Origin of the sequence: Paenarthrobacter sp. AT5 (genome assembly GCF_032764245.1) — a bacterium.
In the GTDB taxonomy this organism is placed as follows: Bacteria; Actinomycetota; Actinomycetes; order Actinomycetales; family Micrococcaceae; genus Arthrobacter; species Arthrobacter ureafaciens.
Window position 1 is genome coordinate 1,261,209 of record NZ_CP136441.1, and the last position, 461,373, is coordinate 1,722,581.

394 protein-coding genes, 5 tRNA genes, 3 rRNA genes, 2 pseudogenes and 1 riboswitch (2 of these 405 running past the window's edge) are annotated in these 461,373 nt (G+C 64.2%); of the genes and pseudogenes, 271 read left to right on the forward strand and 133 right to left on the reverse strand.

What is annotated here, in order from left to right; genetic code table 11:
- Window positions 1–51 carry the end of a thioredoxin domain-containing protein gene (locus RI444_RS05890; protein ID WP_207604973.1) on the forward strand. 2,103 nt of this gene lie to the left of the window's left edge, so only the last 51 of its 2,154 coding nucleotides appear in the window; its start codon lies beyond the left edge, outside the window; it ends in the stop codon at window positions 49–51.
- On the opposite strand, the gene trhA is transcribed toward RI444_RS05890, so the two are convergent.
- Window positions 44–733, reverse strand: a complete 690-nt coding sequence (trhA, locus tag RI444_RS05895; protein ID WP_242703125.1) for a PAQR family membrane homeostasis protein TrhA — start codon at window positions 731–733, stop codon at window positions 44–46. The two genes, RI444_RS05890 and trhA, sit on opposite strands and share 8 nt — an antisense overlap.
- Before the next feature lie 143 nt (window positions 734–876).
- On the opposite strand from trhA, the gene RI444_RS05900 reads away from it, so the two are divergent.
- Window positions 877–1,638: an isoprenyl transferase gene (locus tag RI444_RS05900; RefSeq protein WP_021471501.1), complete on the forward strand. Its 762-nt coding sequence runs from the start codon at window positions 877–879 to the stop codon at window positions 1,636–1,638.
- Window positions 1,639–1,712: 74 nt separating this feature from the next.
- Complete coding sequence (locus tag RI444_RS05905) at window positions 1,713–3,302, forward strand: PhoH family protein (RefSeq protein ID WP_373325312.1); 1,590 nt, start codon at window positions 1,713–1,715, stop codon at window positions 3,300–3,302.
- Between the two features lie 109 nt (window positions 3,303–3,411).
- On the opposite strand, the gene RI444_RS05910 is transcribed toward RI444_RS05905, so the two are convergent.
- On the reverse strand, window positions 3,412–4,056 hold the full coding sequence (locus RI444_RS05910; protein WP_069694730.1) for a GNAT family N-acetyltransferase: 645 nt from the start codon (window positions 4,054–4,056) through the stop codon (window positions 3,412–3,414).
- A gap of 35 nt (window positions 4,057–4,091) precedes the next feature.
- On the reverse strand, window positions 4,092–4,811 hold the full coding sequence (locus tag RI444_RS05915) for a hypothetical protein (RefSeq protein WP_069694731.1): 720 nt from the start codon (window positions 4,809–4,811) through the stop codon (window positions 4,092–4,094).
- 61 nt (window positions 4,812–4,872) lie between these two features.
- Here RI444_RS05915 and RI444_RS05920 point away from each other — a divergent pair, with 61 nt between their 5' ends.
- Entirely contained in the window at window positions 4,873–5,418 is a 546-nt protein-coding gene (locus RI444_RS05920) for a prepilin peptidase (protein ID WP_062099069.1), read from the forward strand.
- 90 nt (window positions 5,419–5,508) lie between these two features.
- Here the strand turns inward: RI444_RS05920 and RI444_RS05925 are convergent, their stop codons facing one another.
- The 3 genes from RI444_RS05925 to RI444_RS05935 all read right to left on the reverse strand — a co-directional run bounded on the left by RI444_RS05925 (window position 5,509) and on the right by RI444_RS05935 (window position 8,377).
- Window positions 5,509–6,936 carry a class II fumarate hydratase gene (locus RI444_RS05925; protein ID WP_062095713.1) on the reverse strand — a complete coding sequence of 476 codons (1,428 nt, stop codon included), beginning with the start codon at window positions 6,934–6,936 and terminating at the stop codon, window positions 5,509–5,511.
- Window positions 6,937–7,023: 87 nt separating this feature from the next.
- Entirely contained in the window at window positions 7,024–7,638 is a 615-nt protein-coding gene (locus RI444_RS05930) for a carbonic anhydrase (RefSeq protein ID WP_031216233.1), read from the reverse strand.
- Window positions 7,639–7,690: 52 nt separating this feature from the next.
- Entirely contained in the window at window positions 7,691–8,377 is a 687-nt protein-coding gene (locus tag RI444_RS05935; RefSeq protein ID WP_228145583.1) for a DUF4245 domain-containing protein, read from the reverse strand.
- A gap of 200 nt (window positions 8,378–8,577) precedes the next feature.
- Here RI444_RS05935 and glpX point away from each other — a divergent pair, with 200 nt between their 5' ends.
- Complete coding sequence (glpX, locus tag RI444_RS05940) at window positions 8,578–9,600, forward strand: class II fructose-bisphosphatase (RefSeq protein WP_021471493.1); 1,023 nt, start codon at window positions 8,578–8,580, stop codon at window positions 9,598–9,600.
- A 159-nt stretch (window positions 9,601–9,759) separates the two neighbouring features.
- On the opposite strand, the gene RI444_RS05945 is transcribed toward glpX, so the two are convergent.
- Genes RI444_RS05945 through RI444_RS05965 form a run of 5 tightly spaced genes read right to left on the reverse strand, consistent with a single transcriptional unit; the run spans window position 9,760 to window position 15,447 of the window.
- Window positions 9,760–10,722, reverse strand: coding sequence for a lipid II:glycine glycyltransferase FemX (locus RI444_RS05945; RefSeq protein ID WP_069694732.1), 963 nt, complete (start codon window positions 10,720–10,722; stop codon window positions 9,760–9,762).
- A gap of 2 nt (window positions 10,723–10,724) precedes the next feature.
- The gene (gene manA, locus RI444_RS05950; protein WP_207604972.1) at window positions 10,725–11,975 is read right to left on the reverse strand and encodes a mannose-6-phosphate isomerase, class I; all 1,251 of its coding nucleotides are present in this window, start codon (window positions 11,973–11,975) and stop codon (window positions 10,725–10,727) included.
- A 45-nt stretch (window positions 11,976–12,020) separates the two neighbouring features.
- Entirely contained in the window at window positions 12,021–13,691 is a 1,671-nt protein-coding gene (locus RI444_RS05955) for an LCP family protein (protein WP_410510799.1), read from the reverse strand.
- Window positions 13,692–13,702: 11 nt separating this feature from the next.
- Window positions 13,703–14,266 carry a 5-(carboxyamino)imidazole ribonucleotide mutase gene (purE, locus tag RI444_RS05960; protein WP_021471489.1) on the reverse strand — a complete coding sequence of 188 codons (564 nt, stop codon included), beginning with the start codon at window positions 14,264–14,266 and terminating at the stop codon, window positions 13,703–13,705.
- Window positions 14,263–15,447: a 5-(carboxyamino)imidazole ribonucleotide synthase gene (locus RI444_RS05965; protein WP_079941360.1), complete on the reverse strand. Its 1,185-nt coding sequence runs from the start codon at window positions 15,445–15,447 to the stop codon at window positions 14,263–14,265. The genes purE and RI444_RS05965 overlap by 4 nt, the downstream gene beginning before the upstream one ends.
- Before the next feature lie 237 nt (window positions 15,448–15,684).
- On the opposite strand from RI444_RS05965, the gene RI444_RS05970 reads away from it, so the two are divergent.
- Window positions 15,685–16,257 (forward strand): GtrA family protein, encoded by a 573-nt coding sequence (locus RI444_RS05970; RefSeq protein ID WP_062095725.1) that lies wholly within the window; start codon window positions 15,685–15,687, stop codon window positions 16,255–16,257.
- Between the two features lie 5 nt (window positions 16,258–16,262).
- Here the strand turns inward: RI444_RS05970 and RI444_RS05975 are convergent, their stop codons facing one another.
- Complete coding sequence (locus RI444_RS05975) at window positions 16,263–16,958, reverse strand: TIGR03089 family protein (RefSeq protein ID WP_062095727.1); 696 nt, start codon at window positions 16,956–16,958, stop codon at window positions 16,263–16,265.
- 368 nt (window positions 16,959–17,326) lie between these two features.
- Here RI444_RS05975 and RI444_RS05980 point away from each other — a divergent pair, with 368 nt between their 5' ends.
- The 3 genes from RI444_RS05980 to RI444_RS05990 are packed head-to-tail and all read left to right on the forward strand — an operon-like array spanning window position 17,327 to window position 22,843.
- On the forward strand, window positions 17,327–17,872 hold the full coding sequence (locus RI444_RS05980; protein ID WP_021471485.1) for a WhiB family transcriptional regulator: 546 nt from the start codon (window positions 17,327–17,329) through the stop codon (window positions 17,870–17,872).
- 11 nt (window positions 17,873–17,883) lie between these two features.
- Entirely contained in the window at window positions 17,884–21,219 is a 3,336-nt protein-coding gene (locus tag RI444_RS05985) for a glycosyltransferase family 2 protein (RefSeq protein ID WP_079941359.1), read from the forward strand.
- Window positions 21,212–22,843: a DUF5719 family protein gene (locus RI444_RS05990; RefSeq protein WP_316963875.1), complete on the forward strand. Its 1,632-nt coding sequence runs from the start codon at window positions 21,212–21,214 to the stop codon at window positions 22,841–22,843. Before RI444_RS05985 ends, RI444_RS05990 begins: the two co-directional genes overlap by 8 nt.
- A gap of 60 nt (window positions 22,844–22,903) precedes the next feature.
- Here RI444_RS05990 and RI444_RS05995 read toward each other — a convergent pair whose 3' ends face one another.
- A complete protein-coding gene (locus RI444_RS05995) occupies window positions 22,904–23,422 on the reverse strand; it encodes a metallopeptidase family protein (RefSeq protein ID WP_021471482.1) in 519 nt (172 codons plus the stop codon).
- Window positions 23,423–23,565: 143 nt separating this feature from the next.
- Here RI444_RS05995 and RI444_RS06000 point away from each other — a divergent pair, with 143 nt between their 5' ends.
- The 4 genes from RI444_RS06000 (at window position 23,566) to RI444_RS06015 (ending at window position 27,111) form a co-directional block, all read left to right on the forward strand.
- Complete coding sequence (locus RI444_RS06000) at window positions 23,566–23,943, forward strand: DUF3499 domain-containing protein (protein ID WP_228145582.1); 378 nt, start codon at window positions 23,566–23,568, stop codon at window positions 23,941–23,943.
- Between the two features lie 131 nt (window positions 23,944–24,074).
- Window positions 24,075–24,263: a hypothetical protein gene (locus tag RI444_RS06005; RefSeq protein WP_062099075.1), complete on the forward strand. Its 189-nt coding sequence runs from the start codon at window positions 24,075–24,077 to the stop codon at window positions 24,261–24,263.
- A 44-nt stretch (window positions 24,264–24,307) separates the two neighbouring features.
- A complete protein-coding gene (ahcY, locus tag RI444_RS06010; RefSeq protein WP_021471479.1) occupies window positions 24,308–25,786 on the forward strand; it encodes an adenosylhomocysteinase in 1,479 nt (492 codons plus the stop codon).
- Window positions 25,787–25,893: 107 nt separating this feature from the next.
- Window positions 25,894–27,111 carry an Ig-like domain-containing protein gene (locus RI444_RS06015; RefSeq protein WP_021471478.1) on the forward strand — a complete coding sequence of 406 codons (1,218 nt, stop codon included), beginning with the start codon at window positions 25,894–25,896 and terminating at the stop codon, window positions 27,109–27,111.
- Between the two features lie 12 nt (window positions 27,112–27,123).
- On the opposite strand, the gene RI444_RS06020 is transcribed toward RI444_RS06015, so the two are convergent.
- Window positions 27,124–27,927, reverse strand: coding sequence for an RDD family protein (locus RI444_RS06020; protein ID WP_021471477.1), 804 nt, complete (start codon window positions 27,925–27,927; stop codon window positions 27,124–27,126).
- Window positions 27,928–28,043: 116 nt separating this feature from the next.
- Here RI444_RS06020 and RI444_RS06025 point away from each other — a divergent pair, with 116 nt between their 5' ends.
- Both RI444_RS06025 and RI444_RS06030 read left to right on the forward strand, forming a co-directional pair.
- Complete coding sequence (locus RI444_RS06025) at window positions 28,044–29,039, forward strand: stage II sporulation protein M (protein WP_170828525.1); 996 nt, start codon at window positions 28,044–28,046, stop codon at window positions 29,037–29,039.
- Between the two features lie 139 nt (window positions 29,040–29,178).
- A complete protein-coding gene (locus tag RI444_RS06030; protein ID WP_242703124.1) occupies window positions 29,179–30,369 on the forward strand; it encodes a TIGR01906 family membrane protein in 1,191 nt (396 codons plus the stop codon).
- A 23-nt stretch (window positions 30,370–30,392) separates the two neighbouring features.
- On the opposite strand, the gene RI444_RS06035 is transcribed toward RI444_RS06030, so the two are convergent.
- Both RI444_RS06035 and RI444_RS06040 read right to left on the reverse strand, forming a co-directional pair.
- Entirely contained in the window at window positions 30,393–32,225 is a 1,833-nt protein-coding gene (locus tag RI444_RS06035) for an AMP-dependent synthetase/ligase (protein ID WP_207604971.1), read from the reverse strand.
- 64 nt (window positions 32,226–32,289) lie between these two features.
- Window positions 32,290–34,086 carry a dolichyl-phosphate-mannose--protein mannosyltransferase gene (locus tag RI444_RS06040; protein ID WP_316963876.1) on the reverse strand — a complete coding sequence of 599 codons (1,797 nt, stop codon included), beginning with the start codon at window positions 34,084–34,086 and terminating at the stop codon, window positions 32,290–32,292.
- A gap of 175 nt (window positions 34,087–34,261) precedes the next feature.
- Here RI444_RS06040 and rsmI point away from each other — a divergent pair, with 175 nt between their 5' ends.
- On the forward strand, window positions 34,262–35,092 hold the full coding sequence (gene rsmI, locus RI444_RS06045) for a 16S rRNA (cytidine(1402)-2'-O)-methyltransferase (protein WP_062099081.1): 831 nt from the start codon (window positions 34,262–34,264) through the stop codon (window positions 35,090–35,092).
- A 160-nt stretch (window positions 35,093–35,252) separates the two neighbouring features.
- Window positions 35,253–36,734 (forward strand): NAD-dependent succinate-semialdehyde dehydrogenase, encoded by a 1,482-nt coding sequence (locus RI444_RS06050; RefSeq protein ID WP_021471471.1) that lies wholly within the window; start codon window positions 35,253–35,255, stop codon window positions 36,732–36,734.
- Between the two features lie 137 nt (window positions 36,735–36,871).
- On the opposite strand, the gene RI444_RS06055 is transcribed toward RI444_RS06050, so the two are convergent.
- The 3 genes from RI444_RS06055 to RI444_RS06065 are packed head-to-tail and all read right to left on the reverse strand — an operon-like array spanning window position 36,872 to window position 41,970.
- Window positions 36,872–39,346, reverse strand: coding sequence for a DUF3488 and DUF4129 domain-containing transglutaminase family protein (locus tag RI444_RS06055; RefSeq protein WP_410510800.1), 2,475 nt, complete (start codon window positions 39,344–39,346; stop codon window positions 36,872–36,874).
- Window positions 39,343–40,839 (reverse strand): DUF58 domain-containing protein, encoded by a 1,497-nt coding sequence (locus RI444_RS06060; RefSeq protein ID WP_207604969.1) that lies wholly within the window; start codon window positions 40,837–40,839, stop codon window positions 39,343–39,345. The genes RI444_RS06055 and RI444_RS06060 overlap by 4 nt, the downstream gene beginning before the upstream one ends.
- 9 nt (window positions 40,840–40,848) lie before the next feature.
- Complete coding sequence (locus RI444_RS06065; RefSeq protein ID WP_031216222.1) at window positions 40,849–41,970, reverse strand: AAA family ATPase; 1,122 nt, start codon at window positions 41,968–41,970, stop codon at window positions 40,849–40,851.
- Between the two features lie 184 nt (window positions 41,971–42,154).
- On the opposite strand from RI444_RS06065, the gene RI444_RS06070 reads away from it, so the two are divergent.
- The 5 genes from RI444_RS06070 to RI444_RS06090 all read left to right on the forward strand — a co-directional run bounded on the left by RI444_RS06070 (window position 42,155) and on the right by RI444_RS06090 (window position 48,269).
- A complete protein-coding gene (locus RI444_RS06070; RefSeq protein WP_207604968.1) occupies window positions 42,155–43,051 on the forward strand; it encodes a TatD family hydrolase in 897 nt (298 codons plus the stop codon).
- A 285-nt stretch (window positions 43,052–43,336) separates the two neighbouring features.
- The gene (locus RI444_RS06075; RefSeq protein ID WP_021471466.1) at window positions 43,337–44,488 is read left to right on the forward strand and encodes a resuscitation-promoting factor; all 1,152 of its coding nucleotides are present in this window, start codon (window positions 43,337–43,339) and stop codon (window positions 44,486–44,488) included.
- Window positions 44,489–44,514: 26 nt separating this feature from the next.
- Window positions 44,515–45,396, forward strand: a complete 882-nt coding sequence (gene rsmA / locus RI444_RS06080; RefSeq protein ID WP_021471465.1) for a 16S rRNA (adenine(1518)-N(6)/adenine(1519)-N(6))-dimethyltransferase RsmA — start codon at window positions 44,515–44,517, stop codon at window positions 45,394–45,396.
- On the forward strand, window positions 45,393–46,385 hold the full coding sequence (locus RI444_RS06085) for a 4-(cytidine 5'-diphospho)-2-C-methyl-D-erythritol kinase (protein WP_021471464.1): 993 nt from the start codon (window positions 45,393–45,395) through the stop codon (window positions 46,383–46,385). Before rsmA ends, RI444_RS06085 begins: the two co-directional genes overlap by 4 nt.
- Window positions 46,386–46,439: 54 nt before the next feature.
- Window positions 46,440–48,269, forward strand: a complete 1,830-nt coding sequence (locus RI444_RS06090; protein WP_021471463.1) for an ABC-F family ATP-binding cassette domain-containing protein — start codon at window positions 46,440–46,442, stop codon at window positions 48,267–48,269.
- A gap of 53 nt (window positions 48,270–48,322) precedes the next feature.
- Here the strand turns inward: RI444_RS06090 and RI444_RS06095 are convergent, their stop codons facing one another.
- Window positions 48,323–48,739 carry a VOC family protein gene (locus RI444_RS06095; protein ID WP_069694745.1) on the reverse strand — a complete coding sequence of 139 codons (417 nt, stop codon included), beginning with the start codon at window positions 48,737–48,739 and terminating at the stop codon, window positions 48,323–48,325.
- A 157-nt stretch (window positions 48,740–48,896) separates the two neighbouring features.
- A complete protein-coding gene (locus RI444_RS06100) occupies window positions 48,897–49,496 on the reverse strand; it encodes a TetR/AcrR family transcriptional regulator (protein WP_207605941.1) in 600 nt (199 codons plus the stop codon).
- Between the two features lie 287 nt (window positions 49,497–49,783).
- Here RI444_RS06100 and RI444_RS06105 point away from each other — a divergent pair.
- The 10 genes from RI444_RS06105 to sufU all read left to right on the forward strand — a co-directional run bounded on the left by RI444_RS06105 (window position 49,784) and on the right by sufU (window position 64,415).
- Window positions 49,784–49,855: transfer RNA gene (locus RI444_RS06105), tRNA-Gln, on the forward strand.
- Window positions 49,856–49,976: 121 nt separating this feature from the next.
- Window positions 49,977–51,476, forward strand: coding sequence for a bifunctional UDP-N-acetylglucosamine diphosphorylase/glucosamine-1-phosphate N-acetyltransferase GlmU (gene glmU, locus RI444_RS06110; protein ID WP_062099085.1), 1,500 nt, complete (start codon window positions 49,977–49,979; stop codon window positions 51,474–51,476).
- Window positions 51,477–51,478: 2 nt separating this feature from the next.
- The gene (locus RI444_RS06115) at window positions 51,479–52,459 is read left to right on the forward strand and encodes a ribose-phosphate diphosphokinase (RefSeq protein ID WP_021471459.1); all 981 of its coding nucleotides are present in this window, start codon (window positions 51,479–51,481) and stop codon (window positions 52,457–52,459) included.
- A gap of 294 nt (window positions 52,460–52,753) precedes the next feature.
- The gene (locus tag RI444_RS06120) at window positions 52,754–53,356 is read left to right on the forward strand and encodes a 50S ribosomal protein L25/general stress protein Ctc (RefSeq protein WP_021471458.1); all 603 of its coding nucleotides are present in this window, start codon (window positions 52,754–52,756) and stop codon (window positions 53,354–53,356) included.
- A 115-nt stretch (window positions 53,357–53,471) separates the two neighbouring features.
- Window positions 53,472–54,056: an aminoacyl-tRNA hydrolase gene (pth, locus tag RI444_RS06125; RefSeq protein WP_021471457.1), complete on the forward strand. Its 585-nt coding sequence runs from the start codon at window positions 53,472–53,474 to the stop codon at window positions 54,054–54,056.
- Window positions 54,057–54,183: 127 nt separating this feature from the next.
- Complete coding sequence (locus RI444_RS06130) at window positions 54,184–56,922, forward strand: helix-turn-helix domain-containing protein (protein ID WP_031216216.1); 2,739 nt, start codon at window positions 54,184–54,186, stop codon at window positions 56,920–56,922.
- A gap of 41 nt (window positions 56,923–56,963) precedes the next feature.
- Window positions 56,964–59,624, forward strand: coding sequence for an AAA family ATPase (locus tag RI444_RS06135; RefSeq protein ID WP_207604967.1), 2,661 nt, complete (start codon window positions 56,964–56,966; stop codon window positions 59,622–59,624).
- A 469-nt stretch (window positions 59,625–60,093) separates the two neighbouring features.
- Window positions 60,094–62,517, forward strand: a complete 2,424-nt coding sequence (locus RI444_RS06140; RefSeq protein WP_207604966.1) for an ATP-binding protein — start codon at window positions 60,094–60,096, stop codon at window positions 62,515–62,517.
- A 79-nt stretch (window positions 62,518–62,596) separates the two neighbouring features.
- Window positions 62,597–63,922 carry a cysteine desulfurase gene (locus tag RI444_RS06145; protein ID WP_207604965.1) on the forward strand — a complete coding sequence of 442 codons (1,326 nt, stop codon included), beginning with the start codon at window positions 62,597–62,599 and terminating at the stop codon, window positions 63,920–63,922.
- A 37-nt stretch (window positions 63,923–63,959) separates the two neighbouring features.
- Window positions 63,960–64,415 carry a Fe-S cluster assembly sulfur transfer protein SufU gene (sufU, locus tag RI444_RS06150; RefSeq protein ID WP_021471452.1) on the forward strand — a complete coding sequence of 152 codons (456 nt, stop codon included), beginning with the start codon at window positions 63,960–63,962 and terminating at the stop codon, window positions 64,413–64,415.
- On the opposite strand, the gene nhaA is transcribed toward sufU, so the two are convergent.
- The 4 genes from nhaA to RI444_RS06170 all read right to left on the reverse strand — a co-directional run bounded on the left by nhaA (window position 64,412) and on the right by RI444_RS06170 (window position 68,269).
- Window positions 64,412–65,704 (reverse strand): Na+/H+ antiporter NhaA, encoded by a 1,293-nt coding sequence (gene nhaA, locus RI444_RS06155; RefSeq protein ID WP_242703122.1) that lies wholly within the window; start codon window positions 65,702–65,704, stop codon window positions 64,412–64,414. The two genes, sufU and nhaA, sit on opposite strands and share 4 nt — an antisense overlap.
- 156 nt (window positions 65,705–65,860) lie before the next feature.
- Window positions 65,861–66,082, reverse strand: a complete 222-nt coding sequence (locus tag RI444_RS06160) for an SCO4848 family membrane protein (RefSeq protein WP_021471450.1) — start codon at window positions 66,080–66,082, stop codon at window positions 65,861–65,863.
- Between the two features lies 1 nt (window position 66,083).
- Window positions 66,084–66,581 carry a DUF2505 domain-containing protein gene (locus tag RI444_RS06165; RefSeq protein WP_021471449.1) on the reverse strand — a complete coding sequence of 166 codons (498 nt, stop codon included), beginning with the start codon at window positions 66,579–66,581 and terminating at the stop codon, window positions 66,084–66,086.
- A 50-nt stretch (window positions 66,582–66,631) separates the two neighbouring features.
- A complete protein-coding gene (locus tag RI444_RS06170) occupies window positions 66,632–68,269 on the reverse strand; it encodes an SDR family oxidoreductase (protein WP_207604964.1) in 1,638 nt (545 codons plus the stop codon).
- A gap of 41 nt (window positions 68,270–68,310) precedes the next feature.
- On the opposite strand from RI444_RS06170, the gene mfd reads away from it, so the two are divergent.
- From mfd to RI444_RS06205, 7 genes are all read left to right on the forward strand, one after another.
- Window positions 68,311–71,934, forward strand: coding sequence for a transcription-repair coupling factor (gene mfd / locus RI444_RS06175; protein ID WP_021471447.1), 3,624 nt, complete (start codon window positions 68,311–68,313; stop codon window positions 71,932–71,934).
- Between the two features lie 5 nt (window positions 71,935–71,939).
- Window positions 71,940–72,749, forward strand: a complete 810-nt coding sequence (locus RI444_RS06180) for a metal-dependent hydrolase (RefSeq protein WP_082694444.1) — start codon at window positions 71,940–71,942, stop codon at window positions 72,747–72,749.
- Window positions 72,750–72,874: 125 nt separating this feature from the next.
- Entirely contained in the window at window positions 72,875–73,669 is a 795-nt protein-coding gene (locus tag RI444_RS06185) for a glycosyltransferase (RefSeq protein ID WP_021471445.1), read from the forward strand.
- A complete protein-coding gene (locus RI444_RS06190; protein WP_242703120.1) occupies window positions 73,666–75,111 on the forward strand; it encodes a glycosyltransferase family 4 protein in 1,446 nt (481 codons plus the stop codon). Before RI444_RS06185 ends, RI444_RS06190 begins: the two co-directional genes overlap by 4 nt.
- Complete coding sequence (locus RI444_RS06195; RefSeq protein ID WP_207604963.1) at window positions 75,101–78,184, forward strand: oligosaccharide flippase family protein; 3,084 nt, start codon at window positions 75,101–75,103, stop codon at window positions 78,182–78,184. Before RI444_RS06190 ends, RI444_RS06195 begins: the two co-directional genes overlap by 11 nt.
- 2 nt (window positions 78,185–78,186) lie before the next feature.
- Entirely contained in the window at window positions 78,187–79,326 is a 1,140-nt protein-coding gene (locus tag RI444_RS06200; RefSeq protein WP_242703119.1) for a glycosyltransferase family 4 protein, read from the forward strand.
- Entirely contained in the window at window positions 79,327–80,142 is an 816-nt protein-coding gene (locus RI444_RS06205) for a PIG-L deacetylase family protein (RefSeq protein WP_242703118.1), read from the forward strand.
- 98 nt (window positions 80,143–80,240) lie between these two features.
- Here the strand turns inward: RI444_RS06205 and RI444_RS06210 are convergent, their stop codons facing one another.
- The 10 genes from RI444_RS06210 to RI444_RS06255 form a co-directional block, all read right to left on the reverse strand.
- A complete protein-coding gene (locus RI444_RS06210; RefSeq protein ID WP_021471440.1) occupies window positions 80,241–80,462 on the reverse strand; it encodes a hypothetical protein in 222 nt (73 codons plus the stop codon).
- A 53-nt stretch (window positions 80,463–80,515) separates the two neighbouring features.
- Window positions 80,516–81,196, reverse strand: coding sequence for a deoxyribose-phosphate aldolase (gene deoC / locus RI444_RS06215; RefSeq protein ID WP_207604962.1), 681 nt, complete (start codon window positions 81,194–81,196; stop codon window positions 80,516–80,518).
- Between the two features lie 125 nt (window positions 81,197–81,321).
- Entirely contained in the window at window positions 81,322–82,197 is an 876-nt protein-coding gene (locus tag RI444_RS06220; RefSeq protein WP_021471438.1) for an FAD-dependent oxidoreductase, read from the reverse strand.
- A 179-nt stretch (window positions 82,198–82,376) separates the two neighbouring features.
- Window positions 82,377–83,723, reverse strand: coding sequence for a patatin-like phospholipase family protein (locus RI444_RS06225; protein WP_207604961.1), 1,347 nt, complete (start codon window positions 83,721–83,723; stop codon window positions 82,377–82,379).
- The gene (locus RI444_RS06230; protein WP_242703117.1) at window positions 83,720–84,175 is read right to left on the reverse strand and encodes a hypothetical protein; all 456 of its coding nucleotides are present in this window, start codon (window positions 84,173–84,175) and stop codon (window positions 83,720–83,722) included. The genes RI444_RS06225 and RI444_RS06230 overlap by 4 nt, the downstream gene beginning before the upstream one ends.
- A complete protein-coding gene (locus tag RI444_RS06235) occupies window positions 84,172–84,654 on the reverse strand; it encodes a DUF1772 domain-containing protein (RefSeq protein WP_207604960.1) in 483 nt (160 codons plus the stop codon). The genes RI444_RS06230 and RI444_RS06235 overlap by 4 nt, the downstream gene beginning before the upstream one ends.
- Window positions 84,651–85,616: an acetoacetate decarboxylase family protein gene (locus tag RI444_RS06240; RefSeq protein WP_207604959.1), complete on the reverse strand. Its 966-nt coding sequence runs from the start codon at window positions 85,614–85,616 to the stop codon at window positions 84,651–84,653. Before RI444_RS06240 ends, RI444_RS06235 begins: the two co-directional genes overlap by 4 nt.
- Window positions 85,613–86,668: an alpha/beta hydrolase gene (locus tag RI444_RS06245; RefSeq protein WP_207604958.1), complete on the reverse strand. Its 1,056-nt coding sequence runs from the start codon at window positions 86,666–86,668 to the stop codon at window positions 85,613–85,615. The genes RI444_RS06240 and RI444_RS06245 overlap by 4 nt, the downstream gene beginning before the upstream one ends.
- Window positions 86,665–88,671, reverse strand: coding sequence for a hypothetical protein (locus tag RI444_RS06250; RefSeq protein WP_207604957.1), 2,007 nt, complete (start codon window positions 88,669–88,671; stop codon window positions 86,665–86,667). The genes RI444_RS06245 and RI444_RS06250 overlap by 4 nt, the downstream gene beginning before the upstream one ends.
- A gap of 7 nt (window positions 88,672–88,678) precedes the next feature.
- A complete protein-coding gene (locus RI444_RS06255; RefSeq protein WP_242703116.1) occupies window positions 88,679–91,258 on the reverse strand; it encodes a GMC oxidoreductase in 2,580 nt (859 codons plus the stop codon).
- 277 nt (window positions 91,259–91,535) lie between these two features.
- Here RI444_RS06255 and RI444_RS06260 point away from each other — a divergent pair, with 277 nt between their 5' ends.
- Window positions 91,536–92,312 carry an SDR family oxidoreductase gene (locus tag RI444_RS06260; protein ID WP_069694756.1) on the forward strand — a complete coding sequence of 259 codons (777 nt, stop codon included), beginning with the start codon at window positions 91,536–91,538 and terminating at the stop codon, window positions 92,310–92,312.
- Between the two features lie 93 nt (window positions 92,313–92,405).
- On the opposite strand, the gene RI444_RS06265 is transcribed toward RI444_RS06260, so the two are convergent.
- On the reverse strand, window positions 92,406–93,413 hold the full coding sequence (locus tag RI444_RS06265) for a LacI family DNA-binding transcriptional regulator (RefSeq protein WP_062095786.1): 1,008 nt from the start codon (window positions 93,411–93,413) through the stop codon (window positions 92,406–92,408).
- Between the two features lie 138 nt (window positions 93,414–93,551).
- On the opposite strand from RI444_RS06265, the gene RI444_RS06270 reads away from it, so the two are divergent.
- Complete coding sequence (locus RI444_RS06270) at window positions 93,552–95,000, forward strand: sugar porter family MFS transporter (RefSeq protein ID WP_021471427.1); 1,449 nt, start codon at window positions 93,552–93,554, stop codon at window positions 94,998–95,000.
- Window positions 95,001–95,072: 72 nt separating this feature from the next.
- Here RI444_RS06270 and RI444_RS06275 read toward each other — a convergent pair whose 3' ends face one another.
- The 6 genes from RI444_RS06275 to nirB all read right to left on the reverse strand — a co-directional run bounded on the left by RI444_RS06275 (window position 95,073) and on the right by nirB (window position 102,423).
- Window positions 95,073–95,426, reverse strand: a complete 354-nt coding sequence (locus RI444_RS06275) for a zinc ribbon domain-containing protein YjdM (RefSeq protein ID WP_021471426.1) — start codon at window positions 95,424–95,426, stop codon at window positions 95,073–95,075.
- Window positions 95,423–97,129, reverse strand: a complete 1,707-nt coding sequence (locus tag RI444_RS06280; RefSeq protein ID WP_021471425.1) for a SulP family inorganic anion transporter — start codon at window positions 97,127–97,129, stop codon at window positions 95,423–95,425. The genes RI444_RS06275 and RI444_RS06280 overlap by 4 nt, the downstream gene beginning before the upstream one ends.
- Window positions 97,126–97,503, reverse strand: coding sequence for an ArsR/SmtB family transcription factor (locus RI444_RS06285; protein WP_021471424.1), 378 nt, complete (start codon window positions 97,501–97,503; stop codon window positions 97,126–97,128). Before RI444_RS06285 ends, RI444_RS06280 begins: the two co-directional genes overlap by 4 nt.
- A gap of 89 nt (window positions 97,504–97,592) precedes the next feature.
- The gene (locus RI444_RS06290; protein ID WP_316963877.1) at window positions 97,593–98,744 is read right to left on the reverse strand and encodes a uroporphyrinogen-III synthase; all 1,152 of its coding nucleotides are present in this window, start codon (window positions 98,742–98,744) and stop codon (window positions 97,593–97,595) included.
- 10 nt (window positions 98,745–98,754) lie between these two features.
- Complete coding sequence (gene cobA / locus RI444_RS06295) at window positions 98,755–99,789, reverse strand: uroporphyrinogen-III C-methyltransferase (protein ID WP_207604955.1); 1,035 nt, start codon at window positions 99,787–99,789, stop codon at window positions 98,755–98,757.
- 9 nt (window positions 99,790–99,798) lie between these two features.
- On the reverse strand, window positions 99,799–102,423 hold the full coding sequence (gene nirB, locus RI444_RS06300; protein ID WP_069694759.1) for a nitrite reductase large subunit NirB: 2,625 nt from the start codon (window positions 102,421–102,423) through the stop codon (window positions 99,799–99,801).
- A gap of 282 nt (window positions 102,424–102,705) precedes the next feature.
- Between nirB and nirD the strand changes: the two genes are divergently transcribed.
- Window positions 102,706–103,068, forward strand: a complete 363-nt coding sequence (gene nirD / locus RI444_RS06305; protein ID WP_062095795.1) for a nitrite reductase small subunit NirD — start codon at window positions 102,706–102,708, stop codon at window positions 103,066–103,068.
- Here nirD and RI444_RS06310 read toward each other — a convergent pair.
- The 5 genes from RI444_RS06310 to RI444_RS06330 form a co-directional block, all read right to left on the reverse strand.
- Window positions 103,065–104,846, reverse strand: a complete 1,782-nt coding sequence (locus RI444_RS06310) for a phospho-sugar mutase (protein ID WP_207604954.1) — start codon at window positions 104,844–104,846, stop codon at window positions 103,065–103,067. The genes nirD and RI444_RS06310 overlap by 4 nt on opposite strands.
- A 102-nt stretch (window positions 104,847–104,948) precedes the next feature.
- A complete protein-coding gene (locus RI444_RS06315) occupies window positions 104,949–106,574 on the reverse strand; it encodes a glycoside hydrolase family 32 protein (protein WP_207604953.1) in 1,626 nt (541 codons plus the stop codon).
- A 103-nt stretch (window positions 106,575–106,677) separates the two neighbouring features.
- Window positions 106,678–108,279, reverse strand: a complete 1,602-nt coding sequence (locus RI444_RS06320; RefSeq protein ID WP_166185280.1) for a glycoside hydrolase family 68 protein — start codon at window positions 108,277–108,279, stop codon at window positions 106,678–106,680.
- A gap of 463 nt (window positions 108,280–108,742) precedes the next feature.
- Window positions 108,743–110,029, reverse strand: a complete 1,287-nt coding sequence (locus RI444_RS06325; RefSeq protein ID WP_062095146.1) for a DDE-type integrase/transposase/recombinase — start codon at window positions 110,027–110,029, stop codon at window positions 108,743–108,745.
- Window positions 110,030–110,203: 174 nt separating this feature from the next.
- On the reverse strand, window positions 110,204–111,004 hold the full coding sequence (locus tag RI444_RS06330) for a purine-nucleoside phosphorylase (protein WP_207604952.1): 801 nt from the start codon (window positions 111,002–111,004) through the stop codon (window positions 110,204–110,206).
- A 144-nt stretch (window positions 111,005–111,148) separates the two neighbouring features.
- Here RI444_RS06330 and RI444_RS06335 point away from each other — a divergent pair, with 144 nt between their 5' ends.
- On the forward strand, window positions 111,149–112,552 hold the full coding sequence (locus RI444_RS06335; protein WP_031216200.1) for an NAD(P)H-quinone dehydrogenase: 1,404 nt from the start codon (window positions 111,149–111,151) through the stop codon (window positions 112,550–112,552).
- A 17-nt stretch (window positions 112,553–112,569) separates the two neighbouring features.
- On the opposite strand, the gene RI444_RS06340 is transcribed toward RI444_RS06335, so the two are convergent.
- From RI444_RS06340 to RI444_RS06350, 3 genes are read right to left on the reverse strand one after another with little or no spacing between them, the layout of a single operon-like run.
- Window positions 112,570–114,135, reverse strand: a complete 1,566-nt coding sequence (locus tag RI444_RS06340) for an FAD-dependent oxidoreductase (protein WP_021471413.1) — start codon at window positions 114,133–114,135, stop codon at window positions 112,570–112,572.
- Window positions 114,132–116,333 (reverse strand): molybdopterin oxidoreductase family protein, encoded by a 2,202-nt coding sequence (locus RI444_RS06345; protein ID WP_207604951.1) that lies wholly within the window; start codon window positions 116,331–116,333, stop codon window positions 114,132–114,134. Before RI444_RS06345 ends, RI444_RS06340 begins: the two co-directional genes overlap by 4 nt.
- The gene (locus RI444_RS06350; RefSeq protein WP_021471411.1) at window positions 116,334–117,743 is read right to left on the reverse strand and encodes an MFS transporter; all 1,410 of its coding nucleotides are present in this window, start codon (window positions 117,741–117,743) and stop codon (window positions 116,334–116,336) included.
- A gap of 292 nt (window positions 117,744–118,035) precedes the next feature.
- On the opposite strand from RI444_RS06350, the gene RI444_RS06355 reads away from it, so the two are divergent.
- Window positions 118,036–119,445 (forward strand): MFS transporter, encoded by a 1,410-nt coding sequence (locus RI444_RS06355; RefSeq protein WP_021471410.1) that lies wholly within the window; start codon window positions 118,036–118,038, stop codon window positions 119,443–119,445.
- Window positions 119,446–119,514: 69 nt separating this feature from the next.
- On the opposite strand, the gene RI444_RS06360 is transcribed toward RI444_RS06355, so the two are convergent.
- From RI444_RS06360 to RI444_RS06375, 4 genes are all read right to left on the reverse strand, one after another.
- Window positions 119,515–121,332, reverse strand: a complete 1,818-nt coding sequence (locus RI444_RS06360; RefSeq protein WP_062095806.1) for an acetyl/propionyl/methylcrotonyl-CoA carboxylase subunit alpha — start codon at window positions 121,330–121,332, stop codon at window positions 119,515–119,517.
- A 105-nt stretch (window positions 121,333–121,437) separates the two neighbouring features.
- Window positions 121,438–122,109, reverse strand: coding sequence for a Maf family protein (locus RI444_RS06365; RefSeq protein WP_021471408.1), 672 nt, complete (start codon window positions 122,107–122,109; stop codon window positions 121,438–121,440).
- 196 nt (window positions 122,110–122,305) lie between these two features.
- Entirely contained in the window at window positions 122,306–124,831 is a 2,526-nt protein-coding gene (locus RI444_RS06370; protein WP_069694765.1) for an MMPL family transporter, read from the reverse strand.
- A gap of 1 nt (window position 124,832) precedes the next feature.
- Window positions 124,833–125,546 (reverse strand): TetR family transcriptional regulator, encoded by a 714-nt coding sequence (locus tag RI444_RS06375; RefSeq protein WP_207605935.1) that lies wholly within the window; start codon window positions 125,544–125,546, stop codon window positions 124,833–124,835.
- Between the two features lie 192 nt (window positions 125,547–125,738).
- On the opposite strand from RI444_RS06375, the gene RI444_RS06380 reads away from it, so the two are divergent.
- The gene (locus tag RI444_RS06380; protein ID WP_410510806.1) at window positions 125,739–127,082 is read left to right on the forward strand and encodes an HNH endonuclease; all 1,344 of its coding nucleotides are present in this window, start codon (window positions 125,739–125,741) and stop codon (window positions 127,080–127,082) included.
- A gap of 22 nt (window positions 127,083–127,104) precedes the next feature.
- Here RI444_RS06380 and RI444_RS06385 read toward each other — a convergent pair whose 3' ends face one another.
- The 5 genes from RI444_RS06385 to RI444_RS06405 form a co-directional block, all read right to left on the reverse strand.
- On the reverse strand, window positions 127,105–127,593 hold the full coding sequence (locus tag RI444_RS06385; RefSeq protein WP_021471404.1) for a YbjQ family protein: 489 nt from the start codon (window positions 127,591–127,593) through the stop codon (window positions 127,105–127,107).
- Window positions 127,594–127,681: 88 nt separating this feature from the next.
- A complete protein-coding gene (locus RI444_RS06390) occupies window positions 127,682–129,115 on the reverse strand; it encodes a dicarboxylate/amino acid:cation symporter (RefSeq protein WP_069694768.1) in 1,434 nt (477 codons plus the stop codon).
- Window positions 129,116–129,228: 113 nt separating this feature from the next.
- Window positions 129,229–130,911 carry a DUF885 domain-containing protein gene (locus RI444_RS06395; protein ID WP_316963879.1) on the reverse strand — a complete coding sequence of 561 codons (1,683 nt, stop codon included), beginning with the start codon at window positions 130,909–130,911 and terminating at the stop codon, window positions 129,229–129,231.
- A gap of 50 nt (window positions 130,912–130,961) precedes the next feature.
- Window positions 130,962–131,150 (reverse strand): acyl-CoA carboxylase epsilon subunit, encoded by a 189-nt coding sequence (locus tag RI444_RS06400; protein WP_083261817.1) that lies wholly within the window; start codon window positions 131,148–131,150, stop codon window positions 130,962–130,964.
- A gap of 44 nt (window positions 131,151–131,194) precedes the next feature.
- Window positions 131,195–132,778, reverse strand: a complete 1,584-nt coding sequence (locus RI444_RS06405) for an acyl-CoA carboxylase subunit beta (protein WP_021471400.1) — start codon at window positions 132,776–132,778, stop codon at window positions 131,195–131,197.
- 239 nt (window positions 132,779–133,017) lie between these two features.
- Between RI444_RS06405 and RI444_RS06410 the strand changes: the two genes are divergently transcribed.
- From RI444_RS06410 to RI444_RS06500, 18 genes and pseudogenes are all read left to right on the forward strand, one after another.
- Window positions 133,018–133,884, forward strand: coding sequence for an SDR family oxidoreductase (locus tag RI444_RS06410; RefSeq protein ID WP_021471399.1), 867 nt, complete (start codon window positions 133,018–133,020; stop codon window positions 133,882–133,884).
- Window positions 133,885–133,941: 57 nt separating this feature from the next.
- Window positions 133,942–134,856: a biotin--[acetyl-CoA-carboxylase] ligase gene (locus tag RI444_RS06415; protein WP_207604949.1), complete on the forward strand. Its 915-nt coding sequence runs from the start codon at window positions 133,942–133,944 to the stop codon at window positions 134,854–134,856.
- Complete coding sequence (locus RI444_RS06420) at window positions 134,849–135,448, forward strand: PH domain-containing protein (protein ID WP_021471397.1); 600 nt, start codon at window positions 134,849–134,851, stop codon at window positions 135,446–135,448. Before RI444_RS06415 ends, RI444_RS06420 begins: the two co-directional genes overlap by 8 nt.
- Window positions 135,438–136,610, forward strand: coding sequence for an adenylate/guanylate cyclase domain-containing protein (locus RI444_RS06425; RefSeq protein ID WP_062095823.1), 1,173 nt, complete (start codon window positions 135,438–135,440; stop codon window positions 136,608–136,610). Before RI444_RS06420 ends, RI444_RS06425 begins: the two co-directional genes overlap by 11 nt.
- A 129-nt stretch (window positions 136,611–136,739) precedes the next feature.
- Window positions 136,740–142,871 carry an Ig-like domain-containing protein gene (locus RI444_RS06430; protein ID WP_207604948.1) on the forward strand — a complete coding sequence of 2,044 codons (6,132 nt, stop codon included), beginning with the start codon at window positions 136,740–136,742 and terminating at the stop codon, window positions 142,869–142,871.
- 250 nt (window positions 142,872–143,121) lie between these two features.
- Window positions 143,122–149,223, forward strand: a pseudogene (locus RI444_RS06435) (Ig-like domain-containing protein).
- A gap of 70 nt (window positions 149,224–149,293) precedes the next feature.
- Window positions 149,294–150,265: an AAA family ATPase gene (locus RI444_RS06445; protein ID WP_062095829.1), complete on the forward strand. Its 972-nt coding sequence runs from the start codon at window positions 149,294–149,296 to the stop codon at window positions 150,263–150,265.
- A gap of 48 nt (window positions 150,266–150,313) precedes the next feature.
- Entirely contained in the window at window positions 150,314–151,741 is a 1,428-nt protein-coding gene (locus tag RI444_RS06450) for a DUF58 domain-containing protein (protein ID WP_316963880.1), read from the forward strand.
- On the forward strand, window positions 151,738–154,233 hold the full coding sequence (locus tag RI444_RS06455) for a transglutaminaseTgpA domain-containing protein (protein ID WP_207604946.1): 2,496 nt from the start codon (window positions 151,738–151,740) through the stop codon (window positions 154,231–154,233). The genes RI444_RS06450 and RI444_RS06455 overlap by 4 nt, the downstream gene beginning before the upstream one ends.
- Entirely contained in the window at window positions 154,223–155,719 is a 1,497-nt protein-coding gene (locus tag RI444_RS06460) for an RDD family protein (protein WP_207604945.1), read from the forward strand. Before RI444_RS06455 ends, RI444_RS06460 begins: the two co-directional genes overlap by 11 nt.
- Window positions 155,716–156,612: a PP2C family protein-serine/threonine phosphatase gene (locus tag RI444_RS06465; RefSeq protein ID WP_179014716.1), complete on the forward strand. Its 897-nt coding sequence runs from the start codon at window positions 155,716–155,718 to the stop codon at window positions 156,610–156,612. The genes RI444_RS06460 and RI444_RS06465 overlap by 4 nt, the downstream gene beginning before the upstream one ends.
- Window positions 156,602–158,500, forward strand: a complete 1,899-nt coding sequence (locus RI444_RS06470; RefSeq protein ID WP_207604944.1) for an FHA domain-containing protein — start codon at window positions 156,602–156,604, stop codon at window positions 158,498–158,500. The genes RI444_RS06465 and RI444_RS06470 overlap by 11 nt, the downstream gene beginning before the upstream one ends.
- Window positions 158,497–160,218, forward strand: coding sequence for a serine/threonine-protein kinase (locus RI444_RS06475; RefSeq protein ID WP_207604943.1), 1,722 nt, complete (start codon window positions 158,497–158,499; stop codon window positions 160,216–160,218). The genes RI444_RS06470 and RI444_RS06475 overlap by 4 nt, the downstream gene beginning before the upstream one ends.
- A gap of 45 nt (window positions 160,219–160,263) precedes the next feature.
- The gene (locus RI444_RS06480; protein ID WP_021471386.1) at window positions 160,264–160,968 is read left to right on the forward strand and encodes a hypothetical protein; all 705 of its coding nucleotides are present in this window, start codon (window positions 160,264–160,266) and stop codon (window positions 160,966–160,968) included.
- A complete protein-coding gene (locus RI444_RS06485; protein ID WP_179014722.1) occupies window positions 160,965–165,413 on the forward strand; it encodes an FtsK/SpoIIIE domain-containing protein in 4,449 nt (1,482 codons plus the stop codon). Before RI444_RS06480 ends, RI444_RS06485 begins: the two co-directional genes overlap by 4 nt.
- 99 nt (window positions 165,414–165,512) lie before the next feature.
- A complete protein-coding gene (locus RI444_RS06490) occupies window positions 165,513–166,178 on the forward strand; it encodes a hypothetical protein (protein WP_021471384.1) in 666 nt (221 codons plus the stop codon).
- A gap of 44 nt (window positions 166,179–166,222) precedes the next feature.
- Complete coding sequence (ligA, locus tag RI444_RS06495; protein WP_031216190.1) at window positions 166,223–168,526, forward strand: NAD-dependent DNA ligase LigA; 2,304 nt, start codon at window positions 166,223–166,225, stop codon at window positions 168,524–168,526.
- Window positions 168,523–169,365: an inositol monophosphatase family protein gene (locus RI444_RS06500; protein ID WP_207604942.1), complete on the forward strand. Its 843-nt coding sequence runs from the start codon at window positions 168,523–168,525 to the stop codon at window positions 169,363–169,365. Before ligA ends, RI444_RS06500 begins: the two co-directional genes overlap by 4 nt.
- Window positions 169,366–169,404: 39 nt before the next feature.
- Here the strand turns inward: RI444_RS06500 and RI444_RS06505 are convergent, their stop codons facing one another.
- Window positions 169,405–170,772: an LLM class flavin-dependent oxidoreductase gene (locus RI444_RS06505; protein WP_207604941.1), complete on the reverse strand. Its 1,368-nt coding sequence runs from the start codon at window positions 170,770–170,772 to the stop codon at window positions 169,405–169,407.
- A 232-nt stretch (window positions 170,773–171,004) separates the two neighbouring features.
- Here RI444_RS06505 and RI444_RS06510 point away from each other — a divergent pair, with 232 nt between their 5' ends.
- Together RI444_RS06510 and RI444_RS06515 are read left to right on the forward strand one after the other, a co-directional pair.
- Window positions 171,005–171,517: a GNAT family N-acetyltransferase gene (locus RI444_RS06510; protein WP_021471380.1), complete on the forward strand. Its 513-nt coding sequence runs from the start codon at window positions 171,005–171,007 to the stop codon at window positions 171,515–171,517.
- A gap of 54 nt (window positions 171,518–171,571) precedes the next feature.
- Window positions 171,572–171,964, forward strand: a complete 393-nt coding sequence (locus RI444_RS06515) for a RidA family protein (protein ID WP_062095848.1) — start codon at window positions 171,572–171,574, stop codon at window positions 171,962–171,964.
- A 70-nt stretch (window positions 171,965–172,034) separates the two neighbouring features.
- Here RI444_RS06515 and RI444_RS06520 read toward each other — a convergent pair whose 3' ends face one another.
- On the reverse strand, window positions 172,035–172,694 hold the full coding sequence (locus RI444_RS06520) for a response regulator (RefSeq protein WP_031216188.1): 660 nt from the start codon (window positions 172,692–172,694) through the stop codon (window positions 172,035–172,037).
- A complete protein-coding gene (locus tag RI444_RS06525) occupies window positions 172,687–174,414 on the reverse strand; it encodes a sensor histidine kinase (protein WP_069696422.1) in 1,728 nt (575 codons plus the stop codon). Before RI444_RS06525 ends, RI444_RS06520 begins: the two co-directional genes overlap by 8 nt.
- A 193-nt stretch (window positions 174,415–174,607) precedes the next feature.
- Here RI444_RS06525 and RI444_RS06530 point away from each other — a divergent pair, with 193 nt between their 5' ends.
- From RI444_RS06530 to RI444_RS06570, 9 genes and pseudogenes are all read left to right on the forward strand, one after another.
- Complete coding sequence (locus tag RI444_RS06530) at window positions 174,608–176,098, forward strand: CitMHS family transporter (RefSeq protein ID WP_021471376.1); 1,491 nt, start codon at window positions 174,608–174,610, stop codon at window positions 176,096–176,098.
- Between the two features lie 72 nt (window positions 176,099–176,170).
- A complete protein-coding gene (gene gatC, locus RI444_RS06535) occupies window positions 176,171–176,467 on the forward strand; it encodes an Asp-tRNA(Asn)/Glu-tRNA(Gln) amidotransferase subunit GatC (protein ID WP_021471375.1) in 297 nt (98 codons plus the stop codon).
- A gap of 4 nt (window positions 176,468–176,471) precedes the next feature.
- Window positions 176,472–178,028: an Asp-tRNA(Asn)/Glu-tRNA(Gln) amidotransferase subunit GatA gene (gene gatA / locus RI444_RS06540; RefSeq protein WP_062095855.1), complete on the forward strand. Its 1,557-nt coding sequence runs from the start codon at window positions 176,472–176,474 to the stop codon at window positions 178,026–178,028.
- Complete coding sequence (gene gatB, locus RI444_RS06545; RefSeq protein ID WP_207604940.1) at window positions 178,028–179,536, forward strand: Asp-tRNA(Asn)/Glu-tRNA(Gln) amidotransferase subunit GatB; 1,509 nt, start codon at window positions 178,028–178,030, stop codon at window positions 179,534–179,536. Before gatA ends, gatB begins: the two co-directional genes overlap by 1 nt.
- Window positions 179,537–179,762: 226 nt before the next feature.
- Window positions 179,763–180,797: an ABC transporter permease gene (locus tag RI444_RS06550; RefSeq protein ID WP_021471372.1), complete on the forward strand. Its 1,035-nt coding sequence runs from the start codon at window positions 179,763–179,765 to the stop codon at window positions 180,795–180,797.
- A gap of 57 nt (window positions 180,798–180,854) precedes the next feature.
- Window positions 180,855–181,777 (forward strand): annotated as a pseudogene (locus tag RI444_RS06555) (carbohydrate ABC transporter permease).
- 82 nt (window positions 181,778–181,859) lie between these two features.
- Complete coding sequence (locus tag RI444_RS06560; RefSeq protein ID WP_207604939.1) at window positions 181,860–183,518, forward strand: sugar ABC transporter substrate-binding protein; 1,659 nt, start codon at window positions 181,860–181,862, stop codon at window positions 183,516–183,518.
- A gap of 53 nt (window positions 183,519–183,571) precedes the next feature.
- Complete coding sequence (locus RI444_RS06565) at window positions 183,572–184,615, forward strand: LacI family DNA-binding transcriptional regulator (protein WP_069696418.1); 1,044 nt, start codon at window positions 183,572–183,574, stop codon at window positions 184,613–184,615.
- 26 nt (window positions 184,616–184,641) lie between these two features.
- Window positions 184,642–185,844, forward strand: a complete 1,203-nt coding sequence (locus RI444_RS06570) for a Gfo/Idh/MocA family protein (protein ID WP_207604938.1) — start codon at window positions 184,642–184,644, stop codon at window positions 185,842–185,844.
- Here RI444_RS06570 and RI444_RS06575 read toward each other — a convergent pair.
- The gene (locus RI444_RS06575; protein WP_021471367.1) at window positions 185,833–186,762 is read right to left on the reverse strand and encodes a LysR family transcriptional regulator; all 930 of its coding nucleotides are present in this window, start codon (window positions 186,760–186,762) and stop codon (window positions 185,833–185,835) included. The two genes, RI444_RS06570 and RI444_RS06575, sit on opposite strands and share 12 nt — an antisense overlap.
- 108 nt (window positions 186,763–186,870) lie before the next feature.
- Between RI444_RS06575 and tdh the strand changes: the two genes are divergently transcribed.
- The 10 genes from tdh (at window position 186,871) to RI444_RS06625 (ending at window position 197,227) form a co-directional block, all read left to right on the forward strand.
- A complete protein-coding gene (tdh, locus tag RI444_RS06580; RefSeq protein WP_021471366.1) occupies window positions 186,871–187,917 on the forward strand; it encodes an L-threonine 3-dehydrogenase in 1,047 nt (348 codons plus the stop codon).
- Window positions 187,918–187,960: 43 nt separating this feature from the next.
- The gene (locus RI444_RS06585; RefSeq protein ID WP_179015422.1) at window positions 187,961–189,160 is read left to right on the forward strand and encodes a glycine C-acetyltransferase; all 1,200 of its coding nucleotides are present in this window, start codon (window positions 187,961–187,963) and stop codon (window positions 189,158–189,160) included.
- 264 nt (window positions 189,161–189,424) lie between these two features.
- Entirely contained in the window at window positions 189,425–190,510 is a 1,086-nt protein-coding gene (locus RI444_RS06590; protein WP_069694470.1) for an NAD(P)/FAD-dependent oxidoreductase, read from the forward strand.
- Window positions 190,511–190,521: 11 nt separating this feature from the next.
- Window positions 190,522–191,751, forward strand: coding sequence for an imidazolonepropionase (gene hutI / locus RI444_RS06595; RefSeq protein ID WP_179015421.1), 1,230 nt, complete (start codon window positions 190,522–190,524; stop codon window positions 191,749–191,751).
- Between the two features lie 202 nt (window positions 191,752–191,953).
- Entirely contained in the window at window positions 191,954–192,871 is a 918-nt protein-coding gene (locus tag RI444_RS06600; RefSeq protein WP_207604937.1) for an SIS domain-containing protein, read from the forward strand.
- A gap of 10 nt (window positions 192,872–192,881) precedes the next feature.
- Entirely contained in the window at window positions 192,882–193,805 is a 924-nt protein-coding gene (locus RI444_RS06605) for an ROK family protein (protein ID WP_021472542.1), read from the forward strand.
- Window positions 193,802–194,770 (forward strand): 1-phosphofructokinase family hexose kinase, encoded by a 969-nt coding sequence (locus tag RI444_RS06610; RefSeq protein WP_207604936.1) that lies wholly within the window; start codon window positions 193,802–193,804, stop codon window positions 194,768–194,770. The genes RI444_RS06605 and RI444_RS06610 overlap by 4 nt, the downstream gene beginning before the upstream one ends.
- Window positions 194,752–195,606, forward strand: a complete 855-nt coding sequence (locus RI444_RS06615) for a class II fructose-bisphosphate aldolase (protein ID WP_179015414.1) — start codon at window positions 194,752–194,754, stop codon at window positions 195,604–195,606. The genes RI444_RS06610 and RI444_RS06615 overlap by 19 nt, the downstream gene beginning before the upstream one ends.
- A 21-nt stretch (window positions 195,607–195,627) precedes the next feature.
- Window positions 195,628–196,428, forward strand: a complete 801-nt coding sequence (locus RI444_RS06620; RefSeq protein WP_021472545.1) for a DeoR/GlpR family DNA-binding transcription regulator — start codon at window positions 195,628–195,630, stop codon at window positions 196,426–196,428.
- Between the two features lie 43 nt (window positions 196,429–196,471).
- Window positions 196,472–197,227 carry a CPBP family intramembrane glutamic endopeptidase gene (locus RI444_RS06625; RefSeq protein WP_207604935.1) on the forward strand — a complete coding sequence of 252 codons (756 nt, stop codon included), beginning with the start codon at window positions 196,472–196,474 and terminating at the stop codon, window positions 197,225–197,227.
- Between the two features lie 133 nt (window positions 197,228–197,360).
- Here the strand turns inward: RI444_RS06625 and RI444_RS06630 are convergent, their stop codons facing one another.
- On the reverse strand, window positions 197,361–197,999 hold the full coding sequence (locus tag RI444_RS06630) for a VOC family protein (RefSeq protein ID WP_021472547.1): 639 nt from the start codon (window positions 197,997–197,999) through the stop codon (window positions 197,361–197,363).
- A 235-nt stretch (window positions 198,000–198,234) separates the two neighbouring features.
- Between RI444_RS06630 and RI444_RS06635 the strand changes: the two genes are divergently transcribed.
- Together RI444_RS06635 and RI444_RS06640 are read left to right on the forward strand one after the other, a co-directional pair.
- Entirely contained in the window at window positions 198,235–199,551 is a 1,317-nt protein-coding gene (locus RI444_RS06635; protein WP_062095884.1) for a bifunctional o-acetylhomoserine/o-acetylserine sulfhydrylase, read from the forward strand.
- A 159-nt stretch (window positions 199,552–199,710) separates the two neighbouring features.
- Window positions 199,711–199,826, forward strand: a riboswitch (SAM riboswitch).
- Between the two features lie 15 nt (window positions 199,827–199,841).
- Window positions 199,842–200,981 (forward strand): homoserine O-acetyltransferase MetX, encoded by a 1,140-nt coding sequence (locus tag RI444_RS06640; RefSeq protein ID WP_021472549.1) that lies wholly within the window; start codon window positions 199,842–199,844, stop codon window positions 200,979–200,981.
- Here the strand turns inward: RI444_RS06640 and RI444_RS06645 are convergent.
- The 3 genes from RI444_RS06645 to RI444_RS06655 form a co-directional block, all read right to left on the reverse strand.
- Window positions 200,968–201,381 carry a hypothetical protein gene (locus RI444_RS06645; protein ID WP_021472550.1) on the reverse strand — a complete coding sequence of 138 codons (414 nt, stop codon included), beginning with the start codon at window positions 201,379–201,381 and terminating at the stop codon, window positions 200,968–200,970. The two genes, RI444_RS06640 and RI444_RS06645, sit on opposite strands and share 14 nt — an antisense overlap.
- A gap of 276 nt (window positions 201,382–201,657) precedes the next feature.
- Window positions 201,658–202,758 (reverse strand): ATP-binding protein, encoded by a 1,101-nt coding sequence (locus tag RI444_RS06650; protein WP_021472551.1) that lies wholly within the window; start codon window positions 202,756–202,758, stop codon window positions 201,658–201,660.
- 82 nt (window positions 202,759–202,840) lie between these two features.
- Window positions 202,841–203,656 carry an SGNH/GDSL hydrolase family protein gene (locus tag RI444_RS06655; protein ID WP_021472552.1) on the reverse strand — a complete coding sequence of 272 codons (816 nt, stop codon included), beginning with the start codon at window positions 203,654–203,656 and terminating at the stop codon, window positions 202,841–202,843.
- A gap of 77 nt (window positions 203,657–203,733) precedes the next feature.
- Between RI444_RS06655 and RI444_RS06660 the strand changes: the two genes are divergently transcribed.
- Complete coding sequence (locus RI444_RS06660) at window positions 203,734–204,381, forward strand: alpha/beta hydrolase (RefSeq protein WP_021472553.1); 648 nt, start codon at window positions 203,734–203,736, stop codon at window positions 204,379–204,381.
- Here RI444_RS06660 and RI444_RS06665 read toward each other — a convergent pair.
- Window positions 204,378–204,608 (reverse strand): RNA-binding S4 domain-containing protein, encoded by a 231-nt coding sequence (locus RI444_RS06665; RefSeq protein WP_021472554.1) that lies wholly within the window; start codon window positions 204,606–204,608, stop codon window positions 204,378–204,380. The genes RI444_RS06660 and RI444_RS06665 overlap by 4 nt on opposite strands.
- 23 nt (window positions 204,609–204,631) lie before the next feature.
- Between RI444_RS06665 and RI444_RS06670 the strand changes: the two genes are divergently transcribed.
- The 9 genes from RI444_RS06670 to RI444_RS06710 all read left to right on the forward strand — a co-directional run bounded on the left by RI444_RS06670 (window position 204,632) and on the right by RI444_RS06710 (window position 214,382).
- Window positions 204,632–205,636 carry a DMT family transporter gene (locus RI444_RS06670; protein ID WP_052474257.1) on the forward strand — a complete coding sequence of 335 codons (1,005 nt, stop codon included), beginning with the start codon at window positions 204,632–204,634 and terminating at the stop codon, window positions 205,634–205,636.
- 70 nt (window positions 205,637–205,706) lie between these two features.
- Complete coding sequence (locus RI444_RS06675; RefSeq protein ID WP_021472556.1) at window positions 205,707–207,092, forward strand: glycine--tRNA ligase; 1,386 nt, start codon at window positions 205,707–205,709, stop codon at window positions 207,090–207,092.
- A gap of 2 nt (window positions 207,093–207,094) precedes the next feature.
- Complete coding sequence (locus RI444_RS06680) at window positions 207,095–208,057, forward strand: GNAT family N-acetyltransferase (protein ID WP_021472557.1); 963 nt, start codon at window positions 207,095–207,097, stop codon at window positions 208,055–208,057.
- A 19-nt stretch (window positions 208,058–208,076) separates the two neighbouring features.
- Window positions 208,077–209,528: a YibE/F family protein gene (locus RI444_RS06685; RefSeq protein ID WP_316963881.1), complete on the forward strand. Its 1,452-nt coding sequence runs from the start codon at window positions 208,077–208,079 to the stop codon at window positions 209,526–209,528.
- A gap of 50 nt (window positions 209,529–209,578) precedes the next feature.
- Window positions 209,579–210,760 carry a tRNA dihydrouridine synthase DusB gene (dusB, locus tag RI444_RS06690; RefSeq protein WP_021472559.1) on the forward strand — a complete coding sequence of 394 codons (1,182 nt, stop codon included), beginning with the start codon at window positions 209,579–209,581 and terminating at the stop codon, window positions 210,758–210,760.
- Between the two features lie 62 nt (window positions 210,761–210,822).
- Entirely contained in the window at window positions 210,823–212,139 is a 1,317-nt protein-coding gene (locus tag RI444_RS06695; protein ID WP_316963882.1) for a deoxyguanosinetriphosphate triphosphohydrolase, read from the forward strand.
- Window positions 212,140–212,155: 16 nt separating this feature from the next.
- The gene (dnaG, locus tag RI444_RS06700) at window positions 212,156–214,039 is read left to right on the forward strand and encodes a DNA primase (RefSeq protein ID WP_179015396.1); all 1,884 of its coding nucleotides are present in this window, start codon (window positions 212,156–212,158) and stop codon (window positions 214,037–214,039) included.
- Between the two features lie 82 nt (window positions 214,040–214,121).
- Window positions 214,122–214,194, forward strand: a tRNA-Asn gene (locus tag RI444_RS06705).
- Between the two features lie 115 nt (window positions 214,195–214,309).
- A tRNA-Asn gene (locus RI444_RS06710) sits at window positions 214,310–214,382 on the forward strand.
- Window positions 214,383–214,428: 46 nt separating this feature from the next.
- On the opposite strand, the gene RI444_RS06715 is transcribed toward RI444_RS06710, so the two are convergent.
- From RI444_RS06715 to RI444_RS06735, 5 genes are all read right to left on the reverse strand, one after another.
- A complete protein-coding gene (locus RI444_RS06715) occupies window positions 214,429–214,836 on the reverse strand; it encodes a hypothetical protein (protein WP_021472562.1) in 408 nt (135 codons plus the stop codon).
- A gap of 70 nt (window positions 214,837–214,906) precedes the next feature.
- Complete coding sequence (locus RI444_RS06720; RefSeq protein WP_207604933.1) at window positions 214,907–216,190, reverse strand: alpha/beta hydrolase; 1,284 nt, start codon at window positions 216,188–216,190, stop codon at window positions 214,907–214,909.
- Window positions 216,187–218,715 carry a DUF2156 domain-containing protein gene (locus tag RI444_RS06725; RefSeq protein WP_021472564.1) on the reverse strand — a complete coding sequence of 843 codons (2,529 nt, stop codon included), beginning with the start codon at window positions 218,713–218,715 and terminating at the stop codon, window positions 216,187–216,189. Before RI444_RS06725 ends, RI444_RS06720 begins: the two co-directional genes overlap by 4 nt.
- Before the next feature lie 83 nt (window positions 218,716–218,798).
- A complete protein-coding gene (locus RI444_RS06730; RefSeq protein WP_021472565.1) occupies window positions 218,799–218,978 on the reverse strand; it encodes a glycine zipper domain-containing protein in 180 nt (59 codons plus the stop codon).
- Window positions 218,979–219,013: 35 nt separating this feature from the next.
- Entirely contained in the window at window positions 219,014–220,243 is a 1,230-nt protein-coding gene (locus RI444_RS06735) for a multidrug effflux MFS transporter (RefSeq protein ID WP_207605933.1), read from the reverse strand.
- Between the two features lie 172 nt (window positions 220,244–220,415).
- Here RI444_RS06735 and RI444_RS06740 point away from each other — a divergent pair, with 172 nt between their 5' ends.
- From RI444_RS06740 to RI444_RS06775, 8 genes are all read left to right on the forward strand, one after another.
- Entirely contained in the window at window positions 220,416–221,264 is an 849-nt protein-coding gene (locus RI444_RS06740) for a phage holin family protein (protein ID WP_021472567.1), read from the forward strand.
- Between the two features lie 47 nt (window positions 221,265–221,311).
- Window positions 221,312–221,938 carry a CDP-alcohol phosphatidyltransferase family protein gene (locus RI444_RS06745; protein ID WP_021472568.1) on the forward strand — a complete coding sequence of 209 codons (627 nt, stop codon included), beginning with the start codon at window positions 221,312–221,314 and terminating at the stop codon, window positions 221,936–221,938.
- The gene (locus RI444_RS06750) at window positions 221,938–222,840 is read left to right on the forward strand and encodes a DMT family transporter (RefSeq protein WP_021472569.1); all 903 of its coding nucleotides are present in this window, start codon (window positions 221,938–221,940) and stop codon (window positions 222,838–222,840) included. The genes RI444_RS06745 and RI444_RS06750 overlap by 1 nt, the downstream gene beginning before the upstream one ends.
- 110 nt (window positions 222,841–222,950) lie before the next feature.
- Window positions 222,951–224,147, forward strand: coding sequence for a glycosyltransferase (locus tag RI444_RS06755; RefSeq protein ID WP_021472570.1), 1,197 nt, complete (start codon window positions 222,951–222,953; stop codon window positions 224,145–224,147).
- Window positions 224,148–224,230: 83 nt separating this feature from the next.
- Window positions 224,231–224,307: transfer RNA gene (locus RI444_RS06760), tRNA-Ile, on the forward strand.
- Between the two features lie 228 nt (window positions 224,308–224,535).
- Window positions 224,536–224,919, forward strand: a complete 384-nt coding sequence (locus tag RI444_RS06765) for a Panacea domain-containing protein (protein WP_242703112.1) — start codon at window positions 224,536–224,538, stop codon at window positions 224,917–224,919.
- Entirely contained in the window at window positions 224,879–225,424 is a 546-nt protein-coding gene (locus tag RI444_RS06770) for a hypothetical protein (protein ID WP_207604931.1), read from the forward strand. Before RI444_RS06765 ends, RI444_RS06770 begins: the two co-directional genes overlap by 41 nt.
- Window positions 225,425–225,625: 201 nt before the next feature.
- Entirely contained in the window at window positions 225,626–226,816 is a 1,191-nt protein-coding gene (locus tag RI444_RS06775) for an acyl-CoA dehydrogenase family protein (RefSeq protein WP_069694485.1), read from the forward strand.
- Between the two features lie 70 nt (window positions 226,817–226,886).
- Here the strand turns inward: RI444_RS06775 and RI444_RS06780 are convergent, their stop codons facing one another.
- Window positions 226,887–227,417 (reverse strand): M23 family metallopeptidase, encoded by a 531-nt coding sequence (locus RI444_RS06780; RefSeq protein ID WP_207604930.1) that lies wholly within the window; start codon window positions 227,415–227,417, stop codon window positions 226,887–226,889.
- Window positions 227,418–227,827: 410 nt separating this feature from the next.
- Between RI444_RS06780 and rpsB the strand changes: the two genes are divergently transcribed.
- The 6 genes from rpsB (at window position 227,828) to RI444_RS06810 (ending at window position 232,687) form a co-directional block, all read left to right on the forward strand.
- Window positions 227,828–228,667: a 30S ribosomal protein S2 gene (rpsB, locus tag RI444_RS06785; protein ID WP_062095912.1), complete on the forward strand. Its 840-nt coding sequence runs from the start codon at window positions 227,828–227,830 to the stop codon at window positions 228,665–228,667.
- Between the two features lie 123 nt (window positions 228,668–228,790).
- On the forward strand, window positions 228,791–229,627 hold the full coding sequence (tsf, locus tag RI444_RS06790) for a translation elongation factor Ts (RefSeq protein WP_021472575.1): 837 nt from the start codon (window positions 228,791–228,793) through the stop codon (window positions 229,625–229,627).
- A gap of 121 nt (window positions 229,628–229,748) precedes the next feature.
- Window positions 229,749–230,486: a UMP kinase gene (gene pyrH, locus RI444_RS06795; RefSeq protein WP_021472576.1), complete on the forward strand. Its 738-nt coding sequence runs from the start codon at window positions 229,749–229,751 to the stop codon at window positions 230,484–230,486.
- 101 nt (window positions 230,487–230,587) lie between these two features.
- The gene (frr, locus tag RI444_RS06800) at window positions 230,588–231,145 is read left to right on the forward strand and encodes a ribosome recycling factor (RefSeq protein ID WP_021472577.1); all 558 of its coding nucleotides are present in this window, start codon (window positions 230,588–230,590) and stop codon (window positions 231,143–231,145) included.
- A complete protein-coding gene (locus RI444_RS06805) occupies window positions 231,145–232,080 on the forward strand; it encodes a phosphatidate cytidylyltransferase (RefSeq protein ID WP_062095914.1) in 936 nt (311 codons plus the stop codon). The genes frr and RI444_RS06805 overlap by 1 nt, the downstream gene beginning before the upstream one ends.
- A 22-nt stretch (window positions 232,081–232,102) precedes the next feature.
- Window positions 232,103–232,687 carry a DivIVA domain-containing protein gene (locus tag RI444_RS06810; RefSeq protein ID WP_021472579.1) on the forward strand — a complete coding sequence of 195 codons (585 nt, stop codon included), beginning with the start codon at window positions 232,103–232,105 and terminating at the stop codon, window positions 232,685–232,687.
- Here RI444_RS06810 and RI444_RS06815 read toward each other — a convergent pair.
- Genes RI444_RS06815 through RI444_RS06835 form a run of 5 tightly spaced genes read right to left on the reverse strand, consistent with a single transcriptional unit; the run spans window position 232,684 to window position 237,184 of the window.
- A complete protein-coding gene (locus RI444_RS06815; protein WP_062095917.1) occupies window positions 232,684–233,403 on the reverse strand; it encodes a hypothetical protein in 720 nt (239 codons plus the stop codon). The two genes, RI444_RS06810 and RI444_RS06815, sit on opposite strands and share 4 nt — an antisense overlap.
- A gap of 39 nt (window positions 233,404–233,442) precedes the next feature.
- Window positions 233,443–234,918 (reverse strand): cation acetate symporter, encoded by a 1,476-nt coding sequence (locus RI444_RS06820; RefSeq protein WP_062095919.1) that lies wholly within the window; start codon window positions 234,916–234,918, stop codon window positions 233,443–233,445.
- The gene (locus RI444_RS06825; protein WP_021472582.1) at window positions 234,915–235,274 is read right to left on the reverse strand and encodes a hypothetical protein; all 360 of its coding nucleotides are present in this window, start codon (window positions 235,272–235,274) and stop codon (window positions 234,915–234,917) included. The genes RI444_RS06820 and RI444_RS06825 overlap by 4 nt, the downstream gene beginning before the upstream one ends.
- Window positions 235,271–235,990 (reverse strand): LytR/AlgR family response regulator transcription factor, encoded by a 720-nt coding sequence (locus tag RI444_RS06830; RefSeq protein WP_021472583.1) that lies wholly within the window; start codon window positions 235,988–235,990, stop codon window positions 235,271–235,273. Before RI444_RS06830 ends, RI444_RS06825 begins: the two co-directional genes overlap by 4 nt.
- Window positions 235,991–236,005: 15 nt before the next feature.
- Entirely contained in the window at window positions 236,006–237,184 is a 1,179-nt protein-coding gene (locus RI444_RS06835) for a histidine kinase (protein ID WP_062095923.1), read from the reverse strand.
- A gap of 194 nt (window positions 237,185–237,378) precedes the next feature.
- Here RI444_RS06835 and RI444_RS06840 point away from each other — a divergent pair, with 194 nt between their 5' ends.
- Together RI444_RS06840 and RI444_RS06845 are read left to right on the forward strand one after the other, a co-directional pair.
- Window positions 237,379–237,759, forward strand: a complete 381-nt coding sequence (locus RI444_RS06840; protein ID WP_207604929.1) for a DUF485 domain-containing protein — start codon at window positions 237,379–237,381, stop codon at window positions 237,757–237,759.
- A gap of 5 nt (window positions 237,760–237,764) precedes the next feature.
- Window positions 237,765–239,372, forward strand: a complete 1,608-nt coding sequence (locus RI444_RS06845) for a cation acetate symporter (RefSeq protein WP_031216614.1) — start codon at window positions 237,765–237,767, stop codon at window positions 239,370–239,372.
- An 82-nt stretch (window positions 239,373–239,454) separates the two neighbouring features.
- Here the strand turns inward: RI444_RS06845 and RI444_RS06850 are convergent, their stop codons facing one another.
- The 3 genes from RI444_RS06850 to RI444_RS06860 form a co-directional block, all read right to left on the reverse strand.
- Entirely contained in the window at window positions 239,455–240,474 is a 1,020-nt protein-coding gene (locus RI444_RS06850) for a PHP domain-containing protein (RefSeq protein WP_021472587.1), read from the reverse strand.
- A gap of 19 nt (window positions 240,475–240,493) precedes the next feature.
- Window positions 240,494–241,201, reverse strand: coding sequence for a hypothetical protein (locus tag RI444_RS06855; protein ID WP_225740047.1), 708 nt, complete (start codon window positions 241,199–241,201; stop codon window positions 240,494–240,496).
- A 119-nt stretch (window positions 241,202–241,320) separates the two neighbouring features.
- Window positions 241,321–241,791 (reverse strand): Lrp/AsnC family transcriptional regulator, encoded by a 471-nt coding sequence (locus RI444_RS06860; RefSeq protein WP_031216615.1) that lies wholly within the window; start codon window positions 241,789–241,791, stop codon window positions 241,321–241,323.
- A 195-nt stretch (window positions 241,792–241,986) separates the two neighbouring features.
- Here RI444_RS06860 and pdhA point away from each other — a divergent pair, with 195 nt between their 5' ends.
- Genes pdhA through RI444_RS06875 form a run of 3 tightly spaced genes read left to right on the forward strand, consistent with a single transcriptional unit; the run spans window position 241,987 to window position 245,461 of the window.
- Window positions 241,987–243,153 (forward strand): pyruvate dehydrogenase (acetyl-transferring) E1 component subunit alpha, encoded by a 1,167-nt coding sequence (pdhA, locus tag RI444_RS06865; protein WP_021472590.1) that lies wholly within the window; start codon window positions 241,987–241,989, stop codon window positions 243,151–243,153.
- Window positions 243,153–244,163, forward strand: coding sequence for an alpha-ketoacid dehydrogenase subunit beta (locus RI444_RS06870; RefSeq protein ID WP_021472591.1), 1,011 nt, complete (start codon window positions 243,153–243,155; stop codon window positions 244,161–244,163). The genes pdhA and RI444_RS06870 overlap by 1 nt, the downstream gene beginning before the upstream one ends.
- A complete protein-coding gene (locus RI444_RS06875) occupies window positions 244,160–245,461 on the forward strand; it encodes a dihydrolipoamide acetyltransferase family protein (RefSeq protein ID WP_021472592.1) in 1,302 nt (433 codons plus the stop codon). Before RI444_RS06870 ends, RI444_RS06875 begins: the two co-directional genes overlap by 4 nt.
- On the opposite strand, the gene RI444_RS06880 is transcribed toward RI444_RS06875, so the two are convergent.
- Together RI444_RS06880 and RI444_RS06885 are read right to left on the reverse strand one after the other, a co-directional pair.
- A complete protein-coding gene (locus tag RI444_RS06880; RefSeq protein ID WP_021472593.1) occupies window positions 245,458–246,312 on the reverse strand; it encodes an NAD-dependent epimerase/dehydratase family protein in 855 nt (284 codons plus the stop codon). The genes RI444_RS06875 and RI444_RS06880 overlap by 4 nt on opposite strands.
- Before the next feature lie 158 nt (window positions 246,313–246,470).
- A complete protein-coding gene (locus RI444_RS06885; RefSeq protein ID WP_021472594.1) occupies window positions 246,471–247,106 on the reverse strand; it encodes a TetR/AcrR family transcriptional regulator in 636 nt (211 codons plus the stop codon).
- 133 nt (window positions 247,107–247,239) lie between these two features.
- Between RI444_RS06885 and RI444_RS06890 the strand changes: the two genes are divergently transcribed.
- From RI444_RS06890 to RI444_RS06920, 7 genes are read left to right on the forward strand one after another with little or no spacing between them, the layout of a single operon-like run.
- Window positions 247,240–248,850 (forward strand): carboxyl transferase domain-containing protein, encoded by a 1,611-nt coding sequence (locus RI444_RS06890; protein ID WP_069694492.1) that lies wholly within the window; start codon window positions 247,240–247,242, stop codon window positions 248,848–248,850.
- Window positions 248,851–248,852: 2 nt separating this feature from the next.
- A complete protein-coding gene (locus RI444_RS06895) occupies window positions 248,853–251,009 on the forward strand; it encodes an acetyl/propionyl/methylcrotonyl-CoA carboxylase subunit alpha (RefSeq protein ID WP_207604928.1) in 2,157 nt (718 codons plus the stop codon).
- A complete protein-coding gene (locus RI444_RS06900; protein WP_021472597.1) occupies window positions 251,006–252,169 on the forward strand; it encodes an acyl-CoA dehydrogenase family protein in 1,164 nt (387 codons plus the stop codon). Before RI444_RS06895 ends, RI444_RS06900 begins: the two co-directional genes overlap by 4 nt.
- Window positions 252,170–252,189: 20 nt before the next feature.
- On the forward strand, window positions 252,190–252,987 hold the full coding sequence (locus RI444_RS06905) for a CoA transferase subunit A (RefSeq protein WP_021472598.1): 798 nt from the start codon (window positions 252,190–252,192) through the stop codon (window positions 252,985–252,987).
- A gap of 2 nt (window positions 252,988–252,989) precedes the next feature.
- The gene (locus tag RI444_RS06910; RefSeq protein WP_021472599.1) at window positions 252,990–253,742 is read left to right on the forward strand and encodes a CoA transferase subunit B; all 753 of its coding nucleotides are present in this window, start codon (window positions 252,990–252,992) and stop codon (window positions 253,740–253,742) included.
- The gene (locus RI444_RS06915; protein WP_069694494.1) at window positions 253,739–254,239 is read left to right on the forward strand and encodes a MaoC family dehydratase; all 501 of its coding nucleotides are present in this window, start codon (window positions 253,739–253,741) and stop codon (window positions 254,237–254,239) included. Before RI444_RS06910 ends, RI444_RS06915 begins: the two co-directional genes overlap by 4 nt.
- Before the next feature lie 24 nt (window positions 254,240–254,263).
- A complete protein-coding gene (locus RI444_RS06920; protein ID WP_062095939.1) occupies window positions 254,264–255,112 on the forward strand; it encodes an HpcH/HpaI aldolase/citrate lyase family protein in 849 nt (282 codons plus the stop codon).
- 82 nt (window positions 255,113–255,194) lie between these two features.
- Here RI444_RS06920 and RI444_RS06925 read toward each other — a convergent pair whose 3' ends face one another.
- Genes RI444_RS06925 through RI444_RS06955 form a run of 7 tightly spaced genes read right to left on the reverse strand, consistent with a single transcriptional unit; the run spans window position 255,195 to window position 262,440 of the window.
- Window positions 255,195–256,316 carry a Gfo/Idh/MocA family protein gene (locus RI444_RS06925; RefSeq protein WP_242703111.1) on the reverse strand — a complete coding sequence of 374 codons (1,122 nt, stop codon included), beginning with the start codon at window positions 256,314–256,316 and terminating at the stop codon, window positions 255,195–255,197.
- The gene (locus tag RI444_RS06930) at window positions 256,301–257,002 is read right to left on the reverse strand and encodes a ThuA domain-containing protein (protein WP_242703110.1); all 702 of its coding nucleotides are present in this window, start codon (window positions 257,000–257,002) and stop codon (window positions 256,301–256,303) included. Before RI444_RS06930 ends, RI444_RS06925 begins: the two co-directional genes overlap by 16 nt.
- Before the next feature lie 39 nt (window positions 257,003–257,041).
- Complete coding sequence (locus RI444_RS06935) at window positions 257,042–258,046, reverse strand: sugar phosphate isomerase/epimerase family protein (RefSeq protein ID WP_069694497.1); 1,005 nt, start codon at window positions 258,044–258,046, stop codon at window positions 257,042–257,044.
- Complete coding sequence (locus RI444_RS06940) at window positions 258,046–259,248, reverse strand: Gfo/Idh/MocA family protein (RefSeq protein ID WP_031216616.1); 1,203 nt, start codon at window positions 259,246–259,248, stop codon at window positions 258,046–258,048. The genes RI444_RS06935 and RI444_RS06940 overlap by 1 nt, the downstream gene beginning before the upstream one ends.
- A 30-nt stretch (window positions 259,249–259,278) precedes the next feature.
- Complete coding sequence (locus tag RI444_RS06945; RefSeq protein ID WP_021472606.1) at window positions 259,279–260,184, reverse strand: carbohydrate ABC transporter permease; 906 nt, start codon at window positions 260,182–260,184, stop codon at window positions 259,279–259,281.
- A 1-nt stretch (window position 260,185) separates the two neighbouring features.
- Entirely contained in the window at window positions 260,186–261,115 is a 930-nt protein-coding gene (locus RI444_RS06950; protein WP_062095951.1) for a carbohydrate ABC transporter permease, read from the reverse strand.
- Window positions 261,112–262,440 carry an extracellular solute-binding protein gene (locus RI444_RS06955; RefSeq protein WP_207604926.1) on the reverse strand — a complete coding sequence of 443 codons (1,329 nt, stop codon included), beginning with the start codon at window positions 262,438–262,440 and terminating at the stop codon, window positions 261,112–261,114. Before RI444_RS06955 ends, RI444_RS06950 begins: the two co-directional genes overlap by 4 nt.
- A gap of 209 nt (window positions 262,441–262,649) precedes the next feature.
- On the opposite strand from RI444_RS06955, the gene RI444_RS06960 reads away from it, so the two are divergent.
- Window positions 262,650–263,735 carry a LacI family DNA-binding transcriptional regulator gene (locus RI444_RS06960; RefSeq protein ID WP_207604925.1) on the forward strand — a complete coding sequence of 362 codons (1,086 nt, stop codon included), beginning with the start codon at window positions 262,650–262,652 and terminating at the stop codon, window positions 263,733–263,735.
- Here the strand turns inward: RI444_RS06960 and RI444_RS06965 are convergent.
- Entirely contained in the window at window positions 263,695–265,158 is a 1,464-nt protein-coding gene (locus tag RI444_RS06965) for a lipase maturation factor family protein (protein WP_207604924.1), read from the reverse strand. The genes RI444_RS06960 and RI444_RS06965 overlap by 41 nt on opposite strands.
- 99 nt (window positions 265,159–265,257) lie before the next feature.
- On the opposite strand from RI444_RS06965, the gene dxr reads away from it, so the two are divergent.
- The 6 genes from dxr (at window position 265,258) to RI444_RS06995 (ending at window position 271,048) form a co-directional block, all read left to right on the forward strand.
- Window positions 265,258–266,442 (forward strand): 1-deoxy-D-xylulose-5-phosphate reductoisomerase, encoded by a 1,185-nt coding sequence (gene dxr, locus RI444_RS06970; RefSeq protein ID WP_207604923.1) that lies wholly within the window; start codon window positions 265,258–265,260, stop codon window positions 266,440–266,442.
- Between the two features lie 38 nt (window positions 266,443–266,480).
- On the forward strand, window positions 266,481–267,812 hold the full coding sequence (locus RI444_RS06975) for a M50 family metallopeptidase (protein ID WP_069694500.1): 1,332 nt from the start codon (window positions 266,481–266,483) through the stop codon (window positions 267,810–267,812).
- Window positions 267,813–267,873: 61 nt separating this feature from the next.
- A complete protein-coding gene (locus RI444_RS06980) occupies window positions 267,874–268,167 on the forward strand; it encodes a YciI family protein (protein WP_021472613.1) in 294 nt (97 codons plus the stop codon).
- Between the two features lie 43 nt (window positions 268,168–268,210).
- Complete coding sequence (ispG, locus tag RI444_RS06985) at window positions 268,211–269,377, forward strand: flavodoxin-dependent (E)-4-hydroxy-3-methylbut-2-enyl-diphosphate synthase (protein WP_021472614.1); 1,167 nt, start codon at window positions 268,211–268,213, stop codon at window positions 269,375–269,377.
- On the forward strand, window positions 269,340–270,218 hold the full coding sequence (locus RI444_RS06990; RefSeq protein WP_069694533.1) for a GNAT family N-acetyltransferase: 879 nt from the start codon (window positions 269,340–269,342) through the stop codon (window positions 270,216–270,218). Before ispG ends, RI444_RS06990 begins: the two co-directional genes overlap by 38 nt.
- Window positions 270,219–270,307: 89 nt before the next feature.
- Window positions 270,308–271,048, forward strand: a complete 741-nt coding sequence (locus tag RI444_RS06995; RefSeq protein WP_069694502.1) for a hypothetical protein — start codon at window positions 270,308–270,310, stop codon at window positions 271,046–271,048.
- Window positions 271,049–271,144: 96 nt separating this feature from the next.
- On the opposite strand, the gene RI444_RS07000 is transcribed toward RI444_RS06995, so the two are convergent.
- On the reverse strand, window positions 271,145–271,888 hold the full coding sequence (locus RI444_RS07000) for an ABC transporter permease (protein WP_021472617.1): 744 nt from the start codon (window positions 271,886–271,888) through the stop codon (window positions 271,145–271,147).
- 8 nt (window positions 271,889–271,896) lie between these two features.
- The gene (locus RI444_RS07005) at window positions 271,897–272,658 is read right to left on the reverse strand and encodes an ABC transporter ATP-binding protein (protein WP_021472618.1); all 762 of its coding nucleotides are present in this window, start codon (window positions 272,656–272,658) and stop codon (window positions 271,897–271,899) included.
- 474 nt (window positions 272,659–273,132) lie between these two features.
- Here RI444_RS07005 and RI444_RS07010 point away from each other — a divergent pair, with 474 nt between their 5' ends.
- Together RI444_RS07010 and RI444_RS07015 are read left to right on the forward strand one after the other, a co-directional pair.
- Complete coding sequence (locus RI444_RS07010) at window positions 273,133–274,944, forward strand: proline--tRNA ligase (RefSeq protein WP_062095960.1); 1,812 nt, start codon at window positions 273,133–273,135, stop codon at window positions 274,942–274,944.
- Window positions 274,941–275,735 (forward strand): sulfite exporter TauE/SafE family protein, encoded by a 795-nt coding sequence (locus tag RI444_RS07015; protein ID WP_062095962.1) that lies wholly within the window; start codon window positions 274,941–274,943, stop codon window positions 275,733–275,735. Before RI444_RS07010 ends, RI444_RS07015 begins: the two co-directional genes overlap by 4 nt.
- Here RI444_RS07015 and RI444_RS07020 read toward each other — a convergent pair.
- A complete protein-coding gene (locus tag RI444_RS07020) occupies window positions 275,732–276,739 on the reverse strand; it encodes an aminoglycoside phosphotransferase family protein (RefSeq protein WP_207604922.1) in 1,008 nt (335 codons plus the stop codon). The genes RI444_RS07015 and RI444_RS07020 overlap by 4 nt on opposite strands.
- 58 nt (window positions 276,740–276,797) lie before the next feature.
- Window positions 276,798–277,877, reverse strand: coding sequence for a DUF4439 domain-containing protein (locus RI444_RS07025; RefSeq protein ID WP_242703109.1), 1,080 nt, complete (start codon window positions 277,875–277,877; stop codon window positions 276,798–276,800).
- A gap of 117 nt (window positions 277,878–277,994) precedes the next feature.
- Between RI444_RS07025 and rimP the strand changes: the two genes are divergently transcribed.
- On the forward strand, window positions 277,995–278,606 hold the full coding sequence (gene rimP, locus RI444_RS07030) for a ribosome maturation factor RimP (RefSeq protein ID WP_179015368.1): 612 nt from the start codon (window positions 277,995–277,997) through the stop codon (window positions 278,604–278,606).
- Entirely contained in the window at window positions 278,606–279,586 is a 981-nt protein-coding gene (gene nusA, locus RI444_RS07035) for a transcription termination factor NusA (RefSeq protein WP_062095972.1), read from the forward strand. The genes rimP and nusA overlap by 1 nt, the downstream gene beginning before the upstream one ends.
- A 91-nt stretch (window positions 279,587–279,677) precedes the next feature.
- On the opposite strand, the gene RI444_RS23065 is transcribed toward nusA, so the two are convergent.
- Window positions 279,678–279,896: a hypothetical protein gene (locus RI444_RS23065; RefSeq protein WP_372512792.1), complete on the reverse strand. Its 219-nt coding sequence runs from the start codon at window positions 279,894–279,896 to the stop codon at window positions 279,678–279,680.
- On the opposite strand from RI444_RS23065, the gene RI444_RS07040 reads away from it, so the two are divergent.
- The 4 genes from RI444_RS07040 to RI444_RS07055 all read left to right on the forward strand — a co-directional run bounded on the left by RI444_RS07040 (window position 279,816) and on the right by RI444_RS07055 (window position 284,248).
- Window positions 279,816–280,070, forward strand: a complete 255-nt coding sequence (locus RI444_RS07040; protein WP_370583585.1) for a YlxR family protein — start codon at window positions 279,816–279,818, stop codon at window positions 280,068–280,070. The two genes, RI444_RS23065 and RI444_RS07040, sit on opposite strands and share 81 nt — an antisense overlap.
- A gap of 152 nt (window positions 280,071–280,222) precedes the next feature.
- Complete coding sequence (gene infB / locus RI444_RS07045) at window positions 280,223–283,105, forward strand: translation initiation factor IF-2 (protein WP_021472626.1); 2,883 nt, start codon at window positions 280,223–280,225, stop codon at window positions 283,103–283,105.
- A gap of 78 nt (window positions 283,106–283,183) precedes the next feature.
- On the forward strand, window positions 283,184–283,687 hold the full coding sequence (gene rbfA, locus RI444_RS07050; RefSeq protein ID WP_021472627.1) for a 30S ribosome-binding factor RbfA: 504 nt from the start codon (window positions 283,184–283,186) through the stop codon (window positions 283,685–283,687).
- Window positions 283,688–283,765: 78 nt separating this feature from the next.
- Window positions 283,766–284,248 (forward strand): nucleoside deaminase, encoded by a 483-nt coding sequence (locus RI444_RS07055; RefSeq protein WP_062095976.1) that lies wholly within the window; start codon window positions 283,766–283,768, stop codon window positions 284,246–284,248.
- Between the two features lie 31 nt (window positions 284,249–284,279).
- Here RI444_RS07055 and RI444_RS07060 read toward each other — a convergent pair whose 3' ends face one another.
- Complete coding sequence (locus tag RI444_RS07060) at window positions 284,280–285,434, reverse strand: pyridoxal phosphate-dependent aminotransferase (RefSeq protein WP_207604921.1); 1,155 nt, start codon at window positions 285,432–285,434, stop codon at window positions 284,280–284,282.
- A 34-nt stretch (window positions 285,435–285,468) separates the two neighbouring features.
- On the opposite strand from RI444_RS07060, the gene truB reads away from it, so the two are divergent.
- The 8 genes from truB to RI444_RS07100 all read left to right on the forward strand — a co-directional run bounded on the left by truB (window position 285,469) and on the right by RI444_RS07100 (window position 293,126).
- Window positions 285,469–286,434: a tRNA pseudouridine(55) synthase TruB gene (truB, locus tag RI444_RS07065; protein WP_043426914.1), complete on the forward strand. Its 966-nt coding sequence runs from the start codon at window positions 285,469–285,471 to the stop codon at window positions 286,432–286,434.
- Window positions 286,435–286,436: 2 nt separating this feature from the next.
- Window positions 286,437–286,790, forward strand: coding sequence for a hypothetical protein (locus tag RI444_RS07070; RefSeq protein ID WP_021472631.1), 354 nt, complete (start codon window positions 286,437–286,439; stop codon window positions 286,788–286,790).
- Window position 286,791: 1 nt separating this feature from the next.
- Window positions 286,792–287,256, forward strand: a complete 465-nt coding sequence (locus RI444_RS07075; RefSeq protein ID WP_021472632.1) for a hypothetical protein — start codon at window positions 286,792–286,794, stop codon at window positions 287,254–287,256.
- Between the two features lie 83 nt (window positions 287,257–287,339).
- Window positions 287,340–288,323, forward strand: a complete 984-nt coding sequence (locus RI444_RS07080) for a bifunctional riboflavin kinase/FAD synthetase (RefSeq protein WP_021472633.1) — start codon at window positions 287,340–287,342, stop codon at window positions 288,321–288,323.
- 156 nt (window positions 288,324–288,479) lie between these two features.
- On the forward strand, window positions 288,480–288,749 hold the full coding sequence (rpsO, locus tag RI444_RS07085) for a 30S ribosomal protein S15 (RefSeq protein WP_207604920.1): 270 nt from the start codon (window positions 288,480–288,482) through the stop codon (window positions 288,747–288,749).
- 233 nt (window positions 288,750–288,982) lie between these two features.
- Window positions 288,983–291,232 (forward strand): polyribonucleotide nucleotidyltransferase, encoded by a 2,250-nt coding sequence (locus RI444_RS07090; RefSeq protein ID WP_062095980.1) that lies wholly within the window; start codon window positions 288,983–288,985, stop codon window positions 291,230–291,232.
- Window positions 291,233–291,307: 75 nt separating this feature from the next.
- Window positions 291,308–292,651, forward strand: a complete 1,344-nt coding sequence (locus RI444_RS07095; RefSeq protein WP_207604919.1) for a M16 family metallopeptidase — start codon at window positions 291,308–291,310, stop codon at window positions 292,649–292,651.
- Between the two features lie 19 nt (window positions 292,652–292,670).
- Entirely contained in the window at window positions 292,671–293,126 is a 456-nt protein-coding gene (locus tag RI444_RS07100) for a DUF1579 family protein (RefSeq protein ID WP_021472637.1), read from the forward strand.
- Here RI444_RS07100 and RI444_RS07105 read toward each other — a convergent pair.
- Together RI444_RS07105 and moaA are read right to left on the reverse strand one after the other, a co-directional pair.
- The gene (locus RI444_RS07105; protein ID WP_021472638.1) at window positions 293,123–293,389 is read right to left on the reverse strand and encodes a MoaD/ThiS family protein; all 267 of its coding nucleotides are present in this window, start codon (window positions 293,387–293,389) and stop codon (window positions 293,123–293,125) included. The genes RI444_RS07100 and RI444_RS07105 overlap by 4 nt on opposite strands.
- 4 nt (window positions 293,390–293,393) lie before the next feature.
- Window positions 293,394–294,521, reverse strand: a complete 1,128-nt coding sequence (gene moaA / locus RI444_RS07110) for a GTP 3',8-cyclase MoaA (RefSeq protein ID WP_207604918.1) — start codon at window positions 294,519–294,521, stop codon at window positions 293,394–293,396.
- Between the two features lie 165 nt (window positions 294,522–294,686).
- Between moaA and RI444_RS07115 the strand changes: the two genes are divergently transcribed.
- From RI444_RS07115 to RI444_RS07155, 9 genes are all read left to right on the forward strand, one after another.
- Window positions 294,687–295,421, forward strand: coding sequence for a response regulator transcription factor (locus RI444_RS07115; protein ID WP_242703108.1), 735 nt, complete (start codon window positions 294,687–294,689; stop codon window positions 295,419–295,421).
- Window positions 295,408–296,598 carry a sensor histidine kinase gene (locus RI444_RS07120; protein ID WP_207604916.1) on the forward strand — a complete coding sequence of 397 codons (1,191 nt, stop codon included), beginning with the start codon at window positions 295,408–295,410 and terminating at the stop codon, window positions 296,596–296,598. Before RI444_RS07115 ends, RI444_RS07120 begins: the two co-directional genes overlap by 14 nt.
- A gap of 5 nt (window positions 296,599–296,603) precedes the next feature.
- Window positions 296,604–298,217 carry a molybdopterin-dependent oxidoreductase gene (locus tag RI444_RS07125; RefSeq protein WP_207605932.1) on the forward strand — a complete coding sequence of 538 codons (1,614 nt, stop codon included), beginning with the start codon at window positions 296,604–296,606 and terminating at the stop codon, window positions 298,215–298,217.
- A gap of 66 nt (window positions 298,218–298,283) precedes the next feature.
- Entirely contained in the window at window positions 298,284–299,498 is a 1,215-nt protein-coding gene (gene glp, locus RI444_RS07130; protein ID WP_207604915.1) for a gephyrin-like molybdotransferase Glp, read from the forward strand.
- Complete coding sequence (gene moaC / locus RI444_RS07135) at window positions 299,486–300,070, forward strand: cyclic pyranopterin monophosphate synthase MoaC (protein ID WP_021472644.1); 585 nt, start codon at window positions 299,486–299,488, stop codon at window positions 300,068–300,070. Before glp ends, moaC begins: the two co-directional genes overlap by 13 nt.
- A complete protein-coding gene (locus RI444_RS07140) occupies window positions 300,067–300,570 on the forward strand; it encodes a MogA/MoaB family molybdenum cofactor biosynthesis protein (protein ID WP_207604914.1) in 504 nt (167 codons plus the stop codon). Before moaC ends, RI444_RS07140 begins: the two co-directional genes overlap by 4 nt.
- Window positions 300,560–301,015, forward strand: coding sequence for a molybdenum cofactor biosynthesis protein MoaE (locus tag RI444_RS07145; protein WP_021472646.1), 456 nt, complete (start codon window positions 300,560–300,562; stop codon window positions 301,013–301,015). Before RI444_RS07140 ends, RI444_RS07145 begins: the two co-directional genes overlap by 11 nt.
- 79 nt (window positions 301,016–301,094) lie before the next feature.
- Window positions 301,095–301,853, forward strand: a complete 759-nt coding sequence (dapB, locus tag RI444_RS07150) for a 4-hydroxy-tetrahydrodipicolinate reductase (protein WP_021472647.1) — start codon at window positions 301,095–301,097, stop codon at window positions 301,851–301,853.
- A 4-nt stretch (window positions 301,854–301,857) separates the two neighbouring features.
- Window positions 301,858–302,346, forward strand: coding sequence for a hypothetical protein (locus RI444_RS07155; protein WP_062095986.1), 489 nt, complete (start codon window positions 301,858–301,860; stop codon window positions 302,344–302,346).
- Here the strand turns inward: RI444_RS07155 and RI444_RS07160 are convergent.
- The gene (locus RI444_RS07160) at window positions 302,243–303,586 is read right to left on the reverse strand and encodes a heparan-alpha-glucosaminide N-acetyltransferase domain-containing protein (protein ID WP_207604913.1); all 1,344 of its coding nucleotides are present in this window, start codon (window positions 303,584–303,586) and stop codon (window positions 302,243–302,245) included. The genes RI444_RS07155 and RI444_RS07160 overlap by 104 nt on opposite strands.
- 118 nt (window positions 303,587–303,704) lie before the next feature.
- Here RI444_RS07160 and RI444_RS07165 point away from each other — a divergent pair, with 118 nt between their 5' ends.
- From RI444_RS07165 to RI444_RS07195, 7 genes are all read left to right on the forward strand, one after another.
- Entirely contained in the window at window positions 303,705–304,049 is a 345-nt protein-coding gene (locus RI444_RS07165; protein ID WP_021472650.1) for a hypothetical protein, read from the forward strand.
- A gap of 61 nt (window positions 304,050–304,110) precedes the next feature.
- Window positions 304,111–305,022: a 4-hydroxy-tetrahydrodipicolinate synthase gene (gene dapA / locus RI444_RS07170; RefSeq protein WP_021472651.1), complete on the forward strand. Its 912-nt coding sequence runs from the start codon at window positions 304,111–304,113 to the stop codon at window positions 305,020–305,022.
- Between the two features lie 27 nt (window positions 305,023–305,049).
- Window positions 305,050–306,741 carry a ribonuclease J gene (locus RI444_RS07175; RefSeq protein ID WP_207604912.1) on the forward strand — a complete coding sequence of 564 codons (1,692 nt, stop codon included), beginning with the start codon at window positions 305,050–305,052 and terminating at the stop codon, window positions 306,739–306,741.
- 90 nt (window positions 306,742–306,831) lie between these two features.
- Entirely contained in the window at window positions 306,832–309,699 is a 2,868-nt protein-coding gene (locus RI444_RS07180) for an FtsK/SpoIIIE family DNA translocase (RefSeq protein ID WP_069694517.1), read from the forward strand.
- A 23-nt stretch (window positions 309,700–309,722) separates the two neighbouring features.
- Window positions 309,723–310,325: a CDP-diacylglycerol--glycerol-3-phosphate 3-phosphatidyltransferase gene (pgsA, locus tag RI444_RS07185; protein WP_031216628.1), complete on the forward strand. Its 603-nt coding sequence runs from the start codon at window positions 309,723–309,725 to the stop codon at window positions 310,323–310,325.
- Window positions 310,322–310,831: a CinA family protein gene (locus RI444_RS07190; protein ID WP_062095990.1), complete on the forward strand. Its 510-nt coding sequence runs from the start codon at window positions 310,322–310,324 to the stop codon at window positions 310,829–310,831. The genes pgsA and RI444_RS07190 overlap by 4 nt, the downstream gene beginning before the upstream one ends.
- Before the next feature lie 137 nt (window positions 310,832–310,968).
- Window positions 310,969–311,403, forward strand: a complete 435-nt coding sequence (locus RI444_RS07195; protein WP_021472656.1) for a helix-turn-helix domain-containing protein — start codon at window positions 310,969–310,971, stop codon at window positions 311,401–311,403.
- 85 nt (window positions 311,404–311,488) lie between these two features.
- Here the strand turns inward: RI444_RS07195 and RI444_RS07200 are convergent, their stop codons facing one another.
- Entirely contained in the window at window positions 311,489–312,064 is a 576-nt protein-coding gene (locus RI444_RS07200) for a MarR family winged helix-turn-helix transcriptional regulator (protein WP_052474103.1), read from the reverse strand.
- 41 nt (window positions 312,065–312,105) lie between these two features.
- Between RI444_RS07200 and RI444_RS07205 the strand changes: the two genes are divergently transcribed.
- From RI444_RS07205 to dapF, 6 genes are all read left to right on the forward strand, one after another.
- A complete protein-coding gene (locus RI444_RS07205) occupies window positions 312,106–312,327 on the forward strand; it encodes a DUF3046 domain-containing protein (protein WP_043426191.1) in 222 nt (73 codons plus the stop codon).
- Between the two features lie 256 nt (window positions 312,328–312,583).
- Window positions 312,584–313,624 carry a recombinase RecA gene (gene recA, locus RI444_RS07210; RefSeq protein WP_021472659.1) on the forward strand — a complete coding sequence of 347 codons (1,041 nt, stop codon included), beginning with the start codon at window positions 312,584–312,586 and terminating at the stop codon, window positions 313,622–313,624.
- Window positions 313,614–314,156 carry a regulatory protein RecX gene (locus RI444_RS07215; RefSeq protein ID WP_062095992.1) on the forward strand — a complete coding sequence of 181 codons (543 nt, stop codon included), beginning with the start codon at window positions 313,614–313,616 and terminating at the stop codon, window positions 314,154–314,156. The genes recA and RI444_RS07215 overlap by 11 nt, the downstream gene beginning before the upstream one ends.
- Window positions 314,156–315,724, forward strand: coding sequence for a tRNA (N6-isopentenyl adenosine(37)-C2)-methylthiotransferase MiaB (miaB, locus tag RI444_RS07220; RefSeq protein WP_410510801.1), 1,569 nt, complete (start codon window positions 314,156–314,158; stop codon window positions 315,722–315,724). The genes RI444_RS07215 and miaB overlap by 1 nt, the downstream gene beginning before the upstream one ends.
- Window positions 315,725–315,738: 14 nt before the next feature.
- Window positions 315,739–316,662, forward strand: coding sequence for a tRNA (adenosine(37)-N6)-dimethylallyltransferase MiaA (miaA, locus tag RI444_RS07225; protein WP_207604911.1), 924 nt, complete (start codon window positions 315,739–315,741; stop codon window positions 316,660–316,662).
- Between the two features lie 37 nt (window positions 316,663–316,699).
- Window positions 316,700–317,668 carry a diaminopimelate epimerase gene (gene dapF / locus RI444_RS07230; protein WP_062095995.1) on the forward strand — a complete coding sequence of 323 codons (969 nt, stop codon included), beginning with the start codon at window positions 316,700–316,702 and terminating at the stop codon, window positions 317,666–317,668.
- Here the strand turns inward: dapF and RI444_RS07235 are convergent.
- Window positions 317,649–318,263 carry a class I SAM-dependent methyltransferase gene (locus RI444_RS07235; RefSeq protein WP_021472664.1) on the reverse strand — a complete coding sequence of 205 codons (615 nt, stop codon included), beginning with the start codon at window positions 318,261–318,263 and terminating at the stop codon, window positions 317,649–317,651. The two genes, dapF and RI444_RS07235, sit on opposite strands and share 20 nt — an antisense overlap.
- A gap of 550 nt (window positions 318,264–318,813) precedes the next feature.
- On the opposite strand from RI444_RS07235, the gene hflX reads away from it, so the two are divergent.
- Both hflX and RI444_RS07245 read left to right on the forward strand, forming a co-directional pair.
- Complete coding sequence (gene hflX, locus RI444_RS07240; protein WP_069694521.1) at window positions 318,814–320,376, forward strand: GTPase HflX; 1,563 nt, start codon at window positions 318,814–318,816, stop codon at window positions 320,374–320,376.
- Window positions 320,369–322,426: an ATP-dependent DNA helicase gene (locus tag RI444_RS07245; RefSeq protein WP_207604910.1), complete on the forward strand. Its 2,058-nt coding sequence runs from the start codon at window positions 320,369–320,371 to the stop codon at window positions 322,424–322,426. Before hflX ends, RI444_RS07245 begins: the two co-directional genes overlap by 8 nt.
- Here RI444_RS07245 and lexA read toward each other — a convergent pair.
- Complete coding sequence (gene lexA / locus RI444_RS07250) at window positions 322,423–323,169, reverse strand: transcriptional repressor LexA (RefSeq protein WP_062095999.1); 747 nt, start codon at window positions 323,167–323,169, stop codon at window positions 322,423–322,425. The genes RI444_RS07245 and lexA overlap by 4 nt on opposite strands.
- A gap of 340 nt (window positions 323,170–323,509) precedes the next feature.
- On the opposite strand from lexA, the gene RI444_RS07255 reads away from it, so the two are divergent.
- From RI444_RS07255 to RI444_RS07290, 8 genes are all read left to right on the forward strand, one after another.
- Window positions 323,510–323,866, forward strand: a complete 357-nt coding sequence (locus RI444_RS07255; protein WP_207604909.1) for a LysM peptidoglycan-binding domain-containing protein — start codon at window positions 323,510–323,512, stop codon at window positions 323,864–323,866.
- A gap of 78 nt (window positions 323,867–323,944) precedes the next feature.
- Window positions 323,945–325,048: a histidinol-phosphate transaminase gene (locus RI444_RS07260; protein ID WP_031217151.1), complete on the forward strand. Its 1,104-nt coding sequence runs from the start codon at window positions 323,945–323,947 to the stop codon at window positions 325,046–325,048.
- A 59-nt stretch (window positions 325,049–325,107) separates the two neighbouring features.
- Window positions 325,108–325,734 (forward strand): imidazoleglycerol-phosphate dehydratase HisB, encoded by a 627-nt coding sequence (hisB, locus tag RI444_RS07265; protein ID WP_021474318.1) that lies wholly within the window; start codon window positions 325,108–325,110, stop codon window positions 325,732–325,734.
- Window positions 325,731–326,495 (forward strand): imidazole glycerol phosphate synthase subunit HisH, encoded by a 765-nt coding sequence (gene hisH, locus RI444_RS07270; RefSeq protein WP_021474317.1) that lies wholly within the window; start codon window positions 325,731–325,733, stop codon window positions 326,493–326,495. Before hisB ends, hisH begins: the two co-directional genes overlap by 4 nt.
- The gene (locus RI444_RS07275; protein WP_021474316.1) at window positions 326,496–326,654 is read left to right on the forward strand and encodes a hypothetical protein; all 159 of its coding nucleotides are present in this window, start codon (window positions 326,496–326,498) and stop codon (window positions 326,652–326,654) included.
- A 31-nt stretch (window positions 326,655–326,685) separates the two neighbouring features.
- The gene (priA, locus tag RI444_RS07280) at window positions 326,686–327,429 is read left to right on the forward strand and encodes a bifunctional 1-(5-phosphoribosyl)-5-((5-phosphoribosylamino)methylideneamino)imidazole-4-carboxamide isomerase/phosphoribosylanthranilate isomerase PriA (protein ID WP_062096003.1); all 744 of its coding nucleotides are present in this window, start codon (window positions 326,686–326,688) and stop codon (window positions 327,427–327,429) included.
- Window positions 327,429–328,316: an SseB family protein gene (locus RI444_RS07285; protein ID WP_069694524.1), complete on the forward strand. Its 888-nt coding sequence runs from the start codon at window positions 327,429–327,431 to the stop codon at window positions 328,314–328,316. The genes priA and RI444_RS07285 overlap by 1 nt, the downstream gene beginning before the upstream one ends.
- 53 nt (window positions 328,317–328,369) lie before the next feature.
- Window positions 328,370–329,680 carry an MFS transporter gene (locus tag RI444_RS07290; protein WP_021474313.1) on the forward strand — a complete coding sequence of 437 codons (1,311 nt, stop codon included), beginning with the start codon at window positions 328,370–328,372 and terminating at the stop codon, window positions 329,678–329,680.
- Between the two features lie 127 nt (window positions 329,681–329,807).
- On the opposite strand, the gene RI444_RS07295 is transcribed toward RI444_RS07290, so the two are convergent.
- Entirely contained in the window at window positions 329,808–330,194 is a 387-nt protein-coding gene (locus RI444_RS07295; RefSeq protein ID WP_031217149.1) for a DUF1844 domain-containing protein, read from the reverse strand.
- Between the two features lie 363 nt (window positions 330,195–330,557).
- Here RI444_RS07295 and infC point away from each other — a divergent pair, with 363 nt between their 5' ends.
- The 4 genes from infC (at window position 330,558) to RI444_RS07315 (ending at window position 333,593) form a co-directional block, all read left to right on the forward strand.
- Window positions 330,558–331,541, forward strand: a complete 984-nt coding sequence (gene infC / locus RI444_RS07300) for a translation initiation factor IF-3 (RefSeq protein ID WP_021474311.1) — start codon at window positions 330,558–330,560, stop codon at window positions 331,539–331,541.
- Between the two features lie 118 nt (window positions 331,542–331,659).
- The gene (gene rpmI / locus RI444_RS07305) at window positions 331,660–331,854 is read left to right on the forward strand and encodes a 50S ribosomal protein L35 (protein ID WP_021474310.1); all 195 of its coding nucleotides are present in this window, start codon (window positions 331,660–331,662) and stop codon (window positions 331,852–331,854) included.
- A gap of 120 nt (window positions 331,855–331,974) precedes the next feature.
- Window positions 331,975–332,655 (forward strand): 50S ribosomal protein L20, encoded by a 681-nt coding sequence (rplT, locus tag RI444_RS07310; RefSeq protein WP_021474309.1) that lies wholly within the window; start codon window positions 331,975–331,977, stop codon window positions 332,653–332,655.
- A 26-nt stretch (window positions 332,656–332,681) separates the two neighbouring features.
- Window positions 332,682–333,593, forward strand: coding sequence for a TrmH family RNA methyltransferase (locus tag RI444_RS07315; RefSeq protein WP_021474308.1), 912 nt, complete (start codon window positions 332,682–332,684; stop codon window positions 333,591–333,593).
- A gap of 3 nt (window positions 333,594–333,596) precedes the next feature.
- On the opposite strand, the gene RI444_RS07320 is transcribed toward RI444_RS07315, so the two are convergent.
- Window positions 333,597–334,799 (reverse strand): MFS transporter, encoded by a 1,203-nt coding sequence (locus RI444_RS07320; RefSeq protein WP_207604908.1) that lies wholly within the window; start codon window positions 334,797–334,799, stop codon window positions 333,597–333,599.
- A 132-nt stretch (window positions 334,800–334,931) separates the two neighbouring features.
- On the opposite strand from RI444_RS07320, the gene RI444_RS07325 reads away from it, so the two are divergent.
- Window positions 334,932–335,366, forward strand: coding sequence for a (deoxy)nucleoside triphosphate pyrophosphohydrolase (locus RI444_RS07325; protein ID WP_031217146.1), 435 nt, complete (start codon window positions 334,932–334,934; stop codon window positions 335,364–335,366).
- Window positions 335,367–335,404: 38 nt separating this feature from the next.
- On the opposite strand, the gene RI444_RS07330 is transcribed toward RI444_RS07325, so the two are convergent.
- On the reverse strand, window positions 335,405–336,496 hold the full coding sequence (locus RI444_RS07330; RefSeq protein ID WP_207604907.1) for an Rv2578c family radical SAM protein: 1,092 nt from the start codon (window positions 336,494–336,496) through the stop codon (window positions 335,405–335,407).
- Window positions 336,497–336,571: 75 nt separating this feature from the next.
- Here RI444_RS07330 and pcp point away from each other — a divergent pair, with 75 nt between their 5' ends.
- Window positions 336,572–337,213, forward strand: a complete 642-nt coding sequence (gene pcp / locus RI444_RS07335) for a pyroglutamyl-peptidase I (protein ID WP_021474304.1) — start codon at window positions 336,572–336,574, stop codon at window positions 337,211–337,213.
- 3 nt (window positions 337,214–337,216) lie between these two features.
- On the opposite strand, the gene RI444_RS07340 is transcribed toward pcp, so the two are convergent.
- Both RI444_RS07340 and RI444_RS07345 read right to left on the reverse strand, forming a co-directional pair.
- Window positions 337,217–337,849, reverse strand: coding sequence for an SIMPL domain-containing protein (locus tag RI444_RS07340; protein WP_021474303.1), 633 nt, complete (start codon window positions 337,847–337,849; stop codon window positions 337,217–337,219).
- The gene (locus RI444_RS07345; RefSeq protein WP_021474302.1) at window positions 337,846–338,289 is read right to left on the reverse strand and encodes a hypothetical protein; all 444 of its coding nucleotides are present in this window, start codon (window positions 338,287–338,289) and stop codon (window positions 337,846–337,848) included. The genes RI444_RS07340 and RI444_RS07345 overlap by 4 nt, the downstream gene beginning before the upstream one ends.
- A gap of 163 nt (window positions 338,290–338,452) precedes the next feature.
- Here RI444_RS07345 and pheS point away from each other — a divergent pair, with 163 nt between their 5' ends.
- Together pheS and pheT are read left to right on the forward strand one after the other, a co-directional pair.
- On the forward strand, window positions 338,453–339,514 hold the full coding sequence (pheS, locus tag RI444_RS07350) for a phenylalanine--tRNA ligase subunit alpha (RefSeq protein WP_062096013.1): 1,062 nt from the start codon (window positions 338,453–338,455) through the stop codon (window positions 339,512–339,514).
- A gap of 2 nt (window positions 339,515–339,516) precedes the next feature.
- Complete coding sequence (gene pheT, locus RI444_RS07355) at window positions 339,517–342,060, forward strand: phenylalanine--tRNA ligase subunit beta (RefSeq protein ID WP_207604906.1); 2,544 nt, start codon at window positions 339,517–339,519, stop codon at window positions 342,058–342,060.
- A 103-nt stretch (window positions 342,061–342,163) separates the two neighbouring features.
- Here the strand turns inward: pheT and RI444_RS07360 are convergent, their stop codons facing one another.
- Complete coding sequence (locus RI444_RS07360; RefSeq protein WP_207604905.1) at window positions 342,164–343,129, reverse strand: quinone oxidoreductase family protein; 966 nt, start codon at window positions 343,127–343,129, stop codon at window positions 342,164–342,166.
- Between the two features lie 85 nt (window positions 343,130–343,214).
- A complete protein-coding gene (locus tag RI444_RS07365; protein ID WP_207604904.1) occupies window positions 343,215–344,303 on the reverse strand; it encodes a fatty acid desaturase family protein in 1,089 nt (362 codons plus the stop codon).
- A gap of 164 nt (window positions 344,304–344,467) precedes the next feature.
- Here RI444_RS07365 and argC point away from each other — a divergent pair, with 164 nt between their 5' ends.
- From argC to RI444_RS07410, 9 genes are all read left to right on the forward strand, one after another.
- Entirely contained in the window at window positions 344,468–345,511 is a 1,044-nt protein-coding gene (gene argC / locus RI444_RS07370; RefSeq protein WP_021474296.1) for an N-acetyl-gamma-glutamyl-phosphate reductase, read from the forward strand.
- Complete coding sequence (argJ, locus tag RI444_RS07375; protein ID WP_021474295.1) at window positions 345,508–346,674, forward strand: bifunctional glutamate N-acetyltransferase/amino-acid acetyltransferase ArgJ; 1,167 nt, start codon at window positions 345,508–345,510, stop codon at window positions 346,672–346,674. The genes argC and argJ overlap by 4 nt, the downstream gene beginning before the upstream one ends.
- Window positions 346,675–346,682: 8 nt before the next feature.
- Window positions 346,683–347,624 (forward strand): acetylglutamate kinase, encoded by a 942-nt coding sequence (argB, locus tag RI444_RS07380; RefSeq protein ID WP_021474294.1) that lies wholly within the window; start codon window positions 346,683–346,685, stop codon window positions 347,622–347,624.
- Window positions 347,621–348,889, forward strand: a complete 1,269-nt coding sequence (locus RI444_RS07385; RefSeq protein WP_021474293.1) for an acetylornithine transaminase — start codon at window positions 347,621–347,623, stop codon at window positions 348,887–348,889. The genes argB and RI444_RS07385 overlap by 4 nt, the downstream gene beginning before the upstream one ends.
- Window positions 348,886–349,896 carry an ornithine carbamoyltransferase gene (gene argF, locus RI444_RS07390; RefSeq protein WP_021474292.1) on the forward strand — a complete coding sequence of 337 codons (1,011 nt, stop codon included), beginning with the start codon at window positions 348,886–348,888 and terminating at the stop codon, window positions 349,894–349,896. Before RI444_RS07385 ends, argF begins: the two co-directional genes overlap by 4 nt.
- Complete coding sequence (locus RI444_RS07395; protein ID WP_207604903.1) at window positions 349,896–350,432, forward strand: arginine repressor; 537 nt, start codon at window positions 349,896–349,898, stop codon at window positions 350,430–350,432. Before argF ends, RI444_RS07395 begins: the two co-directional genes overlap by 1 nt.
- 55 nt (window positions 350,433–350,487) lie before the next feature.
- On the forward strand, window positions 350,488–351,693 hold the full coding sequence (locus RI444_RS07400) for an argininosuccinate synthase (RefSeq protein WP_021474290.1): 1,206 nt from the start codon (window positions 350,488–350,490) through the stop codon (window positions 351,691–351,693).
- Entirely contained in the window at window positions 351,693–353,108 is a 1,416-nt protein-coding gene (gene argH / locus RI444_RS07405; protein WP_207604902.1) for an argininosuccinate lyase, read from the forward strand. Before RI444_RS07400 ends, argH begins: the two co-directional genes overlap by 1 nt.
- Window positions 353,109–353,204: 96 nt before the next feature.
- Complete coding sequence (locus RI444_RS07410; protein ID WP_207604901.1) at window positions 353,205–353,948, forward strand: maleylpyruvate isomerase family mycothiol-dependent enzyme; 744 nt, start codon at window positions 353,205–353,207, stop codon at window positions 353,946–353,948.
- 180 nt (window positions 353,949–354,128) lie between these two features.
- On the opposite strand, the gene RI444_RS07415 is transcribed toward RI444_RS07410, so the two are convergent.
- Window positions 354,129–355,622 carry an Ada metal-binding domain-containing protein gene (locus RI444_RS07415; protein WP_021474287.1) on the reverse strand — a complete coding sequence of 498 codons (1,494 nt, stop codon included), beginning with the start codon at window positions 355,620–355,622 and terminating at the stop codon, window positions 354,129–354,131.
- 81 nt (window positions 355,623–355,703) lie between these two features.
- Here RI444_RS07415 and RI444_RS07420 point away from each other — a divergent pair, with 81 nt between their 5' ends.
- From RI444_RS07420 to rrf, 6 genes are all read left to right on the forward strand, one after another.
- Complete coding sequence (locus RI444_RS07420; RefSeq protein WP_021474286.1) at window positions 355,704–356,363, forward strand: DNA-3-methyladenine glycosylase; 660 nt, start codon at window positions 355,704–355,706, stop codon at window positions 356,361–356,363.
- 119 nt (window positions 356,364–356,482) lie between these two features.
- On the forward strand, window positions 356,483–358,711 hold the full coding sequence (locus tag RI444_RS07425) for an AAA family ATPase (protein ID WP_021474285.1): 2,229 nt from the start codon (window positions 356,483–356,485) through the stop codon (window positions 358,709–358,711).
- A 37-nt stretch (window positions 358,712–358,748) separates the two neighbouring features.
- Window positions 358,749–360,059, forward strand: a complete 1,311-nt coding sequence (gene tyrS / locus RI444_RS07430; protein ID WP_021474284.1) for a tyrosine--tRNA ligase — start codon at window positions 358,749–358,751, stop codon at window positions 360,057–360,059.
- Between the two features lie 766 nt (window positions 360,060–360,825).
- Window positions 360,826–362,354: ribosomal RNA gene (locus tag RI444_RS07435) — 16S ribosomal RNA — on the forward strand.
- Window positions 362,355–362,912: 558 nt separating this feature from the next.
- Window positions 362,913–366,073: ribosomal RNA gene (locus RI444_RS07440) — 23S ribosomal RNA — on the forward strand.
- A gap of 140 nt (window positions 366,074–366,213) precedes the next feature.
- Window positions 366,214–366,330, forward strand: a 5S ribosomal RNA gene (rrf, locus tag RI444_RS07445).
- Together the 16S, 23S and 5S rRNA genes form the textbook arrangement of a ribosomal RNA operon.
- Before the next feature lie 221 nt (window positions 366,331–366,551).
- On the opposite strand, the gene RI444_RS07450 is transcribed toward rrf, so the two are convergent.
- Window positions 366,552–367,436: a hypothetical protein gene (locus tag RI444_RS07450; protein ID WP_242703106.1), complete on the reverse strand. Its 885-nt coding sequence runs from the start codon at window positions 367,434–367,436 to the stop codon at window positions 366,552–366,554.
- Here RI444_RS07450 and RI444_RS07455 point away from each other — a divergent pair.
- From RI444_RS07455 to xerD, 9 genes are all read left to right on the forward strand, one after another.
- A complete protein-coding gene (locus RI444_RS07455; RefSeq protein WP_242703105.1) occupies window positions 367,416–368,321 on the forward strand; it encodes a hypothetical protein in 906 nt (301 codons plus the stop codon). The two genes, RI444_RS07450 and RI444_RS07455, sit on opposite strands and share 21 nt — an antisense overlap.
- Window positions 368,314–369,300 carry an HAD-IIA family hydrolase gene (locus RI444_RS07460; protein WP_069695308.1) on the forward strand — a complete coding sequence of 329 codons (987 nt, stop codon included), beginning with the start codon at window positions 368,314–368,316 and terminating at the stop codon, window positions 369,298–369,300. Before RI444_RS07455 ends, RI444_RS07460 begins: the two co-directional genes overlap by 8 nt.
- Before the next feature lie 9 nt (window positions 369,301–369,309).
- Window positions 369,310–369,561 carry a hypothetical protein gene (locus tag RI444_RS07465; RefSeq protein WP_207604899.1) on the forward strand — a complete coding sequence of 84 codons (252 nt, stop codon included), beginning with the start codon at window positions 369,310–369,312 and terminating at the stop codon, window positions 369,559–369,561.
- A gap of 3 nt (window positions 369,562–369,564) precedes the next feature.
- Window positions 369,565–370,377: a TlyA family RNA methyltransferase gene (locus tag RI444_RS07470; RefSeq protein ID WP_069695310.1), complete on the forward strand. Its 813-nt coding sequence runs from the start codon at window positions 369,565–369,567 to the stop codon at window positions 370,375–370,377.
- Between the two features lie 14 nt (window positions 370,378–370,391).
- Complete coding sequence (locus RI444_RS07475) at window positions 370,392–371,414, forward strand: NAD kinase (protein WP_021473420.1); 1,023 nt, start codon at window positions 370,392–370,394, stop codon at window positions 371,412–371,414.
- A gap of 3 nt (window positions 371,415–371,417) precedes the next feature.
- Window positions 371,418–373,157 carry a DNA repair protein RecN gene (gene recN, locus RI444_RS07480; RefSeq protein ID WP_207604898.1) on the forward strand — a complete coding sequence of 580 codons (1,740 nt, stop codon included), beginning with the start codon at window positions 371,418–371,420 and terminating at the stop codon, window positions 373,155–373,157.
- Window positions 373,158–373,281: 124 nt separating this feature from the next.
- A complete protein-coding gene (locus RI444_RS07485) occupies window positions 373,282–375,027 on the forward strand; it encodes a CTP synthase (protein ID WP_207604897.1) in 1,746 nt (581 codons plus the stop codon).
- 26 nt (window positions 375,028–375,053) lie between these two features.
- Window positions 375,054–375,716, forward strand: a complete 663-nt coding sequence (locus RI444_RS07490; protein ID WP_021473417.1) for an NUDIX domain-containing protein — start codon at window positions 375,054–375,056, stop codon at window positions 375,714–375,716.
- Window positions 375,717–375,718: 2 nt separating this feature from the next.
- Window positions 375,719–376,741, forward strand: coding sequence for a site-specific tyrosine recombinase XerD (gene xerD, locus RI444_RS07495; RefSeq protein WP_079941248.1), 1,023 nt, complete (start codon window positions 375,719–375,721; stop codon window positions 376,739–376,741).
- Window positions 376,742–376,762: 21 nt separating this feature from the next.
- Here xerD and RI444_RS07500 read toward each other — a convergent pair whose 3' ends face one another.
- Window positions 376,763–377,560 carry a hypothetical protein gene (locus RI444_RS07500; RefSeq protein WP_139126791.1) on the reverse strand — a complete coding sequence of 266 codons (798 nt, stop codon included), beginning with the start codon at window positions 377,558–377,560 and terminating at the stop codon, window positions 376,763–376,765.
- A gap of 56 nt (window positions 377,561–377,616) precedes the next feature.
- On the opposite strand from RI444_RS07500, the gene RI444_RS07505 reads away from it, so the two are divergent.
- Window positions 377,617–378,108: an 8-oxo-dGTP diphosphatase gene (locus RI444_RS07505; protein ID WP_207604896.1), complete on the forward strand. Its 492-nt coding sequence runs from the start codon at window positions 377,617–377,619 to the stop codon at window positions 378,106–378,108.
- Window positions 378,109–378,231: 123 nt separating this feature from the next.
- Here RI444_RS07505 and RI444_RS07510 read toward each other — a convergent pair whose 3' ends face one another.
- The 6 genes from RI444_RS07510 to RI444_RS07535 all read right to left on the reverse strand — a co-directional run bounded on the left by RI444_RS07510 (window position 378,232) and on the right by RI444_RS07535 (window position 385,003).
- Entirely contained in the window at window positions 378,232–379,371 is a 1,140-nt protein-coding gene (locus tag RI444_RS07510) for a bifunctional 2-methylcitrate synthase/citrate synthase (RefSeq protein ID WP_021473413.1), read from the reverse strand.
- 71 nt (window positions 379,372–379,442) lie between these two features.
- Window positions 379,443–380,348, reverse strand: coding sequence for a methylisocitrate lyase (gene prpB / locus RI444_RS07515; protein ID WP_069695314.1), 906 nt, complete (start codon window positions 380,346–380,348; stop codon window positions 379,443–379,445).
- Entirely contained in the window at window positions 380,349–381,869 is a 1,521-nt protein-coding gene (locus RI444_RS07520) for an MmgE/PrpD family protein (protein ID WP_069695315.1), read from the reverse strand.
- 23 nt (window positions 381,870–381,892) lie between these two features.
- Entirely contained in the window at window positions 381,893–382,534 is a 642-nt protein-coding gene (locus tag RI444_RS07525) for a GntR family transcriptional regulator (protein ID WP_062096064.1), read from the reverse strand.
- A gap of 76 nt (window positions 382,535–382,610) precedes the next feature.
- Complete coding sequence (locus RI444_RS07530) at window positions 382,611–383,324, reverse strand: response regulator (protein WP_062096066.1); 714 nt, start codon at window positions 383,322–383,324, stop codon at window positions 382,611–382,613.
- Window positions 383,321–385,003 carry a sensor histidine kinase gene (locus RI444_RS07535; RefSeq protein ID WP_207604895.1) on the reverse strand — a complete coding sequence of 561 codons (1,683 nt, stop codon included), beginning with the start codon at window positions 385,001–385,003 and terminating at the stop codon, window positions 383,321–383,323. The genes RI444_RS07530 and RI444_RS07535 overlap by 4 nt, the downstream gene beginning before the upstream one ends.
- Window positions 385,004–385,143: 140 nt before the next feature.
- On the opposite strand from RI444_RS07535, the gene RI444_RS07540 reads away from it, so the two are divergent.
- From RI444_RS07540 to RI444_RS07585, 10 genes are all read left to right on the forward strand, one after another.
- The gene (locus RI444_RS07540; protein ID WP_021473407.1) at window positions 385,144–386,481 is read left to right on the forward strand and encodes a cation:dicarboxylate symporter family transporter; all 1,338 of its coding nucleotides are present in this window, start codon (window positions 385,144–385,146) and stop codon (window positions 386,479–386,481) included.
- A gap of 239 nt (window positions 386,482–386,720) precedes the next feature.
- Complete coding sequence (locus RI444_RS07545) at window positions 386,721–387,620, forward strand: ParA family protein (RefSeq protein ID WP_207604894.1); 900 nt, start codon at window positions 386,721–386,723, stop codon at window positions 387,618–387,620.
- A gap of 8 nt (window positions 387,621–387,628) precedes the next feature.
- Window positions 387,629–388,558 carry a segregation and condensation protein A gene (locus RI444_RS07550; protein ID WP_410510802.1) on the forward strand — a complete coding sequence of 310 codons (930 nt, stop codon included), beginning with the start codon at window positions 387,629–387,631 and terminating at the stop codon, window positions 388,556–388,558.
- Window positions 388,551–389,204 carry an SMC-Scp complex subunit ScpB gene (scpB, locus tag RI444_RS07555; RefSeq protein WP_069695318.1) on the forward strand — a complete coding sequence of 218 codons (654 nt, stop codon included), beginning with the start codon at window positions 388,551–388,553 and terminating at the stop codon, window positions 389,202–389,204. The genes RI444_RS07550 and scpB overlap by 8 nt, the downstream gene beginning before the upstream one ends.
- 151 nt (window positions 389,205–389,355) lie before the next feature.
- Window positions 389,356–390,555, forward strand: a complete 1,200-nt coding sequence (locus RI444_RS07560) for a pseudouridine synthase (protein ID WP_062096077.1) — start codon at window positions 389,356–389,358, stop codon at window positions 390,553–390,555.
- A 3-nt stretch (window positions 390,556–390,558) separates the two neighbouring features.
- A complete protein-coding gene (locus tag RI444_RS07565; protein ID WP_069695319.1) occupies window positions 390,559–391,665 on the forward strand; it encodes a prephenate dehydrogenase in 1,107 nt (368 codons plus the stop codon).
- Window positions 391,665–392,378, forward strand: coding sequence for a (d)CMP kinase (gene cmk, locus RI444_RS07570; protein ID WP_062096081.1), 714 nt, complete (start codon window positions 391,665–391,667; stop codon window positions 392,376–392,378). The genes RI444_RS07565 and cmk overlap by 1 nt, the downstream gene beginning before the upstream one ends.
- Complete coding sequence (locus tag RI444_RS07575) at window positions 392,368–393,099, forward strand: lysophospholipid acyltransferase family protein (protein WP_207604893.1); 732 nt, start codon at window positions 392,368–392,370, stop codon at window positions 393,097–393,099. The genes cmk and RI444_RS07575 overlap by 11 nt, the downstream gene beginning before the upstream one ends.
- 11 nt (window positions 393,100–393,110) lie before the next feature.
- On the forward strand, window positions 393,111–394,661 hold the full coding sequence (gene der / locus RI444_RS07580; RefSeq protein WP_021473399.1) for a ribosome biogenesis GTPase Der: 1,551 nt from the start codon (window positions 393,111–393,113) through the stop codon (window positions 394,659–394,661).
- A 141-nt stretch (window positions 394,662–394,802) separates the two neighbouring features.
- Window positions 394,803–394,879 (forward strand) — tRNA-Pro (locus RI444_RS07585).
- A 53-nt stretch (window positions 394,880–394,932) separates the two neighbouring features.
- Here the strand turns inward: RI444_RS07585 and RI444_RS07590 are convergent.
- Both RI444_RS07590 and RI444_RS07595 read right to left on the reverse strand, forming a co-directional pair.
- Window positions 394,933–396,183 (reverse strand): tyrosine-type recombinase/integrase, encoded by a 1,251-nt coding sequence (locus RI444_RS07590; RefSeq protein WP_207604892.1) that lies wholly within the window; start codon window positions 396,181–396,183, stop codon window positions 394,933–394,935.
- A complete protein-coding gene (locus tag RI444_RS07595) occupies window positions 396,173–396,823 on the reverse strand; it encodes a helix-turn-helix transcriptional regulator (protein ID WP_207604891.1) in 651 nt (216 codons plus the stop codon). The genes RI444_RS07590 and RI444_RS07595 overlap by 11 nt, the downstream gene beginning before the upstream one ends.
- A gap of 109 nt (window positions 396,824–396,932) precedes the next feature.
- Between RI444_RS07595 and RI444_RS07600 the strand changes: the two genes are divergently transcribed.
- The 13 genes from RI444_RS07600 (at window position 396,933) to RI444_RS07660 (ending at window position 403,734) form a co-directional block, all read left to right on the forward strand.
- Window positions 396,933–397,145, forward strand: coding sequence for a helix-turn-helix domain-containing protein (locus RI444_RS07600; RefSeq protein WP_207604890.1), 213 nt, complete (start codon window positions 396,933–396,935; stop codon window positions 397,143–397,145).
- Entirely contained in the window at window positions 397,142–397,324 is a 183-nt protein-coding gene (locus RI444_RS07605; RefSeq protein WP_207604889.1) for a hypothetical protein, read from the forward strand. Before RI444_RS07600 ends, RI444_RS07605 begins: the two co-directional genes overlap by 4 nt.
- Before the next feature lie 150 nt (window positions 397,325–397,474).
- Entirely contained in the window at window positions 397,475–397,798 is a 324-nt protein-coding gene (locus RI444_RS07610) for a hypothetical protein (protein WP_207604888.1), read from the forward strand.
- A complete protein-coding gene (locus tag RI444_RS07615; protein WP_207604887.1) occupies window positions 397,795–398,127 on the forward strand; it encodes a hypothetical protein in 333 nt (110 codons plus the stop codon). Before RI444_RS07610 ends, RI444_RS07615 begins: the two co-directional genes overlap by 4 nt.
- A gap of 99 nt (window positions 398,128–398,226) precedes the next feature.
- A complete protein-coding gene (locus RI444_RS07620) occupies window positions 398,227–399,507 on the forward strand; it encodes an AAA family ATPase (RefSeq protein ID WP_207604886.1) in 1,281 nt (426 codons plus the stop codon).
- Entirely contained in the window at window positions 399,504–399,704 is a 201-nt protein-coding gene (locus tag RI444_RS07625) for a hypothetical protein (protein WP_207604885.1), read from the forward strand. Before RI444_RS07620 ends, RI444_RS07625 begins: the two co-directional genes overlap by 4 nt.
- Before the next feature lie 2 nt (window positions 399,705–399,706).
- The gene (locus RI444_RS07630; RefSeq protein ID WP_207604884.1) at window positions 399,707–399,862 is read left to right on the forward strand and encodes a hypothetical protein; all 156 of its coding nucleotides are present in this window, start codon (window positions 399,707–399,709) and stop codon (window positions 399,860–399,862) included.
- The gene (locus RI444_RS07635; RefSeq protein ID WP_207604883.1) at window positions 399,859–400,065 is read left to right on the forward strand and encodes a hypothetical protein; all 207 of its coding nucleotides are present in this window, start codon (window positions 399,859–399,861) and stop codon (window positions 400,063–400,065) included. The genes RI444_RS07630 and RI444_RS07635 overlap by 4 nt, the downstream gene beginning before the upstream one ends.
- Window positions 400,062–400,220, forward strand: a complete 159-nt coding sequence (locus tag RI444_RS07640; protein WP_207604882.1) for a hypothetical protein — start codon at window positions 400,062–400,064, stop codon at window positions 400,218–400,220. Before RI444_RS07635 ends, RI444_RS07640 begins: the two co-directional genes overlap by 4 nt.
- A complete protein-coding gene (locus RI444_RS07645) occupies window positions 400,217–400,636 on the forward strand; it encodes a helix-turn-helix domain-containing protein (RefSeq protein WP_207604881.1) in 420 nt (139 codons plus the stop codon). Before RI444_RS07640 ends, RI444_RS07645 begins: the two co-directional genes overlap by 4 nt.
- A 14-nt stretch (window positions 400,637–400,650) precedes the next feature.
- A complete protein-coding gene (locus RI444_RS07650; RefSeq protein ID WP_207604880.1) occupies window positions 400,651–401,277 on the forward strand; it encodes a hypothetical protein in 627 nt (208 codons plus the stop codon).
- Window positions 401,278–401,573: 296 nt separating this feature from the next.
- On the forward strand, window positions 401,574–402,575 hold the full coding sequence (locus tag RI444_RS07655) for a pyocin knob domain-containing protein (RefSeq protein ID WP_207604879.1): 1,002 nt from the start codon (window positions 401,574–401,576) through the stop codon (window positions 402,573–402,575).
- Between the two features lie 7 nt (window positions 402,576–402,582).
- A complete protein-coding gene (locus tag RI444_RS07660) occupies window positions 402,583–403,734 on the forward strand; it encodes a hypothetical protein (protein ID WP_207604878.1) in 1,152 nt (383 codons plus the stop codon).
- A gap of 74 nt (window positions 403,735–403,808) precedes the next feature.
- Here RI444_RS07660 and RI444_RS07665 read toward each other — a convergent pair whose 3' ends face one another.
- Entirely contained in the window at window positions 403,809–404,087 is a 279-nt protein-coding gene (locus tag RI444_RS07665) for a hypothetical protein (protein ID WP_207604877.1), read from the reverse strand.
- 188 nt (window positions 404,088–404,275) lie between these two features.
- Between RI444_RS07665 and RI444_RS23070 the strand changes: the two genes are divergently transcribed.
- The 4 genes from RI444_RS23070 to RI444_RS07680 all read left to right on the forward strand — a co-directional run bounded on the left by RI444_RS23070 (window position 404,276) and on the right by RI444_RS07680 (window position 410,372).
- The gene (locus tag RI444_RS23070) at window positions 404,276–404,443 is read left to right on the forward strand and encodes an HNH endonuclease (RefSeq protein WP_410510807.1); all 168 of its coding nucleotides are present in this window, start codon (window positions 404,276–404,278) and stop codon (window positions 404,441–404,443) included.
- Window positions 404,444–405,459: 1,016 nt separating this feature from the next.
- The gene (locus RI444_RS07670) at window positions 405,460–408,282 is read left to right on the forward strand and encodes a phage tail tape measure protein (RefSeq protein WP_207604875.1); all 2,823 of its coding nucleotides are present in this window, start codon (window positions 405,460–405,462) and stop codon (window positions 408,280–408,282) included.
- A 183-nt stretch (window positions 408,283–408,465) separates the two neighbouring features.
- Window positions 408,466–409,722 carry a hypothetical protein gene (locus tag RI444_RS07675; RefSeq protein WP_207604874.1) on the forward strand — a complete coding sequence of 419 codons (1,257 nt, stop codon included), beginning with the start codon at window positions 408,466–408,468 and terminating at the stop codon, window positions 409,720–409,722.
- A 368-nt stretch (window positions 409,723–410,090) separates the two neighbouring features.
- Entirely contained in the window at window positions 410,091–410,372 is a 282-nt protein-coding gene (locus tag RI444_RS07680; RefSeq protein ID WP_207604873.1) for a helix-turn-helix domain-containing protein, read from the forward strand.
- A gap of 249 nt (window positions 410,373–410,621) precedes the next feature.
- On the opposite strand, the gene RI444_RS07685 is transcribed toward RI444_RS07680, so the two are convergent.
- Window positions 410,622–411,068: a MarR family winged helix-turn-helix transcriptional regulator gene (locus tag RI444_RS07685; protein ID WP_021473398.1), complete on the reverse strand. Its 447-nt coding sequence runs from the start codon at window positions 411,066–411,068 to the stop codon at window positions 410,622–410,624.
- A gap of 173 nt (window positions 411,069–411,241) precedes the next feature.
- Between RI444_RS07685 and RI444_RS07690 the strand changes: the two genes are divergently transcribed.
- The 6 genes from RI444_RS07690 (at window position 411,242) to RI444_RS07715 (ending at window position 415,770) form a co-directional block, all read left to right on the forward strand.
- Window positions 411,242–412,510, forward strand: coding sequence for an MFS transporter (locus tag RI444_RS07690; RefSeq protein ID WP_179014946.1), 1,269 nt, complete (start codon window positions 411,242–411,244; stop codon window positions 412,508–412,510).
- A 185-nt stretch (window positions 412,511–412,695) separates the two neighbouring features.
- A complete protein-coding gene (gcvH, locus tag RI444_RS07695) occupies window positions 412,696–413,082 on the forward strand; it encodes a glycine cleavage system protein GcvH (protein ID WP_021473396.1) in 387 nt (128 codons plus the stop codon).
- A gap of 138 nt (window positions 413,083–413,220) precedes the next feature.
- Window positions 413,221–413,697 (forward strand): FHA domain-containing protein, encoded by a 477-nt coding sequence (locus RI444_RS07700; protein WP_069695341.1) that lies wholly within the window; start codon window positions 413,221–413,223, stop codon window positions 413,695–413,697.
- A gap of 23 nt (window positions 413,698–413,720) precedes the next feature.
- Window positions 413,721–414,437, forward strand: a complete 717-nt coding sequence (locus tag RI444_RS07705) for a MerR family transcriptional regulator (protein ID WP_062096087.1) — start codon at window positions 413,721–413,723, stop codon at window positions 414,435–414,437.
- A complete protein-coding gene (locus RI444_RS07710; RefSeq protein ID WP_021473393.1) occupies window positions 414,437–414,940 on the forward strand; it encodes a bifunctional nuclease family protein in 504 nt (167 codons plus the stop codon). Before RI444_RS07705 ends, RI444_RS07710 begins: the two co-directional genes overlap by 1 nt.
- 236 nt (window positions 414,941–415,176) lie before the next feature.
- A complete protein-coding gene (locus tag RI444_RS07715; RefSeq protein ID WP_021473392.1) occupies window positions 415,177–415,770 on the forward strand; it encodes a MerR family transcriptional regulator in 594 nt (197 codons plus the stop codon).
- Window positions 415,771–415,839: 69 nt separating this feature from the next.
- Here the strand turns inward: RI444_RS07715 and RI444_RS07720 are convergent, their stop codons facing one another.
- On the reverse strand, window positions 415,840–416,652 hold the full coding sequence (locus tag RI444_RS07720) for a ParA family protein (protein ID WP_021473391.1): 813 nt from the start codon (window positions 416,650–416,652) through the stop codon (window positions 415,840–415,842).
- 302 nt (window positions 416,653–416,954) lie between these two features.
- Here RI444_RS07720 and RI444_RS07725 point away from each other — a divergent pair, with 302 nt between their 5' ends.
- Window positions 416,955–420,350, forward strand: a complete 3,396-nt coding sequence (locus tag RI444_RS07725) for a pyruvate carboxylase (RefSeq protein WP_021473390.1) — start codon at window positions 416,955–416,957, stop codon at window positions 420,348–420,350.
- Window positions 420,351–420,465: 115 nt separating this feature from the next.
- Here RI444_RS07725 and RI444_RS07730 read toward each other — a convergent pair whose 3' ends face one another.
- Window positions 420,466–422,277 (reverse strand): AMP-dependent synthetase/ligase, encoded by a 1,812-nt coding sequence (locus RI444_RS07730; protein ID WP_021473389.1) that lies wholly within the window; start codon window positions 422,275–422,277, stop codon window positions 420,466–420,468.
- Window positions 422,278–422,474: 197 nt separating this feature from the next.
- Here RI444_RS07730 and RI444_RS07735 point away from each other — a divergent pair, with 197 nt between their 5' ends.
- Window positions 422,475–423,533, forward strand: a complete 1,059-nt coding sequence (locus RI444_RS07735; RefSeq protein ID WP_062096092.1) for an ROK family protein — start codon at window positions 422,475–422,477, stop codon at window positions 423,531–423,533.
- Window positions 423,534–423,622: 89 nt separating this feature from the next.
- Here RI444_RS07735 and RI444_RS07740 read toward each other — a convergent pair whose 3' ends face one another.
- Genes RI444_RS07740 through RI444_RS07750 form a run of 3 tightly spaced genes read right to left on the reverse strand, consistent with a single transcriptional unit; the run spans window position 423,623 to window position 425,752 of the window.
- Window positions 423,623–424,177 carry a hypothetical protein gene (locus RI444_RS07740; protein WP_207604872.1) on the reverse strand — a complete coding sequence of 185 codons (555 nt, stop codon included), beginning with the start codon at window positions 424,175–424,177 and terminating at the stop codon, window positions 423,623–423,625.
- The gene (locus RI444_RS07745) at window positions 424,164–424,967 is read right to left on the reverse strand and encodes an alpha/beta hydrolase (RefSeq protein ID WP_021473386.1); all 804 of its coding nucleotides are present in this window, start codon (window positions 424,965–424,967) and stop codon (window positions 424,164–424,166) included. The genes RI444_RS07740 and RI444_RS07745 overlap by 14 nt, the downstream gene beginning before the upstream one ends.
- Window positions 424,964–425,752 (reverse strand): alpha/beta hydrolase, encoded by a 789-nt coding sequence (locus tag RI444_RS07750; RefSeq protein WP_207604871.1) that lies wholly within the window; start codon window positions 425,750–425,752, stop codon window positions 424,964–424,966. The genes RI444_RS07745 and RI444_RS07750 overlap by 4 nt, the downstream gene beginning before the upstream one ends.
- A 109-nt stretch (window positions 425,753–425,861) precedes the next feature.
- Between RI444_RS07750 and RI444_RS07755 the strand changes: the two genes are divergently transcribed.
- Both RI444_RS07755 and RI444_RS07760 read left to right on the forward strand, forming a co-directional pair.
- Window positions 425,862–426,665, forward strand: a complete 804-nt coding sequence (locus RI444_RS07755) for a lysophospholipid acyltransferase family protein (protein WP_207604870.1) — start codon at window positions 425,862–425,864, stop codon at window positions 426,663–426,665.
- 66 nt (window positions 426,666–426,731) lie between these two features.
- Window positions 426,732–428,135: a class II 3-deoxy-7-phosphoheptulonate synthase gene (locus RI444_RS07760; protein WP_021473383.1), complete on the forward strand. Its 1,404-nt coding sequence runs from the start codon at window positions 426,732–426,734 to the stop codon at window positions 428,133–428,135.
- A 68-nt stretch (window positions 428,136–428,203) separates the two neighbouring features.
- Here the strand turns inward: RI444_RS07760 and pknB are convergent, their stop codons facing one another.
- Window positions 428,204–430,255 carry a Stk1 family PASTA domain-containing Ser/Thr kinase gene (gene pknB / locus RI444_RS07765; protein WP_207604869.1) on the reverse strand — a complete coding sequence of 684 codons (2,052 nt, stop codon included), beginning with the start codon at window positions 430,253–430,255 and terminating at the stop codon, window positions 428,204–428,206.
- Between the two features lie 78 nt (window positions 430,256–430,333).
- Window positions 430,334–431,683 carry a lytic transglycosylase domain-containing protein gene (locus RI444_RS07770; protein ID WP_207604868.1) on the reverse strand — a complete coding sequence of 450 codons (1,350 nt, stop codon included), beginning with the start codon at window positions 431,681–431,683 and terminating at the stop codon, window positions 430,334–430,336.
- A gap of 257 nt (window positions 431,684–431,940) precedes the next feature.
- On the opposite strand from RI444_RS07770, the gene RI444_RS07775 reads away from it, so the two are divergent.
- Complete coding sequence (locus RI444_RS07775) at window positions 431,941–432,294, forward strand: Rv2175c family DNA-binding protein (protein ID WP_062096100.1); 354 nt, start codon at window positions 431,941–431,943, stop codon at window positions 432,292–432,294.
- A 93-nt stretch (window positions 432,295–432,387) separates the two neighbouring features.
- Here RI444_RS07775 and RI444_RS07780 read toward each other — a convergent pair whose 3' ends face one another.
- A complete protein-coding gene (locus RI444_RS07780) occupies window positions 432,388–433,482 on the reverse strand; it encodes a polyprenyl synthetase family protein (RefSeq protein WP_062096102.1) in 1,095 nt (364 codons plus the stop codon).
- Window positions 433,479–434,045, reverse strand: coding sequence for a hypothetical protein (locus RI444_RS07785; protein WP_062096104.1), 567 nt, complete (start codon window positions 434,043–434,045; stop codon window positions 433,479–433,481). Before RI444_RS07785 ends, RI444_RS07780 begins: the two co-directional genes overlap by 4 nt.
- Before the next feature lie 175 nt (window positions 434,046–434,220).
- Here RI444_RS07785 and dinB point away from each other — a divergent pair, with 175 nt between their 5' ends.
- From dinB to dnaE, 23 genes are all read left to right on the forward strand, one after another.
- Entirely contained in the window at window positions 434,221–435,405 is a 1,185-nt protein-coding gene (dinB, locus tag RI444_RS07790) for a DNA polymerase IV (protein ID WP_069695362.1), read from the forward strand.
- A gap of 254 nt (window positions 435,406–435,659) precedes the next feature.
- Window positions 435,660–436,028: a DUF3040 domain-containing protein gene (locus RI444_RS07795; protein ID WP_021473375.1), complete on the forward strand. Its 369-nt coding sequence runs from the start codon at window positions 435,660–435,662 to the stop codon at window positions 436,026–436,028.
- A gap of 708 nt (window positions 436,029–436,736) precedes the next feature.
- On the forward strand, window positions 436,737–437,168 hold the full coding sequence (mraZ, locus tag RI444_RS07800; RefSeq protein ID WP_021473374.1) for a division/cell wall cluster transcriptional repressor MraZ: 432 nt from the start codon (window positions 436,737–436,739) through the stop codon (window positions 437,166–437,168).
- Between the two features lie 164 nt (window positions 437,169–437,332).
- Window positions 437,333–438,331 (forward strand): 16S rRNA (cytosine(1402)-N(4))-methyltransferase RsmH, encoded by a 999-nt coding sequence (rsmH, locus tag RI444_RS07805; protein ID WP_193591586.1) that lies wholly within the window; start codon window positions 437,333–437,335, stop codon window positions 438,329–438,331.
- Complete coding sequence (locus RI444_RS07810; protein WP_062096110.1) at window positions 438,328–438,981, forward strand: hypothetical protein; 654 nt, start codon at window positions 438,328–438,330, stop codon at window positions 438,979–438,981. The genes rsmH and RI444_RS07810 overlap by 4 nt, the downstream gene beginning before the upstream one ends.
- 41 nt (window positions 438,982–439,022) lie before the next feature.
- Window positions 439,023–440,819 (forward strand): peptidoglycan D,D-transpeptidase FtsI family protein, encoded by a 1,797-nt coding sequence (locus tag RI444_RS07815; protein ID WP_207604867.1) that lies wholly within the window; start codon window positions 439,023–439,025, stop codon window positions 440,817–440,819.
- Between the two features lie 103 nt (window positions 440,820–440,922).
- Complete coding sequence (locus tag RI444_RS07820; RefSeq protein WP_062099117.1) at window positions 440,923–442,560, forward strand: UDP-N-acetylmuramoyl-L-alanyl-D-glutamate--2,6-diaminopimelate ligase; 1,638 nt, start codon at window positions 440,923–440,925, stop codon at window positions 442,558–442,560.
- 6 nt (window positions 442,561–442,566) lie between these two features.
- On the forward strand, window positions 442,567–444,057 hold the full coding sequence (locus tag RI444_RS07825; protein ID WP_207604866.1) for a UDP-N-acetylmuramoyl-tripeptide--D-alanyl-D-alanine ligase: 1,491 nt from the start codon (window positions 442,567–442,569) through the stop codon (window positions 444,055–444,057).
- Window positions 444,054–445,163 (forward strand): phospho-N-acetylmuramoyl-pentapeptide-transferase, encoded by a 1,110-nt coding sequence (mraY, locus tag RI444_RS07830; protein WP_069695348.1) that lies wholly within the window; start codon window positions 444,054–444,056, stop codon window positions 445,161–445,163. Before RI444_RS07825 ends, mraY begins: the two co-directional genes overlap by 4 nt.
- Entirely contained in the window at window positions 445,145–446,716 is a 1,572-nt protein-coding gene (gene murD, locus RI444_RS07835; protein ID WP_207604865.1) for a UDP-N-acetylmuramoyl-L-alanine--D-glutamate ligase, read from the forward strand. Before mraY ends, murD begins: the two co-directional genes overlap by 19 nt.
- A 2-nt stretch (window positions 446,717–446,718) precedes the next feature.
- Window positions 446,719–448,044 carry a putative lipid II flippase FtsW gene (gene ftsW / locus RI444_RS07840; protein ID WP_021473366.1) on the forward strand — a complete coding sequence of 442 codons (1,326 nt, stop codon included), beginning with the start codon at window positions 446,719–446,721 and terminating at the stop codon, window positions 448,042–448,044.
- Window positions 448,041–449,159: an undecaprenyldiphospho-muramoylpentapeptide beta-N-acetylglucosaminyltransferase gene (murG, locus tag RI444_RS07845; protein WP_207604864.1), complete on the forward strand. Its 1,119-nt coding sequence runs from the start codon at window positions 448,041–448,043 to the stop codon at window positions 449,157–449,159. Before ftsW ends, murG begins: the two co-directional genes overlap by 4 nt.
- Window positions 449,156–450,544: a UDP-N-acetylmuramate--L-alanine ligase gene (gene murC, locus RI444_RS07850; protein WP_207604863.1), complete on the forward strand. Its 1,389-nt coding sequence runs from the start codon at window positions 449,156–449,158 to the stop codon at window positions 450,542–450,544. The genes murG and murC overlap by 4 nt, the downstream gene beginning before the upstream one ends.
- Window positions 450,537–451,508, forward strand: a complete 972-nt coding sequence (locus tag RI444_RS07855) for an FtsQ-type POTRA domain-containing protein (RefSeq protein ID WP_207604862.1) — start codon at window positions 450,537–450,539, stop codon at window positions 451,506–451,508. The genes murC and RI444_RS07855 overlap by 8 nt, the downstream gene beginning before the upstream one ends.
- Before the next feature lie 213 nt (window positions 451,509–451,721).
- On the forward strand, window positions 451,722–452,942 hold the full coding sequence (ftsZ, locus tag RI444_RS07860; RefSeq protein WP_031216808.1) for a cell division protein FtsZ: 1,221 nt from the start codon (window positions 451,722–451,724) through the stop codon (window positions 452,940–452,942).
- Between the two features lie 25 nt (window positions 452,943–452,967).
- Window positions 452,968–453,687, forward strand: coding sequence for a polyphenol oxidase family protein (locus tag RI444_RS07865; RefSeq protein WP_207604861.1), 720 nt, complete (start codon window positions 452,968–452,970; stop codon window positions 453,685–453,687).
- Window positions 453,680–454,429 carry a YggS family pyridoxal phosphate-dependent enzyme gene (locus RI444_RS07870; protein WP_021473360.1) on the forward strand — a complete coding sequence of 250 codons (750 nt, stop codon included), beginning with the start codon at window positions 453,680–453,682 and terminating at the stop codon, window positions 454,427–454,429. Before RI444_RS07865 ends, RI444_RS07870 begins: the two co-directional genes overlap by 8 nt.
- Before the next feature lie 85 nt (window positions 454,430–454,514).
- On the forward strand, window positions 454,515–455,048 hold the full coding sequence (locus tag RI444_RS07875; RefSeq protein ID WP_021473359.1) for a cell division protein SepF: 534 nt from the start codon (window positions 454,515–454,517) through the stop codon (window positions 455,046–455,048).
- A 107-nt stretch (window positions 455,049–455,155) separates the two neighbouring features.
- On the forward strand, window positions 455,156–455,443 hold the full coding sequence (locus RI444_RS07880) for a YggT family protein (RefSeq protein WP_021473358.1): 288 nt from the start codon (window positions 455,156–455,158) through the stop codon (window positions 455,441–455,443).
- A 148-nt stretch (window positions 455,444–455,591) separates the two neighbouring features.
- A complete protein-coding gene (locus tag RI444_RS07885) occupies window positions 455,592–456,278 on the forward strand; it encodes a DivIVA domain-containing protein (protein WP_021473357.1) in 687 nt (228 codons plus the stop codon).
- A 96-nt stretch (window positions 456,279–456,374) separates the two neighbouring features.
- Window positions 456,375–456,965: a signal peptidase II gene (gene lspA, locus RI444_RS07890; RefSeq protein WP_021473356.1), complete on the forward strand. Its 591-nt coding sequence runs from the start codon at window positions 456,375–456,377 to the stop codon at window positions 456,963–456,965.
- A complete protein-coding gene (locus RI444_RS07895; RefSeq protein ID WP_207604860.1) occupies window positions 456,958–457,884 on the forward strand; it encodes an RluA family pseudouridine synthase in 927 nt (308 codons plus the stop codon). Before lspA ends, RI444_RS07895 begins: the two co-directional genes overlap by 8 nt.
- A 56-nt stretch (window positions 457,885–457,940) precedes the next feature.
- A protein-coding gene (gene dnaE / locus RI444_RS07900; RefSeq protein WP_062096138.1) for a DNA polymerase III subunit alpha crosses the window boundary here: on the forward strand, window positions 457,941–461,373 show its 5' portion. Its footprint extends 125 nt past the window's final position; the window shows 3,433 of its 3,558 coding nt (coding positions 1–3,433); the start codon lies at window positions 457,941–457,943; its stop codon lies beyond the right edge, outside the window.

Below are 461,373 nucleotides of genomic sequence, written 5' to 3' on the forward strand. Positions count from 1 at the left end.
CTGCAAACGGCGGCTGAGGTGGAAGTCCGGCTGGCGGCGATGACTAGCTGAGCACGGCAATCATGATCGCGATGAAGTGGGAGGCGAAGCCAAACACCGTGAAGGCGTGGAACAGCTCGTGGAAACCGAAGTGGGTGGCGCTGAAATTGGGCTTCTTGAGGCCGTAGAACACTGCTCCGGCGATGTAGAAGGCCCCGCCCACGCAAATCAGAATCGCTGCTGCGGCGTTGGCCGTGAAGAACTGCGGAAGGTAGAACAAGGCCCCGCAGCCGAGTGCAATGTAGACAGGGACGTAAAGCCACCTCGGGGCATGGGTCCAGATGACCCGGAAGAGGACGCCTGCGATGGCGGCGGACCAAATAATCCATAGGAGCGTTACGGCTTGGGAGCGTTCCAGCAGGGACCAGGCGAGCGGCGTGTAGCTGCCGGCAATCACCAGCATGATGTTGGTGTGGTCCAGCCTTTTGAGGACCATCCTGGCAGTCGGGGCCCAGTTGCCGCGGTGGTAGACCGCGCTCACGCCAAACAGGAGGACCCCCGTCAGGGCGTAGATACCGGAGGTGATTTTGCGGTCCACGGTAGGGGCCAGTACCACCAAAACGATTCCCGCGGCCAAGGCAAAAGGCGTGGCTACGGCGTGGATCCAACCGCGCCACAGCGGCTTGTCATTGAGCAGTTCGACCATCTTTCCAGCATAACTTACGCTTCGGTAAGTTACTGGCCGGTAACACATCCATGGCTTCACTCCGGAGTGCTGCCTGCACTGGCCGGGCTGTCCGGGCAGGTAGCCTTGACTGTGCGCGGTTGATCGAAAACAGGCGGTTGATCGAAACAGGCGGTTGATCGAAAACAGCAAGGAAGTCAGGTGAGAGTCCGGTGGAACTGCCCGGTTTCCTCTATGGCTTCTATGAGCGCCGCCTCCTCAAATCCCTGGACCATGAAAGAATTCCGCGTCACATAGGCGTCATGGTCGACGGCAACCGCAGGTGGGCCAGGCAGTTCAACGCCCCAACAAGCCAGGGCCACCAAGCGGGCGCGGACAAAATCCACGAGTTCCTTGGCTGGTGCCAGGAACTCGGAGTCAAGGTAGTCACCCTCTACATGCTGTCCACGGACAACATGAACCGCTCGGGGGAGGAACTCGACCTCCTGATGGGCATCATCGCCAACACCATGGACCGGCTGGATGAAAACGCCGACATCTCCGTCCATGCCATGGGCGCACCGGAGCTCCTGCCCGATTACCTCGCTGAACGCCTCAACAAGCTGACAGCCAGGACGCCTGTCCACGAGAAGATCCACGTCAATGTCGCTGTGGGCTACGGGGGCCGCCGCGAAATCGTCGACGCCGTCCGCGAACTTTTGCACGACGCCGTCGCCAAGGGCCGGAACATGGCCGACGTGGCGGACGAGCTGTCGGTGGACGACATCTCCCGCTTCCTTTACACCCGTGGCCAGCCGGACCCGGACCTGGTCATCCGGACCTCGGGCGAACAGAGGCTCTCCGGCTTCCTGATGTGGCAGAGCGCCTACAGCGAGTTCTACTTCTGTGAAGCCCTGTGGCCCGCCTTCCGCAAGGTCGACTTCCTGCGCGCCCTCCGCGATTACGCAGGCCGCCAGCGGCGTTTCGGTTCCTAGCACCACACTGCAGGCCTGGTCCTCGGTAGCCGGGACATCCGGTTTACGAAAAATTCATCCTCCCGACCCGCGACTTGCCGGGGGAGGACCACGGAAATGATTGTGGGCGGGATTACGTTATTCCCATCAGCAGGCAAAACCGCCCGCTGATCGGGGAGGCCAGTAGATGGAGCGGAACATCGCACCAGTTACAGGGGAGGCCATGCCCGGCCTTCCGGCCGAGCCGCTTTCACCATAAGGCCGGGCAAACGCCCGGGGCTGGAGTCGATGTGGCTATTTCAGAGCAACTGCCCGCAATGGTTTCCGACGGGGAAAGTGCAGCTACCTCCCGCGCCAAGCGCGCCACCAAAGGGACAATAAGCGCCGCGTCACCCACTGGCCACAGCTACGTCATCGACACTTCCGTGCTTCTCTCCGATCCGCACGCCCTGCTGCGCTTCGCCGAGCACGAGGTGATCGTTCCGATCGTGGTCATCAGCGAGTTGGAAGGCAAACGCCACGATCCCGAGCTGGGGTACTTTGCCCGCAAGGCATTGAGGCTCCTCGATGACCTCCGGATCGAGCACGGCGGCCTGGACCACGCCATCCCCATAGGCTCGGAGGGCGGGATGCTGCGCGTCGAACTGAACCACATCTCCCCGGACGTGCTCCCCGCGGGTTTCCGCGGCGGCGACAACGACAGCCGGATCCTGGCCGTGGCCAAGAACCTGGCCAATGAAGGACGCAACGTCACAGTCGTTTCCAAAGACCTGCCGATGCGGGTCAAGGCATCAGCCATGGGCCTCCAGGCTGACGAGTACCGCAACGAACTGGTCAAGGACTCAGGCTGGACCGGCATGGCCGAGATCGAGGCCAACGAGCAGGAGATCAGCACCCTCTACGGCCACGAACCCGTCTTCATCCCGGCGGCCGCGGAATTGCCCGTCAACACCGGGCTGGTGCTCCTCTCCAACCGTGGCTCGGCCCTCGGCAGGGTTGGCCACGACAAGCAGGTGCGGCTCGTCAAGGGCGATCGCGACGTCTTCGGATTGCACGGCCGCTCCGCCGAACAGCGGCTGGCCATCGACCTCCTCATGGACCCCTCCGTCGGCATCGTGTCGATCGGCGGACGCGCCGGCACGGGCAAGTCGGCTTTGGCACTGTGTGCCGGCCTGGAAGCAGTCCTGGAACGCCGTGAGCACCGCAAAGTCGTCGTCTTCCGCCCGCTCTACGCGGTGGGCGGCCAGGAGCTGGGCTACCTCCCGGGCTCCGAGTCGGAAAAGATGAACCCGTGGGCCCAGGCCGTGTTCGACACCCTCGGCGCCTTGGTCAGCGAAGAGGTCGTCGAAGAAGTCATGGACCGCGGGATGCTCGAGGTACTTCCCCTCACGCACATCCGTGGCCGCTCGCTGCACGACGCCTTCGTGATCGTTGATGAGGCCCAGTCCTTGGAGAAGAACGTGCTCCTGACGGTCATGAGCCGCATAGGGCAGAACTCCAAGATTGTCCTCACGCACGACGTTGCCCAGCGCGACAACCTCCGCGTCGGCAGGCACGACGGTGTGGCCGCCGTCGTCGAAACGTTCAAGGGCCATCCGCTGTTCGGCCACATCACCCTCACCCGCTCCGAGCGTTCACCGATCGCGGCGCTCGTAACGGACTTGCTCGAAGGGGCAGAAATCTAACCCCATCGACGCTGTGACCCCATGATGGCGAAGGCCAGACATCCTCTGCGTGCTAGCTCGTACCTCGCTTTTGACGCACGCTGCCGGATGCCTGGCCTTCGCCTCGCCGTCAGAGACCCAGGTAGGTTTTCAGCCCTTCGTGGCCTTGGACTTTGAGGGGCCAGTCGGGGCGTTTGAAGGTGGGTGGGGTGAGGCGGACCCTTTGGACTTCCTCTACCTCGGTGCCCCAGGAGTCCCGGAAGAGACCGTTGGGTTCGTAGCCGAGACTGGTGGAGACGCCCAGGGACTGTTTGTTCCAGGCGGCAGCTTCGGATTCGGCGACGTCGGCGCCCAGGTAATCGAACGCGAAGCTCACGACGGCGGCGCGCATCTCCTTGCCGATGCCGCGGCCCTGAGCCGCTTGCTTGAGCCAGGACCCGGTGCTGACCGTTTTGAGGACGGCGAGGTTCCTGGCCCCAAGGTCCTGGACGCCAAGGAATTCACCGTCCTGCCAAACGCCCAGCAGGAGCGTCCATGATTCGCGGGTGAAGCCGGCGCGGCAGCGCCAGTACCACTGGGCCATGTTCGGTGCCAGCTCGTCCTCCGGTAGCTCCGCCCACGGGGTGCTGAACGGGCTCTTGCCCGGCTGGTGGACGCCGGAACGGGCAGCCGCGACGGCAGCCGGGATGTCGGCGTCGAGAATTGGCCGCAAAGTCAGCCGCGGTGTGGCCAATGTGAGGGCGAAAGGGGGCCAGATGTCTGCCAACCAGGTCATCGCCGTAGTCTAGCCAAGCTTCGCGTTCGGCGTGGTCAGGCTGCGGGGCCGATGTCCCAAGGGATGTGCCGGCGGACGTCAGTGAGGTTCATGGACTCGGCCAGGAAAAGGTCGTCCAGCATGTACTCGTCAACGCCCAGGATCTTGAGCCAATGACCTTTTCCTGCCGAATCGCCGTCGAGCGACCGGCTCGCGACGCAAACGCCCGTCTGGATATCGATGAGGATGAGCGTGCGGCCCGGATGCGCCAAAGGCTGGTCCGGGTCCAAGGGGCGGTATGTCCGGCCGCGGGTGACAATGGCCTCCAAAGCCGGGCGGCCCTCATGGTCCACCTCGCGCGGCTCCGGAAAGGAGACCGGGTTGGACTCGGGAAACTCCAAGGGCACGGGGGCATTGCCCGCCAACTCCACGGGGTCCAGCGCCGCCGCCAGCCTGCCGTTGCCGAACGACGGTTCACCGTAGGCCGCTTCCGGCCGCCGCTGCACCAGGCCGGCGCCGTCATAGACAGGGGTCACCAGATGCGGAGGCAGGAGCCATGAACGGCGTGTGGAGCTGACGTAGAACTCATCCTTGGAGTCGTTGATGCCGGTGGTGCTGTAGAGCAGCTTGCCGTCGGGGCTCTCCAGCCTCAGTGCCCCCGGACGCCTCAACCAGGCACGGACCATGGCAGCGCCCGTTCCCGGCAGTTCGAGGTATTCGAAACGCAGGCTTGTCCATCTCCACGGTGAAGAGCGGCACAGGTTCCGGAACCCCATATCCACAGTGTACCCAGTGGTGCAATCCGGTCCCGGGCCCAATCCGCGGTAGCATCCGATGGTGATTCGACGACTTGCCGAGCTCTGGACCGCCAGCCCTTTTGGATTCTGGCTGGTGCTGCTGGCATGCCTGTTCTTCCTGGTCATGGCAGCGCGGCTGACCGTGATCGATATCCGAAGCCACCTTTTGCCCAACCGCATCGTCTTTCCCTCCTACGGAGTGGCAGGGGTTCTGCTTCCGGGCGCTGCGGTAGTCGCCGCCATAGGGGGTGCGGACAGGGACCTCGGCGCACCCCTCTTCGGCGTGCCGGGCCTCAATGTCCTTGCCGGAGGTGCGGCTCTGTGGCTGTTCTACTTCCTGCTGCGCACCGTCTACCCGCCGGGCATGGGGTTCGGGGACGTCAAGCTGGCAGGGGTGCTCGGCCTGTACCTGGGGTACCTGGGATGGGGGCACGTCTTCGCGGGCACGTTCGCGGCGTTCCTCCTGGGCGGACTGTGGGGATTGGTAGTCCTGGTGGCGCGCCGGGCCAATCTTGGCTCCGCTATTCCGTTCGGTCCGTTCATGCTGGCCGGCGCGGCCGCCGCCATGGTGGTTTTGCCGGCTTGATCCCACACAGAACGACGACGGCCGGCCACCTCCCGTGCGGGAAGGCAACCGGCCGTCGTCGTACACATGCCTCGCCGGAGGCGGCGGGGACTATGCCTTGTGCGCCGGGGCGGTCATGGTGGTGACATCCAGGGCCTTGTCCAGGTCCTCCTCGGAGACCTTGCCTTCGCCCTCACCCACGAAGCCAAGCTGTTCCGTGGCCTGGCGGACGGTCAAGCCGTCCTTGACGGCGAGCTTGGCGATCTTCGCGGCGTTCTCGTAACCGATGTACTTGTTCAGCGGGGTCACGATCGAGGGGGAGGCCTCGGCCAGGAAGCGTGCGCGTTCGACGTTGGCGGTGATGCCGTCGATCATCTTGTCGGCCATGACGCGGCTGGTGTTGGCCAGCAAGCGGATGGACTCAAGCAGGTTGGCGGCCATGACGGGGATGCCGACGTTGAGCTCGAAAGCGCCGTTGGTGCCGGACCATGCAATGGCGGTGTCGTTGCCGATGACCTGGGCGCACACCATGATGGACGCCTCGCAGATCACCGGGTTGACCTTGCCCGGCATGATCGAGGAGCCCGGCTGCAGGTCCGGAATCGCGATTTCGCCGAGGCCGGTGTTGGGGCCGGATCCCATCCAGCGGAGGTCATTGTTGATCTTCATGAAGGAGATCGCAATGTTGCGCAGCTGGCTGGAGCCCTCGATGAGGCCGTCGCGGTTGGCCTGGGCTTCGAAGTGGTCGCGGGCCTCGGTGAGGGGCAGGCCCGTGTCGGCTGCGAGGAGTTCAATGACGCGTTCCGGGAAGCCTGCCGGAGTGTTGATGCCGGTGCCCACGGCCGTGCCGCCCAGGGGAACCTCGGCAACGCGGGGGAGTGCGGCGTTGATGCGCTCAATGCCGTAGCGGACCTGGGCTGCGTAGCCGCCGAACTCCTGGCCGAGCGTGACCGGGGTGGCGTCCATGAGGTGCGTACGGCCGGACTTGACGACGTCCTGGAATTCAGCGGCTTTGCGCTCAAGCGATGCTGCCAGGTACTCCAACGCCGGGATCAGGTCGTTCATCAGGGCGGAGGTGGCGGCAACGTGCACGGAGGTCGGGAAGACGTCGTTGGAGGACTGGGAAGCGTTGACGTGGTCGTTGGGGTGGACCACCTTGTCGCTGCCGGCAGCGGAGAGAGCACGAGAAGCGAGTTCGGCGATGACCTCGTTGGTGTTCATGTTGGACGACGTGCCCGAACCGGTCTGGAAAACATCAATCGGGAAGTCGCCGTCGTACTTGCCGGTGGCAACCTCATCGGCTGCAGCCGCGATAGCCTCGGCGAGCTCGCCATCGAGCACCCCCAGTTCGGCGTTCGCGAGTGCAGCAGCCTTCTTGACGCGGGCAAGGGCCTCAATGTGCGCACGTTCCAGGGTCTTGCCGGAAATCGGGAAGTTCTCCACGGCGCGCTGCGTCTGGGCGCGGTACAGGGCGTTCACGGGGACGCGAACTTCGCCCATGGTGTCATGTTCAATACGGAACTCAGTGGTGGAAGTCATGGGGCTAGCTTAGGGCGACTTCAGGCTCCATCGAAAACCAGGAGGTCAGTGCTACGTGCCCCGGCTGGAAGGCCGGGGCACGAGCCCTTAAACGTCGCCGATCGCGGAAACAAGGGCCGCCTGGCCCTCGCCGAGCTTGTAGGAAAGGCCGATGACGGCTACGCGGCCTTCTTCAATGGCGTCGGAAATCACACGGGAGCTGTCCGCAAGCCGCTGCGCGGTCTGCTTGACGTGCTCCACCACCATGTCGTTGACCTCTTCCTGGCCATTGCGCTTGGCCGTGAGCACCGACGGGGTAATGCGTTCGACGAGGTCCCTGATGAAGCCCGGGGGCATTTCACCGGTTTCCACGGCGCCCTTGGTGGCGGTGACTGCCCCGCAGCTGTCGTGGCCCAGGATGGCGATCAGCGGAACTTTGAGTTCGCTGATGCTGTACTCCAGCGAGCCCAGAACCGCGTCATCGATCACCTGGCCTGCTGTCCGCACCACGAAGGCGTCGCCCAGTCCGAGGTCGAAGATGATCTCTGCCGCGAGGCGCGAATCCGCGCAGCCAAAGATGACCGCGAAAGGATTCTGGCCCTCAAGAAGCGACGAACGACGGGCCGCATCCTGGTTGGGGTGGCGGGATTCGCCGGAAACAAAGCGTTCATTACCCTCGCGCAGCCGGCGCCAGGCAAGGGCTGGAGTCAAATAAGTAGGCACCTTATTACTTTACGGCGCGCGACCCTTAGGTCACGAAGTGTTGCGTCCGGCGTCAGGGAGCCGGAGTCGTGGCCGGCGCACCGGCCTCAGGAGCCTCGTCTGCGGACTTCACGACGGCGGCAGCCAGGGCCGCGAATTCCTCAAGGTTCGCTGTGCCGCTGAGGATGATGGTGGTGCCTTTGTACTCGAGGGTCATGCTGCGCTTTTCCTTGCCGGAATCGCGAAGCTCCCAGTCCTGTCCGCCGGCGTTCCGGGTACCCGTCACGGGCAGGTTGCCGGTCTGCTGGAGGACCCAGGTGGGGTTCGCTTCCCGCGTCTGGGTCAGGCCGATGAATGCTTCCTTCGGCGTCAGGTAGCCGACTTCCCACGTGGGGACGCCTGTACCCGTGCCGCTTTCCCAACGGGCGTAGTTGGGCCGGAATGTGTCACCAGTATCCGGAGTTACGGGTGTGAATCCGGCCACATCCGCAGCGTTCCGGGCGATCGCAGGGACGTCGACGGCGGGCCGGAAGTTCTCGCCCTTGGGGGCCGGATTCATCAAGACCACAGGAAGGAATGCGAGGACGCAGAGGACCAGGGCAATAACCATGCCGATGACCGAAGCATTGGCGCGTTTTGCCGCCTTCGCCGCAATGACGGGTTTGTACGGGGCTTCCGAGGCGTCCGGGGCGTTGGTCGAATGGGGCTCCGGGGCGGTCTGGCCATTGCCGGCGACGGGCTTGTCCTGCGTTTCACTCACCCTTCCATAGTCCCTTATCGCCGCACCTAACACACAACCGGGAACCTCACCGCGGGTATTGCGGGCGGTGGTCATCCAGAGGCTCCAAGCCGCTCCGGCGACTATGATCGTTGGTAGGGACCCCGGGTTAGCCCCAGTGCAACCGTGTCCGGCCCCGTGAATCGTCACTCGAAGAAGAGGTTCAAGTGTCTCCTGCACCAATGACCCAGCAGTATTCCACGATTTCGCCGTCGCTCGCCGTCGGCACCGACGAACCCGACCGCAACCTCGCGCTGGAACTCGTCCGTGTCACCGAGGCCGCGGCTATTGCCGGTGGCCACTGGGTTGGTTTCGGCGACAAGAACAAGGCAGACGGCGCCGCCGTGGATGCCATGCGTTCGTTCCTTCACACCGTCCACTTCAACGGCGTCGTGGTGATTGGTGAAGGCGAAAAAGACGAAGCCCCCATGCTGTTCAACGGTGAGCAGGTTGGCGACGGCACCGGCCCCGAATGCGACGTCGCCGTCGACCCCATCGACGGAACCCGCCTGACCGCCCTTGGCATCAACAACGCCCTTGCAGTCCTGGCGGTTGCCGAGCGCGGATCAATGTTCGACCCCTCGGCCGTCTTCTACATGGAGAAGCTCGTCACGGGCCCCGAAGCCGCCGACATGGTGGACCTCCGCCTCCCGGTCAAGCAGAACCTGCACCTCATTGCCAAGGCAAAGGGCGTCAAGGTCAACCAGCTCAACGTCATGATCCTTGACCGCGACCGCCACCGCCCGCTCGTGGAGGAAATCCGCGAAGCAGGTGCGCGCACCAAGTTCATCATGGACGGCGACGTAGCCGGCGCCATTGCCGCCGCCCGTACCGGCACCGGCGTCGACGCCCTCATGGGCATCGGCGGCACCCCCGAAGGCATCGTTGCAGCCTGCGCCATCAAGTCCTTGGGCGGCGTGATCCAGGGCCGTCTCTGGCCCACCTCCGATGACGAGAAGCAGAAGGCCATCGACGCCGGCCACGACCTCGACCGCGTGCTGTCCACCAACGACCTCGTCACCTCGGACAACTGCTACTTCGCAGCAACGGGCATCACCGACGGCGACCTCCTGCGCGGCGTCCGCTACACCAAGGACCGCGTGGTCACCCAGTCGATCGTCATGCGCTCCAAGTCCGGAACCGTGCGCTTCGTGGACGCAGAGCACCTGGCGTCCAAGTGGGAGACGTACGCGCGCAAGGCTTAGTACCCCCGGCTCATCGCGCCCTGGGCGCGAAAGGCGCCCCACCGCTCTGCGGCTATCTCCTCGTTCCTCGTCGATTTGATGCCGCTGACGCGATGGGGCGCCTTTCGCTATCCCGGTGCGTTTGGTGCCGCGGTTAACCCTTGGCGCGTCTTGGGGTGATTAGGGGCGGGGGAGTTTGTTGCGGAGGGTTTTTGCTGTGTCGCGGAGTTTCCGGGCCAGTTGGTAGGCGCCGTAGCGGGCTTTGTTGACCGGGAGGTCCCAGGTGCCGGGGTAGGACACCCCGCGTCCGCCGAAGGACTTCTTGAAGGCCGTGAAGCCCGCCCACTTGTGGTCCGGTTCGCCTTCCGGGGCCACGCCCCACAGGTCCACGTGCTTGAGGCCCTTCTCCTTGGCATCGGCCATGAGGTTGACCAGCAAGGGGATGCCCGCGCTGAGCTTCCGGTGGGCGTCGTCCAGGGCTGCATGGGCATAGACGCGGGTATCGGCGGAGTCGTAGGCGAAGGCCGCCGCGATCGGCTCGCCCTCAAGCTCGGCGATGAACAACGTGCCCGCGCCGGAGGGAAGCAGCGACTGCGCAACGGTGGTCAGGTATCCGTCACTCTGCGGCTTGAATCCGTTCCGGGCCGCGGTGAGGTGCAGGAAGTGCAGCAGGACGGAAATGTCGGCGGGGTCCTGCGACGTCCGGAACGTCACACCCTTCTTGTGGATGTTGCGGTAGAGGTTGCGGTTGGTCGGCTTCATCCCGGCCAGCACATCCTTGAAGTCCCCTTCAAGGTCAACCACCCAGCTCAGCTCCGGCTGCTGGTTGACCGGCGCCGGCCGCAGCCCGCGGGCTCGCAGGAGGGGTCCGGCGTCGGACGCTGTGAATCCTGCCGCGACGGGCTCCATGCGCACGAAGACAGCATGGACCTCCTTGGCCAGGGCCACCAGAGCCGCCGTGGCGGCGTCGAACGCTTCCACGGAATCCGCCACGGGTCCGTAGGGGGAGTAGAGAACCTTGCCGGCGGGGTTTTTTTCCTCGATCGCGAGGAAGCTCCAGCCTGGTCCCGATTTCTCATGGACCCGGCGGCCGAGGGCACGCTGGACATCGGCCCACGCGGGCGTCTGCAGGAAATGGTCCATGCTTATTTCCCCAGTCCGGTGGTCACGGCGAAGGCCACGCTGGTCCCCGTGGCACCCTGGACAGGGTGTACGTTGACCGGGTTCTCAATCTCCGGGATGAACGCGGCGCCACCGCGCTGCACGCGGAGATCGCTCCTGGGGGAGTCGAGGACCACTGCTCCGGCAACAACCACGACGACGGCCGGACCGGTTTGTGCCAACGGCACCGGGGCTGCGTCCGGACCCAGTTCGATCCGTTGGAGCTGGAATTCCTTGAAAGGCGGACGGTACAGTTCCTGCCCGAATTCCGTGCCCTCGGCCAACACCCTGGGCACGCCCAAAGACTCGAAGCGGACGGTCTTGAGCAGTTCGGCCACATCCACATGCTTTGGCGTGAGCCCGCCGCGGAGCACGTTGTCCGAGGACGCCATGACCTCAATGCCCAAGCCCCGGATGTAGGCGTGGATGTTCCCGGCAGGGAGGTAGATTGCCTGCCCCGGCTCCAAGGACACAAGGTTCAGCAGCAGCGAAATGAGGACGCCGGGATCGCCGGGGAAGGCGTCGTTGATGTCCAGCAGGGTGGTCAGCGCTTCCTGGTGCGGTTCCCGCGGCGCACCTGCGCGGAGCACGGATTCCACGGCGACCACGGCTCCGGAAACCGTGCGTCCACCTTCAATCAGCCGGGTAAAAGCGGCCCGGAGCGCTGCGGACTCGTCAGGCTGGCCAAGATCGGCGATGACGCCCGTAATGGTGTCCGGGACATCCATGGCTGCCGAATCCAGGATCGTCGCAAGGTGTACGAAGATGCTCTTCGCGGCTGCGGCGGACCGGAAACCGCACAGGGCCCGGAACGGCGTCAGTGCGAAGATCATCTCCGGCTTGTGGTTGTCATCGCGGTAGTTCCGCTCGGCGGCATCGGCGGGCAACCCCGTAGCATTCTCCCGCGCGAAACCCTCGCGCGCCTGTTCCAGGCTCGGGTGTACCTGCAGGGACAGCGGCTGCTCAGCTGCGAGGACCTTGGTCAGGAAGGGCAGCCGGGGGCCGAACTCCGCCAGGCTCTCTGCGCCCAGATGGTGCAGCGGGTTCGAGGCGATCAATTCATCCAGGGACTGCGTCACGCCGTTGGGGTGGATGGCGGTGGACGGCGAATCCGGATGGGCCCCGATCCAAAGCTCCGCTTCCGGACCGCCCGAAGCGGGCCGCCCCAGCAAGTCCGCGATCGCCGTCGTCGAACCCCACACGTAGGGCCGCAAAACATTCTCAATCTGATACACGGAAAGAAGTCCTTATGTTGCTCGGAATGGGATGAAAAGGGGCGGTTAGAGCGGGGCGCACTGGCCATTGGTGGCCACGAGGTTACGGATACCCTGTTCGTCGCCCTGCGCTTTGAGGCCGTTGAGCAGTTCCTCGGTGATCGGGGTGCCGTCAGGGGTGGTAGTGACCGGAGTGAAGTCCGGCGACGACGGCGAGGGCTGCTGGCCGGCAGGCTTGAGTGCCACTGGCTGGACGGCTGCCTGCTGTTGGAGGGAGAGCTGCGGTTGAACCGGACCGGAGGCGGCTATTGGGCCCGCTCCCTGCACGGTGTTGGACACCATGGAGTCGTTGGCCTTGGGTCCGTTGGAAGGCGTCAGCAGTTGCTGGACCCTTGAATGGATCAGGTCGAAATCGGGCACCGTGGAGAAGGAGGCGTCGAAGTCCGGCGGGCCGATGGTGAGGCGCTTGACCGGCTGGTTCTTCGATTTCAAAGCGAGGTCGACGAAGCTGCCCAGCTGGGAGGACGAGATGTTCGAATCCACCACCTTGGTTCCTGCGTTGGCGATGTCCTCGAACTTCGTCAGCAGGGTTGCCGGATCCAACTGCTTCAGCATGGCCTGCTGCACGCACAGCTGGCGGGCGATGCGGGCGTAGTCGTCCACGAACTCGCGGGACCGTCCGTACCACAGGGCGTGGAAGCCATCCAGGTGCTGGTCGCCGGCCGGGATCCAACCGTCAGGCATGCCGTGGATTCCGTTGGCTTCGTCGGTGACGGGACCGCTGATGGGAACCCAGCCGCCGGCCTTGATGCGGATGCCGCCCATGGCATCGATCAATTTTGCGAAACCATCCATGTCCACCAGGACATAGGCCTGGACCGTTATGCCAAGTGTTCCGGACACAGCCTCAAGGGTGGCTTGGGCCCCGGGGTCTGCCACACCGGGGTACAGGTCCTGGTAGTTGTTGGTGACTTCCGTGTTGACGGCGTTGATGAGGCACTCGTCGCCGCAGTTGTACCCGTCGGGGTAGATCTTGCGCATCGGCGAATTTTCGCTGAACTGCGCGTTCTGGAGGTTTCGGGGCACCGAGATGATGGCGCTTTCGCCGGTCCTGGCGTCCACGCTGATGACGGAGAGGCTGTCCGGACGGCGGCCGGTGCGGTCATCTCCGGCGTCGCCGCCCATCATGAGGAAGTTGTAGCGTCCGTCCACCGGGTCAATGGCGGGCCCGGCATTGAAGATGCTGCTGATCGCGTTCCTGCTGACATTCAGGACGTAGGCGAGGTAGCCGAGTGAACCGCTCCCCAGGACAGTGGCAGCGACCAGCATGACGGCGATGATGGGCCGCATGCCCGGGGCCAGCAAAACCGGACGGATGATCCGGAGGGTGTTGAGGAACAGGAAGGCCCAGCCAAGGGCCAAGGCAATGAGCACCACGATGATCACAAGGGAGCCGACGGGGTGCGTCACTATGCCCAGCAGGAGGCTGCGGTTCAGGGCGGCGATCAGTAAAGCCAGGATCGCTACCGCCCAGACTGCGAGGGTTACGCGCAGGGCAAGGCGGCCGAGTTTCCGGTCGCCGGCTACGATCTGGGCGCTGCCGGGGACGAACAAGGTGAGGAGGACCAGCACGAACGCGCGTTTGGTCCGCACCGGGGCGCTGGCCCCGGACGGATATCTGACGGGATCAGTCAGGGCTCCGCCTGGCTGACGGGTGTTCTGGTTCATGGTGGTCATCCGCGGCCTTCCTAGCGGGTGCTCCCCTCGGAAGTGTTTGCGGAAGCGAAGACCTCGCTGACTTTCTGCCGCAGGTTTTCGCCCTTCCTGGTGGCGGTATCGTTCAGCTCCCGGGCGAAGGTGAGGAGGTCGTCGCGGAGGCGGACAGCGAGGTCGTCAGTTCCTGATGCCAGCATCCGGACGGCCAGCAAGCCTGCGTTCCGGGCACCGGCGATCGAGACGGTGGCCACCGGAACGCCGGCAGGCATCTGGACGATGGACAACAACGAGTCCATGCCATCCAGGGTCTTCAAGGGAACGGGAACACCAATCACGGGAAGGGGCGTGACGGAGGCCAGCATGCCCGGCAGGTGTGCCGCTCCGCCGGCGCCGGCGATGATGACGCGAAGTCCGCGCTCATGGGCGGTCTGGCCGTACCGGATCATCTCCGTGGGCATCCGGTGGGCGGAAACGACGTCTGCCTCGAACGGAATGCCGAACTCCGCCAAAGCATCGGCCGCGGCCTCCATGACCGGCCAGTCCGAATCCGAACCCATCACGAGGCCTACCAAGGGAGCGACGGTGGGGTTTGTCATGCGTTCTCCTCAGAGGATTCCGACGGGACGCGGCCGTCCCGGATGGTGTTTGCGACTGCCGTTGCGCGGGAACGGACGGAATCCACGTCGGAGGCGGTTGTGCCCAACAGGTTGACGTGGCCGATCTTGCGGCCGGGGCGCACGGACTTGCCGTAGCAGTGCACCTTGGCAGCCGGTTCAAAGGCCAGGGCCAGGGGGAAGGCAGCAAAAAGATCCTGGTTTTCCCCGCCCAGGAAGTTCTTCATGACGGCCACGGGTGCCAGGGCGTCCGTGGCACCCAGCGGAAGGTCCAGGACCGCTCGCAAGTGCTGTTCGAATTGGCTCGTGATGGAACCGTCCTGGGTCCAGTGGCCGGTGTTGTGCGGGCGCATGGCGAGCTCGTTGATGAGGAAGCCGGCGCCGACGCCCGGGGTTTCAAAGAGTTCAGCCGCCATGACGCCCGTGACGCCAAGCTCGGTGGCGATGCGCAGGGCAGCATCCTCGGCTGCGGCAGCTACTTCCACTGAGATGTTCTGGGCGGGGGCAATGACTTCATCGCACACTCCGTCCACTTGGATGGTGTGCACCACAGGCCACGCACGGGCCTCGCCGCTGGGTGTCCGCGCAACCAGGGCGGAGAGCTCGCGGCTGAAGTCCACTTTGGCTTCGGCAAGGAGGGGACTCATGGCCTGGAACCAGCTGGCGGTGTCTGCGGCATCTTCGGGGGAGTCGACGATGCGCACGCCCTTACCGTCGTAACCGCCGCGGGGTGTCTTCAGGACCACCGGCCAGCCGATCTTGTCTCCGAACGCCACCAGCTCCTCCACCGTGTTCACGGCAGCCCACTCGGGGTTGGGAAGTCCGAGGCGGTCGATCGCGGCACGCATCACCAGTTTGTCCTGGGCGTTCACCAGTGACTCCGGCCCGGGTTGGACGTTCACACCGGCGTCAAGCAGGGCGTGCAAGTGGTCCGTGGGCACGTGTTCGTGATCAAAGGTCAGGACATCCACGCCCTTGGCAAACTCAAGGAGGGTGTCCAGGTCCTTGTAATCGCCAACAGGCGCTGTGGCCACGGCGGCTACCGCTGAAACGTCCTCACCTTCGGCCAGTACGCGGAGTTCAAAGCCCAGTGCAGTAGCGGGCGGGGCCATCATGCGTGCGAGTTGGCCTCCGCCAACAACGCCAATAACAGGAAAAGTCACAAGGTTCAGCCTACCGAACCAGCGGCTCGATCACGGATTCCCCAGCGTAGTCAACTGTGCGCAGGAGCGTAGCCGCCTGTGTTCAGGAGCCTAGCCACCTGTGTTTCAACGGCCGCGGAGGACCCGGGAAGTACCGTCAAACAGCGTCTGCACAGGCTGCTCCAAGGCAACGCGAAAAAATCGGCGCTAAAATGGATGAGGCCCACCGGCCCTAATTTTCAACGGCCATGGAGGGTCATGATCACCACACTTGCAGATCGCATCCGCGGACTTGCCTCGCTCTTCTGGCGCGAAGTAGCCAAGTTCGGCGCCGTTGGAGGTGTAGCTTTCGTCATTGACTCTGCCGTTTTCATTTGGCTCTTTTCGGGTCCCATGCACGGCAGCGAGGTCTGGGCCAAGGCGATCGCGACGATCGTTGCGAGTATTTTTTCCTGGATTGCCAACAGGTTCTGGACCTTCCGTCACCGGAAGCAAGCGAACGTTGTCCGTGAGGCCATTCTCTTTGCCGTGATGAACTTCGTCGGGCTCCTCATCGCGTCGGGCTGCGTGTGGGTTGCCAAGTACATCCTCAACCTCAATGACAAACCATCACTGTTCATTGCCGGCAGCGTAGTGGGCTTGATCCTCGGGACGATCTTCCGGTTCTTCGCCTACCGTTTCTGGGTCTTCAACGAAGAACTCGATGCAGAGCCCGAGTTCTCGCACGACCACGAGATCCTCGAGGTCCACCACAAGGCCCAGAGCGGAACCGCCGATGCCGGCCACGCCGGACCTCCCACGGGCGAGTTTCCCCGTATAAAGAACGGTTGACGGGCCTACGAACGGCTAACGCGCTCGTTCTCGAGCAGATGTTCGGTCACATCCACATCCTCGTGCACCAACACCACTGAACCGTCCCCCTGCCAGGCGCCAAGAGCTGCCGACAGTCCGGACTCCAGTCCCTCGGAGGCCCGCACCAGCAGGCGGACGCCGGGCTCGGCGGCTTCCGCAAACTGTTCCATAAGATCCGCGTGGGCATAGCCGGCGTTGCCACGTACGGCTGCGAGTTCCGGGGTGGGCTCGTTGTGCACCATGAACACGTCACCGTGGGAACGCACTTCGGCAGCGTAGTCAACGACGCCGGGGGGCAGCTCGCCCGGCCAGCTCATGGCCAGCGCCGCGAGGGGTACCGCCACGACAGCGTCGTATGCCGCGCCCGTGTGGTCAGAGGGATCATTGGTCACCAGCAGATCTGCGGCTGAGCCGTCCAGAACAACTTCCATGCCGAGCTGCCAAGCGGCCAGCGCCCACACAAAGGACTTCCAGTGCGCAGGGAGGTCGATCCTGATGGCCGTGCCCGGTTCGGCGTCGAGTTCGTCCTGCAGCAGGTTGCTGGTTTTGGCCACCCAGTTGTCCAGGACCCGGCCGGACAATTCCACCCGTTCGGAGTCGGGGCCGTACCACGTGAGCCTCGGCGAGGTGGAGTGGCCGGATCGCAGGGCGGACATCAAGTTGGCTGCCGGGATACTCATGGGTCCATCTTGGCACGCGTTGCACTGGCAGCGGGATGCCCTGTGTGAAATGCCGCACACCGGGATTAGTCCATTCGCTGGCGGGGTCGGCAGCCGTGGCGGGAATCCGCGGAAAGCCGGGGTACGCGGGCGGCAAGCAGGACGACGCTTTCGTTTTGGTTCCGCCACGCCCGGGGACCAGTACCAAAACGTTGGGCGTGGCGCAGCCCACGTTTCTACAGATTCTTGATTATTATCCCGGTGCGGCTTGACTGGCAGCTAGTTACACACGTGTAATTAGTAATCAAACGCCGCTGCACAGAGGACCGGAACGAACACCGGGAATCGGAAAACATCCAAGCAGCAGCTGCAAAATCAGGAGGGACGCCATGGGGCAAGCGTTGCGTATCCAGGAAGATGCAGTCGTCGCAGAACACGCGTCGGTAAAATACCGGTCGCGGGAAGTACCCGGGGATTGGTATGTGGATCCGGCGGATCCCGAAGCGGCAGAGAAATACAACCAGAACGTGCAGCAATCGCTGGAGGAGCAGGCAACGGCGCTCCTCGCAGCCCACGAGGCCTTGATCGGGGACGACCCCGCCGCGGCCGAGGACGAACTTGACGATCCACCCATGGAGTTGCGCCGTCCGCTTGAAAACCCGGTGCAGCCTGTCTGGATCGGGTTGCCTACGCAGGCTGACTTCGATGATGAAGGTGAGCTTGGCTGGCAGACGGATGCGCTGTGCGCACAGACCGACCCCGAAGCCTTCTTCCCTGAAAAAGGCGGTTCCACCAGGGACGCCAAGAAGGTCTGCGGAGCGTGCAACGTCCGCTCGCAGTGCCTTGAGTACGCCCTCGCGAACGACGAACGATTCGGCATTTGGGGCGGCCTCTCCGAGCGTGAGCGTCGTCGGCTAAGGAAGCGAGCGGTCTAATTCTTAAGGAAGTGCACGTTACCGCCGTCGTGGTTGCGCACGACGGCGGGAACTATCTCCCCAGGACATTGGCGGCATTGTCGAACCAGACGCGTTCGGCAGATGCCGCCATTGGCGTTGATGCGGGATCGACCGACCATTCGGCGGAACTGCTCCGTAATGTGCTCGGCGATGCCAACGTGGTGGAACTTCACCACCACGCAAAAGCCGGGTTTGGTTCTGCCGTCCGGTCCGGATTGGAGCAGTTGGCTCCCGCCGGATCAACGTCGTCGGAAACAACGGAATGGATCTGGCTGCTTCATGATGACGCGGCCCCGGCCCCGGATGCGCTGGCGGAACTCCTCCACGCCGTTGAGCGGACTACGTCGGTAACAGTTGCCGGCTGCAAGCAGTTGGGCTGGGACGACGAGCGGCACTTGGTTGATGTGGGCTTGTCCACGAGCCGATGGGCAGAACGCCTGACGCTGATCGACGCTGACGAGGTGGATCAGGGCCAATACGATGCCCGCACCGACACCTTCGCAGTCAATTCGGCAGGCATGTTGATCCGACGCGACGTCTGGGAGCAGTTTGGCGGCTTCGACCCCGCACTGCCCGGGAGTGGCGATGACGTCGACTTCTGCTGGCGGAACTGGCTTGCAGGCAACCGTGTGGTTGTTGTTCCCAGCGCACGGATGTTCCACGTGGAGCACCGCCCCAACGGTCTGGGAACCTCCGCGGCTGCCCGCAAGGCCCAGATCCACCTCCGCCTCAAACACACTGCCTGGTGGAAAGTGCCGTTCCACGCTGTGGGCGCGCTGCTGGGCTCTTTGCTGCGCCTGGTCCTCAGCATCCTGGTGAAGGAACCCGGCTACGGCTTCTCGCAATTCACCTCCACGGTTTCCGCCCTTGCCCGTCCAATGGCAGTGGTGCGAAGCCGACGCTCAGCCGCCCGGACGCGGAGCCTGCACCGGACCGTGGTCCGGGGACTCCAACGCTCCTCGCGCGAGGTCCGCGCGCACCGGCGTTCGCTGCTGGAAGCCATCCGACCCCCTGAAGAGCGCCAAGAGGTCTCCGATCTCCTGGCACCCGAACCCAGCGGAGACTCCACGGACGACTTCGCGGCACTGGCCACGAACGAGCGCGGTTGGGTGGGAACGGGAGCGGTGGCAGCGGTCCTCGTCACCCTTGCCGCATCGATGGTGGGACTTCTCGGGCTTCTCCGCACGGGAGCAGTTACAGGAGGAAGCCTACTGCCGGTGTCCGCGACTCCGGGAGCCATGTGGGACAACGCCTCCACGTGGTGGATTTCGTTGGGCGCCGGATTGCCCGGCCATGGTGATCCGTTCGGATACGTTCTGTGGGCGATCTCCATCCTGGGCGGTGGCGACGGCAACGCAGCGATGAGCTGGCTGTTGGTCCTGGCCCTGCCCCTGTCCGCACTGGGCGCTTGGTTCGCCGTTGGTGCGTTGACCAGGCTCCGCCGTTTCAGGATGGTAGCGGCCCTTGTCTGGGGGAGCGCGCCTGCACTTCTGATTGCCGTCAACGAGGGCCGTCTTGGTGCCCTCGTGGCACATGTCCTGATGCCCTTGCTGCTCTTGGCGCTGTTGCGGGCGTCCGGTTCAGCACTGGCCAACGGTGGCCGGCACCAACTCCCCGCCCGCCGTCCCGCCCCGGGCCGAAGCAAGCCCGGGGTCAACGGAGTGCCCTCATGGACAGCAGCTGCTGCAGCGGGCCTGGTCATGGCTGCCATTACGGCATCAGCTCCCTCGTTGCTGGGGCCCATCGCCGTAGCCATCGTCCTGGCTGCCGTTGTTTTGGGACGTCGGGGGAAAACGCTGTGGTGGTCGCTTCTGCCCAGCGCCGCACTCTTCATCCCGTATGCGATTTCCGCCGCGGACCGCCCCCGCTCCTTGCTCGCCGATCCCGGCGTGCCCCGGTTCTTTGAAGCGGCACCGCTTTGGCAGCAACTCCTTGGGCAGCCGCTGGCGTTCGACGTCGACGGCGGACTAACCGGTCTGGGGCTCTTTGGACCGGGGTCGGTTCCCTGGGCCCTGATCCTTGCATTGCTGATCGGCGTCCCGGTGCTGGTGCTTGCTGTCGTCGCCTTGTTCCTGCCCGGTGAGCGCATGGTCCTGGCCCGTATTTTCTGGCTGGCCGCCCTGGCCACTCTTGCCTGCAGCTGGTTGTTCGGGCATGTGGCTACGGGCGTGAACAACAACGTACTGGCCGGCCCCTTCACAGGACCGGCTGTTTCGGCGGCCGGGGTACTGCTGTTGGGTGCTGCGATGATCGGCGCCGACCGCATCTTCGGCACGTCCCGGTCCGCGGGTGCAGGGCGTTGGAAGCCATCGCTGCGCGGAGCCGTCTCGGGTGTCACCGTCGCCGTCCTGTTGTCCGGCCCGTTGGCCGGCATGGGCGCTTGGGTAGCCCAGAATGTCCTGCAATCGGATGCCCCGACGACCCAACGTGCGGAGGCCGGTGCGGCCGCCTCACTCGGCGCTTCACGACAGGTCCGGGCGGTGGAGACCGCCACCCTGCCGGCCACCGCCGTCGACCGCGGCGTGGGACCCGAGCGGACCAGGACGCTGGTTATCACCAGCGGCGAGCAGGGCGAGTTCACGTCGTCATTGATGCGGGGCGCCGGCACCACTCTGGACAGCCTTTCCACGATCGCCTCGGCCCGCACCATCAGCGGTGCGCCGGGCCGGGAGGAAATGAACACCGACGACGCCGCAACCGCCTCGCTCCGCAGGGCCGTAGCGACGATCGTCGCGAGCACGGGGGTGGATCCACGTGCTGATCTGGAACAACTCGGCGCAGGTTTCGTGGTCCTCAAGACTGCGGACAGCGCCGCGCAACTGACCGCCAGCCGGATCGACGCAGTCCCCGGACTTGTTGCTGTGGGGCAAACCGAAGCGGGATGGCTGTGGCGCGTCACTCCGCGCGGAGCGGCGGCCACCACGGTCTCGGACACCGCAGTCCGCGCAAGGATCATTGATGCCAAGGACACCGTGATCGGTGCCCTGCCTTCCGAGGACGTGAGCGTGGCCGGGGACGTGCCTCCAGGCGACCCGGGACGCAAGGTAGTACTCGCTGAGCGCTTCGACACCGGCTGGAAGGCGTGGTTGGACGGCAAGGAGCTCCCTGCCACGACGTCCGGCTGGTCCCAGGCCTTCGAACTTCCCGCCACCGGCGGGCACCTTGAAATTCGCCACACCAACCCCTGGGCCCTATGGCTGGGAATCCTGCAGGTAGTGGTATTCGGGCTCACGGCACTCCTGGCCGTACCCGTACCCGCCCGCCGTTCCCGGACCGGCATGACAAGGGACGAAGTTTCCCTCCGTAAGGAGTACAGCAGTGTCTGACGAACAGGAGAAAGCGGGCCGGGACAACCGGCGCAATTCCAAGAGCCGGCGCGGTTCCAACAAGGGCGTTGTCGGCGGGGTGGTGTCCGCGATGGTGATCCTGGCCGCCGGGGGAGGCGCGGTGGCAGCATCCGGAATGGTTCCCGGGCCAACGGGCAGCAGCAACGTCGAAGTGAAGCAAGCCGATGTCCCTGCCGGGCGGTCGCTTGGCGTCTGCCCTGAGCCTGCCCGGTTGGTCACTGGAACCGATGTGGATACCGATGCCGACTTCAGCCCGGTATCGACAACCGCGACGAGTGCGCTCAACGCCGTCGTCCTCAGCAATCCGGCCGGAACGGTCCCCGGCAGCAACGTCACGTCCCTGGACGGCAAGGGCATAGCCAGGATCGCCCAGGCTCCCGCCAGCACGCCCTCGCCCACGCCGGGTCCGCCCGTGCTGGCCGCAGCCGTTGCTTCCATCACATCCGTGACGTCCCCGGCAGTGGTGGGCGCGGATCCGATCGGCAACGAACAGGCCTCCTTGTCTGCAAACCTCAGCTATTCGGCCACGGACGGTGACCTGCGGGGCATGGCAGCCGCGCAGTGCCAGCAACCCGGAAACGACTCATGGTTGCTCGGCGCCAACACGGCTTTGGGGCGGACTGCGGTGCTCAATCTCAGCAATGCATCCGAGACCCCTGCCACGGTCAGCCTGGACCTCTTTGGTGCCCAGGGGCAGATCCAAGCCCCCGGCGCCAGGGGCCTCCTGGTCGCGCCCGGGACCACACGCTCGGTGAACCTGGCCGGATTGGCCCCGAACGAGTCGGAACTGGCGGTGCACGTCCGCAGTACCGGCGGGCCCGTGGCCGGAACCATCCAGCAGAGCGCCCTGCGGGGGCTTGTCCCCGGCGGCGTTGACTTCCTCTCACCCGGCACGGCGCCGTCCACGCTTCAGGTGATGTCCGGCGTCGATATCCAGGATGCCGCAGCTGTTCAGGCACTCGGCGGGAAGCCAGGTTTCACCGATGCTGTCCCGTCGCTCCAACTGGCCGTTCCGGGCTCCAGTGACGCCGTGGTGCAGGTGAAGGTCTACGGCGCCAACGGAGAACGGCAAATCCCCGACGGAGGAGTGGTGACCGTGAAGGGCGGCACTGTTGCGTCGTTGAAACTGGACGGACTTCCTTCCGGCAGTTACACCGTCACGGCGAGCTCGGACGTGGCGTTCGTGGCCTCCACCCGCGTTGTCCGGGGAGCCAAGGCTGACTCGCCGGCCGACTTTGCCTGGTCCCCTTCCGCTTCCCGCCTGGGCAGCCAGCACTTGGTAGCTGCTCCGCGCGCGGGCCAGAGCTTCTTCAGTTTCGGGGTGCCGGAAGGGCGGGCAACCGTGAGCTATGCCCCGGTGACCGCCGATGGCAAGGTCGGGAAGTCCGTGGACGTCGATATGTCCGGCGGCACGACGTCCCTGATCGAGCTCCCGGCCACGTCGGGCGGTGCTGCGGTAGCGGGTTACGTGGTTTCAGCTGAAGGTGGTCCCGTCTACGGTTCCGTGGTCCTGGGAAACAAAGACCGTCCCGACGTGGCCGTGCTGGCCATTCAGGACGCCGCGGACGGCCTGCGGAAGGTGCCCGTCACGGTCGGTTACTGAGCGGCCTGCAGCCGGTTCGGTACGCGGTGCAGTCCGGCTTGAGGCTGCCGGCACACCGTGCTACTGATAACGACGGCGGTACACGGGGTCGAGCGTCTCAGGTGGCACTCCGAGCATCTCGGCCGTGTACTCCACCACAACGTCATGGACCAGGTCCTGGAGTTCCTCGCGGGTGCCCGCAGCCTGTTCAACAACCCGCCGGTACACCGTGATCATGGGAGGTTCGCCTCCGCGGGCCGGCGTGTATGCCCCCATGGGCGCTGCCGTGCGTTCGGCGACCAGCTGCTCCAACCGGGGCGGGATCTCATCCACGGCAAAGAGCACGCCATCGAGTTGCTGGCCCCACATCTCCTGCAGCCGTTCGGCCGAGTCGAGCACCATGTCATCGAAGCGCTCGGAGCGGGACCGGAAGCCCGGAAGGTTGGGGAGCATCAGCTCGCCCCGCAGGCCCCGCCCATGACGGTTGCGACGGCGCCGCCGGAACCCGCGGGGGGCTTGCGCAGCAGGGTCAGTGGCCTGACTGCCGTTGGCCTCATTCCACTGGATGGTGAAGCCAGGAACCTGTGGCTGTGACTGCATACAACGACTGTAGTCCCGCCCAACCGCCAGCGCGACATCATGGGGCCGGCGCCGCCGTCGGGCCCTGCTTCGGAGCCGAAATGCGGCCTGCTGTGCCCGTCAATGCACGCTCCAGGGGCCAACTGCGGCTAATCTGGGATGTTGTGGGTGCTATTCGCCAGTGTTCAAGATCAGCCTGCCGCCAGTCAGCGGTAGCTACTTTGACGTACGTCTATGCCGAGTCGACCGCCGTTCTGGGCCCGTTGGCAACGTACGCCGAACCCCACGCCTATGACCTCTGTGCCCAGCATGCGGAAACGCTGACCGTCCCGCGGGGATGGGAAGTGCTTCGCCTGGCCATGCCGGGCACCCCGCCGCAGCCGGGCCCGGATGATCTGCTGGCCCTTGCGAACGCAGTGCGGGAAGCCGCATCCGCAGCACCGGAAAGCCCGTCCCGTACCCCGCGCACCCCGGTGGAACCGCCTGCCGCTGTTGAGGGCACCCGACGGGGACACCTGAGGGTCCTGCGCGAACCTTCCTGACCCGGCGGGCGGCCCGGGTCCGGAGCAATATTTCGCCGGCTCCGTGACGCTTAGTCCCGCGCGGTAGGCTGGAACCTGCAGAATAATCAGCCCGTGGCGCCATGCCCGGCGCCATCCAGGGAGCATTCACCATGCCAAAGGTAAGTCCTGAACTGTTGTCCATCCTGCGTTGCCCGGTGACAGGGTCCGCGCTGGTGCAGGAAGGCGAGGAGCTCGTCTCCACCGAGGCGGACGCCGCCGGCAACAAGGTCCGTTACGGAATCGAAGACGGAATTCCCCTGCTCCTGCCGCCGGACCTTCTTCCGGCCGCCGACGCCTGATTCTCCCAAGACACGAATTCCACAAGGTACATCGAAGGACACCCATGACTTTTGACTACAAAGTAGCCGACATCTCCCTGGCCGAGGCCGGACGCCACCAGATCCGCCTCGCCGAACACGAAATGCCGGGCCTGATGTCGCTGCGCGCAGAATTCGGCGCCTCCCAGCCCCTGAAGGGTGCCCGGATTGCCGGCTCGCTGCACATGACCGTGCAGACTGCCGTGCTGATCGAGACCCTCACCGCTTTGGGCGCCGAAGTCCGCTGGGCATCGTGCAACATTTTCTCCACCCAGGACGAGGCCGCGGCCGCCGTCGTGGTTGGCAAGGGAACTCCGGAAGACCCGCAGGGTGTTCCCGTGTTCGCCTGGAAGGGCGAAACCCTGGAAGAGTACTGGTGGACCGCAGAGCAGATCCTCACCTGGCCGGGTGCCGACAGCAACCCGGAGCTGGGCCCCAACATGATCCTCGACGACGGCGGCGACGCAACGCTCCTGCTGCATAAGGGCGTTGAGTTCGAAGCCGCCGGGGCTGTCCCGGCCACAACAGAAGAGGACCCCGAGGAATACGGCATCATCCTGGACGTCCTTCGCCGCACGCTTGCCGAGGACCCGCAGAAGTGGACGCGGACCGCGGCCCGCATCCAGGGCGTCACCGAGGAGACCACCACGGGTGTCCACCGCCTGTACCAGCTCGCCGAGCAGGGCAAGCTCCTCTTCCCGGCCATCAACGTCAACGACTCCGTGACCAAGAGCAAGTTCGACAACAAATACGGCATCCGCCACTCCCTCCCTGATGGCATCAACCGCGCCACCGACGTCCTCATGGGCGGCAAGGTCGCCGTCGTTTGTGGCTATGGCGACGTCGGCAAGGGTGCGGCCGAGGCGCTCCGGGGCCAGGGTTCCCGCGTCGTGGTCACCGAGATCGACCCCATCTGTGCCCTGCAGGCCGCCATGGACGGATACCAAGTGGCCAAGCTGGAGACGGTTCTGGCGCAGGGTGACATCTTCATCACCACCACCGGCAACAAGGACGTCATCTTGGCCGAGCACATGGTGGGCATGAAGAACAAGGCGATCGTGGGCAACATCGGCCACTTCGACAACGAGATCGACATCGCCGGCCTTGCCAAGCTTCCCGGCGTCAAGAAGGTCGAAATCAAGCCGCAGGTCCACGAATGGGTCTTCGACTCCGGAACGGACAACGAGCGCTCCATCATCGTGCTCTCCGAAGGCCGCCTCCTGAACCTCGGCAACGCCACGGGCCACCCGTCGTTCGTGATGAGCAACTCCTTCGCCAACCAGACCATCGCGCAGATCGAACTCTGGACCAAGCACGACCAGCCTGCCGGCGAGCGGGAGTACGAGAAGCAGGTTTACGTCCTGCCGAAGATCCTTGACGAGAAGGTGGCACGCCTCCACCTTGACGCGCTTGGCGTAGAGCTGACCGAACTGAGCAAGGAACAGGCCGAATACCTGGGCCTCGACGTCGCCGGGCCCTACAAGCCGGAGCATTACCGCTACTAAGCCTTGTGACAAGAACTGGAAGGCCGGACACGCGAACCTGCGTGGCCGGCCTTTCGGCTAAAATTGACTGTTCAGTAAAGCTGCCGGGGGACAGGAAGACGGGAACCATGACCGAAGTCGCAAAGCGGAAAACAGGCAAGGTCGTTGCCATCATCGGGATCTGCGCGGCCATCGCCGCCGGCGGAATCGGTGTGGCCACCGTCCCCGGCCTCCTGCCGGGCTCCGCCTCCAACGACGCCGGAACGGTGCAGTCGGCCGCTCCCGAGGCCAAGCCCGTTGAACTGGGCGTCACTCCGCTCGATGGCGCAGTGGAGTGGAATCCGGTGGTCGGCCCGCAGGTGAAAGCCGTCAACGGGAAAATCAAGGATGTCCGCCTGGTTCCTGCCGACGGGGGCGCTCCCGTGCAAGGGAAGATCAGTCCGGACGGCAGCACCTGGACAACGCTGGAGGTCCTGAAGTTCAAGACCCAATACAACTACTCCTTCACGGTGGCTGACTCTGCCGGCAAGGAAACCACCAGAAACCAGACTTTCACCACCGTCTCGGCAGCCTATGAAGCGGATGCGTCCATCTACCCCCGCAACGGCACCGTGGCAGGTTCAGGGCAACCGATCGAGATCAACTTCAGTGAACCGGTCCTGGACAAGGCCGCCATGGAAAAGCGCGTTGCCATCACTGTCTCCTCGGGACAGCCGGTGGCGTGGCACTGGTACTCGGACAAGAAAGTGCGCATCCGGCCCGAAGCCTTCTGGGCCGCGGGAACCACTGTCACCGTGGACATGAAGCTCCTGGGCGTCGACTTCGGCAACGGAATGATCGGCAACGGGGATGTCACGTCCACCTTCACCACCGGTCCGCAGCGCATAGCCGTGGTTGACGACACCACCAAGACCATGAACGTGTACATCGACGGCAAGCTGGCACACACAGCGCCGGTGTCCCTGGGCGGGGAGGACTGGCTCTCGCCCACGGGCTATGCGGTGATCATGGAGCAGGAACGCCACTCCAACTTCAACGCCGGGACCATCGGGCTGAAGCCGGGGGACAAGGGCTATTATCCGCCGCTGGTGGTGGAGTACGCCAACCGGCTGACGTGGTCCGGCGTCTATGTTCACCAGGCTTTGGAGGCCGCCTGGGGTGCCATTGGACGCGCCAATGTGTCGCACGGTTGCGTGGGTCTCTTGCCTGAGGATGCCGCCTGGTTCTTCAACAACATGAAGACCGGCGACGTCGTGCAGATCCTCAACACCGGCGCCCCCGCCGTCGAGCCGCTCGAAGGCTTCGGTGACTGGAATATTCCATGGGCAAGCTACGCCCAAAGGTAGGACCAGGCAAAGTCAGCGCTCCGTGAACGGCAGCTTGCGGAGCCTTTCACCGGTGGCCAGATTGCGCTGCTCGGCACGCTTGAGCCGCTCGTACTCCCGGTTCCGGCGTTCGCCCAGGACTGCCCCGATGTAGTCTCCGGGCATGGTTCCTGCCGGCGGGGGCGGAGCCACATAGCTGGCAAGTTCGGAAGCCAAGGCAATGGCCATGTTGGTTCGCGATGCCGGCGCCATCCGATAAGCCTGTTGGACGAAGGTCGCCGCACGGCGCGCGGTATTGTCCGGGATACGCCCAATGTCGGCCATGGCCACCCACCCTTGAAGATACGGTGGCGCGGCAGGCAGGATACGCGGTTCCACAGGAACCCTCTGGCGAAGGGAGTATGTTCCGGCCACGATGTCACCCAACCGTTTGGACTTCTCGCTGAACAGCGCCACACCAATGGCGAGTCCACCAAACGTCACGTAGATTTCGAGGAACCCGAGCAGCCCGCGGATAACCGCATGCCGGAACCGGATGGAACCGCCGTCGTCGCGGACAATGCGGAGTCCTGCGGCAAGCTTGCCCAGGGAACGACCACGGGTGAGGGTTTCCACCGTGACCGGGACGATGACGAACGAGAAAACGACGCAGGCCAGGATGATGGCCCGCGTTGCGGCCGCGTCCAGGTCCGGGGCGGCGAAGCCGACGAGGATGATCAGCAGGATGAGCAGCACGACGTTCGCGATGACGTCCAGGACCAGGCCCAGGGCGCGGGCGGCGAATGAGGCAGGGCGCAGTTCAAGGACCACTGCCTCGCCTGTGACGATTGAACTCAACCGGGCGCCGCCTCTCTCGTAGCTTTTTGCCCTGCGAAAGGCATGACCTGCCTTTGCTGCACTGAGTCTAGCTGCGTCCCCGCTGCCGCGCGCGCGTCAGGGACTAGGGTGGAGCCGTGGACATCGACGCCTTCTCAGCCGTGAACGGGAGCAAATGGTCCAGGCTTACTTACCTGGCCCATAAACGGCGGCTGACCGGGGAAGAGGCCGACGAGTTGCTGCGGCTGTACCAAACCGTGTCAGCGCACCTGTCGCTGATCCGTTCCGTGGCGCCGGAATCGGCCTTGTCGTCGTCCCTGTCCGCAGCCTTGGCCCAGGCACGTACCCGGTTTACAGGGGCCAGATCCAACTTCATGGAAGACCTGGCCCGCTTCTTTGTGATCGCGTTGCCTGCGGCTTTCTACCGAATCCGCTGGCTGACCGTGTGGTGCGGACTTTTCTTTCTGGCGGTGGGTGGGGCGTATGCGTTGTGGATCGGTACCTCGCCGGAGGCCTTGCGGGCGGTATTCGGCAGCGACGACAATATCCGCCGGTACGTCGAGGACGACTTCATCGACTACTATTCCGAAAACCCCGCAGCATCATTCGCCGGCGCCGTGTGGACCAACAACGCCTGGATCTCCGCGCAGGCTGTTGCCTTCGGCATCACCGGATTCTGGGTGCCCATGATCCTCTTCCTCAACGCCCAGGCGGTAGGAGCCGCGGCCGGAGTCTTCGTGGCGACCGGGAAGCTGGACATCTTCTTCAGCTACATCCTTCCGCATGGCCTGATGGAACTGACGGCCGTCTTCATTGCATGCGCAGCCGGATTAAGGATCTTCTGGGCCATGGTCCAGCCGGGCCCGAGAACCCGGCTCCAGGCTGTTGCGGAGGAAGGCCGCTCCTTGGTGACCGTTGCGCTGGGACTGGTTCTGGTGCTGCTTGTCTCCGGCGTCGTCGAAGCATTCGTGACGCCCAGCCCTTTGCCGGTGTGGGCGAAGATCACCATTGGGGCGATGGTCCTCGCCGCCTACTGGGTGTACGCACTGCTGCTGGGCGGACGTGCCTTCCGCGCCGGGGAAACGGGAGACCTGGAAACGAACGACGCCGGATACCGGGGCATAGCTGCGTAGGCACCTTACAGTTACGTTTCAATCTTGCCGACGGCGGGGTGGCTCCTGTTTCGGTGCAAGGGCGGACTGTAGGCTCGAATGCAGACAAGAATCCGGCAGCACGCAGTGGCCGGTCGATGCCTACGGAAGTGAAACCGCTGTGAGCGACAAGAGCCCGAAACCACAAGAACCGGACACGGACGTCCACGACGATCCCGATGAACCGGCCTTCGAATGGATGAAGCCCGCATCGTCCGGCGCCACGTCGGCTGCGGGGAACTCCGCCCCAGCCGATGCAGCTACTAAAGCCCAGCCGGCGTCCTCGGCCCCGACTGGATCCCAACCCGAAAGCCGCACTGGATCCCAGCCCGCGGCCCCGACGGGAACCCAGCCCGAAAGCCGCGCTGGCCGCAAGGCCGCCGAAGCTGCGGAAACTGAGCCCGAGCCCCCGCTGTTCGCAGGTTCTTCCCCTGCCGGCAAACCAACCGGCGGCGCGTCGCACTCGGAGCCGTTACCGACATCGGCCCTTCAGCTCCGTCCGCCCGAAGAGGAAGTTGCCCGCCGCAACGCAGAGCGCGAGCAAGCGGCCAAGGTGAAGCCGCTGGCGCCCCGCATCTTCCAAGTGCTGCTCGCGATTTTCTTCCCCATCATCTTGCTGGTGCTTGCCGTCCGTGCAGTAGCCAGCCCCCTGTTCCTCTGGATCGAGTACAACCGGCCGGGTTTCCCCGGGGACGGCTACGGGTTCAGCACCGAAGACCGCATGACCTACGGCTCCTATGCAGTGGACTACCTCAGCAACTGGGCGGGTCCGCGGTACCTGGGCGGCCTGGTCCATGAGGACGGCAACCAGCTGTTCAAGGACTCCGAAGTTTCACACATGGCCGACGTCAAGCTGGTCATACTGTCTTCCTTCGGGGCCGGCCTCCTGCTGATCATCCTGAGCTTCATCGCCATCATGTACCTCCGGAAGAAGAGCGACGGCGGTGTCCGCCGCGGCCTGTTCGCCGGCTCGATCGTCACGCTGGTGATCATCATCGGTCTTGCCGTGTTGGCGGTCCTGAGCTGGCAGCAGTTCTTCACCGAGTTCCACCGCATCTTCTTCGCCAGCGGCACCTGGACTTTCTCGCTCGAGGATACGCTCATCCGCCTTTTCCCCGGCCAGTTCTGGGTCGATGCCGGAATCGTCATCGGTGCCCTGGTGTTCCTGGCAGCCACGGTGACCTTCATCCTGACGTGGCCCACACGCCGTCGTCGCGGTCTGGGAGCCAAATCGGCGGATGCCAACGAATCTGCCGATGTTGAGGCCGAGGCTGCAGACCCCACCAAGGATTCAGCAACCACCAAGCGGTAAGACTGCGTTCAGCGCAGGTGGCGCTACTTTGCGTAGAGCTTCTCCACCAGCTTGGCGAAGTCGTTCGTCACCACATCGCGCTTCAGCTTCAGCGACGGCGTGAGGTGGCCTGATTCTTCGGTGAGTTCGCTGGTGATGAAGTCGAACTTCCGGATGGACTCTGCGGCGGACACCAGCCTGTTGGCTTCATCAACGGCGGACTGCACTTCAGCGCGGACCCGCGGGTCTGTGGATGCTTCCTGGAGGGACAGCGCACCGAGCTTGTTCTCCGCGCACCAATCCGCAAGTCCTTCAGGATCGAGGGCGATCAATGCGGCAACGAACGGCTTTCCATCGCCGACGACCACTGCCTGGCCCACCAGTTGGTGTTCACGGAGCTTCTCCTCCAGCGGTGCCGGGGCGATGTTCTTGCCACCGGCAGTGACCAGCAGGTCCTTCTTGCGGCCGGTGATGGTGAGGAACCCGTCCTGGTCGAGCTCGCCGAGGTCTCCCGTGCGGAAGAACCCGTCGACGAACGCTGCCTCCGTGGCGGCCGGGTTGTTGTGGTAACCCTTGAAGACGCCGATGCCCTTCACCAGGATTTCTCCGTCGGAGGCTATCCGGATGGTGGTCCCGGGGAGTGGAATGCCTACGGTGCCGACGCGGAACATGCTGGGTGTGTTGACTGTGCAGGGGGCAGTGGTTTCGGTCAGCCCGTAGCCTTCCAGGACGGGAACGCCGGCACCATGGAAGAAATGGTTCTCCCGAAGGCTGAGCGGGCTTGCACCGGAGACCGTGTAGCCTACGGCCCCGCCAAAGACCTCGCGGACCTTGGGGTAGAGGAGCTTGTTGAACACTGCATGCTTGGCGCGCAACGTCCAGCCGGGCCCGGTGCCCTGCCCGCGCGAGGCGAGGTCCGCCGCCGTCGAATACTCCACAGCCGTTGACGACGCCGCGGCGAAGAGCCGCCCTTTGCCGCTCATGGCAGCCTTGTGCCCGGCTCCTGCGTAGACCTTTTCGAAGATGCGGGGGACAGCCAGCAGGAACGTCGGTTTGAAGGCGCCGAGGTCATCCATCAACCCGCTCGCTCCTGCGCTGTGGCCCATGGTGATCCCGCCGGTCATTGAGACCACCTGCACTGCCCGCGCCAGGACATGGGCCAACGGCAGGAACATCAGGGTTCTTGCCCCCGGCTGCATGAGCAGTTCAGGCAGGAAGGGAATGACGTTGCGGGTGATGCGGACAAAGTTGCCATGGGTGATTTCGCAACCCTTTGGCCTGCCCGTGGTGCCGGAGGTGTAGACAATCGATGCGACATCGGCAAGGTTCGCGGCGCTGCGTTGCCGTTCCAGCTCAGTGTCGGTGATGCCGGTCCCGACGGCGGATACGCTGGTCAGGTGCGGTGCCTCACCTTCGTGTTCCATGCGGATGATATTGACCAGGTCATCACCCAGGGCGGCCGACTTGTCCACCACAGACCGGACCAGTTCAGCCTTGGCTGTGTCCTCGACGAAGACGCGGCGGGCTCCGGAGTCCACCAGGATCCATTCGATCTGGCCTGCCGATGACGTCTCGTAAATAGGAACGGTGACCCCGCCGGCCATCCAAATGGCGAAATCCACCAGCGTCCACTCAAAGCTGGAGCGGGAGAGGACAGCCACCGGATCTCCGGGGTTGAGCCCTCCTGCAATCAAGCCCTTGGCGAGTGCGCTGACGTCGGCCAGGAACCGGGATGCCGTGACGTTCAACCAGCCGTTGGGTGTCTTGTGGGCATAGAGGATGCCGAAGGGATCTTTGGTGCACCGTTCCAGGAGGAGGTCCGTGACGTTGCTGTCCTCATCGGCCTCCACCAGAAGCTCTGTGCTTGCTTCCCTCACGACCCTCCTCGCTTCCTGGGCTTGGCTGTGTGCCGTTGCCCGCGCATTTCTTCCATGGATCAGCCTAAATCCATGAAGGCATCCACATCCTCATCCGCCAGTCCTGGTAACTGATGACCTCTGCGGTCAGGACGGGGTAGAAGAATGCCGTGGCAATCACAGCGAGCATCACCACGAGACCCACGACGTACAGCCCTGAGCGGCGCCGCCAGGGTGGATCGTTGCTCCGCCCCAGCGCCAGGCCGAGGACGTAGGTGAGGGCAAGGACCAGGAAGGGCTCGAAGGACACTGCATAGAAGACGAACATGGTGCGTTCCGGATACATGAACCACGGGAGATAGCCTGCGGCAACCCCGGCCAGGATGGCTCCGGCACGCCAGTCACGCCGGCCCGCCCACCAAAAAAGAAGGATGACCAGGGCAATGGTTCCGCCCCACCACACGACGGGGTTTCCGACTGGAAGGATCGCCGAGGAGCACGTTTCAACGACGCAACCGGACGTGCCCTGCTTGGGGGCCTGGTAGTAGAAGGACGTGGGCCGGCCCATCACCAGCCACGTCCAGGGACTCGATTCGTAAGGGTGGTCCGAGCTGAGGCCCTGATGGAACTTGTACGCCTCCAGGTGGTAGTGCGCCAGGGAGCGAATCGGGTTGGGCAGCCAGTCCCAGCCGGGCGACGGGTTGGTGGCAGCCCATTGGCGGTAATAGGCGTCCTTGGACAGGAACCACCCGGTCCAGGTGGCCACGTACGTCACGCACGCGACGGGGATGATGGTGAAGAACGCCGCGATGCCGTCCTTGATAATCGCCGCGCTGGCCCAGCTCCGGATTCCTGCAATCCTGCGGGCACTCATGTCCCAAAAGACCGTCATCAGACCGAACACGGCCACGAAGGAGAGCGCGGACCACTTGGTGCCCACCGCCAAGCCGAGGCAAAGGCCCGCCACCAGGCGCCACCAACGCATTCCCAGCCATGGACCGGAGAGGAGCTGAAGCGGGGATGGCACCCCGCCGGGCGAAGCAGCCGCTTGCGCGGCGAGCCGGGAAGCCAGACGACGGCGGCCGTCGTCGCGGTCCAACAGCAAGGCGCCGAACGCCGCCAGGATCCAGAAGGCCAGGAAAATATCCAGCAAGGATGTCCTGGAGAGCACCAGGTGGTGGCCGTCCACTGCAAGCAGCACTCCGGCAACCAAACCGAGGGTGTGGGAGCGGAAGAGCTTGAGCGCGATCAGGGACACCAGGAAAACCGTCAGTGTTCCGATGAGAGCCGCCCCGAAGCGCCACCCTAAGGGGTTGTCTGCTCCGAACAGCCACATGCCGAACGCAATCATCCACTTGCCCACAGGCGGGTGGACTACATACTCAGGACTGTTCAGGAGGACGTCGGGGTTGCCCGCGTTGAAGGAATCATTGGCCTTGGCCGGCCAGCTCCGTTCGTAGCCACTCACCAGGTAGGAGTAGGCGTCCTTGACGTAGTAGGTCTCATCGAACACGAGGCTGTGCGGAACCTCAAGGCGGACGAAGCGGAGTACGCCGGCCAGGACGGCGGTCAGGGCAGGGATGAGCCAGAACCAGAGACGCAACGACGGCGGGTAGTCCCGCCAGCTGTGAATGCCGCCAATAAGGCGGTTCCGGAGGCTCTTTGAGGTGAAGGCTTCAGCCGGCCGTGCAATCCAGGATTGCCGCTCCAGCCCGCGCGGCTTAAGGCGGGCGTCCTTTCGGTGGTTTTGCGGGAGCTCCCAAGTAGTCAGTTCCCTTACCGGTTCTTTTGTGTCAGCGGCCGCCGTTCCGTCGGTGTCCCGGGAGGGGACCGGCGTCTCGGCAGTTCCGGAATCGGTGGCAGGAACGGACGACTGGTTCACCCGCCCCATGCTACCTTTCCGTCCTTGGGAGAAACCGGAACTGCCTTTGAACGGCTGGCCGGGGCAGTAGGCTTGGCAAGTGGACGAAGAACGCAGCACCCCTGTTGAGAACCCCTTGGATGACGAATTTTCCGCAGGGGAAACCGTGCAGTCTCCGGAGCGGGGCACCCCCGGTATTGGCAGGATCGTCCTGGCCGCCACACCGATCGGAAATGTGGGCGACGCATCCTCGCGGCTGATCGAGCTCCTGGGCACATCGGACATCATCGCTGCGGAGGACACCCGCCGGCTCCATCGCCTGGTCCAGGCCCTTGGCGTTGAGGTATCCGGCCGCGTGATCAGCTACCACGAGCACAATGAGGTGGCCAAGACCGGCGAACTCCTGGACCAGGTGCGCGAGGGCAAGAGCATCCTCATGGTCAGTGACGCGGGCATGCCGGCGGTTTCCGACCCCGGCTTCCGTCTGGTCGAAGGCGCTGTTGCCGCGGGCCTGACCGTCACCGCTGTTCCCGGCCCCTCGGCTGTGCTGACTGCCCTGGCGTTGTCCGGCCTCCCGACAGACCGCTTCTGTTTTGAAGGCTTCCTGCCCCGAAAACCCGGGGAGCGGAATTCCCGGCTGGGCGAGCTGGCCGACGAACGCCGCACCATGGTGTTCTTCGAGGCCCCGCACCGGCTCGAAGTGATGTTGCGTGCCCTCCACGAGCGGTTTGGCCCGGAGCGGCGTGGAGCGGTGTGCCGTGAACTGACAAAAACCTACGAGGAAGTCATCCGCGGGTCCTTGCGCGAACTCCTGGAATGGGCCGAGAACAACGAGGTCCGTGGGGAAATTGCCGTGGTGGTGGGCGGTGCACCTGAACAGGCGCCCGGAAAGCCGGAAGACCACGTGGCGGCTGTCAATGAGCTGGTAACCCAAGGCATCCGCCTGAAAGAGGCCGTGGCCGCAGTTGCCGAAGACGCCCGCATCAGCAAGCGCGAACTCTACGCGGCGGTCCTGGCGGCGCGCTAGGAAGTGCTGTGCAGCTGCACAATTACGGGGCCACCGTGCAGTGCGCACAGGCGTAGACACTCCTTCCGGCCGGGCAGTACCGTGGCAGTAATTCAAGCCACTTCTGGCAAGGAACCCTAGTGGTGCAACACTCCAAAGCACCCAAGACGAAGGAGTCGCCATGACTGTCACGGTTGAACGCGAAAGCGAACTGCTGGCTTCCGTCCCTACTGGCCTGCTGATCAACGGTCAGTGGCGCCCCGCGGGATCCGGAAAGACCTTTGATGTTGAGGACCCTGCCACGGGCAAGGTGCTGCTCAGCATCTCCGACGCCGGTCCGGAAGACGGCGCCGCTGCCCTGGACGCAGCTGCTGCTGCCCAGGCCGACTGGGCCCGCACGGCACCGCGCGAACGCGGCGAAATCCTGCGCCGGGCGTTCGACATGGTGACCGAGCGCGCCGAAGACTTCGCACTGCTGATGACCCTCGAAATGGGCAAGCCCCTGGCCGAAGCCCGCGGTGAAGTAACCTACGGCGCTGAGTTCCTGCGCTGGTTCTCCGAAGAAGCAGTCCGTGTCTCCGGCCGCTACTCGGCAGCCCCGGACGGCAAGAACCGCCTCCTGGTCCAGAAGAAGCCCGTGGGTCCCTGCCTGTTGATCACTCCGTGGAACTTCCCGCTGGCCATGGCCACCCGCAAGATTGCCCCCGCCGTTGCCGCCGGTTGCACCATGGTGCTCAAGCCCGCCAACCTGACCCCGCTGACGAGCCTCCTCTTTGCACAGGTCATGCAGGAAGCCGGCCTTCCCGCAGGTGTCCTGAACGTCATCCAGACCTCCACCGCAGGTGCCGTCACCGGCCCGCTGATCAAGGATGACCGCCTCCGCAAGATCTCCTTCACCGGTTCCACCCCGGTGGGCCAGGCCCTCATCCGTGAGGCCGCGGACAAGGTCCTGCGCACCTCCATGGAACTGGGGGGCAACGCCCCGTTCGTCGTCTTCGAAGACGCCGACCTGGACAAGGCCGTCGAAGGCGCCATCGCTGCCAAGATGCGCAACATGGGCGAGGCCTGCACAGCAGCCAACCGCTTCATCGTCCACGAGTCCGTCGCCGACGCTTTCGCTGAGAAGTTCGCAGCGAAGATCGGTTCCCTCACCACCGCCCGCGGCACCGAGCCCGAATCCAAGGTCGGCCCGCTGATCGACGGCAAAGCCCGCGACGGCGTCCACGCCCTGGTGAGCGAGGCAGTCGCAGGCGGCGCCGAGGCAGTCACCGGTGGTGCCGCCGTCGACGGTCCCGGCTACTTCTACCAGCCCACGGTGCTCAAGAACGTGGCCGAGGGTGCCCGCATCCTCAAGGAAGAAATCTTCGGTCCGGTTGCCCCGATCATCACGTTCTCCACCGAAGACGACGCAGTCCGCTTGGCCAACAACACCGAGTACGGCCTGGTTGCCTACGTCTTCACCAAGGACCTCAACCGCGGCCTGCGCGTCAGCGAGAAGCTCGAGACCGGCATGCTCGGCCTGAACGCCGGAGTCATCTCCAACGCCGCTGCGCCGTTCGGCGGCGTCAAGCAGTCCGGCCTGGGCCGCGAAGGCGGCGCAGAGGGCATCGAAGAGTACCTCTACACCCAGTACGTAGGTATCGCGGATCCGTACGCCGACTAGCATCCCTTCCGTGTCCACCGCTCCCGCAACAAGCCGGTAGATGCAAGAAAGACCCTGCCCCTGGAACTACACGTTCCGAGGGGCAGGGTCTTTTTACTGTGCGGCCCTGTGTGGGTCCGGCTGTGACCCCGCGCGGGTCAGCGGCGCTGAGGGAGCAGCTGCCGCAACCCCCGCCATGACCTGGCAAGCCCGGCACCGGCCCGCCTCGTGACCGAGGCCAGCGCCCGGAAAGGCGCGCCGAGCGCGTGGAGCCACCGTCGCATCAACGACGGCGGAAGCCAGTCCGCCTGGAAACGGACCCACCAGCCCGAATTGTTGCGCAACGACTCCCGGACGACGGCGATCCTGGGCGCTGCGGACGCGGCGGCGGTATCCGAGGGGCGGCCATAGCGCTGCCGTTCGAAGTCGGCGGTGAGGGAGGCAACCGCCCGGTGGGCGGCGTCGTCGAACCCGCCAGAGTCACCAAGCACCGTGCTGGAGCGGAACCTTGCCGAGAAGTGCCGTGGGGTTTCGCTTGGTGTGGAGGGCACGCCAAAGTCCGTGGCCAGGTCCAGCAATTCGGCCCATGCCAATCCTGCGGACGGGTACTCCGGGAGTGGCTGATCGTCCCCGGGTTTGCGGCGCTTCAGCCGGCGGCGGCGAAGCACGGAGCGGGTAAGGCGCGGAGAACCCAGGAACGCAGCCAAGAGGATGACGGCGGCAGATGTGGCGGCAATAGCGGGAAGCGGGTTGCCCTGAACAGGCCCTTGGGCCGGTGTGTCGATACCGGGCAGCGGCGCCGTGGTGGGGACAGGCGTTGGCGCCGTACTGGGAACGTCCTTCTCATCGGTGTTCGTGCTGAGGTTTCCGGTGGTGGAAGCCTCGGTGGCATATTCGGGAACGACGCCGCGGGAAGGCGTCGGCTCAAAAGGAACCCACCCCAGGCCTTCGAAGTACAGTTCCGGCCAGGCATGGGCGTCACGGGCGTCCACTTCATACTCGGGGAAGGAACCTTGGCCCACCAACGCCACGGATTCGCCGGTCAGCCGGCCCGGTGCGTATCCGACGGCGATTCGGCTGGGGATGCCCTCAACCCGCGCCATCACAGCCATCGCCGATGCGAAATGGACGCAGTAGCCGCTCTTGACGGAAAGGAAATCCGCCAGGACTGACAGGCCGTTGCCGTCATACCCGTTTTGGACCGGAGCCTGCAGGGAGTAGATGAACTCGCCGGAGCGGAGGTATTTCTGGATGGCCAGCGCCTTGGCGTAATTGTTGCCCGCCGATGCCGTCACCGTCCGGGCTGTGTCCCGGACGATGCCCGGGAGGTTTCCGGGGATGCGCAGGAAGTCCTCGGAAATGGAGCGGGGCGCAGCGTTCGCCTGGGACAAAGCCTGGGCCGTGACCTTGGGCGCTGCGGAAAACACAACGTACCGCTGGGCCAAAGTGCTGGTTTCCGTGCTCATGATGCTCAGCGTGTCGGGGTCCCACGTCCAGCGTCCGTTGAGCCCGTTGACTGACACCGGTGCAAAGGGGGCGGGTAGATACGGGCTGGTGAACAGTCCGGCGTTGATGGACGTGACGGCGTTGACTATCTCTCCCTGGACGGAGTACCCGGCCTCGATCCGGTCCGCCCCCGCCCGCCGCGAGCCGGCACGATCATCCGGCGCCCAGGTTTCGCCGTCGAAGTGGTCAATGGTGACCGAGCGCAGGTACAAAGGCCCGCTGGAACTGGTGGCGTAAGTAATCCGGCCCGCCCCGCTGGGGCTGCGGAGGCTGTTGCCCAGGGTGATCATGGGGTTGAGCCCGTTCGAGGTTCCCCACGGCGTGAGCCGTGAGCCTTGCGGGAAGGTACCGTTGTCGAAACCCGGTATGGCCAGCGGCACCACCATCGCCAGGCCAAGGGTCAGCACCCCTGTGACCACCAAGCGCTTGAACTGGCCAGCGCCCCGCGGAGCCCCGGATTGCAGCCGCGAGTCGGGAGCGAACCATTGGCTGCAGCCGAGGATCAGCAGGAACCCGATGGTCGCGCCGATAAAGCCCGGCACGCCGACGCTTTGCGGTTTGATGGTGGCCGGAACAACCATGATGGCCAGCAGGCCGATGCCGCTCGCCGCGGGCATGGAAAGGGGGACGGCCAAGGCATCGATCAAGACCACCAAAAGCCCAAGGCAAGCGCACGTGACAAAGACGATGCCGACGTTTGGAGCCACTGGAGCGCTCTCGGAAACCACGGTTTCCCCGGCACGCTTGATGAGCCTTCCCACTGCCTGGAGGGTCTCCGGCGTGGGGATGAACCCCAGGAGGCTTTCCTGCCGGCAGAACGTGAAGGCCAGGACCCCGATCAGGGAAGCCAAGGCGCCAATGGTGGCCAGCAAGGGCTGCACGCGCAAGGAGCGCAGCACGGCCAGCGTCAGCGCCACGGCCACCACGGCGGTGATCAGCGGCATGAACCACGCCCAGCCCCGGAAAACCCCGTTCAGTGAAAGCGCGGCACCCAGTACGCCCATGGAAATGGCCCCGGCCATCGCCCAGGGGAACGCGCCCGGACCCGGGCCCGAGATGCGGCGCCGTGTGCCCGGCGTCGAAGTTTTGCTCCGGGGATCTGCGCTCGGCCGCGAAGTGACGGTCATCGTGGCACCGCCGCTCCCCGTCGGACGTCCATGGCGGCCGCAGCCGCAGCAACCATTCCGCCCTCGTCAAACGCCGCCCAGGCAGCCGCCAACGGGGTCCTTGACGTGACGGCGACGGCCCGCCATCCACCCTGCCGCAGAATCTCCAGGACTTGCTCGTTGTTGCGGGAGGAATCAGTAACCAGCAGCGCAAAAGCGTTGGCCCCATATGCGGCAGCCGGAGCCAGGGCTTTGGCCTCGGGCACGGTCAGGTTGCCGAGCAGCGCCAGGAGGGGGCCGCGCAGCCGATGGGCCGCGAGCTTGTCCATGAGCAGGTCATCGAAAGCCGAGTCTCCGCCTTCCGGCGATTCATCGAGGTTCCTGGCGGCGCGGCCGGGGCCTCTGACGGCAGCAGGGGTCCTGCCCGGGTTGCGCCGGTCCGCAGACGTTTCTTCGTCCTGACGGGCGTGCTCGGGCCGGTGATGCCGGGGACCGGACAACTCAATTGCTGCCAGGCCCTCGGCGATGGCGTGCAGGCCGCCCGCCCCGTTGAATTCCTCCGCGGTGGCGTCAGGAGCGGATTTTGAGTGGCTGAAGGCGGGATGCCCCGAGGCGTCCAACATTCGCAGCGAATAGTTCCGCTCGGACAGGTGTGCGCTGATGGACATTGCAGCGGTCACCACCCACTCGAAACCGGGCGTGGTCAGCAGATCAGTGTCCTCGTCATGGCTCCCGAAGACCGAGCCGGTGCTTGGAGCAAAGGCTGCCAGCCGCTGGTCCAGGACGATCGTGGCCTCGGGAGTGGTCACGGACTCTTCCTGGCGCACCATCAATTGCCCGTGGCGCGCCGTTGCCGGCCAGTGAACCCGGCGCATCGGATCACCATGGCGGTACTCGCGGGTCATGATGTCGTCATCGCTCGGGTTGGCGCGGATCCGGGTTGCCGTGACGCCGTCATTTCCCCGGGCCCCGGCCAGTCCCGTCGCGGGAAGTTCGACGGCGGCGGGCGTCACGGTGAGGAGGTCGCCGTCGTCGATTGAATGGCGGCGCAAGGACAGGCCAAACGGATCGCTGAACTCCGCGGTGACCGGACCGATCCGGAATTGGCCGCGCTTCCCGGAACGGAGATGGTACTCATAGCGGCTGGTTCCGCCGGTGGCGGAGCGGGCAGGGAAGCGGAACGCGGGCGGATCTCCGAAACGGGGCGGAAGCTGCTCCTCCATGACCACCCGGCCGGTGCCGTACGAGGTGCGGGCCACGGCCAACCGCACGGTGGTTGCCATGGCGGTTTCCACACTTGAGGGATTGAACTCCCGGTACACCTGGAATTTAGGTTTGAGGATACGGACCCCCGCCAGTGCCACAAGGGGCAGCAAAATCAGGAACACTGCCAAGGTGAGCAAATCGCGCCGGCCCATGATGTGGGCACAGACGATGGACACCACGCCTGCGGCCAGCAAACCCCAACCCCGGTTGGTGAACAGATGCTTGGGAAGCCGATCCACGAGTGCCATCCGGACCGCCTAGGCGCTTTGCTTATCCCTGCGCCACGCGCCGGGCGGTTCCTGGGCGACCGGGAGCGAGGCAAGGATTCCGCGCAGGACGGTCTGGGGGGTATCGCCGGCGCTCGCCGCTTTCCTGTCCAGGATGATGCGATGCGCCAGGACCGACTCGGCGACGTCCACCACATCGTCAGGGAGAACGAAGTCCCTGCCGTCCAAGGCAGCGGTTGCCTTCGCGGCGCGCAGCAACTGGAGCAAGGAGCGCGGACTGGCACCCAGCCGCAACCGGGCACTTTCGCGGGTGGCGCGGCCTATGGCTACGGTGTACTCCTTGATGGCGGGGGACACGTACACCTGCTGGACCGTGGCAATCATGGCTGCGACGTCGTTGGCGGTGACCACCGGCGTCACCTTGGCCAAGGGCGAAACAGCCTGGTGGGTCTCCAGCATTTCGATTTCCGCATCCCGGTCCGGGTAACCCATGGAGATGCGCGCCATGAAACGGTCGCGCTGGGCCTCGGGGAGCGGGTAGGTGCCCTCCATCTCGATGGGGTTCTGGGTAGCGACCACCATGAACGGCAGGGCCAACGGATAGGAGTGCCCGTCCACGGTGACCTGGTGCTCCTCCATGCACTCGAGCAGTGCGGACTGGGTCTTGGCCGAAGCACGGTTAATCTCGTCACCAATCACGATGTTCGCGAAAACAGCTCCGGGCCGGAACTCGAACTGCCGGGAGGACTGGTTATAGATGGAGACGCCCGTGACATCCGAAGGCAGCAGGTCCGGGGTGAACTGGATACGGGAAACCGTGCAGTCAACGGTTCTGGCAAGTGTCTTTGCCAGTAGGGTTTTTCCTACCCCCGGCACGTCCTCAAGCAGCAGGTGCCCTTGGGCCAGGAGGACCGTCAGGGCCAGCTTGGCAGCGTCGGCCTTCCCATCGATCACCTTGCTGATCGCACCGAGGATCCGTTCGCTGGAATCGTGGAAGCGTTCGGCATCCATCACGTGCGGCTTGTGCCCGTTGTGCACGGCGTCCGGGTTGCGCGAAGCATTCCCGTTGTCTGCAGCGTCCAAGGGCACAGCGCTGTACGCCTCGCCCTGAAAAGAAGCTGGTTCAACAGTGGCGCGTCGCTTGGACTCCATGGAATGCCCTTCAGCCGTGGCCGCCCGCCCGGCAACGTGCCGGCGTTGGCCGCCTTGTCCGTTCCAGCCTACCCAGACTTTGGGCATCGCTGACATAGTGCAGGGGGAATTTGTGTGCTGCTTGGAGTTCGTCACCACGGGCCGCGGGGATGGGGGAGGACCGCGGTCCGATTAAGGTGGGAGCATGTGCAATTCCCTCGCCCCTGCTCCCTATCGCACGTCCGCAGACCCAGACGATGCCAAGGCATCGCGCAAGGAATATCCACCCGCGCCCCAACCGCTCCCCGTCCCCGTGATGGACAACCACACGCACCTGGACTTCCGGCACGGCCTGATCGAGGTAAGCGTCGCCGACGCCATGGATGCCGCCGCCGCCGTCGGTGTTCATGGAGCCATCCAAGTAGGGTGCGACCTCGAGTCGTCCAGGTTCACCGTGCAAGCGGTGGAAGCCGACCCGCGGCTTCTGGGTGCAGTGGCGATCCATCCGAACGATGCTCCCGTTTACGCCGGACGCGGAGAGCTGGAATCGGCGCTCGCCGAGATCGAAGACCTTGCCCGCCATCCCAGAATCCGTGCCATCGGCGAGACCGGCTTGGACTTCTTCCGTACGCGCGGCGAGGGACTGGCGCATCAGCGCCATTCCTTCCGGCGCCACATAGATATTGCCAAGCGCCTTGACCTCACCCTGCAGATCCACGACCGCGATGCCCACGACGACGTGGTGCAGGTGCTCAAGGAAGAGGGTGCTCCGGAGCGGGTGGTCTTCCATTGCTTTTCCGGCGACGAGGATCTGGCGAGGATCTGCAATGACAATGGCTGGTACATGTCCTTCGCCGGGACCATGACGTTCAAGAACGCGCAGAACCTCAGGGACGCCCTGGCCATCGCGGAACCATCCAGGGTGCTGGTGGAGACCGATTCGCCGTTCCTCACCCCGCACCCTTACCGGGGACGTCCCAACGCAAGCTACATGGTTCCCTTCACTGTCCGCTCCATGGCCGATGTGACTGGAGATGACCTGTCCGAGCTGTGTTCGCGCCTCGCGGAAAACACCGTCAATGCCTACGGATCATGGGCATAAGGGCCATCTGACGTGCAGGTATTCGATGTGATGCTGAATACCCGGTATGCATTTTGATTGGCTCGTTTATAACAAATCGGTTACTGTGAACCAAATAGCCGGGGTCGGGGAAGGCCTTCGGACAACTGGTTCGGCAAGAGCCGGACTCACCAGTTGAATGTAGTGACGGCGCAGCAGCCGGCAGTGAAGCGTGGGACCGGGCGTGAGCCAAGCCCCTCTGTTTTGCCGCTGGTGTTTCTTTGCGCTTTTCCCCGTGCCCGGATGGTCTGAGAGTTATGGGCAAACGTGATCAAGTTCTTCACAACGGACGGCAAGTTCAGTTTCCTCAAAGTGGGCGCGCAAGTGCTGGTGTTAGTAGCACTCGTAGCCGGTGTCGTTGCCTTCGTGGGCAACAACAAGACGGTCACCTTGAACGTCGACGGAAAAGTGAGCTCCATCCAGACCTTTGGCGGAACCGTCGACCAGGTGGTCAAGGCAGCCAAGGTTGAACTGAAGAACGATGACCGGGTGACCCCCGCGCTGGATTCCCGGGTGGAAAACGGCTCCGTGGTGAACGTCAACCTCGCCAAGGCCGTCTCCATCGAACTGGACGGCGCCCGGAAGACGGTCAACACCAACGCTCCCGATGTGGCCGGCCTGGTCAGCGAACTCGGCGTCGCCGGTTCTTCCGAAATTTCCCAGCCCAAGGATGCTTCCCTCGAAGTCCAGGGTTCCTTCGTGTCCATCTCCACGCCCAAGACCATCAGCCTCGTAGCCGACGGCAAGGACACCAGCACCACCACCACGGCCTCCGACGTCGCCGAGGTCCTCAAGGACGCCGGGATCACCGTGGGTGCCAATGACCGCGTCTCCCAGCCGAGCAACGCCCCCATTGTCCAGGACATGGTCATCAAGGTCTCCCGCGTGGACACCAGCAAGACTGCCGAGACCACCGAGGAAGTCCCGTTCGAGAGCGTCAAGAGCGAAAGCGCAGAGCTCTACAAGGGTGAGGAAAAGGTAACGCAGAAGGGCGTTGCCGGCTCCGTGGTCAAGACGTTCAAGCTGGTCCTCGTGGATGGCCGTGAAGCCTCCCGCACCCTCGTCTCCAGCAACGTGACCACCCAGCCCGTCACCGAGAAGGTGGCTGTTGGAACCAAGGCACGTCCGGTGGCAGCAGCGAAGGCAGCCGCTCCCGTATCCAGCGGCCCCACCGGTGCTCCCAACGAAGCAATGTGGGACCGTATTGCCCAGTGTGAATCCGGCGGCAACTGGTCCATCAACACCGGCAACGGCTACTACGGCGGCCTCCAGTTCTCCAGCCCCACCTGGCTCGCCAACGGTGGTGGCGCCTACGCACCGACCGCCAACCTTGCCACCAAGGCACAGCAAATCGATATCGCCAACCGCCTCTACGCCAAGAACGGCCTCCGCGACTGGGGCTGCGCGCACGCAGCCTAGCCCGGCGCAGACGATACGATACCTAGGTGACTGAACCGAATTCCGAACCCGCCGCCGTCGCGCCTTTGCTGGGCGCAACTGACATCCGACGGTTAGCCGAGGAAATCGGTGTCCGCCCCACCAAGACCCTGGGGCAGAACTTTGTGATCGACGGCAACACCATTCGCAGGATCGTGTCCGCGGCCGGCATCGACCCGGACGAGACCGTGCTGGAAGTTGGACCAGGCCTTGGCTCGCTGACGTTGGGCCTGCTGGACGCGGCCCGCGAGGTAGTCGCCGTCGAAATCGATCCCGTGCTGGCCGGCAAGCTGCCGGAGACCGTCCGTACCTGGCGGCCCCAGGCCGAGGAGCGCTTCCACCTGGTGCTGTCCGATGCCATGAAGGTGACCGAACTGCCGGTGGAGCCCACTGCCTTGGTGGCCAACCTGCCCTACAACGTGGCCGTCCCGGTGGTGCTGCATCTGCTCCAGCACTTCCCGGGCCTGCGCCACGGCCTGGTGATGGTGCAGGACGAGGTGGCCGACCGCCTCGCGGCGTCGCCAGGTTCCAAGATCTACGGCGTCCCGTCCGTCAAGGCCGCCTGGTACGGGCGCATGCGCAAGGCCGGTGTGATCGGCATGAACGTGTTCTGGCCGGCACCCAAGATCCATTCGGGCCTGGTGGAATTCACGCGCCACGAGCCGCCCGCCACCCACGTGACGCGGGACCAGGTCTTCGCCGTCATCGACGCCGCGTTTGCGCAGCGGCGCAAGACGCTCAGGGCTGCGCTGGCGGGTTGGGCAGGCGGTGCCGTGGAGGCCGAACGGTGCCTGGTAGCTGCAGGGGTGGACCCCACCGCACGCGGCGAAGTCCTGGACATTGGCGCGTACGTGCGGATCGCCGAAGCGCGCCACCCGGCAGCAGTATGACCCCGGGAATCCGCAGGCCCGGGGAACTGCCCTACCAAGGGGAGCGCTTCCGTGCACGCACGGTCCGGGTGAAAGCGCCCGGCAAAGTCAACGTCTCGCTGGCCGTTGGACCCTTGCGACCCGATGGCTACCACTCCGTGGCCAGCGTCTACCTGGCAGTGTCCTTGTACGAGGAGGTTGCTGCGACCAGCACTGAAGCCCCCGGGATCACCGTCAGCATCAGCCCGGCGAGCACCTTGGACCTGGACGGCGTCGATATCCCGCTGGATGAGCGCAACCTGGCTTACAAGGCAGCCGCTGTGATGGCCGAGATGTCGGAGAAGCCAACCGGCGTTCACTTGGAGATCACCAAGCGCGTTCCCGTCGCCGGCGGGATGGGCGGGGGGTCCGCCGATGCCGCGGCCACGCTGTTGGCGTGCGATGCCCTGTGGAACAGCGGCCTCTCCCGCGAGGAACTTGCCCACGTGGCCGCCGAACTTGGTGCGGATGTGCCGTTCTCGCTCCTGGGGGGGACCGCGGTCGGGCTCGGGGTAGGCGACAAGCTCTCGCCGGCACTGGCCAAAGCGCAGGTGGACTGGGTGCTGGTTTTCGCCGACTACGGACTGTCGACCCCGGACGTATTCCGCACGCTGGATGGGCTGCGGGATTCGGAAGGCGCGGAGGTTCCGGAACCCGTGGAGGTGGATCCGACCATCCTCCAGGCCCTACGGAACGGCGATCCTGAAACCCTGAGCCGGGTCCTCGTCAACGATCTGCAAAGAGCCTCGATTGCCCTGGCCCCGCAGCTTCGCGACACAATCGGGCTTGGGGAGGCGCAAGGCGCCCTGGCCGGAATGGTCTCAGGCTCCGGACCCACCGTGGCCCTCCTGGCGAGGGATCCCGGCGCCGCCTCCGTGCTGGCCGAAGATCTGACACATCGGGGGCACAACGCCATCGCTGTGCACGGACCCGTGCCAGGCGCCCGGATCATCTCCGATACCCTCCTTTAGTAGCTCCCTGCCTTTAATAGCTCCCTGCACACCAGCTCCAGAAAGTAGTACCCATTGGCCCACCTGCTTGGCGGCGAAAACCTCTCTGTCACCTATGGCACCCGCACCGTGCTCGACGGCGTCACCCTCGGTTTGGAGGATGGCGACCGGATTGGCATGGTCGGCCGTAACGGCGACGGAAAGTCCACCCTCATGCGGCTGCTTGCGCTGCGATCCACTCCGGACTCGGGCCGGGTCACCAAACGCAACGACGTCACTGTGGGCTACCTGGACCAAAGCGACGTGCTCGACGGCGACCTGACGGTGGGTGCCGCGATCGTCGGCGACCAAGCGGACCACGAATGGGCTGCGAACCCGAAGATCCGGGAAATCATGGGCGGCCTCGTAGGTGACGTTGACTGGCACGCCAACGTGCACTCGCTCTCCGGTGGCCAGAAGCGGCGGGTGGCACTGGCCAAGCTCCTGATCGGCGACCACGACGTCATCATGCTGGACGAACCGACCAACCACCTCGACGTCGAAGGCGTTGCCTGGCTGGCGCGGCACCTCAAGTCACGCTGGCGCGCCAACCAAGGCGCGTTCCTGGTGGTCACCCACGACCGCTGGTTCCTCGACGAGGTCTGCAACTACACCTGGGAAGTCCACGACGCCATGGTGGACATGTTCGACGGCGGGTACGCCGCCTACGTCCTGGCGCGCGCCGAGCGCGACCGCATGGCCGCCGTCGTCGAGAATAAGCGCCAGCAACTGGTCAAGAAGGAACTCGCCTGGCTGAGGCGTGGCGCACCGGCCCGGACCTCCAAGCCCAAGTTCCGCATCGAAGCCGCCAACGAGCTCATCTCCGACGTCCCCGAACCCCGCGACTCCGTGGCGCTGAGCAAGATGGCCACCGCCCGGCTGGGCAAGGACGTGCTGGACCTTGAGAACATCACCCTCGATTTTGAGGGAGGCGAATCCGGGCAGAAGCTGTTCAACAACATCACGCTGCGGTTGGCGCCGGGGGAGCGCCTGGGGCTGGTGGGGGTCAACGGCGCCGGCAAGTCCACGCTGCTGCGGCTCCTGAACGGCGACATCCAACCAACGTCGGGTCGGCTCAAGCGCGGTAAGACCGTGGTCACGGCTGTCCTTACACAGGACGTGAAGGAACTTGACGAGGTCTCGGACCTCCGTGTCATTGAGGTTATTGAACGCGAGAAGCGCTCGTTCAGCGTTGGCGGCAAGGAGTTCACGGCCGGGCAACTGGTGGAGCAGTTGGGCTTCACCAAGGAAAAGCAGTGGACGCCGGTCTCCGACCTGTCCGGTGGTGAGCGCCGCCGCCTCCAACTCCTGCGCCTGCTGGTGGGGGAGCCCAACGTCCTCATGCTGGACGAGCCCACCAACGACCTCGACACCGACACCCTGGCCGCCGTGGAAGACGTCCTGGACGGCTGGCCCGGAACGCTGGTGGTTGTCAGCCACGACCGGTACCTGCTGGAGCGCGTCACCGACCACCAAATGGCCTTGCTCGGTGACGGGAAGCTCCGTGGGCTGCCCGGCGGCGTGGACCAGTACCTCGAACTGCGCGAAGCCGCCCTGGCTTCCGGGTCCCTTGCCGGTTCCACCGCACCTACCGCCGGTTCTGCGGGAGGTTCGGCTCCGACGTCGGCGGATGGACCCAGCGAGGCCGAAAAACGCGAAGCGCGGAAGGACCTCAACAGGATCGACCGTCAGCTCGGAAAGTTGGCCCAGCAGGAGGAGAAGCTCCACGCCCAGATGGCAGCCAAGTCCGAATCCGGCAACTTCGACGCCCTCGGGGAACTCAACGCCAAGCTGCAGGAACTGCTCGAGGAGAAGGAAGGCCTGGAGCTCGAGTGGCTCGAAGCCGCTGAAGTCCTAGGGGAGTAAGCCCGCCCCAGCAACGCTCTTTCACGTCCCGTCGGTTTGCGGGGGTTGCTCTTTCACGTCCCGTCGGTTTGTGGGGCCGGTTCGTACCCCAGGAGCCAGTGCAGGCCGTAGCGGTCTATCACCTGACCATCAGATGCGCCCCACGGCTTCGGGCCCAAGGGATCGACTACCTTGCCGCCGTCGGCGAGTTTGTCGAACCACTGGTGGAGAACCGCCGGGGCAGCTGTGCCAAGGAGCGAGAGCATGAGGCCCTCCATGCGGACGCTTGGCCCACCCTCCGAGGCGTCGGCTCCAGCAAGGCTCACTGGTCCGTCGAGGACGCCGTGTGCGATTGCGTCTGCCGGTCCGTCAACGCGTCCAAATTCCTCATAGGAGTAGAGGGCAAGAGTGCCGCCGAAGACTCCCGCGTAGAAGGTAAGAGCCTCGCGCGCAGTGCCGGGGAAGAGGGCGTAAATCTGCAATGCAGTCATTCCGGGATCCTATCCGCCGTGACAGAGGAACGCCCGTAGGCGGCCGGGATGTGATAGAGGAACGCCCGTAGGCGGTTGGGATGTGATAGGGGAATGCCCGTAGGCGGCCGGGATGTGATAGAGGAACGCCCGTCAGCGGCCGGGATGTGATAGAGGGTCAGGGGGCGGAGCGGAGGGCGGGCTCCTTTTGGAGGCCGGTCAGGCCGTTCCACGCCAGGTTCACCAGGTGTGCCGCCACGGCCCTCTTGTCCGGCTGCCGGCTGTCCAGCCACCATTGGCCCGTCATCGCCACCATGCCCACGAGCATTTGCGCGTACATGGCACCGTCCGCGGCGCTGAAACCGCGGCGGGCGAACTCGTCGGACAGCAGGTGTTCCACCCTGGCGGTGACATGCGAGAGCAGGGTGGAGAAGGCACCTTCGGGTTGCGACGGCGGTGCGTCACGCATGAGGATGCGGAAACCGTCGGTGCGTTCCTCGATGTAGCCCAGCAGTGCCAAGGCCGCCCGCTCCACCAGGACGCGGGGCTTGGCCTCGGTGCTGAGGGCCTCGGTGATGGAGTCCAGCAGGATCCGGAATTCCGCATCGACCACCTGCCGGTAGAGGCCCTCCTTGGAACCGAAGTGCTCGTAGATGACCGGTTTGGAAACCCCGGCAGTCGCCGCGATTTCCTCGATGGTGGTGCCGTCCAGCCCGCGGGTAGCGAATTGTGACCGGCCAATCCCGATGAGCTGCTCGCGACGTTGTTGGCCGGTCATCCTGGCACGGACCGTGGTGCCGCCGGAGGCGTGTTCCGAGGGCCCGCGGGACGGGATTGACCGGGAAAATTCAGTGCGCTTGCTCACTTGTCCATCATGCACCACCGGCGGTATTCGAGCCGGACAGGACCGCTGATACCGTGCCGAACGGGCATTTCCGGGCCGGTCCGTGCCGGTCAAGTCGCGAAGCACGCAAAGGTCATGGCAAACTAGTTTCTTGTGTGTGCATCCCGGTTAGCCGGGAAGGCTTCCAAGCCTCAGGACTTGGGCTCGCCGGGCATGCACGGTCCGCTCTGGTGTAACGGCAGCACCCCGGCCTTTGGAGCCGTGGAGTATAGGTTCGAATCCTATGGGCGGAACGGTCGGAATGCGCTCCACTCTGTACCTGGAACGGCTCGAGCGGTGTCTGGGTCCAAGGCTTGGATGGCAGTATTCCGAAGCCGGGTCATCCGGGACAAACCGAGCAAGGAGAGCCAGTACGTGAGCCCCGAAACCACCGGTCCCGCAGCGGTCATCGTCCTGGCCGCAGGTGCCGGAACGCGAATGAAGTCGCGGACTCCCAAGATTCTCCACGAAATCGGCGGCCGTTCCATGGTTGGCCACGCCATCCTCGCCGCCCGTTCGCTTAACCCGCAGAGGCTTGCCCTTGTGGTCCGCCACGAGCGTGACCGCGTGGCGGGGCACATCTCAACGCAGGACCCCGAGGCCCTGATCGTGGACCAGGACGACGTTCCCGGCACGGGACGCGCCGTGGAAGTGGCGCTGAAGGCCCTCGATGCCCAGGGCGACGTCACCGGCACCGTGGTTGTCACCTACGGCGATGTTCCCCTGCTCACGGGTGAATTGCTGGGCGAACTGGTCTCCACCCACGAATCCCAGGGCAACGCAGTGACGGTCCTGACCGCGGTCCTGGACGACGCCACCGGCTACGGCCGGATCCTTCGTGCCGAAGACGGAACCGTGCTGGGTATCCGCGAGCACAAGGATGCCTCCGAAGAAGAACGCAGCATCCGCGAGATCAACTCCGGCATTTACGCTTTCGACGCCGCCGTCCTTCGCACCTCCCTGGAAAGCGTCACCACGGACAACGCCCAGGGCGAGATGTACCTGACCGATGTCCTTGGCCTGGCGCGCGACGCCGGCGGCCGGGTTGCCGCCGTCGTCACCAATGACCGCTGGCAGGTTGAAGGCGCCAACGACCGCATCCAGTTGTCCGCGCTGGGCGCCGAGCACAACCGCCGCATCATCGAATCCTGGATGCGCGCCGGAGTGACGGTAGTGGACCCTGCGACCACCTGGATCGATTCCACCGTGACCCTGGACGAGGACGTCAGGCTGCTGCCCAATACGCAACTGCACGGTTCCACCACCGTGGCGAGGGACGCCGTCGTCGGTCCTGACACGACGCTCACCGACGTGCACGTGGGTGAGGGCGCCAAGGTTGTCCGCACGCACGGATCCGGTTCCACCATCGGCGCCAAGGCAAGCGTTGGACCGTTCACCTACCTTCGCCCCGGCACGGTCCTTGGCGAGACGGGCAAGATCGGCGCCTTCTATGAGACAAAGAACGTCACCATTGGCCGCGGCTCCAAGCTGTCCCACCTCGGGTACGCCGGTGACGCCGAAATCGGCGAGGACACCAACATTGGTTGCGGCAACATCACAGCCAATTACGACGGCGAGAAAAAGCACCGTACGGTGATCGGCTCGGGCGTCCGCACGGGTTCGAACACGGTCTTCGTGGCCCCGGTGACCGTAGGTGACGGCGCCTACAGCGGTGCCGGCGCCGTGATCCGCAAGGACGTGCCCGCAGGTGCCCTTGCCCTCAACGTCGCCGCCCAGCGGAACGCCGAAGGCTGGGTCCTGGCCAACCGTGAAGGCTCCGTCTCCGCCCGCCTTGCCGAAGCGGCACTGGAACCGCGGCTGGCTGCCGCCCCCACATCTTCACCATCCCCGGCAACCACAGAAGAAGGCAAATAGGAATGAGCGAAATTACCGCACACGGCGAGAAGAAACTGGTTCTCGCCTCCGGACGGGCGCATCCGGAGCTGGCGCAGGAAATCGCAAAGGAACTGGAAACCGAACTCCTTCCGGTGGACGCGTACGACTTCGCCAACGGGGAAATCTATGTGCGGTCGGCCGAGAGCGTTCGTGGTACGGATGCGTTCGTTATCCAGGCGCACCCGGCACCGCTGAACAACTGGCTGATGGAGCAGTTGATCATGATCGACTCCCTCAAGCGTGCCTCTGCCAAGCGCATCACGGTAGTTTCGCCGTTCTACCCCTACTCCCGCCAGGACAAGAAGGGCCGTGGCCGCGAGCCCATCTCCGCCCGCCTGGTTGCTGATCTCTACAAGACGGCCGGCGCTGACCGCATCATGTCGGTGGACCTGCACACCTCGCAGATCCAGGGCTTCTTCGACGGCCCCGTTGACCACTTGATGGCCATTCCGCTCCTGGCCGACTACATCCGCACCAAGGTGGAAGCTGACAACATCACTGTCGTTTCGCCTGACACCGGCCGCGTCCGCGTTGCCGAACAGTGGGCCGAACGCCTTGGCGGCGCCCCCTTGGCTTTCGTGCACAAGAGCCGCGACCTGACCGTGCCCAACCAGGCCGTGTCCAAGACCGTCGTGGGCCAGGTCGAAGGCCGCACCTGCGTCCTGATCGACGACATGATCGATACCGGTGGAACCATTTCCGGCGCCGTCCAGGTCCTGAAGAACGCGGGGGCCAAGGACGTCATCATCGCCTGCACGCACGCCGTGTTCTCCGATCCCGCAGCCCAGCGCCTGGCCGAGTCGGGTGCGCGTGAAGTGGTGGTCACCAACACCCTGCCGATTCCGGCCGAGAAGCGCTTCCCGCAGCTGACGGTGCTGTCCATCGCACCGCTGATTGCCCGCGCCATCCGTGAAGTGTTCGACGACGGTTCGGTCACCAGCCTCTTTGACGGCAAGGCGTAACGCCGGACTGCTGTACGTAGACGGGCCATCGGCCACCCCAGCGGCGGCCGATGGCCCGTTTTCATTTTTGCCCGGCACCGCTGGTAAACTTTCGGGGATACCTTGGCGAGGGAGAGCACCCCTGGTTTCACAACCGGGAAAGTGTCTCCGTCATCGACTGGGTCTGTAACCTCCTTCGACGAAGGCGGGCCGGCGCTCAAGCCCGGGCCCGCGGGCGTGGAAGGTCACTCCAGACCTCCGCCCTTGCTGATCACCACGCCGCCTCAGCGGCACACCAGTAATCAAGGAGTACACATGTCTGAGCAGAAGCTCGCAGCAGAACTGCGCACCGAATTCGGCAAGGGCTACGCCCGCCGTGCCCGCGTCGCAGGCCGCATCCCCGCAGTCATCTACGGCCACGGTGCCGAGCCGGTCCACGTAACCCTCCCGGGCCGTGAGACCACCCTGGCAGTCCGCGTTGCCAACGCCCTGCTGAACCTGGACATCAACGGTGAAGCCCACCTGACGATCGTCAAGGACATCCAGCGCAACGCGATCAAGCAGACCATCGAGCACATGGACCTCCTGACCGTCCGCCAGGGCGAGAAGGTCACCGTGGACGTTCCCGTTCACGTAACCGGTGAAGTTGCTCCGGGCGCCGTTGCCAACCAGGAAGCCGTCACCATCTCCGTTGAGGCCGAGGCAACCCACCTGCCGACCGCCCTCGAGGTTGACATCGAAGGCCGCGAAGCCGGCGCGCACGTCCACGCTTCCGACGTCGTGCTCCCCAAGGGCGTCAGCCTGCTGACCGAAGCCGACACCCTGGTGGTCAACATCTCCGAGGCCACCGCTTCCGCGGCCGGCGAAGAAGCTGCTGAAGGCGAAGAGGCTCCTGCAGCCGAAGAAGCCGCTGAGTAGTCTTCTGACTGCCTGAGGCTGTTATTGCCTTGAGAGTGGCCGGGTCCCATGGGGGTCCGGCCACTTTCCTTTGTCGCCTGACCTGCACCTTCTTCCATTCCCTAGGATTGAATCCATGACTGACACCTGGCTCATTGTTGGCCTCGGCAACCCCGGCAGCGAATACAGCGGCAACCGCCACAACGTGGGCCAGATGGTGCTGGATGAACTCGCATCCCGGATCGGCGGCAAGTTCAAGGTCCACAAATCCCGCGCCCAAGTGGTGGAGGGCCGTATGGGCATCGGCGGCCCGCGCGTGGTCCTTGCCAAGCCGATGACATACATGAATGTTTCCGGCGGGCCTGTCTCCGCGTTGGCCAAGTTTTTCGATGTGGCTCCGGACCACGTGATCGCCGTCCACGATGAGATCGACATCCCGTTCAACACGGTGAAACTGAAGATCGGTGGCGGGGAAGGCGGCCACAACGGTCTTCGCGACATTTCCAAGGCCCTCGCCACCAAGGATTACCTCCGGGTCCGCGTGGGCGTGGGACGTCCTCCGGGGCGCATGGATACAGCCGACTTCGTGCTCCGTGACTTCGCCACCCCGGAGAAGAAGGACTTGCCGTTCCTGCTCGATGAGGCGGCTGATGCCGTGGAGCTCCTTATCACTGAGGGCTTGTTGTCCGCCCAACAAAAACACCACGCCGCGCGATCTTGAGCAAATCTTGAGGAAAGCCTGATCAAAGCCTTACGGTCGATGGGACCCTTGGCCCTATAAAGTGTCGCGCCCCGGCGGTAGTGTGCATGGTACGCAGGTGCACGGGGGAACTGAGCGAGGGGTGCGGGTGTCGGCGGAGTTGCTTAACAGGAACCGGGGAGGCGCGGCCAGGGCTGCGGCTCCCGATCTTGTTGGCGGACCATCCGACCGTCAAACGTGGTCCCTCCTGGCCAGGAGCCATGACTTGGCGAGGGCCGGCAAGCACCTTGAAGCTCCGGACTCCTACGGCGTGATACTCACCGGAGACCGGGGCATCGGAAAATCCGGACTGGCCCGCGCCGTGGTTGCTTCCCTCGGCCCGAAGATCCACAGCCTGCAGTTGCGCAACACTTTGGCCGGCGGACAAACCCCGTACGGGTGCCTCGGCTTTCTCCTGGCCCGCCTCCCTTCGGAAGCAGTGAGTACTCCCACCGGGATCCTGCACTCGGTGACGTCCCTGATCCGGGCGGAAGCGGCGGGACGCCAGACGGTGTTCATCGTGGATAACGCCGGAGGCATGGACCCCATGAGCACCGGCGTGCTGCTCAATCTCATGGCCACTGGAACGGCCAAGGTCATTGCCACCGTGCAACGCGCCAGTGACCTCCCTGCAGATTTCCATCGCCTGGTCCTGGAGGGCCAGTTGGGCGAGGTCCATCTGAACACTTTGACGGAGGAACAGACCAAGCAAGTGCTCGGCTCCGTGCTGGGACATTACGTGTCGTCCACACTGGTCGGCTCGCTGCACTCGGCCGTGGGCGGCAACCCGATGCTGCTGCACGCCCTGCTGGATGAACAGCGGCACTCCGGCAACCTGGTCCTCAATGACTCGGTGTGGACGTTGCGCGACCGGATCAAGCTCGAAGGTGCCACGGTGGTGGAGGACTTTGTCCGTTCCAGGCTGGCGCGCGAACCACAAACCAACCGGACCGTCATTGAAATCCTGGCGTGTGCGCAGCGCGCAACCCTGGTGGACCTCGCAGCGATTTTCAGCACCGAGACCCTGGTGGAGATGGAGGAATCCGGTTTCCTGACAATCGACCGCGCCGGCGAGCACTGGGTGTCGCTCCGTGATCCGTACCTCGGCGAAGTGGTCCGCGGTTGGCTCAGCACCAGGCGCCGGAGGGAACTGTGGTTGATGCTGCTGGGGCCAAAGGAACCCGAACTCGAGGGCCTGGCATCGCAGGACCTGTTGAGCTACGCGGCGTGGATGCATGCCTGCGAGGATGAGCCGTCGCCGTCGCCTGCCCACGCGCTTGCCGCGGGTCGGGCAGCCTTGGACGATTACGATCCCAACTTCGCCATCCAGTGCACCCTCTCCCTGGACCCGAAGGACCCTGAATGGGTGCCGGGGCAACGGGTGAAAGCAGCCGCATACCTGATGCTCGATTTGCCGCTGCATGCCGCGCAAGCCCTCGATGAGGTCACTGAGGACCAGTTGGCAGCATTGGAACCCGTTGAATTCGCGGAAATCATGGCGGCCAAGTGTCAGGCGATGACGTGGATCGACGGCCGCTCCGGTATGGTTCCCGGCGTCATTGCGGAGGCCAACGCTGCCCTGGATGACATGGAGGCCAGGGCCGGGCACGGAGCGCGTGCCTTCCGCCTTGCCAGAAACCGCATGCGCTTGTGCAACTACGAGTACCAGACCTACATGGGAGAGTACGCACGGATCATCGAGGACCTGGAAGCGGAGCTGCAGCAGGACCCGGACTTCGACCGGGAGCACTGGCTGCGGTCCGGGTTCTTCCTGATCGAAGCCCGCTGCATCCTGGGCCGGGAGCTGGAAGCCCAGCAACTGGCCCGCAGCATGTCCCAGGCTCTGCGTGAGGCAGGGAGCCCCGCGCCGTTGGAGGAGGCCCTGGCCCGGCATGCGTTCCTGGCCCTGTTGTTGTCCGGCCAGTGGCGTAAGTGCATCGAGCTCATGCGCCGCGCCCCGTCCAAGCCCTCCCGCCTCCAGTTCCGTGGCGCCATCACTGAGCTGGGCATCGGCCTGGCCTACGCCTATGCAGGAAAGCCCTCCAGCGCCATTGAACCGCTGCGCTCCGCGGCTGCCCAACTCGAGCTTCGCCCGGCCATGAACCTGGTTAAGGTCGCCTACGCCGCCACGGCCTTCGCCTACGCACAACTGGGCAACTCCTTGGAAGCCGGACGCTACCTGGACCTGTACCGGACTTGCCGGGGGACGGGCACGTACTTCTCGGAATCCGTGGCCGGTTTCTGCGCGGACATGGCCGGCCGCTGGATGGGTGACCCCGACGTCAAGCAGCGGCTCCTGGCGAAGGTCCGCGAGGACTTCGACAACCAGCGGTTTACGACCGCGGGGATCTGCCTTTTCGGCGCGACGGTCGAAGGTACGGACGCCGAATACCGCCTGCTGGAGGACATCGCCGGACACCGCCAGGGTCCCCTGGCCGAAATCTCCGGACAACTGGCCAGGGGCTCCCTGGGCCGCAGCTCCAAAGCCCTTTTGGCCGCCGCCGATGCCGCGGCAGCGCTGGACCTGCTGGTGGTGGAGGCCCGGTGCGTCGCCATGGCCCTGGACTTCGCCCGCGACGCCGGCGAGACCACCACGGCCAGGACGGCCCAGCTCCGCCTGGAACGGCTCGAACAATCCGTGTCGGCCCTGCCGATCCAACCTCGCAGTGACGCGCCGGTGTTGACCGAGCGCGAACGGCAAATCGCCAAACTCGCTGGAAAGGGTGTCAGCAACCGTGAAATCGCGATGGATATTGGGGTGTCTGTGCGCACAGTGGAAGGCCACCTCTACCAGGTGTTTACCAAGCTCGGGGTGTCGTCGCGGGGTGAGCTCAATGGTCTCCTCTGAGCAGGCATACCCGGTGACGGACTACTCGGTGAGATTCGCCGATGCAGGCTGAGTACCTGGTGGGCCGGGAAGCAGAGTTGGACCTGGCCACGGAAATTTTGACACAGGAAGGCGCGGGGGCAGTACTGCTCATCGCTGACCCGGGCATCGGCAAGACGGCCATGGCGGCAGAGCTTGCCTCCCGCCTGTCCGGCGAAATGGTGGTGATGCACGTCCACGGCAGTCCTGCATTGTCCGCTGTTCCGTTCGGGGTGCTGGCGCCGTACCTGCTGGACCTACCGGTAGACCAAGCCACCTCTCCCGTGGCCATCTTGCGGGAGTTCTGGTCCCAGTTCGAAAAAAGGCGGGGCAGCGAAGGCAACCGCCTGTTGCTGGTGGTTGACGACGCCCACGATCTGGATGAGGGGAGCACGCAGATCCTCGCTGAGTTGGTGACGGCGGGTTGGGCCAGGTTGGTGGCTACGAGCCGCCCGAGGCCCGGGCTCCCGCCCGCACTGCTCCAGCTCTGGTACGACGGCTTGGCCGAACGCCTGGAGCTGCACCCCTTGGAGCAGGAAACCGTCACGGAACTGGCAGAGAAGATGCTGGGCGGAACCGTCATGGCCAGCACCGCCGACGTCCTGCACACGGTCTCCGAGGGCAACCCGCTCCTGCTCCGTTCCTTGGTGGAGGATGCCAAGGCTGACGGGAACCTCGTCAGGCGCAACGGAGTCTGGTTCCTGACCCGCGCCCTGACCGGTAGCGGCGAAGGGTTGGCAGAGGTTGTCCGGAACAAAGTCCTCCGGACCAGCGAGGCAGAACGCGAAGCGATGTTCGTGGTGGCGTTGTCCGAGCCGGTCCCGGCGGCCGTGCTGGATTCACTGGTCGGCAGGGAGACCGTCCGCTCGTTAATGGACAACCGGCTGGTCCTGTCCACGAACGGCATCGGAAGTCCCCTGAAGATGTGGCACCCGATGTACGGGGAAGCCCTGCGCCAGATCGTGTCCCCGGCGCGCAGCCTCCAGATACGCCAGCGGATGGTCCACCACCTGGCCGCGGAACCGGCCACCGCTGAGGGTTTGCTGCGGATGGTGAGCTGGGCGCTGGACTGCGGTGCCGACGTCGAGGACGAACAGCTCCTGCAGGCCGCTTTCCTTGCAGCGAAACTGCTGCAAAACCAGCTGGCCATGGCGGCGGCCGCGAAAGTGCGTTCAGAGGTGCTGCGCCCCCGGGCCCGCGTGGTCATGGCAATGGTCAGCTATAACGAGGGCGACTACCGCGCCGCCGTCCGGCTGCTCGAGGAAGACTCGGGTTTCCTGGACGCAGATCCGTCCGGTCCTTTGGGAGCAGGCCTCCTGTGGGCGGCCGCCCGATCTGCACTGGGCGACTCGTCGGCTGATATTGCCGCTGACGCCCGGGCCGCGGCCGAGGGCCTGGCTGCGCGGCACAGCGCGGATCCGGCTAAGGTGGCCGAGATCCGCCGCCACGCAGACGCCTTGGAACTTGCGGCCTTGGCCCACTCGGGCCTTTATGCGGAACTGCGCGAAGGGTTGGAGAAGTTCGAGGCCGGCATGGCGGCCGATGAGCCTGACTTCGTCATGAACCAACTCTTCCTGCTTGCCATGACGTGCGAGCTCCTCATGGTGGAGGGCCAGGCGGTCCAGGCCTTGGACAAGGGGCGGGACGCCCTGGTGCTCCTGGACGAACACAAGGATGATCTCCTCTACTTCAGTGATTTCATCGTGGTCCGGTACGCGCTGGCAGCCCTGGAAGCCGGGGAATGGCCGGCCGCGGAATCTGCGCTGGACCGTTACGCGGCAAGTTCTGCCATGGGACTGATCATCTTTGGTGGAGACATCCAGACGCTCCAAGGCTTGTCCATGCTGCGTCAAGGCCGGCTGGAGCAGGCCGCTGCGGTGCTGACACCCGCTGTGGAAGCCCTCAAGGTCAGGGACCCCCAGCGGTTGCGGCGACTGGGCGTTGCGGTGGCCTTCTATGCGGCGGCGCGGACGGGCGACAAGGATCTGGCCAGGCGCCTGGCCGGAGAAGTGGACACGGCCGCGGCCGGCGGAGCCTACATCGAAGCCCTGGCTGAACTGTTCGTACTGGCCGCCAAAGAACACCTGGACAGGGGCACGGGGCTGGAAAAGCTGCGCGAGCTGCCGGAGTCATCCGCCCTGCACCGGTTGCCCGGAGTCCTCCTGCAGAATGTCGTCCTCCGTGCCGAGCTCGGCGACCTTCCCGCCATGGAGGTCATCCGGGATACCGCTTCGCCCATGGGTGGATCGTGGGCCAACGGCTGGGAGTCTTTGGCGGTGGCCCAGCTCGGCGGTGCAGGGGACGGCTTCGTCAACGCCGGCAACCTCCTTGCCGCGGCAGGCATGCCCGGGCCGGCCGCTGTGGCATTCGATAAGGCGGCCAACGCCTTCGACGCCGAGGGCAAGCGTCCCGAAGCGCGGCAGGCGGCGGTGCTGCGTGATGCCAGTGAAGCCAACCTCGGCAGTGCCCTGGTCCATGACCCGCACACGGAAACCGACCGGTCCGTCCCGCTGACCCGCAGGGAACAGGACATTGTAGCCCTCGCTGTTTCCGGACTCACTGACCGGCAAATCGCAGAGAAGCTCATGGTCTCGGTGCGCACGGTGGAGGGTCACCTCTACCGCAGCTACGCAAAACTGGGCATCCGGCGTCGTGAAGATCTGGGTGCTGCGGTCCGCAGCTGAAGGCGCGTTCCGAGTACCGTCCAAACCCTGTGGGGACCACTGGCCCGCGCCACTCGGCGGATTTAACCAATGAATGGAGTAATACCTGCTTGCGGTGCGCCGGGACCAAGTAGTGCACCCCGAAAGGACTGAGTACAAAGGAGTACCCGGGCCCGCAAACAGCGTGGGGAATCGAGTACCAACTACTGGTGATCCGGTTTCGGCCAGACGGTTAACTGTTTCTTGGAAGGACGGTTAGCCCCAAGCATCGCCGGAATTCCAGTCGCAACAGTCGCATCGGTGGTCTCTTTGAGCCGGTGCTCCGGCCGTCGCAAGACGGTCCGGCCCTGGACGAAGCCGGCGGCGACAGAGTCTTCTGAGACCGAGACTCTCCCCCCAGCCGTCGCCGGCTTCTAGGCCAGGGATCCGCGCTCGCGGAAACTCAACCTTCTCCCCGAACAAGGGACTTTTGCTGCTTATTGGAGTGCGCATGTTGCCGGACCCTTGGCTGGACGAAGACACCGTCGCAGCAGGGTTGGGGCCATCGGCACTTCCGGACCGCCGGCAGCTCCTGGAACTCATCGTCGGAGCCATAGCGTCACCGTCAACCAACGGCATAGTGGTGGTGGGGGACAAAGGCTCAGGCAAGAGCCACCTGCTGCTCTCCATCCAGGCCGGATTGCCCGAATCGATGGATGTCCGAACATTTGCAGGCACACCTGGACTTGAAGCCGTACCTTTTGGAGCCCTGACATCGCGCGCTGAAGCTGCGGGGGAGTACTCCGGTCTTCCGGGGCTGCATGTTTTCCGGGCGCTCACCGCAGCCCTCGGTCCTGCCGACTATTTGTATACGCCCGCGCCGCGCCGCCGCAGCCGGAAAAGCATGACGGCGCAGCGGCGTCCTCCGCTGGTGCTGTTGGTGGACGACATCCATCACGTCGACCCGGACTCGTTGGCTGTATTGCTGCAGTTGATGCCCGGGTTCGGTGCCACCTTGGTGGCTACCGCGGACAGCAGGAGGCCCTTGCCGCAGGACCTCTACCAGCTATGGGAAGACGGCTTCCTTGAGCAGTATCTCCTGCCGCCCTTCACCTTCCAGGAAGCCCAGGCGCTGTGCGAGGACCTCCTGGGCGGACGGATCCAGCGCCGGGTCAGCAGCGTCTTTGCGGTCATCAGCGGTTTCAACGTGGGTCTGTTGTGCCTTGCCGTCGAGGACGCCCGGCGAGCGGAGTTGCTGGTGCATCGGCGCGGATTCTGGACCCTGGACCCGCGTGCCCGCTGCCGGTGGCCGGGCGTGGTGGAACACGTGGCGGCAGAAAATGCCCTCTGCCCGCCCGAGGAACGCCAGGCGTTGGAGGTCATCGCGCTGGGGGAGCCGGTGGCACTGGAGACCGTGGAACGCAGCTTCGGGCAGCGGACCATGGACGACCTGCTTGCGGCAAACCGGATCCGGCTGATCCCCGGCAGCCCGCCCATGGTCCGGACCAGTTCCTGGCTTTGGGGCGAGGGCACCCGGCTGTCCGTTCCGCGTTCGCGCAGCACGGCCCTCCGGATCGGCGTCGAGGGTCCCAAGCTGACCAAGGAGTCCGCTCCGGCGATGCTGCGCTGGATGACCTGGACACTGGACTCCGGGCTGAGCTTGTCCGATGAACTGATCCTGTCTGCTGCGCCTGCCGCGGACAGTCCGTCCACCGCAGAGCTGGCCCTCCGCGCCGCCGCAGCCGTCAAAGAACCCGGGAATGTGCCTGAAGCCAAGCTCTTGAGGGCCCGGGCCCTCATTGCCGAAGGCCAACTGCAGGCGGCCACACCCGAACTGCGGGCACTGGCCACCGCGGATCGGCAGGCGGGTGTGAGGTCCGCGGCGGCCAACCGGCTGGCGGCCTTGAGCCTCATGGGCGCGGCCCCGGTGCCGGCAGCTGCTGATGTCTCCGAACCGGCAACGACCATCCTCGACGCCGTCCGGGATTCCGGACAGTTGCTCAAGGCAGGAAACGCCCCGGAAGCCCTGGCGAGGTCGACGGCGGCCGTCCTGGCCATCGGTGCAGACCCGGATGCGGAAATCTTCCGGCCGGGTGTCCTGCTCCGTCACGCCATGTGCCTGCGCCACAACCTCGCGTGGGCGCTCTTGGAAACGGTGCTGCACACACGGGCGAGCTATGCCATGCCCGCCCATCTGGCCGGCTGTCTTGAGGTTGCCCGGGGCTATGCACAGTTGAGCCAGGGACTTCCCTGCGCTGCCCGCCGGACGCTGGAACCGGTGGTTGCCGACATGGCCGACGCCGGCCTGCCGTTGGTCGTGGCTCTCGGCGCAGCCATGCTGGCATTCTGTGAAGCACAGGACGGCGCCGGGCGGGAAGCACAGTCCAGCATCGTCCAAAGCGAGGCGGCCTTGGCCGAAGCGGGTCCGGGGGCAGCCGCCATGGACTCCGGGTTGTTGCGTGAGTACTGTGCACTCTTCATCGCCGCGGCCCAGGACTACGTGGCTGGTCCAGGTGCCCTGCTTGCCCTCGCAGGGAAATTCCAGGCGACGAACTCCATGATCGCGGCCGAGGCCCTCTCCCTCCTTGCGCTGAAGGCCGGTTCCGCCGTCGTCGACGATCTGCCGCTGTTGAACCGCCTTGGCGGGCTTGCCGAAAACCTGGAGGGCGCGGGCGGGGTTTCCTTGCGGACGTTTGTGCAGGCCTGGTGCGACGGGGAGCCCAGGGCCCTGGAGGCCGCGGCCCGCAGCCTGTCCGGGAACAGGCAGTTCGCCCATGCTGTGCTCTGCTGCGCCGCAGCGGCGGACAGGTATGAAGCGCGCTCACGCGGCGCAGCGAGCCGCCGGGCGTCGCTGATGGCGGAGCGGCTGCGTGCGGTGATCGACAGCGGGAATGTTCCTCCGCTTGGCTGGCTTCCGGGACCGGCGGGGCGCTGACGTGCCCGAAAGCACATCAACGGTTGAGGCCACCCGTGGGATAATTGAGTGTCCCTGAAGGCTTTCCAAGGAGTCACCCTTGACCGTCGTATCAACTCCCGCATCGCTGCAGCAGTCCGTGCAAGCCATGGACAACGCCGAGGTGTTGAGGATCCGGAACGACTTCCCTGTCCTGAACCAGCAGGTCAACGGCAAGCCACTGATCTACCTGGATTCCGGCGCAACCTCGCAAAATCCGTTGAGCGTGATCGAAGCCGAGCAGGAATTCTACGAACAGCGCAACGCGGCAGTGCACCGCGGCGCCCACCATTTGGCCGTCGAAGCCACGGAGGCGTTCGAGGACGCACGGCAGACCGTGGCGGACTTCATCGGTGCCCGTTACGAAGAGACGGTCTGGACCTCCAACGCCACCGAAGGCCTGAACCTCATCAGCTATGCGCTGTCCAACGCTGCACTGTGGGCCGCCCAGGGGCGCGGTAGTTCGGCCTTGAAGGACCTCTCCATTGGTCCGGGGGACCAGATCGTGGTGACGGAAATGGAGCACCACGCCAACCTGATCCCGTGGCAGGAGCTGGCATTCCGCACCGGTGCCACCCTCAAGTACATCCCCGTCACTGATGAAGGAACGCTGCGGCTGGATGCCGCGGCGGAGATCGTGGGGGAGCGGACCCGCGTGCTGGCCTTCACGCACGCCTCCAACGTCCTGGGCACCATCAACCCCGTGCGTGAACTGGTCGCCCTTGCCCGCCGTGCCGGCTCGCTGGTGGTCCTCGACGCCTGCCAGTCCGTGCCGCACATGCCTATCAACGTCAAGGACCTGGACGTTGACTTTGCGGTGTTCTCAGGCCACAAGATGCTGGCACCCACCGGCGTGGGGGTGCTCTACGGCAAGCAGGAGCTCCTGGATGTGCTCCCGCCGTTCCTGACGGGTGGTTCCATGATCACCACGGTCACCATGGACCGGGCAGAATACTTGCCGGCACCGCAGCGCTTCGAGGCCGGCACCCAACGGATTTCCCAGGCAGTCGCCCTCGCTGCGGCCGTGAACTACCTGTCCGAAACGGGCATCGACCGCATCCACGCGTGGGAGGCCCAGTTGGGCGAGCGGCTGGTCAAGGGCCTGGAATCCATCCACGGAATCAGGGTGGTGGGCCCGGCCTCCGGTTCCGAACGCATCGGCCTGGCCGCGTTCGACGTCGCCGGCGTGCACGCGCACGACGTCGGACAGTTCCTTGATGACCGCGGCATCGCCGTCCGCGTGGGGCACCACTGCGCGCAGCCGCTGCACCGCAGGCTCGGCCTCACCGCCACCACGCGGGCCAGCACCTACCTCTACAACACCACCGACGACGTCGACGCTTTCCTCGATGCCGTATCCGGCGTGCGGGCCTACTTCCAGGCCTGACGCCGGTCCTTCACCCTTCGACGAACAGGCAAGCACCATGAGTCTCGACCAGTTGTACCAGCAGATCATCCTGGACCACTCCAAGCAGCGCCACGGCAGCGGCCTGGCCCGGACCGCAGCACCCGAGGGCGCAGCAACAGGGCAATCACACCAGCTCAATCCGGTGTGCGGTGACGAGGTCACCCTGCGCCTTGCCGTAGCCGATGGCACGGTGAAGCAAGTGAGCTGGGACGGTGCCGGCTGCTCCATCTCCATGGCCTCGGCCTCGGTGTTGAGCGAACTGGCGGAAGGGCTGTCCGTGGAGGAGTTGCACGAGGTCATCGACAACTTCCGCGAGGTCCTCCGGTCCCGGGGCAAGGTCCAGGCGGACCCGGAGATCCTTGGGGACGCCGCAGCTTTTGAAGGCGTGTCCCGCTACGCGGCCCGCGTCAAGTGCGCCATGATTTCCTGGGTGGCGGCCGAGGACGCCCTCAACCAGGCCACAACAGCCTAGCCGCGGGCGAAGACGTCCGGTACGCCGTCGCCGTCGTCATCCCGTGCTTCTTCCGCCGCCACCAGACGGTAGCGCCGGTTGCGGGCCTTGAGCACCATCGCGGCAAGCAGTGCCGAGATCAGCGAACCTGCCAGGATGGCCACTTTGGCGTGGTCGTTGTGGGCGGACCCGGACCCAAAACTCAGCTCGCCGATCAGCAGCGACACCGTGAAGCCGATGCCGGCGAGGAGCGCCAGGCCGAAGAGGTCGATCCATGAAATGCTGGGATCCAGGCTGGCCCGCGTCGTCTTGGTGACCAGGAACGTGGTACCGAAGACGCCGACTGCCTTGCCGATGACCAGCGCCGCGATGACTCCCACTGCCACAGGATCCTGCAGCGCGGCGGCCATCCCGTCAAAGCCTCCCAACGCAACGCCCGCGGAGAAGAAAGCGAACACGGGGACAGCGAAGCCTGCCGAGAAGGGACGAAGGCGGTGTTCGAAGCTTTCGGCCAGTCCCTCCGCCGGTTCCCCTTTCTTTCCGCTCGCGGCCACCGGCACGGCGAAGCCGAGGATCACCCCGGCAACCGTGGCGTGAATACCGGAGGCGTGCACGAAGCCCCACGTGGCGAAGGCCAGCGGGAGCAGCAGGTACCAGCTGCGGACCCGCTTCTGGACGAGGAAGGTGAACAGCGCCAAAGGGACGAGTGCGGCCAACAGCATGAGCGGTTGCAGCCCGGTTGAGTAGAAGAAGGCGATGATGCCGATGGCGATCAGGTCGTCCACCACGGCGAGCGTCAACAGGAAGGTCCGCAGGGCTGCCGGAAGGTGGGTGTTGATCACAGCCAGCACGGCCAGGGCGAAAGCGATGTCCGTGGCGGTGGGAATGGCCCAGCCTTTGAGGGTTTCCCCGGCAGAGCCCAGGTTCACCAGCACGTAGATCAGTGCCGGTATGACCACCCCGCCAAAGGCTGCGGCGACGGGAACAACTGCTTTGGCGGGAGAACGCAGCTCTCCAGCCACGAATTCCCTTTTGAGTTCAAGGCCGGCGAGGAAGAAGAAAACGGCCAGCAAGCCATCGGACGCCCAATGGCCGAGGCTGAGCTCCAGGTGCCAGGGCTCGTAGCCGATGGTGAAGTCCCGGAGGGCGAAGTAGGCATCGGCTGCGGGGGAGTTGGCCCAGAGCAGTGCGATGACTGTGGCGATGAGGAGGAGTGCTCCGCCCACGGTTTCCGCGCGAAGGATTGCGAGGATCCGGCGGTACTCGGGGTAGGTGGAGCGGGTGAAGATCGTGGGCGAGCGGTCAGCCACAGGGGCTCCTTGTCCGGTTCGGGGTATTCGGGGTATCACAATGACTCCGCCGACCAGACTTCCCGGCACACCAACGTCCATCCTACCCAACTGGGTCGCAGTAGTGCGCGTTTAGAGACGTCATAACGCGCTTAACTGCGACCCAGTTGGGGGAAATTAGGGGAGCAAAACCGCGACGCCGATCGCCGCCGTCGCGAGGCCCAGCACCATGGAGATGGTCACCAGGACCACGTGCACGGTCAGGAACCGGGTCGCCTTGCCCGACGCGTCCCGCGCACGCGGATCCTTCATCACGCGTTTGAGGAACTGCGGCCACACAACCAGTGACCAAACGCCCGCGACGATCAGGACAACCGCCAGGATTGCGGGAAGTTCCACGCTAGTGGCTTTCTAGCCAGGCCTGGGCCTGCTGGGACTGGATGTTCAGGGCCTTGCCGACCATCGGTTCCGCGGCGTCGGCGATCTTGCCGCCGAGGAACGGAACCGAGGACTTCACGTTGCCCTCCAGCTCGATCCGGGTGCTGCCGCCTTCAGCCACCAGGCGCTGGACAGCGGTGACATCCAGGGGCGCACCGGCCACCTTCAAGGCGATGGTGCTGGCGCGGGATCCGTCAGCTGCCGGGGCCTCCCACTGCTCGGTCTGGGTGACCGTGAGGCTCTCGCCGACGAACTTGCGGGCGATGTCCGGCAGTCGCGTCGTGGGCAGCGTGCGGACGGTGGTGGTGCTGAACGCGCCGGCGGTGTCACCGTCGATCGTGAACGATTCCAAGGAGCCGCCCACCAGTTCGCTCGTGTGACGCAGGAAGTCCTCGTCGACGAATACAGCGGCGACGCGGTCAACGCTATGCGGCAGGGTGGTGGATGCGCTCAGGGCCATGGGTCCTCCGTGGATGTGGTGGTGTTGAAGCTCTTTTAGCTCCCAACATCCTACGGGGTGTCGCTGGCCGCGCCAGAACCGGCCCCGGCTGCACCCTGCTCGCGGGATGCTTCCTGCAGGGCCGTGGCAGCCGCGGAAATGTTCCGCGCCATGGACGGGAAGATCACCCCGTGGAACGGGTAAACGCCCAGCCAATACAACCGTCCTGCCAAGCCGCGCGGGAAGAAAATGGCGCGCTGGCGATACAGGCTGCCGTCGCCGTCGGGCTCTACCGCCAACTCCAGCCACGCGCGCCCGGGCGCCCGCATCTCCGCCCGCAGGCGCAGCAGGTGGCCACGGTCAATGGCCTCCACCCGCCACCAATCCACCACCTCGCCACTATTGAGAGTTTTAGGATGGCGCCGCCCGCGCAGCAGGCCGGCCCCGCCCTGCAGTTTGTCCATCCAGCCGCGGATACGCCAGGCCAAAGGCAACGAGTACCAGCCGTTCTTGCCGCCGATGCCTTCGATGATGGTCCACACATGCTCCGGCCGGGCGGGACTGTGGAACTTCCGTTCGTCCACGTACACCTTGTACCCGGCCCAGTCGGGGTCGCTCGGGAGGGGATCGGAGTCCACGCCGGCGTTGGCCCACGTGGTCTCCACCTGCCCGTCGCGTTCCTTGCCCAGCGCCAGGGCAACAGCGCGGCGGTACGGGGTCAGGCCGCCGTCGGGCAGGGGGATGTAACGGTCGACGTCGTGCTCCCGCGACACAGCGTCGTGCTGCAGTGACTGCACCAGCGGAAAGGACATGGACAGCGGAATCGGTGTCACCAGGGCAACCCACAGCCCGGCCAGCTTCGGCGCGGGAACCGGCAGGGCAATGACCAGCCGCCGGGGGAGGCCACGCTCCATGGCGTACTGGTTCATCATGTCCTTGTACTTCAGGACGTCGCGGGAACCGATGTCGAAGGTTCGGTTGAGCTTGTCCGGAAGGGTGGCAGCGGCAACGAGGTAGTGGAGCACGTCCCGCACCGCGATCGCCTCGATCCGGTTATTAACCCAACTGGGCGCCGGCATGAGGGGCAGCGTGTCAGCCAAATGACGGATCATTTCGAAGGACGCGGAGCCCGAGCCGATCACCACGCCCGCTTGGAACACGATGGAATCAACCCCGGACTCCAGGAACACCCGGCCCACCTTCTCCCTGGAACGCATGTGGGTTGAAAGCAGCGCATTGTCAGGATGGAGCCCGCCGAGGTAGACGATCCTGGATACCTTGGCGGCTGACGCGGCAGCTGCCACCAGGCGGGCCATCGCTTCTTCCTTCGCCTCGTAGCCGCCGCCCGATGCCATGGAATGGACCAGGTAATACAGCACGTCCACGCCTTCCATGGCCTTCGCTGCGGTGTCCTGGTTGTCCAGCGAATCCTGGATGATGTCCACGTCGCCGTGCCACGGGACGTCAGCGATCTTCTGCGGGGAGCGGACCAGCACTTTCACCCGGTGGCCGGCCTCGAGCAACCGCGGAACCAGGCGGCCGCCGATGTAGCCGGTGGCGCCCGTTACCAGGACGGTCTTGCGGGAAGATTGCGGATCAGGCTGGCTTTCAAGCGGTTGCTGTTCAGGCGCTGGCTGCAAAGGAACTCCTGGGGCTGGAGGGAGGGGTAGGCTGGAATCAACCCGGCATTCATTCGAATTTCCGGGCATTTGTGTTGCCTGCCCTTGGACCCACCCTAGGAGTTTCAGCCATGAGCCTCAACGGCCTGCGCCGCGCACTGGCGGAAGACAAGACTTTTGCGCGCGTTCGAACAGAGGCTGGGCGGCCTTTCGAGTCCCGAAGCACCGACTATCAAATCAGCGCGCCCACCGGCATGCGGTCCGTCCTGCTCGCCGAAATGGCCGACGCCCTGGCCACCGGTGCCGCCGGTGATCCGGTGGTACTGGCCGTGACAGCCACCGGGCGCGAGGCCGAGGACCTCACCGCTGCGCTCGCCTCCTACCTGCCCGCCGACTCCGTTGCCACTTTCCCCAGCTGGGAAACCCTCCCGCACGAACGCCTCTCGCCCCGCTCTGACACGGTGGGACGCCGTCTGTCGGTCCTGCGCAGGCTCGCCCACCCGGAAAGTTCGACGGCGGCCCCGCTCCGGGTAGTGGTGGCACCCGTTCGCGCCGTGGTCCAGCCGATTGTGGCCGGCTTGGGCGACCTCGTCCCCGTCACCTTGAAGGTAGGGCAGGAGCGCTCCTTCACCGACGTGGTGAGGGCGCTGTCCGACGCGGCCTACGCCCGGGTGGACATGGTGACCCATCGCGGTGAATTTGCGGTGCGTGGCGGCATCCTGGACGTCTTCCCGCCCACGGAAGACCACCCCATCCGCGTGGAGTTCTTCGGCGACGAAATCGACCAGATGCGCTGGTTCGCCGTGGCCGACCAACGGTCGTTGTCCGCCCCGGGCATCCACCACCCCACGGAGCTCCACGCCCCGCCGTGCCGGGAAATCCTCATCACCCCTGCGGTCATGTCCCGCGCAGCCAAACTGAAGGCGGACATGCCGGCCGCGGCCGACATGCTGGAGAAGATCGCCGGCGGCATTGCCGTGGAGGGCATGGAATCCCTGGCGCCCGTGCTGGTGGACGCCATGGTTCCTTTGGTGGACCAGCTTCCCGCAGGCTCCATGACGGTAGTCATTGAGCCGGAGAAGGTCCGTACCCGGGCCCACGACCTCGCGGCCACGAACGAGGAATTCCTGGAGGCGGCCTGGTCGACGGCGTCCGACGGCGGCGCCGCGCCTTTGGACTTGTTGTCCCGGGCGTCCACGGACCTGCATGCTGCAAGCTTCCGATCCCTCACCGACACCCGTACCGCAGCACTGGAACACGGCGTTTCCTGGTGGTCCATCACATCCCTTGCCTCCGACGAGGACCTGGTCCTGGACATCGACGTCCTCAACCTGCACGCCCGCGAACCGCGCGGATACCAAGGTGACGTGGCTGAAATGCTGGAGTTCATCGGCTCCCGCGTCCGCGACCAGTGGCGGATCGTGGTGGTCACGGACGGCCCGGGTCCGGCCCAGCGCCTGGCCGAACTGTTCCACGACGCCGAGATTCCGTGCAGCCGCGTGGACTCCCTGGACAAGGAACCGCAGCCCGGAATCATTGAGGTGACCTGTGCCGCCGTCGGACGCGGTTTTGTGCTGGACGGGCTCAAACTGGGCCTCCTCACGGAAGCCGATTTGCTGGGACGGGCGTCGGCAAGTTCCACGAAGGACATGCGGCGCATGCCGTCCAAGCGGCGCAATGCCGTGGACCCGCTGCAACTGCATGCCGGCGACTTCGTGGTCCATGAACAGCACGGAATCGGCAAGTTCGTAGAGCTGATCCAGCGCAAGGTTGCCGGTACGTCGGCCTCCGATTCGGGCCTTCGGGAGTATTTGGTCCTGGAGTATGCCCCCTCCAAGCGCGGGGCTCCGGGGGACCGGTTGTTCGTTCCCACCGACCAGTTGGACCAGGTGACCCGCTATGTAGGCGGCGACGCTCCGGCCCTGAGCAAGATGGGCGGCGCCGACTGGGCCAGCACCAAGTCCAAGGCGCGCAAGGCCGTGAAGGAGATCGCCGGGGAGCTGATCCGCCTTTACTCGGCGCGCATGGCCAGCCGGGGGCACGCCTTCGCCCCGGACACCCCGTGGCAGCGCGAGCTTGAAGAAGCCTTCCCGTATGTGGAAACACCGGACCAGCTGACCACCATCAATGAGGTCAAAGCGGACATGGAACGCGAGATTCCCATGGACCGCCTGGTGTCCGGCGATGTTGGCTACGGCAAGACCGAAATCGCAGTCCGGGCCGCGTTCAAGGCCGTCCAGGACGGGAAGCAGGTGGCCGTCCTCGTGCCGACGACGCTCCTGGCACAACAGCATTATGAAACTTTCACGGAACGCTTCAGCGGGTTCCCCCTGCGCGTTAAGCCCCTGTCCCGTTTCCAGACCTCGAAGGAAGCCAAGGAAACCGCCGAGGGCGTCAAGAACGGTTCCGTGGACGTCGTGATCGGAACCCACCGGCTTCTGTCCAAGGATTTCGAGTTCAAGGACCTCGGCCTGGTAATCGTCGACGAAGAGCAGCGGTTTGGCGTGGAGCACAAGGAAGCGCTGAAGAAGATGCGCACCAATGTGGACGTCCTGGCCATGAGCGCCACGCCGATTCCGCGTACCCTGGAGATGTCCCTGACAGGCATCCGGGAGACCTCCACCTTGGCCACCCCGCCGGAAGAGCGCCACCCGGTGCTCACGTATGTTGGCCCGTACACGGACAAGCAGACCTCGGCTGCTATCCGCCGCGAGCTCATGCGTGAAGGACAGGTGTTCTTCGTGCACAACCGCGTCTCTTCCATTGAGCGTGTTGCGGCACAGATCCGCGAACTGGTTCCTGAGGCCCGCGTGGAAGTGGCCCACGGGCAAATGTCCGAGAGCCGCCTGGAAAAGATCATTGTGGACTTCTGGGAGAAACGCTTCGACGTGCTGGTGTGTACCACCATCATTGAGACCGGCCTGGACATTTCCAACGCCAATACCCTGATTGTGGACGGCGCGGACAAGTATGGCCTGTCCCAGCTCCACCAGCTCCGTGGCCGGGTGGGCCGTGGCCGCGAACGCGCCTACGCCTACTTCCTGTACCCCTCGGAAAAGCCGCTGGGTGAGGTGGCGTTGGAGCGCCTCAAGGCCGTGGCTGCCCACAACGAGCTGGGCGCCGGCATGCAGTTGGCCATGAAGGACCTCGAAATCCGCGGTGCCGGCAACCTCCTGGGCGGCGAGCAGTCCGGCCACATCCAGGGCGTGGGCTTCGACCTCTACATCCGCCTGGTGGGCGAAGCCGTGGCCGAGTACCGCGGAGACGCGGAGGAGAAAGCCGCGGAGATGAAGATCGAGCTTCCCGTCAATGCGCACTTGCCGCATGACTACGTGCCCGGAGAGCGGCTTCGCCTGGAGGCCTACCGCAAGTTGGCGGCCGCCGTCACCAACGAGGCCATCGAGGAAGTCCTGGCCGAACTCGTGGACCGGTACGGCGAGCCCCCGCTGCCCGTGCAAAACCTGATCGCCGTGGCGCGCTTCCGTGTGGGGGCCCGCGAAGCCGGCCTGTCCGACGTCGCGCTCCAGGGAAACTTCATCCGATTCTCGCCGGCGCAACTGCCCGAATCCAAGGTCATGCGCCTGAACCGCATGTACCCCGGTTCCCAGGTGAAGCCTGCGCTGGATGCCGTGTTGATCCCCAAACCCAAGACCGCCCGGATCGGCGGACGCGACCTGCAGGACGCCGAAATCCTGGAGTGGGCCAACAACGTCATCGAGGCGATCTTCGCCGATGTACCCGTGAAAGCCGGCTGACTTCAATGATGGGAGGACACCACGCCGCGTCGGGAGCCGCGGCGTGGATCGCTATTGCCTCGACCGGGCCGTACGCACTGGGCTGGTATCCGCTGGATTCCACCGGCATCCTCATCGGGGCCATGGCGACGGCGGGAACAGCACTCGTGTGCGACTGGGACCACCGGCACAGCACCATTGCAAACTCGCTGCCCCCGGTCTCCAACGTGATCGCCGTGGGCATCGAGAAGGCCAGCGGCGGGCACCGCCAGGGGACGCACTCGCTGCTGGGAGCCTCCGCCTTCGTGGTGCTGGCCGCAATGGCCGCCCAGTTCCAGATGGTCACGCCGGTGGGGAAGTTGTCCGTGGGCGCAGGACTCCTGTGCATGTTCATGATCAACCTCGCGGCCAAGGCCCTGAAGCTGTTTCCCAAGTCCGGCTGGATCACCAACTGGATCTTCGCCCTTGTCATGGCCGGATTGGTGACGTGGTTCGCTCCGGACCAGTGGGGTTGGCTTCCTTTGTCCATGCTGACGGGCGTGGTGGTCCACATCGTGGGGGACATGATCACTGTGGGCGGTGTGCCCCTCTTATGGCCCATCGTCATCAAGCCGCCTAAGTTCCTCCGCAAGTCGGCCATCAAGGGGATCTGGCGGCCGAACGGCGCGTTTTCCCTGCCCTTGCTCGGCCGCGCGGGATCCCGTCGCGAGTGGCTGGTGCTGATCCCGGTGAGCGGCTACGCCATGGTGGGAATGGCCGTCTCCGCCTGGACCCTTGCCCGGCAGCACTGGCCCGGAATGGTGGCTGCTTTGGGCGGTGCACTGCAGCTTCCTTGAGCTCCCTGTTGGTCCATTGCTTGAAACGTCCATCAAATTCGCGTCATGACTCATGGCCTCCCTCCACATCCAAACGGGCGCCTTTGCCCCGGTAAGACTTTGGTTTGGGGAACTTGGAGGTTCACATGGATTTGTTCCGTTCGCACGGCATCCATTCAGGCAGCAAGGAAAGTGAGGCACAGCGACGCACCCAATCGTTGCGGCGCTCACACGTTGACCTTGAGGTAATTATTCCGGCGTACAACGAGGCTTCGAGGATGCCCGGCACGCTGCGACAGACAGCCGACTTCCTCGCCGCGCAGCCGTGGTCTTCGCGGATTGTGGTGGTGGACAACGCCAGCGTGGACGAAACGGGGCCGGTGGTCCGGAAACTGTCCAGGGAAGCGGGAAGCCCGGTGCCGATCTCGGTGATCGGCTGTGCCCGCCGTGGCAAGGGCGCTGCCGTCCGTCGGGGGCTCCTGAGCGGGACCTCGCGGTTCACTGGTTTCTTCGACGCCGACATGGCCACTCCCGTGGAGACCCTGGCTGCTGCCATGTCCCACCTGCAGCATGGAGCCGCAGCCGTGATCGCGTCGCGGCATGCGCCCGGCGCCACTCTTGTCCGGCCCCAACAGTTGGGCCGGCGCCTTGGCGGCAGGGCGTTCAGGGCGTTGACCAGGACAAAGGTCAAGGGCATCGCGGACACACAGTGCGGCTTCAAGTTCTTCGAACGTGATGCGCTCACCGCTGCCATGGTGCAGTGCCGGGCAACAGGCTTCGCCTTCGACGTCGAGCTGCTTCTCAGGCTTCAACTCCAGGACGCACCGATTGTTGAACTGCCGGTCGCATGGACGGATGGCGCATCGTCGTCCTTCCGGCCCCTCCATGACGGTGTAGCCAGTTTCGCCGCCGTCTTCCAGCTCCCAAAGTCAACGCCGTGACCGCGGTACTGACGCACGAAACCGCCGTCGCGCTGCTCGCTGGAAAACACGTGCTGGTCCTCAACTGGCGCGACGTGTTGCACTCACAGGCCGGCGGGGCAGAGCAATACATGCACGAGATTTCCCGGAGGTGGGTTGAGCACGGAATCAAGGTCACCTGGTTCACCGGCCGGGATACCGGACAGGCCGCAGCTGACGTCATCGACGGCGTCAGGGTCCTGCGTGCCGGCGGGCCCCTGGCCATCTATGCCCGGTCAGCACTCAAGCTTCTGAGGTCAGGCGAAACGTTCGATGCAATTGTTGACTGCCAGAACGGAATCCCCTTCTTCTCTCCGTTGTTCGTACCGGCTGATACCCCGATCGTCCAACTGATCCACCACGTCCATCAGGAGCAGTTCGCCACGAGGTTCGCTCCTCCGCTGGCAGCCCTTGGCCGCTTCTTGGAGAACAGCGGTGCGAAGGCGGTCTACGGTCAGCGGGCCATTGCGGCAGTGTCGGTGTCCACGCGGCTGGAGCTGCGCAAGCTTGGCTTCACCGGTCCCGTGCATGTGGTCCCGAACGGCACCATCGACGTGCCCGCAAGGCCGGGGCCCAGGGATCCGGAACCAACCATTGGCGTCGTCAGCCGGTTGGTTCCCCACAAGCGGCTGGACTTGTTGCTGGGGCAGTTCGCGGTTGCGGCACGGAGTATTCCGAATCTGCGCCTGGAAATCGTGGGAGACGGTCCGGAGAAGCCCCGTTTGCAGCAGTTGGCCATGGACCTCGGACTGGACCACGCAGTGACGTTTCACGGATACCAGCCCAACGAAGTCCGCGACGATCTCTTGAACCGCGCCTGGCTCACAACATCGACCTCCGCTTCCGAAGGTTGGGGATGCTCGGTAGTGGAGGCCGCAGCGTGGGGCGTCCCCTGCCTGGCATTGCAGGTCCCGGGAATCCGGGACTCAGTGGTGGGTGGGCGGACGGGCTGGTTCGTGGACACACCCACGGAACTTGGCGCTGCCATGGTTTCCGCGTTGGAGGCTTTGGCTGATGCGGACATCGCCGAAGCCATATCTGCCCAGTGCCAGGAGTGGGCCCGGTGCTTCACCTGGGACCGCTCCTCGGAATTGCTGGCCGGAGTCCTGCTGGAGGAGACCCTGCGCCGCCGGGGCGTTGATGGCTATGCCAGCGTTTCGGACATGTCCACCGTGGCACGCTTCGAACTTCCCGCAGGAGTGGATCTCGGAAGCATACGGAGCGTCCTCAGGCCCACGGATGAAGTGCGGGAGACCGAGGGCGACGTGGAAGTGCTCATCAAAGGGCGCGATGAATTCGAGGCGTTCGCTGCCTTGAAAAGCGTGGGTGTGATTGCCGCGGAGGTGCGGCCGGCAGGGAGGAGCAGCCTCCTCGCCGGACCGGGCAACGGGTTCACTCCTGTCGACGCTGTTCATGACCTATAGCGGGACACGCTCCGGCACCGCGCCGGCAAACCGAAGCCGTGCCAAAGCCGGCCAGGCAAGCAAAGTAGCGGAGAACAGCGGCATCCTGGCGGTCTCGGCGGGACTGGTGGGGGTAGTGAGCTACGTCTGCACGCTCCTGATGGCCAACATGCTTGAGACCACCGACTACACGCACTTCGCCGCAGCCGCGATGCTCATGGGCATCGTGGGAATTGTGGCCTCGGCGTTGGTTCCGTTGCCGCTGTCCCACATCGTGGCGGTCCATCCTGCGGGTTCGGAGGAGCGCAGGGACGGGATAGCCTTCGCGGTTTTCGTTTCGTGGGCGGCGGGCGCGGCTTCGGCGCTGCTCACAGGCGGGTTGGCGCTCGTTTTCGCAGGTCCGGACCTGGCGGCAGCTGTGGCGTTGGGCTCCTTGGGGATCTTCGTCGTCACGGCGCATGCCGGCTGGCTTCAGGGCGAGCTGAGATTTCCGTGGTATTCCCTGACCACCATCGTCGAGGTGTTTGTTCGGCTGCTCTTCAGCCTGGTGGTCATCGCCCTTGCCTGGGGCGCGGGGGGAGCAGTGGCTGGATTTGCGGTGGGCTCCCTGGTGCAGTTTGCCGTGCCGCGGTCCTTCTACCGGGATCTGACGTGGCGTCCGGGAGTGCTTCGGGAGAAGTGGCGCTGGGCTGAAACCAGCGACATCGCCTCGGTCCTGTGCGTCGTGTCCGTCCTGGTGGGCATCGACGTCGTCGTGGTCGGTTTCCTGGGCGGCGGCTCCGCGGAAGCGGCAGGCTTCCAAGCGTTGGCCACCATCGCAAAAGGACCTGTTTATGTGGCCGCGGGGACCGCGCTGGTTGCCTTTCCCTTGCTTCGCAGTCCGGGAGCAAATGTCCGCAAGGTCCTTGCAGAAGCTTTTGTCTCCTTCGGGCAGCTCGGGACGGTGGCTTTTGCCGTCATTGCCACGGCGCCACCGATGATGTCAGGGCTCATTGTTCCGCAGAAATACCACGGATCCCTGGGGCTCCTGCCGTGGCTGGCTGCGGCCGGCCTGGGCTATGCGGTCCTGATGGTCCTCACCACGGTCCTCCTGGCCCTGCGCGCCTACCGCCGCTGCCAACTGGGCCTCGCCATTGCCTCCGTCCTGGTGCTGGGTGGCTTGTGGGCCGGCTGGGAGTTTGATGGCGTGCGGGGCATGGCCATTGGTTGTGGCGCAGGTGCCGTGGCTGCGGCTTTGGCGCTGGCTGTCATTGCCCGGCCGGTTCTGGCCGTCCATGCCTCCTCCGGTTCGAAGCGGTCCGGCGTCGCGTGGGCGGCGGGCGTCCTGGCCCTTCTGGTGGTCCTCGGTGTGGCCGCCCGGCTGCAACCCGTTGTGTGGTTGTTGCTGGCCGGCGTCGGCGGAACAGGAGTCCTTGCCCATCAACGGGGACTTCTCCCCACGCGCAACGACCTCCGGATATTACGACGGCGGCGGGCCGCGGGCCGGCGGTCCAAGCTCGTGGGCCGGCGGTCCAAGCTCGTGGGCCGGCGGTCCAAGCCGCAGACACTTTCGCCTGGCCGGCTGGCCCGCATCGGAGCCCGCCTCTCCGCCAACACGGCCGCCACGTTCGTGCTGGTGACGGCGGCAGGATTCAGCGTGCGCGCCCTTGGCCTGGAGCGGGGCTTTGAACTCTGGGTTGACGAAATGCTGTACGTCAGGCTCGGCGAATCGGTGGGCGCGGGAGAATTTCCGACGTTGCCTGACGGTCCGTTCTTCCTGCACCCTCCAGGCTACTTCCTGCTCGAAGCCGGCGTTCTCAAGGTGTTCGGCCTGTCCGGAGACATCATCCCGATGACCCTCCAGCTTCGCTGGCTCAACGCTGTCCTGGGAGCCGTCACTGTGGGTTTGGGCTACCTGCTGATCCGCAAACTGGCCGGCTTGGCCGCCGCGTGGCTGACTGCGGTGATTTTGTCCTTCGAGCCGTTTATCCTTCGCAACAACAGCCATGCTTTCCTGGAGACCTCGGCCATGGTGCCGGCGCTGGCCGGGATGGTGCTCCTGGTGGGCAGCCGGGAGGGGGAAGGCCGTCTGCGTTCCTGTGCGAGGTTGGCAGGGGCCGGCTTACTGCTGGGGTACTCGGTGGTGTGCAAGGACTTCTTCCTCATTTGCACTATCGCTACCGTGCTTGCGGCCCTGGCGTGGAAGAAGACGCTCCCATGGCGTCAAGGGCTTGTGGTCACTGGCTTCGGCATTGTTCCCTACGCCGTCTACCTGCTGGTGGTGACTGTCCATGGACACTTCCCTGCGTGGCAGTGGGCCAAGAGCCATGGAGTTGTGCGCATGTCCGGGGTGGAGAAGTCCACCGGGTTCACCGCGGAGGGGTCGCCGAGCATTGTCTCCCGGCTGGTGGAGCAGGTAGGGCAATTCGGTACCAGCTATCTCCTCCTGGTGTTGTGCCCCGTTGCTGGATTGCTGCTGTGCTTCAGCATCCACGCCGGACGGCGGCTGATGGGGCTGGCGGGCCTGGCACTTGGCGCCGCGGGTACCTACAGCGCTTTGTTCGGCACCTTTGAGGAACAGTACGGGTACGGCGTCATGGTGGTTGGCGCACTGTGCGCCGTCCTGTTCGTGGTGGAGCTCAGGGAGAGGTTTCCGGGCACCCGCAAGGCGCTGGCCGTGATCGCGGTGATCCACGTGGTGCTCACGGTGGCGCTGGGACTGCGGACCGCCCTGACCCAGGACAACGGATTTGTCCGCGCCGATGAGTGGATCCAGGCCAACCTCCCAGTCGACGCGCGGATCAGCGTCACCAACAGCACGGGGCACTTCGCCTACATGCACGATCCCCGTTTTGGCATCTGGCCGGATGCGCCGTTGATGGAACAGAACGGCGTGAGCTATGTCCTCACCCAATCGAAACCAACGAGGCAGGGCTACGGATACGCCAATCCCGCCATGCTCGCCTGGTTGGAGGAACACGCAACGCCCATGGTCACCACGGCCGGCCCCACCAACGGCGAAACCACCGTCTGGTACGTGGATCCGGCTAAACGTCAGGCAGCAGCCGCTGCCAACGTAGGGGTGCCCTCCAAGAGCTACGGGACAGAAAGGTAATCATGAGAGTTTTGCATCTGGGGTTCGAGGACCCCCGCATGCCCGGGGCAGGCGGCGGATCCGTCAGGACCCATGAAATCAACCGGCGCCTTGCCGCCCGGGGATTCGACGTTACTGTGCTGACCACCCGGTATCCCGGGTGGCAGGAACGGGTCCAGGACGGCGTCCGCTATGTGCCCATCGGCCTTGGCAGTGGTGGCACCAGGCTCACCAGGCTGGTGGCGTACGTGCTGCGGTTGCCCTTCGAAGTGCGGCGGCGCCGGGTGGCGGCCGATCTGGTGGTGGAGGATTTTTTCGCACCCTTCTCCACCATGGCTGCGCCGCTCTGGACCAAACTTCCCACTATCGGCGTTGTCCAATGGCTGCATGCCAGGGACAAAGCACGGCAATACAAACTGCCCCTGCACTGGGTGGAAAGGTGGGGCGTTCGCAAGCACCGGAGGCTCATTGCAGTGTCCCGCGGAATCGCAGACAACCTTGCTGCACTGAATCCGGCCATCCATGTGGACGTGATCGGAAACGGCGTGGATCCTGCGGCGTGGAAAGCAACGCCCCACAAGGGCCAAAATGTCCTCTTCGTCGGGCGCCTGGAACTCGGCCACAAAGGTTTGGACCTGCTGATGGCGGCCTGGGCCAAGTGCTGCGCGGACGTGGACGGGATGCTCCTCATTGCCGGCACGGGCCCGGACGAAGCAAAGCTGCGTGCGCTCATCCGCGACGCCGGTCTCTCAGAGCGCGTGCGGTTGCTCGGGTGGCTCTCCGGGGAGGAGAAGTTCCGCGCTTTCAGCGAGGCGCGCCTGGTGTTGGTGCCTTCGCGGCACGAGACCTTTGGACTCGTGGCCATCGATGCCCTGGCGACGGGCACGCCGGTGATTGCCTTCGACATCCCGTGCCTGCGGGAGATCGTCCCGCCAGGGGTGGGGTGGCTGGTCGAGCCGTTCGACGTCGGCGCGTTCGCAGACGAGATAACGCGCCGGTACGCACAACCCGGCTTGGAAGCCGTGGCTGAGGAAGGACGGAAGTTCGCGGCCGGCTACAACTGGGATGCGCTCGCGGACCGCCAGGCCGAGGCTTACCATGCCGCCTTGGAGGCACTTTCCGCAACAACCGGTCGGCAGGACAGTGCCGCTGAAAGGGATTAGATGACACAGCAAACACGGGTTGAACGCTCCATGGCAGGAAACGCGCCTTGGCTTGTGCTGTCGCCCCATCTTGATGATGCAGTGCTCTCCTGCGGTGCGCTGCTCGAGGCCCAAGCGCAAAAGCGCACCATCGTGGTGGCCACCGTGTTCACGGAGGAGGGCTCCCCGCCGCACACTCGCGCGGCGCGATCGTTCCTGAGCCAGTGCTGCATCACCGACGCCGGGGAGCTCTTTGAAGCCCGCAAGGCCGAGGACAGGGCCGTGCTGGCTGCCATGGGTGTCCAGTACCTGCACCTGGGAGAGGTGGATGCCCTCTTCCGGAAGCGCGAACCACTCCGCCATCGCAGGCCGTTCCTTAAGCAGGGGCTCGTGGACAAGGTCTGGAGCAAGCTGCCTCCTGAAATGACGCACCGCTACCCGACCTACCGGTTCGATATCGCTTTGGGAAGAGTGGCGCCGGGCGACCAAGCGCTCATTGGGAAACTGAGGGACAAAGTTGCCGGGCTCATGGCCAGCACCCAGGCTGAATTGCTTTTTTGTCCGGTGGGAGTGGGACGGCACGTTGACCATCTGATCACGCGGGAGGCGGCAGCAGGGCACCCGGACTACGTCGTCCTGTACTCGGACTTCCCTTATAATGTGGCAACACCACCGGATGCGGCCTTGCTGGAGCGGCAGGGCTACCGATCCTGGACGTGGGAGGCCGGCGCTGCCTCCAAGCTTTCGCGCATACGGGAATATGCCACCCAAGCTGATGCCCTGTTCCCGAGCGGCGTGATTCCCGTCAAAGGGGAAACGTATTTCGCTGCGGACTGATCCCGTGGGGCCGCTGAAACAGCAAGGATTCTGAAACAGCAAAGCCCGGGCGAATCCGCCCGGGCCTTGCTGTTGTACGTCTTGCCGTTGTACGAAGTTTAGTTTTCGCCTGCCGAGTCCGAACGGCCGAGGATGGTCTGCGGGATCCAGAACGCGAGGGCGAAGAGACCCAGGCACACGGCCATCGGCCACGGGTTGTCCAGCGTCAGGAAGGACAGCGAGTAGATTGCGCCGAGGAACAGGACGATGATCACCAGGAACAGGACAATGCTGGTGCCCAGGTTGTTTTCTTTTTCAATCGGGGCAGTGTTCTTGGACATTCATTCCTCCTCGGCCCCGCAGGGCTCAAATTCCGTGGCGGCTTCCGGAAGCCTTAGTAGTCGGATGAACCCTGTTCACCCTTGACGATGGCAATCCCGGAGCTCGCTCCGATACGTGTTGCACCAGCAGCTATCATAGCCTGTGCGTCGGCCAGGGAGCGCACTCCGCCCGAGGCCTTGACGCCGAGATCCGGGCCCACGGCCTTGCGCATCAGGGCAACGTCTTCTGCGGTGGCGCCCCCGCCGTTGAAACCGGTGGACGTCTTGACGAAGTCGGCGCCCGCCTCCACGGCAGCCTCGCAGGCAATGACCTTCTGCTCGTCGCTCAGCAAGGAAGTTTCAATAATCACCTTCAGGATGGCTTCGCCTCCGTGGACAGCCTCGGCAACCTTGGCGATGTCTTCCACCAGGGCGCCTTTGTCATTGGCACGCGCGGCGGCAATGTTGATCACCATGTCCACCTCGTCCGCTCCGTCCAGCACCGCGCCGCGGGCTTCGAACGCCTTGACGTCGCTGGGCGTGGCACCGAGCGGGAAGCCCACCACGGAGCATGTCCGCACTCCCGAACCCTTGAGGGCGTTCTTGACGGTCTTGACCCAGACCGGGTTGACGCAGACGGACTTGAATTTGTACTCGACGGCCTCAGCGCACACCTTCAGGACGTCCGCCTCGCTGGCCTCGGGCTTCAGCAGCGTGTGGTCGATGTAGGAGGCAATGCCGGCTTCAGTGCTCATGGGATCCTTCCGTGCCGGGCGTGGCCGGCCCGGTGGCCGCAGGGTTGTCACTGCCCGTCAAAGGACCATCTTGCCATAAGTGCCGTGGCCCGATCGGAGGTTGCACGGCCCGATCAAGTGGTTGTTCACGCTGCTTCCCGGGTGTCCTCCGCGTTCCCGAAAGCGGCCGCCGGGGCACCTGAAAGAATCCCCGCGGCACACAGCATTGCGGAGGATTCGGCCGACAGGAGCAGCCCCAGCCGCAGGCCGTCGCAGGAAGCTGCGTCGCCGATCGCCCAAATGCCGGGAACCGAGGTGGCGAGGTCGCGCCCGACTGCGATGCCGCCGTCGGAGGCTATCCGGAGGCCCGCCGTCAGGGCGAGTTCGGTGCGGGCGATCCGGTCTTCGGCAAGGACCACGAGGTCGCCGTTCATGCTGCTGCCGTCCTCGAACAGGATGCCGGCGGCCGGCAGCGGGGAACCGGCCAGGGAAGGTACGACGGCGGCCGGGCGCAGCGTGGTGCGGACGGGACGGACTCCGCGGGCCCGGAGGACCGCCTCGGCTTGTCCGGCAGCGGGTCCGGTGCCTACCAATATCCCCAAAGGCCGGTGACCGACCACGCGCGTGGCGTCCTTGATGGCTTCCCCGATGGGGCCGGCATCGTCGATGGTGGAGTAGCTCAGGCCGCAGTAGGCGCCCGTGACTGGCGGCAGCAAGGGAGCTGAGCCGGTGGCGATGACCAGTTGGTCGTAGGCGAACTCCATGCCGTCCACGGTGGTGACTGCCTTGGCTTCAGCATCGATGTAGCTTGCCGCCTGGCCGAAGCGGACGGACACGCGGGGGAGTCCGGCCAGTTCAAGGAGTTCCTGCGGGCATTCATCACGGTTGCTCAGGACCGTGATGGTGCCGTCGAAGAGGCGTTGGCCCTGCGGCCGGGGTCCTTTGCCCGCCAGCCGCCGAACCAAAGCCTGGGCGGCCGGACCTGCGCCTGCGATGACGATGTGCCGGGAAGAGGAGGACATGGTGGGCCCTTTCGCTGTGACCTGCCTGGTGCTTGTGTACATCAGCCTAGGAGCCGGGTTTTTCGGGGGTGTTTCCCCGCTGTTGCCATTGGAGGCGCGTTTGTAGCGCGGCGTTCACCAGCCGGTAATAAGCTGGATCACACTCTCGCTTGCGGGGGTGATGTGACCAAAGCTGCAGGTCAGTAGCGGTGGAGCAGTTCCCGGAGTCCGTTTGCGGCGAATCCCGCGGCGGCCCCGGCCCGGTCAATAAAGCCGTGGGCGCCTACCGGTTCAACGGAGGCCAGGAGTCCGGCCGCGTCCGCCAACGTCATCCGCACGTCGGTGCGCGTATCCCCGAGGGCCAGTTCTGCGCGGCGCGAGTCCATCCAGGCGTCCGGCCCGGGGTCGTCGTGGAGGGTCCGGGTCACGCTCAGTTCCTGCCAGGAACCGCCCAGCCGGACCTTTCCGCGGTAGGTCACCTGGTCGCCGTCGGACTCCACCCGCCCGTCTGCCACGAACACACGGCCGCCAACCCCCGCATGGTCGACGTAGCCGGTGAACCGGGGCGGCCCTGCGACGGCAGCGGTAGGGAGTACCACGGTGGCCCGGAACGTCAGTGGGCTGCCGCCGATGTCTCCCCGCAGGGTGTCGTTGAAGCGGACTCCGGGGGGCGGTTCCGTCATGGCAGTACAGCCGGCGTCCTTGGCCACGCCCTCCGGTTGCAGGGAATCGAGGTAGCTGCGGGCGTCGCGGTACCCCATGCCGATCAACGTCCCGGCGTCCACCCGGTTCAGGTAGAACTCGGGATCCAGGGGAAGCGGGTGTTCGGGTTTGATGACGTGCAGCACGAAGTGCCGGCCCGTCATCGCGGCCGCCTCGAAGTCCGCCAGCAGCGCGCCCATGGCACTCATTTCGATCATGTGGACGTACTGTTCCAGCGGACCGTCACCCCAATACGGGGAGTTGCCGATGCACCAGATGAGCCACACTTCATCGGCGCCCCGCCGGAGTGCCTCGGCGACGTTTGCGTCCCGGACCCAGACGGCGTCGGTCCAGATCCTGCCGTCGCGGCGCAGGGGAGTGAGGAAGATCGGCAGGGACATGCCCGCAGCCATCAGTTCGGCGTCGATGTCCTTGGCATCGATTGCGTGGCACCGCTTCTCGGTGAATTCCACAACGTTGAAGGAACCCTCGACGGCGTCCGGCGCAGTTGCGTGCCGGCGCACGGCATCGGCGTCGACGCCCAGGGCAGGGAACACTTTGTTGAGGATGCCGTCGGCGTCGCCGATGGCGGGCAGCGACCACGGACCCTTGAGGTAGTCGCCCACGGGCAGTGCGGAGCCGAAGTCCTTGACGTCAACGTCCAGCCACCGCCGGCACATGTCCTCCGGAGATACGCCGGAGAGCAGCATCCCGGCAGTGAGGATACCCCCGGACGTTCCATCCACGTGATGGAAATCGATCCCTTCCTCGGCCAGTGCCCTGACCACTCCGGCCTGCCATGCAACGCGCATCCCGCCGCCCGCCAATACCAAGGACCGCTTCATGGCGTGAATCCGGCCGGGGCCGCGGCACCGAGCCGCCGCCAGTAGATGAAGAGGAGCACCGCCGTCGCGAGGTCGAAGAAGGCAACCAGCAGGGCCAAGGGCGAGAAGACGCCGTTGAGGACCCCGATCCCTACGGCTCCGAAGGCCCCGGTCTTCTGCACGCCGGACCACAGGACCACCTCGGGAGAGGGCACTGTGTTGAGCAGGGTGTGAAGGAGGAGCCCGCCCACTACCACCATGAACATGCCCACCGTGCCAAAGAGCTGCCGGGTTTCCGGAGTGGAGTCCGCGCCGAGCAACTGGAGCAGGGGGCCTCCGAAGGGCACTTCCACCACGCCCGTCACCACCGTGATGATCGCGATGAGGGCCAGCACGGCCCGGAGGGGATCGGCCGTTGCCCAGGCCACGGTCCCCGGCGGGTGTGGCTTGCGGGACTCAGCGTGGGCGCTCACCCGAACGACTCCAGCAGCCGGCCCCGGTCAACGAGGAGCCACACCATGGCAGCCCACATCAGCGTGGAGACGTAGAAACGGATGTCATTGAGCATCATCCACCGCTTGAGGAGGGAGCGCAGTTCGGCGTCGTCCTTGAAGTCGCCGCCGCGGATCCGGACGTTGATGGGAATGATGATGCCCTGTCCCACCCAGGTCAACACGATGATGCCAAGCAGGCAGATGATGGCCGGAACAACCCGGACGGTGCCCCACTCGGACCAGACGAGGATGCCGCCGGAAACGAACATGACGGGCACAACCACGGTGAAGAACTTGGTGGCTGCACGGGTGGGAATCCCGAAGTGCATGTCCACGTTGTCCCGCGCGAGTGAACGCCACGTGGGGTAGAGGAAGAACTTGAGGACCCACATGGTGCCCACGTACATGGTGGCGCCGAACAGGAAGTACAGGGCGTTGATGAGCAGCAGCCAGTTCATCGGGTACCGCCCGGGGTGTTGGCCGCAGCGCCCGGCACCCGGCTGCGGTCAGGCGGCGCCAGCCACTCCTGGCCCTGCCCGAGGTTCACCACGCTGTCCAGCATCTCTCCGCCCCGCAGGCCCGCAGCGCCGGCCTCGGTGGGCGCCGTCAGGAACCAGGCCTCATAGTGGTCGTCCAGGACGCCGTGCGCCGTGGGCAGCCACGCGGTGAAGATCGGTTTCGCTTCCGGCTCCAGGTTCTTCAAAGGTGCGACGCCGGGCGCGTCGCCAAGGACGAGGCGCGCCTTGGCCTGTGCCCCGAAAGCAATGTCTCCCGTGGCTTCAAAGTAGATGTCCGATTTCCAGAGCATGTTCCGGAACGCGCAGTAGTTTGACGCTGCGAGTTTCAGCGGGATGCCCAGCGGATCCGGGCGGTCGATTTCAATGTAGCAACCGAGCTTGCCGTCCTTGTCGTACTGGGCGGAGACCGTGGAATCGGTCACCACGAAGTCAAGGTTCGCCTGGTGCTTGGGCATGCCCCAGATGCCCTTGCCGCCCTTGACGGAGATTTCGGTGCTGACGGGGAGGTCCACCACGAACTGGCCAAGCTTGAACGTCTTCTGGAAGAGCAAGGGAAGCAGCGGTGGCGCAGGTCCCAGACCGTGGGTAATGGCGATGGCCAGCGAATACTCGATGTACTTGCCGATGTCCGTGGACCTGTAATTGACCACCGTGACCACCAGCAAGCCCTTGCCGCCCAGGCTGAACGGCCGCAGCTCAGGTCCGGGAAGGATGGCGGCTGCAGCCTTCTTGTTGATGGGGAAAGCCGCCATGAGGACCGGTGAATCGTCGGAGTTGACGGGCATGACGTACTTGATGCCGTCCGCCAGGGCGTGTTGGCCACGCAACCGCTCCTGGCGGCGCGGTACGGGAGAGGGCATGACCTTGAGCAGTGGGGTGATCAGCTCGGTGAGGGTTTTCATGGCTTGAGCTCCTGGTGTCCGTTCAGCTCGTCGATGATGATGGGGAAAGTGTCCTGCCAGGCGTGTTCGCCGAAGAAGACGTCCAAGTGCCCGTAGCCGGGGATGAGGTGCAGGGAGTCCTTGTCCGGGCGGTGCTTTCGGAAGAACTCGTAGCTGCGCTGCTGGCTCTCGGGCAGGAAACACAGGTTGTCCAGTCCGGCGATGAACGCGAACCGTGCATCCGTCTGCGGGGCCTCGGCCACGTAGTCCTTCGGCAGTTCCGGATGGTTGCCCGCCGCCACCATGTGCCCTGCCCGGATGCTGCGGCCCATCTCCTCGAAGAACGTCACCGGCACTTCGGCGAACTCTCCGCTGAGCCACTGGTGCGTTGCCTCGTCGAGGTTTTCATGGGCCCACAGGGCCGGGCGTCCGCTGCCGTAGGTGAAGCTGACCATCTTGCACACGGTGTTGTCGCACTCGTGGTGCGTGGCCTTGACCAGGCCGCGGATGGCCCGGGTGAAGTAGCCCTGCGACTTGTAGCCCCATGCCGGTGAAAGATACGGGGTGAAGAGTTTCACCACGGGCGTGAGGTAGTCGATCTTCAAGCGCGAGAAGGCGGGGACCACAGGGTGCAGCGAGACCGCGTTGGAGACAATCGTGTCCACTTGCGGCAGCAGGCCGGCAACCGCGGACATCGTGAAGGACGTAGAGCCCTGGCAGTGGATCACTGCCTTCATGGTGTCGGCGCCGGTCTCCCGGAGCACGTACTCGACGGCGGCCGGGTGGTCATTGACCGCGGCGTCAGCGAGCGTCCAGGACAACGGCTCGAGGTCGATCGAGGCGCGCCAGTTCAGCATCCAAACATCCCAGCCGTCCTCCAGGAGCACGTCCACGATGGTGGTGCGGATGGGCGGCCGGAAAAGTTCGGCCCGGACGCCGGAACCATGGACCAGCAGCACAGGTCCCTTGGTGGGGTCGGCCGGTGACGTGACGTGGACCAGGCTCAGGGGAGTGTTGTCCCGGGCACGGAACGGGATCACCTCGGTCCGGTGCGCGGCGCGGGTGATGGTCATGGCGTGGTTCCCTTCCGTGCGATGGTGATCGGTTCTTCAAGAAGCCGCACGGCCGGCAAGCCGGACTCCGGAACCAGCCGCGCGCCGTCGTCGTTGCCTGCCAGCCGCCAGTCGCGGCAGATGGTGTCCACCACCAGCGGGTAGACGGTGAGGTTGCCGTCGGCGTCCAGGTGGATGCGGAGGAAGCCCTTGTGGTCCTCGATCGACTGCCCGGACATCTTCCACGAGTCCACTTCGCCGCTGGGCGTGGCCAGGATGAACAGCGCGAACGCCTCACTCCCCAGCACCCACCCGCCGCCGTGCACCAGGGCCAGCGCCACGAGCACCACCAGGATGTCCGGCCAGTGGCGCGGCCACGGGATGAGGATCACGACGGCGGCACTCACCGCGAGCGCGGACAGTTGGTACAGCGTGCCGCGGGCAAAAACGACGATGCCGGCTGTGGCAATTCCCAGTGCCCGTGCCAGCACGGAGACCACGAGCAGGAGGACCGGCATGGCGAGGACCAGCACGGTGATGGTCAGGGGCAGGTTTCCGGTGGATGCCCCGCGCAGGGCGTCCACGAAGGACTCACCTTGGAACGCGCTGAACACGGTCCAGGCGGTGAGTGCCGCCACGACGTGTACGGCTCCCATGGAAACGCCGAAGCCGGGGTTGCGTACGGGAAGCCACGACGGCGAGAACGGGTTGGCCAGCCGCGGGCCCAGGAGGTGGGACTCGGAGTGGTCGGGGTAGATGGTGGGGGCGCGGGTGAAGCGGCGTCCGGCAGGTGGAGGGTTGGCGCCGGAGGTTTCTCCTGCCCCTGCCGGTGCGGGGAGGAGCAGCTCCTTCGGGAGCCAGTGGGCGTCCGAAAGGTAGGCGCCGCCGAGGCCGCACGTGATCATGTGGGTCATGGCGGCACCGGTGTTGGGGGTGTTTGGCTCGGGGTTGGCTTCTTCGTAGCGGGAGTAGTGGTGGAGGTCCCCCGTGAGCCACAAGCGGACACTGGCCCCGGTGGGTTCGAACAGGCCGGTCTCCGGGTTGAACCGTCGCCGCAGGTAGTCCTGTTCGAAGAAGTCGGCCTGGCGGAACTCGTTGGGTTTTTCCCCGGTGCGGGCAGCGTCGGCGTCCACCCAGACGGGGGCGGCAACGCACAGAATGATCGCGTCCCCGGGCTGCAGTTGGAGGGTGACATTGCGGTAGAAGTAGTCCAGCTGGGGCTCATCGATGTACTGGCCCAGCTGGCTGTCCAGGCCCAGCAGCCACCAGCCTGGGGTGCCTTTGCGGCCGGGGCCGGGCCCTTCCCCTGTCAGCCGGACGGTGAAGTAGCTTCGGCTTTGAATGGTCCGCCACGCGCCGATGTTCCGTTGCCGGGTGAACGTCCGGATGAACGAGGTCAGGCCGTCGTACCAGTCGTGGTTGCCGGGGAGTGCGAGCATCACAGGGATCTGCGCGCTTTCTCCCGGGGTAGGGTTGCCGCCGTGCGGGGTGCCGGCCGGGGACCGCGAGGCCGGGAACGCGGTGCGGTACGGCCCCACCATGCGGTTCTCATAGGCTGACGGGGATGCCACGGGGTACACCTCGTCGCCGCCCAGCACCAGCACCCGGCCGCGGGGAAGCTCGTGGCCGTCCACCCTGAGTGATTCCTGTGCCAGGAGCGAGGCCACAGTGTAGGTGGCGTCGAAGCCGTCGCCGAGGTCGGCAGTGAAGTCGAGCCAGAGCTCACCGGGCGTGGAACGCGGGCCCTCAGTGGGGGCGCCGGCGCCCATCCCGGGGGTCGGCATAGCCCGGCTGGTGACAGGCGGCTGGGCCGGTTGGCCCGGCACGGGAAGCTTGTCCAATCGCAGCGGATCGTCCGGGAAGCTGCCTTCGAGCTCGCGTTTGTCGCCGAAGTCCGCGAACACGGTGGCCGCCATGACCTTCAATGCCGTCCGCGCCAGGGACATGGGGGAGAGCCAGCGAACAGCCGGCTGCGGGGTAAATCCCAGCAGCGCCCGGTGCTTCCCGAGCTCCCGGCTTTTCATCGCGGGGTCATCGTCCTGGCCGCTTCGAGGGGCCGGTTTGGCCCCGGAAAGGGAAGGGCACCCGCCTGATCCCGTGGCCGTACACCCGCCAGAGCTCGCCCCCAAAGAGCTTCATGAACGCTGCCAGGCCCGCGGCCGGTGCGGGGCCTTCCGCACGGAACGTGGTGAGCTGTTTGGCGAAGTCCAGGGGGCGGATATACAGGATGCCCGCACCGGAGGGTTCCGGTGCCTCCTGTGTGCCGTCCGCTGGTGGTACGTGGCCACGGAGGATCGTGGCATAGAGGATGGTGGTGTCCGGCCAGAGATCGAAGCCGGCCTCGTTGTGGATCTGCTTGTACCCGGTGAAGGTGAAAGGCGTACCGCCGGGATCCCGCAGCCACAGCCGGTACAGCATGCGGCGGGCCGGACGCCCATCGGTGGAACCATCCTCGACGAACAGGTTGAACCAGCCCTTTTCCACCGGCATCCGGCCGCCGAAGTAATCGGCAAGCACGTACCCCTCCGCTTTTGCCGGATGGCTTGGATCGGCCACGAAGGCGTCCATGTCCTCGGCGGTAATGGTTAGTTCGAACATGATCTTCCGGTTGCGGTCCCGGCCCAGGCTCCGGCCTTTCTCCGGGTCTGTCACGCCGGGGCTGAACCAGCCGTGCATCTGCTCGGTGAAACTCACGGACGTGGAAAGCCCGGCACTGGCTGCGTCCGGCGTCAGCCCACGGCTACGCGTTTGCGATGCGTGGACGCTTGCGGGTTGCTCCCGGCGCGCGCCCTTGCCCTTGGTAGCGTCCGGCGCCAGGGCGCGCGGAGCCAGCGCATCGACGTCGACGACGGCGCCCGCGGCTTCCTGCCCGACGATCGCGTTTGCGGGGCTCCCGGCAGCATCCACCGGGCCGCCGGCAGCATCAGAGGGCACGATCCCCCGATGGGCCGGGGCGTTCACGATCCGGGCGCACGCCCTCTCGGCGAAGGCGGCAATGGTCAGTGACGGGTTGGCGCCCACGGGCCCGGGCATCGCGGCGCCGTCCACGACGAACAGGCCAGGGTAGCCGAAGACCTCCCCGTACGAATCGCACACGCCCTCTCCGGGGTGCCTGCCCGCGGGGGCCCCGCCGATGGGATGGACGGTGATGACCCGTTTGGCCCACCAGAGCGGGTTGTCCACGAAGTCCCCGTCCAGGTCCCCGGCAATGGCGGACATCGTGGCCCGCACCCGGCCGAAGTACTCCTTAGACGTGGACATGGTCCAGGACACGGCGAGCCGTCCGTCCCGGAGCGTCAGCACGCCGTCGGGAACGTCCCGGCCCATGCCCAGCAGCGGGACCGAACTCGAGGACAACCTTCCATCGCCGAGGGCAGCGGCCAGGTCGGCCGACACGTTGGACCGCCCTGCGTCAAAGAGCCGGTCCGTGAGCAATCGCGCGGCAACTTTGGCCGTGCGCTTGACGGTGGTGCGAAGCTGCGCGGTTTCCATGAGCCAGTTGATGAATGCCGGATACCCGGCGTCTTCCACGTAGTAACCGCGGCCGTCGCCGTCGTCGTCATTGCTGTCCGGCACCCGGATCGCAGTGGTGATGACCGGACCCCGGCTGCCGGTGAGGGTGCGGACGCCCGGAGGCATGCCGTTTTCCCCGGGCGTCTTCGCGCCCATAACGAACGTCAGGAGGTCGCCGTTGCCGCTGAACCGGGTGCCCAGGGAGTCGCTGAGGGCCGGCAGCGAACCCCGGTTGCGGAGGAGCAGGAAGTTGCTGCCGAACGTGCCGGCACCAAGCAGGAGCCTGCGGCAGTGGATGATGTGTTCGTCCAGCAGCCCTCCCTGGTTGTCCGGGTGGTGGATGACATAGCGGACTTCATAGCCTCCGCCGTTCAAGGGCCTGATGCCCCGAACGTCGTGGAACGTCCGGACGTCGGCGCCCTTCGCGGCCGCGGCCGACAGGTAGTTGTGGTCCAACGTGTTCTTGGCGCCGGAGTTGCAGCCGATGTCGCACTCGCCGCTGAGGGTGCACGTGGTCCGGACGGTGTCCGGGCCGTGGATGCTTCCGTACTCCGGGAGGCGAAGCGGCCGGTTGGTCCGGGGTTCCTCGTTGGGTCCGGTGGCGAAGGTGACGGCGATGGGAGGCCTGCTGATGGACAACCCGAGGTTGGCCGCCGTCTTTTCCATGGCGAGTGTCTTGAGGGTGTCGTTGTAGGGGTAGGGCACGGGGCGGAGCATGTCCTCGGCGAGCTTGTAGTAAGGATCAAGGTCCGCCCGCGTGAACGGCCAGTTTTCGTAGCCGCCGCCCGGAATGGGGGATTCGTTGACGAACCACTTCTCGTCCTTGCGCAGCAGCACGTTGGCGTAAATCAGGGAGCCGCCGCCGAGCCCGCTGGATACCAGCCCCTCCGTGCCGCGGAAGGTCCATGCGTCGAACAGGCCGTAAAGGCCGCGGTCCGGATCCCAGAAGTTCCGGCCCATCTCCGACGGCGAACGCGCGAAGCTGCCCGGCGGGTAGGGCTTGCCGCGTTCCATGAGCACCACGGATTGTCCGGCCTCGGCCAGGCGAAGGGCTGCCACGGAACCGCCGAAACCGGACCCGACCACTACTGCGTCCACCGTTTCCGGTGGGGCACCCCGCCGTGGTGTATCGCCGGCGGGCTGTGGACCCGGGTTCCCAGTGTTCGTGTTCCCCAGCCGAACCATGGCCGTTCCCCTCAAACGAGAGCTGACCTGGAGTTACCCGAACGTGCCCCGGGTGATGCCTCCGCGGATTATGGCCCTTATGTTCCCACCGGTCCGGGTATCTGTCCATGCTGTGGAGTAACCCGGTTTTTCTGCCTGTGCACCGGTCCCGTTGGCGGAACAAAGCCCGCAAGGGACGTAGGGTCGGATCATGAGCCTCGACAATCCTGCAAAGGTCGCCGTCATCACCGGAGTTGGAAGAAGGCGGTCCATCGGAGCTGCCTTGGCCACAGGGCTTGCCATGGACGGCTGGAACCTGGTCATCAACCACTGGAAGCCTTACGACGACCGGCTCGGCCTCGAAGCGTCCCCGGACGATGCCGAGGCGATAGCTGCCGAATGCCGCGAACGTGGCGCCGGCGTCGTACTTGTTCCCGGCGATCTCAGCGATCCCGGGTTCCCCGCCGAACTGATCGCGGCAGGGCGGTCGCTTGGACAGGTGAGCGGCCTGGTGATGTCCCATTGCGAGTCCGTGGACAGCAGCATCCTCACGACGTCCGTAGAGAGCTGGGACCGCCACTTCGCCGTGAACGCGCGTGCCACATGGCTCCTTATCAAGGCGCTCGCGGAGCAACTGCCCGCCGTCCCTCCGGGCGAGGTAGGAGGCAGGATCGTGGCGCTCACCAGCGACCACACCGTCAACAACCTGCCGTACGGGGCGAGCAAAGGCGCGCTGGACCGGATCGTGACGGCAGCCGCCGTCGAGCTTTCCGGGCTCGGCGTCCGGGCCAACGTCATCAATCCCGGCCCCATTGATACCGGCTGGATGGACGAGTCTGTCCGCTCCTGGACGACGGCGGCCACCCCGGCCGGGCGCCTCGGCACGCCCGCGGACACTGCGGCGTTGGTGCGGTTCCTTTTCTCTGATGCTGGCTTGTGGATCAACGGGCAGGTGCTGCACAGCAACGGTGGGTTCAACGTCTCCTGATCCGCCGTCGGATTCGCGGGAACGCTGCCCGTTCGCCGTAGGCTTCCCTGCGACCGGGCACTGTTCCAGCGACGTCGGCGAAGTCGGCGAGGCTCACGCGGGACGCGCCGTCGAGCTCCGTACCACCAGGCGGGGAGTGAAACGGCGGTCGGCAGCCGGTGCCTCGGGGTTGCGGAGGCGTTCCAGGGCAACCTGGCCTGCGGCTTCCCCGAGCCGGGCGGCGTGGAGGTCCACGGAGGTCAGGTCGATGCCGTGCAGCCCCGCGGTCCGTGAATTGTCATAGCCAATGAGGGACAAATCCCGGGGGATCGACAGGCCCATGGCATAGGCAGCTTCCCGGGTACCGAGTGCCAGTTGGTCGTTGTGGCAGAAAATCGCGGTGGGCCGGTCGGCCTGCCCCAAAAGGCGTGCTGCGGCCCGGTGCCCGGATTCCTGCGTGAAATCGTCCGCGCACAGTGTTTGCGGCACGAGGCCGGCCCGGCGCATTGCCTGCTCATAGGATCGGCGGCGAACCACGTGCCCGTCATGGGCGGGGCCCGCCAAGTGGGCTATCCGTGTGTGTCCCAGCGTCAACAGATGCTCCACCGCGGCGCGTGCACCGAAGGAGTCATCGGAGTAGACACTGTCCACGCCGGCCACCGGGCGGGTAACGCTGACCAGCGGCACCGAGGCGGCCATTTCGTGGACGGCCTCGTCCGGATCCAGCAGTGTGGCGGCGATGATGATTCCCACCCGGGCTTCGATCAACGACTCCACGGCACCGCGGTCCTCGCCGTCAACGGAGCGCGAGACGCTGAGGATCAGCCGGTTGGGCTCCTGGGAGAGCGCTGTGCGGACGCCGCTGAGGATATCGGCGTAGATTTCATTGCGGATGTCCAGGAGGTAAAGCCCGACGGCGGAGCGGTGTTTGCGCGCGAGGTCGGCGGCCACTGCGTTGGGCCGGTACCCCAGACGTTTGGCGGCGGCAAAGATGGCCTGCTTGGTTTCATCGCTCACTCCGGGCGCGCCGCGGAAGGCAAATGAAACGAGCGTGCGGGATACCCCAACCTCGCGTGCGACATCGCTTTGCGTGGCCGGACGTGGAGGACGGTCGGAAGCCATGGCTACATCCTGCCATGACACAAAACCGAACAATTAAAGTCATTTGTTAGTTTGACCTTACATTTAAGCCCTTTCGCGCGTTAGTCTTGTTCCAGAGCGGGTGTGTATGACCCGCAACACACTGACAAAGGAGTCCTGATGTCTGCTACGCAAACGCAGCGGGAGAGTGCGCATAATGCGGTGTTGCCTCCGCTGACGAACGGCCCCCACCGTAAGCGGTTGGGCCTGGTAGCCCTGGTCGCCACGTTCGGCGGCCTTCTGTTTGGTTACGACACCGGCGTGATCAACGGCGCCCTCCGGCCAATGACGGTGGACCTTTCCCTGACGCCGCTGACGGAAGGAATCGTCACCAGCTCGCTGCTCTTCGGCGCGGCCGCAGGAGCGGTGGCGGGCGGAAGGCTTTCCGACGGCTGGGGCCGCAGGAAGACCATCATCCTGCTGGCCATCCTTTTCTTCCTCGGAACCCTGGCGTGCGTCTTTGCTCCGAGCTTCGAAGTCATGGTCCTGGGCCGCATCATCCTTGGCCTCGCCGTTGGCGGCGCGTCCACCGTGGTTCCCGTGTTCCTCGCCGAGCTGGCACCGTACGAGATCCGCGGGTCCCTGGCCGGCCGCAACGAGCTCATGATCGTCATCGGCCAGCTCGCCGCGTTCGTGGTCAACGCCATCATCGGCAACATCTGGGGCGAATTCGGCGGGGTGTGGCGCATTATGCTCGCCGTTGCCGCCCTGCCGGCCATTGCCTTGTTCTTCGGCATGCTGCGGATGCCCGAATCGCCCCGCTGGCTCATCTCCAAGGGCCGGTCCGCCGAGGCCCTTGCCGTCCTGAAGACCATCCGCTCCGAAGACCGCGCCGAGGCCGAGATGGCCGACGTCAAGCACCTGGCCGATGAAGAGAAGGCTTCGAAGGCCACTTCATGGGCGGCATTGAAGGACAAGTGGATCCTGCGCATCATCCTGGTAGGCATCGGCCTGGGCGTCGCACAGCAGCTGACCGGTATCAACTCGATCATGTACTACGGACAGTCCGTGCTCGTGGAAGCCGGCTTCGACTCCAGCGCCGCACTGATCGCCAACATCGCGCCCGGCGTGATCGCCGTCGTCGGTGGTGTCATCGCCCTGACGTTGATGCAGCGCATCAACCGCCGCACCACGCTGTTGCTCGGTTTCACGCTCACCACCATCTGCCACTTCCTGATTGGCATAGCGTCGATCGTCCTGCCGGTCGGCAACGAGGCGCGGCCGTTCGTGATCCTCTTCCTGGTGGTGGCGTTCGTCGGTTCGATGCAGACCTTCCTCAACATCGCGGTGTGGGTGATGCTGTCCGAGATCTTCCCGCTGCATGTCCGTGGCTTCGCGATCGGACTTTCGGTGTTCTGCCTCTGGATCGCCAACGCGCTCCTGGGCCTGTTCTTCCCCACGCTCGTGGCCGGAGTAGGCATCACGGGAACGTTCTTCCTGTTCGGCGTGGTGGGCATCGCGGCCCTCATCTTCATCTACACGCAGGTTCCGGAAACCCGCGGCCGCACGCTTGAAGCACTTGAGGAAGATGTCACCACGGGCGCCATCTACCTGGTGCACAAGAAGTAGCCGGTCAACAAGAGAAGCCCGCCGCTCCAATCGTGGAGCGGCGGGCTTCTTCGGTTGCGGTCCCGGACCCGGTCAGGCTTTCTTCACGACGCTCGACTTCAGCTGCATCGGACCGAAACCGTCCACCTTGCAGTCGATGTCGTGATCGCCCACGCCATCCACCAAGCGGATGTTGCGCACCTTGGTGCCCACTTTGATGGAGGTCGGGCTGCCCTTGACCTTCAGGTCCTTGATGACGGTCACGGTGTCGCCGTCGTTGAGGACGTTTCCAACCGCGTCCTTGATCAGCCTCTCCGCGGCACCGGCGTCGGGGTCTTCGCCCTGGGGCTCCCATTCGTGGGCGCATTCGGGGCAGACGAGCAGCTCGCCCATTTGGTAGGTGTACTCGCTGGAACACTCGGGGCACGGGGGCAGGGATTCACTCATGGTTCGGTTTTCTTTCTCTCGGTGGCTGTTTGAGCCGTTCGTGCTGCAGCGGCCCGGCTGACGTGGCTGCGTGCGTGTTCGACGGCGGCTGGAAGGTCGCTGAACAGGTGTTTATGGTGGCGAAGGGACTCAATCACGCCAACCTTCGTGGCCAAATGCAGGTGCCTGTCCTGGATGCCTTTGATCAGGACGGTGATCCCGCGCCGCTCCAAAGCCTGGATGATGTCAGTGATGACGCGGGCCCCGGTCGCGTCCAGGATCTGCAACTGGGACATCCGGAGGATGACGACGTCGACGTTCCGGATGTCGGTGACGCGTTCGAGCACGCGTTCGGCGGCGCCGAAAAACAAGGCACCGTCAAGGCGGAACAGTGCAATGTGTTCATCGCCGTCCATGATGGGGCCGGGGATTTCTTCCCGGTGGACACCGGAGGAGCGCACCAGGGAACGCAAGGCGAAGAAGGCGGCAACGACGATGCCGATTTCCACAGCCTCGATCAGGTCGAACGAGACCGTGATGACGGCGGTGACGAAGAAGACGATCGTGTCAGCCCGCGTGGAGCCGATCACCGCCCGCAGCGTCGGCAGCGAGACCATCCGGGCCGCCGTCACCATGAGGACCCCGGCCAACGCTGCCAAGGGGATGCGGGACACCACGCTGGTTGCCAGATATACGACGGCCAACAGCACCAGGGCGTGGGTAATGGCTGCCGCCCTGGTCCGGCCTCCGGAACGGATATTCACGGCGGTCCGCGCGATGGCACCGGTGGCAGGCATGCCGCCAAAGAACCCGGACGCGATCGAGGCAAGGCCCTGGCCGAACAATTCCCGGTCGGCATCGTAGGCGCCGGTATCGGAGATCGAGGACGCGACCCTCGCCGAGAGCAAGGATTCGATGGCCGCAAGCGCAGCGATGGTTGCCGCCGGACCAACCAAGGCGGACAGGATCTCCATGTTCAGCACGGGAAGCGCCGGGGCCGGCAAGCTGGTGGGCAGTGCGCCAATCCTGGCCACCGGAAGCGCGAAAACCTCGGCAATAACGCTGGCAAGCACGATCGCCACCAAGGACCCGGGCAAGCGGGGATGGATTTTCGGGGCCAGCACCATGACTGCCGCCACTACGGCCACGATCCCCAGGGACGCGCCGGTCGAAACCCATCCGGCTCCGGCGGCGTTCACGGCACCTGCCGCGTGCACTGCGGCCAGCACGGCATTGGTGGAGTCCCCTCCGTCAGTTGCCAGGGCAGCAGGGACTTGCTGGAGGAAGATAATGGCCGCAATGCCCACCGTGAAGCCCTCGATCACGGGCCAGGGAAGGAACGTCACCACGCGGCCCAGTTTCAACGCCCCTGCAGCCAGGACAATCAATCCGGCCAGCACTGAAACGGCGGCCAGGGCGCCCAGTCCGTGGGCGGCTATCACCGGGGCGAGGACAACAACCATCGCCCCGGTGGGGCCCGAAACCTGGACATGCGAACCGCCAAACACCGCCGCTACCAGGCCGGCAACCACTGCCGTAATCAAACCACTGGCCGCTCCGGCGCCTGAACTGACGCCGAAGGCCAACGCCAACGGCAATGCCACGATTCCTACTGTCAGGCCGGCCACAAGGTCAGAACGCCAGGACGCACGCAGCCCGGAATAATCGCCCCGGCCCGGCAATAACGCCCGGGCGGCAGCCAAGCCGGCGTGGACGGTTTTCACGGCGTGCCGCCCGGAAATGCCTCTGCAGCATCGGAGGATTCCAGGTTGTCCCGCGTGGTGCGCAGGATCTCTCCGAGCAAGGATCTGGCCACCGTCAACAACTCGGCCACCTGCGGGTAGGCCAGGGAGTAGAACATCTGCAAAGCGCGCCGTTCGGACACCACCAGCTGATACCGCCGCAAGACCGAGAGGTGCTGCGACAAATGGGAGGCCTCCAGGCCGGTGGCGGACAACAGGTCCGTTACGGATACCTCGGGCGCTTCGGCCAGCAATTCAAGGACCCGGATGCGCACCGGGTGCGCCAAGCCCTTGAACAAGTTGGCTTTGACCTCATACAGCGGTGCCCGGGCATCCGAATAGGCCACGAGGCTCATCTCCAATACACACTGATTGACTAATTGATGAATTCATCAATTAGTGTAGCAAGCGTACGCGGGGACGGGTAGAAGGATGAGCCCGGAACCTAGGCGCGCAGCCGGTACCCGCGCTTCACGACCGTTTCAACGAGCTTGGGGTCCGGAAGGGACGAGCGCAGCCGGCTCACTGTCATGTCCAGCGCGTGGACGGAACCACGGAGGTCCAGGAGGTCCGATAACGCCTCACGCGAGAGCACGGCCCCGCCGGCACCCAGAAGGGCGCGGAGCAGCAAGAGCGGGGCGGGGGCAAGCTCCACCACTTCGCCGTTGATGCGCAGGCAGCGGCCCCGCAGCTCGATCGTGGCACTCTTCGTTTCCAGGCGGCGGACGTGGTTCAGGGACAGATGCTCGGTCACCAACCGGATCAAGGCACCCATGCGGTAGCGGTCCGGGATCAGGGGCGACAGTCCGGCGTCGACGAGCGGCTGGGCGGTCACGGGACCCACTGCCGCCACGGTTACCGGTCCCTTCAGGGCCTCGATCAGCTGGCGGTACAGGCCCATCTCGTGGGCCGTGCTCCACATCGCATCCACCGCAGGGGCGCTGGTGAAGGTGAGGACGTCAAGGTTCCCGCCCACCACGGACTCGATCAGGCGCGGCAGCTTGTCCTCGCCGTCGGGCTTGACCCACCGGTACGGGGTGACGGTGAGGACCGTGGCGCCGGACATGCGCAGCCGCTCCAGCTGCCGCACATCCGTGTAGCCGTGCAGCTGCACCGCCACGGTCTTGCCGCGGACACCCTCGGCCAGGAGCATGTCCACCAACGTTGCGGTGGTTTCGTCACTGCTGATTCCGACGTCGGCAAGACCGGCCGCGCGGACGGCGCCGCGGGCTTTCGGTCCCCGAACGAACATCCGGCACGCCGCAAGAGTTTCCAGGAGCTGCTCGCCGATGCCGAACGAGTCAGCGGCCTCGCACCAGCGGCGCATGCCGTACGCGGTGGTCGCGATGCAGATGTCCGGCCGCGCCTCGATGATGGTGCGCGTATCCTCGATGAGCACCAGGTCTTCCTGGACGGGGGCTATCTTCAACGCCGGGGCGTGGAGCACGCTGGCGCCGCGGCGTTCCAAGGCTTCGATGAGGTCCCGTGAGCGGCGGTGCGAGGTGACGCCGATGCGAAACCCGTCCAGGGGCGAATCCGTAGCCTCGGACGGTTCTGCCGACGGGGTCACGGGGTCGAGGGCGTGTGCAACAGTCATGGAATTACCTTCAGGCTTCAAGGAGCGAAGCCGCCAGGCGGCTCAGTTCAGCGGACGCATCGGCATGGCTACGGTTGGCCTCGGCAACCCTGACTACCTCGCCGATGACCAGCACGGCCGGGTTGCTGCAGCCCGTAGCTGCCGTTTCGATGGTACCCAGATCAGCGATGGTAGTGCGCTGTCCGGGGCGGTACCCGCGCTCCACAACGGCCATGGGCATGTCCGGTTCCATGCCGGCACGGCGAAGGCCTGCCGCGAGCTGGGGCAGGGTGCCGATCCCCATGAGGACCACAATGGTGCCGCCCAGCCCGGCCAGGTGCAGGTGCTCCTTCTCAGTGAGCGGCGCATGGCCGGAGACGACGGTGAACATGTGGCTTACTTCCCTGTGGGTCACCGGAATTCCGGCGGCCGCGGGGACGGAGATGGCGCTGGTGACACCGGAAATCACCCGCACCGGAACGCCCGCGGCAACGCATGCGGCCACTTCTTCCCCGCCACGGCCGAACACGTACGGGTCGCCGCCCTTGAACCGGACCACGTTCCGGCCCAGCAGGGCCGCTTCCACCATAAGCTTCTCGATGTCACGCTGCGTCACCTTGTGGTGCCCGGGCTGCTTTCCAACGTCCACCAACTCGGCAGAGGTCAAAGCGGCCAGTTCCTGGTAAGGGGCCAGCCGGTCGTAGAACACGACGTCGGCATCGCGCAGGGCGGCGACGGCGCCCACGGTCAACAGATCCAGCGCGCCGGGTCCGCCGCCGACCAGGGTGACGTGGCCCTCCGGACCGGCGGCCGGTTCGTGTGCCACCGGGATGCCGGCCTCGCGGCAGCGTTCCAGCAGCGGAAGCCAGCCGTCGTCGCCGTCGTCCACTGCTGCCACCAGGAAGGGACGCTCCGGGAGGGGGCCGTCGGAAGCCGCGCCGGCCGGAGTGCTGAGCCGGTACACGGTGGCACCTGCCTGCTCGTAGCGGCGCACTGCCTGGCGGGCGGTCACGTCCGAGCCGGTGACCAGGACGTCCCGGCCGGTGAGGTCGATGGTGAGCTGCATGGAATTCCCCTAGTTCTCTGCGCCGGCAGTGCTGCGGACCGGGATGGTGGAGGCGATGAGTACGGCGCCCTTTTCCTCATGGGTTGCCGGACGGATCTGGCCGCGCTCGGGAACGAACGCGATGGAGTCGTCCTTCTGGTTGGGGGCGTTGACGAAGGAACGGAAACGGCGGAGGCGCTCCGGATCCTTCAGGGTCTCGGCCCATTCGTCCTCGTAGGTGTCGATGTGCTTGGCCATGGCTGCCTCAAGCTCCGCGGCGATGCCAAGGGAATCGTGAACCACCACGTCTTCAACGTGCTTCAGCCCGCCGTCGAGCTCTTCCTGCCACCGGGCGGTGCGCTGGAGGCGGTCCGCAGTGCGGATGTAGTACATGAGGTAGCGGTCGATGTACTTGATGAGAGTGTCGTCGTCCAGGTCCTTGGCCAGCAACTGGGCGTGGGCAGGGGTGGCACCGCCGTTGCCGCCCACATACAGGTTCCAGCCGTCGGCGGTGGCGATCACGCCAACGTCCTTGCCCCGGGCCTCGGCGCATTCGCGGGCGCAGCCGGAGACGCCCATCTTCAGCTTGTGCGGGCTCCGGAGGCCGCGGTACCGCAGTTCCAGCGCGATGGCCATCTGCACGGAGTCCTGCACGCCGAAGCGGCACCAGGTGGAACCGACGCAGGACTTCACCGTGCGCAGGCTCTTGCCGTACGCCTGGCCGGACTCGAAGCCGGCGTCCACCAGTTCCTTCCAGATATCGGGAAGCTGCTCCAGGCGTGCACCGAACATGTCGATGCGCTGTCCGCCGGTGATCTTCGTGTACAGGCCGTACTTCTCGGCAACAGCAGCGATGACGCCGAGGCCCTTGGGGGTGATCTCGCCGCCGGCGATGCGCGGAACCACCGAGTACGTGCCGTCCTTCTGCATGTTGGCCAAGGCCCGGTCATTGGTGTCCTGCAGAGTGCCGCGGCCGGCATCGAGCACGTAGGCGGAGTGCTGGCTGGCCAGGATGGAGGCGATGGTCGGCTTGCAGATATCGCAGCCTTCACCCGTGCCGTACTTGGCCATGATGTCCTCGAAGGAGGTCAGCTCCAGGACACGGATGGTTTCGAACAGTTCCTGGCGGGAAAGGCTGATGTGCTCACACAAGGCCTTGGAGACCTCAATGCCGGACTTCTTCAGTTCACCTTCCAGGAGTTTCTTGAGCATCGGCACGCAGGAACCGCACTGGGTACCGGCGCGGGTGCAGCCCTTCAAGCCGCCCAGTTCCTGGACGGGGGCATTCCCTTCGCAGCTGCCGCAGCCATTGATGGCGTCACGGATGGAACCTGCGGCCACGTTGTTGCAGGAGCACAGGATCGCATCATCCGGCAGCTCGGTCTCGGGAGCTTCGCCGCCACCGGCTGCGCTCAAGTAGGCGCCGGGCTCGGCGGGCAGTTCCCGGCCGAGCAAGGGGCGCAGGCTCATGTACGGGGAGGCGTCGCCCACGAAGATGCCGCCCAGGAGGGTCTTGGCATCATCGGTGGTCACGATCTTCTGGTAGACGCCGCGGGCGGGATCGGCGTAGACGATTTCCAAGGCATGCTCGGTCTTGGCGAAGGCATCACCGAAGCTGGCCACATCCACGCCGGAGAGCTTGAGCTTGGTGGCCGTGTCGAAGCCCGGGAACGTTGCCTCGCCGCCGTGCAGCCGGTCAGCCACGATCTCCGCCATGGTGTTGGCCGGGGCTACCAGGCCAAGGCACATGCCGCCGAAGTTCGCTACCTCGCCGATGGCCCAGATGTTGTCCACTTCGGTGGCGCAGAAGTCGTTGATGACCACGCCGCCGCGCTGGCCCAGGCTGAAGAGCTGCTCTTCGCCTTCGGCTGCGCGGAAAAGGTCGTCGCGGGGCTTCACGCCGATTGCCACGATCACCAGGTCGGCAGGGATGGTGCGGCCGTCCGCCATCAGCACCCCGGTGACCTGGCCGTCGTCGGTCAGTACCTCGGACGGGAACACGCCGCCGTGGACTTCAAAGCCCTTGGCCTCGATCAACCTGCCGAGGGCCTGGCCGGCGCCTTCGTCCAGCTGGGTGTTCATGAGCCAGGGGGAACCGTTGATGACGATCGGGTTGGCGCCCAGCTGCTCGGTGCCGGCAGCGGATTCCAGTCCCAACAGGCCGCCGCCGATCGTCACGGCGTTGACCCTGCGGCCGAGCTTGGCGCCCAGGTCCGCGATGGCCTTGTTGATGGCCCAGACGTCCTCAAGGGTGCGGTAAACGTGGGTGTGCTCAGCGCCGGGGATGGGGAGCCGCGCTGCGTCCGAGCCGGAAGCGACCACCAGTTCGTCGTATTCGTATTTGTTGCCCGATGCGGTAAGGACGCTCTTGGCTTCAGCGTCGATCTTGACGGCGCGCTCGCCGGTCTTGAGCGTCAGGGCCGGGTGGTCCCACATGGACGCCTCGCCCAAGGTAAGGTCCACGCCGGTCTCGGTCAGTGCCTTGCTCAACGCCACGCGGTCGTAGGGGAGGTGGGCTTCCTCGGTGAGGACGGTAACCTGCCAGCCTTCGAGACCGCGGTTGTACATGGCATCGGCAAAGCGGTGGGCTGCAGGGCCGCCTCCGACAACGACGATGCGGCGCGGGTTCTCTGTGCTTGAAGTGTGTCCGGTCACTGGTGGGCCTTTCGCAAATGTCGCAGACGGATCTCCGCAACTTGTGAATTCAGCCTAGGGACGGGCAGTTTCACTTCAGTTTCCCTTTTGTTTCGTGATCTTAACTTCTGCATCACGAACGCATTTCGCAGGGTGTGAGGTCTCTTTTACCCATCGGACACAATGCGGGACTCCAGCTGAAACAGTGGCGTCCTAGCTTTGGAGAGTGGCCGCAGGCGTGGCCCGGTCCGGGGGAGTGACGGTGGAAAGTGCCAGCACCCGGACACTGTGAGAGGGGTTGACATGACCGTAATTCTTGACCGTGCAGAGGACCTGGCCACCACCGGCACATGGCACCGCGTGTGCCCGCTGGATGAGCTTGAGCCGGCGTGGGGCGAGGCAGCACTGATCGACGGCCGCCAGGTAGCGCTGTTCCGTACGGCGCCCGGTGAGGTCTACGCCGTCGTGCAGCAGGACCCCGCCACGTTCGCCAACGTCATGGCACGCGGCATCATCGGTTCCCGGGGCAGCCGGCCCACCATTGCCTCACCGCTGCACAAGGAGGTCTACGACCTCGAAACCGGCGAGTGCTTCACCAACCCGGAACTGAAACTGGCAACCTTCGCCACGCGCGTCGTTGACGGTCACATCGAGGTTGAGCTCTAGAGTCCCAGCGCTTCGCGGACATCCTTGAGGACGTTATCCAGGGATGTCCGCGCTGCCTGGCGGGCAGCAGGAAGTTCCGCCGCCGACTCCACAGCCTGGATGACCTCCAGGTAACACTTCAGCTTTGGCTCCGTGCCGCTGGGCCGGATGATCACGCGGCTCTGGTCCCGCGTCAGGTACAGCAACCCGTCCGTGGGCGGCAGGGCTTCGCTGCCTTCGGCAAGGTCCATAAAGACCTCGACGGCGGAACCCCCGAACGCTTCAGGCGGGTTGACCCGCAAGCGGTTCATCATGGCATCCAGCAAACCGAGGTCTGCCACGCGGATGCTCAACTGGTCGCTCGCATGCAGGCCGTGCACAAGGTACAACTCATCGAGGGTGTCAAAAACGGTCTTGCCTTCAGCCTTGGCAGCGGCGGCCATCTCCGCGATCAACACTGCCGCGGAGATTCCGTCCTTGTCCCGGACCAGGTCCGGCGCAACGCAGTAGCCGAGCGCTTCCTCGTACCCGTAAAGCAGGCCCGGAACACGCGAGATCCACTTGAAACCGGTCAGTGTTTCCTGGTGGGCGTAGCCGGCGGTGGCGGCGATGCGGGAGAGCAGCCTGGAGGAAACGATCGAGTTGGCGAAGACTCCCTCGACTCCATCGTCGCCGGCCTTTGCGGTCTCGCCGGTCTTGCCTGCCTCGCCGGCCTTGGCGGCAAGCCGGGCCACCGTGTGCGCGCCCAGGAGGGCGCCCACCTCATCGCCGCGCAGCATGCGCCAAGCCTCGGTGGCAGGGTCCAGCGCGGCTACCGCGGCACGGTCGGCGTCGGGGTCGTTGGCCAGCACGATGTCCGCGCCCAGCTCTTCGGCGGCAGCCAGCGCCAGGTCCAACGCGCCAGGTTCCTCAGGGTTGGGGAACGCGACAGTGGGGAAGTCGGGGTCGGGGCGGGCCTGCTCTGCCACGAGCGTGACGTCATCGAAGCCTGCTGCCTTCAGGACCGAAACAGCAGTATCACCACCCACGCCATGCATGGGAGTCAGGACGATCTTGAGGTCGCGGGCCGGGAAGTGCTCCCTGTCCACCAGCCCGGCGACGGCGGCTTCGTAGTCCGCAGCGATCGATTCCGGCAGTACCGTCCAGCCGTCCCCGGCCAGGACAATCGAGGACAGCGGACCCACGGCATCGATTTTCGCCGCGATTTCAGCGTCGTAAGGCGCGACGATCTGTGCTCCCCGGCCGCTTTCCGGCACTGCATGCCGTCCCAGGTACACCTTGTAGCCGTTGTCCTGCGGAGGGTTGTGGCTGGCTGTGACCATCACGCCGCCGTCGCAATCCAGGGCGCGGACCGCATAGGCGAGGATCGGCGTCGGGAGCGCTGCCGGCATGAGGAACGCTTCTATGCCGGCGGCAGCGAAGATGGCTGCCGTTTCCCGGGCGAAGATGTCGGAGTTGTGGCGGGCATCGAAACCGACGACGGCGCGCGGCCGGGTTCCCGGCGAAGCCGCACCAACCGCGTCAACCAGGAAAGCCGCCAACCCTGCGGCGGCACGGCGCACCACCACCCGGTTCATGCGGTTCGGTCCTGGCCCCAGCGCTGCACGGAGGCCGGCCGTGCCGAACTGCAGTGTGCCGCTGAAGCTGTCTCCGAGCTCTTGTGCCGCCACCGCGTCACCTTCGGAGGCAAGGGTGAGCAGGTCGTGGAGCGTCGCGGATGTGGCTGGATCCGGGTCCTCGTCAGCCCACTGGCGGGCGTCGCGGATCAGCTGTTCAAGTGCGGCATCGCTCGAGGTCATAAGCACAAAACTATCCTCAATCCGGCCCTGACAGGCAACGAGGGGTGAGATCCCGGCATTACGGGGAGTCGTAAATGCCGGGATCCCACCCCTCAGCGCACACTAGAGAGCCCGCGACCGCACCGCGAACGCGGTCTCGCCCTCCATGCTGAAGACGGAGGCGCCAACGTGGTCCCAATCCGGGAAGAAGGTATCGGTGACCACGGCCTGGCCGTCCTGGGCGAAGACCTCCACGGAGGACGTATCCAGGAGGATCCGCAGCCGCACCTTCCCGTCCGCAGGGCGTCCCGTCACCTGGTGACAGGGGCTGAACTTCTCGGAGAAGTTGCTGGTTCCGGTGTTTGAGCGGTCCACCTTGAGGGTGCCGGAGTCCTTCTCATACGAGATCCGAAGGCCGTCTTGGGCGTCGGGGGAGTGCCGGAGCAGGATCCCCGCTTCCCTGGCCGTGCCGAGGTCCAGTTCGAGGTCGATCAGCTGGGTTCGCGCGGCGAAGTCCGTCCCAAGATCTTCACTTCCGGAGGACACGGTGAGGTCCTTGCTCGTTTCCTCACCGCGCTCCAGGACCTCCCGCGCTGCAGCGGCGATGCCGGAGCGCAGTTCGAACCGTTCTTCACCGCGCACCAAGGTCAACTCACGCGGGATCGCCATGGCACCGCGCCACGGTGTGGTGGGGACGTGCTGGGCGTAGTCCCAATTGCCCATCCAGCCAAGCAGCACCGGCTTGCCGCCGGGAGCTCCGGAAACGGAATTCGCGGCGTAGTAGTCGGCGCCGTAGTCCAGCCATTGCGATTCCTGCAAAGGAGCATCCGGCGCAGCGGCGTCCTCGGCCATAAACCGTGTGCCGTCGAATTCGCCGACGAAGTACTGCATGCCCGATCCTCCGGCAATGCCGCCGGGGTTGATGCTGAGCAGCATGACCCACTTCCTGGCCGTGGAGCCTTCGACGCTCATCTGAAGGAGTTCGGGCACTTCCCACAGCCCGCCCTGTGCTCCGACGCCGGAGAAGTCGCTCAGGAAGTCCCAGTGCAGGAGGTCGGTGGACTTGAACAGTTTGACGACCTGCGCGTCGGCCACCACGGTGGTCATGACCCAGTAGCGGCCGGGCTCGTACCAGGTGACTTTGGGATCGCGGAAGTTGTTGTTGGTGGGCTCGAGGTTCAACACGGGATTGCCGCGGTGCTTTTGCCAGGTGGTTCCGCCGTCGGTGCTGTACGCGGCCGACTGCGCCTGCGCTCCTTGGGGAAGCGCCCCGTTCTTGCCGTAGGCGCTGGTGTAGAGGGCCACCAGGGGCGGGTTCTGTGCGGAGCCAAGGCCGGAGGCGTTGTTGGTATCCACCACGATGCAGCCGGAGAAGATTTCCTCGTCCACGCTGGCCTCCATGGCCACGGGCTGCTGTTCCCAGTGCACCAGGTCCTTGCTGGTGGAGTGGCCCCAGGACATGTTGCCCCACGAGTTTCCGCGCGGGTTGTACTGGTAGAAGGCGTGGTAGGTGCCGTCGTGGTACAACAGGCCGTTGGGGTCGTTAAGCCAATTCTTTTCGGCTGTCAGGTGGACCGCCGGGCGCCACGGATCCGAAGCGGACGGCCTGGGACCTCGGGAGGCCGGGGCCGGCGTCGGGCTTTCACTGCCGCGCGGAGGCGTGCAGGAGGCGGCCGCGAAGGACACCACGACGGCGGCGCTTGCCGCCAGCAGGTTGCGGCGGGACAGGTGATGGCTGGGAGAAGTCATGGGGAAGATCCTGGGGTTGGGGGGGTGGCTGGTGTGCCCGGAGGTGATGGTCCGGGCACACCAGCCGTGGCTCAGGGCCGGTCTTGCCGGCCGGTGGCCGGTGTTACTTGTAGAGGCCTTCGCCGCCCACGCGCTTGTTGGTGGGCAGGTAGCCGAACGGGCCGAGGCCGTTCTTGCCGAAGCTGCGGTCCACCTGTGTCACGCCGGCCTTGAAGTTCATCTTCACGGTGGGGGACAGGGAGCCGCCGCGGACGCCGTCCACGTTGTCGATGAACGACTGCACCAGGCCGCCGGGCTGGACGTAGTGCGAGTACGCCTGGAACTGCCGGCCGTTCTGGCGCGGGTCCGGACCCTCGGGCGCGTTCGCGGGCATGTTCAGGTCCGTGGGGGAACCCAAAGCCAAACCGCTGTTGTTGACCGGCTGGTAGTCGGAGCGGACGCCGTCGCCGACGAAGCCGTAGACGCCATCGGGGCCCCGCATGCCGTCCGCGTAGGTGAACTGGTGGCTGATGGTGAACAGGTAGTACTTGTTCTTGCCGTTCTCGTTCTGGATGTAGATCTGCGGGCGCTCAGTCTGGTCGTTGACGCAGTTGGCGGACAGGATCGGCGGCAGGAAGCTCCACTTGGTGAGGTCCTTGTTGTCCGCCACAGCCAGTCCGACGTTCGCGGTCTGGTACCAGGCGCCGGTGGTGCTGTTCACCTGGTCCACGGTTTCTGCGTGGGGATCGCCCGGGCGGTAGCCGAGGTCTTCCTGCTTGCACTTGTACGCGCCGCGGTTTCCGCCGGTGTTGCCTTCGAACACCATGAAGGTCTTGCCGGGGTGTGCCGGGTCGGCGAAGGTGTACGGATCACGGAAGGCGAAGCCCGGGTTCTGGGCTTTGTTCTGGTAGAGCTTTCCGTCCGGCTCAAGCAGCTTCGTGTGCTGGAAGCCGTCGAACGTCACGCCGTCCTTGGTGGCGTGGATGTTCCCCAGGGCCTTGGCGATGACGGCGTCGGGAGCAATTCCGCCGCCGCCGGCGTTCCGCTCAGCCACATCGTAGAAGGTGGTGGCCGTGTAGAAGACGTTGATCTTGTTGCCCTGCATCAGGCGCGTGGAGCCCGACCATTCCGTGTTGCCGATGGACGTGTTGTCCAGGAACAGGTGTCCGCCGTAGTTCCACTTGTCCTTGGCGGGGTCGGCGTTGGTCTTGCGGAAGAAGTAACCGATCCGTGCGTTCCAGTGGCGCTGGTCGAAACCGTAACCGGCGTGGCGGTCAGCGACCAGAGAGAAGATGACGTCCCAGCCCTTGTAGCTGATCTGGTTGGCATTCTCGTCAGTCAGGGACCAGGTGTCCCAGACCCACACGTCGTCGTTCATGGCGGGGAAGTCCTTGGGGATTTCCGGCATGGTGACGTTGGGGCTCATGGAATTCTGTCCCGGAGCAACGTTGGGGTTGCTCTGCGCCATGATCTGCTTGGCGTCGGCGCGGGTCCACTTGGACGTGAAGTCGGCGGCCGGATCGTAGGCCTGCTGCGTGTGGACGGACGGCAGCGGGAAGCCGGGGGTGGGTGCCGGCATGGTGCTCGACGGCGGATCGGCAGGGAGGTTGGCCTGTGCGGCAGGCGTTACCAGCAGGATGCTGCCGGCAACGCTTGCCGCCGCTGCGACGGCGGCTGCCTTTCGCAAACGGCGGCGCGGCCGTAACGGGCTTGGGTGCGTGTTCATGCTTGCTCTTCTCGCGGAGTGTTGGACTTCGTGGAGGCAGGATTCCCTTGATGAGGGAGTCCTCAGCCGAGGCGTCCGTCGATCCGCTGGTGGCGTCACCGAGGGACGCCATCGTTTCGAGGTGCGGCGGGCCGGATTCGGTGACCGCCGGAGTTGTCCCGGCACGTCGACTTACCGGAACTGTCTCCACGCTAAACACGTGTGAGGCGCGAGTGCAAAGCCTGTTTCTCCCTCCCAAAGGCGGCGGTGGCCTTGGTAGTGCAAGCGCTTACATTGCCAACACGCGCGCGTGCCACGGATGAAGGCGGGGAATCAAATGTTGCGTCTTAAAGCAGATTTATTCCGGGACTCTCCTGACCCCCATCACCCAACTAGGTCGCAGTAGTGCGGGTTTTGAACGTTTGTCATGTCTCATGACCTTGTAGACACTTCATGTCTCATGACTTCGTGGACGGTTGTTGTCTCACGACTGTGTGGACACTTCGTCTTGGGACTTTGTTTGTCGGCCTCTGCGGGGCGGGTACTTTGTTCGTTTCTTGCGGGTGCCTTGTGGGTCTGCGACGACTCCTGAGGGTTTTCCGTTGCCGACGTAGGTGGTTCCGTGCGGAGGTCTGGGGTGAGTGATGATCTCGGTGCCTTGTGCTCCGAAGAACATGATGGTGGTGTCGTCGTAGATGATGTGCACGGTGGTGCCGGTGTGTTCTTTGCCCATTTTGAAGTGGGTTCCTAGGATCGTCACGGACCCGTTCCGGTTCACTGTTCGGTGCGCGCTTTGCCTGTCCGTTGCGGGCGTGACTTGCTCAGGAACGGTTGGCGGGGGCGTTTTCGGGGTGGCGTTCCAGGCCTCATAGGGCGTCGTTCCCGCGGGTAGGCCTTGATGTTCGCGTTCGTTGTTGTAGTAGAGATCGAAAGCGTCGACCTGCAGTTGCAGGGCAGCCATTGAAGGGGCCGGGAGTTGCCTGTGCAGGTATCGGTGCAGGGTTTGGTGGAAGCGTTCGTTCTTGCCTTGGGTGGTGGGTTTGTAGGGTTTGCCCGTTATCGGTTCGATGCCTTTGGCTTTGAGGAACTCCACGAGGGCCCCGGTGCGGCCGCGGCGGGTGGGATTCAGTGCCGAGCCGTTGTCGGAAAGGAACTTCTGCGGTGCTCCGTGGCGTTCGATGGCCTGGGTAACGACGGCGATTGCGGCGGCGCTGGTTTCGCCGGGTGCGACCAGGGACGCCAGCGCCAAACGCGAATGATCATCGATGAGTTGGAAGATGGCTACCTTCTTGCCGCTGGCGAGCTGCCATTCGGTCGAGTCGATTTGCCAGCACGCGTTGGGTTGCGGATAGACGAACCTTTTGTAGGCGCTTCGAGGCTTCTTCCGCGGTTCGGGCATCACGACACCGGCCCGGGAAAAGATCCTGGCCACGGTGGCACGCGAGGGCGGTGTGAAGCCTTGTCGTGAGAGCTTCGCGATGACAGAAAGCGGACCGTGGTCCTGCCCGCTCTCCTGCAGTTCCGCCCGGGTACCGAGCAGCAACTCGATCATCGCCTGTGGGGTCAGGGCCGGCATGGTTCTTGGAATCGTGGGCTTTTTCTCCAATGCCTTCACCGGCCCCACCTCGGCAGCCGCCGCCCGGACCCGGTAGAACCAGGCCCGGGAGACATTGTGCTTCCTGCAGAACGCAGTAACCGCGCCTCTGGGCGAATCCTCGGACCACGTTGCCACAGCATGCCGGATCTTGATGTCCGGTTGGGGTTTGCTCATGCATAGCAGCAAACCCGCAAGCTAAGTGTCCACGATGTCCTGAGACAGAGTGTCTACGAAGTCATGAGACAGAACTGTCTATTAAGTCATGAGACTCCACACGGGTTTTGAACGTTCTAAACGCGCACTACTGCGACCTAGTTGGGTGCGTACTGCAGATTTGTTGGTCGTCCGCTACAGCTTCGCGATGATTCCCGCCAGCAAGGTCGAGATCCGCTTGCCTGCCGCATCGCCCGCTTCCAGGACTTCGGCGTGGCTCAGGGGCACGGGGCTGATGCCCGCGGCGAGGTTGGTCACCAGTGAGATGCCGAAGACCTCCATCCCGGCGTGCCGTCCCGCGATGGCTTCCAAGGCCGTGGACATGCCCACGAGGTCGGCGCCGATGCGCTTGGCGTACTGGACCTCGGCCGGTGTCTCGTAGTGCGGTCCGGTGAACTGTGCGTAGACGCCTTCCTGCAGGGAGGGGTCCACTTCACGGGCCAGGTCGCGGAGCCGTGCGGAGTAGAGGTCAGTGAGGTCCACGAAGGTGGCGCCCTCCAGGGGAGATGTGGCGGTGAGGTTGATGTGGTCGCTGATCAATACGGGTGTGCCGGGCTTCCAGTCCTCATTGAGTCCCCCGCAACCATTGGTGAGGACCAGTGTCTTGCACCCCGCGGCTGCTGCTGTCCGAACGCCGTGGACGACGGAACGGACGCCCCGGCCCTCGTAATAGTGCGTCCGCGCGCCCAGGACCAGTGCGCGCTTGCCCTCGGTGGTGAGGACCGAACGGATGGTGCCCACATGGCCAACCACAGCGGGCTTGTGGAAGCCCGGAACCTCCGAGGCATTCAACGTGGCGGTGGTCTCGCCGATCAGGTTGGCGGCCTCAGCCCAACCGGAGCCCAAAACCAGGGCGACGTCGTGGGACTCGACGCCGGTCTCGGACGCGATGTAGTCGGCGGCGGCTTTGGCGGCTTCGAAGGGGTCTGTGTTCATCAGCTCAGTGTTACTCACTGGTACAAGCTACCTTGCGCGCGCGCCAAACCGGTAGGGACGCGTCCGGCCTCATCCGGGGCTGCCATGGAGGGTGAGGCAGGGCTGACTGGCAGCATGGGCATGGATACGCGAGAATTGGGAATTGTGACCACCCAAGTTGATTTCAGTTCCCCCCGAATCGCGATCCTGGGAGGTGGTCCCGGCGGATACGAAGCTGCCATGGTGGCTGCCTCCCTCGGTGCGAAAGTCACCATCATCGAGCGGGCCGGCCTCGGCGGCTCCGCGGTGCTGACCGACGTCGTGCCCTCCAAGACCCTCATCGCCACCGCAGACCTGATGACGCGCGTCAGCGAAGCCGATGAGCTGGGCGTCAAGTTTGACGATTCCGCGTCCAAGCCCCATGCAGACCTCAAACACATCAATGACCGCGTCCTCAACCTTGCGCGGGGCCAGTCCAACGACATCCGCGCAGGCCTCGAGCGCCTGGGCGTTGACATCGTCATCGGATCCGGAAAGCTGCTGGACAACAACACCATTGAGGTCCTCACCCTTGAGGGCACGCGCACTATCGACGCAGACGCCATCCTCCTGGCCGTCGGCGCCCACCCCCGCGAACTTCCAACGGCAAAGCCCGACGGCGAGCGCATCCTGAACTGGGCGCAGATCTACAACCTGGACGAACTCCCCGAGGAACTGATCGTGGTGGGTTCCGGTGTCACGGGCGCCGAGTTCGCGTCTGCCTACAACGGCCTGGGTTCCAAAGTCACGCTGATCTCCAGCCGCGACCAGGTCCTCCCGGGCGAGGACACCGATGCCGCCAAGCTCCTTGAAGGTGTTTTTGAACGTCGCGGCGTGCGCGTTCTGTCCCGTTCCCGCGCCAACGCGGTTGAGCGGACGGACGACGGCGTGAAGGTCACCTTGGGTGACGGATCGGAAGTGACAGGCTCCCACTGCCTGGTGTGTGTTGGTTCCATTCCGAACACCGCAGGGATCGGTCTGGAAGAAGCCGGCGTGGCCGTGACGGAGTCCGGGCATATCAAGGTTGACGGTGTTTCCCGCACCACCGCCCCCAATATCTACGCTGCCGGCGACTGCACGGGTGTTTTCGCTTTGGCTTCCGTCGCCGCAATGCAGGGCAGGATCGCCATTGCCCACTTCATGGGTGACGGCGTGAAGCCCCTCAAACTCAACCAGGTGGCTTCCAACATCTTCACGTCCCCGGAGATCGCCTCCGTGGGTGTGTCCGAGGCGGATCTTGCGTCCGGCAAGTACCAGGGCGATGTTGTGATGTTGTCCCTGCTGAGCAATGCACGTGCCAAGATGCGCAACACCAAGGATGGCTTCGTCAAGATCATCGCCCGCAAGGGTTCCGGCACTGTCATTGGCGGCGTCGTGGTGGGGCCGAACGCCTCCGAGCTGATTTTCCCGATCTCCGTGGCCGTGGCGCAGAAGCTCCACGTGGACGACGTCGCCAGCACTTTCACGGTGTACCCGTCGCTGACCGGATCCATCTCGGAAGCCGCCCGGCGCCTGCACGTACACATGTAGCCGGCGGCGGGCCAGGCTCAGGCAGCCGCCGCCTGGAAGTGCTTCTCGATGAGTCCCTTGATGTCATCGTGGCAGCCGCCGCATCCGGTTCCGGCACGGGTGGCCTTGGAAACCTCGGCCACGGTGGAGCACCCGTCCTCCACGGAATCCCCGATGCTGGCTGCGCTTACTCCTGCACACCGGCACACCGTGCGTTGGGGGTCGTTGCTGGTGGTGGCCCCGGCGTCCAGCTGGTCAGGTCCATCCAGGCGCAGCAGCAGCGAGCGGTCCGCCGGGAGTTCCGAGGCACGCTCGAAAAGCACCACCAGCTCGGCCGCGGTCCGGGGCATTCCGACGGCGACGAGCCCTTCCAGCACTCCGCCGCGGGTGGTCATCTTGACGTAGCGTCCGTGTTCGGGATCCGCCCACTGGGAAACTTGCCGGCGGGCGCGTCCCGCCACGGCCCCGGCTTCGAGGAGTTCGTCATCCCAGGGATCGGCCTGGTTGTCTCCGGCCAGAGCCAGGTTGATGCCCCGGGCTTTCAGGACAATAACACCCGGCTTCTCGGTGGCGAGCGGTTCAAGGGCATCGGCTGCCTCCTGGCCGTCGCGTGCCAGGACCAGCAGGTAGTCGGCCAACCACTCGGCCTGGCGCCACCCCGGTCCCACCAGGCCGGAAGGACCGCCGGCTGTCCGGCACTCAACGCAGGAAGCATCAGGGCAGCGCACTTCCGCGCAGTCGCCGATGGCGAACATGTGGGGTTCGTGATACGTGCGCAGGTGGTGGTCAACCAGGATTCCCGTGCCGACCGGAAGGCCGCAGCCCTCGGCCAGCCCGATGCGCGGACGGACGCCGCAGGACAAAACCAGGAGGTCGCCGTCGATCGCGGAGCCGTCGTCCAGGAGCAAGGCTGAGAACGAACCGTCAGGACCAGACGTTTCCACTGCGGTGGAGCGGGCATTGCCGGCCATGCGGACGCCGCTGGCCCGCAGGCTGTTGGTCAGGACCGATCCGCTGCCGCGGTCGATGCTGCGGCCCAGGGGGAAGGGGCCGTTGTGCACCACCGTGGCCTGCGCCCCTTCTTCCGAGGCAGCGAGGGCCGTCTCCAGGCCGAGCACGCCGCCGCCGAGGACTACCACCCGCTTGCGTCCGGCTACAGCTTCGCGCAGGACGGCGGCGTCATTGAGGTCCCGGAGGGTGATCACGCCCGGGGGCAGCACCGGCCCGGCAGGATCCGGGTTCAAGCCCGTCAGGTTGGGGATGACGGGCCGTGATCCTGTCGCGAAGATCAACCGGTCATAGTGTTCGGCGGAGCCGTCCGACAGCACGACGTGCTGCCGGGCCCGGTCGATCCGGCGGACCTTGGTGCCCAGGCGGACCTGAACCCCGGCAGCCTCCAGCTCCGCGGCGTCGGCCATTGCCAGTGCCTCCACCGAAGTACGCCCCACGCCCAGTTCAGCCACCATCACGCGGTTGTAGGCAGCTTCGGCCTCCTGCCCAACAACCAGCAGTTGCACCAGGCCGGAGCGGACGGCAGGAACCAGTTCTTCCACCAACCTCGCGGCCACGGGGCCGAATCCAACAACAACAATGCGCTCGCTCATGAAGCCTCCTTGGAGTGCAAGGGCAGTCCCGCATCCGCAAGGACCGCGGGAACCGGGGTGGACGCTGCCCGCCGGACCCATACCCGGCTGGTCTTGAATTCCGGCATGCCGGAGATGGGGTCGGTCGCGGCCTCCGTGAGCCGGTTGGCGTTCTCCTGGCCGGGGAAGTGGAACGGCAGGAACACGGTGTCGGGCCGCACGGCGTTGCTCAGTTCGGCGCGGCACAGCACTTCGCCGCGCTCGTTGGTCACGGTGGCGTAGTCGCCGTCGGTGATCCCGCGTGAAGCAGCCGTAGCAGGATGGATCAGCAGCCGGACCTGGGGTTGGGCGGCCAACAGCTCCGCAACGCGGCGGGTCTGGGCGCCGGACTGGTAGTGCTCCAGGAGGCGGCCGGTTGCCAGGGCCAGCGAGTCATCCGCAAACGAGCGAACGGCCCGTTTGGACGGAGTTACCGGGACCATCACGGCCCGGCCATCCGCATGGGCAAAACCGTCGGTGAACAGCCGGGGCGTGCCATTGCTGCCCACGGGGTAGGGCCAGTACGCAGCCTCGCCGCGGTCCAGCATGGCGTAGTCGATCCCGGAGTAGTCGGCCAGCCCGCCGGCAGAGGCCTGGCGGAGTTCGCTAAACACCGTCCCGGGGTCGTCGCTGAACGTTGAAGGAGCCTGAAGCAATTCCGCGAGCCTTGCCATGAGCCACAGCTCGCTGCGGACGCCCGGGGGAGGGGTCAGCGCGCGCCGGCGCCGGATGACCCGCCCCTCGAGGTTGGTCAGGGTGCCTTCTTCTTCCGCCCACTGGGTCACGGGAAGCACCAGATCGGCTTCCAAAGCCGTCTCCGACATGAAGAAATCGCACACTACCAGGAAGTCGAGGGCACGCAGCCCGGCAGTGACGGCATTGGTGTCCGGCGCCGAAACCACCACGTTGGCGCCATGCACAAAAAGGCACCGGACGCCGTCGGGCTTTCCCAGCGATTTAAGAAGTTCGACGGCGGGCAGGCCGGGTCCGGGGATCAGCGACTCATCGATGCCCCACACCCGGGCGACGTGGGCGCGGGCGGCGGGGTCGGTGATTTTGCGGTAGCCGGGGAGCTGGTCTGCCTTCTGGCCGTGTTCCCGGCCCCCCTGGCCGTTGCCCTGCCCGGTGAGGGTGCCGTAGCCGCTGCGGGCCGAGCCGGGCAGGCCCAACAGCAGGCTGAGGTTGATGGCGGCCGTGGCGGTGTCAGTACCGTCGACGTGCTGTTCCACGCCCCGGCCGCTGAGGATGTAGCTGCCCCCGGCACGTGCGCCCTGTGCCAGCCGCCGGGCGGTTTCGCGGATGAGGTTGGCCGGAACTCCGGTGATCGTTTGGACGCGCTCCGGCCAGAAAGCGTTCAAGCTGCGCACCACGGAGGCGTAGCCGGAGGTCTTCTCCTCCACAAAGGCCGAATCCACCAGGCCTTCATGGACCACCACGTGGCTGATGCCCAAAAGGAGGGCCAAATCGGTACCGGGCGTCGGCTGCAAATGGAGGCCGCCGCCGTCGGACGTGAACGCGGCAGTCGCCGAGCGGCGGGGGTCCACCACAATCAGGCCGCCCGCGTCCCGTGCACCCTGGAGGTGCTGGACGAACGGAGGCATGGTTTCGGCGACGTTGGAGCCGAGCATCAGGATGACCGACGCGGAATCAAGGTCGGCCACCGGGAACGGCAGCCCCCGGTCTACGCCGAAGGCGCGGTTCCCGGCAGCCGCTGCGGAGGACATGCAGAACCGGCCGTTGTAGTCGATCCGTGAGGTGCGGAGGGCCAGCCGGGCGAACTTGCCCAGCATGTAGGCCTTCTCGTTGGTGAGGCCGCCCCCGCCGAAGACTCCTACGGCGTCGTTCCCGTACTGCCGCTGCGTATCCTTCACGGCAGCCACGGTCAGCGCCAGGGCCTGCTCCCAGGAGATGGGCTGGTGGACGCCGTCGGACCCTTTCAGCAGCGGTTCCGTGACCCTGCCGTTGTGGTTCAACAACGACGCCGACGTCCAGCCTTTGCGGCACAGCCCCCCACGGTTGGTGGGAAAGTCGCGTCCGGAAACGTCAAGGGGCGCGGTGGGCTTGGCGGGCTCTGCGGCGGGTGCGGGCGCTGCCCCCGCCCCGTGGTCCGGGGCAGGAGTCAGCGTCATGGCGCACTGGAGCGCGCAGTAGGGGCAGTGGGTATCGGCGCCGTTGGGCATCTAGATGTGTCCGATCATGTTGCGCTTCCGGGCGGGACGGATGTAGCAGGCCCAGCACACGGTGAGCATCAGGACGTACGCTGCCACGAATCCGTAGAAAGCCGGGGTGTAGGAACCGGAGGCGGTGTTGGAGGCATTGAGCACCTGGGGGATCACGAATCCGCCGTAGGCGCCGATCGCGGAGATCAGGCCCAGGGACGAGGCCGCGAGCCGGGCGGTTTCAGCGCTGCCGGCGCCGGAGCGGGCGGCCCGGCTGGAGGTCGCGAAGATGACCGGGATCATCCGGTAGGTGGCACCGTTTCCGAAACCGCTGGAGACGAAGAGCAGGAGGAACAGGCCCAGGAAGAGCCAGAAGTTCTTCAGCGGCAGCGTCCAGATCATGGTGAGCGTGATGACGGCCATGGATGCGAAGGCCGTGATGCTCATCCGGGCTCCACCCATCCGGTCGGCCATCCGGCCGCCGTAGGGACGGGCCAGGGAACCGACCAGCGGGCCGAGGAACGCCAGGGAGAGCGCCACCGCTCCGACGTGGATGGAGGAAAACTCCGGGAAGTAGTCCTTGATGAGCTTGGGGAAGACGCCTGCGAAGCCGATGAACGAACCGAAGGTGCCGATGTAGAGGAACGCCATGATCCACAGATGCGGTTCCTTCAGCGCCGCAACGGATCCGGCGATGTCCCCCTTGGCGCTGGTGAGGTTGTCCATGTACTTCCATGCACCGAACGCCGCGACCAGGATCAGCGGGATCCAGATGAGGCCGGCCATGGGGAGGTTGACGGTTCCGGCGGCCAGTACCGTGACGGCGATGGGAACAACCAACTGCGCGACGGCGGCACCCAGGTTTCCGCCGGCGGCGTTCAGGCCCAGCGCCCAGCCCTTCTCGCGGGCGGGGTAGAAGAAGGTGATGTTCGCCATCGAGCTGGCGAAGTTGCCGCCACCGAAGCCTGCGAGGGCTGCCACGAGGAGCATGACTCCGAACGGCGTTTCCGGGTTGGAGACGCACATGGCCAGGCCCGAGGCGGGGATGAGGAGGAGCAGGGCTGAAACGATGGTCCAGTTCCGTCCGCCGAACTTGGGAACCATGAACGTGTAGGGGATGCGGAGGGTGGCTCCTACCAGGCTGGGGATGGAGATGAGCCAGAAGATCTGGTTGGTGTCGAAAGCGAAGCCGGCGGCGGGAAGCTGGACGACCACGATCGACCAGAGCTGCCAGACAACAAAGCCGAGGAATTCGGCGAAGATGGACCAGTACAGGTTGCGCTTGGCGATGGACCGGCCTGCGGCCTCCCACTGCTCCTTGTTCTCGGCATCCCAGTTGGCGATCCAGCGGCCGGGGCGGTGTTCAAGGGCGGGGGTGGTGGTCGCAGTGGACTGGTGGGGTGCCAGTTCTGCGGTGCGGTCAACAGTCACGGGAGTGCCTCCTTGGTGGGGGACGTTGTGCTTCCAAGGTAGGTTTCGCGCATTTCGCGGACCGTCGCCCTTTGTAAACGTGCTGTGACATTTCCCTATCTGCGGCATCACGGATGCGTGAGACGATGGTGAGGTTGTGGCGCGGCCCACAGGGTGAGATTTTCCAGCCTGTCCGAATGGCGGACGTGATTGTCCAGTCGATGGACTGCGGGAACTATTATTGAACTCTCAAATACGCCTTCGCCGGCAGCCCGCCTGGTGCGTGGCCGGCGTGAACGAAAGCTGCATTTACATGTCTTCCACCGCTACATCCCAGGGAAGCGGGTCCACTGCACCGGTGAACTCGCGGGGACGGGTGATCGTTGCCAGCCTCATCGGCACGACCATCGAGTTCTACGACTTCTACGTCTACGCCACAGCCGCAGTGCTGGTCTTCCCCAGCCTGTTCTTCCCGAACCTGAATGCCACCACTCAGCTCCTGAGCTCCTTTGCCGTCTTTGGCGTGGCCTTCGTAGCGCGTCCCCTCGGCTCCATCGTGTTCGGCCACTTCGGTGACAAGTTCGGCCGCAAGGGAACACTCGTGGCGTCCCTGCTCACCATGGGCATCGCCACGTTCCTGATCGGTTGCCTCCCCACCGCCGAAGTCCCCGGGTGGACCATCCTGGCTCCGGCGCTGCTGGTGGTCATGCGCTTCGCGCAAGGCCTTGCGCTGGGCGGAGAGTGGAGCGGCGCCGCCCTGCTGGCCACCGAGAACGCACCCGCCAACAAGCGCGCCATCTACGGCACCTTCCCCCAGCTGGGAGCCCCCATCGGCTTCATCCTGGCCAACGTCATCTTCCTGGTGTTCAGCTACACCCTGTCCCCGGAGGCCTTTGCGGCATGGGGCTGGCGCGTGCCGTTCCTGCTCAGCGCCGTCATGGTGATCATCGGACTCTACGTCCGGCTCAAGCTCATTGAAACTCCCGCTTTCACCAAGGTGGTGGAGTCCAACGAGGTGGCCAAGCTGCCCATCGGCCGCGTTTTCAAGAGCAGCTGGCGCGAACTGATCCTTGGCACGTTCATCATGTTGGCCACCTACGTGCTCTTCTACCTGATGACCACGTTCACGCTTACCTATGGCACCAAGCCCACCCTCGAAGGCGCCCAGGCGGCTGCGGAGAAGGCCGGCAAGCCCATGACCGAAGCCGCAGCCGCGGCATTCATTCCGGGCCTCGGCTACACCCGCAACGACTTCCTGTGGATGCTGATTGCCGGCGTCGTGTTCTTCGGCATCTTCACCCTCGTGGCAGGACCGCTCGCCGAAAAGTTCGGCCGCCGCAAGATGCTCATGGCCGTGACGGCCGGCATCCTCCTCTTCGGCCTGCTCTTCGTTCCGCTCTTCAGCGGAGGGTTCGTGGGAACCATGGGACTGTTGATCATTGGCTTCACCCTGATGGGCCTGACCTTCGGACCTATGGGTGCGCTCCTGCCGGAACTGTTCCCCACCAACGTCCGTTACACGGGCTCGGCAGTCAGCTACAACGTCTCCAGCATCCTGGGTGCGGCCGTGGCCCCGTTCATTGCCGTGTGGCTCTGGGAACTCGGCGATGGCAGCACGTTCTGGGTAGGTGTCTACCTGAGCATCATGTCCGTCCTCACCCTCATCGCGCTCTTCCTGTCCAAGGAAACGCGGGACACGGACTACGAAAACAACGTCGCCTAAGCAGCCCAATAACGACGCCGGCCCCGCACCGTTTGGTGCGGGGCCGGCGTCGTGATGGGGTACGTGCCGTTAGTCCTCGATGGTGGCGATGACGGCACCCGCTGAAACGGTCTCGCCCGCCGAAGCCGTCAGGCCGCGGACAGTTCCGGCCTTGTGGGCGGTGAGGGGCTGTTCCATCTTCATGGCTTCGAGGACCACGATCAGGTCTCCCTCGGCCACGACGTCGCCCTCGGCAGCGGCGATCTTGACGATCGTTCCCTGCATGGGGGAGGTCAGCGCGGTGCCGCCGGCTACCGCGGCGGAAGCGCCGGCAGAGCGTGAACGCTTTTTCGACTTGCCGGCCTTGGTTTTGGTTCCGGCTCCGGAAGCAGCGGCCATACCGGCGCCGAGGCCCGAAGGCAGGACGACCTCAAGGCGCTTGCCGCCGACCTCGACGACGACGCGCTGGCGATCACCGGCGTCGGAGGTTTCCGCGTCCGTGCCGGTGGGCTGCCACGCCGGAATGTTGTTGACGAACTCGGTCTCGATCCAGCGGGTGTGGACCTTGAAGGGTCCTTCTGCCGGGGCGAAGTCGGGGTCGGTCACAACCGCGAGGTCGAAAGGAATGACGGTGGGAATGCCGTCCACCACCATCTCCTCGAGGGCGCGGCGGGAGCGCTGGAGTGCCTGTTCGCGGCTGGAACCGGTGACGATGAGCTTGGACAGCATCGAGTCGAAGTTGCCGCTGATGACATCACCCTCTTCCACGCCCGAATCCACGCGGATGCCGGGGCCGGTGGGGTTCTTCAACGTGCTGATGGTGCCGGGCGCGGGCATGAAGTTGCGGCCCGGGTCCTCGCCGGTGATGCGGAACTCGAAGGAGTGGCCGCGGACTTCGGGGTCCTCGTAACCGAGGGCTTCGCCGCGGGCGATGCGGAACTGCTCACGGACCAGGTCGATGCCCGTGACTTCCTCGGAGACGCAGTGCTCAACCTGGAGGCGGGTGTTCACCTCGAGGAAGGAGATGGTGCCGTCCTGGCCCACCAGGAACTCGCAGGTGCCGGCGCCCAGGTAATGGGCTTCCTTCAGGATGGCCTTGGAGGATTCGTAAAGGCGCTTGTTCTGCTCTTCGGTGAGATACGGAGCCGGGGCCTCTTCCACGAGCTTCTGGTTGCGGCGCTGCAGGGAGCAGTCGCGGGTGGAGACCACAACAACGTTGCCGTAGGCATCGGCCAGGCACTGGGTTTCGACGTGGCGGGGCGCGTCCAGGAACCGCTCGATGAAGCATTCGCCGCGGCCGAAAGCTGCGACGGCTTCACGGACGGCGGATTCGTAGAGTTCCGGAATCTCTTCCATGGTCCGGGCTACCTTGATGCCGCGGCCACCGCCACCGAACGCTGCCTTGATGGCTACGGGCAGGCCGAACTCCTCTGCGAACTTGAGGATCTCATCGGCATCCTTGACGGGGTCTGCCGTGCCGGGGACCAGCGGGGCTCCGACCTTCTCCGCGATGTGGCGTGCCTGGACCTTGTCACCCAGGGCAGAGATGGCCTCGGGGGAGGGGCCGATCCACGTGATGCCGGCCTCGATCACCTTGGCGGCGAATTCGGCGTTCTCGGCCAGGAAGCCGTAGCCGGGGTGGATGCCGTCGGCGCCCGCCTGCTTTGCGACGTCGATGATCTTGTCCATCACCAGGTACGACTCGGCAGCCGTGTTGCCACCCAGTGCATACGCCTCGTCGGCAAGGCGGACGTGCAGGGCATCGCGGTCCGGGTCTGCGTAGACGGCTACGGAGGCAATGCCTTCGTCCCGGGCTGCTCGGATGATGCGGACCGCGATTTCGCCACGGTTGGCAATCAAGACCTTGGTAAGAGGGCTGGAAATGGGCTGCGCCGGGTTAGCTGACAAGTTGTTGACTCCTTCTGTCCTTCAGGGAGCCTAGCGCGATTGTGAGGGTTCCGCCCATATTGATGGCGGATTCCGTGTGTGAAGCGCTGTTCCTTTGTAGGGTTGCTACAAAGCCGGGTTCGCGCCGGGCACAGCCCACAGTTCGGTGATTCCCACATTCGCGTGGCTGAGCAGCTCGCGGAGCGTGGAGATGGAAAGCCCGACGACGGCGTGCGGGTCGCCGTCGACCTTGCGGATGAAGGCCCCGCCAAGGCCGTCGATGGTGAATGAGCCCGCGCAGTGGAGCGGTTCACCGGTGGCAATGTAGGCGTCGATGTCCTGGTAGGACATCTCGGCGAAGTGTACTTCCGCGCTGGAGACGGCACCCAAAGTGGCGCCGGTCCCGGCGGCGGGCTCGTCGTCGTCGACGTCGGCGGCAGTCTCCCGGCAGTCCACCAGCCAGTGCCCCGTGTGGAGGACCCCTTTGGATCCGCTCATGCGCAGCATCCGTTCGCGGGCAACCTCGGCGGTGTACGGCTTGCCGTGCGATTCGCCGTCGAACTCGAAGACCGAGTCGCAGCCGATCACCAGGGCGCCGTCCGCCTCGGGGAGCGCCGCTACGGCCTCAGCTTTGGCCCGGGCGAGCAGCAGTGCGGTGTCGTGGGGATCAGTGACGCCGTACCTGGCCTGCACCGCGTCCTCATCCACGTCCGACACCAGGATGTCGTGCTGGATGCCCGCTTCGGCGAGGAGCTTGGTGCGGGCAGGGGACTGGGAGGCAAGGATCAATCGGGTCACGCCACCAAGCCTAATACCCCCACCGCCCCCCGATGCTCTATCACTTCCCGCCCCCAAACGCCCGATGCTCTATCACGTCCCGCCCCCAAACGCCCGATGCTCTATCACTTCCTTAAGGCAAGCGATAGAGCATCGGGGATAACCGGCGGTTATGTGATAGAGGAACCGGGGGTGTGGGTGGTGACGTGATGGAGGGTTAGTGGACGAGCTCCGCCGAGCCGGCCTTCGGGCGGTCGCTGCGGTTCAGCTTGGCGCCCTCAACGTCGACGTCCGGCAGCAGGCGGTCCAGCCACTTCGGCAGCCACCAGGCCTTCTCGCCGAGCAGGTACATGATCGCGGGCACGATCGTCATGCGGACAACGAACGCGTCAATCAGCACACCGAAGGCCATGGCGAAACCGAGCGGGCGGACCATGGTGAGGTGGCTGAAGATGAAGCCCGAGAACACGCTCACCATGATGATCGCGGCGGCCGTCACCACGGCAGCTGCGTGGCTGAAACCGGTCCGGACGGCGTGCCGGGCGTCTTCACCGTGCATGTAGGATTCCCGCATGCCCGAGGTGATGAAGACCTGGTAGTCCATGGCCAGGCCGAACAGCACGCCGATCAGGATGATGGGCAGGAAGCTCAGCACGGCACCCGGATTGGCGACGTCGAAGATTCCGCCGAGCCAGCCCCACTGGTAAACAGCCACGACGGCGCCGAACGCTGCGGCCAGCGACAACAGGAAGCCGCCCGTGGCCAGCAGCGGCACCACGATTGAGCGGAAGACCAGCAGCAGGAGGATCAGGGACAGCCCGACGACGATCGCGAGGTACGGCGGCAGGGCCGCGCCGAGTTTCTGGGAAACGTCCACGTTGCCCGCAGTCTGGCCGGTCAAGCCGATGGAAACCCCGGTGTCCTCGCGGATCTGGGCGCCCTTTTCGCGGAGGTCCGAGACCACCTTCACGGTGCTGGCGCTTGCCGGGCCTTCCTTGGGAATGACCTGGTAAACCGCGGTGCTGCGGTCCTCACTCAGGGCAAAGGGCACGGCAGCAACCACGTTCTCGACGCTGCGCAACTGCTCCGCGACATCGAACTGCTTGTTCTTGGCATCGTTTTCGCTGAGCCCGGCGGGCAGTTCGCCAACCACGATGATAGGGCCGGTCACGCCTTCGCCGAAACTGTCGCGCGTCAGGTCGTACGCCTTGTAGGCCTGGGAGTCCACAGGTTCGGACCCGCCGTCGGGCAGTGCCAGCCTCAGCTGCGATGCGGGCAGTGCAACTGCCCCGAGCAGTACCACGCTGAGAATCAGCGCCACCCACGGATGGCGGGTGACCAAGCCACCCCAACCGCGCGTGCTGCGCTTCTCGTCCAGGTCGCGGTCGGCAGCTTCATGGCCGGGTTCGGCGTTGTGCCGGGCGGCCTTTGCCCAGGCCCGCTTGGAGATAAGCCGCCGGCCGATCAGGCTCAGGACGGCCGGTGTCAGGGTCAGGGCTACGACGACGGCGACGGCTACAGTCGCTGCTGCTGCCACACCGAGGATTGCCAGGAACGGTAGCCCGGGAATGACCAGGGCGGCGAGGGCGATGATGACCGTCAGGCCCGCAAACATGACGGCATTGCCCGAGGTGCCTGTGGCCAAAGCGACGGATTCCTCGCCATCCATGCCGGCAAGCAGCTGGTTGCGGTGCCGGTTGACGATGAACAGCGAGTAGTCGATGCCCACGGCCAGGCCCAGCATGAGTGCGAGCATGGGGGAGATGGAGCTCATGTCGATCACGCCGGTCAGCGCGAACGTGCCACCGACGCCCACGGCCACGCCGATCAACGCCATGATGAGGGGCAGGCCCGCAGCAATGAGCGTGCCGAGCATCAGGATCAGGACCAGTGCGGCAACCGCAACACCAACGATTTCCGCCACGCCGAAGATCTGCGAAACGTCTTCGGTGATGTCCTTGCTGGCATAGGCAGTCACGCCTGCTGAGGAGACCCCGTGGACGATGTCCTGTACTTCCTGCCGGACGGCGGGCGGGACGGCGTTGATGGACGTCTTGAACTGGATCTGCGCGATTGCTGCCTTGTTGTCGCTGGAAACGAAGCGCAATCCTTCAGAGGCTTGCGCCTCCCGCTTGCCGAGGGCCAGCGCAGCGGCGCCGTCGGCAGCTTTCTTGGCTCCGGCGTCGAGCTTCTCCTTGCCTGCCGCGAGCTCGGCACGCCGGGGAGCCAGCTGTGCCTCGATCTGCGCCGGCGGCAATCCGGCCGCAACAAGCTGCTGCTCGGCCGCGGCCAACTGTTGTTCGCCGGCCGCAATCTGTGCGCGGGAAGCGTCCAGTTGGGCCTTGCCCGCTGCAGCCTGGGCTTCGCCCTCGGAGATCTTGGCGGCTGCCTGGTCCAACCGTTCCTGCGTGGTGAAGGGGTTGACCACGGACTGGACGTCGGGGAGTTTTTCGAGTTGGGCCAGGGCGTCGGCCACAGCGTCCTTGCCCGCTTGGTCGAAACCTGAAGCGCCTGCCTCGAACGCCACGCTCGCGGACCCGCCCGACGCATCCGGGAGTGCTTCCTTCAGCTTGTCAGCCATCTGCTGGGTTTCGGTGCCCGGGATGGTGAAGTTGTTGGACATGGTGCCGTGGAACGCGGCGGCAGAGCCGCCCACAGCGACCAAAACGGCCAGCCAGAGTGAGATGACCAGCCAACGGCGGCGGTAGGAAAACCGGCCGAGTCGGTAGAGGAACGATGCCATGTCAGAACCGATCTGTGGTGGGTGGAACGGAGGAGGTGCCTTCGGTGCGCGAAGACGGGGACGACGGCGCGAAGCCGGCTCCGAGGAGCCCCATCGCGTCGATGAGGTGCTGGCGGAGCACCGCCAGGGATTCGGGGGAGAGGTCCGGTCCGCATTCGGCGAACCAGACGTTCATGGCAGCCTTGCCGCAGGAAATGACCGAGCCGGCCAGGGCATGCAGGTAGAGCTCACTGACGTCCGGCCCGAGCCTTGTGCGTGCGGCGGCGATGATTTGTTCGGTGCAGTGGTCCCAGGCCTCGAGTTCGGACCGGGCCAGGGATCGGTTGTCCTGGGTCAGGCTGAACAACTCGGCCATCGGAGCAACCGACATGGGGTCTGCCAGGGCCATGAGCGCGGCCTGGGCCGACTCGAGGATGGTCTCGTCGGCCGGACGCAGCTGGAACTGCTCGAGGGCGCGGTCCATGAATCCGTCAGCCACCGACGCGAGGGCCGCCTCGAGGCTGGGGAAGTAGTTGAAGAAGGTGCGGCGGGAGACACCGGCGCTGGCGGCAATGTCCTCCACCGTGAAGTTTCCCGAGCCCTTGGCCCGGAGTAATTCAAGGGCTGCTGCGGCGATGGAACTACGGGTGGCGGCCTTGTTGAGCTCCCGCCGGGAAGGGGTGCTCGACTCGCTCGCAGGCTGCGTGGAGGTGTCCTCCTGGCTGCTTGTTTGGATCACATAATTACACTAAGTGCAAACTTGCACTCTGCGCAATTTGCTGTGGGAATCTGCGTTTCCGGCCGGGGAGGTTCGGGTCGGGCTAATAATGTCCGACCCCCTTGGCAGGATGGATTCATGGAAGGGAAACAGGCGCTGAGCTCGGGCACGCGGGCAATGGGCACGCGAGTGACGGCACCGCGGGCTCCGATGCTGCCTGTCCCCAACGCAGCGCCCGTGGTGGCGGAAGCTTCACGGGAGCCCGCCGAGGCCGCCCGGGCACTCATCGAACAACTTCGAGTGTTGGAAGATATGAAGTCCGCCATCTCCGGGCTGCAGGCAAAGATCGCAGCCTCCTTCGAACTCGCCCAACGCCAGGCAGATGCGGCGGCAGGCGTGCCCGCCCCGAAGCAGGGCGGGGCAGCTGCGGCGCAGATCGCCCTGGCCCGGCGCGAGTCGCCCCATCGCGGATCGAGGCTCCTAGGGCTCGCCAAGGCACTGGTCAAGGAGATGCCACGGACCCTCGCCGCCCTCGACTCCGGTTTGCTCAACGAGTGGCGCGCCACCCTTCTGGTGAAGGAAACGGCGTGCCTGTCCGCCGAGGACCGCTGCGCCGTGGATGAAGAGTTGGCTCCGGACACCGGGACTTTGGACGGCATGGGGGATCGGGCGATCATCGCCGCTGCCAAAGCCGCTGCGTACCGACGTGACCCGCGATCGGTTACCCGGCGGGCCGCACATGCTGCCAAGGAGAGGCACGTCAGCATCCGGCCCGCGCCGGACACGATGACGTATCTGACTGCCTTGCTGCCCGTTGCCCAAGGCGTCGCAGTCTATAAGGCTCTCAAAGAAGCTGCTGACTCAGCCCGATGCTCCGGTGACGAACGCTCCCGCGGCCAAGTCATGGCGGACACGCTAGTGGAGAGACTCACGGGGACGCCGGGCGGTATTTCCAAGGTGGAAGTGCAGCTGGTCCTGACGGATCGCACCCTGTTCCAGGGCGACAGCGAACCCGCAAGGCTTGAGGGCTACGGCATAGTGCCGGGTGGCTGGGCCAGGGAGCTTGTGGGGCTGGCCGGGGCTCAAAACCCTTCCGGGCACGTCAAGGCTCAAGGGCTTCCCGGGCAAATACAGCCGGCGCCAGCGGACCCAGGCTTCGTGGTCTGGCTTCGAAGACTGTACACAGCACCGAATACCGGGGAACTCGTGGGCATGGATTCCAAAGCCAGGCTCTTCCCACCCGGCATGCGGCGATTCATCGAGGCCCGCGATGCTTCATGCCGAACACCCTACTGCGATGCGCCCATCCGGCACATCGACCACATCGTTCCATGGCAAGGCGGTGGACCCACCAGCCTCGGCAACGGCGCAGGGCTGTGCGAACAGTGCAATCACACCAAGGAAAACCCCGGGTGGGCCGCGAAGCCACTGGCAGACGCCTCCGGGGTGCACGCCTTGGACCTGACCACGCCCACGGGCCACACGTACCGGTCCAAAGCACCACCGTTGCCGGGAGCGGCACCGTTGCCGGGGCATGGTCCTGCCTGGGTGTAGCTTGGACCCTGCCCCGGACGGCTTAGTACTGTGACTGGCGTGGGAAAGGCTGCGACTGGCCCGGCTGCTGCGCGCCCGCTTGCGGCTGGACGGGAGGAGCCGGCTGGGCCGGGGGTGCAGGCTGGCCCGCTCCCTGCTGGGGTTGCTTGGTCAGGTAGATCGACTGCCCCGTGGCGCCCGGTTCTCCTTCGCCCAAGGGAAGCACGTAGACGGCAGTGCCGTAGGCGCACACTTCGGTCCAGTTGGTGCCCATCTCCGAGGTGTCGAACCGCATGGCCACAATGGCGTTGGCTCCGCGCTGCTGGGCCTCGCTGACCATGCGGGCCATGACTTCCTGCCGGCTCTCGTACAGCGCGCGCGTCATCTCGGGCAGTTCGCCGCCGCCCAAGGAGCGGAAGCCGGCCAGCATCTGGGACCCGATGTCCCGTGAACGCACGGTCAGGCCCATCACTTCGCCGAAGACGGCGTCGATGCGGTGGCCCGGAATTTCATTGGAAGTGACAATCAGCATGCCCCGAGCCTACTCAGGATCCGACCTTAAACGACGCAATCCCCCGGGGTTTCTCGCCGGGGGATTGCGGAGGGGATTGCGGAAGCCCTTAACGCTTGGCGTCAGCCAGTTCGCGCTCTTTAGCAACGGCTGCAGCCTTGTCGGCAGCGAACTCGTCATTGAACGCGGCACCGTTGCGGGGAGCGTTGTACAAGGACTGGTCCAGGATGCCTTGGCGCTTGGCCACGAGGGTCGGCACCAGGGCCTGGCCTGCGACGTTGACGGCGGTGCGGCCCATGTCCAGGATGGGGTCGATCGCCAACAGGAGCCCGACGCCGGCCAGCGGCAGTCCCAGCGTGGAGAGCGTCAGCGTCAGCATGACGACGGCGCCCGTGGTGCCTGCCGTTGCCGCGGAACCGAGGACCGAGACCAGGACGATCAGCAGGTACTGGCTGAAGTCCAGGTTGATACCGAAGAACTGGGCCACGAAAATGGCGGAAATGGCCGGGTAGATCGCGGCGCAGCCGTCCATCTTGGTGGTGGCACCCAGCGGCACGGCGAACGACGCGTAGCCGGAAGGAACGCCGAGGTTGCGCTCGGTGACACGCTGCGTGAGCGGGAGCGTTCCGATGGAAGAGCGCGAAACGAAGGCGAGCTGCACAGCCGGCCATACACCGGAGAAGTACTGCTTGATGGACAGGCCGTGGACACGGACCAGCACCGGGTAGAGAACGAACAGCACCAGGGCCAGGCCGATGTAGATGGCCGCGGTGAACTTTCCGAGGGAACCGATGGTGTCCCAGCCGTAGATGGCTACAGCGTTGCCGATCAGGCCCACGGTACCGATCGGAGCAACGCGGATGATCCACCACAGGACCTTCTGGATGACTGCGAGAGCGGAGGCGTTGAAGGTGAGGAAGGCTTCAGCCTGCTTGCCCACCTTCAGTGCTGCAATACCGACGGCGATGGCCACAACCAGGATCTGCAGGACGTTGAAGGAAACGGACGTGCTGACAGTCGTGGCAGCGTTGGCGCTTTCGGTGACGGTGGAGCTTGCGCCCAGGCCAAGGAAGTTCTTGGGGAAGAGTCCGGTGAGGAAGGCCCACCAGTCACCGGTCTTGCCGGCGTACTCTGCCTTCTGAGTGATACCCGTGGCGGCGCCGGGCTGCAGCAGCACGCCCAGGCCGATGCCGATGAGCACCGAGACAAACGACGTGATGGCGAACCAGAGCAGCGTGTTCCAGGCCAGGCGCGCGGCGTTCGACACTTGGCGCAGGTTCGCGATGGAACTCACGACGGCGGTGAAGATCAACGGAACGACGGCGGTTTGCAGCAGTGATACGTAGCTGGAACCGATCGTCTGCAGCGTGGCGCCCAGGCCGTTGGGAGCAGCCTTGGTGCTGCCCGTGTACTTGGCGATGAGGCCGAGGACCAGGCCGACGATGAGGGCGGCGATAATTTGGACGCCGAAGGAGCTCGCCCACTTGGGGAGCCGCGGACCGGCCTTGCCGGATGCAGGAGTGATGGTGTTTGAGGTGCTCACCGGAACACGGTAGGTGCTTCGCAAATAACATAGCGAACGGACGTTTAGAAATGTTACGTGCGAAAAAGTTATTCCCTGTGCGTTTGTGACGTTGCTCTCGGCCCCGACAATACTCACTCCAGCAACGCCCTTCGCAGCACATCCAGGCCTACCGAGCCTATGTTCAGGGCCTTGCTGTGGAAGGACTTGAGGTCGAAGCCTTCGCGGGACTCGAGTTCGGCGCGGATTTGTTCCCACAAGCGCTGGCCCACCTTGTACGACGGAGCCTGTCCCGGCCAGCCCAGGTAGCGGGCGAATTCGAACTGGAGTTGGCCTTCGCTGATGTCGAGGTTGGCTTTGAGGAAGTCGAAGCCCTTCTCCGGGGTCCATGTTCCGGTGCCCCAGCGTTCGGGAACGGGCAGCTCCAAGTGCACGCCGATATCGAACACCACGCGCGCGGCACGCATGCGCTGGCCGTCCAGCATGCCCATGTGGTCGCCGGGATCCTTGAGGTACCCCAGTTCCAACATGAGCTGCTCGGCGTAAAGCGCCCAGCCCTCGCCGTGTCCGGAGACCCAGCAGACGTTGCGGCGCCAATTGTTGAGGAGTTCGCGGCGGTAGGTGGCCGTAGCTACTTGCAGGTGGTGGCCGGGCACGCCTTCGTGGAACACAGTGGTGGTTTCGCTCCACGTGGTGAACGTGTCTTCGCCGGCAGGGACGGACCACCACATGCGGACTGGGCGGGAGAAATCATCGGAGGGGCCGGTGTAGTAAATGCCGCCCTCGTCGGTGGGGGCGATCATGCACTCCAGGGTCTTCATGACATCCGGGATGTCGAAGTGCACGTCGGCCAGCTCTGCGACTGCGCGGTCCGACAGCTCCTGCATCCAGGCCTTGAGGGCATCGGTGCCTTTGATCTGCCGCGAGGGATCGTTGTTGAGGATTTCCTTGGCTTCTTCGATGCTTGCCCCGGGTTTGATCTGCCCTGCCACTTTCTCCTGTTCGGAGATGAGCCGTTCCAGCTCCTGCACGCCCCAGGCGTACGTCTCCTCGAGATCGACGGCGGCGCCAAGGAAGGACCGCGACGCCAAGGCGTACCGTTCCCTCCCGACTGCGTCCTTGTCGGGTGCCTGGGGGAGCAGTTCGTCCCGCAGGAAATCACCCAGCGAACTGTACGCTTCGCGGGCCGCGGAGGCTCCGGCGCCGAGCCTTGCCTGGACGTCCGCCGGCAACGGCGCCCCGCCGGCGAGGGCATCGGAGGCGAATTTTGCGAAGAAACCGTCCGCGGCGGCGTAGCGGCTGGTCTGGTCGATGACGATCCGGACCTGGCGTGCTGCGGAAACCTTCCCTGCGGCTGCGCCGGCGCGCAAGGACGAGATGTAACCGGCAATGGCCTCCGGAACGTTGGCCGCACGGCCGGCAATGTGCTCCCATTGCTCCACGGTGTCCGTGGGCATGAGGTCGAAGATGGCCCGGATGTCCTGCGCCGGGGAAGCGATGTTGTTCAGGTCCGCGGCGTCCCAACCGGACGCGTGGATCTCCAGCTCCAGGCCCAGGCGCTCGCGCATGGCGTCGAGGGTTACCGCGTCCGTATCGTCGCGCGGCTCCAGTGCCGCCAGCGCTTCCAAGGCATTCCGGGTGGCTTCGGCGTGGGCTTCGGCCCCGGCCGGGGAGAAGTCCTGGTACTCGGTTTCGTGTCCCGGCAACCCCAAGGTGGTGGCGAAGCTGGGGTTGAGTTCGATCAGCTTTTCTGTGTACGCATCAGCTACGGCGTCGATGGCGGTCTTGGCACGTACGGGGGTGTTTGCAGTAGTCACCCCCAGAGCCTAGCCGCCACCTCCGTCACGTGAAAGGGTTGTTGAAAGCTTTAGCCGCGGCTGCGGCGCCATGCGCCCGGACCCGGGGTCGGGTCCAGCCGCAATTGCTGGCGGCGCACCCAGTGGCGCACGTTCGGTTTGGCTGCCTCCGGCGTCGGGGGTACTCCCACAGAGGCGACGACGGCGGCAAGTGCCGCGAGTTCTTCCGGCGTGGGATCGCCTTTGACCACGGAAAACATGGGCAGTGCCGGCTCCTCGGCCGGCAGGGGGCTCTTTGCCGCGCTCACAGGGGAATGTTCCCGTGCTTCTTGGTGGGCAGGCTGGCCCGCTTGTCCCGCAGTGCACGGAGGCCCCGGATGATCTGCAGGCGGGTGTCCGACGGCGCGATGACGGCGTCCACGTATCCAAGCTCAGCAGCCTGGTACGGGTTGAGGAGTTCTTCCTCGTAGCCCTGGATGATCTCGGCACGGCGGGCCTCAACGTCGCCCCCTGCCTCGGCAACGGCGGCAAGGTCGCGGCGGTAGAGGATGTTCACCGCACCCTGCGCCCCCATGACGCCGATCTGTGCGGTGGGCCAGGCAAGGTTAAGGTCGGCTCCAAGCTTCTTGGAACCCATCACGATGTAGGCGCCGCCGTACGCCTTGCGGGTAATGACAGTGAGCTTCGGGACAGTTGCCTCGGCGTAGGCGTACAGGAGCTTGGCGCCACGGCGGATGATGCCTTGGAATTCCTGGTCCTTGCCCGGGAGGAAGCCGGGGACGTCCACCAGCGTGATGATGGGGATGTTGAAGGCGTCGCAGTGGCGGACAAAGCGGGCAGCCTTCTCCGAGGCGGAGATGTCCAGGGTTCCGGCGAACTGCATGGGCTGGTTGGCCACGATGCCCACGGTGTGCCCCTCCACCCGGCCGTAACCGATGATGACGTTCGGGGCGTAGAGCGACTGCATCTCCAGGAAGTGCGCGTCATCGACGATCTGCTCGATCACTTTGCGCATGTCATAGGGCTGGTTGGCGGAATCAGGGATGAGCCCGTCCAGGGCGAGGTCGTCCTCGTCCAGTTCCAGTTCCTGGTCGTGCTCCACCACGGGGGCCTCGGAGAGGTTGTTGGACGGCAGGAAGTCGAGCAGTTCACGGACGAACTCGATCGCGTCGGCTTCATCGGAGGCGAGGTAGGTGGAGGTACCGGTGGTGGCGTTGTGCTGGCGGGCGCCGCCCAGGGTCTCCATGTCCACGTCCTCGCCCGTGACGGTCTTGATGACGTCGGGGCCGGTGATGAACATGTGCGAGGTCTTGTCCACCATCACCACGTAGTCGGTGAGCGCCGGGGAGTAAGCGGCGCCGCCGGCGCACGGACCCATGATGAGGGAGATCTGGGGGACCACGCCGGATGCGTGCACGTTGTTGCGGAAGATGTCCGCGAACATTGCCAGGGACGCGACGCCCTCCTGGATCCGTGCGCCGCCGCCGTCGTTGATGCCAACCACCGGGCAACCGTTGCGGAGGGCGAATTCCTGGACCTTGACGATCTTCTCGCCGTTGACCTGGCTCAAGGAGCCGCCGTAGACGCTGAAGTCCTGGCTGTAGATAGCGATCAGGCGGCCATCAACGGTGCCGTAGCCGGAAACGACGCCGTCGCCGAGCGGCTTCTTCTTTTCCATGCCGAAGGCGGTGGAACGGTGAACAGCCAGGGCGTCGAACTCGACGAACGATCCGGGATCAACCAGCAGCTCGATGCGCTCGCGGGCAGTGTTCTTGCCGCGCGCATGCTGCTTCTCTATCGCTTCCGGGCCGGAAGGCTGCTCGGCACGGGCCTGGCGGTCGCGGAAGTCGGCAATCTTTCCCGCTGTCGTTGTCAGATCGTGGCTCATCAAGTGTCTCCGGCTCTGTAGCTGATATTCGCTGGCGCGGTTCTGGTTCGGCAAACAGCTGATTAAGTAGCTTCCGTACAAAGAACAGGCCCTGATGGCCAGTCTAGTGACGCCATAGCCGCGAACGGCTGTAGAAACCCTACAATTTTCTGCGCCCAAGCCCGAAGCCCTGCCTGTGCTTCAAGCCGCAGCACTCCTGATGTTACCCGTCAGTAACATCTTTGGGTTAGAGTGGCTTCATGACTCAAAGCAATGCCGCTTACGTTGCCACCGGCTCGCTCAAAGGCCGCACTATCATCATGTCCGGCGGGAGCCGGGGGATCGGTCTTGCCATTGCCACCCGGGCCGCCCGCGACGGCGCCAACATCGTGCTGATGGCCAAGACGGGTGAACCGCACCCGAAGCTCGAGGGCACGGTTTTTACCGCCGCGGAGCAGCTGGTCGCCGCCGGCGGACAGGCCCTGCCGATCGTCGGGGACGTCCGGAATGATGACGACGTCGCCGCTGCCGTGAGTGCCGCCGTCGAGCGTTTCGGGGGCTTGGACATCGTGGTCAACAATGCCTCGGCCATCGACTTGTCCCGCACGGATGCGATCGACATGAAGCGCTACGACCTGATGCAGGACATCAACGTCCGGGGCACTTTCCTGCTGTCCAAGCTGGCGCTGCCGGCACTGCGCGAGTCGGAACACGCGCACATCCTGACGCTGTCCCCGCCGCTCAACCTGGATCCCAAGTGGGCCGGGATGCACTTGGCGTACACCATGGCGAAGTACGGCATGAGCCTGACCACGCTGGGCCTGGCCGAGGAACTCAAGGATGACGCCGTCTCCGTCAATTCGTTGTGGCCCTGCACGCTGATTGACACTGCGGCCATCCGGAACATGCCCGGCGGCCGGCAGATGGTCAAGGCTGCGCGTGGTCCGGAGATCATGGCCGATGCAGCCCATGCGATCCTGACGGGTGCCAACCTTGCGGCGGGCGGTTCCAAGAGCGGCAACTTCTACACCGATGAAGAGGTCCTGCGCGCGGCAGGGGTGTCCGACTTCGCCCCCTACAGCCTCGGTGCGCCGGAGGACCGCCTGGTCCCGGACATCTTCCTCTGACCGGATTCATACCCTCGGAGGAGAGCCTGGAGCTCCTTGACTGGATAGGATTCAGCTATGGATGCCCAACAGCCCGCCCCACGTGAAAGCCCCGGTTCCGGGGAAAACCCCGCACTGGATCAGCGGTCGCTGTTGGCGCCTGATTTCCTGTCCGCCACCGGCATCTCCCGCCTCGACGTCGTGGAGTCCACCGGGTCCACCAATGCCGACCTGGTGCGCGCCGTGACCATGGAACCCAAAAAATGGGCTGACCTGGCCGTCCTGACCGCTGAGCACCAGACCGCTGCGCGAGGCCGGTTGGACCGGCACTGGGAATCCCCGGAACGCTCCGCAGTCTCTGTTTCCATGGTGCTGCGGCCCGTTACGGCGGACGGCATGCCGGTCCCCACCCAAAGCTATTCATGGTTGTCCCTCCTGGCTGCCGTCGCGCTGCGGGAAGCGCTGCAGGAGACGGCAGGCGTGAAGGCTCAGATCAAATGGCCCAACGACGTCCTGGTCAACGGGCGCAAGATCGCCGGCATCCTGGCGCAACTAACGGCGCTTGGCGACGGCTCAGTACCTGCCGTCATCCTGGGTGTCGGCCTGAATGTCACCCTGACCGATGACCAACTGCCCGTCCCGACGGCCACGTCGCTTGCCCTCGAAGGAAGCACGACGACGGATCGAACGGCGCTGCTGAAGGGTTACATGACGCACTTCACCAGGCTGTACCGCAGCTTCTGCAATGCCGAAGGCGATCCGCACGCCGGGCTTGCAGGTGGTCCGTCGCTGCATAAGAGGGTGGAATCGGCCATGATCACCCTGGGCCGCGAAGTGCGGGCCCACCTGCCGGGAGACCATGAGCTGGTGGGACACGCCTCGCGCCTGGATGACCACGGATCGTTGCTGGTAGTGGACCACGGCGGGCGGGAGCACGTGGTGACTGCGGGGGATGTGGTGCACCTGCGTGCCACAGAAAGCGGTTATGCGTAAAGAACTGCTTCCGGGGGAGCAGGTCCTGACCATCACGCGCCAGCAGGCCCGTTCACTCGTTTTACCGGCGCTGGTCTTCGTCCTGGTTCCGGCACTGGCAGGTTTCGCATGTGCTTGGATTATCAAGGGGAACCCGCAGCGCCTGGCCCCGTTCATCACGGCGGCCTGGACTCCCTGGCTCGTAGGAGCCTGCCTTGGCATGGCGGCGTGGGTCCTGCTCGCATATTGCCTCAAACGGGTGCTGCGCTGGCATTCCGTTCGCTACATCCTGACCAGCCGCAGGGTCCTGGCCAAGTCCGGGATGTTCCGCCGCGGTGAGTGGCAGGTGTCCTTGATGGCTGTCCGGAATGTGGGAATCGAACAGGGCATGATCCAGCGGTCCTTGCGCTCGGGGAATATATCCTTGGATACCGGGCACTCGGGAGTTTACCTGTTGAAGGATGTCCCGGAAGTCGGGAAATTCCGGGGCTTCATTCTTGATGCCATGGACCAGCTGCCCCGGGGCGAGGTTCTTGAAGGTGAAGTTCTGCCGGATGTCGATGTGAGTGGTTTGCCGTGGGAAGTGAGAGAAGGTGGAAGAGATGAGCGTTGAGGATCAGTCCGACGAGGACCTGGACCAGGAGTTCGACGCCGTACCCGAACCTTCAGAGGATGAAGACGCGGTACCGGAACCAGCCAAGGCCATACCCACCGGACCCCCTACCGGTGTCATGTCCGCAGAGCGGCTCGCGATCAAAGCGCTGGAAGCCAGGTTGCTGGGCGGTGAACGCAAGCTCCGCCGTCGTGAGATTGCTGCCGGTGCCGGCGTGTCGGTGCTTTCTGCCCGAAAACTGTGGCGCGCTCTTGGATTTCCAAACTTCGGTGACGACGACGTTGCCTTCACTGAGCGCGACCAGGCTGCCCTGACAACCATCCTTGACCTCGTCCGTGCCGGCCTCCTGACGGAAGAAGCCGCGATCTCCATCACCCGTTCCATTGGCCAGATGACGGACCGCATGGTGGTCTGGCAGATCGAGGCCCTGGTGGAGGACATGGTCCAGGAACAAGGGATCAGCGATGCCGTGGCGCGCAAGCAGTTGGTGGGCCAGCTGCCTGCCCTGGTGGATTCGTTGGAGGAGATCCTCGTCTACTCCTACCGCCGCCAGCTCAATGCCGGTGTGCAGCGGCTGGCAGTCAGGGCGGAAGCCGGACTGCAGGCCAGCGAAGAGGGCCGCGAAGGCGACGAAGACGATTCGCCCTTGCCGTTGGCCCGTGCGGTGGGCTTCGCGGACCTGGTCTCCTACACCAGCCTCTCCCGGCGCATGAACGAGAAGACGCTGGCGCAGATGGTGCAGCGTTTCGAGAACAAGTGTGCCGAGATCATTTCCATTGGCGGCGGCCGGCTGGTCAAGACAGTCGGTGACGAAGTCCTGTACATTGCCGAGACGCCTGCGGCCGGTGCGGAGATCTCCCTTGCCCTGGCCCAGGCCTTCACGGAGGATGAGATCCTCCCGCAGGCGAGGGTCTCCATGGTCTGGGGGCGCATCCTTTCCCGCCTTGGCGACATCTACGGGCCCACGGTCAACCTCGCCGCGCGGCTCACCAGCCTGGCGCAGCCCGGCACTGTGCTTGTTGATGCCATGACCGCGGCCGCCCTTGGCCAGGATGAACGCTTTGTGTTGATCCCGCAGGCCTCGGAAAACGTCCGCGGCTTCGGGGAGATCCACCCCGTCATGCTGGCCCGCGGCCGGGGCAAAGGGCTCGTCCTGGACTGAGTGGAGGGGCGTCAGTAGTGCAGGTCACATCTTCGCAAATCGATGGATTAACCCGGTAGGCTTGGGGACTGTTCGCGTCAAGCCAGCCGCACGGAGGGTGACGGCTGCCTATTTAACCGGGGGAAGTCCATGGCTCCGAGCAGGAGGCCCGCCCAACGAGCGCCCAAGCGGCAACCATCACGGAAGCGGCGCGCCAGGATCCTGGGTGTCACCGCCTTCACGGCAGCTGCGGCGGTGCTTGTTACCGGAGCCATCCTCTACCCGGGTTTCAAAACCACCGAGGTGGACCTCAACGACGGCGGCGTCTGGGTTGTCAGCAAATCGAAGAACGCCGCCGGCCGGCTGAATTACCCTTCGAAATCCCTCGACGGTGCCGTCACTCCGGCCAGCGACGACTTCGAGATCCTGCAACAGGCAAGCGACATCTTCATTGACGACGCCGGCGGGGCGACGATCAACCCGGTCAGCGCCGCGAACATGCGCCTGGGCGGGGACCAGCAGCTTCCGGGAGCGGCGCACGTCAGCTTCGGCAGCAAGGTCCTGGCCGTCACTGATCCAGCCAAGGGCAAAGTGTGGGCCGTTTCGCCCACCTCGCTGGGCGGTTTCAGTGAAGAATCCACGCCATTGTTCGAACAGTCCCAAGGCATCACGTCCGTTGTGGGGACGGACGACACCATCCATACCCTCGACCCCAAAGCAGGGAAGCTTACCGCCACCACGGTGGATGCGGACGGCAACGTTGTGGACTCGCAGGTCCGCTCCGATGACTCCCTCAAAGCCGACGGCGACGTGCAGCTCACGGCCGTTGGCGGCAAGGCGGTTGTGCTGAACCAGGCCAACGGCAACATCATCCTGCCGGGCGGTTCAGTGGTCCATCTCGCCGATGCCAGGGACGCCAAGCTGCAGCAGGCCGGTCCGGAGGCCGGCACCGTGGCCATCGCCACGAAGGATGCCCTGTTGCTGCAGCCCTTGGACGGCGGCACGGCCAAAACCATTCGCGCCGACGGGCAAGGGACCCCGGCGGCGCCTGTCCATGTGGGTACGTGCACTTACGGGGCGTGGTCCGGGGCCAACAAGTACGTCCGGGAGTGCAGCAATGAAGCCGACAACCGCCGCGCCGACGTGCCCCAGGCGAGTGCGTCGCCGTCGTACGTTTTCCGGGTCAACCGCGACCTCGTGGTCCTCAACGACGTCAACTCGGGCAACGTCTGGATGGTCAACCAGAACATGCAGCTGGTGAACAACTGGGATGACGTCATTCCGCCCCAGCAGACCTCGGACGATGCGGACAAGGACTCCGCTGACGAAGTCCAGCAAACAGTCCTTCCGGATCGCAGCAAGCCGAACACCCCGCCGGTGGCCAAACCCGATTCCTTCGGAGTGCGCGCCGGGAAGACCACCATCCTGCCGGTACTGGACAATGATGCCGATTCCGACGGCGACGTCCTGACCGTCAGTGCCGCCGAACCGCTGAAATCGGGAGCGTTGTCCCCGGTTTACGGGGGGACGGGCTTCCAGATTGCGGTGCCGGCCGGCACCACAGGCACCGAAACCTTCAAATACTCCGTCGACGACGGCCGCGGAGGAACCGCTGCCACCGAGGTGGACCTGCGGGTGGTGCCGCCGGAGGAAAACAACGCCCCGCAACCCAAGCCAAACCGCAACAACACGCTGGTGGTGCAGGCCGGCAAGATAGCCAACCAGTACATCCTGACGGATTGGATCGATCCCGACGGCGATGACATCTTTGCCGTGGCGGCCTCGAGCAGCGATCCTGCCGACCAGGTCCGGATCAGGCCCGACGGCCTGCTGACGTTCCAGGATTCCGGAGCCGGTCCCGGCCGCAAGACCATCACGTTGACGGTGTCGGACGGCACCGACAGTACCGATGGGCAGGTCGTCGTGGACGTCCGCGCTCCCGGAGCCCTGCCGCCCATCGCCAACGCTGACCACGTCGTTGCGGTGGCCGGCCAGGACACCGTGATTGCGCCGCTCAAGAACGACACCGACCCACAGGGCGGAACCCTCCGCCTGGCGCAGGCCCAACCCGATGGGCAGTCCACGGCGGTCATCGGGCCTGACCAGCAGACGTTCACGTTCAACTCCGGTGCCGTAGGCGCCCACTACGTGACCTACATGGCGACGAACGGGCCGGCGAGTGCCCAGCAGTTGGTCCGGGTGGACGTCGTCTCCGGCAACAGCGATGATGCACCAGTTGCCGTGCGGGATATTGCCCTGCTGCCCAGCGGAGGCAGCACCGTGGTTGACGTCCTCGGCAACGACTCGGACCCCGCCGGAGGCGTTCTGGTGGTGCAGTCGGTGACGGCAGTGGACGGCCTGCCCGTCAGCGTGGCGGTGCTGGACCACTCGGTCGTGAAGATCACTGACATCCGCGCCGAAGGCCAGTTGTCGTTGAAGTACACCATCTCCAACGGCAAGGCATCGGCAACCGGTGACATCTCGGTCCAGGTGGTGCCGGCGCCCACCAAGCTTCAGGCGCCGCAGGCAAAGCCCGACGACGTCACGGTGCGGGCAGGCGACGTGGTGACCATCCCGGTGCTGGAAAATGATGCGGATCCCAACGGGGGCGAACTCACCCTGGACCCGGTCCTCGCACAGCAGCCGGACGAGGCGGACGGCCGGATGTTCGTGGCCGGCAAGACCCTCCGTTTCATTGCCGGAGAAGAGGCCAAGACCGTCTACGCGATCTACAAGGTCACCAACGCTTCCGGCCAATCGGATTCCCAACAGGTCACCATCCGGATCAGGGCCTGGGACGACGCCACCAACACCCGGCCGGAGCCGAAGAACCTGACGGCCCGTGCGGTGGCGGGAATGACAGTCAAGATCCCTGTTCCGCTGGATGGCATCGACGCCGACGGAGACTCGGTCAAGGTGATCGGCATCGACAAAGCCCCGTCCCTGGGGACCGCCGTACTCCGCGACGGCTACCTGGAGTACACGGCCGGCGGTAAATCGGCGGGGACCGACACCTTCAGCTACCGCGTGAAGGACCGCATCGGCGCGGAAAATACCGGCAACGTCATTGTCGGTATCGCGCCGGCGGAAGCAGACAACCAAAAGCCAATAGCAGTGGATGACGCCATCGACGTGCGTCCAGGGCGGCGCGTCGCCGTCGATGTCCTCAAAAACGATTCCGACCCCGACGGCGACCCCATCGGCTTGGTGCCGACGTTCGATGCCAAACCCGGGCTGGAGGTCGAAGCCGTTGCCGGTAAAGCGGTGTTTACCGCGCCGGGTACCGCCGGCGTGGAGAGTATCAGCTACCGGATCCAGGATGACAAGAAGGCCGAAGCAAGTGCCGTGATCCGCGTCCAGACCAGTCCGTCGGCCCCGCTGCATGCACCGATCGCCGTTGATGACCATGTGACCCTCGCGGAGACGTTGGGGAAGACCGCGGTGGACGTGCCCGTCCTGAAGAATGATTCCGATCCTGACGGGGTAGCCGAAGACCTCAAGATCTCCTTGCCTGACGGCAACCCCAACGCCCGGGTGGGCACCTCGGGAAACGTGGTGGTCACGCTGGTGCCCCAGGACCAACTCATTCCGTACACGGTGACGGACATTGACGGCCAAACGGCCACGGCTGTCATGTGGATTCCCGGACAGGGCCTCCAATACCCGACCCTTTCCAAGACCGACGTCGTGGAAGTCACCGCGGGCAAGGAAGTGACGCTGTCACTGAAGGAGTGGGTCAAGGTCCGTGACGGCCGCAGCCCGCGGATCACGGTGGCGGACAAGATCAAGGTCCAGGGCGGTGACCCGCTGAATGTCATTGCGGGCGACGGCGGTGCCCTTCGCTACGCTGCGCAGGCGGACTACGTGGGTCCCGGCTCTGTGACGTTCGAGGTCACGGACGGTTCCGGTCCCGACGATCCCGAGGGGCTGAAGTCCACGCTCACCATCATGACCAAGGTCCTGCCGGATCCCAATGCCAACCATCCGCCGACCTTCAGCGGTGCCGTCATCGACGCTCCGCAGGGCGATGTCACCGAACTGGACCTGTCGAACCTCGCCGGCGACGTGGATGAGCAGGACCAGGGCAAACTGAAGTTCGAATTCGACGGCCAGCAGCCCGGCGGGTTCGAGGCCCGGATCGACGGCACGGTCCTGAAAATCACGCCCGGCGGATCCCTCAACCCGGGCGCACGCGGCGTGGTGCCGCTGAAGGTGACCGACGGCCGGTCCGATCCGGTCCGTGCGGCCGTGACCGTCACGGTGGTTTCCTCCAACCGGCCCAAACCGGTGGCCAACGACGACGCCGTGGAGAAGGCCGATGCCGGCAAGCCGCAAACCGTCAATGTGCTCGGCAACGACTTCAATCCGTTCAGCGAGCCGTTGGGAATCGTGTCCGCGGTGGTGGAGACGGGTTCAGCCGGGCAGCCCCAAATCTCGGGCGGCTCCATCACGGTGACGCCGTCCGCGGGCTCAAAGGGCGTGCTGGTAGTCCGCTACACCATCAAGGACAAGACTGACGATCCGAGCCGCCAGGCAGTGGGCCGCGTCCGCATCACTGTCCGGGATAAGCCCGATGCTCCTTCCGCGCCCGCGGCCACCGATGTCCGGAGCCGCACCGCCGTGCTCAAGTGGGCCCCGCCGTCGGACAACGGCGCAGCCATCACCAAATACACCGTGAAGGCTGCGGGATTCCAACAGGAATGCCCCACCACCACCTGCACCCTGACGGGGCTGACCAACAACGTGAGCTACGTATTCACCGTGACGGCCACCAACGAGGTCGGGGAGTCCGGCGCGTCGCCGGCTTCCAACGAGATCAAGCCTGACGAAAAGCCGTCACCGCCGGACGCTCCCGCCGTGAAAGCCGGGGACAAGGACCTGGCCATCACGTGGACCCCCGCGAAGACCGAGGGCTCACCCGTCAAGCACTACAACCTGGAGATTTCCCCGCCCCCGGGCAACGGAGTGGCGGTCAAGAACGAGGTCACCGGACTCTCCTACACCTGGACCGGACTCACCAACGGGGTCAACTACAAGGTTCGGGCCCAGGCGGTCAACGAGCTCGGACCTTCCGACTGGAGCCTGTACTCCGCCGAAGACCACCCGGCCGGTCTTCCCGGCGCCCCGGCGGCGCCCACCACCGCCGTCGTGTCTTCCGTGGGTTCGCAGAACCAGCTCCGGGCTGACTGGACAGAACCGGACATCAACGGCGACCCCATCAAGAACTACTACGTCACCATGAGCGGGGGCAGCGGCGCTACGCAGACGCAGACCGTTCCGGGCAATACCCGTACGGCCACCTTCACGGCGAATAACTCGGAATCCGGCTACACGTTCACTGTGCAGGCCGGGAACAAGGCCGGCAAGGGTGCGGTCAGTGCGGCCTCTGCTCCACGGCGGGCAACCGGCAAGCTGGGAACCGTGGGCAACGTCAGTGCCACACCGGCCAACACCGGGGGAGCAGGCGGCCAGCTCACCATCAACTTCACAGTGTTGAACCAAGCCCAACGCAACGGTTCAAGCGCCAATGAAGTCAGTTACACCTACCGCGCCAGCACCGGCCAGTCCGGCCCCATCCAACCGGGGCAGACCGTTGGAGGTTTCGCCAATGGCCAGGCCAGCAGCATCACGGTGACTGCCCAATCTTCCGTTGCACCGAGCTCGGATGCGAGTGCTCCCGCCACGGCCACGCCGTATGGTTCGCCCGGAACGCCATCGGCATCGGGGACCAACGGGGCGATGAACGATCCCTCGGTCACCCTCAACTGGTCCTCGCCCTCAACGTCCACCAATGACGTCAAGACCACCAAGATCAGGATCAACGGCGGCGCGTGGGAGACAGTTGCCGCATCCGGCAGCCGGACCATCAATACCGGCGGCTACGAACAAACACGGACCATCGACGTGCAGACCTTCAACTCCCTGGGTACCGGTGGGCCGGTAGCCAGCGCCAGTGCCACATCCGGCAAGAAGGGGGAGTGGACCACCACCATGAACCCGGGTGCCGTGGAGCGCTCCTGCAGTTACACCCTTGGTGGATCAAATTACGATCCAAACAGGTTCACGTGTGACGGCAAGGGCGGCAACCAGCCGCCGTGGATGTACACCTCGGACCAGGGAAAGATTGTTGTCCGTTGCTACATCGACCAATCGGATGGCTGGGTGGGTATGCAGCGCTGGTGGCGCATTGAATCAGGCTCCTACCGGAACGTAGGCCGGTACATCATTGCAGGTCACACCTATCTGGGTGATCCAGCAGGCATCGGAGCGCCCCGATGCTGACCCGTCGCAAGGCCGCCAACAGGGGAGAGGTCCCCATCGCCGCGACCGGGACTAAGACAGTATGCTGTCAAAGCCATTGGAGAGTCCGGTATCGGCTTTCCATGATGGGCCGTGTGGTGAGTGGGATAGTCTTAGGGACTGAAAATTCCGCCGCCGTATGGGGGTACTGCGGAATGAACGGCTGCCGGCGATTGCCGGTGGGCTCGGAAGCTGCTCGGGGCGGCTGCTATAAAAAGGGAATTTTGGGGTCGTGACTTCTTTCTTCGGCAAGCTGGGGCTGAAAAAGCGTCGAAACAGAAAATTGGTGTCCGCAACCGCGGCAACGGCAGCAGGTGCCGTGCTGGTGGCGGCAGCTGTGCTGTACCCGGGATTCAAGACCACCGAGGTGGACTTGAACGACGGCGGCGTATGGGTTGTGAGCAAGACCAAGAACGCCGTGGGCCGGCTCAATTACCCTTCACGGGTACTGGACGGGGCGGTCACTCCGGCCAGCACCACCTTCGATGTGCTTCAGCACGACAGCAACGTGTTTGTCGACGACGAATCCGGCTCCACCATCAACCAGGTGTCCGCCGCGAACCTGAAACTTGGCGGCGATAAGCAGCTTCCGTCGTCGGCGCAGGTCAGCTACGGCTCTACGGTGCTCTCTGTCACTGATCCTGCCAAGGGCAAGGTCTGGGCGCTTTCTCCCTCCACCGTCAACGGGTTCGATGAAGAAGGGACCGAACCCGTCCTGACCGGTTCCCAAGGCCTCGTGTCCGCGGTTGGCAATGACAACCGTATTTACACCGCGGATCCGGGCAAGGGCGAGATCACCGTCACCACCGTGGACGTCAACGGGGAACGGACCGCCTCGGAAGTCACCAAAGTCGATGAGCTCAAGGGCGCCGGGGACTTGCAACTGGCTGTTGTGGGAGACAAGCCGGTGGCGCTGGATGCCGCGTCCGGCAACCTGTTCCTGCCGGGTGGGCGCAAGCTGCAACTGGCCGATGCCCGCGAGGCCAAGCTCCAGCAGACCAGCGCGGAAAGCGGCTTCGTGGCCATCTCCACCCGCAAGAACCTGCTGAAGCAGCCGCTGGACGGCTCCACTGCCGATACGGTCAGCGCCGACGGCGAAGGTGTTCCCGCCGCGCCCGTTCAGGTGGGCAAGTGCGTCCACGCCGCGTGGGCCGGAGCCAACAAATACGTGCGTGACTGCGAGAATGACGCAGACGACAAGAAGAACGATGTCCCCAAGGCAAGCGCTTCGCCCAACTACGTGTTCCGCGTCAACAGGGACCTGGTGGTCCTGAACGATATCAATTCGGGCAGCGTGTGGCTGGTCAACCAGAACATGCAATTGGTCAACAACTGGGACGACGTTGTCCCGCCCAAGAACCAGTCCGACGACCAGGACCAGGAGTCCGCGGACAACAACACCATCAACGTCCTTCCGGACCGGACCAAACCCAACCGGGCACCCGAGACCAAGCCCGACGAGTTCGGAGTGCGGCCCGGACGCACCACCATCCTGAGTGTCCTTGACAACGACTCGGACCCCGATGGAGACGTTCTCACGGCCGCAGTGGGCGCCAATGCACCCAAGGCAGGTGCGCTGGAGAACATTTATGGAGGTTCGGCGTTCCAGATCAAGGTCCCGGCCGAAGCGAAGCCCGGAACGGAGACCTTCGACTACAACGCCTCCGACGGGCGTGGACTCTCCGCTGCCGGCAGGGTCACGCTGCGGGTCGTCGCTCCGGAAGAGAACAAACCGCCGTTCTTCAAGCGCGCTGAGCCCACCACCATGCTGGTGGAACAGGGCAAGTCCGTCAGCCAGAACATCCTGACTGACTGGATGGATCCCGACGGTGACGACCTCGTTCTGCTCGACGCCAAAGCCGACAACGAACAGGACCAGGTGAAGGTCCGGCGGGACGGCCTGCTGACTTACCAGGATTCCGGCGCTGCCCCGGGCAAGAAGAACGTCACCATCACCGTATGGGACGGACGGGACACGACGACGGGCCGCGTTGTGGTCAACGTCCAGCCGCCGGGAGCTTTGGCGCCGGTGGTAAACGCCGACCACGTCACGGCTGTTGTGGGCCAGGACCTGGTGATCTCTCCGCTGAAGAACGACGTCGACCCCAACGGCGGCGCTTTGCGTGTTGCCCACGTGGAAGCAGCCGGCCAAGCGGAGTTGGGTCCCATCACCGACGGCGGGACGTTCACCTTCCGCAGCAACACCCCCGGACCGGTGTACCTGACCTATATTGCCAGCAACGGACCCCAGAGCAGCCAGGGGCTGATCCGGGTGGACGTTGAATCCGGCAAGGACACTGGCGCACCCGTCGCCGTTCACGACGTGGCATTGCTGCCTGTGGGCGGAAGTGTCCTGGTGGATCCCTTGGCCAACGACTCCGACCCGTCCGGGGGAGTGCTCGTTTTGCAATCGGTCACCGTTCCGGAGGGCTCATCAGCTTCGGTGAGCGTGATCGACCACAGCGTCCTGCGCATCACCGACGTCCTCGGCGCCAAGGAACCGTTCGTCTTCAGTTACACGATGTCCAACGGCCGGGCCTCGGCCGCCGGCACGGTGGGCGTCGTCCCGGTGCCTGCACCCGCCGTCGTGGAGGCTCCCCAGCCCAAGCCGGACGAGGTCAACGTACGCGTGAACGACGTCGTGACCGTTCCGGTCCTGGACAACGACACGCACCCGCAGGGCCAGGAGCTTACCGTTGACCCGGTGCTGGCCCAGACCGTTGCCGAGGAAGACGGCAAAGCTTTCACCTCCGAGAACACGCTCCGTTTCATCGCGGGCCCCACGCCCAAGACCGTGCGCGCCATATATAACGCCGTCGATCCCCAGGGCCAGAAGAGCGCCGCAGCGGTGACCATCCATATTCTTCCGCTGGAAGGCGCCCAAAACTCCCGGCCGCAGCCGCAGAACCTGACGGCCCGCGTGGTTGCCGGTGGAACCGTCCGGATTCCCGTCCCGCTGGACGGCATCGATCCCGACGGCGACTCGGTCCAGCTCACCGGCATCGACAGCACGCCCACCATGGGAACCGCGACGGCGGGAAGCAACTTCATCGATTTCGTCGCCGCAGGTGACGGCGCAGGGACGGACACTTTCCGTTACAAGGTGATCGACCGCCAGGGTGCCGTCAACACCGGAACCGTAACGGTCGGCGTCGCACCCCGGGGCGAAAACAACCAGAAGCCCACCCCGGTGGATGACGAGGTTCAGGTTCGCCCGGGCCGCCAGATCGCCGTCGATGCGACGGCCAACGACACCGACCCTGATGGCGACCAGATCCGCATCCTGACCGACAGCATTGAGGCCGACGCCGCCCTGGACGCCCACGTGAGCAAGACCAGCGGCCGCATCCTCCTGACCGCTCCGGCGGCCGAAGGCACCGTCAACGTCCGCTACGCAGTGGCTGACGATCGCGATGCCGTAGGACAGGCCACCATTCGCGTGGTGGTCAAGAACGACGTCCCGCTGCAGGCGCCGATCGCCCGCGATGACCGCGTCACGTCCGCCCAGACCCTCGGCAAGACCGCCGTGGATGTTCCGGTGCTCAAGAATGACGAGGACCCGGACGGGGTGGGCGAGAACCTCAAGATCGCCACCGACTCGCCTACCGCACGGCCTGGTGCCGAGGGGAACGTCTTTGTGGAACTCACCGAGCAGCCGCAGCTGGTGCCCTACACCGTGGAGGACGTGGACGGACAGAAGTCCACGGCCATCATCTGGGTCCCCGGCGTCGGCCAGCAGGTGCCCACACTCGCCAAGGACGAGGTAGTGGAACTGGTCTCCGGACAGTCCGTCACTGTTAACCTCTCCGAGTGGGTGAAGGTCCGTGAGGGCAAGTCACCGCGGCTTACCCAGGCCGACCGCATCAAGCTCATCGGTTCCGACGGCAGCGATCCGATCGCCGGCAATGGAACCGCCATCAAGTACACCGCCGGTGTGGAGTACGTTGGCCCGGGTTCCATCAGCTTCGAGGTCACTGACGGTTCAGGCCCCGATGATCCCAATGGTTTGAAGTCCACGCTCAGCATCCGGACCAAGGTGCTGCCGGACCCGAACAAGAACAACCCGCCGGAGTTGCTGGGCAGCGACCTCGAAGTGCCCAAGGGTGACTCCGCGAGCCTGGACCTGGAAAAGCTGACGTCGGACCCGGACGCGGACGATGTCCGGAACATGAAGTATGAGCTGGTGGGTTCCGCGCCCGGCGGCTTCCGGGTGCAGCTCGACGGCAAGACGCTGAAGGCATCAGCCAACGATTCGGTCCAGATCGGGCAGGGCGGCACGGTGCAGGTCAAGGCCAAGGACCCTCGCGGACTCGAAGCCCTGGCGAGCTACAAGCTGACGTTGACGGCGTCCAACCGTCCCAAGCCGGTGGCAAATGACGACGTTGAGCCGGATGCACAGGCAGGCAAGCCTGTCACCGTCAATGTCCTTGCCAATGACTCCAACCCGTTCCCGGATACGGCCTTGAAGATCGTCTCTGCCGTGGTGGAAACCGGTGAGGGCGCGGCTGAACCCGGCGGCGACAGTGTGACGGTCACCCCTGGCGGCGGTTTCACGGGCACCATGGTGGTTGCCTACACCGTGTCCGATAAGACCGGGGAGCTGTCCCGCTACTCGACGGCCCGCATCCGCCTGACGGTGAAGGACAAGCCGGCTGCCCCCACCACGCCGTTGGCGCAGAGCGTGGGCGATCAAACGGCATTGCTGACCTGGACCGCGCCGGCAGACCGGGGCTCACCCATCACCAAGTACACCGTGTACGGCGAGGGCGGATTCAAGCAGGACTGCCCGGCCAACACGTGTACCTTGACGGGCCTGACCAACAACGTGAAGTACCACTTTGCCGTGACGGCTACCAATGCCATCAATGAATCCGAGCGTTCACCGGTCTCCGCGGAGGTCCGGCCCGACGTCAAGCCTGACACCCCCTTGGCTCCGACCCTGAAGTTCGGCGACAAGCAGTTGTCTGTCGCCTGGGTACCGCCGGCCAGCAAGGGTTCTCCGGTGAAGTCCTACGATCTGGAGATCTCGCCTGCACCTGCCGGGCAGAACCCGCAGATCCAGAACCTGACCGGGGCCAGCTACGTATGGAAGGGCCTGACAAACGGCGTGGCCTACAAGGTGCGCGTGCTTGCCAGGAACGATGCCAAGGAACCGTCCGAGTGGAGCCCCTATTCGGCGGCAGAAACGCCTGCCGGTGTTCCGGCGACGCCGTCGGCACCGTCGGTGTCCGGCGCCGGGTCCGTGGGCAACCAGAGCCAGCTGAAGGTCAGTTGAGCGGCTCCGAACAATAACGGTGACCCGGTATCCGCCTACAAACTGACCACCTACCGCGGTGGCGCCGTCGTGACGACGCAGACTGTAGCGGCCACCTCACAGAACGTGACCGTCGCCAATTCCGAGGCCGACTACACGTTCACGGTCTCCGCCACCAACAAGGCCGGCGTCAGCGGTGTCAGCCAGCAATCGGCGGCGATCCGTGCCGCGGGCAAGCCAGGAACAGTTGGCAGCGGGTCGGTCAAGGAAACGGGTACCAGCGGCCAGCTGCAAGTGACCTTCACTCCGCTGACCGCGGCCGAACGCAACGGCTCCCAGGACAACGAGATCACCTACCGCTGGCAGACGGCGTCCGGTTCCGGACCCATCGCGCGCGGTGGCGGTGTGATCGGTGGACAGCCGAACGGTACCAACGTGGTGGTCAATATCATTGCCACCTCCGTGAAGAACAACATGGCCGGCGACGCCAAAGCAGTTGGAACGGGCAACCCCTACGGTCCGCCGAACGCGCCCAACGTCAGCGGTGGCAAATCGGCCAAGGGCGACGGCCAGGTGCACTGGACGTGGAACAACCCGGCCACCAACGGTCGCCCCTTGGATCACTTCGAAGTCTCGCTCGACGGCGGCGGCTGGACCAGCGTTGGCAAGGCAAACCGCTACGACGTCTCCGCCGGAGGTTGGGAGAAGACCCGCAGGCTGAACGTCCGGGCCGTCACGGTTGTGGCAGGACCGCCCAGCGGAAACGTGACCGCCACCAGCGGAGCAGACCCCACGCCACCGCCACCACCGCCGACGCCGTCGCAGATCCAGGTGGAAGCAGCCAGCGTCCGGACGTGCCCGGGTAAACCGGGCCTGCCCGACTCCTACACTCCCGGTAGCCCGGCCAAATGCGGCGTCGGTTGGGTAGAGCGCTCGTGGGGCAAGATCACCATCGACTGCACCAAGAACATCTATGGCGGTAGTACTGCCTGGTACCGCCTCAAGGGCAGTCCCAAGGATGGCTGGTACGTGAAGTCCACCACCGTGGACCTTTACGGACCCCGGCCGGGGGGTTGCTGATGACCCGCGTGGCACCACCACACTCAACTCCACAAGAACACTTCGGACTGAAGAAAAGGACTCCCAAGCAATGACCATGACAAACGAGCAGGCCGCGTGGTTTGCAGAAACGTTCGAGAAGCTCGTTGCCAACGTGGGCCAGGCAGTCCTGGGCAAGGAACACGTCATCCGGTTGACGTTCACCGCAATGCTGGCCGAGGGCCACGTGCTGTTCGAGGATGCGCCGGGTACTGGTAAGACCTCGCTGGCACGTGCCTTGGCCGCGACGGTGCAAGGTTCCCACAACCGCATCCAGTTCACCCCTGACCTCCTGCCCTCGGACGTCACGGGTGTGACTATCTACGACCAGAAGACCCAGAAGTTCGAGTTCCACAAGGGGCCGGTGTTCAGCAACATCGTGCTTGCTGACGAAATCAACCGTGCGTCGCCGAAGACCCAGTCCGCACTGTTGGAAGTCATGGAGGAGTCCCGGGTGACCGTGGATGGCACTACGTACGACGCCGGCCGGCCGTTCATGGTCCTGGCGACCCAGAACCCGATCGAGCAGGCGGGCACCTACCGCTTGCCGGAAGCACAGCTGGACCGCTTTCTCATCAAGACCTCCATCGGCTACCCGGACCACGCTTCCACGGTGCGTCTGTTGGGCGGGAGCAACCTGAAGGACCGCTCCAAGGATCTCTCGGCGATCATCACCACCCAGGCTGTGGCCGACATGGCCGACCTCGCCGCTACCACCCACGTTGACACTGCAGTGCTTGAGTACATCTCGCGCCTTTGTGAGGAGACCCGCAATGCTTCGGAGACGCGCCTTGGCGTCTCCGTGCGTGGTGCCTTGGCGATGGTTCGCGCCGCCAAGGTGTGGGCAGCAAGCCAGGGACGCAACTTCGTCCTGCCGGATGACGTCAAGGAACTGGCGCCCGTCGTGTGGACGCACCGCCTGGTCATGGACCCGGAGGCTGAGTTCTCCGGCGCCACGCCAGAGGTAGTCCTGACGCGTGTCCTGGCTGACGTAGCCGCGCCGCAGCAACGCGCCAGCGCATAGTTCCTGCAGCTTCACACCCGCATCCCCGGCACGAACAAAGGTCTCCACATGTCCTCCAGCACACCCCTGAACAGGGCTGCTGATTCGCTCAAGCGTGCAACATCGGCGCTTGGCAGCAAGATCCGCTCAGTCGGCGGCTCCGGTAAGCACCCGGGCGGCCAACCGGTCGGCCAACCCGGCAACCGGCCCCGCCCTGGAAACGGCAGGGGCAAGCAGAGCAAGCTCCACCCGGCTGCCGTGTGGGCTGAAGCCGCGGGGACAGCAGGGGAGTTGCTTGCCCCGGTGTGGTCCAAGGTCCGGGCCTACTGGTTGCGTTTTGCCTGGCCGGTCCTTTCCGTGGTGAGCGTCCTGGGCTGGGTAGTGCTGGCAGCGGCCGTTGCTTTGTGGATCGCAGGACAGTCCTGGGGCTGGCAGGAAGCGAAGTCCGCTGCGATGGTGGCCTTCCTGCTGTTCGTGTTCGCCATCGCTTTCATCGTGGGCCGCTCGGCGTACGGTGTGGTGCTGGACCTCGCCCGTACCCGTGTTGCAGTGGGCGATGACGCAGTGGGCAGCATTGCCGTCTCCAACGTCTCCGCACGGCCTTTGCTCCCGGCATCACTGGAGCTTCCGGTGGGGGCGAACACCGCCGTCTTCCACTTGCCCCGGATGAAGCCCGCGCAGGTCCACGAGGATCTCTTCACCATCCCCACTGCCCGGCGTGCCGTGATCGTGGTGGGTCCCGTGCGTTCCGTGCGCGCCGACCCCCTCCACCTCCTGCGCCGAAGGGTGCTCTGGACTGAACCTGTGGACCTGTACGTCCATCCCCGGACGGTGCCGTTGGGTGGTTCTGCCGCAGGTTTCATCCGTGACCTGGAAGGTATGCCCACCACCGAACTTTCCAGCGCGGACGTCTCCTTCCACGCCCTCCGGGATTACGTGCCGGGCGATGACCGCAGGCACATCCATTGGAAGACCACGGCACGCACCAACAAGCTGATGGTCCGCCAGTTCGAGGAAACCCGACGGGCCCACCTCGCCATCTCACTGTCCATCAACACCGACGAATACGATTCCGAGCATGAGTTCGAGATGGCCATCTCCGTGGCTGGTTCCATTGGCCGCCAGTCCATCCGTGAGCAGCGCGAACTGGACGTTCTGACGCAGAAGGGGCCGCTTCGTTGCGAAACCGGCCGCAACCTGCTCGATGACATGACGAGGATCGTCGGGGCACCCATGCGGAAAACCGCCGTCGACCTTGCCCGTACGTTGTCGGACACCGTCCCGAACGCCTCCGTGGTGTTCTTCGTCGTGGGCAGCCAGGTGACAGCGACGGAGCTGCGTTCCGCGGCGGCCTCCATCATGCCGGGTGTCCGGAGCCTTGCCGTGCGCGTCCAGCCGGGCGCGGCGCCGTCGAGGGCGAACATCGCGGACCTCACGGTCCTGACCGTCGGTGACCTGGATGACCTTGCGATTGTCCTTCGAAAGGCGGCAGCATGAGTACCGCGCCGAATCTTCGCACCCGCGACCGCAGCCGGAGCGCCAAACCTGTACCGTCCTTCTTCGCCGACGGCCGGCCGGCATGGCATTTCGCCATCGACTGCGGCGCTTTGGTTGTCCTGTTGTTCCTGGGCGTCCTTGGTTTCAGCTTGAGCTTCGGGGGAGACCCGCGCTACCTCATTGCCGGGCTGGGCGGCATCCTGCTGGGCCTGGGAATTGCCGTGCTGAATGCGCACCTTCGCCTGGGGCTGCTGATTACCACGGCGCTGGCGTTCGGCGCCTACATGCTTTTTGGATCGGCCCTGGCGGTCCCCGACACCGCAGTGCTGGGGTTCCTGCCAAGCCTCGATTCGCTCAGGACCCTGCTTCCGGGAATTGTCTTCGCCTGGAAGGACATGCTCACCGTCGGTGTCCCGGTGGGCACCGCGAACGGCATGCTGATTGTGCCGTTCCTCAGTTCGTTGATCACCGCGCTGGCCGCAGGTCTGTTGGCTTGGCGGCTCAAGAGCCCGTACTGGCCGCTCTTGCCGGTCCTGGCGCTCTTTGTGACGGGTATTGCCTTCAGCACCAGCGCCGGTTTCCTCAACGTCGAACGCGGCGTTTCCCTCACCATCATCGCGATTGTGTGGGCAACCTTCCGGCGCGACGCCCTGCGCCAGTCCAGCACCAAGACAGTGTCGGCCAACCGGACGGACCACGACGCCGGTGCGGCCCGCCGCGGCAAGCTCCGCCGCCTGGGGACCGGGGCAGCGGTCATTGCCGCCGCCGTCGCCATTACCGCCGTCGCATCGCCGCTGGTGACCGCCAGCGATGACCGGAAGGTGCTGCGCAACACGATCGTGCCGCCGTTCGATCCACGCGACTACGTCACGCCGCTGGCCAGTTTCCGGAACTTCGTGAAGGACCAGAAGGACAGCACGCTCTTCTCGGTGAAGGGCCTGCCCAAGGACGGCAGGGTCAGGCTGGCGGCCCTGGATTCGTTCAACGGGCTGAACTACACCATGGATCCGAACAGCTCCGGCAACTTCAGCAAGGTGGGGGACGCCCGGTCCTTGAACACGCTGGCGGATACGGGGAGCCCCGTCGCCAGCACCAATTACTCGCTGGACATCACTATTGAGGATTATCAGGGGTACTTCGTCCCCGGCGGGCGCCACACCACCGGCCTGAGCTTTGCGGAGGCCGCGGGAGCGGCATCGGGCCTGTACTTCAACGCCGGGACGGACACCGCGGTGACCACGCAGGGCCTGGGCAAGGGTGACTCGTATACAGTGCAGGTCTCGGACCCAGGGAAACTGGAGCACGGTCAGCTCACCCAGTACGACTTCGCCAAGATCACCCTGCCGGACGCCCAGGAAGTTCCGCCGATCGTGGCTTCGCAAGCGAACGAACTGTCGGCTGATGCTCCCACGGCGATCGACCGGGTCCGCCAGATCGAGGCGCACTTCCAGAAGAGTGGTGCGTTCAGTAACGGCCTGGTAGCCGAGGGCCAGCTGCCCAGCCTGCCCGGCCATAGTGCCGCACGCGTCCGTAACCTGCTCTCCGCCAAGCAAATGCTGGGCGACGACGAGCAATATTCGGTTGCCATGTCCCTCATGCTGCGCCACCTGGGCATCCCCTCCCGTGTGGTCATGGGGTTCTACCCGGACCCCAAGAGCCCGGAAAACGGTGCCGGCGACATCAAGATCACAGGCAAGGATGTGCACGCCTGGGTGGAGGTTGCCTTTGACCGTGTGGGTTGGGTGGCGTTCGATCCCACGCCGCCCAAGGACAACGTGCCCATCCCGCCGGACCCCGAGAGCAAATCCAAGCCCAAGCCGCAGGTCCTGCAGCCGCCGCCCCCGCCGCAGGAGCCCGCGGACCTGCCGCCGGACTCCACCCCGGACGCCCTGGATGCCGACGAGAAGAAGAACAACCCCTGGCTCTTCTGGGGTCCGCTGCTGGCCGCCATCGGCGTTGCCCTGATTCCGCTGGGGATCCTGGCCATCCCGCTGTTGCTGATCCTTCTGTTGAAGGCACGACGCCGGAAGGCGCGTTTCCGTGACGGCCACCCCGCCCAGCGGGTCGGCGGAGGATGGAACGAGGTGCTGAGCCTTGCCACTGACATGGGCGCGTCAATCGACAACAAGTCGACGCGGCGCGAATCGGCCTCGGTGATTGCGGACGCCTTCCCCGTGGCAGGCAGCACCACCACCGTGCTTGCCCACCGTGCCGACGCTGCCGTCTTCGGAGCCGGGCAGCCGAGCGAGGATGAGGTCAAGGAGTATTGGAAGATCGTGGACTCGTCGCTGGAGGACATCACGGGAAGCGTTGGCTTCTGGAAACGGCAGCAGGCCCGGTTCTCGCCGCGGTCCCTGCTGGCGGATGGACGCGCCGCCCTGAGGCGACGGGAACAGCGCGAGACCGTTCCCGGCAGCGGGCCGCGGACAAGCGTGAGCGTATTTGCCAAGCTGAAATCCCTCTTCAGGAGGGGCGGATCGGGTGAACAGTGATGTTGAACTGTGCCCGGCCTGCCGCCATGGAGTGCGGCCCGGCGCTGCTTTCTGCACCTTCTGCGGTTCCCCGTTGAGCAACCGGGGAGCGCGTCGGGAACGCGACGTGAACCATGCGCACCTGGCTGCCCAGGACCAGGCGAACCATCAAGGCGCGCCCGGTCCCGGTAGTATCTCGGTAGTGTCCGCTCAGGAAGCTGCGGGGCGGACAGCCGCGGCGATGCCTGCAACCATGGCAGGCACAGGGGTGAATCCAGGGGGAGGGACCACGGTGTCGACGAAGCTTGAACTTGTGCCGGCTTCAGCGGGCAAGCGCTTGGGCGCCGCCGTGCTCGACTGGCTTCTTCCCCTTGCCGTCCTGGTCACTACCTTTGCCATCGGCATTGCCGGGATCACGCAAACTCGCCGGAACGGTTTCATTGTGTATGACACCGGCCTGCTCGTGTTGCTCGGCAGCATCGGACTGGCCGTCACCGTGGCCTACATGTTCGTGTTGCTCGGCATCGAGGCCAAGTCCGGCAACACCATCGGCAACCAGCTCATGGGCATCCGGAGCTCTGACGCGGACGGTTACGCTCCCGGCGCTGGAGCCGTCTTCGTCCGGGGCATCGTCACCGGCGGCGGCCTGTTGCTGGGGGCAATCGTCGGTGCTGTGCTGCTCGCCATCGGGCAGCTTGGCCTGGTTCTTTTCATCGCGCTCCCGCTGATGGTGCTGGGAGCTATCTGGGCCATCCTCGTGGTGGTCTCCAGCGCCTGGGACAAGAACGGCAAGCTGAAGGGGTGGCAGGACAAGGCAGCCAAGACCCTGGTCTTCGATGTCCATGCGGGTCGCAACCCCGTAGCCACCGGCGGCATCCAAGGACCGTACAGCTTCGCGCCGGTGGACTTGCCTCCGGTGCAGCCCGTTATCTCGCCGGTTCCGAGCCCGTCGCCGGCTTCGGCACCGGCTCCCGTCCCCGCGCCGGCGGCGACCGAACCGGCGTCGGGCTCCTCGCCTGCTGCGCCCGCACAGGGCGCGTTGCCTCCGCACGATCCCAACCAGTGGCGTCCCCCCACTGCACCGCGTCCGGTCCCGCAGGCATCCGTGCCCGCCGTTGCCCATCCTGATGACGACCTCGACCGCACCCGGATGCGGCCGGGTGCTGCACGGGCCGAGGCAGTCCTGCGGATCCGCATTGACGACGGCCAGGATGTCCAGCTCGGCGGCACGGTTCTCCTTGGCCGCAACCCCGCACCACAGCCCGGCGAAGCTACCCAGCAGCTGTTGCCGGTATCCGACCCGGGGCGCTCCATCTCCAAGACGCACCTGCACCTGCGGGTGGATGGTGACGGCGTCTGGGTCACCGACCGCAACTCCACCAACGGCAGCGCGGTCACCACCCCCGACGGCCTCCAAACCCGTTTGCAGCCAGGTGTTGCAGTTTTCGTCCGCCCCGGTTCCACCGTCCACTTCGGTGACCGTTCCTTCCACCTAGGACAAGCATGAATTCACAGCGGGCAACCCCCGATGCCGACGCTAACGCAGCCGCTTCCAGCTTCCAATTGAGCTACGGCTACGGTACGGACCGCGGTTTGCGCCGCGAGTTGAATGAGGATTCGTTCATTGCCTCGGATCCTGTCTTTGCCGTGGCCGACGGCATGGGGGGCCACGAGGCGGGAGAGATCGCCAGCGGCATGTGCGTTCGCACCCTGGGCAGCGCCCCGGAACTGGCAACGGGCACGCGGACGGCGTCGGCCGGTGAGCTGCAGGGCTGCCTGTTGAAGGCGGACGCGGCCATCCGCAATGCCACCGGTGGACGCGCAGGGACCACGTTGTCCGGCGTCGTGGTGGTCGAGCAGATGGGCGTGCCGTACTGGCTGGTCATGAACATCGGCGATTCCCGGACGTACCTGCTGAGCCAGGGCCAGTTCTCGCAGGTCAGCGTGGACCATTCGGAAGTGCAGGAACTGGTGGATTCGGGGGACATCACGGCCGAACAGGCCGCCATCCATCCGCGCCGCCACGTGGTCACCCGGGCCCTGGGCACCGGCGATGAGACCGAGGCCGACTTCTGGCTCCTCCCCATCCAGGAGGGCGACCGGATCATGGTCTGCTCCGATGGACTTAACGGGGAACTCGGGGACGACCACCTGTTCCGCATCCTCAGCACCGTTGCCCACCCGCAGGACGCGGTGGATGCCCTGATCCAGGCGGCCCTCCGCAGCGGCGGGCGGGACAACGTGAGCGTCATTGTGGTGGACGCCAAGAACGTCCTGAACGACGCCGGCATTGCCACCACTGCGCCGCGCCCGGAAGTGGGCAACGACGTCGAAGAGGACACCCTGCCACGGGCTTGGGTCAACGGCGCGGAAACCGAGGACGGTGCTGATGGCAAGTAATGGCGTGCCTGCCGTCGCCCGCTACCGTCACGGCGACTGGTTTGGAGTGCTGCGCCGGGGAACAGTCGTCCTCCTCGGGCCGGAAACTCCGGAATCGCTGGTGGAGTCCGTGTGGGAGCTCCTGGCCTCCGCGCCCGAGGCCCACGAGGTACTCCATGAGGTCACGGAGGCGTTCGGCGTATCACTGACCAGGATTCCGCCCTTCGGCATCATTGATTCCAAAGACCAGCTCAGGGTCTTCCTTCGCGGCGACCTCGACCTTGAAGTCCACTCGGCCTCCGGCGGCGAGCAGTTGTCCGGCCGGGACGTGACCACTTGGACGGAGCGGCGGCTGCAGTCACCGGACTCCGTCAGCCTGCGGATCGGTTCCGGCGGTAGTGCGGCAGCCTCCAACGGCGGTGCAGGACCTTCCGGCGGAACCACGACGGCGGCTGGTACCGTCCCGCTGGGCCTGCCGGTGGTTGAGGGAGTAGTGCGGCTTGCCGCGCTGGAGGTCGTCCTTGCCGGCGTTCCGGCGGCTGCCCCGGCCCCCGGAACTGAAACACCCGCAGCCGACGCGGAGCCCGTGGTGGCACCCGCGGACGCTGGGCCCGTGGCGGCACCGGGCGGCGGACGGGTCTCGGATGAGACTGTGCTTGGCTACACCGACGTGGACCTTGGCTTGACGATCGCTCCGCACACGGACGGTCTGCCTGTTGTTGCCGGTCCGGAGGCCGCCGCCGCGTCTGCGCCGGAAACCGCTCCCGGGCCCGCGGAAGACGTCGTTCCAGGGGAGGACCCTTCAGACGAATTCCAGCCGGATGAGTCCGTGGACACTCCTGCGGCAGCCGAAGCTTCCGAGGACTCCGGTGGCGTTCCGGTTCACACCAGCACCACGGATCCCATGGTTCCCACGCTGGAAACCACCACCAACTATGACCACCTGTGGGATAAGACCGTAATGCGGAACATCGAGGACGCAGCGGTCAGGATCGTGGGAGACGAGGACGACCACGACGTTCCTGCAGCCCAGGTGCCCTCGCCGCCGATCCCCGAAGGAGTGCCGCTGCCGTCGCCGAAACGGGCCGACGCGGAAAGCGACGGAGCCGCCGAAGGAGGGACCGGCGTCGTACCTGGTCCGGCCGGAGCCGTACCGGGTACCGGCGACGGGTCCGCAGGCCAGGCCCCTCTTGGTGTACCGGCCCTGATTGATTCCGTCCCGTGGCTGCGCAGCAGTGCCTCCTCCGAGGCTCCTGAACCGGCTGCGCCCGCCCGGCAGTTCACTTCCAGTCCACCCGCGGTGCAGGCTCCCGAGGAAAATGATCCGGACCATGATGGCCAGACCATCATGAAGAGCAGTGTTGCAGGGGACGTTCCTGAGGGTACGGCCGCAGGTGGCTCCTCAACCGGCACCGCAACCGGCCAGGAAGGCGCGGGCAACCACGCCACGGGACCCACCGTTTTAGCACGGGTGTGCGGGCAGGGACATGCAAACCCGCCCACCTATCCGCAGTGCGCTTCCTGTGGCCTCGCGCTGTCCGGAGACGCGGTCCAGGTGCCGCGCCCCAGGCTTGGCCGGATGCGTATCTCCACGGGCGAGTTGATCGACCTTGATAAGTCGTTGGTCATCGGCAGGCAGCCGTCCGTCTCCAGGGTCCAGGGCGGCACCATGCCTCGCCTCGTCCAGGTGGAAAGCCCCGGGGGAGACATCTCCCGGTCGCACGTCGAGGTCCGCCTGGAAGGATGGCACGTCATGCTGTGCGACCTGAAGGCGACCAACGGCACCGTTCTTATCCGGGAGGGCCAGGCACCGCGCCGGCTCGCCCAAAACGAGATGGCCATCCTGCTCGACGGCGACATTGCCGAGTTGGGTGACGACATTTCATTGCGTTTCGAGGAGATTCTTTGAGTTCCAAGAGGCCCCCTGCACCGCCTCCCCATATCCCGGGTTTCAAGTACGTCAGCCTGCTGGGATCGGGCGGCTTCTCTGACGTCTTCCTCTACGAACAGGACAGGCCGCGCCGCAAGGTAGCGGTCAAGGTGCTGTTGTCCGACCTGAAGACCGAGGGTGCGCGCCGTCGCTTCGAGTCCGAAGCAAACCTGATGGCGCAACTTTCCTCCCACCCGTACATCGTGACCATCTTCGAAGCGGAGACCACAGAAGACGGACACTCCTACCTGGCCATGGAGTACTGCTCACGGCCCAGCCTCGATGTGCGGTACAGGCGCCAGCGGTTCAGCGTTGACGAAGTCCTGGCTGTCGGGATCCAAGTGGCTTCCGCCGTCGAGACCGCGCACCGCGCCGGCATTGTCCACCGGGACATCAAGCCGGCAAACATCCTGGTCACCGACTACAACCGGCCTGCCCTGACCGACTTCGGCATCTCCGGGACCATCGGCGGGGACAACGACGACGACGCCGGAATGTCCATCCCCTGGTCACCCCCTGAGCAGTTCCGCGGCGGGCCCGTGGACGGCGTGCCCGTGGACATCTGGGCCCTGGGTGCAACCCTGTACACGCTGCTGGCCGGACGTTCCCCGTTCGTGTTGCCCGGGCAGGACAACTCGCAGCGGGAACTGATTTCCCGCATCACCAACTCCCCGTTGCCCCGCCTGGGCCGCGCGGATGTTCCCGAATCGCTGGAACTGGTCCTTGCCACTGCCATGGCCAAGTCCCCGGAGTCGCGGTATTCGTCGGCGCATGCCTTTGCCTTGGCATTGCAGCGCATCCAGGCGGAACTGAACCTGTCGGTGACGCCGTTCGAAGTCCTGGCGGACCCGGGGCACGGGGATGAACAGCACCCGGACGACAACGTGGAAGAGACCCGCGTCCGGAGCATCGCTTCGATCGATCCGGATGCGTCCGGAACCGCAACCACCGGTTCGGCCCCCACGTTTCCTGCGCGGACGTTCCCGTCCACCATGCCGGGTACGTCCACCATGCAGGGTACGTCCAGCACCGCCGGCACTTCCACCAGCCCTACGCGGCCAAAGCAGCAGTTCCCGGCACCGCAAACCAACCTTCCGCAGTTCCAATCACCGGGTGTCCACGCGCCCAACGCCGCCCCGGAACCGGAAACGGCCGAGTCGACGGTCTTGCGCGGCTGGCAGCCGCCGGCGCACGATGACCTCGCCGCCACGGTCAATCGTTCGGGCCCCGCAGCCGAAGAAGCCGGGGCCCCGGAAGCCGACCACAGCAAACGGAACCTGTGGCTCGGCGTGAGCGGTGCAGCAGTGTTGGCTGTCGCCGTCGTCGTAGGTGTGGTGCTGGGCGGTTCCGCGCAGCCCAAAGTGGCTCCCAGCGAGATCGCGAGCAAACCGCCCGCAGACGCCATCAGCGACGGCAATGTGCCCGACGTGACGGGCATCCGCGCCGAGGTCCAGCAAGGCGGCGGCCCCGGACTGGTGGTCTTCAGGTGGGACCCGGTCGCGCTCAATTCCGGAGACACCTACAAGTGGCGGACCAAGTCGGCCAAGGCGGACGGACCGTACGAATCGACGTTGGCCTCCAACGTGGTACTCCCCGGTACCACGCAGCTGCCGGTGTGCATCCAGGTGATCGTTGTGCGGGCCGATGGCTCGGCGTCGCCGGGAGGTCCTGAATCCATCGGCTGCCTTGAAAAGTAGCCCGTTCCCGAAAGTAACAAACAGTCCTGCAAGGAGGCACAGATCATGGGGGATCTAGCAATAGATTTCTGTGGCGAATGGTACGAACCGTCAGATGAGGATGTATTCGACATCGGCCGCGAAGGCGACCTTGAAGTAGATGACAATCCCTACCTGCACCGCCGCTTCCTGCAAATTGCCCGTTACGACGGAATTTGGTGGCTGAGCAACGTGGGGAGCATGTTGTCGGCAACCATCGCCGACGGCTCGGGCGGCATGCAGGCCTGGCTTGCTCCGGGCGCGCGGATCCCGCTGGTCTTCAGCCACACGAACGTCATTTTCACGGCGGGCCCCACCACCTACGAATTCGCCGTCCACCTGAAGACTCCGTCCTTCCGGCACGAAGCCCGGGACGAGGACCAGGCGGGGGACACCACCATCGGGCCCGTTGTTTTCACCGATTCGCAAAAGGCGCTCATCGTGGCCCTGGCCGAACCCATGCTGCGTCGGGATGGCACCGGATTCAGTGCCATCCCGTCGTCCGCGGAGGCCGCCAAACGCTTGGGATGGGCGCTGACCCGGTTCAACCGGAAGCTGGACAACGTGTGCGACAAACTCGACCGCGTGGGTGTCGTGGGGCTCCGCGGCGGCGCCGGGAAGCTCGCCACCAACCGGCGTGCCCGGCTCGTCGAGCACGCCGTGACCTCACACCTGGTCACCCCGGCCGACCTGTACTTGCTTGAGACTGAGAGTGGAGTCGACGAAGGATGAAGTTTCGCCTGACCCTGCGGCGGGATCCCGCGGAAGCCAAGGACCTGGCCGTCACGGTGGATGGCCGTGCCACAGTGGCCGACATCGCCACGGAACTGTGGGCCGCGGACCCCGCGCGGAAGGGGACCGAACCGCCGTCGAACCTCTCCATCAGCGTGGATGAGGCGTTTGTTGGCGGCGGGCTGTCCGGCCAGGTCCTGCGCCCGACCGACAACCTGCTGGAATCCGGGCTGCGGCCCGGTTCGAAGGTGTCCCTGACCCAGGTGAGCGAACAATTCGCCTCGAACGCGCCCGGCACCAACCGCGGACCGGCGGCAGCTACCCTGCGCGTCATGGCAGGGCCCGACGCCGGCCGCGAGTTTTCGCTGCCGTTCGGAACCAGCTACATCGGCCGGGACCGGGACGCCGACGTCAGGCTGTCCGACCCCCTGACGTCCAAGCGGCATGCCCGCATCACGGTGGGGGAGACGGTGGAAATCGTCGACACGAACTCCGCCAACGGGCTCCTCATGGACGGGCTGCCCGTCACGCGGGCCACGCTGGAATCCTCGGACACCGTGACATTGGGCGACACCACCGTGGGCGTCGTTTCGCTCTCGCGCAACCACTCCGGAGGACCCACCTCGCCGTTGGTTGACTTCAACAGGTCGCCGCGGGTGGTTCCCCGGTTCGAGTCGCCCAAGCGCGTGCCGCCGGCGGGCCCCAAACGCCCTGAACACCAGCCGTTCCCGTACATCATGCTGGTCACGCCGCTGCTGATGGGCGGCGTTCTGTTCGCCCTGACGCAAAACATCCTCTCCGTCATCTTCATGGCCATGATGCCGCTGTTCATCGTGGGGCACTACGTGGACCACAAGATGCAGGGCAAGCGGCAGGCCAAGGAAGGGCACAAGCAGTTCAACGCTGCCATGCTGGCGTTCCGGGAAGACATCGACCGGCAGCAGAACATCGAACGAGCGGTCCGCCTGCAAGAGGCGCCATCGGTCAGCGACACGGTGGATGCCATCTACAAGCTGGGTCCGCTGCTGTGGACCAACAGGCCCGAGCACCAGCACTTCCTGAGCGTCCGCTTCGGCCTGGGCTCCGCGCCGTCCCGCATCCAGTTCGACGAGCCGGGGGCCAACGAAACCGAGCCGAAGTACATGCGGGAAATCCAGGAATGCCTGCAGCAGGTGCGGGTGATCGAAGGCGTGCCCATCGTGTCGCAGCTGCGCGCGTCCGGCTCCTTCGGCGTGGCCGGGGACCGCAGCGTGGTGGACGACGTCGCGCGCGGCATGGTGCTTCAGTTGGTGGGCCTCCACTCGCCCGCGGAACTCGTCCTCACGGCACTGACGTCCCCGCGGTCCCGCGAACGCTGGGACTGGCTGCAATGGCTGCCCCACGTCGGCTCAGGCCACAGCCCCCTCACGGGCGACCATCTTGCCGCCGGCCCGGGTGCAGGCTCCGCGCTCTTGTCCCGGCTGGAAGACCTGGTTGAGCAGCGTGAAGCCCAGGCCAAGGAACCGGGTCAACAGCCCCGGCCCGGGCTGAAGAATGAGCACGAAGAGACTCCCGGACCTGTTGTGCCCACGGTGTTGGTGGTGGTGGAAGACGATGCACCCGTGGACCGTGGACGCCTTACCCGTTTGGTGGAACGCGGTCCGGATTTTGGCGTCCACGTCATGTGGGTGGCCGCCAACGTGCAGTCGTTGCCTGCCGCATGCCGGGACTTCCTCTCGGTCGACGGCGATCACGGCACCACGACGGGCCAGGTCCGGCTGGGCCGGCACACCTATCCGGTGAGCTGCGAAAGCCTCGACGTTGAGCTGGCCACGCAACTGGCCCGCATGATGTCTCCGCTGGTGGACGTCGGCAACCCGCTCGAGGACGACTCGGACCTGCCGCGCGCCGTTTCCTACGCCACGTTGATCGGCAAGGACCTGATGGACAACCCACAGGCCGTGGCCGAGCGCTGGCAGGAAAACAACTCTGTCCATGCCACCGCCGTGCCCAACCGCAAGGACAACGGCAGCCTCCGGGCCTTGGTTGGTTCCAAGGGTGTTGAGCCGTTCTACCTGGACCTGAAGAACGAGGGCCCCCACGCCCTGGTGGGTGGAACCACCGGTGCAGGCAAGTCGGAGTTCCTCCAGTCCTGGGTCATGGGCATGGCTGCTGCGTACAGCCCGGACCGGGTGAGCTTCCTCTTTGTCGATTACAAAGGTGGAGCTGCGTTCGCGGACTGCCTGCACCTGCCGCATACCGTTGGCCTGGTCACCGACCTCTCGCCGCACCTTGTCCGGCGTGCCCTGACCTCGCTCCGTGCCGAGCTGCACTACCGCGAACGGCTCCTGAACCGGAAGAAGGCCAAGGACCTGCTCGCCCTGCAGCGCGAAGCGGACCCCGAGGCTCCGCCCTACCTCATCATCATCGTGGACGAATTCGCCGCGCTGGCCACCGAGGTCCCCGAATTCGTGGACGGCGTTGTTGACGTGGCCGCGCGTGGCCGTTCCCTTGGCCTGCACTTGATCCTTGCCACGCAGCGGCCGGCCGGCGTCATCAAGGACAACCTGCGCGCCAACACCAACCTCCGCGTCGCCCTGCGCATGGCCGATGAAGTGGATGCCGTGGACATTCTTGGTGTTCCGACAGCCGCCTACTTCGATCCCTCCATCCCGGGCCGCGGTGCGGCGAAGACCGGGCCCGGGAGGATCCAGGGTTTCCAGACCGGTTATGCCGGCGGCTGGACCACGGAGAAGCCGCAACGGCCCCGCATCGACATCGTGGAGATGGCCTTCGGCTCCGGACCTTCCTGGGAGCCGCCGCCTGCGACGGATATCGCCGAGGAACCGGCCGGACCGAACGACATCGCACGGATGACGGCCAACATCATCAGGGCGGCTGACGTCCTGGCAATCGAGCCGCCGCGCAAGCCTTGGCTTAACGAGCTGGCCACCACGTACGACTTCTCCAAGCTGCCCAACCCCCGTACCGATGAACGGCTCCTTCTTGGCGTTGCGGACGATCCCGCCCACCAGGACCAGCCCACGGTGTTCTACGAGCCGGACAAGGACGGCAACATGGCCGTCTACGGCACGGGTGGTTCAGGTAAGTCGGCGGCACTGCGCGGCATCGCCATTGCCGCTGCCGTGACGCCCCGCGGCGGTCCCGTACACGTCTACGGCATCGACTGCGGATCTTCGGGCCTGAAGATGCTTGAGGGCCTACCGCACGTGGGAGAGGTCATCAACGGCGACGACGTCGAACGCGTCGGCCGCCTGCTGCGCTGGCTCAAGGAGATCGCGGATGAGAGGGCCACGAGGTTTGCCGAAGTCCGGGCTTCCACCATCGTCGAATACCGCCAATTGGCTGCCCGGCCGGATGAGAAGCGCATTTTCGTCATGGTGGACGGCATGTCCTCCTTCCGCGAATCCTACGAATACAGCAACCTTTCTTCGCTGTGGGATATCTTCCTGCAGCTCGCCACGGACGGCCGTCCCCTCGGTATCCACCTCGTGGTGAGCGGCGACCGACCCAACTCCGTACCGGCGTCGCTCCTTGCCTCCATCCAGAAGCGGCTGGTGCTTCGCTTGAGCTCGGAAGACGATTACATGACGCTGGACGTCCCCAAGGACGTGCTGAACGCAGCGTCACCTCCGGGGCGCGGGCTCCTGGACGGATTGGAAGTGCAGTTGGCGGTGCTGGGCGGCAACTCCAACCTGGCCCTGCAGGCGCGCGAAGTGTCCAAGCTCAGCCAGGCCATGCTCCGGCAGGGGCTCAGCCAGGCTCCACAGATCCAACGGCTCCCCGAACTGGTGGACCTGGACATCCTGCCCGTGGGAGCCGTGGACAATCCCATCATCGGCGTCGACGACGAGACCCTCGGCTCCGCCGCCATTGCCGCGAAAGGCCCCTTGCTGCTGGCAGGGCCTCCGGGTTCCGGGCGAACGGTCGCCCTTGTCACGTTGGCCTACGCACTGCGCCGGTCCAACCCGCGGACCGACCTCATCTACATCGGCTCGCGCCGTTCCACGGTTGCCTCCTTGAACATCTGGAGCCGTGCCCTGGTGGGTCCGGACGAGGTGTCCGACGTCGTGGATGACCTGGTGGACAAGGCAAGCGACAACCCGGGAACCATGGCGATCTTCATTGAGGGCCTCACGGAGTTCACCGATACCCTCGCCGAGTCCGGCGTCGGTCGCCTGGTGACGGCCGCCATCAAGGCCGACCAGTGGGTAGTTGGCGAGTCCGAAACCTCCACATGGTCGCAGGCGTGGTCCTTGGCGCAGCCCTTCAAATCCGGGCGCAGAGGACTGCTGCTCAACCCCGGCGACGTGGAAGGGGACAGCCTCCTCAACACGTCACTGGGACGGCTCAGCAAGGACTTCATCCCGGGCCGCGGGTACATCGTGGGACGCGGCAAAGTACGGAAACTGCAGGTTGCCATGCCGCCCGAAAACCGGAGCTAGGATTTGCGTCTTCGCTGGTGTGTGTAGGAGGATGCCGGAAACGTACCGCACTTCCGGACCGCTCAAAGCGCCCCAACGCCCCCAGCGAGGTCATGCCCCATGCAACCCACCGTTCTCCCTGCCGCCGTGCCCGCCTCCAGTCGGCGCCGCGTCCCTGCCGTTGTGGCGGGCGTACTGCTCGCCGCCGCCGTATGGCTGGCACCGCAGGGCACTGCCCACGCAGCGCCCTGCATCCCGGAGACGGCGGGAAGTTGTCCCTCCGTGGAAGCCCCGGGAGATCCGACTCCCACCGAACAAGTCCTCGCACCTGAAGTAACGAATACCAAGCCGGCGCCGGACCGTGACGTGAAGCCCGCGCCTGAACCAACCCGCGTCCACGACCGGAAGCAACCCGCGCCTGCTCCGGCTCCGGCAGCTCCCGCGCCGGCCGTCCAAGCGCCGCAGCCCGCCGTAGTCCAAGCCCCGGCGACTCTAGAGCCTGAGGTGGCCGAAACGCCGTCGGAAACTCCGACGGCGGCACCCACCGCTACAGCCACCGCCACGGCGAGTGCGACGCGGTCTGCCTCGCCGAGTCCCTCGAAGTCCTCCAATTGGGACACACCGATCGATCAGGGCAAAGAAACCCAGGCCGCAGTCCTGGCCACGGGCAACTTCTCCGGGCCCAACATGCTGGGGCTTTTCGGCATCCTGGGCGGGGTACTGCTTGTTGGTTTGGGCGGCCTTGCGTTCGCGCTGTGGAGCAAGAACCGCCTGTCGTCGCACTGAGCGGCCCGCCACATAATGTCCGGGGTGTATAGCAAGATAGACCTGTGAGCACACCAGAGAATCCAGATCGGGTCAGCACCACATCCATGGCCACAGCCGCCGTCGCCGTAGAGGAGGGTGCGCCGCCGTCGGAAAACCTCCGGGAAGAGTACCAGGAACTGGTTGACCTGGTCCGGAAGTACCGGTACGCGTATTACCAAGAAGACGCTCCCACTGTTTCCGACGCTGAATATGACCTCCTGTACCGGCGCCTGGAGGAATTGGAAGCCCTCCATCCGGAGCTCGTCGCGAATGATTCACCCACCCAGGAAGTGGGCGGTGAGGTCTCCGCGGCTTTTGCCGCCGTCGAGCACCTCCAACGGATGTACAGCCTCGATGACGTGTTCTCGCTCGACGAGCTGGAGGCCTGGGTGCGGAAGGTCGAGGCGTCGGTGGCCAAGCTCGGGGACAGGGTCCCGCCGATCTCGTGGTTGACCGAGTTGAAGATCGATGGCCTGGCCGTGAACCTGCTTTACCGGGACGGCAAGCTGGTGCGCGCTGCTACCCGCGGCGATGGCACCACGGGTGAGGACATCACCCATAACGTCCTGACCATCAAGGAGATCCCGCGGCAGCTCAGCGGCTCGGGCTATCCGTCCGAAGTTGAGATCCGCGGCGAGGTCTTCATTCCGTCCAAGGCTTTCGCGGAATTCAACGACTCGTTGGTGGCAGCGGGCAAGGCGCCGCTGGCCAACCCCCGCAACGCCGCCGCGGGTTCGCTCCGGCAAAAAGATCCGGCGGAGACCGCCAAGCGTCCCCTCAGCATGTTCGTCCACGGCATCGGGGCGCGTGAAGGGCTGGATGCGGCCAGCCAGTCGGAGACCTACAAGCTCCTGGGCGAATGGGGACTCCCGGTCAGTCCCTACTCGAAGGTCCTGGACTCTTACGACGGCGTCCTGGAATTCATTGCCCACTACGGCGAACACCGCCACGGCCTCCTGCACGAGATCGACGGCATCGTGGTGAAGATCGATGACTTCGCCACCCAACGCGCACTCGGCTACACCTCCCGCGTGCCGAGGTGGGCCGCCGCGTACAAGTACCCGCCGGAAGAGGTCCACACCAAACTGCTGGACATCATGGTCAACGTCGGCCGGACCGGACGTGTCACTCCGTTCGGGTTGATGGAGCCCGTCAAGGTGTCCGGCTCCACCGTGGGCATGGCTACGCTGCACAACCAGGACGTCGTCAAAGCCAAAGGCGTGATGATCGGCGACATCGTGATTCTTCGCAAAGCCGGTGACGTCATCCCCGAAATTGTCGGTCCGGTACTGGCGCTCCGCGATAAGCAGGATCCGCCCGTCCGCGAATTCGTCATGCCCACCGAATGCCCTTCCTGCGGCACTCCGCTCGCGCCTTCCAAGGAGGGCGACGTGGACATCCGCTGCCCCAATGGAAAGTCCTGCCCTTCCCAGTTGCGTGAGCGGGTCTTCCACGTGGCCAGCCGTGGCGCCTTCGATATCGAGGCCCTCGGCTGGGAAGCGGCTATCGCTTTGACCCAGCCCGCAGAACCGGAGATTCCCCCGCTGACCAGCGAGGCCGCGCTGTTTGACTTGACCCGCGAAGATCTGGCAAACGTGATGATCCGCCGCGAGAAGAAATCCAAGGGCGTCGGCACAGGCCAGTACGAACTCGTTCCCTACTTCTATACGAAAGCCACGGCCAAGACGCCGTCAAAGCCCACTGCCACCACGGAGAAGCTTTTCACGGAGCTGGAGAAAGCCAAGAAGCAGCCCCTGTGGCGGGTGCTTGTAGCGTTGTCCATCCGCCACGTCGGTCCCACCGCCTCGCGGGCACTGGCAACCAACTTCGGAAGCATGGATGCCATTCGGAATGCGACCGAGGAACAACTGGCCCATGTGGACGGCGTCGGACCGACCATTGCGGCTGCCCTTAAGGAATGGTTCGCGGTTGACTGGCACAACGAGATCGTGGACAGGTGGGCTGCCGCCGGCGTTCGGATGGAGGATGACCGGGATACGGCTACTCCGCGCACGCTTGAAGGACTGACCGTGGTGGTCACGGGAACCCTGCCGAACTTCAGCCGGGATGAGGCCAAGGAAGCCATCATCATCCGTGGTGGCAAGGCGGCAGGCTCGGTATCGAAGAACACCAGCTATCTGGTGGCCGGGGAAAGCGCTGGTACCAAGCTGGACAAAGCGGAACAGCTCGGGATCCCGGTGTTGGATGAGGACGGATTCCGTGAGCTCCTGGCCAATGGGCCAGCTGCGCCGGAAGGTCAGCCCGCCACGTCTGAAGGCCAGGAGAACGTCGATGAAGCTGCCGCGCGGGAAGGGGAATCCGAATGAGCGCCGGGCATTCGCCCGCCGACGTCCTGGAATTGCTGGAGGTCGCCAAAACGGCGGCCGCAGCGGGAGCCTCAGTGCTTGCCCAACGTTCGGTCACCGGAAGCGGTGGTGACGGCCTCGGAATGAGTAACAAGGGCGAAGCCGGGGACTGGGTAACGGAGTTCGATCTCGCAGCGGAGAACGCCGTCAGCCGGGCCATCGCCCAGGCACGGCCACACGACACGATCACGGGCGAGGAACAAGGAACCACCCGGCCGGAGCAGGCGTCCGGCTATCGCTGGTCCATCGATCCGCTGGACGGCACCACCAACTTCATCCGCAACATTGTTTACTACGCCACGTCCGTTGCCGTGGCAGATGCCGACGGCGTGTGGCTTGCCGGCGTGGTCCACGCGCCGGCGCTGGGCCGCGTCTACTCGGCGGCCCGCGGGCACGGCGCATGGGTTGAGGTTGCCGGGACATCAACGCAGCTGACGGGCCCGGTCCCGGGGAGGAAAGGGCTGATCCTGGCAACGGGCTTCAGCTATGACCCCTCCACCCGCGCCAGCCAGGTGGACGGGCTGGGTGAGCTCATGGAGGGCTTCGCTGATGTGCGGCGGTTGGGTTCGGCAGCACTGGACTTGTGCTTCGTCGCCGACGGCACCGTGGACGCCTTTGGCGAGCGGGGCCTCAACGAACACGATTACGCCGCCGGGGCCTTGATAGCCGAGGAGGCCGGTTGCTGGGTCCGCAGGCCAAAGCTGACAAGCCCGCTCGACGGCGGCCCAAGCACCGAAGACCGGTTGGCGGCCTGGACGTGCGCGGCCACGCTGGAGCTCTCCGGAAAGTTCCCTCTGTAGGGCTCCCATGATCCGCGCACTGGCCATCGCCAACTACCGCTAGAAGCCGGATCCGATCGAGGTTAGCTCCCGTGCGGGTGCGCCCGCGAAGCGGTTGACCGGCCGCTCCAGGCCATAGTGTCCCCGCAAGGTGGAAGCCGTGTATTCGGTACGGAACAGTCCACGCCGCTGAAGGATCGGCACCACCTGGTCCACGAACACTTCCAAACCTGATGGAAGCACCGGGGGCATGATGTTGAAGCCGTCCGCTGCTCCCGCGTCGAACCAGTCCTGAATGGCGTCCGCCACTTGTTCGGGGGTGCCGGAGAATGTCCGGTGCCCGCGCCCGCCGCCCAAACGACCGATGAGCTGCCGGACGGTGAGATGCTCGCGCCGCGCCAATTCCACGATCAGGGTGTAGCGGCTCTTGGCGCCCTCGATGTCGTCCTCCGATGGAAGATCGGCCGGGAGTTGGCGGTCCAATGGCAGGTCTTCGGGTGCGAGCCGGAGGGTCTTGGCCAGCTGTTCGCGGGCGTATTCGGGTTTGATCAGTTCATCGAGTTCGCGCTCGAGCCGGAGGGCCTCGGCCTCGGTGGACCCGATCACGGGAACGATGCCCGGGAGGATCTTGATGCTGTCACGATCACGGCCCGCCGCCACGGTCCGTGCTTTGAGGTCTGCATAGAAGGCTTGCCCGTCTGCCAGTGTTTGGTGGGCGGTGAACACGGCTTCGGCGTAGTGGGCTGCGAGCTTCTTGCCGTTATCGGAGGAGCCGGCCTGGACGATCAGCGGGTGGCCCTGCGGAGAACGAGGGACATTGAGCGGGCCGCGGACCCGGAAGTGCTTGCCTTCGTGTTCTATTGCCCGGATCCTGGTGGAGTCGCCCCAGACGCCGGCGGCCTTGTCCGCGGGCACGGCGTCGTCCTCCCAGCTGTCCCAGAGTTTTTGGGCCACGTCGATGAACTCGGCGGCGCGCTCATAGCGGACGGCGTGGGCCGGCTGGTCGTCGACGCCGAAGTTGCGCGCCGCGTCCGGTCCCGCCGTCGTGACAACGTTCCACCCGGCCCGCCCGCCGCTGACCCAGTCCACCGAAGCGAAACGGCGTGCAAGGTTGAAGGGCTCGTTGTAGGTGGTGGAGGCGGTGGCGATCAGGCCGATCTTCTGTGTCGCTCCTGCGATGGCGGTGAGCAGGACGGTGGGTTCCAGCTTGCCGGCAGGGCGGCGCCCCACCTCGCCGAAGAGCACGGGGGAGTCGGCGAAGAAAATCGAGTCCAGCTTTCCGCGTTCGGCGGTGCGGGCCAGGTTTTGGTAATGCCCGATCCTGGTGGAGGCCAAGGGGTCGCTTTCCGGGAGCCGCCAGGAGGCCTCGTGGTGGCCGGTGCTCATGAGGAACGCGTTGAGGTGCAGCTGACGCGGTGGTGTGGGCATGGTCGAATCCTTTGGTTTTGGGGTGGCATGGTCAGGTTTGCCCACTTCAACATGGCAGCGGCTCGGGGCGCCAGCCTTCCGAAACAAGGCCGCAACGGTGCGAAACCGGGCTTCATGGCGCGCAATCCGACTCAATCCCGCGATACCGGGTGACACACACAGGAGTGATAGTTCTGTCACGGAAAGCGCTGTTTCGCCGAATGCAACGCCCGGTTACAACTACTATTGACAGGTGCTTTCGCCGATTACTGTCCGTCCAGCCGTACCCGAAGACTACGACGCCGTTGCCCGCATAACTCAGGATTCGTACGTCACCGCGGGGTACTACGGCAGCGCGGATCACCCATACCTGCAGCAGCTTAAGAATGTTGCCGGTCGGGCGCAGCATGCGGACGTGCTGGTGGCCGAACGCGACGGGACCATCATCGGCTCAGTGACCGCGGCTCCCGCCGGAGGCGGCTTCTCCGATATTGGCTTGGACGGCGAGCTGGAGCTGCGGACCCTCGTGGTGGATCCGGCGGTGCAGCGCTCCGGCACGGGCACTGCTTTGGTGAGTGCCGTCGTCGAGCAGGCCAAGGCGAGCGACGGCATCAATGCCGTGTGCCTCACCACCGGCGCCACGTGGGAGAGTGCCAATGCCCTCTACAACCGGACCGGTTTTGACAGGGTCCCCGAACGGGACTGGTTCGTTCCCGGCACCGACATAAAGCTGTTCGTTTACAGGCTTGAGCTCTCCCGGTCCTAGAGTTTTCCTCGGAAATTCCGGCAACAGGCCGGGAGATGAACAGGAAGGCGCGGCATGCGCAAGACATACGGTTCAGGCTCGGTGTGGGAACAGACCCTTGGGTATTCCCGTGCGGTCCAGGTGGACAACACCCTTTACATTTCGGCGACGGCGGCCAGCGGACCCGTTGATGGCAAACAAGCGATTGTGGGCGATGACTTCTACTCGCAGACCAAGTACATCCTCGAGAAGCTCGGCGCCGTCCTGGAAGAAGCCGGCTTCTCCTACGCGGACGTTGTCCAGTCCAAGCTCTACCTGACGGACATCAGCAAGTGGGAAGACGCCGGCCGCGCACACGGTGAAGTTTTCGGCGAAATCCGGCCCACACTTTCCCTGGTGCACGTTCTGCCGTTCCTTGATCCGCAGATGCTGGTGGAGATCGAACTGGTGGCACAGAAGTCCGCGTAGCGCACCCAACTTGGTCGCAGTTAAGCGCGTTTAGCGTGCTCAAAACGCGCACAATTGCGACTCAGATGGGTCAGCCCGGGATGCCGTAGCGGTGTTCCGGGCGGCCCGTGGTCCCGTAGCGCAGTTGGATTTCGACGGCGCCATCGTCCGCGAGCGAGGACAGGTACCTTTGCGCCGTGGCCCGGGACACGCCCACGCGGTCTGCGACTTCGGCCGCCGAATACTGCTCGCCAGGCACCAAGGACTCCAGGACTGCCGCCTCGGTAGCCGAACGGGGTTTGGCCGACGGCGTGACGTCGCCGGGGATCAGGGCACGCTTGGCCCGCTCGATGCTTGCCTGGTCAACGCTGGTTTGTTGCCCCAGGATGCGGCGGTACCGGGCGTAGGAGCGTAGCTGCTGGGACAGGGATTCCGCGGTGAAGGGTTTGAGCATGTAACCGAGGGCACCGCGGCGCAGAGCCACGCGGATGGATTGCGCATCCGAGGCCGCCGTCAGCATCACGGCATCGACGTCGAGCTGGCCCAGCAGGTCAAGCCCTGAACCGTCGGGCAGATAGACGTCCAGCAACACGAGGTCCGGGCGCAGGCTGTGGATCGCCTGCAACGCCTGGGACACTGAGCCCACGGGCGCCAACGCCATGAATCCCGCCACGGAATCGACGTAGGCCGCGTGCAGCCTGGCTACGTGGAAGTCGTCGTCCACGATCAACACTCTCAAGTCCTCAGCCAATGCTGTCCTTCCTCGCCGTTGGCCCCGTCCCGGTTTCCGGTGCATCCATGTCGTCGTCCCGCACACCCGTGCCGCCCATGACGCCCGGAACGGTGGCCATGAAGACCGCCCCGGGTCCGCCGGGCGTGCCGCTCTCCAGAACCCTGACCTCGCCGCCCCGGCGACGCGCCAGGTTCCTGACCAACGCCAGCCCGAAGCCTTGTCCGGCTGCCGCGGCGGACGGTTGCGCCGCCGTCGTGAATCCTTCCGCGAAGACCTCCTCGGGTCCGGCACCTGCCAAACCATCTCCCGAGTCTGCCACCACTATGTGCAAGGTCCCGCCGTGGCCGGCGTCGTCCAACAGTTCCACTTCCACCCACCGTTCGGCTGCGGAACCCCCGACGGCGGCACTCACGGCGTTGTCGATGAGGTTGCCGAGCACTGTGGTGACGTCCTGGGGATCCACGACGTGGCCGCGTACCAGGGTTTCCGGACCGATGCGCAGGCTGACGCCCCGTTCGGAGGCTTCCACGCTCTTGGCGCCGATGAATGCCTGCAGGTAGGGATCCTGGAGCAGCTCCGCCTGTTCCACAGGGAACTTCAGCGGTCCCGTGGCTGAGAGCCGTTCCAGGTATGTCTTGGCCTGTTCGTGCTGGCCGATGCTCATGAAGCCGGCAATCGTGTGGAGCTGGTTGGCGAACTCGTGGCGTTGGGCGCGCAGGGCCGTGGACATGGTTCCGACCGCGTCCAACTGCCGGGTGAGCTGCTGCAGTTCGGTGCGGTCGCGCAGCATGACCACCCAACCGAGGTCCTCCTTGCGGTGCCAGGCTTTGCGGGCACTCGCCACGAGGACGCGTCCACCGGCCACAACCTCGACGGCCTCGGCGTCTTGGGCCGCAGGGCGGGTGAGTTGCTTGAGCTGGCCGGGAACGTTGGCGGATGCCCAGTCCTGGCCGGTGATGTCCGGAAGGTCGAGGAGCCGCGATGCGGCAGCATTGAAGACCGAAATCCGACCGTCGGCAGCGATGCCGATCACGCCGTCGTCCACGCCCTGCAACACGGCCACCTGATCGTGGACCAGGGTGCTGATTTCCTCTGGTTCCAGCCCCAACGTCAGGCGCTGCAGGCGGTGGCGGAGCAGGAACGATGCCAGGACTCCGGCCAGCAGGGCGCCGCCGGCGGTCAGGGCGATCGGCACGATGTCCCGGGCAAGGCTCCTGGTCAGTGACTCCACTGAGTACCCCACGCTGACTTCGCCCACGATCGTGCCGGTCCGGTCCGCGGGGCCGGGGGCATAGACGGGAACTTTCGCACCTGCGGAGGGGCCCAACGTGCCGGTGTTGCGGGTGGTGATTTCTTCACCGCCCAGGGCAACGGAAGGATCCGTGCTGACCCGTTCGCCAAGGCGGGCGGGTTCAGGGTGGGCCAGTCGCAGGCCGGTCTCGTCGGTGATCACCACAAACAGGGCGCCGGTACGGACCCGGGCCGCTTCGGCTGCGGCTTGGAGCGGTCCCTGCAGAAGGACCGGCGGGGGAGGGGTGCCTTCCTCCTTGCTGATGTCCTGGACGTCGGCCCGTACATCGGGGTCGGCGGCGACGGTCCGGGCGAGCGTAAGGGCTTGGTTCTCGGCTTCAGTGCCAATCCGGTCATAGACGAGCCAGGCGTGAACGGCGCCGCTGAGCAGCACCACCAGAAGCACGACGCCGAGTTGGAGAAGGAGCGTCTGGGTGGAAAACCGCATGCTGACATTGCTGCTGCGCACCTTCGCTCCTTTCCGTCATCTCCATTGAAGCATTGAGCACAATGCGCAAAACGTGCGCAACGAGCAGTACTTCCATCAATTCCCACAAACCCCTGCACGTGACCGGGACCACCCTAGGTTTGTAGTGCGCATCACACCGAAGTGTGCCATTCACAGTAGTAAGGAGCCGGCCGTGCTGGTTTTGCTTGGATTCGCAATGATTGCGGTATTCATGGTCCTGATCATGACCAAAAAACTGACGCCAGTCCTGGCGTTGATCATCGTCCCCACCGTTTTCGGACTTTTCGCCGGCGCCGGGCTGGGAATCGGGCCCATGGTCATGGATTCGATGAAGTCCATGACGTCCACGGCCGCGCTCCTCATGTTCGCGATCATCTACTTCGGCTTGATGATCGACGTCGGGCTCTTCGATCCGCTGGTGAAGTTCATCCTCCGCAAGCTCGGCAACGACCCCGCCAAGGTGGTCCTCGGCACCGCGATCCTCGCTGCGGCGGTTTCCCTTGACGGCGACGGCTCCACCACCTTCATCCTCACGACGGCCGCGATGCTGCCTGTCTACCTGCGGCTCAAGATGAGCCCCGTGGTCCTCACCTGCGTGGCAGGCCTCGCCAACGGCACCATGAACATCCTGCCGTGGGGCGGCCCCACCGCCCGCGCCGCCACCGCACTGCACCTGGACGTCAACGACGTCTTCGTTCCCATGGTCCCGTCGTTGATCGTCGGCCTCATCGTTGTCCTGGTCTTCGCCTGGCTGCTCGGCCTGCAGGAACGCAACCGCCTCCGCGCCACCGCTCCGGAAATCTGGGGTGACGTCGCCGGCGGTTCGGACGCGTTCGACGGCGGCAAGGGCCGCGGCGGTTCTGTCGCCGGCGGTTCGCGCAACGGCGGACCCCGCTTTGGCCGTACCGGCACAGCCACAGGCGCCGGCAAGCCGGGCACCGGGGGAGGCACCGGCGTCGCAGTCCTCGAACGCGCCGAAGAATTGGTGGACGAGCATGACACCGCCATGGCGGATACGGCACTGGACCCCAACCGCTCAACGCTTCGTCCCAAGCTGTTCTGGTTCAACCTCGGCCTGACGGTCGCCGTCATGGTCACCCTGGTTGCCAACATCGTCCCGCTGCCGTTCGTCTTCATGGTCGGTTCCGCAATCGCCCTGCTGGTGAACTTCCCCAAGGTCAAGGACCAAGGCGCACAGCTGATCGCCCACGCACCCTCGATCGTGGCAGTGGTCAGCATGGTCATGGCAGCCGCAGTCCTCACCGGCGTCCTCAACGGCACGGGCATGGTCAAGGCGATGTCCGAGTGGCTCGTTCAGATCATTCCCTCGGAAATGGGCCCCTTCATGGCCGTCATCACCGGCGTGCTCAGCATTCCCATGACGTTCTTCATGAGCAACGATGCCTTCTACTTCGGTGTCCTCCCGGTCCTCAGCGAAACCGCGGCACACTACGGCGTCGATGCCGTCGACATGGCCCGGGCCTCCATCACCGGCCAGCCGTTCCACCTGCAGAGCCCGCTGGTTCCGGCAATCCTCCTGCTGGTCTCCCTGGCCAAGGTGGACCTCGGCGACCACCACAAGAAGGTCCTGTGGCGCACCGCCGTCATCTCGCTCGTCATGCTCGCCGTGGGCATGCTGACCGGAGCCATCGGCATCGGCTGACCGTCGCACGTCCGTGCAGCCAAGCCAAGTAGACTGGTTCGGAAAACCATTTGAACTTTGCAGGGGAGATCCATGGCTGCGATCAACCGTGACGACGTCGCGCATCTTGCGCGTCTGGCTCACATTGAGATGAGTGACGAAGAACTGGACAGGATGGCGGGCGAACTGGCCGTCATCGTGGACGCGGTGAAGTCCGTGAGTGAAGCCGCCGGGGATGATGTACCGGCCACGTCCCACCCTATTCCGTTGACCAACGTGTTCCGCGAGGACGTTGTTGGCCACACCTTCACGGCGGACCAGGCGCTGTCCGGAGCCCCGGATGCGGCCGAGAACCGCTTCAAGGTCCCGGCAATCCTGGATGAGGACTAACACGATGACTGAACAGAACAACGAACTCATTCGCCACTCAGCTGCCGACCTCGCCGCCAAGCTGGGCGCAGGCGACGTCTCCGCCGTCGAGGTCACCCAGGCGCACCTGGACCGGATCGCGGACGTCGACGGCCAGGTCAACGCCTTCCTGCACGTCAACGCCGAAGAGGCCCTGGCCGTCGCTGCCGAGGTGGACGCCGCCCGTGCAGCCGGCGAGGACCTGCACGCACTCGCCGGTGTGCCGATCGCGGTGAAGGACCTGATCGTCACCATCGGCCAGCCCACCACGGCGGGCTCCAAGATCCTCGAGGGCTGGCACAGCCCCTACGACGCCACGGTGATCAAGAAGCTCCGTGCCGCGAAGATGCCGATCCTCGGCAAGACCAACCTTGACGAGTTCGCCATGGGTTCCTCCACGGAGCACTCCGCGTTCGGGCCCACCCGCAACCCGTGGGACCTGGACCGGATCCCCGGCGGTTCAGGCGGCGGGTCAGCTGCCGCCGTCGCTGCTTTTGAAGCGCCGCTCGCCCTGGGCACGGATACCGGCGGATCCATCCGCCAGCCCGGTGCCGTCACCGGAACCGTGGGCATGAAGCCGACGTATGGTGCCGTGTCCCGTTACGGGGCCATTGCGATGGCTTCGTCGCTGGACCAGATCGGTCCTGTGTCCCGTACGGTGCTGGACTCCGCACTCCTGCAGGAAGTCATTGGCGGCCACGATCCTTTCGACTCCACGTCACTGACCGATCCGTTCACCAACCTGGTTGAGGCTGCCCGCCTGGGCAACGTTGCCGGGATGAAGATCGGCATCATCAAGGAACTGCACGGCGAGGGCTACCAGGCCGGCGTCGAGAACCGTTTCAACGAATCCCTCGAGCTGCTCAAGGAAGCCGGAGCGGAAATCGTCGAGGTCTCCTGCCCCAACCTGAAGTACGCCCTGGGTGCCTACTACCTCATCATGCCCTCCGAGGTCTCCAGCAACCTGGCCAAGTTCGACGGCGTCCGGTACGGCCTGCGGGTACTGCCCAAGGATGGTCCCATGACCATTGAACGTGTCATGGCTGCCACGCGCGCCGCTGGTTTCGGCGACGAAGCCAAGCGCCGCATCATCCTTGGAACCTATGCTTTGAGCGCCGGCTACTACGACGCCTACTACGGTTCCGCGCAGAAGGTCCGCACGCTCATCCAGCGCGACTTCGATGCTGCGTTCGCCCAGGCGGACGTCCTGATCTCCCCGACGGCGCCCACCACGGCGTTCAAGCTGGGGGAGAAGCTCGACGATCCGCTGGCCATGTACCTGAACGACGTGGCTACGATTCCTGCCAACCTGGCCGGCATTCCGGGCCTCTCGCTGCCGGGCGGCCTGGCCGATGAAGATGGTCTGCCGGTTGGTATCCAGCTGCTGGCTCCGGCCCGCGAGGATGCACGCCTCTACCGCGTGGGCGCGGTGCTCGAATCCGCCCTCGAAGAGAAGTGGGGCGGCCCGATGCTTGCGCAGGCACCTCTGTTGAATAAAGCCGGGCTCGGCACTGTTACATCTACCGCCGGAGGTTCCAACTAATGTCCGTCGACGCAATCCTGAGCTTCGAAGAAGCCATGGAGAAGTACGATCCCGTCCTGGGGTTTGAGGTCCACGTTGAGCTCAACACCAAGACCAAGATGTTCTCCTCAGCCCCGAACGTCTTCGGCGACGAGCCGAACACCAATGTCAACGAGGTGGACCTGGGCATGCCCGGTGTCCTTCCCGTCGTCAACAAGGCGGCTGTGGAGTCATCCATCAAGATCGGCCTCGCCCTGAACTGCAAGATCGCCGAGTCCTGCCGTTTTGCCCGGAAGAACTACTTCTACCCGGACACGCCCAAGAACTTCCAGACCTCGCAGTATGACGAGCCCATTGCCTACGACGGCTACCTGGACATCGAGCTCGAGGACGGCACGGTCTTCCGCGTCGAGATCGAGCGTGCCCACATGGAAGAGGACGCCGGAAAGCTGACCCACATGGGCGGCGCCGCAGGCCGCATCCAGGGCGCCGACTACTCCTTGGTGGATTACAACCGCGCCGGTGTTCCCCTCGTGGAAATCGTCACCAAGCCGATTGAGGGCGCGGGCAGCCGCGCACCGGAACTCGCGAAGGCCTATGTGGCTGCCGTCCGCGAGATCGTGAAGAACCTTGGCGTGTCCGACGCCCGCATGGAACGCGGCAACGTCCGTTGCGATGCGAACGTGTCCCTGCGCCCGCACGGCCAGGAGCGCTTCGGTATCCGCTCGGAGACCAAGAACGTCAACTCGCTGCGCGCCGTAGAACACGCCGTCCGCTACGAAATCCAGCGTCACGCCGCGGTGCTGGATTCCGGCCAGCCGGTTGTCCAGGAGACGCGCCACTGGCACGAGGACACCCGTTCGACGACGTCGGGCCGGGCCAAGTCCGACGCCGACGACTACCGCTACTTCCCGGAGCCGGACCTGGTTCCCGTGGTTGCCTCGCGTGAATGGGTGGAGGAGCTTCGCGCCACCCTCCCCGAGCCGCCGGCCGAGCGCAGGAAGCGCCTCAAGGAAGCCTGGGGCTACTCCGACCTCGAATTCCGCGACGTCGTCAACGCCGGGGTCATGGACTCCATCGAGGAAACCGTCGCTGCCGGTGCCACGGCCGACGTAGCCCGCAAGTGGTGGATGGGCGAGGTTGTTGGCCGCGCCAAGGTTGCCGACGTGGAACCGGCAGAACTCGGCGTCACCCCGCAGCTGATTGTTGAACTCAACAAGCTTGTTGAGGGCGGCAAGATCAACAACAAAATGGCATCCCAGGTACTGGACGGCGTCCTCGCCGGAGAAGGTACGCCGGTGGAGATCATCGCCAAGCGCGGCCTGGCCGTGGTTTCCGACGACGGCCCCCTCCTGGAAGCCATTGACGCAGCCCTGGCAGCCCAGCCGGACGTCGCCGAGAAGATCCGCGGCGGCAAGATCCAGGCCATCGGCGCCATCGTGGGCGGGGTCATGAAGGCCACGCGCGGGCAAGCCGATGCCGGACGCGTCCGTGAGCTGATCCTCGAGAAGCTCGGTGTCCGGGGCTAGTTAGCCCAACCAGCTGGCAGCAAGGGTTGTTTTGAGCGATCAAAACAACCACTGCTGCCAGCTATTTTTTTGTCTCAGCCGCGCGCTGTGACGAAAAGTGATTTCTAAGCGCAGTTTCGATCACGATGTTGCAAAAAGAGATGCGAGTCACTTATGGTTTGTTAAACGGTTAACGAGCGTGGCTTGAATCACATCGATAGTTTCGCTCAGCACTTGAGGAGACTGCATGAACTCGACGACGGAACAGGCTCCGGCACCGCCGGAAGCTCGCCGAGTCCCGGATCCGGCGGGCGTAACAGTCCGCGGCTCCGGTCCGAAGAAGCGGAAGAGGAGCAACGTCCCGAAGCAGAGTTTCCGGGCCCGCCTGCGGCGCGACAAGCAGATGCTGCTCATGATGCTCCCGGGAGTGGCCTTTCTCCTGCTCTTTTTCTACATACCGATCCTGGGCAACGTCATCGCGTTCCAGGACTACCAGCCCTACCTGGGCATCGGCGACAGCCTGTGGGTGGGCTGGCAGAACTTCGTGGACCTTTTCGGCAATCCGGACTTCATCCACGCTTTCTGGAACACCTTGTACCTGGCCGCCTGGCAGTTGGTCTTCCTCTTCCCGGTGCCGCTGGTACTGGCATTGATCGTGGATTCACTGATCAGCACCCGCGTCCGCCGGATTTTCCAAAGCATCGCCTACCTGCCGCACTTTCTTTCCTGGGTCTTGGTCATCGCGTTCTTCCAGCAGATGCTCGGCGGCGCAGGTTTCGTCAACAACGTGCTCCGGGACTGGGGCATGGAACCGATCCCGTTCCTGACCAACCCGGAGACGTTCCCGGTGTTGGTGGTGGTCCAGATGATCTGGAAGGACGCCGGCTGGGCAATGATCATCTTCCTTGCGGCACTTGCCAGCATTGATGCCTCGCTCTACGAAGCGGCAGCGGCCGACGGTGCGGGTCGCTGGCGCAGGATGTGGCACATCACCCTGCCCGGCCTCAGGCCCGTGATCGTCCTCCTGCTCATCCTTCGCATTGGCGACATTCTTTCCGTGGGATTCGAACAGTTCATCCTGCAACGGGACGCCGTGGGGGCAGGCGCCGCGGAAGTGCTCGACACCTTCACCTACTACACGGGCGTGGTGGGAGGCGGCTGGAGCTCGGGCGCGGCAGCCGGCCTGGCCAAGGGCATCGTCAGCGCCCTGCTGATATATGGCGCCAACAAACTTGCCCACCGCTTCGGCGAAGACGGAATCTTCGCACAACGAGTGCGCTGACAGCCACGCTGACCCGCGCGCCTGCCGCGCTGCGCCCGCCGCATTAGGAGAAACCCCATGGCAACAACACTTTTCACCAGGAAACCCCGGGAGCTTAGCTACAACCCCAAGCGCCCCGTGTGGAAGGAGAAGCCTTCCGCCCTGTATCAAACGGTCAAAGCGGTAGTCCTGGTTGTCTTCAGCGTGTCCATCCTGACGCCCATTTTGCTGGTCGTCTCCACGTCCCTGGCTGACAACGAACAACTCGTGAAGGCCGGCGGGTTCGTGCTCTGGCCCGAACGTCCAACCTTGGAAGCCTACGCCACCATTTTCAAGGGCCCCATGGTGCTCCAATCCCTCGGGGTCAGCATGCTGGTAACCGTGGTGGGTACCATCCTGGCGCTGTTCGTGACCATCACCATGGCCTACGCCACCAGCCGCACGGTCCTTTTTGGCCGTCCGGTGGTCCTTGCGGTCCTGTTGACCCTCCTGTTCGCACCGGGCCTGATTCCGTCCTTTCTGATGATCCGCCAGCTTGGCCTGTTGGATTCGTTGTGGTCGCTGATCCTTCCGGGCATTTTCGGGGCCTTCAACTTTGTGGTCATGCGTTCGTTCTTCATGAATATCCCGGGCGAGCTCATCGAAAGTGCCAGGATCGACGGCGCCAACGACTGGCAAATCCTGTGGCGCATCGTGATGCCGCTGTCCAAAGCCGTGATCGCCGTCGTCGGGCTGTTTTACGCAGTGGGCTTTTGGAACTCGTTCTTCAACGCTTTGCTCTACATCAACGACCACAGCAAGTGGCCCACCAGTTGCTGCTCCGCAATTTCGTGGTCCAGGGCAGCGGTGCGGCGGACCAGTTGGGAATCACCACCTCACCGCCACCGCAGTCCATCCAGATGGCAGTGGTGGTGGTAGCGCTTGTCCCGATCCTGATGGTCTACCCGTTCCTCCAAAAGCACTTCGCCAAGGGCGTGATCACCGGCGCAGTCAAGGGCTAGCGCCACGCCGGGAACACGGGTTCACCAAGCACTTCAATCACGCATATCAGCTATGAAGCAAGTAACCAGAAAGGGTTATGCCATGACCAGCACTACCTCTCAGGCTGGATTCAGCCGCCGCGGTTTCCTTGGCCTCGCCGGGCTGGCCGTCACCGCCGCAGGCTTGTCCGCCTGCGGTGGCGGCGGGGCCGCAGGCAACGGAGGCGCCGCCGCCTCCGCGTCGGTCACGTTGCCCACGTACAAGGAATTCACCGGCGTCACTCCGGATATCGCCGGTAACGCAAAGGGCCTCCAAGCCGCCTACTTCAAGCTGCCCACCGCCGTGCAGTCCGTGAAGGCGCCGCCGCTCAAAGGCAAAGTCACCGGCCTGACGGAAACCTTCGAAACCATGAGCCCCGGCCTGAAGGACAATCCCTTCTGGCAGCGGCTCAATGCCAAGCTCGGCGGCGACCTGGAGCTTCAGATTGCCGAAGACATTGGCGACGGCTATCCGGCCAAGTTCGCCACGGTGCTTGCCAGCAATGATCTTCCGGACATGATGTGGGTTCCGCCGAACCAGGGTATCCCCAACGTTGGCCCGATGCTCGAGGCCAAGTTCCAGGACCTGACCCCGTACCTTTCCGGTGACTCCGTCCTTGAGTACCCCAACCTTGCCGCACTGAAGCCCGATTCCTGGAAGACCGCCGTCGTGAACGGCAAGATCTGGGGAGCTCCCATCCCTAGTACCCCCTTCGGGCAGGTCTACGCGGGCAACCATGACGTGTGGGCGCAGGTGGGTGGCTTCGAAGCTGCCAACGCCGAGGAATTCCTGGAGAAGGCCAAGGAGTTGACCCGTCCCGGTGAACAGAAATACGCGCTGGAACCTGCCTACATTAACGCCCTCCACATGGTCACTGAGTGGTTTGGTGCGCCGAACAGTTGGGCCGTCAATAGAGACCGCACGCTGACCCATCTGTATGAAACCGACGAATACATGGCGGGCGTGGAGCTCACGGCCAAGATGTTCGCGGCCGGTGTCTTCTACCCGGATGCCAAGGCCTCGGACATCCGCACGCGGGTGGCCAACGGCAGCGTTGCCGCGCAGGTGCTGGTGGGCCCGCACGATATCCGCAGCTACCGCGCCCTGAACAAGAGCGCGAAATTCGACATCCTGATCCCGTTCAGTGCCGACGGCAAGGTCAAGCCCGTCTACGACATGGGCTATGGAACGGTGGGCTTCACCCCGTTCAAGAAGGCTGAGGAGGGAAAGATCCGTGAGTTGCTGGCGCTGATGAACTACCTGTCGGCGCCGTTCGGCACGGTGGAGTACATGCAGAAGAACTTCGGCGAGCTTGGCCAGGATTACACCCTTGATGCCTCAGGGAATCCTGCATTGACGGAGGCAGGAGCTATCAATGCACCCGGTTTGGTGTCGGCGTTGAACATCATGTCCAGCCCCGAGAACGTCATTTTCAACCCCGGGTTCGACGACGACACCCGGTACGTCAGCCGGCAGGAAGAGAAACTGCTCGAGTTTGCCTGGCGCAACCCCACCAACGGCTCCTACTCGGACACCAACGCGAAGGTGGGTGCCAAGATCACCAAGCAGCTGCGCGACAAGGTGGTGGATATCATCACCGGCCGCGCAAAGATCGACGAACTCAAGGACGCGGTCAAGCGCTGGAAGAGCGAAGGGGGCGACAAGATGCGCGATGAGTACCAGGCCGCGTTGGACCCCAACGCGCCTGTCTTCAGGAGCTAGCCTCAAACCAACAACGAAACCACTCGGACGCGAAGAACACAGCAAGGGGAACCATGGCAAAAGCGGGCACCACAGGAGTCAGGCCCACCATCCGCATGGTGGCCGAACTCGCGGGCGTTTCCACAGCCACGGTTTCCTATGTGCTGTCCGGTCGCCGCGGTGAGGGCGGACCCGGGGTGTCGGATGCGACGGCGGACAAGGTCAAGGCGGTAGCCGAGCGGCTCGGCTACCGCCCCAACCAGGCTGCCCGGGCCATTCGGACGGGCCGGACAAATACGGTGATCCTGTCCCTGACCATGCTCTCCGACCCTTGGTCGCTGTCGGTCATCGAGGCCGTTCAGAAAGCGTCAGCTCCACTGGGCATCACGCCGATGATCTTGGGTGACGCCGACTGGGTCAAGGTTCTGGGCACGCACAATGCCGATGCGGTCTTCGTGGACGCAGTCCGTCCTGAGCAGCGGGAAGCCCTGCTCCGGCTCGCCGGGCACGGCACCACGCTGGTGGTCTTTGACGAGGAGTTGCCCGCGGAGGGCTTCGATGTCATCCGTTCCATCGCCGGACCAGGCTGCCGCATGGCCGTGGAGCATCTGCTCCACGGCCATCGGCGGATTGCCTGCCTGACCCCGGCATCAGCGGGAGGCAAGACCGGCGGGACCAGATACCAGGCCTACTCGTCCGCTTTGGCTGCGGCGAAGATCCCGGAAAGAGACGATTACGTCGGCCTGTTCGACGGCACCACCGCCGGAGCCTACGCTGCGGCAACACGGCTGCTCAGCATGCCGGACCGGCCCACAGCCATTTACGCCACCACGGATTACGCCGCGGTCAGCGCCATCAACGCGGCCCAACGCCTGGGCCTCGCCGTGGGCACAGACGTGGACATCGTCGGTGTGGGCAACACAGTGGAAGGCGAACGGATGTCGCCCTCGCTGAGCACTGTGGGCCCCGTTGACTTCTTCGACAAACTCGCCCGGCTGCTCCTGCGGCGGGCAACCGGTCACGCCGCCCCGGAGGCACCCGGAGTCCTCGACTTCCCCTGGCACTTGTTCGTGCGCGAATCGGCGCCGCACCGAAATGCCGAAACCAGACTCAACTAAAACAGCAGAAGGAAAAATTACACGCCATGGAAAAGGATTTGAAGGTCGGCATCGTGGGTTTCGGCTTGCGTTCAGGGCTGTGGAAGCACGCCCACAAGCCGGGCCAAGGCTCCGAAGTCACCGTTGTTTGCGACCTCAGTGAACGTGGCCGGGCAGACGCCGCCGGCAGCATCCCGACGGCCCGCATCACCGGAGATCTGGAGGAACTGCTGGACAGCGGGATCGACGCCGTCCTCGTCCTGACCCCCGACAACCAGCACGCGGCCGTCGCCGTCCGAACGCTTAAGGCGGGCATCCCCACTTTCTGCGAGAAACCCCTGGACATCACGGTGGACGCTGCGGACCTGATCCTGAAGACGGCCTTTAAAACCGGAACCCGCTTGTACGTAGGCCACAACATGCGCCACATGCCTGTGGTGGTCCAGATGCGCAACCTGATCGAGGATGGCAGGATCGGCGACGTCAAAGCGGTCTGGTGCCGCCACTTCGTGGGCCACGGGGGAGACTTCTACTTCAAGGACTGGCACGCCCAGCGCGCCAACGTCACGTCCCTTCTCCTCCAAAAAGGTGCCCACGACATTGATGTCATCCACTGGCTGGCCGGCGGATACACCAAGCGGGTTGCCGCCGTCGGAGACCTCGCAGTCTATGGTGACGTGGCCAACCGCGGTGATAACACCGGCAAGCGCATGGGGGACTGGTTCTCGATCGACAACTGGCCGCCCACCGAGCAGAAAGACCTGGCGAAGGTCATTGATGTCGAGGACATCTCCATGATGAACATGGTGCTCGACAACGGCGTCCTGGCCAGCTATCAGCAGTGCCATTTCACCCCTGATTACTGGCGAAATTACACGGTTATCGGCACCAAAGGCCGGATCGAGAACTTCGGCGACGGGCCAGGGGAGACCATCAAAGTGTGGACCAGCCGGACCTCCGGCTACGCGGAGCCGGACCAGGTCATCCCCATTCAGGACGGCGAAGGCGGTCACGGCGGTGCGGACCCTCTCCTGATCGGGGAGTTCCTGCGCTTCGCCTCCGAAGGCCGCCGGACCCGGACAAGCCCGGTTGCCGCCCGGCAGGCAGTAGTGGCCGGCATCCTCGCCACGGAATCGCTGCGCAGTGACGGCTCGGCCCGGGAGGTACCGGAGCTCCCGGCCGATTTGGTGGCGTACTTCGACGCCGGCCAGCCCGCTCACCACGCCGTCAACTGCGGTCTACTTGGGTGAGGAGAGCCCGGTCATGACGGTTTGAAGTGACTCGCAAACCGTCATGACCGATTTCCGTTTGAGCGTTTCGGGCCGTGCAAGGATGTCGATTTTGCGGACCGAATTCACGCCCGACAGTGGACGCAGCACCACCCCGGCGTCCAGCACCCGCCGTGCCGTGAACCGCGGCAGCAGACCGATCGCGCCACCGGCAGATACCAGCGCCGCCACGGTCGAATAGTCGTTGATGCGATGCAGCACCTCGGCAGGCCGCCCGCTCACGGCAACGACGGCGGCAAGGACGTCCGCGGGCGAATAGCCATCGCGGCTGGTCACCCACGGTTCATCCACGACGTCGGACGGACCCAGTTGGCGCCGCGAAGCCAGCGGGTGTCCTGCCGGCAAAGCGACATCCAGGGGTTCATCGGCCAGCGGAATAACAGCAACTTTGTCTTCGGGCCATGGCGGGCTGTTGTCCATGCGGTGGGCGAGGACCAGGTCGTAGCGCGCTGCCAACCCCGGGAAATCCTCCTGGGCCACGTCCTCGTCTGCGAGGCGCAGGCGGGGTGACTTCCCGCCGTCGGACTCTGTTTTCGAAGCCAGCAGCGCTGCCAGGGGAGCGAACAGCGCCTGCCCGGCGCTATGGAAGGCGCTGACGCTGACGGGCGCGTCCGGGGCGTCGTGGTAGGCGCCAATCGCCGCCCGCGCATCCGCCATGGCGTTGACGACGGCGGCGCCCGCCTCGGCGAGGACGCGGCCGGCGTCGGTCAGCACCAGGGCGCGGCCCTCCTTGCGCGTCAGCGGCACGTCGACTGATTTCTGCAGCAGCGCGAGCTGTTGGGATACGGCTGAGGGCGTCACCATGAGCGTGTCTGCGACGGCCTTGACGCTGCCCAGGTCGCCGAGTTCGCGAAGCATCTGCAGCTGGTGAATTTCCATTAGCAAATCCTAAATCGTTGATTGAGAAGATTCTAATTGTGCTAAATCGTTGGCGAGGCTCTAATAGAAGTCAGCAGCAGCGAAGCAGCCCTGGCAGTGAGGAATTCCATGAAGGCTCTCTACAAATCCGGACCACACGCAGGGTTCGAACTCGTCGAACGTCCAGAGCCCCAGGCGGGTCCCGGCGATGTCAAGATCCGTGTGATGACCACCGGCATCTGCGGCACCGACCTCCACATCCAGAGTTGGGACGCCTGGGCGCAGGGCATCATCGAAACGCCCCTCATCGCCGGCCACGAGTTCTACGGCGAAGTAGTGGAAATCGGCGAGGCCGTCCGCGACGTCAAAGTAGGGGACAGGGTCTCCGGCGAAGGCCACGTGGTGTGCGGAATCTGCCGCAACTGCCGTGCCGGACGCCGCCAGATGTGCATTCATACTGTTTCCGTCGGCGTGCAGCGCGATGGTGCCTTCGCCGAATACGTCGTCATCCCGGAAACCAACGTCTGGGTCCACCACGACGAGTCCGTTACCCCTGAACTCGGCGCCATCTTCGACCCCTTCGGCAACGCAGTACACACCGCGCTGAGCTTCCCCTTGGTGGGCGAGGACGTCCTCATTACCGGTGCCGGGCCCATCGGCCTGATGGCCATCGCCGTCGCCCGCCACGCTGGCGCCCGGAAAATTGCCATCACGGACGTGTCCGCTCCGCGGCTTGAGCTGGCCCGCCGGATGGGCGTGGACCTCGCCGTCGATGTTTCCAAGATGCGCGTCCGTGAAGCGCAGCAGGAACTGGGCATGCGCGAAGGCTTCGACATCGGACTCGAAATGTCCGGACACCCCACGGCACTGCCTGAGATGATCGACAACATGAACCACGGCGGACGCATCGCCATGCTTGGCCTTCCGAGCCAATCCATCGACATCGACTGGGGCAAGGTTGTCACCCACATGCTCACCCTCAAGGGCATTTACGGCCGTGAAATGTTCGAGACCTGGTACGCGATGAGCGCCATGCTCTCTTCCAACCCCGTACTTCACCGCAGCATCTCCGCCGTCGTCACGGACAAGCTGCCCGCCACTGAGTGGGAGAAGGGCTTCGAGATCGCCCGCAACGGTGTGGGCGGCAAAGTGGTCCTTGACTGGACTGAACTGTAACCGCCCCGCACCGCATTCGACCCCGGAAAGACTGAGGAGCACCATGTATTCAGCCATCAAAGACCAACTTCAGGCCGAACTGGACGAGATCCGGAGTGCCGGACTCTTCAAGACCGAACGCCACATCGATTCGCCGCAGGCCAGCCACATCGCAGCGGGCCAGCTGGGGCAGCCGGCCAACCAGGTCCTGAACTTCTGCGCCAACAACTACCTGGGCCTGGCCGACCACCCGGACATCATTGCCGCGGCCAAGTCGGCAATGGGCGAGCGCGGCTTCGGCATGGCTTCCGTACGGTTCATTTGCGGAACCCAGGACCTTCACCTGGAACTCGAGGCCCGTGTTTCGCAGTTCCTGGGCACCGAGGACACCATCCTCTTCTCCAGCTGCTTCGACGCCAACGGCGGCGTCTTCGAGTCCCTGTTCGGGCCGGACGATGCCATCATTTCCGACTCCCTGAACCACGCGTCCATCATCGACGGCATCCGCCTCAGCAAGGCCAAGCGCTTCCGCTACGCCAACCGGGACATGGCTGATCTCGAAGCCAAGCTGCTGGAAGCCTCCGGTTCGCGACGGAAGATCATCGTCACCGACGGGGTGTTCTCCATGGACGGCTACCTCGCCCCTCTCGAGGCCATCTGCGACCTCGCCGAGAAGCATGACGCGCTGGTCATGGTGGATGACTCCCACGCAGTCGGCTTCATGGGCCCCACTGGTGCCGGCACGCCGGAGCACGCCGGGGTTTCCGGGCGCGTGGATATCTACACGGGCACATTCGGCAAGGCACTGGGTGGCGCCTCCGGTGGTTACGTTTCCGGCCGCGGCGAAATCGTGGCGATGCTCCGTCAAAAGGCACGCCCCTACCTGTTCTCCAACTCGCTTGCCCCGGCGATCGTTGCGGCAACCATCAAAGCGATCGAGCTCGTCCAGGGCTCGGGGGAGCTGCGCACCAAGCTCTTCGAAAACGCCGCGCTGTTCCGCCGCCGGATGAGCGAGGAAGGCTTCGAGCTGCTCGACGGCGAACACGCCATTATCCCGGTCATGTTCGGCGACGCCGTGGTCGCGGCCCGGATTGCCGACGAGATGCTCAGCAACGGCGTTTTCGTGACTGCCTTCAGTTACCCCGTGGTGCCCAAGGGGGCCGCCCGCATCCGCGTCCAGCTTTCTGCCGCCCACAGCGCGGACGACGTCGAGGCCTGCGTTCAGGCGTTCGTCAAGAGTCGCGCCGCGGTCGCTGTCGCCTAAACGCCCCACCCGTCCCTCTATCACTTCCCGCCCCCTTTTTGGCGTTCCTCTATCACTTCCCGCCCCCTTTTTGGCGTCCCTCTGTCACTTCCCGTCGCTCCCAACTTTCTTCAGGAGAGTGATAGAGCGACGGGGGTTTTGGGGTGGGATGTGGCAGAGCGGTGGGGGTTTTGGGGTGGGATGTGATAGAGCGGTGGGGGTTTTGGGGTGGGATGTGATAGAGCGGTGGGGGTTTTGGGGTGGGATGTGAGAGAGGATGGTCCCATGGCTTCGATTTATGACGTTGTGATCGTTGGCGGCGGAATCGCCGGTTTGTCCCTCGCTTCGGCGCTGGCCGGGAAGTGTTCGGTGGCGCTTCTGGAAGCTGAACAGGAGCTGGCCTTCCATACCTCCTCCAGATCCGCCCGCCAGCTGATTCCCAGCTATGGCCCGCCCGTGGTGCAGGAACTGACCATGCGGACCTTGGAACTCTTGAAGGCCAGGGACGACGACGCCCCGGAACCCGTCCTGACGCCGCGCAGCTTCATGCTGGTGGGCGATGAAGAAACCGTTCGGGCCGAAGCGAGCGGGAACATGACGCCGATTCCGCACGCCGAGGCGCTCGAATTGTGTCCCGTCCTCAAGCCGGGTTCCTTCACTGCAGCCGGACTGGACAGCGGCTCCTTCGGTTGTAATGCCCCGCTGTTGCTCGAGGACCACCGCCAAAAGGCCGAGGCTGCCGGCGTCGACATCATCACCGGCGCGCGGGTCCATTCCGCGCAGCGACTGGGAAGCGGCTGGGAGGTGGGCGCCGGCGTCGAGGCCTTCCAGTCCGCCGTCGTTGTCAATGCCGCGGGTGCATGGGCTGACGAACTGGCCGTCATCAGCGGCGTGGAGAAACTGGGCTTGCAGCCCTACCGCCGGACCGCGGCGATCGTCAACGTGCAGACGCCGCTCGCGCCGCAAACTCCTATGGTGTGCGCCGCGGACGATTCTTTCTACTTCCGCCCGGAAGGTCAGCAGGTTCTCATCTCGCCGTCGGAGCATGTGCCAAGCGGTGCCGAAGATGCCAAACCTTACGCGGGCGACGTGGACAAACTCATCAGCGTGCTGAATTCGGTCACCACCCTGGGCATCCAGGGCACGGACCGATCATGGACCGGCCTCCGGACGGAAGCAGCTGACGGCGTCCCGGTGGTGGGGTTCGACGCCGAGGCCAAAGGTTTCTTCTGGCTTGCCGGCCAGGGCGGGTACGGCTTCCAGACCTCCTCGGCAATAGCCGAGCTGGCCGCCGCCATCATCATGGGGGACAGTCCGGAATCCCGGACAGCTGAACAGTTGGCTGCCGTCCGCTGGTCCATCCGGCGCTGAACAATAGGGACATGAGCCGAACAACCCCAGCCAGCACACTCATCACCAACATCGGGGAGCTGATGACCCAGGACCTGGAGCATCGGGTCTTGAAGGACGCAGCCCTGGTGTTCGAAGGCGAGCGGATTTCCTGGATCGGGTCCAGCGCTGCTGCTCCCGCCGCAGATGAAAGGGTCGACGCCGGTGGCCGCGCCGTCCTGCCGGGCTGGGTCGATTCGCATTCCCATCTGGTTTTCGCAGGGGACCGCACAGCGGAGTTCGAAGCCCGGATGTCGGGGGCGAGCTACACCGCGGGCGGGATTGCGGTGACCACGGGCGCCACGCGCAGTGTCAGCGATGCCGAGCTGGCGGGCCTGGTCAGGGAGCGGGTCCACGAGGCCGTCTCCCAAGGGACCACGTACCTCGAAAGCAAGACCGGCTATGGGCTGGACGTGGCGAACGAGGAACGCAGTGCCCGCATCGCGGCGGAGCTGGTGGACGAGGTCACCTATCTCGGCGCACACCTGGTGCCGGCGGGTGCGGACCCGGAAGAATATACGGACCTGGTGTGCGGACCAATGCTCGACGCCGTCCTGCCGCATGTCCGTTGGGCGGACGTCTTCTGTGAGCAGGGCGCTTTCACCGAGGACCAGTCCCGGCGCGTCCTCAAGGCCGCCAAGGATGCGGGCTTGGGATTGCGCGTCCATGGCAACCAGTTGGGCGAAGGGCCGGGGGTGGCGCTGGCCGTCGAGTTCGGCGCCGCGAGCGTGGACCACGTGAACTACCTTTCGGACAAGGACGTGCTTGCGCTCGCCGAAGCGTGGGCCCATTGGAACCCGGCCACCGGTACCGGCACGCGCGGCACAGTGGCTACCTGCCTTCCCGCCTGCGATCTCTCCACACGACAGCCCTTGGCGCCCGGCCGTGAGTTGATCGACGCGGGCGTGCAGATCGCGCTGGCGGCGAACTGCAACCCCGGCACGTCTTACACCACGTCCATGGCGTTCTGCGTCACCACGGCTGTGCTTCAGATGCGCTTGAGCGTCCATGAAGCGGTCCGGGCGGCGACCTACGGCGGCGCTTTGGCGCTTGGCAGGGAGTCAGGGAATGACGTCGACGGTCAGCGGGCGGTGGGTTCGCTCGCCGTCGGTCATCGCGCGGATTTGCACATGCTGAAGGCTCCTTCGGCTACGCATCTGGCGTACCGTCCCGGGATTCCGTTGACGCATTCGGTGTGGCGGGCCGGCGTGCAGGCTGTTTGAGGACGATTCAGAAGTACAACAAAGAGGGGCTGTGTTCCGGGTGGAACGCAGCCCCTCTTTTGCTTTCCGGACTGCTGGCCGATGATGCGCACCGAAGGGGCGGTCCCATCCCCGCCAATGATCCTTGTTAGATCGAAAATGATCGTTTAGTGTTTTTATAGATCAGAAAACGTCATTAGATGAGCAGGGGCGGAAACTTACGATGAGCGAGAACATGCTGGGCGCCTTCATGGAAGAAGAGCTGGTTTCCCAGCCCGAGGTCTGGCAGCGTGCCATGGAACAAGCCCGCACCGAGCATTTCCTGCCGGAGGACGGCAAACGGGTCGCCGTCATTGGCTGTGGCACGTCATGGTTCATGGCCCAGAGCTATGCCGCTGCCAGGGAAAGCGCGGGCAAAGGCGTGACGGACGCGTTCGCCGCGTCGGAAGCATTCCTGAACAGCAACAGCCCCGGGCGGAAGTACGACGCTGTTGTGGCCATCACCCGTTCCGGCACCACCACGGAGGTGCTCGGCATTCTGGCTGAGTTGCAGGGGAATGTCCCCACCGTAGCCATCATCGGCGACACCTCCTCGCCGATCGTCGGGCTGGCAGACACCGTGGTGGACCTCCACTACGCCGATGAACGCTCGGTGGTGCAGACCCGCTTCGCCACCACGGCCTTGGTCTACATGCTCACCAGCCTTGGCATCGACGTTCAGCAAGCAATTGATGACGCCTGTGGCGCCGTGGCAGCGCCGGTCTCCCGGGAACTTCTGGATGCAGAGCAATTCACTTTCCTCGGCACCGGTTGGACAGTGGGGCTGGCCCACGAGGCCGGCTTGAAGATGCGCGAAGCCGTGCAGGGGTGGACCGAGTCCTACCCCGCCATGGAGTACCGCCATGGCCCCATCTCCATCGCGGCACCGGGGCGCGTCACGTGGTTGTTCGGTGCCCAGCCGGAAGGCTTGGACAGCGACATGGCCGTCACCGGCGCTCTTTATATCCACACGGACAAGCATCCGCTGGCTGAACTGGTCCGTGTCCATAAGGTCACTTTGGAACGTGCGCGCGTTCGTGGCTTGAATCCGGACCTGCCGCGAAACCTGACGCGCTCCGTTATTCTCGACGCCCCGGCCTAGGCAACCAGTCATGGTTCTCGGAACCGCAGAATCAGCGGTCTTGTGTTTCGACGTTGGCGGGACGGACATCAAGGCCGGCGTGGTGGATGCCAAGGGGCAGGTCCTGGGCATGCGCCGCGTCCCCACGCCGTTGGACCCTGCCCGACCCGGCGAAGCCGTCCTGGACAGGCTTGCTGAGCTAAAAGCCGAGTTGGCATCGGAATTTCCTGAAGCGCCCGCCAAAGCAGCAGGCATCATCGTCCCGGGAATCGTGGACTCCGTAGCGGGGGTGGGAATCTATTCCGCCAACCTTGGATGGCGCAACTTCCCTTTCACGGCCGAAGCCACAAAAAGGCTTGGCATCCCCGTTGCGTTCGATCACGATGTCCGCTCCGCGGCCGCGGTTGAGCACAGCTTTGGCGGATCCAAGGAATTCAACGACGTTGTAGTGATGGTGGTCGGGACAGGGATTGCGGCAGCAGTGTTCTCGGGTGGCAAGGCTGTCACCGCAGGCGGTTTCGCCGGCGAGCTCGGCCACGCCCAGGTTCCGGACCCCGACGCCGCAGGCTCCACCATCCTGGAAGCAGTGGGCTCGGCAGGGGCGATTGCCAAGCGTTACCACCGGGAATCGGGAATCCGGGTGGACGGTGCACGCGGCGTGCTGCTCCGGGCAAACGCCGGAGATGCAGTTGCCGCCCGTGTCTGGGCTGATGCCGTTGATGCCCTGGCCTTCACTATCTGCCAATGCGTGAACATTATTGGAACCGAAGCCGTTGTGGTCGGTGGAGGGCTGGCTGAAGCAGGCGACGACTTGCTCGAGCCACTCCGGAAACGGGTGGACGCCATCCTGGACTTCCAGCGCAGGCCCCAACTCATCCGTGCCCAGCTGGGACAGGACGCCGGTTTGCTCGGTGCCGCACTGAATGCCCGCGCCCTTCTGGGAGGCACCCCATGAAACGAGCCAGCGTGAACCGCATTATTACGGTGACTGCCAATCCGGCCATCGACATGACCTACACCGTGCACGGGATCACCGAGGGTGCCAGCCACCGGGTTCCCACGCCCTTGAGCCGTGCTGGAGGCAAGGGCATCAACGTAGCCCGGGTCGCCCACCAGCTGGGATACCCCGTACTCGCCATTGCACCTACAGGTGGCGCGGCAGGGCAGACACTCGCGGCCGAACTGTGGACCAGCGGTGTTCCGCACACTCTGGTGGCAGTCGCCGCCGAAACCCGCCGCAGCATCGCGCTGGTGGATACGGTCGCGGGGGAGACGTCCATCTTCAACGAGGAAGGCCAGGCCCTTCTGCCGGACGAGTGGCGTTCACTGCGGGTCGCCGTCGTTGAGGCCGTGAGCGGCAACCGCAACCTGCCGGCCTCCGTCCTGGTCGGTTCGGGAAGCCTGCCGCCGGGTGCTCCCGAGGATTTCTACCCGGAGCTGGTGCGACTGGCCCACGACGCCGGCATCCCGGCAATCATCGACACCTCCGGTCCCGGCATCATCGCCGCGGCGAAAGCCGGCGCCGACATCCTTAAGCCCAACCATCATGAACTTGCCGAAGCGACAGGGGAGCCCAGCCTCGAAGCTGCCGCCCTCGCCCTGATCGACATGGGTGCCCGCACGGTCCTCGTCAGCGCCGGCGCGGACGGCATGCTCGCCTTCGACCACGCCGCCCCGGGCGGATACTGGAGCGCCCGCCTGCCGGAGGCGCTCAGCGGCAACCCCACAGGGGCGGGCGACGCCGGTGTGGCCGCTGCCGCCGTCGCGCTCGCCGAAGGCATCACCGAACCGCGGGAAATCCTCCGCCGGGCCACCGCGTGGTCCGCCGCGGCCGTGCTCATGCCCGCCGCTGGCGAAATCTCGCCGCGGTACCAGGAACTCCAAGACCAACTCATCGTGACATGGAAGGAGGTCCCGTGACCCTGGTCAACACCCGGGAACTCATGAACAGGGCCACCGCCACAGGGACCGGCCAAGGCGCCTTCAACGTCATCCACGTGGAGACGGCCGAGGGGCTGGTGGGAGGTGCGGAGGCAGCGGGGGTGCCGCTCATCCTGCAGATTTCAGAAAACTGCGCCAAGTACCACGGCGGGCTCGAAGCAATCGGCCTGGCAGCACTTTCCATTGCCCGGACTGCCGCGGTTCCCGTTGCGGTCCACCTCGATCACGCTGAATCCGAGGACCTGGCGCTGGAAGCGGTGGATCTTGGGTTCGGTTCGGTGATGTTCGACGGCGCCCATCTCCCTTACGACTGGAACGTGGAAGTCACCAGGCGCGTGGCCGCCTACGCGCACCAACACGGGGTCTACGTAGAGGCAGAGCTGGGTGAGGTAGGAGGCAAGGACGGCGCGCACGCCCCGGGGGTCCGCACCGACCCCGCCGAAGCCGAAGCGTTCGTGGCCGCGACCGGCGTCGACGCCTTGGCCGTGGCGGTGGGCTCCTCACATGCCATGACCGAACGCCGCGCCGTCCTTGACCTGGACCTGATCACCAAACTGAAGTCCGCCATCGGGAAGCCTTTGGTATTGCATGGCTCCTCCGGCGTCACAGACGGGACGCTCGTAGCGGCTATTGCCGCTGGTATGACTAAGATCAACGTATCCACACATTTGAACGGGTTCTTTACCCGCGCCGTCCGTGAGTACCTCGATGCCAACCCAGCAGTGGTGGATTCCCGAAAGTACATCAAGGCAGGGCGGGACGCCTTGGTGTTGGAATCTGCTCGTATGCTCACGCTGTTCGCCAAGGCGAAATAGCCGGACCGTGAAAGGCTAGTCATGACCCGCACCGACCGGTTGACCGCCATCCTGGACCTCCTGGCCGAGTCCGGCCGGATCGAGGTCGAGGACATCGTGACCCGGCTCGGGGTGTCGCCGGCAACGGCGCGACGGGACCTGGACAGCCTGGCCAAGCAGCGCCTGCTGAGCCGGACCAGGGGCGGGGCGACCACGGGCTCTGTTGCCTATGACCTTCCGGGCCGTTACAACCGTGACGACCACGCCGAGGCCAAGCAGGCGATCGCCCAGGCGGCCTCCGAGCTGATCGGACCCGGCGCCGTCATCGGGCTCAGCGGGGGAACAACCAACACGGCCTTGGCCCAGATCCTCTCCACCAGGGAGGACCTCAACGCCCCCTCCAACCGGCCCACCCTCACGGTGGTCACCAACGCCATCAACATCGCCGCGCAACTGGCAGTGCGGCCCCACATCAAGATCATGGTGACCGGCGGGATCCTCAATCCGCGTTCTTATGAACTCGTGGGACCTTACACGGATGTCATCATGCAGAAAGTGGCCTTGGACATCGCGTTCATCGGCGTCAACGGAGTGGACCCGGAGCTGGGACCCACCATCACCGATGAGGGCGAAGCCATGGTGAATACGGTCATGGCGGGGAGGGCCACGGAGTCCTACGTGCTCGCTGACTCCTCCAAGGTGGGGCACAGGGCCTTTGCCGCGATGGCCGGCTATGAGTTCCGGCACCTCATTACGGACTCCGGGATCAAGCCCGCAGACCGCGCGGCGTTTGAAGCCAAGGGGACCGAGGTCATCGTCGCCGCCACGCACCTTGCGGACTGACAGCTCCCGGGGAAGCAACAGGATCTGAAGGCAAGATAGGAACATGCTCCTAGCCTCACGACGCCGCCTGCGCGCCGAAGTACTCATTGTCCTGGGTCTTTCGCTGGGCCAGTCTGCCGTGTATTCGGTGGTCCAGCTCCTGGACAAGATGACCAGGGCGCCGTTGTCGGAGGCAACCTCGACGCTCAACAGGTCCCAAAGCACGCGCGAGTACTTCGACCTCACCTACCAATTGCTGGACATCCTGTTCGCCCTGGTGCCGGTGGTCCTGGTTTTCTACTTCCTGTCCCTCCAAGCCTCGGGAGGATCAGCATTTGCCCGTCTTGGCTTCAACTTCGCCCGGCCAGGCAAGGATGCGCTGCAAGGCCTCGGCCTGGCAGCGGCCATCGGGATTCCGTCCCTTGGCCTGTATGCCGCAGGCCGGGCGCTGGGCATCACCACGGCGATCATACCCAGCGGCTTGGACACGTACTGGTGGACCGTGCCTGTGCTGGTGCTCTCCGCCATCCGCCACGGGATCGTCGAAGAAGTCATTGTGGTGGGCTACCTGCTGGACCGTTTCGGCAAGTTCGGGTGGAGCACAGCCGCGGCAATCGTGGTCAGCGCGTTGCTGCGGGGCAGCTACCACCTCTACCAAGGGTTCGGTCCGTTCATCGGCAACGTGGTCATGGGCTTGGTGTTCGCGTGGCTTTATACCAAGACCAAGCGCGTGTTGCCGCTGGTGATAGCCCACGCGCTGCTGGACATCGTGGCATTCGTCGGCTTCAGCCTCTTTGGGAAGGCCGTGGGGCTGGGCTGACCGGGTAGGCGTAGGGCCGGGAGGCCTGTGGGCCTGGAGGCCCGGACCCGCCCCTTAAAGGTATTCGGCCGCCATCGGTGGGTGACGTCATTGGCACCCGCTGATGGCGGCCGAAGTATTGTGTGGAACAGCGTCAGATGGTGACGGCTCCTGCGGCGGTTTCGAAAGTGACGGACATGATGCCGGGGGTTCCGTGCGGTGCCATCCACTGGACGGCGACGTCCTCGAGCGGCTTCTCCACGGGTTCACCCAACCACTCGGTCACGCGCTCTGCGGAACCGGCGATGGTGAGGCTGGACATCTTGACGTCGCTCTCGTAAACCTTGGACGGGTGCAGGGAGGGGTCGCCTTCCCACTTGAGCATGTACGGCACTTGCGGGTCGGCGATCAAGCCGAGGATGCCGATCTGCTGCCACACGAGTTCGCGGCCGTCCGGGAACTTGCGGTTGCCCGGTACTGCGGAGCGGCCGAGGCGTGCTTCGAACGGGGCAAGGTCGTCAACGGCGACGCACCAGCCCATCCATCCGCCGCCGGCTGCCGAGCGTGCCCGGACTGCCTGGCCAAAGGGTGCCTTATCCGAAGCGGGGTGGTCCAGGACCTCCACGACTTCAAGGTATTTGCTGTCCGCCAAGGGAATGATCATGTTCCGGGTGCCGAAGCGGGGGTGCACTCCGCCCCGGACTGCGTCCACTCCCAGTGCTGCGGAAATTCGTTCGGTAGTGGCCAGGAGGCCATCTTTTTCACAAGCGTAAGAGACGTGATCCATGCGCATGGCTTCATCTTGGCACTTTGTGATTCGGGTCTCAGCTAAGTCGTGCCTAACTAAGGTGGGATGTTACGGCGTGCCCTGAGGCGTGGCGCCGACCCCGGCCCTGTCGCGTCGCGGAAAGACCGAAAAATACTGTCTTCGTCATAAAGGTGGGTAATTCCGTGCCGGCTTCCTAGACTGGCCGCAGTTCCAAGCACTCCCCGTTACTAAACCCATGCGCTACGAAGAGGAGCCAGTCATGTCCCAGGGATGGTCTTTCGAAACCCGCCAGATCCACGCAGGCCAGGAGCCGGATGCTGCAACCGGTGCGCGCTCGTTGCCGATTTACCAGACCACTTCCTTCGTGTTCCCCAGTGCTGAGAGTGCCGCCAACCGGTTCGCGTTGGCGGAACTGGCTCCCATCTACACCCGCATTGGCAACCCCACCCAGGACGCAGTGGAACAGCGCATTGCGAGCCTTGAGGGCGGGCTCGGGGCCCTGTTGCTCAGCTCGGGCCAGGCGGCGGAGACTTTCGCGATCCTGAACATCGCTGAGGCCGGCGATCACGTGGTGGCGAGCCCCAGCCTGTACGGCGGAACCTACAACCTCCTGGCGCACACCCTGAAGAAGTTCGGTATTTCCGTGACCTTCGTCGAGGATCCGGACAACCTGGAGCAGTGGCGCAACGCCGTGCAGCCCAACACCAAGCTTTTCTTCGGCGAAGTTGTTTCCAACCCCCGCCAGGACGTGCTGGACATCGAAGGCGTCGCCGCGGTTGCCCATGAAGCGGGTGTCCCGCTGATCGTGGACAACACGCTTTCCACGCCTTACCTGATCCGTCCCATCGAGTGGGGTGCGGACATTGTGGTCCACTCGGCTACCAAGTACCTGGGCGGCCATGGTGCTGCCATTGCCGGGGTGATCGTGGATTCCGGAAACTTCGACTTCAGCCAGGACCCGGAGCGCTTCCCGAACTTCAACACTCCCGACCCCAGCTACAACGGCCTGGTCTACGCCCGCGACCTCGGCAAGGACGGCGCCCTCGGCGCCAACCTTTCCTACATCCTGAAGGCCCGCGTCCAGTTGCTGCGCGACCTTGGTTCCGCAGTATCGCCGTTCAACGCCTTCCTTATTGCCCAAGGCCTGGAAACCTTGAGCCTGCGGGTGGAGCGTCACGTGGCCAACGCCACCAAGGTGGCCGAATGGCTTGAAGCCCGTGACGACGTCGAAGCGGTCGCCTATGCGGGCCTGCCGTCAAGCCCCTGGTACGACCGTGGCCGCAAGTACGGTCCCCGCGGCACGGGAGCCGTTGTTGCCTTCACCATCAAGGGTGGCGTCGAAGCCGGCAAGCGCTTCGTCGATGCCTTGGAACTGCACTCCCATGTGGCAAACATCGGTGATGTCCGTTCCCTGGTCATCCACCCGGCGTCGACCACCCACAGCCAGCTGACCGCGGAACAGCAGGCTGTTGCCGGAGTGAACCCGGGCCTCGTCCGCCTGTCCGTGGGAATCGAGCACATCGATGACATCATTGCCGATCTCGAGGCAGGATTCCGCGCGGCAAAGGGTGCCTGAACCCGCCTGACGTGCGTCGCGGCGGGCCGCCCGGATTGAGGATTCTTCGCCGGGCGGCCCCTTCACGTGCGCGTTCGTGAACTAAAACGCCCTGAACCGTCATACTGCTGTCACATTCTTCGCCAGAACGGCCGTTCTCTTCCTAAACTCTAGGTGTTAGGTCATGAGTGCCAGCGATCAGCCCCGGCTTGCTGGCCGGCAACCCTCCTCCGCGGTGGGGTGCCCCGGGTGAGGACCTGGCCGGCCGCAATAACGGCGGCGGGCAAGCGCGAGGTTTAGGTGTCAAAGGAATGACCATTACTGCTACATCCCTTCCCACGTCGGAAGAACAGGACGGAACCGTCAAATACGCCCGCGTGGGTTCCCTGGAGCTGGAAGCCGGCGGGTTTCTCCCGGACGTTGTCCTGGCCTATGAGACCTGGGGCAAGCTCAATGCCGACGCCTCAAACGCCGTCCTCGTGGAGCACGCCCTGACGGGTAGTACGCATGTTGCACGCGGCGCCTCGGACGAGGAAGGCTGGTGGGAGCAGCTCGTTGGCCCGGGCGCAACGATCGACACCAACAGGTTCTTTGTCATTTCCATCAACATCGTGGGCGGCTGCTACGGCAGCACAGGGCCGTCGTCGCAAGCCCCGGACGGCAAGCCCTGGGGCTCCCGTTTCCCACTGGTGACCCTGCGCGACAGCACAGTGGCCGAAGCCCGGCTCGCCGACGCCTTGGGGATCCGGCAGTGGCATGCAGTGCTGGGCGGCTCGATGGGCGGGGCGCGCGCCTTGGAATGGGCAGTGACCTTCCCGAACAGGGTGGAGCGCTGCGCCGTGATTTCCGTAGGTGCCTACAGCACCGCGGAGCAGATCGCGTTTGCGCAGGCACAGACGCTCGCAATCCGCCAGGATCCGAACTTCAACAACGGTGACTACTACCATGGCCCGGCACCTGAAACCGGCCTTGCCTTGGCGCGGCGGATTGCCCACATCACGTATCGTTCCGCGCTGGAGCTGGACCTCCGCTTCGGCCGGGAAGCGCAGCCGCAGGAGAAACCGCTGGCCGCCGCCGTGCTGGGGGAGCGGGGGCGCTACCAGGTGGAGAGTTACTTGGACCACCAGGGCACCAAGCTGGTGCGCCGCTTCGATGCCAACAGCTACATCGCGATCACCGAGGCCCTGATGTCCCACGACGTCAGGCGGGGACGCGGCCCGCTCAAGGAAGCGTTGTCCCGGGCCACGGCACAGTTTTTTGTGGCGGCCGTGAACTCCGACCGGCTCTACTTCCCGGCACAGTCGCACGAACTCGCCGAAGCCTTGCCGGGCGACGTCCCGGTCCACATCATCGAAGCCCCCATCGGGCACGACGGCTTCCTCACGGAGATCGGCCAGCTCGCGGGCCAGCTGGGCGCAGCCTTCTTTGCCGAAGACTTCAGCCGTTCATGATCTCGCCGCGCTGCTTCATGTAGTCCTCCATGGCGATCTCGCCGTTGCTGAACTTCGCGTCCAGCTCTGCGAGCTTCCGCGCCCGGTAGCCCTGCGGCGCAGAGCCTCCACTTGCCGGGGGCGGCACCTGTGGTGAAGCGCCCGACGGCGGTACCTCCGGCGGCGTTGCATCAGCCGGGCCGATGTCGGCGGGTCCCGTCGGATACCCGGGGTAGTTCTGCGGCGGATAGGCCTGGCCGGGGTAGTTCTGCGGCGGGTAGCCTGGCCCGGGAAGGTTCTGCGGCGGGTAGCCACGGAAGCCGTCGTTATGGATTCGGCGCGCCTTGGACCGGTTGTACATGCGGATTCCAACTGGAATCACCCATGAGCAGACGATGATCCAGAAGATCAGATTGTTCACAGTGGAGCCCTCCTAGGTCCTATCCCAGCTTAGCCCCGTCGCGTCAGGGCTTCGCCGCCGCGGCAGCCCAACCATCAAACCTCCAGGTTGGGGAGCGCCAGACAAACCAAAAAGAGAACTACTTTGCCGACGTGAGTAGGGTCCAGAGAGCTCCGAACGCGAAAAATGATCCCATCAAGATGTATACGAAGCCCAGGCCCTTGATACGAGCCTACACCGATGACTTGTTTTGGCAGCCTACGGGATCGGGCTCGGCGCACTAGTACCGTGAGATGACTAGTCTGTGTTCAGATTGCGCAAATACTGTCGAAGGCCCGGTATCGCGAAATCGATCTTCCCGTGGCCGGCAGGTTCCACCAGGCCGGCGGCGAGCAGGCGCGAGCGATAGTTGGCGACTAGATTGGTCTTTGCCTTCAGCCTCTCTCCAAGGTCTCCGGCGATCGAAGGACCGTCATCCTGCGCCATTGCGCGAAGGAACTGGAGGTCCTTTGCCGACACGGTTGAGAGTGCGGCTTCGATGACCGTGCGGGCATTGCGCCTGTGGGCGGCCTGTACCGCGCGGTCCGCCTCGGCATCTGTCAGCGTGCCGTTGTTATTTTCCGCTTCGCGCCAGAGGAAGTAGCCGACGAGCTGGATCAAGAAGGGGTAGCCACCGGTCGACTCGGCTGCCTTTTGGACCAGGTGGGGCGGGACACGGAAGCCGGCGGTGGCGAAGATGGAGGCGAAAGACCGTTCAACGTCGCGGATGCCCGCCGCATGGAGGTCGATTTTGTCGGCCCGGCGCAGGAACGTGGCAACGCCTTCATTGAGCAGGTCGGATACGGCTGCAGGCAGTCCGGCGAATACCAGGCCGATCGGCATCCGGTCCTGGATGAAGTGCTGGACGCTGGCCGCCAATTGAGCGAGTTCGTTGCGGTCGGCGGCGTGGATTTCATCCACCGTGATGATCAGGCCGGTGTGTTTGTTGTCGAGGATGTGGAGAAGTTCTTCGCCGAGCTTGCGCCATGCTACTTGGCGTTCGGGTGCCAACTGGGTGGTGATGCTGAATCCTGCGGCGCCGATGGCGGTGATCCGCCGGTTCTGCGGACCGCTGCCAAGTTCCTGGGTCAGGCTGAGCATTTCCTCGCCGACGCGACCCATGAAGCCTTCCGTTGCAGTCTCCGCGATGACTGCCCAGCCTTCTTGGCGGGCGGCGTCATGGACCTCCCCGAGCATCACCGTCTTGCCGATCCCGCGGGCTCCGGTGAAGATCGTGAGCAGTCCCGGTGCCCCGGAACCAAGCCGCAAACCGTATTTGAACTCATCAAGCAGGCCTGACCGTCCAATGATTTCCGGAGGAGTTGCTCCTGCTGAGGGCCTGAATGGATTCTCGATCATGTATCAAGCTTATGAGTCGTTGTGAGTTTTGTGAGTTTGGCGCTCCTGGTGAGGCTTATGAGTTTTGTGAGTATCCTCATGGTCAGTTAGCACTTGAAACGGGACCCGGCGTCGGGCGCTTTGGCGTGATGCCGTCCCCGGAAGATTGGTGCCGTAACCTGCGGATGACCCACGGAACGAAGTACTCGCGGGCCCACACGAGGTCGGAGGACCGGGCTTCGCGCCATGTGCGCGGCGGGAGGGGTTTGGGTGCCATCGGTTCCAGCGTGTGCGGCACGTTCAGTGCCTCCAGCACCATGGTGGCGATCGTGTGGTGGCCCAACGGCGAGAAATGCAGTCGGTCCACGTCCCACATCTGCGGATCAGCGAGTTGCCGCAGGGACCACATGTCGGCGACCACTGCGTCGTGCCGGGCGGCGACGGTTCGCAGGTTCTCGTTGTAGATGGCTACCTTGCCGCGGATCCGGCCAAGCACCGAGGACGCCGTGTCAGGGCCATTGAACAGCACCACGGTGGCGCCGCCCGAGCTGAGCTCCTGGACGGCGGCATCGAGCTTGGTGGCCAGCAGATCGGGGTCCCCGCCGGGGCGGATGAGATCGTTGCCGCCAGCCGAAATGGACACCAGATCCGGCTTGAGTTCCAGGCACGGCCCCACCTGTTCGTCCACGATCTGCTGCAGCAGGCGCCCGCGGATGGCGAGGTTGGCGTAGGCGAAATCGGCATGCCCTCGCCCGAGTTCCTCGGCCACGCGATCGGCCCAGCCGCGGAACCCGCCCGGGCTCCCGGGTTCAGGATCTCCGATGCCTTCGGTAAACGAATCTCCCAGCGCCACGTACCGGCTCCAGGGATGCTTTTGGACAGTTCCTCCGGGCGTCACCAATGAATTGCTCTCACTCACGATTCATATCCTGCCCCGTACATGCGAACCTACGCGACCGTAAGTTGTTACCCGCGGGTAACTGCAAGAATGGACCCATGACTGAAGCCGTAGCTTTTCCCGCACCCGTTGTCCTGTGGTCCCATGACGAAGCCGAACGGGCCGGCAAGCCCCTTCTGGTCCTGCTTCATGGATACGGCTCCAACGAGGACGATCTCTTCAGCCTCGCCGGCCTGCTGCCCGCCGACTTCGTCGTGGCCTCCCTGCGGGCTCCCATGCCCATGGGCCCCGGGTTCACGTGGTTCCCGCTGACTGCCTCGATCGACTACTCCCTGGACGCCGTGAAGCTGGCGGCAGAGTACGCCCTCGAATGGTTGGACACCGTCAAGGCGAACCACTCGTCCGTGACGTTGCTGGGGTTCTCCATGGGCATGGCCATGGCAACCACCATGCTCCGGTACCGGCCCGCCGACTTCGCTGCCGTCGTCGGGCTTTCAGGCTTCGTGATCGACGCCGGAGCTGACGCGGACTTCCGCGACGACGAACTGGACGGCTCGGTGCCGATGTTCTGGGGACGCGACCAGCAGGATCCGGTGATCACTCCGGACAAGATCGAATACACCATGGGCTGGGTCCGCAAGCATGTGGACCTCACCAAGGTGCTTTACACGGGAATGTGGCACGGCATCAACCAGCAGGAAATCGGCCACGTGGGCGAATTCCTCACCCACAAGGTACTTGGCTAGGAACGGCCGGCGATCCTGACCGTCTGGCCGTTCACTGTGACGGTGTCGCCGGGATGGAGTTGGCGGCCGCGGCGTTCTTCGATGTCGTTGTTGACCTTGACCAGTCCGTTCTTGATGAGCTCCGTCGCCTCGACCCCGTCCTCCACCAGGTTGGCAAGCTTCAACAGTTGGCCCAGGCGGATCATGTCGTCGCGGATGGGAATCTCTTCGATTTCGGGATTGCTCATAGAGCAATAATGCCTGAAGTAGTGTGGTGACAGTGCCGAATCCTTCCCACCGTCCCGCCTTTCCGCTTGCCCTCGGGCTGCCGCTTGCCCTGGTGACAGGCCTGGTCCTGCCGCTCCAAGGCCGCATTAACGGGGCGCTCGCCGTCAAGCTCGAGGACGGCATTACCGCTTCCGTGGTGAGCTTCACCACAGGCCTGGTGGTGATTGCGGCTATCTCGCTCGCTACGCCCAAAGGCAGGTCGGGGCTGCAGAGTATTCTCCCGGCCGTCCGCAACCGCAGCTTCCCGCCGTACTACGTCATGGCCGGGGCCGTCGGCGCCCTTTTCGTTTTTGCGCAATCCTTCACGGTCGGCTTGCTGGGCGTCGCGCTGTTCACCGTTGCCACCGTTACCGGACAGACCCTCAGCGGCCTGCTGGTGGACCGCATGGGCATCGCTCCCGGCGGCAAGCGGTCGATCACGGGCGTACGGGTCCTGGGAAGCGTCCTCACCGTGGCCGCGGTCGCCTGGGCCGTGTCCCCGCGCTTTGGTGGAACGGCCGACGTCGGCGCTTTGGTGCTGCCGGTCATCCTGCCTTTGGTGGCGGGTTTCCTCATGAGCTTCCAACAGGCCATGAACGGGACCGCCACCGTCCACTACGGCACCCCCATCGCGGCCACGCTCGTCAATTTCCTGGCCGGTGCCCTTGTCCTCTGGGTGGCCTTGCTGATCAAGCTCGCGGTAGCCGGGGCCGGGAACTCCCTTCCCTCCGAGTGGTGGTACTACGCCGGCGGACCGTTGGGATGCATCGCCATCGGCCTGGCGGCCCTGCTGGTGCGGAGCCTTGGCGTGCTGGTCACCGGGCTTGGCATGATCGCCGGGCAACTGGTGGGGTCCTTGGTGCTCGACGTCGTGATCCCCACTGCGGGCACGGTGGTCGCCTTGCCCACGGTGCTGGGCACGCTCTTGACGCTGGCCGCGATCGTCGTGGCCAGCCTTCCCTGGCCCAGGGGATCCTTCCCCGGAAGGCCAGGCGCCAAAGGCCGGTAGGCTAGAACAGGCATTGTCCCAAGCAACCGCGGACCGCACCCAGCGGCCCTGTAGAAATATGGAGTACCCCATGGCAGCAAAATCCGTCCTCGACCAGGTCATTTCCCTCTCCAAGCGGAGGGGCTTCGTGTTCCAGGCCGGTGAGATCTATGGTGGCTCCCGCTCTGCGTGGGACTACGGTCCCCTCGGTGCAGAGCTGAAGGAAAACATCAAGCGCCAGTGGTGGCAGAGTGTTGTCCGCGGCCGTGAAGACGTGGTGGGCCTGGATTCCTCGGTGATCCTGCCCCGCCAGGTATGGGAAGCATCCGGCCACGTGGAGGTCTTCTCCGATCCCCTGGTGGAGTGCCTCTCCTGCCACAAGCGCTACCGGGCCGACCACCTCGAAGAAGAGTACGAGGAAAAGAAGGGCCGCCCCGCGGAAAACGGCTTGGCGGACATCGCCTGCGCCAACTGCGGAACCCGCGGGCAGTGGACCGAACCCCAGGAGTTCTCCGGCCTGCTGAAGACCTTCCTTGGCCCGGTGGCCAGCGAGGAAGGCCTGCACTACCTGCGCCCGGAGACGGCGCAGGGCATCTTCGTGAACTTCAACAACGTGCTCACCACGTCCCGGAAGAAGCCGCCGTTCGGCATCGGACAGATCGGCAAGTCCTTCCGCAACGAGATCACCCCCGGCAACTTCATCTTCCGTACCCGCGAGTTCGAGCAGATGGAGATGGAATTCTTCGTCGAGCCCGGCACGGACGAGGAATGGCACCAGTACTGGATGAAGGAGCGCATGGCCTGGTACACGGGCCTGGGCATCCGCGAAGAAAACCTCCGCTTCTTTGAGCACCCGCAGGAGAAGCTGAGCCACTACTCCAAGGGCACAACGGACATCGAATACCGTTTCGGTTTCCAGGGCTCCGAGTGGGGCGAGCTGGAAGGTATCGCCAACCGCACCGACTTTGACCTCTCCACCCACGCCAAGGCCTCCGGCACTGACTTGAGCTACTTCAACCAGGCCACCAACGAACGCTACACGCCGTACGTGATTGAGCCCGCGGCAGGCCTGACCCGTTCCTTCATGGCGTTCCTCATCGATGCCTACACCGAGGACGAGGCACCCAACGCCAAGGGCGGCGTCGATGTCCGCACGGTCCTGAAGCTTGACCCCCGCCTTGCGCCGGTCAAGGCCGCTGTCCTGCCGCTGAGCCGCAACGAGGACCTGTCCCCGAAGGCCAAGGCCCTGGGCGCCCAGCTGCGGAAGAACTGGAACATTGACTTCGACGATGCCGGCGCCATCGGCCGCCGCTACCGCCGTCAGGATGAGATCGGCACTCCGTTCTGCATCACCGTTGACTTCGACACCCTCGAAGACCAGGCCGTGACCATCCGTGAGCGCGACACCATGAGCCAGGAGCGCGTCTCCTTGGACAAGGTGGAGTCCTACCTGGCAGCCCGCCTGATCGGCGCCTAGCAGTGGCCATCGAGTACCGCGAATGGAAGGAGGGCGACGACCTCGCCCTCCTGGAGATCTGGGGAGACCCTGAGACCCTGCCCGCGGAGCAGTTCCGTGCTGCACTGGCGCCGTCAAGCAACCAGCCGTGGCGCCGGTGCATCGTGGCTGAGGACGTCGTGGACGGAGTCGGCATTCCGGTGGCAGCAGGCGTGGTCCATGAGGCTTCCTTGCATCCTGAACGGCTGTGGGCCTACATCGAGGTTGCCAAGGATCACCGTCACTCGGGCATAGGCGCCACGCTCCTGGCCATGCTGCGCCGCGAAGCCGCGAACTCGCCGTCGGGCGTTTCCAAGCTCCGCAGCAAGGTGGAGCCGGGAACGCCGGGTGCGGCCTTTGCGCAGGCGGCCGGGCTTGCCCCCATCCAGCGCTCCAGGCTTGTGGTGGTGGATCCCGAGCCGCTGAAGTTGCCAAGGTTCGGTGACGGCTCGGAAGAAGCCGCGTCCGAGCGCGTGGAAGACCTGGCCACCGGTTCGGTGGAACTGAGCGACGTCGTAGGACGGTACTACTCTGCCGTGCACCACTGGGACAGCCCGGGAGAGCTCAGTATCGCCACCGTCCAGCGCCTGTTCCTGCATGACCTGACCGGGGCTCACGGTGCGATTGTGCTCCGTGCGCCGAAGGCCAGCGCCTTTGGAGCCGGTGTGCCCGCTTCGAAGAAGGGCAAGCTCCAGGCGTTTGCCATCAGCTATGCCCAGGGGAACTCGGAAGAGCCCTCGGACGTGTTCCTCGGCCACGATCCCGAGCTGTCCGCGGAAGATGCCGAATCAGCCGTCCGGGACCTGCTGGCCCTCATTGCGTACCAGCACCCGGTGCTGCTGGAAGCGGACGAATCCATGACTGCCCTCGGCGCCGTCCTGGAACCGTTGCTTGAATCCGGCAAAGCGCATGTACGCGGCGCGGACACACTGATCGTCAGCGACTGAACTCGAGGTTGTATTCCTGATGGGCCACGGACACCCGCACTCCGGTACTTCAGCTCCGACCGCTGAAGCGGTCGCCTCCCGCAAACGGGCCAACTGGCTCCTCGCGGCCGTGCTGGTTCCGTTGGGCGTGTTGACGCTCGTGGCCATGGTGTTGATGTGGCCCTCGGGCAGCCGGGAAGGGATCTCGTTCGCGAGTCCCTACCAGGCAGCCCCGGGGGTCACGTTCGACACCGGCAAGATTCAAAGGGTGGTCCAAGAGAGCTGCACCCAGACCGGGCAGGCCACCGGTGAAGCGGGCGGCCAGTCCGGCGGCTCGGAATGCACTTTTGCTTTCACCGAGCCGGACAAGGGCGGTGAACCCGTCAAGGTGGTCATCAACCCGGATGTCGCCAAGTCCCACGGCGTCGACGTGGGCGACTCCATCCGCTACCTGAATCTCTCCGGCGTCCAGGGCGCGGCGGCAAGCAATGGTTCGCCATCGTTCGTCTTTGTGGACTTTGTCCGCGACGTCCCGATCACCCTGCTGGCCGTCCTGTACGCCGTCGTGGTGATCGCCGTCGCCCGGTGGCGCGGCTTCCGGGCCCTGCTGGGCCTGGTGGGCGCGTACGCCGTCCTGGTCAGCTTCATCCTTCCGGGCCTGGTGGAGGGCAAGCCGCCACTCCTGCTGGCGTTGGTGGGTTCCACGGTGATCATGATCGGGGTGCCCTACTTCGCCCACGGCTTCTCCGCCCGGACATCCACCGCCTTGCTGGGCACGATTTTCGGGCTGGGAATCACTGCGCTCCTGGCGGCGTGGGCCACCGACGCCGCGAACCTCGCGGGCGTGGGCAACCATGATGCCGCGACGCTCGTGAACATGTCCGGGAACATCTCCATTTCCGGCATCATCCTTTGCGGCCTCATCATCTCCGGGCTTGGAGTGCTTAACGACGTGACCATCACCCAGTCCTCGGCGGTGTGGGAGCTCTACGAACTCGCCCCGGACACCACGGCACGGAAACTCTTCACCTCCGCCATGAGGATCGGCCGGGACCACATCGCGTCCACCGTTTACACCATCGCGTTCGCCTACGCCGGTGCCGCACTTCCCATCCTCATCATCGTCATGCTGTACGACCGCCCCCTCGCCGAGGCACTCACCAGCGCCGAACTCTCGGAGGAAGTCATCCGCACGCTCGTTGGCTCCATCGGCCTGGTCCTCGCGATTCCGGTCACCACTTTCATCGCAGTGCTTGTCGTCAAGGCGACGGGCATGCGGCGGTTGGCCGGCACGTCTGCCGTGGGCCCGGACGACGTCAACGACGCCGGTTCCCTGGCTGCCGCGGCCGCCGTCGTCGGTTCCACTCCGGACGACACACACGACGCCGGGACACACCAGGGCGGCACAGCCGCCGACGGCGGGTCACCGGCCAGCCCCGGCAGCAGGCGGGCCAGGCGCCAGGCCGAGCGCCGCGAGGCCGGATCGGACTGATCGGGATCAGCGGGATCGGCCGATTTGCCCTGATTTGCAACAATGGATAAGTGACCGTCGTAGCAACGCCCCCCACCCCAAAGCTTGAACTTCCGCCATTGCAGCTTGGCGGGATCACCGTGGACACCCCGGTGATCCTTGCTCCCATGGCCGGAATCACCAACTCCGCCTTCCGCCGCCTGTGCCGTGAGTACGGAGGCGGGCTCTACGTAGCGGAGATGGTGACCTCCCGCGCCCTGGTGGAGCGGACTCCGGAATCGCTGCGCATCATTTCCCACGATGAGGATGAAAAAGTCCGGTCGGTTCAGCTCTACGGCGTTGACCCCAAGACCGTGGGCGCAGCAGTCCGGATGCTGGTGGAGGAAGACCGTGCGGACCACATCGACCTCAACTTCGGGTGCCCTGTGCCCAAGGTCACGCGCCGCGGCGGTGGATCCGCGCTGCCGTGGAAGATCGACCTTTTCACCGCGATCGTGCAAACGGCAGTCAAGGAAGCCTCCAAGGGCGGGCTGCCGCTGACCATCAAGATGCGCAAGGGCATCGACGAGGACCACCTGACGTACCTCGAGGCCGGTCGGATTGCCCGCGATTCCGGGGTTGCCGCCGTCGCACTTCATGGCCGCACTGCGGCGCAGTTCTACTCGGGCCAGGCTGACTGGTCCGCGATCGCGCGCCTGCGCGAGGCCCTCCCGGACATCCCGGTCCTGGGCAATGGCGACATCTGGTCCGCGGAGGACGCTGTCCGCATGGTCCGGGAGACCGGCGTCGACGGCGTTGTTGTGGGACGCGGCTGCCAAGGGCGTCCGTGGCTGTTCGGTGACCTTCAGGCAGCGTTCGAAGGCAGCGACCAGCGGCACCGTCCTGGCCTGCGCCAAGTGGCTGAGGGCGTCTACCGGCACGCCGAGCTCATGGTGGAGACGTTCGGCAACGACGAATACAAGGCCCTGCGGGAGATCCGCAAGCACATGGCCTGGTACTTCAAGGGCTACGTCGTGGGCGGGGAGCTCCGCGCCAAGCTGGCCACGGTTCCCACCCTGGCGGTCTTGCGGGAACTCCTGGACCAGCTGGACCTGGACCTGCCGTACCCGGGCGTCGATTCGGAAGGCCCCCGGGGGCGTGCCGGCTCGCCCAAACGGCCCGCCCTGCCCAAGGACTGGCTGGACAGCCGCCAGCTGAACGCTGAACAAAGTGCCGACATCGCCGCTGCCGAGCTGGACGTGTCAGGCGGGTAGCTTTCCGCGTGAAAGACTGGCTCAAGAGGCACCCGCCCGGCGCTTGAAGGAGGCAGAGACCCATGGGAACCGAAGCGATAATCGGCCGCACCGGCAACGCAGGCAACTATGTCCAAGCGATCCCCGGTTACACCGAGGCGGACTCGGCGCGTTGGGTCGAAGAGCCGAGCAAGACCACCTACCGCTCGGACTTTGAACGTGACCGCGCCAGGGTCCTGCATTCCTCCGCCCTTCGGAGGCTGGGGGCGAAGACCCAGGTGGTAGCCCCGGATACGGACGACTTCGTCCGGACCAGGCTGACCCACAGCCTGGAAGTCGCCCAGGTGGGCCGGGAACTCGGGCGTTCGCTGGGGTGCGACCCCGACGTCGTGGACACAGCCTGCCTGAGCCACGATCTCGGCCACCCGCCGTTCGGCCACAACGGCGAATCGGCATTGAACGAGGTTGCCCACGCAATCGGCGGATTCGAGGGGAACGCGCAAACCCTGCGCCTGCTCACGCGGCTGGAGCCCAAAGTCCTGACCGACGGCGGCCGTCCTGCCGGGCTCAACCTCACCCGTGCGAGTCTCGATGCCGCCTCCAAGTACCCGTGGTCAGCGTTGGATGCCCCCGTCATCCACGGCCACCGCACCAGCAAGTTTGGCGCCTACGAGGACGACCTTCCGGTGTTCGAGTGGCTCCGCGAAGGCGCCCCAGGCAACCGTTCGTGCATCGAAGCCCAGGTGATGGACCTGGCCGACGATATTTCCTACTCTGTCCATGACGTGGAGGATGCCATCGTGGCCGGACACTTCCAGCTCAAATGGATGGACAACCCGGACCACCGCGCACGCGTCGTCGGCTACACCCAACAGTGGTACCTGCCGCATAACGATCCCGCCGAGATCGATGCCGCCCTGGCACGCCTGGAAGCCACCCGTGTGTGGGTCCGGGAAGCCGATGGCAGCCGCAAGTCCATGGCCGCGTTGAAGGACATGACCAGCCAATTGATCGGCCGGTTCTGCCAAAGTGCCATGGAGACCACCCGGGCGCACTTCGGCCCGGCCAACCTCACGCGGTACGGTGCCGAGCTCATGGTGCCCGAGGAGACCGTCACTGAAATTGCGGTCCTCAAGGGGCTGGCAACGACGTTCGTCATCTCCACTGACCACCGGCAACCCGTGTACGAGCGCCAGCGCGAAGTCCTGCACGCCTTGGTCGGAGTCCTTAATGCCACCGGCGACCGTCACCTGGAGCCCATGTTCGCTGCTGACTGGCGGGCCGCCGTCGACGACGGCGCAAGGCTGCGTGTGGTGATCGACCAGGTTGCCTCGCTGACGGACGGCTCGGCGTTGGCCATGTACGAACGTTTGGTAGGGAGCCTGCCGTCGCTGTGGTAAGCACTAGGATGGTCACGTGGCTGGCTTGATCAAACGTGAAGATATCGACGAAGTACGCCAGCGCACGGACATCAAGGAAATCGTCGATGGCTACGTCACCCTCAAGACGGCCGGGCTGGGCAGTTTCAAGGGATTGTGTCCCTTCCATGATGAGCGTTCCCCGTCCTTCACCGTCCGCCCGCAGGTAGGCCGCTACCACTGCTTCGGTTGCGGGGAGGACGGCGATGCCATTTCCTTCATCCAGAAAATGGACCACAGCTCTTTCCATGAGGCCGTGGAAAAGCTCGCCGCCCGGATCGGCTACGAGCTCCGGTACGAGGACGGCGGAACGGGTCCCAGCCGCGAAGAAGTGGGCAAGCGGCAGCGCCTCCTTGATGCCCACAAAATTGCCGACGAGTTCTTTCGTGCCCAACTCCTGACCCCCGGTGCAGGGGAAGCCCGCAGCTTCCTGGACGGCCGCGGATTCGACCGCGCCGCGGCAGAACACTTCGGGGTGGGGTACGCGCCGCAGGGCTGGGACGCGCTGCTGAAGCACCTCCGCGGCCGCGGCTTCACGGACGCGGAGCTGAAGCTGACGGGCATGTTTTCCGAAGGCAACAGGGGCATCTACGACCGTTTTCGCGGCAGGCTCATCTGGCCTATCCGCGACATCGCGGGGGATACCATCGGCTTCGGCGCCAGGAAGCTCTACGAGGACGACCAAGGCCCCAAGTACCTGAATACGCCCGAGACCACGCTGTACAAGAAGTCCCAGGTCCTCTACGGCATCGACCTCGCCAAACGCAGTATCGCCAAGGACCGGCAGCTGGTGGTGGTGGAGGGATATACGGATGTCATGGCCTGCCACCTGGCAGGAATCACGACGGCGGTGGCCACGTGCGGAACCGCGTTCGGCACCGAACACATCAAGATCGCCCGGCGCCTGCTTTCCGACGACGGCACCGGGGGAGAGGTGGTGTTTACCTTTGACGGCGACGCAGCCGGCCAGAAGGCGGCGCTGCGGGCGTTCGAGGAAGACCAGCGCTTCGTCGCCCAGACGTACGTCGCGGTGGAACCCACGGGCGCCGATCCCTGCGACCTGCGCCAGCTCAAAGGTGATCCTGCTGTGCGTGAGCTGATCAGCAGCCGCAAGCCCCTGTTCGAGTTCGCCATCCGCGCCACCCTTCGCAAGCACAACCTGGATACCGTGGAGGGCCGGGTGGCTGCCCTGCGCGAAGCCGCTCCTGTGGTGGCACAAATCCGCGACACCGGAATCCGGCCTGCCTACACCCGGGAACTCGCCGGGTGGCTTGGCATGCCCATCGAGGAAGTCAGCCGCTACGTAGGGGCTGCCGCCAAGCGTGCTGCCTCAGGTGGCACCCCCAACGGCCAGCCGGAGCAGCCGACGGCGGCGACAGCACCGCCGTCGAACGCTCCGGCATTCAACCGTCCGGACCCGCGCGATCCCGTGGCGGGCATGGAGCGGCAGGCGCTCGAGGTGGTGCTTCAGGAACCCTCCGTCCTGGGCGGGGGGAACTGGGAACGCTTCGAAGCATCGCATTTCTCGACGCCGGCCTATGCCGCTGTTCATGCGGGAATCAGGGCAACCGGTGTTGCCCAGGCAGCGGACCCCGTGGCCTGGGTGGAAAGGGTGCGGCAGGAAGTGCCGGACCCCTTGCGTCCCCTCGTCTCGGAGCTCGCCGTCACCCCGCTGCCGGCCAGCACGCCCGAAGCGATGCAAAGGTATTGCCGGGACATTCTGGCCCGGTTGTTCGAGTTGCAGATCACCCGCATCAAAGCGGACAAGATGGGGCAGCTGCAGCGCTTGGATGCGGCTGCGTACCCGGAAGAATTCCAGCGCCTGAACCGTGAGCTGATGCAGTTGGAGATGCAGCGGCGGGCGCTTCGGGCCGAGGCGTGAGGCTCTCCCGAGGGCGTCGCAGCCCGCGGAAGAGCCGATTTCGCTTTTCGGCCAGCCCCTGTTAAGCTAATTACCGCTTCATTCCTCCGTAGCTCAATTGGCAGAGCATTCGACTGTTAATCGAAGGGTTACTGGTTCAAGTCCAGTCGGAGGAGCGCTCAAAACCCCCGTTCCGGTCAGCCGGAACGGGGGTTTTTTTATACCCCCGGGAGGTATGCGGGGCCGATTTCGTTTTTCGACCAGCCCCTGTTAAGCTAATTACCGCTTCATTCCTCCGTAGCTCAATTGGCAGAGCATTCGACTGTTAATCGAAGGGTTACTGGTTCAAGTCCAGTCGGAGGAGCGTACAGAACCCCGCACCGGATCTTCCTGGTGCGGGGTTCATTTTTTTACACGAAGTCCATCTCCACTTGGAGGAAGCGGGCCGCCTCCGCGACGGCCGCCTCAAAAGCTTCGTGCTCGGTGGGCGGCGTCCGGGGTTCCCGTGGATGCCATTCGTGCGGAGCCGAGTAGACGCGCGTGAAGCCGCCCCCGGGCGGGGCGTAGAAAATTCCGAAGCGCTGCACAGGCCATTCGGGGGACGTCTCGGGGGCCACCAAAAGGGCGGCATCAGCATCCGGATTGTACCACTGGGCTATGGGGCGGCGACGATCATCCGTGAAAAGCCCTGCGGCATAGAGCGCCGCCGATTGGGGACTCGTGACGGAGCACAGCCTGTCCCACCACAGCGGCAGGATGCGTTCATCCCTGCGCTGCCACGGTGCCGGAAGCGGCTGCAGTTCTTGCCAGTGAGGCACACATCAACTTTATCGTTCGGGACGGGTGCGCAACAGGGGCCGGATTGCCTGCCGGACGGCCTGTTGCGGCTCAAGGAGCCAGCCCCAGCCGCGGATAGAGCACGTCGAATCCCTTGGTCAATCCTGCGTTCAGCGCGATGCCTACGTGGCCCCCGTTGGGTATCTCGTAATACGTCACCGCCATGCCGGACTCCCGGGCCGCCGCGGAAACGGCCTTGGCGGCAGCTACGTAAGTGACGTCGTCGGACCCGACCGTGAAGATGGCGGTGGTGTCCGGGAACTGCCGGCCCTTCATCATGTTGATGGGTTTCAGGGCATCGTACGCTGCCTGGTCGCCGTGGAAGATCTCCGCGAGGTTCCCGGACGGATCTTCGGCGCCGGGGAATTCTTCGCCGGAGATGTCAACCACGTTGCCCCACATCTGCGGGTACTTTACCGCGAAGGAAATGGCGCACTGTCCACCGTTGGAGTACCCGGCAATGGTCCAGTATTTGCGGTCCGGGAAGATGTTCAGGTTTTCCTTGGCCCACGTGACGACGTCCACGTTGATGTACTTCTCGACGTTCCCGTATTTGGCCGTGTCCAGGCAAAGCGTGTCGTCCTGGTCCGGTCCGATCTGGTCTGCCACGATCGCGATGGGCGCCAAGCCCTTGTTCTTCGCCGCGAAATCGTCCAGGGCAGCCGACACGTACTGGGGATCGGGCAGCCCCGGCTGCCCCATCATCAGCACATAAAGCGGAAGCCGTGGCGGGTTCTCCGTCAGCGCGGCAGGTGGCAGATAAATGCCCGCCGGGCGCGCATTGAAGCCCGAGGCCGTGGCCGGGATGACCTGGGTGCCCACCCTGCCCGCCGTGGGCATGTCAGCCGGGGGCTCCCAGTTCTGCCACAGCGGTCCGGTTGGTATGGCGGAGTCCGGATTGGGCTTTTCCAGCTGGATCTGGCCCTCGGTTGAGATGCCAAAGGCCGATCCCAAGGTGTTGTTCAGACCGAACTCGGTGTTGATGCCCAGTGCCGGGACCACGAGGAAAACAGGGATGGAGAAAGCCGCCAGTACCTTCCGCCGGACTGAGCTGCTCCTGAAGCTCACCGTCGCCAGTCCGAGGGCAGCGAACGCAGCGATGGACCAGAACCACACCCATGGGGTCAGGCCCACATGGAAGACATCCATGACGTCCTCCACGAGCCATACTGTCAGCCAGCCCAGCAGGCCGGCCACCAGGATCGCCAGGAGTGCGGTCCTGAGCCACCGCCACGACGGACGAAGGAGCAGCAGGAGAAAGAAGCCGACGCCGATCGCAATGGCTATGGACATCACCACGGGACCGGTGATGTCGGTCCTCAGGATGGCATTCACTGCGCCGGTTCCCGGGCCACCATGTGGCGCAGCAGTCCGGCGCTCCGGGCAGGGGACAATCCCGGCAGGTAGGCCGAGCCCACCGCCAGGCCGATTGACGGAAGGGACAGGGGATCCTGGTAGTACATGTACAGGGTCCGGTGTTCGGGCTGGAAACGGGATTTGAAGGCCGCGAGCGACTTGAAGCCATACATGGGTTCCAAGGCGTTCCCCAGGAGGGCAAGCACCCGGTCCAAGGCGCTGTGGTCGCCTTCGCCCGGGTCCGTACCGTCGCCGCTGCCTGTGGTGTTCCGGCTGTCGGTGTTGGCGAGCGGGGAGCCGGACAACGAGATCTGCGGCACGTCCTCCTTGAAGTGGTTCACCGCCGAAGCAATGAGGAATTCCATCACTCCCTTGAACCCGGTTGTGCGCCGCCGCATGAAGTCCAGTGTCCAACCGGTCACTGCCCCATCGGTGAAAACAGGCAGCCAACTGGTAACACCGTGGACCAGGCCGTCATCGTCCACAGCCACGCAACACAGGACCTCGGGGTCCTTGAGTTCGTCAAGGCCGCCCAGCGTGAAACCCATCTCCGGCAGGGCTTTGTCCGCCACCCACTCCTCGGAGATCTCCGCCAACTGTGCCCGGATGCCCGGCGGCATCATCCGGTAATGGTGCCACTGGTCCGTGATGGAAAGTTTGTCCGCGCGATTGAGGGCCGTGCGGACGTTCTGCCATTCCTTGCCCTTGAACGTCATCGTCTGGATGTTCAGGAGGGTCTCTTCGGCGACCTCGAGCTTGCGGAAGCCGCGGGGGAGGAGCGGGCCATCCAGCTCGTCCGTTGCGGAATAGAAACAGGGAGTGAGGCCCAGGGCCGAGCAGTGGGCCAGGAATCCCGTGGCGGCGTCCGCATGGTGTTCCGCGGCACCGAACGGCCCGGCCACCGTGAGGGCAACGCCGTTGTGGACCTGGTAGGCGACGCCTGCTTTGCGATCCGGCGTGAACCAGTATTGGTTGTTCTCCCACAGCGCCATCCAGGACAACGACCCGCCGCCGTCGTGGATCAGCTCGCGGGCGTGGCCAAGGTCGGCTGCAGGGTCGGTCGCGACGGCCCGGAACTTTTGGTAGTTGCCCAGCACCAGGAACAGGATGCACAGCCAGATGACGTCCCCGCCCAGGCCGTAGAGGACGGTGCTGAGAAGACCTTGGGGAAGTTCGGTGACGAACGGGACCGGGAACGGTACGAGGATGTGCGTCAGCTGCCCTGCAAGGTCCCACCCCGTGGAGCGTCCCGGATTTCCCTCAAGGAACCAAAAAAGCGCATAGAGGGCTACTGCCGCACCAGCCATGATCAACGTGGTCCGGCCGAGGACGCGATAGCTGGCGTCACTGGATTCGACCCTGAACTTATGCCGGTTGGCCAGGAGGAGGAAAACGATGATCAAAGGGGCCACAATGGCGGGGATGGCGTACAGCAGCAAGTAGCCGACGTCGTCGTTGCCGAGCGTCACGTCGGGGTCGGTGACGTACTGGAGCACGGCGAAGGTAGTGACAGCCGCCAGGTACAACTGGATGGTGAGGGTCAGCCGGTAGGCAAGGCGGCGTCCCCGGCGCAGGCCCTCGGCGCACACCAGCAGCAGCAAGACCGGTATCAAGCTCAGGATGGTGGCACCAAAGCTTTGGACACCCACCACGCCTTGCAGGGTGACGCAGCTTTGGTCGTCGTCGCAGGCCTCGCGGACCTCGTCCGCCGTCGGACTGGCCTGCAGCATCACCTGCGACACCACCGACAGGGGACCGACGTCCAGAGTGCCGGTGAGCTGCGTCAGCAGCGGTCCCACAGCGAACACGCCCACCACGGTGCCCACCAGGAAACGGGTCTCCCGAAGGCTCGACGAGTGCAGCTTCCCTGCCTGGCGCCGGAGTATCCACGATTGGGCGGCCCAACCCGCCAGGATGCCGATGACTGCTCCGCTGAGGGCCTGCAAGGTCTGGGCCACGCCCACGAAGAGCGCAAACATGAGCGTCGCCGCCACCAGCCACGTCCGCAGCCGCCGGCGCCACAGGGACTCAAGCGCCGCCGTCGAGCATCCCAGGGCGGCAGCGGCACCGCCGTAAGCACCCACCACATACTCGCCGCCCAGGAAGCTGAGCCATTGATCGCTGTTGTCCGTGCCGTATTCCACCAGTGCCACCAGCACCAACGCGCTCAGGGCTGAACCCGCCACAAAGGCGGCCAAGGCAAGCCAAGGGCCCATGGTCCGCTCGGCGATGCCCACCCCGATGAGGATCATCACGGTGCAGGCGAGATAGTCCAGGAGGGAGGAGGCAAAGAACCCTGACGTAAAGACCGCCCACCAAGGCCCGGGCTCCACGGCCAAGCCGATTCCCACCTGTTCAAGAAGCGGTTCAGGAGGGCCGGCGAGCAAGCTACCGGTGGTTGCACCCACAATCCAGAGGACTGCGATGAGTCCCAGCGTCAACGGCAACTTGCGCAAGGCAGCCAAGCGTCGCCAGTTGCCCTTTTGTTCCACAGCCGTACTCATGTGATGTCCCCTCCACAGGCAGGCGCGGGTAACCCCGGCTGGCCACTATTCTGCCTTGCGGGCCCTTGGAAGGGGAGACGTTCCTACTCCCTGTTCCAGGGACCGGGATTCACGCGGTACAGCAGGGCCGAGCCAATGACGGCGCCCAGGATGGCGCCGAACAACGCGCTGCCGGCGAGGCGGCCCAGCAAGGCTCCGACGACGGCGCCAAGCAAGGCTCCGAGGAACAGGCCACGGCCGTTGCGGTGCGGTTTTTTCGCCATGGGTTCCAGCCTATGCGCACCACGGGTGAATCGCCTCAGTGGATGGACGGGACCGAACGGGGACGGACCACCAGCCACAGCGCACAAATGGCTCCGGAGATGCACACGACCTGGACAGCGCCCATGGGCACTGCCGAACTGACGCCGAGCCAACCGACCACTGGGGGAACCACACCTGCCATAAGGAACTGGGCTGCGCCCAGCATGGAGGCCGCTGTGCCGGCTTGGGCCCCGTGATTGGCCAGGGACAAGACCTGGACGCACGGGAACATGAAGCCGGTGGCGCAGATGTAGAACCACAGCGGGACCAGGATGCCCCACAGTCCCACCTCCATCAGGTCCAGGACGATGATCAGCGCGGCCATCACCAGCATGAAGAGTGTGGCTCCGGCAACAATCCACTGCGGTGCCACCCGCTTGATGAGCCGGGAACTGATCTGCACGCCTGCCACGATGCCCAGTGAATTGACGCCGAACAACAGGCCGTACTCCTGGGCGGAGAAGTCGTAAATGTTCTGGAAGAGGAACGTCGAGGCAGACAAGTATGCGAACAGGCCGCCGAAGTTCAGGCTTCCCACCATCAGCATGCCCACGAAGATACGGTCCGTCAGCACCTTCTTGTAGCGCTGGCGGACAGTGACGTCGGACTTTCCGCGCTGCTCGGCCGGAAGGGTTTCCTTGATGAAGAAGATGGCCGCCAGGATCACCAGCGTGCCGTAGCAGGCAAGGAAGTAGAAGATGCCGGGCCACGGGAGCACCAGCAGCAATTGGGACCCGATGATCGGGGCAAGGATGGGAGCCAAACCGTTCACGAGCGACATGCGCGAGAACATCCGGACCATGGCGTAGCCGTGGAAGAGGTCACGGACCATCGCCATTGCCACCACGCCGCCGCCGGCCGCGCCGATGCCCATCAGCACGCGGAACAGGGAGAGGACGCCGATGTCCGTGGAAAGGGCGGCGCCCAGAGAGGAACCGATGTGAAGCGCCGTCGCAAGAATCAGCGGCAACCTGCGACCGAATTTGTCGCTGAAGGGCCCCACCACCAGTTGTCCCAGGCCGAACCCGACCGTGGTGCCGGTCAGTGTCAGCTGGATAGCGGCCGCGGAGACGTCGAAGCTCTCCTCAAGCGCGGGAAACGCCGGCAGGTAGAGGTCTACCGTGAAGGGGCCCAAAGCCGTCAATGCACCGAGGAGCAGGATATAGACAAGCTTTTCGCGTCGGCTCAGGGAATCGCCCGGAGTGAGGTGATGGGTCACGATTATCCATCCTATGGTGAAACATCATATTTATGGGCCCATGGCGGGCGCGCCGCAGGCTCGATGGCTGAAGTTCAGCACGAACCTGAATGATAGTTTTGAGGACAAGTGCCTGCGGCGTGCTGTTTGGCCGCTTTCACCCATCACGAAGCCCAGAGGAAGCAGTTAGGCGGAACCCATGAGCGGACGTCACACCAGTCGGACCGGCAAAGGCCCAGCCATCCGTAGTTTGCCGAAGACCCTCAAGCTCGTTGCCCGTTTGGCACCCAGGCAACTGAATGACGAACTGGCGCTGGCCAGGGTCGAACTGAAACGCAAAGCCGCACAGGTAGGTGTGGCGGGTGCGTTCTTCGGCGTTGCCCTCGTCTTCCTGATGCTCCTGGTCATTGCACTGGTGGTGGCAGCCATCCTCGGCCTTGCCACCATTATGCCCGGATGGCTCGCAGCCCTGATCGTTGCTGCGGTGTTCCTGCTGATTGTTGCCCTGGGTGCCTTGATAGGCACCGCCAAGTTCAGGGCAGCCATGCCGCTGGTTCCGGAGGATACTATCCGCGGGATCAAGCATGACCTGGGCATTGCCAAGGAAGGCTCGGCCTTCGATGAGTCCATCCTTGATCCCAATTCCCCCGCAGCCAAGGCGGCCAAAGCCCAAAAGGAAGCTGAAGCGCAAAAAGCGAAGGCTGAGAAAGCGGCCAAGGAGGCCGCCAAGGACGCCGATGCCGCCAAGGCACCCACCGAAGCTGAACTGCGGCGCCGGCTGGACAAGCGCCGCGAGCACCTTACCGGTGTCCGCGACGAACTTGGCGAGGAGCTTGACGTCAAGAAGCAGGGGCAGGCATTGCTGGAGACTGCCAACCAGAAACTGCAGGAAGGCCGTGAATTTGCGGCCGCCAAGTTCGCCGCTGCCGGCGAATCGGTTCCCGAGGACTTCACCGGGCGCCTTGCCGCCCGCTGGAAGGACCTCGTGGCGTTTGCTGCCGCTGCCGCCGTCTTCGTGGTTGCGCTACGGAAGCTGCTCAAGAAGTAAAAGCTTGCGGCAGTAACGCACACACTGAAGTAGAGGAGGGGGACATCATGAGGCTGATCGGTGCAGGGTCACGCCCCGACCGTCCCCAAGTGGACCACGACCTCATCGTCACCGTCCCGAACATCCTGACGGTCCTGCGCTTCATGGGTGTCCCGCTCTTCGTCTGGCTTGTCCTGTCCCAGCGGGAGTACGGCTTTGCCGTGCTGGTCCTGGTGGTCATGGGCAGCACCGACTGGGTGGACGGCTACATCGCCCGGCGTTTCGACCAGACCTCCAAGCTTGGCCGGATACTGGATCCGATGGCGGACCGGGCAGCCCTCATAGCGGTGGCCGTCACCCTGGCGGTTGCCGGCGTCGTGCAGTGGTGGTACCTGGCCGCGCTGGTGGTTCCGGACATCATCCTGGCCACTGCCTCCCTGATCTACTTCCGCAGCCACCCGGACCTCCCCGTGAGCGTCGTCGGTAAGATCCGTACGGCGCTGTTGCTGCTGGGCACTCCGTTGTTGGTGCTTTCCAAACTCCAGATTCCCTTCACTGACGTGTACTTCGTGGCGGCGTGGACGTTCCTTGGCCTTGGCCTGGTGGGGCACTGGATCGCCGCCTACAACTATTTCTGGGCCATCCTGCGGAAAGGCAAGGACCTGCAAAGCGAAGACGACGGCGGAAACGGCTGATGGTCTGGCTTGCGGTCGTCCTGGCAGTGCTTGGCGCATTTTTCCTCGCCATCGGTGCCCAGCGGCAGGGCAGTGCGGTCAAAGCCGATACCGGCGGCCTCGCCCTCAGCTCCAACGGGTTCCTGCGCCTGCTCCGTAACCCGCGGTGGATGTTCGGCCTCCTGCTGCTGGCGCTGGGCATGGCAGCGAACGCGGTGGCCCTCGTCTCGGCGCCTTTGACCGTGGTGCAGCCCATCGGCGCGATTGCGCTGGTGATCACCACTGTGGTGAACGCAAAGGACCAAGGCCTCAGCATCAACCGCGCCACGGTAGTGGCCATCACGGCGTGCGTCACGGGATCGGCATTGTTCGTGCTGCTGGCGGTGACGGTAACGCAGGAAAACCACCACGTGAGCGCTGAGGACGAGCTGACCATCGTCTTGCTGCTGGCCCTGGCCGTCGGTTTGTTCGGGACACTGGCCGTGCTTTTCAAGCACAGGATGAGCGCCTTCATCTACATTATTGGGGCAGGTGTCCTGTTCGGTTTTGTCGCCGTTCTGACGCGGATCATCGGCAAGCACCTGCTGGATCCCAACGGGCTGTTCCTGCTCAACGTCCAGTGGTACACGCTGATCGCCATCGCCGCCGCGGGCGGACTCGGTTCCTGGTTTGTGCAGAGCGCCTACTCGAGCGGACCGCCGGACCTGGTCATTGCAGGATTGACCGTCATCGACCCCATGGTGGGCATTGCCATCGGCATCATCATCCTGGGTGAGCTTCGTCCCGATGTCCACACCGTCATGGCAATCGCCATGGCTGCGGCGGCCGTCCTTGCTATCGTGGGGGTAATCGCCCTGAGCCGCCATCACCCGGAAGTTACCAAGCGCAAGAAAGAAGCCAAGGGACCTCACCGGAAGGCCTAGGGGGTAAGCAGTACCTTGTGCCACCGCTTCGGCGGTCCGGCAAAACCGGCGACACCGCAGCATAGCCACCTTCCATGCTGTCCGCACCGTGACCATCAGGAGTTCTCCACGTGACCATTCCCGACACCAATAAACCCCTTACCATCCTGATTGCGGCGGACACATACCCCCCGCACGTCAACGGAGCAGCCCAGTTCGGGTACCGCCTGGCCAAGGGAATGACGGCGCGTGGACACAATGTGCACGTCCTGGCGTGCCGGCAGGACAAGGGCAAGAGCTTCACGGAGTTCCGGGATGAAGCCACGGTGCACCGGCTTCGTTCGCACAGCGTTCCCACGCACGAATACTTCCGCATCTGCTTCCCGTGGGAGATCAAGAAGGAAATCAGCCTTCTTTTCGACAAGGTCCAGCCTGACGTCGTCCACATCCAGAGCCACTACATGATCGGCGAGCATGTCCTCTATGAGGCTGTAAAGCGCGGTGTGCGGATCGTGGCCACCAACCACTTCATGCCTGAAAACCTGAACCCGTTCCTGCCCTTCCCACAGTGGTTCAAGGACATCGTCGGACGGATCTCGTGGAAGGACATGGGCAAGGTGATGGGCAAGGCGGACGTCGTCACCACGCCAACGCCCCTCGCGGCAAAGGCGATGCACCAGCACGCCTTCCTTCGCAAGGTCCTGCCGTTGTCCAACGGCATCGACTCGGCCGCCTATGAGCTGCAGCCCGGAGAGACCGTTGAGCGGCCTGCGCATCCCACCGTGCTCTTCGTCGGTCGCCTCGCCGAAGAAAAGCATGTGGACGTGCTCATTGACGCCGTCTCCAAGACCCCGCGCGAATTGAACGTGCACCTTGAGATCGTGGGAGGTGGCGAAGTCCGCCCGGCACTGGAAGCGCAAGTGGCAAAGCTCGGATTGCAGGATCGCGTGAAGTTCCTGGGCCTGGCCAGTGATGAAGAATTGCGGGAGGCCTACATCAAGGCCGATGTCTTCTGCATGCCTGGAACCGCGGAGCTCCAGTCCTTGGTAACGCTCGAAGCCATGTCTGCGTCCACGCCTGTGTTGCTGGCGAACGCCATGGCGCTGCCGCACTTGGTCCGCGACGGGGAGAACGGCTACCTGTTCACCCCGAATGACAGCAACGAACTGGCCGCGAAGATCACCGAGCTGGTGAAGCTTCCCGAGGACCAGTTGCGTGCCATGGGCAAGGTCAGCCGCGAGATGGTGGAACCGCACAGCATCAACAGCACCCTGCAGACTTTCGAGGACCTGTACCGGGGCGCGAGCTATGACGACATGGTGGTGTGACCGGAGCACTGCCTTCCAGCTATTAGTATTGCTAGAGTGCTTTGCCCTCCAAACGTCTTTCATGGCGGATTGAAGGGCTTCACGGGGCTATAGCTCAGCTGGTTAGAGCGCGGGACTCATAATCCTAAGGTCCTCGGTTCAAGTCCGAGTAGCCCTACCAATATCTAAATGCGTATTGGACCCAACTGATTTGGCGCATGGCGGTATGGCAAAAATGTCGTACGTTGGGCCCATACTTGGCATATATGAGTCTCGGTTACAGCCGGGGTCTGGAGTACTCGAACTCCGATACGAACATGTAGACATGAACTGCTGATTGCGGGGAGCGATGGCGAAGGTACTAGACGTTGCGGCTTACATCTTGGAGCAACAAGGTTCTATGAGTGCTATGAAACTGCAAAAGCTTGCATATTACGCTCAGGCTTGGCACTTGGTTTGGGAAGAGGAAGCCCTTTTTCGCGAGCCCATTCAGGCTTGGGCCAACGGTCCTGTGATACCGGACCTTTACCAGGCACATAAGGGCAACTTCATGGTTAGTTCGGTCCGCGGGCATAGTGAGGAACTGTCCAACGCCGAAAAGTCGTCAGTAGACGCTGTTCTGACTGCCTATGGTAAGTTCACGGCCCAACAACTAAGCGAGATGACTCATCGCGAACAGCCTTGGCAACAAGCACGTCGGGGCGTTCCTGAGGGAAGTCGTAGTTCCTCCATAATCACGCCCGCTTCGATGCATGAGTACTACCACGGCCTACACGCTCGCCACCATGGGTAAACGGCGCGGGGCACACAAAAAGGTGGATGTCCCGCCTGGGGGTTGGCAGAACGCGGTCAAAGGGAAGGCTCCGGTTATCCCGAATGCAGTCGAACCGCCAGAGAAGCTCGCTAGGGTGTTGGATCTGGAACACGAGGACGTAAGGTCCAGGCGGCTAGTGTGGCGGTTTTCGGAAGTCGACAGGGATGGCGATTGGGATCCTACTGCCATACAACCAGGACACTTCGAGAATCTGTTGCAGAAGATGGCCGACTTTGAATCGATGACTATAGGCGAGATATTCAAGCCGGGTAGTGAGCACGGGAAACGCTACCCTGTAGAGAGGCTGCCTTCTCACACGCAAGCTCGACTGGCCGAGATAGAACGCGATGATGAGACTGAGCTTGCGCGATTACGATGTGGGGGTGCTCCGAGGCTTTACGGCTTTTTAAGAGATCACGTTTTCCATGTCCTCTGGTGGGATCCGAAGCATGCCGTATTTCCATCTCTCAAGAAACACACTTAGTCTTGCCCGTGCTGTCACGGGACGCGATGGAGCCGTGGTTGACGTCCGGGACGTCAACCACGGCTCCTTTTTGCCTTTCTTCTGACAGTCCTACATTGCCCGAAGCGGGGGAGTCGGGTATGTTACTGATCAGTAACATACCCGTCGGTAACTTGCCGAACCCCGTCTTGGTCGCTGTGGACCAATCCAGGAGGAGAGAACATGTCGAACGCCCCCTTCGATCCCGCCACCCTGCCCTACGCCGACGGCGACTTCTATGCTTTCGAGCAGTTGCTGACAGGAAAGGAACAGGACCGCCTGGCAGAAGTTCGTGAGTTCCTGGCCCGCGAGGTCAAGCCGATCGCCGTGGACTGCTGGAACCGCGCCGAGTTTCCCACGGACCTGATACCCAAACTTGCCGAACTGGACCTTGTCAGCCCAGTCCGTCGGCAGGGCTACTCCAATGTGTTCGCAGGTATCCTGCATGCCGAGATGACGCGGGCTGACGCATCGATCGCCACGTTCATGGGTGTCCATGACGGGCTCTTCACAGGTTCCATCGAAGCCCTGGCTTCCCAGGAGCAGAAGGACGCGTGGCTTCCGGACATCTACTCCTTGAAGAAGATCGGAGCCTTTGGGCTGACCGAGCCGCTGGGAGGTTCCGACGTGGCCGGTGGAACCCGAACCACCGCCCGGCGGGACGGTGACAACTGGATTCTTAATGGCGCCAAGCGGTGGATCGGGAACGCGACGTTCTCGGACTGGGTTGTCATCTACGCGAAGGACGTTGAGGACAATCAGGTCAAGGCGTTCCTGGTGGACACCTCCCTCCCCGGTTTCTCTGCGAGCAAGATCGAGAACAAGATTTCCCTCCGGACCGTGCAGAACGCGGACATTACGCTGGAGGACGTGGTGGTGCCGGACTTCTTCAAGCTGGCGCACGCCAACAGCTTCCGAGACACCAACAAGGTCCTGAAGGTCACCCGGCTTGCGGTTGCATGGCAAGCCGTGGGACTGCAGTTGGCAGCCTTCGATGTGGCGCGCAGCTACGCTGTGGAGCGCCAGCAGTTCGGCAGGCCATTGGCCCGCTTCCAGTTGGTGCAGAACCAGTTGGTGCAGATTCTTGGCAATACCGTGGCTTCCATGGGCATGATGGTCCGCTTGGCCCAGTTGGAGGACGCCGGAGCTGCCAAGGATGAACAGTCGGCGCTGGCGAAAGCCTTCACTACAGCCCGCATGCGCGAAAGTGTTGCGCTCGGACGCAGCATCCTGGGCGGCAACGGAATAGTCACCGACTACGGCATGGCCAAGGTCTTCGCTGATGCCGAGGCCATCTATTCGTATGAGGGCACGCACGAGATCAACACGCTGGTCACTGGGCGCGCCATCACGGGAGTCTCCGCGATCGTCTAAGGATCGGGCGCGCCGGGGGTGGGCACAATGGTGCCGCGGCATGGGCCGGTTCAAGGGCGGGCCGGTCTGTTCAATCAAGCGGCAGCAGTATTGAGGGACGCAGGTCCTGCGCGAACGCCAAGGGATTGACGTAGTCGTCGCCGCGCCGGACACCCCAGTGGAGGCACTTAGCTGCCGGGCAATGCCCCGCGATGTCCTCGATTGTGCCGATCACCTGCCCTTTCGCCACGGGGTCGCCCTGCTGAAGTTCGCTGGCCACCGGCTCGAAGCTGCTCCGCAGGCCGCCGCCGTGGTCGATGGTGATGACCTTCCTGTCAACAACGACGCCGGCGAAGGTCACCACGCCGTCGGCCGGGGCGAAGACCTGCGAATCCGCCTTCCCGGGAGTGCTGGAGGACTCCGGCGCCAGATCTACGCCGCGGTGCCCGCTGAGCCAAGGCTTGTCCGGAGGATCGAACGGTTGCGCCACCTTGGGTTTGGGGGACAGCGGCCAGTCCCAGCGTGGCTGCGCAGGAGCCGGTGCCGCGCCAGGCGCGGCAGGGGCGGAGCCTGCCAACACGGCGGCTGCCAGCAGGAGGTGAGCGATCTTCGGCAGGGTCATGGAACCAGCCTCCAGCGTGTGGCTGCACGGGGCCATGGCCCGGGTTCCGTATGTGGATAAGCACGCCTTGGCCTGCCCCGGCGGACGGTCAAAAATGCGGGTCTGCTGTAGTACACTTGATGGAGCAGTTTGCTGTGCCCTCAAGCTTATTCAGGAGCGCGTCTCATTCAGGTGCGTGAGGGGCTCAACCTGACTACGCGTATCCAGCCCTCCATCAGCGGAGCCTCGTGGCTCCACGCTGCGGAGGATTGTGCCTCCTGCGGTCCGGCCTGACTTGTCCGGATGGGAAGTGCAATGGATGCCAGGAGCCGTGCCCGTCCGGGCCATGGCTAAAAAACCGTCAACTATTGGCAGGGTAAGAGCAGCCCTCGGGGCTCTCTCATGAATGACCTGCCGGAAGGAGCGTCGGCATGCCCGTCGTAACCATGCGCCAGCTGCTTGACAGCGGCGTCCACTTTGGACACCAGACCCGTCGTTGGAACCCGAAGATGAAGCGCTTCATCTTCACGGAGCGCAACGGCATCTACATCATTGACCTCCAGCAGTCGCTGTCCTACATCGACCGCGCCTACGAGTTCGTCAAGGCTACTGTCGCCCACGGCGGCACGGTCCTGTTCGTCGGCACCAAGAAGCAGGCCCAGGAAGCAATTGCCGAGCAGGCTACCCGCGTTGGCCAGCCGTACGTCAACCAGCGTTGGCTCGGCGGTATGCTGACCAACTTCCAGACTGTCGCCAAGCGTATCCAGCGCATGAAGGAACTCGAAGAGATCAACTTCGACGACGTCGCAGGCTCGGCATACACCAAGAAGGAGCTCCTGCTCCTCAAGCGCGAACTCACCAAGCTTGAAGCCAACCTCGGTGGTATCCGCAACCTGACCAAGGCTCCTTCGGTTCTGTGGGTTGTTGACACCAAGAAGGAACACCTTGCTGTTGACGAAGCCAAGAAGCTGAACATCCCGGTTGTTGCCATCCTGGACACCAACTGCGATCCGGACGAAGTCGACTTCCCGATCCCGGGCAACGACGACGCCATCCGCTCCGTGAACCTGCTCACCCGCGTTGTTGCCGACGCCGTTGCTGAGGGCCTCATCGCCCGCAACCAGCGCTCCTCCGGCACCACCGAAGCTCCGGAAGAGCCGCTTGCCGAGTGGGAGCGCGAACTCCTCGAAGGCAGCAAGGCAGAAGCAGAAGCCAAGGCCGCTGAAGCAACCGAGGCTCCCGCAGCCGGCGAAGCTGAAGAAGCCAAGTAAATCTGTACCTTCCCTGACGCCGGAAACCGCGTCGGGGGCTACTGACAGGATGGCGGCCCACACTGTGGGTTGCCGTCCTGTTAGTTACGTAAACACCAAAAATTTCTAGACAGAGGGGTTCCCATGGCGAACTACACTGCTGCTGACATCAAGGCCCTGCGCGAGCGCACCGGCGCCGGCATGATGGACGTCAAGAAGGCTCTTGACGAGGCCAACGGTGACGCCGAGAAGGCCATCGAAATCATTCGCATCAAGGGCCTCAAGGGCGCTACCAAGCGCGAAGGCCGTTCCACTGCCGAGGGCCTGGTTGCTGCCAAGGTCACCGGCGGCGTTGGCGTAATGATCGAGGTCAACTGCGAGACCGACTTCGTCGCCAAGGCTGACAAGTTCATCCAGCTGGCTGACAAGGTCCTCAACGTTGCAGTCGAGTCCGGCGCAGCCGACCTCGACACCCTGCTCGCCACCGAGGTAGACGGCAAGAAGCTTGCCGACGTCGTCATCGAAGAGGGCGCAGTCCTCGGCGAGAAGGTTGTTGTCCGCCGTATCTCCCGCGTTGAGGGAACCACGGTTGACGCTTACCTGCACAAGACCTCCAAGGACCTCCCGGCCCAGGTCGGCGTTCTGTTCGCTGTTGACGGCGAAGGCGAAGCCGCTGCCACCGCAGCACACGACATCGCCGTCCACGTTGCCGCCATGGCTCCGAACTACCTGACCCGCGAAGACGTTCCGGCCGAACTGGTCGAGTCCGAGCGCCGCATTGCGGAAGAGACCGCCAAGGCTGAAGGCAAGCCGGAAGCTGCACTTCCCAAGATCGTCGAAGGCCGCGTGACGGGCTTCTACAAGGGTGAAGTTCTGGTTGACCAGGCATTCGCCAAGGACTCCAAGAAGACCGTTGCCCAGGTCCTCGAGGAAGCCGGCGTCAAGGCAACCGCAGTTACCCGTTTCCGCGTCGGAAACTAGCAAGTCATGAAGAGGGGTGGTCACTTCGGTGGCCGCCCCTTTTTCATGCATCCGTCAGGGTAGTACCTGGGCGGACCAACAGCACGATAATCTAGCCCAAGTCCACCAACGGGAAGGCACCATGGAAACCGTCAACACTGCAATCCAGCCCGAGAAGAGCCGCCGTCGTGTACTGCTGAAGCTGTCCGGCGAGGTCATCGGCGGGGGCAAGCTCGGCGTCGATCCTGAAACCGTCCGGGCGATCGCGAAGCAGATCGCTGCCGCTGTCTCCGACGTTGAAGTGGCGATCGTGGTGGGTGGAGGTAACTTCTTCCGCGGCGCCGAACTCTCCCAGAGCGGCATGGACCGCTCCCGTGCGGACTACATGGGCATGCTTGGTACGGTCATGAACTGCCTGGCCCTTCAGGACTTCCTGGAGCAGGCCGGTGTGGAGACGCGGGTGCAGAGCGCGATCACGATGGGCCAGGTGGCCGAGGCTTACATTCCGCGCCGCGCCATCCGCCACATGGAGAAGGGCCGCGTGGTCATCTTCGGTGCCGGCGCCGGTTTGCCGTACTTCTCCACCGACACCGTAGCCGCGCAGCGTGCCCTTGAAGTGCACGCCGACGTCGTCCTGATGGCCAAGAGCGGCGTGGATGGCGTATACACCTCCGATCCCAAGAAGGACCCCACCGCGGAAAAGCTGGATGTGCTCAGCTACGACGATGCCCTCCGCCGCGATATCCGTGTCATGGACCAGACGGCTATGACCATGTGCAAGGACAACAACCTGTCCATGGTGGTCTTCGGCATGGAGGGCGAAGGCAACGTAACCCGCGCCATCCGCGGTGAAACCCTCGGAACCCTGGTTACCCCCTAGCAGCGGCTAGGATATTTCTAGGACCGTCCGCCCGCAGTGGCGGATCTTTACTGTGCATGGCCGCCCGTAGCAGGGCAGCGACTATTACTGAGGAGAACCCCGTGATCGAAGAGACCTTGCTCGAAGCCGGCGAGAAGATGGACAAGGCGGTTGAGGTAGCCAAGGAAGACTTCGCCTCGATCCGTACGGGCCGGGCGAACCCCGGACTCTACAACAAAGTGATCGTGGAGTACTACGGCACCCCCACGCCGCTCCAGCAGCTTGCTTCCTTCGCCGTTCCGGACGCACGCACCATCCTCATCACGCCCTACGACAAGAGCGCGCTCCGCGACATTGAGAAGGCCCTGAGCGACTCCGAGGTGGGTGCCAACCCCTCCAACGACGGCAACGTCATCCGCGTGACCATTCCTGAGCTCACCAAGGAACGCCGCAAGGAATACGTCAAGATCGTCAAGGGCAAAGGCGAGGACGCCAAGGTGTCCGTCCGCAGCATCCGCCGCAAGGCCAAGGACGCCCTGGACAAGCTGGTCAAGGACGGCGAAGCCGGTGAAGACGAGGGTGCCCGCGCCGAAAAGGAACTCGACGCCATCACCAAGCAGCACGTCGACAGCATCGATGACCTGCTGAAGCGCAAGGAAGCCGAGCTGCTCGAGGTCTGATGAGTCAGCCAGAGCCGGCGCCCGCCGGGCAGGTCCCGACGTCAGGGGCGCGCAGACTGGCCAGGCGCCTGCAAGGTAACCCGACGCCGAAGGCGGGCCGCAATCTGCCCGCCGCCATCGGCGTCGGGCTTGCCATGCTGTTTGCCGTCCTTGGCGGACTGCTTTTCCTGCCGCTGGGCTTTGTCCTGCTGGTTACCGCTTTCGCTGTCCTGGGTGTGTGGGAAGTATTCCGTGCCCTTGAGGCCCAAGGCACCCGCATGCCGGTGATCCCGGTGATGGTGGGAGCCCTGGCGATGCCCGTATCCGCCTACTTCGGCGGACTTGAGGGGCTCCTCTTCACCATGGTGGCCAGCAGTGTTGCCGTGCTCTTGTGGCGTTCCATCGAAAGTGCCGCCGGGGCGCCCCGCAGTGTCTTTGCCGGGGTGTTCACGCTGGCATGGGTGCCCTTCCTGATCAGCTTCGCGGCGTTGCCGCTCCATGCCGCGGGCGGTGCGACTCCCGTGGGCCTGTGGCCGAACGGAATCCCCGCCGGGGCATGGCAGATCGCGTCGATGCTCCTGCTGGTGGTGGCCAACGACACCTTCGGCTACATCGTCGGTGCCTCGTTCGGCAAGCACCCCATGGCGCCCAAAATCAGCCCCAAGAAGTCCTGGGAGGGTTTCGCCGGATCGGTTGCCGGTGCCATGGTCATTGGCGTGCTGGCCTGCCTGCTGTTCCTGGACAAGCCCTGGTGGGTCGGGCTGATCCTGGCCACCGGCATGGTTGCCGCAGCCACTGCCGGCGATCTTGCCGAGTCCATGGTCAAGCGTGAACTCGGGGTGAAGGATATGAGCAGCATCCTCCCCGGCCACGGCGGCGTCATGGACCGCCTGGATTCAATCGTGTTCGCAGCCCCCGTGGCTTTTGTTCTGTTCGCGCTGCTGAGCGGCGTCTGACACCCCCGACGAAGGATAGTTGATGGCATTGGATATTCGACGCCAGATCCCGGCAACGTTCGAGCGCGTGGAGCGCAACAAGTACGGCTACAACGCCAAGCAAGTAGACGCGTTCCTCAGCCGTGCACGGAACTCGTTCGAGAACCCGGGCAACACGGCCGACCCCGTGGCCAGTGCCGACGTCAGGGATGTGGCCTTCGATCCCGTCAAGGGCGGGTATGACGCCCAAAGCGTCGATGCCGCCTTGGACAGGCTGGAGGATGCCTTTGCGCGCCGCGAGCGGGATGACCTGATCAACCAGCAGGGCGAGGAAGCCTGGCTTCGGCAGATCGGTAAGCTCTCCGGCATTTTGCGTGGCCGGCTTCACCGTCCCGACGGCGAGCGGTTCCGCCGGCCGGCCAGGAAGCGGACCCGCAGCTACAACGTCCAGGACGTAGACGCACTGTGCGTCCAGTTGATCGACTACCTCGAAAACGATCAGCCGCTCAGCGTAGATACGGTCCGGAGGGCTGTCTTCCGGGCGGCGAAGGGCGATGAAGGCTACGACGAAGCACAGGTGGACGTCTTCCTGGACCGCGTTGTGGAGTTGATGGCCGCCATCGATTAGGGGGTCTTCCGGCTGTCCCCGGTAGGGCCGCCCCCGGCAGGGGAGATCGATGTGAGCTTCCGCCAGACGCCGTCGTAGCGGCGTTTACCGCGGAACAAGGACGTCACCAGGAAGGCCAGCCCGGCCATCACTCCTGCGCCCACGGCGAATGGTGCTGCCAACCCGGCCACCAACAAAGCCGACCCCACCAGCAGGCCGATCAGTGCGGCGTTGACCGTGCCCATGAACACCATGCTGCTGCCTGCCACCTGGCTGAAGTCCCGCCGACCGCCGAAAAAGTAGTACGTCCGTTTAGCGCCTTCCTCGTCATCGGTGAAGCCGGCCATGAGGTAGGGGGCAACACCGGGATCCAGGTCAACGTAGGCAGCCCTCAGCCTGTTCATGGCTATGACGTACATGAGGTCTTCCATGCCGACGCTCATGACGCGGACGTGGGTCAGCAGGCCTACCAGCACGTCGATGCTGAGGATGGTCAACGCGAAAGCCCGGAACGCATCCGAGAACTGCGTTGCGTTGCCCACCAAGGCCACGCTGAGCAGGCTCGCCGAGGTAAACGTCAGGAACATGCTGATCCGGGTGAGGACCTCGCCCTGGGTGGTACTTCGTGAAGCGAGCAGGCTCCAATGCTCAGTGGCCAGCAACTGGGCCCGGACACCGGGGGCGGCTGCCGGATCAGCTGGTGGCTGGATGTCCGCAGGGCCCGCTTCGTGGGACATGGCGCCATTGTCCACCCCGCAGGAGCTGCGGACAACCGGTCAGGGCAGTTGGCGTTCGGTGACTACCGGCCGTTCCGGTACGTGCAGCCTGGACATCACGCGGTTCACCGAGGCAGGTACCCGTCCTTTGGTGGCCACGGACACGCCAACGGTCACGGCGAACGCTGCCGGAACCGTCCAGGCTGCAGGCTGGGCCAACCAGAAGGGGGCTGCACTTGCGCCCAGGACAGTGCCAGCCACCATCGCACCGCCGCACAACACGCCACCCGTGACCATTCCTGCGATGGCGCCCGCGTCCGTCAAGCCCCGCCACCAGATGCCCAGGAGCAGCACCGGGCAGATGGTGGATGCCGTGAAGGCAAAGACCAAACCGACGCTGCCTGCCAACGCCAGGGAATCGGTGGTCAAGGCGAAACCCAAAGGGACGACGGCGGCCAGCAGCGCCGCGAGCCGGAAGCCGCGGACGCTGCCTCCGAAGAGGTCCTGGCTGATGACGCCCGACAGCGAAACCACCAACCCGGAGGTGGTGGACAGGAAGGCCGCAAACGCGCCTGCCACGACGAGCGCGGAGAGAAGGTCGCCGGCCGGGCCACCCACAAGCTTGCCCGGAAGCAGCAATACCAAGGCGTCGGCCTGGCCGGATCGGGCCAGCTCCGGAGCGTAGATCCGCCCGAGGGCACCTGCCAGGGTCGGGAAGAGGTAGAAGACCGATAGCAGGCCCAGCACAATCAATGTTGTACGCCGGGCCGATTGCCCATCGGGATTGGTATAGAACCGGACGAGCACGTGGGGCAGGCCCAGCGTCCCGAACAGCAGGGCAACCAGCAAGGACACGTTGTGGTATACGCCGGCGGTGGCCGTTTCCGAAGGGTTGATGGGAAGCGCCGCCACGGGAGCCGTGTCATTGGCCGTCAAGGCGAGGAGGATAAAGACCACCGGAACAGCCAGCGCCGTGAGTTTGAGCCAGTACTGGAAAGCCTGGACAAACGTGATTGAACGCATCCCGCCTGCCACAACCGTCAGGCACACAACCAGCACCACCGCCGTCGAGCCTATCCACGACGGCAGGCCCGTTGTGATGCGGATGGTGAGTGCCGCACCGTGGAGTTGCGGCACGATGTACAGCCACCCCACGGCGACTACCACCAGGCTCGTGACGCGCCGGACCATCTTGGAGTCCAGGCGGGCTTCGGTGAAGTCGGGAATCGTGTAGGCCCCGGACCGGCGCAGGGGAGCCGCGACGAATAGCAGCAGCATCAGGTAGCCCGCCGTGTAGCCAACCGGGAACCACAGGGCGTCAGTACCGGACAGGAGGATGAGGCCGGCAACCCCCAGGAAGCTGGCGGCCGACAGGTATTCGCCCCCGATGGCCGAGGCGTTCCACCATGGCCGGACGGTCCGGGACGCGACGTAGAAATCCCCGGTGGTCCGCGAAATGCGGAGGCCGTAGAAACCGATGGCCGCCGTCGCGAGGGAGACCGCGACGAAAGCGAACAGACCGACCGCCGGGTTCACCGCTCCTCCGTCAAATCACGGTAGCGGGCCTCGTTGCGGGCCGCCGCGCGGGTGAAGAACCACGCGCTGAGCCCTATGACCGGATACACCCCAACGCCCAGCAGAAGCCAGTCCAGACGGATCCCCAGCACAGTTGTCTCCGCAACCCCGGGTCCAAACACCAGGAAGGCCGCGAAAGCGGCGAGGATCAGCAGAAAACCGCAGGCTACCACCAGCGCCAGGCGCAATTGCGAGCGGATGAGTGAACGGATAAAGACCCTGCCGGCGTCGGACTCTTCGCTGACGTCACCGTACGCAAGCCGGCCCCGGGGTACCGGTACCGAATGGCGCGGCGCGGTGACACGGACCCGCGTCATCCTTGCGGCCGGGGACGGGTGGCTTCCAGCCGGTCCCGGACGGAGGGAAGGTGGCGGCGGCTGATGGGCAGCTCGGCACCGGCCACGGTGACGCTGGGGGACGAAGCCGAAAGTTTAAGGTGTCCCACGTGGTTGAGCGCAATCAGGTAGCTGCGGTGGATCCGGATGAAGCCCGCCTCCGCCCACTGCTGTTCAAGGTCGCTGAGGGGAACGCGGATGAGGTAGCTCGCTTCGGCGGTGTGCAGCCGGGCATAGTCGCCCTGGGCCTGGACGTAGCTGACGTCGTCGCGGCGGATCATGCGGGTGGTGCCGCCGAGGTCAACGGTGATCATCTCCGGCGCCGGGGCGCCGTCCTTGATGAGCTCGCTGATCCGGTCCACGGACCTGGCCAGCCGTTCGGCCCGGAGCGGCTTCAGCAGATAATCGACGGCGGCAAGGTCGAACGCCTCCAAAGCGCAGTCCTCGTCGGCCGTTACAAAGACGACGGCGGGAGGGTTGCTGCTGCGGGAGATGGCCCTTGCGATGTCCAAACCGGACAAGGCCGGCATGTGAATGTCGAGGAAGACAGCATCTACGGACTCGGTTTCCAGGGTCCGCAGCGCCTCACCGCCGGAGGAAGCGCGGTGGATTGTGCCAATGCGGCCGTCCCGCCCCAGCAGGAAGGCGAGCTCCTCAACTGCGGGCAGTTCGTCATCGGCGACGAGCACGTTGATCATGCTTCCAGATTAGCCTTATGCGTCGTGGCGAGGTTGGGACTTGGGCACGCGCATGGTGATCAGGGTGCCTTCACCGGGGGCTGTGTCGATCACCAGGCCGTGCTCGTCGCCGTAGACCTGCCGAAGCCGTGCATCCACGTTGCGAAGGCCGACGTGGTCGCCGTCGCTGTGCCCGGCGAGCACTTGCCGCAGGTGCTCCGGGTCCATCCCCACGCCGTCGTCCTCGATGGTGACCTCCGCAAACGCGCCGGAATCATTGGCACAAATGGTGATGTGTCCGGGCCCTTCCTTCGCCTCGAGACCGTGACGGACCGCGTTCTCAACCAGCGGCTGGAGGCTGAGGAACGGGATGACAGTACTCAGCACCTCCGGCGCGATCCGCAGGCTGACCTGGACACGCTCGCCAAACCGGGCCCGTTCCAGCAGGAGGTAGCGGTCAATGCAGCGAAGTTCCTCGGCGAGCGTGGTGAAGTCGCCGTGGCGCCGGAAGGAATACCTGGTGAAGTCGGCAAACTCCACTACCAGTTCACGTGCCCGGGCGGGGTCCGTGTTGATGAAGGAGGCGATGGCGTTCAAGGAGTTGTAGATGAAGTGCGGGCTGATCTGGGCCCTGAGGGCGCGGACTTCGGCCTCCATCAGGAGGGTCCGGGATGCCTCGAGCTCAGCGAGTTCCAGCTGGGCGCCGATCCAATCGGCCACTTCGCTGGTGGCCCGGACCAACCCGGCGCCCGCCGACGGCGCCAGGGCCGCAACTGTCCCCACCACCTTGGAACCGGCGCGGATGGGGGCGATGACGGCACTGAAACTGCCCGGTTGGGCTGTCGCGTGGGGAACCACCGCGGTGCGTCCGCTTTCCAGCACCCCGCGGACAATGCCCATGAGCGCCGGCCTGGTGTCCTCGGCCGTTCCGTCCCACGCCACCACTGCTTCAGTGTCCGTGATCGCCAAGGCCTCGCAGCCAAGGAGCGCCCGCAACTGCTTGCTGGCCTTCCCCGCCCCGGCGGGTTCCAGACCGCCGCGAAGGTGCTGTCCCGCCCGCGATGCGGCGTGCAGCGTCTTGTAGGTTGCCTGCTCGGCGTCCGTGCCGAGGTCCCGGAAGGAGCGCACCACTTTCAGGCCGACACCCACGACGACGGCCACCGCCAGGACGATCACGGCGATCGCGGCTGCTGTGAAAAGCGGGGAATCGGGCATGGAGCAAGAGTAGCCAATGCGCGGGCACGACGACGGCGGCCGGTCCGCCGCTTGCCGTTTGGCGCAGCATAGGGACCGTTGGGCGACGACGGCGGGCAATGTGCTGGAATGACCGCCCCGGCCCGTCAATAGTGATTGCAGTCACATTGGCCGGCTGTGTGGAGCCGATGTGGGCACAACAACCAGGAGGAACCATGGGTAATGATGCCCAACCCCAGGACGCGACAGCGTCCGTGGACTTCCAGGAAGTCCAGCAGACGGAGCGGTTCAAGAAGTTGCGCAAGCGGCACAGGAGCTTCGTCTTTCCCATGGCAGCAGCGTTCCTGCTGTGGTACTTCGCCTACGTTCTCTTGGCCGACTACGCGGTCGGCTTCATGTCCATCAAAGTGTGGGGAAACATCAACGTCGGCCTGATCCTGGGGCTGCTCCAGTTCGTCACCACTTTCGGGATCACCGCGTGGTACGTCAGCTACTCCAACAGGAAGCTCGACCCCATCGCCGCCGAAATCCGGAACGAAATCGAAGGCGATGAGTTTGATAAGTCCGGCAGCCTGACCCGTGGGGGAGCGCAGTGAACACCATGGTCCCTGCAGTGGAAGTTGCTGCACTCAAAGACACCACACTCTTGAACATGGGCATCTTCGCCCTCTTCGTTGCGGTCACCATGGTGATCGTCTTCCGTGCCAGCAGGAACAACAAGACTGCGGCTGACTACTACGCCGCCGGACGTTCCTTCACGGGCTCCCAGAACGGAACTGCCATCGCCGGCGACTACCTTTCGGCGGCCTCGTTCCTCGGCATCACCGGCGCGATCGCCATCAACGGCTATGACGGATTCCTTTACTCGATCGGGTTCCTCGTGGCCTGGCTGGTTGCCCTGCTGCTTGTGGCAGAGCTGCTGCGGAACACCGGTAAGTTCACCATGGCCGACGTCCTGTCCTTCCGCCTCCGGCAGCGGCCGGTCCGGATTGCCGCTGCGCTCTCGACGCTGGCGGTCTGCTTCTTCTACCTGCTGGCCCAGATGGCGGGAGCGGGCAGCCTGATTTCGCTGTTGCTGGGCATCAGCGACTGGGGCGGCCAGGCACTGGTGATCATCGTCGTCGGCGCCCTCATGATCATGTACGTCCTGATCGGCGGCATGAAGGGCACCACTTGGGTGCAGATCATCAAGGCCATCCTGCTCATCGCCGGCGCGGCCGTCATGACAGCCTGGGTACTTTCCATCTACGGCTTCAACCTGTCCAACCTCCTGGGATCGGCAGCGGAAGCCGCCAACAACCCCGCAATCCTGAACCCGGGCCTGCAATACGGCAAGTCGGACACCTCCAAGCTCGACTTCATGTCCCTTGGCCTGGCGTTGGTCCTTGGCACGGCAGCACTGCCGCACGTCCTGATGCGCTTCTACACCGTTCCCACGGCCAAGGAAGCGCGCAAGTCCGTGGTGTGGTCCATCTGGTTGATCGGCCTCTTCTACCTCTTCACCCTGGTACTGGGGTATGGTGCCGCAGCCCTGGTGGGCGCGGAGACCATCAAGTCTGCCCCGGGCGGCGTGAACTCCGCGGCTCCGCTGCTGGCCTTCCACCTGGGCGGGCCGCTGCTGCTGGGCTTCATCTCGGCTGTCGCCTTCGCCACCATCCTCGCGGTGGTTGCCGGCCTCACCATCACCGCGGCGGCATCGTTCGCCCACGATATCTACGCCAACGTCATCTCCAAGGGCAAAGCCGACGCCACTACGGAAGTGAAGGTTGCACGGCGCACCGTAGTGGTCATCGGCATCCTGGCAATCCTCGGCGGGATCTTTGCCAACGGACAGAACGTTGCCTTCCTGGTGGCACTGGCCTTCGCGGTCGCGGCCTCGGCCAACCTGCCCACCATTGTCTACTCCCTGTTCTGGCGGAAGTTCACCACGCAAGGTGCGGTGTGGAGCATGTACGGCGGCCTGGCCTCAGCCATCCTGCTGATCACCTTCTCGCCGGTGGTGTCCGGTGCCAAGACCTCCATGATCCAGGGAGCCAACTTCGCGTTCTTCCCGCTCAGCAACCCCGGTATCGTCTCCATACCGTTGGCTTTCTTCCTGGGCTGGTTGGGTACAGTCCTGGACAAGCGGCGTGAAGACGCTGCCAAGCAGGCCGAAATGGAGGTGCGCTCGCTGACCGGCGTCGGAGCCGAGAAAGCGGTAGACCACTGATCCGCTAAACCATCGCGGTCACGCTGTGGAAGCAGTGCCCCTCATGCCTTCGGGCGGAGGGGCACTGCTTCTTTGAGGGTCGCTACTTCTTGAGGGCCAGCCATTCCTGCAACTGCGCCAGCGGCCAGGTTGTTACGATCCTTTCCCGGGGTACACCGGCGGCCTCTGCCCGCTCCGCACCGTATTGCAGGAAGTCCAGTTGGCCGGGAGCATGGGCGTCACTGTCGATGCTGAAGAAGCACCCTGCATCAAGGGCCATCTGGATGAGCCGTTCGGGCGGGTCCTGTCGCTCCGGCCGGGAATTGATCTCCACCGCTACTCCCCATTCGGCACATTCCTTGAAAACCTTTGCGGCGTCGAACTCGGATTCGGGCCTGGTGCCGCGCGAACCCTGGACCAGCCGTCCGGTGCAATGGCCCAGGACGTTGGTGTGGGGGTCGCTGATGCCGCCGAGCATGCGCTGTGTCATGGTCTTCGAATCGGAGCGCAGCTTGGAATGGACGCTTGCCACCACCACATTCAGCCGTTCCAGCATTTCCGGCGTCTGGTCCAGGGTTCCGTCTTCCAGGATGTCCACTTCGATGCCCTTGAGCAGCCGGAACCCGTCCTGGCCGGCGTTGACCTCCTCCACTATGCCCAATTGCTGCTCGAGGCGTTCCGCGCTGAGGCCGTTGGCAATCGTGAGGTTGGGGGAGTGGTCCGTCAGTGCGAGGTACTCGCGGCCCAGGGTGCGGGCTGCCGCCACCATCGTTTCGATCGGCGATCCGCCGTCGGACCAGTTGCTGTGGCTGTGCAGGTCGCCGCGCAAGGCCGAAGCAAGCCCATGGCCACCGGCGGCGAGCGGTTCGCTGCCCCGCTCGCGGAGGTCGGCCAAGTAGTCCGGAACGCGGTCTTCCATGGCCTGCGAAATGACTTCCGCGCTGCGGTTGCCAACCCCCTTCAGGCTCGTCAGCCGGCCGGACGCGATCAGGCGCGGCAACTCGCCGGGCGGCAGCTGCCGCACGACGTCGGCGGCTTTCCTGAAGGCCTGCACTTTGAACGTCGGTGCGAGGCTGCGTTCCAGCCAGAAGGAAATTTCATCGAGCGCCTCAACGGGATCCATGGCTCCATGATCCCCGATGCTATGGGCGCAGGCGGATACTGCTCATTTTGAGGTCGTTCGTGCCCTCGAAGACATAGTGGAGGTTGATCGTCTTGCCGTCGCACTGCAGCGTCCCGGAGAGATCGGCCTTGTTGTTTCCGTTGTTGTTGTTCACGCTGACGGAGTTGTAGTTGGGCTTGCAGGAGTTATCCAGTTCCAGGCTTGCAATGCCGTCAATGAACGACTGCTTGTCCAGTTCGTCCTTGAGGGCCTGGTGGAGGTAGTCGTCGTAGGCTTCCTCGGTATCGCCGGCCACAACCAGTTTGGTGAACTCGTCGGCCAGCCCGCGCGCCTTGGACGTCGCGTTGCCCACGACGTTCACGAGCACCAACACCCCCACCACGGCGAGGACGATCACGCCGGCTACGATGCCCAGGACGATCCATAGCGTCTTCCGCTTCTTGGCAGGAGGAGTGGACGGCTGCCCGTACTGCCCTGGCGGGTACTGGCCTGGTTGGGGCGGGTATTGCCCTTGCCCTTGCCCTTGTTGGGGGTAGGGGTTTGGGCTGCCGTAGTTAGGTGCGCCTCCCGCGGGACTTCCCTGCGGAGCTGCGTACGACGGCGGCTGTTGCCACTGCGGAGGCGTCCCGGACTGTGCGGGGTTGCCCGACGGCGGCGGGTACGGACCCGCCGGATCGGGATTGCGTGGAACATCGCCCTGTCCGTTGGGCTCTTGTGGATTACTCACTCTCGGACCCCTTTCAGCAGCCTGCTTCCGCGCCACCTTTGTGGCCGGGAACTTCCGGCAGCCCCCGATGCTTTCCTTTGAATCAAACAGCATCCTGACAGTCCGGGCAAGAGTGACTGCTACCCTTCCGAGCGCCTTCCCAGAAGCGGCTGGACCCGGTAGGGAATCATCTCCCGCATGGCCAGCGCTGTATCCGTGCGCTCAACGCCGTCGCAGGCCAGGATCTTGCCGTTGATCCTGAAGAGGTCCTCCGCGTCCAAGGCCACCACCCGCAACAGCAGGTCAGCCGAACCGGTCAGGCCGAAGCCTTCCAGGATTTCCGGGATATCGGCCAGGTCCTTTGCCAACGTTGCCAGTTTCTGCTGCTGCACGTGGACACTGATGAAGGCTGTGAGCGGGTACCCCAGCGCGACCGGATTGATCCGCCGTTCGAAGGACAGGAAGGCGTGCTTCTTCTCAAGCTGTGCCATGCGCGCCTGGACGGTGTTTCTGGAGAGGCCGAGCTTTTGGGCCAGGGCGACCACTGTTCCCCGCGGGTCCTTCGCCATGGCCGAGAGGAGACGGGTATCGGTGCCATCCAGTGGTTGCATAATGCGCAAGATTAGCACGGGCCTGAAGGGACAAACATGGCAGGATGCTCAATTTCCAGCAGGGTAGTTGTACCCCATGCCCTTTGTGAGTAGGGTCACAAATAACCCGGGCGAAGGAGCCCGGGGGCCGGTCTGCGGCTGGATCACAAGTCCCGCGCGGGCCGACGAATACGAGCCGGAAGGTCGCGATCACCAATGTTGACGGACAAGGCGGGAACGGACGCAGGCACCACTGCTCCGGACCCGGGACTCAGCGGACACAATCCCTTGCGGACCGGCGGCGGGATGCTGCAACTGGTCTCCCCGGAGGGGGAGCGGATAAGCCATCCCGAGTTCGATCTCTGGATCAAGGACATCGGAGACGAACAGCTTTGTTCCCTCTTTGAGGACATGACTGTCATCCGCCGCATCGACGCCGAGGCCACCGCCCTGCAACGCCAAGGTGAACTGGCCCTGTGGCCGCCCCTGCTCGGCCAGGAAGCATCGCAGATTGGTTCCAGCCGGGCCCTTCGTGACGAAGATTTCGTCTTTCCCAGCTACCGCGAGAGCGGCGTGGCGTACGTACGCGGCGCCCACGTGTCCGAGATCGCCAAGGTCTGGCGCGGCAACGCTTTATACAGCTGGGATCCGCAGCGGATCAACATGGCCACCCCCCAGATCATCATCGGGTCCCAGAGCTTGCACGCCACCGGCTATGCGATGGGCGTTCAACTGGACGGCGCCAGCTCCGCGGTCATGGCCTACTTCGGCGACGGAGCTACCAGTGAAGGCGACGTCAACGAGGCCATGGTCTTCGCCGCCAGCTTCCAGGCCCCGGTGGTGTTCTTCTGCCAGAACAACCACTGGGCCATTTCCGAACCCGTGCGCGTACAGTCCCACGTCCAGCTGGCGGACCGTCCCACCGGTTTCGGCATTCCCAGCATGCGGGTTGACGGCAACGACGTCCTGGCCGTCATGGCAGCCACCCGGGTGGCGCTGGACAGGGCACGCAAGGGCGGTGGGCCGACGTTCATAGAAGCGGTCACGTACCGCATGGGTCCGCACACGACGGCGGACGACCCCACCCGTTACCGGGACGCCAACGAACTGGAAGACTGGGCGGCGAAGGATCCCATCCTCCGCATTCGCAGGCTGCTCGATGCCAAAGGCCTGCTGACGGAGGAACTTGAAGCACAGGTCAAAGCGAAGGCCGACGCCGTGGGAACCGAATTGAGGACCAGTTGCATCACCATGCCGGATCCCCAACCCCTGGATGTGTTCAACCACGTCTACAGCACGCCCAATCCTTGGATTGAACGGCAGAAGGACCACTATTCGCGCTACCTGAACAGCTTCAACACCGTCGAGGAAGGTGCCCGCTGATGTCCAAGCTCACTTTTGCCCGGGCCATCAACGCAGGGCTCCGCAAGTCATTGGAAAGCGATCCCAAGGTAGTTCTCATCGGCGAGGACATCGGTACCCTCGGAGGTGTTTTCCGGGTCACCGACGGACTCCAGAAAGACTTCGGGCGGCACCGCGTCATCGATTCCCCGCTGGCGGAGTCAGGCATCGTAGGCACGGCAGTCGGCCTGGCCTACCGCGGCTACCGCCCTGTGTGCGAGATCCAGTTCGACGGTTTTATCTACCCTGCTTTCGACCAGATCGTCAGCCAGGTGGCCAAGATGCACTACCGGACGCAGGGCCGGGTCAAAATGCCCATCACCATCCGGGTTCCCTTTGGTGGCGGCATAGGGTCTCCGGAGCACCATTCGGAGTCCCCGGAGGCCTATTTCACCCACACGTCCGGGCTGCGGGTGGTGGCCGTATCCAATCCGCAGGATGCCTACACCATGATCCAGCAGGCCATCGCCTCGGATGACCCCGTGCTCTACTTCGAACCCAAGCGCCGCTATCACGACAAGGGCGATGTGGATGAGGCCGCGGACCTCTCATCGGCACTTCCCATGGACAAGGCAGCCGTGGTGAACGCCGGCACGGACGTCACTCTGGTGGCCTACGGTCCCTTGGTCAAGACGGCCAGGGATGCCGCGCAGGCCGCGGCGGACGAGGGAACCTCGGTGGAAGTCATCGATCTTCGGTCCTTGGCGCCGGTGGACTATCCCGTGGTCGAGGCGTCGGTCCGCAAGACCGGCCGCCTGGTCATCACGCATGAGGCAGCCCAATCCGGCGGCCTGGGTGCCGAGATCGCGGCCAGCATCACGGAGCGCTGCTTCAACTACCTAGAAACAGCGCCGGTGCGGATCACTGGCTTCGACGTTCCCTACCCCTATTCCAAGCTCGAAATGCACCATCTGCCGGACTTGGACCGGATCCTGGATGGCGTTGATCGCGCGCTGGGCCGCCCCAACTCGTTGAGTGGACTGGAAGGATGAGCGCCACCATGATCAAGGAATTCAAACTTCCGGACCTCGGCGAGGGCCTCACTGAGTCCGAGATCCTTAGCTGGAAAGTGGCGGTGGGGGATACCGTCAGCCTCAACCAGGTCATTGCCGAGGTTGAGACGGCCAAGGCAGTGGTGGAGCTTCCGTCCCCGTTTGCGGGAGTGGTAGCGGCTTTGCATGAGGAACCCGGCACGGTGGTTGAGGTGGGCAAGCCGATTGTCTCGTTCGAAGTGGACGACGCCGGAGCTGCCCAGGGCGCAGAGGCGGCGGACGCCGAATCTCCGGCCGGTCCCGCCAAACGCGAGCCGAACCTGGTAGGTTACGGCGCCGTCGTCGAGCATTCAGGGCGGCCCGCGAGGCGTGCCCGCGCTGCTGCCCCGGCGGTTGCTCCCCGGGCAGAGGAAACGGCCGTCGGGGAGAGGCCGCGTTCCACGCCGCCCGTCCGCAAACTGGCCCGGGACCTCGGCGTCGATCTGGAGCGCGTCACCGGAACCGGCCCGCACGGGCTGATCACCCGCGAGGATGTACAGAACTTTGCGGGCGCACCGGCACCGGACGCACAGGCCCCCACGGCGCCGGTCGCCCTTGACCGGGAAACCAGGACCCCGGTCAAGGGCGTACGCAAGTTCAGCGCGGCTGCCATGGTGCAAAGCGCCTTCACCGCACCGCACGTCACGGAGTTCCTTACCGTGGATGTCACTCCAACCATGGAGTTGTTGGCCCGGCTAAAGACCAACAGAGCGTTCGACGGCGTGAAGTTGACCCCGCTCACCATCGCGGCAAAGGCCGTGCTGATTGCGCTGCGGAACAACCCCACCCTCAATACGCACTGGGACGATGAAAAGCAGGAGATTGTCCAGTATCACTACGTCAACCTCGGCATCGCGGCCGCTACTCCACGCGGCCTGACGGTGCCGAACATCAAGGATGCGGAGCAGCTGCCGCTGCGAGAACTCGCCGTTCAGTTGTCCGAACTGACGGACACTGCCCGGGCAGGGAAGACATCCCCGGCGGACCTGTCGGGCGGCACGATCTCCATCACCAACATAGGTGTCTTCGGCATTGACGCCGGGACGCCCATCCTCAACCCGGGCGAAGCTGCCATTGTGGCGTTGGGGGCTGTGCGGAAAGCGCCGTGGGTGGTGGACGACGAACTGGTGGTCCGCCAGGTGATGTCGCTCAGCCTGTCCTTCGACCACCGCCTGGTGGACGGGGAACAGGGGTCGCGGTTCCTGGCCGACCTCGGTGCGATCCTTTCCGACCCGGCGATAGTGCTGACCATGGTCTAGCTTGCCTGGCGGGTGTCCCGCCAGCTGTGTTCGGGTTCGAATCCCAGTAGCCTCCGGGCCTTGTCGATGGACAGCATCGTTTCGTGCTGCTGCAGTTCCTTGACGACGTCGACGCCGGGAAAGACTTCCGCGGCAAGTTCGGCACTGCTCCGGCTCATGACGGTGTCTGCCGCGGCGATGATGAACCGTTCGAACCCTGGCGGGGCAACCTCGAGGGCGCGGGCCACGGCCTGGGCGCCGTCGCGGGCGTCGATGTAGCCCCAAAGGTTCCACTTACGCCGGGTCGCGTCAGCGTCGAAGGACGGGAACGCGCCGTAGTCTTCAGGATCCATGACATTCGAAAAACGCAGGGCCGTGATGCTGAGCTCGGGGTCCCATCGGGTGAGTTGGATGGCCATCTGCTCTTCCAGGTGCTTGACCAGCGAATACGTGCTTTCGGGCCGTGCGTCGTATTCCTCATCCACCGGGATGTAGGGCGGCGGCGCATCGAAGGGTAGGCCAAGCACTGTCTCGCTGGAGGCGTAGACGACCTTCTTGATGCCTGCACGGCGTGCTGACTGGAACACGTTGTAGGTGGAGAGCATGTTGTTCTCGAAGATCGCGGAGTCGGGGGCCAGCCCGGGGGCCGGGATGGCCCCTAGGTGGACGATCGCATCCAGACCGTCGTGCCGGTCGTCGAGCCCAAGGATCACGTCCACCACCTGGCCGTAGTTGCGCAGGTCGACGCTGACGTATCCAGGGCCCCGCTCGCCGTCCCGGTCGAGGTTGAACACTTGGTGGCCATCCTCTGCCAGCCTCCGCACGACGCTCCTGCCCAACTTTCCGCTTCCACCGGTGACAGCAATCTTCATGGGGTTCTCCTTCGATGATCAGGTGTGACGTTTCAAAGCTGTTTCCAACCCTAGGGGGCGGCCCATGGGCGGGGACATACTTCAAGCTGGCCCTGTGAGTCCTAGGAAAGGCAGGACGGGTCCCGGGAAGGCAGGGCGGGTCCCGGGAAGGCAGTTCGTCAGCCTGCCGGCGTTCCAACAGTCAAGGCCGCCAGTGCCATCCGTTCAAGGACCGGCCGGGCAGACTTCACGGCGATCTTCCTGCCATGCTGGCGGACGGAATGCGGGGTGGAGTTGATCAGGCCGAAAGCGGCATGCGCGCGGACCCGAAGCTCGGCGGGATCACTGCCGGGATGCACCTCCTTGAGGACATCAACCCACGTCTCCACATAGCCACGCTGGAGGGCCCGCACCTCCGCCTGGTCAGCTTCGCTGAGGCTTCCGAAGTCGCGGTCCTGGACCCTGATGACGTCCGGATTCCGCAGGGCAAAGTCCACGTGGAAAGCAACCAGGCCCTCCAAGGCTGCAAGCGCATTCCCGGCCTCGGCCACCACCTTGAGCCCACCGTCCTGCAGCTCGCGGCTGACGCTCAGGAGGAGCTCGCCCAACACGGCCTGCTTACCGGGGAAGTGCCGGTACACGGCAGGTCCGCTGACGCCCGCGGCGGCGCCAAGGTCCTCAAGGGAAACCCTGGCGAATCCGTTCTCCGCGAAGAGGCCGGCAGCGGCGGAAAGCAACGCCACGCGCCGCTCTTCCTTGGCCTGGCTGCGCTGTGTTGCCTGGCTGCGCTGGGTTGTTTGAGCATGCTGGGTCACAGTTGCCTCCTCGCCACCCGCTGTACGTGCTGGACATCACAGTTAATCAAGACTAACCTAAATTTCAGTTATGAGGCACTAACCGAAATGACGTGGATCTGACACCGTTCGGACCGGAATGGGACAGTAGTCGATGGAGACGATAGCCAGCGTTGCAGGGGCTGCCACGAGCACCTTTGCGGCCAACGAGGAAGCCCAGCGCAAGCTGGTGGATGAACTTAAGGAGCGCCTCGCAACCACTGCGCTGGGCGGCCCGCCCAAGTCCCGCGAGCGCCACATTTCCCGTGGAAAACTCCTTCCCAGGGAGCGCATCGACTACCTGTTGGACGAGGGCAGCCCGTTCCTGGAGATTGCGCCGCTGGCGGCCAACGGCATGTACAGCGACGATTCACCTGGAGCCGGGGTCATCGCAGGCATCGGGCTGGTCCATGGCCGGCATGTGCTGGTCATCTCCAACGACGCCACCGTCAAAGGCGGAACCTACTATCCCATGACGGTGAAGAAGCACCTCCGGGCGCAGGAGATTGCCTTGGAGAACAAGCTGCCGTGCATCTACCTCGTGGACTCCGGAGGCGCCTTCCTTCCCAAGCAGGACGAGGTGTTCCCCGACAAGGAGCACTTCGGCCGGATCTTCTACAACCAGGCGCGCATGTCGGCTGCCAAGATTCCACAGATCGCCTCAGTGATGGGTTCCTGCACGGCCGGTGGCGCCTACGTCCCGGCCATGAGCGATGAGACGGTCATTGTGCGGAACCAGGGCACCATCTTCCTTGGCGGACCGCCGCTGGTGAAGGCAGCCATCGGAGAGATCGTCACGGCGGAGGAACTCGGTGGCGGCGACGTTCACGCCAAGGTATCCGGAGTAGCGGACCACCTGGCCGAGAACGACCAGCACGCGCTGGAAATTGTCCGCGACATCGTGGCGACGTTGCCACAGCCGGCCCCGCCGGCCTGGGACGTGCTCGACGTCGTCCTGCCGCCCGTCGTCGAACCGTCCGGTATCTACGGCGTGGTTCCGACCGACGTCAACGCGCAGTACGACGTTCGCGAAGTCATTGCCAGGATCGTGGACGGTTCCGAATTCCATGAGTTCAAGAAGGACTACGGGACAACGTTGGTGACGGGCTTTGCGCATCTGTACGGACACCCCGTGGGCATCGTGGCCAACAACGGAGTGCTGTTCAGCGAGTCCTCACTCAAAGGGGCGCACTTCATTGAACTGTGTGACCAACGTGGAATTCCCCTGATCTTCCTGCAGAACCTTTCCGGGTTCATGGTGGGCAAGGACTATGAACAGGGCGGCATAGCGAAGAACGGCGCCAAGATGGTCACTGCGGTTGCCACAGCCCGGGTTCCCAAATTGACGGTAGTGATCGGCGGCAGCTTCGGGGCGGGCAACTACTCCATGTGCGGCCGTGCCTACTCGCCACGGTTCCTGTGGATGTGGCCGGCAGCCCGTATCTCCGTGATGGGCGGAAACCAGGCTTCCAGTGTCCTTGCCACCGTCAAACGCGAACAGCTGGAGGCCGCGGGCCAGGAGTGGTCCGCCGAAGACGAGGAAGCCTTCAAGGCGCCCATCAAAAAGCAATACGAGGACCAGGGGAGCCCTTACTACTCAACGGCGCGGCTCTGGGACGACGGCATCATCGACCCCGCCGACACCCGCCGGGTCCTGGGGATGGCCCTGGACGTCGTTTCCCGCCAACCGCTGCCCGAAACTTCCTTCGGCCTTTTCAGGATGTGACCATGACCGTGCCCACAACAACCCGGAATGCGCCGGCAGAGCCGGCCGAGCGGCATTCCTTCACATCAGTCCTGGTAGCCAACAGGGGAGAGATCGCCTGCAGGGTCATCCGGACGCTGCAGCACATGGGCATCCGGGCCGTGGCTGTCTACTCAGATGCGGACAAGGACGCCAAGCACGTGGCCATGGCAGACGCTTCCGTGGGCATCGGTGGAACGGCCCCGGCGGAGAGCTACCTGAAGATCGACGCGATCATTGAGGCCTGCCGCCAAACAGGCGCCGAAGCCGTGCACCCGGGATACGGTTTCCTGTCCGAAAACGTTGAGTTCGCCAAGGCGCTGGATGCCGCCGGCATCGTGTTCATTGGGCCCGGGATCGAAGCGATCGAACTGATGGGCGACAAGATCCGTTCCAAGAACCACGTAATGTCCTACGGCGTTCCCTGCACGCCGGGTATCGCAAAGGCCGGGCTGACGGACCAGGACCTGATTGACGCCGCACCATCGGTGGGCTTCCCCCTGCTCATCAAACCGTCGGCCGGTGGCGGCGGAAAAGGCATGCAGGCGGTGGAACGGCCCGAAGACCTTCCTGCAGCCCTGGCCGCAGCCCGGCGGGTTGCAGCGGCCGCCTTTGGCGACGACACCCTTTTCCTGGAACGCCTGGTCCGTTCCCCCCGCCACATCGAAGTCCAGATCCTGGCAGACAACCACGGGAACGTCATCCATGTGGGCGAGCGCGAATGTTCCTTGCAGCGCCGGCACCAGAAGGTGATCGAAGAAGCCCCCTCGGCACTTTTCCGTTCCATGCCGGACGGTGAAGCGCAACGGGCACGGATCGGAGAAGCCGCTTGCAACGCGGCCCGGTCAGTCAACTACAGCGGCGCCGGCACCGTGGAATTCCTGGTGTCCGATGACCATCCTGACGAGTTCTTTTTCATGGAGATGAACACGCGCCTGCAGGTGGAACACCCCGTGACGGAACTCGTGACGGGCATCGACCTGGTGGAATGGCAGGTGCGGATCGCTGCAGGTGAGGTCCTCACCCTGGCGCAGTCCGACGTCGTACTTAAGGGGCACGCAGTAGAGGCGAGGGTTTACGCGGAGGTCCCCGAACGGAACTTCATGCCGTCCATGGGGCGGGTTGTGCAGCTGGCCGAGCGGGGACTGCCGGATCGGCGGATCTCCGGAGCCCGGGTGGACGATGCAACGGTCCGGATCGATTCGGCCATGCGGCAAGGGCTCGACATCACGGGCGACTACGATCCGATGCTCGCCAAAGTGATCGCCTGGGGCCCTGACCGCGCGGCCGCCCTTGACGAACTGGATGCCGCGTTGGGCCGCTACACGCTGCTCGGCCTGGACACCAATGTGGAGTACCTGCGGCTGCTGATCAACGAACCCGACGTCCGTGGGGGCCACCTGGACACCGGACTGATCGAGCGGAAACTGCCGGGCATGACCTTCCGCCACATCGGACCGGAGCAAGTGGCGGCGGCCGGAGTTGCGCTCTGGCTTGAGCGGACCGGTTTCCCGCGGGCCGGGGATGCCTGGGCGCTGCCGGACTCCTGGCGCGTAGGGCAGCCAGCGGCTTGGACCGCCGCGTTCGGGCTGCCGGACGGCTCTGTGGCCACCGCCTCGATAGCTGACCACGGCGGCCAGGTGAGAGTAATGCTCGACGGCGGTCCCGGCGTCGGGCGCCAGGCCGTCACAGTGACCGGGGTGGAGCGGACCGACGACCGGATCAGCCTGGACGTCGACGGCGTGAACCTCACCTACGCGCTGGGCCGGGACAACCGGGGAATCCACCTCGGAAACGCCGGCTGGTCCTGCCGCCTGGAGGTTTTGAACCGCGCCGAAAAGCTCAAGCGCATGCTGGCAGGAATCCAGCAGGAGGAGGGAACCGCGGACCCCGAGGTGCGCTCGCCCATGCCCGGAACGGTGGTCTCCGTGGCCGTTTCCGACGGCGAAACGGTCGCCGAAGGGCAGATACTCCTCGCCGTCGAGGCCATGAAGATGGAGCACCAACTGGTGGCCTCCGTCCATGGAACAGTCCACCTCACCGTAGCAACAGGCGACCTCGTCAAGGCAGACCAGGTACTCGCCAGCATCCATGCCACCCCAACCAGTGCCGTCCCAACCACTAAGGAAACCCAGCCGTGAGCACTTTCGACCTTTCCGAGGAATACCAGGACCTCAGTGACTCCGTCCGCGAGTTCGCCGATGAAGTAGTGGCCCCAGTCTCGGCCAAGCACGACGAAGAACACAGCTTCCCCTACGAGGTCATCAAGCAGATGGGGGAGATGGGACTCTTCGGCCTGCCTTTCCCCGAAGAGCACGGCGGCATGGGCGGGGACTACTTCGCGCTCGCACTGGCCCTGGAACAACTGGGCCGCGTGGACCAGTCGGTAGCCATCACCTTGGAAGCCGGAGTGTCCCTCGGTGCGATGCCCGTCTACCGGTTCGGGACCGAAGAACAGAAGGAACAATGGCTTCCGCCCCTTGCCTCCGGGCAGGCGCTCGCCGGGTTCGGGCTGACCGAACGCGAAGCCGGATCCGATGCCGGGGGCACCAAGACCCACGCCCACCTGGAAGCCGGCGAATGGGTGATCAACGGTAACAAGGAGTTCATCACCAACTCCGGCACGGATATCACCCGGCTGGTCACGGTCACCGCGGTCACCGGCAAGGAAGAACGCCCGGACGGCAGTATCAAGAAGGAGATCTCCACCATCCTGGTGCCCACGGAAACCCCCGGCTTTAAAGCGGAAAAGGCCTACAACAAGGTGGGCTGGAACGCTTCGGACACCCACCCGTTGACACTGGACAACGTCCGGGTTCCCGAATCCAACCTGCTCGGCGAGCGCGGACGCGGCTACGCCAACTTCCTTTCCATCCTTGACGAAGGCCGCATCGCGATCGCGGCTTTGGGTACAGGAGCCGCCCAGGGATGCGTGGACCTGTCCGTGAAATACGCCAAGGAACGCAGTGCCTTCGGGCAGAACATCGCCAAGTACCAGGCCATCCAATTCAAGATCGCGCGGATGCAGGCCAGGGCCCACACGGCACGTCTTGCCTACTACGACGCAGCGGCCAGGATGCTCGCGGGGAAGCCGTTCAAGACCGAGGCGGCCATCGCTAAGATGGTCGCAGGCGAGGCTGCCATGGACAACGCGCGGGATGCCACCCAGGTATTCGGCGGGTATGGCTTCATCAACGAATTCACCGTGGCCCGGCATTACCGGGACTCCAAGATCCTCGAGGTCGGGGAGGGCACCACGGAGGTTCAATTGATGCTCATCGCCCGCGAGCTGGGTCTTTAACCGCAGGGGAAGGATCAAGGATGATTGACAAGGTTGTTGCCAGCGCCGCGGAAGCGGTGAAGGACATCCCGGACGGTGCCTCGCTGGCCGTCGGCGGGTTCGGACTGTGCGGAATTCCGGTCGCGCTGATAGACGCCCTGCATCAACAGGGCACCACTGGACTGGAGACGGTCAGCAACAACTGCGGCGTGGACGACTGGGGCCTTGGCATCCTCCTCAAGGACGGCCGCATCCGGCGAACCATCAGTTCCTACGTGGGGGAGAACAAGGAGTTCGCCCGCCAGTACCTCGCCGGTGAACTGGAGGTGGTCCTCACCCCGCAGGGAACCCTGGCGGAGAAGCTGCGTGCCGGCGGCGCCGGGATCCCCGCTTTTTATACCAAAGCCGGCGTGGGCACCCAGGTGTCCGAAGGCGGGCTGCCGCAGAAGTACGACGCCGACGGGAACGTTGAGAAAGCGTCGGCGCCCAAGGAGGTGCGCGCCTTCAACGGTGCCGACTTTGTCCTTGAGGAGTCCCTGACCCCGGACTTTGGACTTGTCCACGCCTGGAAGGGCGATCGCCACGGCAACCTCGTCTTCCATGCAACGGCAATGAACTTCAACCCGCTGTGTGCCATGGCAGCAAAGACCACCATCGCCGAAGTGGAGGAACTGGTGGAGCCGGGGGAGCTCGATCCCGAACACATCCACACTCCGGGCATCTTCGTCCAGCGCGTGGTGGTATCGCCGACGCCGGAGAAACGGATCGAGAAGCGCACGGTATCCGTCACGGACACATCCGGCGCAGGCACGGCGGAGCAGCAGGCGGGAGGAGCCTAACCATGGAATCGAACACGTATCACGATGTGCCGCCACGTCCCGAAGCCGTGCGGCACGAATACCGCAGGGCCGACGTCGACCACCACGAGGCCAAAGGCTGGACGCGGAATGAACTGGCCGCCCGGGTGGCCCGCGAACTGGAGAACGGGCAATACGTCAACCTGGGGATCGGCATGCCCACACTGATTCCCAACTACATCCCTGACGGAGTAGAGGTCATCCTGCACTCGGAGAACGGCATCCTGGGCGTGGGTCCCTACCCGGCCGAGGACAAAATCGACCCCGATGTGATCAATGCCGGCAAGGAGACGGTCACAGTGAACGCCGGTGCGGCTTTCTTCGATTCCGCGTCGTCGTTCGGGATGATCCGCGGCGGCCACGTGGATGTCGCCGTCCTGGGCGCCATGGAGGTGGCCTCCAACGGCGACCTCGCCAACTGGATGATCCCGGGAAAGATGGTCAAGGGCATGGGCGGGGCCATGGACCTGGTGTTCGGCGCCAAGAAGGTGATCGTCATGATGGAACACGTTGACCGTAACGGCCGCCCGAAAATCGTGAAGGACTGCACCCTTCCGCTGACCGGCAAGGGATGCGTGGACCGCATCATCACTGACCTTGCCGTGATCGACGTCGTGAAGGACGAAGGCGAACCCCGGCTGGTCCTGCGGGAACTTGCGCCAAACGTCACCTTGGACGACGTCGTGGCGGCAACTGGCGCGGAACTGTTCGAAGAAGACCAGGAACTCACCGTATGACCCGGGTAGTGGTGCAGCGCGGTCTCTATTTTGACGAACTGGAAGAGGGCGTCGTGTATGCGCACAGGCCCGGCCGCACAGTGACCGAAGCGGACAACGTCCTCTTCACCACTATGACCATGAACACCCAGGCGCTTCATCTGGACGCAGCCTGGAGTTCGACGCAGCCATTCGGCCAGCGCCTGATGAACTCCATGTTCACGCTGTCGGTCATGGTGGGCCAGTCCGTGACCCAGCTGACGCAGGGCACCATCGTGGCGCAGTTGGGGCTGACGGATGTTGCTTTCCCGCACCCGCTCTACCACGGCGATACGCTGTACACGGAGACAGAGGTCACCGGGAAGAGGCTTTCATCGTCCCGTCCCGGCCAAGGGTTGGTGACCATGCAACACATCGGCCGGAACCAGGACGGCAAGGAAGTGGCGCTGGCAACGCGGACGTGTTTGATGTGGACCAAGGAAGCGCACGCCTCCCAAACCGACGTCTCCAAGCACTAGTCACGCCCAGCAGCAAGGAACCCGATGCCCACTCCTGCCGACCTTCCCTTCACCATGGGTCCTGCCCTCCTGTTCTGCCCTGCGGACCGCCCGGAACGCTACAGCAAGGCGGCCGACCGCTCCGATGCGGTGATCCTGGACCTGGAAGATGCCGTTGCGCCTGCTGACAAGCAGCGTGCCCGGGGTGCCATCCTGGCCCAGCTGGGCGCGGCGGGAGATACGCCGGAGCTGGAACCCGGCCGCACCATCGTGAGGGTCAACCCGGTGGGTTCGGCTGAGTTCGGGAAGGACCTCCACAGCCTGGCCCACACGCCATACCGCACTGTGATGGTTGCCAAGGCGGAGAGCGCAGAGGACATGCGGGCCCTTGACGGTTACCGGGTCATTGCCCTCTGCGAAACGGCCGCCGGTGTGCTGAATGCCGCTGCCATCGCGGCGGAACCGAATGTGGTGGCGCTCATGTGGGGCGCGGAGGACCTGCTGGCATCCCTGGGCGGGCTTTCCAGCAGGAACGACGACGGCGGGTACCGGGCTGTTGCCCTGCACGCCCGTTCCGCTGTACTGCTTGCCGCAAAAGCCGCGGGCAAGGAAGCCATCGACGCTGTCTACGTGAACATTCCGGACCTTGACGGCCTGGCCGTGGAATCGCGGGATGCCGTGGCGAGCGGTTTCGGGGCGAAAGCCTGCATCCATCCGTCCCAAGTGGCTGCGGTGCGGGAAGCCTATGCGCCTGTGCCTGAAGCCGTGGAGGAAGCGCGCGAGTTGTTGGATGCCGCCTCCGCTGCGGGCAGCGGTGTGTTCCAGTTCAAAGGGAAGATGATCGACGGCCCCATCCTCAAACACGCTGAATCGGTGCTGCGGAGGGCCCTTTAAGGCCCGTTACAGGCGCGAGGTGGCATTTAATGCCAATGTTTCCCGGAAACACTGTCATCAAATGCCACCTCGTGTGTGGGTCTTAGGCTGAGACCTTGGTGGCCAGCTCAGTCAGCGGAACTGCCGGCGGCCGTTGTGCCGTGCTCTTGATCGATACCGACTGCCCCGACTTGGCAGACTCAAGGACCGACTCCATCACCTCAAGGGCGTGGAACGCGAGCCCGCCCCCGGCACGCGGTTCCTGGCCTGCTGGAGTTGCCGCAAGGTCGGCAATGCCAAAGCCCCGGCCCGAGTCCACATAGCCGGCCGAGACGGGCAGTGTTTCCCAGTCCTCGGCGCCGAGGGCGAACAACTGGACCTCGCCGTCGAAATGGTTGGGATCCGGAACCACCAGGGAACCCTTCTCGCCGTGGATTTCCAGGTTGGGGCTCTTGGTCTTGACGGCGTCGAAGCTCATGAAGAGCGTTGACAGCGCACCAGAGGCATGGACCAATACTCCTGTCACGTGCGAGTCGATGTCCACCGGTACTTTCTGGCCCTCGCGGGGACCGGAACCGATGGTGCGTTCATTCCTCGTGTGGCTCGCGGCGCCCACCACGGAGACGACCGGACCCAGGAGAGTGACCAATGCCGAGACGTAGTACGGGCCCATGTCCAGCAGCGGTCCGCCGCCGGGCTGGTAGTAGAAGTCCGGGTTCGGATGCCAGCGTTCGTGGCCGGGCGTGGCCATGGTGGCCGTCGCCGAGATCGGGGTACCGATCAGGCCGTCGTCGATCGCTCTGCGGGCCGTTTGGATGCCCGTGCCCAGGACCGTATCCGGCGCACAGCCCACCACCACTCCGGCGGCCCGTGCAGCGTCGAGGACCTGCCGGGCCTCTTCGGAGGTAGCGGCGAGCGGCTTCTCCCCGTACACGGACTTGCCGTTGGCGATGGCCTTGAGGGCCACGTCGGCGTGCGCCGCCGGGATAGTCAGGTTGAGCACCAGGTCGACGTCGTCCGCCGCCAACAGCTCTTCCACCTGCATTGCCCGGACGCCTTCGTAGGAGTCCGCCACTGCCTGGGCACGGGCCGGATCGAGGTCCGCCACGGCCACGAGGTTGACCGAATCAAGGCGCCGGAAATTGCTCAGGTACTGGGCGACGATGGCGCCGCAGCCGATGATTCCGACGTTAAGCTGCTTGGTGTTTTCTAGCGGGTTGCCCACAGCATGCCCCTCTCGATGATGGTGCGGACGTTGGAGTCCTGGAGAACTTCCACACGGTGTCCCGGGGTGCAGACGAAGATCCTGCCCTTGCCCCACTGGCGCGTCCAGATGGCAGGGGAAGTAACCTCCCGGTTCCAGGGGTCCCATTCGCGCACCTTCTGGGTGGTGGTGGCCAGGACGTCGATGTAGTCGTCGGCCAGGACCCAGTACTGCTCGGTGACCAGGTCAAAGTCGGACAATCCGGCAGTGATGGGGTGTTCTGCGGCCGCAGGGAGCATGTTCACCGTGTAAGGAACGTAGTTGTCCGACTGCTCGCCGATCCTTTCGTCCGGGTGCTTGCCGGGATGGCAGGCGAACTGGCCCCCGATCAGGTGGAGGTAGTCGGAGTTGTTGCGGTAGGAGTCGGCGATGCCGCCGTGCCAGCCTGCCAGGCCCGTACCGTTCTCGACGGCGGCACGAAGTCCCTCGAACTCGTCCTTCTCGATGGTGGACATGGTCATGCACTGCACGATCAGGTCCACAGTTGCCATGTAGTCGGCGTCTGCGTAGATTTTGGGCGATTCCTCCATCCGTACCTCGAAGCCTTGGGCTTTGAGGTACGGGATGAAGAGTTCGGTGGCCTCCACAGGCTGGTGTCCGTCCCAGCCCCCGCGTACCACCAGGGCGGTTTTGTTATTGCTCGACATGGTTTCCTTAGTTTTTTCGGGGCGTATCCGTTGAGTCGTTCAGCGTGTTGCGAAGGCGGCATCGAAGGCCGCTGCGGGTGGCTGGATAGTGGCAAGTTCCTTGACCATGGCCAGTGCCTGCGGAGCACCGACCAGGCGGTCCATGCCCGCGTCTTCCCACTCGATGCTGGTGGGTCCTGCGTAGCCGATGGCGTTGAGGGTCCGGAAGATCGGTTCCCACTGCACGTCTCCGTGGCCGGCCGTGACGAAATCCCAGCCGCGGCGGGGATCCGCCCATGGCAAATGCGACCCCAGGCGTCCGTTGCGTCCGTTCAACTGCCGGACAGACTCCTTCACGTGGACGTGGAAGATCCGGTCGGCGAAGTCCTGCAGGAACATGACAGGGTCCAGGTCCTGCCATATGAAGTGGGACGGATCAAAGTTCAACCCGAAGTTCTCCCGGTGCCCGATGGCTTCGAGCGTCCGCTTGGCAGTCCAGTAATCGTAGGCAATCTCGGAGGGGTGGACTTCCAGTGCGAACCGGACCCCCACCTCGTCGAAGACGTCCATGATGGGGTTCCAGCGGTTGGCGAAGTCCTGGTAGCCGCGCTCGATCATGGCATCAGAGGCGGGAGGGAACATGGCAACGCATTTCCAGATAGAGGAACCCGTGAATCCGGTGACGGTCTTAACCCCCAGCTTGGCCGCAGCGCGGGCCGTAGCCTTCATGGTCTCTGCTGCGCGCCGGCGGACGCCTTCCGCATCACCATCACCCCAGACATCGGCGGACAGGATATCCCGGTGCCGTTCGTCGATGGGATCGTCGCAGACTGCCTGCCCCGTGAGGTGGTTGGCGATGGCATGGACCGACAAGTTGTGCTTGTCCAGGATCTCCAGCTTGTTCCGGAGGTAGGCATCGTCTTCCACTGCCCGTACCGGATCGAGGTGGTCGCCCCAGCAGGCGATCTCCAGGCCGTCGAAGCCCCATTCGCCTGCCAACCGGGCAACTTCCTCAAAGGGAAGGTCTGCCCACTGACCGGTAAAAAGTGTGATGGGTCGGTTCATCAGTGCTCCTTGTCAACGTTCTGCCAACGGCTTTCCGCCGCAGCGCTCGCCTCTACGGCGGCCAATACCTTCTGGACCTGCAAAGCATCAGCGAACGACGGCGACGGCTGCTCACCGGCGCCGATGGCATTCACGAGGTCCACCACCTGATGGGTGAAGCCGTGCTCGTACCCCAGGCCATGGCCGGTCGGCCACCAGTTGCCCGTGTAGGGGTGGGACGGTTCGGTGACCATGATCTTGCGGAAGCCCGCATCGGGTTCAAGCGAGGCATCGTAGAACTGCAGGGAATTCATGTCCTCGAAGTCGAAGGCCAGCGAACCCTTGGTGCCGTTCAGTTCCAGTCGCATTGCGTTCTTTCGGCCCAGCGCGAAGCGGGTGGCCTCGAAGATGCCAACGGGACCAGTGCCGCCGTCGTGCTTTCCGCTGAACCGGGCAGTGAAAAGGGCGGCGTCGTCAACGGTTACCGGGCCCTTGGGGCCGTCGGAGCCACCGTGGCCGCCGAGTCCCACGAAGTCACCACCCACCGGGCGTTCCTTGACGAAGGTTTCCATCAGGGCGGAGACCCCGGTGATTGCTTGTCCGGTGATCCACTGGGCCGCGTCGATGCTGTGGGCACCGATGTCGCCCAGGGAGCCGGAGCCTGATTTCGACTTGTCCAAGCGCCACGTGAGGGGAGCGTCGGCATCCGAGAGCCAGTCCTGAAGGTACTGGGCACGGACGTGGCGGATATCGCCCAGGCGCCCTTCGTCAACCATCCGCTTGGCCAAGGCGAGCGCGGGCGTACGGCGGTAGCTGAAGCCGCACATGGAGAGGACTCCGCGTTCGGCCGCGGCCCTGGCTACAGCCGTCATTTTTTCGGCCTCCTCCACGGAGTTGGCCAGAGGCTTTTCGCACAGGACGTGTTTTCCTGCCTCCAGGGCGGTGATCGCAATCTCGGCGTGGGTGTTGCCGGGAGTGCAAATATCGATGAGGTCGATGTCGTCGCGCTCGATCAACCGCCGCCAGTCCGTCTCCACCGAGTCCCAGCCGTACTTGGCTGCCGCCGCCCGGACTCCTTCTTCGTTGCGGCCGGCCACCGCGGTGAGCTGCGGTGCGAGGGGCAGGTCGAAGAAGCGGGGGGCGGTACGCCACGCGTGGGAGTGGGCGGCGCCCATGAAGGAATAGCCCACCATGCCTACACGCAGGGGTCGTGGTTCAGTCACAACTGATCCTTTCTTGTCTGCCTGATCCGGTTACTTGCTGAATCCGGCGGTTAGGCCGCTGAGGAGCTGGCGCCGTCCTACGACGTACAGCACCAGGATTGGCAGGGTGCTCAGGACCACCGAGGCCAGGACCGCCGGGATGTTCACGCTGAATTCGCCTTGGAACGTCCAGAGTCCCAAAGGGAGGACGCGAAGGTCCGGGTTCTGGGTCAGCACCAGCGGGAGCAGGAACCCGTTCCACACGTGCAGGCCGTTGTAGATGGAGACCGTCACGATCGCCGGACGGGTCAGGGGCAGCGCCAGGCGCCACATGGTTTGCCATTCGCTGCACCCGTCCAGCCGCATGGATTCGAACAGCTCATTGGGAACGTCCCGAATGAAGTTGGACAGGATGAGCACGGTCAGCGGGATTGCGAAGGCGATGGACGGGAGCATGATGGCCAGCAGGCTGTCGTAGAGGTTCAGCCTGATGATCATCAGGTAGATGGGGATGATGGTCGCCTGCAGGGGAATGGCGAGGCCCATCAGGAACATTCCGTTGACCAGTTTCAGGAACCTGCCACGTCCGCGGACGATCGCGAAGGACGCCATGAAGGAAATCAGGACCGTCGGGATGACGGAACCGAGCGTCACGATCGCGCTGTTCATGAAGTACGTCGCGAAGTTCGATTCCAGGACCAGCTGGTAGTTCTCCAGGGTCGGAGACGTCGGCGGAGCCAGCGGACTTTGCCCGAAGTAGCCCTCCGCCGTCTTCAGGCTGGTGATCACGATGTAGTAGACGGGGATGATGATGATGGCCAGCCAGATCCATCCGCCCAGGCCGCCGGGGATGTTGAGGCGGCGGATGCGTGTGGCCAGGCTCAGCTTAACCACGGGCGGGTCGGCCTTGGTGCCGGTTGCCGGTGTCTCTTCTGTGTTCGTCAGAACGGTGCTCACCCTACATACCTTCCAATTGGCTGCCCTGCTTGTCCTTGCCTCCAAGGCGCTGGAGGAACAAGGCCAGTGCGAGGCCGATGACGACCAGGATTACGGCGATGACGCTTGCCGGGCCCATGAGGTTGGCCCGGAAGCCCCTGAGGTACATGTCCAGGGCCAGGATCCGGGTGGAGTTGCCCGGGCCACCGCCTGTGAGCACGAAAATCAGGTCGAAGTAGGTCAGGGATCCCACCACCATCAAGGTGGAGGACGTGATGATGGTGTACTTCAACTGCGGGAGCGTGATGTGGAAGAACTGTTTGATGGTGCCGGCGCCGTCGATCTGGGCCGCCTCATACAGGGACTTTGGTATCTGGCGCACCCCGCCTTGGTAGATCAACGTGTGGAACGGTACGAACTGCCAGGCGATGACGAAGATGACCAGTCCCAGTGCCAGCTGCGGAACCCCCAGCCAGTCCTGCGCCAGGAAAGGCAACCCCAGGCCCATGGCCAGGCCGAAGTTCGGATCCAGGAGGGCTTTGAAGGCGATGGCCACCGCTGCCGATGACAGGAGGAGGGGCAGGAAGTACAACACGGCCAGGGCCGCACGGTATTTTTGGCTACCCGCAGTGAAGACTCCCAACAGCAGGCTGATCGGAGTCTGGACCAGCCAGGACACGATCATGATCACGAAGGTCAGCCCCAGCGCGTTGTACAGTCCGGGATCGGCGAGGACCGAAGTCCAGTTGTCCATCCCGGCGACGCCGATTGCGCCGATGCCGTCCCAGTCGGCGAAGCTGAGGACCAGGACCCCGGCCAGGGGAACAACGGCGAACAGGACAAAGAACAGCAGCGCCGGAACCGTCAGCCATGCGAGTGCGGAATTTTTCTGCCCCTTGGTCTTCTCGCCAGTCCGGTGGGCGGCCGTCCTGGTCAACGTTGAGCTGCTCATTTGCCAAGCGTTGCGTTCATGTTCTCGGCGAACTGCTTGGGCGTGATGGACTTCAGGAACAACTGGTCGATGTTGTTCAGGAGCGCCTCGGCAGCGGTGGGGCTCAGCGCCTGGTCCCAGGATTGCTGGAACGTTGGTGCGTTCTTGGCAAGGTCGTAAACGAAGTTCAGGAAGTCCTTGTCAGGTGAGGATGCAAGCTTGTCCTCGATGCCGTTCACGATCGGCACAGAACCGGAGTTGATGTAGGCATCGATGACTTTGTCCGTCAGGATGCCCTCCTTGAAGAACTTCTTGGCGATCTCCTTCTCCTGGTCGGTGGCCTTGGCGGAGATGGACATGTACTGGGCGGGGTTTCCGACACCGCTCTTCGGATCGCCCTTGCCGCCGGCGACCGTCGGGAAGTGGACGAAGCCGAGCTTTCCGTCCTGGACGAAGTTCTGGCCTTCCTTCTTCATGGCACCGTAGGTCCAGGATCCGTGGAGCATCATCGCAGCCTTGCCGGTGAACAGGAGGGCCTGGTCAGCCTTGGAGTCTGCCGTGATCGAGGAGAAACCCTTGATGAAGCCGTCAGCGGAAACCAGTTCCTGGATCTTGGTGCCGGTTTCGATGACTGCCGGGTGCATCCAGGCGTCCGGCTTGCCTTCGAAGATGGCGTTGAAGACTTCGGCCCCGCCAATGCGGTCCAGGAGGTACTCGAGCCACATCATCGAAGTCCACCGGGACTGGCCGCCGAGCGAGAACGGTGCCACGCCCATGTTGTTGAAAGTCTTGACCAGGGACATGATGTCGTCCCAGGTCTTGGGAGGCTGGACGCCGGCCTTCTCGAAGAGTTCCTTGTTGTAGAAGAGCACGATCGGAGCCACGTACTGGTTAGGCAGGGCGTAGATCTTGCCGTTAACCGTCGCAGCGCCGAACGAGGAGGGGAAGAACTTGTTCTTCACGTCCGGGTTGGCATCGAACCATGGGGTCAGGTCCTCTACCTGGTTGGCCTCGGCGTAGGTCTTCAATCCGCCGCCACCCCAGCCGTAGACGATGGTAGGGGCCTGGCCTGCACCGATGGCCGTCTTGATCTTGGTCTTGTAGGCGTCGTTCTGGAAGTAAGTGACGTTGATCTTGTTGTCCGGGTTCGCGGCGACAAATGCGTCAACGGCGTTCTGCATGGTGGTCTGGTTGGGCTCGCCGGTGAGGAACCACATGCTGGCCCCGCCACCACCGCCGCTCCCGCCCGGTCCTGACGTTCCGCAGGCGGTCGTTGCCATGGCTGCGAAGGGTGTGAGTGCAGCGAGGGCCAGGAAGGAACGCCGGGAGGACTGGAATTGCTTCATTGCTTCTCCATGAGTTTTCGCTAGGTTGAACAAGAAGGTTCCGAAAAAAACCGAAATATTTCGCAACCGTGATTAAGATCACGGTCTAAACTAAAGCCAAATAGTCGATTCGTCAAGACGCATTTTGACTCGTTCCTGAGCCGAACTTGCACTTTTTCGCGGACCGGCGCATTCTCGAAACTGCCGAAACAATTTCGAAAGTGGGGGACATGACTATCGGGACAAAGCCGTCCAAGCCAACCCTGGCTGCAGTGGCCCAAGAGGCCGGCGTCTCAACGCCGACCGTTTCCAAAGTGATCAATGGCCGCGAAGACGTAGCCGATGAGACGCGCGCCCGGGTCCTCGCGGCACTGCAGAGGACCGGTTACAAAACCCCTTCCCAGCGCAGGAGTGTCCCTTCCCGCCGCGCCGTGGAGGCCGTGTTTGATTCCCTCAACTCGGCGTACGCGGTCGAGGTGCTGAATGGCGTGCTCGAACAGGCAGCGATTGCCGACATGGAGGTGGTCCTCTCCGTGACCAGCCGGCAATCAGGGTCGCCTTTGGGGCCTGAAGAGCGCGCCCAACGGCTGATCGATGAGGGGCGCAGCGGCATGATTGTGGTCACCTCCGCCTTCAACTCAGGTCAGCTCAACGCTTTCCAGCGCCGAAGGATCCCCATTGTGGTGGTTGATCCGCTCAATCCGCCGCCCGGCGATGTCTTCAGCGTGGGTGCCAGCAACTGGGCCGGCGGCAAAGCTGCCGCTGCCCACTTGCTGGCGCTCGGCCACCGCAGGATCGCCTACATTGGAGGGCCGGAGTCGGCGGAGTGCAGCCAGGCGCGGCTCCACGGCTACATGGCTGCGCTGATGGCCGAGGGCATCAGCGTGCAAGAGGAATACGTCCTTGCCGGGCCCTTCCGCCCCAGCAACGGAGTTCAGGCGATGAAGTCGTTGCTGGCGTTGGATGATCCGCCCACGGCCATCTTCGCCGCCAGCGACAGCATCGCTTTGGGTGTTCTGGCCGAGGCCCGGCGGCAGAATGTGCGCATCCCCGAGGAGCTGAGCCTTGTGGGCTTCGACGGAACCCACCAGGCAGCGGAATCAGTGCCTCCGCTCACGTCGGTGTCCCAACCGCTGCAGGACATGGGGCGGTCCGCAGTGAACTTCATCCTCCGGCAAATGAACGGGGAGGACATTGATTCGCGGCGGGTCGAGCTGGCCACCCACCTGGTGGTTCGGGAGTCCACGGCGGCCCCGAGGCCGGCTGCCCACCGCTTCACCGCCAAGGAAGCCGGCGCCGGGAATCGAGGGACATAGGCGGAATGGCCTCGTACAGCGGTACCCTCACCCAACGCTCACCCGTCGTCCTGAACTCGGCGCGGCTGGCGAAACGGTAAAGGTACGTCTGCACGCGCACCCAACGGGGGCGGCCGCCGTCGAACGGGTCATGGCCAAGCAACCGAAGCGTTGGCGGATCGGCTGCGAGGAGCTTGTCCAGGAAGCGGTACAGCCATTCCTCGTGCACGGTGCGCAGCGGCAGGAACCACATCATCCAATCCAGCCGAAGGTGGTAGGGCGCCCATTGACGCGGCATTCTTCGGACATCTCCCGGTTTCCCCTTGAACCCGTACTCCAGCCAGGCCTCGTCCGGGGAGTCGGGGTCTTCGTCGGAGGTTCCTTCCACCACTACTTCGATGCGTTGCTTGGTGACCGTGCCAAAAGCTCCATACGCATTGACCAGCCTCCAGCGGTTGAAGCTTGCATTCATGAGTTGCTCCCGCGAGAACAGGTTCAGCAATGGCCGGTAGCTGAACACCAGCAACAGCAACGTCACGGCGAGTACGACGACGAGCCACCACACCGGCGTGGTGGCACCGGAGTGCCACTCAAGCGGGATGAACGGGAAGACCGCGTGTGCCACGGGATCGCTCACCGCTGCGAAAGCAAGGATGATGGCGGCCCAGTTCAGCCACGCGAAATTGCCCGAGCCCACAAGCCATAACTGGGTCAGGATGATGATGCCGGCGGCAATGCCGGCCACGGGCTGGGGTGCGAACAGGAAGAAGGGGACCGCCAGCTGGGCGAAATGGTTCCCCAGCACCTCGACTTTGTGCAGCGGCCGGGGGAGGAGGTGGGCTTGGCGGCTGAGAGGACCGGGCATCGGCTGGGTCTCGTGGTGGTAGAACATCGCTGTCAGGTCCCGCCATTCCCTGCCCCCGCGCATCTTGATCATGCCGGCGCCGAACTCAAGCCGGAACACCAGCCACACGACCAGTACCAGGATGGTGGCGGGCGGGGGAGTCTGGTCGGATCCCAGGAAGGCTACCGTGAACCCTGCTTCCAAGAGCAGCACTTCCCAGCCGAAGCCGTAAAAGGTTTGTCCCACGTTGACAATGGACATGTAGAGGAACCAGAGGGCCAGGAAAGCAATCATCGGCAACCACGGCGGCCCTGTCTGCGGAAGTCCGAGGACCAACAACGCAGACACCGCCAGCCCAAAGATGCAGACGGCCCGCAGCAGCCTGTCCGAGTAGCGCCAACGGAACAGCGTAGGCCGCCCCATCCGCCGGACGACCCCAAGGAAATCCGGGACGGGAAGCAGGCCCCGCTCGCCCAGGAGCGCCGGGAACTGGTTCAGCGTCGAAAGGAACGCAAGGAAGTAGAGCGCAGCCGTGCCGCGCTGCAGCACCTGACGGGCGAATTCGTAGTCCCGGGCGTCGAACCAAGAGAGCCACTCCACGATTTCCACGTTAACCATGGGACGGAGGGGCCAACAGACGTTTGCACATATGGGTCCGCCGTGTTCGCCCTGCCCTGCGGCGGCTGGGATACTTGACTCATGCAGCCGCGCAAGATCGTCATCCTCGGGTCCACCGGTTCCATCGGCACACAAGCAATTGAGGTGATCGATGCCGCTCCCCACCTTTTCGAGGTAGTGGCACTCAGCGCAGGAGGCGGAAATCCGGAACTCATTGCGCAGCAGGCTGTGCACACCCGCGCGCAGGCAGTGGGAATTGCCCGGGGCGACGCTGCTGCCCTGCAACAGCTCATCGCCGGCTTTGCCGCAACCGCCGGGCTGAAAGGCTTTGCTCCGGAAATCTTCGTGGGGCCCGATGCCTCAGCCCGGGTCGCGGGCATCCCCAGTGACGTTGTCCTCAACGGCATCACCGGATCCATTGGTCTTGCTCCTACCTTGGCGGCCCTGGAGTCCGGGGCCACCCTGGCGCTCGCCAACAAGGAATCGCTGATCGTCGGCGGCGCTCTGGTTAGGGCAGCCGCGGGTCCGGGCCAGATTGTTCCCGTCGACTCCGAACATTCGGCAATTGCACAGTGCCTCCGTTCAGGCGCGGCAGCGGAAGTCCAGAAGCTGATACTTACGGCTTCGGGCGGTCCTTTCCGGGGCCGGACGCGCGAACAGTTGCAGGACGTCAGCCCCCAGGAGGCGTTGGCGCACCCCACCTGGGACATGGGGCTGATGGTCACCACGAACTCCGCCAGCCTGGTCAACAAGGGCTTGGAAGTGATCGAAGCGCACTTGCTGTTCGACGTGCCCCTGGACCGGATCGACGTCGTGGTGCATCCCCAGTCCGTGGTGCATTCAATGGTGCAGTTCGTGGACGGCTCAATCATTGCGCAAGCTTCCCCGCCTGACATGCGCCTTCCGATCGCGCTGGGGCTCGGCTGGCCGGACAGGGTTCCCGGCGCTGCCCGGGCGTGTGACTGGAGCCAAGCCACAAGCTGGACCTTCGAACCGCTGGATTCGGAGGCGTTTCCCGCCGTGGACCTCGCCAAGGAAGCAGCCAAGCAGGGGAGCACCTTCCCCGCGGTGTTCAACGCAGCGAACGAGGAAGCTGTGGAAGCGTTCCACGCCGGCCGCATCCGCTTCACCGACATCGTCGATACCGTGGAGTCCGTCCTCAGCGAACATACAGGCTCTTCGGAGCTAACGCTGGAATCCGTGTTGGATGCTGAAGCGTGGGCACGCAGCCGTACCCACGATCGTTTAGCCACCAGCCGCCTGTAGCCCGCCCCACCCCACCTGATGGAAGCAGTACCGCCCGAATGAGCCCCGTCCTTCTCTTCATCCTCGGAGTCATCTTCGTCGCCATCGGCGTCGCGGTCTCCATCGCGCTTCACGAGGTGGGGCACCTGGTTCCTGCCAAGCTGTTCAAGGTGCGGGTGACCAAGTACATGATCGGTTTTGGTCCCACGCTGTGGTCGCGCAAGAAGGGTGAGACCGAGTACGGTTTCAAGGCCCTGCCGCTGGGCGGCTACGTCGCCATGATCGGCATGTACCCGCCGAACAAGGAGGACGGCGGCGTCCGCCCCTCCAGCACGGGTATGTTCCAGACGCTTGCCTCGGAGGCCCGCTCGGCAGCCCACGAGGAAGTGGGCCCGGACGACGCAAACCGGGTGTTCTACAAGCTGCCGGTCTGGAAGAAGATCATCGTCATGCTGGGTGGTCCGGCCATGAACATGCTCATCGGACTCGTGCTGACGGCCGTGCTGCTGATGGGCTTCGGTACGGCCCAGGCCACCACCACGATCGCCGATGTTTCCAAATGCCAAGTGGCAGCCGGCCAGACCGTCGATCCCGATTCCGCGGAGTGCAAGCCCACCCCAGCCGCGGCTGCCGGCCTGCAGCCCAATGACACCATCAAGTCCTTCGATGGAAAACAGGTCACGGAGTGGGACGAGTTGACCAGTTGGATCCGTGCATCCGCAGGGCGTGAGGTCCCTATTACGGTGGAGCGCAACGGGGCCCTCGTGTCCACCACCGTCACGCCTGTACTTTCTGCGCGGCCCGTCATCGGTTCCGATGGCCGGCAGGAACAGGATGCCGACGGCGTCCTCAAGTACCAGGAAGTCGGGTTCCTGGGCATAGGTGCCCAAAGCGTCCTGGTGCCGCAGCCGGCGTCGAGCGTTTTGCCCATGGCGGGGGAGAACATCAAGCAGATCTCCGGTGTGATCTTCAACCTGCCCGCCAGGGTGGTTGGCGTGGCCAAGGCAGCCTTCAGCGAAGAGCCCCGCGACCCCAACGGCCCCATCAGCGTGGTGGGCGTCGGCCGGGTGGCCGGTGAAGTAGCCGCTATGGAGCAGGTGCCCTTGGAGGCCAGAATCGGCACGCTGGTGGGCTTGCTGGCAGGCCTGAACTTTGCCTTGGCGATTTTCAACCTCATCCCCTTGCTCCCGCTTGACGGCGGGCATGTGGCCGGTGCCCTGTACGAGGGAATCCGGCGTCGGGTGGCCAAGCTGCTCGGCAAGCCGGACCCCGGCGCTTTCGACATTGCCAAGCTCCTCCCCGCAACGTATGTGGTGGCTGCGCTCTTGATGGCCATGGGCGCTTTGCTGATCTACGCGGACATCGTGAAGCCGGTGAACATCTTTGGCTAGGAGCGTCTCCGGCGGCCTCCCGGTGGCAGAGCATCCGCACCCGGCGGGATAGGCTAACACCATGACTGTTTTCGCTGTTGAGTATGTTTACGCGGCCGACTCCGGGGCCATCCGCGACGAGACCCGTCCCGCACACCGCGCTTGGCTTAGCGACCTCGCTGACGAAGGTGCGCTGCTTGCCAGCGGTCCGTACGGTGACGGCGCAGGCGCGCTGCTGATCTTCAAGTCCCGCGACGAAGCTGAACTCACTGACCTCCTGAAGCAGGATCCGTTCGCTGACGCCGGCGCCATCGCCGGAATCCGCACTACCGAATGGTCGCCCATTATTGGGCTTCTTTCGGAGCACGCCTCCTGATTCAGGTACCCACCACCAGATACACCCAACCCAAGGAGTCCACGTGACCTCGGTCAGCCTGGGAATGCCAGCCGCCCCTCCACCCGTCCTCGCTCCGCGCCGCAAAACGCGGCAAATCAAGGTCGGCTCGGTAGGTGTTGGCTCTGATTACCCCATCAGCGTGCAGTCAATGACCACCACTCCCACCACGGACATCAATGCCACGCTCCAGCAGATCGCCGAGCTGACCGCGTCCGGTTGCGACATCGTCCGTGTTGCGTGCCCTTCTGCCGATGACGCCGAGGCCTTGCCGATCATTGCCCGCAAGTCGCAGATCCCGGTGATCGCGGACATCCACTTCCAGCCCAAGTACGTCTTCGCCGCCATTGAGGCAGGGTGCGCCGCTGTCCGTGTGAACCCGGGCAACATCCGGAAGTTCGATGACCAGGTCAAGGAAATCGCCGCTGCTGCCAGGGACCACGGCACTTCCATCCGCATCGGCGTCAACGCCGGTTCGCTGGAGCCCGGCATCCTCAAGAAGTACGGCAAGGCCACTCCAGAAGCCCTGGTGGAATCAGCCGTATGGGAAGCTTCGCTCTTTGAGGAACACGGCTTCCATGACTTCAAGATCTCCGTGAAGCACAACGACCCCGTGGTCATGGTTGCCGCCTACGAGATGCTCGCAGAAAAAGGTGACTGGCCCCTGCACCTGGGCGTCACAGAAGCCGGCCCTGCCTTCCAGGGAACCATCAAGTCGGCCACGGCTTTCGGCGCGCTCCTGTCCCGCGGCATCGGTGACACCATCCGTGTGTCCCTGTCCGCTCCTCCCGTCGAGGAGATCAAGGTGGGCAACCAGATCCTGCAGTCGCTCAACCTTCGCCCGCGCAAGCTGGAAATCGTGTCCTGCCCGTCCTGCGGCCGTGCCCAGGTGGACGTTTACACCCTCGCCGAGGAAGTGACGGCTGGGCTGGAAGGCATGGAGATTCCCCTTCGCGTAGCGGTGATGGGTTGCGTAGTGAATGGACCCGGTGAGGCCCGTGAAGCGGACCTCGGCGTCGCTTCCGGCAACGGCAAGGGGCAGATCTTCGTGAAGGGCGAAGTCATCAAGACCGTGCCCGAAAGCCAAATTGTTGAGACACTGATCGAAGAGGCGATGCGCATCGCCGAAGAGATGGGGGAGGCCGATGGCGAAGATGCTGTCAAAGGTAGCCCCGTGGTTAGCGTCTCGTAACGAGGCCGGCCTGGGAGTCAGGGTGCTCGGCGCTGCCGACACCCTGGCCCTTCGCGCGCTTGCGAATGAAGATCCTGTTGCGAACGTCTTCATCCTCGCGCACTTGGACAGCGTGGGAACAGCGGCGCCCACCAGCGGCGGCGCGAAGGTCTACGGCGTCTTCGACGACGACCGGCTCATCGGGGCTTGCTGGGCAGGAGCCAACATGGTCCCTGTTCAGCTGGACCCCGCACTGGTGGAGCACATAGCCGCAGCGGCACACCAAGCGGGCCGTCGCTACGCCTCCATCTTCGGCCCGGCCGAAAGCGTCCTGGCCCTCTACTCGAAGTTTGAGCAACTCGGGCACTTTGCCCATGAAGTCCGTGAGCGGCAGCCCCTCCTCACCATCTCGGGCGCACCGGCCATTCCAGCCAACCCTTCATTGACCTTCGGCACCATGGCGGACTTCGATCGGATACTTCCCGCGTGTGCTGCCATGTTCGAAGAGGAAGTAGGGTATTCGCCGTTCCTTGGCGGCCAGGACTTCTACAGCCGGCGCGTTGCCGGCCTGATCCGGCAAGGCCACTCCCTGGTCCACATCGATGCGGACGGCACCGTGGTGTTCAAAGCCGAACTCGGCGCGGTCACCCGGGACGTCACCCAGGTGCAGGGCGTATGGATGAACCCCGGTCTCCGCGGCAGGGGTGAGAGCGCCGGCTACATGGCCGCCGTCGTCAATCTCGCCAAGACCTTCGCCCCCGTCACAAGCCTCTACGTCAACGACTTCAATGCCAAGGCCCGGGCAACCTATGAGCGGGTGGGCTTCACGCAGGCGGGCACGTTTGCCACGGTGCTCTTCTAGCGCGGGGTGCCGGAGAACCCCTGTTCGGGCTTGTAGGCTTGTCCCGGCCAACAACTGTCGGCTCATCGCTCGAACTCATTGGGGAAAAAATGAAGAGGAACGCTCTGCGCGGATTTGCCGCAGCAGGACTTTTGGTCATGGGACTTACTGCATGTGGCGGCGGCGGCGCATCGACGGACGCTGCGTCCTCGGCTCCGGCCGGCGAAACCCCGTCCGCCACACCCACTCCCACCGAGGCAAAGCAGTACACCACGCAGGAGCTCGTAGACCTCGTGAAGCAGATCAAGGCCGACGACGGGTCCGAACTTACGGTCTCTGCCATTGACGATCTCGCCAGCCAGCAGAACCCGCTCAAGGAACTCATCGGCCAGATGACCATCGAACCGGCAGAGTGCAAAGAGCTCAGCACCCTGGGTGCGTCCCAGTCGATCGAGGGCTCCACGGCCGCAGCAGGAGCCAAGATTGACACGGATGCCCAGGTGGTCACCGGCATCTCGCTCATTTCCGGCGTTGACAAGGAAGTTCTGACGAAGAGCCTGGAAGACAACGAGGACCAGGCTGCCAAGTGCGCGAACATGACCATGACCATGGGCGGTTCCACCCTGAAGGTCAGCACCGAGAAGTTCGACGGCATCAGCTCCGTGCCCGGGGCCAAGGGTTTCAAGACCGCAATGGTCCTGCCCGACGGCCGGAGCCAGTCCACGTACATGGGCTTTGCCATCAAGGACGGCGTGCTGATTTCGGCAACCGCCTCCGGTGCCAACGCTGAGAGCGAAGGGGTTGCCGCAGCAGGCGCCCTGATGGACCAGGCCGCGGCACTCATCAAGTAGCACGCAGCCACCGGGCAGTTGTGGTCGCTCCCAAGCCGGGAACAGCCACAACTGCCCGCTGCGTGTCTGCTGCGGCAAGCACCTTCCGCCCCTGGCTTAGGTGGTCTGCCTCCGCAGCGTCAGGGAAGCGAGCACCAGGACTCCCACCACGATTCCACCCATCACGGCCGTATCCTGCCACAGGGCTTCCGTGGCGTCGGTGTGGGCTGCGATTTCCTGCAGGGCATCGACCGAGAAAGTCAACGGGAGCGCGCCTGAGATGCCGTCGAGGACATCGTTCATGTTCTCCCGGGCCACAAAGAGTCCGCACAGCAGGATCTGCGGCACTACGACCACCGGCATGAACTGGACGGCCTGGAACTCGGTCCGGGCAAACGCCGAACACAGCAGCCCCAGTGCCACGCCGAGGACGGCATTGATGACGGCGATCATCACCACCAGGCCGGGGCTTCCTTTGATGTCCAAGTCGAAAATCCAGTAGGCAACGGCTGTAGCCACCAGGGATTGCAAGGCAGCCATGAGGGAGAAGGCCAGAGCGTAGCCGAACAGCAGGTCCGCTTTGTGGATGGGGGTGGTCAGCAGCCGCTCAAGCGTTCCCGAGGTCCGTTCGCGGAGCATGGTGATTGACGTGACGAGGAACATCACTACAAACGGGAAGATGGCGAGCATCATCAGGCCCACACGGTCGAAGGTCCTTGGAATCCCTGGCGGCAACGTCTCGTTTTCGAACAGGAAATAGACGGCTGCCAGCAGCAGTGCCGGAACCACCAGGATGAGGGCAATACTGCGGTGATCGTGCCGCAGCTGGCCCAGGACGCGTGCGGCGGTGGCCAAGGTCATGCGCGGGTTCATGATGCGGCACCAGTCTGTTGGGTATCGGTGATTATGGCCAGGAACGCCCGTTCCAGGTCCTTGTTCCGGCCGCGTTGGGCCAGTTCCTCCGGCGTTAGCTGTGCCAGCAACTGTCCCTCGCGCAGCAGCAGCAACGACGAACAATGGGACGCCTCCTCCATGACGTGGGAGGAGATCAGCAACGTGGTTCCTGCAGCAGCCATTGCCGCGAACCGTCCCCACAGCTCGGCCCGCAGCACCGGGTCCAGGCCCACTGTCGGTTCATCGAGCACCAACAGCGCGGGATGCGACACCAAGGCACAGGCCAGCGACACGCGGCTGAACTGCCCGCCCGAGAGGTCCGCGGCCTTCCGGCGCATGTGGGATTCAAGCCCGACGGCGGCAATCGCCTGGGCGACGTCCGCCGCCGTCGCGCCGTGCATGGCGCCGAAGTACTTGACGTTCGCTGCCACGCTCAGGTCTCCGTACACGCTGGCACCCTGGGTGACATATCCGACGTCGTGCCTCAACGCTGCGCTGCCCGCCGGGCGGCCAAGGACGCTCAAGGTTCCCCTGCTGATCTTCTGCACGCCGACGATCGCCCGCATGAGAGTGGTCTTGCCACTGCCGGAGGGGCCAATCAAGCCCGTAATCCGCCCCGGCATGATGCTGAACTCCAACCCGCGCAGGATTGTGGTCCGCCCCCTGGAGACGTGCAACCCTGAGGCCGCGATTGCGGCAGTGTCCGGGTCTTGGGAAGGGGCTGTTCCGCGCGGCATTGCGTGCCTCCCGACGCATAGCTGATTCACCAACCGGTGAATTGAAGCTAGGCCGGGACAGGCCACCCGTCAATGCCCCGGGGCGGCTGGTTCCTTGAAAAGGTGTCTCCAATCACATACATTCGTCCCTAGCCGTGTCGTTGGGGGCAAGGGTGGCAAAGGGGGAAACCATGGAACTTACCTCACAGGGTGTGTGGTGCCCTCCGTCCATCCGTAAGCTCGGCAGTGACCAATGCTTCCCAGTCGCAGGAGGTCCTTTTCCGCTGGAGGGAACAGGAGTCTAGTTTCCATACGGAGTCTGCGGCCGGCCGGCCGTTGAGCCACGCCATTGCAGGATGACCAGCCGGTTCGGCCAGGGGCTTCCAAACGCGAAGGCGTGGCTCATCTGTTTCCACGTTCCAAAGGCGCTCCCGCCAGCCGGTAGATTAGTAGGAGTTCTTTTTGCCCTGCTGCCATAGAAACGGATAAGTACCCGTGGTCCTTCGCCTCTCCCAGTTGTTCCTGCGCACTTTGCGCGAAGATCCCGTCGACGCCGAGGTGGCCAGCCACAAGCTTTTGGTCCGCGCCGGCTACATTCGACGGGCTGCTCCCGGCATCTACACCTGGCTGCCGCTGGGGTTGAGCGTGCTGCGCAAGGTGGAAGAGATCATCCGCCAGGAAATGGCCGCCATCGGCGCCCAGGAAGTGCATTTCCCTGCCCTGCTGCCCCGGGAACCCTATGAGGCCACCAACCGCTGGACCGAGTACGGCGAAGGCCTCTTCCGCCTCCAGGACCGCAAGGGCGCGGACTACCTGCTTGCGCCGACGCACGAAGAGATGTTCACGTTGCTGGTCAAGGACCTGTACTCGTCCTACAAGGACCTGCCGCTGAGCCTCTACCAGATCCAGAACAAGTACCGGGACGAGGCACGTCCGCGGGCCGGCCTGCTGCGCGGGCGCGAGTTCATCATGAAGGACTCCTACTCCTTCGACGTTGACGACGCCGGCCTGGACGCCAGCTACGCCGCCCACCGTGCCGCCTACCTCAAGATCTTCGAGCGCCTGGGCCTGGAAGTTGTTCCGGTAGCGGCCACCGCCGGCGCCATGGGCGGCTCCAAGAGCGAAGAATTCCTCTTCCCCACGGAGATCGGCGAGGACACCTTCGTCCGGTCGGCCGGCGGTTATGCTGCCAACGTCGAAGCAGTCACCACCGTGGTCCCGGCGGAGATCGACTTCACCAACGCCCCGGCTGCCGAGGTGCTGGACACCCCGAATACGCCCACCATCGAAACCCTGGTGGACGCTGCCAACCAGCTCGCTCCCCGGAGCGGGTCCGACGGCGGCGCCTGGACTGCCGCCGACACGCTCAAGAACGTCGTCCTTGCCGTCACCCTGCCCACGGGTGAGCGCCAGATCGTAGTCATCGGCGTCCCCGGCGACCGCGCGGTTGACCTCAAGCGCGTTGAAGCCAATATCGGCGCCTTCCTGCCCATCGGCGGAGAGGTGGGACTCGAAGCTGCCAACGAGGAAGACCTCAAGAAGCTGCCGTGGCTGGTCAAGGGCTACATTGGTCCGGGCCTTTCCCTTGATGAAGCTGTCCTGGGGCTCGAGGGTTCCTCCAAGCTCCTCTACCTGGTGGACCCGCGCGTCGTCTCCGGTACCACCTGGATCACCGGCGCCAACCTGGACGGCAAGCACGTCTTTGGACTCGTTGCCGGCCGCGACTTCACGTGGGACGGCGTCATCGAAAGCACGGAGGTCCGCGCGGGAGATCCCGCTCCGGACGGCTCCGGTCCCTTGGAAACTGCCCGCGGCATCGAGATGGGCCACATCTTCCAGCTCGGCCGCAAGTACGCCGAAGCCCTGGACCTGAAGGTACTGGACCAGAACGGCAAGCAGGTGGTGGTCACCATGGGCTCCTACGGTGTAGGCGTCACGCGTGCCGTGGCTGCCCTCGCCGAGGCCAACCATGACGACCGTGGCCTGGTGTGGCCGCGCTCGGTTGCTCCGGCTGACGTCCACGTTGTGGCTGTAGGCCGCGGTGACGAGATCTTCGAGGCTGCCGGAAAGCTGTCCGCCGAGCTGCAGGACGCCGGGCTGGACGTCATCTTCGACGACCGTCCCAAGGTCTCTCCGGGTGTGAAGTTCGGGGACGCGGAGCTCCTGGGCGTTCCCACCATCCTCGCTGTCGGCCGCGGCCTGGTTGACGGCGTCGTTGAGGTCAAGGACCGCCGCAGCGGCGAGGCTGAAAATGTCCCGGTGGACAAGGCCGTCGATTACGTGGTCAACGCTGTCCGCAGCCGTTGATCTCCGGCTTCGAAGGAATCCAGCTCACCACGCTCATCTTGATTGTGGTGGCTGGATTCGCAGCCGGCTGGGTTGACGCAGTGGTGGGCGGCGGCGGACTGATCCAGTTGCCCGCATTGCTCCTGGTACCGGGGATCACCCCTGTCCAGGCGCTGGCCACCAACAAGATGGGATCCATCTTTGGTACTGCCACCAGCGCGGCCACGTATTACCGACGGGTGGGTCCTGACCTCAGGACGGCCGTTCCCATGGCAGTCATCGCCCTCGCAGGCAGTTTCGGCGGGGCGGTCCTTGCTTCGTCGCTGCCGGCCAGCGTGTTCAAGCCCATCATTGTGCTGGCGCTCATCGCCGTCGCCGTTTTTACTGCCGTGCGCCCGAACGCAGGTGAGTTGACGGCGTTACGCCACGACGGACACAGGCATTACGTCATTGCCTGCCTGATTGGCGGCGTCATCGGTTTCTATGACGGCCTGATCGGACCCGGGACGGGATCGTTCCTGGTCATCGCCTTGGTGTCCGCGCTCGGTTATGCGTTCCTGGAAGCCAGCGCCAAGTCGAAGATCGTCAACATGGCCACCAACGCCGGTGCTCTGCTCTTCTTCCTCCCGCACGGCTCCTTGATGTGGGGCGTGGGCCTCGTCCTGGGGTTCTCCAACATGGCCGGCGGCTACCTCGGAGCCCGCACGGCCGTAGCCAGGGGGAGCCGTTTTGTTCGGCTGGTCTTCCTTGTGGTCGTCGCCGCGCTGGTCATCAAGCTTGGCATTGACGTGTGGAACGAGAACTTCGCCTAGCTCCGGGCCGCTCCTGGAACCGGAAGCTCGTGGGCGCGGGGGAGACCGTCCAGGGTCTTGCCTGCCAGCGTGCTGGCCACCCACAGGGAACGCGCCACGTCGCCGCTGTGGCCGTGTTTTTGGGCATACCACAGGGCGTTTTGGACCTCGCGGGCGATGCTCCACTGCCGGGCGGCCTCGGGATCGAGTCCGGCTGCGATGCTGAACTCCAGGCACCGCTCACGTAATCCCGTCTCCGGGTCTGCGGGCGGCAGGTCCGGGAGCCGGTTCCACAGAACAGGTGCCACGGCAAACTCGGCCTCGCCGATCTGCGGTTGGGGATCGATGGTCAGGTAGCCCTTTCCGTCCTCTGTGGCCAGAATGTTCATGAAATGAAGGTCAGTGTGGACCAGGACGTCCTTGCCTGAGCGGCGGCCCACTGCGCCGCGGGTCTGGCAGACCTCCAGTGCCGCTTCCAGCAGCCAGCGGGGGAAGGGCATGCCCAGGAGTGCCCAGTCCTGCGGGAGCTCATCACTCCATCGCTCGGCAGTCGCTGCAATGTGATCCATGGCCAGCCATTCCGGCCTGTCGTCCGGGGTGATCGACAATCGACGGACGACGTCGGCCCAGACCTCGCGCGCCTGGTCCACCGGTACATCCTGCAGCGACGCCGATGCGTCCAAGCGGTCCAGCAGCATTGCACAGTTCCGGCTGTCCACCTCGAGGAGCCGCACCGCGCCGTTTCCGTTCCAGAGTGCCAGGGCGAGGGGCTCGGCAAGGGCTTCGTCGTGTGGGTAGGCGATCTTCAGGGCTGCCGGCTTGCTGTTGCGGAGAACGGGGATCACCACTGCCCCGTGGCCGTTCCATGGTTGGTTCCCTGGTCCTAGGTCCACTTGGAGGTCCCAGCGGTCCACTGCGCCCCGGATGAGCCCGGGGAGGCTTGCCAGCCAATCCCGCCCGGCGGAGTCGCGGTTGTACCGGGCGTGCAGCTCGCCCGGGATCGGAATCGCAGCGTGTGGTCCCACGTCCTCAGCCTAGCTCCCGCACCCGGGTTGTTGCCGTTCCTGGCCGGGACACGCCCCGCTAATTGCCCGCCGCGGTGGGAGCAGGCGTCGGCAGTGCAGGCAGGTCCTCAACGTCCACCGCCAGGCCCGGCAGCGCGGGCCCCGCAGCACCCCAGGCCAGGGCGCGCCGTGTGGTTGCCATCAGGGCTTCGGCGGCCCACGCCCGGGTCCGTCCGTCGGAGAGGGCGATCAGGTCACCAAACGCGGGCAGGGAGCCGATTTCCATCGTGCCCAGGGCGGCGGCAGGGTCCTCCGTGAAGTGCTCGCCGAGGCGGTAGCCTGCCTCGCGCCGGGGAACATCCGCGCAGTTGGCACGCGTCAGCAGCTCGGCTTCCTTGAGCAGTTGCTGATGTGCCTCCAAGGACTTCGCGGCTTCGCTTGCCTCCGCCTCCGGGAGCCGCTTCAGTGCTACCTGATAGACGTAGACCGATTCGTGTTCCAACCGCACGGCAGCAGCCAAGGCCGACGCCGTGGTCGCGGCGGCCGGATCCGTCGCAGGGCCGGCCGATGCGCAGGCCGCGTCCTGTCCGCCGGAGTCCGAAGCAGCGGGCACTGGAGAACCAGGGGGAACTGGAGAAGCAGCGGGTCCTGCAGGAGCGGGGGCGGGCAGCTTGAGCCGGGCTGCGATTCTTTCGGCTTCCAGGACCTGGGCGGTTCCGACGGCGGCCAGCAGCCGGGACGTCCCGCCGTCGGCCTTCTCTGCATCGCGGAGGCGCTGTCCTCCGCTGGCGGAAAGGCGGGTAACCACGTCAGCCGGGGTGTCCGGGTCCGTAACGCCGGCCCGTGTCGGGGATTCCACGGGTGGACGGTCCCCGGCCTTCAGCAGAGCCCGCGCATGGGTTGTCAGCAATGTCACAGCGTCGGCCAGCGCGGTATCCGCAGCGTTGCTTCCTTGCGCGTCCACCAGCCGGCCGGCGGATTCCCGCAGGGCTACCGCGTCTTCGTAGGCGGCCGCGCGTGCACTTTCAGAAAACGGAACCGGCTCAGGATCCCCGGAATCCCGCGGAAGGATGACCATTCCGGTAGCGGCCACCAGCAGCGCAACCAAGCCAACGAGCACGATGCGCGGCCAATGACGCGGCGTCTTTTTTGGGCTCATCAGCTTGTTCACAAATCACCATGGTGTCATGCGGCGGGTGAAGCCGGTGCACCATGTTGCCGCGAAAATCGTTAGGCTAGTAGTCACAACAACATCTATCGGGAGGCGGCGGGCAGCGTGAGTGACTCGGAAGCCACTACTTCAACAGACCGTGCTGGCACGGACTCATCGGCCACCGTCCACAACCCGGAAGAAAGCAGGCTCAAGGCCCTGCTGGAGCCGGCTGTCCTGGCCAACAGGCTCTACCTTGAGGACGTCTCCATCCATGTCGCCGGTTCGCACCGGACCGTTCATGTGGTGGTGGACCTGCCCCAGGAGGAGACCGGCGGCGTCAGCCTTGACGCGATCGCCGATGTGTCCCGTGGGCTGTCCGATATCCTTGACAACGATCCCCACGACGACGGCCGTCCCTATGACCTCGAAGTGTCCTCGCCCGGCGTCGGACGCCCGTTGACCGAACCGCGGCATTGGCACCGCGCACGTGGCCGCATGGTCAAGGTCAACGTCATCCAGGGAGAAAACATCCTCGGGCGCATCGCTTCCGTGGATGATTCGGGTGTGACCCTTATCCCCGAGCACGAGGTCAAGAAGGGCATGAAGCCCAAGCAGGGTAACCCCATCACTATTCCTTTCGACAGGATCCGCCAAGGAAAAGTCGAGATTGAATTCAGCCACCTCCAGGAGGCCGGGCTGGCAGACGAACACAATGGACCTTCCGAGGAGGCCTAATGGATATTGACATGAGCGCACTGAGACTTCTGGAGCGTGAGCGTGAAATCCCGCTGGACCTCCTGATCCCCACCATCGAGCAGGCGCTCCTGGTGGCCTACCACAAGACGCCCGGCGCCTTCGAACGGGCCCGCGCAGAGCTTGACCGCAAGAGCGGGCACGTGACCATCTGGGCAACCGAAATCGACGACGACGGCGAGGCCGTTGGCGAGTTCGAGGACACCCCTGCCGGGTTCGGCCGTATTGCGGCCAGCACCGCACGCCAGATCATCCTCCAGCGCCTTCGCGACGTCGAGGACGACAACGTTCTTGGTGAGTTCAAGGGCCGTGAGGGCGAACTCGTGGCCGGCATGATCCAGCAGGGCAACAACCCGCACATGATCCAGGTCAACCTGGGCACGGTGGAGGCTTTGCTGCCGCCGCCCGAACAGGTTCCGGGGGAGAAGTACCTGCACGGAAGCCGCTTGCGTGCCTTCGTCGTCGATGTGCACCGTGGCGCCAAGGGTCCGTCCATCACCCTGTCCCGTTCGCACCCCGGATTGGTCCGCAAGCTCTTCGAAATGGAAGTTCCGGAGATCGCTGACCGTTCCGTGGAGATCGTGGCACTCGCCCGCGAAGCCGGGCACCGGACCAAGATTGCAGTCAAGGCCAACGCCCCCGGCGTCAACGCCAAGGGTGCGTGCATCGGCGAGATGGGCTCCCGTGTCCGCGCGGTCATGACCGAGCTGAACGACGAAAAAATCGACATCGTCGACTACAGCGAGGATCCCGCAACGTTCATTGCGAACTCGTTGTCGCCGTCGAGGGTGAGTTCGGTCACCATCACTGATGAGGCCACGCGTTCGGCACGTGTGGTTGTGCCGGACTACCAGCTGTCACTGGCCATCGGCAAGGAGGGCCAGAATGCGCGGCTCGCCGCCAAGCTGACCGGCTGGCGGATCGACATCGTGTCCGACGCCGCCGGCACTAAAACTGACTGAATAAGGCCTGTGCCGTGAGCCCCCGCCATTCCCGGCGGGGGCTCCGGTTTCGGCTGTCAGGAGCAGGGGGCTAGAATAGATGGAACCGGGCTTACGTCCGGTATCCGTTCGTGGAGGTGCGTAAGGCAGGTTGGGACACATAGTGGCTGAACTGCCCGGACATGGCCTTGGCCCTGTCCGCACCTGCATTGGATGCCGGAAGCAAGGCTCCCGGTCCGAGCTCCTCCGGCTGGTCGCCCAAGGCAACGGTTCGTCCGTTGTCGTAGTGGATGAACGACGCCGGATGGCCGGCAGGGGTGCGTGGCTGCACCCCGACGAAAAGTGCCTGGCATTGGCGATCAAGCGGCGCGCTTTCGGAAGGGCCCTTGCGGGCGCTGCCGAAACGACCGCCGTCGAACGCTATTTCATGCCGGGTATGCCACTTGCGGAGGCCCCGGCCTCCGCGGGAAAACCGTCCAAACCTGAAAGCGGGTCAGAAATCTGATGGAAACCCGATGAGTTCCCAGCGATGAGTGCGTAACGATGACAACTTTGTTGCGCTCTGCAATGGGCCTGTCCGCCGTGGAAGCGGTAAGGGCCCGCAGTAAGAAGTAGACGGTTCGTGCCTGGCTCGGTGCGGACCGAGACAGGAGAAATGTGGCCAAGGTCCGCGTACATGAGCTCGCCAAAGAGCTCGGTATTACTTCCAAAGATGCAGTAACCAAACTGCAGGAATTGGGCGAATTCGTTCGCTCCGCCTCTTCCACCATTGAGGCCCCCGTCGTGAAGAAGCTTCGCGACGCTTTCCCGGGTGCCGGCGCTGCAAAGTCCGCCGCCCCCTCAGCTGCACCTGCAGCACGTCCCTCAACACCGGCAGCATCCCGTCCGGCTGCGCCGACTCCGGGACCTGCAGCACCGAAGGCTCCGGCTGCTCCGGCTCCGGCAGCTCCGGCTGCCTCCACGCCTGCTCCGGCGGCGCCCGCGGCTCCGGCTGCATCCACTCCGGCTGCATCCGCTCCGTCTGCGGCAAAGCCCGGTGCCCGGCCTGCTCCCAAGTCGGACTCGTCCTCTGCCCGTCCGGGTGGACAGGCACCACGTCCGGGCGGTCCGCGTCCGGGCAACAACCCCTTCGCTACGTCCCAGGGCATGCCCCGCGGCCGTGGTGGCGACGGTGAACGTCCGCCGCGTCCGGGCAACAACCCCTTTGCAACGTCCCAGGGCATGCCCCGTCCGGGTGGCCGCACTGACGGCGAGCGTTCCGGCGGTCCCCGCCCCGCAGCAGGCGCCGGCGGTCCCCGTCCGGCAGCCGGTTCCGGTGGTCCCCGTCCCGCTGCAGGCTCAGGCGGTCCGCGTCCGGGTGCTCCGCGCCCCGGCGCTCCCCGTCCCGGTGCTCCCCGCCCCGGCGGCGGCCCTGGCGGAAACCGTCCTACTCCGGGCATGATGCCCAACCGCACTGAGCGTCCGGCTCCTACCGGGGGTCGCCCGGGTGGTCCGGGTCGTCCGGGTGGTCCGGGCCGTCCCGGCGGCGGACCCGGTGGCGGCACCGGTGGCGGAGCTCCCGCCGGCGGTGGCTTCGGCAAGGGTGGCCGCGGCCGCGGTGGTACCCAGGGTGCGTTCGGCAAGGGCGGCGCAGGCCGTGGCAAGCAGCGTAAGTCGAAGCGCGCAAAGCGCCAGGAACTGGAGCAGATGAGCGCTCCGTCGCTGGGCGGCGTCACCGTACCCCGCGGCGATGGCGAAACGATCATCCGCTTGCGTCGTGGTTCCTCCATCACTGACTTCGCAGAGAAGATTGATGCAAACCCCGCCTCGCTGGTGACGGTTCTTTTCCACCTCGGCGAGATGGCTACGGCAACGCAGTCCTTGGATGAAGACACCTTCGCCCTGCTCGGCGAGGAACTCGGCTACAAGCTGCAGGTTGTCTCTCCGGAAGACGAGGAGCGCGAACTCCTCGACTCGTTCGACATCGACCTCCAGGGTGAACTGGATGCCGAAGGCGACGACGTCCTTGAGCCGCGTGCACCCGTTGTTACGGTCATGGGCCACGTTGATCACGGTAAGACCCGCCTCCTGGACGCCATCCGCAACTCCAATGTTGTGGCCGGCGAACACGGCGGCATCACCCAGCACATCGGTGCTTACCAGATCAGCCACGTCCACGAGGGCACTGCCCGCGACATCACGTTCATTGACACCCCGGGTCACGAGGCCTTCACGGCCATGCGTGCCCGTGGTGCCAAGGTCACTGACATCGCGATCCTGGTTGTCGCAGCCGATGACGGCGTCATGCCGCAGACGGTTGAAGCGCTCAACCACGCCCAGGCGGCCGGTGTGCCGATCGTTGTGGCCGTGAACAAGATCGACAAGGAAGGCGCCAACCCGGACAAGGTCAAGGGCCAGCTCACCGAGTACGGCCTGGTTCCCGAAGAATACGGTGGCGACACCATGTTCGTTGAGGTCTCTGCACGCCAGAACCTGAACATCGACGAACTGATCGACGCTGTCCTGCTGACGGCCGACGCCGCCTTGGACCTGCGTGCTAACCCGGACAAGGACGCTCGAGGCATTGCCATCGAAGCGAACCTGGACAAGGGCCGCGGTGCGGTTGCCACCGTCCTGGTGCAGTCCGGAACCTTGGCTGTCGGAGACACGATCGTCGCCGGTACCGCGCACGGACGCGTCCGCGCCATGTTCGACGAGAACGGCGAGGCACTGGACGTTGCGCTGCCGTCCCGTCCGGTCCAGGTCCTCGGTTTGTCCAACGTACCGCGTGCAGGTGACACCTTCCTGGTGACGCCGGACGAGCGTACGGCCCGCCAGATCGCCGAGAAGCGGGAAGCCGCGGACCGCAACGCCGCACTGGCCAAGCGCCGCAAGCGCATCAGCCTCGAAGACTTCGACCAGGCTGTTGCCGAAGGCAAGATCGACACCCTCAACCTCATCCTCAAGGGTGACGTTTCCGGTGCCGTGGAAGCCCTCGAAGATGCCTTGCTCAAGATCGACGTCGGCGACGACGACGTTCAGCTCCGCGTCATCCACCGCGGTGTGGGTGCCATCACGCAGAATGACGTCAACCTGGCGACGGTGGACAACGCCATCATCATCGGCTTCAACGTCAAGCCTGCCGAGCGTGTGGCCGAACTGGCCGACCGCGAAGGCGTGGACATGCGCTTCTACTCCGTCATCTACGCAGCAATCGATGACATCGAGATGGCCCTCAAGGGCATGCTCAAGCCGGAGTACGAGGAAGTCCAGCTCGGTACCGCCGAGGTTCGCGAAGTCTTCCGTTCTTCCAAGTTCGGAAACATCGCCGGCTCGATCGTCCGTACGGGCATCATCCGCCGTAACGCCAAGGCACGCGTCAGCCGTGACGGCAAGGTCATCGGTGACAACCTCACCGTTGAGACCCTCAAGCGGTTCAAGGACGACGCCACCGAAGTCCGCAGCGACTTCGAGTGTGGTATCGGTCTTGGCTCGTACAACGACATCGCCGAAGGCGACATCATCGAGACCTTCGAGATGCGCGAGAAGCCGCGCGTCTAAGGTTCCGTTGGAGCGGGTCCGCCGGGATTATCCCGGCGGACCCGTTCCGTTCCCGTTTCTACTTTCCAGGAGGAAGTCATGGCTGATCCGGCACGCGCTGCCAAATTGGCACAGCGGATTAAGGTCGTGGTTGCCGAGGCCCTCGGGCGTCGGGTCAAGGATCCGCGCGTCGAGTCCGTCACCGTCACCGACGCCCGCGTCACCAATGATCTGCAGCATGCCACGGTGTACTACACCGTGTTCGGCGACGAGGTTGCACAGTCCGATGCCGCAAAGGCCTTGGAGAAGGCCAAAGGCGTACTGCGGCAGGAAGTCGGCCGCAACATCACCGTGCGCCTGACGCCTACCCTCGAGTTCGTTGCCGACCAGATCCCGGTCAACGCCTCGAACCTCGAGGAGCTCCTGCGCGAAGCCAAGCGCCGTGATGCTGAGCTTGCCGCATTGCGCGCCAGCGCCAAGCACGCAGGCGAGGCAGACCCGTACAAGAGCGATTCAGCGCACGACGTTGACGAAGACGATTTCGACGAAGAGGACATTGACCTCACCGACGATGACGACGTGGACGAAGACGGCAACCGCTAGGACTGTCTCAATGAAAATGCCTCCGGGACCTTGTACCCCGGGGGCATTTTTCGGCTCTGCACTCGCTAGGATCGAGGCATGCCAGCGCACAGCGAAGAACAACGCAACGAGTACCTTGAACAGGCCATCCGGTTGGCGATCAGGAACGTCTCCGACGGCGGTGGCCCTTTCGGTGCCGTGGTGGTCACTCCGGACGGGGCTGTTCATGAAGGCGTCAACCGCGTGACCCTGGACAACGATCCCACGGCGCACGCCGAAGTCGTGGCCATCCGTCGCGCGGCGGCTGATACGGCGAATTTCGACCTCACCGGTTCCGTGCTCTACGCAAGCTGCGAACCCTGTCCGCTGTGCCTGTCGGCGACGTTGTGGGCGAGGATCGGGAACGTCTATTACGCAGCGGACCGCCACGGCGCGGCGCGTGCTGGCTTTGACGATGCCCTCTTCTATGAATACTTTGCCGGTACCCGTCCCGAGCTGCTGCCGGTGGAGCACACCCCGCTGACGGCGTCAGATTCCCCGTTCGAGGCGTGGCGGAACTACGCGGGGCGGGTCGACTACTGACGCCGCTGCGCTCCGCCGTCGGGCACCCGCCTCAGGCCTTGGCGGGAAGCCGTCCGACGCCGTCGAGCAGGTCCTGTTGCTTGCCGCACAGCGCGATGCGGATCCAGCCTTCGCCGATCGACCCGAAGGCTGTGCCCGGGGCGAAAGCCACGGCGGATGAGGCCAGGAAAGCGCGGGTCCACGCCCGGACGTCCCCGCCGCTGACGTGCGAGACATCCGCCCAGAGATAGAAAGCTCCCTGCGCCCCCAGGAACGGTATGCCCTTCGCTGCGAGGATGGCCGAGGCGGCGTCACGGTTGCTACGGTAATGTTCGCGGGCGGTGTCGACGTAGTCCTGGGGCCCGGTCAGCGCCGCGAGGGCCGCGTACTGGGATGGCGACGCCACGCAGGAGACGATCGACTCCATCACGTTGTTCATCAGCTTCTCCATGCCCGGGGGACACACCAAGGCGCCGATGCGCAGGCCTGTCAGTCCGTACGTCTTGGACAACGTCAGCGACGTGAAAACGCGTGCCTGGCCCGGGACATCGCTATCGAAGCGTGCGGGACTGACATGCGGGACGTCGAAGGTGAACGCTTCGTAGCACTCATCGGAAATAATCCAGAGATCGTGCCGTACGGCCAGGTCAACCAGCTGGCGCATGGTGTCTTCCTGGATGACGGCGCCCAGCGGATTCGACGGCGAGTTGAGCATCAGCACTTTGGTCCGCGGGGTGATGAGCGCTTCGATATCCGTGATGTGCGGCTGGAAGTCGTTCTCCGGGTAGAGCGGGTATTCGACCGGCACGGCATGGAGGAGGCGGCTGGTCATGGCGAAGGTGGGGTACCCGGGATTCGGGATCAGGATTTCATCGCCGGGGGAGAGCAGCATGCTCATCACGAAGTGCAGGCCCTGCTGCGCCCCGTCCACGACGTAGACCCGCTCGGATCCCAAGGCTACGTGCTGCGTTTCGCGGAAACGTGCGGCAAACGCCTCCCGCAGGGCGGGGATCCCTGCGTTGGGCGTGTAGTTGGTCTCGTCACGATCCAGGCACGCCATGCCCGCCTCGATCACATGCCTTGCCAGCGGGAAACCGGGTTCGCCGATGCTCAGCACCACCGCCCCGGGAGTGGCCCAGGCCGCCTCGGTGATTTCGCGGATCTGGTTGACGGGGACATCGCGGACGTGCTCGGCAAGCTGGGGCATGGGAGCCATCCTAGCCACCGATATACTGGTAAGCGTGCTTTCTGGACTGGTGATCGTTGACAAACCGCAGGGATGGACCAGCCACGATGTGGTTGGCCGGATGCGGCGGCTGGCAGGTACCCGGAAAGTGGGGCACGCGGGCACGCTCGATCCCATGGCCACGGGTGTCCTTGTCCTTGGCATCAATAAGGCCACGCGGCTCCTGACGTACATCGTGGGTACCTCCAAGACCTACACGGCCACCATCCGACTGGGCGAAACCACTATCACCGACGACGCCGAGGGCGACGTTACCGAGGCGCGGACCGCCGTCGACGTCACCGATGCCGCCATCGCTGCCGGCGTCTCGGCCCTGACCGGCCCCATCCAGCAGGTGCCCAGCAGCGTCAGCGCCATTAAGGTCAACGGCGAACGGTCCTACGCCCGCGTCCGCTCCGGCGAGGAAGTCAAGCTTGCCGCCCGTCCGGTGACCATCCATCGCTTCGATGTCCACGGCATCGAAAGGATCGACGGCGGCAGGGTAGTGGACGTCGACGTCACGGTCGAATGCTCGTCCGGCACGTACATCCGGGCCTTGGCGCGGGACCTGGGAAATGCGCTCGGGGTCGGGGGCCACCTGACGAAGCTTCGACGGACCCAGGTTGGCCCGTACACGATCGACCAGGCACGGACACTGGAACAGCTTGCCGAAGACCTTGAGGTTCTGGAGATGTCCGCCGCGGCACGGTCGCTGATGCCCAACCGCGACCTGAGCGAAGACGAGGCAACGGAGATTTCCTTCGGTCGCCGCATCGCCGCCGGACCCGGCGCGGGGACCCCGGAGGCTGCCACGGTGGAGAATCCCGCCGCGGCCTTCGCGCCGTCGGGCGAACTGGTTGCCCTCCTGGCGGACACGGGAGCATTTGCCAAGCCGGTGCTGGTCTTCGCGCCGGGAACCGGGGCGGCGGCCCCGGCGGCCCCGGCTGCTGCCCCTGACGCGGGAACGGAGAGCAACAACTGACTATGGACGGATACTTTTACTCCATCCTCATAGTGGGCCTCATCTCCACGATCATGTGTGTTGTGGCCGGCCTGATGAAAAAGGCGCCCAACGACGCCACAATTTTCTCCGTCCTCGCCGTGGAGCTTGCCCTGTTGGTCTACTTGGTGGGTTCCATCGTGCGGGTGGCCATGGGGGAACAGATCGCGGGCGAGCCCTGGGAGTTCTGGGGCTACCTCGCAACAGCCCTCATAGTTCCCGTAGGCGCTGTGTACTGGTCCATCCTGGAACGCACCCGCTGGAGCAACTTTGTCCTGGCCGCCGTGGGCGTCACGGCTTTGGTGATGGCTGCCCGCATGAACCAGATCTGGTACTGACATGAAGGAAGAACACATCGTGGCTGGAGTAGAGTCCGAAACCGCCGGAACCGGTCAGAAGGACACCCGTAACACCGGCCCAGGACGGTTGTTGATTGCCGTGTACGGGGTCTTTGCCCTCTCGGCGACGGCGCGTGCGGGCTACCAGATCGCTACCAAGTTTGCCGAAGCTCCGCTGGCCCATCTGTTGTCGGCGTTTGCCGCCGTCGTGTACATCGTGGCCACCGTATCGCTCGCCAAGCCGGGACGGACCTGGTTCAAGGTTTCGTTGGCCGCTGTCCTCGTTGAACTTATCGGGGTGCTGGTAGTGGGCGCGATGAGCCTGTTCGATCCCGTGGCCTTCCCGCATGACACCGTGTGGTCGGTCTTCGGACGCGGCTACGGCTTCGTGCCGCTCGTGCTGCCCATCCTGGGACTGCTGTGGCTGAACCGGCGCAGGCCGTCGGATTCTCCGTCCCGGGCCTGAGGCGTATTGCGGGTAACCTTAGATTGTTCCGGCGCCGGATGGTTGCCGGGTGCAACGAAAATCAGCAGTAAAAGGCGAGGTTGATGGTCCACATTTGGAACGATCCCACCGAGGTCCCGCGCGACTTCGGCCCAACAGTCGTTACCATCGGCAACTTTGACGGCGTTCATCGCGGTCATCAGCATGTCCTCGCGCAAGTCACGCAGACCGCCCGGCGGCACAATATCCCCGCAGTGGCAGTGACGTTCGATCCCCACCCGGCGCAGGTCCACCGTCCGGAGTCTGCCCCCGAGCTGATCATGGGACTGCAGGACAAGCTTGAGGCTTTGGGCTCCACCGGCTTGGATGCGGTGTTGGTGATGAAGTACACCTTGGACCTCGCCGCCATGACCCCGCTGGAATTCGTGCGGGACGTGCTGGTGGAAGGCCTTCATGCCGAACATGTGGTGGTGGGCCACGACCTCCGCTTCGGTGCAGGTAACGGCGGAGACGTCGGCACCATGCAAGAGCTGGGGGAGAAACTGGGGTTCAGCGTCCAGGTAGTCAACGAGTTCGGAGCCGGCGGCTTCCCCCTCCATCACGACGGCGACGCGGACCGCCGGTGCTCCTCGACGTGGGTGCGCGAAGCATTGTCGCAAGGCGACGTCGTCACCGCCGCAGCGGTCCTGGGGCGCCCGCACCGTATGCGCGGCGAGGTCGTCCATGGTGCCGCGCGGGGCCGCGACCTCGGTTTTCCTACCGCGAACCTGTCCCATGACTCCACCGGATACGTTCCCGCCGACGGCATCTACGCCGGCTGGCTGATCGATGAGTCCGGGACCCGTTGGCCCGCAGCGATCTCCGTCGGTTCCAACCCCACGTTTGACGGTGTGAGCCGCCAGGTGGAGGCCCATGTGATAGACCGCCCCCGGGAAGCGGTGGAGGACTTCGACCTTTACGGGCAAACGGTGGCGGTGGAATTCACCCGGCGGCTGCGGGGCATGGTGGCCTACCAAGGGCCGGAAGCCCTGGTGGAACAAATGAACCTCGACGTCGCCCAAGCGCACGAGTTGCTGGTGCGGGGTTAGCGCTTTCGACAACAACACTGACCTGCCGGTAAACTGATGAGTGGTTCCGGCCGCAGTCCGTGGCAGCTGGACCTGTTTTTGTGTGCGGCGACGCACCCAAGACAACCCGCCAGCGAAGTGTTGGGCGGGAAGCACGGCACAACTCTAGGAGTTCACGTGGCACTTGACGCCGCTGTAAAGCAGTCCATCATCAAGCAATACGCAACCTCTGAAGGCGACACCGGTTCGCCCGAGGTACAGGTTGCGGTCCTGACTCAGCGGATCAAGGATCTGACTGAGCACATGAAGCAGCACAAGCACGACTTCCACACCCAGCGCGGTCTCCTCGCCCTGGTTGGTCGCCGCAAGCGCATGCTTTCCTACCTGAAGGACACCGACATCGCCCGCTACCGTTCGCTCATCGAGCGTCTCGGCCTGCGCCGCTAGTCTGCCTTGGCGGCCCGGTCCTCCGCGGAGCGGGCCGCTTTCTTCACCACAATTAAAAACAGGAATCAACCGCATCGCGCATTCGCGGTCCTCGGTAGTGATTCCCGGGAGGGGCGTCGTTTGACGCTGCAGCCCGTGGATCTCGATCGATGACCGGGTGTCGTACAGGCCAGTAATAAAGAAGAGGCCTGGGTTGGTGCGGCGACTTCCGCCAACAGAAACGGAGGTGACCCATGGAGGGTCCCGAAATCCAGTTCTCAGAAGCCACAATCGACAACGGCCGCTTCGGCAAGCGCGTTATCCGCTTCGAAACCGGCCGCCTCGCCAAGCAGGCTGCCGGCGCGTCGATGGTGTACATCGACGACGACACCGCGCTTCTCTCCGCAACCACCGCAGGCAAGCAGCCGCGCGAAGGTTTCGACTTCTTCCCGCTGACCGTTGACGTCGAAGAGCGCATGTACGCTGCCGGACGCATCCCGGGTTCGTTCTTCCGCCGCGAAGGCCGTCCTTCCACGGAAGCCATCCTGGCCTGCCGCCTGATGGACCGCCCGCTGCGCCCGGCCTTCGTCAAGGGGCTCCGCAACGAGGTTCAGATCGTCGTTACCGTCCTGGCCATCAACCCGGACGAGCTCTACGACGTCGTTGCCATCAACGCTTCTTCCATGTCCACGCAGCTGTCCGGCCTGCCGTTCTCCGGTCCGATCGGCGGCGTCCGCGTTGCGCTCATCGCCGACGAGCAGGGTTCCCAGTGGGTGGCCTTCCCCAAGCACTCCCAGCTTGAGAACGCCGTCTTCAACATGGTTGTTGCCGGCCGCGTAGCCGGTGACGACGTCGCCATCATGATGGTCGAGGCAGAAGCCACGGACAACTCCTGGGACCTCATCAAGGAACAGGGCGCTACCGCTCCCACCGAAGAGGTTGTCTCCGAGGGCCTTGAGGCTGCCAAGCCGTTCATCAAGGCACTGTGCGATGCGCAGGCAGACCTGGCAGCCCGCGCTGCCAAGCCGACCGTTGAGTTCCCCGTCTTCCTTGACTACCAGGACGACGCTTACGCCGCTGTCGAGGACGCTGCGGCCGAGAAGCTCGCCGCCGTCTTCCAGATCGCGGACAAGCAGGAACGCGACAACGCCTCCGACGAACTCAAGGACGAAGTCCTGGGCTCGCTCGCCGGCGAATTCGAAGGCCGCGAGAAGGAACTGTCCGCAGCATTCCGTTCGGTCACCAAGCACGTCGTCCGCCAGCGCATCCTGAAGGACCAGATCCGCATCGACGGCCGTGGCCTGACGGACATCCGCCAGCTGACCGCCGAGGTTGAAGTTCTGCCCCGCGTGCACGGTTCGGCCATCTTCGAGCGCGGCGAGACCCAGATCATGGGTGTCACCACGCTGAACATGCTGAAGATGGAACAGCAGATCGATTCGTTGTCGCCGGTGACGCGCAAGCGCTACATGCACAACTACAACTTCCCGCCGTACTCCACCGGTGAAACCGGCCGCGTGGGTTCCCCGAAGCGCCGCGAAATCGGCCACGGTGCACTCGCTGAGCGCGCCCTGGTTCCGGTCCTGCCCAGCCGCGAGGAATTCCCCTACGCCATCCGCCAGGTATCCGAGGCCCTTGGCTCCAACGGTTCCACCTCCATGGGCTCGGTGTGTGCTTCGACGCTCTCCATGCTGAACGCCGGCGTGCCGCTGAAGGCTCCCGTGGCAGGCATTGCCATGGGCCTCGTTTCGGACCAGGTTGACGGCCAGACCCGCTACGCAGCCTTGACCGATATCCTCGGTGCCGAAGACGCCTTCGGCGACATGGACTTCAAGGTTGCCGGTACCTCCGAGTTCGTCACGGCCATCCAGCTGGACACCAAGCTCGACGGTATCCCGGCATCGGTCCTGGCAGCAGCCCTGAAGCAGGCCCGCGAAGCCCGCCTCCACATCCTCGAGGTCATCAACGCCGCGATCGACACCCCGGACGAGCTCTCCGAGTTCGCACCGCGCGTCATCGCCGTGAAGATCCCCGTGGACAAGATCGGTGAAGTCATCGGCCCCAAGGGCAAGATGATCAACCAGATCCAGGAAGACACCGGCGCGGATATCTCCATCGAGGACGACGGCACGGTCTACATCGGCGCGACGAACGGCCCGTCTGCAGACGCAGCACGCTCGGCTATCAATGCCATCGCCAACCCGCAGGTTCCCGAGGTCGGCGAACGCTACCTGGGCACCGTGGTGAAGACCACCACGTTCGGCGCTTTTGTCTCCTTGACTCCGGGCAAGGACGGCCTCCTGCACATCTCCGAACTCCGCAAGCTGGCCAACGGCAAGCGTGTGGACAACGTTGATGATGTTGTTTCCGTGGGCCAGAAGGTCCAGGTTGAGATCACCAAGATCGACGACCGCGGCAAGCTCTCCCTCTCCCCGGTTGTGGCCGAGGAAGAAGCAGCTTCCGGCGACGCACCGGCGGAGACCGCTGAAGAGTCCGCAGAGTAGTCTGCAAGCAGTACCCTGAAAGGGCCGGTGGGCCTTAAAGTCCACCGGCCCTTCCGGCTTATCTGAAAGGTTTTAATGGCTGTCGTACCCTTGCCCTTGGAGCAAACACTTCCCGGCGGCGAACTGATTCACGGAGCCGAAGGCGGCTCCGTCGTGAGGCGTTCCGTCCTGCCAGGCGGCGTCCGGGTGCTCACCGAGGCAATGCCGGGCCAGCGTTCTGCCACCATCGGGTTCTGGGTCGCAGTTGGTTCGCGCGACGAGGCCGAGGGCCAGCATGGTTCAACGCACTTCCTGGAGCACTTATTGTTCAAGGGAACCAAGCGCAGGACCGCACTGGAAATTGCCTCGGCGTTCGACGAGGTGGGTGGCGAGTCCAACGCGGCGACCGCGAAGGAGAGCACCTGCTACTTCGCGCGCGTGCTGGACTCAGACCTGCCCATGGCCATCGACGTCATTGCCGACATGATCACCGGCGCCGTCCTCGACCCCGCGGAACTGGAGCAGGAGCGCGACGTCATCCTCGAAGAGATCGCCATGGACAGTGACGATCCAACGGACGTAGCCCACGAGAAATTCGTGGCGGCAGTTCTTGGGAGCCACCCCCTGGCCCGCCCTATCGGGGGTACGCCCGATGCCATCAAGGCCGTCGCCCGGGACTCCGTATGGGCGCACTACCAGCGCTACTACCGTCCGGAGGAGCTGGTGATTACCGCTGCCGGAGGCCTGGACCACGACGTCGTGTGCGATCTTGTCCTGAAGTCGCTGCAGGCCGCGGGGTGGAATCTTGACCCCGCGGCAGCTCCCGTCGACCGCCGTCCCACCGATCGTGCCGTCATTACCGGCACAGCGGGCCTGCATGTCGTGAAGCGCCCGGTGGAGCAGGCCAACATCATCGTGGGCTGCCCTACGATCGTGGCCACCGATGACCGCCGCTTCGTCATGAGCGTGCTCAACGCCGTCCTCGGCGGCGGGATGTCCTCCAGGCTGTTCCAGGAAATCCGGGAGAAGCGCGGGCTCGTCTATTCGACGTATTCCTTCTCAGCGGCCTACGCCGACGCCGGATACTTCGGCATGTACGCAGGCTGCACCCCCTCCAAGGTCCGCCAGGTCCTCGAACTGCTGGGCGTGGAGCTGGACAAGCTCGCGGCCGACGGCATCACGGAGGAGGAACTGCGCAAAGCAGTGGGCCAACTGAGTGGTGGCATCGTCCTGGCCCTGGAGGACACCGGTTCGCGGATGTCCCGTCTTGGCCGGGCCGAGCTGGTTTCCGGAGAGTTCCAGGATATCGACGAGACCCTGGAACGTATCCGGGCGGTCACGGTGGACGAAGTCCAGGAACTCGCCAAAGAGCTCGCCGCAGCGCCGCGAACCATCACCGTCGTGGGACCCTTCGAAGAGAACGAAACGTTCGGGTTCTAAAGCAACCGCTGGAGTCGCCGTGGACACACCAAAGAACGCAGCAGAGGTCCTGCGCCCCTTCCTGGGGCGCTGGCGGGGCATCACGGAGATAGCATCCTCGGCGTGGGGACCGGCACGTACGGCCGAGGCCGAGGCTGTGTTCACGGCTGCAGCCGGCGGGCATGCCGTCGTCCAGAGCTACAGGCACAAGGAATCGGGCGGCGCCCACCTTGAGGGCCACGGGATGTTCACGGTGGATCCGACGCACGGCGGCACCCTGTGGTACTACGTGGACAGCCATGGGCAGGCGCCCTCAGCGCCGGTCCGGGGCCACTGGACATCGGGCACCTTGGGTTTCGAGCGGCGAACGGCCGACGGCGTTGCCCGCCACACGTTCCGCGTGGAAGAAGGAACCCTGGTTCACACGGCGGAACTGCGCCTGGAAGGCAGAACCGCGTTCAGCCCGCTGCTCAAGAGCGTCTTCAGGAAGGCCTAACCGCCGGCGAACGGCGGCAGGACGTCGATGACGTCCTCCGCTCCCAGCGGCGCGGAATGGTCCCTGACGGCAACCTCGTTCCTCAGGAAACTGCTCCTTGCCACGATCCGCGCAAGCGCCGGGGTGCCTTCGGGAGGCTGGGGACGTTCGACGGCGAGCGCCGCTTCCAGCAAGGCTTCCAGGCTGGTGCCTTCCGGAAGGTGGTGGATTTCTTCTTCAACGCCTGCCGCGGCGCGCGCGGCAGCGAAGTAGCGGACGAGCAAGGTATCAGCCTCCGATTGCGCTCATGCTGCGGTCAGGTTGCACGAAGTCAGGTGCACCCAGTCCCGTGTGGTCCATGCCGTGGGCCTTGGGCTTGACCCACATCGCGTCCTGCCACCGTTCGGCGAGTTGCTGGTCCGTTGCTCCTGCGCGGAGGAGGCCCAGGAGGTCAAACTCTTCGTGGGAGAAGAGGCAGCTCATGATCTTGCCTTCGGCGGTGATCCGGGTCCGGCGGCAATCGGCACAGAACGGTTCGGTGACGGACGCAATGATGCCGACTGTTCCGAGGACCTCACCTGCCGGTTCACCGGTAGCCGCATCCCGGCGTCGTACTTCAAAACGTTCCGCCGGAGCCCCGTCGCGTTCGCGCGGATCCGCGCTCAACACGAACTCAGTCGACAACATCTCCCGGATCTCGGCGGCCGTAATCATGTTGCGGCGCGTCCAGCCGTGGTCCGCGTCAAGCGGCATCTGCTCGATGAACCGCAGTTCGTAACCACGTCCCAACGCCCATGCCAGCAGGTGCGGCGACTCGGCATCATTGATGCCGCGCATCAGGACAGCGTTCAGCTTGACCGGTCCCAGCCCTGCTTTCCAGGCCGCATCCACGCCCGCAAGGACACGGTCCAGGAAGGGCCGCCGGGTGAGCTTGGTGAACGTTTCCTCGTGCAGGGAGTCGAGGGAAACGTTGATGCGGGTCAGGCCCGCCGCCTTCAGGGCAGCGGCTTTCTTGTCCAGTCCGACGCCATTGGTGGTCATGGAGATGGGGAGGTCCGGGTGTTCTGCGCGAAGGGCGGCGATGATGTCCACCAGGTCGGCGCGTACCAAGGGTTCGCCTCCGGTCAGGCGCACTTCGCGGACGCCCAGAGCCCCGACGCCGACACGCACGATCCGTACGATCTCGTCCTTGGTCATGACGGCTTGCTTGGAGAGCCACTCAAGCCCCTCGGCGGGCATGCAGTAGGTACACCGGAGATTGCATTTGTCGGTCAGGGAAAGCCGCATGTCGGTGGCGCGGCGTCCGTAACGGTCCCACAACCCCGTCGGCACATCGGCGGGCCGTGGGGGCGGAACCTGTCCCGTTCCTGCCGTGCCGCCCGAGGGAAGCGGCGGCATGCCCAGCTGAACACTCATGAATTCAGGCTACGCCACCGGGACGTGATGCGTGACACCAGTTCCACTCAGCGGACTCTCCGGAAGCGCTCAAGCCACCTTGCCAGTTCTTACAAAATCCCTACGCTTTGGCTCCCGGGAGCCATTTCCCGTGCCGGGCGGGTCCGGCGAACCTATGCTGAAAATGTGAGCACAAATGCGGCAACACCGGCGGCGGAGCCCGGGAACCGCCGGATCCTCCTGGTCGAGGACGAGGAAACAATTGCCGGCGTCGTACGGGATTACCTGACCCGGGCCGGCTTCCAGGTGGACCTCGCCGCTGACGGGTTCACGGCCCTTAAGCTGGCGGCGGAGCGTCAGCCCGACCTGGTGCTCCTGGACCGCATGCTCCCCGGATTGGACGGCGTGGAAGTATGCCGCCGGTTGAGGGTGGCCATGAGCGTGCCGGTGATCATGCTTACCGCTTTGGGAACCGAGGACGATCGGATCCTGGGATTGGAGATGGGTGCCGACGACTACGTCACGAAACCCTTTTCACCCCGCGAACTGGTGCTGCGGGTCAAGTCCGTGCTGCGGCGCAGCATCAAGGAGTACTCTCCTGAGCCGACCGTGGAGCTGGCCGGCTTCGTGCTGGATCCTGCGTCCCGCACAGTCATCCATCACGGCGCGGCCTTGACCTTGACCGTGCGTGAGTTCGACCTCCTGGCGTTCCTCCTGCGGCGACCCAACCAGGTGTTCAGCCGGGAGGAACTCATCAAAGCGGTGTGGGGCTGGGACTTCGGCGACCTCTCCACGGTGACGGTCCATGTTCGCCGGTTGCGCGAGAAGGTCGAGGAGAATCCCACCAAGCCTGAACTCTTGAAGACTGTATGGGGAGTTGGCTACCGGTTCGATTCAGGAGACGGGCATGCAGGGCACTGAACTTGCCACCATCCTTGGCTGGGTGCTCTTGTGGGCGTTGGTTATTGGAGCCTTCACGCTCTTCCTGCTCCGGCTCCTGCGCCGTGCGTCTGTACTGGCGCAGATCTGCCTGGTGGTGGTGGGCACCGTGGCAGTCCTGGTGGCCGGCATGGTCAGCGCGTTCAACGCCATGGTCATCTCGGCAAGGGACCTCGAAATCATTTGGTACATCCTGGCCATGGCCTCGGTGGTTGCGGTGGTGCTGTCCTTGATGCTGGGAGTGGGGGTTTCCAGGAATGCCTCGCGTCTGGTGGAGGCCGCGCGGAGGATTGGACGGGGTGAAACGTTGGAAGCCGGGGATGGTGCGGAGCGCGCTGCTCCGGCCATGACCTCCGAACTCGCCCGGTTGGCACAAGAGCTGGAAGCGAGCAGCCGAAGCCTGGCCGAATCACGGCACCGGGAAGCGGCCGTGGAAGCTGCGCGCCGGGAGCTGGTTTCCTGGATTTCGCATGACCTCCGGACGCCGCTGGCAGGTATCCGTGCCATGACCGAAGCACTCGAGGATGGCATGGCCGCCGACGTACCGGGTTACTACCGGAAGATCATCGGACAAACCGAACAAATGACGGCGATGGTCAACGACCTCCTGGAGCTTTCCAAAATCCAGGCAGGGTCACTCCGGTTGCGGGCCGAAGCCCTGGACCTGTACGACCTCGTGAGCGATGCACTTTCCGATCTCGCGCCCCTGGCGGCCGGCCGCGGTGTGACCCTCGACGGCGGCGGCGACCGGGAGTGCATGGCAGTGGCTGACGGTCCCAGCCTGGCCCGGGCCTTGCGTAACGTGCTGCATAACGCGGTCATCTACACGGGCAGCGGCACGGAGGTCCACGTCTCGGTAGGGCGCGAGGACGGATACGCCGTAGTGGCTGTCCAGGACCAGTGCGGCGGGATTCCGGAGGAGGACATCCCGCACCTGTTCGAAACCGGGTGGCAGAGGGACCCGTCACGTGGCGCGCCGGCGGGGCTCCAGGGTACGTACAGCGGTGCGGGGATCGGGCTGAGCATGGTTGCCGGAATCGTCAAGGCGCACGGCGGAACGGTCCAGGTGGAGAACGTCGACGGCGGTTGCCGCTTTGCGCTGGCACTGCCGGCAGGAGAGTCCGCTGGAGCCGGCGCCCACCAGGGAGGGACACCATGAAAGGAATGGACACCACGACAGGGCCGGACACCACGAAAGGGCCGGGCACCACGAAAGGGCGCGACGCCGTGAAGGGCCGGGCCGCCGTCGGCAACAGTGCGTGGTGGGCCGTGTGCGCCGGCGTGGTTTCCGGCGGAGCAGGCATCGCGGCAGGCGAGGTGACGGCGGCATTTCTCAGCCCGCTCGTCTCACCGGTCACGGCCCTCGGGGGAGCGGTCATCGACGCGGTACCGCCGGTAGTCAAAGACGTGGTCATCCGGCTTTTCGGCACGGCGGACAAGATCGTGCTGGTGGTGTCCATCGTTGTGTGTGCTGCCATCCTGGCCGCTGCCGCCGGAGTGCTCGAACGCCGGCGGACCGGGTGGGGGCTCGCGCTCGCCGGGCTGGCCGGCGTCGCCGGATTGACGGCCGTCCTGACCCGGGCGCAGTCCACCCCGCCGGCGGCTTTCGCCCCTGTGCTTGCGGCGGTCGTGACCATGGTGGTGCTCCGGGCGTTGATCCGCCGCTTGGACGCGTGGGACCGGCCGGTGGAGGCTGTGCCCCGCACATCCCTGGCCCGCCGCAGCTTCCTCAACGCTTTGGGCGGCTGGTCCATGGCCGCAGTAGCCGCGGGAGCGGTGACGGCCGTCCTTACCCGGGCAACCGCCGTCGCGTCCGGGTTCCGCGGGTCAATGACCCTCCCGAGGCCGGCCACACCGCCGCAAACGGTTCCATCCGGGGCCTCGCTCCCGGCGGAGGGCATCAGTGCCTTGGTGACGCCGAACGCCGACTTCTACCGGATCGACACCGCACTGACCATACCGGCCATTGACCCGCCGTCCTGGAAGCTCAAAGTCACAGGGCTCGTTGAACACGAGATCGAGATCGACTTTGCGACCCTCCTCGCCAAGCCCATGACGGAGCGGCACATCACCATCGCCTGCGTATCCAACGAGGTGGGCGGGGACCTGATTGGCAACGCGCTCTGGCTCGGTTGGCCCGTCAGGGAGCTGCTGGCACTCGCCGTCCCCAAACCGGGGGCGGACATGGTCCTGTCCACGAGCAACGACGGGTGGACTGCCGGCACGCCCCTTGAAGCCCTCACCGATGACAGGGACGCCCTCCTCGCCGTGGGCATGAACGGCGAACCGCTGCCCCTTGAACACGGATTCCCGGTTCGCCTGGTGGTCCCTGGCCTGTACGGATTCGTCTCCGCCACCAAGTGGGTCACTGAATTGAAGGTCACCCGCTTCGGGGACGAAAAAGCCTATTGGACAACGCGCGGGTGGAGCGACCGGGGTCCCATCAAAACCCAGTCGCGGATCGATGTGCCACGCAGCGGGCGGACCGCCGCAGCAGGGACTGTACAGTTCGGCGGGGTCGCCTGGGCCCAGCACCGGGGCGTCAGCCGGGTGGAACTGCGTCTCAACCGCGGGGACTGGAAAGAGGCTGCGCTTGCTCCCGGGATCTCCGCCGACACCTGGTACCAGTGGCAGTTGGCGCTGGACCTCGCCCCCGGCGACTACGAGGTGCAGGTCCGGGCGACGGACTCCACCGGCGAACCGCAGGTCGAGAAGCGCTCGCCCGTAGCTCCCGACGGCGCCACGGGTTACCACACCATCAACGTGAAGGTCGCCTGAGGCCCTACGCTGGGTAGGTCCGGATCGTACGGACCTGAGAATGACCCTGAACACAGGAGGACGCCCGTGCCAAGATCCGTTGCTGCCCACCGCGGCGCCGTCGTGGAACTGCTCACCAGGCAAGCAGCCCGGAAAGGCACCGAGGAACTGCCGCTGCTGGATGCCATAGGAAGAGCGCTCGCAGCAGACCTGCGGGCACCGGTGTCGCTGCCGCCGTTCGCCAACTCGCAGATGGACGGTTTTGCCGTTTTCTCGGCGGATATCCCCGACGGCGGCGCGGAGCTCAGGGTGGGGGCGCCGGTTCCGGCCGGTGCCCGGCCGGCGGCACTGGAACGTGGCTTTGCCGTTCCCATCATGACCGGCGCCATGCTTCCCAAGGGGGCAGACGCCGTCGTCCCGATCGAGCGGGCGGTTCCTTCAGTGTTTCCTGCCGCCGGAGCCGTAGATGCGCTGGTCCGGCTTCCTGCCACGGCTCCCGGAACCTTCGTCCGGGATGCCGGAAGCGACATCGCCGAAGGTGCCTTGGCGTTGGCAGCCGGGACATCACTGGGGCCGGCGCAACTGGGCTTGCTGGCGGCGCTCGGTCTGACGAGCGTGGAAGTGCGCAGTCCACTGCGGGTACTGCTGGTCACCACCGGCGATGAGGTCGTCGAACCCGGGAACCCGCTGGTGACAGGCAAAATCTACGACTCCAACGGAACGCTTCTGGAGGCGTCCATGCGCCAGGCGGGGCTTGAGGTGGTGCGGAACGGAGTCTCCGACGACGATCCTGCCGGGCTGCTCGATGTCCTGCGGAAGCACACGGACAACGGAAGTGCCGTGGATCTTGTGGTCACTACCGGCGGGGTCAGCAAAGGCGCGTACGAGGTGGTGCGCCAGGCAATGGCAGGCGAAGACGTCGAATTCGTGCCCGTGGCCATGCAGCCGGGCGGGCCGCAGGGAATCGGGACCTTCAACGACGTCCCTTTCCTTGGCTTTCCCGGGAACCCCGTCAGTTGCCTCGTGTCGTTCGAAATGTTCCTCCGGCCTGCGCTATCGGAAGTCCTCGGTGCGCCGAGGCCCAGGCAGATGCTGCCGGCACGGCTCGCCGAACCGTTGACATCGCCCAAGGGAAAGCACCAGGTGCGGCGCGGGATCATCGAAAACGGCGTAGTCCGCCTTGAAGGCGGCGCTGGTTCGCACCTCGTCCATGCGCTGGCCCGCTCCAACGCATTGATCCAGGTGCCCGCCGACGTCACGGAATTACAAGCAGGAGACGAAGTGGAAGTATGGGTGCTGTGAACCAAACTTCCCATGAATCCGGTAGCCTGACACACCTGCGCCACGACGGTACGGCCCAGATGGTTGATGTCTCTGACAAAGCTGTCACCACCCGCGAAGCCACAGCCGCAGCAACAGTGCGGAGCAGGCCCGAGGTTCTTGCCCTCCTTGGTGCGGGCGAACTGCCCAAGGGCGATGCCCTGGCGGTGGCACGCGTCGCCGGAATCATGGCAGCCAAGAAGACTCCCGAGCTCATTCCGTTGTGCCATCCACTGCCCATCTCCAAAGTCACTGTGGACTTTGAACTGGGGCGGGATGCTGTCCAAATCCTCGCCACGGTCAAGACCCGGGGCGTCACCGGCGTCGAGATGGAAGCCCTGACGGCTGCTTCGGTGGCTGCGTTGAGCGTCTACGACATGATCAAGGCTGTGGACAAGCACGCGGTCCTCACAGACATCCATGTGCTGGCCAAGAGCGGCGGCAAGAGCGGCAGTTGGAGCCTTGGGGGTCAACCGGGAGTCACTGGAACTTCCGACGCTGCAACCTCCGGCGCCGGGGCCGTTGCCGACCCTTCCGCTGGAGGACAGGCATGAGCGCCTGCGAGCCTGGCGCGCACGGGCCCCGGAAGGCCGGCGTAGTGATCGCCTCCACGCGAGCGGCGGCCGGAACCTACCGTGACGGGACCGGCCCGGTCATCCAGGATTGGCTGGCGGAGCACGGCTTCGATGTATTTCCGACCATGGTGGTGCCGGACGGTGAGCCGGTGGGCGCGGCCCTGCGTGCGCTCCTGACCCAGGGTCCCTCGGTCATTATCACCAGCGGCGGGACGGGACTCAGCCCGGACGACCACACACCCGAGATGACCCTGCCACTCCTGGACCGCGAAATCCCGGGAATCATGGAAGGGATCAGGCGTGCAGGCACCGAAAAAACACCCATGGCCATGCTGAGCCGCGGCCATGCCGGGACCGCCGGCAAGACCTTCATCATCAACCTCCCCGGTTCGCCGAAAGGGGTCATGGACGGTTTGTCCGTGCTGGACCCGCTACTCGGACACCTTTGTGAACAATTGGAAGGAAACCATGGCCACTGAAACAGACTTCGAAGTTGTCAGTGCAGTGCTCAGCGCCGAGCCGATCTCCGTGGACCAGGCTATAGCCGCCGTCGAATCGGATACGGCCGGGGCCGTCGTCAGCTTTAGCGGCGTAGTACGCAACCACGACGGCGGCAAACCCGTGGACCGCTTGAGCTACAGTGCGCATCCCACTGCCCACCGCACCATGTCCGAGGTAGTGGCCGCGCTCGTGGCCGAGCATTCCGGCGAGGCCCAACAACCCGTCCGGATCTGGGCCGCGCACCGCGTGGGTTCCTTGGAAGTCGGAGACCCCGCCTTGGTGTGCGCCGTGGCTGCCGCGCACCGTGGGCAGGCCTTTGCCGTCTGCGCCGAGCTGGTTGACCGGATCAAGGCCCAGGTACCCATCTGGAAGGAACAGTTCTTCAGCGACGGCACCGTGGAATGGGTCGGCGCGGGGGAGTAGCCGGGGCTTTGCCTGGCAGTGGTTCGCCGGCCTGGTAACGGTTCCGTCCTGTCCGGGCCCCGGCGGTAGTGTTGATGCCATGACCGAACAACTTGCCGTAGCAGTACTTGGCGCCCGCGGGCGCATGGGAATCGAAGCCGTCAAAGCTGTTGAAGCAGCCGAGGACATGAAGCTGGTAGCCGCCCTTGGCCGCGGCGATTCCCTGGAGACGCTGCTTGAGGCAGGAGCGCAGTACATCGTGGACCTGACAGTCCCCGAGACCACCGAAGCCAACGTCCGGTTCGCCGTCGAGCACGGCATTCACGCCGTCGTTGGAACCACGGGATGGGACGCGTCACGCCTGGACTCCCTGCGCGAATTGCTGGAGCAGCAGCAGGGCACCGGCGTCCTGATCGCTCCGAACTTCGCCCTCGGATCGGTGCTGGCATCTGCGTTCGCCGCCAAGGCGTCGAAGTACTTCGAATCGGTGGAAATCATTGAGCTGCACCACCCCAACAAGGTGGATGCCCCCTCGGGAACAGCAGTACGGACAGCGCAGTTGATCGCTGAGGCACGCAAGGAAGCGGGTCTGCCGTCCAGCCCGGACGCCACGGAGTCCGCCCTTGAGGGAGCCCGGGGATGCGAAGTGGACGGAGTCCGCGTGCACAGCGTCCGCCTGCGCGGCCTGGTGGCACACCAGGAGGTGCTCCTGGGCGGCCCCGGCGAGCAGCTGACTTTGCGTCACGACTCCTTTGACCGTGCGTCCTTCATGCCCGGTGTCCTGCTGGGCCTGCGCAAGGTTGCTGCCCACCCCGGCCTTACTGTGGGCCTTGACGGGTACCTGGACCTGGGGCTTTAGGACCATGTCGAACTTCTGGCACACCCTCAAGAACAACAGGACCAAGATCTGGGTTGGCGCCATCACCTTGCTGCTGGTGCTGTACTTGGTGGTTTCCCTGCAACGCTCGTTGTTGCTGCTGGGGGACCCCAACCCCGTGGCCAAGGGGATCGGTGCGGCCTACCTCGTCCTGCCTGTGGTTGGTGCGTGGGCGCTGATCCGCGAGCTGCTCTTCGGTGCACGGACTGAACAGATGGCCAAAGTCCTCGAAGCCGAGGGCGGCCTTCCGGTGGATAACCTGCCGCGCACTCCGGGCGGAAGGATCGTCCGCTCCGCGGCGGACGCTGAATTCGAAAAGTACAAGGCCGAGGCCGAGGCAGCCCCGGAGGACTGGCGCTCATGGTTCCGGCTCAGTTGTGCGTATGACGCTTCAGGTGACAGGAAGCGTGCCCGGGCATCGATGCGCGACGCCGTGAAACTGTTCCGCGATCAGTCGACGGCCGCCGGGCGGTAGCTCCCCAGGCGTGAGGCCTGGTGGGCCAGCTCCCCAGGCGTGAGGCCTGGTGGGCCAGCCACTCCAAGGGTCCGCGGCGGCGGAGCAGTGCAAAGACGGCACCTACGGCGATCACTGTGAGTGCCTGCGCCCAGTACATGGTTTCGTTCGTCCAGCCGCTGGGAAGGGGCTGGTCCACAAACCAGGACACCGCCCACACATGGAGCGAATACAGCGTCAGCGTCATGGCTCCCGGACCGCTGAGGACCAGCAGGAACCGTACGCCAATCCTTTCCGACCAGCTGCCCAGCAGCAGGAAGAAACCTATTGCCGCGGCGGCCGTTCCGCCGGTGTGGAGCAGGTCAAGCGTGGTTCCGGCGTGTGGTGATGCGGTGGCCAGCCACCACAATGAGTCCGTTTGGCGCAGGCCCGTGAGGTTCACTTGGAGCATGCTCTCCAGAGGGTAGCCGCGGACGCCCGGCAGCGTACTCAAGGCAGCCCGCCCACCCCAGGCTTCCATGGCCAGGATTCCCAGGACTTTCGACACGATGGCCACGGCTGTTCCGACGGCAAGCAGGAGGACTTGCACCCGCTGCTTGGACAACGCGAGCCTGCCGATCAGCAAACCGAGCAGAAGGTACGAGATCCACTGGCACACGGGGTAGTAACCCGTGAAGAAGAGGTCTGCGAGGAGCGCCCCGGGGGTCTGCAGGTCTTCGACGTTGGGGTTGTGCCCTAGCTGCAAGGGCAGGTTTGCCTCCAGCAGCACCGGTCTGACGAGGTAGCCGAGGACCGGGGAGAGCAGTATCCATCCCGCCGCCCACGCGCTCAGCGCCCGGACGCCCAGTCCAAGGAAGGGCAGGATGCACAGGAACAGGACTGCATAGTGCACCAGGATGATGGCTACGTTGACTTCCAGCCCGCCCAGCGCCAGCCCGACGACGGCGATCACCAACGCGCGCAGCGCTACGCCACTCTTGTCGGCCCCCAGCTCAGTCCCTCGGCGCGGTGCCTGTTTGCCCGTGGCGAGGGCAAGACCGACTCCGGCGAGGACCGCGAACAACGCTGACGACCTTCCGGAGAAGGTCAAGCCGATCCATGTTGGTTCCCAACCCGGTGCAGGTCCGAAGGTCGGCAGGAGATGGGTGGCCATCATGCCCAAAAGCGCGGCACCGCGTGCCGCGTCGATGCCCGTGAGGCGCGGAGAGAAGTTGCGGCCCGGCGAAGCCATGCTGTTCGGCGTCGTGCCCGGGGAAGTCATGAAGTGATCGTCTCACGGCCGACGGCGGCCTGAATTATCGAAAGCTCCCCGGACGTGCCATGACGCCTCCCCACGCCGAGACCTTGTTTTAGAACATATGTTCGAATAATATGGCGGCATGAACGACGCTTCCCGATCAGCAGACGGCATGCGCGGCCCCATGAAGGCCATGAGTCCAGGAGTGGTGGACTTCCTGTTCAGGCAACTCGTGGCAGGCGAACCGCCCGAGGATGTGCAGTGGTGCCACGAGGGTGTGGTGCTCGGTGAACAGGCTCCCGGCGCCGAACTCGCGCGCAGGCTGACCGAGACGGACCTCGACGCCCTGACGCCCTTGGAGCTGTTCGAATATGTGCGGGCCACCCAGCGGCTGGTGACCTGGGCTGAGCACCTCAAGGAGTTGGCCGTATCGCGCTACTGCTCGGAGGAGGCCGCGGGAACCCCCGCGAGTCCCAACGTCCGGTGATGACGACCATCACGCGGGCCGCATTCCCGTAACCGGCGCGGGACAGGGTAACGTTTTTCCTATGTCTGACTCCCGCGCGCGCATTCCCGCTCTTGGTACCCTGCTGACCGCCATGGTCACCCCGTTCACCGAGGATGGCAAGGTCGACTACGACCAAGCCGCAGCGCTGGCAGAAAAGCTCGTCCAGGACGGTTGCGACGGCCTCGTGGTCACCGGCACCACGGGGGAGACCTCAACCCTCACTGATGAGGAAAACCTCGGCATGTTCCGTGCCGTCAAGGAAGCCGTTGGCGGCAAGGCCGCCATCATCGCCGGAACCGGCACCAACGACACCGCACACTCGGTGCATTTGTCGCAGCGTGCCGCCCAGCTGGGTGTTGATGGTCTTCTGATCGTCACTCCCTACTACAACAAGCCCAGCCAGGCCGGCGTGCGGGCGCATTTCGAGACGATCGCTTCTTCCACGGACCTGCCCGTCATGCTGTATGACATTCCGGGCCGATCCTCAATTGCCATCGCACCCGAGACCATGATCGCGCTGGCTCAGCACCAGAACATCGTTGCCGTGAAGGACGCCAAGGCCGATTTCGCCGCCGCCACGCGGGTCATGGCTGAAACGGACCTCGTCTTCTATTCGGGTGATGACGGCCTGACCCTCCAGTGGATGGCGATGGGTGCTGCCGGCCTTGTGGGCGTCACCACGCATGTGGCCACCCGGCGCTTCCGTGAGCTCATTGATGCCATGAACGCGAACGACCTCGCGACAGCGAGGACCATTAACTTTGAATTGGAGCCCGTGGTGCGCGCAACCATGACCCGGGTCCAAGGCGCAGTAGCCGCCAAGCAGATTCTCAAGTGGCAGGGAGTCCTGCCCAACTCGGTTGTCCGTTTGCCCCTCGTGGAGCCGGACCAGGCCGAGATCGACACCATCCGCGGGGACTTGGCTGAGGCCGGAATGGACTTCAACGTCTAGGACGGTTCCGCCGGAAAGAAGCAAAATATGACCCAAACCGCCCTTCCTGGACTGGTTACTCCGCCCAAACTGCCACACGGCACGCTGCGGATTGTTCCGCTCGGTGGACTGGGGGAGATTGGCCGCAACATGGCGGTCTTCGAAATCAGTGGCAAATTGCTGGTGGTTGACTGCGGAGTACTCTTCCCGGAAGAAACACAGCCCGGCGTCGACCTGATCCTGCCCGATTTTTCCTACATCGAGGACCGCTTGGACGACGTCGTCGGTGTTGTCCTGACGCACGGACATGAAGACCACATCGGCGCCGTACCCTATCTGCTCCGCCTCAAGGCCGATATCCCGCTCATTGGCTCCCAGCTGACCCTTGCCCTGGTTGAGGCGAAGCTGCAGGAGCACCGGATCAAGCCTTACACCCTCACCGTCACCGAGGGGCAGGTGGAACAGTTCGGCCCGTTCGAATGCGAGTTCGTGGCGGTCAACCACTCGATTCCCGACGCCCTGGCAGTGTTCATCCGCACCGAGGGCGGAACCGTGCTCCACACCGGCGACTTCAAGATGGACCAGTTGCCGCTGGACGGCCGGATCACCGACCTGCGTCACTTTGCCCGTTTGGGTGAAGAAGGCGTAGACCTTTTCATGGCCGACTCCACCAACGCCGATGTTCCCGGCTTCACCACGGCCGAAAAGGAAATCGGTCCAACGCTGGACCTGCTGTTCGGGCAGGCGCAGAAGCGCATCATTGTGGCGTCCTTCTCCTCCCACGTCCACCGGGTGCAGCAGGTCCTGGACGCCGCTGCCAAGCACGGGCGCAACGTGGCTTTTGTTGGCCGTTCCATGGTCCGCAACATGGCTATCGCCGCCAAGCTTGGATACCTCGACGTCCCGCCGGGAATCCTCGTGGACATCAAGAACATCGATGACCTGCCGGACAACCGCGTGGTCCTCATGTCCACAGGCTCGCAAGGAGAGCCCATGGCGGCGTTGTCGCGCATGGCCAACGGCGACCACCGTGTGGTGGTGGGCGAAGGCGACACGGTCATCCTGGCTTCGAGCCTCATTCCGGGCAATGAGAACGCCGTCTTCCGCATCATCAACGGCCTGCTGAAGCTCGGTGCAGCGGTCATCCATAAGGGAACCGCGAAGGTGCACGTCTCGGGTCACGCGGCAGCAGGGGAGTTGCTGTACTGCTACAACATCCTCAAGCCCTTGAACGCCATGCCCGTCCACGGTGAAACCCGGCACCTGATCGCCAACGGAAACATTGCGGCCGCGTCCGGCGTGCCGGCGGAGAATGTCATCCTGAGCGACAACGGCACCGTCATCGACCTGAGGAACCAGAAGACACGAGTCGTAGGACAAGTGGAGGTTGGCTTGGTCTACGTCGACGGCTCGAGCGTCGGCGAGATCACGGATGCCGATCTGAAAGACCGGCGCATCCTTGGCGATGAAGGCTTCATCTCCGTCATCACCGTCATCAACCGGACCACCGGCAAAATCGTTTCCGGTCCCGAAATCCATGCACGCGGTGTGGCTGAGGATGATTCCGTCTTCGACGAGATCATCCCGAAGATCAATGCCGCACTGGAAGAAGCCGTCCTGAACCACGCTGACCACACCAACCACCAGCTGCAGCAGGTGGTCCGGAGGGTTATCGGCACGTGGGTGAACCGCAAGTTGCGCCGACGCCCGATGATCATTCCCGTGGTCCTGGAGGCATAGGCTGCCAGGCAACCAGCAGCAGGCAACATGCAGTCCCAAGGGGGCCTGAAATCCGCGGATTTCAGGCCCCCTTGCGGTAGCGTGGCAGATATGGCGACCCGTACCTCCTCCACGCCACGAGGCAGCTCAAGCAGTAAAACCGGCAGCGGCCGGGGCTCAGCTGCAACCAAATCCAGCGCGGCGGCCAAAAGCAGCCGCAGTGGATCCACGCGGACCAAGCAGTCCGCCGTCGAACCCCAAGCGCCTTTCCCGGTTCGGATGCTGTCCGGTGCATGGCAGGGCATCGGACACGTGGTCGGCGCGGGAGTGCGCCGTATCGGTTCGGATGTCAGCGACCTTGACCCCGAGGACCGGCGGGACGGCGCTGCCCTGTTCAACCTGGTGCTGGGTATTGCTGTTGCGACCTTCGCCTGGTGGGGATGGACGGGCTGGTTGCCGGACATCGTCTACAGCGTGGTCAATGGCACGTTTGGCTGGATGTCCCTGCTCCTGCCGCTGATGCTCTTCATTTGCGCGTTCCGGCTTTTCCGGAAACCGCAGGACGGCCGCGGAAACAACCGCGTGGGAATTGGTTTCCTGGTGATGGCGCTGGCGGGGTCGGCCCTGGCGCACGTCATTGGAGGACAGCCTTCCGTGGGCGAAGGATTTGACGGGCTCCGTCGCGCAGGCGGAATGCTGGGTTTCCTTGCTGCCTCACCACTGGCGGCCATCCACGTAGCCATACCTGTCCTCTTTTACAGCCTCCTCGCGTTTGTGTCGGTGCTGATTGTGACCGCCACTCCCTTCGGGGCCATTCCTGCCCGCATCCGCTCGGGTTACGAACACCTCATGGGCGTGGACCTGGAGGAAGCCCGGGCAAGCCAGGAAGCACATGACCGCAGCTACCTCTACGGAGAGGACAAGCCGGCCAAGGCCGGCAAGAAGAAGCGCACACGCCTCTTTGGCAAGGACCAGGAAGCCGATCCACACTTGGAAGGCTACGTGGGCGACGAGGCCTTCGAGCACGCCATCGTGGACGACGACGAATCTCCCGCCGATGCCGCTCCGCGCGTCCCGCCGGGCGTACGGCGGCCCACCCAGGCCGAAATCGCCGTCGGAAAGATCAAGGCCGCACAGGGCCTGGCCGCTGCGCCGGGCGCAGGTGCCACCCCGGGTGCCGACAATCCCACCGAGGCCATCCCCGTACTGAGTCCGGAGATGACAACTCCCGTGGCACAGGTTCCGGCCAAGCCCGCCGGAGCCCCGCTGCCCCAAACTCCCATCCCGCAGCGCACGGAACAGTTGTCCTTGGCCGGAGATGTCACCTATACGCTTCCTGCCTCCGACTACCTCACGCCGGGGTCCATTCCGAAGGAACGCACGGAAGCGAACGACGCCGTCGTTGCTGCCCTGACGGACACCCTGACCCAGTTCAATGTCGACGCCACGGTGACGGGTTTCAGCCGTGGACCCACGGTCACCCGGTACGAGATCGAACTGTCCCCGGGAACAAAAGTGGAGCGCGTTACGGCGCTGTCCAAGAACATCTCCTACGCCGTTGCTTCCAGCGATGTCCGTATCCTGAGCCCCATTCCGGGCAAGTCGGCCATTGGCATCGAAATCCCCAACACGGACCGCGAAACCGTGTCCCTGGGAGACGTTTTGCGGAGCCAGAACGCGCGGCGGACAGACCATCCCATGGTGATGGGCGTCGGCAAGGACGTCGAGGGTGGCTACGTGGTTGCCAACCTCGCCAAAATGCCCCACCTCCTGGTTGCCGGTGCCACCGGCGCCGGCAAGTCGAGTTTCGTGAACTCCATGATCACGTCCATCCTGATGCGTGCAACTCCCGATGAAGTCCGCATGGTCATGGTGGACCCCAAGCGCGTGGAACTTACCGCCTATGAAGGCGTTCCCCACCTGATCACGCCCATCATCACCAACCCCAAGAAGGCTGCGGAGGCTTTGCAGTGGGTAGTGCGTGAAATGGATGCCCGCTATGATGACCTCGCGAACTACGGCTACAAGCACATCGACGATTTCAACAAGGCGGTCCGTGCGGGCAAGGTCACGCCGCCGGTCGATTCCAAGCGGATCATCAAGCCCTACCCGTACCTGCTGGTGATCGTGGACGAACTCGCGGACCTCATGATGGTGGCCCCGCGTGACGTCGAAGATTCGATCGTCCGCATTACGCAGTTGGCCCGTGCGGCCGGTATCCACTTGGTGCTGGCAACCCAGCGTCCTTCCGTGGACGTCGTCACCGGCCTCATCAAGGCCAACGTCCCCTCCCGAATGGCCTTCGCCACGTCCTCCGTCACCGACTCCCGCGTCGTGCTGGACCAGCCGGGTGCAGAGAAGCTGATCGGTCAAGGCGATGCCTTGTTCCTGCCCATGGGCGCTTCCAAGGCCATGCGTGTCCAAGGCGCCTGGGTATCCGAATCGGAAATCCACAAGGTGGTGGAACACGTCAAGGGACAGCTGCAGGCCGTCTACCGTGACGACGTTGCCGCCGAGGCTCCCAAGAAGCAGATTGATGATGACATCGGAGACGATCTCGAAGTCCTCCTGCAGGCCACGGAACTCGTGGTTACCACGCAGTTCGGTTCCACGTCCATGCTCCAGCGCAAGCTCCGCGTCGGATTCGCCAAGGCGGGACGCCTCATGGACCTCCTGGAGTCCCGCGGCGTCGTGGGCCCCTCCGAGGGCTCCAAGGCCCGGGACGTCCTGGTGAAGCCGGACGATCTCGCCGCCGTGCTGGCTGCCATGAAGGGCCAGGAGGCCCCTGCGGCTCCCGACGCCCAGACCGCCGCCCTGAGCGATAACGCCAACGCCAACATTGCGGTCGGCGGCTATGCAGAGGACGTCGTTGCCGCAGACCTCGACAACCGCACCCAGGCGATCGATTATTTCGACGGGGCCGATGGTTCCGATGACGACGAAGGCGGCGAAGACGCTTGGTCGCTCACAGGCCGCTGAAGTCCAGACGGTAGCCTAGAGAAGTGACTACAGCCGAGGGCGACAACGCCACGTCTAGGGGTTCCGAAGTGTGGAACCTGCCCAATATCCTCACCATGCTCCGCATCGTCCTGGTGCCCTTTTTCGTGTGGTTCCTGCTCGCGGACGATGGCCGGCACGGTCTCTGGCGGTGGGCCGCCGTCGTGGCTTTCGCTGTGGCGATCTACACGGACAAGCTCGACGGCGACATCGCCCGGGCGCGGGGCCTCATCACCAATTTCGGCAAGATCGCCGATCCCATTGCGGATAAATTGCTGATCGGTTCAGCGCTCGTCCTGCTCTCCGTCCTGGGGGAGCTGCCTTGGTGGGTGACCATCCTGATCCTGGTCAGGGAGTGGGGTATTACCGCGCTGCGGTTCTTCGTCATCAGGTACGGCGTGATGCCCGCTTCCCGCGGAGGCAAACTCAAGACGGTTGTGCAGACCGTGGCCATCTTCCTGTACACCATGCCCCTGAAAGCGATTGCCCCATGGCTCGTCGACGTCGCGTTCTGGGTGATGATGGCTGCGCTGGCCATCACGCTCTGGACCGGCGTCGAATACGTCATCCAGGCTCTCAAGCTTCGGGCCGCCGGGCGGAAAGCATGAGCGCCGCCGTAGGTGCCGACGCAGCGGAAACCGCGACGGCGGCTGTCCGGCTGGCGCTCGAACGGCACCTGACAGTGGCCACGGCAGAGTCGCTGACGGCCGGAATGGTGGCCGCTGCCCTCGCGAATACTCCCGGCGCGTCGGGGATGCTGCAGGGCGGTGTAGTCGCCTATCAGAACTCCGTGAAGGCGTCGGTCCTGGGCGTCCCGCAGGATCTCCTTGACGCCGTTGGATCCGTTGATGGAGACGTGGCGGCAGCAATGGCCACGGGAGCCCGCCGGGCCTGCGGGGCGGACATCGGCATTTCCACTACCGGAGTCGCAGGGCCGGACGCCCATGACGGCAAGGCAGTGGGGACGGTCTTCATCGGAATCGCCGCAGAATCCGGATCCAAGGCGTTTGAATACTCCTTCGAGGGGGACAGGCAATCCATTAGGAACCAAGCGTGTGTCGCGGCGTTGGCGAGGCTGCTTGGCGGGTTGGAAGGGGATGGTTACCGTTCGTAAAGTAGTCGGGAACAAAAACTGATTGCCAATAGTTGTGTCATTGTGTCGCTTCGGAATGGTCGGGGCGCCTAGGATGTAGAAACCAACCCGGTCCGCCAACCAGCGAACCGGAAGAACGAGGGAGCAAGGCGATACAGATGGTAAAGCAGCCCGTATCCGTGAACGGCGTTGTCCGCTGGAAGGATGTGGGCTTGGCTGATCAGGCACAGAGCGAACAGAAGGAGCGCAAAATGGTCGTACTACGCCACGAAATCGGTGATGTACTGCGCGATGTCCGCCAGCGTCAGGGCCGCACCCTCCGCGAGGTCTCGCACAGCGCCCGCGTTTCACTCGGATACTTGAGTGAAGTTGAACGCGGCCAAAAGGAAGCTTCGTCCGAGCTCCTGTCTTCTATCTGCACCGCACTGGACGTACCGTTGTCCAGCATGCTGCGCGAAGTAAGCGACCGCGTCGCAGTTGCAGAGGGAGTTGCGGTACCGGACACGGTTCCGCAGGAATTCTCCCAGCGTTACGGTCGGGATCTCGATCTCACCGACGACTTCGGCCAGGGCATGCTGTCCGGAGCGCGGTAACCGTCCCCTAGTACGTCGAAGGTCCCCAGCCACTGGCTGGGGACCTTTCGCGTTGGTGGCACGGACAGCGGTTCCGCCGGATCTGCTACTGCGCTGCGTCCCCGGGGTCTTTGGCAGTGTCTTCCGAGGCGGGGGCTTCTACGGCGGTGTCGTCTTTGGCTGGGGCCTCCTTGATCAGCCCCTCTCCGTACACGGCGTTGAGCCTTTCCATGTACTCGGCGAGGGTCTGCACGTCCTCCAGCGGCCATGTCCCCAGGCGTTCGCGGAAAGCCTGCCGGCGGGCGTCCTGCACCTGGTGCATCTTCTCTTCGCCCTTGTCCGTCAACCGGATGGACTGGGCCCTGCCGTCCTGCGGATCTGCCTCCTTATAGACAAGCCCGAGGCTCTCCAGGAAGGCGATTTGGCGGCTCACGGAAGGCTTGCCGACTCCAACGCAGGAGGCCAGGTCTGTCAGGCGGATGGGGCCCTCGCGGCGGATGATGGTCAGCAGTCCATAGGCGGCGGGTTCCATGTCCGGATGGACCTGGCGGGAAAGCTGGTGCGAGATGGAACGGGCGCGGCGCCAGAGCAAGCTCAGCTGGTGTTCAACCTGCTGAAGGGCATCATCCACTTCGTCGCGTTGGACGGCAGTGGCCGGTGCATGGGGGAGAGGATTGCTCATGGCAACCATTCTAGGGTCCGGCGACATGAGAGACTCTATCCGTGAGGGCAAGTGATTTCTGGCGGTTGATGGACGACGAATTCGGGGCGGGCTATTCCCGGGTGCTTGCCGGATCCCTGGTGCTGGCCGGAGTTGGCGGCCGCACCGCTACGGACGCCCTCGCCTCGGGTTTCGACCCCCGCGATGTTTGGCTGGCAGTTTGCGACGTGCAGGACGTGCCACCCGAGCGCAGGCTTGGCCGGGACATCAAACCCACCGGTTAGCCGTAACCCGGTCCAGCTGGTCGACGCCGGGCCGGGACACGCCGTCGCGTTGTTCGAATATCTGTTCGGATTTGGATATGCTCCTGTGAGAGGAAAATTGATCCTGAAGGACGCATTCCACGCTCCGGCGGCCCTTGTTTTCCACATAGGCCAAGCGGGCAGCTAAAAATGTCAGAGCGCCGCATTAGCGTCAGACGTGACAGGAAAGCGGCCGTTCAGGCCACTCCACAGCGAGAAAGCATCAGAGGTGTGAACCATGGCGGCAACCCCGGATCGTGAGAAGGCGCTCGAGGCAGCGCTTGCCCAGATCGACAAGCAGTTCGGCAAAGGCTCCATCATGCGCCTGGGTGATGACACCCGCGCTCCGATCGAGGTCATTCCCACCGGTTCCATTGCCTTGGACGTGGCCCTTGGCATCGGGGGACTCCCGCGCGGCAGGGTCGTGGAAATCTATGGACCGGAATCTTCCGGTAAGACCACCGTCGCCCTGCATGCTGTAGCCAATGCACAGCGTAACGGCGGCATCGCGGCCTTCATTGACGCCGAACACGCCCTGGATCCCGATTACGCCGCGAAGCTTGGCGTAGACACGGACGCCCTGCTGGTTTCACAGCCGGACACCGGTGAACAGGCTCTGGAAATCATGGACATGCTGGTGGGCTCCGGCTCGCTGGACATCATCGTCATTGACTCCGTGGCTGCGCTGGTTCCCCGCGCTGAAATCGAGGGCGAGATGGGCGATTCCCACGTTGGCCTCCAGGCGCGCCTCATGAGCCAGGCCCTTCGAAAGATCACCGGTCGCTTGAGCCAGACCAAGACCACCGCGATCTTCATCAACCAGCTGCGTGAGAAGATCGGCGTCTTCTTCGGATCGCCGGAAACCACCACCGGTGGTAAGGCACTGAAGTTCTATGCCTCAGTGCGTATTGACGTCCGCCGCATCCAGACGCTGAAGGAAGGCGCCGATTCCGTCGGTAACCGGACCAAGGCAAAGATCGTCAAGAACAAGATGGCTCCGCCCTTTAAAATTGCCGAGTTCGACATCATCTACGGCCAGGGGATCTCGCGCGAAGGCGGCATCATCGACATGGGCGTGGAACACGGCATCATCAAGAAGTCGGGATCCTGGTTCACCTACGACGGCGATCAGCTCGGTCAGGGCATGGAGAACTCACGCCGCTTCCTGCGGGACAACCCGGAGCTTGCCCAGGAGTTGGAACGCCTCATCAAGGAAAAGCTTGGCGTAGGCGTGAAGCCCGAAGAGGAATCGCCCAAGCTGAAGGCCGTTGACGGTTAGGAACGGGCCGGATCCGGATTCGCCGGTTGCTGCCGATCCGGAACCGGACCCGGAATCTGTTGCGCGCGCCATCGTTTTGAGGCAATTGACGATGGCGCCGCGGAGCCGGCTCCAACTGGCACGGAAGCTTGCCGAACGTAAAGTGCCTGAGCACGTTGCCGAGGCTGTTCTCGATCGCTTTGAGGAAGTCCAGCTCATCGACGACGCCGAGTTCGCCCGCATGTGGGTACGAAGCCGATCGCAGACCAAGAAGCTCGCCAAGGGCGCCCTGCGACGGGAACTGGCTGACAAAGGCATCGAACTCGAAGATGCCGAGGAAGCCTTGGCCCAGGTCTCGGACAAGGACGAGGAACTTGCAGCGCGCGAGCTTGTCCAGCGGAAGTTGAGGCCGGGCATGGATTTGACCGACCGGGCTGAGCGGGACAAGTACACACGCCGGTTGGCCTCCATGCTCGCGCGCAAGGGCTATTCCCCTTCACTGGCCTTCAGGATCGTCGGTGAGGTGCTGGCAGAAGCCGGTACCCTTGAGTAGTGAGTTTGACCATTCCATCCCCTGCACAAGAATCCACGCAGCCTTCCCTGGTACCTGGGACGCTTCAGGAGGCGGCATCCTCCGTGGAGCCCAGGACGTACCAGGTCCGGACCTTCGGTTGCCAGATGAACGTCCATGATTCCGAGCGCATGTCCGGTCTCTTGGAAGAAGCCGGCTATGTTCCGGCGGACGGGGAGTTTGCCGACGTCATCGTGTTCAACACCTGCGCGGTGCGGGAGAATGCGGACAACAAGCTCTACGGAAACCTCGGACAACTTCGCCAGGTCAAGGCAGCCAACCCCGGAATGCAGATCGCGGTGGGTGGATGCCTGGCCCAGAAGGACCGGGAAACCATTGTGCGCAAAGCACCGTGGGTGGATGCCGTTTTTGGTACGCACAATGTGGGCGCCCTTCCCGCCCTCCTGAACAGGGCACGGCACAACAATGAAGCCCAGCTCGAAATCCTCGAGTCATTGGATGTGTTCCCGTCCACGCTTCCCACCAAGCGTGATTCCGTGTACTCGGGATGGGTTTCCATCTCGGTCGGCTGCAACAACACCTGCACGTTTTGCATCGTGCCTTCGCTCCGCGGCAAAGAGAAGGACCGCCGCCCCGGCGAGATCCTTTCTGAGATCCAGGCACTGGTTGACGACGGCGCCGTGGAAGTAACTCTTCTCGGCCAAAACGTGAACTCCTACGGCGTGGAATTCGGTGACCGCCAGGCGTTCTCCAAGCTGTTGCGTGCATGCGGCCAGATCGCCGGGCTGGAACGCGTCCGTTTCACGAGTCCCCACCCCGCCGCTTTCACGGATGACGTTATTGAGGCCATGGCGGAGACACCCAACGTCATGCCACAGCTGCACATGCCGCTCCAGTCCGGCTCCGACAAGGTCCTTAAGGACATGAGGCGCTCCTACCGTTCCAGCAGGTTCCTGGGCATCCTGGACAAGGTCAGGGAGCGGATTCCGCAGGCGGCCATCTCCACGGACATCATCGTGGGTTTCCCGGGTGAGACGGAAGAAGATTTCCAAGCCACCCTGGATGTCGTGGAAAAGTCCCGCTTCGCGTCGGCCTTCACCTTCCAGTACTCCAAGCGTCCGGGAACCCCCGCTGCCGAGTTGCCCGAGCAGCTCCCCAAAGCCGTGGTCCAGGAACGTTACGAACGCTTGACCGCGCTTCAGGACCGCATTGCAGCCGAGGAGAATGCCAAGCAGCTTGGCAGGCGGGTCGAGGTCCTGGTGACCGCCCAGTCGGGCCGGAAAGCAGGGGAGACGCACCGCCTGTCCGGCCGCGCCAAGGACCAACGCTTGGTGCACTTCTCCGTCCCGGAGGGCGCAGAAGCACCCCGTCCCGGCGATTTCGTCACGGTCATCATTACTGAGGCCGCGGCATTCCATCTGGTTGCGGACCCTGCCGGACCCGAGGATTACATCGTGCGCCGGTCCAGGGCAGGCGACGCTTGGGACCGTTCGCAGGCCGAGTCCTGCGGTGTACCGGCGCCAGGTGCCGGTTCCGGGAAGGCCGGTGTTTCGCTGGGCATGCCCGCCATTCCGGCCCGCCGGGCCTAGCCAGGGGTAGATCCATGTCCGCTGCTGGCAGTAATGTGCCGTCTTTGCCTGTCATCGCCGTCGTGGGCCCCACGGGTTCGGGCAAGTCGGACCTGGGTGTGGAGCTTGCCTTGGCCTTAAACGGGGAGGTCATTAATGCTGATGCCCTCCAGTTCTACCGGGGCATGGACATCGGCACGGCCAAAATCACGGTGGAAGAACGCAAAGGCATTCGCCACCACCTGCTGGACACCATGGAAGTGACTGAAGAAGCCAGCGTGGCCGACTTCCAGCAGGAATGCAGGGCTGCCATTCGTGACATCCGGAGCCGGGGAAAGCAGCCGATCATGGTTGGCGGCTCCGGTCTCTACGTCCGTGCGGCCTTGGACGTACTGGAGTTCCCCGGTACCGATCCGGAGCTGCGCAAGCGCCTGGAAGGCGAATACGAAGCACACGGACTCATGCCATTACGGGAACGGCTCCAGGCGGTGGATCCGGACTCGGCCGCCCGGCTGGGGGATGCCCGGCGCGTCATCAGGGCACTGGAAGTGTATGAACTGACCGGCCGGCCCTTCAGTTCCTTCATGCCGCAACGCCAGTACTTCCAGCCGGCACTCCAGATCGGGCTTTCCGTGGATCGGGAAGAGCTGCGGGAGCGCTTGGCAGCGCGGGTCCACCGGATGGTTGATGCGGGGCTCCTGGAGGAAGTGGAACGCCTTGACGCTGCCGGATTGAGGCGGGGGAGGACCGCTTCCCGCGCGCTGGGCTACGCACAGTTCCTGAAAGTGCTCGACGGCGACTGGAGCGTAGCAGAGGCGGCAGAGGCCACGATCATCGCTACCCGGCAATTCGCGCGTCGCCAGCTCACTTGGTTCCGCGCCGATCCCCGGATCAGCTGGCTTGACTGGAAGGACGCCGACCTGGTGGCCAAAGCTGTGGCCCTTGCGGAGGCAGGATAATTTCTGGCCGTCCACCCGTGGCAGGTAGCCTAGTCCCATGGATCAGACCCCCGCAGTTTCCGCCCGGCAGTCCGCCGCTGCCGAGCTCACCATGACCGCCGCCAGCCTGTCAGGTGTGGCGTTTTCGAAGGGCCATGGCACGGGAAACGACTTTGTGCTGATCGCCGATCCCGGTGCTGTCCACGACATCACCCCGGAGCAGGTGGCCGCCCTGTGCGACAGGCACCGCGGCATCGGTGGGGACGGGCTGATCCGCGCTGTTCCTTCACGCGACCTTCCCGAAGGCCGGGCGCTGCTGGAGCAGGACGCTTCCGCTGAATGGTTCATGGACTACCGCAACGGCGACGGTTCCCTGTCCGAGATGTGCGGCAACGGAGTGCGTGTATTTGTGCACTTCCTCATTGACCAGGGCCTGGTGGACCTGGGACCGGGTGAGGCCCTGACGATCGGTACCCGCGGCGGGATCAAGAAGATCGCACGCTCGGACAACGGCTACGCAGTGGATATGGGTCCGTGGGAGTTCATTTTCCCGACTGAGGCCACGTCGAAGGCCATGGATGCGCTGGTCAGCGCCGATGGCCTGGAAGTAGCCCGACCGGGACTCTCGGTGAGCATGGGCAACCCCCACACGGTGGTCGCTTTGGCGGAGCTTAGCGAGCTCGCCGCAACGCAACTTTTCAAGGCCCCGGTGGTTGACCCCAAGCCGGCCAACGGGACCAACGTCGAATTCGTGGTTCCGGCAGAGCCGCTGGTTCACGATGGCTTCGGCACCATCACCATGAGGGTGCACGAGCGTGGCGTGGGCGAAACCCAGTCATGCGGCACCGGAGCCTGCGCCGCCGCCGTCGCCATCCGTCACTGGGCAGGGAACACGGCACCGAACGCTTGGCACGTCAACGTGCCGGGCGGCGTGGTTGACGTGAAGTTCTTCCCGGGCGGGGACGGCCGCGAGCACGTAGAGCTCAGCGGCCCCGCGGTTATTGTGGCTAGCGGGACGCTCGCCTGACCCTGAGGATCCTGAAGGACTTGGACGTGCTTTCCCGGGACACCGCAAAGGAATCGTCCAGTTCGCCGGCCAGCCAGCGCTGCAGGGAATCCGAGCCAAGGTTCTTTTGAACCACAAGCCAGGCGTTGCCGCCCGGCGCCAACCGCGGAAGCCAGGTCAGCAGGAGCCGGTGCAGTTCTTCCTTGCCAATGCGGATCGGCGGGTTGGACCAGATGGTGTCGAATTCGACGTCGGACGGCACGTCCTCCGGCAGGCTCGCCTTGACGTTCCCGAGGCCAAGCGATGCTGCGTTCTCGTTGGTCAGCGCGATGCAGCGCTCATTGACGTCAACCGCATGCACTTGGGCCGACGGCGACTTCAGGGCCATGGTCAGCGCAATGGGACCCCAACCGCAGCCGATATCCAGCAGGTTCCCCTCGGGCGAAGGATCCGGCACTTCGCCCAGGAGGACAGCGGTTCCTTTGTCGATGCCGTCCGGGCTGAAGATGCCTGTGGAGGTCTGCAGATGCCTGGGTGCGCCTGCAAGTTCCACGGTGAGGGGCTTGCGGGTAAACGGTCCGGCCGGTTGGGCGCTGAAATAGTGTGCAGACTCCATAATTTGCCAGATTAGTTGGCGTTGGGCGGCATGGGAAACTGTGGTGCCTGCGCCCAAGCCCGACGTTGCCCCTGCCGTCGCCTCCAGCGTGGCCGGGCCAATTTGACACGGCTGATAGTCTAGGATGCATGTTCTTGATCTTTGAGTAGCCTGCCGCCTATCCGGCAGAACAGCCGGCCAATCATCGGCACCGCCCCGCGACGTCCGCCTGCGTACACATGACACGCATGGCCATTCCGCCCGGCGGGTTTCACGGCCCTCGGAAGATCACTTCAACTCCGCTTTCCAGCGCTCCAGTGCCGCCTTTCCGGTTCCTCCGGACGGGTGCAGGATGTCCACGCCGGGTAAGCCGGAGTATCAGGCTTTCTTCACACGGACCTGACGGACCCTCCACAGCGGACCATCACAGAGTCGGGCAGCGCACGTGACCGCTGCCATACGAACCAACAGGAGGCCCTTTTTGGCCCAGGCCCGTCAGCCCAGCGCGAATACCCACGCGAAAGACACCAATCAGCACTATTCTGGAATTGCCGAACAGTCTAAGGAGACCATGACCACCCAGAAGCACTCCGGATCCGATTCCGACGCCCAGGACATGAGTCCTGAAGAAATCCAGGCCGTCATCGACCGGATTCTGTCCAAGGATGTACCCGCAGGCGCATCCGGAGATACCGACGCCAAAGGCGTCCTTGGCAAGGCCCAGGCGATCTCCGCGCTTGAGGAAGAGCACAGCGTTTACGACGGTGAGCAGGAAGACCTGGCCGAACGTCGGGCACTGCGTCGAACAGCAGGCCTTTCAACCGAACTCGAAGACGTCACCGAAGTTGAATACCGGCAGTTGCGCCTCGAGCGGGTGGTCCTCGCCGGACTGTGGACCGAAGGTACCTTGGCTGACGCCGAGAACTCGCTCCGTGAGCTGGCTGCGCTGGCAGAGACGGCAGGTTCGGAAGTCCTCGACGGAATCGTCCAACGCCGCACCAAGCCGGACCCCGGGACGTTCCTCGGCTCCGGAAAAGCCCAGGAACTGAAAGCTATTGTGGCGGCAACGGGCGCAGACACCGTTGTGGTAGACACCGAGCTCTCCCCATCACAGCGCCGAGGCCTTGAAGACATCGTGAAGGTCAAGGTAGTGGACCGCACGACGCTGATCCTGGATATCTTCGCCCAGCACGCCAAGAGCCGTGAAGGCAAGGCACAGGTGGAGCTTGCCCAGCTGGAGTACCTGCTCCCGCGGCTTCGTGGCTGGGGCGAATCGATGTCCCGCCAGGCCGGTGGCCAGGTGGGTGGCGCCGGGGCCGGTATGGGCTCCCGCGGCCCCGGTGAAACCAAGATCGAACTTGATCGCCGCCGGATCCGGACACGCATGGCTAAGTTGCGGCGGGAAATCGCCGCGATGAAGCCGGCGCGCGAGACCAAGCGCGCCAACCGCCGTCGTAATTCCGTGCCGTCGGTAGCAATTGCCGGCTACACGAACGCCGGCAAGTCCTCGCTGCTCAACCGCCTGACAGACGCCGGCGTCCTGGTGGAGAACGCACTGTTCGCCACGCTTGACCCCACTGTGCGGAAGGCGCAGACCCCGGACGGCATCGGGTACACCTTGGCGGACACCGTTGGGTTCGTCCGCTCCCTCCCGACGCAATTGGTGGAAGCGTTCCGTTCCACGCTGGAAGAAGTGGCGGACGCGGACCTGATCCTGCACGTCGTCGACGCATCCCACCCGGATCCTGAAGGCCAGATCGCTGCCGTTCGGGCCGTATTCAGCGAGGTCGACGCCCGCAAGGTTCCGGAAATCATCGTCCTGAACAAGGTGGACGTAGCTGATCCGTTCGTGGTGGAGCGCCTGAAGCAGAAGGAGCCACGCCACGCGGTTGTTTCCACCCGTACGGGGCAGGGAATCCAGGAGCTTCTGGAAACCATCAGCCAAGCCATCCCTCGTCCGGGGGTGCGTTTGGAGCTGCTCATTCCGTATGAGCGCGGCGAACTGATCAACAGGCTGCACAGCCCCGATGCCGATATCCTCAGCATCGAACACGTGGAAAACGGTACGCGGTTGGTGGCGATGGTCCACGAAGGCCTGGCCGCCGAGCTGGAGTCATTCGTCACCAATGGTTGAGCAGGTGGCGGCGGAGACCGCCGAAACGGCAGGGGAGAGGTTTACCCTCGAACTGCTGGAGAAGGCTGTTGCCGGTTTGGGTGGCCAGAGCCGCCCCGGGCAGCAGGAAATGGCAAAGCATGTGACCCGGGCCATCGAGTCCGGCGAGCATCTGCTGGTCCAGGCAGGGACGGGCACAGGTAAGTCGCTGGCCTACCTGATCCCGTTGATTGCCCATTCCATGGACAGCAACAAGCCGACGCTGGTTTCCACCGCCACTTTGGCCCTCCAGACCCAGATCGTGGGCAGGGATTTGCCCCGCCTGCTGGAGACCATTACTCCCGCCTTGGAGCGCCCGGTCAACGTGGCGCTCGTCAAAGGCCGGGCGAACTACGTTTGCCTGCAGAAGCTCGAGGGAGGGTTCCCCAGCGAGGAACCCTCCGAGGGGCAGCTTTTTTCGCTCGGAGAGGACGCCAGCGTGCCGCACTTTGCGGCTTCGGTGGGCGGAGCGTCGTCGCAGCTGGGCAAGGAAGTCCTCCGTCTGCGGGAGTGGGCCGGCAAGACGGCCACAGGCGACCGGGATGAGCTCATGCCCGGCGTTACGGACAGGGCGTGGAGACAGGTTTCGGTCACGTCCATGGAATGCCTGGGGGCGCAGAAGTGTCCGCTCGCCGAGGAGTGCTTCAGCGAGTTGGCACGGGCCAAGGCGGCGGAGGCGGACGTCGTGGTCACCAACCACGCGATGCTTGCCGTCAGTGCTTTCGAGGGCCTGGCCGTGCTGCCCGAGTATGACGTCGTTGTGGTCGATGAGGCCCACGAACTGCAGGACCGGGTTACCGGAGCGGTATCCGGGCAGCTGTCGGTGGCCATGGTCCACGCCGCTGCGTCCAGTGCCCGCAAGCACACAGCGATCACCGTCGACGCCTTGAACGCTGCGGCGGACCGCTTGGATCTGGCGCTGGTGGGGGTTCCCAGCGGCTTGCAGCCGAACGGCTTGAACGACGAGCTGCTCGACTGCCTCGACCAGCTGCGGGACGCCACGCGCGCCGCGCTGTCCGATTCGAAAACGGACTCCTCCAACGCCGTCGACGGCGGACGGCAGCTTGCGCGGTCGCGCCTGATGCTCATCCTGGAACTCTGCGAGAGGCTGCTCACGGCGAAGGAAAACCGGGAAGTGGTCTGGTTCTCCAGGAACGCCGCTTTCGATCCGCAGCAGGGCTACTCCCAGCCCGATGACTCCGCACCTGCGCTCATCAACGTCGCACCGCTGAGCGTCGCAGGGCGTCTCCGTGAAGGACTGTTTGCCGATCACACAGTGGTGTTGACGTCCGCTACGCTCGCCATCGGCTCGGCCTTCGAACCGGCCGCCGGCGGATTGGGGCTGGTGGGGGACGGCGCGCCCAGCTGGACAGGACTGGACGTCGGGTCCCCCTTCGACTACCCCAAGCAGGGTGTTCTGTATGTCGCCCAGCACCTGCCGAAGCCGGGCAGGGGCACGTCGCCGGAGGCCTTGGACGAACTCGAAGACCTCATCCGGGCATCCGGTGGGGGAGCGCTGTGCCTTTTCTCCTCGCGGCGCGCGGCGGAAGAAGCGGCTGATGCCATGCGGTCGCGTTTGGACGTGGACATCCTGTGCCAGGGCGAATCCACCATGGCGGCGCTTGTGAAGCAGTTCTCCGATGAACCGGACACCTGTCTCTTCGGCACCATGTCCCTGTGGCAGGGGGTGGATGTTCCGGGTGGTTCCTGCCGCCTGGTTGTCATCGACCGCATCCCCTTCCCGCGGCCGGACGATCCGCTCATGACCGCACGCTCCCGGGCGGTGGCACAGTCCGGTGGTAACGGATTCATGGCGGTCTCAGCAACGCATGCGGCCATTAGGTTGGCGCAGGGCGCCGGGCGCCTTATCCGGTCGACAGGGGACAAGGGCGTGGTTGCCGTTCTTGACTCCCGGCTCTCCACGGAAAGGTACGGAGGCTTCCTGCGTGCCGCACTCCCGCCATTCTGGACGACGACGGACCGCAAGGTAGTGCAGGGAGCTTTGGGGCGGTTGGCGAAGCAGGACCCCTAGAGGGAGCGCAGCACCGAAACGACCTTGCCCATGATGGTGGCTTGATCGCCGAGGATGGGTTCGTACTGGGTGTTTTGGGGGAGCAGCCAGGTGTGCCCGTCGCGCTGGCGGAAGGTCTTGACGGTCGCTTCGTCATCAAGGAGGGCGGCCACGATGTCGCCGTTGACGGCGTCGTTCTGACGGCGGACCACCACCCAGTCGCCGTCGCAGATCGCGGCATCGATCATCGAGTCACCAGCGACTTTGAGCATGAACAGTTCGCCGTGGCCAACCAATTGCCGGGGGAGCGGGACGACGTCCTCGACGGATTGATCGGCGAGGATCGGGCCGCCGGCCGCGATCCGTCCTACCAAGGGCACCATGGCGGTGTCACTGGCAGTTGCCAGCGCGGTGACATCCATGCCGCCGCTGCTGAGCAGTGTGCCGGGAGCCTCCACCCCGGGAATGCCGGCGCCGCTGTCCAACGTCAGGGGCATGAGGACTTCCATGGCACGCGGTCGCTTGGGATCACGGCGGAGGTAACCAAGCTTCTCCAGCTGGGATAGCTGATGGGTAACGCTCGACAGGCTGGCGAGGCCGACGGTATCCCCGATCTCGCGCATGCTGGGTGGATACCCGTTGTCATTGACCGACCGCTGGATGGTCTCGAGGATTTTCTTCTGCCGGACGGTGAGGCTCTTGGGGGCTTTGGGGGCCTGTTGGCTGCGCAGGGATGCCCTGCCTCCTGTGGCTTTTGCTGCCATGTTCGCCAATGCCCTTCCGTTCCGCCCCGGGCCTGGTCCGTTGATGCCCGAAGATGCCGGGCCCAAAAATGTCAGACCCTCCTGATGCACTGAATCTGTGCCTGTTTCTTCACTCAAACGTAGGTCAGGCACGGGCGTTTATCAAACATTTGTTCTAGCGAGTCTCGACACCATTCGTTGATAAGTGCTAAAAATGTCATAGCAAGGTTCGAATATGTGTTCTATAAGCCGTTGTCGATGTTCGAAGGATGTTCGAACGCCGGCGCGGAGTGCACACAGAGAATTGGCAAGCCTGCGCGGTTCCGCCGGCGCAGGCAATCCTTCAGGAGGGCTCAGGCTCATGTCCGCTGTTACGTTCCACCATTTCCGCTCCATCCCCGCCCCGGCGCGCATCAGGCTGACGCGGCGCGGCAGGATGGTCTTCTTCGGCATTCCCGCAATGCTCCTCGTTGCCGCCCTCCTCAGCCTGGCGGGCTTCCTCAACTCGCCGGCAAAGGCATCGGACAGCCAGGCGCAGCTTCAGCCTCCTGTCGCAGTGAGCGTGACCGTCCAGCCGGGTCAGTCCCTCTGGGGAATCGCGGGAGCTGCTGCGCCGGAACGTGACCCCCGCGACGTGATTGCGGAAATCATCGAGCTCAATGATCTCCGCGGAGGCCGTATCCAGCCCGGCCAGCAGCTGTTCGTCCCTGCCGGCTAGCCCACCGGAAAGTTTCCCAAGGGCCAGGCTCGGTGTCACAGTTACAGGGCACTTCGGCCGGACCCTTAAACTGTTGTAGTGACTGACCAGCTTGAGCGACTCGACCGACTTCCCCTCCGGACCAACCTGCGTGGACTAAGCCCCTATGGCGCTCCGCAGCTTGATGTCCCGATTTTGCTCAACGTGAACGAAAACACCCATGGTGTTCCTGCCGATGTTCAGGCGGCCATCACCGAAGCCGTCGCGGCGGCGGCCACCGGGCTCAATCGCTACCCGGACCGTGAATTCACCGAACTCCGGGAAGCGCTGGCAGAGTACCTCGGCCATGGACTTACTCCCGGCAACATCTGGGCGGCCAACGGCTCAAACGAAGTTCTGCAGCAGATACTCCAGGCCTTCGGGGGCCCCGGCCGTAAAGCGTTGGGCTTCCCGCCCACGTATTCCATGTATCCGTTGCTTGCCAGCGGAACCGATACCGAATACGTCCTCGGTGTCCGGGCGGATGACTACGGTCTGGATGCAGCCTCAGCGGCCAGGCAGGTCGCCGAAACCGGCGCCAACATCGTCTTCCTTTGCTCCCCGAACAACCCGACGGGTACCGGCCTTGGGCTGGACGTCGTGGAGGCCGTCTATGAAGCGGGTGAAGCCAGCCAGGCAATCGTGATCGTGGACGAGGCCTATCACGAGTTCGCCCACGACAACACCCCGAGCGCCTTGACCCTGTTGCCCGGGAGGGAGCGCTTGATCGTCTCCCGGACCATGAGCAAGGCTTTCGCTCTTGCCGGAGCCCGGTTGGGTTACATGGCAGCTGCTCCCGAGGTGACCGATGCGATCAGGCTTGTCCGCTTGCCCTACCACCTCTCTGCCGTCACGCAGGCTACTGCCCTCGCCGCTCTGCGTCACCGCGAGGCCCTGATGGCCGACGTCGAGGATATCAAGGTGCAGCGGGACCGGATCGTGACGGAGCTCCTTCGAATGGGCCTCAAGCCCGCGGCGTCGGACTCCAACTATGTGTTCTTCGGCGGCTTGGAGAACCCGCACGAGGTATGGCAGGGCTTGCTTGATGCCGGCGTGCTGATCCGGGACGTCGGTATCCCCGGCCACCTGCGCGTCACGGCCGGGACCGAGGCGGAAACCACGGCCTTCCTGGAAGCGCTGGAGTCCCTTCTGGAATCCAAGTAGTCCCTGCCCAACTAGACTTGTCCATAGATCCACCCCTCTGTTTGAAGGACGTTCCCCCCATGAGCGAAACCGGTTCAACGCCGTCCGCTGCCCGTACCGCGCGCATGGAGCGCACCACCAGCGAATCCTCCGTGCTGGTGGAGATCAACCTCGACGGCTCCGGCGTCTCCGATATCAGCACATCGGTGCCGTTCTACGACCACATGCTGACGGCGTTGTGCAAGCACTCGCTCATCGACATGACCGTGAAGGCTACGGGCGATACCCACATTGATGCCCACCACACGGTGGAAGACGTGGCCATCACTTTCGGAGAGGTCCTGCGCACGGCCTTGGGCAACAAGGCCGGAATCCGTCGTTTCGGCGAAGCCACCGTTCCCCTCGATGAAGCGCTGGCGCACGCGGTCGTGGATGTGTCCGGCAGGCCCTACCTCGTCCACGGCGGCGAGCCGGCCGGGCAGGAATACCACTTGATCGGCGGACACTTCACTGGATCCCTGACACGTCACGTCTTCGAGGCCATCACTCTCCACGCCGGCATCTGCCTCCACATGAACGTCCTGGCCGGTCGGGATCCCCACCACATCGTGGAGGCCCAGTTCAAGGCCTTCGCCCGCGCGCTGCGTGCCGCCGTGGAGTCCGATCCGCGCGTGGAGGGCATACCCTCCACGAAGGGAGCACTATGAGCAACCAGATCCTCAAGGACGGAGCCGTAGCCGATGCCTCGGCTACGGCCAAGCCGGAGTCTCCCGAGGGTAAACCGACAGTTACGGTACTGGACTACGGTTCCGGTAACGTGCGCTCGGCCGTGCGTGCACTCGAACGCGCCGGAGCGCATGTGATCCTCAGCTCCAAGCCGGAAGATGTCCTTAATGCCGACGGCCTGGTGGTCCCCGGTGTGGGTGCCTTCGAAACCGTCATGAAGGAATTGAAGGCCGTTGACGGTATCCGCATGATCGGCCGTCGTGTGGCAGGCGGACGTCCCGTGCTGGGCATTTGCGTTGGCCTCCAGGTCCTGTTCGAGGCAGGCGTGGAGCACGGCACCGAATCCGAAGGCATGGGCGAGTGGCCGGGCAAGGTGGAACTCCTCCCGGCCCCGGTTGTTCCGCACATGGGATGGAACACTGTGGATGTGCCCGAGGGGTCCAGGCTTTTTGACGGCGTGGAAGGCGAACGTTTCTACTTCGTCCACTCCTACGGAGTCCAGGAATGGAACTTCGACGTCGTCCAGCCGCGGATGGCACCACCGAAGGTGACGTGGGCCGAACACGGTGCCCGCTTCATTGCCGCCGTGGAGAACGGGCCGCTGTGCGCTACGCAGTTCCACCCGGAGAAGTCCGGCGACGCCGGGGCACGGTTGCTGCGCAACTGGGTGGACGGCCTGAGGAAGCCACAGGCCGAAAGCACCGCGCCCGCGGGCAGCGACGGATCCGAAGGCGCCGCCTGAATGTGGTCCGTAGTCCTCATGGGCCTGGCCGGGCTTCTGGTGGGTGGCGGCATTTCCTTCCACCAACAGAAGAAGCCCCGCTGGGTTTCCATATCTTTCTACGTGCTGGCCGGGATGTCCCTGCTCGCTGCGTATCTCCTGACGCTCCCCGGTAAATAAGCCCGCGCTCCCACCAACTGCAAGGACACTCATGACTTCCTCCACCCAGCCCGTACTGGAACTCCTGCCCGCCGTCGACATCGTCGACGGCCAGGCGGTCCGCCTCCTCCAAGGCGAAGCAGGATCCGAAACCAGCTACGGAACGCCGCTGGAAGCTGCCCTGAACTGGCAGGAAGCCGGCGCCGAATGGGTTCACATGGTGGACCTGGATGCCGCGTTCGGACGCGGGAACAACGCCGACCTCATCAGCGAGGTTGTCTCGCAGTTGACGGTAAAGGTGGAACTGTCCGGCGGCCTGCGTGACGACGAATCGCTGGAACGGGCACTCGGCCTCGGAGTGGCCCGGGTCAACCTCGGCACGGCCGCCCTTGAGAACCCGGAGTGGACCCGCCGCGCCATTGAGCGCTTCGGCGACAAGATCGCCGTCGGACTTGATGTCCGCGGAACCACCCTTGCAGGCCGCGGCTGGACCAAAGAGGGCGGTGACCTCTGGGAGGTACTGGGCCGACTGGAAGATGCCGGCTGCGCGCGCTACGTGGTGACCGATGTCACCAAGGACGGCACCTTGCAGGGCCCCAACGTCGACCTCCTGCGCCGAATGGTGGAAAAGACCGGCAAACCGGTGGTTGCCTCGGGCGGCATTTCCAGCCTGGAGGACCTCCGGGTCCTCCGAGAATTGGTCCCGCTGGGCGTTGAGGGCGCGATCGTGGGTAAGGCTCTGTACGCCGGCGCCTTCACCCTGCCCGAAGCCCTGGATGTTGCCGGGCGCCGCTGATGCCGGAAAACCAAGCACCCCGACGCGAACTGCCGGGCCACATCGCCGCGGCACTGGCAGGTGCCGGGGGAGCGACTGATTCCGCAGGGCAACCGTGGGCCGGGCGCAGCCTGAGCGGGGACGCCGCGAAAATCCACAACTTCGAGGACGACGACGGATCAGCCGACGCCGGCTACCTTGCCGCTGTCCGGTCCCTTCTTGACGGTTCGGGCAGCGAGGCGGCCGTCGTTGCATCGCTCGCGACCGCGAGGGTCTTCGTTCCGGTGGTCGCCACGCTCGCCGAGGAAGCTGAAGGGGTGGATGGCCTCCACGCCGACAAGCAGGCCGACATGGCGTTAGTCACCCTCAAAGCACCGGACGGGCGCACGGCAATGCCCGTGTTCACCTCGTCCGCTGCACTCGAGAAGTGGCATGCGGGGGCACGGCCGGTAGCTGTCTACGCTGCCCGCGCTGCCCTTTCCGCAGTTTCCGAGGATGCCCAGTTGCTGGTCCTGGATCCCGGGTCGGAATTCACGTTCGTGGTCCGCCGTCCGGCCGTGTGGGCATTGGCGCAGCAGCGGGACTGGACGCCGTCGTACCAGGATGATCAACTGGAGACGGCTCTCGCTTCTTCTGCGGCCGCTTTCCCGGCTGTCCGGGGCCTGGAGACCCGGCCCGGTGCCGGAGTCGCCTCATTCACGGCGGACGGACGCCAGGTTGCCGGCGGCGGTGCCGGCCCCGAACTTCGCGTCGTGCTGTACCTCGAGGACGGACTCGACGCAGCGGCCGTGCAGTCCTTGGTGGCCGGATTGAACGAAGCGTGGGCCAACCTGGAATCATTCGCCGAAGGCGTCGATTCCATCGAAGTTAAACTGCAGCGCGCGGCGCAGAAGCCCGGGCTGCACTAAAGGCAGGACCCGTTCTCCGGGGACTGCCCCGGGGGAACACGAGGAACCAAGCTGTGAACTTTGCTCTCTACAAAGAGATGCTGGCCAACCGCCCTGTGCGGAGGCTCCTGCTGGTAGGGATGATTGCCCGCATCCCGCACTCGGCAGCAGGCGTGCTGTTGACGCTTCACATCGTCCTCACGTTGGGCCAGGGCTACGCGGCTGCGGGCGCTGCCGCGGCGATCATGACCATCGGCATCGCCCTGGGTGCACCGTGGCGTGGACGCCGCGTGGACATGGTGGGCCTTCGCAAAGCCCTGATCCCTTCGATCGTGTCCGAAGCTGTCATCTGGTCGCTGGTGCCCCACGTGTCCTACGCCTGGCTGTTGCCCCTGGTGTTTGTCGGAGGCCTTTTCACGTTGCCGATCTTCAGTGTGGTACGGCAGTCGCTGGGCGTCATGGTGGACGGCGAACAGCGCAGGGGAGCGTTCGCCCTGGATTCCATCGCCACGGAACTTGTGTTCATGATTGGCCCCGCGGTGGGTGCCGTCATCGCCACGAGCGGCCTTTCGGCCCTGGGCCTGACTGCGGTAGGCCTGTCCGTCTCAGCCGCGGGACTCTTCCTCATCTGGTTCAACCCGCCCACCCGCAGCGAAACGGCATGTAGCCCTGAGGAGTCAGCGGAGCGTGCGGCTGATGAGCTTTCCGCCGCCGAGGCTGCAATGGTTGCCTCGGCGCCCGGCCACGTCCAGGAGGCGGCATCGGAGATGGCCCCCGCGGTGTCCCGAAACGCTGGACTTCGGAGCCGGGTTGCGCGGAACTTCGCGTGGTTCACAGTTTCCGTGGCGGCACTGTTCGCCGTAGCAGCCGGCGCCGGAATGGTCCTGAGCGGTTCGGATGTCAGCATCGTCGGCCTCTTGGAACGCGGCGGCCACGAGAACCAGATCGGCATTGTCTTCTTCTTCTGGTGCGCGGCCTCCGTTGTTGGCGGGCTGGTATACGGCGCCATGAACCGCCCCATTCCGCCCATGCTCCTGCTGCTGGGGATGGCGGCGTTGACTATTCCCATGGGCTTCGCCACGGACACGTGGTCGCTGGCACTCCTGGCTATCCTGCCGGGTCTGCTGTGTGCTCCGGTGTTGTCTGCGTCATCGGAAAAAGTGGCCGACCTCGTGGACGAAGAACGGCGCGGCGAGGCCATGGGCTGGTACGGCTCCGCACTCACAGGTGGCGTTGCCTTGGGCGCACCAATGGCGGGCATCTTTATTGACACTGTCGGCCCAGGGGGTGGTTTCGCCGCCGTCGGAATCGGCGGCGTTGTGCTCTGCCTGACCGGACTGCTGCTGCTCTCCCTGCGGCGGCGCGCTGCCCGCGTACCGCGCTGAGCGCCTGCCGGAAGGACGTTTCCGAAGGTTCAGCGTTTGCCGATGACAGCGCAGCCGGGTTAACGACGACGGCGACTCCACCTTGCGAGGTGGGGTCGCCGTCGTCGTGATCAACCTTGTGGGGGAGTCAGTTCACCGGTCCGGTGAACTTCTCGCCCGGGCCCTTGCCCGGGGCATCGGGAATGAGGGAGGCCTCACGGAAGGCCAGTTGAAGGGAACGCAGGCCGTCACGCAACGGTCCGGCATGCTGGGATCCGATCTCGGGAGCGGCGGCGGTCACGAGCCCGGCAAGGGCGGTGATGAGCTTGCGTGCTTCATCGAGGTCCTTGAGGTCTTCGGCATGTGGATCATCGGCCAGGCCCACCTTCACGGCGGCTGCGCTCATGAGGTGTACCGCGCCCGTGGTGATGACCTCCACCGCGGGGACCTCGGCGATGTCTCGGATCTGCTGGGAAACACCGGCGGCGGCGTCGCTGCCGAAGGAGTTCCGGGAATTGCTGTCTTCAGTGCTCATACTGGTAAGCTTGTCACAGACCGACTGGAAGTCGTTATTCAGCATGAGTCCTCCCGCCGCGTGAATGTGCGCTTGGCGGGTTATTTCTGTAGAATTGACTTTCAGTTAGCAAGCGGAGTTCTCTCCCACCCGCGTCAGCCGTTTTCCTTCGGGAACCAGAGGTTGCCGGGTACCTGGTCGGACATTTCCGGGCACTGCCCTGAAATGCGTAGCCCCCTTATGTGGGGGACTGCTCCCGATCTTCGAGGCCTTCGATTGCACCGGCAATTGGAGGCCTTCTCTTTTTGCCGGCGAAATCACCACAACCACAGGAGCTTTAACATTAGCGAGCCAAGAATCAATGAGCGTATCCGCGTCCCCGAGGTGCGGCTGGTCGGCCCTGCCGGCGAACAGGTAGGAATTGTCCGTATCGAGGACGCCCTGCGTCTGGCTGCGGAGTCCGATCTCGATCTCGTTGAAGTTGCCCCGCAGGCTAAGCCCCCTGTTTGCAAGTTGATGGACTTCGGCAAGTACAAGTACGAGGCCGCAGTGAAGGCGCGCGAGGCCCGCAAGAACCAGACCAACACGGTTCTCAAGGAAATCCGTTTCCGCCTGAAGATCGACAAGCACGACTACGAAACCAAGCGTGGGCATGCCCTCCGCTTCCTCGGTGCCGGAGACAAGGTCAAGGCCATGATCCAGTTCCGTGGCCGCGAGCAGCAGCGTCCCGAAATGGGCATCCGCCTCCTGCAGCGCTTCGCTGAAGACGTTGCCGAGGTCGGCGTTGTGGAGTCTAGCCCGCGCATCGATGGCCGCAACATGGTCATGGTGATCGGTCCGCTGAAGAACAAGGCCGAAGCCAAGGCAGAAGCGCGGCGCGCTGCCCAGCGTGCCGAGGCCAAGGCCCAGAACGAAGCCAAGGCAGCTGCCCGCGTGGATACCTCCGGCGGCCAGGCTCCGATGACCCAGTCCCTCGGAGACCTTCTGCCCGAAGGCCTCCGGTCGGCCGGTGAAGAGCCGGTGCAGGAAACCGAAGCTCCGGTAGTTGAGGCTCCGGCAGTTGAGGAAGCCGCCCCGGCTGTGGCCGAGGAAGCTCCCGCAGCTGAAGCCCCGGTCGAGGAAGCCCCTGCAGTAGAAGCACCTGCAGCGGAAGCCCCCGTTGAGGAAGCCGCCCCGGCTGTGGCCGAGGAAGCTCCCGCAGCTGAGGCCCCGGCCCAGGAAGCACCCAAGCCGGCTGTTCCGGCGGCGCCGAAGCCTGCCGTTCCGGCAGCGCCGAAGCCGATGGCCAAGCCTGCAGCTCCGAAGCCGGCAGCACGCCCGGCGGCTCCCAAGGCCACGCCGAAGCCTGCATCACGCAAGACCAACTAGTTCAACGCCCTTGGAGCTTTGCTTCCAAGGGCAAGCAACCAGCACGCCGGCCCTCGTAGGCCGGCTGCACGAAAGAACTGCGGATACTGTCCGCGGAGACGTAAGGAGATCGGTTCCCATGCCGAAGATGAAGACCCACAGCGGTGCTAAGAAGCGCTTCAAGCTGACCGGTACCGGCAAGCTGAAGCGCCAGCAGGCCAACCGCCGCCACTACCTTGAGCACAAGGCTTCCACGCTGACCCGTCGCCTTGCAGGCGACAAGATCGTCTTCAAGGGCGATGCCAAGGTCATCAAGAAGATGCTCGGCGTCTAAGTTCCAAGTTCTTCGGCGGCTGCCAACCGGCAGTTGCCAACTACACCAAAAGCCTTCTCAGGCCCGCCGGGAATTCCGGTAGTAGCAGCTTGGGATAAAGATTTCTGAAGGAGTACGCACGTGGCACGTGTGAAGCGGGCGGTCAACGCCCACAAGAAGCGCCGGGTTGTCCTCGAACGCGCCAAGGGTTACCGCGGTCAGCGTTCGCGCCTTTACCGTAAGGCAAAAGAGCAGCTGCTGCACTCGTTTGTTTACAGCTACGGCGACCGCCGCAAGCGCAAGGGTGACTTCCGTCGCCTCTGGATCCAGCGCATCAACGCTGCATCCCGCGCCAACGGCCTCACCTACAACCGCCTGATCCAGGGCCTCAAGGCCGCTGAGGTTGAGGTTGACCGCCGCATGCTGGCAGAACTTGCCGTGTCCGATGCCAACGCTTTCACCGCTCTGGTGAACGTTGCCAAGGCTGCACTGCCGTCCGACACCTCCGCTCCGGCCGCCAAGGCTGAAGTTGCTGCTCCCAAGGCAGCCAAGGTTGCTCCGGCCGCCGCTACCGCTACGGCTGTCAAGGCTGTTGTTTCCGAGAAGCCGGCCATCGACGGTGCTGTTGCTGCCGTTGACGGCGAAGGTGCTCCGGAGGGTTACGCCATCAAGGGCAACGCCGAGTCCAAGAAGTACCACGTTCCGGGTTCCACCTGGTACGACAACACCGCTGCTGAGTACTGGTTCTCCACCGTTGAAGCTGCAAAGGCTGCAGGCTTTGAGCCTGCCGGTGGCGAAGCACGCCAGCAGATCAAGAACTAGTCGCAACTGCCACTAAAGTTCTTTATATGAACGAAACCGGGCGCCCGCAAGATTTTCCGATGACCAACCCCCGAGCCGATCGGGTGAAGGATGTCGCGAAGCTTGCCGGGCGCCCGGCGCGTTTAAAGCGGAAGAGGTTCCTCGCAGAGGGTCCCCAGGCCGTACGGGAGGCTCTGACGCTGCACCGTGAGCGGCTCGCCTCAGGGGGCGCCGCCGTCGTCCATGAGGTCTTTGCCAGTGAAGCGTGTCTGGACCGGCTGCCAGAACTTGCCGATCTTGCCAAGGGCACCCTGCTTCGCCTCGCGAGCGATGAGGTCCTGTCCGCCATGGCGGACACCGTGAACCCCCAGGGGATCGTTGCGGTGTGCAGCTTCGTGGACGTGCCCCTTGAGGAAGTGCTCGACGCCGGTCCACGCCTCCTCGCCGTGATGTGCCAGGTGCGGGACCCCGGCAATGCCGGCACAGTACTGCGCGCAGCAGACGCTGCGGGGGCCGACGCGGTGATCCTCACGGGATCAAGCGTGGACATCTACAATCCCAAGGCCGTCCGGTCCACCGCGGGGTCTTTGTTCCACCTCCCGGTGGTGCTGGGTGCTGACGTGGAGCAAGTGGTGGCCTTGTGCAAGGCCCGGGGGATCGGCATCCTGGCCGCTGATGGTTACGGCACCGTCAACCTGGACAAGCTGCAGGATGAGAATGCAGCCCGTCGCCTGGGCAATACCGACGTAGCATCCGACTACGCGCTGGAAGCGCCCACCGCCTGGCTCTTCGGGAATGAGGCACAGGGACTGTCCGACGCCGAGCTGGCCTTGGCTGACCACAGGGTTGCTGTGCCGGTCTACGGGGCGGCAGAGAGCTTGAACCTGGGTACTGCAGCTACCGTCTGCCTCTACGCCAGCGCCCGCTCCCAGCAAGATGCCGGGGTTCGGAGGCCCTAAGGCTCAGGCCAGGGGCTTCCTGCGTTCCACGAGCCCGCTGATCACGGCTACGCCCACGCCGAGAACGGCGAGCACTGCACCGACCAGCGCCGGTGCCACGTAGCCCCATCCCCAGGCGATGACGGTGCCGCCGAGGAAAGCTCCCAGGGCGTTGGCGATGTTGAGCGCGGAATGGTTCAAAGAGGACGCCAGGGAAGCCGCGCCGGGGGCGGCGTCGAGGAGCCGCGTCTGCAGGGCGGGAGTCAGCATGGAGCCGATGCCACCGACGACGAAGGCCATGAGGAACGCGGACCAGGCCCAGTTGGCCGCAATCGCGTAGACCACCAAGGCAACAGCGATGCCCGGCATCACGAAGTAGATGGTGCCCATGACGGACCGGTCGGCGATGCGCCCGCCGATGATGTTGCCCACCACCATGCCCACGCCATACAGGGCGACGACTGCGGGTATGAAGTTCTCCGGTATGCCTGCGACGCTGGTCATGGTGTGGGCGATGTAGGTGTAGACGGCAAAGAACCCGCCAAAGCCGATGATGCCGATCAGCAGTGCCAGCCAGACTTGCAGCCGCTTGAGGGCGCCGAGTTCGCGACGGATGCTCGCCTCCGGATGTACGGGTTCGAAGGGCACGAATTTCCAGACCATTGCCACCGTGCCGAGGCCGATGGCCCCCACGATGACGAACAGCAGCCGCCACCCGAACGTCTGACCAACCCACGTGGCCAGCGGGACGCCGATGACGTTGGAGACGGTCAGCCCGGCCATGACCATGGAAATCGCCCAGCCGCGCTTGGTGGGCGCCACGAGGCTCGCTGCAATCACGGCCGCGACGCCGAAGAAGGCGCCGTGGGGTAGTCCCGAGGCGAAGCGCGACACCAGCATCAGCCCGTAGTCGGGAGCGATGAAGGACGTCAGGTTGGCCACCGAGAGGAACAGCATGAGACCGAGGGCCAGGTGCTTCCTTGGCAGTTTGGCGCCGAAGGCCGCAAAGACCGGCGCTCCTATGACCACGCCAAGGGCGTAGGCGGAGATCAGGTTGCCGGCCTCGGGGGTGCTGATCGCAAGCCCTTCTTCAACTTCCTTCAGCAGGCCCATCATGGCGAACTCTGTGGTGCCGATGGCGAATCCGCCCATGGCCAGCGACAGTATGGCCAGACCAAGGTGGCGTTTGGCGGATCGCTGGACGGGTGGAGACATGGTTGTAGTCATGAGCCTGCTTCTTGAGGGTGCCTTGGGGCCTGGGAAAGTGGAGAAAGTCCAGAGTCAAGCTTAGTGCTCCGGAGGGTTCGCAGCCGTGTTATGTGATAATCCCCATGGACCCGGCCACCCTAGACTGGTGCGGTGACTGCAATGATCAATGTCGTGGGGGCGGCCGTCGTCGACTCCCTGGAACAACCCTCCAGGCTGTTGGCCGCCCGGCGTACCGCGCCGCCTAAATTCGCCGGGATGTGGGAGTTCCCCGGCGGAAAAGTCGAGGCGGGCGAATCCGCTGAGGCTGCCCTGCATCGCGAACTGGGCGAGGAACTGGGCATCACCGTGCGTCTTGGCCGTGAAGTGGACTCCGGAAGTCCATCCGGCTGGCCACTGAACGAGCAGGCGGTGATGCGGGTCTGGTTCGCGGAAGTGTCAGAGGGGGAGCCGCAACCGCTCGAGGATCATGACGAGCTCCGCTGGGTGCGTCTTGACGGGCATGAGGAGGTCATGGAGCTTCCATGGATCCCCGCGGATCTACCCATTGTCCGGGCCTTGCTGGACCGGGTCGCAGCGGCGGGCTAGCCACGGCGCAGGCGGGGTTGTCTGCAAAAACTGGCGTTCTAGAACAGCGGCTGTTGGTCCGGGGTGTGTGCAGCCTGATGCTCGGCATCAGTGCGGCTGGAAGCCGCCGGTTTGGCGTTCCGGTGACTGAATCCGGACGTGCCCTTGAATCCGTACTTCGCCTTGAAGTAATTGATCCGACCGGACAACCACACCCGGTAGTCTTTCGGGGCGTAAGCGCCTTGACCGTAGAGGCGGCGGTAGCGGCCCACCAGCTCCGGATGGTTGGCGGCGAGCCATTTCAGATACCACTCGCGGGTGCCTGGCTTGAGGTAGAGGGCGCCGGCTGTGACCCCGGTGGCACCGGCAGCCGCCAGTTCCGAAAAAAGGGAGTCGAGTGCTTCATCGGAGTCGGTCAGCCATGGAAGGATCGGCATCGCCATGACGCCGCAGCCCAGGCCGGCGTCGCGCAGCCTTGCTATGAGCTTAAGGCGTGCCCGGGGCGACGGCGTTCCAGGCTCCATCAGTTCGGCGAGGTCCGCGTTGGTCATTGCGAGTGAGATCCCAAGGTCCACCGGAACCTGGGCTGCTGCGTGCTTGAGGAGGGGAATGTCCCTTGCCAGGAGGGTGCCCTTGGTCAGAATCGAGAACGGCGTGCCGGAGTCGGCCAGGGCACGGATAATTCCCGGCATCAACGCGTACCGGCCCTCGGCACGCTGGTAGGGGTCGGTGTTGGTCCCCAGCGCAACCTGATGCCGCTGCCATGACGGCTTCGCCAACTCCTTGCGCAGCACCTCTGCTGCGTTGATCTTCACCACCACTTGGGAATCAAAGTCCCGGCCGGAGTCGAAATCCAGGTAGGTGTGGGTCTTGCGGGCAAAGCAATAAACGCAGGCATGGCTGCAGCCACGGTAAGGATTGACGGTCCATTCGAAGGGCATGTTTGAACCGGATGGCACCTTGTTGAGCACTGACTTGGCGGTGACCTCGTGGAAGGTGACTCCGGAAAACTCGGGTGTTGAGATGGAACGCACCAGCCCGGCCAGTGGCAGCAGGGCATCCGTGACCGGGGCAGGGCCTGGAGTTCCGCCGTCACTGTTCCCGGACAAGCCGTCACTGGTAGGTGAAAGTGCTTGTGCGTTCCATCTCATGGGTTCAATTCGAAGGTATGTTCGAATTTAAGTCAAGCGTCCGCAGGAGCATCCCCGGGTTGCTACTGTTGCCCCATGATCCTCCTGACCGGGTTCGAACCCTTTGGCGGCGATTCCGTGAATCCTTCCTGGCAGGCAGTAGGGGGCGCGGCTGCGTTGCTGCGCGGCGACGGCCTTGATGTTGAGACTCTGGAGTTGCCGTGCGTGTTCGGCGAATCGGCGCGCGTCCTGGAGGCAACCATTGATGCGATCCACCCCCGGATTGTCGTGGCCGTAGGACTGGCCGGAGGCCGTTCACGGATGTCCCTTGAACGCGTGGCCATCAACGTCGATGACGCGCGAATACCGGATAACCAAGGCAACAGGCCCATCGACCAGGACATAGTCCGGGGCGGGCCGGCGGCATACTTCACCACCTTGCCCATCAAAGCGGCCCTGCGGAACCTGCAGATTGAGGGCATCAGGGCGGAGGTCTCGCAGACGGCCGGGACCTACGTCTGCAACCACGTGTTCTACTCGCTCATGAAGACGGCGGCAGGGAAGACCGGAATCCGGGCGGGCTTTATCCATGTTCCCTACCTGCCGGAGCAGGTGCTTAACGGCAGCAGCATCCCCACCATGGCCCTGGATGACATGGTGCGGGGGATTTCCGTGGTTGTCCGCACTGCCCTTCAAACTACGGTTGATGAGCAGTTTGCTGCCGGGGCGATCCACTAAGCCTTAGCCGGCTACCAAGTCCCATTCCACCCTGACACTTGCGGACACCGACGATGTGCCGGCCTCCACGGGCAGTGTCTCGGCAGCGTAGGCACGTACCAGCCCACCCACCGGGACGGGTGCGCCGGCCGGTGCCTGCTCTGAAACGGAGATGACCCCGCCGAGCTCAGCTCCCGCCAGCCGTGCGTAGCGCTGTGCTTTGGCCAAGGCATCGGACCAGGCAGCTTGCTGCGCTGAAGCGATCAGGCCTGACGCATCGGCGAAGCCCTGTTCAAGGCCGTTGATCCTGATGGCGTCGCCGCCTGCGGCAACCGCAGAAGCGATGACGGCGGGAGCGCTTGATGGTGAGCGGAGGCCCACGTGCAGGGCCGCCGTGGCCACGTAGCCCGTCACCTTCTGTCCCTGGCCTTCGGCCCACACCGAATCCGCGCGAAGATTGAGTCCGCTCGTGCGCAGATCGGCCTCCAGTACCCCCTCGGAGCGCAACGCTGCGGCAACAGCGGTGGCGGCAGCTCCGGCGTCGGAATAGGCCCTTTCCGCCGTGTCACGGCGGGTCTCGACTCCGAGCGTCAATGTCACGGTGTCCGGAGTTGCCGAAGCACTTCCCGTTCCCGTTACCGTCATGGTGCGTTTCATGCTGCCTCGATTCCTTCTCCGGCATGCCGGTGTTGGCCAGGAGGGCTGATGTAGCCGCCGGCCTCAAGTCCGGCCTGACGTTCGAAGATATTGGCCAGGCCCGGGTTGCCCGTACGCAGTACGGACCAGCAGGCAGCCGCCCCGTAGAAGACCAGGAAGGGCAGGCCCAGGCAGTAGGCGTACTGGGTGCTGTGACGTTCCTCGTGGCCAAGCAACACTTCGTTGCGGCCGGCTACGTCGCGACCAGCCCTGTAGAGGACGACGTTCCCCATGGTGAAAGCCCCCGCCTTGGGAAGTTTCCATGCATAGTCGGAAGCGATGATCAGTCCGCGTGGACCGGGACGCCGCGGCGACTTGGACGCGACCGCTATCACCAGGCCCAGCGGCGTGCTGAGATTGACGACGTTCGCGATCTGGCGCAGGCGCTGCCCGGGAGTCATGAAGCCATGCTAACCCCCGGGCCTTGCCCGGCAGCAGGGCAAAGACCGGCAAGGCGGAGCGGTTCAACTAGACTGGAAGGCGGTGTTCGCCATGTGGCGTCCACCACCGTTTGTCCTGCAGCCGCCACGCCGGCCGCTTCCGACTCGTAGCTAAGAACAGTAGATGACTGACACTTTGCCAGGCGCCGCCGTCCCGAACCCTCTGGACGAAGCCGCCATCACCGCTGCCGTTGAGGACGCCCTAGCAGCCATTGCCGGCGCAACCTCCCTCGAAGAACTCAAAGCCGTCCGCCTCGCGCACACCGGCGAGAAGTCGCCGCTCAGCCTTGCCAACCGCGAAATCGGCGGCTTGGCGAAGGAACACAAAGCGGCCGCCGGCAAGCTGCTGGGCTCCTCCCGGGGTCGCGTCAACCAGGCGCTCGCAGCCCGCAACGAGGTCCTCGAAGCGGAGAATGACGCCCGCATCCTGGTGGAAGAGACAGTAGACGTCACCGCCGCTCCGCGCCGCCGTCGCGCAGGCGCCCGCCATCCTCTGTCCACGCTGCAGGACCGCGTCTCGGACATCTTCGTCGGGATGGGCTGGGAAATCGCCGAAGGCCCGGAGGTGGAGTCCGAGTGGTTCAACTTCGACGCCTTGAACTTCAAGCCGGACCACCCTGCCCGCGAGATGCAGGACACGTTCTTCGTGGAGCCGCCGGAGGCGCATCTCCTCATGCGCACCCACACCTCACCGGTGCAGGTGCGTTCCATGCTGGAGCGCGAGGTTCCCATCTACGTGCTCTGCCCCGGAAAGGTGTTCCGGACCGACGAGCTCGATGCGACCCACACGCCGGTGTTCCACCAGTTCGAGGGCCTGGCCATCGACAAGAACCTCAGCATGGCGGACTTGCGCGGAACGTTGGAGCACTTCGCCCGGCAGATGTTCGGCGACGAAGCTTCCATCCGCCTGCGCCCCAACTACTTCCCCTTCACGGAGCCTTCGGCGGAGCTGGACATCTGGCACCCGGGCGCCAAGGGTGGCCCGCAATGGATTGAGTGGGGCGGCTGCGGCATGGTCAATCCCAACGTCCTCCGGGCAGCAGGCATCGACCCGGAAGTCTATTCAGGTTTTGCCTTCGGCATGGGCATCGAGCGCACCCTCATGTTCCGCAACGAGGTTGGCGACATGCGCGACATGATCGAAGGCGACGTACGTTTCAGCGAGCACTTCGGGATGGAGATCTAACAGTGCGTATCCCACTTTCCTGGTTGCGCGAGTTCGCACAGGTACCGGCCGATGCTACGGCCGAAGACGTCATGGCTGACCTGGTGAAGGTCGGCTTCGAAGAAGAAGAGGTCCACCGGCCCACGGACACCCTGAAGGGGCCGGTCGTCGTCGGGCAGGTGCTCAGCCTGGTCAAGGAACCGCAGAGCAACGGCAAGACCATCAACTGGTGCCAGGTCCGGGTCGTTCCCGAAGGGCAGGAACAGACCCTCACCGGCAAGGGCATAGATCCGTCCGGCGTCCAGGGCATTGTTTGCGGCGCGCACAATTTCGTGGAGGGGGACAAGGTTGTTGTGACCCTGCCGGGCGCCGTGCTGCCCGGGGACTTCCACATCTCTGCCCGCAAGACCTACGGTCACATGTCTGCTGGAATGATCGCTTCGGTCCGCGAGCTGGGCATCGGCGACGACCACGACGGCATCCTGGTGCTGTCCCGGATCGGTTTGGACCCGGAAATTGGAACCGACGCAATGGAACTGCTCGGCCTGTACGACCAAGCAGCGGAAATCAACGTCACTCCCGACCGCGGTTATGCCTTTTCCATCCGAGGAGTGGCCCGCGAATACGCCCACGCCACGGGTACCGCCTTCACGGATCCGGCATCCAAGGTCAACGCACCTGCCGGGCTCCAAGGCGGATACGGCGTCAAGCTCAACGACGACGCTCCGATCTACGGCAAGCCCGGCTGCGACCGTTTCGTCGCCAGGACTGTCCGGGGTGTGGACCCGACGCGTCCCACGCCGCCGTGGATGTCATCCCGGCTTCGTCTTGCCGGCATCCGGAGCATCTCCCTGCCGGTGGACATCTCCAACTACGTCATGTTGGAACTCGGCCAGCCGAACCACTGCTATGACCTGGACAAGTTGTCCGGTGACATCGTCGTGCGGCGTGCCGTAGCCGGCGAGAAGATCACCACGCTCGATGACAAGGAGCGGACCCTCCACCCCGAGGATCTGCTGATCACCGACGATTCCGGTGCGATCGGCATTGCCGGCGTCATGGGCGGCGCCCACACCGAGGTATCGGATTCCACCACCAGCATCCTGGTGGAAGCGGCACACTTCGACGAGGTTTCGATTGCCCGTTCCCGCCGCCGGCACAAGCTGCCGTCCGAGGCTTCCAAGCGCTTCGAACGCGGCGTGGACTGGCACGTGGCCGACGTCGCCGCCCAGCGCGTCGTGGACCTGCTGGTGGAACTGGCCGGCGGCACCGCTGACGCGACCGGGACGGACGTCGGAACCGTGCCGGACGCCGTCACCATCGAACTGCCTGCCGACTATGCCTCGAAGCGGATCGGCATCGATTTCACGGAGGAGCAGGTCACCACTTCCCTCGTTGACCTTGGCGCCACCGTGGAAAAGAACGACGGCGGCTACCGGGTTACGGCTCCAAGCTGGCGCCACGACCTCGAAACCAAGGAAGACCTGTCCGAGGAAGTCGCCCGTCTGGTCGGTTATGACAACATTCCCGCCACCTTGCCCGTGGCACCTCCGGGCCGTGGCCTGAGCCGGACCCAGCAGCAGAAACGTCGCGTGGTGCAGGCCCTGGCAGATGCAGGCCTGACTGAGGTTCTGTCCTACCCGTTCGTCTCCAAGGCCGCCAACGATACCTTCGGGGTAGCCGAGGAAGGCGCCGAACGGCCGGCACTGAAGCTCGCCAACCCGATCAGCGAAGAGCAGGGTTTCCTTCGCACGTCGATCCTGCCGGGACTGATCGAGGTCGCACGCCGGAACCACTCGCGGGGCTTCCGCGACGTAGCGTTGTACGAGGCCGGTTCGGTGTTCTTGCCGGAAGGGAAAATCGGTACCGAAAGCATCCCGCCGTTGGGCGTCAGGCCTGCGGATGAGGTTCTGGAGGGATTGTTCGACGGCGTTCCGCACCAGCCGCTGCACATCGCGGCGGTCCTGACCGGCCATGATTCGCCGGCTGCCGCGACGCACACGCCGCGTGCCTGGGACTGGGCCGATGCCTTGGATGTTGCGCGGCTGATTGCCGACGTCCTTGGGGTTGAGCTGGTAGTCAGCCAGGGCAGCCACCAGGCCTTCCACCCGGGCCGGGCTGCCCGTCTGGCACTGCGCAGCGGTGACGTCGTGGGCTACGCCGGCGAACTGCACCCCAAGCTTTTGGCCGCCCACGACATGCCTGCGCGCTCCGTGGCGATGGAGATCAACGTCGAAGCGCTCTTTGAGGCTGCTGCTGACGTGATCGTCGCCAAGCACATCTCGGGCTTCCCCGTGGCCACCCAGGATGTGGCCCTGGTGGTCCCGCAGGATGTGCCCGCCGATGACGTCCTTGCCGCGCTCCGGGAGGGCGCAGGAGTGCTGCTGGAAGACGTGGCACTGTTCGATGTCTACTCCGGACCGGGCATCGAAGAGGGTAAGAAGTCTTTGGCCTTCGGACTGCGCTTCCGCGCTGATGACCGTACCCTGACGGCAGATGAAGCTTCAGAGGCCCGGTCAGCTGCGGTGGCTGTTGCTGCCGAACGCTGTGGAGCCGTCCAGCGCTAGCAGTGCTGCCAGCGAAGTGAAAGGCCCTGACAACCGTTCCGTTATGGATTCGGTTGTCAGGGCCTTTTGTCGCTTCAGGGCCTGCGTGCTGTCCGGGTCGCGGCTAGGGGAGGAGCAGCACCTTGCCGGTGGTCTTCCGGCCTTCCAGGTCCCTGTGGGCCTGGGCTGCTTCTGCCAGCGGGTAGGTGGCGCCGACCCGGACGGACAACGTGCCGTTGGCGGCGGCGTCGAAAATTTCTGCGGCCCGCCAGCGCCGTTCGTGGGCGTTCTGGACAAAGTGGCCCATCGTGGGACGCGTCAGGGAGAGTGAACCTCCGGCGTTGAGCCGCTGGGGATCGAACGGTGGAACGGGCCCGGAAGCCGCTCCGAACAGCACCATGGCGCCGCGGATCCGCAGGCTTCTCAGGGAATCGTCGAAAGTGTCCTTGCCGACGCCGTCGTACACCACATTCACGCCCTCACCGTCGGTGAGTTCCCGTACCTTGTCCGCAAAACCTTCGTAGCGCAGGACCTCATCGGCTCCCGCAAGCCGGGAAAGTTCGGCTTTTTCGTCCGAAGAGACGGTGGTGATGACCCTGGCTCCGCGTGCCTTCAGCAGCTGGGTCAGCAGGAGGCCGACGCCACCGGCGCCTGCGTGGAGCAAAACGGTGTGTCCCGGTTCCACCCGGAATGACGAGTTCATGAGGTAGTGGGCAGTGATGCCTTGGAGCGGCAAAGCGGCTGCGGTGTGGTCATCAACCCCGGCCGGGACAGGCAGGGCCTTATCGACATCCACTACGGCGTACTCGGCGTAGGTCTTGGTTGCTTCCGCGGTGGCTACCCTGTCGCCAACAGCAAAATCTTCGACGCCTTCGCCCACCGCTTCAATGGTTCCGGCGGCTTCTGCGCCGGGAGTGAAAGGGTATTGAACCTTGTAGATCCCGCTGCGCTGGTAGGTCTCGATGAAGTTGACGCCGGCCGCCGCGACCTTGATCAGCAGCTGGCCTGCGCCTGGGACGGGAGGTTCGACTGAAGCGTACTCGAGGACTTCAGGTCCTCCCGGTTGACTGGCAACAATGGCATGCGACATGGTGGCTCCTCACTCCGGGACGGTCCTTCCGGTGCCCGGTTTCAGGTTCCATCCTAGGGACGGACGGGACGCGACCGCGAAATTCCTAGCGTCGTCCGTGGGTTGAAGCCACCGGGCAATCGAAGCCGCGCCCGGCCGCCAGGCCTACCTCGTTCAGGTACCTGACCACTATTCCGTAGGACGCGGCCAGAGACGTTTCCGTGTAGGGGATGGAGTGCTTGGCGCAGAATGCACGCACTATTTCGGCTGCCTGGTGCAGGTGCGGGCGGGCCATATCCGGGAACAAGTGGTGCTCCACTTGCCTGTTGAGGCCGCCGAGGAGGAAGTCCATGAAGAGGCCGCCGGCGATGTTCCGTGAGGTCAGGACCTGCCTGCTGAGGAAATCCACCCGGCTTTGTTTCGGCAGGACCGGCATTCCTTTGTGGTTGGGAGCGAAGGAGGCGCCCATATAGAAGCCGTACACCATGATTTGCACGCCGAGGAATGCGAACGCCATGCCGATGGGCAGGAATGTGAAGGCCAGAACGGGCAATACGGCAAGCCGGGCCACGAGGATAGGGGTCTCTACCCAGCGGTGGCGGACTTTGCCCCGGCTGAAGACGTATCGAAGGGAATCGAACTGGAGGCTGATGCCGAGCAGCGTGAGGAGCGGAAAGAAGAACCAGCCTTGCTTTCGGGTGAGGAACGCCAAGGGTCCTTTGCGTTGCGCCGCTGCCTCTTCGTAGAACACCAGGGCGTTGTTCCGGATGTCCGGATCCTTGGAAATGACGTTCGGGTGGTTGTGGTGGGCTCCGTGTTTCTGTTCCCACCACGAATAGCTGATGCCTGCCACCCCCGTAGCCAACAGGCGGGCGGACCAGTCATTGGCGCGGCGGGATGCGAAAATCTGCTTGTGGCCGGCCTCGTGGGCCAGGAAGCTCAGTTGCGTACAGAAGATCCCCAGGGCTGCGGCGATCAGCAGCTGATACCAGGAGTCGCCGATGAGTGCGAAGCCCAGCCAGGTACCTGCCATGAGGAGCATCAAGGCCACGAAAAGCCAGATGTAGAAGCCGCTGCGGCGTTCGAGCAGCCCGGCCTTCTTGACGCTCTTCAGGAGTTCCGAATAGCTCTGGACCACCGGGTTGGGTTGGATTGCGCGAACTTTGGGCCGCTCAGATGTGGAAGTGGGTGCCAAGAATGTGCCCCGTATCGATAACGGGCAACGCTGCAGCCGACGTTCGGACTGCACGGTCTGGATCACCCTCCATCAAGCATACCGGAAATGTCCTAACAAATACGATGTTTAGGGCATGCATAAATATCGGTGCCAATGAATACTTTTGCTGTATCATGGGGCTCATGACTATTTCTGTTGCTGTCTCCGGTGCCAGTGGCTATGCCGGGGGAGAAGTGCTGCGCCTGCTGGCCAACCATCCCAACGTCACCATCGGCGCCATTACGGCGCACAGCAACGCTGGTTCCAGACTAGGGGAGTTGCAGCCTCATCTCCATGGGCTCGCCAGCCGGATCCTGGAAGACACCACCGTGGAGAACCTGGCCGGGCATGACGTCGTGTTCCTCGCCCTTCCGCACGGTGCCTCCGCGGAGATTGCCGCGCAACTGCCGGAAGGAACAGTGGTGATCGACGCCGGAGCGGACCACCGTTTGCAGGACGCCGCCGCGTGGGAAAAGTTCTACGGATCCGCCCATGCAGGTACCTGGCCGTACGGCCTGCCCGAACTCCCGGGCCAGCGCGAGGCGCTGAAGGGCGCAACGCGGATCGCCGTTCCCGGCTGCTACCCGACGTCGTCGCTGCTGGCGTTGGCGCCCGGCTTCGCCAGCAACCTCCTCCAGGCGGACGACGTCGTCATTGTCTCCGCGTCCGGAACCTCCGGTGCAGGCAAGGCAGCGAAGGTGAACCTCATTGGTTCCGAGGTCATGGGCTCCATGAGCCCGTACGGCGTGGGTGGCGGGCACCGCCACACGCCGGAAATCGAACAGGGACTCAGCAACGCCGCAGGCGAACCCGTAACGGTGTCCTTCACGCCCACGCTGGCGCCCATGAGCCGCGGCATTCTGACGACGGCCACCGCGAAAGTGCGGCCGCAGGCAGGACTCAGCGTGACAGCCTCCGAGCTGCGCCAGGCATGGGCAGACGCCTACGACGACGAGCCGTTCGTTCACCTTCTGCCGGAGGGGCAGTGGCCCAGTACCAAGTCCGTACAGGGCTCCAACCACGCCGTCATGCAGTTGGCTTTCGATGCCCACACCGGCCGGGTGATCGTCACCTGCGCCATCGATAACCTCACCAAGGGAACTGCCGGCGGTGCCGTGCAGTCAATGAACATAGCCCTCGGCCTGGATGAAACCGCCGGCCTGAACCTGCAGGGAGTTGCACCGTGACCATTACCGCCCCCAAGGGATTCCGCGCCTCTGGAATCACAGCCGGCATCAAGGCATCAGGCAATCCGGACCTGGCCCTCGTTGTCAATGACGGCCCGCAGAAAGCAGCGGCCGCAGTCTTCACGTCCAATCGTGTTGCCGCAGCTCCCGTGCATTGGTCGCGCCAGGTTGTCACGGACGGCCGCGTTGACGCCGTCGTCCTGAATTCGGGCGGCGCCAACGCCTGCACGGGTCCGCAGGGTTTCCAGAACACCCACGCCACCGCAGAGAAAGTGGCCGAGGTGCTGGGAGTCTCAGCTTCCGACGTCGTGGTGTGTTCCACCGGCCTGATCGGCGAGCAGCTCCCCATGGACAAGATCCTCCCGGGTGTCGAAGCGGCAGCCAAGGAACTGAGCGAGGACGGCGGCAGTGCCGCGGCCACCGCAATCATGACCACGGACAGCGTCTCCAAGGAAGCTGTCTTCACGGGCAAGGACGCACAGGGCAAGTCCTTCACCGTGGGTGGCATCGCCAAGGGCGCAGGCATGCTCGCCCCGGGCCTCGCCACCATGCTGGTGGTCCTCACCACCGACGCCGAGGTGCCGGCCAACGAACTCGACGTCGTCCTCCGCGACGCCACGCGCGTCACCTTCGACCGTGCTGATTCCGATGGCTGCATGTCCACCAACGACACCGTGGTGTTGCTTGCCTCAGGAGCGTCGGAAGCACTGCCCTCCGCCGAGCAGCTCAGCGAAGCCGTCACCAACGTGTGCGCCGATCTCGCCCGGAAGCTGATTGGGGATGCCGAAGGCGCCAGCCACGACATCGCCATCCGCACTTTCAATGCAGCCAGCGAACGCGACGCTGAAATCGTCAGCCGGGCAGTAGCCCGCTCCAACCTGTTCAAGGCCGCCATTTTCGGGAAGGACCCCAACTGGGGGCGGGTCTTGTCAGCAGTGGGCACCACCGATGCCGTCTTCGAAGCAGACCAGCTGAACGTGTCCATGAACGGCGTCCAGATCTGCCGCAACGGCGCCATTGGTGATGACCGCAACCTCGTGGACCTCGAACCGCGTGAAGTCCGGGTGGACATCGACCTCCAGGCAGGCGACGCCGAGGCCACCATCTGGACCAACGACCTCACGCACGACTACGTGCATGAGAACAGCGCGTACTCGAGCTAAGGATGACCATGACCGCACACACGCGCGACACCACGTCCATGGCCGACGCCCAGGACAAAGCGGGGACCCTCATTGAGGCCCTGCCCTGGATCCAGCGCTTCGCCGGAACCACCATGGTCATCAAGTACGGCGGCAACGCCATGGTCAACGACGAACTCCGCCGTGCCTTCGCCGAGGACATCGTGTTCCTCCACCACGTCGGGATCCACCCCGTCGTGGTCCACGGCGGCGGTCCGCAGATCAACTCCATGCTCGGACGCCTCGGCATCGAATCCGAATTCAAAGGGGGCCTCCGGGTCACCACGCCCGAGGCCATGGACGTAGTCCGCATGGTCCTCACAGGCCAAGTGGGACGCGAACTCGTCGGGCTCATCAACTCGCACGGACCCTATGCGGTAGGTATGTCCGGGGAAGACGGCGGCCTGCTCCGTGCCGTCCGGACCGGAACCGTCGTTGACGGTGAAGAAGTGGACCTGGGCCTGGTGGGCGAGGTGATCGGCGTCGATCCCACAGGGATCAAGGACATCCTCGACGCCGGACGCATCCCCGTGATCTCCACGGTCGCACCGGAGATCATCGACGACGCCACCGGTTTCCAGACCACGGGGCAGGTCCTCAACGTCAACGCCGATACCGCCGCAGCAGCTGTTGCTTCGGCGCTGGGAGCCTCGAAGCTCGTCATCCTCACCGACGTTGAAGGGCTCTACGCGAACTGGCCGGACAAGTCCTCGCTGATCTCGTCGCTGACGGCGTCCGAACTCCGGGACATGCTGCCGCGCCTGGAATCGGGAATGATTCCCAAGATGGCCGCCTGCCTGAAGGCAATCGACGAGGGCGTGGAACGCGCCCACATCGTGGACGGGCGGCTCGCCCACTCGATGCTGCTGGAAACCTTCACGACGGCGGGCATCGGCACACAGGTAGTACCGGACCAGGAAGTAAACGCATGAGCAGCAACGAAACACAGTTGGCGGAAGCCGCGGCGTCGACGCTTGTCACCCAAAGTTCAGGCGCCGACTGGCTGGCCCGTTACTCGTCCTCGCTCATGGGCGTCTTCGGCACGCCGCAACGGGTGCTCGTCCGTGGCGCCGGTTGCCTCGTCTGGGACGCGGACGGCAAGGAATACCTTGACCTCCTCGGCGGCATCGCCGTCAACGCCCTCGGCCACGCGCACCCGTTCGTGACGTCCGTGATCTCGAGCCAGCTGTCCACGCTCGGGCACGTTTCCAACTTCTTCACCAGCCCGACGCAGATCGCGCTCGCGGAGAAGCTCCTGGCCATCAGCCAGGCACCGGCCGGTTCCAAGGTGTTCTTCGCCAACTCCGGAACCGAAGCCAACGAGGCAGCCTTCAAGCTGGCCCGCCGGAACAGCGGCGACGGCAAACGCACCAAGATCCTTGCCCTCGAAGGCGCCTTCCACGGCCGCACCATGGGGGCCCTCGCCCTCACCGCCAAGGAAGCGTACCGGGCACCGTTCGAACCCCTGCCCGGCGGCGTGGTCCACATCCCGTTCGGCGACATAGAGGCCCTGCGTGCCGCCGTCGACGATTCCACCGCCGCAGTGTTCCTGGAACCCATCCAGGGTGAGGCGGGCGTGCGTCCGCTCGGCGCCGACTACCTCCGGGCAGCCCGCGAGGCAACCACCGCAGCCGGCGCGCTCCTGATCCTGGACGAAGTCCAGACGGGCATCGGCCGCACCGGCAAATGGCTCGCCAGCGAAGACGCCGGAATTGTTCCGGACGCCATCACGCTCGCCAAGGGCCTGGGCGGCGGCTTCCCGATCGGCGCCCTGGTGACGTTCGGAAGTACGACGTCGGCCCTGCTCACCGCCGGGCAGCACGGCACCACCTTCGGCGGGAACCCGGTGGCAACCGCCGCGGCGCTCGCGACGCTGCACGCCATCGAAAGCCAGGGCGTGCTGCAGAACGTGCAGTCTGTGGGGGAGTACCTGCGAACCGGAATTGCCGCCGTCGACGGCGTCACCGAAGTCCGCGGAGAAGGCCTGCTGATCGGCTTCGACCTGACAGCCGGCATTGCCCCCGCAATGGTCACGGCAGCCTTGGACGCCGGGTTCATCATCAACAGCCCCGGCCCGCGGACCATCCGCCTGGCACCACCGCTCATCCTGACCACCGAACAGGCTGACCGGTTCCTTGCCGCCCTCCCTTCCTTGATCGCAACGGCTACCGCCACCACCGCTAAGGACGCACAGTGACTACTCCTTCCACCAGCACCCGGCACTTCCTCAAGGACACGGACCTGACACCGGCCGAACAAGCCGAAGTCCTGGAACTGGCCGTCCGCATGAAAGCCGCCCCCTACAGCGTCCAGCCGTATGCCGCGGAGGGAAGCGGACGCAAGACGGTCGCCGTGATCTTTGACAAGACCTCCACCAGGACGCGTGTTTCCTTCGCAACCGGCGTGGCGGACATGGGCGGCAACGCGCTCATCATCAATCCGGGCGAAGCACAGATCGGGCATAAGGAGTCCGTCGAGGACACCGCCAAGGTCCTGGAGCGCATGGTGTCCACCATCGTGTGGCGCACCGGCGCCCACGCGGGCCTGGTGGCGATGGCGGAAAACTCCAAGGTGCCCGTCATCAACGCCTTGTGCGACGACTACCACCCCTGCCAGCTCCTGGCCGACCTCCTGACGGTCAAGGAGCACAAGGGAAAGCTGGCCGGACTCACCATGGCGTACCTGGGTGACGCCGCCAACAACATGGCCAACTCCTACCTGCTGGCCGGGGTGACCGCAGGGATGCATGTGCGCATCTCCGGCCCCGATGGCTACCTGCCCGCCGCGGAGATTGTGGCTGCGGCAGAGCAGCGGGCCGCAGAGACCGGAGGTTCGGTACTCATCACCACGGACGCCAAGGAGGCCCTCAAGGGAGCCGACGTCGTGGCCACCGACACTTGGGTCTCCATGGGACAGGAAGCGGAGAAGGAAGCCCGCCTGCAACTGTTCCGGGACTACTCCGTGGACGAGGCCGCCATGGCGCAGGCAGCTCCCGACGCCGTCGTCCTGCATTGCCTCCCTGCCTACCGTGGTTACGAGATCTCCGCCGGCGTCATCGACGGACCGCAGTCCATCGTGTGGGACGAAGCGGAGAACCGCCTCCACGCCCAGAAAGCACTCATGGCCTGGTTGATGCACCGCTCCGGGCTCGCGTTTGTCGACGGCCTCGCACCCGTCGAGGGAACCGGCGAGAGCACGTTCTAGTGTCCGTCAACCCGACCGTTCCGGGCGCCAGCCCGGCCACCAAGACTGCCCGGCAGGCGCGCATCACCGCGATCCTGACGGGCGAGTCGGTGCGCTCGCAGGCAGAGCTCGCGGCCCTGCTCTCGGACGACGGCGTCCAGGTTACCCAGGCGACCCTCTCGCGGGACCTCGTGGAACTTGGTGCCGTCCGGGTGCGGGGCAAAGACGGCGCCTTGGTCTACGCCGTTCCGGGTGAAGGGGGAGAGCGGCACGCCAAGAGCGGTGTCACACAGGAGATCCTTGATGCCCGGCTCAGCCGCCTCTGCGGCGAACTGCTGGTGACGGCCGAGGCATCGGGCAACATCGTGGTCCTCCGAACACCGCCGGGTGCGGCGAATTTCCTTGCCCTGGCCATCGACCACTCCGTGATGCCGTCCGTTTTAGGTACGATCGCAGGCGACGACACCGTGATGTTGGTGGCACGCGATCCTGACGGCGGGGCGGAACTGGCGGCCCGTTTCCTGCAATTGGCCGAGGAAGCCGGACCCGGCAACTGAACGCTTTTTCTTCAAGCATTAGATACAACCAAGCAACAACCAAAGGAGCACTCTCGTGACTGAGCGCATTGTTCTGGCCTACTCCGGTGGCCTCGATACGTCCGTAGCCATCGGCTGGATCGGTGAAGCTACCGGCGCCGAGGTCATCGCCGTAGCAGTTGACGTTGGACAGGGCGGCGAGTCCCTCGAGACCATCCGCCAGCGCGCCTTGGGCTGCGGCGCCGTCGAGGCCTACGTCGCGGACGCCCGCGACGAGTTCGCCAACGAATACGCGATGCCCACCCTGAAGGCCAACGCCCTCTACCAGGGCCACTACCCGCTGGTGTCCGCTATCTCGCGTCCCGTGATCGTCAAGCACCTCGTGAAGGCTGCCCGCGAATTCGGCGCCACTACCGTTGCCCACGGCTGCACCGGCAAGGGCAACGACCAGGTCCGCTTCGAAGTCGGCATCCAGACCCTCGGCCCGGACCTGAAGTGCATCGCACCTGTCCGCGACCTTGCCTTGACGCGCGACAAGGCCATTGCCTTCGCCGAAGAAAAGGGCCTGCCGATCGAGACCACCAAGAAGAACCCGTACTCGATCGACCAGAACGTCTGGGGACGCGCCGTCGAGACCGGCTACCTCGAGGACATCTGGAACGCTCCCACCAAGGACATCTACGACTACACGGCTACCCCGGAATTCCCGCCGGCACCGGATGAAGTCACCATCTCCTTCCAGGCCGGTATCCCGGTAGCGATCGACGGCGTGAAGGTCACCCCGCTGCAGGCCATCCAGGAACTCAACCGCCGCGCCGGCGCCCAGGGCGTTGGCCGCATCGACGTCGTCGAGGACCGCCTCGTCGGCATCAAGTCCCGCGAGATCTACGAAGCTCCCGGTGCCATGGCGCTCATCACCGCGCACAAGCACCTCGAAGACGTGACGATCGAGCGCGAACAGGCCCGTTTCAAGGCCACGGTGGGCCAGCGCTGGTCCGAGCTGGTCTACGACGGCCAGTGGTTCTCCCCGCTGAAGCGCTCCCTGGACGCGTTCATCGAGGACACCCAGAAGTACGTCTCCGGTGACATCCGCATGGTCCTCCACGGCGGCCAGGCAATCGTCAACGGGCGTCGCTCGGATACCTCGCTGTACGATTTCGACCTCGCCACCTACGACACCGGCGACACCTTCGACCAGTCCATGGCCCGCGGCTTCATCGAGCTGTGGGGCATGTCCTCCAAGGTTGCCTCCGGCCGCGACCTCCGGGTTGCAGGCGAATAATGACGTCGGCAACAAACGAAGGCGCGCTGTGGGGCGGCCGGTTCGCCGGCGGCCCGGCAGACGCCCTGGCCGCACTGAGCAAGTCCACGCGCTTTGACTGGCGGCTGGCCCGCTACGACATCGCCGGGTCCAAGGCGCACGCCCGCGTGCTGCACAAGGCCGGACTGCTGGACGACGCAGAGCTCGAAGGCATGCTCGCTGCCCTCACGCAGCTGGACGAGGACGTCGCCAGTGGCGCTTACCTCCCGGCCGAGAGCGATGAGGATGTCCACGGTTCCCTGGAGCGCGGCCTGATCGAGCGGGCAGGTGCCCGGCTGGGCGGAAAACTGCGCGCCGGCCGGTCCCGCAACGATCAAGTGGCAACGCTGGGGCGCATGTTCCTGCGTGACCACGCCCGGATCATTGCCCGGGGCGTCCTCGCCACGATCGATGCCCTGGTGGAGCAGGCAAAGGCACACCCCGGTGTGGCCATGCCTGGCCGTACGCACCTGCAGCACGCCCAGCCGGTCCTGCTGAGCCACCACCTCCTGGCCCACGCCTGGGCGCTGCTGCGCGATGTCCAGCGGCTCCAGGACTGGGACAAGCGCGCGGGTGTGTCACCCTACGGCTCCGGAGCCCTGGCAGGGTCCTCACTGGGACTGGACCCCGAAGCGGTTGCTGCGGACCTGGGTTTCTACTCGGCCGTGCACAACTCGATCGACGGCACCGCATCCCGCGACGTCTTCGCCGAGTTCGCCTGGGTTTGCTCGATGATCGGCGTGGACCTGTCCCGGATTTCCGAGGAAGTCATCTTCTGGGCCACCAAGGAGTTCTCCTTCGTGACCCTGCATGACTCGTACTCCACGGGGTCCTCCATCATGCCGCAGAAGAAGAACCCGGACGTTGCCGAGCTCGCGCGCGGCAAAGCGGGACGCCTCATCGGCAACCTCACCGGCCTGCTGGCCACGCTCAAGGGCCTGCCACTCGCGTACAACCGCGACCTGCAGGAAGACAAGGAACCGGTCTTCGACGCCGCCGACACCCTGGAGCTCCTGCTTCCGGCCGTGTCCGGCATGATCGCCACGTTGAAGTTCAACACTGAGCGCATGGAGTCCCTGGCTCCGCAGGGCTTCGCCCTGGCCACGGACATCGCAGAATGGCTGGTCCGCCAGGGCGTGCCGTTCCGTGAAGCGCACGAGCTCTCCGGGGCGGCAGTGAAGCAGGCTGAAAGCCGCAACGTGGAGCTCTGGGACCTGAGCGATGACGAGTACGCCGCGATCTCGGAGCACCTGACTCCCGAGGTCCGCAGCGTCCTCAGCACCGAAGGTTCGCTCAACAGCCGTAACTCGCAGGGCGGAACCGCGCCGGCCGCCGTCGAACGCCAACTCAAGGCTCTCGAAGCGGAACTGGACGCAACACGCTCCTACGCGTCATAGCCTGCTTGACTCGGGACGGGGCGGTGCCTTCCGGCACCGTCCCGTCCTTGCTTTAGCTGGCCCGCTCTTGATTCAGGGGTGCGTTAGCATGGCGCTATGACCCCGATCACAGTTGAGACGCTGCCCGCAGAGCTTCACAAAGCCGCCGGCACCGTCACCCGTCTTCTCTCCACCATGGACGAATCGTCCCTCACCGGGCCATCTGAACTCCCCGGCTGGACACGCGGACACGTACTGGCCCACATCGTTGGCATCTCCAATGCCATGGCCCGGCAACTGGAATACGCGCAGCGGGGCGAAAAGATCGAACTGTATGACGGCGGCATGGAAGGCCGCACGAAGGCGATCGACCTTGCCGCCGGACACAGCCTCGCCGACCACACCGCTTCAGTGACCACTGCCGTCAATGCCGCAGTTGCGGCGTTCGACAGCTTGGAACCGAACGGCTGGCAGGCGCCCATCAGCTACCGCAACGGAACGGTGTTCGACGGCGGTCTGGCGCTGTGGCGCGAACTCACCATCCATGCCTCGGACCTGGGCATGGGCTACGGGCCGGAGACGTGGAGCCGTCCCTTCTGCGAGCACTTGTTCAGCTTCCTTGAACCCCGTGTCCCGGCCGACTACAAGTTCGTCCTGCAGCCCACGGGCCTGGCCCCGCTGACCCTCGGCCATGGCGGTACCTCCATTGCCATCACGGGGATGCTCACGGATATTGCCGCCTGGCTCGCCGGGCGGGAACCGAGCCTGGGCAGCCTGCGCGCCACCGCAGCCGCCGACGGCGTGGACCTCCCGGACCTGCTGCCCTGGCCCGCAGGTGTCCCCGCCCAACCGGCCCGCTAACCCCCCCCCGTTCCTCTATCACTTCCCGCCGGGTTTCGGGTGTTCTTCTATCACTTCCCGCCGGGTTTCGGGTGTTCTTCTATCACTTCCCGCCTGTTCTTCCGTCACTTCCCGCAGAAAGGCTCGACGGCGGCGTGTGACCGCCGCCGTCGGGCGCGTGAAAGTGCGACGCGTGGCATGTCAGGGCTTGACCGCCGCGCGCCACAGGTGCATCACTGCATAAGAACGCCACGGACTCACTTCACGGAAATCGGCGCTCAGCCCTGACCCGTCAGCCACAACTTTCAGCCCGTTGCGCACAGCGGCGTCGTTGCCAAGGAAGACGTCGGGGGCGCCAAGTACCCGCATGGCCACGTAGCCCACGGTCCACGGCCCGATCCCGGGAAGCGGTAGCAGTTTCCGGGCCAGGGCTGCTTCGTCGTCGCCGTAACCGAAGTCAACACTGCCGTTGGCCAGTGCGGTAGCCGCTGAAATCAACGCGTCGATTCTTCGCTGCGGCCCCCGGAGCACCGCCCGCCCGCCTTCGGCGATCTGGGCCGCCGTCGGGAAAAGTCGATCGGGTCCGGCTGTGCCCCCGCCGACGGGAGTCCCAAGAACGGATAGTTGCGTTAGCGCGGTCCGGGCGGCCGCCACCGTGATCTGTTGGCCGATCATGGCGCGGATGAGCAGCTCCGCGGGATCAACAGCCCCGGGCAACCGGATACCCGGCAGCGCCACTACGCTCCCGCGCAGCCGCCGATCGACGCTCAGTGCCTCATCTATGGCCAGGGGGTCGGCGTCGAGATCGAACAGGCGCCGCGCCCGGCTCAGGAGTGCCGGAAGGTCATGAAGATCCGCCAAAGTGGCCCGGAGTTGCAGCCGCGAACCGCCGGAGCCCCGGTCGACCGCACCCGCTGGGCCAAACGACACCGTAAAAGATGCCTGGCCGCGGGGGAGCTGAAGCGAACGGGAGTAGCTCCTGCGCCCCTCCTCTACGGTGGCTGCCTCGATGCCGGGGGTCGCCCTTGCCGCAAGGAAATCGAAGATTCCGGCGTCGAAGGGTTCCCGGTAGGGGAGATTCAGTGTCAGCGACGCCGGCGCCGGGGCCGGGCCGGCGGACCCCCGGCGCGCCGGGGACTTTGCGGCAGAGCCGCGTAACGCCGTCGGGGTCATGGCGAAGACTTCGCCGATGGTGTCGTTGAACTGCCGGATGCTGTTGAATCCCGAGGCGAAGGCCACATCGGAGAACAGCATGTCCGTGGATACCAGCAGCGTCCTGGCAGTTTGTGCGCGGCTTGCCCGGGCGAGCGACAGGGGGCCGGCGCCGAGTTCGTGGCTCAGGATCCTGTTGAGTTGGCGCGTCGAGTAACCGAGCCTGCGGGCGAGGCCGTCAACGCCTTCGCGGTTGATCACGCCGTCGTTGATCAGGCGCATTGCCCTGCCCGCAACGTCGGACCGGACATTCCATGCAGGGGTGCCGGGCACGGCTTCGGGCAGGCATCGCTTGCACGCCCGGTAGCCGGCCTCGTGGGCAGCGGCCGAAGTCTCGTAGAACGTGACGTTCCCGGGCTTGGGTGTCCGTGCGGGGCATGAGGGCCTGCAGTAGATCCCGGTGGAACGCACGGCGGTGTAGAACTGGCCATCGAACCGGGGGTCGCGGGTGTCGATCGCCCGGTAGCGCTGCCAGAAGTCCATGGGCCCATCCTCCCAGCCCGGCACCATCGCTGCTAGCGGAAATCGGACGCGGACTCCGAGGCGGCTTGCTATGGTCGGTCCATGACAGCCAGCCCCGCCAGCGACCCCCGTGCTGTCCGTGATTTCCTCAGCGGAGACCCACGGACCATCGCCCCGCTTTTTCTTGGGGCGGTCCTGACGCACGAGTCGGAGGCAGGCCCGGTGTCAGTGCGGTTGACAGAGGTGGAGGCTTACCTGGGCCCCCGGGATTCCGCCCATCCGGATCCGGGCTCGCACACCTACGGCGGACGCACGGCCAGGAACGCGCCAATGTTTGGTCCGGCAGGGTTCCTCTACGTCTATTTCACGTACGGGATGCACTATTGCGCCAACATCGTGTGCGGACCGGATGGCTCGCCGTCGGCGCTCCTCCTGCGGGCGGGCGAGATCGTGGCCGGCCAGGAGCTCGCTGCCGAGCGCCGGCCTGCGTCCAAGGCACACAAGGATTTGGCCAGCGGACCGGCCCGTCTCGCGTCCGCATTGGGGCTTACGACAGCGGACACCGGGCGGGATGCGCTCGCCGCACCTTTCAGTGTGCGGTTGCCTGAGTTCGCGGCCTCTGCCGTGGCCAGCGGTCCACGCGTCGGCGTTGCCGGACCCGGAGGAACCACGGAGTATCCGTGGCGGTTCTGGATCGAGGATGACCCCACCGTTTCCCGGTACAAGGCGGCACGGCCCAAAAGCCCCCGCAAACCGGCATGATGCCTACCCCCGGGTGGTCCCGCGCCCGGCGTTTCCGATATGTGGCATGCGCCCGACGTATTTAACAAAATCGCTGTAGAATGGACGGTCTGTCTTTTTCGATAGGGGTTACGGTTTCGATGCACGACGCTGATTTGGTTCACGAGCAGGAATACGTTGCCGGGTTGTATGCCCGGCTCGATGAGCTGCGCGAAGAGAAGCGCGCCCAGCTGGCGCAGGTGCGCAAAGCCGGTGCCGTGGGAACCATGCAAAACGTTTCTGAACGGGACGCCTTCGCAGCACTGTACGAGGACCGCCTGGCCCAGCTCGACGCAGTCGACGATCGTTTGGTCTTTGGCCGCCTCGATTTGGACAACGGTGAGGCCCAGTACATCGGCCGCATCGGTTTGTCCACGGCCGATCTCCAGCGGCTCATGGTTGACTGGCGCGCGCCAGAAGCCGGGCACTTCTACCAGGCAACAGCGTTCGACCGCCAGGGTGTGCGCCGCCGTCGCCACCTCATCCTGCAAGGGCGTGAGGTAAAGGCGATCGAGGACGACGTCCTGGATGCTGACATGCTTGCCGATGACGACTCCTTGCAGGGCGAAGGTGCCCTGCTCGCTGCACTGAACTCGAAGCGGACCGGGCGCATGTCCGACATCGTCGGCACCATCCAGTCCGAGCAGGACAGGATCATCCGCTCCTCCATTTCCGGTGCCCTGGTGGTGCAAGGCGGGCCGGGTACCGGCAAGACCGCGGTTGCCCTGCACCGTGCCGCATACCTGCTGTACACCCACCGGGACAGGCTCAAGAGTGCCGGTGTCCTGTTGGTTGGCCCGTCCTCATCCTTTATGCACTACATCGAACGTGTGCTGCCGTCGCTCGGCGAAACCGGCGTGGTGATGGCCAGCCTGGGCCGTCTCATGCCCGGCATCAACGCGGTGCCGGAGCAGGACGCCGACGTCGCTGCGCTCAAGGGCAAGTTGGACATGGCCGCAGTGGTGGCCAACGCCGTCGCCAACAGGCAGCGGACCCCCGGCAAGGACCGGATCCTGGAAGTCGATTCCCGCAAGCTCACGCTCACTGAGCGCCAGGTACGCCGGGCGCGGGACAAAGCCCGCGCTACCGGTAAGCCCCATAACGAGGCGCGGCTGACGTTCATCAAGATCCTCCTGCGCGAACTCACTGAGCAGCTGACCGAGCAGGTGGAAGCCGACAACATCGGCAACAATGCGGACCGCGCCTACCTCGCCGAAGATGTCCGGACCGCCCGCGATGTGCGCATCATGCTCAATCTGTGCTGGATGCCCATGACGCCTGAAAAGCTCATCTCCGAACTTTTCAGCAAGCCCGCCATCCTGGAGGCCTGCACGCCGTACCTGACCCCGGAACAGCGTGCCCTGCTCCAGCGGCCGGCAGATGCGCCGTGGACCGAAGCGGACGTTCCGTTGCTCGATGAAGCAGCCGAGCTGCTGGGCGAACTGGATCCGGCCGCTGGCAGGGGACTGGCACAACAGGAAGCAGACCGCGCCCGCGATCTTGCCAACGCCAAGCAGACCCTCGCCAACATGGAGGCCATGGGCGTCGACGTCCTCATGACCGCCGAGGAACTGGCTGAACAAAACCAGGAACGCGAAAACCGCCTGACGGCCGCCGAACGGGCCAACAGCGACCGGTCGTGGGCCTTTGGGCACATCGTGGTTGACGAAGCACAGGAATTGTCGCCCATGCAGTGGCGCCTCCTTGTCCGGCGCTGCCCGCTGAAATCCTTCACCATCGTCGGCGACATCGCCCAAACGAGTGCCGCGGCAGGTGCCAATTCCTGGCAAAGTGCCTTGGCGCCGTCGTTCGGTGACCGCTGGACGTTGGAAGAACTAACGGTCAACTACCGCACGCCGTCCCAGATCGCCGAGGCCGCCGTCCGCATGGCGAACCGCGCGGGCCTGGTTGTCTCCGCGCCGAAGGCCGTCCGCGAAGGCAAATGGTCACCCATAGTTGACCGTGTCGACGAGGACGGCATCGTTCAGCGGCTGGTGGAAGTCCTGCCGGAGGAAATCGACGCGATCGACGGCGGCTTGCTCGCCGTTATTGCCGATGGTCCCTTGCTGCCGGCAGCCGCCGCTGCACTGCGGGAAGCCTACGGCAAGCGCATCGGGACAGGTGCCGGCAGCTACGAGCAGGACATCGTGGTGATCAGTCCCAAGGAGGCCAAGGGCCTGGAATTCGACGGCGTCGTGGTGCTGGAACCGGCCGCGATGCTCAACCACGAGCACGGCAAAGTGGGGGACCTTTACGTCGCCATGACCCGGCCGACGCAGCGCCTTCGCCTCATCACGGCCGCACCCCTGCCCGCCGGCATTGAACGGTAGGCAATCCGGGGTGGTCAATCCTGCTAACTTAGATCTCGTGTCACACGTAAACAACATCGAGTCCCAACACAACGATCCCGCCTTTGCCAACATCTGGCAGGAGCTCAAATGGCGCGGCCTGGTGCACGTTTCCACCGATGAAACGGAACTGGAAAAGCTGCTCGCCGGGGACCCGATCACGTATTACTGTGGCTTCGACCCCACCGCACCGTCGCTTCATCTGGGCAACCTCGTGCAGCTGCTTGTGATGCGTCGCCTGCAGCTGGCAGGCCACAAGCCGCTGGGCCTGGTCGGCGGTTCGACCGGCCTGATCGGAGACCCGCGTCCGACGGCGGAACGCACCTTGAACACCAAGGACACCGTTGCGGAATGGGTCGGCAGGCTCCAGGGGCAGGTACGCCGCTTCCTGAGTTTCGACGGCGACAACGCTGCCCGCATGGTCAACAACCTGGACTGGACTGCGCCGCTGAGTGCCATCGATTTCCTGCGGGAAATCGGCAAGCACTACCGCGTGGGCACCATGTTGCGCAAGGATGCCGTTGCGTCCCGCCTGAACTCCGATGAGGGCATCAGCTACACGGAGTTCAGCTACCAGATCCTCCAGGGCATGGACTACCTTGAGCTCTTCCGCGAGTACGGTTGTGCGCTTCAAACCGGCGGCTCGGACCAGTGGGGGAACCTGACCAGCGGCACCGAGCTGATCCGCAAGGTGGAGGGCAAGAGCGTCCACGCCCTGGGCACGCCGCTCATTACCAACTCCGACGGCACCAAGTTCGGCAAGTCCGAGGGCAACGCCGTGTGGCTGGATGCGGAGATGTGCAGCCCGTACACCTTCTACCAGTTCTGGCTGAACACCGCCGATGCCGACGTCGTTGATCGCCTCAAGGTGTTCACGTTCCTGACCCGTGCGGAGATCGAAGAGCTGCAGCAGTCCGTGTCAGAACGGCCCTTCGCCCGCGAAGGCCAGAAGAAGCTTGCGTACGAGGTGACCTCCCTGGTCCATGGCGTGGAAGCGACCGAGAAGGTCATTGCTGCCTCGGCTGCGCTGTTCGGCAATGGCGATCTCTCCGTGCTCGACGAGCCGACCCTTGCTGCCGCAACGGCGGAACTTCCGTCGGCAACCGTCGGTGCCGATGGCTTGGGAATCATCGACCTCCTGGTTGCTTCCGGTTTGTCCGACAGCAAGTCAGCAGCCCGCCGGACCGTAGGGGAGGGGGGTGCGTACGTGAACAACGCCAAGGTCTCGGACCCCGACGCCGTGGTGGCACAGGAGCAGCTCCTTCACGGCCGGTACCTGTTGCTTCGGCGTGGCAAGAAGAACCTTGCCACCGTGGAAGTCTCGGCCTAAGCACCCGTCCCGCATCATCCCTAAGGCTGGCAACCCCCGTGGTTGCCGGCCTTCGGCATACCCACGGCCCACCCCGGTTGCTCTATCACGTCCCGTCGCTTTTCCGGGGTCGCTCTATCACCTCCCGCCGGTTCCCCAAGGTTGCTCTATCACCTCCCGTCGGTCTTCCAGAGTTGCTCTATCACCGGGAGTCCAAGGCCCGGAAGGGGTAGGTGATGGGGCTCACGGAAGTGCAGTTTTGCTGACTGGGATTGTCTTCGCGCCGTTTCCCCTGTGTTTCAGGGCATTTGGGCGGGTTCCAGGCCGATTTGTAAGTCGGGGTAGAGGCGTGTAATGTCTTCTGAGTCGCCGCGAGTGAGACAGCCTGAGGCTGGAAACCGCGGAGGACAAACCCCTTGATAACAGCCTGAAAATGGTTCGCTTTTATGCGCGACCTTTGCCGGGCGGGGCCGAAACCCCGGTCTGAATCGCGGAAACGCTGATTTGCCAAGACCGAGTTGGTTCGGGTAAGTTTGAAAAGTTGCTCCGGAGCGATCTGCTGGCCGTTGTGGTTGGTGGTGGTACTGCTTTGGATTAGTGACCTGTTGTTTGAGAACTCAATAGTGTGCCAAGTTTGTTGATACCGATTGTTTTTTGATTGGTTGAATTTTTGCCGGGCCATTGCGCACCCCCGTGTGTGGTGGTTTGGTTTTCAGCTGGTTTCAGATTTGCAGCTGCTTCTTGCCGTGATTTCCGGTGGGGGTGGTTGTGTTTCGTTTTTTGTTTTTGAACGGAGAGTTTGATCCTGGCTCAGGATGAACGCTGGCGGCGTGCTTAACACATGCAAGTCGAACGATGATCCGGTGCTTGCGCCGGGGATTAGTGGCGAACGGGTGAGTAACACGTGAGTAACCTGCCCTTGACTCTGGGATAAGCCTGGGAAACTGGGTCTAATACCGGATATGACTCCTCATCGCATGGTGGGGGGTGGAAAGCTTTTTGTGGTTTTGGATGGACTCGCGGCCTATCAGCTTGTTGGTGGGGTAATGGCCTACCAAGGCGACGACGGGTAGCCGGCCTGAGAGGGTGACCGGCCACACTGGGACTGAGACACGGCCCAGACTCCTACGGGAGGCAGCAGTGGGGAATATTGCACAATGGGCGAAAGCCTGATGCAGCGACGCCGCGTGAGGGATGACGGCCTTCGGGTTGTAAACCTCTTTCAGTAGGGAAGAAGCCCTCTTTGGGGGTGACGGTACTTGCAGAAGAAGCGCCGGCTAACTACGTGCCAGCAGCCGCGGTAATACGTAGGGCGCAAGCGTTATCCGGAATTATTGGGCGTAAAGAGCTCGTAGGCGGTTTGTCGCGTCTGCTGTGAAAGACCGGGGCTCAACTCCGGTTCTGCAGTGGGTACGGGCAGACTAGAGTGCAGTAGGGGAGACTGGAATTCCTGGTGTAGCGGTGAAATGCGCAGATATCAGGAGGAACACCGATGGCGAAGGCAGGTCTCTGGGCTGTAACTGACGCTGAGGAGCGAAAGCATGGGGAGCGAACAGGATTAGATACCCTGGTAGTCCATGCCGTAAACGTTGGGCACTAGGTGTGGGGGACATTCCACGTTTTCCGCGCCGTAGCTAACGCATTAAGTGCCCCGCCTGGGGAGTACGGCCGCAAGGCTAAAACTCAAAGGAATTGACGGGGGCCCGCACAAGCGGCGGAGCATGCGGATTAATTCGATGCAACGCGAAGAACCTTACCAAGGCTTGACATGGACCGGAAAGACCTGGAAACAGGTGCCCCGCTTGCGGCCGGTTTACAGGTGGTGCATGGTTGTCGTCAGCTCGTGTCGTGAGATGTTGGGTTAAGTCCCGCAACGAGCGCAACCCTCGTTCTATGTTGCCAGCGGTTCGGCCGGGGACTCATAGGAGACTGCCGGGGTCAACTCGGAGGAAGGTGGGGACGACGTCAAATCATCATGCCCCTTATGTCTTGGGCTTCACGCATGCTACAATGGCCGGTACAAAGGGTTGCGATACTGTGAGGTGGAGCTAATCCCAAAAAGCCGGTCTCAGTTCGGATTGGGGTCTGCAACTCGACCCCATGAAGTCGGAGTCGCTAGTAATCGCAGATCAGCAACGCTGCGGTGAATACGTTCCCGGGCCTTGTACACACCGCCCGTCAAGTCACGAAAGTTGGTAACACCCGAAGCCGGTGGCCTAACCCTTGTGGGGGGAGCCGTCGAAGGTGGGACCGGCGATTGGGACTAAGTCGTAACAAGGTAGCCGTACCGGAAGGTGCGGCTGGATCACCTCCTTTCTAAGGAGCTGCTAACGGCGTCCGGGTCTGCCTGCATGGGCGGGTTCCGGGGTTGTCAGTGTTGCCCATTGCGCAGGCGTCTGTTCTGCGGTGGGTGCTCATGGGTGGAATATCAGCAAATCAAGTTTTTTGGCATGGCCTGTTGGTGGTGGTGTCCTGGCGTGAGTACGGCGGCCCTCTTTTCGCACTTTTGTGTGTGGGGGGTTGTTGGGAAAGCGGTCCGGGGTGTTGGTTGCCGGGTTGTGTTTGGCGCACTGTTGGGTCCTGAGGCAACAGGGCCTTTTTGCAGCAATGCAGGGAATCCTTGGTGTTTCTTGTTGTTCCTGCGGCCGGCACCCCCTCGTGTTTGTGTGGGGTGGGTGTGGTTGACGGGGTTGTTGTTTGAGAACTACATAGTGGACGCGAGCATCTGGACACATGGTCCTGCACTCTTTTGGGGGTGTGGGTTGTGTGTTCTAGCAATTTCTTTGATGAATGAACCTGGCCCTTTTGTGGTCGTGGTTCTCTCGAATTGATTGAGTGCATCAGCCGCAGCCTGTTTGGGTTGTGGTTTTGTGTGGTCAAGTTTTTAAGGGCGCACGGTGGATGCCTTGGCATTAGGAGCCGAAGAAGGACGTAGGAATCTGCGATAAGCCTGGGGGAGTTGATAACCGAGCGGTGATCCCAGGATGTCCGAATGGGGAAACCCCGCACAACGCTGCAAGGTGATTGTGTGACCCGTGCCTGAATTCATAGGGTGCGTGGGGGGAACGCGGGGAAGTGAAACATCTCAGTACCCGCAGGAAGAGAAAACAAGAGTGATTCCGTTAGTAGTGGCGAGCGAACGCGGATGAGGCTAAACCGTTCCATGTGTGATAGCCGGCGGGCGTTGCGTGGGCGGGGTTGTGGGACTTTCCGTGCTGGTTCTGCCGGACCGGTGGGGTGTGGGTGTGCGTATAGGTGAACGGTCTTGAAAGGCCGGCCAGAGAGGGTGTGAGTCCCGTAACCGTAATGTGTGGCACCGCCTTTGGAGAGGATCCCAAGTAGCACGGGGCCCGAGAAATCCCGTGTGAATCTGTCAGGACCACCTGATAAGCCTAAATACTTCCTAATGACCGATAGCGGACCAGTACCGTGAGGGAAAGGTGAAAAGTACCCCGGGAGGGGAGTGAAACAGTACCTGAAACCGTGTGCTTACAATCCGTCAGAGCATCTGCAGCCCTTCGGGGTTGTATGGGTGTGATGGCGTGCCTTTTGAAGAATGAGCCTGCGAGTTAGTGTTACGTCGCGAGGTTAACCCGTGTGGGGAAGCCGTAGCGAAAGCGAGTCTGAACAGGGCGTGTTCAGTGGCGTGATCTAGACCCGAAGCGGAGTGATCTACCCATGGCCAGGTTGAAGCGACGGTAAGACGTCGTGGAGGACCGAACCCACTTCAGTTGAAAATGGAGGGGATGAGCTGTGGGTAGGGGTGAAAGGCCAATCAAACTCCGTGATAGCTGGTTCTCCCCGAAATGCATTTAGGTGCAGCGTTGCGTGTTTCTTGCCGGAGGTAGAGCTACTGGATGGCCGATGGGCCCTACAAGGTTACTGACGTCAGCCAAACTCCGAATGCCGGTAAGTCAGAGCGCAGCAGTGAGACTGTGGGGGATAAGCTTCATAGTCGAGAGGGAAACAGCCCAGACCACCAACTAAGGCCCCTAAGCGTGTGCTAAGTGGGAAAGGATGTGGAGTTGCTTAGACAACCAGGAGGTTGGCTTAGAAGCAGCCATCCTTGAAAGAGTGCGTAATAGCTCACTGGTCAAGTGATTCCGCGCCGACAATGTAGCGGGGCTCAAGTACACCGCCGAAGTTGTGGCATTCACGCATTACCCTAGCCTTCGTGGTTCAGGGGTGTGGATGGGTAGGGGAGCGTCGTGTGGGCGGTGAAGTCGCGGTGTAAACCAGCGGTGGAGCCTACACGAGTGAGAATGCAGGCATGAGTAGCGAAAGACGGGTGAGAAACCCGTCCGCCGAATGATCAAGGGTTCCAGGGTCAAGCTAATCTGCCCTGGGTAAGTCGGGACCTAAGGCGAGGCCGACAGGCGTAGTCGATGGACAACGGGTTGATATTCCCGTACCGGCGAAAAACCGCCCATGTTGAACGGGGGATACTAACCACCGCCGGTCTTTCTTGTTGCGCCACTTGTGGTGTGATGGTTGGGCTGGTGCTGGGACCTGATCCCGGGAGGCAAGCGTATTAACAGGTGTGACGCAGGAAGGTAGCCGGGCCGGGCGATGGTAGCCCCGGTCCAAGGATGTAGGGTCAGGGATAGGCAAATCCGTTCCTGTGTGTTTCGAGCACGATCCTGAGATCTGATGGGACCCCCGCATGGGGGGATCCGGTGATCCTATGCTGCCTAGAAAAGCATCGACGCGAGGTTTTAGCCGCCCGTACCCCAAACCGACACAGGTGATCAGGTAGAGAATACCAAGGCGATCGAGAGAATTATGGTTAAGGAACTCGGCAAAATGCCCCCGTAACTTCGGGAGAAGGGGGGCCTGCCCCGTGATACAGACTTGCTTTGTGGAGCGGGTGTGGGCCGCAGAGACCAGGGGGAAGCGACTGTTTACTAAAAACACAGGTCCGTGCGAAGTCGCAAGACGATGTATACGGACTGACTCCTGCCCGGTGCTGGAAGGTTAAGAGGACCGGTTAGCCCCTTGCGGGCGAAGCTGGGAATTTAAGCCCCAGTAAACGGCGGTGGTAACTATAACCATCCTAAGGTAGCGAAATTCCTTGTCGGGTAAGTTCCGACCTGCACGAATGGAGTAACGACTTCCCCGCTGTCTCAACCATAAACTCGGCGAAATTGCAGTACGAGTAAAGATGCTCGTTACGCGCAGCAGGACGGAAAGACCCCGAGACCTTTACTATAGTTTGGTATTGGTGTTCGGAGTGGCTTGTGTAGGATAGGTGGGAGACGTTGAAACCCGGACGCCAGTTCGGGTGGAGTCATCGTTGAAATACCACTCTGGTCACTTTGGACATCTAACTTCGGCCCGTGATCCGGGTCAGGGACAGTGCCTGATGGGTAGTTTAACTGGGGCGGTTGCCTCCTAAAAAGTAACGGAGGCGCCCAAAGGTTCCCTCAGCCTGGTTGGCAATCAGGTGTCGAGTGTAAGTGCACAAGGGAGCTTGACTGTGAGAGAGACATCTCAAGCAGGGACGAAAGTCGGGACTAGTGATCCGGCGGTACATTGTGGAATGGCCGTCGCTCAACGGATAAAAGGTACCTCGGGGATAACAGGCTGATCTTGCCCAAGAGTCCATATCGACGGCATGGTTTGGCACCTCGATGTCGGCTCGTCGCATCCTGGGGCTGGAGTAGGTCCCAAGGGTTGGGCTGTTCGCCCATTAAAGCGGTACGCGAGCTGGGTTTAGAACGTCGTGAGACAGTTCGGTCCCTATCCGCTGCGCGCGCAGGAAATTTGAGAAGGGCTGTCCTTAGTACGAGAGGACCGGGACGGACGAACCTCTGGTGTGTCAGTTGTACTGCCAAGTGCACCGCTGATTAGCTACGTTCGGATGGGATAACCGCTGAAAGCATCTAAGCGGGAAGCTCGCTTCAAGATGAGATTTCCAAACACATTATGTGTGAGAGGCCCCCAGCCAGACCACTGGGTTGATAGGCCGGATGTGGAAGCGAGGACTAAAGACTCGTGAAGCTGACCGGTACTAATAGGCCAACAACTTACACCACACACAACACACTGCACGCGTCCACTATGTGGTTCCCAACCAACAACCCGGGAACAACAACACAACAACACAACTAAACAAGCACCACAGTTGTAACCACACACACTTCCCACCCCCACACAGGGGGACGGGTAACAAGGTTACGGCGGTCATAGCGTGGGGGAAACGCCCGGTCCCATTCCGAACCCGGAAGCTAAGACCCACAGCGCCGATGGTACTGCACCCGGGAGGGTGTGGGAGAGTAGGACACCGCCGGACATAAATTACACAGTGAGCCCCGACCACGACGGTCGGGGCTCACTGCATTTAAAACCCGTTCGACGCCTGGCCATACAAGCCGCTGACGCGGCTGTGAGTCTTACCACGAGTGGGGTTCGGGCCGGGCTCCGGTTCGGTCGCTACGACGCGGTCGCCTAGAATTGCATAAGACATACGGGCCGGGCTTTAAAGGTGCTGGCCGCGTGATAACGAAATACGGGTTATGAGCGACTACGCACGCGCCACTGGTCGGCTCGCAACAGGAGGAATCCATAATGGCTGAGCACAACGGCGGCAATCGCGGCGGTAATCGCGGAAACTTTGGCGGAGACCGCGGTGACCGCGGGTCGTTCCGCGCCAACAACAACTCCGGCGGTGACCCGCGGGGCTTCCGTTCCCGCGATAACCGGGACGGCAATAACAACGGCCGCCCCTATGGTGATCGTAAGCCTTCCGGCGACCGTCCTGCCCGTGACGGAGAGCGGCGGCCTTTCGGCGACGGCGACCGGCGGTCCTATGGCGAGCGTCCCGACCGCGGTCAGCGGAATTTTGATCGTCCCCGTCGTGATGGTGATGATCGTCGTTCCTTTGGTGGGGATCGTGATCGTAAGCCGTTTGGTGATCGTCCGGAGCGTGGACCGCGGAACTTTGACCGTCCGCGCCGTGATGGTGATGACCGTCCCCGTCGTGATGGTGATGATCGTCGTTCCTTTGGTGGCGATCGTGATCGTAAGCCGTTTGGTGATCGTCCGGAGCGTGGACCGCGGAACTTTGACCGTCCGCGCCGTGATGGTGATGACCGTCCCCGTCGTGATGGTGATGATCGTCGTTCCTTTGGTGGCGATCGTGATCGTAAGCCGTTTGGTGATCGTCCGGAGCGTGGACCGCGGAACTTTGACCGCCCCCGTCGTGATGGTGATGACCGTCCCCGTCGTGACAGCAGCGACCGTCGTCCGTTCGGCAGCGACCGCGGCCCTAGGGAAGACCGTCCCGCCCGCGTCCCGAATGCCCGGGACATCCGCAGTGCCAACCGCCCTGACCGCGAGCGTTCGCCGGAAATCGATCCCGATGTCACGGGACGCGAATTGGACCGGGCAACTGCCCATCAGATCAACACACTTGAAGACCAGAGTGCCGGCTGGGTTGCCAAGCACTTGGTCATGGCCGGCCGCCTGATCGATATTGAGCCCGAGCTTGCCTTCCAGCACGCCCTGGCAGCCAGCCGCCGTGGGGGTCGCTTGTCGGCGGTTCGTGAAGCTGTGGGGCTGACGGCGTATGCTGCCGGCCACTACGGCGAGGCTTTGCGGGAATTCCGCACCTACCGCCGGATCAGCGGCTCCAACGCGCACCTGCCGGTCATGGCCGACTGCGAGCGTGGACTGGGCCGCCCGGACCGTGCCCTGGATATGGTCCGTTCACCTGAGGCCCAGGACCTCGATGCTCCCGGCAAGGTGGAATTGGCCATTGTGGCGTCGGGTGCCCGCGCGGACCTCAACCAGCTGGATGCGGCCGTCGCTGAGCTCGAGATTCCGCAGCTGGATATTAATCGTGCGTTCTCCTACAGCCCGAGGCTGTTCCGTGCCTATGCGGAAGCTCTGACGGCGGCAGGTCGTGCCGAGGAAGCCACCAAGTGGGAGCGCCAGGCTGTCGTGGCGGAGAACGCACTCGGCGTCGGCGAGTTCGCCGAGCCCGAGATCGTTGACCTGGGCTGGGACGAGGAAGAAGAGGCGGCCGCGCGTAAGCCGCGTTTCCAGAAGACCGACGGCGGTACCGACGTCGTGCAGGCTGAACCGGAAACCGTCATCGCTGAAGCTGCGGCAGCGGACGCCGCCCACGACGACGTTGAAGTGGACGACGCCGAGTCAGACTACTTCGAGTCCGATGACCCGGAATCGGACATCGACTCCATTGACGAAGACGCGGACGAGGACGCCGACGAAGAGCAGGAAGAAGGCCAAGAGGAAGCAGGAGAAGGCAACCGGAATGGCTGATTCACTGATCTCGGCGTACGACGCCGTCCTGTCCGACCTTGACGGCGTCGTTTATGCCGGACCGCATGCCATCCCGGGTGCCATCGAGTCGCTCCAGCGCCTCGCCACCGTGGGTGTGGGTCTTGGTTACGTGACGAACAACGCGTCCCGGACTCCCGCTCAGGTTGCGGCGCACCTTCGTGAACTGGGCGCGCCTGCAGAGGACCATCAAGTGGTCAGCTCATCCCAGGCGGCGGGCGAATTGTTGGCGTCCATGTTGCCCCAGGGCGCACGCGTGCTCATTACGGGAAGCGCGGCCTTGGCGCACGAGATCGAACTGGTGGGCCTGAAACCGGTACACAGCGCCGCTGAGAATCCGGTGGCGGTAGTACAGGGGTTCAGCCCGGAGCTGGGCTGGAAGGACCTGGCGGAAGCCTCGTACGTGGTGGCCGCCGGAGCCCAATGGTTCGCAACGAATACGGACATGTCCATTCCGCAGGCCCGGGGCATCGCCCCCGGGAACGGCACTTTGGTTGCGGCTGTGGCGGCCGCCACCGGAAAGAAACCGCTGGTGGCAGGCAAGCCCGAGGCGCCACTTTTCCACGCCGCCGCAAAGCGGTTGGGCGCCGACCGGCCCTTGGTTGTGGGCGACCGGCTGGATACGGATATCCTGGGCGGCAACCGCGCCGGCTATGCCACCGCGGCTGTCCTGACCGGCGTCGACACCACCCACAGCATCCTGTCCGCCCGCGCCGATGAGCGGCCCACCTACCTGCTGGCCAACCTGCAGGACCTGTATGATCCCTACCCCCGTCTAACAAACGACGGCGGCACGTACTACTGCGGTGCTGCGTGGGCGACCGCCGTGGACGGGGAAGTCACCGTGGCGGGCCCGAAGGATAGCCTCGACGCCTGGCGTGCTGCCTGCGCGGCGTGGTGGGCGGCGGTTCCTGACGCTCCGGTGGCGCAGTCGCCGCGGCTTGTCTGGCAGGCTCACTAAACTGGCGTGATGAGCGATCCCACTGTTCCCGGGGAAGCCGAGGCCGTTGTTCGCTGGCCGGGTGTTCCTGAAGAGACCAATGACCCCGCGGTTGACCGGGCTCTCGGCATCCTGGCAGGTATACCGGGTGCACCCGTGGCGGACCACGTGGACATCTATGCCGCCGTCCACGACTCCTTGCTCGAGGCACTCGACGCTGAACCCGGGTTGCCTCCGGCCGCACCCCGGGAAACATCCCTGAACCCGGAAGGCACCAGCTGACGCATGGCACGACTTGACCAGGAACTCGTCTCGCGCGGTCTCGCGAGGTCCCGGACGCATGCGGCGAAACTGATCAGCGACGGCAAGGTGAGCTCAGGCGGTGCGGTCTTGTCCAAGGCGTCCCTCCACGTTGATGCGCACGCACAGCTGGAGGTCGCTGCCCATCCCGAGGACGTGTACGTCAGCCGGGCCGGCCATAAACTCGCCGGCGCGTTGGCGGCCTTTCCCGCGGTCGCCGTGGCTGGGCGCAGGTGTCTGGACGCCGGTGCCTCCACGGGCGGGTTCACTGATGTGCTGCTTCGGCAGGGTGCGGCGGAAGTCGTCGCCGTGGATGTCGGGCACGGGCAGTTGGTCCAACCGCTCCGCGAGGACCCGCGAGTGGACGTCCACGAGGGCCTGAATGTCAGGTACTTGACTCCGGACCTGATCGGCGGGGTTGCAGCGTTGACTGTCGCGGATCTTTCCTTCATATCCCTGACCCTCGTCGTGGAGCCGTTGGCTGCCTGCACGGAGCCGGGTGGCGATTTGGTGCTGATGGTCAAGCCGCAGTTCGAAGTGGGCAAGGAACGGTTGAGCCGTACCGGCGTCGTTTCCTCGGACCATGAACGACGGCGGGCGGTTGCCCGGGTGGCGGGTGCTGCGGTCGATGCGGGGCTGGGGCTGAGGGGATTGGCTGCCAGCCCGTTGCCGGGGCAGGACGGAAACATTGAATACTTTCTGTGGATGAAACGCAGGATGTCCGTGCCCGTGCCTAAGATCGAAGGGCGGGACGAGGATGTTGCTGCGTTGATGAGAACACTCTGGCCGAACGACTAGGAAGCAGAATCCGAATGAGCAGGCACGTACTTGTCCTTGCCCACACCGGACGGGAGGAGTCCCTCCGGGCGGCGTGGGATGCGTGTACGCAGCTGCATTCGTCCGGGCTGGTGCCCGTCTTGCAGAAGTCGGAACTGGCGGACGTTGAGCGGTTCTTCGGCGCCGTGGACACGCCGATCGAGATCCTCCATGACCACGTCAGCCTGGAGGACGTGGAACTGGTGATGGTCCTTGGCGGCGACGGCACCATCCTGAGGGCCGCGGAGCTGGTCCGGGAAGTGGATGTCCCCCTCCTGGGAGTCAACCTCGGCCACGTGGGTTTCCTGGCAGAGAGCGAACGGGCGGATCTTGCCCAGACAGTGGAGTGGATCGCCAGCCGCCAGTACACGGTGGAAGAGCGCATGACCATCGATGTCCAGGTCTGGATCAAAGGTCAGAAGATCTGGCACACGTGGGCGTTGAACGAGGCAGCGATAGAGAAGGCAAACCGGGAACGGATGCTGGAGGTCGTCACGGAAGTGGATGAGCGGCCGCTGACGTCCTTCGGCTGCGACGGCGTGGTCCTGGCGACTCCGACCGGCTCCACAGCTTATGCGTTCTCCTCCGGGGGCCCGGTGGTCTGGCCGGAAGTGGAGGCTTTGGTGATCGTCCCCATTAGCGCGCACGCCTTGTTCGCCAAACCCCTTGTGGTCTCGCCGAGTTCCAAGCTCGCCGTTGAAATCATGAACCGGACTGATGCGCTGGGCGTGCTGTGGTGCGATGGTCGGCGATCAGTCGACCTTCCTCCGGGAGCCCGCGTGGAGGTGACGCGTTCAGCAACCCCGGTACGGTTGGCCAGGACGCACAAGACGCCCTTCTCCGCCCGGTTGGTGCGGAAGTTCCAGTTGCCCATCCACGGCTGGCGTGGTCCCGCGCCACGGACCGGCGAGGTCCATACGGGGCCGATTCCCGTCATCCGTACCCCCTCCCCGGCGCCCCTTCCGAGCCCGCACGAGCTTGGGCCCGGTGAACCCTCCGATCCCACGAATGCGAAGTGAAGCATGCTTGAAGAACTCCGAATCCGTGACCTCGGCGTCATCACTGACGCCGCCCTTCCGCTTGGCCCGGGCCTCAGCGTCGTCACCGGTGAAACCGGCGCCGGAAAGACCATGGTGGTCACCGCCGTCGGGCTCCTCCTGGGCGCGCGTTCGGACGCCGGTGCGGTGCGCAGCGGGGCCAAGTCAGCCTCCGCTGAAGCGGTGCTCAAGTTGGACCCGGGGCACGCCGCTGTGGAACGTGCCCGCGAAGCCGGCGGGGACGCGGAGGAGTTCGACGGCGTCGCGGAGTTGCTGCTGGCCCGCACGGTAGGCGCGGACGGACGCAGCCGTGCCCACGTTGGCGGACGGACGGCACCCGTGGGCGTCCTGGCGGAGCTGGGCGAGAGCCTGGTGGTGGTCCATGGCCAAACGGACCAGATCCGCTTGAAGGGGGCAGCCGCCCAACGCCATGCGCTGGATCGCTTCGCCGGGGCTGCCCTGGCCAAATCCCTGGGGGAGTATCAGGACCTCTACCAGCACTGGAAGTCCATTCAAGGCGAACTGGAGACCCTGCGCAGCGAAGCGCGGGAGCGGCTCCGTGAGGCCGAGTCGCTGGAGGCGGCGCTGAGCGAAATTGACGGGATTGATCCCCAGCCCGGAGAAGACGAAGCCCTCAAAGCGGAAGCCGTGAAACTGGCCAACGTCGAGGAGCTGCGCCTGGCCGCCGCGTCCGCGCACGAGTCGCTCATCGCTGAGGAGTTCGGCGACGCGGGGGACGCGACCTCCTTGGTGGATGCCGCGAAGCGAACACTGGAACACGTTGCGGACCACGATGAAGCGCTGGGGGCCGCCGCTGCCCGCCTAGCGGAGGTGGGGTTCCTCCTCAACGACATCGCCGCCGAACTTTCCAGCTATCAGGCCACCTTGGATACCGAGGGGCCGGAGCGGCTTTCCGGGATCGAAGAACGACGGGCCGCGCTGGCGAAGTTGATCCGCAAGTACGCGCCGAGCATTGACGAAGTGCTCGAGTGGGCGGCCACGGCGCGCACCAGGCTTGATGAGCTCCAAGACGACTCGAGCCGCATCGAGTCCTTGGACGCCGAGGTGGGGGCCTCCGAGGAAAAGCTCCGGAAACTGGCAGCTGCGATCACCAAGGCGCGTACCAAGGCAGCCAAGGATCTTTCAGCGCGGGTCAGTGCGGAGTTGAAGGCGCTTGCCATGGCTGACGCCACCCTGGTGATCAAGGTGGAGGACTCCGGATCCCTTGGCCCGTGGGGAGCCGATGAGATTGCGTTCCTGCTGCGCCCGCACTCGGGAGCTCCGGAACGGCCGCTGGGGAAGGGCGCCTCGGGCGGTGAACTCTCACGCGTGATGCTGGCTATCGAAGTGGTGCTTGCCGCCGTCGATCCCGTCCCGACGTTCGTCTTCGACGAAGTGGACGCGGGCGTGGGCGGGCGCGCCGCCGTCGAGATCGGCCGCAGGCTGGCCATGCTGGCCCGCCACGTCCAGGTGCTGGTGGTGACCCACTTGCCGCAGGTTGCCGCTTTCGCAGACCAACACATCCGGGTTACCAAAACGTCGGTTCGCGGGGCTGACGGGAAGACCACCAGCGGGTTCACCTCGAGCGATGTGCAGTTGCTTTCAGAGGAGGAACGGGTCAAGGAGCTGGCCCGGATGCTGGCCGGACAGGAAGACTCTGAGTCCGCCCAGGCACATGCGCAGGAGCTCCTGGACGATGCAAAACTCCTGCCCCAACGGGCCTAGCGCCAAACTGGGAGCACAATCACATCCGCCCGATTTGTTCCCCGGGGCCTTGATTACTGGCAGGGAACCGGGCAACCATGGACCATTTGGGGAACCCGAACCGGACGCTTGGAAGGCGTAATTGATGATAAGCTCGAATTCCGTGGTGCAGCGATCAAATTCCCGTGTAAATTCCCGGTTCCCGGGCTCGTCCAAGACGACCAAACACATCTTCGTCACCGGTGGTGTGGCGTCCTCGCTCGGTAAGGGTCTGACGGCTTCCAGCCTCGGCCACCTGCTGCGGGCACGCGGTTTGTCTGTAACTATGCAGAAGCTCGATCCCTATCTGAACGTGGATCCGGGCACGATGAATCCCTTCCAGCACGGCGAAGTTTTTGTCACCGATGATGGCGCAGAGACCGACCTCGACATCGGACACTACGAACGTTTCCTTGACGAAAACCTCGAAGGCTCGGCCAACGTCACAACAGGCCAGGTCTACTCCACGGTCATTGCCAAGGAACGTCGCGGCGAATACCTCGGGGACACCGTCCAGGTCATCCCGCACATCACTGATGAAATCAAGCGCCGCATGCGCCTGCCCGCCGAGGGCAAGAACGCTCCCGACGTCATCATCACTGAAATCGGCGGCACGGTGGGCGATATCGAGTCCCAGCCGTTCTTGGAGTCCGCCCGCCAGGTGCGCCAGGACGTCGGCCGGAGCAACGTGTTCTTCCTGCACGTTTCGCTGGTTCCGTACATCGGTCCGTCCCAGGAACTGAAGACCAAGCCGACGCAGCACTCCGTGGCAGCACTGCGTTCCATCGGCATCCAGCCCGAGGCGATCGTGATCCGTTCGGACCGCGAGGTGCCCGAGGCCATGCGTGAGAAGATCGGCCGCATGTGCGACGTCGACATTGACGCCGTGGTCAACGCAGCCGACGCGCCGAGCATCTATGACATCCCCAAGACCCTGCATTCCCAGGGGCTGGATTCCTACATCGTCCGGGCCCTGGACCTGCCGTTCAAGGACGTCGACTGGAGCAAGTGGGACAAGCTGCTCGAAGCCGTCCACAACCCGAAGCACCATGTGGAGATCGCCCTGGTGGGTAAGTACATCGACCTTCCTGATGCTTACCTTTCGGTGACCGAAGCCCTCCGTGCCGGCGGTTTCGCCAACGAAGCCAAGGTCAAGATCCGTTGGGTGCCCTCGGATGAGTGCGAAACGCTGGAAGGGGCCACCAAGTCCTTGGCCGGCGTGGATGCCATCTGCGTGCCCGGCGGCTTCGGCATCCGCGGCCTTGAAGGCAAGCTGGGCGCCCTGAAGTTCGCCCGCGAAACCAAGCTCCCCGTTCTTGGCTTGTGCCTTGGCCTGCAGTGCATGGTGATCGAATACGCACGCAACGTCGTGGGCCTTGAAGGTGCATCCTCGAGCGAGTTCGAGCCCGATTCCAAGTACCCGGTCATTGCCACTATGGAAGAGCAGCTGGACATCGTGGAAGGCAAGGGAGACCTCGGCGGCACCATGCGCCTGGGACTCTACGAGGCCAAGCTCGACGAAGGCTCCGTGGTTGCCGAGACCTACGGCACCACCACTGTCAGCGAACGCCACCGGCACCGCTACGAGGTAAACAACAAATACCGCGATCAGATTGCGGCCCAGGGCCTGGTGTTCTCCGGTACCTCACCTGACGGCAAGCTGGTTGAGTACGTTGAGCTTCCCCGCGAAGTCCACCCGTACTACGTAGCTACGCAGGCCCACCCGGAGCTCAGCTCACGTCCCACCCGTCCGCACCCGCTGTTTGCCGGACTGGTCAAGGCCGCGCTTGAGCGCCGCGAAGGTGCCGCTGTCGGGACCGATACCGGCGCCCGCACGGTAGCTGCCAAGTAATAACCGAATAAGCAAAGGACGGCGCGATGCCCGGTACTTCTGAAACCCCCAACACGACACGGCAGGTTTCGGACGTGCCGAGCCCGCGCCGTCTTTTGTCTTCCAGCAAGGTCTACGAGGGCCGCATTTGGGACGTTGTCAGCGACGAATTCCAGCTTGCGGAGGATACTGACGCGCTGGTCCGGGACTACATCGACCATCCCGGCGCGGTGGCAGTCCTGCCCATGAACGTGGACGGTGAAGTGCTGCTGCTCAAGCAGTACCGGCACCCGGTAGGCATGGACCTCTGGGAGATCCCGGCCGGGCTGTTGGACATCGAGGGGGAGGACTTCGTCGTCGGTGCTGCCCGCGAACTTGCCGAAGAAGCCGACCTCGTTGCTGCGACATGGAACGTCCTGGTTGACTTCTTCAACTCACCGGGCTCCTCCAGCGAAGCGGTCCGTATCTACCTTGCCCGGGGACTCACGGACGTGCCGGAGGCCGACCGCCACGTCCGGACGGACGAAGAAGCCGAAATCGAACTGCATTGGATTCCGTTGGAAGATGCCGTCCGCGCTGTGCTGGAGGGCAGGCTGCATAACCCCTCCGCAGTGCTGGGCATCCTGGCTGCCGCGGCGGCCAAGGCGGACGGCTTCAGCAGCCTGCGGCCTGCTGATGCCCCGTGGCCGGCCCACCCCAGCCAGCGCTGAGCATGCCCGGGCCCGGGGAGGCACGCGCTGTCAACGGTGTTGACCGCGCAATGACTGACTATCTCCAACACGTGGGGGTGGAACGCGGGTTGGCTGCCAACACCCTGTCCGCCTACAAACGCGACCTCGCCCGCTACGCGAACTTCCTGGCCGCCCAGGGAGTATCCGGGCCCCGGGACATCACCAGACACCACGTCACCGCCTTTGTGCAGGCGTTGTCCGACGGTTCCGACGGCGCGTCGGCACTGAACGTCCGCTCCGCAGCGCGCACTGTGGTGGCGGTCCGCGGATTGCATAAATTCTGGGCGCTGGAAGGAATCACGACGGCGGATCCCGCCAGCGAGGTCCACCCGCCGATGCCGGGCAGGAGGCTTCCGAAAGCCATCACCGTGGACGAAGTAACGAGGATTCTGGAGGCAGCAGGCACCGACACTGCCACCGGACTACGGGACCGGGCCCTCCTGGAATTCCTGTACTCCACCGGTGCGCGCATCAGCGAGGCGGTCGGCCTGGATGTGGACGATGTTTCGCTGGACAGCACGTCAACCGAGAGTACGACAACGGACGGCGTGGCACCGGACGGTGTTGCACCGGACGGTGCGGTGGGCGATCCTGCGATCGTCAGGCTCTTCGGAAAGGGTTCCAAAGAGCGGCTGGTGCCGCTCGGTTCCTACGGTGCCCGGGCTATCAACGCCTATGTCGTCCGTGGACGGCCCCTCCTGGCCTCCAAGGGTAAGGGGACCCCGGCTTTGTTCCTCAATGCCCGCGGCGGAAGGATTTCCCGCCAGAGCGCCTGGACTATCCTCAAGGCTGCCGCGGAGAAAGCGAACATCACCAAGGACGTGTCACCACACACGCTGCGCCATTCCTTCGCAACCCACCTCCTGGAAGGTGGAGCAGACGTCCGGGTGGTGCAGGAATTGTTGGGCCACGCGTCAGTTACCACGACGCAGGTCTACACCCTGGTGACGGCAGATACTCTGCGGGAAGTCTACGCAGCGGCGCATCCCCGCGCCCTGGGCTGACCGTCCACGGATCCAGGCGTCCTACTCCAGGACGCTGATGGTGAGTTCCACGGCATCCACGAAGACCGCCAGCAGCGACGTTCCCAGCCCGGCAACCAGCAACAGTCCCGGATGGGCCAAACCCACAACTACCCTCTTCAGGTCCGGGTGGCGGCGCAGGAACTTCCTGGGGACGCGGGTCTTGAGCGGCACTTCCCGCCAGCCACGAAGCCGCCTCAGGAACCATGCGCAGCGGATGATGAAAGCCATCCACAGGACGGACAGCACCAACGGGACGGCAGCCAGCATCAGGTTGAAGCCCAGGGCAGTGACTTCTTTCTCCGAGTCCCCGATGAGGGTTTGGACCGTAGTGGAGATGGAAGCACTCATCACCACCGAAGCTGCCCAGACCATGAACGCCGCGACGAGTGCCAGGAACCTGACGAAGAAGTGGCCCAGCACCGTGGAATCCACTGCGCGCAGGTGGCTGCGGGGCGTTGCATGAAGGACGAACAGGGTGGAGACGATCGTGGGCAGCGCGGCAGCGAAGACCAGCAGATACCACGTCCAGCCTGCCAGGTCCACCACCTCGTCCACGACGATCAGCCCGGCCCATACAACAGTCCATGCCCAACCGACGTACAGGGGGTGGGCTACAAGCCACTTGGGAAGCCGGACATCACGGTGCGGAGCTTTTTGCTGTGGCTTACCCGGAGCCCTAGTTGCTTCGGGTTCAGTGGTCAACGTTTCCCGGGCTTCGGCTGCCCCCGGCTCCGCGATGGTTCCGCTGTCGCTGACGGCGGCTGTGGCCGCGCGCATTTCACCCCCGGAGTTGTTCATGCGCTCACTGTAGCAATGGCGGCACCAGCGGGGGATATCGGGTTAAGGTGGGCTGCATGACAGCAGCCCACGTGACTCTTTGCTTCCTTCTTCGAAACGATGCCGAGGGAGAGCACGTCCTGCTTGGTACCAAGAAAACGGGCTTCGGAAGCGGGAAGGTCGTAGGCGTCGGAGGGCACGTGGAGCCCGGCGAGACAGCCGTGGAAGCAGCCGTCCGCGAGGTCATGGAAGAGATCAACGTCGTGGTCAGGGTAGCGGACCTCGTCCAGGCGGGAACGGTCGACTTCATCTTCCCTGCCCGGCCTGAATGGAACATGGCCACTACCGTCTATTTGACGCGTACCTGGATAGGGGAGCCATCGGAAAGCGATGAGATCGCCCCAGACTGGTATCCGGTGGCGCGGCTTCCCGTGGAACGCATGTGGGCGGACGCCGAACACTGGCTGCCGGCCATGATCGCGGGGCAACGGATCGCAGTGCAGGTTGACCTTGCGCCGGACAACCAGAGCGTCGCGAGCGTTTACACCGTCGCCTGGTCGGGCAGCTAAGGGCACCGGAACAAAGCGGGGACTCGTGCATGCGAACGACGGCGGCCCCGCCACGTTAAGGTGGCAGAACCGCCGTCGTTTGTGGTGCTTTCACACCCGAGTACTGCTTTTCAAGCCCCGGTATTAGGGGACGTGGCGCTCCTCCGGGCCGTTGTATTCGCTGAGCGGCCGGATCAGGGAATTGGATGCCAGCTGCTCCATGACGTGGGCGGTCCACCCGGTGATGCGGCTGGCCACAAACAACGGCGTGAAGGTTTGGGTGTCAAAGCCCATCAGGTGGTACGTGGGTCCGGCCGGGTAGTCGAGGTTCGGCTTGATAGCCTTCGCCTCGTCCATGGCCTGCTCAAGGCCGTTGTACAGGCCCAGGAGTTCCGGACGGCCGTAGTGGGCAATCATCTTGTCCAGGGCGGCCTTCATGGTGGGAACGCGTGAGTCGCCGTGCTTGTAGACGCGGTGACCGAAACCCATGATCTTCTTCTTTTGGGCGAGGGCTTCTTCCATCCAGGACCGGGCCCTGGCCGCGGCTTCTTCGAGTGTTTCTTCGCTGCGGATGCCGATCTCGTCGAAGGTGTGCATGACAGCTTCGTTGGCGCCGCCGTGCAGGGGTCCTTTGAGCGCCCCGATGGCTGCGGTCACGGCAGAGTGCAGGTCGGACAGCGTCGAGGTCACCACGCGGGCGGTGAACGTCGAGGCGTTGAACGAGTGCTCCGCATAGAGGATCATCGAGACGTTGAAAGCCTCTACCACCTCGTCAACGGGTTCCTCACCGAATGTCATCCAGAGGAAGTTGGCTGAGTAGTCCAGGTCTTCCCGGGGTTCAACGACGTCCTCGCCCCTGCGGCGGCGCTGGTCGTAGGCCACCACGGCAGGCATGGCAGCCCACAGATCGATGGCCTTCTTCATGTTGGCTTCGGGGCTGGAGTCCTCGGCGAGTTCGTGGCGTGCACCAAGCACTGAAGCCGCGGTCCGGCAGACGTCCATGGGGTGCGCGGTAGTGGGCAGCGTGTCGATCACGGTCTTGACCACGGGATCCAGCGCGCGGCCCGCGCGCTCGCGGGCTGTGAACTCAGCCAGTTGGGCCTGGTTTGGAAGTTCACCGTTCCAGAGGAGGTAGGCGACTTCCTCGAAGCTGCACTTGGCGGCCAGCTCCTGGACCGGGTAGCCGCGATACAGCAGCGAGTTCGTCTCCGGGTTGACCTTGGAGACTGCGGTGTAATCCACCACGACTCCGGCGAGGCCCTTCTTGATGTCAACATCTGCCATGTTGAACTCCTTCGTTCTAGTGCCGGCCGCCGGAAGATTCCGGTGGCCAGCGTCCCCTTGTTGGTACGGGCCTAGCGGATGCCAGGAACCTGGAAATTGAAAACGCCGGTATCGAACTGGTTGTATGCCTCGTAGTCCACGAGTTCGTAGAGGCGAGCGCGCGTGAGCATGTTCTCTACTTGCGCCTCTTGGGTCCCCGCAGCCTTGATCGTTTCCAGAGTACGCTCTGCTGCGCCCATGGCAATGCGGAGGAGGGTGACGGGGTAGATGACCATGTTCACGCCCACCTCCTGGAGCTGTTCGACGGTGAAGAGCTCGCTTTTTCCGAACTCGGTCATATTGGCCAGGATGGGCACGTCCACGGCGTCGCGAATGGCTTGGAACTCGTGAAGGTCCCGCATGGCTTCGGGGAAGATCGCGTCGGCGCCGGCGTCCACGAGTGCTTTGGCACGATCCTTCGCGGCCTCCAAACCGTCAACGGCGCGGATGTCCGTGCGGGCCATGATGAGGAAGTTCGGGTCCCGGCGTGCGTCGGCTGCGGCGCGGATGCGCTTGGTGGCGGTGTCGAGGTCCACCACGTTCTTGCCGTCCAGATGGCCGCAGCGTTTGGGGTTGAACTGGTCCTCGATGTGGCAGCCGGCCAGGCCGGCGTTTTCGAGTTCCTGGATGGTGCGGGCCACGTTCATGGGTTCACCGAAGCCGGTGTCCGCGTCCACGAGGGAGGGCAGGTCCGTCATCCGGGCGATCTGTCCTGCGCGGGTGGCGACTTCGGTGAGGGTGGTCAGGCCGATGTCGGGCAGGCCGAGGTCGTTGGCCAGGACGGCCCCGGAGATGTAGACCCCGGCGAAGCCTTTTTCCTCGATGAGGCGGGCGGAGAGCGGGTTGAACGCGCCCGGGAATTGCTGCACGGACCCGGAGCCCAGCAGCTCCCGCAGTTTCACCCGTTTCTGTTCGGGCGTGGTGGTGGAGTAGAGCATTTAGAACAGTCCCTTCGGAGCTGCTTCGAGGTTGATCACGCCGGGGGCGGCGGTGATGTTGAGCTGGTCAAGTTCGCCGGCGCCGAGTTCGGTGAGGCGTTCGACGGCGGCGAGGAACCGTTCGATCTCGGCCTCCTCGACCAGGCCGGCGGCGAGGGTGCGGAACTTGTTGACGTACTGCTCGCGGGCGAACGGCCGGGCGCCGAGCGGGTGGGCATCGGCGACGGCGATTTCATCGGTGATGACCGTGCCGTCCTTGAGTGTGATGACAACGGTGCCGCCGAAGGCTTTCTCCGTGATGTCGAGGGAGTGGTAGCGGCGGGTCCACTCGGGGTCCTCCACGGTGCTGACCTTGTGCCAGAGTTCCACGGTGTCCGGGCGCGCGGCGCGTTCGGGGGCGTAGGAGTCCACGTGGTGCCAGGCGCCGTCCTGCAGGGCGACGGTGAAGATGTACGGGATGGAGTGGTCCAGGGTTTCCCGCGACGCCGTGGGGGAGTACTTCTGGGGGTCGTTGGCCCCGGAGCCGATGACGTAGTGGGTGTGGTGGCTGGTCTTGATCAGCACGGAGTCCACGTTGGCGGGGTCGGTGGTTTCGGGGTGCTCGCGGTTGAGCTTGCGGGCCAAATCGATCCAGGCCTGGGCCTGGTACTCGGCGGAATGTTCCTTGGTGTAGGTGTCAAGGATGGCGCGCTTGGCCTCGCCCTTTTCCGGCAGCGGCACTTCGTAGGAGGCATCGGGGCCATCGAGCATCCAGGCGATCACGCCGTCTTCGCCCTCGTAGATCGGCACGGGGGAGGTCTGTCCGCGCATGGCACGGTCGGCGGATTCAATGGCCATCTTGCCGGCGAAGGCCGGGGCGTGGGCTTTCCAGGTGGAGATTTCGCCCTTGCGGGACTGCCGGGTGGCGGTAGTGGTGTGCAGTGCCTGGCCCACGGACTGGAAGATGGTCTCCACGTCCAGGCCAAGCAGGGTTCCGATGCCGGCGGCGGCCGAGGGACCGAGGTGGGCTACATGGTCGATCTTGTGCTTGTGCAGGCAGATGGCCTTGACCAGGTTCACCTGGATTTCATAGCCGGTGGCGATCGCCCGGACGAGGTCGGCGCCGTTGGCCCCGGTGTGCTGGGCAACGGCCAGGATCGGGGGAATGTTGTCGCCGGGGTGGGAGTAATCGGCGGCCAGGAAGGTGTCGTGGTAATCCAGTTCCCGTACCGCCACGCCGTTGGCCCAGGCAGCCCACTCCGGGGAGACCCGCTCATCGATGCCGAACACCTTGGCGCCCTTGCCGTTGGCGGAGGGGCCGTGGGCCAGTGCCTGCGCCCTCGCGGCAACGATCGGTGCACGGTTCAGCGAAGCAATTGCCACGGAGGCGTTGTCGATGATCCGGTTGATCACCATCTCCGTCACTTCCGGCGTCACGTCTACGGGGTCAGCGGCAACCACCGCGATCTTGTGGGCCAACTGCTCCTCACGCGGGAGGTTCTCCTCGGACTTGTAAACACGAACGTGGTGGTTCCGGACCATGGTGCTCCTTCGGGTAGGGCGTTTCAGCGTGCCGCGTATGTGGCTTTGAGATGGGTAAGGCTGCGGTGCAGGTGGACGGTGGTAGCCGCTTCAGCCAGCCGGCTGTTTCCGGCAGCTATGGCCTCGGCGATGGCAGCGTGCTCTGCGGACGCCGCCTTTAGCCGCGCCGTGTCGTCGGCCGCGAGGCGCCGCACCCGGACCAAGTGCACGCGCAGGTTGCGCATGGCTTGGGCCAGGTAGGAATTTGCGATGGCGGCGTCCATGGCGTCATCCAGCCGGCTGACCAGGGCGTAGTAGTCGCGGCGCGCAGGGTCTTCGCTGCTGAGCAGTTCAGGTGCCCTGAGGAGTTGGGCCTGCAAGTCCGCAAACACGGCGGGTTCCCCGCGAACGGCAGCGAGGGCTGCTGCGCGGACCTCCAGGGTTTCGCGCAGTTCGAAAAGTTCATCGATGCTGTCGAGGGAGATGTCGGTGACAACGACGCCGCGGCCGCCTGCCGCCGTCGTCAGTCCTTCTGCGGTCAGCCGGCCCAATGCCTCCCGAAGGGGAGTGCGGGACACGCCAAGCCGCTCGGATTGCTCCACTTCGGCCAGGACCGCCCCCGGACGAAGACGCCACTCAACGATGTCCTCCCGGAGGGTGGCGTAAGCCCGGTCACTAGCGCGCATGCCGCCAGTGTATACATCAAGGCCCCTTAAGCGCTAGTGCGCTGCTCTGCACGGGTTGAATGTATACAAAGGAGTGCTAGTTCCGGTTCCAGCCGTATTCGTTCTCCGGGCGCCCCGGCGTGCCGTACCTGGGCGCCCGGGTGACAGTTCCGGCGTCGGCGAGGTACTCGAGGTAGCGACGCGCCGTGACCCGGGACATCCCGAGCGATTCCATTACTTCGCTCGCCGACACCGGTCCCGGGTTGCCCCGGACGAACTCCTTCACCATGTCAAGGGAAGACCCGGACAGCCCTTTTGGCAGGGGCAGTTCCGTGGGGGCCCGGAGGCTGGCGAACGCCTGGTCCACGTCGCTTTGGGAGGCGCCGGCTTTCGACGGGCCTGCAGCGGGGCCGGCCAATTGGTCCCGGAAGGTGCGGTAGCTGTTGAGCTTGTCGGCGAAGGTGGCGTAGGTGAAGGGTTTGATCAGGTACTGCACGACCCCGATCGACACCGCGCTCCGGACGATGCTGAGTTCGCGGACCGCAGTAATGGCGATGATGTCAGCGAATATTCCGGCCGAACGCATGCGCCGCGCGACGTCCAGGCCGTGCAGGTCCGGCAGGTTCATATCCAGGAGCACGAGGTCCACGGGCGCGCCGGACGCGGAAAACTCGCCCAGGATCCGGAGCGCCGACTGTCCATCCGCCGCAGTGCCGACCAGCGTAAAACCCTCAACCCTGCCGACGTAAGTGGAATGTGCGTCCGAGGCAATGGGTTCGTCCTCGACCACCAGAACGCGGATGTCCGTCATGCCTTCTCTTCCTTGGGAACGGGCGCGGGCAGTACAACATGGAAGCGGGCGCCTCCGGTGCCGTCAACCGACCCCTCACCACCATCGGTGAGCCCCCGGTTGTCGATGGACATCCTACCGTTCAGCCGCCGGACAGCCTGGCGGACCAAGGCCAGCCCGACGCCCCTGCCGTGGCCGCCGCGGGGATCGTGCGGGGACTTGGTGCTGTAGCCGTACTGCAGGATGTCGTCAATGGAGGTCGGGTCGATCCCGGGGCCCGAGTCCCGGACCGTAAGTTCGACGACGGCGTCCCCGGCGCCCACGGCCAACTCCACCTTCCGGGGCGGCTCGCCGGCGGCCGCGGCGTCGATCGCGTTGTCCAGCAGGTTTCCGAGGATGGTCACCAGGTCCTGGATTTCCACGCCGCGCACGTCGGCGTTGCCCGATGTCCGGACGGAAAGCTCCACGCCACGTTCGTGGGCTTCCGCGGCTTTGCCCATCACCAGCGCACTCATGACCGGCTCGTCGACGGAAGCGAGCATGTCGTCGGTCAATTGCTGGCTCAACTCCAAATCCTTGGTAGCGAATTCCAAGGCCTCCGGCGTGCGGCCCAATTCCAGGAGGGACACGATCATGTGAAGCCGGTTGGCGTGTTCGTGGGTCTGTGCCCGCAGCGCGTCGGACAGTGTCTTCATGGTTTCCAGTTCCGTGCCGAGCGACTCGATCTCCGTACGGTCCCGGATGGTGGCAACGGTGCCGTACACGGCGGGCTTTTGCCGGTTTCGCGTGGAGGTCGGTCCGGCAGCAGGGGCCTGGTTGACCACCAGGATGCGTGAACCCGTCAAGTGGATCTCGTCATGGGCGGTCCTACCGGATTCAAACAATGCTTTGAGGCTGCCTTCCAGCGGAAGCTCGCTGAGCCGTGGAGCCTGGTCGGGGGAGCGGTCGGCAGCCGCGGGCTGGAGTCCCAGCAGCTCTGCGGCCTGGTCGTTGTACATCACCGCTTTGCCCTGCGTGTCGATGAGGATGAGTCCCTCCCGGACCGAATGCAGGACTGATTCGTAATAGGCGAACAACTGGGCAAGCTGTTCAGGACCCCAGCCGCGGGTGACCGTACGGAGGTAGCGGCCCAGCAGCCAGGATGCGAAGGAACCGAAGATCAGCACACCTATGGCGATGCCGCCAATGACCCCCAGCCGTTGGGCCAGATCCGTGTCCACGGTGCGGACAGTGACACCGGCGGCTACCAAGGCCTTCACGGTGCCCTCCGGGTCCTTGACGGGGGCAATGGTCCGGACGGAAGGCCCAAGCGTACCGGCCGTAACTTCCGTAAACGTTTCGCCCCGCAGCACCGGCTCAATGGTCCCGATGTACGCCCCTCCGATTTCCTCGGGCCGGGGGTGGGTCCAGCGTGTCCTGTCCGGCGCCATGATGGTGATGAAGTCGGCCTCGGCGTCGGCCATCACCTCCATGGCGTAGGGCTGCAGGGAAGCTGTCGGATCAGGTGCGGCGGCGGCCTGCAGCACAAAGGGGTTGTTGGCTATGGACGTAGCGATGGCCCGCATCCGGATGCCTGCATCGTCGTACGCCCGGTCGCGGGCCTCCACTACCGAGAAGGCGCCGAACACCGCGGTGAGGACCAGGACGAACAGCAAGTTCGCCACGAACAGGCGGCGGGCAATACTCCAGCTGTGAAACACGTGTGGCCTCCCATGACCAATATGACCGCAACGGTGATACGTGTCACCACTGGCTGAATGATGGATATCACACAAGGACAGCGGAGTGGGCTGGCAAGCAGCACCGCGGCGCCTTACACAGTATCCAGAAGGAGAATCCAATGACCTCTCAACGAGGAGAGTCGGCAGTCGCCGCCGCAGGAGGGCGTAAGGGGCTCGACAAGTCGCATTACCTCTACATCGCCGTCATCCTGGCCGTAGTCCTTGGAGCCGTGGTGGGCCTCGTGTTCCCCGAAGCAGGGAAATCGCTCAAGCCGCTCGGCGACGGCTTCATCAAGCTGATCAAGATGATGATCGCGCCCGTGATCTTCTGCACCATCGTCCTGGGCATCGGCTCCATCGCCAAGGCAGCCACCGTCGGAAAAGTCGGCGGACTTGCCCTGGGCTACTTCGTGGCCATGTCCACCTTCGCCCTCGCCATCGGCCTGGTAGTGGGCAACCTGATCCATCCCGGAGAAGGGCTGAAGCTCACTCCCTATGACCCCAACAAGAAGGCCGCAACGGACAGCACCGTGGACTTCCTCCTCGGGATCATCCCGGGCGATATCCCGGTCCTGCCGACGCTGCTCGCGGCTATCCTGGTAGGTTTCGCACTCCAGAAGATGGGCAAGCAGGGCCAGCCGATCCTCAACGCCATCGGCCACGGCCAGCGATTGGTCTTCCGCATCCTCATCATGATCATGTGGCTCGCCCCGGTAGGCGCCTTCGGCGCCATCGCCGCCGTCGTCGGTGCAACCGGCGCCCAGGCAATCCTGAGCATGTTCACGCTGATGCTCGCCTTCTACATCACCTGCGCACTGTTCATCGTGGTCATCCTCGGCACCTTGCTCCGCACGGTAGCCGGCGTCAATATCTTCAAGCTGATGAAGTACCTCGCCCGCGAGTACCTCCTCATCTTCTCCACGTCATCCTCCGAAGCTGCCCTTCCGCGCCTCATTGCCAAGATGGAACACCTCGGTGTCTCCAAGCCCGTGGTCGGTGTCACGGTTCCCACCGGTTACTCCTTCAACCTCGACGGAACTGCGATCTACCTGACAATGGCCTCGCTGTTCGTCGCCAACGCCATGGGCACACCCCTTGACCTCGGCGCGCAGATCTCCCTGCTGGTCTTCATGATCATCGCTTCCAAGGGCGCGGCAGGCGTCACCGGAGCAGGCCTGGCCACCCTGGCCGCCGGCCTCCAGGCCCACAAGCCCGAACTCCTCGGCGGCGTGGGAATGATCGTTGGCATCGACCGCTTCATGTCCGAGGCCCGGGCCCTGACCAACTTCACGGGCAACGCCGTGGCCACCGTCCTGATCGGCACTTGGGTCAAGGAGATCGACTCAACCCAGGTCAACCAGGTTCTCAGCGGAAATGCACCGTTCGACGAGCAAACAATGATGGCTCACGACGAGGTGGCCGAAGCTCCCCAGGAACGGGAAAAGGCTTCTGTCTAGCTCCTTGTTGCACCAAGGAAGGCCGGTACCCGCAAGGGTGCCGGCCTTTCCCGTGTCCGGATGGACCGCCGTGAAAGACAAGCAACCTTCCACCTCAACTAGAGGGTAAAGGCTCACAAATGAAGGAAAGTCAAGTTCCCAAAAATACCGTGTCGGGGGCTGTAGCCTAGGTGGGTAGCAGGGCTGAACCTCAAGGATCAGCGGCAGGGAAGATCGTCGTCGAAAGAGTGGTTGGATTAGTGAGCATCGAACGGGGAACAACAACCCTGGCAGGCACCGAGCTCGATCTGGAAGACGCCATCATGGGACCTACGGGCCGCCCTTACCGCGAATTCCCGGAACCGGCTCCACTTGCCTCCCACGGACCTGCGCGGGTTATCGCCATGGTCAACCAAAAAGGTGGCGTCGGCAAGACCACCTCCACCATCAACCTGGCCGCTGCGCTCGCCGAGTTCGGCCGCAAAGTCCTGTTGGTGGACTTCGACCCCCAGGGTGCGTTGTCGGCAGGACTCGGGGTCAACCCGCATGAGCTGGACCTGACGGTCTACAACGTGCTCATGGACCGCAAGGTGAGCATTCGCGATGCCATCCACCAGACCGGCGTCGAAGGAGTGGACCTCCTGCCGGCAAACATCGACCTCTCCGCGGCTGAAGTGCAGCTCGTCAATGAAGTTGCCCGCGAGCAGGTGCTGGACCGTGCGTTGAAGAGCGTCGAAGACGAATACGACGTCGTCCTGATCGACTGCCAGCCCTCCCTCGGGCTGCTGACCGTCAACGCGCTCACCGCGGCCCACGGCGTCATCATTCCCCTCATTTGCGAGTTCTTCGCGCTCCGCGCTGTCGCCTTGCTCGTGGAAACCATCGAGAAAGTCCAGGACAGGCTGAACCCCAGGCTCCAGGTGGACGGCGTGCTGGCAACCATGTACGACGCCCGTACACTGCACAGCCGCGAGGTCATTTCCCGGCTCGTGGAAGCTTTCGGAGACAAGGTGTTCGAGACCGTCATCAAGCGTTCCATCAAGTTCGCCGACGCCACCGTAGCTGCCGAGCCCATTACCAGCTACGCCGGCAATCACGTGGGCGCTGACGCCTACCGCCGGCTGGCCAAGGAACTCATCTCGCGCGGCGGCGCGCCCTAACCGACGGCGTGACTCTTCCGGTAGTTCCGCAGGCAGTGGACCCGTCTCCAGAAGGGCCCGGCGCCGCGGCCTCCTCCGACGCCGCTGCCTCGCCCGGCGCCGCTGCCTCCTCCGGCGGCAAGGGGGGCTTCGAGGTACGGCTGGCCAACTTCACCGGGCCGTTCGACCTCCTGCTGGGCCTCATTGCCAAGCACAAGATGGACATCACCGAGGTTGCCCTGGCCACGGTGACTGATGAATTCATCAAGTACATCCGCAGGCTGCAGGACCTCGGTGAGGATTGGGCCTTGGACGAGGCCAGCGAGTTCCTGGTGATTGCCGCCACCCTCCTGGACCTGAAAGCCGCCCGCTTATTGCCGGCGGGCGAGGTGGAGGACGACGAGGATATCGCCTTACTGGAAACGCGGGACCTTCTCTTCGCCCGTCTCCTGCAGTACAAGGCCTTCAAGCAAGTGGCAGGGATACTGGCCGGCACCTTGGAAGAGGAAGCCCGCAGGTTTCCGCGCCAGGTGGCCCTTGAAGGACACTTCGCGGCGTTGTTGCCCGAGCTTCTATGGCGGCACACCCCGGAGCAGTTCGCCGCGCTGGCTGCCAAGGCGCTCAAGCCAAAGGAAGCACCGCCAACCGAGGTTGGACTGGAGCACCTGCATGCGCCGCCCGTGAGCGTCAGGGAGCAGGCAGTAATCCTCGGAGACAGGCTGAAGCGCGGCGCACCGCTGACTTTCCAGGCACTGGTTGCCGACGCCGACAGCACCTTGGTGGTGGTGGCCCGTTTCCTGGCGTTGCTGGAGATGTTCCGGGACCGCGTTGTGGCCTTTGAACAGCCGGCACCGCTGGGCGGATTGACCGTGCGGTGGACAGGTCAGGATGCCGGGTGGGACGGCTCCAACCTCAGCGAGGAGTACCAGGACGAAGGAGATGCTGGCATCGATGACTGAGCAGAACGCCGAAGACGGCCTCGCCGAACTCGAAGCGTTGCCGGGAGGGGCGCGGGCAGCCCTGGAAGCAGTGCTGATGGTCATTGATGAGCCGGCCACGTCCGAAGAGCTGGCCGCCGGCCTCAACGTGACGGTCGCCGTCGTCGAAGATTTGCTGCAGGACCTGCAGCGGGAGTATAGCGGCTATACTGTTAAAGCCCCGGACGTGGACGTTGACGGCTTTGCCGCTGCCAGCACTGCACCCCGGGGTTTCGAATTGCGGAACGTCGCCGGTGGCTGGCGCATCTATTCGCGGCCGGACTTTGCTGACATCGTGGGGAAGTTCGTCCTTGAAGGGCAAACTTCCAAGCTGACGCAGGCAGCACTGGAGACGCTGGCGGTGATTGCCTACCGGCAGCCTGTCTCCCGGGCGAGGGTTTCGGCAATTCGCGGCGTTAACGTCGATTCCGTCGTCAGGACGCTGACCCAGCGCGGGTTGATCGAGGACGCCGGGAACGATCCCGAATCCGGCGCAATCCTGTACCGGACCACCTCCTACTTCCTGGAGCGGATGGGAATCGGCTCGGTGGCTGAACTGCCCCAGCTGGCTCCGCACCTTCCCGGTTTGGAAGGGATCGAGGAGTACTACGACGCCAGCCGGATGTGAGGACATCCTCCGCCGGCACGAAGTAATTTAATACGGAATTCCATGGCACGCGTGATGCGTGCCGGAGCAGCAAGGGGCAGACTACACCTGCCCGGCTGGCTAGTGTTGGTTCCAATACCCAATGCCGGCCATAACAACACAAGGACGGGTCATGACACAGGCGGGACGCCAGGGTTCACCACGTAACGGTTCGGGACGCAACAGCGCCGGACGCAATGGAGCACAGGGCGGCGCAGGCCGTTCCGGTTTCACCCAGCGAGGCGGCAACGCCGGCGCGGGTAAGCGCTCCTTCAATCAGGGCGAAGGCCGCCCCTTCAAGGCTGCGAAGCCCCGGGAAGAACGGCCGTTCGATCCCGACAACCCCACGACGGCGGATAGCTTCAGGGCCGCGAAGCCGGCCAAGCCCTTCCGCAAGCCGGGTTCCAACAAGCCGGGCTACGGCAAGGCTCCCGGAACGCCCGGGGCCTTGAAGCCCAAGAAGAAGCCCGGCAACGCCAAGCAGTACGGTTCCAAGGCTTTCGGCAGCGAGCGGTTCGGCCGCAACCTGGGCCCTGTCCGCAAGCCTGCGGGCAACCGGGGTTCCCGGCAGGAAGTCCCGCAGTCCGAAGTCCACGATGCTGACGGCGTGCGCCTGCAGAAAGTGATGGCACAGGCCGGCGTGGCATCGCGCCGCGTCTGCGAGGAAATGATCCTCGAGGGACGCGTCGAGGTCGACGGGCAGGTTACTACCGAGCTCGGCGTCCGCGTGGACCCGAAATCCGCCGTGATCCACGTTGACGGGATCCGCATCCAGCTCGACGAGACCCTCGTGTACATGGTGTTCAACAAGCCCAAGGGCGTAGTTTCCACCATGGAGGACCCCGAGGGCCGGCCTTGCATCAGCGATTTCCTCAAGACCAACAAGAACAAGGGCGAACGTCTTTTCCACGTCGGCCGCCTGGATGTCGCCACCGAGGGGCTGCTGTTGTTGACCAACGACGGCGAACTTGCCAACCGCTTGACCCACCCTTCCTACGAGGTCCCCAAGACCTACTTGGTCCAGGTGCGGGGGCCGTTCCCGCAGGGCGTGGGCGCGCAGCTGAAGTCCGGCGTCGAGCTTGAAGACGGCATCGCGGCGGTGGATTCTTTCCGGCTGGTTGACTCCACGCCCGGCCACGTCCTGATTGAGGTTGTCCTCCACTCGGGCAAGAACCGCATCGTCCGCCGCATGTTTGACGCCGTGGGCTTCCCGGTTGAGCGGCTGGTCCGCGTCAAGGTTGGACCCATCGGCCTGGGCGACCAGCGCCAGGGAAGCATCCGCAACCTCGGCAAGCAGGAGATCGGCCACCTCATGGCAGCGGTGGGACTCTAAGCTATGTCGGCATTCCGCGCGCATGGCCGCGGCCACTTGGACGGGCCCGTCGTCATCCTCGGCACGGGCTTGCTGGGCGCCAGCATTGGCCTCGGCCTGCGTGGCCGCGGCGTACCGGTTTTCCTCTTTGATACCTCGCCTACCAACCAGGCTGTGGCCGTGGATATTGGTGCGGGCAGGCCACTGGAGGAACTGGACGGTCCACCCCAGCTGGTGGTTGTGGCTGCTCCGCCGGACGTCACGGCGCAGGTGGTGGAGAAGGCCTTGGCCGATTACCCGGAATCAGTGGTGGTGGACATCGCCAGCGTCAAGGCAGGCATCCAGGCCGAACTCCGCGAACGCGGCGTGGACCTTTCCCGTTACGTAGGCACGCATCCCATGGCGGGCCGGGAGAAGTCCGGTCCTGTGGCTGCGCGGGGTGAATTGTTCACGTCCATGCCGTGGGTCATCTGCCCCACGGAAGAAACCGGCGCGGCAGCGCTGCAGGTTGCCCGTTCGCTGGCCGGCGACCTCGGCGCGATCGTCTCCCAGTTCACCGCTGATGAACACGACGAAGCCGTGGCCCTGGTGTCGCATTTGCCCCAGATCATGTCATCGCTGCTGGCGAGCCGGTTGCAGGGGACTCCGCTGCACGCATTGTCCTTGGCGGGAAACGGCTTGCGGGACACTACCCGGATTGCTGCGTCCGACCCCACGCTGTGGGTTCAGATCCTGGGTGGCAATGCTGAGAAAGTGGTCAACATCCTGCACGGTGTCCGTGAGGACCTCAACCGGTTGATCGGGACCCTGGAGTCCCCCCTGGCCCCCGGTGCCCGCCTGGACCTGGCCCAGCTCATCAGCGAAGGCAACGCCGGGCAGGCCCGGATTCCTGGCAAGCATGGAGGACCGCCCCAGGCCTACTCCTGGCTGACGATCCTGGTGGACGACAAACCCGGCCAGATCGCCCGCCTCCTGACGGAGATCGGTGAAGTCGGCGTGAACGTCGAAGACCTTCGGCTCGATCATTCCTCCGGGCAGAACGTGGGCATGGTGGAGCTCTCCGTCCTGCCCAACAAACACGACCTCCTTGTTGAAGCTTTGACCGACCGTGGATGGCGGGTACTGCAGTAATGACGCGTGAATTCTTTGGCCCGGAGACGGTTGCCCGTCCCGGCAAGCCCTTGGTGATTGCCATTGACGGACCCTCGGGGTCCGGAAAATCGAGTGTAAGCAAGGAAGTGGCCCGGCGCCTCAAGCTCGCTTACCTCGACACCGGCGCCATGTACCGGGCGTTGACCTGGTACTGCCTGAAGACCGGCGTGGACCTCCACGACGGCGCCGCGGTGGAGCAAGCGTCCAAGGCCATGCCCTTGGAGATCAGTACCAGTACGGCCACCGAATACGTGGCTGTTGACGGCACGGACATCACTGAGGAGATCAGGGATCCGCGGATCTCCTCTTCGGTCAGTGCAGTCGCCACCACCTTGGGAGCGCGGACGGAGCTGATCCGCCGGCAGCGCCAGCTCATCGACCAGCACCACCACCGCATGGTGGTGGAGGGGCGGGACATCACCACCGTCGTCGCGCCCGCCGCGGAGGTCCGCATGCTCCTGACGGCCAGCGAGGAAGCCAGGCTCCGGCGTCGTGGTATCCAGCTGGGCGGTACGCAGACCAAAGAGCAGTTGGCTGCCCAGGTTATCCAGCGCGATGCCAAGGATTCCACCGTGGTCAACTTCACCCAGGCCGCCGATGGCGTGGTGACCCTGGACTCCTCCGACCTGGACTTCGAAGAGACCGTGGACACCGCCCTGGCGATTGTCAGCAAGGTCATTTATGGCGACTAGCAACAATCTGCCCGCGACGTGGAGCCGGGCCTGGAGCCGTCCCGTGGGCTGGTTCCTCGATCACGTCCTCTACCGCACGGTCATCACGGGAAAGAGCAGCATACCGGGAGCGGGACCCGTGATCTTCGCCGGCAACCACATCAGTTTCCTGGACGGACCGGTGATGTTCGGGGCTGCCCCGCGGCCCATGCACATCCTGGTCAAGAAGGAGATGTTCAAGGGTTTCCTCGGCAAGGTGCTGAAGGCGTCAGGGCAGCTTCCGGTTGACCGGACCGGTGACCGCACCACCCTGCAGCTGGCCAGGCAACTGCTCGACGCCGGCCGGTGCGTTGGCATCCTGCCCGAAGGTACCCGGGGGAGCGGGGCCGCGGAAACTATCAGCAACGGTGTGGCGTGGCTGGCGTTGAACTCGGGAGCCACCGTTATCCCCGTCGCCATCCTGGGAACCAGGCAGGGCCGGGAGCACCGCGACCATATACCTGCCATGCGCCGCACGTTGTATGTCAGCTTCGGCGAACCACTCACCGTCCAGCGACGGAAGGGCGAATCCGGGCGTGCTTCAATGGACAGGGCGGCGGCAGTAATCCGCAGTGCCCTGGCCGGACACGTCCAGGAAGCAGTCCGCAACACCGGTCAGGCCCTCCCGGAAGCTCCAAGGGCCACCCCTGATCCGGACCACCGTCCCACCGCAGTAGCCGGAACCCCGGCAGACCACCACTAAGGAAAAGTGCAATGAGCGATACGACTCAAAAATCCGGCCACCACGGCGCCGGCGACGACGAATACACGCCCACCGGCACCGATCAGGTGGCCGAGAACCTGGCTGCCCTGGATGACGAGGAAGCCGAACTTCGCGCAGCCACACTGCGGGCGGGACTGGACGACTACGATCTCGACGAAGACGACGCCGCCCTGCTTAGCGGTGACTACGACGACGAAGGCGAAGAGGGGCCCCTCAAGCTTGACCCCGTCCTGGCCATCATCGGCCGGCCGAACGTGGGCAAGTCGACTTTGGTGAACCGCATCCTGGGCCGTCGCGAAGCGGTCGTCGAGGACACCCCCGGCGTGACCCGCGACCGTGTCATGTACTCCGCGCGCTGGAACGGCCGCAACTTCACCTTGGTGGACACCGGCGGGTGGGAGCACGATGCCAAGGGCATCCACGCCCGGGTGGCGGACCAGGCCGAAATGGCCGTGGAACTGGCCGATGCAGTGTTGTTCGTTGTTGACTCCGCGGTTGGCGCCACTGCCACCGACGAAGGCGTCATGAAGATGCTCCGCAAGTCCAAGAAGCCGGTCATCATGGTGGCCAACAAGGTTGACGACTTTGTGCAGGAGGCCGACTCTGCAGCACTTTGGGGACTTGGTTTCGGCCAGCCGTACCCGGTTTCAGCACTGCATGGCCGGGGCGTTGCCGACCTCCTGGACCACGTCATGGACACCCTTCCCGAGTTCTCGCAGGTAGAGGGTGTGGACCGTTCCGGCGGCCCCCGCCGCATTGCCCTCATCGGCCGTCCCAACGTCGGCAAATCCTCGCTGCTGAACAAGCTTGCAGGCTCGGAACGCGTGGTGGTGGACCCGCTGGCCGGAACCACGCGTGATCCCGTGGATGAGTTCATCGAACTGGGTGGACGTACCTGGCGCTTCGTGGATACAGCCGGTATCCGCCGACGCCAGCACATGGCGCAGGGGGCCGATTTTTACGCCTCCCTGCGGACGCAGGCCGCGCTGGAAAAGGCGGAGGTCGCCGTCGTGCTTCTTGCCGTTGACGAAGTGCTGAGCGAGCAGGATGTCCGCATTCTGCAGCTGGCGATCGAATCCGGCCGGGCCCTGGTCCTGGCATTCAACAAGTGGGACCTGCTGGACGACGAACGCCGCCGCTACCTTGAACGCGAGATCGAGCAGGACCTGGCCCATGTTGACTGGGCGCCCCGCGTGAACATCTCCGCCAAGACGGGCTGGCACAAGGACCGCCTTGTTCCTGCCCTTGATACCGCGTTGGAAAGCTGGGACCGCCGTATCCCCACGGGGCGCCTCAATGCGTTCCTTGGCGAGCTGGTGGCTGCCCATCCGCACCCGGTTCGCGGTGGCAAGCAGCCGCGCATCCTCTTCGGTACGCAGGCCTCGAGTCGTCCGCCGAAGTTCGTCCTGTTCACTACTGGCTTCCTGGATCCCGGATACCGCCGCTTCATCACGCGTCGGCTCCGTGAGACCTTCGGCTTCGAGGGCACACCCATCGAGGTCAGCATGCGCGTCCGCGAAAAACGGGGCCGCAAACGCTAAATGAGACGGGCATCACAGGCGACTTTGGCTCTGATGGCGCAAGCACCCTCCAACGTCGTGTAAGCTTTTGGAGGTGGTTCGGCCGGACTGCTTAGGAAGGACTCTTCGGAGGAAAACCTGTGCGGAGAACGGTAGAACCAGCGGGCTGTAGCGCAGCTTGGTAGCGCACTTGACTGGGGGTCAAGGGGTCGCAGGTTCAAATCCTGTCAGCCCGACCAAAAAGAACCGCTCCATCACTGGGAAGTATCCCGGAGGTGGGGCGGTTTTTTGTTTAAGCTCCGCTCGAAACAGGGGCTTGTGTGTGCAGTGTGTGTGCACTACCCTTCTTGGCTGGCACCATCGCCGCCGCCTTCTCCGCAGCGTTTGAAGCCGCCGAGCCTATGAGGTGCCCGTAGGTGTCCGATGTGATCGTGATGGATGAGTGCCTGAGCAGCTTCTGAACAATGGCGATGTCTTCACCGGATGACAGAAGTAGGGAAGCGTACTCGTGTCGCTGACCGTGGAAAGTCAGTTTGGGAAGCCCTGACTGCACCCGCAGCTTCTCGAATAGCCGTGTCGCGTATTGGGGCTTGAGTGGTCGCCCGTCCTCCATGGTGAACACGTAGCCGCTGGGGGAGTAGGCGTCTGTCGCCATTTCTTTTTCCTGATCCTGTTGGATCTTCCAAGCAACCAAGGCACCCACGGCACGCTCGCTGAGGTCAATAGTTGCGTAGCTGTCTTCGGTTTTGGTGTCGTTGTCCAAGATGCGGCCGTCAGCTTGAACCCTGTTGTTTCGGATGCTGAGTTGCCGCCTGCTGAGGTCTACGTCGATCCACCTGAGCCCTACGAGTTCCCCTCGCCTAAGCCCGGTGAAGGTAGCCAGCTCGAAAAGTGCCCCGAGCCTGTGCGTAGACGCTACATCGAGGAAGTGACCGACTTGTTCGGGCTCCCAAGCTTGAATGCGTTTCTTTTCCACCTTAGGTAGTTCAAGTTCCGTAGCTGGATTGATGTCGATCCGCTGGGACCGGGCGGCAGCACGGAGGGAAGCTTGTAAGACCGCGGCGATACGCCTCACTGTTACGGCGCCTCGCCCTGCTTCCGAGAGACTCCGGAGGAAGTCGTTGAGGTGGAAGCGGCGAATGTCAGACAGCATCATCCTGCCCAACTCGCTACCTTTGATGTCGTTGCGTATGTACCGGGCATAGTTGTCATAGGTAGTCGCTCGGATGCCTTTGCCCGTGTCCCGGTGACGCTCAAGCCAACCGTCCAAATAATCCCCGTAGCGCTCAGTATTGCGTTTGACGTAGGTGCCTTGGTCTAACTCGCGGGCGACTTTGTTCCTGGCTTCCCGTGCTGCCTTCTGAGTTGCGAATCCGTTCTGACGAATCTGCCGGCGTTTACCCGTCACTGGATCAACGCCAGCCGCGACATAGAAGCCCCATGAACCGTGCTTCGGATCTTTCGCAAGCTGCGGACATTTGGAGCCATACTGCTTCTTGTTCTCATCCCGGCAACCACAGCGCCGGAAGATGTCATTCGCCAACGTTCGGCCCTCCCGATGTGGCCTCCATGATGCGCAGTTCCGATGCCTTGGCTTTCATCTCACGAATCAGCTTCAGGCAATCCAAAGCTGCCTGAAGATCCACGGGCACCTCCTTCAGGTCACTGATGAGGGATTCCGCATGTTCCCAGCCCTCGGTGTACAGGACGCCAGGTTCTTCACCGCGCTCCTTCCGCGCCAATAGAACTATCTGAGCTACACCGCCAGTCACTCGCATTTCAAGATCAGTTGCGATTGTCGGGTGGTCAAGGGCCTGCTCTGCTACTCCCCGAATGATCTGGTCATACTCACTCTGAACGAGCTTGCCAATCTTGAGTACCCGTTCCGCAGATGTGAGGTCCCGTTGAGCGGCAATGACCTCATCCCCAGGGGCATAATCCCCCCAAAGGCGCTGGACAGGAATCTTGAATAGCCGGGCGTAGGCCACCATCTCTTTGATGGTCGCCTTCCGCCCACTCTTCTCGGTCTTCTGTATAGCGCTCGGGTGGACACGCACCCCCATCCCCATGAGCTTCTGGGCCAGTCCTTCATAGGTAAGCCCCGCCTCAATGCGCAGCCGCTCGAGGTTCTCTGCGACTTTTTCTTCTGGTGTAGGCAAGCTCATCGTCGTCCCTTTGCTCATTTTTCGGTTTTGGAAGAAGTCTAAGCGGAAACGGGTTGCGCTTCAAGGTGACGTCCGGCTACTATGGGTTTACCGAAAGCGGTAAAAGCAAAACCTGAAAGGGGTTATCGTGTCGAAGTACTCGCCGGAAGTTGAACACATCCTCGGCAAAGCGACGGCCACTGTAGATGAGGTGGCTCAGCTCTTGGGGGTGGGTAGGCGTCAGGCCTATGAGGCCGTCAAGCGCGGGGATATTCCCTCGATAAAGCTAGGATCCAGGATCCTCGTTAGCACGCGCGTTCTGAATCAGATCCTAGACGCCGGAACAGTAGTAGCGGCGTGAGCCTTGACGACTGGAAGGCGAAGTTTGCAGGTAAGCGCGTGAAGTACGTGGGGATGTCCGGGAAAACTGACGGTCCAGTGGGACGCGTTTGGCGCGTAACCAGCCTGGGCGTCTGGGTGACCTGGGAGAACGGCGAACGCCAGCAGTGCCACCCGGAAGGACTACGTGTCATCGACTAGCCGGAAGAAGCAACCAACCAATGAGTGTTTCGGTCCAGGGGGACGGAACACAGACCAACAAAACAAAAGCGGGCCGAATCAAGCAATTCGCAGTTGCCTGTCCGACCCGCATGTCCTGAAACCAACGATTAAACGTAAGGCCTCATGATAATGACTAACGCAACCATAACCGTTTCTGACCAAAATGTCACCTACTCGACGTGGCTTGACCAGTTCGAGAAGACTCCGAACGTCACCGCAGCCGCCTTGGCCGAGTTCCAAGAAGATGTCAGCCACGAGAGGTACGCGACAACAGTCCTGAACCTTGCCAGGGCCGGCAAACTGTCGCCGGAACTCATCACTGACGCTGCCTACACGGCGTGGCTCGGATCCGAGAACCCCAAGAAAAATCTTTCGGGCGGCGATTGGGCTGAGCTTTTCCGCCTCGCCTACAACCCCGACCACGAGTTCTTCGACAACGGGGGCGCCAAGTGATTAGCAAAAAGATCACCATCGACGTTGCCCGGTTCGACAACAGCGTCCGCGGATCCGTCTCCTACAACTCAACGGAACTCGACAGACAGCACTCGTGGGACATCTCAAAGCTGCCGCAGGGTGCGCTACTCGAACTGCGAGTCCACAGCTACCGCCCGTTCCGGTACCCGAGCGAGTACGGCCCGGCAATGTACATGGACCCGCACAACTGGCAACGACCGGATTTGCACATCATTATCAACGCTGACTCCCATGATGCGGCCCAGGAATGGGAAGACCTCTTTGCGGATCAGTTCAGAAGCATGACGCAGCACAAACCGGCTGCTTGAGGCCCCGGAAAACCGGGTCGGCGCGGACATGAGCAACCCGCGCCGACCCACCCGCAAGACACCGATGGAATCGACCGCATCAGAGGCAAAGGACTCAACTTGACTGACCCCAAGCTCGCAGCGCGCGAATCGCAGCGCGTACTACTCACTCCCGCCAGCATGATCCGTACTCGCCGCCAGAAATGGCTCTGGGCGCCTCACAAGGACTGCGGCGTCATTCCCCTCGGCACAGGCACCATTGCCGCGGGAAAGGGCGGTGAAGGCAAGACCACCTTTGTCTTGGACCTTGTAGCCCAGCTCACCCGCGGTGAACTTCACGGCGACCTCTACGGCCGCAAGGGCACTGCAATAATCATCGGGCCAGAAGACGACTGGGATACCGTCATGGTTCCGCGCCTCACCGCGGCCGGCGCTGACCTCGACCGCGTATATAAGATCGAGATGGAAACCTCATTCGATGAGCTGACCCGGCAACGTTCGCTGAGGTTCCCCATGGACGTTGACAGCATCGACGAAGCGGTTCGCGATGTCGGCGCAAAGATCATCGTTGTAGACCCGGCACCTTCACTGATGCAGGGCGACATGAACAAGGTCCAGGACGTACGCAGCGCGTACGAGCCACTAATGGCCCTGGCTCAGAAGCACGAGCTGGCGATGATACTCATCAACCACTTCGGCAAAGGCGGCGGCAACGTATCGTCCAAGCTCTCCGGATCCCATGCATGGCGTGACCTCACCCGTTCCTATTTGGCGTTCGCGACGGATGAGGAAACCGGGGAAAGGGTCTTCTCGCAAGACAAGAACAACTACGCCGAATCCAAGGGCAGTTACAAGTTCACCCTTGAGTCGGTAGACGTGGCGACGGATGACGGTTCGATCACCTCGGTTGCTCGCGTCAACTTCCTCGGTGAGACAGACACAACCGTTAGCGACCTCATCAACCGCGGCATGGACGGCCCAGAAGATGACGGGGATGACCGGAACGCGGCCCAAAAGTTCATCGCTGAATACCTCACTGAATCAGGTGGGGAATGCCTAGCCAACGAGATTGAGCAAGTTGCTACCCGTGCAGGGTTCACCGTCCAGGCGCTACGCAAGGCCCGTATGCGGATGGTTGACCCGATGGTGAAAAGTAAGCGCATCGGGTTCGGTAAGGGATCCAAGTTCATCTGGTCCTTCGCCATAGATTCCACCATTGAATCCACTGACCCTTATACGCCAAAGAGCGGAATCAATGGAATCAATGGGGAATCTATGAAGGAACAACCTAAAAAAGGGTGGATAGAGGAACCCATAGATTCCCTCAACACCATTGATTCCATAGATTCCATTGATTCCCGCGTACAGGGGACTGGACTCAATGCGGAGGTAGCGGCATGACTGACGCGGAACTCGCTGAGTACTGGAAGCGGCAAACGATCCATTACCGCAACCTAGCGAACACCTACCTACAGCAACTCCTGGCAACCAAGAACCGCCCTGAGAAGCATCACGGCAGGACAACACTTCACAAAGACCCGACCGGGCACAAGGCAGCGGCGAACGTGGACCGCGAACGCAAGCAGAAAGACTCCTGATCATGGCTTACGGATTCACAGAGCAACAGATCGAACAGTGGGATTGGCCCGCTCAAGCGGCGGCATGGCGCGAAAAAGCTCGGCACGAGGCCCGCCGCGCAGCTTACTACCAGCACAAAGCGGAGCAGTACGAAGCCAAGCAGGAGGTCACGGCATGAGCACTACAGAGGCTTTCTTTGCTGACCCGCGGGTTAAGGAACAGGTTGATCCTGGCATTCTTGCCCAGCTACGCGCGGTTCAGCCTGAGCCGGGTAAAGACGCCGATTACGAGATTGGACACTGGATAGCGCAGACCGCTGCATGCCTTGGCCAAATCCGCTCACTCGCTCAGAAGGTTAAGGAATTGGAGGCTGACGCGTGACCCGGCACCCGTACGGCTCCCTTGAATATTGGAAGAAGATGGCCGAAACTCGCCAACGCATCATCACCAGGGCTCATACCAAGCTCGCCTTATTGCAGCAGGAGTACGACCAGGTTGAGGCTGAGCTGCGCACCTACGTTGAGGGGCGGCGTTGAACCGACCACGCGGCGAGCTGCGCCCACCCAGTGCTTACGTGCATGGCATCGGCGCACCAGTTGTTGTTGTGCCGGCCAGGATTGCTGCGTGGCTTGAACGGAACCTGAACCTCAACCAAGTACGGATTAACGCCCGCGGGGCGGATCCTGAGGTGGATAGTGTCCTGAACGCAATGCGGCTCGTCGCTCTTACTTGGCGTACTACCGTGACCGGAAGCAGCCAAGCGCCAGAGCCGGAAGTGACGCGAGAATCAAAGTGGTACAGCACCACAGAAGCCGCCGAAAGGCTTGGCATCACCGACAGGGCCGTGCGCCTCGCGATCAAAGAGAAGCGATTGCACGCCACCAACCTGGACGGTCGCTGGCGCATCACCACCGAAGACATCGAACATTTCAAAGCCGCCAAAGCGGCATAGGAGAACTAACCACCATGGCGAAGTACAACCTTTCCCACACCGCCGAGGCACTGAGCGCCGAAAAGCTGCGCGCCGACCAGCGGCAACAGATCGAAGCCATCAGGGCGAACCGAAACCTCAGCCCCGAAGGCAAACGCGCTCAGATCGCCTCCGTCTACCTCCGCGCGAAAAAGGAAGTAGCGAAGCTTGAGCAGCAGGAAGCAACTGCCCGGGCCAACCGCATCCACTCGCTCCGTAAAAGCGTGTTCGGGCTCGGCCTTGGGTACCAAAGCGCTCAAGACATGATTTCCTACCGCGACGCACAGGACCGTGTGGCCAGCCTTGGGCACGACGATGAGGACAAAGCCTCTCAGTTGCTTGACCGGGCCGAACTGTCCGGAGATACCGTGCTAGCCTCAGCCGTCGTGAATCGGGCACTGGAAGCCGGCTGGGTCAACGTCGCCAACGCCTACATCGAAGCCCACCCACACTACGGATCCATGGTCGAAGAACTCTGGGACCTGAACCAGGCCAGCCCCGAGAACGAAACCAACATCGGCAAGGCCTTCGAGAACTCCTTTGCCTTCCACCTCGAAAAGCCCCACGAAATCGGGCACCTCAACATGGAATCCCAAATCGAAGCCGTAGCCAACGAAGCCTAGTCAGGCTTCCTTCTCGACCCAGAAAGCCGCGGCAAAGTTGGCTTCCCTAGCAGGGCCATCCGGGTCACCAGCACCAGCCTGACTATGCGATGCGCCAGACCACTGATATTCACCTCCGGGATAGATCTGCGGGAAGTCTGATTCCTCAGCCTCACTCGACTCGCCATCTCTGGGGCCACCCTCATATCTGAATACCTTTCCCATGGATCAACCGTAGGGCCTCGCCCCTACGCATCAACAGCAAAGCCCGCTCATGGCGGGCTTTTTTGTACCCAAAATCAGACAAGGAGCCATCTTTGGCTATCGAAGTTACTCCACTTGGTTTCCAGAAGCCGGACGGCAACGAGCCCGTCAGGAATGGGGACAACATCATCTCCGCCAACGCACAGAAGGCCCAGGACTTACTCTCTGAGGCGCAGGATAACATCGCCAGCCTGCTGTTATCCGCCGTTCCAGCTTGGAAGGCATCAACCACCTACGTTGCGGGCCAGAGGGTCATCGCCCCAAACGGTGACATCGTATCTGCCAAGGGCAACTTCACTTCTGGAACCAGTTACTCAGCCACGAGCTGGAACCCATCAGGCCAGGATGGACGGGTTGGTGCGCTCGAAGCGACAAACGCTGGTGTCGCCCTTAGCACGGAGGACCTGTCAACGGTGCTCGCTGCAGGGAACTACTATCAGACATCCAACGCGAACGCTACCCTAGCTCGCGGCTATCCAGTCGCGCTTGCGGGTGATCTCGTGGTTCGGCCTTGGGGTTCCGTGTCGTCAGGCAAGATCCAGCGCCGTTACTACCCCTACACGGGCGGTAAGTTCTACACGCAGAATGTTGTCCTAGGCGCGGCGGGCGCGTGGGTAACTTTTGATTCGGTACGGGATACGGGCTGGCGGGCTATAGACGTGACCGACGTTACCGGGTCCATCCGCGACCCCGCGTTCCCCGGCACACTCACCCTCCGACGGACAGGATCGACCGTCACTGCCCGTATCGAGGGGGTCAAACTGACCCCCGGGAACGGCGGAGGGTTCATCTTCCCAAACAACATCCCTACTGGGTTCACCGGCTGGAACAAAACCGGCTCAGCAGCCCGCGCCGTAATCGGGGATGCCCTGTCATTCGCTATGACCCACGACATCTACCTAACGGCCAACGACATCTTCTGGGCCGCGGCGACCACCAGTTCGCTCGCCAAATCCGTAATCCGGCCAACGGATACAGACCAAAGATTGCAGGGCGAAATCTCTTGGACCACGGACGACTCTTGGCCCTCCATCCTCCCCGGCACACAAGCATAGGATCACCATGAACACCGCGAAATCATTTGGCGCTATCGGAGATGGCATCACCGACGACACGACCGCCATACAGTCGTGGCTTAACGCTGGCGGCTACCTTCTCGAAGACGGCGTTTACAAAATAACCTCCACCCTTGCCCTCACCGCCACCGGGCGGAAGTTCGCAACGTCCGGGGCACGCCTGCTCGCCGGCACACAAGACATGACCATGATGACGGTAACTGGCGACGACTGCGCAATCAGCGGCCACTTCTCAGGTAACAGCCTTGCAGCGGCTGGGGTCTACGTCACGGGATCCCGCGCTGTCATCGAAAACGGTAGGTACGAGGACATTAGAGCGACAGCCGCCCAAGATGCCCGAGCTATAAATGTCAGCACAGCCGGCGGGGTCACCGTGCGACGAAACACCATCCTCCGCACGCACAACGCTAAAGCGGGTGGGTTCTGCCGCGCTATCGCCGTGAACTCCACGACTGCCGCAACCGGTTACACTGCCGTCACGGACAATATCATCGATGGTGTAACCGGATCCGAGGGAGACGCCATTCAGATCCTCTTTAACGATGGTGGAAACGTGTTCCTAGATGCCCGCGCTGTCATCGCACAGAACAACATCCGTAACGCATCGCGCCGCTTCATCAAAGTCCAGGGCTCCAACACCCTGGTTAAAGACAACGTAATTCGGTTCGACACGGTCACCACGCCCGAACTCCCGTCGAACTACATCAACGCGTTCCAAAGCGACAACGTGACAATCACCGGGAACGACATAGGCGCCGGCCTACTATCCACCCCCATCGCCGTGACCGGCATCGCTGCCCGCCGTGCCAAGGGAATTACGATCCGAGACAACATCATCAGGCAGGATAACGCCCGCGATGTCACGTCCATCTTTCTCGACTACGTGGAAGATGGCGCTGTCACCGACAATCTGTGCTTCGGTGGGGGAACCTGCGTGGCTATCGGCAACTCGCAGAACGTCATCGTAGACAGGACAATCGGGTTCGGCGGGCTCGCGTCCAGGCGGACAGCTTTCGGAACCAGCTCAAACACCAACGTCATCATCCGCTCCGCAGCCAACATGAACGCCGAACGAACCGCACCGATCCAGACGGACGGCACGGGGAACAAGGCAGAACTGAACTGGGGCATGAAGTGAAGACCGGACCGCGTCCAGGCTAGAGACACGATGTGCCCGTTGCTGCTTATCCCAGCAACGGGCACAACCAGCGACTACACCTGAGTGAAGCCCCCCGGCTTCCGCTTGGCCTTCTCCGTGATCGTTCCCCAACCGTTGACCTTGTTTCCGTCCTCGTCATAGGAAATTGAGTTCTGCGGATTCAAAGCAGAAATCTCCTGAGCGATAGACAGAAGCGCTGCAATCTCCACAACTTTCAAACGCTGATCCAACTCAAGATGCTCAAGCTCAGTGATGCTGCCTGAACTCTGCCCCTTAGCAGCGCCGATTGTTTCAGCGAGGGCATCCCACGCCACCGAATAGTCACTGCTCATATGTACTCCCAAAGCCGTAGTTCGCCGGACCTTCCGGCACACCAAACGCTATAGATGATCTATGCAGAGATGAAGCCAAGGCAGCGCGGGGTCGCAAGCTATTCCACGGATGGATCGCCGAAAGCGTGAGGCACAGCATCTACAAGCGCGACGACTACACATGCTGGCTATGCCACGACAAGGTAGACATGCTGGCTGACCCTCAACGTGATGACTGCTCGCCGTCCCTAGACCACGTAACGCCGAGGTCCAAGGGTGGAACGCATCACCCTAGTAACCTCCTCACTGCCAACCGATGGTGTAACGCCGTGTTGAGCGATGGAACGTACTACTCGGAGCATGACTTGGCGGCGTGACTAGACCCCACCCCCTGCCACCGAGGCAGGGGTACCTCCCAGACCGACGGTGAGGGCGAAAAGGTGTTTTGCAAGCAGATAGACCCAACTGAAAGGAGGCCGGCATGCCTGGCCCGAAAGCTAATCCGACAAAACCGAATTCCCGGCATCGCAGTCCTGGCCCGCGTTCTGGGCTGATTGAGTTGCCTGCTGATGGCTGCCCGTTTTCAGTTCCTCCGTTGCCGAAGTCGGGGATTTGGTCTCCGGAGGATAGGAAATTGTGGCGAAACTTGTGGAAATCACCGCAGGCGAATGAATGGGATGACAGTTTTATCCCTGCTGTTGCCGCTTATGTGTGCCATGCGAGGGCTGTATATGAGGGTTCTGCTAGTGCTTGGCAGGCCCAGGAGATGCGGCATCTTGGCGGACAGCTTGGTCTTACTCCTGCTGGCATGTTGGCGCTGGGCTGGGTGATCCGTCATGAGTCGTAGGCGGCTTGAACGGAGTGGGTCCAAGAACGCTGGGGGCAAGGTACCGAAGGTGTTCTTTGAGTATGCCGAGACGGATGGTTTCTGGGATTCCCGTGCGGAGGTTGAGAGATGGTGTGAAAGGGAACGGTTGCAGAGCCCACCTGGGCAGTTTTTCCGACACCCTCCGGGTTTGCGGCAGTGGTGCATTGACCAGTGGGCTCGGCGGGAGGGCTATCTGACAAAGTGGGGACAGGTGGACGGTCAGAAAATCAAGGCTCTCGGAATTTGGCGAGGTTACGGACATAGCTACCGTCTGGGTAGCCATTCGCATCTTTTTCCGCCTGAAAAGTTGAACGCCTGGCGCCCCGTAAGTGCGCCATAGAAGCAGTACAGATTGACTATGCCGGCTGATTTCGGCACGTAGTACATAGCCCGCTCATGGCGGGTTTTTTCATGCCCTGAAACAGGTAGCACCTGTGTTTGGGGGGCTCGAAAGAGGTGGTCCCAATCGCGGATCGATCTATAAGTATCGCCCTTGAGGCGAAGGTAACGAACTTTGTGGCTGGGATGAGGACGGCGCAGAAGTCGGCTGAGGATTTCGCGTCGCGGGTTGGTCAGTTTGCGAAGGACAACGCTGATGATTTGGACCGTGTTGGTAGAGCTGGCATGGTCATGGGTGGGTTGCTGCTGGCCGGTGTCGGGATGGCGATCAAGTCTTACGCGGACTTCGACAAGCAAATGTCTGCGGTGCAGGCGTCTACCCATGCGACTTCTGGCGACATGGAGCTGTTGAGGCAGGCTGCTATTGAAGCGGGCGCTGATACTGCTTTTTCGGCTACTGAGGCGGCGCAGGCCATTGATGAGATGGCTAAGGCTGGTGTTTCCACGGCGGACATTCTTGGTGGCGGTTTGAAGGGCGCTCTGTCACTTGCCGCGGCTGGGCAGATTGAGGTTGGCGAGGCGGCTGAGATAGCTGCTTCGGCTATGACTCAGTTCAAGTTGTCGGGCCAGGATTTGCCTCATATCGCGGATTTGTTGGCTGCTGGTGCTGGTAAGGCTCAGGGGTCCGTGAAGGACATGGGTATGGCGTTGAACCAAGTTGGTTTGATCGCTAACCAGACTGGTCTTTCGATTGAGGAAACCACGGGCGGACTTGCCGCTTTCGCTTCTGCCGGGTTGCTTGGGTCGGATGCCGGCACGTCGTTCAAGACGATGTTGCAGCGCCTTGTGCCGCAGTCGGCTGAGGCTAAGGCGAAGATGACTGAGCTAGGTATTAGCGCTTATGACGCCCAGGGTAATTTTGTGGGGTTGTCTAAGTTCTCGGAGAATTTGAAGACTTCGATGCAGAACCTCACTCCGGAGGCTCGTAGCGCGGCTATGTCGATCATTTTCGGTTCCGATGCTGTGCGTGCCGCGAATGTCCTGTATGAGCAGGGTGGGCAGGGCATTGAGGAATGGACGAACAAGGTCAATGATGCTGGTTTTGCCGCTGAGACCGCTGCGCTGAAGCAGAACAACCTTGCCGGCGACTTTGAGAAGCTGACCGGTTCCATTGAGTCGGTGTTCCTTAAGTCGGGGTCTGGGATGAATGACTTCCTGCGTGGCGTTGTGCAGGGTGCTGAGGATCTGGTTGACGCTATTGGGAAGATCCCGGCGCCGATTCTTTCGGCAGTGGCGAGCATTGCTGGTGTGACCGGGGGAACTCTGCTTCTGGGCGGGGCATTTCTTTCTGCGTTGCCTAGGATCCAGGAAGGTGTAGAAGCGTTCCGGAACTTGGAACGGTCCTCCGGGCGGGCTGCCGCTGCTCTCAAGGGTGCCGGGTTGGCCGCTGGGCTGGCTGCGATTGCTACCGTGCTGGCATCCATACAGACAGCCTCGGATGACAGCAAGATCGAGCGCTCTGTGGGGCGTACTACGACCGCTTTGTTGTCCATGGCGAAGCAGCGGGGCAACATCGCGAGCACGTCAGCGGCACTTGATCATCTGTTTCAGAAGAAGGACGGTTCCCAGCTCATAAACGGTGTGACGGGGCTGGACTCCGCACTGACCCGAATGTTCAACAAGAACTGGGAACAGTCATTTAGTGACTGGGGAGAGGGCATCATTCACGGGCTCCTGCCAGGCGTGAAGGGAGCCTCTCAGCAGCTTGAAGACTCCTTCAAGACGATTGACGACCAACTGGCATCTTTCGTGTCTTCTGGGAACGCGGACGTTGCGGCAAAGGCCTTCGAGCAAATTGTGTTGCGGGCGAAGGACCAGGGCGTCAGCGTTGATCAACTCAGGGAGAAGTTCCCGGAGTACAGCGAGGCGCTCAAGCAGGCCGCGGCGGATGCGGAAGTCGCTTCGCAGGGTCAAGACAGGCTGACCACTTCGATGGGTCAGAGTGTCCCTGTTACTGATGAGGTTAAGCAGGCTCTTGAAGATCTTGGGCTGACGGCTTCGGGAACTGTTGTTGAGTTGGACAAGTACGCTGCTGCCCTGGTGCGGGCTGGTTTGTCTAACCTGTCAACGGCTGACGCGGCACGGAATTACAACGCTGCCTTGGATGCCGTGACAGCTTCCATCAAGTCGAATGGCACCACGATGGATACGCATACCGAGAAGGGCCGCGCTAACGAGGCCGCTTTGTTGGGTATCGCCTCTGCCGGGTTGGCTGAGGTTGAAGCCATGGGGCGCGCCACGGATGCGTACGGCACGCAGATTTACACCTCGGATCAGTTGCACGCGAAGATGCTGACGACGTACAACGATTTGGTTGCCGCGGCTGGTCAGTTCGGTATCACGGGTAACGCTGCTGACACGTTGGCGCGCAAAGCGTTGGGCATCCCGGACAACGTCGATATTCAGGCGTATCTGCGGGACTTCGCCAGTGCACAGCTCGACGCTATTGGAGTAAAAGCCAACGCGCTGAACGGCAAGGTCTCCACTGTGACCATCCGGACGATCCAGGAAACGTATGAACGCGTTATAAAGGGCGGGCCGGATCCTAACCGTCCTGGCGAGATTGCGCCGATGGCTACTGGCGGCCGTGTTCGTGGTCCTGGTACTGGCACGTCTGACGAAGCAGGATACTTTGCTTTGTCTGATGGCGAGTATGTATTGCGGGAGTCCGCGGCGCGGGCCATCGGTTATGACCGGCTGGATCGGATAAACGGTGGCGCCACTCACGAGATGCGCCCGATGGGTTACCAGTACGCTCCGGCTGGCGCTCCTGCCGTGACCCGCACCCCGGCCCCTGCCGCCGCGTCTGGTCCAATGCAGATGACTGGCACTTTGACGATGGATTCGGGTGAGGTGTTGGGCGTGTTCCGTGGTGTGGCTACGGCTGTGGCTAGGTCTGAGATTAGTGCGGCTGATGCTGGTTCATCCTATTTGAGGAAGGGACGCTAGCCGCGCGGTTTGGAAGGGCTTCCGCAGGTGCGATGATTCAGTAGGGTCGCATCTGCGGAACCTGCACAAAGACTTATGACATATCCGACGCCTACACAGCCGGGCATCTCCTGTCCAGCATTCGATTATTCGCCTTCCCTCCGATTACAGTAGCGCCATGCTTACGGTTTACGGATCCGCGTCATGAACAGAGAAGAGTTTGAATCCGACCCCGTTTGGGATCAATGTCACGCTTTGAAGGATGAGATTGCACGCATCCTCCCGTCAGCCGACGCCTCCGAAAGAAGGGATATCTCAAGAGTCGAGTTCATTGTCGATATGCTTCTGGGGTTCCGCGAATCGGCGGGACTTATCGCCCCACTTATGAACATATATCTGACAACGCCAGTCCGTGACTATCTAGAGACCGCCAAGGCGCAGTTCCGCAATCATCCGGGGCAGTCGGGTTATTCGCAATACACGAATGCGGCTCGGGAGTACGCTGAGCATGCTCTAACTTCGGCTGCCGCCTGGCCTAGACCCTATGCCAAGGGGGCGCAGGCCCAGCAGATGAAGACCCTGTTCCAAGACCTCATTGAATCGCAGCAAAGGCACATTGAGGCCTTGGAGTTACACTTCGCAGAGGTTGAGCGCCAGACCCAAGACTTGGAAGGCAGACTGCGCGAGCGCGAGTCTGCAGTACTGCAAGAGCTTGAGGCCTTTAGTAGGCGAGCGGACTCGATAGACGCCACCATCGAGTCCGAAAAGCAGCGCATTGATGCGGTGGTTCAGACTGGCATGACGACGATTGATGAGCTTAAGCAGCAGAACAACACCACCTTTAAGGAGTGGTCTGATGGCAGGAGAGAAGACTGGAAGGAAACCATCAATGGACTGAAAGCGGATGCCGAAGCGTCGAAGCAGGAGGCCGAAGAAGCGCTTGCGGAATTGAAGAAGAATGAAACCGAATTTGCCAATGTGACAAGCGCCGCAACTGCCGGCAAATTGGCGCGTGAGTTCGAAACTGAAGCCACCAACTCTAAGCGGTGGGGCCTGGCGTTGTATCTCGTGGGCGCATTGTTCCTGGCTATAGCTGCCATACCGCTGGCTTCGATCCTTGGCGACCACACGACGGAACCTGACAGGCTTTGGCCACATCTCGCGGCCCGTATCTCTATAGGCATACTCGCGGCGTCCGGCGCTACAGTCCTTATTCGTCTCGGCGCACGCTTCGTCACCAACTCGACGGCGAGTAAGCGAATGGCCTTGGAGCTTCGCACGATGGGGCCGTTCCTAGCAAACGTTGAAGATAGATCGCTTGTTGACTCAGCCCGACTCGAGCTTGTTGATAGGGCATTCGGCAAGGGGTATGGGGACTCAGCGACTCCCTCTACCGATGAGGGGATCTCGGCCTCGGCCTTTTCGCATGTCGTCGACCTAATTAAGGCAGTCAACAAGTAGGTTCGACGGTCTGTCTGTACCTCCAGCTTGGCAAGCTTGGGTGTTCGGGAGTCCCCGCCAAGATCTTGGGTTTTTGCAGATGCACAGCTCACCGACTTGCGCCGAGCTGCATCTCTGTTAATAGCTCAGAAGGGTCCGTTGCCGTGGTGGGCGGCGGGCCCTTTCGGCGTTTCCTTGAGATGTAACACCTGTCTACCCGCGTGAAGACTTCTAGCCAGGTGTTAGTCGGATCCCTACAAAGCATCAAGTACTTCGCAGTAGAAGCGTGTATGTCTGCACAGCACCTCTAAGTAGTTCCCAGCATCGGGCTTCCATGGCTGTATTAGCGGGTTTTCCGTGGGGGTCCACACGTGTCTACAGTCGCCCTCATGACTACAGCAAGCAGCCTCTCGCATGAGCCTAAAATGATGACAATGACGGAACTGGCGGAGCTTTTCCAGATCAGCCGGTCCCACGCTTACGAGCTTAAGAAGGACCAGGACTGGCCTCATCACCAATTCGGCAAACAGATCCGGTTCTCCGCGGAAGACATTGAAGCCATAAGGGCAATGAACCGCAAGCCGGCGCGGCGTGATCCACGGCAAGCGCCGCGTATCGGTGTGGCAGCTAAGCGAAGCCCGAAGATCGGCAATGCCGTCAGTCGGAGCTAGCAACCTACTTGGTGTGTGCAAATGTGTGTGCACACTGCTGAATAGGGACGGATACGAGCGGCAACCGTCATGGAAACTGCCCCCCCTATATATAAGGCAAGAGGCCACCATACGCACCCCGCGGGAACTGGGGGATATGGTGGCCTCATTACTGGGGGTCAAGGGGTCGCAGGTTCAAATCCTGTCAGCCCGACCAAAAAGGCCGGAACTACGCAGAATGCGGAGTTCCGGCCTTTGGCCGTTAACGCCCTAGGCGTGCTGCAGTGCCCCCAGCGCCCGGACGAGCGGTTCAAGTTCTGGAACCTCCTCCGCTGCCTGCAAAGCTGCTGCGAGAGTGTCTTCGTGCACAGGCTTGGTCTTCTGCAGGAGTTTCTGTCCCGCCGCGGTCAATTCCGTGTAGATTCCCCGCCGATCGTCTGCGCAGAGGATCCGGGTCAGCAAGCCGCGGTCTTCGAGGCGGTTCACGAGGCGCGTGGTAGCGCTGCTCGAAAGGGCTGTGGCCCGGGCAAGCTGCTGCATGCGCATGTGCCAGCCGTCCTGGCGACTCAGGGCATCGAGCACTGTGTATTCCACCACCGAGAGCTCGCTGGAGGCCTGCAGGGCTTTCTCCAGTTCGGTTTCGATGCTTCCGTGGAGGGCCGCGAGGGTGCGCCATCCCTGTGCCCGTACCTCTACGGCGTCATCCTTGATGCCCATGTCTCCTGTGCTCCTGCCTCATGTTCGCAATATCCGGCGCAGACGGCAAAGTAGTTGCTTGCGCAAATACCCCGCGTATGCAAATATTTATACAGCGTCTGCAACTAATATTCTACGGTTCCCGGCGACGCACTTCCACTTTCAAGGGAGCCATTCCATTTAAGGAGCGTTTTATGCCCGCAGGGTTGATTGCCCTTGCCCTCGGCGGATTCGGCATTGGGCTGACTGAGTTTGTCATCATGGGTCTCCTGCCTGAGGTAGCGGCCGATTTCCACGTCAGCGAAGCGTCGGCCGGCTGGTTCATCTCCGGCTACGCACTAAGCGTCACCGTCGGAGCCCTGGTGGTCACGGCAGCTGTCACCAAGCTTCCCCGCAAGCCCGTGCTGATCGGCTTGCTGGTGCTGTTCATTGCAGGGAACCTCCTCTCCGCTGTTTCGGAGAGCTATTCGATGATGCTGATAGGCCGCATCATTGCCGCGCTCTGCCATGGCGCCTTCTTCGGCATCGGTTCGGTGGTAGCGGCCAGCCTCGTGCCGGCCAGCAGGAAGGCCGGCGCCATTGCCATCATGTTCACAGGCTTGACTGCCGCCAACGTGCTGGGTGTTCCCTTTGGAACGCTTCTTGGCCAGAACTTCGGATGGCGCTCCACCTTTTGGGCCATCACCCTCATAGGCGTCGTGGCCCTGGCGGGAATCGCATTGCTGGTTCCCAAGCAGGACGCCGCGGCCGCCAAGAGCCTGCGCAGCGAACTGGGCGCGTTCAAGTCCACCCAAGTGTGGCTCTCCATCCTGGTCACGATCCTCGGGTTCGGCGGCATGTTCGGCGCCTTCACCTACATCGCCTTCACGCTGACCGAAGTTTCCGGTTTTGCCTCGACGTCCGTCCCATGGCTACTGGTGCTCTTCGGAGCAGGCCTGTTCGTTGGAAACTTCCTGGGTGGCAAAGCGGCAGACAAAGCACTGGACAAGTCCCTGATCCTCATCCTCTCGGGCCTGGTTGCAGTCCTGGTCTTCTTCGCACTGACCGCCGCCAACCCGGTCGCCACCCTGGTGTCACTGGCACTCATGGGCGGATTCGGATTCGCCACTGTGCCCGGTCTGCAGATGCGGGTCATGCACTTCGCCTCGTCGGCCCCCACGCTCGCCTCCGGCGCCAACATCGGGGCTTTCAACCTCGGTAACGCACTCGGTGCCTGGCTCGGGGGAGTGACCATCAGCGCCGGGCTGGGCTACACCTCGCCCATCTGGGCCGGTGCGGGAATCACCATCACGGCCCTGGCGGTCATGGTTGCCGCCGGCGCGGCTGCCCGGCGGACTGTTGCCCCTCACGCAACTGACCAGCACGCTGCTGACCCGAACGTTGCCGAGCCGAACCCTGTGTCGGCGGCACCTGCCGGGACGGCCGACGTTGGGAGTGAATCCCGGGAGGCGGCAGCCCGCTAGGCCGGACGGCCCCATGGCGAAGCACGGCAAAGCCCGGCACGGTTCTGTTTCCGTGCCGGGTTTTTGGCGTCCGGTCCACTGCCCTGCGCTCATCGGAAAAGCGGCAATTATGCCTATACTTTCAGCGGTGGCCGGATGCCCGGCCCGCCGTCGAGGTTCATGAACGTCCCGATGAAAGGCGACCCATGAGTAATATTCCAGCCGATCTTTCCTACACCGCAGAACATGAGTGGGTATCGGAGCCGGATGCTGACGGCGTAGTCCGCGTCGGCATCACCGACTTTGCGCAGGATGCCCTGGGCGATGTCGTCTACGCGCAGATGCCGGAGGAAGGCACCAAGATCACCGCCAATGATGTGGTGGGGGAAGTGGAATCCACCAAGAGCGTCAGCGATATTTATGCGCCCGTCAGCGGTGAAATCATCAACCGCAACGACGCCTTGGACCAGGATCCGGCACTCATCAACTCCGATCCGTACGGTGAGGGGTGGCTTTTTGAAGTAAAGCTGGCCGAAGCTGACGCGGTGGAATCCCTGCTCAGTGCATCGGAGTACGAACAACAGGTAGGCTAAAGTTATCTGGCCCGCCCTGCTGCATTTTCCCTCGTGGGAAGCGGGACGGCGGGCCAGCAACCGATTTGCCCGGCGGTTACCGGGAGGTGGATGTGTCCGGCAGGTTTTGGAACTGCCGGCGGATGAGGAGGAAGTTCCATGGTTGGCGGCGACAAGAACCAAGCCAATGCCGGAAACGGCGCGGAAGAACAGCCGACGTCGGAGACCACCTCCATCAGCATCACGCCAACGTGGGACGAGCCAAGCATCGCTCCCAAGCTGGCGCCGGAGGAGCGGGCCTCTGTAGACGCCCTGCCGCCCAACTCCGCGCTGTTGATTGCCCATAGCGGACCGAATGCGGGCGCGCGCTTCCTGCTCGACGCCGACACCACCACGGTGGGCCGGCACCCGGATGCCGATATCTTCCTGGACGACGTCACGGTGTCGCGCAAGCACGTTGAGTTCCACCGGAGTGCAGCAGGCTTCGAGCTCGTTGACATGGGCAGCCTGAACGGTACTTACGTCAACCATGACCGCGTGGACCGTGTGCAGCTCAAGACGGGCAGCGAGGTCCAGATCGGCAAGTTCCGGCTGACCTACTACCTGAGCCCCAGCCGCCCCGCGGGCCACGTCTGACCCCGGGATACCTGCCTGTGGCAATGGCCCAGCCGGAACGTCGCGGACCCCAGGTCCTGAACATCGGGGAAGTCCTGGCGCAGCTGAGCGACGACTTCCCGGGAATGACCGCGTCCAAGATCCGTTTCCTCGAGGAGAAGGGGCTGATCAATCCCAAGCGGACTCCTGCCGGATACAGGCAGTATGCGGACAGCGATGTTGAGCGTCTTCGTTTTGTCCTCGCCCTGCAGCGCGATCAATACCTGCCCTTGAAAGTCATCAAGGATTACCTTGACGCGATCGATCGAGGGGAACGCCCGGACAACCTGCCCCCCGGTGTGACGGTCTCGCCCAGGGTGGTCACTGCTGAAATGGCCGCGGACATCCAGGGACGTGCCCGTACCCTGACCGAAGAGCAGCTCCGCACGGAGTCCGGTGCCAGCGCCGGCCTGCTTGAGTCGCTCCTGAGTTTCGGTTTGATCAGCCACGAAGACGGTAAATTTGACGAGCATGCCCTCCAGGTTGCTCGTGCCTGCGTCCAACTCGAAGTGCACGGTTTGGAACCTCGCCACTTGAGGCCGTTCCAGGCAGCTGCGGATCGCGAGTTCGGTTTGGTGGAGCGTGCCGTTGCTCCGCTCACTTCCCGCAGGGACGCCGCCTCGCAGGCGAGGGCGGCCGAGGCAGCCCGTGAAATCAGCGATCTTTGCCTGACGTTGCACAGGGCGCTTGTTCACCACCGCATCTCAAGGATGGACTCCTGATGATCGAAGTTGAAATCGTGGGTGTTCGGATCGAATTGCCCTCCAATCAGCCGTTGGTCCTCCTGCGCGAACTCAAGGGTGAGCGCCACGTTCCCATCTGGATCGGCACCCCCGAAGCCAGCGCGATCGCCCTCGCCCAGCAAGGTGTGGTTCCGCCCCGGCCCATGACCCACGATCTCCTGATCGACGTCGTTGAATCGCTCGGTCATTCCATCATCAGCGTCAATATTGTGGCGGTGGAGGACAACATCTTCTACGGACAGCTGCAGTTCGACGACGGCACGGTGGTCAGCTCACGCGCGTCGGACGCCCTGGCCTTGGCCTTGCGCGCAAAGTGCCGCATCTGGTGCGCCGATGCCGTGATGGAGGAGGCCGGGGTCCGTATCACCGAACATGATGAGGGCGAGGACTCCGAGCCGGATCCCAGCGTCGATGAGGAACGGGAGCTGCGCCGCTTCCGGGAGTTTCTTGACGACGTTGAGCCCGAGGATTTCGAAGGTTAACCGACCCTCAACCTAAAGTTGAGGGTGAAACTTTCGACACGACCACTTTTGGAGCCCAACGTCTTTGACCTCGGGCCCTCGCGGGCCTAACGTCGAAGTATCAAGTTCCCGTTGCATACGCTCGCGACGCAAGTCACACTGGAAGGTGCGGACTTGTGGGAATTACACGGCTGAATTTCGGCGTTCGTGTTGAGTGTGTGCACCATCCCCAGGGGAGCTGACAACAAGGAGGTCACGTGAGTCCGAAAGGCGAAGCAGGCGAGTTGAAGCAGGCCCCGTCCGGCATTGCTGCGCCCGCAGCCGGCGCCCAAGGTCTGCTCTTCACCGAGGACCTTCCCGTGCTGGACGAGGACGCAGGCTACCGCGGCCCCACAGCATGCAAAGCCGCCGGCATCACCTACCGCCAGCTCGACTACTGGGCGCGGACCGGGTTGGTAGAGCCGGCAGTCCGCGGAGCTGCGGGTTCAGGCTCCCAGCGGCTTTACGGTTTCCGTGACATCCTCGTGCTCAAAGTCGTCAAACGCCTTCTGGACACCGGCGTGTCCCTCCAGCAGATCCGTACTGCCGTTGAACACCTGCGCGAGCGGGGCGTTGAGGACCTTGCGCAGATCACACTGATGAGCGACGGCGCGAGCGTCTACGAATGTACGTCGGCGGATGAAGTGATTGACCTCGTCCAGGGCGGCCAGGGCGTCTTTGGCATCGCCGTTGGACGCGTATGGCGTGAAGTTGAAGGAAGTTTGGCCGCTCTGCCGAGTGAGCATGCAGCGGAGCAGTCCTTTCCCGACGACGAATTGAGCAAGCGGCGCGTTGCGCGTCGGATTGGATAACTCCGATTTCAGAAGAAAGCCGCCCGTCCGACGTTTGTCGGGGGCGGCTTTCTTCTGTCTTCTGCCTCCTTACTGGCGTTGCCGACGGTCCCTGAAACTCGTCTGGTTCTTCAGGAGGCTCTCCAGCAGGGCGTCGAAGAGCTTCGCGGCGTTCTTGGCGGAGTCGCCCGGCCAGTGATGGACGGAATGTGCAGCGCCTTGAATCTGCTGCCAGTTGGCCTGTTCCGGAATGTGCGGGGTCAGCAGCAGATCACCGAACATTGACTCCATCTCGGCAAGCCGGAACGTGTGCTCGGTGGAGCCCGTCCGCACACGGTTGGCGACGATGCCCGCCGGTGCGAGGTTCGGGGCAAACTCCTGCCGGAACAGTTGGATGGCCCGCATGGTGCGCTCGGTTCCCGCAACGGAAAAGAGCCCCGGCTCGGCAACGAGTACTACGCGGTCGCTGGCACTCCAGGCCATGCGGGTCAGCCCGTTGAGGGACGGCGGGCAGTCAACCAGCACCAAGTCGTAGCTGGATGTCCCGGCGAGAACTCCGGAGAGCCTCCGGAGATCGCGTCGGCCGAGGTCGGGGCGATCATAGATTCCGGTCAACGCTGAACCTACCGCAACGTCCAAGGTGCCGTCACTGGAACCGTTGGCAATCCAGCTGCTGGGGGAGACGTTCTCTGCCAGCTTTGCCTTGCGGGGGCTCTTGAGCATCCGGCCAACGTCGAGCTTTCCGTTGGGTTGGACGCCGAGGGCTGTGGTGGCATCAGCGTGGGGGTCAAGGTCCACTACCAGTGTGGAGATCCCTGCCGCGAGGGCCGCAGAAGCGAGGCCGGTGGTCACAGAGGTCTTTCCCACGCCGCCCTTGAGGCTGCTGATGCTGACTACTTGCACTTGTTACCCAAAACCTAACGCCGGTTGCCGTATCGCGCTGTTTTCAACTCCGGGATAATCGGAGCCGGGGCTTGCCGAAGCCCCTTCAACATCATATGTTGCGTGCTCCCGGAATCCCGATTTCTACGCGCCACGGGGCGCATCGGGAAGCTGCGATATATCACGCAGCGGACGCGCGCGTACGTATATACAGTGCAGATGACGAATCCTTTGTGATGGTTGCCACAAAGATTTGTGTTTGATGCTGGCGGCACTACACACTGTGACCACCGACCGATCCACCGCAATGATGCAGGAGAAGCATGTTTTCGAAAATTCTGGTGGCCAATCGCGGCGAGATCGCGATCAGGGCTTTTCGCGCTGGTTATGAACTGGGCGCCAAGACCGTGGCTGTCTTTCCGTACGAGGATCGCAACTCGATCCATCGGCAGAAAGCGGACGAAGCGTACCTGATTGGCGAGGTGGGTCATCCCGTCCGCGCCTACCTCGACGTAGACGAAGTCATCCGCGTCGCCAAAGAAGCCGGCGCTGATGCTATTTACCCGGGCTACGGGTTCCTGTCCGAGAATCCGGACCTCGCCCGCGCCGCAAAGGCTGCCGGCATCACGTTCGTGGGCCCCCCGGCTGAAGTGCTGGAACTTGCCGGAAACAAGGTTGCCGCCTTGGAAGCCGCCCGCAAAGCAGGTGTTCCCGTCCTCAAGTCCAGCAAGCCGTCCAAGGACCTGGATGAGCTGATTGCCGCAGCGGACGAGATCGGTTTCCCCATTTTCGCCAAGGCGGTGGCCGGTGGCGGTGGTCGCGGCATGCGCCGTGTGGAAACCCGCGAAGCGCTCCCGGAAGCATTGCAGTCCGCGATGCGCGAAGCCGACGCCGCGTTCGGTGATCCCACGATGTTCCTTGAGCAGGCCGTGCTGCGCCCCCGCCACATCGAGGTCCAAATCCTGGCCGACGCCGAGGGCAACGTCATGCACCTCTTCGAGCGTGACTGTTCGCTTCAGCGCCGCCACCAGAAGGTGGTGGAAATCGCCCCGGCGCCGAACCTGGACGACAACATCCGCCAGGCCCTGTACCGCGACGCCGTCGCGTTCGCGAAAGCCTTGAACTACGTCAACGCCGGAACGGTCGAGTTCCTGGTTGACACCGAAGGTGCCCGCGCAGGCCAGCACGTCTTCATCGAAATGAACCCCCGCATCCAGGTGGAGCACACCGTCACCGAGGAAATCACCGACGTGGACCTGGTGCAGTCGCAGATGCGTATTGCCTCGGGGGAGACGCTGGCCGATCTCGGACTGAGCCAGGACACCGTGTCCATCAAGGGTGCTGCGCTCCAGTGCCGTATCACCACCGAGGACCCTGCCAACGGTTTCCGCCCGGACGTCGGAAAGATCACGGGCTACCGCTCAGCCGGCGGTGCCGGCGTTCGGCTCGACGGCGGGACGGTTTACTCGGGCGCGGAAATCAGCCCGCACTTCGACTCGATGCTGGTGAAGCTGACCTGCCGCGGACGCGATTACCCCACTGCCGTTGCCCGTGCCCGCCGTGGCCTGGCCGAGTTCCGCATCCGTGGCGTATCCACCAACATTCCTTTCCTCCAGGCAGTGCTGGCAGATCCGGACTTCAACGCCGGGAACGTTGCTACTGACTTCATCGACAAGCGCCCTGAATTGCTGAAGTCGCACATCCCTTCGGACCGCGGCACCAAGCTGCTCACCTGGCTTGCCGATGTCACGGTCAACAAGCCCAACGGCGACCTGAAAGTCCAGTCGGACCCCGCCAGCAAGCTGCCGGTCATCGATGGTCCCGTGCCGACGTCGGGCTCCCGCCAGCGGCTGCTTGAACTGGGTCCGGAGGGCTTCGCGAAGGCGCTGCGCGAGCAGGAAGCCCTGGCGGTTACGGACACCACGTTCCGTGATGCACACCAGTCGCTGTTGGCCACCCGCGTCCGTACCCGCGACCTCGTGGCCGCCGGGCCGGCCGTGACGGCATTGCTGCCCGAGCTTCTGTCCGTGGAGGCCTGGGGCGGTGCAACGTACGACGTCGCGCTCCGCTTCCTTGGTGAGGACCCCTGGGACCGCTTGGCTGCTTTGCGCCAGGCGCTGCCCAACACGTGCATCCAGATGTTGCTCCGTGGACGCAACACGGTGGGCTACACGCCGTACCCCGAGGAGGTCACGGAGGCATTCGTCAACGAAGCCGCCGCGACCGGCATCGACATCTTCCGGATCTTCGATGCCCTGAACGACGTGAACCAGATGGCTCCGGCCATCCGCGCAGTCCGGGCAACAGGAACGGCAGTGGCCGAAGTGGCACTTTGCTACACCGGCAACCTCCTGGATCCGGAAGAGGACCTGTACACCCTGGACTACTACCTGGACCTGGCCCAGAAGATCGTCGACGCCGGCGCCCACATCCTGGCCATCAAGGACATGGCGGGACTCCTGCGTCCGGCCGCCGCCGCCAAGCTGGTTTCGGCCCTGCGCGAGCGCTTCGACCTCCCGGTCCACCTGCACACGCACGACACCGCAGGCGGACAGCTCGCCACCCTGCTCGCCGCCGTCGAGGCCGGAGTTGACGCGGTGGACGTCGCCGCGGCGTCCCTGGCCGGCACCACCAGCCAGCCGGCTGCGTCGGCGTTGGTTGCCGCTTTGGCCAACACCCCTCGGGATACGGGCCTCAGCCTGGAAAACGTCGGCGCCCTGGAGCCCTACTGGGAAGCAGTGCGCCGCGTCTACGCACCGTTCGAGTCGGGCCTTCCGGGTCCCACAGGCCGGGTCTACAAGCACGAGATCCCGGGCGGCCAGCTGTCCAACCTTCGGCAGCAGGCCATTGCCCTGGGACTCGGTGAACAGTTCGAAGCCATTGAGGATATGTACACCGCCGCCGACCGGATCCTCGGGCGCCTGGTCAAGGTGACCCCGTCATCGAAGGTCGTCGGCGACCTCGCCCTCCACTTGGTGGGCCTGAACGCCGATCCTGCGGACTTCAACGAGAACCCGCAGAACTACGACATCCCCGATTCCGTGATCGGTTTCCTGTCCGGCGAGCTTGGAGATCCTCCCGGAGGCTGGCCTGAGCCGTTCCGCACCAAGGCCCTCCAGGGCAGGAGCGTCAAGGTACGCGATGTAGAGATCAGCGCCGAAGACAGTGCCGCCCTCAAAGCCGACTCGAAGACGCGCCAGCAGACGCTGAACCGCCTGCTTTTCGCCGGGCCCACCAAGGACTACCTCAAGAGCCTTGAAACCTATGGCAACGTCTCTGTCCTTGACACCCGCGACTACTTGTATGGCCTGCAGCGCGGCCAGGAGCACGTCATCGAGTTGGAAAAGGGTGTCCGCCTGATCGCCCAGCTCGAAGCCGTCTCCGACCCGGACGAGAAGGGCATGCGGACGGTGATGTGCACACTTAACGGCCAATCGCGTCCCGTGGTTGTCCGCGACCGTTCCGTCGTCAGCAACGTCAAGGCTGCAGAGAAGGCCGACCCCGCCCAGCCGGGCCAGGTTGCCGCACCGTTCGCGGGGGCCGTCACGGTCACGGTGAAGGAGGGCGACGAGGTCAAGGCCGGCGATACGGTGGCCACGATCGAGGCAATGAAGATGGAAGCGTCCATCACGACGCCGGTGGCCGGCAAGGTCTCCCGCCTGGCCATCTCCTCGGTCGAACAGGTCCAGGGCGGGGACTTGCTCCTCGTAGTGGGCTAGCCCGACCGGACCCGGAAAACCAGGGAGCGCAAAAGAGCCCCGCCGGAACTGTTCAGAACAGTTCCGGCGGGGCTCGCGTGTATGTGCCGCCTTTTAGGGTTTGCGTATTTCTTGCTCAGCCTGCGCGGGGAGCGGAGTACATCTCTTCAATCACGGCGTCGAAATCCTTCATGACCTGGGCCCTCTTGACCTTGAGGGAAGGGGTGAGGTGGCCGGACGCTTCAGTGAAGTCGGAGGCGACGATCCGGAAAGCCTTGATGGCCTCGGCCTGGGACACGGACTGGTTGGCCTTGCTGATGAGCTCCTGAACGGCAGCTTTCACCACGGCGTGGTTGGCGGCTTCGTCCAGTGACGTCGTCGAGGGCAGGCCGTGGCGCTCCAGCCATCCGGGCAGGGCTTCCTCGTCCAGGGTCACCAGTGCGCCGATGAAGGGGCGGTTGTCGCCGACCACCAGCACCTGGGAGACGAGCGCATCCGCCCGGATCTGGTCTTCGAGCAATGCCGGCACCACGTTCTTGCCGCCGGCAGTGACAATGATTTCCTTTTTGCGGCCGGTGATCTTGAGGAAGCCGTCGCCATCCAACTGTCCGATGTCGCCGGTACGGAACCACCCGTCGTCGAACGTTTCGGCGGTGAGGTCCTCGCGCCCGTGGTAGCCGCGCATCACGCACACTCCCTTGGCGAGAATCTCGCCGTCGTCGGCGATCTTCACCGAGTTGCCCGGCAGGGGAGCGCCCACCGTACCGATCTTGATCCGGGACGGGCGGTTGACGGAGATGGGTGCAGTGGTCTCCGTCAGGCCGTATCCTTCCAGGATCTGCAGGCCGATCCCTTGGAAGAAGTGGCCCAGGCGCTCTCCGAGCGGCCCTCCGCCGGAGACGGCGTGGGACACCTGGCCGCCCATGGCGGCCCGCAGCTTGCCGTAGACCAGTTTGTCGAACAAGGCATGCTTGAGCTTGAGGCCCAGCCCCACGGATCCGGACTCCCGGGCCTTCGAGTAGGCAATCGCGGTGTCCGCAGCGCGGTGGAAGATGGCGCCCTTGCCGCCGTCTTCGGCTTTGGTCAGTGCGGAGTTGTAGACCTTTTCGAACACCCTGGGAACGGCGAGGATGAACGTTGGCTGGAAGCTTTGCAGGTCGGCCAACAGGTTCTTGATGTCCGGCGTGTGCGCCACTTTGACTCCGCCGGCCACGGCAAGCACGGAGATGAACCGGGCGAACACGTGGGCGAGGGGAAGGAACATGATGGTCTTGGCCGATTCCTTGACCACTTCCGGGATGGCAAGTCTGGCGTTCTCGGACAACTCGACAAAGTTGCCGTGGGTCAGCTCACAACCCTTGGGGCGGCCGGTGGTGCCGGAGGTGTAGATGATCGTGGCCAGGTCATTGAGGCCGGCTGCCGAACGGCGGGCTTCCAGTTGCTCGTCGGAGACCCCCGAACCGGCAGCACGCAGGACGTCGAGTCCTGCTCCGTCCAATTGCCAGACGTGTGCCACGGAACTGATGTCTTCCGCAGCTACGGCCTGGCGGATGACGTTCTCATGGTGGGCGCTTTCACCGAAGGCCGCCACGGCCGCGGAGTCGCCAAGATTCCATGCCACCTGCGAAGGAGACGATGTTTCGTAGATCGGCACCGAAACGGCTCCGGCAAACCAGATCGCGAAATCCACCAGCGACCACTCGTAGCGGGTGCGGGACATGATGCCAACGCGGTCTCCGGGTCCCACGCCGCTGGCGATGAGACCTTTGGCGAGGACCTTCACGTCGGCCAGGAACTCCGTTGCGCGGATGTCCTGCCACTGACCTGCACCGTCCAGCTTGGCGAAAAGCGCTGGATTGGACGCCTTTGCGGCCTCCCGGATAACAAGGTCCGTGATGTTGGTTTCAGGGGAAACATTAATAAGGGGAGGAACACTAAATTCGCGCACGGTAGCTCCTTTGATATCCACGGGCCGCGAGGGGCACTTTTCACTCTAGTATGCCGACTCGAGGAAGTGTGTCCGATTTCACCTACTGGCGAGTAACTTTACGGATTCGCTGCCGTTTTGGGCAACTTCACGCCATAAAGGGCCTTCCGGCGCCCTCGGAGCGTTTCTCGCGGAGGCACGCGGAATAGGATGATGGGATGCCCCAACACCGGTCCAGTTCGCGCCCCGGGCTCCGGCCCTCCTTCGGATCCCGCAAAGATGTTCCCTGGGCACCCCGGCGGAACCATCTTGGCCGCAGGGGACTTGCCATCGGCATCGACATCGGCGGAACAAAAGTGGCAGCGGGCGTCGTGGACGCCGACGGCCGCGTCCTGGCCGAAGCCCGCCGGTCAACTCCGGGAGCGGACCCGCGCGCGGTGGAGCGCACCATAGTGGAACTCGTTGATGAGTTGAGCGCCGGGCATCGCATCTCTTCTGTCGGAATCGGTGCAGCCGGATGGATGGACCTCGACGGCGGCACGGTGCTGTTCAGTCCCCATCTGGCCTGGCGCAACGAGCCACTGAGGGACAGCCTGCAGAACCTGCTGCGGCGCCCGGTGCTGCTTACGAACGACGCCGATGCCGCCGCCTGGGCGGAGTGGCGCTTCGGTGCGGGGCAGGGGGAGAGCCGGCTGGTCTGCATCACCCTGGGTACCGGAATCGGGGGCGCCATGGTGATGGACGGCCGCGTAGAGCGCGGCCGCTATGGCGTCGCCGGCGAATTCGGCCACCAGATCATTTTCCCCGGCGGACACCGCTGTGAATGCGGCAACCGTGGCTGCTGGGAACAGTACGCCTCAGGCAATGCCCTGGGACGCGAGGCACGGCAACTGGTGAAGACGAATTCCCCGGAAGGCCGCGCCCTCCTGGAGAAAGCCGGTGGTGACGCGGACAGCATCACCGGGGCAACCATCACGGCGCTGGCGCTGGCCGGCGATGCCACGTCCAGGGAACTCATCGCAGATCAGGGCGAGTGGCTGGGGCTGGGTTTGGCCAACCTCGCTGCCGCGCTGGATCCCGGCATGTTCGTCATCGGCGGCGGGTTGTGCGACGCCGGCGACCTCCTCGCCGATCCAGCCAGGGCGGCTTTTGCCAAAAACCTGACGGGCAGGGGCTTCAGGCCCATGGCCCGGATCGAGCTCGCGGCGCTTGGTCCGCGGGCGGGAATGATCGGCGCAGCGGATCTCTCCCGCGTCAGCGGACGGGCCTACAGCTAACGCCCCGCCCTCGACGATCAAGTCCGGTGGCCAACTCCGGTGGTCAACGCAGCGCCGCGCAGGCACTTGCATGCGGGCGCCGAGGCACTTCAGATGCGGGCGCCGTCGTCGTACTCGTCTTTTTCATGTGGCAACCGCATGATCAGGTACACCACCGAGGCCACGAACGCCGCAACAATCCCCAGGACGGCCGCCAGCGGGGCGGACCGCCAGAACATCGCAGTGAACAGGAGTGCGATGGGACCGCCCACCGCACCGAGCCAGGCCAGCATGGTCAATGGTTCGGTTCCGGCAAGGCTGGGCGGTTCTTCCGGGACGAAATCGCCGTCATCAGCGTCGTCGACCTCGTAATCCCGTGGCCCTGCCGGAGACTCTTCCTGGCCGTTACGGCGATCCGGGCGATCCTCGTCGGGGTCTTCTGCCGGTGTCGCAGACGTCGCCAACCCCAGGGGGTCGAACGCGCTGAAAGGCTTCTGCGCCAGCGGTACACTGCCGGGTGCCCCGGCATCCGGCCGCCCGTGCTCCTCTGCGGAATCCCCGGAGGAGGACGACGTAGACTCCAGCCGCGCCACCAAATCCTGCCAAACGGCGTCGTCGTCCTTATTGGCGCTCTGGTCGGCAGGGTCCGGATCAGGCCTGGTCATTGGCTTTGTCCCTATCCAGCGAGCGGTCCCCGGACGCGAGGTCGCCAAGCCGTTTGTTCATGAAGTCCACCGTGCCGGCAAAGATGGCCGGGGCGTCGTTGTCCAGCGTGGCCACGTGGTAGCTGTTGTCGAGGTAGCTGATTTCAACGGGAGCCTGGACCCGCGACTGCAGGAACTGCAGGCTGGCATTCGAGACGACCTTGTCCACCGTGGACCGGAACACCCTGACAGGAGCCGTTATGCGGGGGAGGATTCCCGCAGTGTCTTTATACATCTTCTTCAACTGGTGGGCCGCGGCTACGGGGGTCCGGGCGTAGGCGCCCTCGTCCTGGTCCGGCTTGAGGATATCGTTGGCAATCGCCGGAGTGCTTTTGACCACGTACTTCAGGGCCGCAACGACTGCGGCCCGCGGGTCATCGAGCACCATTCCCGGATTGACCACGATGGTCCCTGCCACGGGCCGGGTGGCAGCTATGCGCAAGGCCAGCGTGCCGCCCATAGACAAGCCGGCGGCGAAGACGTAATCGCATTCGGACGCCATTTCCAGGTAAGCATCGTCCACCGCCCTGTGCCATTCCCGCCACGACCGCGTGGCCATGTCCTGCCATGTGGTTCCGTGGCCGGGCAGCAACGGAAGGTTAACCGCAAAACCGGCCGCCGCCAGGTGCTCGGCCCAAGGCCGGACGCTGTGCGGGGAACCCGTGAACCCGTGGGACATGACGACGCCCACCCTTGGGCCGGTACCGGAGAAGGCGCTGCGGAAGGGCGAGAAATCGGGAAGCACTTTCATGATGTCTCCGAGGCTACTCTGTCCTTGGCATGTTGACGCAAAAACCGTGCTGATTCTTCGAAGATGGTCGGTGCATCGACGTCCAGGGTGGCCACATGTCCGCTTCTTGGCAGCCGGACCACCTTCAGCTGTTCCTGATCCATGTGCTTGGTGATGGCTTTGAGGGAGCTTGGCGGAATGACACCGTCCACGGCGGACTTGAAGACCAAAGCCGGCGCCTTGACATGGGGGAGGGCGCGTGTGGCCTGGCCGAAAAGCTTCTTGAGTTCGTGGACGGACGCCAACGGCGTCTTCGAGTAATCGCCGTCCTCAGTGACTGCGGCCGTTGGCGCTTCCTCTTCGATGGGCGTGGTGGTGCGCATGACGTATTTGAGGGCACCTATGTAGCGGACCCTGCGATCGTAGAAGCTAAGGCCGGGGTTGACCAGGACCACGCCCGGCACGGGGTGCCTGGAAGCTGCCCGCAGTGCCACGGCTCCACCCATGGACAGGCCGGCCACGAAGCAAGCATCCGTCTTTGCCTCGAGGTCGAGGTAGCTGGATTCGAACGTCCGGTACCAGTCCTGCCATGTGGTGGTGGCCAGGTCACGCCAGTTTGTTCCATGCCCGGGAAGGAGGGGGACCGAGACGGCGAAACCCTGCCCGGCGAGGTATTCGGCCCAAGGCAGGATGCTGCGGGGACTGCCGGTGAATCCATGGCAGATGGCTACGCCCGTCGAAGCATTTTCACCGTGCCCCGGGTGATGGAAAGCGAGCGGGGCGCCGGGTTGGTTGCGTTCCGTCATGGCACCATCGTGTCACTGTTCCACGCATTTCTCACTGGAGTAGGGTTGCTGTTGAATCCCGGCCTGAAGCGGCCGGAACAGCCAAGCCGGCGGTGGTGAGAGGACGAGCGTGTTCTATTGGGTCATGAAGAGGATCTTCCTGGGTCCCGTCCTGAAACTGTTGTTCAGGCCGTGGGTCAAGGGTTTGGACAACGTCCCCGAGACGGGTGCCGCGATCCTCGCCTCCAACCACTTGTCCTTTTCGGACTCCATTTTCCTCCCGTTGATGGTTCACCGTCCCGTGATCTTCCTGGCCAAGTCGGAGTACTTCACGGGCAAGGGAATCAAGGGCCGGCTGACGGCGCTGTTCTTCAGGCTCAGCAACCAGCTGCCCATGGACCGCTCCGGGGGCGCTGCCTCCGAAATGTCCCTGCAAGCCGGAAAAGACGTGCTCAACTCCGGGGGCCTGCTGGGCATCTACCCGGAAGGGACCCGCAGTCCCGACGCCCGGTTGTACCGCGGCAAGGTGGGCGTAGCCAGGCTCGCCCTGCAGTCGCGGGTTCCCGTCATACCGGTGGCGATGATCGGCACCGAGAAGGTGCAGCCGATCGGCAAGCGACTGCCCAACATCCGCCGGATCGGGATCATCTTCGGGCAGCCCTTGGACTTCAGCCGCTACTACGGCATGGAAGATGACAGGGTCATCCAACGCGCTGTGACAGACCAGATCATGTACGAACTGATGCGGCTTTCCGGCCAGGAATATTTGGACGAATACGCTGCGGTGGTCAAAGCACGGCTGGCGGGCAAGGGGCCCGAGCCGGTGCACAAGGTTGAAGCCGCAGAGGAGTCGCCGAGTGATATTGCCGAAGACCGCGATGAGCCCGTAGCCGAGCCCGGCGATGACACTGCCGGGGGTTCCGGGAAACTGTGACGCCTCCCGCCGGGTGGGTTACGGCAGCAGTGCCCCAACCCCGGCGAAGGCTACTACTCTTGTAGGGTGACTGAGCTATCCGCGAACCCCGCACCATCAGCAGCAGATCCGCTTGCGAGCACCGCCCAGAGCGGCGCGGCGGACTACCCCGGGCTTGACGCCTGGCGGGACCTGCCCATTTCCCAGCAGCCTTCATGGGCAGACCAGGAAGTCTTCAAGGCCACGGTCAAGGAACTCTCGATCGTGCCGCCGCTGGTTTTTGCCGGCGAGGTGGACGTCCTGCGGGACCGTTTGGCTGCGGCAGCGCAGGGCAAGGCCTTCCTCTTGCAGGGCGGTGACTGCGCGGAGACTTTCGAGGCAGCCACGGCTGACAAGATCAGCGCCCGGGTCAAGACCATCCTGCAGATGGCCGTTGTCCTCACCTACGGTGCCGCCATGCCCGTCATCAAGATGGGCCGCATGGCCGGTCAGTTCGCCAAGCCCAGGTCCTCGAACGACGAGACCCGAAACGGCGTGACCCTCCCGGCTTACCGGGGAGACATCGTCAACGGCTACGACTTCACCCCTGAGTCACGCGCGCACGACGCCGGAAGGATGTTGCAGGCCTACCGCACGTCTGCTTCCACGCTCAACCTCATCCGTGCGTTCACGCAAGGCGGCTTTGCTGACCTTCGCCTGGTGCACCAGTGGAACAAGGGCTTCACCGAGAACCCTGCACACGCACGCTACGAGTCCCTGGCCCGCGACATCGACCGTGCCATCAAATTCATGGATTCCTGCGGGGCTGACTTCGAAGCCCTCAAGCGGGTGGAGTTCTTCGCCAGCCACGAGGCCCTCCTGCTCGACTACGAGCGGGCCCTCACCCGCATCGACTCGCGCACCGGCCTGCCCTACGACACGTCGGCGCATTTCCTTTGGATCGGCGAGCGGACCCGCGAACTCGATCACGCCCACGTGGACTTCCTGTCCCGGGTCCGCAACCCCATCGGCGTCAAGCTTGGCCCCGGCACGTCCGGCGACGACGCCCTGCGGTTGATCGACAAGCTGGACCCGAACCGCGAACCCGGCCGCCTGACATTTATCACCCGCATGGGCGCCAAGAACATCCGCGAGAAGCTGCCCGCCGTCGTCGAACGCGTGACTGCCTCGGGCGCCCAGGTGCTCTGGGTGACGGATCCGATGCACGGCAATACCGTCACCTCGCCCAACGGCTACAAGACCCGTAACTTTGACGACGTCATTGATGAAGTCCGCGGCTTCTTCGAAGTGCACCACTCCCTCGGTACGGTCCCTGGCGGCCTGCACGTCGAGATGACCGGTGACGACGTTGCCGAGTGCCTGGGCGGCGCCGATCCGATCGACCAGGACGCTTTCCTGGACCGTTACGAATCCGTTTGCGATCCGCGTTTGAACCACATGCAGTCGCTGGAGATGGCATTCCTGGTGGCAGGGGCCCTCGCCAAGCGGTAGGTCCGCCGGCAGCAAACAGCAAAAGGCGCGGTCCGAATCGTCGGGCCGCGCCTTTCGCTTGTCCCCGGCTAGACCACCGTCAGGGTGACCGTTGACCCTTCGGGGACTTCGTTGTTGACGGGGTTCTGGTCGCGCACCGTCCCGAAGAAGCCTCCGAGAATCTTGTTGACTTCAACCTTGAAGCCCAGCTTCTTCAGTTCCCGCTCGGCGTCGCCGGCTTGCTTCCCAATGAAGCTAGGCACCTTCACCATTTTGGGGCCCTTGGAAACCGTCAGCGTCACGGTGTCACCCTTGAACAAGTTTCCATTGGCCGGTGCCTGCGAGACGATTGCGCCCTTCGGCACCGTCTTGTCGTTGACCGTCTCAGGCGCGATGACAGCCTTCAGCCCGGCATCCTGAATAGCCTTGACAGCCGCGTCCTGCGGCTGGCCACGGACATCGGGGACCGGGATGGGCTGGGGTCCTTTGGAGACGACCAGCGCCACAGGGGTGCCGTGCCGCACCTCGGTGCCCTTCTCAGGGTCCTGGGAAAGCACGACGCCGGCCGGTACTTTGTCGTCGTAGGCTTCGGTGACGTTGCCCAGTGCCATTTCCGCAGCGTTCAGGGTAGCTTTGGCCTCGTCCAGCGTCCCTCCCGTCAGGCCCGGCAACGCGAAGAGCTGGGCCCCCTTGGAGACAAAGAGCGTGATGGGCTGGAATTTCCGGACCTGGGACCCGGGCGGCGGTTCGGTTCCGACCGCCATGCCCGGCGGGATGTCGTCGTCGAAGACGTCCCGTGGTTCCGACTGGAACCCTGCGGTCCGCAGGAGCTGCTGTGCTTCCGCTACGGTCTTGCTCTTCACTTCGGGCACGGTGCCTGGTGAACCCGGGCCCATTCCGAAGAACCACCCGGCAGACGCGGCCAGAACGGCGAGGATCACCACCACAACCGTCCAGATGACTCCCCGCCTGCGAGGGTTGCCCTCGCGCAGCGGACGGACCGGAGTAGCTGCGGCCCGGGCGCGGTCCTTGACCTCTTGCCGTTGCATCCGTTTTAGCTCGCGCTTACCTGGCTGCGGGGTACTCGTATCCACCCCGGAGACTATCCCGCCCGGCCGGGGCCGGGGCGGGACGGAAGCAGCCATCACGGTGGTGGGATTGCTCTGTTGTGCAATGAACTCGGTCGGGGCGGCGGTGGTGCGGATAGACTCCGTGCGCTGATCCATGGCGTCCCCGCGGCCCGGTACGGCGGGCATCGCGCCGGGTGTGGAGGAGGGCTGGCGGTGGTCGAGCTGTTCGTCGCTCAGCGTGGTTCGAATGTGCCGCAGCTCCGTGAGCAGGGCAGTACCGTCCACCGGCCTGTTCTCGGCATCCACCGCGGTGCACCATTGCACCAGTTCGTCGAGGTCCTGGGCCAGGCCCGGAGCAAGCTGCGAGGGTTTGCCCACGGACGAGTTGACGTGCTGGTAGGCCACTTGGATGGGGGAGTCCCCGGCGTAAGGCTGTTGTCCGGTGAGCATTTCGTAGAGCATGATGCCCGCGGAATAAATGTCACTGCGGGCATCGGCGGCCTGGCCCATCACCAGCTCCGGCGCAAGGTAGGCGACCGTGCCGATCAAAGCCCCTGTACTGGTGGTGGCCGTGACAGCCCGGGACAGCCCAAAGTCGCCCACTTTGATGCGTCCGTCGTCGGCGATCAGCACGTTCTCCGGCTTCACGTCCCTGTGGATGAGGCCGGAGTTGTGCGCCGCAGCAAGCCCTTCGATGACAGGATCCAACAGTGCCAGCGCCAGGCGCGGGGGCAGGGCGCCCTGTTGGTTGAGGACGTCCCTGAGGGTGTGGCCTTGGACGTACTCCATCACCAGATAGGCAATGTGGCCATCCTCCCCTTGGTCCAGGACACCCACGACGTGCGGGTGCGAGAGGCGCGCGGCCGACTTTGCCTCGCGGCTCAACCGTTCCAGGAACACCTGGTCGTTCGCCAGGTGGGGGTGGAGAACCTTGAGGGCGACGTCGCGTTCCAACCGCTGGTCCGTCGCCAAGTAGACCGTGGACATTCCGCCGCTGGCCAGGCGTGAGCGTACCTGGTAGCGCCCGTCCACAGTTGTGCCGATCAGGTGGTCCTGCGTAGCTTCTTGCACCCTATGATCCTAATCGAGGCAAGGAAAAGGCCCGAATTCCTGCGGAATCCGGGCCCCGCCCATGAAGCATGGCCAGGTCTAGCCAAACGTGCGTTGACGCGCCTTGATCGACTCGACGTAGCGTTTGGTGTCGTCGTACATGCCGTACTTGCTGACGGAGTACTGGCCCTGGTAGTAGCCTGCGATCGCAGTGTCCAGGTCCTTGCTGGTGGCGATGAGTGCACGGATGATGGCCACACCGGCCGTGGCATTGTCGTACGGATCCAGGAGGTTGAGCTTCCGGCCCACCAGGTCGGAAGCCCACTGTCCGGACGACGGAATCACCTGCATGGTGCCGATGGCATTGGCAGGGGAGACGGCGCGCTGGTCGAAGCCGGACTCCTGCTCAGCGAATGCCAGGGCCAGGGATGGGCTGACGCCCATGCGGCGGGCGGTATCGGCAACGATGGTCTTCATCTCGGCCCTGCTGGGAACCGGCGATGCATTCAACAGCGCCTTGTTTTCGTTCGCGGAGCTGACCACGGCCGGCGGGTAGGTGAAGCCAAGGAAGGTGCTTGGGACCAGGGGCTTGGTGTCCCCGGCCGGCTGCAAGGCACCGCTGCCCGGAACCGTCAGCTTCTGCCCGGGGTAGATCACGGTGGTGGCCGTGACGTTGTTCGCGCTCATGAGCGCGGACAGGGAGACTCCCAGGCGTGAGGCAATGGCACTCAGGGTGTCGCCTGCCTTGATGGTGTAGCTGCCGGTGTTGGCGAGGGCCGGCGACGGCGCAGCCGGCGTGGCGGGTGCCGGGGCCGACGGCGCCGGGGCGGTACTGCCCCCGCTGACCTTGATCTTTTGGCCGGGGTAGATGATGGAGCTTTCGCTCAGGTTGTTCCAGCTGAAGATGCTGGACAGGGGGACGCCGTGCTTGGCCGCGATGGCGCTGAGGGTGTCGCCGGGAACCACGGTGTAGGTCGCGGCGGCGTTTGTTGCCGGTGCCGGGGCGGCCGGGGCAGGTGCCGGTTGCGCCGGCTTGGGGGCGCTGCCGGTGAGCTTGATGGTCTGCCCGGGGTAAATGATCGTGGTGGCGGTGAGGTTGTTCAGCCGCAGGAGATCGTTCGTATCCAGGTTGAACCGGTGCGCGATGGCACTGATGGTGTCGCCTCTGACGATCTTGTAGGTGTCCGGCGTCGAAGGGGCCATCGGTCGCAGCGCCGAAGGCAGCGTGGAGGCGACGGACTGCGCCGGAATGACAGCGGCCTTTTGTGCCGCTTGGGCCTGCATGGCCGCAGCGAGGGTAGCGGGGATCTTGCGCTGTAGCGGAGCCGGCGCTGCGGTGGCCGGCTGGGCCACGGCGAGCGAGGACAGGACCACGGCAGGAAGCGCAGCCGTGGTAGCCGCGATTACCGGCATGCTCATGGTTCGTTTCGTCGGGCGGGGCGTGGTCATGGATGGTGTCCTCGTCTAGCAGCGGAGATGGTCAGTGTGACCGCTGTTACCAGTGTTGCCAATGTTACTAATGTTGTACGTGATACGAATGTGATCAGTGTGAATCTCTCACACTTATTCCCGTGGCACAAGAAATCCGCTGGATTCCGGAAAACAAAAAGTGAAAATGCCCTCCCGCGATCCGGCCGCATGCTTTTCCTGCGGGGCCTTTTACTGTCGGCTAGGCGAGCGGCGGGTTGGCGTGGCAACCTTGTTCCGTGAGTAATGTAGAAAGCCTTGTTTCCGACTGGTTGCCTTTGCCTGATGTTGCCGAACTGCTCGATGTCAGCATCACCAAAGTGCACGGACTGCTTGATGAGCGCGCACTGGTGGCCATCAAACGCGGTGAACGGAAAATTCGTTCCATCCCTGCTTTGTTCATCCAGGACGGGCATGTAGTTGACAGCCTCAAAGGCACTGTGGCCGTCCTGGGGGACGCCGGCTACAACGACGAAGAACTGATTATCTGGCTGTTCACCCCGGACGAATCCCTGGGTGGCCGTCCCATCGACGCGCTGCGGGAAGGCCGGAAGACCGAAATCCGGCGGCGTGCACAGTCCCTGGCGTGGTAGCTGGCCCGTTCAAGGCCACAACTGAAGATGCCCGACGGCGGCAAGCAGCCGCCGTCGTGCATCTTCAGTAAATCGAAACCCGGGAAAGCTTCTTTAAGCAGCTCGGCTGACCGCGGCTTCCGCCAGGCGGCGGAGCGCCGTCAAGGGCAACTCTGCCAAGGGGAGTTGTTCCAGCGCCGCGAAAGCTGTGTTGCTAAGTTCCGCAATGAGGGACTCCGTGGCTTCCAGTGCACCGCATTCGACAACAATGTGACGGATCCGGTCAACTTCAGCCTGGTTCAGGTCGGGTTTTCCAAGCATTTGGTCTACGTAGGCGGCGTCATCCGCCGAAGCCATGTTGATGGCGAAACCAACCAATACAGTGCGCTTGCCCTCGCGGAGGTCATCCCCGGCTGGCTTTCCGGTGGTCTCCGGATCCCCGAAGACCCCCAGAACGTCGTCACGCATTTGGAAGGCCTCACCCAAGGGCAGCGAGAAGTCCGAGTAGCCCGCGAGCAGTTCCTTTGAGGCTCCCGCCAAGGCCCCGCCCAGCGCGAGTGGATGCTCAGTGGAGTATTTTGCCGATTTGTACCTGATGATCGCCTTGGCGCGCTCTACCGAGCCGGACCGGTCCCGGACGGGTCCGGCCACTTCTTCGAGGATGTCCAGGTATTGGCCTGCCATGACCTCGGCGCGCATCAGGTTGAAGATGCGGCGGGCTTCGGTGCCTGCGGCGGCCCGAAGTCCCACGCGCGTGAAGGCCTCTTCACTGAAGGACAGGCAAAGATCGCCGGTGAGTATTGCTGCCGCATGACCGAAGCGTTCAGCGTCCAGGGCCCAGCCGTTGTCCGAATGCAGTTGACTGAAGCGCTTGTGGACGCTGGGGCCGCCCCGCCGGGTGTCGGAGCGGTCAATAATGTCGTCGTGGATCAACGCGGCGGCCTGGAACAGTTCAAGGGCACAGCCGGCTGTGAGGATTTCGTCATCCCCGGCTGCGCCGCCGGCCCCCCGCCAGCCCCAATAACACATCAGGGCGCGCATCCGCTTGCCTCCGGACACGAGGTTGGAGATCGAGTCCAGCAGCGGGGCAACGTCCGGTGAAATGGGGGCCATAAGGTCCTGTTGGGCGGACAAGAAGGAAGTCAGTTCTCCCGAAACGCCTGCGATGAATGCTGACTGCTCTTCGGCTAGTTGTTCCACGGGACTCACTTAACGGAACCGGCCGCCACGTTGGCGCCAATAGTGAAGGTGGAAACGCCTTCCTTCTGCCGCACGGACAGGTTCACGGTTTCACCATCGCCCCTGATGAAGTCGATCGACGTGACGTTGCCCACCGCTTCAGGACCAGGAACCACCTTGAAGCCCTGGGCCTCCAAGGATGCCTTGTAGAACTCCACCACTCCCTCCGGCGGAGCCTTCACGGTGCCCACCAGTGCCACCGTGGCGGGGGAGGCTGCTTTATCGAAGCTGCTGGACCGGACCGAGGTCTTGGGCATGACGGGGATCAACTGCTGGGGGAAACCCTCAACCAGCGCTCCGACCGTAGCGGTTGCGCTCGGCGCCGGTGCCGGGGCCGTGCTGCTTCCGGAGGGCGTTGCAGTTGCAGAGGCACTGCCCGCAGAAGGTGACGCCGAAACGGGAGCGCTGGATGATGCTCCGGAGGAGGGGGCGGCAGAACCGCCGGATGGCTGGGTGCAGGCCGAGGCCGTTATGGCAACGCCAACGGCGAGCAGGGCGAGCCCTCGCGTTCGGGGAGTTCCAGAGAGCTTCACGGGGATGTCCTTCCTTGGGGTGACACCGGGGCTTGGCGTGGGCTGACGCCGGGCTGAGCCTCCAGTTTAGTCAGTGGCCGGGCATAGTATTGCCGTTGTGAGGCACGATGTACCGGGATCCGGCCCTGGAGATAGCCGGAAGTCCCACCGCACCCCGGAAGAATTGCTGCAGCAGATGCGTCGGACAAGCATTCTGCACGTGGACATGGATGCCTTCTTCGTGTCCGTCGAATTGCGCAGCAGGCCTGACCTGCGGGGCAAACCCGTGATCGTCGGCTTCCCGGCTGAGCGATCGGTGGTGCTCTCAGCGTCCTACGAAGCCAGGGCGACCGGCGTCAAGTCCGCAATGCCCATGGCCATCGCCATGCGGATGTGTCCGGCCGCCATCATCATCGAACCGAGGCACAAGCTCTACTACCAGGTCTCCGGGCAGATCATGAATATCTTCTCGTCCATCACGGACCTCGTGGAGCCACTGAGCGTGGATGAGGCGTTCCTTGATGTCAAGGGAGCCATCCGACGCCTGGGATCCCCCTTGGACATCGGGCACATGATCCGGGCCCGGGTTCAGTCCGAGCTTGGCATCACGGCCTCAGTGGGCATCGCCGGCACCAAGTTCGTGGCCAAAATAGCTTCCACGCGGTGTAAGCCGGACGGCATCCTGCAGATCGATGCGGAAGATACCCTGTCCTACCTTCACAGCCTTCCGGTGAATGCCTTGTGGGGCGTGGGTGGCCGAACAGGCGAAGTCCTTGCCCGCCTCGGTATCAGGACCGTTGCCGACGTTGCAGCAACTCCCGTGGCGTCCTTGAAGAAGGTCCTCGGAGCCGCCGGCGAGCACGTGCACAGGCTCTCCCTGGGAATCGATCCCCGTCCCGTGACGCCCACCCGCTTGGAAAAGAGCATCGGAGCGGAGGAGACGTTCAGCACGGACACCACTGATCCCGCACTGCTCAACCGTGAGTTGCTGAGGCTTTCCCATCGCACCGCCACCCGGCTCCGCAGCTCGGACATGCTGGCCCGTACCATCGCCTTGAAGCTGCGGTATGCGGACTTCTCCACCGTTACCAGAAGCCGGACCCTGCACACGCCGGTTGACAGTGCCCAGTTGATCTATGAGGTGGCAGTTGGTTTGCTTGAGTCGCTGGGGCCGAGGGCCCAGAGCGTGCGCTTGGTGGGCGTCAGGGCAGAACAGTTGGAACCGGCCGCACGGACGTCCATGCAATTGAGCCTGGATGGCAGGGACGACAACTGGCGGGCTGCCGAGCAGGCCCTTGACCGGGTAGCTGAGCGTTTTGGTTCAAAGACACTCCTGCCGGCCGCTCTCCTGGAACGGGCGAGGCAGGCGGAAGACCAATGACTCCGACCCCCGGCATTGCCCGCAATGCCCCCGTCAGGTGTGCTCAGGCCGTCTTTCAGAACAGCGCTGGACAAACTATCCTAAGGAGTACAAATATCCAGATCGTCTGGACTGCTGATCGGAAAGTTCGGGTCCCGGGAAATCCGCCAGGGCGGCGGGGGTAACGGGGAACGAATTTTCAGGCTTGTTCGTTCTGAATCACAGACGCACAAGCCACGGTTTTTCCAGACGCCGGCTGACTTAAGGAGGTCGCGATGCCCCTGTCGGAGCACGAACAGAAGTTGCTCGAACAACTTGAGAAGCAGCTTCATGAGGACGATCCAAAGTTTGCCAACACCATGGGTTCGGATCCCATCCGCAGCTGGTCCACCAGGCACGTCATCATAGGTGTGCTGGGCGCCATTGCAGGCATCCTTTTGTTGCTCGTTGGAGTGTCACTCCAGCAAATCTTTGTGGGAGTTCTGGGTTTCATTGTCATGGGGGCCGGCGTGTACTTCGCCACACTCCGCGGTACGGCATTCGCCAAGGGGCGGAAGGGCAAGCCGGGCAAGGCCAAGTCGAAGAGTTCCTTCATGAGCAGCCTCGAAGAGCGCTGGGACGAACGCCGCCGGGACGACTCCTGACCGTTCGCCTTTTGCCGACGCGCTGATGGATGCTGCCTGACAGCCTCCTCCAAGCCGACTTGCTTCCGGGCGACTTGTTCAGTCTGCGTGGCCAGCCAGCATTTTCAGTGAGCTTGTTCAGTCAGCCCCTCTTGAGTCAGCGACCTGCCGGTCCTTGATTCTTTTCTTATGAGTCCTCGATTGATGCGGGGCGCCCTGGAGTTGTGGAGCGCCCAACATCCTGGAATCACAGCTTTGTTGAATCCGAGCATTCCCGAAGCCGATCATTGCCGGGCCCGTTGCGGGTCCTTTTTCTGTTTAACGGACCGCTCTGTTTAGCGGACCGCCCCGTATAAACGCCCGCTCTGTTGAATGGCCCGCTCTGCGGTCCAGGCCCGCAGCCCGGTCCTGTGGCCCGCGGCGCCCTCCACTTCCATCCTCGGGGACGTTCTTACTCCACTTGTCCCCACTGCGGCCCCGGCCAGGGCGGCATGCGCTTGGTTCTGCGCTGCTCCCGCCCCGGACAACGCGCCCGGGGCGGGACTGAGCCTCCACCTCGCCCCATCGCCGGGAATTCCGCGTCACGGCGCCGCTCTGGAAACCCAAAGTGGTGGAGAAACGCGTCCATCTACGTTGACTGTGGTGCTTTGTGGAGTAAAGTGGAGCACATAAGAGGGTAATGGCATAGCAGGGTATGAGCGGGCACCTTAGTTGAGGGGCGGTGGGCCGGTGTTTCTTGGCACCCATTCGCCGCGTCTCGATGAGAAGGGCCGGATCATACTTCCCGCCAAGTTCCGTGAGGAGCTTGCGGCGGGCCTGGTCCTCACACGGGGGCAGGAGCGATGCATTTACGTCTTCAGTCAGAAGGAATTCGAACGCATTCACGAATCCATGCGGGAGGCACCGCTGTCCTCCAAGCAGGCTCGTGATTACATTCGGGTCTTTCTGTCCGGGGCCTCTGACGAAGTACCTGACAAGCAGGGGCGCGTGACGATTCCGCCGGCGCTTCGGGCATACGCAGGGCTTGGCCGCGAGCTGGCTGTTATTGGAGCCGGTACCCGGGCCGAGATCTGGGACGCCGAGGCTTGGAATGAGTACCTCGCCGAGAAGGAAGCTGCCTTCTCAGAAACGGATGACGACCATCTTCCGGGCTTCTTCTAGCCGGTAGGGGGAGTCCTCCTGTTCTTGGATGGGATCTCCAGCCGCCCATCGTTCTGCTTTCCTGGCTCAACTTCCCCGGAGCCAGGCCGGCGGGACGGTAGGCGCGGATGGGGATCCGATCCAAGAAAGACGCAAGCAGGGCTAGTGAGGAAAGAGGAGGCAGCGTGGAGGAGCAGGACGCGGCGAAGCCGACATCGGAACGCCACGTGCCCGTCTTGAAGGACCGCTGCATCAATCTCTTGGCTCCCGGTTTTGAAGCCGCACGGAAACGCGGGGAAACGCCGGTAGTCATCGATGCCACGCTTGGCATGGGCGGCCATTCCGAAGCCATGCTGCAGCGCTTCGGGGATCTGCATCTGGTGGGAATCGATCGCGACGAAGAGGCCTTGGCGCTTGCCGGTGCGCGACTTGAACCCTTCAGCGCACGTACGGACCTGGTTCATGCCGTCTATGACGAGATAGCCGACGTCCTGGAGGATCTCGGCATTCCCGAAGTCCACGGCGTCCTCATGGACCTGGGTGTTTCCTCCCTGCAGCTTGACGAGCGGGAGCGGGGCTTCGCCTACTCCTACGATGCTCCGCTGGACATGCGCATGGACACTAGCCGGGGCCAGACAGCGGCAGACGTAGTCAATACGTACAGCGAAGAAGACCTGGTGCGCATTATCCGTAAGTGGGGCGAGGAGAAGTTCGCCGGAAGGATCGCCAACAGGATCGTTCGAGCCCGCGAACAGAAGCCGTTTGCGACCACCGGTGAGCTGGTCGAAGAGATCCGGGCCGTAGTCCCAGCTGCCGCTGCAAAGAGCGGTGGCCACCCAGCCAAGCGAACCTTCCAGGCCTTGCGCATTGAAGTCAACGAGGAACTGGATGTCCTGGAGCGGGCCGTTCCGGCAGCAGTTGCGGCAACGGCGTTGGGGGGCCGGGTCGTGGTGATGTCCTACCACTCCCTCGAAGACAAGATCGTGAAGTCCGTCTTCCAAGCAGGTTCCAAGTCTTCGGCTCCCTTGGGTTTCCCCGTTGAATTGGAAGAGCACAAGCCGGAACTCAAAACCCTTACCAAAGGCACTGAGGTGCCTACCCCAGCGGAAATTGCCGAGAACCCACGCGCGGCGTCTGCCCGGTTGCGGGCCGTGGAGCGCATCAAACCGAGGAGAGTCGTATGAGCACCGCCGCAGCTAAGACAATGCCCTCGGTTGTGGGCAACACGGCGCGCGTCCTTCCCGCGGGGAAGCCGGACACCGCCCGGAAGCCGCGCACGCCACTTTCCGTGGTGCGCAGTGCACCCGGCAAACGCCGCACGCCCGTGGTTGTTTTGTGCGTCCTGGCGTTGGCTGCGGCCCTGCTGACGGTACTGGTCCTCAATATCTCCGTGTCCACCGCGCAGTACCGCTTGGTGCAGCTTAAGGCCGAGGCGGCGACCCTCACCAAAGAGAACCAGGACCTGACACAGAAGAAGCAGAACTTCGAAGCTCCCCAGAACCTGGCTGCCAAGGCGGCAGAATTGGGAATGGTCCAGTCCACTGTCAAAGGCCAGATTGATGTGAACACCATGACGGTTACAGGCAAAGCCACTCCTGCGGTCAAGGGAGACAATCCCTCGGCCCTGATCGCACCCCCGGCGATCGCCGGCCAGCTTGATGTGGTTCCCTCCGTGACTACCAAGGAGCCGCTGGAGAACCTGAAACCGTCCGCGCCTGCGGCAAGCGCACCGGCAGCTACTCCGCCGGCCGCCTCAACGGCTCCGGCCGCGCCGTCTGCTGAGCTTCACGGCGGATCCGTACCGGCTCCGCAGCAGAAGGCGCCCGGCCAGTAACCAACCGTCCACCGATTCAACGCCAGCAGCAAGGAACCAACGTGGCGCATAACTCCGGCAAAACCAAGAAGACGAAAGTGCCGGTGGCCAGGAAGCGCCTCCGGGTTGGTTTGGGGATCATGCTGACCTTGCTGCTGGTGGTTGGCGGCAAGCTGTTCATGGTCCAGGGACTGGACATGGGCGGAATGGCAGAAGCTGCCCTGGCCAGCAGGCTCACGCCCCAGGTGCTCCCGGCCGAGCGCGGCAAGATCGTCGACGCGAACGGAACAGTCCTGGCGAGCAGCGTGATCCGTTACAACATCGTGGTGGATCAGGTCCTCAATACCGCTACCTCCGACTTCAAGCGGTATAACCAGGACACTGAGACCGTTGAGACGATCACCAGGGACCAGGGCATCTCGGAACTGGCTACCTTCCTGGGTTCCGACGTCGCGAAGGTGCGGGACTCACTGACCGGCGACAAGAAGTACGCCGTAGTGGCCAAAGACATCAAGCCGGAGCTCGAAGACCGCATCACCAAGCTTCGGATCCCGGGGGTCTCGGCAGAGGGCGTGAGCAAGCGGGTCTATCCCAACGGCAGCGTGGCCGGGGGGGTTGTTGGCTTCCTGCAGGATGGAACTACGGGCCAAGCCGGAATCGAGCAAACCCAGGACGAGATCCTGCGTGGCACCGAAGGCAAGCGTGTCTTCGAGATCGGCGCCGACGGCCTGCGGATCCCGGTCGCCACCGACGAGCTGACTCCGGCAGTGGACGGCAGCGACGTTAAGCTGACCCTCAACACCGACATCCAGTACTTTGCCCAGCAGGCAATCCAAAGCCAGGTCAACAAGCTCAACGCCGAATGGGGCGTCATTGTGGTGATGGACGCCAAGACCGGCAACCTGATCGCTTTGGCAGATACGAATGCCCCGGACCCCAACGATCCCGGGAAGGTCGATGCCAAAGACCGCGGCGTGCGGGCAGTGACTGCCGCTTACGAGCCCGGTTCGGTGGAGAAGATGATCACGGCGGCAGCGGTCATCGAAGAAGGCAAGTCCAGCCCCCTGGACCATTTCACTATCCCGTCGTCCTACACGATCGATGGCCAGACCTTCACTGATGCTTTCGAGCACGGGACCGAGGAACGCACGCTGGCCGGCATCCTGGGCTGGTCGATGAACACAGGCACCGTTATGGCCGGCAGCAGGTTGAGCAAGGAACAGCGCTATGACTGGCTGAGGAAGTTCGGCATCGGCGAGAAGACCGAGGTGGGCCTCCCGGCTGAAGCCACGGGCATCCTCGCAAAACCGGAGCAGTGGGACGACCGCCAGCAGTACACGGTGCTGTTCGGGCAAGGCGTTTCGCAGTCGACGCTGCAGACGGTGCGCGCCTACCAAAGCATCGCCAATGACGGCGTCATGCTCCAGCCGAGGCTCATTGACAGTTACATCGATCCCGACGGCGTGGAACAGAAGGTGCCGGCCAAGGATCCCCGGCAGGTGGTCTCCAAGGAAACGGCGCAGCAAGTGCGGGATATCCTCGAAAGCGCCGTGACCGAAGGGCAGATCAAGGACGCCGCGATCGACGGCTACCGGGTGGGGGCGAAGACGGGAACGTCCCAGGCTCCCCGTGAAGACGGGCTCCCTGGTTTTGACGGCTACACGGCATCGATGGTCGGAATGGCACCCATGGACGATCCCAGGTTCATTGTGGAAGTCGTCCTGCAGCGCCCGAAGGGAAGCATCTACGGCATCACCAACGGTCCCGTGTTCCGGTCCGTGATGTCCCAAGTGCTGCGGACCTATAACGTCCCGCCGTCCACCGGTACACCCGCGCGCTTGCCGCAGTTCGTCAAGTAAGCTTCTTGGGCGCCTGTTTCGGCCCAGGATCAGATCCCGCACCACCGAACGGGCGCCGCTGGCCCCCAGCCGGTCGTTCCACTGAGCACCATTGGAGAACCACGTGTCAGAGCACCATCAGGCAGATTCCAGCGCCACGACGCCCGACGACGGGGAGCCCGGGTTCCGGCCCCGGTCGGTAGCGGCCGTGCCGTTGTCGGAGATCGCCGAAGTGCTCGGCGTCACCGTTCCGGAGCAGGATTCGGGCGGGGGAGTGACGGGTATTTCTCTTAATTCCCGGGCTGTTGAGCCAGGGGACCTCTACATGGCGTTGCCGGGAGCCTCGCGCCACGGGGCCGACTTCGTGCCCCAGGCAGTGGAGTCCGGTGCCGTTGCGGTGGTGACGGACGACGCCGGTGCCCGCCAGCTTGCGTTGGCAGGCGAGCAGCCCGTTCCTGTCCTGATTGTCCAGGAGCCGCGTACCGCCGTCGGGCGATTGTCCGCCCTTATCTACCGGAGCCAGCCCGCAGAAGGTGGCCACCCCACCCTTTTCGGTGTCACCGGAACCAACGGAAAGACAACCACGACCTACTTCATCAATGCCTTGCTGCGTGCGCTCGGCAAGACGCCCGGCCTCATCGGGACGATCGAGATCCTTGCCGGCGGCGATCCCATCCCAAGCCTGCTCACGACGCCCGAATCCACCGATGTCCACGGCCTCTTGGCGCTCATGCGCGAAAGGGGCCTGGAGGCGGCGTCGATGGAGGTGTCATCCCACGCCATTTCGTACCATCGCGTTGACGGAGTGATGTTCGACGTCGCGGGTTTCACCAACCTCACGCAGGATCACCTGGATCTCCACGGTGACATGGAAGAGTATTTCCGGACCAAGGCCGAGTTGTTCACGGCAGCCCGTGCCCGGCAGGCCGTGGTGACGGTCGATGACGGGTGGGGCCGCCAACTGGCACGCATGGCGGACATTCCGGTCACCACGCTGTCCACCACCCCTGATGACGTGGAGGCGGACTGGCACGTTGCCTCGGTTGCTTCCCGAGGACTGGGGACGGAATTCGAGCTCGTGCACAAGGACGGCGGGTCGCTGCGCGTGCACACGGGCCTGCCCGGTGATTTCAACGTGGCCAACGCTGCTTTGGCGACTGCCATGGTGGCGGCTTCCGGTGTTGACCTTGAAGTGCTCCAAGCGGCACTTGACCAGCACGATCCCTTCACGGTTTCCGTGCCGGGCCGCATGCAGCTGATCTCCACTGCGCCCGCGGCAGTGGTGGATTTTGCTCACAACCCCGATGCCCTTGCCCGCGCGTTGAAGGCTGTCCGCTCAGCCGAAGAGGGTTCACGGGTCATTGTGGTCTTCGGAGCCACCGGGCAGCGGGACCAAGGCAAGCGGCCCACCATGGGAGCGATCGCCGCGCGACTCGCGGACGTAGTCATCATCACTGACGATGACCCCCACGACGAAGACGCAGCCGCCATCCGTGCGGATGTCCTCGCCGGGGCACGTGCCGCCGTTGAGAAAGAAGGACTGGACAGCGAAATTGTCGAGTCCCACCCCCGTGACGAAGCCATCAGGCTTGCTGTGGAACTGGCCACTTCCAAGGACACCATCCTTGTGGCCGGCCGTGGCCACGAAGTGTGGCAGGAGGTCAAGGGAGTCAATCTGGCACTGGACGACAGGGTGGAACTGCGGGCCGCCTTGACATCCAAGGGATTCAGCGTTTCAACGGACCAGCGGATAGAGTCCTAAACCGAGATGATTGCATTTACTGCGGCTGAAATCGCCGACATTACCCATGGCCGCCTGACCGGCAGCGGGGAGCTCGTGCCCGCCTCCGTCGTCACCGATTCGCGGGAAGCGACCCCCGGCGCGCTGTACGTGGCCAAGCCCGGCGAACACGCCGACGGCCACGACTTTGTTGCCGCTGCATTCGAACGTGGTGCCGTCTTGGCGCTGATCGAACGCGAAGTCGCCGATGCCGGCGGTACGCCGTATCCCGCCGTCGTCGTTGATGACGCAGTCCTGGCCATGGGCGAACTGGCTGCCGAGGCCGTACGCCGGATTCGGGCCAAGCGTGCCGGGCGGGGTGAAGACTTCACGGTGATCGGGATTACCGGTTCCGCGGGAAAGACCACCACCAAGGACCTCCTGGCGGGCATCTTGTCCCAGGCCGGACCTACGGTCGCGCCGCAGGGTTCCTACAACGGAGAGGTTGGCGTCCCGCTGACGGTCTTTGCCGCAACGGAAGACACCCGCTACCTGGTCATCGAGATGGGTGCGACGGGGATCGGTCACATCAAGTACCTCGCGGACATGGTCAAGCCGGACATCGGCGTGGTCCTGGTGGTCGGGACGGCGCATTCCGGTGAATTCGGCGGCGTCGAGAACATTGCCAAGGCCAAAGGCGAAATGGTGGAGGCGCTCGGCGAAGAGGGTACCGCTGTCATCAACCTCGACGACGGCAGGGTGGCCGCGATGCGGACCAGGACCAGGGCCAAGGTCCTTGGGTTTACGGCCTCCCCGGCAACGAACGAAGAAGTGGAAGCCCGCAACGTGGTGGTGAACGCCCAGGGCCACCCGGACTTTGACCTGGTATTGCCCGACGGCGGGCCCTCCGTTGCGGTCCACAGCAAGCTCATCGGCGGTCACCACGTGACCAACCTGCTGGCAGCAGCCTCAGCGGCTTTCGCGGCAGGCATCCCCGCACCGGACATCGCGGCCTCGCTGAGCTCCCAATCGGCAGCCAGCCGCTGGCGGATGGAACGGACCGAACGGCCGGACGGCGTCACCATCATCAACGACGCCTACAACGCCAATCCCGAGTCGATGCGGGCCGCTTTGCGGACCCTTGCCGACCTCGGACAGGGACGCCGCACGTGGGCCGTGCTCGGTGCCATGCTGGAACTCGGCGACGATTCAATCCGCGAGCACACGGCAGTGGGCACGCAGGTGGTCCGGCTCAACATCTCACGCCTGCTGGTGGTGGGCCGTGAAGCCCGTGCCATGTACGTATCCGCCATCCAAGAGGGCTCCTGGGGCGACGAGTGCCTATTCGCCGAGACGGTGGAAGAGGCCTATGAAATCCTGCAGAGCGAACTCCGGCCCGGCGACCTCGTCCTCTTCAAGTCCTCCAACGGTGTTGGGCTGCGGCATTTGGGCGATCGGATAGCATTACCCCCACGGGCCGAGCCCACCGGGGAAAGCGCGGCCAACGGCGCCGCAAGCGAAGGGAACGAGCTGCAGTGATTGCACTTTTGATCGGCGCAGGCGTCGCCCTCCTGGTGGCACTCATCGGGACCCCGTTGTTCATCCGGTTCCTGGTGGCCAAGAGCTACGGGCAATTCATCCGCGATGACGGACCGACATCGCACCACACCAAACGCGGCACGCCGACCATGGGCGGAACCGTGGTGGTGGCGGCCGTGCTGCTCAGCTACTTCGTGACCCACCTCATCATGTGGCTGATGAATCCGCGGTCGCCCGGGCCATCGGCGTCCGGCCTCCTTTTGTTGTTCCTCATGGTGGGTATGGGCTTTGTAGGCTTCCTCGATGACTACATCAAGATTTCGAACAAACGGAGCCTGGGCCTCAACGCCAAGGCCAAACTGATACTCCAAGCCGCCGTGGGCATCATCTTCGCTGTCCTGGTCCTTCAGTTCCCCAACGAAGACGGTCTGCGCCCTGCCTCCACGCAGATATCGCTGGTCCGCGACATCCCTTGGCTGGACCTCGCCTTCGGCGGGACCGTCCTGGGGGCAATCCTCTTTGTGCTGTGGTCCAACCTGATCATCACGGCAGCCACCAACGGCGTGAACCTCACGGACGGTTTGGACGGGCTCGCGGCCGGGGCATCCATCATGGTGTTCGGGGCCTATACGATCATGGGCATCTGGCAGAACAACCAAGCCTGCGGGTCCCCCAGGGAGGCGGGCAGCGGCTGCTACCAAGTGCGCGACCCCATGGACCTGGCGCTCCTCGCCGCAATACTGAGTGCGGCCTTGGTGGGCTTCCTGTGGTGGAACACATCTCCCGCCAAGATCTTCATGGGCGACACCGGTTCCCTGGCCATTGGCGGCGCCGTGGCAGCATTCGCGATCCTCTCCAGGACCGAACTGCTCCTGGCCTTCATCGGCGGCCTGTTCGTCCTCATCACCCTGTCCGTCATCATCCAGGTCGGCTTCTTCAAGCTGAGCGGCGGCAAGCGCGTCTTCAAGATGGCGCCGCTGCAGCACCACTTCGAACTCAAGGGCTGGGCCGAAGTGACTGTCGTTGTGCGGTTCTGGATCCTCGCCGGCCTGTTTGTCGCTGCCGGCCTTGGAATTTTCTACGCTGAATGGGTGGTGCTGCTGTGAACGCAAGCCCGGAAACAGTCTCCGACCGTCTTGAGGGGCTCACCAGTTGGGACTCCGACTGGAGCGGGCTCCGCGTCGTGGTCACCGGGATCGGCGTCTCCGGCTTTGCCGCCGCGGACACGCTCATCGAACTTGGGGCGAAGGTGGTGGTTGTGGACGCATCCACCACGGCCAAGGCACATGCCCAGGCCGACACCCTCAAGATCGTGGGTGCAGTTGATGTCCTCCTTGGGCAGGATGCCGTGAACAGCTTGCCGCTCATCGAAGGCGAAAAGCCCGAACTCGTTGTCACCTCGCCGGGGTGGCGTCCGGACCAGGCCCTGCTCGCGGCCGCCAAACGGAAGCACATTCCCGTGTGGGGTGACGTTGAACTGGCATGGCGTCTAAGAGTGCGCGAAGGCCGTAAGACGGCCGACTGGTTGGCCATCACCGGAACCAACGGCAAGACCACCACTGTGGGCATGACGGAATCCATGCTGCAAGCGGCCGGACTGAAAGCCATCGCCGTGGGCAACGTGGGCACACCCATCCTGGACGCCCTGCGTGACCCGGTGGATTACGACGCCTTCGCGGTGGAACTCTCCAGCTTCCAGCTTCACTGGAGCCATTCATTGTCTCCAGTGGCCAGCGTGTGCCTCAACGTTGCAGAGGACCACGTGGACTGGCATGGCTCCTATGAGTCGTACTTGGCGGACAAGGCCAAGGTGTACGAGAACACGCAGAAGGCGGCAATCTACAACGCCGAGCAGATCGAGACCGAACGCATGGTGGAAAACGCGGACGTCATCGAAGGCTGCCGCGCGGTCGCCTTCACCACCAACACCCCGGCCATCAGCATGGTGGGGATCGTGGACGGTTTGCTCGTGGACCGCGCCTTCATCGCCGAACGCAAGGATTCTGCGGCCGAGCTCGCCGCCCTGGCCGACCTCGGCCCGGTAGCGCCCCGGCACATGGTGGCCAATGCCTTGGCGGCCGCTGCCTTGGTCCGCGCCTACGGAGTGGAACCGGCAGCGGTGAAACAGGGCCTGGTCAACTTCCTTCCCGGTGAACACCGGATCCAGTTGGTTGCCAAGCAGAACGACGTGCTCTGGGTCAACGACTCCAAAGCCACCAATCCGCATGCGGCGTCCGCAGCCCTCTCCGCCTTCTCCAACGTCGTGTGGATCGCCGGCGGCCTCTCCAAAGGCGTCAACTATGACGACCTCGTCAAGGAGCATGCCCACCGGCTCAAGGCGGTTGTCCTGATCGGTGCGGACACCGGTGCCCTGGAAGGTTCGCTGCGGCGACACGCGCCCGATGTCCCCGTGATCCTCCAGCCCAAGGGTGAAACTGAGGAAGTGGAGACCGCAGTTGCCTCACCAATTTTCGGTGAGACCATCATGGCCCAGGCCGTAGCTTCGGCCGCCGATGTGGCAGCCCCGGGCGACACCGTCCTCATGGCACCGGCCGCGGCCTCCATGGATCAGTTCTCTTCCTACGCTCACCGTGGCGACGCTTTCATCCAGGCAGTCCGCGAGCTCGTGGAAGGGCAGGCACAGACCACCGAGGAGTAGCAATGGTCAGCACGCCCACGCGTAGCCGCGGCAAAGAGCCCGACGCCGGTGACTCCGGTTCCCAGCGGACCAGCGTCCAGCGGACCAAGGCCAAGCAGCCGGTCCGGCTTCGCGGACACGTGAGGAAGTTTTGGGAAGCGCTGGAAGGCCGCAGCAAGGCGCCCAACAGTTCCACCTACTACCTCATCCTCGGGTGTGCCATGGCGCTGACAGCCATCGGCGTCATGATGGTGCTGTCGGCCTCGAGCGTCGAAGCGATCTCCGAGGGCAAGTCACCGTATGCGGACGCCCTCAAGCAGGCAGCTTTCGGCGTCATGGGCCTCATCGCCATGTACGTCATCTCGCGGACAAACGTGAACTGGATGAAACGGCTGTCCTGGTGGGGCTTTGGCATCGTCGTTGTCCTGCTGGTACTGGTGCAGGTCATCGGCAACAGCGTCAACGGCAACCGGAACTGGGTGGACATAGGCGGCATCACCATCCAGCCCTCCGAGATCGCGAAGCTGGCCTTGTGCGTGTGGATCGCTGCCGTGCTCGCGCGGAAGGAAAAGTACCTCACCAGCTGGTGGCATGTGATTATCCCCGTCATCCCGGGAGCGGGCCTCGTCATTGTGCTGGTCATGCTCGGCAACGACCTCGGAACGGTCATTGTGATTGCGGCGATCATGGTGGCTGCATTGTATTTTGCCGGTGTTCCGGCCCGCATGCTGGCCATCGTCGGCCTCATCGGCGCCGCCGGGGCAACAGCGGGAACCCTCAGCAGCGCCAACCGGATTTGCCGGATCACGTCGTGGCTCGGTAATCCTTCGGCCACCTGCACCGAACAGTTCGACTTCGACTTCCAGTCAACCAACGGCATGTACGGCCTGGCGCAGGGGAGTTGGACGGGTTTGGGGCTCGGGCAAAGCCGGCAGAAATACAACTGGCTGCCGGAAGCACACAATGACTTCATCTTCGCCATCATCGGCGAGGAGCTGGGCTTGGTTGGCACCCTTGTGGTGTTGGTCCTGTTCGCAATCCTCGGTATTGCCATTTTCCGGGTTGTGGTCCGCCAAACGGATCCGTTCCAGCGCACGCTGGCCGGCGGCATCATGGTGTGGTTGCTCGGCCAGGCCAGCATGAATATGGGTGTTGTCACCCAGCTTCTGCCCGTGATCGGCGTCCCGCTGCCCTTCATCTCCTATGGCGGTTCAGCCCTGGTGATGTCACTGTGCGGCGTCGGCGTAGTGTTGTCTCTGGCCCGGGGACAACTGCCCCCGCAGCAACGCCCCGGATTCATTCCCGGTCGATCTCCCAAAGCCGCACGAAAGCGTACCCGCACTTCATGACTGCAGATTCACACCAAGCCATCACGCCGTTGTCAGTTGTCCTGGCAGGCGGCGGTACGGCAGGCCATATCAGCCCGCTGCTCGCGATCGCCGACGCGATCCGCTCACAGCGTCCCGACGCCGCCATCCTGGCCGTCGGCACGCCGTGGGGCATGGAAACCAGGCTGATACCGGCGGCCGGCTATGAACTGGCCACCATCGACCGGGTGCCTTTCCCTCGACGTCCCTCCATGGACCTGGTGCGGTTGCCCGGACGGCTCTCGGCAGCCGTCAAACAGGCCGGGCGTATCCTCGATGATGCCGCAGCAGATGTGCTGGTAGGCGTGGGCGGGTACGTCTGCACGCCCATGTACCTCGCCGCCCGCAAGCGCCGGATCCCCATCGTGATCCATGAGGCGAACCTGAAAGCCGGGCTGGCCAACCGTGTGGGCGCCCGGTTCAGCAGGCACGTCGCCGTCGCCTTCGAGGGAACCAGGTTACCCGGTGCCCGCCACGTTGGCATGCCCATGCGCAAAGCCATTTCCAGTCTGGACCGGACGTCCGCGGCGCACGCCGCCAAGACTGCCCTTGGCCTGGACCCGGACCGCCCCGCGTTGATTGTGACCGGGGGATCCTCCGGCGCTGCCAGCATCAACCGCTCCGTTGCTGCGGCGCTGCCTGCCCTCGCCGCTGCGGGGATCCAGACGCTGCACATCACCGGCGTGGGCAAGGCTGTCATGGATGACGACGGCGGGCTCCTCGCCGGAGACGGCTACCGCCAGGTGGAGTACGTCGACGGCATGGAGACCGTCTATGCCGCCGCCGACGTGCTCCTCGCCCGGGCCGGAGCTGCCACGGTCAGCGAGATTGCAGCAGTAGGCGTGCCCGCGGTGTTTGTTCCCTTGCCGATCGGCAACGGGGAGCAGGCCTTGAACGCCGCAGCCTTGGTCAAGGCTGGGGGTGCGTTGCTCATTGCGGACAAGGACCTGACTCCGCAGTGGCTGGAGAGCGAGCTCATTCCGCTCCTGTCCAATCCGCAGCGCCTCAACGCCATGGCACGGGCAGCTGGAAGCCTTGGTATCCGAAACGCCGATCAGCGGATGGCTGATCTTGTCCTGGAAGCGGTATCCGCATGACCCACACTCCTGTGTCCCTCGAATCGCCCGGGTCCCTTCAGTCCTTGGGCCGCGTGCATTTCATTGGCATTGGCGGCGTTGGCATGTCAGCCGTCGCCCGCATCATGGTCTCGCGGGGTGTCCCTGTCAGCGGAAGCGATGCCAAGGACCTGCCGGTGATGCATGACCTTGCCAAGGCAGGGGCTGGAATCAGCGTCGGATATGACGCCTCGAACCTGGGGGACGCCCAGACCGTCGTCGCGGGATCGGCCATCAGGGAAGACAATCCTGAGCTCGCCGCCGCGCGTGCACAAGGCCTTCCCGTACTGCACCGTTCCCAGGCTTTGGCTGCGACCATGGCCGGTCACCGGGTGGTCACCGTGGCAGGCACCCACGGCAAGTCGACCACCACCTCCATGGTTGCCGTGCTGCTCAAGGAGGCGGGCCTTGATCCCACGTTCGCCATTGGGGCGAACGTCCCTGCGCTCGGTGTGAATGCAGCGAACGGGTCCTCGGACATCTTCGTGGCGGAAGCTGATGAGTCCGATGGGTCGTTCCTGAACTACCGTCCGTTGATCGCGGTGGTGACCAACGTCGAGGCCGACCACCTGGACCATTACGGGACGGCCGAAGCCGTTTTTGCCTCCTTCGACAGTTTTGCCGCGCTCCTCCCCGCGGACGGCGTCCTTTTGGCGTGTGCCGACGACGCCGGTGCGCGCGCGCTTGCCGGGCGCACCGCCGCGAAGGGAACCACGAGGGTGCTGACGTATGGAACAGCCGACGACGCCGACATCCGGCTCTCCGACGACGGTCCCGGACGCGTTTCGGTCACCGTGAACGGGGCCAATCATGGCCTGGACCTGCAGGTGCCGGGCCGGCACAACGCGTTGAACGCGGCCGCTGCCTTCGGCGTGGCTCTTGAACTGGGCGTTGATCCGGAGGTGGCCGCTGCAGCCCTGGGCCATTTCACCGGCGCCTCCCGGCGTTTCGAACTCAAGGGCCAGGCCAGGGGAGTGCGGGTCTATGACGATTACGCCCACCATCCCACGGAGGTCAGGGCTGCGCTCTCAGCGGCCAGGTCCGTGGCAGGGCAGAACAAAGTCCATGTCCTGTTCCAGCCGCACCTTTTCTCCAGGACGTGCGAATTCGCAGCTGAGTTTGCCGAGGCACTCGATCTTGCGGACACCGCCCTGGTCCTGGATATCTACCCGGCGCGGGAGGATCCCATCCCCGGGGTTACCAGCGCCCTGATCGCTGACAAGCTCTCCAAGGGGCGCCTGGTGAGCCAGGAGGAAGCAGTGGCCGCAGTTGCCGGTGTTGCCGGGGAGGGCGACGTTGTCCTGACTGTAGGGGCCGGAGATGTCACCGCTTACGGGCCGTTGATCGTGGAGCAGCTGGATGGCTAGCACCCGGAAGCCGACATTCAAGCCTGCGAATGACACTGCGAAGGGCGCCGCGCGGCCTTCAACCGACCCGGACCCGCGGAGCAATGCGGCACCGGGCGATGTCATCAGCGCAGAGCGGATTGTGGAACCCGGGCAAGTTCCTGGCAGGAAAGGGGCCGGTTCCAAGCTTGCTGCTGCAAAGGCAGCAGCAGCCAGGAAGCCCAAAACGGGGCGACCCCCGGCCGGGCAGTCCGCTCCCGACGACAACGTCATTGCTTTTCCGGAGCCGAAGCGTCACAGGACCCGCCGCTACATCCTTTGGACGGCGGCGGTGACCACTGCCGTGGTGGCGGCCATTATTGCGGGCGCCGTTTTTTCGCCCGCCCTTGCGGTACGGGCCATCACCGTTGACGGGACCAAGCTGCTCACCGTGGATGCGGTGCAGGAGGCCTTAGCGCCTATGGAGGGCAAGCCGCTTCCCCAAGTGACGGAGCAGGACGTCAATGACCTGCTCAAGCCCCTCGTGCAGGTGCGGTCGGCCACCATCGAGGCCCGTCCGCCGTCGGAACTCCTGGTCCACGTGGAGGAGCGCGTGCCGGTAGCCCTGCTTAAGCAGGCCGATTCTTTTGTCATGGTGGACGTCGATGGTGTGCAGCTCGGAGCCACCGCGGATCAGTCGGCGGTAGCTCTGCCGCTCATCGATGCGGGAGCCGGCGCGGGCAACACGCAGCTCTTCAAGGCCATCGCTGCCGTGCTGGACACGTTGCCGGCTGATGTCCTGGCAAGAATGTCCGCTGCCTCGGCTGCTTCGCCGGACGCGGTGGAGCTAAAATTGGTGGACGGAAAGACGGTAGTGTGGGGCAATGCCGAGGACCGGGAACTGAAGGCGAAAGCACTTGAGGCGTTGCTGAAAATGCCCGCTGATCCGAAGGTTCCCGTGAACGTCTACGACGTGAGCGTTCCACGGCATCCATTCACCAAATAGCTGTTTCATAAGTAACCTGCCGCTGACGGGGCCGCGGTTGAAACTCATTCAGGCGACACGCGCAAGCGGTCATTGCATGAGGGAACCAGAGGAAATACCGTCGCAGTAGAGTTACTTGACATAACTATAACCTTCAACTAGAGGGTTAAGGTCCAAGGATTCAAGTTGGACTCGATCGGTTTCGCAATAGGACACAAGCAAGGGGCACGAAACGTGGCAGCACCGCAGAATTACTTGGCCGTCATCAAGGTCGTCGGCATCGGCGGCGGTGGCGTGAACGCAGTCAACCGGATGATTGAAGTCGGCCTCCGCGGAGTCGAGTTCATTGCCATCAACACTGACGCGCAGGCGCTGCTCATGAGCGATGCCGACGTCAAGCTCGACGTCGGACGTGAGCTCACCAGGGGACTCGGCGCCGGCGCCAACCCCGAGGTAGGCAAGCAGGCCGCCGAAGACCATGCCGATGAGATCGAGGAAGTGCTCCGCGGCGCCGACATGGTGTTCGTCACCGCCGGTGAGGGTGGTGGTACCGGTACAGGCGGTGCGCCCGTCGTTGCACGCATCGCCCGCTCGCTTGGCGCCCTGACCATCGGTGTCGTCACCCGCCCCTTCACGTTCGAAGGCCGTCGCCGTGCAGGTTCGGCTGAAGCCGGAATCGACGCCCTGCGCGACGAAGTCGACACACTGATCGTCATTCCCAACGACCGGCTGCTGTCCATCAGCGATCGCAACGTCTCTGTCCTTGACGCCTTCCGTTCCGCTGACCAGGTGCTTCTCTCCGGTGTCCAGGGAATCACCGACCTGATTACCACCCCCGGCTTGATCAACCTCGACTTCGCCGACGTCAAGTCGGTCATGCAGGGTGCGGGCTCGGCACTGATGGGCATCGGCTCCGCCCGTGGCGAAGACCGCGCCGTCAAAGCCGCAGAGCTCGCCATTGCGTCGCCGCTGCTGGAGGCATCCATCGACGGTGCACACGGCGTCCTCCTGTCCATCCAGGGCGGTTCGGACCTCGGCCTGTTCGAGATCAACGAGGCCGCCCGCCTGGTCCAGGAAGTCGCCCACCCCGAAGCCAACATCATCTTCGGTGCCGTGATCGATGACGCCCTGGGCGACGAAGCCCGCGTCACCGTGATCGCTGCCGGCTTCGACGACGTCAAGGCCACCTCGCCGTCCATGGACCAGTCACGTCCGGCCCAGAACCCGGTCCCGGCCGAGCGTCCCGCGGCACCCGCATCCGCCCCCGCCAGCGCACCTGCACCGCAGCACGCCACGGCAGGAATCGGTGCAGCCGGGCTGAGCAACTGGGGCCAGCAGCGTCCCGCTGCCCTGCCGGCCGATTCGGGTTTCGACGTTGACCTGCCGGCCGTCGTGGAGCCGGACCTTTCGGGTAACCGTTCGGACGACCTCGACGTTCCTGATTTCCTGAAGTAAGCCGAGGCGGAGGACCCAGTAGCCGGTGTTTTCATGGCGCAGTGAAGTGCGGCCAGGCATCTCCGTAGCGTTCACTGACATGCGCGCAGGTAATCTGGCGCTGCACGTCGGGGACGACCCCCGGCAGGTGGATGAACGGCGCCGAGACGTCGAATCCACCGTTGGTTTGGGGGATGCCCGGTTCCAGTACATGAACCAGGTGCATGGCAACGACGTTGCCGTCATCTCCCGTTACGGGCCCGGGCCGACGGCGGATGCCATGGTCTCGACCTCGACCTCGACCTCGGGCGCGGGATCGGCGCAGCCCCTCGCTGTCATGGTGGCCGACTGCGTTCCCATTGTCCTGGTTGGCGAGACCGCGGCAGGGCAGCCCGTTCTTGCGGTGGCGCATGCCGGACGTCCCGGTGTGGCATCGGGAGTCGTTCCCGCTACGGTGGCTGGGATGCGCAGGCTCGGGGCGCTCACCATCAGCGCGTGGCTTGGCCCGTCGATCTGCGGGCGCTGCTATGAGGTGCCCGCCGAGATGCGGGCGGGCGTTGCCGCCGTCGTGCCGGCCACGGCATCGGAGACCTCGTGGGGGAGCCCGGCGCTGGATCTTCCAGCCGGCGTCCGCTCGCAACTCGCGGATGGCGGTGTGCAGGTGGAGTATTCGGGCGGATGCACGCTGGAGGACGAGGGACTGTTTTCCTACCGGCGCGATCCGGGGACCGGTCGATTCGCAGGATTGGTGTGGACCCATGACTAACCAGGAGCACGGCGTTCCGGCGGACCCTGCGGACCCCCGTTCCGCCCAGCTCGCGGCCCGCTTGGCGGAAGTGGACCGGCGCATAGCCGACGCAACCACGGCTGCGGGTCGTTCAAGCAAGCCGAACTTGATCGTTGTCACCAAGTTCCACCCTGCGGCAGATGTCGTCAGGCTGGCTGCCCTCGGTGTGCGGGACGTCGGCGAGAACCGCGACCAAGAGGCTGCCGCGAAGGCGGCCGAGGTTGGCGATCCGCGGGTCCGCTGGCACTTCATCGGGCAGCTCCAGAGCAATAAGGCAAAGTCCGTGGTCAAGTACGCATCGTCGGTGCAGTCGGTTGACCGGATCCAGTTGGTGGATGCCCTTGGCAAAGCCGTGGCCCGCCACATGGATACCTCCGGGCGTGCGGGGCTAGACTGCTTCATTCAGGTGAGCTTGGAAGACGACGCCGGTGACCACCGTGGCGGAGCCCGCCCGGCCGATGTGATGAGCCTTGCGGACCGGATCGAGGGGCAGGCCGGCTTGCGGCTGGCCGGCCTCATGGCGGTTGCTCCACTGGGCGGCGATCCCGGGTCGGCCTTCGAAAAACTGGCAGGGATCTCGGAGGCACTCAGGTTGGTGCACCCCGGAGCAACCGCGATTTCCGCAGGAATGAGCCAGGACCTTGAAGCAGCGATTAAGTTCGGGGCGACACACCTGAGAATCGGCTCCGATATTCTCGGTTCACGTCCGGCCGTGGGGTAGCGTCAAAGTATTGGAATGACGGGCCGGGGTTCCAACACGTCAAGTCATGGCGGCCCGCCTACTGCAGAAACGATAGGAGTGCACCATGGCTGGCGCTCTGCGCAAGACAATGATCTATCTTGGGCTCGCCGACGGCGATGAACACTACGAATCTGAGCAGGCTGTCGCGCCCCACGAAGAAGAACGCCCCCAGTCGCAGGAACGGGAAGAGCGGCGCGCTCCTGCACCCGTCCGGGAAGTTGTCCGTGAAATGCCCACTGTTGACGCCGAAGAGGAATACCGCGCACCCGTGACCCCCATCAAGCGTGCGGCCTCGAGCCGCGAAGACGCCTCTGGCCTGAGGCAAATTACTACCGTCCACCCACGGTCCTACAATGACGCCAAGCTCATCGGCGAAAGTTTCCGGGACGGTATTCCGGTCATCATGAACGTCACGGATATGGGCGAAGCTGATGCCAAACGCCTCGTGGACTTTTCTGCCGGGCTGGTCTTCGGCCTCCACGGCAGCATTGAGCGCGTGACCAACAAGGTCTTCCTGCTGTCGCCGTCGTACGTAGAGGTCATCGGGGACGACAAAAAAGCCAGCGAATCGCAGGCCAGCTTCTTCAACCAGAGCTGAGCACTTCCCTTTTGCGGATGCCAGGCGGGCCGACCCGCCTGGCATCTGTGTTGCAATAGTAGGGACCGATCGGTATTCCGAAACAAGTGGGAGATCTGAGCTAACTCGTGGGCATTGTTTTCGGCCTTATTTATATAGTGTTGTTGCTGTTCTTCGTGGCTCTGATCATCAGGTTGGTCTACGAATGGGTGCAGATGTTCGCCCGCCAGTGGCGGCCCCGGGGTGTGGCGTTGGTAACAGCCCACGTGGTGTACTCGCTTACCGATCCGCCCCTCAAGGCTTTGCGGAGGCTGATCCCGCCTCTGCGGCTGGGCGGCATTTCGCTGGATTTGGGTTTCATAATCCTTTTCATCGCTGTCTACATAGGCATGTCGGTGACTGGCGGCTTGGCATAGCTTCCTGCGGTGCTGCTCCGGATGGGCAGCCGCAAATTCTCCAAATCAACACGATGGTGTTGAATTAGAGGAACCAGACGATATTTAGGTACCGTAGTTTTGGACGGCCGGAAGGCCTACTGACTAACTAGACCAACGAGGTGACCAGATGGCTTTGACGCCAGAAGACGTTGTCAACAAGCGCTTTCAGCCGACCAAGTTCCGCGAAGGCTACGACCAGGACGAGGTGGATGACTTCCTCGACGAGATCGTGGTGGAACTGCGCCGTCTGAACCAGGAGAATGACGAACTTCGCAAGAAGCTCGGCGAGGCCGGTTCCGCCGTGCCCGCGGCAACTGCTGCTGCTCCTGTGGTCGAAAAGGTCCCCGCGCCGGTCAAGGTGGACAAGGAAGCTGAAGCCAAGGCAGAAGCCGAGGCCAAGGCTGCTGAAGCTGCCAAGAAGAAGGAAGCCGAGCAGGCAGCTGCCGCGAAGGCGCCTGCTGCAAGCAACACCTTGCCGCCGTCCGCCGAGTCCGCAGCAGGCCTGCTGGCCATGGCCCAGCAGATGCACGACAAGCACGTTGCTGACGGTGCACAGCAGAAGGAAAAGATCATCGCGGAAGCGCAGATCGAGGCCTCGAGCCTGGTCAACGACGCGCAGGAGAAGTCCCGGAAGATCCTCGGGGCCCTCGAGCAGCAGCGCTCCGTCCTCGAGCGCAAGGTGGAGCAGCTCCGCGGCTTCGAGCGTGACTACCGTTCACGCCTCAAGGCGTACATCGAAGGCCAGCTCCGCGACCTCGACGCCCGCGGCTCCGTTGCCGCTCCTGAGGTTGGCGAAGCAACAGCTGACGTTTAGCAAGTATTCTGAAAGCCGGTGGCTGAGGACTCCTCGGCCGCCGGCTTTTGCTGTTAAAGCCCTCCCGCTCCATCACGGTTCACGAATGAAAGCCTTATGACCGACGACCTCACCGACGGCGCATCGCAGCCGGCCCGCACTGCCCAACGCAAGTGGCGTCCCGCCATGATCTGGCTCTTCGCGGGTTTCGCGGTATTTGCCTACGTCTTCGACCAACTGACCAAACTCTGGGTGACCAGCACCATGGTTGAGGGTGAAAGGATTCCGGTCCTTCCTCCGTTGCTGCACTGGTACTACATCCGCAACTCCGGCGCGGCTTTTTCCATTGGTGAGAATGTGACCTGGATTTTCACCATCGTCATGGCCGCCGTATCGGTGGCGATCCTGTTCCAACTGCGGAAACTTGGCTCAGCATGGTGGGCGTTGTCCCTGGGCCTTTTGCTCGGCGGTGCCCTGGGCAACCTGACGGACAGGCTGTTCCGTGAACCGTCGTTTGCCATGGGGCACGTGGTGGATTTCATTCAGCTGCCGAACTTCGCCATCTTCAATATTGCCGATTCCGCAGTGGTATCGGGCGTTGTCATCATCTGCCTGCTGACGTTGCGGGGCATCGGCATGGACGGGAAGCGCCACGTCCCCGCTTCGAAGCACCCGAAGGAATCAACAGAGGGGCAACCCGGTGAGTGAGTCCGTTGTAGTCCCCGAGGATTTGGCGGGTGCGCGGGCCGACGCCGGACTTGCCAAGCTGCTGGATATCTCCAGGTCTGCCGCGGCCCTGTTGCTGGCCGAGGGAAATGTGACCAGCAGCGGAGCGGTATTGGGCAAATCAGCGAAACTCGTTGCGGGCGCCGTTTTGAGCGTGACGGTTCCGGAGCGCCTGGACCCCTTGGAAGTGGTGGAGGAAGTTGTGGAGGGCCTGAAGATCCTGTTGGATGACGAGGATTTCGTCGTCATCGACAAGCCGGTCGGCGTGGCTGCACACCCGTCGCCGGGTTGGGTGGGTCCTACGGTTGTGGGCGGCCTTGCGGGCGCCGGGTACCGTATCTCGACCTCCGGCGCGCCTGAACGTGCCGGCATAGTCCACAGGCTCGACGTCGGAACCTCCGGAGTGATGGTGGTGGCAAAGACGGAGCATGCCTACACGGTTTTGAAGAAGGCCTTCAAGGAGCGCACGGTGGACAAGGTCTACCATGCCGTGGTCCAAGGCCTTCCGGATCCCCTGGAGGGAACCATCGATGCCCCGATTGGACGCCACCCGGGCCACGATTGGCGGTTCGCCGTGATCGAAGACGGCCGCCCTTCGGTGACCCATTACGAAGTCCTTGAGGCGTTTGGCAAGGCAACGCTGGTGGAGGTCCACCTGGAGACAGGGCGCACCCATCAGATCCGTGTGCACTTCTCGGCATTGCGCCACCCGTGTGCTGGAGATCTCACCTACGGCGCGGACCCCCGCCTGGCAGCGGATCTTGGGTTGACCCGGCAGTGGCTGCACGCCCGTCAGCTCGGGTTCAACCACCCGCGCACAGGGGAGTGGGTAGAGGTCACCAGCGAATACCCGGCAGACCTGCAGTACGCCCTTGATTTGCTGGCCAGTGGAGAAGCGTAGTCGTTGACGCGGCCTGCCGTCCGGGTTCTGTCCGACCCGGACGGTAGACTATCGGGGTGAGTTCCAGCAATGATTCGTTCGTCCATCTGCACACCCACACCGAGTACTCCATGCTGGATGGAGCTGCGCGCCTCGGCGAGCTCTTCGACGAGACAGAGCGCCTGGGCATGCCTGCACTGGCCACGACGGACCACGGTTATCTCTTCGGTGCCTTCGACTTCTGGCGGAAAGCCACGGATAAGGGCATCAAACCCATCATCGGCGTTGAAGCCTATGTGACTCCCGGAACCGCCCGCGGTGACAAGGAACGCGTACGTTGGGGTGATGAGAGCCAGCGCAAGGATGACGTCTCCGGTGGTGGTTCGTACACGCACATGACGTTGTTGAGCTACAACAACGTGGGCATGCGCAACCTGTTCCGGGCCTCCTCCATCGCCTCGCTGGATTCGGTCTTCGGCAAATGGCCCCGCCTCGACCGGGAGTTGCTCAACACCTACTCGGAGGGTTTGATCGCCACCACAGGGTGCCCCTCCGGCGAAGTCCAGACCCGTTTGCGGCTGGGCCAGTACAGGGAGGCCCTGGAAGCAGCTGCGGAATTCCGCGATATTTTTGGCGCCGAGAACTATTTCTGCGAGCTGATGGACCACGGGCTGGACATCGAACGCCGCGTTACCGGTGACCTCCTGCGCCTGGCCAAGGAACTGAACCTCCCGCTCGTGGCGACCAACGACCTCCACTACACGCACGAGCACGACGCCAAGGCCCACGAAGCACTCCTGGCGATCCAGTCCGGCTCCACGCTCCTGGAACCCACGTATGACAACGGCGGCTCGCGGTTCGCTTTTTCCGGCAGCGGCTACTACCTCAAGTCCCCCCAGGAGATGCGGGAACTCTTCCGCGACCATCCCGAGGCCTGCGACAACACCCTCCTCATCGCTGAGCGTTGCGAGGTTTCGTTCAACACCAACGCGAACTACATGCCCCGGTTCCCCTGCCCGCCGGGCGAGGACGAGACGTCCTGGCTGGTCAAGGAAGTGGACAAGGGACTGGCCTACCGCTACCCCCAAGGCGTGCCGGACAAGGTCCGGAAGCAGGCGGATTACGAGCTCGAGGTCATTACCTCCATGGGCTTCCCGGGCTACTTCCTGGTGGTGGCCGACTTCATCAACTGGGCCAAGAACAACGGCATCCGGGTCGGCCCGGGCCGTGGTTCCGGCGCAGGCTCCATGGTGGCCTATGCCATGCGTATCACCGACCTCGATCCGCTGCAGCATGGCTTGATCTTTGAGCGGTTCCTGAACCCGGACCGCGTCTCCATGCCCGACTTTGACGTCGACTTCGACGATCGCCGCCGCTCCGAAGTCATCGATTACGTCACCCGGAAGTACGGGGATGAGCGTGTAGCGATGATCGTTACTTACGGCACCATCAAGACCAAGCAGGCGTTGAAGGACTCCTCGCGCGTCCTTGGCTACCCGTTCAGCATGGGTGAACAGCTGACCAAGGCACTTCCGCCGGCCGTCATGGCCAAGGACATCCCGCTGGCAGACATCCAGAACCCCGAGGCCAAGCGCTACAGCGAGGCCGGCGATTTCCGCCAGCTCATTGCCACCGACCCCGAAGCCGCCAAGGTTTTCGAAACTGCACTGGGCATCGAAGGGTTGAAGAGGCAGTGGGGCGTCCACGCCGCGGGCGTCATCATGTCCTCGGACCCGATCATCGACGTCATCCCGATCATGCGCCGTTTCCAGGACGGCCAGGTCATCACGCAGTTCGACTATCCCACGTCCGAAGGCCTCGGCCTGATCAAGATGGACTTCCTGGGCCTGCGGAACCTGACGATCATTTCCGATGCCCTCGAGAACATCAAGATGAACCGGGGCGTCGACCTCGACCTTGAAAACCTGGCATTGGATGACGCGGCTTCCTATGAGCTGCTGGCGCGCGGCGACACCCTGGGCGTTTTCCAGCTCGACGGCGGACCCATGCGGTCGCTGCTCAAGCTCATGAAGCCGGATAACTTCGAAGACATTTCCGCCGTCCTGGCGCTATACCGTCCCGGTCCGATGGGTGCTAACGCCCACACGGACTATGCCCTGCGCAAAAACGGGATTCAGGAAGTTATTCCGATCCACCCTGAACTTGCCGAGCCGCTGGAAGATATCCTCGGTGGAACCTTCGGCCTGATTGTGTATCAGGAACAGGTCATGGCCGTGGCGCAGAAACTTGCGGGATACTCGTTGGGCCAAGCCGACATCCTGCGCCGCGCCATGGGTAAGAAGAAGAAATCGGAACTGGACAAGCAGTTCGCAGGCTTCTCCCAGGGCATGCAGGACAACGGGTACTCCATGGACGCGGTCAAGACGCTGTGGGACATCCTGCTGCCGTTCTCCGACTACGCCTTCAACAAGGCCCACTCAGCCGCGTATGGCGTCATTTCCTATTGGACTGCCTACCTCAAGGCCCACTACGCCCCCGAGTACATGGCTGCCCTCCTCACCTCGGTGGGTGATGACAAGGACAAATCAGCCATCTACCTCAATGAGTGCCGGCGCATGGGCATCACCGTGCTGCCGCCGGACGTCAACGAGTCGTCGCTGAACTTCACCCCTGTGGGGAATGACATCCGCTTCGGCATGGGCGCCATCCGCAACGTCGGCGTGAACGTCGTCGAGGCGATGGTTTCCGCCCGTGCCACGGAAGGGGCCTACACCTCCTTCAAGGACTTCCTCATGAAGGTTCCGGCCATCGTGTGCAACAAGCGCACGATTGAGTCGCTGATCAAGGCCGGCGCGTTCGACTCTCTGGGCCACCATCGCCGGGCCTTGGCGATGATCCACGAAGAAGCCATCGACTCCGTCATTACTTTGAAGCGCAATGAAGCGATCGGCCAGTTCGATCTTTTCGCCGGGTTCGAGGACCAAGAGCCGGAAGCCTCGCTGACCACTGAAATTCCCGACCTTCCGGAATGGGAAAAGAAGGACAAGCTCTCCTTCGAGAGGGACATGCTGGGGCTCTATGTCTCAGACCACCCACTGCAGGGTCTCGAAGGTGTGCTCAGCCAGCACGCGGAACAGTCCATCACGTCGATCATCGCCGAGGACGGACCGCACGACGGCGCGATCGTCACTATCGCGGGCATGATCACCTCCTTGAGCCGCCGTATCGCTAAAGCGAGCGGCAACGCCTACGCCCGCGCCGAGATCGAGGACCTTGGCGGTTCAATGGAAGTCATGTTCTTCGGACAGGTCTATGGTCCGATCGCATCGGTACTGGCCGAGGACTTGATCGTTGTGGTCAAGGGCAGGCTGCAGCGCCGCGATGACGGAGCGGTGACGCTCAATTGCATGGAACTGTCTGTCCCGGACCTCAGTGAGAGCGTCAATGGTCCAGTGGTGATCACGATTCCCACGTTCAAGGCAACCGAGGCGGTGGTGACGGACCTGCGCGACGTCCTGCGCACGCACCGCGGCAATTCCGAGGTGCGGC

What these genes read in the sequence shown, in the direction of transcription:
- RI444_RS06665 (WP_021472554.1), bottom strand. Translation starts at nt 204,608, where the DNA reads ATGAGCAATCCCGAAATCGAAGAGATTCCCATCCGCGACGACATGATC.
- miaA (WP_207604911.1), top strand. Translation starts at nt 315,739, where the DNA reads ATGTCCGCTGCTGGCAGTAATGTGCCGTCTTTGCCTGTCATCGCCGTC.
- RI444_RS07560 (WP_062096077.1), top strand. Translation starts at nt 389,356, where the DNA reads ATGACACAGGCGGGACGCCAGGGTTCACCACGTAACGGTTCGGGACGC.
- cmk (WP_062096081.1), top strand. Translation starts at nt 391,665, where the DNA reads ATGACGCGTGAATTCTTTGGCCCGGAGACGGTTGCCCGTCCCGGCAAG.
- RI444_RS07885 (WP_021473357.1), top strand. Translation starts at nt 455,592, where the DNA reads ATGGCTTTGACGCCAGAAGACGTTGTCAACAAGCGCTTTCAGCCGACC.
- RI444_RS06220 (WP_021471438.1), bottom strand. Translation starts at nt 82,197, where the DNA reads ATGTCCTCCTCTTCCCGGCACATCGTCATCGCAGGCGCAGGTCCGGCC.
- RI444_RS06640 (WP_021472549.1), top strand. Translation starts at nt 199,842, where the DNA reads ATGACCATTACTGCTACATCCCTTCCCACGTCGGAAGAACAGGACGGA.
- RI444_RS07665 (WP_207604877.1), bottom strand. Translation starts at nt 404,087, where the DNA reads ATGAGCAGTGACTATTCGGTGGCGTGGGATGCCCTCGCTGAAACAATC.
- RI444_RS07330 (WP_207604907.1), bottom strand. Translation starts at nt 336,496, where the DNA reads ATGAGATGGAACGCACAAGCACTTTCACCTACCAGTGACGGCTTGTCC.
- RI444_RS07465 (WP_207604899.1), top strand. Translation starts at nt 369,310, where the DNA reads ATGAGCGATCCCACTGTTCCCGGGGAAGCCGAGGCCGTTGTTCGCTGG.
- RI444_RS06200 (WP_242703119.1), top strand. Translation starts at nt 78,187, where the DNA reads ATGAGAGTTTTGCATCTGGGGTTCGAGGACCCCCGCATGCCCGGGGCA.
- RI444_RS06185 (WP_021471445.1), top strand. Translation starts at nt 72,875, where the DNA reads ATGGATTTGTTCCGTTCGCACGGCATCCATTCAGGCAGCAAGGAAAGT.
- argB (WP_021474294.1), top strand. Translation starts at nt 346,683, where the DNA reads ATGACCGCACACACGCGCGACACCACGTCCATGGCCGACGCCCAGGAC.
- RI444_RS07680 (WP_207604873.1), top strand. Translation starts at nt 410,091, where the DNA reads ATGACTACAGCAAGCAGCCTCTCGCATGAGCCTAAAATGATGACAATG.
- RI444_RS07060 (WP_207604921.1), bottom strand. Translation starts at nt 285,434, where the DNA reads ATGCCCCAGCTTGCCGAGCACGTCCGCGATGTCCCCGTCAACCAGATC.
- RI444_RS06930 (WP_242703110.1), bottom strand. Translation starts at nt 257,002, where the DNA reads ATGTCGAGCAATAACAAAACCGCCCTGGTGGTACGCGGGGGCTGGGAC.
- RI444_RS06740 (WP_021472567.1), top strand. Translation starts at nt 220,416, where the DNA reads ATGAGCGGACGTCACACCAGTCGGACCGGCAAAGGCCCAGCCATCCGT.
- RI444_RS07485 (WP_207604897.1), top strand. Translation starts at nt 373,282, where the DNA reads ATGATAAGCTCGAATTCCGTGGTGCAGCGATCAAATTCCCGTGTAAAT.
- RI444_RS07200 (WP_052474103.1), bottom strand. Translation starts at nt 312,064, where the DNA reads ATGAGCAATCCTCTCCCCCATGCACCGGCCACTGCCGTCCAACGCGAC.
- RI444_RS05975 (WP_062095727.1), bottom strand. Translation starts at nt 16,958, where the DNA reads ATGAGTATCCCGGCAGCCAACTTGATGTCCGCCCTGCGATCCGGCCAC.
- RI444_RS07690 (WP_179014946.1), top strand. Translation starts at nt 411,242, where the DNA reads ATGCCCGCAGGGTTGATTGCCCTTGCCCTCGGCGGATTCGGCATTGGG.
- ahcY (WP_021471479.1), top strand. Translation starts at nt 24,308, where the DNA reads ATGACTTTTGACTACAAAGTAGCCGACATCTCCCTGGCCGAGGCCGGA.
- murC (WP_207604863.1), top strand. Translation starts at nt 449,156, where the DNA reads ATGACCCACACTCCTGTGTCCCTCGAATCGCCCGGGTCCCTTCAGTCC.
- RI444_RS06550 (WP_021471372.1), top strand. Translation starts at nt 179,763, where the DNA reads ATGAACTCGACGACGGAACAGGCTCCGGCACCGCCGGAAGCTCGCCGA.
- RI444_RS06565 (WP_069696418.1), top strand. Translation starts at nt 183,572, where the DNA reads ATGGCAAAAGCGGGCACCACAGGAGTCAGGCCCACCATCCGCATGGTG.
- sufU (WP_021471452.1), top strand. Translation starts at nt 63,960, where the DNA reads ATGAGTCTCGACCAGTTGTACCAGCAGATCATCCTGGACCACTCCAAG.
- RI444_RS05915 (WP_069694731.1), bottom strand. Translation starts at nt 4,811, where the DNA reads ATGGGGTTCCGGAACCTGTGCCGCTCTTCACCGTGGAGATGGACAAGC.
- RI444_RS07510 (WP_021473413.1), bottom strand. Translation starts at nt 379,371, where the DNA reads ATGGCAGATGTTGACATCAAGAAGGGCCTCGCCGGAGTCGTGGTGGAT.
- RI444_RS06920 (WP_062095939.1), top strand. Translation starts at nt 254,264, where the DNA reads ATGCCCACTCCTGCCGACCTTCCCTTCACCATGGGTCCTGCCCTCCTG.
- RI444_RS07415 (WP_021474287.1), bottom strand. Translation starts at nt 355,622, where the DNA reads ATGGACTTCTGGCAGCGCTACCGGGCGATCGACACCCGCGACCCCCGG.
- RI444_RS06325 (WP_062095146.1), bottom strand. Translation starts at nt 110,029, where the DNA reads ATGAGCAAACCCCAACCGGACATCAAGATCCGGCATGCTGTGGCAACG.
- RI444_RS06585 (WP_179015422.1), top strand. Translation starts at nt 187,961, where the DNA reads ATGTATTCAGCCATCAAAGACCAACTTCAGGCCGAACTGGACGAGATC.
- RI444_RS07825 (WP_207604866.1), top strand. Translation starts at nt 442,567, where the DNA reads ATGATTGCATTTACTGCGGCTGAAATCGCCGACATTACCCATGGCCGC.
- RI444_RS06980 (WP_021472613.1), top strand. Translation starts at nt 267,874, where the DNA reads ATGACTGTTTTCGCTGTTGAGTATGTTTACGCGGCCGACTCCGGGGCC.
- RI444_RS06630 (WP_021472547.1), bottom strand. Translation starts at nt 197,999, where the DNA reads ATGCGCATGGATCACGTCTCTTACGCTTGTGAAAAAGATGGCCTCCTG.
- RI444_RS06225 (WP_207604961.1), bottom strand. Translation starts at nt 83,723, where the DNA reads ATGAAGCGGTCCTTGGTATTGGCGGGCGGCGGGATGCGCGTTGCATGG.
- RI444_RS07725 (WP_021473390.1), top strand. Translation starts at nt 416,955, where the DNA reads ATGTTTTCGAAAATTCTGGTGGCCAATCGCGGCGAGATCGCGATCAGG.
- RI444_RS06490 (WP_021471384.1), top strand. Translation starts at nt 165,513, where the DNA reads ATGCAACCCACCGTTCTCCCTGCCGCCGTGCCCGCCTCCAGTCGGCGC.
- RI444_RS07875 (WP_021473359.1), top strand. Translation starts at nt 454,515, where the DNA reads ATGGCTGGCGCTCTGCGCAAGACAATGATCTATCTTGGGCTCGCCGAC.
- RI444_RS06695 (WP_316963882.1), top strand. Translation starts at nt 210,823, where the DNA reads ATGGGAACCGAAGCGATAATCGGCCGCACCGGCAACGCAGGCAACTAT.
- RI444_RS06515 (WP_062095848.1), top strand. Translation starts at nt 171,572, where the DNA reads ATGCGCAAGACATACGGTTCAGGCTCGGTGTGGGAACAGACCCTTGGG.
- argH (WP_207604902.1), top strand. Translation starts at nt 351,693, where the DNA reads ATGACGTCGGCAACAAACGAAGGCGCGCTGTGGGGCGGCCGGTTCGCC.
- RI444_RS07075 (WP_021472632.1), top strand. Translation starts at nt 286,792, where the DNA reads ATGAAGGAAGAACACATCGTGGCTGGAGTAGAGTCCGAAACCGCCGGA.
- RI444_RS07610 (WP_207604888.1), top strand. Translation starts at nt 397,475, where the DNA reads ATGACTAACGCAACCATAACCGTTTCTGACCAAAATGTCACCTACTCG.
- cobA (WP_207604955.1), bottom strand. Translation starts at nt 99,789, where the DNA reads ATGCAGCTCACCATCGACCTCACCGGCCGGGACGTCCTGGTCACCGGC.
- RI444_RS06880 (WP_021472593.1), bottom strand. Translation starts at nt 246,312, where the DNA reads ATGAAGATTGCTGTCACCGGTGGAAGCGGAAAGTTGGGCAGGAGCGTC.
- RI444_RS07525 (WP_062096064.1), bottom strand. Translation starts at nt 382,534, where the DNA reads ATGCGCGCTAGTGACCGGGCTTACGCCACCCTCCGGGAGGACATCGTT.
- RI444_RS07090 (WP_062095980.1), top strand. Translation starts at nt 288,983, where the DNA reads ATGGAGGGTCCCGAAATCCAGTTCTCAGAAGCCACAATCGACAACGGC.
- dinB (WP_069695362.1), top strand. Translation starts at nt 434,221, where the DNA reads ATGCGTCGGACAAGCATTCTGCACGTGGACATGGATGCCTTCTTCGTG.
- RI444_RS06765 (WP_242703112.1), top strand. Translation starts at nt 224,536, where the DNA reads ATGAAACTGCAAAAGCTTGCATATTACGCTCAGGCTTGGCACTTGGTT.
- RI444_RS07420 (WP_021474286.1), top strand. Translation starts at nt 355,704, where the DNA reads ATGACAGCCAGCCCCGCCAGCGACCCCCGTGCTGTCCGTGATTTCCTC.
- RI444_RS07710 (WP_021473393.1), top strand. Translation starts at nt 414,437, where the DNA reads ATGATCGAAGTTGAAATCGTGGGTGTTCGGATCGAATTGCCCTCCAAT.
- RI444_RS06405 (WP_021471400.1), bottom strand. Translation starts at nt 132,778, where the DNA reads ATGAGCCACGATCTGACAACGACAGCGGGAAAGATTGCCGACTTCCGC.
- RI444_RS07245 (WP_207604910.1), top strand. Translation starts at nt 320,369, where the DNA reads ATGGTTGAGCAGGTGGCGGCGGAGACCGCCGAAACGGCAGGGGAGAGG.
- RI444_RS06055 (WP_410510800.1), bottom strand. Translation starts at nt 39,346, where the DNA reads ATGACCGTCACTTCGCGGCCGAGCGCAGATCCCCGGAGCAAAACTTCG.
- RI444_RS07490 (WP_021473417.1), top strand. Translation starts at nt 375,054, where the DNA reads ATGCCCGGTACTTCTGAAACCCCCAACACGACACGGCAGGTTTCGGAC.
- lexA (WP_062095999.1), bottom strand. Translation starts at nt 323,169, where the DNA reads ATGGCAGCAAAAGCCACAGGAGGCAGGGCATCCCTGCGCAGCCAACAG.
- RI444_RS06120 (WP_021471458.1), top strand. Translation starts at nt 52,754, where the DNA reads ATGTCTGAGCAGAAGCTCGCAGCAGAACTGCGCACCGAATTCGGCAAG.
- RI444_RS05945 (WP_069694732.1), bottom strand. Translation starts at nt 10,722, where the DNA reads ATGGACCATTTCCTGCAGACGCCCGCGTGGGCCGATGTCCAGCGTGCC.
- RI444_RS06290 (WP_316963877.1), bottom strand. Translation starts at nt 98,744, where the DNA reads ATGACTGTTGCACACGCCCTCGACCCCGTGACCCCGTCGGCAGAACCG.
- glpX (WP_021471493.1), top strand. Translation starts at nt 8,578, where the DNA reads ATGACCCAGCAGTATTCCACGATTTCGCCGTCGCTCGCCGTCGGCACC.
- RI444_RS06315 (WP_207604953.1), bottom strand. Translation starts at nt 106,574, where the DNA reads ATGACTTCTCCCAGCCATCACCTGTCCCGCCGCAACCTGCTGGCGGCA.
- moaA (WP_207604918.1), bottom strand. Translation starts at nt 294,521, where the DNA reads ATGAGTGTTCAGCTGGGCATGCCGCCGCTTCCCTCGGGCGGCACGGCA.
- RI444_RS07635 (WP_207604883.1), top strand. Translation starts at nt 399,859, where the DNA reads ATGAGCACTACAGAGGCTTTCTTTGCTGACCCGCGGGTTAAGGAACAG.
- RI444_RS06600 (WP_207604937.1), top strand. Translation starts at nt 191,954, where the DNA reads ATGAGCGAGAACATGCTGGGCGCCTTCATGGAAGAAGAGCTGGTTTCC.
- RI444_RS06625 (WP_207604935.1), top strand. Translation starts at nt 196,472, where the DNA reads ATGCTCCTAGCCTCACGACGCCGCCTGCGCGCCGAAGTACTCATTGTC.
- dxr (WP_207604923.1), top strand. Translation starts at nt 265,258, where the DNA reads ATGCAGCCGCGCAAGATCGTCATCCTCGGGTCCACCGGTTCCATCGGC.
- priA (WP_062096003.1), top strand. Translation starts at nt 326,686, where the DNA reads ATGACTTCCTCCACCCAGCCCGTACTGGAACTCCTGCCCGCCGTCGAC.
- RI444_RS06140 (WP_207604966.1), top strand. Translation starts at nt 60,094, where the DNA reads ATGTTGCCGGACCCTTGGCTGGACGAAGACACCGTCGCAGCAGGGTTG.
- RI444_RS07470 (WP_069695310.1), top strand. Translation starts at nt 369,565, where the DNA reads ATGGCACGACTTGACCAGGAACTCGTCTCGCGCGGTCTCGCGAGGTCC.
- RI444_RS05980 (WP_021471485.1), top strand. Translation starts at nt 17,327, where the DNA reads ATGGGGCAAGCGTTGCGTATCCAGGAAGATGCAGTCGTCGCAGAACAC.
- purE (WP_021471489.1), bottom strand. Translation starts at nt 14,266, where the DNA reads ATGACAAACCCCACCGTCGCTCCCTTGGTAGGCCTCGTGATGGGTTCG.
- RI444_RS07540 (WP_021473407.1), top strand. Translation starts at nt 385,144, where the DNA reads ATGACCTCTCAACGAGGAGAGTCGGCAGTCGCCGCCGCAGGAGGGCGT.
- RI444_RS07235 (WP_021472664.1), bottom strand. Translation starts at nt 318,263, where the DNA reads ATGGAGTCTGCACACTATTTCAGCGCCCAACCGGCCGGACCGTTTACC.
- RI444_RS06890 (WP_069694492.1), top strand. Translation starts at nt 247,240, where the DNA reads ATGGAGACGATAGCCAGCGTTGCAGGGGCTGCCACGAGCACCTTTGCG.
- RI444_RS06505 (WP_207604941.1), bottom strand. Translation starts at nt 170,772, where the DNA reads ATGCCCACACCACCGCGTCAGCTGCACCTCAACGCGTTCCTCATGAGC.
- pcp (WP_021474304.1), top strand. Translation starts at nt 336,572, where the DNA reads ATGATCCTCCTGACCGGGTTCGAACCCTTTGGCGGCGATTCCGTGAAT.
- RI444_RS06840 (WP_207604929.1), top strand. Translation starts at nt 237,379, where the DNA reads ATGGGTAATGATGCCCAACCCCAGGACGCGACAGCGTCCGTGGACTTC.
- RI444_RS07120 (WP_207604916.1), top strand. Translation starts at nt 295,408, where the DNA reads ATGCAGGGCACTGAACTTGCCACCATCCTTGGCTGGGTGCTCTTGTGG.
- RI444_RS06205 (WP_242703118.1), top strand. Translation starts at nt 79,327, where the DNA reads ATGACACAGCAAACACGGGTTGAACGCTCCATGGCAGGAAACGCGCCT.
- RI444_RS06430 (WP_207604948.1), top strand. Translation starts at nt 136,740, where the DNA reads ATGGCTCCGAGCAGGAGGCCCGCCCAACGAGCGCCCAAGCGGCAACCA.
- nirD (WP_062095795.1), top strand. Translation starts at nt 102,706, where the DNA reads ATGACCGTAATTCTTGACCGTGCAGAGGACCTGGCCACCACCGGCACA.
- RI444_RS06805 (WP_062095914.1), top strand. Translation starts at nt 231,145, where the DNA reads ATGAGTCAGCCAGAGCCGGCGCCCGCCGGGCAGGTCCCGACGTCAGGG.
- RI444_RS06725 (WP_021472564.1), bottom strand. Translation starts at nt 218,715, where the DNA reads ATGAGTACGGCTGTGGAACAAAAGGGCAACTGGCGACGCTTGGCTGCC.
- RI444_RS06085 (WP_021471464.1), top strand. Translation starts at nt 45,393, where the DNA reads ATGACCCCGGGAATCCGCAGGCCCGGGGAACTGCCCTACCAAGGGGAG.
- RI444_RS06950 (WP_062095951.1), bottom strand. Translation starts at nt 261,115, where the DNA reads ATGAGCAGCTCAACGTTGACCAGGACGGCCGCCCACCGGACTGGCGAG.
- RI444_RS06810 (WP_021472579.1), top strand. Translation starts at nt 232,103, where the DNA reads ATGGCATTGGATATTCGACGCCAGATCCCGGCAACGTTCGAGCGCGTG.
- RI444_RS06570 (WP_207604938.1), top strand. Translation starts at nt 184,642, where the DNA reads ATGGAAAAGGATTTGAAGGTCGGCATCGTGGGTTTCGGCTTGCGTTCA.
- dapB (WP_021472647.1), top strand. Translation starts at nt 301,095, where the DNA reads ATGACCGAACAACTTGCCGTAGCAGTACTTGGCGCCCGCGGGCGCATG.
- RI444_RS07625 (WP_207604885.1), top strand. Translation starts at nt 399,504, where the DNA reads ATGACTGACGCGGAACTCGCTGAGTACTGGAAGCGGCAAACGATCCAT.
- dapF (WP_062095995.1), top strand. Translation starts at nt 316,700, where the DNA reads ATGGATCAGACCCCCGCAGTTTCCGCCCGGCAGTCCGCCGCTGCCGAG.
- gatB (WP_207604940.1), top strand. Translation starts at nt 178,028, where the DNA reads ATGTCCGTCGACGCAATCCTGAGCTTCGAAGAAGCCATGGAGAAGTAC.
- RI444_RS06370 (WP_069694765.1), bottom strand. Translation starts at nt 124,831, where the DNA reads ATGGCATCGTTCCTCTACCGACTCGGCCGGTTTTCCTACCGCCGCCGT.
- RI444_RS06910 (WP_021472599.1), top strand. Translation starts at nt 252,990, where the DNA reads ATGGAATCGAACACGTATCACGATGTGCCGCCACGTCCCGAAGCCGTG.
- RI444_RS06620 (WP_021472545.1), top strand. Translation starts at nt 195,628, where the DNA reads ATGACCCGCACCGACCGGTTGACCGCCATCCTGGACCTCCTGGCCGAG.
- RI444_RS06955 (WP_207604926.1), bottom strand. Translation starts at nt 262,440, where the DNA reads ATGAAGCAATTCCAGTCCTCCCGGCGTTCCTTCCTGGCCCTCGCTGCA.
- pheS (WP_062096013.1), top strand. Translation starts at nt 338,453, where the DNA reads ATGACTGACACTTTGCCAGGCGCCGCCGTCCCGAACCCTCTGGACGAA.
- RI444_RS07320 (WP_207604908.1), bottom strand. Translation starts at nt 334,799, where the DNA reads ATGACTACAACCATGTCTCCACCCGTCCAGCGATCCGCCAAACGCCAC.
- RI444_RS07055 (WP_062095976.1), top strand. Translation starts at nt 283,766, where the DNA reads ATGCCAGCGCACAGCGAAGAACAACGCAACGAGTACCTTGAACAGGCC.
- RI444_RS06250 (WP_207604957.1), bottom strand. Translation starts at nt 88,671, where the DNA reads ATGAAAAGCCGGGAGCTCGGGAAGCACCGGGCGCTGCTGGGATTTACC.
- RI444_RS06835 (WP_062095923.1), bottom strand. Translation starts at nt 237,184, where the DNA reads ATGCCCGATTCCCCGCTTTTCACAGCAGCCGCGATCGCCGTGATCGTC.
- gatC (WP_021471375.1), top strand. Translation starts at nt 176,171, where the DNA reads ATGGCTGCGATCAACCGTGACGACGTCGCGCATCTTGCGCGTCTGGCT.
- RI444_RS07505 (WP_207604896.1), top strand. Translation starts at nt 377,617, where the DNA reads ATGACAGCAGCCCACGTGACTCTTTGCTTCCTTCTTCGAAACGATGCC.
- recA (WP_021472659.1), top strand. Translation starts at nt 312,584, where the DNA reads ATGGCGGCAACCCCGGATCGTGAGAAGGCGCTCGAGGCAGCGCTTGCC.
- RI444_RS06210 (WP_021471440.1), bottom strand. Translation starts at nt 80,462, where the DNA reads ATGTCCAAGAACACTGCCCCGATTGAAAAAGAAAACAACCTGGGCACC.
- RI444_RS07475 (WP_021473420.1), top strand. Translation starts at nt 370,392, where the DNA reads ATGAGCAGGCACGTACTTGTCCTTGCCCACACCGGACGGGAGGAGTCC.
- RI444_RS07190 (WP_062095990.1), top strand. Translation starts at nt 310,322, where the DNA reads ATGAGCGCCGCCGTAGGTGCCGACGCAGCGGAAACCGCGACGGCGGCT.
- RI444_RS06990 (WP_069694533.1), top strand. Translation starts at nt 269,340, where the DNA reads ATGCTGTCAAAGGTAGCCCCGTGGTTAGCGTCTCGTAACGAGGCCGGC.
- RI444_RS06815 (WP_062095917.1), bottom strand. Translation starts at nt 233,403, where the DNA reads ATGTCCCACGAAGCGGGCCCTGCGGACATCCAGCCACCAGCTGATCCG.
- RI444_RS06235 (WP_207604960.1), bottom strand. Translation starts at nt 84,654, where the DNA reads ATGAACTGGCTGCTGCTCATCAACGCCCTGTACTTCCTGTTCGGCGCC.
- RI444_RS06770 (WP_207604931.1), top strand. Translation starts at nt 224,879, where the DNA reads ATGAGTACTACCACGGCCTACACGCTCGCCACCATGGGTAAACGGCGC.
- RI444_RS07345 (WP_021474302.1), bottom strand. Translation starts at nt 338,289, where the DNA reads ATGACTCCCGGGCAGCGCCTGCGCCAGATCGCGAACGTCGTCAATCTC.
- RI444_RS06675 (WP_021472556.1), top strand. Translation starts at nt 205,707, where the DNA reads ATGGCAGCAAAATCCGTCCTCGACCAGGTCATTTCCCTCTCCAAGCGG.
- RI444_RS06605 (WP_021472542.1), top strand. Translation starts at nt 192,882, where the DNA reads ATGGTTCTCGGAACCGCAGAATCAGCGGTCTTGTGTTTCGACGTTGGC.
- tdh (WP_021471366.1), top strand. Translation starts at nt 186,871, where the DNA reads ATGAAGGCTCTCTACAAATCCGGACCACACGCAGGGTTCGAACTCGTC.
- RI444_RS07870 (WP_021473360.1), top strand. Translation starts at nt 453,680, where the DNA reads ATGACTAACCAGGAGCACGGCGTTCCGGCGGACCCTGCGGACCCCCGT.
- hisH (WP_021474317.1), top strand. Translation starts at nt 325,731, where the DNA reads ATGAGCAACCAGATCCTCAAGGACGGAGCCGTAGCCGATGCCTCGGCT.
- RI444_RS07275 (WP_021474316.1), top strand. Translation starts at nt 326,496, where the DNA reads ATGTGGTCCGTAGTCCTCATGGGCCTGGCCGGGCTTCTGGTGGGTGGC.
- RI444_RS07745 (WP_021473386.1), bottom strand. Translation starts at nt 424,967, where the DNA reads ATGAAAGTGCTTCCCGATTTCTCGCCCTTCCGCAGCGCCTTCTCCGGT.
- RI444_RS07140 (WP_207604914.1), top strand. Translation starts at nt 300,067, where the DNA reads ATGAGCGCCTGCGAGCCTGGCGCGCACGGGCCCCGGAAGGCCGGCGTA.
- nusA (WP_062095972.1), top strand. Translation starts at nt 278,606, where the DNA reads ATGGATATTGACATGAGCGCACTGAGACTTCTGGAGCGTGAGCGTGAA.
- RI444_RS06480 (WP_021471386.1), top strand. Translation starts at nt 160,264, where the DNA reads ATGGGGGATCTAGCAATAGATTTCTGTGGCGAATGGTACGAACCGTCA.
- RI444_RS07565 (WP_069695319.1), top strand. Translation starts at nt 390,559, where the DNA reads ATGTCGGCATTCCGCGCGCATGGCCGCGGCCACTTGGACGGGCCCGTC.
- RI444_RS05925 (WP_062095713.1), bottom strand. Translation starts at nt 6,936, where the DNA reads ATGACTTCCACCACTGAGTTCCGTATTGAACATGACACCATGGGCGAA.
- RI444_RS06895 (WP_207604928.1), top strand. Translation starts at nt 248,853, where the DNA reads ATGACCGTGCCCACAACAACCCGGAATGCGCCGGCAGAGCCGGCCGAG.
- pyrH (WP_021472576.1), top strand. Translation starts at nt 229,749, where the DNA reads ATGGAAACCGTCAACACTGCAATCCAGCCCGAGAAGAGCCGCCGTCGT.
- RI444_RS07360 (WP_207604905.1), bottom strand. Translation starts at nt 343,129, where the DNA reads ATGTCGCATGCCATTGTTGCCAGTCAACCGGGAGGACCTGAAGTCCTC.
- RI444_RS06575 (WP_021471367.1), bottom strand. Translation starts at nt 186,762, where the DNA reads ATGGAAATTCACCAGCTGCAGATGCTTCGCGAACTCGGCGACCTGGGC.
- RI444_RS07195 (WP_021472656.1), top strand. Translation starts at nt 310,969, where the DNA reads ATGGTAAAGCAGCCCGTATCCGTGAACGGCGTTGTCCGCTGGAAGGAT.
- RI444_RS06610 (WP_207604936.1), top strand. Translation starts at nt 193,802, where the DNA reads ATGAAACGAGCCAGCGTGAACCGCATTATTACGGTGACTGCCAATCCG.
- RI444_RS07155 (WP_062095986.1), top strand. Translation starts at nt 301,858, where the DNA reads ATGTCGAACTTCTGGCACACCCTCAAGAACAACAGGACCAAGATCTGG.
- gcvH (WP_021473396.1), top strand. Translation starts at nt 412,696, where the DNA reads ATGAGTAATATTCCAGCCGATCTTTCCTACACCGCAGAACATGAGTGG.
- RI444_RS06265 (WP_062095786.1), bottom strand. Translation starts at nt 93,413, where the DNA reads ATGGCTTCCGACCGTCCTCCACGTCCGGCCACGCAAAGCGATGTCGCA.
- RI444_RS06560 (WP_207604939.1), top strand. Translation starts at nt 181,860, where the DNA reads ATGACCAGCACTACCTCTCAGGCTGGATTCAGCCGCCGCGGTTTCCTT.
- RI444_RS07025 (WP_242703109.1), bottom strand. Translation starts at nt 277,877, where the DNA reads ATGAGCCCAAAAAAGACGCCGCGTCATTGGCCGCGCATCGTGCTCGTT.
- lspA (WP_021473356.1), top strand. Translation starts at nt 456,375, where the DNA reads ATGACCGACGACCTCACCGACGGCGCATCGCAGCCGGCCCGCACTGCC.
- RI444_RS07285 (WP_069694524.1), top strand. Translation starts at nt 327,429, where the DNA reads ATGCCGGAAAACCAAGCACCCCGACGCGAACTGCCGGGCCACATCGCC.
- RI444_RS06270 (WP_021471427.1), top strand. Translation starts at nt 93,552, where the DNA reads ATGTCTGCTACGCAAACGCAGCGGGAGAGTGCGCATAATGCGGTGTTG.
- RI444_RS07295 (WP_031217149.1), bottom strand. Translation starts at nt 330,194, where the DNA reads ATGAGCACTGAAGACAGCAATTCCCGGAACTCCTTCGGCAGCGACGCC.
- RI444_RS06635 (WP_062095884.1), top strand. Translation starts at nt 198,235, where the DNA reads ATGTCCCAGGGATGGTCTTTCGAAACCCGCCAGATCCACGCAGGCCAG.
- RI444_RS06330 (WP_207604952.1), bottom strand. Translation starts at nt 111,004, where the DNA reads ATGAACACAGACCCCTTCGAAGCCGCCAAAGCCGCCGCCGACTACATC.
- RI444_RS07125 (WP_207605932.1), top strand. Translation starts at nt 296,604, where the DNA reads ATGGACACCACGACAGGGCCGGACACCACGAAAGGGCCGGGCACCACG.
- RI444_RS07315 (WP_021474308.1), top strand. Translation starts at nt 332,682, where the DNA reads ATGAACGAAACCGGGCGCCCGCAAGATTTTCCGATGACCAACCCCCGA.
- xerD (WP_079941248.1), top strand. Translation starts at nt 375,719, where the DNA reads ATGCCCGGGCCCGGGGAGGCACGCGCTGTCAACGGTGTTGACCGCGCA.
- moaC (WP_021472644.1), top strand. Translation starts at nt 299,486, where the DNA reads ATGGGTGCTGTGAACCAAACTTCCCATGAATCCGGTAGCCTGACACAC.
- RI444_RS06905 (WP_021472598.1), top strand. Translation starts at nt 252,190, where the DNA reads ATGATTGACAAGGTTGTTGCCAGCGCCGCGGAAGCGGTGAAGGACATC.
- gatA (WP_062095855.1), top strand. Translation starts at nt 176,472, where the DNA reads ATGACTGAACAGAACAACGAACTCATTCGCCACTCAGCTGCCGACCTC.
- RI444_RS23070 (WP_410510807.1), top strand. Translation starts at nt 404,276, where the DNA reads ATGCTGGCTGACCCTCAACGTGATGACTGCTCGCCGTCCCTAGACCAC.
- RI444_RS06420 (WP_021471397.1), top strand. Translation starts at nt 134,849, where the DNA reads ATGCGTAAAGAACTGCTTCCGGGGGAGCAGGTCCTGACCATCACGCGC.
- RI444_RS07095 (WP_207604919.1), top strand. Translation starts at nt 291,308, where the DNA reads ATGGCTGTCGTACCCTTGCCCTTGGAGCAAACACTTCCCGGCGGCGAA.
- recN (WP_207604898.1), top strand. Translation starts at nt 371,418, where the DNA reads ATGCTTGAAGAACTCCGAATCCGTGACCTCGGCGTCATCACTGACGCC.
- RI444_RS06465 (WP_179014716.1), top strand. Translation starts at nt 155,716, where the DNA reads ATGAATTCACAGCGGGCAACCCCCGATGCCGACGCTAACGCAGCCGCT.
- RI444_RS06445 (WP_062095829.1), top strand. Translation starts at nt 149,294, where the DNA reads ATGACCATGACAAACGAGCAGGCCGCGTGGTTTGCAGAAACGTTCGAG.
- RI444_RS06425 (WP_062095823.1), top strand. Translation starts at nt 135,438, where the DNA reads ATGAGCGTTGAGGATCAGTCCGACGAGGACCTGGACCAGGAGTTCGAC.
- deoC (WP_207604962.1), bottom strand. Translation starts at nt 81,196, where the DNA reads ATGAGCACTGAAGCCGGCATTGCCTCCTACATCGACCACACGCTGCTG.
- RI444_RS07175 (WP_207604912.1), top strand. Translation starts at nt 305,050, where the DNA reads ATGACCCAAACCGCCCTTCCTGGACTGGTTACTCCGCCCAAACTGCCA.
- ftsW (WP_021473366.1), top strand. Translation starts at nt 446,719, where the DNA reads ATGGTCAGCACGCCCACGCGTAGCCGCGGCAAAGAGCCCGACGCCGGT.
- RI444_RS06935 (WP_069694497.1), bottom strand. Translation starts at nt 258,046, where the DNA reads ATGAACCGACCCATCACACTTTTTACCGGTCAGTGGGCAGACCTTCCC.
- RI444_RS06975 (WP_069694500.1), top strand. Translation starts at nt 266,481, where the DNA reads ATGAGCCCCGTCCTTCTCTTCATCCTCGGAGTCATCTTCGTCGCCATC.
- RI444_RS06915 (WP_069694494.1), top strand. Translation starts at nt 253,739, where the DNA reads ATGACCCGGGTAGTGGTGCAGCGCGGTCTCTATTTTGACGAACTGGAA.
- RI444_RS06995 (WP_069694502.1), top strand. Translation starts at nt 270,308, where the DNA reads ATGAAGAGGAACGCTCTGCGCGGATTTGCCGCAGCAGGACTTTTGGTC.
- RI444_RS06850 (WP_021472587.1), bottom strand. Translation starts at nt 240,474, where the DNA reads ATGGATCCCGTTGAGGCGCTCGATGAAATTTCCTTCTGGCTGGAACGC.
- RI444_RS06415 (WP_207604949.1), top strand. Translation starts at nt 133,942, where the DNA reads ATGGATGCCCAACAGCCCGCCCCACGTGAAAGCCCCGGTTCCGGGGAA.
- hflX (WP_069694521.1), top strand. Translation starts at nt 318,814, where the DNA reads ATGACCACCCAGAAGCACTCCGGATCCGATTCCGACGCCCAGGACATG.
- RI444_RS05970 (WP_062095725.1), top strand. Translation starts at nt 15,685, where the DNA reads ATGATCACCACACTTGCAGATCGCATCCGCGGACTTGCCTCGCTCTTC.
- trhA (WP_242703125.1), bottom strand. Translation starts at nt 733, where the DNA reads ATGTGTTACCGGCCAGTAACTTACCGAAGCGTAAGTTATGCTGGAAAG.
- RI444_RS06170 (WP_207604964.1), bottom strand. Translation starts at nt 68,269, where the DNA reads ATGCCCGGAAATTCGAATGAATGCCGGGTTGATTCCAGCCTACCCCTC.
- RI444_RS07005 (WP_021472618.1), bottom strand. Translation starts at nt 272,658, where the DNA reads ATGCCGCGCGGAACAGCCCCTTCCCAAGACCCGGACACTGCCGCAATC.
- RI444_RS06320 (WP_166185280.1), bottom strand. Translation starts at nt 108,279, where the DNA reads ATGAACACGCACCCAAGCCCGTTACGGCCGCGCCGCCGTTTGCGAAAG.
- hisB (WP_021474318.1), top strand. Translation starts at nt 325,108, where the DNA reads ATGAGCGAAACCGGTTCAACGCCGTCCGCTGCCCGTACCGCGCGCATG.
- RI444_RS06825 (WP_021472582.1), bottom strand. Translation starts at nt 235,274, where the DNA reads ATGACGCGGGTCCGTGTCACCGCGCCGCGCCATTCGGTACCGGTACCC.
- RI444_RS06525 (WP_069696422.1), bottom strand. Translation starts at nt 174,414, where the DNA reads ATGCGGTTTTCCACCCAGACGCTCCTTCTCCAACTCGGCGTCGTGCTT.
- RI444_RS06005 (WP_062099075.1), top strand. Translation starts at nt 24,075, where the DNA reads ATGCCAAAGGTAAGTCCTGAACTGTTGTCCATCCTGCGTTGCCCGGTG.
- RI444_RS06650 (WP_021472551.1), bottom strand. Translation starts at nt 202,758, where the DNA reads ATGATCGAGAATCCATTCAGGCCCTCAGCAGGAGCAACTCCTCCGGAA.
- rbfA (WP_021472627.1), top strand. Translation starts at nt 283,184, where the DNA reads ATGGCTGATCCGGCACGCGCTGCCAAATTGGCACAGCGGATTAAGGTC.
- RI444_RS06870 (WP_021472591.1), top strand. Translation starts at nt 243,153, where the DNA reads ATGTCCAAGCTCACTTTTGCCCGGGCCATCAACGCAGGGCTCCGCAAG.
- RI444_RS06285 (WP_021471424.1), bottom strand. Translation starts at nt 97,503, where the DNA reads ATGAGCCTCGTGGCCTATTCGGATGCCCGGGCACCGCTGTATGAGGTC.
- RI444_RS06245 (WP_207604958.1), bottom strand. Translation starts at nt 86,668, where the DNA reads ATGACCATCACCCGCGCCGCGCACCGGACCGAGGTGATCCCGTTCCGT.
- RI444_RS06830 (WP_021472583.1), bottom strand. Translation starts at nt 235,990, where the DNA reads ATGATCAACGTGCTCGTCGCCGATGACGAACTGCCCGCAGTTGAGGAG.
- RI444_RS06165 (WP_021471449.1), bottom strand. Translation starts at nt 66,581, where the DNA reads ATGGCCCTGAGCGCATCCACCACCCTGCCGCATAGCGTTGACCGCGTC.
- dapA (WP_021472651.1), top strand. Translation starts at nt 304,111, where the DNA reads ATGTCTGACTCCCGCGCGCGCATTCCCGCTCTTGGTACCCTGCTGACC.
- RI444_RS06500 (WP_207604942.1), top strand. Translation starts at nt 168,523, where the DNA reads ATGAGCGCCGGGCATTCGCCCGCCGACGTCCTGGAATTGCTGGAGGTC.
- RI444_RS07530 (WP_062096066.1), bottom strand. Translation starts at nt 383,324, where the DNA reads ATGACGGACATCCGCGTTCTGGTGGTCGAGGACGAACCCATTGCCTCG.
- RI444_RS07770 (WP_207604868.1), bottom strand. Translation starts at nt 431,683, where the DNA reads ATGACCACGCCCCGCCCGACGAAACGAACCATGAGCATGCCGGTAATC.
- RI444_RS06780 (WP_207604930.1), bottom strand. Translation starts at nt 227,417, where the DNA reads ATGACCCTGCCGAAGATCGCTCACCTCCTGCTGGCAGCCGCCGTGTTG.
- RI444_RS07080 (WP_021472633.1), top strand. Translation starts at nt 287,340, where the DNA reads ATGGTCCACATTTGGAACGATCCCACCGAGGTCCCGCGCGACTTCGGC.
- RI444_RS06730 (WP_021472565.1), bottom strand. Translation starts at nt 218,978, where the DNA reads ATGGCGAAAAAACCGCACCGCAACGGCCGTGGCCTGTTCCTCGGAGCC.
- RI444_RS06195 (WP_207604963.1), top strand. Translation starts at nt 75,101, where the DNA reads ATGACCTATAGCGGGACACGCTCCGGCACCGCGCCGGCAAACCGAAGC.
- RI444_RS07740 (WP_207604872.1), bottom strand. Translation starts at nt 424,177, where the DNA reads ATGACCAGGCCTGATCCGGACCCTGCCGACCAGAGCGCCAATAAGGAC.
- RI444_RS06860 (WP_031216615.1), bottom strand. Translation starts at nt 241,791, where the DNA reads ATGCAACCACTGGATGGCACCGATACCCGTCTCCTCTCGGCCATGGCG.
- RI444_RS06470 (WP_207604944.1), top strand. Translation starts at nt 156,602, where the DNA reads ATGGCAAGTAATGGCGTGCCTGCCGTCGCCCGCTACCGTCACGGCGAC.
- der (WP_021473399.1), top strand. Translation starts at nt 393,111, where the DNA reads ATGAGCGATACGACTCAAAAATCCGGCCACCACGGCGCCGGCGACGAC.
- RI444_RS06615 (WP_179015414.1), top strand. Translation starts at nt 194,752, where the DNA reads ATGGAAGGAGGTCCCGTGACCCTGGTCAACACCCGGGAACTCATGAAC.
- RI444_RS07735 (WP_062096092.1), top strand. Translation starts at nt 422,475, where the DNA reads ATGCCCCAACACCGGTCCAGTTCGCGCCCCGGGCTCCGGCCCTCCTTC.
- RI444_RS06745 (WP_021472568.1), top strand. Translation starts at nt 221,312, where the DNA reads ATGAGGCTGATCGGTGCAGGGTCACGCCCCGACCGTCCCCAAGTGGAC.
- RI444_RS07810 (WP_062096110.1), top strand. Translation starts at nt 438,328, where the DNA reads ATGAGCACCGCCGCAGCTAAGACAATGCCCTCGGTTGTGGGCAACACG.
- RI444_RS06590 (WP_069694470.1), top strand. Translation starts at nt 189,425, where the DNA reads ATGGCTTCGATTTATGACGTTGTGATCGTTGGCGGCGGAATCGCCGGT.
- RI444_RS06960 (WP_207604925.1), top strand. Translation starts at nt 262,650, where the DNA reads ATGACTATCGGGACAAAGCCGTCCAAGCCAACCCTGGCTGCAGTGGCC.
- RI444_RS06180 (WP_082694444.1), top strand. Translation starts at nt 71,940, where the DNA reads ATGATGGGAGGACACCACGCCGCGTCGGGAGCCGCGGCGTGGATCGCT.
- RI444_RS06385 (WP_021471404.1), bottom strand. Translation starts at nt 127,593, where the DNA reads ATGCTGATTGTCACTTCCAATGAAATTCCGGGCCACCGCATCGACGCC.
- RI444_RS06685 (WP_316963881.1), top strand. Translation starts at nt 208,077, where the DNA reads ATGGGCCACGGACACCCGCACTCCGGTACTTCAGCTCCGACCGCTGAA.
- argC (WP_021474296.1), top strand. Translation starts at nt 344,468, where the DNA reads ATGACTATTTCTGTTGCTGTCTCCGGTGCCAGTGGCTATGCCGGGGGA.
- tsf (WP_021472575.1), top strand. Translation starts at nt 228,791, where the DNA reads ATGGCGAACTACACTGCTGCTGACATCAAGGCCCTGCGCGAGCGCACC.
- RI444_RS07385 (WP_021474293.1), top strand. Translation starts at nt 347,621, where the DNA reads ATGAGCAGCAACGAAACACAGTTGGCGGAAGCCGCGGCGTCGACGCTT.
- murG (WP_207604864.1), top strand. Translation starts at nt 448,041, where the DNA reads ATGACTGCAGATTCACACCAAGCCATCACGCCGTTGTCAGTTGTCCTG.
- RI444_RS06275 (WP_021471426.1), bottom strand. Translation starts at nt 95,426, where the DNA reads ATGAGTGAATCCCTGCCCCCGTGCCCCGAGTGTTCCAGCGAGTACACC.
- rpmI (WP_021474310.1), top strand. Translation starts at nt 331,660, where the DNA reads ATGCCGAAGATGAAGACCCACAGCGGTGCTAAGAAGCGCTTCAAGCTG.
- RI444_RS07255 (WP_207604909.1), top strand. Translation starts at nt 323,510, where the DNA reads ATGTCCGCTGTTACGTTCCACCATTTCCGCTCCATCCCCGCCCCGGCG.
- RI444_RS07855 (WP_207604862.1), top strand. Translation starts at nt 450,537, where the DNA reads ATGGCTAGCACCCGGAAGCCGACATTCAAGCCTGCGAATGACACTGCG.
- RI444_RS07460 (WP_069695308.1), top strand. Translation starts at nt 368,314, where the DNA reads ATGGCTGATTCACTGATCTCGGCGTACGACGCCGTCCTGTCCGACCTT.
- RI444_RS06015 (WP_021471478.1), top strand. Translation starts at nt 25,894, where the DNA reads ATGACCGAAGTCGCAAAGCGGAAAACAGGCAAGGTCGTTGCCATCATC.
- RI444_RS07650 (WP_207604880.1), top strand. Translation starts at nt 400,651, where the DNA reads ATGGCGAAGTACAACCTTTCCCACACCGCCGAGGCACTGAGCGCCGAA.
- murD (WP_207604865.1), top strand. Translation starts at nt 445,145, where the DNA reads ATGGGTGGTGCTGCTGTGAACGCAAGCCCGGAAACAGTCTCCGACCGT.
- RI444_RS05910 (WP_069694730.1), bottom strand. Translation starts at nt 4,056, where the DNA reads ATGACCTGGTTGGCAGACATCTGGCCCCCTTTCGCCCTCACATTGGCC.
- RI444_RS07705 (WP_062096087.1), top strand. Translation starts at nt 413,721, where the DNA reads ATGGCCCAGCCGGAACGTCGCGGACCCCAGGTCCTGAACATCGGGGAA.
- RI444_RS06310 (WP_207604954.1), bottom strand. Translation starts at nt 104,846, where the DNA reads ATGACCTCGAGCGATGCCGCACTTGAACAGCTGATCCGCGACGCCCGC.
- mfd (WP_021471447.1), top strand. Translation starts at nt 68,311, where the DNA reads ATGAGCCTCAACGGCCTGCGCCGCGCACTGGCGGAAGACAAGACTTTT.
- RI444_RS06060 (WP_207604969.1), bottom strand. Translation starts at nt 40,839, where the DNA reads ATGGCACTCGTGGATCGGCTTCCCAAGCATCTGTTCACCAACCGGGGT.
- RI444_RS05955 (WP_410510799.1), bottom strand. Translation starts at nt 13,691, where the DNA reads ATGACCACCATGAACCAGAACACCCGTCAGCCAGGCGGAGCCCTGACT.
- scpB (WP_069695318.1), top strand. Translation starts at nt 388,551, where the DNA reads ATGACTGAGCAGAACGCCGAAGACGGCCTCGCCGAACTCGAAGCGTTG.
- RI444_RS07410 (WP_207604901.1), top strand. Translation starts at nt 353,205, where the DNA reads ATGACCCCGATCACAGTTGAGACGCTGCCCGCAGAGCTTCACAAAGCC.
- RI444_RS07180 (WP_069694517.1), top strand. Translation starts at nt 306,832, where the DNA reads ATGGCGACCCGTACCTCCTCCACGCCACGAGGCAGCTCAAGCAGTAAA.
- RI444_RS05995 (WP_021471482.1), bottom strand. Translation starts at nt 23,422, where the DNA reads ATGCAGTCACAGCCACAGGTTCCTGGCTTCACCATCCAGTGGAATGAG.
- RI444_RS06340 (WP_021471413.1), bottom strand. Translation starts at nt 114,135, where the DNA reads ATGAGCGAGCGCATTGTTGTTGTTGGATTCGGCCCCGTGGCCGCGAGG.
- RI444_RS06380 (WP_410510806.1), top strand. Translation starts at nt 125,739, where the DNA reads ATGCTGCCTGTCCCCAACGCAGCGCCCGTGGTGGCGGAAGCTTCACGG.
- RI444_RS06100 (WP_207605941.1), bottom strand. Translation starts at nt 49,496, where the DNA reads ATGACCGGCCAACAACGTCGCGAGCAGCTCATCGGGATTGGCCGGTCA.
- RI444_RS06050 (WP_021471471.1), top strand. Translation starts at nt 35,253, where the DNA reads ATGACTGTCACGGTTGAACGCGAAAGCGAACTGCTGGCTTCCGTCCCT.
- RI444_RS06260 (WP_069694756.1), top strand. Translation starts at nt 91,536, where the DNA reads ATGAGCCTCGACAATCCTGCAAAGGTCGCCGTCATCACCGGAGTTGGA.
- RI444_RS06095 (WP_069694745.1), bottom strand. Translation starts at nt 48,739, where the DNA reads ATGACTGCATTGCAGATTTACGCCCTCTTCCCCGGCACTGCGCGCGAG.
- RI444_RS06135 (WP_207604967.1), top strand. Translation starts at nt 56,964, where the DNA reads ATGCAGGCTGAGTACCTGGTGGGCCGGGAAGCAGAGTTGGACCTGGCC.
- RI444_RS07340 (WP_021474303.1), bottom strand. Translation starts at nt 337,849, where the DNA reads ATGAAACGCACCATGACGGTAACGGGAACGGGAAGTGCTTCGGCAACT.
- RI444_RS07575 (WP_207604893.1), top strand. Translation starts at nt 392,368, where the DNA reads ATGGCGACTAGCAACAATCTGCCCGCGACGTGGAGCCGGGCCTGGAGC.
- RI444_RS06775 (WP_069694485.1), top strand. Translation starts at nt 225,626, where the DNA reads ATGTCGAACGCCCCCTTCGATCCCGCCACCCTGCCCTACGCCGACGGC.
- RI444_RS07795 (WP_021473375.1), top strand. Translation starts at nt 435,660, where the DNA reads ATGCCCCTGTCGGAGCACGAACAGAAGTTGCTCGAACAACTTGAGAAG.
- RI444_RS07145 (WP_021472646.1), top strand. Translation starts at nt 300,560, where the DNA reads ATGGCCACTGAAACAGACTTCGAAGTTGTCAGTGCAGTGCTCAGCGCC.
- RI444_RS06660 (WP_021472553.1), top strand. Translation starts at nt 203,734, where the DNA reads ATGACTGAAGCCGTAGCTTTTCCCGCACCCGTTGTCCTGTGGTCCCAT.
- rpsB (WP_062095912.1), top strand. Translation starts at nt 227,828, where the DNA reads ATGCCCGTCGTAACCATGCGCCAGCTGCTTGACAGCGGCGTCCACTTT.
- RI444_RS06450 (WP_316963880.1), top strand. Translation starts at nt 150,314, where the DNA reads ATGTCCTCCAGCACACCCCTGAACAGGGCTGCTGATTCGCTCAAGCGT.
- RI444_RS07750 (WP_207604871.1), bottom strand. Translation starts at nt 425,752, where the DNA reads ATGACGGAACGCAACCAACCCGGCGCCCCGCTCGCTTTCCATCACCCG.
- RI444_RS06750 (WP_021472569.1), top strand. Translation starts at nt 221,938, where the DNA reads ATGGTCTGGCTTGCGGTCGTCCTGGCAGTGCTTGGCGCATTTTTCCTC.
- RI444_RS07000 (WP_021472617.1), bottom strand. Translation starts at nt 271,888, where the DNA reads ATGACCTTGGCCACCGCCGCACGCGTCCTGGGCCAGCTGCGGCACGAT.
- RI444_RS07670 (WP_207604875.1), top strand. Translation starts at nt 405,460, where the DNA reads ATGAGGACGGCGCAGAAGTCGGCTGAGGATTTCGCGTCGCGGGTTGGT.
- RI444_RS07675 (WP_207604874.1), top strand. Translation starts at nt 408,466, where the DNA reads ATGAACAGAGAAGAGTTTGAATCCGACCCCGTTTGGGATCAATGTCAC.
- RI444_RS07700 (WP_069695341.1), top strand. Translation starts at nt 413,221, where the DNA reads ATGGTTGGCGGCGACAAGAACCAAGCCAATGCCGGAAACGGCGCGGAA.
- RI444_RS06240 (WP_207604959.1), bottom strand. Translation starts at nt 85,616, where the DNA reads ATGAAAACCCTCACCGAGCTGATCACCCCACTGCTCAAGGTCATGCCC.
- RI444_RS06115 (WP_021471459.1), top strand. Translation starts at nt 51,479, where the DNA reads ATGAGCGAAATTACCGCACACGGCGAGAAGAAACTGGTTCTCGCCTCC.
- RI444_RS06070 (WP_207604968.1), top strand. Translation starts at nt 42,155, where the DNA reads ATGTGCAATTCCCTCGCCCCTGCTCCCTATCGCACGTCCGCAGACCCA.
- RI444_RS06355 (WP_021471410.1), top strand. Translation starts at nt 118,036, where the DNA reads ATGTCTTCCACCGCTACATCCCAGGGAAGCGGGTCCACTGCACCGGTG.
- RI444_RS07595 (WP_207604891.1), bottom strand. Translation starts at nt 396,823, where the DNA reads ATGAGCAAAGGGACGACGATGAGCTTGCCTACACCAGAAGAAAAAGTC.
- RI444_RS07160 (WP_207604913.1), bottom strand. Translation starts at nt 303,586, where the DNA reads ATGACTTCCCCGGGCACGACGCCGAACAGCATGGCTTCGCCGGGCCGC.
- RI444_RS07450 (WP_242703106.1), bottom strand. Translation starts at nt 367,436, where the DNA reads ATGGGCAGTTGCCCGGTCCAATTCGCGTCCCGTGACATCGGGATCGAT.
- RI444_RS06410 (WP_021471399.1), top strand. Translation starts at nt 133,018, where the DNA reads ATGACTCAAAGCAATGCCGCTTACGTTGCCACCGGCTCGCTCAAAGGC.
- RI444_RS06875 (WP_021472592.1), top strand. Translation starts at nt 244,160, where the DNA reads ATGAGCGCCACCATGATCAAGGAATTCAAACTTCCGGACCTCGGCGAG.
- RI444_RS06455 (WP_207604946.1), top strand. Translation starts at nt 151,738, where the DNA reads ATGAGTACCGCGCCGAATCTTCGCACCCGCGACCGCAGCCGGAGCGCC.
- RI444_RS07660 (WP_207604878.1), top strand. Translation starts at nt 402,583, where the DNA reads ATGAACACCGCGAAATCATTTGGCGCTATCGGAGATGGCATCACCGAC.
- RI444_RS07070 (WP_021472631.1), top strand. Translation starts at nt 286,437, where the DNA reads ATGGACGGATACTTTTACTCCATCCTCATAGTGGGCCTCATCTCCACG.
- RI444_RS07520 (WP_069695315.1), bottom strand. Translation starts at nt 381,869, where the DNA reads ATGGTCCGGAACCACCACGTTCGTGTTTACAAGTCCGAGGAGAACCTC.
- hutI (WP_179015421.1), top strand. Translation starts at nt 190,522, where the DNA reads ATGAGCCGAACAACCCCAGCCAGCACACTCATCACCAACATCGGGGAG.
- prpB (WP_069695314.1), bottom strand. Translation starts at nt 380,348, where the DNA reads ATGCTCTACTCCACCACCACGCCCGAACAGAAACGGGTGAAACTGCGG.
- RI444_RS07425 (WP_021474285.1), top strand. Translation starts at nt 356,483, where the DNA reads ATGCACGACGCTGATTTGGTTCACGAGCAGGAATACGTTGCCGGGTTG.
- RI444_RS06485 (WP_179014722.1), top strand. Translation starts at nt 160,965, where the DNA reads ATGAAGTTTCGCCTGACCCTGCGGCGGGATCCCGCGGAAGCCAAGGAC.
- RI444_RS06065 (WP_031216222.1), bottom strand. Translation starts at nt 41,970, where the DNA reads ATGGAGTCCAAGCGACGCGCCACTGTTGAACCAGCTTCTTTTCAGGGC.
- RI444_RS06345 (WP_207604951.1), bottom strand. Translation starts at nt 116,333, where the DNA reads ATGCCCAACGGCGCCGATACCCACTGCCCCTACTGCGCGCTCCAGTGC.
- RI444_RS06400 (WP_083261817.1), bottom strand. Translation starts at nt 131,150, where the DNA reads ATGTTTTCCGTGGTCAAAGGCGATCCCACGCCGGAAGAACTCGCGGCA.
- RI444_RS07630 (WP_207604884.1), top strand. Translation starts at nt 399,707, where the DNA reads ATGGCTTACGGATTCACAGAGCAACAGATCGAACAGTGGGATTGGCCC.
- RI444_RS07165 (WP_021472650.1), top strand. Translation starts at nt 303,705, where the DNA reads ATGAACGACGCTTCCCGATCAGCAGACGGCATGCGCGGCCCCATGAAG.
- RI444_RS07685 (WP_021473398.1), bottom strand. Translation starts at nt 411,068, where the DNA reads ATGGGCATCAAGGATGACGCCGTAGAGGTACGGGCACAGGGATGGCGC.
- RI444_RS07500 (WP_139126791.1), bottom strand. Translation starts at nt 377,560, where the DNA reads ATGAACAACTCCGGGGGTGAAATGCGCGCGGCCACAGCCGCCGTCAGC.
- RI444_RS06845 (WP_031216614.1), top strand. Translation starts at nt 237,765, where the DNA reads ATGGTCCCTGCAGTGGAAGTTGCTGCACTCAAAGACACCACACTCTTG.
- pdhA (WP_021472590.1), top strand. Translation starts at nt 241,987, where the DNA reads ATGTTGACGGACAAGGCGGGAACGGACGCAGGCACCACTGCTCCGGAC.
- pth (WP_021471457.1), top strand. Translation starts at nt 53,472, where the DNA reads ATGACTGACACCTGGCTCATTGTTGGCCTCGGCAACCCCGGCAGCGAA.